Raw genomic sequence first — 461,373 nt, 5'->3', positions numbered from 1 at the left:
TGCAACCCTTTCGAGCGCATTTCGGGGAAATATTTCTTGATCAGCGTATCGACAATGCCGGAACGGGCCACCGCCGTGCTGACGATCAGTGCACTGGCGACGATGATGACAATATCGTCACTGAAACCGGAGAATGCCTTGTCGAAGGGCACGATACCCACCGCAACAGCGCCTAATAGGGCGGAGCAGGCAACCACGTCATAACGCAACTTGTCCCAGATGAAAGCTGCCATCATTGCTGCGATAACGGCGAAGGCTAAAATCTGGTCTGTTGTCATTCAGGAATGCACTTTCGGCAGGAGAGTGATTGGCCAGAACAGCCGATCAGATGCGGTATTAAACGTATGAAACCATAGCGCGTTCCGTCGTCAAAATGCAAAAGACCCGCCCTTGTCAGGCGGGTCTTTCAATATTCGATTCAGCGGTTAATGCTTGGCGGCCTGTCGTTTACGGGCACGGGCGTTACGCGCCATCATGTTGAGAAGTTCGACCAGGGCAGAGAAAGCCATAGCTGCATAGACGTAGCCCTTCGGCACATGCATGCCCATACCTTCGGCAATCAGCGTGGTGCCGATCATGAGCAGGAAGGCGAGAGCCAGCATGACGATTGTCGGGTTGCGCTCAATGAAGTTAGCCAGCGGCGTCGCGGCTACCAGCATCACAGTCACAGCAAACACAACAGCAACGATCATGATCGGCAGATGGGGCGTCATGCCAACGGCCGTGATAATGCTGTCGACCGAAAATACGAGGTCAAGCAGCAGAATCTGAATGATTGCAGATGAGAACGTGTTGGTGACCGTTCCGCCAACCATGTCTTCCTTGTGGTCGATAGGGTCAACATTGTGGTGAATTTCCTTGGTCGCCTTCCACAGCAGGAACAGACCGCCGACGATCAGGATAATGTCTTTCCAGGAGAAGGGGTGACCGAAAACATCGAAAACCGGGTTGGTAAGCTGTACGATCCAGGCGACAGTGCCAAGCAGGCCGAGGCGCATGACAAGTGCGAGGCCAATACCGATCTTGCGGGCTTTTTCACGCTGCTCCGGTGGCAGCTTGTTGGTCAGGATCGAGATGAATATCAGGTTGTCAATGCCGAGCACGACCTCCATGACGATCAGGGTAATCAATGCCACCCAGGCAGTGGGGTCGCTCAAGAGAGGGAGAATGGTCTCCATCGGGGGGTGTTGTCCTTTCAATTGTGCAGCATTGGCAAATATACGACGCAATCATGTACGTTATAAAACGCGAGAAACAAGCGCATTTATTTCAACGATATGCCTGATTATTCGCAATTTTCGCGTTTAACGCGAAATTACGCCTGCGCAGATTTTGCCTAATGCGCTCAACTGATTTTGGTTCCGTAAGCGGCCATGAATACGCGCACGGCGCTGTTGACCACCCGGTCCAGTTCCTGCTGCGGCACGTCACCATTAATTTCACCAAACAGGCGAAGTTTGAAAAACGGACCTGACGACAGTTCGATATATTGCCGGGCGGCCAGTTCGACATCGTCGACCTGCAAGTTTCCAAGCTTCACATGATGTTCGATGAAATCCTGTAGCACGCTTTTGATGTTGACCGGTGAACTGGCGAAAAAACGCTTCGCAAGACCTGGCATGCGGTCAATAACGCCAATCACAGAACGCATAGCTGGTATGACCTCAGAGCAGGTCATCTGTCGGGAAAAGGTAAAGCCGAACTTCTTGAGACCTTCTTCAACCGCTTGTTCGCCCGCCAGCACATCACGCATGGCTTCGGCAAAACGGGTACGATGCCTGTCGATCAGGGCCGCAAAAAGATCTTCCTTATTTGCGAAGTAAACATAGATCGTACCCTTGGAAACGCCTGCTTCGCGGGTAATATCGTTCATGCTGGCAGCATCAAAGCCAAGTTTGCGGAAAACAATCCAGGCGCCATCGAGGATCTGTTCGCGCTTTGCAGGATCTTCTCCCGCCGCGAAACGCCCGGTGGTGACCGGCGTTCCAGATGTCTCCATGTCTTCTTGCGTGCTCACACTCTTATCCCTGTTTGAAATTTTGATTCCCGTCAAATCGAACTGTTTGGTTCGATGCCCTCTTGATATGTGTCATGAAAAGCTTTATGTCAATCGAACCGAACGGTTCAGTTCAATAAAATTATGTCCTACATGGTGGTGAGCACATGTCTGCCCAGAACACAGGCGCGGTACGCGCGGTCAATACAAATGAGGGCGCAGATGAAACGGCGCGTAAAGATGATGCGGTAGAAACCACATCGCAGACACCTGCGCCGCCACAGGATGCGCCACAGCAGAAGAAGGCAAAGCGTCGCTCGCCTATTTTGCCTGTGTTGGCAATTGCCGTGCTGGCCGGTGCCGGCTGGTATGGTTACCAATGGTGGACCGATGGTCGTTTCCTCATCTCAACCGATGATGCCTATATCGAAGGTGACATTGCGATCATTTCGCCTAAGGTTTCCGGTTACGTGAACAAGGTCCATGTCGTCGACAATCAGGAAGTCAAGGCTGGTGATCCGCTCGTCACTCTGGATGATGGTGATTATCGAATCGCGCTTGAACAAGCCGAAGCGCAGGTTCGTACCCAGGAGCTGTCGCTGTCGCGTATCGATGCACAGCTTGCAGGTGCCAAGGCTGCTCTGCAGCAGGCCGAAGCACAGAAGGGTGCGCTTGACGCAGCCCTGCGCGGCGCGGAAATCAACCAGAAGCGCGCCAACGAGTTGCAAGCCAAGGATGTTGGTACGGTTGCCTCTGCAGATAATGCACAGGTCGCGCTTGATCAGGCTGCCGCAAATGCTGTTGCCGGTGGGGCCAGCATCGAATCCGCCAAAGCCAATATCTCTCTACTGGCAGCGCAGAGAAACGAAGCTGAAAGCACCATCCGTTCGCTGGTTCTGGCCAAGGACAAGGCTCAACGTGACCTTAGCTTTACAGTGTTGAAGGCGCCTTATGATGGTGTCATCGGCAATGTGGCTGTTCAGGTGGGCGATCTGGTGTCCAGCGGCAAGCGGCTTGCAGCGCTGGTGCCTATGAACGACCTCTACATTGATGCGAACTTCAAGGAAACGCAGATCGCCAAGGTCGAGCCGGGTTCCAAGGTGCGTATCCATGTGGATGCGCTTGGTGAGCAGGATATTATCGGCACGGTCCAGTCGATCTCGCCGGCTTCCGGCTCGGTGTTTTCCATGCTGCCACCTGAAAATGCCACAGGTAACTTCACCAAGGTTATCCAGCGCGTGCCTGTTCGTATCGCTTTCTCTGCCGAAGATCTTGCCAAGCATAATCTTCGTGCCGGTTTGAGTGTTGTCGTGGACGTGGATACACGCACTGCACCTGACAACAATGCGGTAGCGCAGAAGTAAGCGCGAAAGGCTCGCATCATGACGGAAGCGGTCATCCGAGGCGGCAATGCAGTTGCCGCGTCCGATCCCCCCATGGATAAAAAGCGGCTCATTGCCTTCTTTGCCATGGTCGTGGGCATGTTCATGTCCATTCTGGACATCCAGATTGTGTCTGCCTCTCTCGCGGAAATCCAGGCCGGCCTTGGTGCCGGCTCGGATGAAATCGCCTGGGTGCAGACGTCTTACCTGATCGCTGAAGTTATCATGATCCCGCTGTCGGGCACGCTGGCGCGTATCCTGTCAACCCGGGTGCTGTTCAGCATGTGTGCGGCAGGTTTTACCCTGTCGAGCGCGCTATGTGCCACGGCCACCAACATCGACCAGATGATCGTGTACCGCGCCATTCAGGGCTTTATCGGCGGTGGCATGATCCCTTCGGTGTTTGCGGCAGCTTTCACCATTTTTCCGCCGTCCAAGCGTAGCATCGTGTCTCCGATCATTGGTCTGGTGGCAACACTTGCGCCGACCATCGGTCCGACGGTGGGTGGTTATCTCAGCCACGCCATGTCCTGGCACTGGTTGTTCCTCGTCAACGTTGTGCCGGGTATCATCGTCACCTTGCTGACCTGGAGCCTGATCGACTTCGACAAGCCCGAAAAGTCACTTTGGAAGAAGTTTGACTGGTGGGGTCTGCTGGCTATGGGCGTGTTCCTCGGTTCGCTGGAATATGTGCTCGAGGAAGGCAACAACAAGGACTGGTTCAACGATGAACATATCGTTGTCGGTTCGATTGCCATGACCATCGGTGCGGTGGTGTTTTTCTGGAGAGCGTTCAAGGTCGAATTCCCGATCGTGGATTTGCGGGCCTTCATGGACCGAAACTTCTCGATTGGTTCACTGTTCTCATTCGTGATGGGGGTTGGCCTTTACGGTCTGACCTATCTCTACCCGCTCTATCTCGGACGTATCCGTGGTTACGACTCGCTGATGATCGGTGAGACAATGTTCGTGTCCGGTCTTGCGATGTTTTTCACAGCTCCGGCTGCCGGTATGCTGTCCAACAAGCTCGATCCGCGTGTAATGATGGGTATTGGCTTCCTCGGTTTTGCCACTGGCACCTATATGATGACTGGCATTACCTCGGACTGGGATTTCTACGAACTGCTTGTTCCGCAGATCCTGCGCGGTTGCTCGCTTATGATGTGCATGGTGCCGATCAACAACATTGCTCTCGGCACGTTGCCGCCGCAGCGTATCAAGAACGCGTCGGGCCTGTTCAACCTCACCCGTAACCTCGGTGGTGCGGTTGGTCTGGCCATAATCAACACCATGCTGACACAGCGCACGGATGAACATTATGCGCGTCTGTCGGAGCATGTGAACTTCAAAAATCCGGAAGCGTTGGATTGGTTGAGCAGTGTAGGTGCGAACTATGACAGCTACGGTCTGGATGGCGCTTCAGTCGCCTTCAAGAAGCTGGCGGGCATGGTAACGCAACAGGCATGGCTGCTGTCATTTGCCGATGTGTTCATGACCTTGACAGTGCTGTTCTGCTTCCTGGTGACGCTGACGTTGCTGATCCGCAAGCCATCTGCTGCACCGCCTGCAGGCAGCGGCCACTAACGATTTTCCCTATCCACCGCCGAGGCCGCCAGAAATGGCGGCCTTTTTCATTTTACGTTTAAAGATGATTGCTGCCGTCCGCTATTTTTTGATTTACGTACCTCAAATTTGGGAATAGAAGGGCTGTCGGAGGACGGAAATGAAGCCAACAGTTCACGACATTGCTGCGAAGGCGGGTGTGAGCCTTGCCACAGTTGACCGTGTGGTCAACCTCCGTTCCGGTGTACGGGAAGTGACCAAGGCGCGTGTGGAAGCAGCCATCGCCGAGCTGGGTTACGTGCGTGATGTCGCCGCTGCCAATCTGGCGCGCAGCCGCGTTTATCCACTGGTTTTCATTTTGCCAAACAATGACAACTCCTTCATGCAGGCATTGCGGGATGAGGTGCGTGCAGCGATTTCACGTGGCCCCTCGGAACGCGCCGAAATTACGCTGCTTGAAATTCCCCCATTTGATGCAGCCGCACTTGTTGCTGCGCTGGAAACCGCGCGGGCCGACATGCCGGCCGGCGTTGCGTTTGTTGCCGTTGAGGGTGACGCGGTGCGTCAGGCGGTTGCGGCACTGTCGGATGACGGCATAGCGACAGTGACAATCGTTTCGGACCTCTCCGGTTCAAAACGCGACCACTATGCCGGTGTCGACAATATTGCTGCCGGCAAGACGGCGGCCAGCCTGCTTGGGCGTTTTGCCAATCCGTCGGCCAACAAGATCGCTGTGCTGGCCGGTTCGCTGATGGTGCGCGATCACCGCGAGCGCGTCGACGGTTTCATGTCGGTGATGGGATCAGAGTTTCCGCAGCTGGAAATTCTGCCGGTTCTCGAAGGGCGTGATGATGTTGCGACGGTTGAAAAGCTGGTGCGCGATACACTTGCCCAACATGCAGATATTGGCGGTGTTTACAGCCTCGGTGCCGGTAACAGAGGTCTTATCAGGGCGCTGGAAAACCTGCCGCAATCGCGTGGCAGACCGGCGGTCATTGCACACGAGCTGAGCACCCACACCACTGCGGCGCTTAAGGCCGGGCTTATCGACGCCGTACTCAATCAGGATGCCGGGCATGAGGTGCGTAGCAGCATTCGTGTGCTCAAGGCCAAGGCTGACAAGGTAGGAGTGATTGCGGCACAAGAACGCATTCGCCTAGACATATTCATGCGAGATAATTTGCCGTGATTGCAAATCCGTCTCACCGTATTTTCATGGAGGAATAACATGTATCTTGGTCTCGATTTGGGGACGTCTGGCGTCAAGGCGCTGCTGATTGATGGCAACCAGCGTATTGTTGGTTCTGCCAATGGCGCACTTGAGGTGTCCCGGCCTCATTCCGGTTGGTCGGAGCAGAACCCTGCAGACTGGATCAAGGCAAGTGAAACGGCAATTGCCGGACTGAAGGCCTCCCATGCCAAGGAACTTGCTGCCGTGAAAGGCATTGGACTGTCCGGGCAAATGCATGGTGCAACCCTTGTTGATGCGGCCGGTGCGGTGCTTCGTCCCTGCATTCTATGGAATGATACGCGCTCTTATGCCGAGGCTGCCAAGTTGGATGCTGACCCAAGGTTCCGCAAGCTGACCGGCAATATCGTGTTCCCAGGCTTTACCGCGCCAAAGCTGGCATGGGTTGCCAAACATGAACCGGAGATTTTTGCCAAGGTCGCCAAGGTTTTGCTGCCGAAGGATTATCTGCGCCTCTGGCTGACCGGTGAATATATCTCCGAAATGTCGGATTCTGCCGGAACGTCCTGGCTTGATACCGGTGCCCGCAAGTGGTCGGCAGAATTGCTGGATGCAACCGGCCTTAGCGAAAGCCACATGCCTTCGCTGGTGGAAGGCACTGAGCAGGCTGGTAAACTGCGCGGCGAGCTTGCATCTGCTTGGGGCATGAGCGATGTCGTGGTTGCCGGTGGCGCCGGTGACAATGCTGCATCGGCTTGCGGCATGGGTACGGTATCGGAAGGCGCTGCTTTCGTTTCGCTTGGTACTTCAGGCGTCTTGTTTGCGGCCAACGGCAGCTATCTGCCCAAGCCGGAAAGTGCCGTACATGCGTTTTGCCACGCCTTGCCAAACACCTGGCACCAGATGGGCGTGATCCTGTCGGCAACCGATGCCCTTAACTGGTATTCCGGCATTGCAGGCAAATCTGCAGCCGAACTGACCACAGAGCTGGGCAACAGCCTTAAGGCACCAAGCGGCGTGACATTTGCCCCTTATCTGTCTGGCGAGCGCACACCACACAATGACGCGGTCATTCGTGGTGCCTTTATCGGTCTTGGTCATGAAAGTGACCGTTCGGTCTTGACGCAGGCGGTGCTTGAAGGTGTCAGCTTTGCCATCCGTGACAATCTGGAAGCGTTGAAATCGGCCGGTACAAGCATCTCTCGCGTCACGGCCATTGGCGGCGGTTCACGCTCGGAATACTGGCTGGCGTCGATTGCAACGGCCCTTGATGTGCCGGTTGATATTCCCGCCGATGGTGATTTTGGTGCTGCCTTCGGTGCCGCACGTCTTGGTCTTATTGCGGCCACGGGCGCCGACCCGGTTGCCGTGTGCACGGCGCCGCAGACTGCCAGAACCATCGAGCCTGTCTCGGCACTTAGCGGTGCCTACGATGCTGCCTATCAGCGTTACCGCGAGCTCTACCCGGCCATTCGCCAACTCGCGCACTAACATCCCGTTTTCTTCCGGCGCAAGCCGGGGGTCTACTTTCATTGACAGAGGTTAGATTTCAGGAGGAATACCCATGTCGACAGGCTTTTTCGGTGATATCACCAAAATCAAATATGAAGGACCGGACAGCACAAATCCGCTGGCGTTTCGTCATTACAATGCGGACGAGATCGTGGCTGGCAAACGCATGGAAGATCACCTGCGTTTTGCGGTGGCCTACTGGCACACATTCACATGGCCAGGTGGGGATCCGTTCGGTGGCCAGACATTTGAGCGCCCATGGTTTTCCGACACAATGGATGCGGCAAAACTGAAGGCTGATGTTGCCTTTGAGTTTTTCTCGCTGCTGGGTACACCCTATTATTGCTTCCACGATGCGGACGTTCGCCCGGAAGGCAACAGCTTTGCGGAGAACACCCGTAACCTCAACGAGATCGTTGACCACTTTGAGAAGAAGCAGGCGGAAACCGGCGTCAAGCTTTTGTGGGGTACTGCTAACCTGTTCTCGCATCGCCGTTACATGTCGGGCGCTTCGACCAATCCGGATCCGGATGTGTTTGCATTCTCGGCTGCGACGGTCAAAACCTGCCTCGATGCTACCAAGCGACTGGGCGGTGCCAACTATGTTCTGTGGGGCGGACGCGAGGGATATGAAACCCTGCTGAATACCGACCTGTCGCGCGAACTCGACCAGATGGGCCGCTTCCTCAACCTTGTCGTCGAATACAAGTACAAGATTGGCTTTGAAGGCACGATCCTGATCGAGCCGAAGCCGCAGGAGCCAACCAAACATCAGTATGATTATGATGTGGCAACGGTTTATGCCTTCCTGCAGCGTCATGGCCTGGAAAAAGAAGTCAAGGTCAACATCGAGCAGGGCCACGCCATCCTTGCGGGCCATTCCTTCGAACACGAACTGGCCATGGCAAATGCCTTCGGCATTTTCGGTTCGATCGACATGAACCGCAATGATTACCAGTCCGGTTGGGATACCGACCAGTTCCCGAACAACGTGCCGGAAATGGCGCTGGCTTATTACCATGTTCTTGCCGGTGGTGGCTTCCAGAACGGCGGCACCAACTTCGATTCCAAGCTGCGTCGCCAGTCGCTTGATCCGGCTGATCTGCTGATCGGTCATATCGGCGGCATTGATTGCTGCGCCCGTGGCCTGAAGGCTGCTGCCAAGATGATTGAAGATGGCGCGCTGTCGAAGCCGCTTACGGACCGTTATTCAAAGTGGGATTCTCCTTCGGCGCAAAAGATGCTGCGTGGCGAGTTGAAGCTGGATGAGATTGCTGCTCTGGTCGAGCGTGAAAACATCAATCCTCAACCGAAGTCGGGTCGTCAGGAATATCTCGAAAACGTCGTAAATCGTTACGTTTAAAACGGCCGAAAAGCCTTATGTAAAAAAGCTGATGAAAGGCGGGGATCAAGCCCCGCCTTTTTTGTTGCTAACTCGCTGCATTTGCACCAAATCCCTGTCGTAAAAGTTTTGTATGATTTAACTGAAACGTTGCAGTAGGCGATGATTTGCCTTTATACCTTGCAAACACCTGTCCAGGGCAGGACCAAAACCCGATACTTAACGGGCCACATTATTCAGGAGGAGACGGAATGATCGATCCCAAGGTGCTTGCAACACGCTTTCCCGGTGATTTTCTGTTTGGTGTCGCGACGGCATCCTTCCAGATTGAAGGAGCATCCAAGGCAGATGGTCGCAAACCTTCGATTTGGGATGCTTTTTGCAACATGCCGGGCCACGTTTATGGTCGCCATAATGGTGACGTTGCCTGCGATCATTACAACCGTCTGGATGCCGATCTCGATCTCATAAAAAATATGGGTGTCGAGGCATACCGTTTCTCTATTGCATGGCCACGTATCATTCCTGATGGCACCGGTCCGGTCAATGAAAGAGGGCTGGATTTTTATGACCGTCTGGTTGACGGCTGCAAGGCGAGGGGCATCAAAACCTATGCCACACTTTACCACTGGGATCTGCCGTTGACCCTGATGGGTGATGGCGGCTGGACGGCGCGTTCCACCGCCTATGCCTTCCAGCGCTACGCCCGCACGGTTATGGAACGCTTGGGCGACCGGCTGGACGCTGTTGCCACCTTTAACGAGCCATGGTGCTCGGTATGGCTTAGCCATCTCTACGGCATTCACGCGCCGGGTGAGCGCAACATGGACGCCGCACTGGCGGCGATGCATTATACCAATCTTGCCCACGGTCTTGGCGTACAGACCTGCCGGGATGTTGCGCCCAACGTGCCGGTCGGTTTGGTACTGAACGCACATTCGGTCATTGCTGCTTCCGACAGTGCGGCGGACAAGGCGGCAGCCGAGCGGGCATTCCAGTTCCATAATGGTGTGTTTTTTGGCCCGGTATTCAAGGGTGAATATCCCTCGGATTTCGTTGAGGCGCTGGGTGACCGCATGCCGGTTGTCGAAGAGGGCGATCTCACCATCATCAACCAGAAACTCGATTGGTGGGGATTGAATTATTACACACCAATGCGGGTTGCCGCTGATCCTGATCCATCAGCCGAATTCCCAGCCACAGTTGAAGCACCTTTCGTCAACGATGTGACGACCGATATCGGTTGGGAGGTCTATTCTCCGGCCCTGCATTCGTTGGTAGAGGAGCTTTATCGCCGTTATGAATTGCCCGATTGTTACATCACCGAGAACGGTGCCTGCTACAATATGGGTGTTGAAAATGGTGAGGTCGATGACCAGCCGCGCCTTGATTATTACGCTGACCACCTGTCGGTGGTTGCCGATCTGATCAAGGATGGTTATCCGATGCGCGGTTATTTTGCCTGGAGCTTGATGGACAATTTTGAATGGGCACAGGGTTATCGCATGCGCTTTGGCCTTGTGCATGTCGATTATGACACTCAGGTCCGGACCGTCAAAAAAAGCGGCAAATGGTACTCGTCGCTGGCGGCCGAATTTCCGAAGGGCAATCACAAAAAGGCAGCCTTGTAGTTTTCGGTGGTTACCTTGAGGTGCCTGCTTGCAGTTGCAGGCAGGCATCCTATGTGTAGCGGGTTTCAAAACGAAACCTGCACGCTTGCCTGATAGCAGCGTCGGTGATCCTCCCAAGGAGACTGCTTTGCTTATTGAAAAACTGAACTGGCGTTATGCCACCAAAAAGATGGACCCTTCCAAGCCGGTAACGGAAGATAAGGTTGCCCGTATTTTGGAGGCTGCCCGTCTTGCTCCGACATCAAGCGGCTTGCAGCCGTTTGAAATTATCGTCGTTACCAATCCGGAAGTGCGTGCGAAGATCCAGGAAATCGCCTGGAACCAGGCTCAGATTACCGATGGTTCGCACCTTCTCGTTTTTGCAGCGTGGGATAACTACACCGCTGAGCGCATCAACGGCATGTTCGATCTCGTCAATGAAGAGCGCGGCATCAAGAACGAAGGTTGGGAGAACTATCGCCAGATGCTCCTGAACATGTATCCTCCGCGCGATGCTCAGGTGAACTTCGAACACGCTGCACGTCAGGCCTATATCGGGTTCGGCATGGCGCTTGCTCAGGCTGCGTTTGAAGGCGTGGACTCGACACCAATGGAAGGTTTCGATCCGGACAAGCTGGATGAGATTTTGGGCCTGCGTGAGAAGGGCCTGCGCTCGGTTACCATTCTGCCACTTGGCTACCGCAAGGAAGATGGTGATTGGCTGGTGAACCTCAAAAAGGTCCGTCGCCCGAACGATCAGTTCATTTCTTCGGTAAAGTAATCACTTTACGGCCAAAACTGCGGAAAATTTTCCTGAAACTGCCTCTTAGTTGAAAAATTTTCCCTGTCAAAAGGTGTCGCATACAGGCATGTTTGGGGCACCTAAGAAAGTCGATAACGACTTTGGTGTGAAAGCAGAATAAAATGACACGGACTATGTGCTGTAACCGAATGTGCTTCGTGATTGCGTAACGACACGCACTGAATGCACGGGTGACTTATCTTGCGAGCATCGTTGGTGCTGTGAAAAAGGCAGGATAGACACCAAAAACCGCAGAATCCTTTATTTCAGCCGGAATTGATTTAAAGAGATACGCACAACAGACATTATCCGTAGAGTTATCCATGAGTTTCCAATTGACAGCGGGCGGCACCGCTCAGCAACCACCAGCACATGCTGATGCCATGGTTGTGTTTGAAAATGTCACCAAACGTTTTGGCGGCCAAAACGGCGAAGCGGCGTTTACGGCGCTCGGCGGTGTGGACCTTTCTGTTCCACGCGGCTCCATTACCGGCATCATCGGGCGCTCAGGCGCTGGTAAATCCACACTGATCCGGCTCGTGAACGGCCTGGAGACGCTGACATCCGGTCGCGTTCTGGTCGATGGCGTTGATGTTGGCAGGCTGGATGAACAGGGTCTGCGCCAATTGCGCCGCTCGATCGGCATGATCTTCCAGCATTTCAACCTGCTGGCTTCGCGCACCGCTTACGACAACGTGGCCCTGCCGCTGGAGATTGCCGGTGTCAACCGCCAGGACGTCAAAAAGAAGGTTCAGCCTCTGCTTGAACTTGTCGGACTTGGCGACAAGGCCAACCGATATCCGGCGGAACTGTCCGGCGGTCAAAAGCAGCGCGTCGGTATTGCCCGCGCTCTGGCAACCGAGCCAAAGCTTTTGCTATCAGATGAAGCGACTTCGGCGCTCGATCCTGAAACCACCCAGTCCATTCTTGAACTTCTCCAGAAGATCAATTCGGAACTGAACCTTACGGTGCTTCTCATCACCCATGAAATGGAAGTGGTGAAAACAATCGCGTCGCAGGTTGCCGTTATCGACAAGGGTCTGATTGTCGAAAGTGGTCGCACCTTTGATGTGTTCACGTCTGCCAAGCATGAAACCACCCGCAGCCTGCTGTCATCTTCGATCGGTGCCAAGCTGCCTGAATGGATCAGCGGCGTTTTGAAACCGCAACCGGACAGTGGTGACCGCGTTCTGGTGCGATTGATCTTCTTCGGTGCGACAGCCTTCCAGCCGCTGACGGCAAGACTGGTCAGCGAAATCGGTGCAGATGTGAATATTCTGGCTGGCACGATCGAGGAAATTGCAGGCGAACCATTTGGTTCGCTGGTGGTTTCCTATCCCGCAACACCTGAAACAATTTCCCGCGCTGACCGCCTTTATGCGGAAACCGGACTTGCCACGGAGGTGCTCGGCTATGTCGCCTGATATGCTCTTTATCCTTCTGTGGAAGGGACTTTTACAGACATTGCACATGGTGGCGATATCGGGCCTGGTCGGGTCGCTTGTGGGCCTGCCGATCGGCATCTTCCTGGCGACCAGCGGCAAAGGCGAGCTTTTTGAAGCGCCGATCACCAACCGTATCGTTGGTTTGATCGTCAATGCCGCCCGCTCTACGCCGTTCATCATTCTGGTGGTGGCCATCATTCCATTTACCCGCCTTGTTGCCGGTACCTCCATTGGTACTTCGGCAGCCATCGTTCCGCTCACGGTTGCGACCATTCCATTTGTTGCCCGTTTGGTGGAAGCGGCGATCCGCGAAGTCGACAAGGGTCTGGTGGAAGCGGCGCGCGCCATGGGTGCCACACCGGTGCAGATCGTTACCAAGGTTTTGCTGGCCGAAGCCAAGTCCGGCATTACGCTGGCGCTTACCCTAACCCTGGTCAGCCTGATCGGTTACTCGGCCATGGTCGGTGCTGTCGGTGGCGGTGGTCTTGGTGACCTTGGCATTCGCTATGGATATCAACGTTTTATGCCGGAAGTGATGCTTGCCGTTGTCGCAGTGCTGATCGTTCTGGTGCAGCTGGTTCAAAGTGCGGGCGACAGGCTTGCCCGCCATTTCGACAAGCGTAATCGTAAAAACTAACAAGCAATAACAATCTACCCCAAGGAGACTGACATGAAAAAACTGATTATCGCAGCTTCCCTCGCTGCCCTGTTTTCCACCGGCAGCGCGCTGGCTGAAACCATCAAGATCGGTGTAACGCCGGGCGAACATGCCAAGATCATGGAAGTGGTAAAGGAAGTGGCTGCCAAGAAGGATCTCGACCTCGAAATTCTCGAATTCTCTGATTATGTTGTTCCGAACCAGGCGCTGAACGATGGCGAACTGAACGCCAACTCCTTCCAGCACCAGCCATATCTCGACAACCAGGTTGCCGACCGCAAGTTCGACCTCGTCAGCGTTGGCACAACCATCACCACTCCAATGGGCGTTTACTCCAAGAAGGTAAAGAGCCTGGACGAACTGAAGGACGGCGCGACAATTGGCATTCCGAACGACCCGACCAATGGCGGCCGCGCTCTGCTGGTTCTGGCCTCCAAGGGCCTGATCAAGGTCAAGGAAGAAGCTGGTCTCAAAGTAACGCCTGCTGACGTTATCGAAAACCCTAAGAACCTGCAGTTTGCAGAATTGGATGCTGCCCAGTTGCCACGCGCGCTTGATGATACCGATGCTTCGGTCATCAACACCAACTACGCTTCGCAGGGTGGCCTTAATCCGAAGACCGATGCTATCGCCATTGAAAGCGAAAAGTCGCCTTACGCCAACATCATCGTTGTGCGCACTGTCGACAAGGACCAGCCATGGGTAAAAACTCTGGTTCAATCCTACCAGAGCCCGGAAGTGAAGGCTTACATCACCGAAGAATTCAAGGGCACGGTTATCCCTTCCTGGTAAGCATTTTACCGCGAAATACCCTAGAGTTTATGGGCCTTCCTCGCAAAAGCGAGGGAGGCTTTTTATTGTCCGAAAAACTCCCCTTAGCCGACTACAGTTTCATACCTGTGCTTTTTAAGGGGGTAGCCGGTCGCAGATTTAATATCTTTTGAACAATTTCCCCGGAAAGTGTTGTTTTCTCGAAGGGAATTGCATGCGGACCAAACCGCGAGACGTCGTGAATACATCGCAAAGAGAGTGGCGTCGCATCGTCACTGCTCTCCTTGCTGCTTTGGCCGTTATTGTAACAGTCGTCACGATGCTCGTTTTGTCCGCTCTGAACGACGTTGCCCAGAACACCAACAAGCTGGATGAGGAACGTTCACGCGAAACCATTACCGGTGCGTTGGAGACGTTTCAGGCGCAGTTGGGTGCAACGCTAAACGACTATGCTGCCTGGGATGATGCTGCCCAGTTTGTTTATGCTGCCAATGGCCACGACTGGGTTGTCAGCAACTACGGCGATATGACTGTCAACAGCGAGTTGTTTGATACGGCGCTGGTGATCGACGAAAATAACCGTGTTCAGATGTTTTATCAGTTCGGGCAGCCGGTTCTGCGTTCTCCGCAGGAACTGTTCCCGACCGGTCTGACAGAGCTGCTCAAGACTGTGCGGCAGATACCTTTCGGCCAGAACCCAGAGGCGACCGGCTTTGTCCAATCGGACCGCGGCATTACCGTTATCGGCGCAGCACTCATCCGCCCCAAGATGGCACTTGACGTTCCCGCTGGTGAGACACGTCGTTATCTGGTGTTCGCCCGTCATCTGGACACTGCCAAGATCAAGCGCCTGTCGAAAACCTATGTTGTCGATGGTCTGCAATTACGTAAAGCCAACTTTGACGCTCGCTATTTTGTGAACATCTTCAGCCCGCAAGGTGAGGTGCTTGGCAAATTGACCTGGCGTTCGCGAGCACCCGGTGATGTCAGCTTCCGTGAGGTGCGCCCGACTGTTCTTCTGGCTGTGGTAATTGCCGGCCTGTTTTTCCTGACGCTGTTTTTTGTCGGCTCAAAAATTATTGGCCGTATCAAGACTGATGAGGCGCAGGCCAAGGAAGAGGCGCTGCGGGATCGTCTCAGCGGCCTTTACAACCGCGCCGGACTTTTCCAGCGTCTTGAGCAGATGGTTGCCAAGGCCCGCCTGGGGTCCGATGACGTCAACCTTCTCTATCTCGATCTGGATGGTTTCAAGGAAGTCAACGATTCCTACGGACACGGAACGGGTGACCGTCTGATCAAGGGCGTTGCTGCCGGCCTGAAGATGCTGGTGCCGCAGGACGCGGTTCTTGCGCGTCTGGGCGGCGATGAATTTGCTGTTGCCATCAACGGGCCCTATTCTAAGCAGCAGTGCCTTGATCTCTGTGAGGCCTGTCTGTTGCTGTTTTCCGAACCATTCGTGATTGGTGAGCGCGTCGCAACGATCGGCTGTAGCATTGGCGTTGCGACCTCCGAGCGCGGCGAGGTTGACGGCGAGGAATTGCTGAGACGCGCCGATATGGCGATGTATGAAGCCAAAGAAAATGGCCGCGGTCGCTGGGTTTCCTATCATGAGCAGTTGGACACCGAACGTGAAGACCGCAACATGCTGGAAGCGGATTTGCGTCGTGCGATTGAAAAAGACGAATTGACGGTTGTTTTCCAGCCTGTCGTCAGTGCAAAAAGCCGCCGCATCACGGGGGTTGAGGCCCTGGTGCGCTGGAACCGTGATGGGCACGGTCCTGTGTCTCCAGAGGTGTTTATCCCGGTCGCGGAAACCAGCGGTCTTATCGACCAGTTGGGTCTAATCGTGTTGCGCAAAGCCTGCATGACCGCCCGACGCTGGCCAGAGATCAAACTGTCGGTAAATATCTCTCCGGTTCAGTTCAGAAATCCGTCCTTCTCAACATCTGTGCATGATGTGTTGCGTCAAACCCAGATGGAGCCGGAGCGGCTACGCTTGGAGATGACAGAAGGCTATTTCATCCAGCATCCTGAACGTGCCAGCTTTGTCATCGAGAAGCTGAAGGCTCTTGGTGTTCAGATTGCGCTGGATGATTTTGGCGCAGGTTTTGCCAGTGTCGGATATCTGCGCCGTTTCGGTTTTAATAGAATGAAGATTGATCGCTCTCTGGTGGCGGCTCTGGAGAATGGTGGCCGTTCGCTTGACATGCTGGAAGCGACCGTAGCGTTGGCGCGCTCGCTGGAAATTCCTGTCACGGCTGAAGGCGTGGAAAGCGTCGAGCAGGCATCCATTCTGCAATTATGCGGTTGCGACGAATTGCAGGGATATCTGTTCTCAAAGCCGGTTTCGCCGGAAGAGGTGACTTTGCTGCTGGAACGCCAGAAGGAAACCTTGCCCCGTGATGAGCAAAGGGCATTTGGCTGAACGGCTTTGCGTGTATTCAGCCTACCTGTTTCCGGGACAATCAAATTCCAAAAGATAAGGGCACACTGACGTTCAAATCAGTATGCCCGAGCATTTTGATATAGGCCGTGTTGGCTTAGATTAGATCGGCTTAACTGCCGATGTGTTTTTGACCGCGTTTCTTGGCCAACATGATCTGCTGCTGACGGTCACGAAAACGCTGACGGTCTTCTTCCGTGCGTTCCTCATAACAACCCGGGCAAGATACGCCTTCCTCGAACATAGGGGACAGGCGAACGTCTGGGGTAATTGGATTGCGGCAGGCGTGGCAAAGCTGGTGGTTGCCTTCGGCCAGTCCGTGGGTCACCGAAACGCGCTCATCGAACACGAAACATGCGCCTTCCCAGAGGCTTTCTTCCTGCGGGATTTCTTCCAGATATTTGAGAATGCCGCCCTTGAGGTGGTAAACCTCTTCAAAACCCTGCTCTTTCATGAAGGCAGTGGCCTTCTCACAGCGAATACCGCCTGTGCAATACATGGCGATTTTCGGCTTGTTGTGCAGGCCGGGATTGTTTTTCACCCAGTCTGGAAACTCGCGAAATGTCTTGGTGTTCGGATCGACAGCATCCTTGAAGATGCCGATTGCCGTTTCATAATCATTACGCGTATCGATCAGGATCGTCTCAGGATCCGAGATCAGCGCGTTCCAGTCCTTCGGGTCGACATAGGTGCCAACAATCTTCTTCGGATCGATATCCGGCACACCCATGGTGACAATTTCTTTTTTCAGCTTCACCTTCATGCGCACGAACGGCATTTTGGAAGCGCGGCTTTCCTTGTGTTCCAGCGCGGAAAATTCCGGTTGCGAGCGGATGAAAGCCAGAATTTTGGCAATTCCTTCGTCCGTCCCGGCAATCGTGCCGTTGATACCTTCATGGGCCAGCAGCAGCGTGCCCTTGATGCCATTTTCCTGGCAGGCGCGGAACAGCGTTTCGCGGAAGCTTTCAAACTGCGGAAAGCTTGCGAAATGATAAAGGGCAGCCACGAGAAATTCGCCAGTGGCTTCCGGGCGCGGAAGAATTGTTGTGTCGGTCATGGCGCTGAAATACAGCCAGACGGCACGCTACGCAATGCGGATTCTACGATTTTTACAGGGTTCAGGTGATTTTGAATTTTGTCAAATCCCTTGGCGTACAGGCATTCTCATGCAGCGCATGCCCGTTTCCAGAGTGATTTGATGGTCTTGCTTTCGGCGTCTGGGCGATCGCGGAAAACGAGCTCAGACAGCTCGAGAGATGTTTGTTCCAGCTTCTGCTGCTGGTTGATGATGGCGTCCAGCAACCGGGCCAGTGTATCGCCATTGCCGAAAATATCGGGTTCGCGATCTGCACAGGCGGCTAGCACCGAAAGGTCATTCTGGTGACCCAGCAGTTCAGCGAGAGCTGAGGCGTTCTTTTCCTTTGCCAGCATTGCTGAGGGCCAGATTTTTCGCAGCAAGGCGAGATACATGCGGTAGGTCTGGCAACATTTACGCAAGTCGTGGAAAGCTTCCGCTTTCTCTCCCTTGCGGCATTCTTGCTGCGCAAGGGCGGCCTTTTTGCCATTTGTCAGCCACGCGCTGGCAATGCCTTTGGCGACGCTACGCCTGCTATCAGGCAAGGACAGGCCCTGCACGGCGATCAGCGCTTTTTCGCACTCGGCTATGGCAGCGTTGATGACACCGGAGAGATCACCTTCTTCGCTGTAAATGCGATCACGTCTTTGCGTCAGTGCGGTGCGTGCTATATCAAGTGCTTCGGCTTCTGCGGCGGAACGAGCGTGCTGGTGAAGGTAATTGATGTTTTCGACCAGAGCGGCGGCATCGCGTGCACCGGAAAGCGAGCGGGCTACGTCACGCAAGCGGGCATTTTCGGTTTTGAAAAAACCAGGCGCCAGCGGCCTGATCAGCCGGTAGAGGCCACGCAGACGCTTGAACTTCTTGCGTGCCTCATGAATGGCTTCGTGGCGATCGCCAGTCGTATCAGACAAAATGGCAATGGCGTCTGCCAGAAGCGCATTTCCTAGTTTGCGCACCTCTTCCGCAAATGGTTTTGCAGGATCAAGACGATACGACATCCGGCAGTTCCCCGAGCAGGTTTTCCGTGGCCAGATATTGGTTTGAATACCGTTTGTCGCCGGTCACTTCACGGCCCAGCCATGTTGGCAGGTCGGGACTGTCGTCGACCGATGTCAGTTCCACTTCGGCAACGACCAGACCGCCATACACACCTTCGAAGACATCAACTTCCCAGGTGAAGTTGTTGTGCTCGACAAGGTGGCGGGTTTTCTGGATGACATTGCCAATGGCGGTGCCGATCATCTCTTGCGCATCGCCAAGCGCTATCGAATATTCATATTCGTCTCGTACAAGACTGCTGGCGCCAATCTTGATCGTCAGTGTGGCGTCTTCATCGTTGACGATGCGCACGCGGACTGAGCGGTTTTCTGTTGAAACGACATATCCTTGACGGAAGGTCATGCTGGAGGACACGTCGGTTTTCCATCCATCGCCCGAAACGAGAAATTTGCGTTCTATTTCTTTTGCCATGCAAGCCCATGTCCAATTTTGTGGCACACTATCTCATGGTTTCGTTTGGAAAAAGCAATTTGCCTGAAATATTTGCTTTAGTCTCGACAGGACAATCACGACGCGATAATTCATCACCTGTAATTCAATCGTTTCATATCTGGGAGGCACCGTAATGGCGCAGGACTCTGAAAAACTTCTTTCCATCCTGAAACTTCAGCCGGTTGTGCCTGTTCTGATTGTTGACAGCGTTGCCTCTGCCGTCCCGCTGGCCCGTGCACTGGTTGCCGGTGGTTTGAAGGCCATCGAAATCACCATGCGCACACCTGCGGCGCTTGAAGCCGTGCGCGCAGTTGCCGCAGAAGTTGAAGGCGCGCATGTCGGCGCCGGCACCATTCTCAATGCTCGGGATTTCGACGCGGCTGTTGAAGCTGGTTCGACTTTTATCGTCAGCCCAGGCGTTAACAGAAGCGTTCTGGATGCTGCCAAAAATTCCAAGGTTCCGTTGCTGCCAGGTGCTGCAACCGCCAGCGAAGTCATGGCGCTGCGCGATGAAGGTTACAAGGTCTTGAAGTTCTTCCCGGCCGAGCAGGCTGGTGGCGCACCTTACCTCAAGGCACTGTCTTCGCCGTTGGCGGGCACCTTCTTCTGCCCAACCGGCAGCATTTCGCTGAAGAACGCCAATGACTATCTGTCATTGCCAAATGTCGTCTGCGTTGGCGGTTCATGGGTTGCGCCGCGTGAGCTGGTGGCAACGGGTGACTGGGCAGGCATTACCAAGCTGGCAGCAGAAGCAGCAGCACTTTCTGCTTAAGTCAGTCTCCAACACAAAATTTCGAGAGCCAGCGTGGTCCCCGTCACGCTGGCTTTTATAATTTGTATTTGATGGTTGCCGTTCCTATCTCCTGTTTCGAGTTTGATCGATACAGGAGATTTTGATGTTCGACGCCAAGAAGCTTCTTGAACAATTCCTTGGTTCCCAGGTACCGGGACTTTCAGGGACTGTTCGGGACAGAGCAGGTCAGGCTGCCGATATCGCCAAGAACAACCCGCTGAAAACCGGCGCACTTGCCGCAGCTATTCTTGGCACAAAGACCGGCCGCAAGCTGGCGGGCAACGCGGCAACCGTGGGCGGTATCGCTGCCATTGCCGGTCTTGGTTATCTCGCATATCAGAACTACAAATCCGGGCAGGCGCCGCAGAACGCACCGCAGCCTGAGCCGACAACCGAACTTCTGCCACCACCGGCAGATTCGCCCTTCCACCCGCAGGCGGCAACACTGTCCAATGACTTTGCCTTGACGCTGGTGCAGGCGATGATTGCTGCTGCCAAGGCTGACGGTCACATTGATGCCGGTGAACGCGTGCGTATCATGGAAAAGGTACAGATTTCCGGTCTCGATACGGAAGCTGAACGCTTCATTGAAAAAGAGTTGGCTGAACCGCTCGATCTCGATGCGCTTGTGGCCGCTGCCAAGACCGAAGAGCAGAAGGTTGAGCTTTATACGGCATCCCGCCTGACGATCGATCCAGATACACGCGCAGAACGCGGTTATCTTGACCTGCTTGCTGGCCGTCTTGGTTTGCCGGATGCGTTGGTAGATCACATCGAAGCCACGGTTTCAGCCGCTAAGGCCTGATAAAGATTCCGGTGGGGTTGCGCGTTAGGTGGCAACCCCACTGCCCGATATGCTGTTGTTTTTGAGCAATGACTGGCCTACATCTTTTCTCAACAAAATGGTGAGGAAAAGAATGCGCGATCTTGCTGATTTCAAGGGATGTCCGGATCCAAAACCGGTGACGCTTAACGGGCGGTATGTCACCGCGCAGCCATTTGACCGCGCATCACATCTGCAGAAACTCTGGGATGCCCTTGGCGGTCTGGAAACCAACGCCCTTTTGAAATATTTCCCGCAGCAAGCCTTCCCAAATGCTGATGCGTTTGGTGACTGGATCGAAGGCGCGCAGCAGAAACTCGGCTGGGTCACTTTGGTATTTACCGAAAATGCCGGCGGTACCGTTGTTGGTATGGCAAGCTATATGCGGCCAGATCCTGCCAATGGCGTGATCGAGGTTGGTTCCGTGGCGCATGGTGCTGCGATGAAGCGCTCACCGCTTTCCACCGAAGTTCATTATCTGATGGCCAAACATGTGTTCGAGGATCTTGGTTATCGCCGCTACGAGTGGAAATGCCATAATGAAAACGAGCCGAGCAAGGTCACGGCGAGACGTTACGGCTTTACTTTCGAAGGTGTGTTCCGTCAGCACATGGTGTCAAAGGGTGCGAACCGCGATACCGCATGGTTTTCGATCATCGACAGCGAATGGCCTGTAATCCGTGATGCCTTTGAGGCATGGCTCGATCCTGACAATTTCGATGCTGACGGCTCACAGAAACGGAAACTGGAAGATATTCGTGCGGGGATGGCGGCATGACCAGTGCTGATCCAAAAGGGCGTTCGCCTGTTTTTGCTGCTGCCGTGATTTTTGTTGGCGTTGCCCTGCTGTTTTTTGTGATGCCAAACATCATGCTGTGGCTGGCAGATTATTCGCCGTGGCTGGCTGCGGCATTTGGCGCGGTGGCAGTGCTGTCATTCTTTCTTCTGTTCTGGCTGCGCGGGCGGTACCAGCGTCGCAAGGACCAGTCTGACACCTGACTGCGTGGCGCATCACGACTGCAGGGAAGCACCGAGCAAGGCGAGGCCCATCAACAACACAAACAGCGCACCGGCAATTTCAATGACGGTGGCGACGCGCATGGCTTTCGTGGTGCCGGAACCTGCGTAACGAACAGCCACGTCTTTGGCCATGACGGCTAGTGTGGCGAGGATGGATACGGTGATCGCCGTGCCGATCGACATTGCCAATACAGACAGGACACCGCCGAGATAGAGGCTGTTCAACAGCGAAAAGCTCATGACGATGATCGCGCCTGAACAGGGGCGCAGGCCAACGGCAATGATGGCAGACCATGCCTCATGCAGGCTGAAATCACGAGACCGCAACATGGATGGATCCGGCGCGTGGGCGTGACCGCATGTCGAGCAAACATTGCCGGCGCCACTGTGCTGATGATCAGGGAAAACCTGCTGTCCCTTAAATTTAAGGCCGGTTCCCATGCCCTTGGTTCCAAGGGCGCTTGCGCTAGCATTTTCAACCACAACAGGGGCAGCGGCCGGTTCACGCACCATAATGCTGCGCAATTTGCGCACCAGCAGCCATGCGCCAAACAGGGCGATCATCGCAAAGCTGGCAATCTCCATGGCTTGTGTGGCCTTGGTCATGGTGATCGACGTGCCGCGTAGGACCAGATAGGCCGCACCAACCAGCAGAATGGCGACGATCCCCTGGAGCACCGCCGAAATGAACGAGATGAGCACACCGCGCCGCAGCTCCGTCTCATTGGCAATCATGTAGGAGGAGATGACTGCCTTGCCGTGGCCGGGACCGGCGGCATGGAACACACCATAGGCGAAAGAAAGGCCGATCAGCGAGGTCAGGGCCCAAGGATCTTCGCGCATCGCCTTCAACGCACCGGTCAGTGCGCGATAGAAGCTTTGCTGGTGCATGTTGATCCAGGCGAAAAATGAACCGAATGGACCTGATACGGAAAAGGATGGCTCCGCAGAGCCAATGCCAAGCGGAGATTGCGCATGGGCAGCCGTTGCCAGAAAGACGCCACTGATCAAAAGAAGCGGCACCATACGGTTCAATCTGCTTGTCATGGGCAGGTTACCTCCAGCCTTGTCGAAAACAGTTTCGACATGTCTGTTCCGGTTGGGTCGTTAAAAAACGCGTCGGTCAAGGTAGACTGGTTCTGCGCTAGAACCTCATCGGCGTCCGGGCGGATGACGGCACGTTTACAGGCGTTAAAACCGTCTCCCTTGGTGGCCAGATCCGTATCATTTGCGAAATCGATCGCGGTATACATGGTCGGATCCCACACACCGAAACTCATCTTGCCTTTCATTGGCATCGGCTTGGCGGGCTTGAGTGAAAAGAACATCAGGATCTGGCCGTTGTCGTAATCGACATGGATAGCGTCCGGTTTGGCAAGGTCGGTCTTTTTCCCGTCTTCGGTCACGAAGGTATAATAGTCGAAGTCGGCAAGCGATTCATGTACCACCTTGCCCACTTCGGCCAACTCATCCTTATCGAGCTTCAGATCGCTATTCTTGTCGAAATCCAGCATCACACTGGCAGAAAACATTTCGTCAAAACGCCAGATGTTGCGCAGTTCGCTGATGTTGCCGTCTGAACCGGCAATGACCTCAAGACGTGCTTCTGCAAAGATATGCGGATGGGCAAAGGCTGGGGCAGGGGCGAGCAACAGCCCAGCCGCAATTGCAGTTCTTGTCTTTTTCATCAACCCATGTGCCCTTCGCGAATCTGTCAGCCAGTTTTAGCGGAAAATGGGACCGAATTTCGACTCAGCTCACGATCAATTTATCGGCGACCTATCCGTTCTTGCGAAACCAGTTCGACAGGAAGTCGACAAAGCTGCGCACTTTGGCGGGCAGATAACGGCGATGAGGGTAAACCGCATAGATGCCTCGGTCTCTGGCGATGTAGTCATCGAACAGGGTTACCAGTTCACCGGACTGGATATAGGGCTTGGCAATAAAGTCCGGTACCATGGCGACACCCAGTCCCGCTCGCGCCGCACGCAACGTGGCCTGTGGCGAGTTGACCTCAATCGGGCCGCTGACAGCCACCGAGGCATTGGCGCCATTTGGTTCGAAATACCGGATATTGTTGTGGAAGCGTGAGTTGGTATCGACAATGAACGGCACGCGGGACATGTCTTGCGGCTCATTCAGCGGGCCATACTGGGCGACAAAATCGGCTGTGGCGACGGCGTAGACGCGAAAATCGGAGAGCTTGCGGGCAATGAGGCCGGAATCTTCCAGCTTGGTAATGCGCACCGCAAGGTCAAAACCTTCCTCGATCAGGTCAACGAAACGGTCTTCTGCCAGGATCTCCAATTGAAGCTCCGGATTTTCCTTGGCGAAGTCGATCAGGCTCTGACCGATTTCAGCGTCGATGAAGGTGCGTGGGACCGAGATGCGCAACTTGCCTTTCAGGTCGGCATTGTTCTCGCGCACCAGGTCGGCGAGGTTGTCGATTTCTTTCAGAATATCAGAGGCGGTGCGGTAATAGGTATGGCCCGCTTCGGTCAGCGAAAACTGCCGTGTCGTCCGGTTCAGCAACAGGGCGCCGAGATCGTCTTCCAGCTCGCGTACATATTTGGACAGCAAGGCCTTGGAGCGCCCGGTTTTACGGGCTGCAGCCGAGAAACCTTCCGCTTCGACAACGTCAATAAATGCGCGGATGCGGGTGAGGGTATCCATGGCTGCTCTCTCCTGTTTGTTCCATATAATTGAACGTTCAGGCGCCGCTGTTCAATGGAAAAATACATGGTGAAAAAAACCTCAATTCGATGAAAAAATCCTCTTGATTATGACGGCGAATATTCTTATTTCCCGTTTTGCCCAAAGTCGCACGTGCCCATGGGTGTCCGCCGTCCCTCGATGTGGTGAGGAGTTCGGTAAGGTACCTGGAACTAACCCCTCCAGTCGCTATTCCGGCCAACCGGAAAATGCGAGGACATCTGAAGCAACGACGGTGCGGGCCTTTCTGGTTCTCTGCCGGCTTTCCATCAGCCGGGGTACTAAAGAGGCACACCATCATTGCCGGAAGTGCGGTTGGGTCCAATCCCTCCAATCTATGGCAGACAAAGCCGGATAATTCCCGTGGCAGGGTTTTGTCCATATTTGCGCCTTGAGCGTATGCAACTGATCTGCGCCTCCACCGGCTGATCGGTAAGCATATCTCGAGCGTTCTTTGTCCTCCGGAATTTCCGGAGCCGGATTATACAGGGATTATAACGATGACGACTGCACGCATCCTTGACTTCATCAAGACCCGCCGTCCTGAAGGCCCATGCCTCGTGGTTGACCTCGAGGTCGTGCGCGATAACTATCACGCTTTCGAGCACGCGCTGCCGAACAGCTCGATCTATTATGCCGTGAAGGCAAACCCGGCTCCTGAAATCCTGTCGCTGCTCGCCTCCCTCGGCTCGAACTTCGACTGCGCTTCGGTTGCCGAAATCCAGATGGCGCTTGACGCTGGTGCGACTGCTGACCGTATTTCTTACGGCAACACCATCAAGAAGGAGCGGGACATTTCCCGCGCTTTCGAACTGGGCGTTGGCCTGTTTGCGGTGGACAGCCATGAAGAAGTTGAAAAGATTGCCCGTGCAGCCCCTGGGTCGCGTGTGTTTTGCCGCGTCCTGACTGACGGTGAAGGCGCCGAATGGCCGCTTTCTCGCAAGTTCGGCTGCGTACCGCAGATGGCTGTTGATGTTCTGGTTTACGCACACCAGCTTGGCCTTGAATCCCACGGTGTGTCCTTCCACGTCGGTTCGCAGATGTTGAACCTTGACGCATGGGACGCTGCTCTTTCCGATGCAAAGCGGGTTTTCTCCTCGCTTGCCAAGCAGGGCATCCACCTGAAGATGGTCAACATGGGCGGTGGTTTCCCGACCAAGTATCTGCGCGACATTCCATCGGCAGAAGCTTACGGTCAGGCAATCGACGCTGCGCTTCGTACGCACTTCGGCAACCAGATCCCCCAGACGATCATCGAGCCAGGTCGTGGCATGGTCGGCAACGCCGGTGTCATCAAGGCAGAAGTCGTGCTGGTTTCGCGCAAGTCCGACAATGACAACCATCGTTGGGTGTACCTCGACATCGGCAAGTTCGGTGGTCTGGCTGAAACCATGGACGAAGCAATTCGTTACCCGATCCGCACCGAGCGTGACCAGGACGAAATGCAGCCTTGCGTTCTGGCTGGCCCAACCTGCGACAGCGCCGACGTGCTGTACGAAAAGAACATGTATCCGCTGCCCGTCTCCCTGACGATCGGCGATGAAGTTCTGATCGAAGGTACCGGTGCATACACCACCACGTATTCGGCGGTGGCGTTCAACGGTTTCGAGCCACTCAAAGCCTATGTGATCTGAGTGTTTTTTGGCCGGGCTGTCAGTGCTCCGGCCAATTAACCCGGATCTTTCCGTTCCGGCCTCGCGCCACGCTTTGCGCAACCCCTGCTTGCTGCACCTCCTCCAGTGAGGATGAGCGGACGAGGGGCCGGGACGGCTTATTCACAATATTGTTTTGGGGCCGCTTGTGCGCGGTTATGTAACGGGAGGCCGTGATGGCCGCTGTTCTCAATTCAGTCCGGGCGTTTTTCACGCCGCAGACATTCCATATCGAAGCTGAAAATCCGGGCGATGTTGTCGCGCGCGAAAACCTGCTTGACCGTGCCATGGGCCCGGGCCGTCGCCGCAAGTCTTCCGAGAAGCTGCGCAAGGGCCGCATTCCGGCCGATGGTTTGGCACTTGTTGCCCGTGACAATGATGGTCACGTCATCGGCACTGTGCGCCTGTGGAATGTTGAAGCTGGTGTTACGCCGGAAGGTCGTCCGCTACCTGCGCTTCTGCTGGGCCCGCTTGCGGTTGATTCCTTGCATGAAGGCAAGGGTATTGGCGCAGCTTTGATGCGTGCGGCGATTTCCGAAGCGGCCAACCGTGGCCATGGTGCGGTTCTGCTGGTCGGCGATGCACCCTATTACGAACGTTTCGGTTTCTTTGCAGCCAAAACACAGCATCTGGTGATGCCAGGTCCATTTGAGCGTCACCGTTTTCTGGCGCTGGAGTTGAAAGACGGTTGGCTGGATGGCGCCGCCGGCATGCTGGTGGCCAGCGGCCGCAAGCTCTCCTACTGAATTTGATTCCCTGAAATTCCGTGCGATGGCCCCGTTCGGGGCCATTGTCATATCGGGCAACTATTATTTGTGTGACATTTTTGTCGCGACCCGCTTTTCCGCGTTTCAAAACGCAGTGTTAAACCTGTGTGTTTGATCTGGCTCAAACCACCGTGGTGATTTCGGGTCTCATAGTCTCTCCCAACAACCCTGCTGACAGGAAAACCTATTCCAAAACCGCAGGCGATGTTGTCGTGCCAAACCTGCCGCTGATGGAGCAAAGCAGGTTTCGGTGCTCAATTGGTACAAGGAGAGATGAAATGAACACGAAGAACGCAATGCGGGTCATGTTGATGGCTGGCGTAGCATTGATCGGTGCAAACGCAATGGCTGCAGATCTCGCGCCACCAGCGCCTGCGCCAACCGTTGAAGAAGCCATTGAGGCCGCAAGCCCGTGGATGATCCGTGTTCGTGGCGTTGGCGTTATCACACATGACAGCGGTTCTGTTGATCAACTGCCCGGCGCTGGTCTCTCCTATTCCGATACGGTTATTCCGGAACTCGACATCAGCTATTTCTTCACCGACAATATCGCTGCAGAACTCATTCTTGGCACGACCTATGCCAAGATCGATGGCACCGGCGGTCTAGATGGCGTAGCGGTTGGTAAATCCTGGCTGCTGCCACCCACACTGACACTGCAGTACCACTTCACCAATTTCGGCAACTTCAAGCCTTACGTCGGTGCCGGTGTGAACTACTCGCTGTTCTACAACCAGTCTGAAAAGCCCGGTTTCTCCAATCTCGATGTTAAGAACGATTTTGGTTACGCGCTGCAGGTTGGCGCCGACTACATGATCAACAAAAACTGGGGTGTGAACTTCGACGTGAAGAAGATCTTCCTCGACACCAAATGGACTGCCACACATGATGTGCTTGGTCCTGTCAGCGGCAAGGCAAAGATTGATCCTTGGCTGATTGGTGCCGGTATCACTTACCGCTTCTAAGGCCCTAGCTCCCAAGCGGAGCGGTTTATTGCATAGTCATAACCGCAGCAGTTCCATTTGATGCAGCTTTTAGCGAGGCCCGTTTGACGAAGACGGGCCTTATCTCGTATAAGGGCGGCACGGGTGAGAGCACCGGCCGTCCGCAGGCATATGCCATGGTGAAGTCTCTCTTAGTCGAACCACGGTTTTCCGCATTTATGCATGCAATCCGATGGCAACGCGGACCCCTTCTGAACAGCATGCTTTTATTGGAGAACTGTCGTGGCTCATACGGCTTCACAATTACATGTGTCTCAGGCGCTGCCATCGCTTGAGAGTTTGAAAGATCAGGCAAAACGTCTTCGCGCACGGCTGCAGGCCGAGGGGCAGGAGATGTCTCATTCAAAATCACTGGAACTGATTGCCGCACAAATGGGATTTCGTGACTGGAATACCCTACATGCGCGCGTCGGCAACCGTCCGCCATTCAATCCCTATTTGTTGGGATCGCAGGTGCGTGGCTTCTATCTCGGACAGGCTTTTGAGGCCGAGGTTTTGGGCGTGCAGTCGCTTGGCGGCAGTCCGGAGCGGTACAGGTTAACGTTGCATTTTGATCAACCTGTCGATGTCGTGACGTTTGAGAGCTTCTCTGCTTTCAGGCAACGCGTGCATTGCAACGTTGACGGCACTGGCCGGACGACCGAGAAGACATCGAATGGCCGGCCGCAGGTGGAACTGGTCTGGTAGCCAGATTAAAAGCTCAGGAAACTCGGGGCAGGCGTGGTTAGTTAACCTGTAAACGCCTGCCTTAATACTTTGTTTTGTAATCTGATTCGCATTCGGGCATTTTGGTGCAATTTATTGCAAGGTCGTAGGGCTCCCCGAGCACCTGCATGCCCGCGTTTGTTAAACGGTGACGCGACAAACGCTACTCAGGTGTGAATAAAGTCCCCTTCTTGTAACCGTTTATAAACCTAAACGCGAAAGTCATCTGGGGATTTTCGAGTGTGACATATTTGTTATAGACAACCATAGGAGGAGGTTGTAGCCAGGGCCGATCATATCAAGGAATGTACTAATGTTGAAAAATCTTATCCTCGCCGCAGTTGCTGCATCTGCTTTGTCGGGCGTTGCCCATGCTGCTGACGCTGTGAACGAGGTGCCTGCCGCACCTGTCGCCGACTACGCTGCACCTGCATTTTCGTGGGCTGGTTTCTACGGCGGTGTGACCGGTGGTTACGCTTGGGACAAGGTAAAGCTGGAAGACGACACCTTTGCTGGTTCCACTACATTTAACGGCGCACGCTTCGGTGGTTTTGCTGGCTACAACGCCGAAATCGCACCTTCGATCATTCTCGGTGCTGAAGGTGAGCTCGCTTACAACTGGGCTGACAAGACATTTGGCGGCGCAAAGATCGAAGCTGGCCTGAATGGTTCTGTACGTGCACGCGTTGGTTATGCCATGGACAAGGCGCTGGTTTACGCTGCAGGTGGTTATGCTGCCACTAACGGTAAGATTTCTGTTCCTGGCTACAGCGACAGCGACACATTCCACGGCTGGACAATCGGTGCTGGTGTTGACTACGCCGTAACCGATAATATCTTTGCCCGTGCTGAATATCGTTACAATGACTTCGGCAAGAACACCTACACCGATGGTGCTGACAGCTACAGCCTCAAAGTCAGAGAACACGTCGTCAACGTCGGCGTTGGCTACAAGTTCTAAGACGCTTTAATTATCGATTTCCAAGATGCCCGGTCTCTTCGTTGAGGCCGGGCATTTTCGTTATTAGGCTTCCGGTATTCGTTAAAATTGTAAACGTTAATCTTAACTTTTTATTATAACATTAGCATATGCTTGCATAATAGGCATTCGCGGCTACCATTGGAACTGCATCAACGGTGATGCTCTTGATGGCATACCTTCATAAGAGCAACAAAATGCACCGAAAACTCAAAGGGGACCGCAAGGTCCCCTTTTTTCGTTTGGTCTTTTTATGCCGCTGACTGTCAGCCGGAAATATCGATCACACCACAGTCTCCGGCTTCCGAGGCAAAAGCCAGCAGCTTGCCGGTGCTGCTCCATGACATCGAGGTGATGGCACCTTTGCCGGGACGGCGCAGCAGTGCTTCCTTGCCGTCGGCAAGTCTGACACCCAGCACCATGCCGTCGATAAAGCCAATGGCCAGTACATCTTCCGCCGGGTGGAAGCTGACGCAGGTCGCCATGATATTGGCGCGTGTGCCCAGTTCCTGCGGGGCTTTGCCCATTGGGCCATCCTTGCCAGCAAAGGGCCAGACAATGGCAGCAGGTGCACCTGACGACGCCAGCCACTTGCCCTTGGCGGACCAGGACAGCGATTTGACCTTGGCGGGATAACCGGTCATGCGCATGTGGCGCGCTTCCATACCACCCTTTGTTGCTTCCATCTTCCAGCCATGCAGCGCATTTTCCTGCATGGTGGTGACGAGGAACTTGCCGTCCTGCGAGAAGGTGACGCCGGTATGCGCACCCTTCCACTCCAGATCGACAGGCTCGCCAGCCATGCCAACCCAATGCAGGGAAACGCCATTGTAACGGGCAACGGCAATGCGCATGCCCTTGGGCGCAAAGGCCACGCCTTCGACGGTGCGGGTTTCGGTAAATTCCTTCACGCTGCCATCACCGAGGCGCACGAAGGTGGATTTTCCAACACCGTAGGCGATGCTGTTCTGTGGACCGCCAGCGACGACTGAAATCCACTTGCGCGGCACATTGGCCAGTTCATTGAACGAGCCATCATGCAGCACGCGCAGAACCTTGCCATCTTCACCGCCGGTCAACAGTGTGGCGCTGTAAGGATCGCGAATGCAGGTCAACAGGCCCTGATGGGCTTCGGTTACTTTTTCACCGCCATCAAGCCGGTGAATTGTGCCGGCCGCTGTGGCGAAAAAAGGAATATCGCCAAGGAAATGCGTGGAAACGACATGGCCTTCCAGATCAAATGGAGCAACGGTGGGCATTGAATAACGGTCTTTCTGTGTTTGGTATTCTGGGTCCTGCAGGGACGTTTTCACGCTACCCTATCATGGTAATGGTCGGGTTTGGCCCGACCATCGACAACATTTCGAGACTGGCGCCCCAGGTCAAGCCCGAGGACGTATGGAGGTTACGCTGACGTGCCTGAAAACGGGTCTTCAAGCACATGTCATGCATCACGCCGTTGCTTCGCAGGCGTGGAAGCTCTTTTCCAGCTTTTCACGATCAAGATCGCGGCCGATGAAAACGAGGCGGGATTCACGCTTTTCACCGTCTTTCCATGGACGCTGGTGATCACCTTCGATGATCATGTGAACGCCCTGAACGACGTAACGTTCGGCATCGCCCTTGAATGCGATGATGCCCTTGAGGCGCAGGATATTCGGACCGTCCGTCTGGGTAACCTTCTGGATCCATGGGAAGAAGCGGTCGGGGTTCATTTCACCGCCGCGCAGCGAGACAGACTTTACCGTGACATCGTGAATGGCCGAGACATCGCCATGATGGTGATGGTGGTCATGACCGTGATCGTGGTGGTGATGATCGTGGCCATCATGGTCGTGATGATGATGTCCATGATCATGATGGTCATGGCCGCAATCCGGGCCGCAGACATGGTCTTCATGGCCGTGCTCAAGGAAATGCGGATCGTTTTCCAAAGCGCGCTCAAGGTTGAATGCACCCTGATCAAGAACGCGGGCAAGATCAACGCCAGAGCGGGTGGTCTTGTAAACGCGTGCGGATGGGTTGATGGCATGCACGACATCATCGATGCGGGCCAGCTCTTCCGGGCTGACGAGGTCAGTCTTGTTGATGACGACAACGTCGGCAAAGGCGATCTGGTCTTCAGCTTCGCGGCTATCTTTCAGGCGCAGAGGCAGGTGCTTGGCATCAACCAGCGCAACAACGGCGTCGAGTTCGGTCTTGGCGCGAACATCGTCATCCATGAAGAAGGTCTGGGCAACAGGAACAGGGTCTGCGAGACCTGTGGTTTCGACGATGATGCCATCAAAGCGGCCGGGACGGCGCATCAGTCCTTCGACAACGCGAATAAGGTCGCCACGAACGGTGCAGCAGACGCAGCCATTGTTCATTTCGTAGATTTCTTCATCGGACTCAACGATCAGATCGTTGTCGATGCCGATTTCACCGAACTCGTTGACGATAACTGCATATTTCTTGCCGTGGTTCTCTGAGAGAATGCGGTTGAGCAGTGTCGTTTTACCAGCACCGAGATAGCCGGTCAGAACGGTCACGGGAATTGGCTTGATTGGGGCTGTTTCGGTCATGGGAAACCTCGAATAAGAAAGAAGCGTCGGAACGCCAAATAAAATCTGCTGTTCATATAGGCTGCGTGTGCGGGCAGTTCAAAGAGAATCTGCCTTCAGTTTTTTTGATCCATGCTGTTGGCCGGTTGTTACCCGTCAGCAAGCTGCGCCATATCAAAGGAATTGATGTCTTCCAGCAATTCAACCAGTCCGGTGACGGAATGGTTTATCAGTGCCTCTCCTTTTTCAGCTGTTGCAGCACTGGCATTTCCGGCCACACCAAGCGTATTGAGATCACTCATTTTCCAGCCGAAAGCATGTGGGCCGTAGGCGCGTAAATGCTTGTAATTTATGGCGAAATCTTGCTGCTTTGAGGAGAAATTGACAGCCTTTTTCATGTCAACCAGCTCGGGATACATCGCCAGCATTACCGACGTTTCGATATCTCCACCGTGAATGTCGAGGGCCTTTTCCTCCGGCGTAATCAGACCGGTTGGCACGCCAAAGCGAGTCCAGCTTGTGGCGACGGCCAGCATGCCGAACCTTACACGAGCTTCGGTTGCGACGATGGTCATAAGCGGCGAATTGCCGCCATGCGCATTCAGCATCACGAACTTTTTGATGCCCCTAGACGCTGCTTCTTCGGCAATGCCGAGCCAGCGTTCCACGGCTTTGTCATAACGCAGGGTTCTTGTGCCCTGCACGTCGATATGTTCGATTGAATACCCGACCGGCTCTACCGGCAGAAAGCTGACGGGCAGGGATGGAGGAAGCGCCCGTTGCAAACGACTGACAATTCCAGTCGCAATCAATGTGTCCGTTTCAAACGGCAGGTGAGGGCCGTGCTGCTCATGGGCTCCCAAAGGCAGCACAATAATACGCTTCGCCGGGTTATCCCCTGATGCTGTTACATTATCTTCGTAAAAGTGCGTGTATGTGTTCGGCATCTGGCAGTGCGATCCGGCTTTCTGTATTGGATATCGTACAGCTTATATCCGATCCGCTATCCGGTAAAAGGTTCAAAGGCGATGGGCAAAAAAGACAAGAGCGAAAAGAAGGTCAAGGACGGCAAGAAAAAGGACGAGGTGCTGAACCCTGAAGTTCTGGCGCAGTCCATTGCCCAGGCCGCCCGGTCCATGCGCACAGCGCTTAGCCACAGCCTTGCAACCAGCGGCCTCTATGCTGGCCAGGACGGCGTTGTGCTGGCGCTTGCCAATGAGGGCAGCATGACCCCTGGCCAGATTGCCCAGAAGCTGGGGGTAAAGGCTCCGACCATGACCCGCACAATCGGACGTATGGAGGCGCAGGGCTTTGTCGAGCGCAGTGAAGATGACGGTGATGGCCGCATGACCCGGGTCAAGTTGACCGATGCCGGTCTGCGCAGCGTCGAGCACATCAATGCCTCGCTTTCGGTGTGCGCGGCACGCGCCATTGACGGACTTTCCAACAAGGAAGTCAAAACTGTGGTCAAGTTGTTGCGGGTGATTGATGCCAATCTGCAGAGCAATGGCAGTGCAGAATAAGCCATCCTGATTCTCTAAATTGCGGATTTCCCGGTTTATCAGATTTTCGTGATTAAACAGATTGCGAAATCTATTTAAATTCTTTAGATAATTTAAAATGGGGAATAGTGGGGCCTGATCAAGCCCGATGTGGAGGGGAGCCTTTGGCTCAAAAAATCAAACTTTCGACGATTGCGGAAAGTCTCGGCTTATCAACGGCAACCATCTCTCTGGCACTGCGCGACAGCCCGCTGGTTGCCGCCGATACGCGCGAGAAAATCAAGGAACAGGCCCGCACGCTGGGTTATATTTATAACCGCCGTGCCGCCAGTCTCAGAACCTCCAGATCCGGCATCGTCGGCGTGGTTTTCCATGATGTGATGAACCCGTTTTACGGAGAAATCCTCAAGGCCATCGAGAGTGAACTCGACCGTAGTCGCCAGACTTTCATTCTGTCGAACCACTATGATTCCGTTGAAAAACAACGCAATTTCATCGAGACGCTGCTGCAGTTGGGCAGTGATGGCATCATTATGTCGCCTGCGATTGGCACGCCGACCGAAGACCTGAAGCTGGCAGAAGAAAACGGCATGCCGGCCATTCTGGTTGCCCGCTCGATGGACGGCGTTGATATGCCGACCTATCGCGGTGACGACAGCTATGGCATCTCGCTGGCCACCAACCATCTGATCAGTCTTGGTCATCGTACCATCGCCATGGTCGGCGGTACTGACCAGACCTCGACCGGTCGTGACCGTTATCAGGGTTACGTCAATGCGCTGCGCAAGGCGAATATCGAAGTTGATCCGAACCTGCGTATTCCTGGCCCACGCTCCAAACAGGGCGGCTTTGAGGCGGCGGTTCACTTCCTGTCCCTTCCACAAAAGCCGACAGCGGCGGTGTGCTGGAACGATCTGGTCGCTATCGGTCTGATGAACGGTATTTCACGCGCCGGTTTTGTGCCGGGTGTCGATATTTCGGTGACCGGATATGACGACCTTGAGGAAGCGGCAATTGCAACGCCAGCTTTGACCACCGTGTCCAACGGTCAGGCCGAGGTTGGCCGTATGGCAGCGCGTGCGCTGCTTGACCGCCTTGAGGGCAGCCACGAACCGGATGGTATCCATCTGATCAAGCCGGAAATGCGTATTCGCCAATCAACTGGCCCTGTCCGCCCAAGACAGTAACGGATATCGGCATCGTGGCCTTTCAAAGTCATACTATTCTGTTTTAAAGTCTCGAATTGTATGGCGGCAGACAAGGGCATGTGGGGTGCTATTTATCCCGTCATGCATTGCCTGCAACAGGCGATCAAGGGCTTCAAAGCCTTCATCGCGGGGCTGTTTGACGTATGGATAGACAAGCTGAGCTTGAAATGAATTTTACATTTGCACGGCTCATTTTGCCCTTCAGACCGAAAATTTCCTCGCAGAATGGATGAATTACTGGGTCCTGACCCTATGGAGGAAGTGCATGTCTGATACCAAAGCGACCGTTCTCGTTCCTGGCAAGATCAATCCGCGTGTTACCGAACGTCTGCAGGGCAATGTTGAAATCATTACCGTTCCGGCCGGTGGCGAGCTTGTTCTGCCTGAGGGCGTAGCTGAACGCGTTCGTGGTATTGCCGTGTCCGGCGTTGTTTCTGCGGCTTGGATGAATGCCTTGCCGAAGCTTGAAATCATTGCCAATTTTGGCGTCGGTTATGATGGTGTGGATGCCAAACATGCGGCATCGCGTGGCGTTGTCGTGACCAATACACCGGATGTTCTGAACGATGAGGTGGCAGATACCACCATTGCGCTGCTGATCAATACGCTGCGCCGTCTGCCGCAGGCGGAGAACTATTTGCGTGAAGGCCGTTGGGCCAAGGAAGGCGCTTTTGGCCTTTCGCCGTTTTCGCTCAAGGGTCGTACGATCGGTATTTTGGGCCTCGGTCGTATCGGCCTGGAGATTGCCAAGCGTCTTGAACCTTTCAAGGTCAATCTTGGCTACCACACCCGCACAAAGCGGGATGACGTGGCCTACACCTATTATGGTTCTTTGAAGGAAATGGCTGAAAAGGTCGATACCTTGATCAGCATCGTGCCTGGAACGGCGGCGACCCACAAGATTATCGATACCAATATCTTCAAGGCATTGGGGCCGCAGGGCGTGTTCATCAATGTCGGCCGTGGTTCAAGCGTTGACGAGGATGCTCTGATTAAAGCGCTGCAGGATAAGGTGATCGGTGCTGCCGGACTTGATGTGTTCTACAATGAGCCGCAAGTGCCGGATGCGTTTCTGAGCCTCGATAACGTTTCGATATTGCCGCATGTCGCTTCGGCGTCCGTTCCGACGCGAAATGCGATGGCAGATCTGGTGGCCGACAATCTTCTTGGCTGGTTCAAGGACAAGACAGTACTGACGCCGGTGCCGGAAACTCCTGTCAAGGGGTGACGGGCGCAACGGCATGCTGAAATCTGATCTCTCCCTCTGCGGGCGAGATTGATGTGCTGGTATCAGGCCTTGCTGGCCTGATATTCTCTGATAGCCTTGCCGAAAGCTTCAAAAAGGGCACGAGACGGTGCATCCGTCTCAGCCCAATATTCCGGGTGCCATTGCACACCGACGGCAAATCCCTTTGCATCGATAACAGACACGGCTTCAATCGTGCCATCTTGTGCAGTCGCCTCCACCTGCAGACGCGGCGCTGTTTCGGCAATCGCCTGACGATGCAGGGAGTTGATCTGGATTTCGCCTGCGAGACCCAGATGCTGGGCAATGCAGGAACCCTCGCGGATGATCACTGGCTGGCGAATGGCATAAGCCTCGTGCCGATCAACATCAGTGGGTTTGCGATGATCCCACACGCCCGGCTGCTCCTGAATTTCACTGGCCAGCGTGCCGCCCAGTGCCACGTTCAGTTCCTGAATGCCACGGCAGATGGCAAACATAGGAATGCCGCGTTCCAGTGCACGACGGATCAATGGCAGGGTGGTCGCATCACGCGCGGGATCGAAAGGTCCGTCGCTCTCCTTGGCTTCCATACCGTAAAGTGAGGGATGCACATTGGTGGCGGAGCCGGACACCAAGAGGCCATCGACCCGGTCGAGGATTTCATCGATGTCATTACCTTCGACAAGTGCCGGGATAATGAAGGCCATGACGTCAGCGGCCTTGAGCGCTGCATTGATATATTGTGTCTGTGCCGCATGCCATGTTGTGCCGTCGAACTCCCTGATATCGGCTGGGATGGCAATGACTGGTCTTGGCATGATGTCTCCGGCTGAACTTGAAATTTTCAAGCCTTGTAAAAATGCCTGTTCGTGACGGAAGTCAAGCGTCCGCAAAACCCACGAAGTGATTGCTGAATGCAGCTCATTCTTTAGTCTAAGGCTATGTGCTGCAGGCGGATTTTCGCCCGTTTTTGCCGGTAAATGCGGCTAACAGGCCGGTTCTGGCGTGTCTGAAAATCGTGGCTGATCTTGCCAGCGCCAAAGTGCTCATGTTTACTTTCAACCAGGCGTAGCCGTGGGGAGAACGGTCAAGCTTTGTCGCGATTATCTGGGAGGATAATATGGATCGCCGCTCATTCTTGAAGAACAGTGCAGTGACAGGTGCGGGTGCAGGTGCCGCAGCTGTGTCGTTGGCCGCACCGGCAATTGCGCAGGAAAAGACCAAGATCACGTGGCGTCTGACGTCATCCTTCCCCAAATCGCTGGATACGATTTTTGGTGGGGCAGAAGACATCGCCAAACATGTTGCTGCGGCAACCGATGGCAACTTCACGATCCAGACATTTGCCGCCGGTGAAATTGTGCCCGGCCTGCAAGCTGCTGATGCTGTATCATCCGGTACTGTGGAGATGGCGCACACCTGCTCCTATTATTACGTTGGCAAGGATCCGACCTTTGCGATTGGTTCGGCCATTCCATTCGGTCTTAATGCCCGCCTGACCAATGCCTGGTTCTATGAAGGCAGTGGCAACACGCTGATGAACGAGTTTTATGCCAAGCATAAGATTTACGGCATCGTCGCCGGCAATACCGGTGCGCAGATGGGTGGCTGGTTCCGCAAGGAGATCAACACTGTTGATGACTTAAAGGGCGTCAAGATGCGTATTGCCGGTCTCGCTGGCAAGGTGGTGGAGAAACTTGGTGTCGTGCCGCAGCAGGTGGCTGGCGGCGACATCTATCCGGCGCTTGAAAAAGGCACCATCGATGCGGCGGAGTGGATCGGACCTTATGATGACCACAAGCTCGGTTTCCAGAAGGTGGCGAAATATTATTACTATCCGGCCTTCTGGGAAGGCGGACTTGCTATCCATGCCTTTGTTAATCTTGACCAGTGGAACAATTTGCCAAAGCATTACCAAGCAGCACTGCAAGACGCCTGCGCTTATGCAAATACCCACATGATGGCGAAATACGACACCAAGAACCCGACAGCCATCAAGCAGTTGGTCGCGGAGGGCGCGGTGCTGCGGCCATTCAGCCAAGAAGTGTTAGAGGCCTGCTACAAGGCGTCGATGGAAGTTTACAGCGAGATTTCCGCTACTAATGCTGACTTCAAGAAAATCTATGAAGATCAGGCGGCGTTCAAGCGGGAAGGTTATCTCTGGATGCAGCTGTCCGAATATACCTTCGATACGTTCATGATGATCCAACAACGCAGCGGCAAGCTGTAGGATCTTCGCTGACTTTACTTGAGCGCAGCCAGTTCTACGTAAAACCCCGCCAGAGCGATCTGGCGGGGTTTTTGATTGTTATTGGATCTTTGGTGGTTCGCTAAGATTTGGCATGCCGGGCAGTCCACCACCCTGGCCACCACCCGGTTGTGCCGGAGCGCCGTCCATCGGCGGCAGGCCGAAGTTCGGCATGGTGTTGCCACCCTGATTGCCGAAGGCTGGCACCTCGATCTTGATCGAATTCAGGTCGACTTCAGGTGCCTTGTCCAGCCAATAGGTCACGGATTCGGGCCAGAAGATCACGATGGCGACGAGGATCAACTGCATGCCGAGCCACGGTATCGCCCCCATGTAAATATCTGACGTCTTGACCGATCTCGGTGCGATACTGCGAAGGTAAAACAACGCAAACCCGAAGGGCGGGTGCATGAAGCTGGTCTGCATGTTGATGCAGATCAGGACGCCGAACCAGATCAGGTCGATGCCGAGCGACTGTGCAACCGGTGCCAGCATCGGGATAACGATGAAGGCGATCTCGAAGAAATCGAGGAAGAAAGCGAGGAAGAAGATGAAGATGTTGACGAAGATCAGGAAGCCGATCGGGCCGCCTGGAATGCCAGACAACAGGTGTTCGATCCACAACGAACCATCCATGCCCTGAAACACCAGGCTGAAGCAGGTCGCGCCCACCAGAATGAACACCACCATGGAGGTGATGTGCATGGTGGAGTGCATGCCCTGCTTGACGAGATCCCAGGTCAAGCGGCGATGGCCTGCAGCCAGTGCCAGTGCACCGACAACACCCAGCGCACCGGCTTCGGTCGGTGTGGCAAGGCCGAGGAACAGCGTTCCCAGAACCAGGAAGATCAGCACGATGGATGGGATCATGCCGCCGAGCACCTTGAGGACGAGGGCGCGGTTCAACTCACCACGAGCTTCCGGCGGCAGGGCAGGCACATCCTTCGGGCGAACGAGCGACAGGATGAAGATGAACAGCAGGAAGATACCGACCTGAAGGAAGGACGGTCCGATAGCACCCAGATACATGTCGCCAACCGACTTGCCTAGCTGATCAGCCAGAACGATCAGCACGAGCGAGGGCGGGATAACCTGGGTGATGGTGCCGGAGGCGGCAATAACACCCGTCGCAAGGCGTGGGCTGTAGCCGTATTTCAGCATGATCGGAAGGGAAATGACGCCCATGGTGATAACCGAGGCGGCAACCGTGCCGGTGATGGCGCCAAGAATGGCACCGACGACGATAACCGCGTAGGCGAGACCGCCGGGAACAGCGCCGAACAGTTTTCCGGTGCCTTCCAGCAAATCCTCCGCCAGACCGCATCGTTCGAGAATTGCTCCCATGAAGGTGAAGAATGGAATAGCCAGCAGTAGATCGTTCGACACGATGCCGAAGATACGCAGCGGCAGAGCCTGTAGAAACGCTGGTGAAAAATGCTCGGTGAAAATACCGATGACGCCAAACATCAGGCCGACGGTTGCGAGCGAAAAGGCCACAGGAAAACCGTACAGCATGAAAATGACCATGCTGACGAACATGAGTGGCGGCAGAATACCGTATTCGAACATGTTTTAAGTCCCCGTTCCCGACGCCGTTATTGAAGTGGTTTTTCGTATTTGGTGTCGAGTGCCACCAAACCGGCAAGAGCGCCGAAACGCTTGATCAGTTCCGACAGACCCTGAAGGAACAGCAGCGCAAAACCTGCAACGATAATGAGTTTGACCGGCCAGCGGATAAGACCACCGGCATTCGAGGACATTTCACCCTGATGGAAGGACAGGGCAAACATCGGCCAACTGAGCCACATCAGGTAGAAGCAGGCGGGAAGGAGGAAAAGTGTGATGCCGATAATATCGACCCAGATACGGGCACGCGATGAAATCGAACCATAGATGATGTCGACACGGACATGCTCGTTCATGCGTAGTGTATAGGACGCGCCGATCAACACGATGAACCCGAACATGTACCACTGGATTTCAAGCCAGCCGTTGGAGCTGTAGTTGAAGATGTAACGCACAAGGGCGTTGATGGCACTGACGAGGCAGCATATCAGAACGAGGTAACCTGAAACCTTGCCAAGAAACTCACTGATCGCATCGATCACCGTGCTCAGCTTCAATAGAGCTGTCATTATTCTCCCCCCTCTTGTCGTCTTTTCGTCCCTGATCCGACTCCAAGGCTATATTTATTGATTTTGCCACGCATCGTATCCTGCCCTTAAGCGGGCAGCGAAAAAGCCATTCAAATTTCTGTATGTGTTGTATTGTTGAAATGCAACGGTCCTGACATGCGTCAATAGTAGTGCTTTGCGCATTTATATCGATTTGATGCGGCATCACGTCCATTGCGCAGTTTAGTTGCTTTGTGTTAGGTCTCGGCGTGGAGAGAGAGCCGTAAAGGTCACGTATTCCGGCGTTTTATTGCGTATCGCGCTTCAAAAAGCGTCTGTTCCTTTACGGATTTTTGGAAGGGAAATTACCATGAGCGAACATCATACCGGACCTGTCGAAGTCGGCGCGCCGATGAACTATGCAGAGCACGAAAAAACTTACAATCTTTTTCTAAGCGCGACCAAACTGGGTACCATTGCGCTTTGCGCATTGATGATCGCCATGGCCGCAGGGTTCTTCACCACTGCCGGCTTTTTCGGTGGATTTATTGTGTTCGTCGTTCTGCTTGTAGCGGGCACAATTATCCTGCGCTGATATTTCGTCAGCAATCTGATTGGTTGAAGCCATCCTGCTGGAGATCAACGTCTCCACCGGGCTGTATTGCCGTGAAATTTAATGGATGGAACATGCCGGGCGCATCTCCGGATTTTCCAGCGATCTAAGGAGAGTCTGCGTTGAGCAGTGTGGTATTTGTGGCGAAGGAAACCTCGCCGGACGAACCGCGTGTTGCCGCTTCGGCGGAAACCGTCAAAAAGATGATCGGCCTCGGACTTGAGGTTGTTGTCGAAGCCGGGGCAGGTCTGCTGTCACGTATTCCCGATGCGGATTACGAAAAAGCGGGTGCGAAAATTGGCAAGGCAACCGACGCCAAAACCGCCGATGTCATTTTGAAAGTTCGTCGCCCGGTGGACAAGGAAATCAAGTCCATCAAGCAGGGCGCTATCGTCATTGCCATCATGGACCCCTACGGCAACGAAGAAGCGCTGGCCGCTCTGGCGAAAGCTGGCGCCACGACATTCGCCATGGAGCTGATGCCGCGCATCACCCGTGCCCAGTCGATGGACGTTCTGTCGTCGCAGGCCAACCTGGCCGGTTACCAGGCGGTTATTGATGCGGCTGGCGAATACGACCGCGCCATGCCGATGATGATGACCGCTGCCGGTACCGTGCCAGCCGCCAAGGTGTTCGTGATGGGTGCCGGTGTTGCCGGTCTACAGGCCATCGCGACGGCACGCCGTCTGGGTGCTGTGGTTTCGGCCACCGACGTCCGCCCGGCTGCCAAGGAGCAGGTTGCGTCTCTCGGTGCCAAGTTCATCGCCGTTGAAGACGACGAGTTCAAGGCCGCCGAGACCGCTGGCGGTTACGCCAAGCAGATGTCGGCTGAATATCAGGCCAAGCAGGCCGCTCTGGTTGCCGAACATATTGCCAAGCAGGATATCGTCATCACGACAGCACTTATTCCGGGCCGTCCGGCACCGAAGCTTGTTTCGCGCGCGATGCTGGCCTCCATGCGTTCCGGTTCGATTGCCGTTGATCTAGCTGTCGAGCGTGGTGGCAACGTGGAAGGTGTCGAGGCCGGAAAGGTTGCTTATGTCGAGGGCGTCAAGGTCATCGGTTATAGCAACGTCGCTGGCCGGGTAGCGGCATCTGCGTCGCTGCTTTACGCAAAGAACCTGCTTACATTCCTGGAGACGATGATCTCAAAGGAAACCAAGCAACTTGCCCTGAACACGGAAGATGAACTGGTCAAGGCAACCATGCTGACGCATGGCGGCGCCGTCGTTCACCCGAATTTCGGTGGCGTCAAGAATGAAGGAGCCGCATGATGGCGAATGAAGTTTTGAACAAGGCTCTTGATGGGCTGGATCAGGCTGTCGAAGCGGTCAAGGCTGCAGCAGCGCAAACGCCTGATGTTGTTGACGCTGTCGGTTTGGCAGCGCACGGTGTATCTGGCGGCGCAATCGATCCCTTCGTCTTCCGTCTGGCTATTTTCGTGCTGTCGATCTTCGTCGGTTATTACGTCGTGTGGTCGGTAACGCCTGCACTGCACACACCGTTGATGGCCGTTACCAACGCGATCTCTTCTGTGATCGTGGTCGGTGCATTGCTTGCCGTTGGCATTTCCACCTCCGGTCTTGCGACCGGCTTTGGTTTCGTGGCGCTGGTCCTCGTATCGGTCAACATTTTCGGTGGCTTCCTCGTCACCAGCCGCATGCTCGCCATGTACAAGAAAAAAGATAAGTGAGGGCTGCCTGAATGTCCCAAAATTTTGCCGCCTTCCTCTACCTCGTTTCCGGTGTGCTGTTCATCATGGCACTGCGCGGCCTTTCGCATCCTGCCACCAGCCGCAAGGGTAACCTGTATGGCATGGTCGGTATGGCAATCGCCATCGGCACGACGCTGCTTCTGGCAACGCCGTCCTTCGGCGGTCTGGTGCTGATCATCCTCGGTCTTGCCATTGGTGGTGGTGCCGGTGCCTATATTGCCCGCACAATCCCGATGACGTCGATGCCGCAGTTGGTTGCCGGTTTTCACTCGCTGGTTGGTCTTGCTGCTGTGCTGGTGGCAGCTGCTGCCATCTACACACCGTCATCCTTTGGCATCGGCGAGCTCGGTTCGATCCATGCGCAGGCGCTGATTGAAATGTCGCTCGGCGTGGCAATTGGTGCCATCACCTTTACTGGCTCGATCATTGCCTATCTGAAACTTGATGGTCGCATGTCGGGCAAGCCGATCATGCTGCCGATGCGCCATGTCATCAACGCATCGATCTTCGCTGCCATTGTCGTGCTGATCGGCATTCTGGTTGCTACCGAAAGCCACTTTGTCTTCTGGCTGATCGTTGCCCTGTCGCTGGTCTTCGGTGTTCTGCTGATCATCCCGATCGGTGGCGCGGACATGCCTGTGGTCGTGTCGATGCTGAACTCCTATTCGGGCTGGGCTGCCGCCGGTATCGGCTTTACGCTCGGCAATCTGGCGCTGATCATCACCGGTGCACTGGTTGGTTCTTCGGGTGCGATCCTGTCCTACATCATGTGTAAGGGTATGAACCGCTCGTTCATCTCGGTTATTCTGGGTGGCTTCGGCGGTGAAGCAGCTGCTGCCACCGCTGACGATGGCGTTCAACGCACCGTCAAGCAGGGTTCTGCCGACGATGCGGCTTACCTGATGGCCAATGCCTCCAAGGTTATCATCGTGCCGGGTTACGGCATGGCGGTTGCACAGGCACAGCATGCGCTGCGTGAAATGGCCGATACGCTGAAAAAGAACGGCGTTGAAGTGAAATACGCAATTCACCCTGTTGCCGGTCGTATGCCTGGCCACATGAACGTGCTGCTGGCCGAGGCCAATGTGCCTTACGATGAAGTGTTCGAGCTGGAAGACATCAACTCTGAATTCGCACAGGCCGACGTGGCCTATGTGATTGGCGCGAATGATGTGACCAACCCGGCTGCGCGTGACGACAAAACCTCGCCGATTTACGGCATGCCGATCCTTGATGTCGACAAGGCCAAGACCTGCCTTTTCGTGAAGCGTTCGCTTGGTTCCGGTTATGCCGGTATCGACAACACGTTATTCTACAAGGACGGCACGATGATGTTGCTTGGCGATGCCAAGAAGGTGACGGAAGAAATCGTCAAGGCCATGAACCACTAATCATCGGCTTGAGATTGTGTTGAAGGGCGCGTGCAGCAGTGCACGCTCTTTGTTTTGTCTTGCGTCGTCCAGAGTTCGTGATGGTTTGGAATACAAAAAGCCGGAAGGTTTCCCTCCCGGCGTTCGATCATGATTATGTGAGGCTCGAGCTTTATGCGCCGCCGCGAGTACGGGCAACGCCGTCAAGTGCCGGCTTGTATTTGGGATCAAGACGCGCTGCGTGCGAATAGGACTTTGCCGCCTTTGCCGTCTCATTGCGACGCTCATAGACCAAAGCCTGGTTTGCCCAGGATTCAGCAATCTTGTCGTCCAGCGCAATGGCCGTGTTGAAGTCAGCAAATGCGTTTTCATCGTCGTTGAGGGCGATGTAGGAAATACCGCGACCGTTATAGGGCTCTGGTGAGCTTGGCGACAGCGAGATGGCCTTCGAGAAATCTTCGATCGCCTGCGCATGCTGGTTGCGGAGCTGGTAGATCAGACCACGGTTATGCCAGGCGCGCCCATCCGTGGTCTCAAGCTGGATCGCCCGGCTGAAATCGTTGAAGGCCTCATTGGTGCGGCCGGTCTGGCGGTAGAGGTTACCTCTGCCAATATAGGCCACGTCATAGGATGCGTTGATCTGCAGGGCGGCGTTGTAATCGGCAAGTGCCTGCGCCTGCTGCCCCATGTTGCGGTTGACCAGCGCGCGATTGGCGTAAGCCTGGTAAAAGCGGGGGTTCAACTGGATGGCGCGGTCGAAGTCGGCCAGCGCACGGCGGAAATCACCAGCGCGGCCGTAAGCGGAGCCACGCACATTATAGCCTTCCGGATCCTGCGGGTTCGAACTGATAACCGATGACAGGGAGGCGATGTTTTCACTGGAGCCCTGAGCACGATCCAGACGAATGGCGTCAGATGGCTGAGTGGTTGTGGCGCAGCCGGAGAGGCCGGCAACTAGCAAGCAGGCCATGATCGGGAACAGTGCCGATGTCTTGTGCTTATCAACCACGTTGCGCCGCAGAGTGTTGGAACGAGCGGTTGCACAATTCATGTCGGCGATCATCTGGTGTCTTTTCCCTTAAAGGCCTGGCACTCAACTATGCTTGAGGCCGTAAACTGAAAAAGCGGCGGCGAAAATTCGCCCCCGCCCAACAAGCATTCAAAAACGTCGAAAAGACGACCGCTTAGCGAGCCGCACGGGCGCCAGCAACCAGGCCTTCGCGCTGTGCACGCTTGCGTGCGAGCTTGCGAACGCGGCTAATTGCTTCAGCCTTTTCGCGAACACGCTTCTCGGATGGCTTCTCGAAATGGTCGCGCATCTTCATTTCGCGGAAGACGCCTTCGCGCTGCAATTTCTTCTTCAGAACGCGTAGCGCCTGATCGACATTATTGTCGCGGACTAGTACCTGCACGTGTATCCCGTTCCTTTGTTTGGTTCTTAGAGCCGAAGACGAATGGCATCCTCAGGCAAACAAAATATCGTTCGTTGGCCAGACGGCCACGCGATTGGTGTGGTGCAATATCAGATGATCTGCAGAAAGTCTAGCCGTTAACCTTGACGGCGCGTCAAAAAGCCCGGCTGCGCCGACATCGGGCAAATCAACAGCGCTGCCTTAATACAACGAATATGTTGCTTCATGTCAAAACATCGTGTGTCATGCGTCGCAAAGTGGACGATACGGCATGTCGCGATTTGTCATGTGTATGGTGCGTTAAAAACTCTACCGGTCCTTCCAAGGGAGTCTGAAATCACATGCGGAAATATTCGGTTTTTGCCGTGGCCAGAGAAGCATTACGCGGTCACAAGGGCTGGGACGCCCAATGGGTGTCGCCCGAACCTCGCAGTGAATACGACGTCATTATCATCGGCGGTGGCGGGCATGGTCTTGGGGCAGCTTATTATCTGGCCAAGGAGCATGGCATCACCAATGTTGCCGTTCTGGAAAAAGGCTGGCTGGGTGGGGGTAACAGTGGACGTAACACCACCATCATCCGCTCCAACTATCTCTACGAAGAGAGCATGGACATTTTCGAGCATTCCCTGAAACTGTGGGAAGGGTTGAGCCAGGAATTGAACTACAACGTCATGTATTCGCCACGCGGCGTGATGATGTTGTCGCATAACATCCATGACATGCAGTCGTTCAAACGCCACATCAATGCGAACCGTCTTTATGGCATCGATAATGAGTGGCTGACACCGGAACAGGCCAAGGCCTATTGCCCGCCGCTCGATATCTCCGGCACAGCCCGTTATGCGATCAATGGTGCCGCCTTGCAGCGCCGTGGCGGTACGGCCCGTCATGACGCGGTCAACTGGGGTTATGCGCGTGCTGCCTCCGACCGGGGTGTCCATATCATTCAGAATTGCGAAGTAACCGCCATCCGGCGCGGGCCTGACGGCGCGGTGACCGGGGTTGAGACGAACCGTGGATTTATCGGCGCGAAAAAGATTGGCGTATCGGCGGCCGGGCATTCCTCTGTCGTCATGTCGATGGCTGATGTGCGGGTGCCGCTGGAAAGCCAGCCGCTACAGGCGCTGGTGTCCGAACCGCTCAAGCCCATCATTCCATGCGTGATCATGTCCAATACGGTGCATGCCTATATTTCCCAATCCGATAAGGGAGAGTTGGTAATCGGTGCTGGAACGGACCAGTATACATCCTATTCGCAGACCGGTGGATTGCAGATCATCACCCACACGCTGGATGCGATTTGTGAGCTTTTCCCGGTTCTGCGTCGCGTCAAGATGATGCGCCAGTGGGGTGGCATTACGGATAACACACCCGATCGTTCCGCCATCCAGAGCGTGACGCCGGTGCCAAACCTCTTTGTCAATTGCGGCTGGGGTACCGGCGGCTTTAAGGCGACGCCGGGTTCAGCGCATCTGTTTGCGCATCTGATTGCACGGGGTGAGCCGCACCGGCTGGCCGCCGGGTTGACGCTCGACCGTTTCCGCACCGGCCGACTGATCGATGAAGCTGCCGCTGCGGCTGTTGCGCACTAAGGCTTGAGGACTAAACCATGCTGATTATTCGTTGCCCTTATTGCGAAGATGACCGTTCCGAACTGGAGTTTCGCTGGGCGGGTGAGGCGCATATTGCGCGCCCTGAAAACATTGCCGAGATTTCCGATGAGGCTTTTTCGGAGTTCTTTTTCATGCGTGACAATACCAAGGGGCTGATTTTTGAGCGCTGGCGCCACATTCATGGCTGCGGGCGTTTTTTCAATGCAGCCCGGCACACGGTCAGTGACAGAATTTACCTGACTTACAAGGCAGGTGAACCGAAGCCTGATGCCGATGCCATTCTTGAAACTGCCAATGACAGAGGAGCGTCGAAATGAGCGGCGCATATCGTATTGCCGGAGTGGGGCGTCTAACGCCTGCACGCACTGCCCGATTTACCTTTGACGGGAAGATTTACACGGCGCTTGAAGGTGACACGGTGGCCGCAGCATTGCTGGCCAATGGTGTTCACCTGATTGGTCGTTCTTTCAAATATCATCGGCCACGCGGTTTTCTTTCGGCAGGTCCGGAAGAGCCCAATGCCTTGATTGATGTGTCGCGCGATGCGGGCCGTCGCCAGCCAAACGTACGTGCTACGGTGCAGGAAGTGTTCGACGGCGCCATCATCCGTTCGCAAAACCGCTTCCCAACCCTGTCTTTTGACGTTGGAGCGATCAACGATCTGTTTTCTCCGTTTTTTGCCGCCGGTTTTTATTACAAGACCTTCATGTGGCCAAAGAGCTTCTGGCACAAGATTTACGAGCCGGTCATTCGCCGGGCTGCCGGGCTTGGCGTGGTGCCGGATGAAGCGGATGCCGATCACTACGGAACCCGTTACGCGCATTGTGATGTGTTGGTGGCGGGCGGTGGCGCTGCGGGTCTGACGGCCGCACTTGCTGCTGCCCGCACCGGTGCCAATGTGATCCTTGCGGATGAGCAACCGGAGGCCGGTGGCGCCCTGCATTTCGACAAGGGTGCAATTATCGATGGCATGGAAGGATATGACTGGGCGCAGGCAACCATCGCCAAGTTGAGAGCCATGCCAAATGTGCGGATCTTGCCGCGCACCACCGTGTTTGGATATTACAATCACAACTTCCTTGGGCTTGCGGAACGGTTGAGCGACCATTTGGTGCTGCCAGAAAAGGCGCAGCCGCGTGAGCGTCTGTGGCAGGTTCGCGCCAAGCAGGTGGTTCTGGCGACAGGGTCCATCGAACGTCATATGGTGTTTGCCAATAATGACCGACCCGGCATTATGCTGGCATCGGCAGGGCGCACCTATCTCAATCATTATGGTGTGGCGGTCGGTCACAAGGTGGGCGTCTATACCGCCCATGATTCCGCCTATGAAACGGCTTTTGATCTGAAAAAGGCCGGTGTCGAGATTGCCGCTATTGTCGACTGCCGCGATAACCCGGCTGAAAGCCTGTTGGCTGAGGCACGTTCGCTCGGCATCACAGTCCTGACTGGTCATAGTGTTTTCAACACATCGGGACGTCTGCGGGTGTCGTCGATAACGGTCGGTCGCAACGGCGGTGCGTCCAAGCGCAAGATTTCGGTTGATGCTCTGCTGGTTTCGGCGGGCTGGACGCCTTCAGTACATCTGTTCTCACAATCACGCGGCAAGCTGCGGTTCGATGCGCAGAATGATCGTTTCCTGCCTGATGTCCACGTGCAGGACTGTATTTCCGTTGGCACCTGCAATGGCACGGATGATCTGGAAGCACTGATTGCCGAGGCACTTGCGGCCGGTGAAAATGCCGCAAAAGCGGCCGGTGCCGCCGAGGATGCCGATGTCTACTTCACCGGCAGCAACTCGCGCAACTGGACCGGTGGCATGATCGGGGCGGCGGAAGGTGCAGGGGAAGATAGCGGCGTCAAAGCCTTTATCGACTTCCAGCACGATGTATGCGCCAAGGATATTCGCCTTGCGGTGCGTGAAGGCATGCACTCCATCGAACATATCAAGCGCTTCACGACGAACGGCATGGCTTCTGATCAGGGCAAGCTCTCCAACATGCATGGTCTTGCCATTGCTGCGGAAGCACTGGGTCGCGACCTGCCGAAAGTGGGACTGACCACCTTCCGTGCGCCCTATACGCCGGTGACCTTCGGCACGCTGGTTAACCACTCGCGTGGCCATCTGTTTGATCCGACGCGCAAGACACCGATGCATGCGCTTGAAGAGGCTGCCGGTGCGGTGTTTGAAGATGTCGGTAACTGGAAACGTGCGTGGTTTTTCCCGCGAGCCGGTGAAAACATGCATGAAGCGGTCAACCGCGAATGCAAGACCGCCCGTGACAAGGTCGGCGTGTTTGATGCTTCAACCCTTGGCAAGATCGAGGTTGTTGGGCCGGATGCCGCAAAGTTCCTCAATCTGATGTACACCAATGCCTGGGACACGCTGAAACCGGGCAAATGCCGTTACGGCATTATGACCCGCGAAGATGGCTTTGTGTATGATGATGGTGTTGTCGGGCGCATTGCGGAAGACCGTTTCCATGTGACGACGACAACAGGTGGTGCGCCACGCGTGTTGCACCATATGGAAGATTATCTGCAAACTGAATTCCCGCATCTGAATGTCTGGCTGACATCGACCACCGAACAATGGGCGGTCATTGCAGTGCAGGGACCAAAGGCGCGGGAGGTGATCGAGCCGTTTGTTGAGGGCATTGATATTTCCAACGAAGCCTTCCCGCATATGAGTGTTGCGGAAGGCAAGTTCTGCGGTGTGCCAACCCGGTTGTTCCGTGTGTCGTTCACCGGTGAACTTGGTTTCGAAATCAACGTTCCCGCTGACTTCGGACCGGCGGTCTGGCAGGCCGTTCGTAAACGGGCAGAAGCGGTGGGTGGTTGCCTGTACGGTACGGAAACCATGCATATTCTGCGTGCCGAAAAGGGGTACATCATCGTCGGTCAGGATACTGACGGCACAGTGACACCTGACGATGCGGGTCTGTCCTGGGCGGTTTCCAAAAAGAAGACGGACTTTGTCGGTATTCGCGGGTTGAAACGACCCGATCTTTTACGGTCCGGACGCAAGCAATTGGTCGGGCTCTTGAGCAAGGAACCCACCATCGTACCGGAAGAGGGCGGTCAGATTGTTGCCGATCCCAACCAGCCCAAACCGATGACCATGCTCGGTCATGTCACCTCTGCCTACTGGTCGGAAAATCTCGGTCGTTCCATCGCGTTCGGCCTGGTGGTGGATGGCCATAAGCGGGTGGGCGAGACGCTTTATATCCCACTCGTAGACAGAACGATTGCCGTCGAAGTCACCGATATGGTGTTCTTTGACAAGGAAGGAGGCCGCATCCATGGTTGATACGATTGAAGCCACAAGAACACAGCCGAATGCCAGCTTCCGGCGTGTTCAGGGCAGTGTTTCCATCGAACAGGCGGCATTTGCATCACGCATCTCGCTGCGTGCCAAGGAAGATGCGGTTGGTCCTCTGTCCACGGCACTTGGTCTTGTACTGCCAACCAGACCCAAAACATCCAGCGTGTCTGGACTGCGTTCAGCATTGTGGCTCGGGCCGGATGAGTGGCTGGTGATCGACCAATCAGGCGGAGATCTGATGGCGGTGTGTGCCACTGTCGATGCAATACATTCGTCTGCTGATATTTCTCACCGCAACACAGCCTTTATTGTGTCAGGTGAGGATGCGGCCGATGTGCTGAATGCAGGCTGCCCGCAGGACCTGTCGCTTGCGGCCTTCCCGGTGGGTGCGGTTTCGCGCACGCTGTTTGGCAAGGCCGAAGTGGTGATCTTCCGTGTGACCGAGGATACGTTCCGGCTGGAATGCTGGCGCTCATTTGCGGAATATGTCGGCGGGTTGGTGCGTGAGGCAGCATCCGAAGTCATATTCTGAGAGTTGACGTGTAAAGCGCGACGGGCTGTTCCGGTCAAAGACCGGGCCAGCAAAACCCTTCCAAACGGCCATTCTGCCGAGGGGACATGAAAATCGGCGTGACCGATTTCATTTTTTCAATCTTCGGTCGGTCTGTCTTTGGGGTCAAACTGAACGATGGTTGTCCATCGCGCGGTCAAGGCAGGTTTCTTTTCGTTTTCGATTTCTACCGAGACATCGTAGCTGGTCATCATCATGGCCGCGCCGCGCAGGCGTGCTTCAACCAGTGTGAAATGCCCACGGATACGAGCACCGCTTTTAACCGGGCTGACAAAGCGAATATTTTCAAAGCCATAGTTGATACCCATGGTCTGTTCGCGGATCTTTGGCAGCGCGCTGTAATTGATGGCAGACAGCAGCGAAAGTGTCAGGAAACCATGGGCAATGGTGCCGCCAAACGGGCTTTCAACCTTGGCGCGTTCCGGGTCTGTGTGAATGAACTGTTCGTCCAGAGTGGCCTTGGCAAAGGCGTCAATCATCGGCTGATCGACGAGGATCCAGTCCGATACACCGATCTCATTGCCTACCAGGTCTTTTACGTCTTTTAATGAAATTTCGCGGGTCATAAGATTTTACCAGAAATGGTGAGGTGAAGCACTGCAATGCCTCAGTCTATGTTTGTTGCCTATCTCCCAATAGGGGTGTGCAATTTTGGGAGGCGTGCTGCTACATCATAAATGTTCACTTGGTGTGGCAATAACAAGATTTGTCATGGCTGATGATAGAAACCGACGCTGCGGGCAGGCACGTTAGCGCTTTCCTCCTCGGCCTCACCGCCAACAGACTTCCAACCGCTGCCGGGAAGGATAAACTTCTGAGGTTCATATCTGCGGTTGAACAGCACGGCGAGACGCGTCGATTTTCCTGTTTTCAGGTCTTTGGTTTTTAACAGCATGGAAAAGGGTGTGCCATCGGCTCTTTCCCAGTCTGCGACGCTCATAGTCACACCTTCAGGGTTCAACCATTCAACATCCTGATCGCGTCCGGTGAAAAAATCCGTCGAGGAAAAGACAGCGAAGCGTTTGCGCACAGAAGACAGGAACGCGGTGTGGGCAACCAGTTCGCTGTTCATGCCTCTCCAGTCGAGCCAGGTAAGCTCATTGTCCTGCGCATAGGCATTATTATTGCCCTGCTGCGAGCGTCCACCTTCGTCACCTGCCGTCAGCATGATTGTCCCATGAGTGACAAACAGTGTGGACAACATGGCTTTTACGTCAGCGACGCGTCTTGCAAGTATCTCCGGATCGTCGGTACTACCTTCTGCACCATTGTTCCACGAGTGGTTTTCATTATGGCCGTCACGGTTTTCTTCGCCGTTTCGCTCATTGTGCTTGCCGGCATAGGAGACGATGTCCATCAGGGTGAAACCATCATGGGCGGCGAGAAAATTGACGCTGCGGGTTTCCGTTCCGCTATGGCGTGAAAAAATGCCAGACGAGCCGGCCAGCGCATCGGCCAATGCACCGGTTGTCCACTGGTCGCCACGCCAGTAACGACGCAGATCATCTCGGGCCCGGTCATTCCATTCCAGATAGGCATCCGGGAAATTGCCGAGTTGATATCCATCCGGTCCGATGTCCCAGGGTTCGGCAATCAGGATGCGATCTTTCAGCAGAGGGTCGTTGTGAATGGCAGCCAGTGTCGGTGATTGCCGTTCAAAACCGGTTGCCGAGCGACCCAGCACCGGCGCCAGATCAAAGCGGAAACCATCTATGCCCGCATGCTGAACGAAATGGCGCAGGCTATCGACAATAAGCCGACGCACCGGCTCCCTGTCGCAGGCAACGGTGTTGCCGGTGCCGGTATCATTGACCAGCACGCCGGGATTGTCTGCTGCGTGGCGATAATAATTGAGATTGTCGAGCCCGCGCAGTGACAGCGTTGTTCCGTGACGATCACTTTCGCCGGTGTGGTTGAACACGAGATCGAGGATGACGTCGATATCCTGTGTATGGAGTGCGGCGACGGTGTCGCGCAGTTCGTTCACACCACCGGGCGCAAGCCGTGGATCGAGCGCCATGAAGGCAACGGGGTTGTAACCCCAGCCATTGGTCAGGCCGAGAGGCGGCAGATGGCGTTCATCAATCCAAGCGGTGATCGGCATCAGTTCGATGGCATCAACGCCGATATGTTTGAGGTGGGCCACCACCGACGGATGGGCGAGGGCTGCAATCGTACCCCGCTGATGTTCAGGCACGTCAGGATGCAGCATGGTGAAAGGTTTGACGGCAATTTCATAAATGAAACCGCCCTTATTGAAGAGCGGTTTGTCCAGTGTGACGGGCTTGTGCCGTGTCACAACCGATTTTGGTGTGACGAAGGCTGTTTCCAGACCAAAGGTGAACATGCTTGGATGATTGGAAAAGGGACGATCAAGCACGGTCGCGTAAGGATCGACCAGCAGTTTTGTTGGATCGAACCACAGGCCGTGATCGGGTGCATAAACACCGTGTGCCCTGTAGCCATACCGTGCGCCGGGTTTTACGCCGTCTACAAACAGGCGGTGAACATCGTCATCGCCGCGTTCCATCGCCAAGCGGGCGATTTCCTTGTTTCCGGTCTCGTCAAACAGGCACAGTTCAAGTTTGGATGCATATTGCGAGCGGACGGCGAATTCGACGCTATCCTGGAAAAGCTGAGTTCCCCCATGCAAAGCACTGCCGGTGTTGGTGAAAGCGGTGTCATCTGCCATTGGAAGATATTTCCCGAGCTTTTCCTGCATAGTTTTGACAGGAAGGTTTCGACCAGCGCGCATGACTGTGGCACCGCACATCTTACTGTGCGGTGCCTGCTGTTATCAGGTGATAACGGTTGGCTCGGAACGGCCGGTATGGGACTTGATGCCGGCAATGGTATCTGCCACGGAAATCAGGTCGGCCAGAGCTTCCTGCGTGTCAATGGCGTGACGGGCCGGATCAGCCTCGTAACGTTCTACATAAAGGCGCAGTGTTGCACCCGCTGTACCGGTGCCGGACAGGCGCAGCACGATACGCGAGCCGCCTTCAAACAGAATGCGGATACCCTGATTTTTGCTGACGGAGTGATCGATCGGATCGTGGTAGGCAAAATCATCGGCCGAGGCGACCTTGAGGTTGCCGTAGGATGTGCCCGGAAGTGTGGCCAGCTTTTCGCGCAGTGTCGTTACCAGCGTGTTGGCGGCGGTAGCATCGACCTCTTCATAGTCGTGACGCGAATAGTAGTTGCGACCATATTCGGCCCAGTGTTTCGTCACGATGTCTTTGACGCTTTCCTTGCGGACGGCAACGATGTTGAGCCAGAACAGCACGGCCCAGAGGCCGTCTTTCTCACGTACGTGGTTGGAGCCGGTTCCGAAGCTTTCCTCACCGCATACCGTCACCTTGCCAGCATCCAGCAGGTTGCCGAAGAATTTCCAGCCGGTCGGGGTTTCATACATGCCAAGACCCAGTTTTTCGGCAACACGGTCTGCTGCGGCGCTGGTTGGCATGGAGCGGGCAATACCGGAAATGCCGCCAACGTAACCGGGTGCCAGTTTGGCATTGGCGGCAATGATGGCGAGGCTGTCGGATGGTGTCACGAACATGCCCTTGCCGACCACCATATTGCGGTCGCCATCGCCGTCCGACGCAGCGCCGAAATCGGGACCTTCTGCGCTCATTACGTCGTCGTAAAGTTCCTTGGCGTGCACGAGGTTCGGGTCAGGATGGTGACCACCAAAGTCAGGCAGAGGAACAGCGTTGCGCACCGAACCCTTTGGTGCACCAAGGCGTTTTTCGAGGATTTCGACCGCATAAGGGCCGGTGACGGCGCTCATGCTGTCGATGATCACGCCGAAGCCGCCAGCAATCAATGTCTTGATCGCGTCAAAATCAAACAGGCTCTCCATCAGTTCGGCATAATCGGCAACGGGGTCAATGACCTCGACGGTCATACCGCCAGCATCGACAGAGCCGATGGCATCCAGATCTATGTCGGCAATATCGGCGATCTTGTAGCTGTCGATAACCTTGGTGCGAGCGAAGATCGCATCGGTAATTTTTTCCGGTGCAGGGCCGCCATTGTCGACATTGTACTTGATGCCGAAGTCTTCATCCGGGCCGCCGGGATTGTGGCTTGCGGACAGAACGATGCCACCGAAGGCGCCGTATTTGCGAATGATGTTAGAGGCGGCCGGCGTGGAGAGAATGCCACCCTTGCCGACCAGAACCTTGCCGAAACCGGCAGCTGCAGCCATTTTGATGGCCTTCTGGATGACTTCGCGGTTGTAATAACGGCCATCCCCGCCAATCACCAGTGTCTTGCCATTGAAGTTTTCAAGTGAGTCAAAAATGGATTGAATAAAGTTTTCTGCGTAATTTGGTTGCGCGAAGACTTTCACCTTCTTGCGCAGTCCGGACGTGCCGGGTTTCTGATCCTGAAATGGCGTCGTTGCGACGGTCTTGATCATTGTTCAATTGCCTTTCGAAGCAAGACGGGAATAAAGGTCGGCATAAAGGCCTGCACTTTTTTCCCACGATACGTCTGATTTCATGCCCTGTTTCTGGATTTGCGTCCATAGTTTCGGTTCACTGTAGAAGCGCAATGTCTTGCGCAATGCCTGGCGAAGACCGTTGGCCGACACGGGCGAGAACTGAATGCCGGTCGCTGCCTTGGCTGCAAGGGCTGCCGGGTTGGCATCGATAACCGTGTCATTCAGACCACCCGTACGGGCCACAACGGGCACGCAACCGTAACGAAGGGCATAAAGCTGGGTCAGGCCACAAGGCTCAAAACGGGAAGGGATGATAATACTGTCGCAACCTGCCTGCATGAGATGTGAAAGTGGTTCATTGTAGCCTATAGCGACGCCTAGGCGGCCATTGTGGCGGGAAGATGCCGCAAGCAGAGCACCTTCCAGAGCGATATCGCCAGCACCCAGCACCACAAGCCGTGCACCCATCTCAACGATTTCATCGGCAACTTCGGCCATCAGGTCGATGCCTTTTTGCCAGGTCAGGCGGGAAATGATGCACAATAGTGGCGTGTCGTCTTCATCGATGCGGAAGTGCGACGCGACGGCGGCTTTGTTGGCGTTGCGCGCCTTGATGTTTGCCTGGCTGAAATTGTCCGCGATCAAAGTATCGGTGGCCGGGTTCCACACCTGCGTGTCGATACCGTTGACGATACCGAACAGGGCATCGGCGCGACTGGCAATTACCCCTTCAAGGCCCATGCCAAATTCTGGTGTGAGGATTTCCTCGGCATAGGATGGGCTGACAGTGCTAAGTGCAGTCGCGGTTTGCAGACCACCTTTCAGGAAACTGACGGAACCGTAATATTCGACAGCCTCCATGAAGGCATGGGCTGGCAGACCCAACTGACTGAAAATAGTGGCGTCGAACTGGCCCTGAAAGGCGATATTATGGATGGTCAGCAGGCTTGGAATTTCCGGTGCCTCACCATATCGCATATAGACCGGTGCCATGGCACCTTGCCAATCATGGGCGTGCAGAATGTCCGGCTGCCAGCCGGGCAGTTTTCCGGTGGCGATTTGTGCCGCCGCCAGCGACAGTGCGGCGAAACGTTTCCAGTTATCCTGATAGTCCTTGCCGGTTGCATCAAGATACGGCCCGCCCGAGCGCGCAAACAGGCTGGGTGCGTCCAACACCAGTAGGTCCAAACCCTCATGCGTAACTTCGAGAATGTCGCCGGTTTCACCCAGCAGATTATCGAAGGTCGTAATCTTGCGAGCATCCTTGATCGCCGACATCACCGGCGGATAGCCCGGAATAAGGGTCTTGGTTTCCACCCCCAGCGACTTGATCGCAAGGGGCAGGGCGCCTGCAACATCCGCAAGGCCGCCGGTTTTGATGAGCGGGTAGACTTCGGATGAAACCGAAAGAACTTTCATAGGTGTTACACGTCCAGCTTGTCGATCATGGATTGGGTGATGAGGCATATGCCGTTCTCGGAACGACGGAAGCGTTTTGCATCCATTTCCGGGTCTTCGCCAACGATCAGACCCTCTGGAATGGTCACGCCATGGTCAATCACCACATTGGTCAAACGTGCATGGCGGCCAATGGTAACCTTCGGAAGAATGATCGCACCTTCAAGACGCGAGTAGGAGTTGGCGCGAACACCCGTGAACAGCAAACTGCGATAAAGCGACGAACCGGAGATGATACAATCGCCTGACACCAGCGAGGAAATGGCCGAACCACGACGACCTTCGTCGTCATGCACAAATTTGGCTGGCGGGTTAATCTCCGCATAGGTCCAGATCGGCCATGATTTGTCGTAGATATCCAGTTCCGGCAGAATATCGGTCAGGTCGATATTGGCCTGCCAGTAGGCATCGATCGTGCCAACATCGCGCCAGTAAGGAGCGCGTTCAAAATCGGAACGGACGCAGGATTGCGCAAAACGATGCGCCACGGCCTTACCGTTTTCCACGATGTAGGGAATGATATCCTTACCGAAATCGCGGCTGGAGTTGGGATCCTCGGCATCGCGACGCAGGCATTCCATCAGGAATTTCGTATGGAACACGTAAATGCCCATAGAGGCCAGCGCGAAATCCTCGTTGCCGGGAATGCCAGGCGGATCGGCCGGTTTTTCGATGAATGCGCTGATTTCGTCCTTGTCATTGACATGCATGACACCGAAGCCGGTTGCTTCCATGCGCGGCACTTCCATGCAGCCAATGGTGACATCCGCGCCTGAATCGACGTGCTGTTGCAGCATCAATTCATAATCCATCTTGTAAATGTGATCGCCAGCCAGAATGACCATGTATTCAGGTGCATAGGGCTCGATGATGTCGATGTTCTGGAAAACGGCGTCGGCGGTGCCCTCGTACCACTGCGTTTCTGACACGCGCTGGCTAGCCGGCAGAATATCAAAACTTTCGTTTCGTTCCGGACGCAGAAAGTCCCAGCCGCGTTGCAGGTGGCGAATAAGCGAATGGGCCTTGTATTGTGTGGCCACACCAATGCGACGAATACCTGAGTTCAAGGCATTGGACAGTGCAAAATCAATAATGCGGGCTTTGCCGCCAAAATAAACCGCAGGCTTGGCGCGTCGGTCGGTGAGTTCCTTCAAACGGCTTCCACGCCCACCGGCAAGCACATAGGCCATAGCATCGCGTGCCAGAGGCTGTATTCTTTTTTCGCTCATGTTCGTCCTCCCTCATGGGCCTTCATGTGTGTGCTGTCAGTTTTCTGGTTCCAGCATGATTGTGGCCAAGGGCGGCAATGTCAGCACCGCACCAATGGCCCCTCCCGCATCGACGGCTTGTACCTTGCCGCCGTTTCCTTTGCCGCTGCCGCCGTAAATCTCGGCATCGGTATTCAATATTTCGCGCCAGCGGCCAGCCGTTGGCAGCGGCACATAATAATTTTCACGGTAGACCGGGGTAAGATTGCAAATCACCGCAACCGGCTTTTCACCCGGTGCCGAACGAAGCCAGGCAAAAACAGAGTTTTCCTGATCGTCGACCACCAGCCAGTTGAAGCCTTCCGGCTCACAGTCACGGGCATGTAGTGCCGCTTTTGATCGGTAGGTCAGGTTGAGGTCGCGGACGAGGCGACGGATGCCTTCATGCATGTGATATTGCAGCAGATTCCAGTCGAGTGACTTGCTTTCACTCCACTCGCTCCACTGGGCGAATTCCTGTCCCATGAACAACAGCTTCTTGCCGGGGTAACCCCACATGAAGCCGTAATAGGCGCGCAAATTGGCAAATTTCTGCCAGTCATCTCCTGACATCTTGGCAATCAGCGACCCTTTGCCATGCACAACCTCGTCGTGAGACAGAGGAAGCACGAAGTTTTCGGTGAAAGCATAGAGAAGGCCGAAGGTCAGTTCCTGATGGTGGAATTTGCGGTGCACCGGCTCGCGTGCGAAATAGCTCAGCGTGTCGTGCATGAAACCCATGTTCCACTTGAAGCCAAAGCCGAGGCCACCTTCATGCACCGGATGCGAGACCTTGGGCCAAGAGGTGGATTCTTCGGCAATGGTCATGATGCCTGGATTGGCACCATAGGCCAGCTCGTTCATCTTTTGCAGGAAGCGTACGGAATCGAGATTTTCGCGCCCGCCATATTCATTGGGAATCCACTCGCCTTCCTTGCGGGAGTAGTCGAGGTAAAGCATTGAGGCCACGGCATCGACACGAAGGCCATCCAGATGGAACTTTTCCGCCCAGTACAGAGCGTTGTTGATTAGGTATGACATCACCTCAACGCGTCCAAAATTATAGATTGCGGTGTTCCAGTCGGGGTGCATGCCCTGACGCGGGTCGGCATGCTCGTAAAGGGCGGTGCCATCGAACTGGCGCAGGCCATGTTCGTCGGTTGGGAAGTGGGCCGGAACCCAGTCGAGGATAACGCCGAGACCAACCTTGTGGGCACCGTTTACGAAGCGGGCAAATCCTTCCGGTTCTCCAAACCGCGCCGATGGCGCAAAAAGACCGGTGGTCTGGTACCCCCAGGACGGGTCATAAGGGTGTTCGGTAATGGGCATGAACTCGATATGGGTAAAACCCATGTCGACACAGTAGGGGATGAGCTCTGCGGCCATTTCATCCCAGCTCAGCATGCCACCGTCCTTGTGCCTGCGCCACGACCCGGCATGCACCTCATAAATGCTGATTGGCTGACGGCGCTGGTCAACCTTGGCCCAGTGCTCCATATGCTCCTGATCTTCCCATTTCTGGACCAGTTCAGGTGTTGTCATAGAACCGTTTTTAGGGCGCAGTTCTGCGCGGCGGGCATAAGGGTCTGCCTTCAATGGAAGGCGGGTACCATCGGCGCCAATAATCTCGAATTTGTAAATGCAGCCGGCATAAACGTCTGGTGCAAAAATTTCCCAGATGCCGGTATCGGCGCGATTGCGCATGACATGGCGTCGGCCATCCCAATTGTTGAAATCGCCCACCACTGACACCCGCTTGGCATTTGGTGCCCAGACGGCGAAATGAAATCCTTCGACCCCTTCGAACTTGAGCGGGTGTGCACCCATCTTATCGAACAAGCGCAGATGCGATCCTTCACGGACCAGATAATCATCCATCGGACCAAGTACAGGACCGAAGCTGTAGGGGTCGGTGACTGCCCACTCCGCATCGCCACGCAGTGCACGGTATCTCAGGGCTTTCCTCGACGTCAGGCTGACCGGACCTTCGAAGAAACCGGCCGGATCGCGGCAGGTCAATTCACCCACAACGTTGCCGTCAATCGTCAGAGCCGTTACCGCTTCCGCGCCAGGAATAAAACAGCGCGCAACGAAGCCGTCCGCGACTTGATGCACGCCGAGAATTGCAAAGGGGTTGGAATGCAGACCGCCCGTTATCGCCTCGATTTCTGCTTGAGATATTTCACTCTTCTGTTTTGGATCAGGCGTATCGAGCGGTTTTTTCATCAAGCTCTCCAGATTTCTGAGGCATATTGCCGTATTGTTCTGTCGGAAGAGAACCAGCCCATACGCGCGGTATTGTAGATGGTTTTGGAGTACCAGGAAGCCGGGTCGCTCCAGATGGCGTCAACATCACGCTGGGCCTTGGCGTAAGAATCGAAATCCGCAGCAACCATGAACCAGTCATTGTTGTAAATGCCATCCATCAGACCTGCGAACCGTGAACGGTCATCCGGAGAGAACACACCGGAGGCAATTGCCGAGAGGGCTTGTGACAATTCACGCGAACTTTCAATGATGGCGCGTGGATTGTGACCATCCGCGCGGGCCTGAGCGACTTCTTCAGCTGTCTTTCCGAAGATAACAATGTTTTCGTCGCCTACATGTTCCAGCATTTCGACGTTTGCACCGTCAAGCGTGCCGATGGTGAGCGCGCCGTTGAGTGCAAACTTCATGTTGCCGGTACCGGATGCTTCCATGCCAGCGGTCGAAATCTGCTCCGACAGATCTGCGGCGGGGACCATGATTTCTGCCAGCGAAACGTTGTAATTCGGAATGAAAACAACTTTCAACAAACCGCGCACGGAAGGATCATTGTTAATGACACGAGCAATGTCGTTGGCGAGTTTGATGATCAGCTTGGCATTGTGGTAGCTCGGTGCTGCCTTGCCCGCGAAGAATTTGACGCGTGGCGCCCAATCCAACTCAGGATGGGAGCGGATCTGGTCATACAGTGCCACCGCCTCAATGAGGTTGAGAAGCTGGCGTTTGTATTCATGGATACGCTTGATCTGGATATCGAACATCGCCGAAGGGTCGACACGAATGCCCATGCGCTGCGCAACGAGATTGGCGAGACGCACCTTGTTCAGGCGCTTGACCTCTGCAAACTTGTCGCGGAATGCACTGTCCTGAGCGAACCCATCCAGTGCCTTTAGTTTCTCGGCATCATCAAGGAAGTCGTCGCCAATAGCTTCACGCACCAACCCGGTCAGGCCCGGGTTACACTGCATCAACCAGCGCCGCGGGGTAATGCCGTTGGTCTTGTTGTTGATACGATCTGGGTAGAGCCGATGCAGGTCGGCAAATACCGTTTCCTTCATCAACTCCGTGTGCAATGCCGAAACACCGTTGACAGAATGTGAGCCGATGAAGGCAAGATTGCCCATGCGCACGCGCCGTTCGCCATTCTCATCGATCAGAGAGATCGAGCGGATTTGCTGATCCTCGACCTTCTTTTCCTTGCGCGCGGTGAACAGGATCTTGGCGTTGATCGCATAAATGATCTGCATGTGGCGCGGCAGCAGACGCTCGAGCAGCGGCACAGGCCAGCTTTCCAGAGCTTCCGGCAGCAGGGTGTGGTTGGTGTATGAGAAGGTGTTGCGGGTCAGTTCCCAGGCATCATCGAAGTCCAGGCCGTGGATGTCGGTCAGCAGACGCATCATTTCGGCAATCGAAATTGCCGGGTGGGTGTCGTTGAGCTGGATGGAGACCTTGTCCGGCAGGCTGGTAAAATCCGGGTACTGCTGGAGATGGCGGCGCAGAATGTCCTGCAGGGATGCAGACGAGAAGAAAAATTCCTGCCGCAGACGCAGTTCCTGACCGGCCGGATTGGCATCTGCCGGATAGAGAACGCGTGTCAGGCTTTCAGCCTTATTGCTTTCACGAAGGGCGCCAATGTGATCGCCAGCGTTGAATGCATCGAGAAGAATAGGGTCGATCGGCTGGGCCGACCACAGGCGCAGCGTGTTGACGCGCTTGCCGCGCCAGCCAACGACCGGGGTATCGTAGGCCATGGCGATAACACGCTCGGCCGGTTTCCAGACAAAACGTTGGGCGTCATCATAACCGCCAACGGTTTCGACAGCGCCGCCGAAGCCGATTTCATAGGAACTTTCGCGCCGTTCAAACTCCCAGGGATTGCCGTGGGCGAGCCATGTTTCCGGCAGCTCGACCTGCCAGCCATCCGCCATCTGCTGGCGAAACAGGCCGTGAACGTAACGGATGCCGTAACCATAGGCCGGGATTTCAACTGTTGCCATGGATTCCATGAAGCAGGCAGCAAGGCGTCCAAGACCGCCATTGCCAAGCGCTGCGTCCGGCTCGAGCCCCGCTATGACGTCCATGTCGACACCAAGAGATGTCAGGGCATCACGAATTTCCTGCATCAGGCCAAGGTTCGAAATTGCATCGCGCATCAAGCGGCCAATCAAGAACTCAAGCGACAGGTAATAAACGCGCTTGTTGCCAGTTTTGTAAACCTTGCGGGTGGACTCCATCCACCTGTCGATTACACGGTCACGGACAACGAGAATGGTTGCGGTCAGCCAGTCATGCGGCTTGGCAACCTTGACGTCTTTGCCGATTCTGTATGTCAGGCGTTCAATGATTTCCGAAGCAAGAATTTCCGGATCGGAACTGCGCGGAGTGGGGAGAGGAAGATCGGCCGGCGAGAGGTTATTGATCATTATTTGGTCAGCACCTTGAGAGGGAGGGAGGGTCTGATTCTGTCGATCTGGCTTACACTTAGTCGAAGCAATTTATGCACCGATACGGAACCGTTGCAATAATCGTTTTAGCGAAGAATGCAGTTCGCGATGATTATTTTATTATGTCAAAAGTATAACTGCTTGTCGGCATGAGCCCGCAATTTGCGTTTTGATAAATGATCAAAACGAAAACGGCAGCGGAGATGCCGCTGCCGTAAGGTGGTCGTGCTTTTTGTTGTATCAGTTGGTCAGGCGGCTGGTCTCGTCGTTCATCTTGCGAGCGATTTCGCCGAATGCCTCAACAATTTCTTCCATGTTTTCAGGTGCGTAGTAATTTTCGGCACTCGATGCACATGTCTGCAGCAAAGATTTACCCTTGGTCGGCGCCATGAAGGCAACCGAGAATATCTTGATACCGTCGTTTTTGATCGTCTGGCACATGGTGCGCACGTTGGTGTCGATGGTTGTGCTCGACATTTCGCCGTCGGTCATAAACACAATGTAACGTTCAAACGACGTGCTGCCATTGCCCTTGTGAGCTGCTGCTTCTGTCGCAGTCGATTTTCTCAGCGCTGTATAGGCATTGTTTAGTGCGGTGTATGCGTTTGTGCCGCCTGTCGGATAGGCGGGGATGGCTTTGACGTAATCATTTGCTTTCGTCGTGCCCCAGTTCATGGCTTGCGCTGAATAGGTCGTGTCGCTGTAGCCGATGGCGCCGGTGCGAACGAGCTTCGATTCAGGCGAGCCATTCTTGACATAACTGTAGTCAGCCTTGTTGAGCGTATCGACGAGATAGCTGACGGCGGTTTTCAGCGACGCTATCTTGTTGATGTAGCAAGGGCTGGACGTTACCTTGGATTCGCTCTGTCCCCAGTTGCTTTCGGTATAGTTGGCGCAGGACGACTTTGATTTGTCGATGGTATCCGTCTTGAACGACATTGAACCCGAACGGTCGAGAACCAGATACATCGACAAAGGCGAACCCTTGTTAATGCTGCTGACTGCGGTGCTGGTAACGCCGATGGTGACGGTCTTGGATGAAATCAGTGAGATCAGCGGGTTGAGCTGCATGCCGTAGCTCATGTTTGCAGTGATCTGGAAGTTTTTGCCGGAAACACTTTCGTCCACCTTTGCGGTGACGCTGGAGCTCTTCATCAGCTCCTCTTTTTGCTTCTTTTTCTGTTCGTCAGTGGCGTCAGGTGCGAGAAGCTTTGATACTTCGTCGGTAATAAATTCCTGTGCCTTCTTGGAGGCCTGCTCTGGTGAGAGGTTTTCGTTTTCGTGCATGAAAGCGGTGGCGGCTGCGAGGGTTGCGGCGTCTACAGCGCTCTGCAAGCCCGCCTTCGTCTGCATGGCATTGGTCATTTCAAGGGCGACACCCGCGGTGGCAATCGTCACCGGAATGAGAATGGCAGTCAGGATGCCGAAGTTACCATCTTTGTTGGCAATCAGCTTATTGAGCACTGGCATTGTTTTCGAGAACACAGTCATGGTTCAGCCCCTTAATTAGTGAGGCATAAATAATTCAAGCTGTCTTCGTGAAGGCTTAAGTTGTTAGGTTAAATTTTAGCGATACTCATTTTGGTGCAAAAATAAGCTGTTATTGGCATGAAATAATGCAGGCGTGACTTGTAAAAACACACTTAAACGGCCGCGATCGGAATAACGTCAACAGCCTGTACAGTTTGTTGATTGCCGTAGCTTTTTAGAACACCAATAACTGGCGATACATCAGAGTAATCGCGTCCGTAACCAACCACGATGTGGTCATGGCCGGCATAAATATTGTTGGTAGGATCAAGTTCGATGTAGCCGGTGACCGTGCCACACCAGATCCGCACCCAGGCATGCATGGCGTCTGCGCCTTCCAGCCGCTCCTTGCCGGGGGGAGGAATGGTTCTGAGGAATCCGCTGACATATCCTGCGGGAATGCCAAGGCTGCGTAGCGCCATGATCAGCACATGCGAAAAATCCTGACACACACCACGCTTCAGCTTGAAGGCCTCGCTCGGTGTGGTGTCGACTGTCGTTGCCTTGGGGTCATAGGTAAAGTCTGTGTGGATGCGCTTGCACAGCACCTTGGCAATTTCCTGCACCGTCATGCCAGGTTTGACAGTCTCGAGCGCATAGGCATGAATGGCCTCATCCTGCGGAATGCGCGGACTGGTGCCAATCAGATGATGCGGGGATGATGCATCCAGTGACCAGTGGTTGAAAATGTCATCCGGCAGACGTGCCAGCAGCGGTGACAGATCGGCTTGCTGCGGCTGTGTTTCCACCTGCACGCGGGCCTGCATGCGAATGTCGAATTTTTCATGGGCGGCGCGCAGATAGACAGATGTTGCCGTCTGCTGGAAAAAATCCGAGAAAGACGTTCTTTCATCCGGTGTCGGGCTTACGGCCAGCGAGCCGGCGATTAGCCGCTGGCGGTTCGGTAGCGACAACGGCATGACACGAATGATGTGGCGGGCGCCGCTTGCCGGGGCGTCGTAGACATAGCCCATGTGCATGGAAAGATCATAAAGCATGACACATCAACCAAGGTAGGTTTGGGCAAGAAGATCGGACAGGCGTTCGAGGTCTTTTTCCAACTGACGGTAAAGCGCCACGTCGAGTTTCTCCGCCGTCATGACGGCAAGACCGGAATGAATGCGCATGGCTTCGCGGTAGAAGGGCGACATCTGGCTGTTGACCAGAGCGTTGGGCAACTGTTCGACTTCGGTGCGGATTTCGTTCAGTTGGAACAGGATCGAACGCGGATTGAGCGGATCAAGCGCCAGAAGGTCGGTCACCGTCAGGCCGGCGGTATTGACGTTATAACGGCGGCGGTGGGTCATGACGCTGTCGCCGATTTCCAGCAGCATGTCGAAACTACCATCCGGTGCATCCGGACCTGTCATGTGGCCCAGCAGGCGGGTCATGTGCAGACCACGTTCAAGATAACGACCGATGGTCAGGAAACGCCAGCCGGTGAAACGATACATGTTTTCATGCACCAGACCGGCAAAGCCTGCGAGTTTGCGCAGCAAAATGGTCATGGCATGGGTGGCGTCATCGCCATGGCCAATATTGTCGTGGAAGCGACGCGCTGTCTTGGCGAGATCGTTCAGCGCCAGCCAGCCATCCGGTGAAAAACGGTCACGGATGTTGCTCGCCGAATATATGGCGCTGTTGATGTTGGCAATCAGGCTGGCGGGTACCGCCTCGCTCATTTCGATATCCGTGGTGGCGAGATATTTCGTGACATGGGCCAGCAGCGGTTGGCGCGGATCGGCAGATTCTGCGTAACGCGCATTCCAGGCGCGAAGGATACGCAACGCCCCTTCAGCCCGTTCAATGTAACGACCAAGCCAGAACAAATTGTCTGCCGCACGGCTTGGCAGGCTGCCTGGCATGTTGCGGCTGAATGTTTCCTCGGCTGGCAGCAGTGTCGTGCGCTCAACCGGCTTGTCGCTAACGATCCACACGTCCGCTGCCGTGCCACCATTTTGCATGGCAATGGCTGTCACGTCAGGGCTGCTGCCGATACGGGCAAAGCCACCCGGCATGATCTGCCAGCCATTTTGTGTGCGGGCAGCAAAAACACGCAGGCTCATCGGCCGCGGTACCAGCTTGCCGTCAACAAAGGCAGGGGTGGTGGACAGCGTCACGACTTCCTGACCGACCAGCTTATTGCCATCGGTGGCAAGCCATTCGCCGATGGAATCCTTTGCCGTGTCGCGCAAGGTGGCGCCCAGCACCGACTGGCCGTTATCATCAAAGAACGGCATGCGGGAATAGGCAGGGCCGATCACCATTTTTTCGATGTTACGGGCGACGTGTTCACGCTCCTGTTTCTGGCCACACCACCATGTGGCGATGGACGGCAATAGCAAGTCTTCACCGAGCATATGGCGACTGATGGTCGGCAGGAATGATAGCAGGGCGCGTGTTTCGAGAATGCCCGAACCCAGTGCGTTGACGATGGTCACAGAGCCATCACGCAGTGCCTGCACCAGACCGGGTGTACCGATGCGCGAATTCTGGTCGAGTTCCAGCGGGTCTGAATAAGAGGCATCCAGGCGCCGCCACAACACGCCAATCGGTTTCAGGCCGGCAACTGTGCGTACCATCACACGGCCGTTGACCACCGTCAGGTCTTCACCTTCCAACAGCATGAAACCGAGGTAACGGGCGATATAGGCGTGTTCGAAATAGGTCTCGTTGGCAGGGCCGGGGGTCAAAACCGCAATTCGTTCTTCCGGGTGTTTGCGGTGTGCCTGTAGCGTGTCGCGGAAAGCACCGAAGAACGAGGCCAGCCGATGGACATGGGTTTCTGCATAGATATCGGAGAAGGCGCGGGTTGTTGCCACGCGGTTTTCCAATGCAAAACCGGCTCCTGATGGAGCCTGTGTGCGATCAGCCAGCACCCACCAGTTGCCATCGGGACCACGGCCGATTTCGAAGGAACAGAAGTGCAGATAATGGCCACCTTCCGGTTTTGTGCCGACGAGGGGGCGCAAGAATTCCGGATTGGATGCAATCAGGGCAGGTGGAATATAACCTTCCTGCACCAGACGGTTCTCTCCGTAGATGTCAGCGACGACCGCTTCCAGCAGGTTGGCGCGCTGAATGAGACCGCGTGAAACGCTTTCCCATTCCTTGCCATCGATGAGGACCGGAATATGTGAAATCGGCCAACTGCGTTCGATATTGGCGCCAGATCCGTAGTCACGGTAAAAGACGCCAGCATCGCGCAGATAACGGTCGGTTCTGGCAAAACGGTCGTGCAGTTCCCTTTCGGGCATGCGCGACAGCGCCGATACCATGTGCTGCCAGACGGGGCGAATATTGCCGTTGGTATCCAGCATTTCATCGGCAATGCCCGGCAAGGCGCTATAGGCAAACAATGAATGTTTGTCTGTTTGCTTTTTGCGCTGCGATGCCGGCGTTCTTGCCAATTCAAACTCCCAGAGGGCGACGTAAATCGAGTGTCAGTGGAAATTCCGGTGAAACCGTTTCCGGTCTCAAGGGATAATTTCCTGCGGTATGGCCCCAAGGTTCGAAACGCGCAAGTCTGCGTGCCTCCGCCTCGTTACCATTGACCGGGAACGTGTCATAGTTTCGGCCACCGGGATGGGCAACATGATAGATGCAGCCACCAATCGATCTACCTGACCATGTATCATAAATGTCAAAGGTCAATGGCGCGTTGACGGGCAATACCGGGTGAAGACCTGATGATGGCTGCCAGGCCTTGAAGCGAACACCTGCAACGGCAACACCTGATTCCTCTGTCTGCTTCAACGGCACAGCCCGACCGTTGCAGGCAACGGTGTAACGCTCCGGATTTGCTGTTTCCAGACGGACTTGCAGACGTTCAACGGAGGAATCGACATAACGCACAGTGCCGCCAATTGCCCCCTGCTCACCCATCACGTGCCAAGGTTCCAGCGCCTGACGCAGTTCCAATTTCGCACCTTCATATTCCACTTCACCGAAGAACGGGAAACGGAATTCAAGCTGTGCCTTGAACCATTCAGGCTGGATATCAAAACCGTTGGCCTTCAGATCGGCCAGCACATCCATGAAGTCTTGCCAGATGAAGTGTGGCAGCATGAAACGATCCGCCAGAGCAGTACCCCAACGGACGAACTTGCCACTTGCTGGATTTTTCCAGAAGCGGGCAATCAGTGCACGCACCAGAAGCTGTTGTGCCAGCGACATGCGGGCATTTGGCGGCATTTCAAAACCACGAAACTCGACAAGTCCCAGACGGCCGGTCGGACCATCCGGTGAAAACAGCTTATCGATGCAGATCTCGGCACGGTGCGTATTGCCGGTTACGTCGGTCAGCAGGTTGCGGAACAGCCGGTCGACAAGCCAAGGCAGGGTAGGTACGCCTTCGCCGGGGGCTGGCACCTGCGCCATAGCAATTTCCAACTCGTAAAGGCTGTCGTGCCGCGCTTCATCTATACGCGGGGCCTGACTTGTTGGGCCAATGAATAAGCCCGAAAACAGGTAGGATAACGACGGGTGGCGCTGCCAGTGGAGGATCAAACCTTTCAGCAGGTCCGGGCGGCGCAGAAACGGGCTGTCATTGGGGTTTGCACCACCAACGACGACATGGTTTCCACCTCCGGTGCCGGTGTGGCGACCGTCGATCATGAACTTGTCGGCACCGAGACGCGACTGGCGGGCGTCCTCATAAATCGACGAAGTGATGTCGACACATTCTTTCCAGCTTGATGCAGGGTGAATGTTAACCTCGATGACGCCGGGGTCCGGTGCCACGCGGATAACATTTATCCGCTCGTCATGGGGGGGCGCATATCCTTCGATATGGACGGGCAGGCCAAGCGTGCTAGCCGCACTTTCTGCCGCGGCAATCAGTTCCAGATAGTCTTCAATACGCTCGACCGGCGGCATGAATACACAAAGACGACCGTCGCGCGGCTCCACAGACATTGCGGTGCGCACTGCGCCGCCCAGTTCACCGATCGACTGTTCGATGCGGTCCTGCGATATCGTTTCATCCGCATGAAAGGATGCTTCCGGCATGACGCGGCCGGTTGGTTCCGTAACCTCCGGCAATGGCCCTCTTGGAACGGATGGGTCTGCCTCGTGAATGTAGGGGTAGGCGGCAGGGGGGACGTAAGGCAGCGTGCCAAGCGGCAGGCGATACCCGACCGGGCTGTCGCCGGGAACGAGGAAAACCCGGCCGCGCCTTGTTTTCCATTTTTCACTGATCCACCGTTGCGTCGATGCTTTGGAATTCCAAGCCTGCACCGGCAGGATGTAGCCGGTTGGCGTGGTCAATCCGCGCTCGAAAACCCGTGCAATGCGGCTTCGCTCTTCCGGGTCCTTCAGTTTTGAATTCGACGGATCGACGTTTTCGGGCAGATTGCCTTCCTTGACGATCCACTCTGCCGGATCTTCATAGGCGGGCAGAACCATGTCATTGGCAATGCCGAGATTTGTCGCAATCGTGGTTAGGAGATTTTCGGCGTCGGCCGCCGTCACGCCGGTTTCTGCGCCTTCCTGTGCCACCAGTGCCGGGTTCTGCCAAATCGGTTTTCCGTCTTTTCGCCAATAAAGCGAAAATGTCCAGCGCGGCAGGCTTTCACCGGGATACCATTTACCCTGGCCGTAATGCAGGAAACCGCCTGGGGCGAAACGTTCGCGGAGTTTGCGAATAAGGATATCAGCCTTTTCCCGTTTGGTCGGGCCAACGGCGCCGGTGTTCCATTCTTCCGCTTCAAAATCATCGATCGAAACGAAAGTCGGTTCTCCTCCCATCGTCAGGCGAACGTCCTGTTCTTGCAGAAGTCTATCGACCTCCTCGCCAACCGCATTCAGCTTGTCCCAGCTTTCGTCGGAGAAAGGCTTTGTAATGCGGGGATGTTCCGCCACACGACGTACTTGCATATCAAAGGCAAATTCGGTGTTGGCCTGTCCGTAATAACCGCCGGAAATCGGTGCGGCGTTTCGGTAATGCGGTGTGGCTGCCAGCGGAATATGGCTTTCGCCCGTCAAAAGGCCAGATGTCGGGTCCAGTCCAACCCAGCCAGCACCAGGCAGATAGACTTCTGCCCATGCGTGCAGGTCAGTGAAATCAACTTCGGTGCCGGAGGGGCCGTCGAGCGCCTTCAAATCAGGTGCCAACTGAATGAGGTAGCCAGATACGAATCGGGCAGCAAAACCCAAGTGCCGTAATATCTGCACCAGAAGCCAACTGCTGTCGCGGCATGAGCCCATTTTGGTCTGCAGAGTTTCTTCGGGCGTTTGAACGCCCGGCTCCATGCGAATGACGTAACCGGTTTCCTGCTGCAGGCGCGCATTGAGGCCGACAACCATATCCACCGTTGGCTGGCCGGGAGACTGATCGATAGTCTGCATGTAGGCGGAGAGGTAAGGGCCGGTGGGTTCCGGCTTCATGTAGATCGACAGGTCTTCGCGTAGTGTCTCGGGATAATCGAAAGGCCATTTTTGGGCCTCTTCCTCAACAAAGAAGTCGAACGGGTTATAGACGGTCATATCTGCCACCAGATCAACCTCTATTTTAAACTCCGTAACCGGTTCGGGAAACACAAAACGGGCGAGGTAGTTGCCGTAGGGGTCCTGCTGCAAATTCACGAAGTGATTTGCAGGCGTGACCTTGAGTGCATGGCTGATAACCCGGGTGCGGGAATGAACTGCCGGTTTTAACCTGATGATCTGAGGCCCGAGCCGGACCGGTTTGTCATAGATGTAATGGGTGAGATGATAAACACTTGCCTTAATAGACATATTATCCTTTTTCCGGCCAAGCCGGTTATTGCGGACTTAGCCGCCCCCTCTGTTATTATCAGGATTTTGTGCAATGCACGCAAATAAAGCAAGGCGGATTATACAGGCTTTGTCATGGTTTTTACCATGCGCGAAGAGTAAGCAGTTCCTTATCTTTTGGGCTTACGGTAAATAGGTCTGGCGGCTTGCGTTGCTGAGTCTCGATGATTTGGCCGTCTGCTGTGCCTTATTGTTTGGACGATACGCATGGAAAATACCCGCCAGGTTGATTTGAAACCTGATCCAGCAGCTCCATTGAATTTTGAACTTGGTTTTATGGACCAGTTGAGAATGATGGGTAATGCGTTCTGGATTTCGCCGGTCCGAAACAGGCTTCTCGCTCTTATCTTCGCGCTTCTGTTCATCATCTTGGTGACTGCTTACGGGCAGGTTCGATTAAATGAGTGGTATGCGCCGTTTTATAACTCGCTTGAGCGGCGAGATATGGACGGGTTCATCCACCAGTTAGAGATTTTCACCATTATAGCCGGCACTTTATTGTTGCTGAACGTGTTTCAAACCTGGCTTAATCAGATGACCGCGCTTTATATGCGCGAAGGTCTGAGCAAGGACATGGTTCACCAGTGGCTCAAGCCGGGGCGGGCTGCCAAGCTGGCTGGTTTTGGCAGTATTGCTGTTAATCCCGATCAGCGCCTGCATGAGGATTCAAGAAACCTGGCGGAAAGCAGTACGTCACTTGCCATTGGTCTGGTCAATTCCACCATATTGTTGGTTAGCTTCATCGGTGTTTTGTGGGGTCTATCAAGCGGTTTCTATCTGACCATCGGCGGATCGCAGGTGGCAATACCGGGTTACATGGTCTGGGCGGCTATGTTTTACGCCGGTTCTGCCTCGCTACTCAGCAATCTTGTCGGTCATCGTCTGGTCGGGCTGAATGCGGAACGTTACTCGAAAGAGGCGGAGCTGCGGTTTTCGCTGATGCGCGCCAATGAGAACATGACCGCAATTACACTGGCGCGGGGGGAGCGAAACGAACGGGCTAGGCTTGGTGTTGACATCAATTCCGTACTTTCCGTGATCCGTGGTCTAGCGATGGCACTAACGCATCTGACCTGGGTGTCCTCGGGGTACGGTTGGCTGGCGATTGTCGCGCCAATCTTGATTGCCGCTCCGGTGTATTTCTCCGGCAATCTGACCTTTGGCGGATTGATGATGGCGGTTGGTGCCTTCAACCAGGTCAACAATGCCCTGCGCTGGTACATCGATAATTTTGGTGCCATTGCCAGCTGGAAGGCGACACTGCTGCGTGTCTCGGCATTCCGTAATGCGCTTTTGCAAATGGACGCCGTGGAAAAGCAAGGCGCGACGATCGACTTCGAAGTCGATCCCGCCGCCAAGTCGATTATCCTGTCCAATGTGATGATTTGCGGCGAAGCCGGTGCAAAGCAGGTGGTACGTGGTTTCCGCCTGAAGGAAGAGTTTGTCGAGTTGCAAGCTGGCGAGCATTTGCTGGTCAATGGCGATCAGGGCGTGAACCGGCGTCTGTTGTTTGCTGCCATGGGCGGGCTCTGGCTGTGGGGGCAGGGACGTATTTCCGTGCCGCCGCTTGAAGACGCGCTGCTAATGCCGCAACGCGGTTACATTCCGGTCGCACCACTGCGGGAGATTCTGTCCTACCCACATTCTCCGGCAGTCTTCAACGACGAGGAGTGCTCCGAGGTCCTGACCCTCTGTGGGCTGGATGAGCTGGTGCCGCGTCTTGATGAAAATGCCCGTTGGGACAAGAAGCTCGATACGGATGCCCAGATGTGCCTGCGGGTGGCGAATGCCATTCTCTTGCAGCCGCGCTGGCTCATTCTCGATGATATTTTGGAAGGGCTGGAGCCCAATACGCAGAACCTGCTTGCCAACGCGTTGTTAATGCTGAAAGACAGTGCGGTGATCTATTTCGGGCGCTCTGAAACATTCCTCAACAAGTTCGCGCCAACGGTCGTGCATCTTGAGGCACTACCGACCAACGGAAATGGCCAATGAGGAAAGCGGATATTACAGCCGCAGCTGCCATTTGTCTGTTGTAAGAAGATAAGGATTGTCCTGTCGTGCAGGGATTGGCTCTCGCAAAAGCGCGCCAATCGTGACCGCAGTCAAAAACAAAGCAGAAATGATGCATGCTGCAAGAAACCTGTCGTCACGCTTCTGCATGACGTTATTGCCAGTCCAGTCGTACGCCATTTAGCACCTCGTATATGAGCTGATACTGGCCGATCATGGTTAATGATCCGTCTATGTCGCATTATGAAACCTATGGAAATTCACCAAATGTGTCTGACGCACCACCCGTGCATAACAGGGTTGCAGCACTGTGGGGCAGCTTGCTCTTGGCGGCCGTCCCTTGCTTTTGTTAAGCAAGGGGTGGGAGGCTCTTGAATGAAGGTATGCATAAGATGGACGGTAATCCTCCTGACACAATGGAAATGACACTGCGCACACTCGCCATGCCGGCGGATGCCAATCCGGCCGGTGATATTTTCGGTGGCTGGGTCATGTCGCAAATGGACCTTGCGGCCTTTGTTCGTGCCAATGATGTGGCAGGCGGGCGTACCGTAACAGTTGCCGTGCACGAGATTGTTTTCAAGAAGCCGGTAAAAATTGGCGATACGCTGTGTGTCTATACTGACATCGTGAAAGTTGGCCGTACATCGATCACACTCAAGATCGAGGCCTGGACACGCAGGCACTACCAGGATTCGCGTGAGAAGGTCACCGAAGCGGTTTTTGTGATGGTATCTGTCGATGACAATGGTAATCCGCGTCCGGTGCCATCGCGCCCGACTGAAGCATTAGCCTGATCGAATTGTGACAGCAAACCGAACCGGTGCCCGCTGCATTTTGTGGCGGGTGCATGGGCTTCGAAATGACGCTGTGTGGGGGGGCCGGAAAGTGGTGTCTCGACAGGTCCATCGAACCTAAAGAGCACAATGTAAAAAGGCCTCGCAGTGTTCTGCAAGGCCTTGATACTTAAGGAATTTGGATGGTGGGCGTGACAGGGATTGAACCTGTGACCCCTACGATGTCAACGTAGTGCTCTCCCGCTGAGCTACACGCCCATCCGATGTGGCGCATAGATCACAAAACCGATTGACGCGTCAACTGCTTTTTTGCGGTTTTGTGAAAGGTTTTTTGAAAGCCTTATGCCACAAGGAGTTTGTTGACTTCATCCACAAGGTCACGCAGGTGGAAAGGCTTGGAAAGCACCTTTGCATCCTTCGGAGCCTTCGAATCGGCGTTGAGAGCAACCGCTGCAAAACCGGTGATGAACATAACCTTGAGGTCTGGATCTAGCTCGGTGGCGCGGCGCGCCAGTTCGATGCCATCCATTTCAGGCATGACAATGTCGGTCAGCAGCAGAGAGAAGGGCTCTTCACGAAGCCGATCATATGCGCTTGCGCCGTTGTCAAAAGAAGATACCTGGTAACCGGCTTTCTCAAGCGCTTTTACCAGAAAGCGGCGCATATCGTTGTCGTCTTCTGCGAGAAGAATTTTCTGACTCATGTAGGTGACCGTAACTGCCTGTAAAATTGAGAATACCGTATCCCAATTGTAGCCTGCTCTGGGTAAATATCCCGTGAATGGCGTTTGAGGAATCCGGTTATGGTTGCGCCAGTATGGACTTGTGGCCATGCAACTGGCAACATATGTTTATTGGCATATTTGTGACATGGTAAATATCATCGAATGGACTGGATAACGGGTGAATATGAGCTGTTCGAAGTCCGCGAGCCGGATACGCACAGAATCCCGTTCGTCTATAATTCACCTCATAGTGGACGTTGCTACCCTGTTTCATTTCTCGAATCGTCTCGCCTTGATTCGTCAGAAATCAGGCGATCTGAAGACCATTTCGTTGATGAACTGTTTTCTGCGGCGCCTGAACTGGGTGCGCCGTTCCTGATTGCCAATTTTCCGCGCGCCTATCTGGATGTGAACCGCGAGCCATATGAACTGGATCCGCGCATGTTCGAGGGGGCGTTGCCGCCTTATGCGAATATCGGCTCCATGCGGGTCTCCGGTGGGCTGGGAACCGTGCCGCGCATCGTTGCGGAAAACATGGAGATCTATAACCACCGCATTCCCGTTGAAGACGGCTTGCAGCGGGTGGAGGGCATTTACAAGCCCTATCACACCTGCCTGCGCCGGCTGATTTCGCGCACGCATTCACAATTCGGCATGGCGGTACTGATCGATTGCCATTCGATGCCCGGTAACATCCGGGTTGCAGGGTCCAATGTCCGACCTGATGTGATTATCGGTGATCGCTATGGCACCAGCGCTTCTCCCGAAATATCACGTGCTGCACTGCATTTCCTGGAAGAACTCGGATTTGTTGCCGTATGCAACAAGCCATATGCTGGCGGTTTTATTACCGAACATTACGGGCGGCCCGTGCGTTCTCTGCATGCCTTGCAGATTGAAATAAACCGCGCGCTATACGTGGATGAAAAGACGCTTCTCAAAAGAAGTGATTTTGCAGCACTTTCTGCGGTGCTTGCAGTGTTCATGCGCCAAATGGGTGATTTCGTCACTGAGTTCTGTGGCGACTCGGCTCTGGCTGCCGAATAATTCTCTTTAATCTCTTCTGTTTGATGGCTTATTGCTCTTTTACGGGCAAAAAAAACCGCGCTCGTGGCGCGGCTGAGTCTAGGGAGGAAACACCCAAGGAGGGTATTTACAGTCAAAGACTGTATGGAAAAGATACGCCAGAATGCACAATTGTCAATCATTTTTATTTTTGCTTAATAAATGTGCCATTTGCTTAGCCGTAGGCAGAAGATGCGCTTTTACGATGTAAAATGATGCAATTTTTACCTGTGATGTGCTGGTTTTGCATTGCAGGGCTCTATTGATGGAGGGCTCGCTAAGCGCTCACCAAGATGATTTTTCCGAAAAAACTACAAAATCTGTTCCTCTTTTCCGGCAGTGCTCTTACAAGGCTGAAGCTATTGTTTTGCCAAGTGGAGATGTCATGCTGCCGGATCGGGATTTTTTCTTTTCTCTCGCGGATGCTGCCAAAGCAGAGACGTTGCCGCGCTTTCGTGCCGGCATCGATGTCACCAACAAGCAGGACGGTGGTTACGATCCGGTCACCGAGGGTGATCAGGCGGCCGAACAGGCGATCCGAGCGCTTATTGGCAAGGCCTATCCGGACCACGGTATTCTCGGCGAAGAACATGGTAGCGTCGGTCTGGACCGTGAGCATGTCTGGGTGATTGATCCGATTGACGGTACGCGCGCCTTCATTTCAGGCGTTCCGGTCTGGGGTACCTTGATTGGCCTGCAGAGCAACGGTCGCTCTGTCATGGGTGTCATGGATCAGCCTTTTACCGGCGAACGTTATTTCGCCGATGGCAAAGCCTCCTGGTACAGCGGCCCTGATGGTACCCGTCAGATCAAGACCCGTGATTGCAAAGACATTTCCGCTGCGACATTGTTCACGACATCCCCGCATATTTTCGATGCCGAGGAAGCACCACGTTACAACAGGGTGCAGGATAAGGTGCGTCTGTTCCGCTACGGCGTTGATTGTTACGCCTATGCGTTGCTGGCGGCCGGCCATATCGATCTGGTGATTGAAAGCTCGCTCAAGCCCTATGATGTCGGTGCGCTTATTCCAATCATCGAGCAGGCTGGTGGCGTGATAACGACCTGGGATGGCGGCAGGCCTGAAGCGGCGGGTCGGATCATCGCGGCAGGCAGCAAAGCTGTTCATGCGCAGGCATTGGAGATCCTGTCCGGCCTTTGAAGGGCCGATTGTGCCGATGGGTTTACTCTTCCGGTGAGAAGAATGCCTCTATGGCCGCAAGCGCCTGACTTCTGAAGATATCGCGCTCGTGCAGCAATTCGTGCCGGGCGCCGGTCACAGGGATGAGTTGCGCTGCACGGAAATTGCGTGACAGTTCTTCCTGCGCACCATAGGGCGTGATCGGGTCCAGAACCGGCGCCAGCAGCAAGGTTGGCACGTGAATATGAGTCAGGTGTTCCTGCTTTGTAACGCGACTTGCCGCTTTCATGGTCTCATAAACCCAGCGAGCGGTTGGCGAACCGATGAACAGTTCCGGCATTTTCTGCATCAGGGTCAGATTGCGTGCAAAACGCAGTTCATCTGATGTCAGCGGATTGCCAATGAAGTTGCGTTCACGCTGGTCCTTGCCAAGCCTCATCCGTCCAAGGCCGATCAGGCTCAAGGTCGCTGCGATTGTAAAAACGGCAGGGCTTGGCATGGATTGCCCGGACAGTTGAATGAACGGCGAACACAAGGCCATACGTTCGATGCGGTTCGACAGGTTGGGTGCCATGGACAGGGCAATCAGCGCACCGGTGGAATGTGCGACCATATAAAATGGCAGGCGCGTATCGGGCAGCACGATCTGTTCCATGAACAGCGAGACGTCCTGCTCATAATCCCGGAACCGATGGACGTGACCAGCGTCGGGATTTTTGATCAGTCGATCCGATCCGCCCTGACCGCGCATGTCAAACGTCGCGACCCAGAAACCCATCATCGTCAGGTTGATGATGGTCTCGTAATATTTTTCGATGCACTCGTTTCTGCCGTGCAGCAGAACGATGGTGCCCTTGGCAACCGATTGTTCGCAGCGAAAAACCGCGTAGCGCAGTTTTTTGTTACGGTGTCCGGTGAAATATCCGGCCGTGTAATTCTCGGGCAGCGGATTGCCGGGTGTGGCGTGTAAAATAACGTCGTCCATTACCTTTTCCGGCCGATTCCCTGGTGGATAATAATGGGATAGGTCGAGTGGGTTATCTCGTCAAAGAAAAAATGCCGGAACCGTCGGTTGTGCGCAGTCACGGTCCCGGCCAACAGGACTGAAGAAGAAGGGACGTTAGACTCTTCAGTCAGCGGAGTTGCCCCCGATGGCTGTTTTCTAAAGCCTGAAAGATGAACCGATTTGGAACTGGCTGTTCATTTGAAGTTCAGTTTCAAGGCGGGTTGCAGGGCATCTTCCTGGAGCGCAAAAAATCGCGACAACGTGATGTTTTCGATGCTTGCCTAATCTCTGGCAAAGGAGGATTTTGGTACCAGCCGGGAGGATCCAGATGTTGCGTGGTTCCGGGAATGCCTATGGATTTTTTGCTATCCTGCTGCATTGGTTGATCGCACTGTTGATCCTTGCATTGCTGACCCTTGGCTACATCATGACCAGGCCGGATATTGATCCGGCGTTGCAGTTTTCGCTTTTCCAGTGGCACAAATCTTTTGGCATGCTGGTGTTGGCACTTGCTCTTGTTCGGGCTGTGCAGTGGTGCATGTCGGTGAAAGTTGCGCCGGTTGCCACCCTGTCTGCCCTGGAGCGATTGCTGTCATCGATCACACATAAATTGCTTCTGGTGCTTGGCGTGCTTGTGCCGCTTGCGGGATGGGTCATTGCGTCCGTGTCGCCTCTTGGAATTCCAACATTTATGTTTGATCTCTTTGTGGTGCCGCATCTGCCGCTTGCGCAGTCGGAAGGTGCAGAAACTCTGTGGTCAGAGGTTCATGCAACGCTGGCCTACACGCTGTTGTGTCTTATCGTGCTTCATGCGCTGGCCGCACTTTATCACCACCTCTGGCGTGGTGATGATGTGTTGATGCGCATGCTGGGGCGCCGTCGTTCACCGCCTAGGGAGAAACGCTCATGAGCAGGTCTGGACTTTTATTCGCATCGGCTTTGTTGCTCGCTAGCACAATTGGTCAAGTCTGGGCGGCAAATGCCCCTGAGTTGAGCGAGGTTGCCGGCAAGTACACTGTAACTCCGTCCTCGCGTATTGCCTTTTCGGTGGCGCAGGTTGGCGGTGGCGGCATCAAGGGTGTATTTGGCAAATTCTCCGGTTCCTTCACACTTGAAGCGGGCGATCTGCAACATTCGACGGTTTCTTTCACGCTGGTGCCAGACAGTGTGGTGGCGGGAGAAAAGCGTATTGATACGTTCCTGAAATCAACGGCCGTGTTCGATGCGGCGAATTTCAATGCCATCACCTTTCGCTCCAGCGCTATCAAGCAGACGGGGCAGGACACGGCAACGGTAACCGGTCAGCTCTCGGCGAAGGGTCACCAGCGTAGCGAAAGTTTCAATGTCAAATTGACCCGCTGGAACGGCAAGTCGATTGCTTTTGATGTGAGCGGGGACGTTTTTCGGTCGCGTTATGACATGGATGTCGGGACACCGATTTATTCCAATGTCGTGCATTTCGATATGTCTGTTGAGGGGGAAAGACGATAGGTCCCCAAGCGACAATCTTCACTTTATCGTTGCCTCTTGAAGTGCGGCAAAACTGTTCCCATCTGTTTGTCACGGTCGCCAGAACGGGGCCGTGACCCGGCTTCCTCATCGCCAATACGGGATGAAAGCCTTAACCGCAAACAGTCGCTTCTCAAGGAGGACACCATGCGTCATTTGGATTTTTCGCCACTCTACCGCTCCACTGTCGGTTTTGACCGCCTCTTCAATCTGCTTGATAATGTTGGGCAGCCGGAACAGGCGCAGAGCTATCCGCCTTACAACATCGAACGCACTGGCGATAACACCTATCGTATAACGATGGCTGTTGCCGGTTTTGATGAAAACGAGCTGAGCATTGAGGCGCGTGCCCATGTCCTGACCGTCAAGGCTGAGAAGTCGGAGCAGGACAAGGCGAATGAAGGCGAATTCCTGTATCGTGGCATTGCCAAGCGCGCCTTTGAGCGTCGCTTCCAGTTGGCCGATTATGTGGAAGTGCAATCTGCTTCGTTGAAGAACGGCCTGCTTCACATCGACCTCCTTCGCAATCTTCCAGAGACAATGAAACCGCGTCGGATCGCGATCGTTTCGGATGCTGCTGAAGGTGCAAAGACCATCGAGGCGCAGATTGCGCCAACCCAGGTCAACTAAGCTTCATTATGCAGGTATAATATTCAGGACGGCCCTCAAGTGAGGGCCGTTTTTGCGTTTGCTGGCTCAGCTTGTGCAGCCTTTGCCGCTCTTGCATAACGCTGCGCAATCACTGCGCAGGCCATCAGCTGGATCTGGTGAAACAGCATGATCGGCAGAACGATGGCGCCAATGCTTTGGCCAGCAAAGATCGCGCCTGCCATCGGCACACCGCTTGCCAGGCTCTTTTTCGATCCGCAGAAAGTGATGGTGATTTCGTCCTGTTTGTTGAAGCCCAGCAGGCGGCTACCAAACATGGTGACGCACAATATGACCGCCAGCAGGACAATGTTGATGGCAACGACGACGCCGATATCGCGCAATGTGAACTGTTGCCAGATGCCTTCGATTACCGCTTCACTGAAGGCGAGATAAACCACCATCAGAATTGAGCCGCGATCAACAGGCGCAAGCAGCTTCTTGCGCGACCGGATCCAGTCGCCGATCCACGGCTGCAGTGCCTGGCCTGCTATGAAAGGCAAAAGCAGCTGAAGGAAGATTTGCCCGAATGCATCAAGCGAAAAGCCGCCACCATGACCACCGACCGTAAACAGTAGGCCAACGAGGAGTGGTGTCAGAAACATACCGAAAATGTTGGATGCTGATGCCGAACAGATTGCTGCGGGAACATTGCCGCCTGCCATGGATGTAAACGCAATGGAAGACTGCACGGTAGACGGCAGAACGCAGAGAAACAGTACGCCCATATAAAGCGGCGCCGGCAGGATGCTTTCAGGAATATAGCCAAGCGCTACGCCGATCAGTGGGAAAAGACCGAAGGTCACCAGAAGAATGGCGAGATGCAGGCGCCAATGTAAAATACCGGCAATCACCACATCGCGTGGCAATCGCGCCCCGTGCAGGAAAAACAACAGCGCAATTGCCAGCTTGGTCGCCAGGCCGAAATATTCAGCGGGCTCACCGCTGATCGGCAAAAGGCTGGCCAGAATGACGGTACAGATCAGCATCAGGGTGAAGCGGTCGGGCAGAAATCGGCTCATGGTCTTTGTCTCTTAGGGAATTTAATTTACATATTGCTTATTGTGAAGCAGGATGCAAAGACTAACAGTTATTGTGATTTGTGATAACGATGCTCAATCTTCATCATCTCTCTAGTTTTGTAACGCTGGAGCAGACCGGAAGTTTCACGCTTGCCGGCGAACAACTTGGTATCGGTCAATCAACCGTTAGTCAGCATATTCAACGGCTTGAGACCTTTCTTGGCCAACGGCTCATTGAGCGTAGTACCCATCAAGTGAGGTTAACGGCAGAAGGGGAAGCGCTGCTCGGTTATGCACGCTCCATGCTGGATATCAATGGCAAGGTGTCGTCGCTTTTTACCGCAAATCGGCTGCGGGGGCGGTTGCGACTTGGTGTTTCCGAGGATTTTGTTGCCAACCGCCTGACGGTTATTCTGGAAGACTTCATCCGACTTTACCCGCTGGTCGACCTTGAGTTGACGGTTGCCTTGAGTGGTGTGCTCTACCAGATGCAGGATAATGGTGATCTGGATGTCGTGTTGGCCAAGCGCCGGCTGGGCGATCGACTTGGACGTTTCCTCTATCGCGAACCGCTGGTGTGGCTGGCACGTGATCCGGAAATTCTCAAAGCCCATGACGGTGTTGTGCCGCTTATTGCCTTTCCGCAGCCGAGCATAACGCGCAAGGTGGCGCAGGAAGCACTGGATCGCAAAGGCATTGCCTGGCGGATTGTCTGTACCTGCGGCAGTTTGAGTGGGTTGGTCGCGGCGGCCCAGGCAGGCATGGGTGTGCTGGTGCAGCCACGCAGCATGACACCTGCGGCCTTACGTGAAATCACTCAAGGTAGTCTGCCTGCGCTGGAAGATGTGGAGTTTGTGCTGGTGCCGCGAAAGGGTGCCAACCCGGAGCTTGTCGAGGCACTGGCTGCACGTGTTGTTGCCAAGGTGGCGATTGCACCCCATACGCCCTAAGCGAATGGGGTGATGTTCATCGAGGTCTGGGATAATCAGGCGGCGCCGCAAATCGCTAGGAAGCTGTCGACATCGGTTTCGCTGGTTGCAAAGCTGGTAACGAGACGGATCAGCGTTTCATTTTCCTGTACTGGCTCGGCCATGTCATGCGGGACAGCCCAGTCATAAAAATGCGCGCCTTGTTGTTTCGCGGCAAGCGCCGTTTCCTTTTGCAGGACCACAAATAGCTCATTCGACTGTGTAGACCATGCAAGGCGGGCGCTGTTGGAGGCTTCGATGCCTGTGCGCAAGCGGTTCGCCATGGCATTGGCGTGACCGGCCAGTGCCAGCCAAAGGCCGTCCTTAAAATATGCGTCGAATTGTGCGGCGATGAAGCGAGTTTTCGAGAACAGCTGTGCCGAGCGCTTGCGCATGAACGGCAGGTCTTTTGCCATTTTCGGATCCATATAAACTATGGCTTCCGCGCACCAGCAGCCGTTTTTGGTGGCACCGAACGACAGGATGTCAACGCCGCGCTTCCAGGTCATTTCTGCCGGGTTGGTGCCGAGCGTCATCAGTGCATTGGCAAAACGTGCGCCATCCATATGCAGCGGCAGGTTATGCTGCTTGGCAATCGCCGAAATAGCATCGATTTCATCCAGCGAATAAACCGTTCCGACCTCGGTTGCTTGCGTGATGGTCACAGCCATCGGCTGGCCCTGATGGATGGAGCCGGGTGGGAAGCGGCGAATGGCGGCGCTCAGATTGTCTGGCAGCATTTTGCCAGCGGGACCGGCAACCGGCATCAGTCGCGATGCATTGGAGAAATAGACCGGCGCACCACATTCGTCTTCGATCACGTGGGCTTCGGAGTGACAGAAGGCGATGCCACCGGGGCGGGCAACGCTGGCCAGTGCCAGGGAGTTGGCGGCCGTTCCGGTGCCGACAAAAAATACGGCAACTTCCCGTTCAAATATTTCGTTGAACTTTTGCTCAATGGATTTGTCGAGCTCGCTGGTGCCGTAGGCGGCCGCAAAGCGGGTCGATTCTTTCATGAGCCGTTCGTTGATGGCGGGGTGAGCGCCAGCCCAGTTGTCGGAAGCAAAAAACATGTATCTACGCTTTCAGATGAGATGATGCGGATTGCAGCCAGAAGAAATGATCTGTGTGAATCTTTTATGGCGTTGGGGCGAGGTTGGCAAATCGGGCAATGAAAGCAACGCACAAGCGCTGTATGGCGTAACAAAATTTCTCGCTTTCGCGCGTTGTCGTAATTTCACTGCGAAACTCATGTTTATATTTTGTTAGCACGCACTTGCGAAAGGTGGGGGTTTCTGTCAAAATTACCGAGAATTGAGACAGTCTTGCTGTCCTAAATTGAATAAGCCGGTTTGTGGGGTTCCTTTAAAAGAGGGCTTCTTCAGTCCGGCTTTTACTGCCGTTTTATGCAATGTTTTGCAGGAGGGACCAAAATGACCAACAAGCCGGAAAGCGAATTTGCTGCCGCAAGCATGACGACTGACTGTCCCACCGCGGCCGGGGCCGCGTCCGTCGTCGCTCAGAAGAGCTTTGCGCGTGGTATTCCCGAGCGTCAGGGTCTGTACGATCCACGCAATGAGCATGATGCCTGCGGCGTCGGTTTCGTCGCGCATATGAAGGGCCAGAAGTCTCACCAGATCGTCAAGGATGGCCTGTTCATTCTTGAGAACCTGACCCACCGCGGTGCGGTTGGTGCAGACCCGCTGATGGGCGATGGCGCTGGCATTCTGGTGCAGATCCCGGACCGCTTTTTCCGGGAGGAAATGGCAAAGCAGGGCATTACGTTGCCCAAGGCTGGCGAATATGCGGTTGGCCATATCTTCATGCCGACCGATGCCGAGCGTATCGAACACTACAAGAAGGTCATCATCGACGTCATCGGTGAAGAGGGCCAGCAATTCCTCGGTTTCCGTGACGTGCCTGTCGACAATGCTTCGTTGTCCAAGGCCGCGGATATTGCGGCGACCGAACCGCATCACGTGCAGGTTTTTATCGGTGCAGGGCGCGACGCCGCCACCAATGCCGAGTTCGAGCGCCAGCTTTTCCTGATCCGCAAGGTTATTTCCAACCGCATCTATGATGAGCGTGGCGGCAAGGAAGCGCAGGATTTCTATCCTGTATCGCTGTCGTCCTCGACCATCGTCTACAAGGGCATGTTCCTCGCCTACCAGGTTGGTGCCTATTACAAGGATCTGTCGGATCCGCGCTTTGAATCGGCCGTGGCGCTTGTTCACCAGCGTTTCTCGACCAACACCTTCCCGTCCTGGAAGCTGGCGCACCCGTACCGCATGGTGGCGCATAACGGCGAAATCAACACGCTGCGTGGCAACGTCAACTGGATGGCTGCACGTCAGGCTTCGGTTTCATCCGAGCTGTTTGGCGAGCACATTTCCAAGCTGTGGCCGATTTCCTATGAAGGCCAGTCGGATACCGCCTGCTTCGACAACGCGCTGGAATTCCTGGTGCGCGGTGGTTATTCCATGGCGCATGCCGTGATGATGCTGATCCCGGAGGCCTGGGCTGGTAACCAGTCGATGTCACCTGAGCGTAAGGCATTTTACGAATATCACGCTGCCCTGATGGAGCCATGGGATGGCCCGGCTGCCGTTGCCTTTACAGATGGCAAGCAGATCGGTGCAACGCTTGACCGTAATGGTCTGCGTCCTGCCCGTTATCTGGTTACTGATGATGATCGTATCATCATGGCATCGGAAGCCGGGACGCTGCCGGTTCCGGAAGAGCGTATCGTCAAGAAGTGGCGTTTGCAGCCTGGCAAGATGCTGCTGATCGATATGGAGAAGGGCCGAATCATTTCCGACGAGGAAGTGAAGCACGAGCTTGCTGCAAAACATCCTTACCGCACATGGCTGGATCGCACCCAGCTGATCCTTGAAGATTTGAAGCCGGTGGAGCCACGTGCGCTGCGTCGCGACGTGTCGCTGCTCGACCGTCAGCAGGCCTTTGGTTACACCATTGAAGACACCAAGCTGTTGATGTCGCCAATGGCAACGACGGGTCAGGAAGCTGTCGGTTCGATGGGCACGGACACGCCGATTTCTGCGATGTCGGAAAAGTCCAAGCTGCTTTACACTTATTTCAAGCAGAACTTTGCGCAGGTTACCAACCCGCCGATCGACCCGATCCGCGAAGAGCTGGTGATGAGCCTTGTGTCCTTCATTGGTCCACGCCCGAACATTCTTGACCATGCCGGTGCTGCTCGTGCCAAGCGTCTGGAAGTACGCCAGCCGATCCTGACCAATGGCGATCTGGAAAAGATCCGCTCGATTGGCCACACGGAAGACCGTTTCGACACCAAGACACTCGACTTCACCTATGATGTGGAGCGCGGTGCCGAAGGCATGCCGGACATGCTTGACCGTTTGTGCGAACGTGCAGAATCTGCCGTGCGTGGCGGTTACAACATCATCGTTCTATCCGACCGTCAGCTTGGACCGGACCGTGTTGCCATTCCGGCGCTGCTTGCTACCGCTGCCGTTCACCATCACCTGATCCGCAAGGGTCTGCGCACCTCGGTCGGCCTTGTGGTTGAAACCGGTGAGCCGCGTGAAATCCACCACTTCTGCCTTCTGGCCGGTTACGGCGCGGAAGCCATAAACCCGTACCTCGCTTTCGATACGCTGCTGGACATGCACAAACACGGCGCGTTCCCGAAGGAAGTGTCTGATGATGAAGTGGTTTACCGCTACATCAAGGCTGTTGGTAAGGGCATTCTCAAGGTCATGTCCAAGATGGGCATTTCCACCTACCAGTCCTATTGCGGCGCGCAGATTTTCGATGCCATCGGCCTGTCGTCCGAGTTCATCGAGCAATATTTCTTCGGCACGGCCACGACTATCGAAGGTGTTGGCCTGACGGAAATTGCGCAGGAAACCGTTTCGCGCCACGCAGCGGCTTTTGGCAAGGACCCGATCCTTGCCAACACGCTCGATATCGGTGGCGAATATGCCTTCCGTATGCGTGGTGAAAGCCATGCCTGGAGCCCGGATGCGGTTGCGACCCTGCAGCACGCGGTTCGTGGCAACAGCCAGGATCGTTACCGCGAATTTGCCGAGATGGTAAATGACACGGCGCTGCGCATGAACACCATTCGTGGTCTGTTCAAGGTCAAGACTGCCGAGGCTCTGGGCCGCAAGCCGATCTCGGTTGACGAGGTTGAGCCTGCCGTCGAAATCGTCAAGCGTTTCTCGACGGGTGCGATGTCCTTCGGTTCGATCAGCCGTGAAGCACATACCACGCTTGCCATTGCCATGAACAAGATCGGCGGCAAGTCGAACACCGGTGAGGGTGGTGAAGAGGCGGATCGTTACACGCCGCTGCTCAACGGCCAGCCAAACCCGGAACGTTCTGCCATCAAGCAGATCGCCTCAGGTCGTTTTGGCGTGACGACGGAATATCTCGTCAATGCTGACATGCTGCAAATCAAGGTCGCACAGGGTGCAAAGCCCGGCGAAGGCGGTCAGTTGCCAGGTCACAAGGTCGACGCAACGGTCGCCAAGACCCGTCACTCCACACCGGGCGTTGGTCTGATTTCGCCGCCACCGCACCATGACATCTATTCGATCGAAGATTTGGCGCAGCTGATCTACGACCTGAAGAATGTTAATCCGGAAGCCGATGTTTCCGTCAAGTTGGTGTCTGAAGTGGGTGTTGGTACGGTTGCTGCCGGTGTCGCCAAGGCCCGTGCGGACCATATCACTGTTTCCGGCTTTGACGGTGGTACCGGTGCATCGCCGCTGACCTCGCTCAAGCACGCCGGTTCGCCATGGGAAATCGGCCTTGCCGAAACCCAGCAGACGCTGGTGCTGAACGGCCTTCGTTCGCGTATAGCCCTGCAGGTGGATGGTGGTCTGAAGACCGGCCGCGACGTCATCATCGGCGCGCTGCTGGGTGCAGACGAGTTCGGTTTTGCAACGGCGCCGCTGATTGCAGCTGGCTGCATCATGATGCGCAAGTGCCATCTCAACACCTGCCCGGTCGGCGTTGCAACGCAGGATCCTGTTCTGCGCAAGCGCTTCAAGGGTTCGCCGGAACACGTCATCAACTACTTCTTCTTCGTAGCTGAAGAGGTGCGCGAAATTCTCGCTTCGCTCGGCGTTGCCAAGCTGGATGAGATCATCGGCGCTTCCGAAATGCTCGAAAAGGATGAGATGCTGGCACACTGGAAGGCCAAGGGTCTCGATTTCAGCCGTATCTTCCATAAAGTCGATGCACCGAAAGCGGAGACATTCTGGACAGCACGCCAGCACCACCCGATTGACGACATTCTCGACCGCAAGCTGATCGAGAAGTCTGCCCCGTCGCTGGAAAACCGCGAGCCGGTTGTCTTTGAAGTGCCGATCAAGAACGTTGACCGTTCTGCCGGCGCCATGCTGTCGGGCGCGCTTGCCAAGCGTTGGGGTCACAAGGGTCTCAAGGACGATACCATCCACGTCACCCTCAAGGGGACGGCTGGCCAGTCCTTCGGTGCCTTCCTTGCACGCGGCATCACTTTTGATCTGGTGGGTGATGGTAACGACTATGTCGGCAAGGGCCTGTCGGGTGGACGCATCATCGTTCGTCCGCCGGAAAATGCCCGTATCGTTGCGGAAAACTCGATCATCGTCGGTAACACCGTTCTCTATGGTGCGATCACCGGCGAGTGTTATTTCCGCGGTGTAGCCGGTGAGCGTTTCGCTGTTCGAAACTCCGGTGCCGTTGCTGTTGTCGAGGGCGTGGGTGACCATGGCTGCGAATACATGACCGGTGGTATCGTTGTTGTGCTCGGTGAAACCGGCCGCAACTTTGCGGCGGGCATGTCGGGCGGTGTCGCTTACGTGCTGGATGAGACCGGTGACTTTGCAACCCGCTGCAACATGGCGATGGTTGAGCTGGAGCCTGTTCCGGAAGAAGACGACATGCTGGAAAAGCTGCATCACCACGGCGGCGACCTCATGCACAAGGGACGTGTGGACGTTTCCGAGGACATGACACGTCACGACGAGGAGCGTCTTTACCAGCTGATCTCGAACCACTTCCACTACACCAACTCGGCTCGTGCCAAGGACATTCTTGACCGCTGGACCGAGTTCCGTCCGAAGTTCCGCAAGGTCATGCCGGTTGAATACCGTCGTGCGCTTGAGGACATGGAACGGATGCGGCTAGGCGTGGCGGCGGAGTAATCCGCCGCGTGAAGACATTACACCGACTGGTTTCGCTAATCGTTGCAGTTGCCGCACCCGCGGCAACCTATCTTGCAAGTGGCGAAGTCAGATTTGAGTTTATCATACTGGGGGCGGTCATTGGTTTCGCTTACTGGTATTGGGGCCCGACAGGCGCCCTGCTTTGATGTGAGGATATAAAGTGGGTAAGGTTACAGGCTTTCTGGAAATCGACCGTCAGGTGGGCAAGTATCAGCCTGCGTCGGATCGTATTCGCCATTTCCGTGAATTCACCATTCCAATGTCGGATGCCGAAGTGCAGAAGCAGGCGGCACGCTGCATGGACTGTGGTATTCCCTACTGTCATGGCCCGACGGGCTGCCCAGTACACAACCAGATCCCAGACTGGAACGATCTGGTCTATAATGGCGGTTGGGAACAGGCGATCCGTAACCTGCACTCCACCAACAACTTCCCGGAATTCACCGGTCGCGTCTGTCCCGCGCCTTGTGAGGAGGCGTGCACACTGAACCTTGAAGATACACCGGTTGCGATCAAGACCGTTGAACAGGCGATTGCCGACAAGGCCTATGAGCTTGGCTTCATCGTGCCAAAGCCTGCGACCGTTCACACCGGCAAGAAAGTTGCGATTATCGGTTCCGGCCCATCCGGTCTGGCCGCTGCCCAGCAGCTCGGCCGCGCTGGCCACGAAGTTCACGTTTACGAGCGTGAATCCAAGGCTGGTGGTCTGCTGCGCTACGGTATTCCTGACTTCAAGATGGAGAAGAACTTCATCGATCGTCGCGTTGAGCAGATCAAGGGTGAGGGCGTGACCTTCCATTACGGCGTCAACATCGGTGTTGATCTGACCGTTGAAAAGCTGATCGCTGATCATGACGCGGTTCTGTATTGCGGTGGCTCCGAAACCCCACGTCCGGCCGGTATTGGTGGTACGGATTTCCATGGCGTTCATGATGCTATGCCTTATCTGGTGCAGCAGAACCGTCGTGTCGGCCGTGAAAACATCGATAGCGTTGGCTGGCCTTCCGACCCGATTCTGGCTGGCGGCAAGCATGTCGTTGTTGTTGGTGGTGGTGATACGGCGTCTGACTGCGTTGGCACTGCATTCCGTCAGGGTGCTGTGAAGGTAACGCAGCTCGACATTCGTCCGATGCCGCCTGAAAAGGAAGACAAGCTCGCTGTTTGGCCATACTGGGCAACAAAGATGCGCACATCGTCTTCGCAGGCTGAAGGTGCGGTGCGTGAGTTCCAGGTTGCGACCCTAGAATTTGTCGGTGACGAAGATGGTGTTCTGACGGGCGTGAAATGCTGCCAGGTTGATGACAAGCGCAAGCCGATTGCGGGCACCGAATTCATCATCAAGGCCGATCTGGCATTCATCGCCATCGGTTTCTCCGGTCCGTTCACCGACAGCGTTCTGAAGGAAATGGACGGCAAGCTGACGCTCAACACTGATCGCCGTGGTTCGACCAACGTTGTTGCCAATGAAACAGACTACAAGACCTCGGTCGACAAGCTGTGGGCGGCCGGTGACGTACGCCGTGGCCAGTCACTGGTTGTATGGGCGATCCGTGAGGGTCGTCAGGCAGCACATGCGATTGACGAAGCGTTGATGGGATCGACGGTTCTGCCGCGCTAAAAACATTAAAAAAAGGCGGCCATTCGGTCGCCTTTTTTTTGAGGAAATGATCCCCGTATCAACACGGGGATCATGACAAATCCAGGATCAGTGTTTGTTTTTATGATCCTGCTGACCGCCCTTCATCGACTGGTCGCGAGGGCTGTCTTTCATTCCGGTCTTGTTTTCTGTTGCTGCCCCGGATGATGCGCTGCGGGTTTTGTCGCTGCCGCCTTTTCCGGATTTCTGGCCAGCTTTGCTGTGCTGGTCATGCGTGCCACCTTGGTGGGCCATGATGTTTACTCCTCATATCCATCATCTGGGCAAAGCAATGTTGCTCTGCCCCAAGCTTAACCAAAGCGTTTCAGGAACGTTCCTGTTTTAATATTATGTGATGAACTGCAGGCCTGCTTTTTGCGGCCGGATATTATTCCGTAGTGCCGGTATCGGGCGTTGGCATACGATAATCGTCGACGCGGCCCAACGGCGCATCGGCCATTTCACCGCGCTTGATCAGCAGTTCGCGTGGTGTTTCGCGAATGGTGGCCGGTGCCGGCCTGTCTCCCAGCAATGCATTGCCACCGTCCAGTTCCGGGTCGGTCAAGCTGATCGGCTGCGTTCTAACTTGCCCGGCATCAATGCCAAGCGCAGGCAGGGACGTGAGAGCGGGCAGATTGCTTGCGTTCAAATCCTGTTCTGGGGCGGCGGTATCGACGTGGCGACGCAGGAACTTCTCGACATAGAAGGCGAGCTTGCGTTTGCCGGCCTGCGTCATGCCGATGCCGTCCGCCTCACGCAGGCGGGCCTGCTGTCCGTTGACGTCGTAACCGGTGATGATGAACTTGCCACCTTCATCGACAAACCCGTCCCAGACATCCACGAATTCGCCACCGTGTTTTTCGGTGTGGTTGCGATACAGGCGGTTGAAGCCGACAAAATCTGTGGTGAGCGATGGGGACTGGAAGGCGGGCAGGCCGACCCACAAAAGTGGTATCTTCTGCCGCGAGACAATCGTTGCCAGCGCATCGATGCGCCGCTCATACTCCTTGAACCACAGATCGGTGCCGTATTTTTCCCTGAGGTCGCCAATCATCATCAGCTGCCGGTCATTGGAACCGAGCATGATAACGACGGCGGCAGGTTTGACCTCCTGAATGAAATTCGGAAGGTTGGACAGCCAGTCATAATAGTCTGTACGGACAAGGCCGGACGAACCATTTGCTCTGACATCAACGGCAATTGCCGGTGATGAAGCAAAGGTTTTGGTAAGCTCGTCACCCATGCCGCTGGCTAGAAAATCACCGACCACCAGAACGCGGCGGGCATTTTCAAGTTTGGTAACCGGTGCGGCCGGGGCTGTGGTGCGCATCTGTGTGACGGATGGTGTCGTGCGCGGTGTCTGCGGGCGCGAAACGGAGCGTTCGCGGGGAGGGGGACGTCTTACGCGCGGTTCCTCCTCCCGCAATTGGCGGCCGTCACGCATTTCGCGCTGGCGCCCGCCAAACAGCATATCCATGAGAGTACGTGGTCGCTCACGTTCCTGTGCGAACACAGGTGAGGGAAAAAGAGGCAGGACAACAAGCACACACAGAGCACTCGCGCCTGCGCGAAGCCGGGCTGGCTTGTTGATCTTTGCCTGCTTATTCATGATGCATCCTCGTATGACATACCATATCACAGGCTTGCCTATAAGCGGAAGCCTGCTTCAGGGTTGTCAGTTCCTCAGTGCACGCAGAAGTCGCTGCGAGGGTTCGCCGTCATTGGTCATGCCCAGACGTTGCTGGATGGCGCTGATGGCTGCTTTCGAGCCGGAACCGAAGTTGCCGTCGATTTCCCCATCATAATAGCCGAGTTCCTTCATGCGGCTTTGCAGCTCGAATTTCTCACGAATGTCGAGTGTGCCATCGGGGCGTGGCCAACGCTGCTGCATGCCGCCATAACCGGCAATTTCATCTGCCAGAAGACCGACAGCAAGCGCGTAGCTGTTGGAAGCGTTGTACTTCTTGATGGTGAAGAAGTTTTTCATCATCAGAAAGCCAGGACCGGATTTTCCGCCCTGCATGACCAGTTGCGCTCTGTCAGAGCCGCGTGGAAACGCCTTGCCATTCGGTCTGGCGAAGCCAAGCTTTGCCCATTCCGCCAGAGTTTTTGTCTGGCCTTCATAGCGACCGGCACCTGAGGGGACAGCGGCTTCATAACCCCATGTTTTGCCTGGCTCCCAACCATTCTTCGCCAGAAGGTTGGCGGCGGTTGCCAGGGCATCAGGAATGGAGTGCCAGATATCGCGTTTGCCGTTTCCATCCGCATCAACCGCGTAAAGCAGGTAGCTGGTAGGAATGAACTGCGTGTGGCCCATCGCACCTGCCCAGGAACCGGTGAGGTTTTTCGCTGACACGTCGCCGTTCTGGAGAATCTGCAAGGCGGCAATCAGCTGCGTTCTGGCAAATTTTGCGCGCTTCGGATCGGCATAGGCAAGCGTTGCCAGCGTGGTTGGAATGTGATGCAGGCGTTCTGGCTTTTCCAGAACGGCACCATAATTCGATTCCATTGACCAGATGGCGAGCAGGATGTTTTTATCGACGTTGAAGTGACGCTCGATGGCATTCAGCGTCGAGGCGTGCTTGGCCTTCATTTCGCGACCAATTCGAACCGTGTACGGGTTTACGCGTGAATCCAGATAGTCCCAGATCTGCGTGCTGAATTCCGGCTGAAAGTTTGCTTTGCGCAAGGCTTCAGGGTCTGGTTCAGTAACGCCTGAAAAAGCCTTTTGATATGTCGCCTTGGTAATACCACTTTTAGCGGCAGTGGTATAAAAGTCGTTGATCCATTTTCGAAAACCAGCATCAGCGCTGGCAGACGCTGGGGTCAAAGTTATTGCTAAGCCTGCAAAAACCATGCAGCCAAATTTACGGACATCTGAAAGGATCAGCTTTTTCATCGTCAGTCTTTCGTCTCTCGAATTTCATTTCGATGGCGAGATACGCATCGGGCTTCACGATGTGATAACAAATTAATGTCAACAAATTCTTTACCATTAACCGTTCGTAGCGTCACCCTTTGCAAATCTTAAAAAGTTTTGGAATATAGCGCTGCGCGGGGAATATTATCCAATTAGTCTCTCAGGAGGGATGCGTGGTAGAAAATACGAAAATTCGGAAGGCCGTTTTTCCGGTCGCAGGTATGGGAACTCGTTTCTTGCCGGCAACGAAAGCTGTTCCGAAGGAAATGCTTACTGTTGTTGATAAGCCTGTTCTGCAGTACGTGGTCGATGAGGCCATTGAAGCAGGCATTGAACATTTTGTTTTTGTTACAGGTCGCGGCAAAGCGGTCATCGAAGACTATTTTGATATTCAATTCGAACTCGAGCAGCTGCTGCGCGAGCGCAACAAAAAGGTCGAGCTGACTTTGCTCGAAGACCTTTTGCCAAAGGCAGGTACAGCGAGCTTCACACGCCAGCAGGCACCACTTGGTCTTGGCCATGCGGTATGGTGTGCACGCGACATCGTTGGTGATGAGCCATTTGCGGTTCTGTTGCCTGACATGATCATGCATTCCGAAAAGGGCTGCCTCAAGGGCATGGTCGACGTTTACAACCAGACCGGTGGCAACGTTATTGCCGTGCAGGAATGCGACCCTGATCAGGCGCACAAGTACGGTATCGTCGGCGTTGGCGAAAAGGCTGGCGACGGCTTCAAGATCACAGAAATGGTCGAAAAGCCAGCCAAGGGCACTGCACCTTCCAATTTCTACATCAACGGCCGCTACATTCTGCAGCCGGAAGTGTTCAACATTCTGGAAACGCAGGAACGTGGCGCCGGCAATGAAATCCAGCTTACCGATGGCATGCTAACGCTTGCCAAGGACCAGGATTTCTTCGGTTACCATTTCCAGGGTCAGACCTATGACTGCGGTGCAAAGGATGGCTTCATTCTTGCCAACCTGGCATTTGCGCTGGAGCGGAGCGATATTCGCCCGTCCATCGAAGGTCCTCTGAAGGAACTGCTCGCCAAGCTGAAATAAGCGGCGGCACAGTCAGAAAAGCAGAAAATCCCGGTGAAAGCCGGGATTTTTTTATGTCTCGATTTGAAGCAACCGCTGCGGCGCGTTCAACGCTTGAAAGCGATACCTGCTCCAATCCGCCATGTGCCGGTGTCGTAGGCCGGTGTCGTCTGGTAACTGATATCGCTTGTCAGACCGAGATAACGGTTGAGGCTCCATGTCAGCCCGGCAGAGGTGAAATATTCCGTCACGTCCCGCGTATCTCCGGATGGGAAGTTGCGGCGGGTGACCTGTCCGGTGAGGCGCGCCACCAGGTTGTTGCGCAACTGATGGGTCAGGCCTGCCGTCAGGCGATGAGATATCCAGCCACCCTGTGAGCCACCAGCAAAATCTTCGATGGTTGTGCGCAGGCCAAGGCTCACGTCCGTACCGCGCTGCGGCGACCATGAGAGATCGCCATCAACGCTGAATGCATTTATGGAGCCCAATCTCTGGTCGTCGTAGCTTTTACGCAGATAACCGAGTGCCAGTTCGCCACGAAGTTTCTCACCGAGATCAAGCTCCGTTCCAAGCTTGGCACTGTAGGATTTGGAAGAGCGCTCATAACCCGTATCGTCGAATTTGTCGTCATAACGGGTCAGGCCGGATGAGACCTCGAGAAACGGAATGAGAGCAGGTGACAGTTCATAACCTGCCCGCACGCGAATATCGCCGCCGGTGCGGTCGCGGGCGCTCAGATCAATCGAGCTGCCATCGAGCGCCTTGGCGGCAGAATAGACGTTGCGTTGCAGTTCAATGGCCGCCAGTCCGCGTATACGGCCAAGATCGCGCGCCACGGCAACGCCGCCGGTAAATTCATGGACACCTGACTGAACGGATGCATTGTTCAGGGCGTTCGGGTCATCAGTATCTTCGCGGTTGAAGTTGTAGCCGCCGGTTATATTGACGGTTGTATCTTTTGCCAGATCAAGCTGCAGGTCGGCATTGATCAAGGCGCGTGGTTCCTCGCCGCTTTTATCGCTGCCGAAATTGCGCTCCCAGGCTCCGTCGCCCGTTACCGTCAAGGAGTGGCGCGACCAGTCGCTGTTCAGAGTACCGCGAATGCCTGTCGTCATGTAGTTGCGACGATCAGAACTGCCGGATGATTTCTGTTTTTCGGTGTTCAGCGTCTGGCTGATTGTCGGGCGCAACACCATCGTTCCCAACCGAATACCGGGTGTCAGGTTCGTCGCAGCCGTTGGATCAACGTCACCACCATCTATGGTCGGTTCGTAAGGATTGAGCTGCTGCTCATAGGGTGCACTTGCCTCGTCCGGCTCGTCGGTGATGGCATCGCCCGCATTGACAGGTGGGGCAATGCTTTGTGTGGTCAGCGTTGTTGGGTCGGTCGGGTTTGCCGCTGCCGGATCAACGCCGGTGGCTTCGGCCTCTACTTCCGCCTGGTTTTGTTGCAGGGCTGTGGCGACACGGCTGTCGGTCCGTCTTTTGAGGACGGGCGTGGCTTGTGTGCTTTGGGCAAAGGCGATGGCCGGCTCGTACAGACATGTGCATGCCACCAGCAATGCGGCTGCATTGCGCCACGCTTTAAGGCGTCTGGCCGCGCTGTCTGTGGGTTTCGGCATGGCTGTTCCGGCAAATTTCCAAATCTTACCCAAAGGTAAAGCCATGTGGTTAACATCTGGTTTCGCATGCCGGGATTGCGGCTATTATAATGCGGGTGCCAGGTTGGTTTTGACCGCTGGACAGTTTTTTTCGAAAGGAGTAACAGTCCGGCATGATTAAGAGATCTGTAAAACTCATCGATAATCTCGCCATCGACTCGGCCCTGCGCACGATCAATATCGAGCGGAAGGGTCTTGAGGCACTGGAACTGGCGCTGCAGAATGGTCTTGCCCAGCCGTTTAACGCGGCAATCGAGACGATTGGCTCGATCGACGGCCGTGTCATCATCACAGGTGTTGGCAAAAGCGGGCACATTGGCAGCAAGCTGGCGGCGACATTTGCATCGACCGGAACACCGGCCTTTTTCGTGCATGCCGCCGAGGCAAACCACGGCGATCTTGGTATGATTGCTGGCAATGATGTGGTGCTGGCCATCTCCAAGGGTGGTGAGAGTGCAGAGCTGCGTAGCACCATCGATTACACCCGGCGGTTTTCCATTCCGTTGATTGCACTGACCTGTTCGGAAAATTCTTCGCTCGCCAAGGCGGCCGACATCGTGCTGTTGGTGCCGAACGAGCAGGAGGCCTGCCCGCATGGTCTGGCGCCAACCACGTCGACATTGATGCAGCTCGCCTTGGGTGACGCGCTTGCCGTTGCACTGCTGGAAGCGCGCGGATTCACGGCCGGCGATTTCCGGGTGTTTCATCCAGGTGGAAAACTGGGTGCGAGCCTGGCGCAGGTCGGTGATATCATGCACACCGGTGAGCGGGTTCCGCTGGTTGCCAAGGGCACATTGATGCCCGAGGCGGTCAAGGTTCTGTCGCACAAACATTTTGGCTGTGTCGGCATTCTCGATGAGGATGGCCGACTGTGCGGTATCGTCACCGAGGGTGACCTTGCCCGTAATCTGTCTCGCGATCTCTCAGGATTGCAGGTTGACGACATCATGACCCGCACGCCGAAAGTGGTTAAGACCACCATGCTGGCAACCAGCGCACTTGCCTTCCTTGAAAAGCATCAGATTGGCGCGCTGATCGTGGTCGACGATGAGAACCGGCCGCTTGGGCTGGTGCATTTCCACGATTTCTTGCGGCTCGGCGTTGCCTAAGCCGCAAGGTTTTTTCTGACTTATTCCATGGACTCGACGGTGAGGTTGCGCCCATGTGCAGCCATGATGCGCACGCGCGTTCCGGCTGGCAGGTCCGGGCCGCTGACCGGCCAGACCGTGTCGTCCAATTTTATCCGTCCGCGACCTTCCGCAATCGGCTCCATCAGTGTTGCAGTGCGGCCAATCAGGCTTGCTTCACGCTGATTGAGAAAGGGTTCGTCCGAGGCTGCATTTGGCTTGCCGAAGTAACGGCGGCCAATCAGGGCAAAGGCGCCAGAAAGTGCTGCAAACAGCACAAATTGCACCTGCCATGACCACAATGTTGCGTCCCAGAGTAGCAGTGACAATGCACCAACAACGATAGCCGCTGCACCGATCCAGATCAGGAATACGCCTGGAGCGGCAAGTTCTGCGGCAAACAGGATGAAGCCGGCGATCCACCAGCTCCATGGACCAAGCTCTGCTATGGCCTGTTTTATCATAATTATCTATCCGACGGCGGTGCGAATGGATTGACCTGAGGTGCGGTGCGCGAAGGCGCTGCAGCGCGTGGCCGTGGTTCCGGCTGGCGTTGTGTACCGTCGCTGCCGAACACTTCTTTGGCAATTGCGCCGATACCGCCCAGTGAACCGATCAGCGCTGAGGCTTCCATCGGCATTAGCACGATCTTGGCGTTGTTGGCAGTCCCGATATCCGACAGGGCTTCGGTGTATTTTTGTGCAATGAAATAGTTGATGGCATGTACATCGCCCGCAGCAATGGCCTCCGACACCATGCGGGTTGCCTTGGCCTCCGCTTCGGCAAGGCGTTCGCGGGCTTCAGCGTCACGGAACGCTGCTTCACGTTGACCTTCCGCCTGCAGGATGGCCGACTGCTTGGAACCTTCCGCACGCAAGATCTGCGCAGCACGAGAACCTTCAGCTTCCAGAACCTGCGCACGTTTTTCGCGCTCGGCCTTCATCTGGCGGGCCATCGAATCAACGAGATCCTTCGGTGGTGCGATGTCCTTGATTTCTATGCGGGTTACCTTGATGCCCCATGGGCCAACGGCTTCATCCACGACCCGGAGTAACCGGTCATTGATGGCATCACGGTTGGACAGCAATTCATCAAGATCCATCGAGCCCATTACCGAGCGGATGTTGGTCATGGTCAGGTTCTGGATGGCGTTTTCCAGATTGGAGATCTGGTAGGCGGCCTGCGCAACATTAAGAACCTGATAGAAGGCAACGGCGTCCGCAGAGACGCTGGCGTTATCGCGGGTAATGACTTCCTGAGTCGGAATGTCGAGCACCTGCTCCATGACGTTCATACGAGCGCCGATGGACTCGATGAAGGGCGTTATGATGTTGAGGCCTGGTTCCAACGTACGTGTGTAACGACCGAAGCGCTCCACCGTATAACGGAAACCCTGTGGTACGGTTTTTATACCCGCAAACAGGACCAGAATGACCAGCGCCACCCCGACCAACACCACAATATCAAACCCTCCGAGAACCATCGGTTCCTCCATATGCATGTTAAACTTTCCGTAGAAAGTCTTATGCGCTTATACCCAGCCTTGCAATTCCCGACGCACAACTGTTTCCAGAACGCGCATGCCATCCTCGCTGTCATTGAGACATGGGATATGTGTGAAATGTTCGCCGCCATTATGCAGGAATATCTCCCCCGCTTCACCGGCAATTTCTTCCAGTGTTTCCAGACAATCGGAAACGAAGCCGGGGTTCATGACCGCGATGCGCTTGACGCCTTCCTGCGCCAGTTTTTCAACCGTTTTGTCGGTGTAAGGCTGCAACCATTCCTCCGGTCCGAAACGCGACTGGAATGTCAGAAGGAAGCGGTTTTTGTCCATGCCCAGTTTTTCACGCAGTAAACGTGCCGTTTTTGCGCAATGACAATGGTAGGGATCGCCTTTTTTGAAGTAGGACTGCGGAATGCCGTGGAACGAGGCAATTATCTTTTCTGGCTCCCAATCCAGCTTGGCAAGATGTGACTTCACCGAGTTGGCAAGCGCTTCAATGTAGGCGTCGTCATCATGATAGGGAGGAACGGTGCGAACGGCAGGCTGCCAGCGCAGTTTCATCAGATGTTCGAATGCCTTGTCGTTAACCGTTGCCGTCGTGGAAGCGGCATATTGCGGGTAAAGCGGGAAAATCAGCAGCTTTTCGCAACCCTTGGCCTTTAGCGCGTCAATGCGCTCGGCAATGGATGGCTGGCCATAACGCATGCCCCAGTCGACAACCACATTTGGCAGGTCGGTGAGGATCTTGCCAAGCAGATCAGACTGGTTGCGGGTATAGGTGCGCAGATAGCTTTCGTTTAGGTCCTTGTTCCAGATTTCTTCGTAAGCCTTGCCAACCTTCTGCGGGCGCTTGTTGAGCACGATGCCGTAGAGAATGGGGTACCAGTACAGGCGCGACCATTCGATGACGCGCTTGTCCGAAAGAAACTCTGCGAGATAACGGCGCATGGACCAGTAATCGGTTCCATCCGGAGTTCCGAGATTGACGAGAAGTACGCCGACCTTGCCGAAGGAAATAGGAGGGTGATCTGCCGGAATGACTGAAGTGCTGGCTACCATACATAAATTCCTGAACATCAATAGGTTGTGTGCAATACGTTCGTATTGCTGCAACGGTTCACTCTTCTAGCGGAAAATGGTTCACCGTGAACATCTTCCGGAATTGCTTTTCGCCTCCCATAAAAGGGCAGGTGGCGGTTATTGATATGACATATGTCAAATAATACCGGTTTTTCATATATTTATAGAGCTGTAAAAAACAAAAGCCGGCCCATGAAGGGCCGGCTGTGTCATATGCGGCAAATTGTCTTCTCTGCTTAGTTCTTGGCTGGCAGTTCCAGCTCGGCGCCAACCTCGATGTGGTTTGGACGCTTCAGCGCATTGGCTTCGGCAATCTTTGTCCACAGGGTGCCGTCACCGTATTTTTCAACGGCGATCTTCCAAAGCGAGTCGCCCTTGGTGACGACATACTTGGCAAGGTTTTCAGCGGTTGCTGCCGGTGCAGTTGCCGCTGGTGCTGCAGGGGCCGGAGCCGCAGGTGCTGTCGCAGCTGGAGCAGGGGCAGCCGGTGCGGCAGCAGTTGCAGGAGCAGCTTCCTTGGCAGGAGCAACATAGTCAGCCGGGGTTACGTCGGTGATACGGCCGTCTGTTGCAGGCTTGTACGGGTTGTTTGCCGTCAGGTAGGCTGCAACGGAATCTTCAAGGCTTGGCCCGAAGTCGTAAGGGTTGATCGCCTTGCTTGCGAATACCTTGTAGCCGTCACCGCCCGAACGCATGTAGTTGTTTGAGACGACGCCATAAACCTTGTCATTATCCAGCGGTACGAAGGCATCGCCTTCCTTGACCTCGATGGAAACCACACGGCTGCCGGGTGCCTTGGACCGGTCGAAGGAGTATTTCAGACCGGCAACCTGTGCGAAGCGGCCTGCACCTTCTTCGATCTGGCCTGCACCGTTTTCAAGTGCTTCCTTGATGTCGGAGCCCTTGAGCTGAAAGGTGGCCACCGAATTCTGGAATGGCAGAACCGTCAGCACTTCGCCCATGGTGATGGTGCCAGAGTCGATGGAGGCACGCAGACCACCGCCGTTCTGGATGGCAATCGAGATGCCCTGATCCTTCACGCGGTCGAGCAGCGCATCGGACACCAGGTTCCCCATGGTGCATTCCTTGGCGCGGCAAACTTCACGCGAGCCATCGATGCTTTCCGTGGTCGAGCCGATTTCCTTTTTCTTCAGCTCTTCAAGCGGCTGTGCCAGTTCCGAAACGCGGGTCACGTAGCCGGCATCAGGGGTAACTGATGCATCGAGCAGCTTTGGTGCGCCTTCCCACGACTTGACGACGCCGTTGTCATCGAAAGTTACCTTGAGGTCGCCAAGATACTTGGAATAGGCATAAGCCGTGACGATTGGAACTTCGACGCCCGATGGGTTCTTGACCAGTGTTGGATAAGGACCGGCGGCCTTGTCATCCGTGCTGGACAGAAGTGTGTGGCTGTGGCCGCCAACGATAACGTCGATGCCATCAACTTCCTTGGCGATTTCCTGATCCTTGACGTAACCGACATGCGACAGAAGCACGATCTTGTTGACGCCCTGATCCTGAATTTCCTTTACCGCACCCTTGAGGTAGGAAATTTCGTCGGCAAACAGAATCTTGTCGCCTGGCGAAGAGGTTTCGTCCGTGTCTGTGGCCAGAACTGAAACAACAGCAACTTTCTCGCCGCCCATTTCCTTGATGACGTAACCCTTGAACTTGTCCTTCAGGATGGAGCTGTCACCCGCCATGGTGTTGCCAGAGATGATCGGGAATTTCAGGGCGTCGATAAATTTCAGCAGTTCTTCAGGGCCATCATCGAATTCGTGATTACCGATGGCCATGGCGTCAAAACCGATGCCATTCATGAATTCGGCAACTGGGCCACTTTTATATTGTGTGTAAAACAGCGAGCCCTGGAACTGGTCACCAGCATCGAGAACGAGCGTGTTGGCGTTGCCGAGTTCGCCACGGCGAGCGTCAATGGCACTTTTTACGCGGGCAATGCCGCCAAAGCATTCATTCTTGGCTGCTTCACTTTCAGAGCAAGTCGAATCGAATTTATTGATCGCTTCGATGCGTGAATGCAGGTCATTGATATGGAGGATGTTGAGTTCGTAATCGGCAAAGGCGGCGCTTGTCGACAGCGTAACAACCGATGCGGCCAGCAAGCCGAGTTTGGTAAGTCTGTGCATTTTTCTCTCCTGTATCAATACGATATAAACGGCCACCGCATTTTGCAGAGGCCGCTAATGTCTCATGAGCTGTTCACCCGAAGCAGATGTTTCCATTTGGCCGCACGAACTGCAAGCTAAATTGTGACACAGCTTTTCCTTGCGAACACACTTCTCATGCGCGCACTCTTTAAACCGTAAATATAACAGGAATGAATCAGCCCTGACGGGACAGAGAAAACTGATTGTTGCTATCCGTGGTGCAGTTCAGCTGAGACTGAGAAACCATCGCGCAATTAACCTTCGACTGGGTGTTACGCAGCAGCGAGGTCATGTTGATTTCGATGAGGGTCGGTGAAATCATGCTGTAGTTGCCCGAGGCCAGCAGCGTATTGCTGTCGGTCGAATGGGTGGAGAATGTTCCGTTCTGGAACGTCGACACAATACCGTTGCGATCCACCCACCGGCCATCAACAGCAGGTCTCTGTGGTGCGGCCGGAGCCATCGAACGCGGGGGCGGTGCGGAAACGCACGATGCCAATGTTATGGAAACCAGGCCCAGAGCAATGCCGGTCTTGATCTTCATGCGTAAACTCCCTGCGATTCGATATTTATAGTGTGAAAACATGCCGTGAAGAATGGTGCGTTGCAAGGATGCATTGGTTTCAATCACGTCAAACAACAATAGATTTCAGATATGCGTTGCACAAAAACTCATATCTTCGCAGATACGCAGCCGGTAAATGCGCAGCGCGCGAAATCGTTGCGTCGTTTCTTGCATCCTAAATCAGCTGTGCAGGAATAAGGCCATACACCGAATTGCCGACGAAAATACGTCGTCCCTGCAGATCGTCCAGCGTGAGCGCCTGACCACGTGCCCTCCGTTCTCTTATCAAATCGGCGCGCAACACGCCGGGTAGAATGCCACTGTCCAGCGGTGGGGTCAGCAATTGGCCCTCGCTATCTTCGACAAACAGGCTGGTGGAGGAGCCTTCGCATGCCTCACCGCGTTCATTCAGCAGCAAGACCTCGTCTGCTTCAGAAATCGGGAATTCGGCGCGCGCGGTGTCATAAGGCTCACGGCGGGATGACTTGTGACGATAAAACGTGTCGCTGGAGTCCAGCCGTGCTTTGTTGGCAACTTTCAATTTCCAGACGGTACCTTCAGGCAGAACCTGCAGGTCTGAGGTGGTGATGTCCAATTGTCCCTTGTAGTTCATCACAAGGCTGACCCTGAGGGCTGCCTCTCCGGCAACGCTTTTTTCCAACGTTTTCTGGGCATCGACTGGCTGGCGGAAACCAAGCGCATCGGCTGACCGTGCCAGGCGGCGAAGATGCTGCTCCAGACGCTGAAAGCCGGTTTGTGGCTCCCATCGCAGGGTTTCCATCAAGGTCAGATCGACTGGTTTGCGTTTCATCGCTGTTTCATCCGCTTGCCAAAACGTGTTCATCCCCGCTGGCGCGGGGACGAATTTTCTTACGCATTCAGGACTATGAAGCTTGCCCGAAATTTAAGGATTTTCGTCTTTGTCGAGAACTTCCAGTTCATCGATCAATTCTTCGATCATCGACAGGCCCTTGCTCCAGAAGGATGGATCGGTCGCATCAAGACCGAAAGGCTTCAAAAGCTCTGAATGGTGTTTGGTACCGCCAGCCTTGAGCAGCGCGAAATATTTGTCCTGAAAACCCTCATCCGCATTGCGGTAGACCGCATAGAGCGAGTTCACGAGGCAATCGCCGAAGGCATAAGCGTAGACATAGAAAGGCGAATGGATGAAGTGTGGGATATAGGCCCACCAGCTTTCATAGCCTGCCGAAATGCGAATGGCCGGGCCAAGGCTTTCTGCCTGCACCGACAGCCACAATTCGCCGATCTGCTCTGAGGTCAGTTCGCCGTCTTTTCTGGCGGTGTGAACCTTACGCTCAAATTCGTAAAAGGCGATCTGGCGCACGACGGTGTTGATCATGTCTTCCACCTTACGCGCCAGCATGGCCTTGCGCTCGCGCTTGTCGGTGGTGTTTTTCAACAGGGTGCGGAAAGTCAGCATTTCGCCAAAGACGGATGCCGTTTCCGCCAGCGTCAGCGGTGTGGAGCACATCAGTGCGCCCTGTTCGCCGGCCAGTACCTGATGCACGCCGTGACCAAGCTCGTGGGCAAGGGTCATGACGTCGCGTGGTTTTCCTAGATAGTTGACCAAGACATAAGGGTGGGCAGAAGGAACTGTCGGATGGGCAAACGCACCCGGTGCCTTGCCGGGGCGGGCAGGCGCATCGATCCATTGTTCATCGAAGAAACGGGCGGCGATTGTTGCCATTTCCGGCGCAAAGTCGCCGTAAGCGGTCAAAACCGTGTCCTTTGCTTCATTCCACGAAATCAGCGTGTTGGAGGTGTCAGGCAGGGGCGCATTGCGATCCCAATATTCCATCTGTTCCATGCCAAGCCACTTGGCTTTCATGGCGTAATAACGATGGGACAGACGGGGATAAGCCTGCTGAACAGCGGCGGCCAGTGCGTCAACCACTTCGCGCTCGACGCGGTTGGCCAAGTGGCGGCTGTCGGCAATATCGTCAAACTTGCGCCAGCGGTCGGAGATGTCCTTATCCTTGGCCAGCGTATTGGTGATCAGCGTAAAGATACGGATGTTCTTGGAGAATGTGCTGCTCAGCGCCTTGGCGGCCTTGGCGCGGGTTTCTGCTTCCGGGTCCTGTAAAAGGTTGAGCGTGGCTTCCAACGGCAGTTCTGCGCCGTCAATGTCGAAGCGCAGTTCGGCCATGGTCTCGTCGAACAGGCGATTGAAGGCTGCAGCGCTGGTCATCGACTTTTCAAGAAACAGCTGCTCCAGCTTGTCATCCAGCTGGTGCGGCTTGTCCTTGCGCAGATCCACCAGCCATGGGCGGTAGTGACCGGCAACCGTGTCATTCTGCATGGCGCTTTCAAGCGTTGCGTCATCAAGCCGGTTCAGCTCCAGCGTAAAGAACAGCAAATGTGCCGAGATATCGGTGAGCTTGGATTGTGTGTCGCCATACAGCTTGCCATTGGCCGGGTTTGCCGTGTCGGCAAAATAGGTGAGACCGGCAAAAGAGCCAATCTTGCCGAGCAGATCATCCAGCGCTTCATATTCTCGCAGCGCCTGACCAATCCCTTCGTTGCCGGTCTTGGCTGCTGCCTGTGCTAGCTTGCCTTTCCATTTTTCTTCAAAGGCCTTGGCATCTGCTGCTGATTTTTCGATATCCTGCTTCAGTGCAGCAGAATCTGCCGAAGGATAAAGATCAGACAATTTCCAGACAGGAAGTTCTCCAAGGGCTGGATCGAATGCCTGCCCACCTGCAACCGAAGTCGAGAACGTGCGGTGTTTGCCTTGCATCGGAAATGTCATTTTCTGTCCTCATCAGCTGTGCATCTCACAAAAATTCGCCTCTTGTTTCTCCCGGCAATCGATAAAATGCAAGCAATTCTCAAAACTGGATGTTCAAGCCTTTTGTGCAAGTGTGACGTCAAAGGGTCTGCATGAAGTGGGTCCATAAACCGGAAACCGGGAGCCCAAGATGATCGCGCAAATTCTCGTTATCGATGACGATCCAGTTCAGCGCCGCCTGCTCAAAAACGCGGTTGAACGTTATGGCCATGCCGCCATGATCGCCGAAAACGGCAGAGCCGGTCTCGAACTGCTTAAGCAGCATAGCGGCGAAATCAGCGTTGTTGTGCTTGATCTCATGATGCCGGAAATGGACGGGCTTTCCTTCCTCAAGGCGATCAGCGAACAGGGTATCGATGTGCCAGTGGTCGTTCAGACCGGGCAGGGAGGCATTGATACCGTCGTTCAGGCCATGCGCGCAGGTGCGTTTGATTTTGTGGTGAAGCCGGTTTCACCCGAACGTATTGGCGCGGCCATTGCCAATGCCCTGAAGCTTGATCAGCGTGAAGCAAAAGCCCGAACAGGCCGTCGCAGCCGTCATCACGCGGTTGGTTTTAACGATATCGTATCGGCAAGCCCTGCCATGTTGCGGGTTGTCGAACTGGCGCAGCGCGCAGCGCAGTCCAATATTCCTGTGGTGCTGGAAGGTGAATCCGGCGTCGGCAAGGAAATGGTGGCGCGTGCCATCCAGTCGGCCGGTGATCGCGCTGGCAAACCATTCATTACCGTCAACTGCGGTGCTATTCCGCAAAATTTGGTTGAGAGCATTCTGTTCGGTCACGAAAAGGGTGCCTTTACTGGCGCGACCGAAAAACATGTCGGCAAGTTCATGGAAGCCGACGGTGGCACGCTGTTTCTCGACGAGATTGGCGACCTGCCGCTTGAAGTGCAGGTCAAGCTGCTGCGCGCCGTGCAGCAGGGAGAAATTGAGACCGTCGGTTCCGCAAAGGTACAGAAGGTCAATGTTCGCCTGATTTCGGCAACCAACAAGAACCTTATTGAAGAGGTGAAAGAAGGTCGTTTCCGCGAGGACCTCTATTACCGCCTCAATGTGTTCCCCATTACCATTCCAGCATTGCGTCGTCGCAAGGAAGATATTCCATATCTGGCGCGCGTGTTCGCAGAGCGTTTTTCGGCTGAACAGAAACTGCCACATGCCATGGGCGTTAACGCCAGTGCGCTTGCATTGCTGACGGCTTACGACTGGCCGGGTAATATTCGCCAGCTTGAAAATGCGATTTTCCGCGCTGTTGTTCTGGCGCAGGGCGATGAATTGACGGAAGACGATTTCCCGCAAATCGCACTGCAGATGCCGGAATTTGCATCATCCGATGAGTTGCATGACCTTAGCCATCGTATCAGCGACCGCATGTTGCTGAGCACGCCGGCGCCGGAACCACGCCCGATGTCGCGCACGCCTGATATCCTTTCTGTCATGGAGGCTTTTTCCGCCGAAGACAGCCAATCCTCCCCTGTTTTTTCAGGTGGCAACCTCATTTCCAGCGTTGATGACAATGGAAATGTGCGCAAATTGGCCGACATTGAGGAAGAATTGATCCGCTTTGCCTTAAGATTTTATCGTGGTCAGATGAGTCAAGTTGCCAGAAAACTGGGGATTGGACGTTCCACGCTTTATCGCAAACTGAAGGATTATGGCATCGATCCGGACGATCCACTCAACGAAGCTGCTTAAAAACCAATGACTTCTTGCGTTAACCGTCAGGCAAGGATATTCCCTTACCATCTGTAAACCTCTTATTAGCGTAATATTCACTATAAAGAGGAAGGTTGTATATGTGTGGTAAATTTGCCATCGTGTCACCGTAATTTACGTTCATCTGAGACACTATGGTGGGTTGTCTATCAGACGGGGATCGAATTGCCAGATTTGAAGCGGAATATAGCGCGCTCGGGCAAAAGCGTGTGTGACAGGCTCAAGCATGTGGGAGAGAAGCTTTCCGGGCGTGGTATCGCCCTGGTTATGGCTGCTCTGATGTCATTGCCTGCATTGTCCTTGTCTGCTGCTCCGGCGGCAGCCGAGACCCGTAGCCTCAAGCTGTATTACATCCATACGAAAGAGAAGGCGGTTATCACCTTCAAGCGTAATGGAAAGTATGATCAGAAGGGTCTTCAGGAGCTTAATCGCTTCCTCCGCGACTGGCGTCGTAACCAGCCAACCAAGATGGATCCGAGACTTTTTGACCTTGTTTGGGAAGTCTATCAGCGCAGTGGCGCGACTGAATATATCAATGTTGTGTCCGCGTTCCGCTCGCCAGAGACCAATGGCATGTTGCGGTCGCGCACCAAGGGTGTTGCAAAGAACAGCCAGCACACGCTTGGCAAGGCCATGGACTTTTATATTCCTGGCGTAAAACTTTCCCGTCTTCGTGAAGTCGCCATGCAGATGCAGATCGGCGGCGTGGGCTTCTATCCAACCTCCGGTTCTCCTTTCGTGCATCTTGATGTCGGCAGCGTTCGCGCTTGGCCACGCATGAGCCGTCAGGACCTCGTGCGCATTTTCCCGAAGGGCAATACTATTCACCTGCCTGCCGATGGTAAGCCATTGCCGGGTTATGATCAGGCATTGGCCGACTACAAGCGTCGTGTCAGCTCGTCGTCCGTTCAGGTGGCAAGCACTGCCGGTGCAGGCCCGACATCATCCTCCGGTGGCAAGAAGAGAACCCTGTTGTCTGCGCTGTTTGGCGGAGGTGGCGACGAGGATGAAGATGCAGAAAGCATTGCAGCACCAGCACCTGAAGAGCGTCCTGCTCCTGTGGTGCGGGCGCAGCAGCCTGTTGCTGTAGCAAGCGCAGAACCGCCTCCGGGCGTTAATATCGATGCTCCGCTTCCGCTTTCGCGTCCTTCGCTGAACACCCAGCAGGCCAATACCGGTCTGGCAACGGCGCTGTATTCTCCGACGCGTAATGCGGCGCAAGAAGCTTTGCAGGCCGCACTTCCAGCAACGCCAACGCCTGCGAACCCACAGTTTGCAGATCTGGGCGACTACAAAATCCCGGTTCCGACCCTGCTCGGACCGCGCGGTATGCGTGGCGATGCTGAAAATGGTGTGATGACAGCTGCTGTTGATCCGCAGGCGTCTGGCGAACCCAATATCATGGCGCCAATTCCATCTCACCGTCCTGCAAGTGTCGAATCGCTGATTGCCGTGGCTGATGCAGATACTGAAGCACAGGCAGACGAGGCCGAGCAGAAAGAAGCTGTTCTTTCGCCTATCGTAGTTGCTGCGCTTGAGCGTAGTGGTCAGAGTGCACGCGATAGCATACAGTCTGCGTCCGCACCGGTTCCGGCCACGCCTGCTGCGAAAGATAATGTTGCTGACTTGATCCACAACCAGAAGCCAGCTCAGCAAAAGCAGCAGGTTGCTTCGATTGCTCCAGCTGCTGCCGTGCAGGCGACCAAGCCAACTGCTGCGCAGTTTGGTGATGCTTTCGATGTGAAGGGCACGGCCGATAATGGTCTGCGCGCTGGATTGCCTGCCAAGGGTGGCCGTCCAAGCAAGCAGGAAGCTGCGATCTCCGAGCAGGCGATGACCGGTGGTGGTCGCTTGACCCAGGACCTGATTTCCGGCTGGGCGCTCAACAAGACCAAGGGTGAGGCTCCGCGTAACGTGAAGGCTCCACGTGTTGTCAGCAACCGTATTCTGAACAACGAGATGACAGCTTCGAACGCCTCTTCCGGTTTCAAGCAGGGTGCCGCAGCAATCGACTCCAGCCGCTTCAGCACACCAACCAGAATGCCGTAACGCATAAAGCCATTCATTAAAAAAGCCCGCTGATCGTGTCAGCGGGCTTTTTTGTTGTCTGGTTGATTGGGCTTTTTAAAACAGGCGGCATACTCGATAGATTAGGAGTATGCCGCAACTGTTGTGTTAGACGCCGCTCTGGCCGTCGGAGCCGATGTAGGCGATACGGACCATGTTGGTTGCGCCAGGCGTGCCAAGCGGTACACCTGCGGAGATGATAATACGGTCGCCCGGATTACCGAAGCCTTCCGACACAACGATCCGGCAGGCGCGGTTGACCATGTCATCCAGATTGTCTGCGTCGCCAGTGACCACGCAGTGCAGACCCCAGACAACCGACAGACGGCGCGCCGTCTGAATGACCGGAGACAGGGCGATGATCGGAACCTGTGGACGTTCACGGGCCGCACGCAAGCCGGTCGTGCCTGAGGACGTGTAGGTAACGATAGCCGACAGTTTCAGTGTTTCAGCGATCTGGCGGGCAGCAAGAGAAATTGCGTCGGCACCGGTTGCTTCCGGCTGGGCGCGCTGAGCATAGATGATACCGGAATAATGCGGGTCGAGTTCAACCGTGCTCGCAATCGATGCCATGGTAGAAACCGCTTCAACAGGATAGTCGCCAGAGGCTGATTCTGCCGAAAGCATGATGGCATCGGCGCCTTCGAACACGGCTGTTGCCACGTCGGACACTTCCGCACGAGTCGGAACCGGCGCGGTGATCATCGATTCCAGCATCTGTGTTGCCACAACAACCGGCTTGCCGGCGCGGCGACATGCGCGAATGAGCTGCTTTTGCAGGCCAGGCACAGTTTCTAGCGGCATTTCAACGCCAAGGTCACCACGGGCAACCATCAGAGCGTCAGACAGCTCGATGATTTCTTCGATTCGCTCGATAGCCTGCGGCTTTTCGATCTTCGACATCAGGCCAACGCGACCACGGGCAATCTTGCGAACTTCTGCAAGGTCTTCCGGGCGCTGCACGAAGGACAGGGCAACCCAGTCAATTTCATTGGTTGCCAGAACCGCATCAAGGTCCACACGGTCCTTGTCGGTCAACACGCCAACGCCGAGCAGTGTGTCGGGAAGGCTGATGCCCTTGCGGTCAGAAATCTTGGTGCCAGCGACAACCGTGGCAACGATGCTCTTGCCATCGCACTTTTCAGCGCGCAGGTGCAACTTGCCATCATCGATCAGCAGGCGGTCGCCTGGCTTCACGGCTTCGAGGATTTCAGGATGCGGCAGGAAAACGCGGTTCTTGTCGCCCGGCTCCTCGTTGCTATCCAGTGTAAAGGTCTGTCCCGGTACGAGATCAACCTTGGTATCGGCAAATTTGCCGACGCGCAGTTTTGGTCCCTGCAAATCTGCGAGAATGCCAATCGGGCGGCCATTACGGCTTTCGACCGAGCGAATGCGCGCCACGAGCGTACGCATGAGTTCATGGCTTGCATGGCTCATGTTAATGCGGAAGAGGTCTGCGCCAGCAAGGTGCAGCTTTTCGATCATGGCTTCTTCGCCGGAAGCCGGACCAAGTGTTGCAAGAATTTTGACTTTGCGGTTACGCCTCATCAGTGCTGACTTTCCTGTGTGCCGGGCGTATCCGAAAGCTGGACCATCCAGCTTCCTTGGCGCCCCGTATCATATTCCTTGAAACCCATGCGCTGGAAACTGCGAGCGTAGCAATCGTCGATGCCTGCAATCTTGAACTCGTTTTCAGCCACGCACATGTTGACATCGCCAGTCCAGCGACCACCGCGTGCAGCATCTTCCGCATAAAGATAATAATATCGTGATTGCAACTCGCCCTCGATCAACGTGGCGCATGTAGAGGCCGGAACCTGCCACCATCCTTCGCTGACCCAACCCGCTTCGGCGCGATATCCGATAGCCACGCCAACGAGGTTCTGTGTGCTGTTGCAAACACGGAAATCTGCTTTTGCAGGCGCTGCGAACAGGAACGGAGCGACCAGAAGGGCGCCAATGGCAGGTGTTGCGGCGCTGAGCCGGGCAGGTACTCGAAGGAGAGAGGAGATGGTTTTGCGCATGGCTTCCCTCCGGTTTCCATAGTTATTCATGATACACTTTCTTGGCGCGACGGGCGGCGAATGTCAACGCAAGTCTAATCGATTATATTCGGTGTGTGTCTGCATTCTGATGGCTGTTGAGAGCTGGCACTCCCGTTTGGCTTGCGCTGTTGGGCCAGCCATGTCATCAAACGCGCTCCCACGAATGCTTTCAAGAAATTGACGATGCAAGACTTCCCCGCATTTGAAATCCTAGATGGTGATTATGACAAAGGCATGGTTCTGATAGCGGACCATGCCATGAACACTGTTCCTCTACAGTATAATCAGCTTGGCTTACCAGAGAGTGCATTTTCACGACATATTGCTTTTGACATTGGTATTGAGGGCTTGACCCGGTCCCTGTCAAAGAAGCTGGGCGTGCCTGCGGTCATGAGCCGCTTTTCCCGCCTGCTGATTGATCCCAATCGTGGTGAGGACGATCCGACGCTGATCATGAAAATTTCCGATGGCGCGATCATTCCCGGCAACCACCCGATTTCAAATGAAGAGTGGAACCGGCGTATCGAGACCTACCACCGTCCGTACCACAATGCTGTCGACAAGGTTCTCGGTCAGGTAAAACAGGCGACTGGCAAGGCGCCGCTGGTGTTTTCGCTGCATTCCTACACGCCGTTCTGGAAACAGACGCCGCGCCCATGGCATGCTGCGGTGTTGTGGGACACGGATTATCGAGCGGTTCACCCACTTCTGGACGCGCTGCGTTTGCCCGGCGATATTCTGGTTGGCGACAACGAACCCTATGATGGTGCGCTTAAAGGCGACTGCATGTATCAGCACTGCATGAGCAAGGGTCTTGCGCATGCGCTGTTGGAGGTGCGGCAGGATCTGATCGCCGATGAGGCGGGAATTACCTCATGGTCTGACAGGCTTGCTCCTATTTTTGCCGCAATGAACAGCGATCCGGCGTTGCACGAATACCAGCTATTCCAATCCCGGACCGGACCTTATGCCTGAAAAGGGGAGTGACGTTTTGACGACACCGGACGACAGACAGCAGATTGAATTTGAAGCGGCCGCTTTCCGCAGGCTCGTTCAGCATCTGCGTGAAAGAACCGATGTGCAAAACATCGATATGATGAACCTGGCCGGGTTCTGCCGTAACTGCCTGTCAAACTGGTACCGCGATGCGGCAACAGATGCCGGTGTCGAGATCAGCAAGGACGAGGCCAGGGAAATCGTCTACGGCATGCCTTACGAGGACTGGAAAAACCAGCACCAGCATGAGGCGTCAGATGCGCAAAAATCAGCATTTGAAATAAATAAGCCAAAGGAATGAAGGTTCGCGCTGTCGAACAGGCTTGACGCGGGCGTTTCCAGTCGGCAGTTCACAGCGGGAAAAAATTGGTGCCATGTTCTGGACGTCGTTCCGTTGACATGTGCCGGATGAAACATGCCCGATCGGGCTCAAGAACAGACAAGATGAAGGAATTCACGATGGATGAGACCAGCACAACAGAAACCGTAGCCGCTGCCGAGTTGCGCCAGTTCATCGAGCGTATCGAGCGCCTTGAAGAAGAAAAAGCGGCTATCCAGGGCGACATCAAGGACGTGATGGGCGAAGCCAAGGGCCGTGGTTACGACACCAAGGCCATCCGCACCATTATCCGCCTTCGCAAGAAGGACGCCAATGAGCGTCTGGAAGAAGAATCCATTCTGCAGACCTACATGGCTGCCCTTGGCATGGAATAAGAGTCCTTCAACGGGCAATAAAAAACTGGCCGTCTCCTGCGAGACGGCCAGTTCTTCTTACACTTCAGCTTCCTGTCGCTCATTGGCGCCGCGGAAGCATATTTTTAATGACGTGTATCTTTTTTGAGTTTTTGCAATTCATCCTTCAGGCGAAGTTTGCGTCGCTTTAGTTCCGAAATCTCATGGTCATTCGATGACGGGGAAGCAAGAATACTTTCGAGCTCGTCCTCAAGAGCTCCGTGTTTCTTTTCGAGCGATGCGATATGAGCCTGTATGGTCATGCTGCACGTCCTTCCTTCTTTTGTGACCTACTTCCAGCACTCCACTGCTGGAGTTTCAGGTTTACGAAACTAATGTGACACGGATTGTTAGGATTGTCGAAGGCGAAATCAGGGCAACATCTGGGCAATTTGGTCGCAATGGATAACTTCCCGTTACCGGCATTTGGTGGTAGAGGCAGGTCAGCGAATGTCAGAACACCGGCAAAGCCGGGATCATAGAGTGGGGATGCAGAAATGCCCGATCAGTCACAGGCAGATATCAGATTGGCATTGGCGCGATTGCGGCAGGAACATGAAGATTACGACGTCGCCATCAATGCGATGATCCAGACCAATTGCGATGCCTTGCGTGTTCAGCGGATGAAGAAGAAAAAACTGGTGGTTAAGGATCAGATGAGTCAGATCGAAGACCAGATCATTCCCGACATTATTGCCTGACAGGGAGCCGGTAAGCATGACGACAGAAACGCCGCCAGTCGCAATCATTATGGGCAGCCAGTCGGATTGGGAGACCATGAAGAACGCTGCCGACACACTGGATGCCCTGGATATTGAATATGAGGCGCGAATTATCTCTGCGCATCGCACGCCTGAACGGCTGTTCAATTTTGCAACAGGCGCACGTGATGAAGGCTTCAAGATAATTATTGCAGGTGCCGGTGGTGCTGCACATTTGCCGGGCATGGCCGCTGCAATGACCTCTTTGCCGGTTTTTGGCGTTCCGGTGCAGTCCAAAACCATGTCGGGACAGGACAGCCTTTATTCGATCGTTCAGATGCCCGCTGGCATTCCTGTCGGCACACTGGCTATCGGCAAGGCCGGCGCAGTCAACGCTGCGCTGCTGGCAGCTGCGGTTCTGGCGCTGTCTGACGAAGATCTTGCAGACCGGCTGGATGCATGGCGTGCCCGCCAGACCGCCTCGGTTGCTGAGTACCCGATGGATAATCCTCAATGAATATTTTGACCATCGGCATTATTGGCGGTGGCCAGCTTGGCCGTATGCTGGCCATGGCTGCTGCCCGTTTGAACTTTAAAACCATTGTTCTTGAACCACAGGCCGATTGTCCGGCGGCGCAGGTTTGCAACCGCCAGATCGTAGCGGCGTATGATGATGCCGCAGCGCTGGCGGAACTCGCTTCGCTTTGCGATATCGTCACCTATGAATTCGAAAACGTGCCGGTCGGTGCCGCTGAAGAGCTGGCGCGGACGGTTGCGGTTTACCCGCCGCCGAAGGCACTCAGCGTTTCGCAGGATCGTCTGGTCGAAAAAACATTCATCAATGGCTGTGGAATCAGAACCGCTGATTTTCGCGCTGTTGATAGCCAGTCTGAACTGGAGAAGGCGCTTTCCGAATTTTCCGGCAAGGGCGTGTTGAAGACCCGCCGGTTTGGTTACGATGGCAAGGGACAGAAGCTGTTCCGTGGCGAAAGTGCTGACGGCGCGTTTGATGCGTTGGGTGGTGGTGCACTGATTCTCGAAAGCCTTGTGAATTTCGAGCGTGAGATTTCCGTCATTGCAGCCCGTTTCCAGGATGGTTCGGTGGTTTGTTACGACCCTGCCGAAAATGTCCATCTGAACGGCATCTTGCACACCTCGACTGTACCGGCCTCCATTTCCGAATCGACCGCCAGTCAAGCGGTTGATGCTGCGGGCAAAATTCTTGACGCTCTGGACTATGTCGGCATTATCGGCATCGAGTTCTTTGTGTTGCCCGACGGCTCGCTCGTAGCCAATGAGATTGCGCCACGTGTCCACAATACCGGCCACTGGACGGAAGCTGCCTGTGCAGTTTCGCAATTTGAGCAGCATATTCGCGCCATAAGCGCGCTGCCTGCTGCTGATTCCCGACGTCATTCCGACTGCGTTATGACCAATCTGATTGGTGATGATGTGGATTCCGTGCCGCAATGGCTCGGCAAAAGTGATTGCGTCTTGCACCTTTATGGCAAGTCGGAAGCCCGTGCAGGCCGCAAGATGGGGCATGTTACGGAACTGAAAGGTGCTGTAAAACAACGCTCCTGAACTGGAAACACGGCTTTGCGTGTTGACAGGGCGGGGGCGACAGGGTATTTGCCTGCCAACCGAAAAGAGCGCGCCTCGTTGCGCGTTTTTGATTGTTAGATACCACGCGAGACAGAATGTCTCGCAGAACTGCGGACCAGTAAAATGAAGATCAAGAATTCGCTTAAAGCGCTTAAGGCCCGTCACCGCGATAACCGCCTGGTTCGCCGCAAGGGCCGCGTATACATCATCAACAAGCAGAACCCACGCTTCAAGGCTCGTCAGGGCTGATTGCTGCGAGGTTGATCCGTCCTTGTCAAACAGGCCGGTTCACATTGTTGATACTGCATAAATTATGATTTGATATTCGGCGCGACGGGATTACCATATCCCAATGCGCCGATTTCATTTTTACAGCCTATTTGTCCTTCCTGCGGTTTTTGTAACCGCGATTGGTTCTGTTGCCTTTGCGCAGGACGTTGCTCCCGCAACTGTCGCGCCACAGCAGGACAGTGTTTCCCAGACAGTCGATTCGCTTTTTGATGGTTTGAGAAAAGAGCGTAATGCCGACAAGGGCAAAAGCATCGCTATGCAGATCGTGGGGGAGTGGGCTGATTCTGAAAGCCCAACAGTCAATCTTCTCACGCAGTGGGCCGCTGAAGCGGTCGAAGACAAGCGCAAATCTGCCGCCTATGATTTTCTCGATCAGGCCATTCTGCTTGAGCCTGAATATTTCGAGGCGATTTTTGCGCGGGCGCAGCTGCATCTGGCCGATGGTGACACCAAAAAGGCGATGGCGGATATCAACCGGGTTCTGAGTGATGAGCCACGGCATTTTCTGGCTTTGGCCAGCATGGCGGAGATTCTCGAGGCATCAGGCCGTGATGAGTTGGCGATAAAGGCGTGGGAGCGATATCTGGATATCTATCCGTCCAATCGCGAAGCGCAAAAAGAACTTCAGGACCTCTCGGAAAAATTGGCTGGCCAGCGCAGCTGAGGGCGCAGCCTCCTGCAGGCTGTTGTTAAACCGGAAGGCTATCCCAAAGAAGCTTTAAGGCGGCGCAGAGCGCCATGCCATACATCAGCGGATAAAATACCTGTGGTTTGAGGTATTTGACGACCCTTGCGCCAGCAAGCGTTGCGATCAGTGCAACAGGTAGCAGGCTGGCTGAGGCGGTGAGATTGGTGCTGTCCAGTCCGCCAAGTGCAAAATACGGGATCAGTTTGACTGCATTCATGATCGCGAAGAACCGCACACTCATGCCAGTATAGATCTTGGGGTCGAGTTTCAGGGGCAGCACATAGATCTGGAATGGCGGGCCGCCAGCATGGGCCACAAAGCTGGCATATCCCGACAGGGTTGAGAAAATGGAAGCCAGAATACGGTTTTGCGGTTTGGGTGGTGTGGTTTGTCCCGGCTTGGATTTCCAGCTGTCATAGAAATACCGCAGCACAAACAGAATGGTTATGATGGCAATCAGCAGGCGCAAGGCATCCGGCGGGATGATGGCGGCGGTTGCCCAACCAATTGCGATGCCAACCATGGCGCCCGGTAGCAGAAGAAGAAGTGTCTGGCGATCGTTGAAGTGCCGCCACGACCATAGTGCCACCATATCCATGACGATCAAAATAGGGAGAAAGACCGCTGCGGCCTGTACCGGTGGCATGACAAGTGCCATAAGCGGCACGCCCATCAAGGCCAAGGCGCCACCCAATCCACCCTTCGATAATCCAACCAAAGCGACGGCTGGAATCGCTGCGGCGAAGAAATACATATCAAGCATGATGAAAAGGGTGGGTTGATCCTGATTTCTGTCCGGTTTATCGGATTTAGGAAATAAAAACGAGTGCGGATTTTAAACGGCTGCACGTTTCCGGAATGGATGACCTTATGAGTGTACATGACGACCGCTGCCGCCTCGTTCTGATCCTGAACGACAATACTGATGCCGAAGTGCAAAAAACCGCGCTGACAGAAGCCCTGCGCGGTGGTGACGTGGCCTCGGTCATCGTGCCGCAATATGCGCAGCCTGAGGGCGCGTTTCAGAAATTTGCCGAAATATTGGTGCCGGTCATACAGGGCGCTGGTGCTGCGGCGCTGATCGCCGGTGACACCCGTATTGCTGGCCGTGCCAAGGCGGATGGTTTGCATATCAATGGGCCGGTGGCCGATGTCGCTGAAGCTGTGGAGAAATTCACGCCGAAGATGATTGTCGGCGGCGGCAACGCGGACGACCGTCACAAGGCGCTGGAAATTGGCGAGCCGGGCCCGGACTATATTTTCTTTGGCAAATTTGACGGCGATATCAAGCCGGAAGCCCATCCTAAAAATCTGGCGCTTGCAGAATGGTGGGCATCCATGATTGAAATTCCATGCATGGTCATGGGGGGCAAAGACACGGCGTCTGCGGCTGCTGTCGCAGAAACTGGCGCAGAGTTTGTGGCAATGGGCCGGGCGGTTTTTGAGCACGCCGCAGGACCTGCTCAGGCGGTTGCTGAAATCAATGCCTTGCTTGACGAAAAAGCGCCACGGTTTGAAGATTGATAGGGGCATGTATCGAAAGTTTTCATATCGGTTTCTGACCGGCATAGTTGCATCGACCCTGCTTATAGCCAGCGGTGGCGAGGCGTTTTCCCAATCCGCGCCGGATGCGGTTTCGCGTCCGCTGGAAAAGGACGCCGATGTCATCCGCAAGGGCAGGGTGGATGCGCCGGAAGGTGATGGCATCCAGCCATCGCAGGGCGTAACGCTTTTTGACCGTATGGGGGCTGATCTGCCGCCACTGCCGCCCGAGAAAGAATTCAAGGGCAAGATTGACGAAGCTTACGGCGCTTTCCAACGCGGTGAATATGTAACGGCACTGGACAAGGCGCTGACCCGCGCACAGGCCGGTGATGCCGCGGCACAAACACTGGTCGCTGAAATGATGTCACGGGGGCTTGGCATTGCCAGTGACCCGAAGACGGCAGCCTTCTGGTATGGTCAGGCGGCCAATGGTGGCGATCCTGCTGCGATGTTCCAGTATGCGCTGCTGTTGATGCAAGGCAAAAACGTTACCCGTGACAAGGCGAAAGCCGACGAGTTCATGAGAAAGGCGGCAGATGCTGGCAATGCATCGGCGCAGTTCAATTGGGCGCAGATCCTTGTTTCGGAAAACCCCGGCGCAAAAGGTTTGTCGGAGGCTTTGCCTTATTATGAAAAATCCGCTGAGCAGGGCGTTGCCGATGCGCAATATGCCGTCGCCCAGATTTACGTCTCGGTCAGCGATATAGGCCCAGAAAAGAGGGCACAGGCGCGTGACTGGATGCTGCGTGCGGCAAAGGCCGGCTTTGATACCGCACAACTTGATATGGGTGTGTGGCTGGTAAACGGCGTTGGTGGTCCGCGTGACTACAATGAGGGTTATAATTGGATGCAGCGTGCCGCCTTGAAAGGCAATGTCGCCGCCCAGAACAAGCTGTCGCACCTTTATATTCAGGCACTTGGCACACGGCCGGACCCGGTTGAAGCGGCGAAGTGGTATGTGCTGTCACGGCGTGCCGGAATGAAGGATCTGGCGCTTGAGGACTTTTATCTTGGCCTCACAGATGAGCAGCAGAAACAGGCAATTGATGCGGCAAACAAGTTCCGGCGCAGCTGAACTATTGCCCTTTCTTGCCTTTACCCTTGAATTTCCGGTCATTTTGTGGTCTTGAACCCCAAATCTTTCAATCAGCATTCATAACCGTCTGCTCCGGCCCTTGTATGTGGCTAGGTTCGGCTCGGCTTTCAGGGAAATTGTAATGGCCCGTTCTGCCCTTCTTAATGTCATGGTTCAGGCCGCTCTCAAGGCGGGTAAATCGCTATCGCGCGATTTCGGCGAAGTGCAGAACCTTCAGGTCTCTGTCAAAGGCCCAGGCGATTTCGTATCGCAGGCCGATCTCAAGGCCGAAAAAATCGTTCGTGACGAACTGTTGAAGGCACGCCCCACCTATGACTTTCTGGGTGAAGAAGGCGGCGAAGAAAAAGGTACTGATGGCGCGCACCGCTGGATCGTTGATCCCCTGGATGGCACCACCAACTTCCTGCATGGTATCCCGCAGTTTGCAGTATCGATTGCGCTGGAGCGTAATGGCGAGATTGTTGCCGGTGTGATCTTCAATCCGGCAACCGATGAGCTGTTCACCGCAGAGCGTGGCGGTGGTGCATTCCTCAATGACCGTCGTATTCGCGTTGCTGCCCGCAAGACGCTGCCGGATTGCGTCATTGCCTGCGGCGTGCCGCATCTGGGTCGTGGCAACCATGGCAAGTTCCTGGTCGAACTGCGTCACGTCATGGGTGAAGTTTCGGGTATTCGCCGTATGGGCGCTGCAGCGCTTGACCTAGCCTATGTTGCAGCCGGTCGCGTTGACGGCTTCTGGGAAGCCAACCTTTCCCCATGGGATATTGCAGCCGGTATCGTGCTGATTCGTGAAGCTGGCGGTTTTGTCAGCGACATGAAGGGCACACAGGACATGTTCACCTCGTCCACCGTTGTGGCTGGTAACGAATATATCCACAAGGCACTTGTCGAGGTCGTCAACCGTCCGGTTCCCGCGAAGTAAGCCCTTACAGGGTCTGATTATTGCAAGATGCCCGCCAATGGCCTTAGTGCTGCTGGCGGGCATTTTCGTTTGGCTGCCTTATTCCGCTCAGACGGCTTGAGCATTTGCTGCTTTCCACTTCAATTCGTCGCATTTTTCCACTAGCTTCGCCAACACTGTAGCCGAAGGGAATGGGTATTATGGCGAATACTGAAATGCTCGATATGGGGGTCGAGAGGCCGGTTAAGCACGGCCTTGAGTATCGGCTATCCAGCCCCACGCCGTTTCTTTGGACGATGTTCATTTTCCTCATCATCGTTGGTTTCCTGGCTGCCATTCTCTACCGGCAGGCACATCAGGCGTTCATGACCAATCCGGGTCTTAACGGCTTCATCCTTGGCGTGCTGCTGATCGGTATCATTCTGGTGTTTACGCAGATTTTGAGCCTGCGGCCGGAAGTCCGCTGGTTCAACGCCTTTCAGGCGACGGGCAGCGTCGATAAGGCCGGGCGCATTCCGAAGCTTTTGGCGCCTATGCATGCGCTGATCGGGCGCAGGGGCGACATCACACTGTCGCCCGTCATCCAGCGGTCCATTCTCGATTCGATTGCTACCCGTCTGGATGAAACACGTGATACATCGCGTTATCTGATCGGCCTTCTGGTGTTTCTGGGCCTGCTTGGCACATTCTGGGGTCTGATTGGCACGATTGGATCGATTAGCAACGTCATTCAGTCGCTAGACCCGAATGCCGGCGATGCCAATGACGTTCTGTCGTCGCTGAAATCAGGTTTGACAGCGCCGCTATCCGGCATGGGCACGGCGTTCTCGTCATCGCTTCTTGGTCTGTCTGGCTCGCTCATTCTCGGTTTCCTCGACCTGCAGGCCGGCAGGGCACAAAACCGCTTTTACACTGATCTTGAAAACTGGCTTTCGACCGTAACGGATACCGGTTCTGAAGCAGCGTCGTCGCCTGCTCAGATAAAGAAAGAGCTGCTGCAGATTGCGCAGTATCTTTCGAAATCATCGCAGGGCGATAATGCCTCCGGCGAACGCTCGCTGGCTGCGCTGTCCAATCTGGCGGAAGGTGTGCAGGGCCTGGTCAAGACCATGCGGAGCGAACAGCAAATGCTGCGCGACTGGATGGAAGCACAACAGGATGAGGCCAAGGCGCTGCGGCGAACGCTGGATCGGCTGACCGCACGCGTCAACGCTGATCTCAATGCCTCTGCAGCGGCTGACAGGCCTAGTGACGGCGGGAGCAAATAAACATGGCTCTTGCTCGCAACCGTCGCCGTGAGCGGGGCGTGGACTATTGGCCTGGCTTTGTGGATGCCTTGTCCACACTGCTGTTGGCCATCATGTTCCTGCTTACCGTTTTCGTGCTGGCACAATTTGTGCTGTCGCGCGAAATCACTGGCCGGGATGAAGTTCTTACTCGTCTCAACAACCAGATATCTGAGCTGACCGAACTTCTGGCCCTTGAACAGGGCAACAAGCAGGACATCGAAGACACGCTGGCCAATCTGCAGTCCACCCTTGCTGTTTCCGAGCAGGAGAGAACCCGGTTGCAGGCCTTGCTGGATGCCGGTACGGGCAGCAGTTCTGCTGCCAACTCGCGGATCGGCACGCTGACAGGTGAATTGGATGCGGAGAAGCAGGTCAGTGCGCGGGCTGCGAGCCAGATCGAACTTCTCAACCAGCAAATCGCGGCACTGAGAGCACAGATTGCTTCTGTTGAGACAGCACTTCAGGCATCCGAGGCCAAGGACGCGTCTTCGCAGGTTCGGATTGCTGATCTTGGACGTCGCCTCAATGTGGCGCTGGCGCAGCGCGTGCAGGAGCTTAACCGCTATCGCTCGGACTTTTTTGGACGCTTGCGTGAAATTCTGTCCGATCGCGAGAATATCCGCATTGTCGGCGACCGTTTTGTGTTCCAGTCGGAAGTGTTGTTTCCCTCCGGGGGCAATGATCTCAATCCGGCAGGACAGGCGGAAATGGAAAAGCTGGCCATGGCGCTGATCGATCTCGCTAAGGAAATTCCAGCCGAGATCAATTGGGTTCTGCGCGTCGATGGCCACACAGACAATGTGCCGCTGGCTGGCACTGGCCGGTTTGCAGATAACTGGGAGCTTTCCTCTGCCCGCGCGACCTCGGTGGTCAAATTCCTGATTTCAAAGGGTGTACCAGCCAACCGTCTGGTTGCGGCAGGCTTCGGTGAATATCAGCCGATTGCCGAAGGCGATACTCCGGAAGTACGTTCGCAGAACCGGCGCATCGAACTGAAACTCACAGAGAGATAAAATGAAGAGTGTGGCAGAGGATTACTCTGCCACCTCGATATGGGTCACTTCGCTGGTCTGGAATTGCAGACGCGCCAGCTTGGCATAAAGTCCGCCGTGATTGATCAGGCTCTGGTGGGTGCCCTCTTCAACCAGCTTGCCGTCCTCTAATACCAGAATACGATCTGCTTTCAGCACGGTGGAAAGTCGATGCGCGATGACGATTGTCGTGCGCTGCTGCATCAAACCGTCCAAGGCTTTCTGCACGAGTGTTTCGCTTTCCGCATCCAGCGCCGAGGTAGCCTCGTCGAGCAGCAAAATCGGGGCGTTGCGCAGGATGGCGCGGGCAATCGCAATACGCTGTCTTTGGCCGCCTGAGAGGGTAATGCCACGCTCGCCCAGCTGCGTGTCATACCCGTTTTCCAGCTTGCTGATGAAATTGTCGGCCTGTGCGGCCACGGCTGCTGCACGCACTTGTTCACGGGTTGCAGTTGGCAGACCAAAAGCAATGTTGTCGTGGATGGAGGTGGTGAAGATCGTCACGTCCTGCGGCACGATGGCAATACGGGAGCGAAGATCCTGTGGTGAGGTCGTGCGAATATCTGTCCCGTCAATCACGATGCGGCCGAATGCTGGATCGTAGAAACGCAGGAGCAGCGAGAAGATGGTGCTCTTACCGGCGCCTGACGGACCGACGATGGCAACCGTTTCACCCGGTGCAACGTGGAATGACAGGTTGCGCAGGATTTCCTTGGTGTCATATCCGAAGCTGACATTTTCAAATGCGGCTTCACCTCGGGCCGGTGTTGGCATGACGCTTGCCGTCTGTGGCGCACGCACGGCTGGCACTTCCTGCATCAGTTCGGACAGACGCTCTGCGGCACCACCGGCTTGCGACAGTTCACCCCAGACCTCGGACAATTGGCCAAGCGCACTGGCGGCAATGACAGAATAAAGCACGAATTGGCCAAGGGTACCGGCCGACATGGTGCCGTTCAGCACGCTGTGGGCGCCGTACCACAGAATGGCGACAACACTGCCGAATACCATGGCAATGGCAAAACCGGTCAGGCCCGAACGGGCGCTGATCGAGGAGCGTGCGTCACGATAGGCGCTATCGACGGCAGCGCCGTATTTTGAAGTTGCCAGCGATTCGGCATTAAAGGCCTGAATGGTCCGGGCAGCACCAATGGTTTCCGATGCAAAGGCGGATGAGGCGGCCAATGTGTCCTGCGTGGCGCGCGAGCGTTTGCGAACAGAACGACCAAAGGCAATCAGCGGGAACACGATCAGTGGTATGGCACAAAGCGCCAGACCGGACAGGCCGGGGCTGGTGTAAACCATCATTGCCACGCCACCCAAACAGAGCAGGGTGTTGCGTAGCGCCTGCGAAGCTGCAGAACCGAACGCGGATTTGATCAGCGTGGTGTCGGCAGTCAGGCGTGAGGTCAGTTCACCGGAATGGTTGATATCAAAAAACGCCGGCGAAAGTGTCGTGATATGATTGAAAACGTCCTTGCGGACATCCGCGACAACCCGCTCACCAATGGCGGAGACGTAATAATAGCGCATGGCACTGGCGACAGCGAGAACGATGGCAAGACCGAACAGCATGCCAAAATAGTTGTTGATCATGGCGCCATCGGCATTTTCGAAACCGTGGTCCATGATGCGGCGAACGGCAAGTGGCAGGGCCAGTGTGGTCAGCGCTGAAAGAACAAGCGCGAACAGGGCTGCTGCGACCATGCCGCGGTAACGCTTCATGTAGGGCAGCAGGCTGGCAAGCGGTTTCAGACCCTTGCGCCGTGCTGATTTCTGTTCCTGCGTCGCTTCCACGTAACCACTCCTGCTACCTGTTTTGCCTCACAACCGCCGTCTGTGTTTGCTTTTTGCAAACAGGTCGTTTTTTGGCACTTTCACCACTTAGCGATAGATCGCCAGGCACTTGTTATCTGGACGACCTTCATGTATAGGCACGGCATCGAATTGGGAAGCCGTGGAATAAATGTGCTGCGGTTCCATTTATTGAATTGGCTCCGTTGACGCAATTGCGGCAAATGGACCGCAGTCACACAGCAGGAAGATTGTCATGAAGGCTGAAATCCATCCCGACTATCACGTGATCAAAGTGGTCATGACTGATGGCACAGAATACGAAACACGTTCCACTTGGGGCAGCGAAGGCGCGGTCATGAACCTCGAAATCGACCCTAAGTCCCATCCGGCATGGACCGGTGGTAACCAGCAGCTCGTTGACCGTGCTGGCCGCGTGTCCAAGTTCAACAAGCGTTTTGGCGGCCTCGGTCTCTAATCCGTTTGGATTTGAATACAAAAAGCCCTCGAACATCGTTCGGGGGCTTTTTGTTTGTGCTGTAATAGGGGGAGCATGAGACGCTATGTCTCAGGTGTTGGTATTGCCTCTGATGGCAAAAACAAAAAAAGCAGGCTACGAGCCTGCTTTTTTCATGACATGTGATGTGAAGCGGATCAGTTGTTCACGAAGGCCGTACGCAGCAGGTTAAGCTGGGCTTGAACGCTGTTTTCATTGTCCGGCACCTTCGCGGCTTCTGCAGGACGATAGATTTCGCGATCGAGCAGGGCAACGCGATTCTGGAGGCGCAGGGAACGTTCGACGAGATCGCGGAATGATTCTGGCAGGTCATTCCAGCCTGGTGCGTTACGATCAACGTTGAAGCTGTCGAGGCGAACCTTGCTCTTTTCGTTCAGAACCTGGTCACGGCTCATTTCACCATTGTTGACGGCGCGTTGCAGAAGAAGCCAAGACGCCATCTGCATGAGACGGGTTGTCAGGCGCATCGATTCTGCTGCGTAGAGCACGGAGGCCATGCGCGGCAGCACCTTGGACGCTGCGCGTCCGGCGCCGTCGAGATAGGACGCTGTTTCCTCAACCAGCGTCATGCCCTCGGCATAAAGAGTCTTGAACTGGTTGGATGCTGCGGCATGCCCCGCAAAGCTGATAGTATTCAAAACCTGTTCTGACATTTCTTAATATCCCTGCTCACGCATCACTTTTGTCAGGTAATAGAATCCGTAAATCTTAATACGGTTCCCTTTTTTCTGCTTTTGAGGATGATACCAATAACTCAAATGCGCAAGTTGATTATTAAAGAAGGGTTAATACCCACAGTTTTGATGGCCAAAGCGGACCATAAAAAAAGAGCCGCAAAAGCGGCTCTCAAGGTAAAACAGGGAGAAAAATCAGACCAATTCGCCAGTTGGAGAAGCTGCCTGAAATCCAGAAGCTCTGGATAGGTATAGTTATCTCTCAAAAAGGTTTATAAAGTCTTAATGGTAAACGAATGACTGATCCAAAAATCAACGTTTACGGATTTTTCTCTATATTTATGACCGGAAGAAGTTCTCGGCGGCGAGTCGTCCTGCTGACTTTTTCTTCTTCTCTTCTTCCAGACGTTCAATCTCTTCCTGAAGTAACTTTACACGGTAGCTGAGTTCATCCACCGAGAGCAGCGTGAGGTCACAGCCGATTTCATGGGCTGCAAGCCTCTTGGGGCGATCGTCATCCGATATACTCATATTCCGGCTCCTTTATCGACGTCGTCATCGTTAGATTGGGCGGCGCGTGGGTCAAGTACGGCACTTTCCGGTGTTGCCAGCGCAGAGGTAACGGCGGGCATGGTCGAAAAGTTGTCCTTCTCCTCGGTGGTCAGCGCTGCACGTTTCTTGCTTCTGAACATCGCATAGGCGGTGATAAGAAGGTGAGAGACGGCTGTGACCAGAAACAGTTCGTAGGGTCCGACTGCGGTCATGATGGGGCCGCCAATCGTTGGTCCGATAATCGTGCCGATGCCGAAAAGCAGCAGCAGGCCGCCAGAGACTTTGACGAAATCTTCAGGCGACGCGTAATCGTTGGCGTGGGCAACGGCGATTGGGTAAAGCGCGTTTGCGGCTGCGCCATAGATGGCGATCATGCTGATCAGGACATAGACGTTGGATGGCTGGAACAGCGCCACGGCAAGGCCTGCAAAGGCCGCGAGGGCTGAAAGACCGGCCAGCACATAACGACGGTCAATTCTGTCAGAGAGGCGTCCTGCCGGAAACTGGGCAATGGCACCGGCAAAGATCGTGACGCTGACCATGACAGCGATCATGGTTGGTTCCAATCCCGCACGGGAGGCAAAGACAGCGCCCAGTGTACCGTAGGCACCATTGGCAATACCGATCATCAATATTCCAACGCATGAGACCGGTGAGTTTTTATAGAGGGCAGGCAGATCCAACCGCACAGTTTGCAACGGTTTGGGGCTTTCTGCTTTGGACAAGGTCGCGGGCAAAATGGCGATGCAGTAGACAATGCCGCAAATCATGAACAGCGAGGTGTTGCTGATGTCGCCAATTGGCACCAGCAACTGGCCACCCACTACACCCATCAAGGTGATGGCGATATACAGCGAAAAGATCGTGCCACGGCTTTCATTGGTGGCGCGTTCATTCAGCCAGCTTTCGATGATCATCGAGGTGCCAGCGGTGCAGAAACCGGTAATGGCGCGCAGAACAATCCACCAGACGTCGTCAATGATCAGGCCGGTCGTCAGAACCGTAAGGCATATCAGCGCAAGAAATGTATCAAAGGCCCGAACGTGGCCCACTCTGCGGACAATATTTGGCGCAATGAAACAGCCAATCACAAAACCTGCAGCCCAGGATGTGCCGAGAAAGCCAAGGATTTCGTTGGAATAACCTTCTTCTGCGCCGCGAAGGGGCAGGATAAGACCTTGAAGACCATTGCCTAAAAACAAAAACAGAGTGCTGGATAAAAGTGCGAATACGGGTAGAAGATTTCTGCTCATAGCAACACTCTCATTTTTTCCGCTCGTCGTTATCGCGTTTGTCTTTGATGAAGGGTAGGTGAAAGGGATACTGCACTTTCCCTGCTGCACGTCAAAGATGTCCACCCTGTGACGGGATATGGATAAAGACAAAAGGTTTATGCGATGACAAAAGCGATAGGTCTTTTTTTGCTTTTGGCAATGTTGGTGCAGATCATCAGGCCGCTTGGATATCCGGGCCTGAAAAAGCGTAGCGACTGTTGGAAGATTGCTGTCGCAGCCTTCGTTATCTGGTCAATTGTTTTGTTGATTAGGCCGTAACGGGCGCTCTCCTGCCCATTGAAGGCAGGAAAGCGAATTGCAAAATGCAATCTTCGTGATGGAAGACCAGCCATCGCGCCGGACTTTTCCGATTGTCGATTAAAGCTTACGCCCGAGGTGGTTTTCGACCTGTTTCTTTTCCCAGTCCGCATTCAGGAAGGGAATAAGTTCAAAGGTCTTGAGGGCATGGGACGCAAGCGCAATACCCCAGCCGAGAGCCGGCCAGATCACCCAGAAATATCCGGGGTTGGTAAGCAGATTGATCACGGTCAATATGCACAGAACGACGACGTATTGAATGAGGTGCAGATAGAATTTCTTGATGCGGCGAACCTTGGCAAAGGCAATCGCTTCCTCAGCCTCGGTGTGACTTGCGACATAATTCGGCATTTCGGCTTCCTTCTGATCTGTCAGTTGAGACAAATCGACTTCGAAGACTGCTGCCAGAGTATTCATGGTTTCGAGGCTGGCGGGTTGGCCGCGCTCCAACCGTTGAATGGTGCGTGTGCTCAACCCGCTTATGGTTGCCAATTGCTCCTGTGACCATCCGCGCTGAAGCCTGAGTTTCTGTATCAGCATACTGTCTCTCCAGGTTCGACGGCGGATTGATGTGCAATTTCGCGGGCCAAGACCACGTCAGACACACGACTGTCGTGTTGCTGTCGGGTGGGTGGTCGCGAGGGTACAGGACCCAGGCTATTTGATAACGCCTTTCCGTGCATATTGCCATTTCCAGCCTCAAGGGTTCTGCATGGCAACAAAAAAGCCGCCCGGAGGGCGGCTTTGATGGTTTTGGAAACATGCCTTTATCAGGCAGCCTTTTCCAGTTCCTTTTTCCAGCTGCCGGTGGCGGCAAGGCTGTTCATTTCTGCACGGTGCGTGAAAGCGCGCTGGCCAGCAGCAACGTTTTCCGACTTGCCGGCCCAGGTCTTGAGCGCGGTGTCCTGCAGGGCACGACCATAAGAGTAGGTCAGTCCCCAAGGCAGGTCGTAACCGGAGTTCATGGCCGACAGGTGCGCCGTTGCTTCTTCCGACGACTGGCCGCCGGAGAGGAAAGCAATGCCAGGCACCAGAGCCGGTACGGTTGCCTTGAGAACCTTGACGGTCTTCTCCGCAACTTCTTCAACGCCTGCCTTGCGTGCTTTCTTGCCGTCGATGACCATGTTTGGCTTGAGGATCATGCCTTCGAGATTGACGCGGGCGTCAAACAGGTCTGCAAACACGGTCTGTAGAACCCACTGGGTTACTTCAGCGCAACGATCGATGTCGTGAGTGCCAGGTTCACCGTCCATCAGCACTTCCGGCTCGACGATCGGAACGATGTCGGCCTGCTGGCAAAGAGCTGCATAACGTGCGAGCGACTGGGAGTTGGCCTTGATCGAACCCCAGCTCGGACGCGCTTCACCAATAGTGATCACGCCGCGCCACTTGGCGAAACGTGCACCAGCTTCGTGATATTTGCGCAGGCGCTCATACAGGTTGTCGAGGCCTTCGGTGATGAATTCGTGTGGGTGGTAAGCCATTGGCTTGGCGCCGATATCAACCTTGATACCTGGAATGCTGCCAGCAGCTTTGATGAGGTCTACGAAAGGCGTGCCATCGGCAGCTTTCTGGTAGAGGGTTTCTTCGTAAAGGATGACGCCGGAGATGTACTTCTTCATGGCATCATCGGAACGGAACAGCATCTCGCGGTAGTCGCGACGGCTGGTTTCCGTGGATTCCAGATTGATGGTGTCAAATCTCTTTTTGATTGTGGATGTGGATTCGTCGGCAGCCAGGATACCCTTGCCGTCGGCAACCATTTTAATTGCGATGTCTTCAAGGCGTTCGGTCATTGCTATTCTCCCAAGGCACAATGTTTTCGCGATAACAGATGTTTACGACGAGGAAAATGGCATGCTAACTCATTGAAACGATTGAAATCATTTCAATCGTTTGAAAGTTGTTGGCCCATTGTACACCCAAAAAGAAAAAGCCGGACAAAAGATTTTGTCCGGCTGCAAAAGTATCAAATGATAGGTTGATCTCAGGTCTTGCTGAGAACCGCGACGCCTGGAAGGACCTTGCCTTCCATCCATTCGAGGAACGCGCCACCGGCTGTCGACACATAGGTGAAGTCGTCTGCAGCGCCAGCGTGGTTAAGGGCAGCTACGGTGTCGCCACCGCCAGCAACTGACACCAGCTTGCCGGACTTGGTGCATTCAGCAGCATGTTTGGCGGCCGCAACAGTTGCCGTGTCGAATGGAGCGATTTCAAATGCGCCAAGCGGGCCATTCCAGACCAGTGTTTCAGCGCGGGAAATCCATGCCTTGATGCTTTCGACGGATTTCGGACCAACGTCCAGAACCATCGCGTCTTCAGGAATTGCGTTGATGTCGACAGTTTCGTTGGCAGCATTGGCCTTAAACTCGCGGGCAACTACGCCATCTTCCGGCAGAACGATTGCGCAGCCAGAGCTTGCTGCTTCAATCATGATCTGCTTGGCGGTCGCAGCCAGGTCATGTTCGCAAAGCGACTTGCCGACATTGGTGCCGCGAGCGGCAATGAAGGTGTTGGCCATGCCACCACCGATCACCAGCGCGTCTACCTTTTTGACAAGGTTCATCAGCAGGTCGATCTTGCTGGAGACCTTGGCGCCACCAACGATGGCAACAACCGGACGCGATGGCTTGCCGAGACCCTTTTCCAGTGCTTCAAGCTCGGCCTGCATGGTGCGGCCGGCATAGGATGGCAGGTGATGAGCGAGGCCTTCAGTCGAAGCGTGCGCACGGTGTGCCGCCGAAAACGCGTCGTTGACGTAGATGTCGCCGTTTTTGGCAAGCGCCTCAACAAATGCCGGCTCGTTCTTTTCTTCGCCCTTGTGGAAGCGGGTATTTTCCAGAAGCAGGATCTCGCCATTTGCCAGTTTGCCAACGGCTTCAGCTGCGGCATCGCCAATGCAATCGGCACCAAATTGAACAGGCTTGCCAAGAACGTCCTGCACGGCCGGCACGATGAGGCTCAGCGACATGTCGCCGACCGGCTCACCCTTCGGGCGACCGAAATGCGCAAGCAGAATAACTTTGGCGCCTTTGTTCGACAGCTCGAGAATGGTCGGTGCAACGCGCTCAATGCGGGTAGCATCCGTTACTTTGCCGTCGGCAACCGGTACGTTGAGATCGACGCGTACAAGAACGCGTTTTCCCGAAATGTCGTTCAGATCGTCAAGGGTCTTAAAGGCGGGCATGTGTCGGTCCTGATCTATGCGTTGTGGAAAAATATTGCCGGACCATACTATGACTGCTTTTGGACGCAAGCGGTTCAAGTGTCATTTTTGATACTGCGGCCAAACATCCTAGGAACCTTTCACCTCACGACTGGCAAAGTGGGTTTGGACGCGGTGGATGATTTCGCGAAGATTAATGAAAACCGGCAGATGCGTGGCCGGTTCTACCGGCTCAAGCGACAAACCAACACTCGATATGGCGTTGTTTTCATCGAGATTGCGAACGATCAGGACGATTGAGCCCAGACGAATACGGTCGGCATATTCCGCCTTGCCGCCAAGGCGGCTTTCAATCAGTTCGACAATGGTCATCGACTGCTCAGACGTGGCCAACAGATCCGGCCCGTAGGACGTGTCGAGGTCGCGGGCAAAGCCGTTGGGCAAGATCGAGAATGTTCCGAAAAAGTCGGCATCATCTGGAGCAACCGGAATACGGCTGGCAAACAGTCTGTCGAGCAGACGGGAGTAGCCAGGGGCAACGAACAGATAGATCTGGTCATTTTCGCGTAATCGGCCTGCATATTGGTAACGGATGGACTTGCCATCGCGAATGACCAGCGAAGGCATTGCCCAGCGTGGAATGCGCTCTCCGTGCAGCACAGGGCTTTCTTTGGTCACACGATATGAAATCAGTTCATGATTGGCTGTACCAGGCAAATCGACCTCCAGCTTATCGACCTCGCCCATGCGTGGCGGCACGATCAGTCCGAGACGCATGGCAACGGGTTTGATGGTCCAGCCCTGCAACATCAGAGACACAAGAACGATGATGAAGGCGGCATTGAAGAATATCTGGCCGTTCTCCAGCCCGCCAAGAATCGGCATGATGGCAAGCAGGATGGAAACTGCACCACGCAGGCCAACCCAGGCGATGAAGGAGGTTTCCTGCTGCGTATAATTGAACGGCATCAAGCTCAGCCACACGGCCAGCGGGCGGGCAATGAAGATCAGGAATAAGGCCAGGAGTATGGCTGGTACGATGATGGCGGGAAACTGCGATGGCGTGGCCAGAAGTCCGAGCATCAGGAACATGATGATCTGTGAAAGCCAGGTCATGCCTTCGTGGAAGCGTCGGATTGCATGTTTGGCGAAAATCTTGCGATTGCCGGCCACGATGCCGGCGACATAGACGGCAAGGAAGCCGCTGCCGCCAATCGTGCCGGTGAATGAAAACACCAGCATCGCCAGCGCCAGTACAAAGATCGGTGCCAACCCGCGATCCACTGCAAAACGATTGACGACGGCAACGATCATGTAACCGCCGGCAAGACCGACCAGCACACCGAGGCCCATTTCTTCGATGAACAGCAGGAGGATGCTACTATCGAGACCCGACATGCCGCGACCGCTGGAAATAACCTCAACCAGCATAAGCGTCAGGAAGATGGCCATGGGATCGTTTGTGCCGGATTCGACTTCCAGTGTAGAGCGGACCTGATCGCGAATATGAATGCCGCCAATGCGCAGCAGGAAAAACACCGCTGCGGCATCCGTCGAGGCGACGATGGCGCCGAGCAACAGCCCTTCAATCCATGAAAGGCCAAGCAGCAGTGAAGCCGCGCCGGCGAAAAAGATTGCCGTTAGCACCACGCCGACGGAGGCAAGGGTTATGGCGGGGGCTGCCGATAGCTTGAAGGATTGCAGGTTGGTTCCAAAACCTGAGTCGAACAGAATGATCGCAAGCGCCACAGAACCGAGCATATAGGCGAGCGGGTTGTTTTCGAAGTGAATGCCCAGCCCATCTGTTCCAGCGAGCAGGCCAATCAGCAGGAAGAGAAACAGCAAGGGCGCGCCGAAACGGAAGGCTATGAGACTGGAAAACGCAGCGACGAGAACAAGAACGGTTGCTGCCAAAAGAAGAATATAAAATGATTCCAATGCCCTAATCCTTCAGCAGTGCTGTGTCATCAGGCATGCCGTGCACGTCAGCAGTCAATGCGCCACGGGTTGGACGGCCTTCTGACAGCAGGGTTTACTGGTCAAGGCAGGGCAAGGCGGGGTGTATCGATTGATACGGGCAGGGCATGAAGCACATGATGCGCAACCAATCCCTGCCTTCTTTTTTCCGCAGCAAAGTGGACTACAGCAAGGCAGGAAGACGGAAAGTTAGTGTCCATTTCGCAAAAATTTTGCAATGCAATAAATTTATGTTTGCAGGGTTGTCGAAGCGTGAGTGTCGACGTGTTGATGTCGGAAAAAGAAAAAACCGGCAGAATTGCTTCTACCGGGTTCTCATCATCAGAGTGAAATCTGATTAGATGGTCTTTGCGAAGGCAACAGCCGTGTCGGACATACGGTTGGAGAAACCCCACTCGTTGTCATACCAGGTCAGGATGCGGACGAACTTACCTTCCAGAACCTTGGTCTGGTCGATTGCGAAGATCGAGGAGTGGCTGTCGTGGTTGAAGTCACGCGAAACCAGCGGCTCTTCGGTGTAGCCGAGGATGCCCTTCAGGGCGCCATTGGAGGCAGCCTTGATGGCTTCGTTGATTTCCGCAGCAGTCGTGTCGCGCTTGGCAACGAACTTGAAGTCGACAACCGAAACGTTTGGTGTCGGAACGCGGATCGACGTACCGTCCAGCTTGCCCTTGAGGTGAGGCAGCACGAGGCCCACGGCCTTGGCAGCACCGGTCGAGGTCGGGATCATGGACAGGGCAGCAGCGCGAGCGCGGTACAGGTCCTTGTGCATGGTGTCCAACGTTGGCTGGTCGCCTGTGTAAGAGTGGATGGTGGTCATGAAGCCATGGTCGATACCAACAGCGTCATCGAGAACCTTCACGACTGGCACGAGGCAGTTCGTGGTGCATGATGCGTTGGAAATGACCAGGTGGTCCTTGGTCAACTGGTCATGATTGACGCCGAATACGACGGTCAGGTCAGCGCCTTCAGCAGGGGCCGAAACGATAACGCGCTTTGCGCCAGCTGTCAGGTGAGCAGCAGCCTTGTCGCGTGCAACGAAAATGCCTGTGCATTCCAGAGCGATGTCGACGCCGAGTTCCTTGTGCGGCAGCTGGGCTGGGTCACGAACTGCGGTAACCTTGATTGGCTTGCCACCGGCAACGGTGATGGTGTCGCCTTCGACCTTTACCTCGGCTGGGAACTTGCCGTGGATCGAATCGTAACGCAGCAGGTGCGCGTTGGTCTCTACTGGTCCAAGGTCGTTAATTGCGACAACTTCAATGTCAGTGCGGCCGGATTCAACGATAGCGCGAAGGACATTACGGCCGATACGGCCAAAGCCGTTAATGGCTACTTTTACAGTCATTTACATACTCCCGATCAAAAAATGCTTGTAGTGGGAAATAGTGAGGGCTCGGGGCCCTCACGCTAGCTTTGCTTCGGCTGCAGCGACAACGGCTTCCACCGTGATGCCGAAATGCTTGAAGAGATCCTTGGCCGGTGCGGATGCACCGAAGGAGTTCATGCCGACAAATGCGCCATCCGAACCGATGAAGTAATCCCAGCCCTGACGGATTGCAGCTTCGACGGCAATCTTGACAGGTGCCTTGCCGATCACTGAATTGCGGTAGGTTTCTGGCTGCTCAGCGAACAACTCAAAGCAAGGAACCGAAACAACACGGGTGGAAACACCCTTCTGCTTCAATGTTTCTGCGGCCTTGAGTGCCAGTTCGACTTCAGAACCGGACGCGAAGATCGAAACCTTGGCGTCGCTTGCGGAAACCAGTTCATAGGCACCGTAAGCGCATAGGTTCTTTTCTTCATATTCCTTGCGGGCTGGCGTCAGGTTCTGACGTGTCAGCGCAAGTGCCGATGGGCGGTCTTTATGCTCCAGAGCAATCTGCCAGCATTCTGCTGTTTCGGTTTCATCCGCAGGGCGGAAAACCAGCAGGTTTGGAATGGCGCGCAGTGCTGCAACATGTTCGACCGGCTGGTGGGTTGGACCGTCTTCGCCAACACCGATGGAATCATGCGTCAGAACATGAACGACGCGGATGCCCATGAGAGCAGCAAGACGAATGGACGGACGGCAATAATCCGAGAAGATCAGGAAGCCGCCGGAGTAAGGAATGAGACCGCCGTGAAGGGCGATACCATTCATGGCAGCAGCCATACCGTGTTCGCGGATACCGTAGTGCATGTAACGGCCCGAGAAGTCCGAAGGCGTGATGGACTTCATCTGGCTGGTCTTGGTGTTGTTCGACGGCGTCAGGTCGGCAGAGCCGCCCAACGTTTCGGCCAGGATGCCGTTAATGACTTCCAGAGCGTCTTCCGAAGCCTTACGGGTCGCAACAGTTGGGTTGTTCTCGGAGACCTTCTTTTTGAAGGCGTCGATGGCGCTGTTGAAGTTGCCCGGCAGGTCGCCCGCGAAACGGCGGGTGAATTCAGCCTTCTTGGCATTTTCAGTGGCGGAAAGGCGACCTTCCCATTCCTGGCGTGCCTTGGTGGAGCGCAGGCCGGTGAGGCGCCATGCATCCAGAACATCTTCCGGCACGACAAACGCTTCAGCTTCCCAGTTGAGGTGCTTGCGGGCAGCGGCGATTTCTTCAGCTCCCAGCGGGTTGCCGTGGACCTTATGTGTGCCCTGCTTGTTCGGCGCACCAAAACCGATCACGGTCTTGCAGGCGATGAAGGTCGGACGGTCCGACTTCTGGGCAGCCTCAATGGCAGCGGCAATCGCGTCTGGATCATGACCGTCGATTTCGATGGTGTTCCAGTGAACGGACTTAAAGCGTGCGATCTGGTCTGTGGAATCGGACAGGCCAACTTCACCGTCGATGGTGATGTTGTTGTTGTCCCAGAACAGGACCAGCTTGTTCAGCTTCAGGTGGCCAGCAAGTGCGATGGCTTCGTGGCTGATGCCTTCCATAAGGCAACCATCACCGCACAGGGCATATGTGAAGTGGCTCTGCAGGTCGCTGCCGAATTCCTGCTCGAGCTTCTTTTCGGCGATTGCCATACCAACGGCGTTGGCAATGCCCTGACCGAGCGGGCCGGTGGTGGTTTCGATGCCGGTAGCATGACCATATTCCGGGTGACCGGCGGTCTTAGAGCCCAACTGGCGGAAACGCTTGATCTCATCGATCGTCATGTCTTCGTAACCCGTCAGGTACAACAGGGCGTACAGCAACATGGAACCATGACCGGCAGACAGCACGAAGCGGTCGCGATCTGGCCACAAAGGATTTTTGGGATCGAATTTCAAATAACGGCTGAACAGGACCGTTGCTACGTCTGCGGCTCCCATCGGCAGGCCGGGGTGGCCGGAATTGGCCTTTTCCACAGCATCCATGGCAAGGAAGCGGATCGCATTCGCCATCCGGTTATGTTTGTCGCGAGAGATCATGGCTTTTCCGCTTTGTTTCGGGTGAAAGGTGATAGTTTCGAGATACTATCCAGAAAGCGGCTGATCCATAGCAGGTGGTACAGCCAAGTCAATAAAAGCACGCGCGTTTGCCGTCGTCGATGCTATAAAAAAACACTGTGCTTTGGACTCGAGCGCGATTGACGATTGGCAGGGGCGCATAAATCTCCGTCCACAGGCTATATTATAGCATTATCCCACGTTTGATTGACGTGCTTGTTACTCTGGGAATATCGTATCCGGGCTGAAGAGGACGCAATCGGACGATTCGTCGCGGCTGCGTCAAACCGGATAAGAAAATGGCGGCGGACAAGACACTACAACTGGCGCTGTCGGAGCTTGGCTCCGCGATTACAGGCCTTGAAAACGCAATCGACATGCGTATCGAGCGTCAACGTGAGCAGGGCGATATCGATAGCGAAGTGCGCCGTGTCCACACGGATCGCTCCCGGCTGGCTCAGGAACTGGACCAATCCGAGTTTCGTGCCAACAGGCTTGAGGAAGTCAATCGCGAAGTATCGCGTCGATTGGTAACGGCTATGGAAACCATACGTGCGGTTCTGGATCGCTGAGGTAAAAAGGTAATCGAATGGCGCAAGTGACCGTTATGATCGATGGCAAGGCCTATCGCATGGCCTGCGAAGAAGGGCAGGAGGGTCATTTGACCGAACTCGCCTCGCGGTTCGATCAATATGTTGGCCATTTGAAGAACCAGTTTGGCGAAATTGGCGATCTTCGCCTGACCGTGATGGCGGGCATCATGGTGACGGACGAGTTGTCGGAAGTGAACCGCAAACTGGCTTCGTTGCAGGAGCAGGTCGATAACCTCAAGCAACACCGCGATGGTGCTGCGGAAAACCGCGCCCAGACCGATGCCTTGCTGGTGCAGGCCATTGGCGATCTGACGTCGCGGCTTAACGGTGTTACCGAAAAACTGTTGTCGCGGCCAAAGTCGCAGGCCCACCCGAACTGATCCGCAGACAATTTTCCCTGCCTCAATTACGTCTGCCTCTGGCAAAGCGATTTGATACACTCTATATCTGATGTGCGGTCTGCGCTTCTCGACAGGAATCACAATCCCTGGGGCCATACTCGATCCAAAGGGAGCTGTCCCTGACCAGTCCCGTGGGACTGGACACACGGCGCCCACCTACGTTTGTAGGCACCCAGGATCGTAAACCTCCATCGGTCGCCGTGGATCGCGCTTCACTCCTGTCTCAGTGATGTTTGCTACAGTCGTCGCTTGGCGGCGCAAGACCGCTTTCAGCCCCTCATCTTCGGCTCCTTCCGGGATGTCGATGCTTTAATGGCGCGAGACCTGTTCAGGCATTTGGATCAATCGCCTGTTGCGGGGTCTTTCCCGTAGGTTGCGAACGATAATTATTATCGCCAATGTAGAAATAATCATGAGTTTACGCTGATATTTTATATTGGCGGTCATTGCATTGATAATTTTATTCCTTATTATCCGACATGGCGTATCCGTTTAATCCCCTAGGGTTTCTGCTGTTTCCAGCCGTGATGCGACGTTCAACAGCCCAAAGAGCTAAACTTGTTTACTGAAATTATTATCGTGGTTCTGCTCACCGTCCTGAACGGTGTGCTTGCCATGTCAGAACTCGCCGTGGTTTCCTCCAGACCGGCGAGGCTGAAGGTGCTTGCCGCTCAGGGCAGTAAGGGAGCCGCAATCGCCATTAGTCTGTCGGAAAATCCCGGCCGATTTCTTTCCACGGTACAGATCGGTATTACCCTTGTCGGTATTCTGTCCGGCGCCTTCTCTGGTGCAACACTCGGCGCGCGCTTTACCGCTTGGTTGTTGGCACAGGGCGTTTCCGACAGGCTTGCCGATGCGCTTGGTGTTGGTACCGTCGTTGTTGCCATTACCTACCTTTCGCTGATCGTTGGTGAGTTGGTTCCCAAGCAGATCGCTTTGCGCGACCCGGAACGGGTTGCTGCACGCGTCGCTCCGGCCATGATGCTGTTGTCCAAAATCGGTGCGCCGCTGGTGTGGCTGCTGGACAAGTCCGGCAAGCTGATCCTCGGCCTGCTGGGTCACAGCGGTGATACCGGCGCATCTGTCACGGATGATGAAATCCGTACTGTTCTTGCCGAAGCCCATAGTGCCGGTGTTATCGAAACCGAAGAATCGGCGATGATATCGGGTGTTATGCGATTGGCGGACCGTAACGCCCGAGGTCTGATGACACCACGTCGCGACGTCGAGGTTATCGACATTGAAGACACCGCTGAGGAAATTCGCGAGCAGCTTCGCAGCACGCAGAGATCCCGCCTGCCGGTTCGTAACGGCTCGTCGGATGAAATCCTCGGCGTGCTGTTTGTTAAGGACGCGTTCGACGCTTTTGCATCGGGCAAAGAACTTAATGTTCGTGAAGCGATGCGTGAAGTTCCCGTCGTCTCCGACCTGACAAGTGCTGTTGATGTCATCCAGTCGCTGCGCCGTTCTACGGTGCATATGGTGCTGGTCTATGACGAATACGGCCATTTCGAAGGTATCATCAGTTCTGGTGACATTCTTGAAGCCATCACAGGTGCGTTTCAGGAAGAGGACGACGAAGAGCCTGCAATGGTTGAACGTGAAGATGGATCCTTCCTCGTTGCGGGCTGGATGCCTGCCGACGAGTTTGCCGATCTCATGGGCTTCCAGATTGATGACGATGCCGAGTTTGAGACCGTGGCCGGTCTGGTGCTGGGTGAATTCCGCCGTCTGCCGCAATTGGGTGAGCACGTCACCCGCAACGGCTGGCGCTTCGAGGTTATCGACCTTGATGGTCATCGTATCGACAAGGTGCTCGTGAGCCGGGCTGCCTGATGTCCGGCGATCCACTGGTAAAAGCAAGGCTGCGCGGCGAAAGACTTGCCGCGCGCGATGCGCTTGGAAAAGATGAGCGTGTTGAGAAAAGCCTTTTGATTGCCAGACACGGCCTGGCCGGGCTTGCCTTCAAGCCCGGTGCGATTATCTCAGGATTTTTGCCAATCCGTTCCGAGGTCGACCTTTTGCCGCTGCTGACTGTATTGGCACAAAAGGATGTTCGACTGTGTCTGCCAGTGGTTCTGGATCGCCAGACTATTGTGTTTCGTGAGTTTCATCCCGACATTCCGCTCGTTGATACCGGTTTCGGCACGCGTGGGCCGGGGGACAATGCTGCTGTGCTGGATCCGGATATTCTTCTGGTGCCGCTTGCAGTTTTTGACGGTCAGGGCAATCGTATTGGCTATGGTGCTGGCCATTATGACCGTGCCACCGATAAATTGCACAAAAAAGGCCTGAATCCCGTGCTCGTGGGCGTTGCATTTGCCTGCCAGGAAGTGCCATCAGTGCCAGCGGAGCCGCATGATGTGCGCCTTCATGCCGTTCTGACTGAAAACGGCTTCCGATATTTCGAGTAGTGGATCTTTGCATGCGGCTTTTGTTTTTGGGTGACATGGTTGGAAAAACAGGTCGGACAGCGGTTTGGGACCGACTACCGGGTTTGGTTTCTGATCTGAAACTCGATTTTGTGATCGTGAATGGTGAGAATGCGGCCGGTGGTTTCGGTATCACCGAGGATATCTACCTCGAAACGATCAATGCCGGTGCCGATGTGGTGACAACCGGAAATCACGTCTGGGACCAAAAGGAAGCCGTATCTTTCTGTGAGCGCCATGACCAGTTTCTGCGCCCGGCAAATTATCCTGATGGCACACCAGGTAAAGGTTCCGGAATTTTTTATGCTCGCAATGGCGCGCGCGTGCTGGTGGCCAATATTATGGGGCGCGTTTTCATGCACCCTGAACTGGATGACCCCTTCAAGTCAGCAGAAAACATTCTGGCTGCCTGCCCGCTGAAAGAGCAGGCGGATGCCATTATCTTCGACTTCCATGCCGAAGCGACCAGTGAAAAGCAGTGCTTCGGACATTTCGTCGATGGCCGTGCCAGCTTCGTGGTTGGAACGCATACGCATGTTCCGACAGCGGACGCGCAGATCCTCAATGGCGGAACAGCCTATATGTCGGATGCGGGCATGTGCGGCGACTACGATTCCTCGCTTGGCATGGAAAAAGAAGAGCCGATCAACCGGTTCATTTCCAAGATGCCAAAGGGTCGTTTTGAGGCTGCGAGCGGGCCTGCCACGATTTGCGGCGTTGGTGTGGAAATCTCAGACAGCACGGGTCTGGCTGAAAAGATTGCACCCCTGCGTCTTGGACCACGTTTGGCAGAAACCGTTCCGTCCTTCTGGGCCTGATCATCTAAACGTCGATATCATTTGCAATAGCGTGTTGATGACGAGATTGTGAAAGGCCGTTCTGGCTTGCCGCTGGACGGTTTGCCTGTTCTGCCGCATCTTTCTGACGGGAAACCAGTTCAGGAGAGCGGCATGATGCTGCGCGTGCTTTTAAGTGCATTCACCGGACTTCTGTCAGTGGCGGGACCCTCATTCGCCCAACAGGCAGCAAGATTACCTGTCAGCCAATGTCAGGCAATCGCACAGAACATCCCTGGCGTGACCTTCGCCAGTCTCAAACTTCCAGACGTACAGCTTGTGCAACAGTCGGCCAAAGAAGAGGTGAAAATCACCTTCATCGGCCATTCGACCTATGAAATTGAGACACCGGCCGGTGTGCGGATCGCGACCGATTATAACGGGGTCTATAGGCCGCAGCGTACGCCAACCGTTGCGACGATGAACCGTGCCCACACCACCCATTACACACTGAAACCAGACCCGGGCATTGAATATGTCCTGCATGGCTGGAGCGATAACGCGGGTGAAAAGGCAGAGCATCAGGTGATGGTGGATGACGTTTATATCAGAAACGTCACGACAGATATTCGCAGCGGTTGGGCGGACTACGAGACCTTCCAGCAGAATGGCAATTCGATCTTCATCTTTGAGGTTGCCGGCCTGTGTATTGGCCATCTTGGGCATCTGCACCATGAGCTGACCAACACACATTACGCCGAAATCGGTCGTCTCGATATTCTGATGGTGCCGGTGGACGGCGGTTTGACCATGGGCGCCGATAGTATGAGCCGGGTGGTCAAACGATTGCGTTCAGCGCTGATCCTGCCGATGCACCGCACTGGGCCACCGCTTGAACAGTTCGTCAGCATGTTCAGCGCGTCGTTTGATATTGCATATGCAAAGGATCCCGTCATTACGGTTTCCATGCGTTCGCTACCGAAAAAGCCGACCATTCTTGTGCCTCAGGGTATGTGAGGAGATATGAAAAGGCATGCAGGTCGGAACCGGCATGCCCTTGATTGATATCGCTTGTCTGCGTCTTGTCATGCAAATGCAAGATGCTGGCGAACGCCGACATCTGGCATTTTGTTATCGGTCAAATTAGCTTTGGCGATTTCCCAGCCGAATTTCAACGTGCTGTCAGTCGATGCCCAGATATCTGCGTCATCAATGTGCATGGCCAGCATGGTGAGTTCCGGATCTTCCTTGCCGTGTTCATACCAGGCCGCGACAACAGAATTCCAATATTCGTCTATCTTGCTAAGATCCTTGCGCTGTTCGAGCTTCCCTGAAAGGCAGGCGTGGTAGTCGTGGTCTTTGCCAACGAGACAAAAATGCGCTCTCGAGCCCGGTTTAAGTTGGTTGACCAAATCCGTATTGGTTTTGGTAAAAAACCAGATCGTATTTGTTTTCGGGTCGGCATGGGGTGCCATTGGCTGCATATGCGCGTGAAGACCCTCTAGACCGAGCATGCCAGCGTGAACGGAGTTGATCTCGTCCCACAGCTGTTGGGCCGGTGCCTCACGAGCTTCGCTAAGACTTACCATTCTGTTGTCCTTTCTGCCTTTTCCCAAATGGGCGTTAATGCCGCATTTTTGTGTTTCCGGTCAGAAAACGAACGAACATTGCGTTCCGTTCCAGTGCGGGATGGCATTTCAATTTGCCAACAGGCTTGAATGAAAGGCGCTTCACACTTATAAGGCCGCATTCCAAACAAATTATCGGATCAGGGGTGCCATGGCTGGCCATTCACAGTTCAAAAACATCATGCATCGCAAAGGAAAACAGGATTCGATTCGTTCGAAGATATTTTCCAAGCTCGCCCGTGAAATTACCGTCGCGGCCAAGACCGGTCTGCCAGATCCGACCATGAACGCTGCTTTGCGTCTGGCCGTTCAGAACGCCAAGGCCCAGTCGATGCCGAAAGACAACATCGACCGCGCCATCAAAAAGGCATCGGGCGCTGATGCTGAGAACTACGATTATGTTCGCTACGAAGGTTACGGCCCAGGCGGCACGGCTGTCATTGTTGAAGCTCTGACGGACAATCGTAACCGCACGGCATCGAATGTTCGTTCGATCTTCACCAAGGCTGGCGGCGCGCTCGGCGAAACCGGTTCGGTGTCCTTCTCCTTCGACCGCGTTGGCGAAATCACCTACAAGGCATCGGTTGGCGATGCTGACAAGGTGATGGAAGCTGCTATCGAAGCTGGCGCTGACGATGTTGAAACCACTGAAGATGGTCACACGATCATCTGCGGTTTCGAAGCGATGAACGAAGTTTCCAAGGCGCTGGAAGGCGTGCTCGGCGAAGCTGAAAGCGTCAAGTCAATCTGGAAGCCACAGAACACGGTTCCTGTTGACGAAGACAAGGCCGAGTCGCTGATGAAGCTTATCGGCAACCTTGAAGACGATGATGACGTTCAAAGCGTTTATTCGAACTTCGAAGTGTCAGAAGAAATTCTGGCCAAGCTTTCGGCCTGATTTTTTCGCAATCAGAATTTTTAAAAAAAGCCCCGGTTCGTCTGGGGCTTTTTTTGTTTCGTCAAGATTTTGAAAACAGGCCGTCCAGCCCGGCAAACACTTCGATCGATCGCAGTCGGGCATCCACATCGTGGATCGGGGTGGAGATAATCAATTCATCGGCAGCGGTCACCCGAAGGAATTCTTCAAGCTGACGGTGGACAGTTTGCGGCGAGCCGACCATTGCGTATTGCAATGTGTGATCGACATTGATGCGCTCCATTTCATTCCACAACTCATCCATATCGGCCACTGGCCTTGGAAAACGTTTGCGGACATTACGGCGCAGATTGATGAATTGCTGTTGCGCCGAGGTGAAGTGATATTTCGCCTCCTCATCAGTATCGGCCGCAGATGCCATGACACCCACCATGACATAGGGTTTGTCGAGTGTTGCCGATGGCTGGAAGCGTTCACGATAAATGGCGATTGCGTCCATCAACATGTCAGGCGCAAAGTGTGACGCGAAGGAATAGGGCAGGCCGAGGGCCGCCGCCAAATGGGCGCTGTAGAGGCTGGAGCCCAGAAGCCAGATCGGCACGTTGGTATCGGTGCCGGGCACGGAAAAGATCGCCTGATCCTCGCGTTCTGGTCCGAGATAGCGCTGTAATTCAATGATGTCGTGCGGGAAGGTGTCTACGCCATTGTCCATGTTGCGACGCAGGGCACGTGCGGTGCGCATGTCGGTACCCGGTGCACGGCCAAGGCCCAGATCAACGCGATCAGGATAAAGCGCTGCAAGTGTGCCGAACTGTTCTGCAATGACCAGCGGCGAGTGGTTCGGCAACATGATGCCGCCAGAGCCGATGCGGATGCGCGATGTTGCCGCGCCGACATGCGAGATAACCAGCGATGTTGCGGCACTGGCAATGCCCGGCATGCCATGGTGTTCGGCCAGCCATATCCGTTTGTAGCCGAGTTCTTCGGCCTTGATGGCCAGATGACGGGAGTTGCGCAAGGCATCGCTTGCCGTTTCTCCCTCGCCGATGGGGGAAAGATCTAGAATTGAAAATGGGATCATCGGCGGCTCCTGCATATGCGAATTGTTGTTGTGCAGGATGTAAGGTGCGTGGACACTATTGCCAGAGTGTGAAAGCGTAATTGTATGAAGGATCAAAAAAATTGGGGCTTCGATTGAAGCCCCAATCCGGTTTCTGGTCAGAGCGGTGAACCCACTTTATCCGGCGCGTCGCAAATGTTGGCTGTGGCTGCCAGCGAATGGATCGGTCGCAGGTGCCAGCACGAATTGGCTGAGCTTGCTGTCCATTTCTCCGGCCTCCGTTGCAAGATTGTGAATGGCAGCTGTGGTTTCTTCCACCATGGCGGCATTTTGCTGCGTCATGGAATCAAGACTGGAAACAGCCCGGTTGATTTCAAGCAGTGTGGTTGCCTCTTCGCGCGTGGATTCCATGATGTCGTGGATGCGGCTGTTGATGGTTTCAACATGGCTGCCGATGCCGGAAAGCGAATTGCTGGCCTGTTCCACCAGTGAAACACCGCTTGAGACTTCGTCGGTCGACTTCTTGAGGAGAGCCGTGATCTCCTTGGCTGCGGTGGCAGAGCGTTGCGCCAATTCACGCACCTCCTGGGCTACCACGGCAAAGCCTTTGCCTGCTTCGCCAGCACGGGCGGCTTCCACACCGGCATTTAGCGCAAGAAGATTGGTTTGAAAGGCAATTTCATCGATCACGCCGATGATCTGGTTGATCTGTCGTGACGAGGCTTGAATGGCTTCCATGGCCGCTATCGTCTGCCCCATGATCTTGCCGGAGGATTGCGTTTCGGCGTTGGCATCCTTGGCTATCTTGCTTGCCTGCTCGGCGCGCGCGATCTGGTGTTTGACGGCATCGGTGATGGCGTTGATGGCACTTGCCGTTTGCGTAATCGAAGCGGCCTGTCGTTCCGTGCGTTCGGCCAACTGGTCTGATCCAACGCGCATTTCTTCCGAACCACTGCGCACAGCCTGCGAATTGCCGCCGATTGAGTGCAAGGTGTCGCTGAGGGTTGCCAAGGCCTGATTGAAGTTCAGCCGCAGGCTTTCAAGCTCCTGTGGAAAGGGCTTTTCAATACGGTAGGAGAGGTCACACTTGGCAAGGCGGTCCAGCCCCTGATCAAGAGAGTGGACAACCATTTGCAATGTTGCGGCCTCAGCCTCACGTTCCGCCAGGTTCTGCCGCCGGCTTTCCTCGGCTTCGGCACGGGTGCGGGACGTGGTGTCTTCCAATTCGCGTTGCTGGATCAGCTTTTCCCGGAAACTGCCGAGCGCCTTGGCCATGGTGCCAATTTCGTCTTTTCTGTCCTGCGCGGTGATTTCGGTTTGCAGGTTACCATTGGCAACATCGCGCGTGAGGTTGGCGAGTTTCGACAGCGGTGCAAAAAGTCGTCTGGAGAATACGGCCGTGATTAGGCACATGGCGATCAGTACACATATGCCGATGACCGCCAAAGCGCTGGCAATGGAGAACGACCCAGCATCCAGTTCGCTTTGCAGGATGCTTTCAACGGCAAGATAGGTCTGGCCATTAAACTCGAACGGCCGCGCATAGGCGTTGGCCTTGGCGTTGCCGCGTTGGATTTCGGCGACCGTCATACCCTTTTCAGCCATTGCCTTGGACTGGAAGGTAAACGGTGCAGGATCGAGATTGGTCAGCTTGCTCTGATCAAGGCCGATTGCCGAGCCGTCAGCAGACAAAACGGCAGACTGTTCAGAACTTGCCGGTGCAATACCTTTTGCAAGCAACTGTACGAAAACATCGCTGTGAACACGGAAAAGGACGACACCCTTGAAGGCTTCGAACTTCATGACGGGTACGGCAAAATAAATATCGGATTGACCGGTTGCCTGTTCTACCTTCCAGCCGGAGAAGCTGGAGGCTGCGATGTCACCAACCGCTTTGCTGGCGTTTTCGGCCGCACGCGCAAAGGCGACTCCCAATCCGGTATCCTTCCAGGCCGCATCCGTGGTGTTTTCCGCGAAGGACGCGTCTTTTTTATAGGAGTAATAGACGGTGCCTGATGTGTCGGCAAAAAGGATATCGTTGAAAGGTGTGCCTTTCAGGTAGGTGGCAATGTCAGTCTGGGTTTTTTCGTGGGTGGAGTAATAAAAGCCACTCGGATTTTCAGGTTTGATCAGCTTTTCGCGCTGATCCGCAGGGTTGTGATTCTCCGAGATGAATACCCGTTTCAATTCAGCCTTGGCATCTCCGGAGTTTTTCTGGACCGTTCCCCAGCCACTACGCATAGAAACCACGGCCATCTGTAGGGCTTCGATTTTTGCGATGGAATCGGCCTGGTTTTGCAGTTGCTCCAACCGCTCTTTCAGCATGTCGCCACGGAACGTCAGCACACTTTCCATGGCGTTCTGGGCCTGCTCTTGTAGAACGCTACTGCTGCTTCGGTAAGCCAGCAGGGTCATGAGCGAGATGGAGACGAACATCAGTGCCAGAAAAATGACCAGCACTTTTGATGAGATTGAATGAAACCTGTTTAACATCAATACGAGCCTATGCCTGTCTGGAACAACCGCAGACCAACAGGCCACAGGGTTGCCAGTGCCAAGTGAAGTTTATGCTTCTTGTTTTGTTTGGAACGACAGGCGGTGCCCGGAATTCCCCTCTATTTTTGATGCGCAGCATGCGGACAGGAATTTAAGTGTTGGTAAATGCTGCAGTGCAAATTTATCAATGTTGTCGTTTTGTTCACTTCTCGCTGGCAGGTATTTGTTGCTGACGATAGAGTGAGACCATGCAACAGACGATTCGCATCATAGGAATAGACCCCGGCCTTCGCCGCACGGGGTGGGGGATTATCGAAACACTGGGCAACAGCCTGCGTTTCGTCGCCTCGGGCACAGTGACTTCTGACGGCGATATGGATCTGGCTTCGCGCCTTTGCCAGTTGCATGACGGACTTGCCGAGGTGGTGCATTCCTACACACCGGATGAGGCGGCGGTTGAACAGACCTTCGTAAACAAGGACGCTGTGGCGACGCTGAAACTGGGACAGGCGCGTGGTATTGCTATGCTCGTTCCCGCACGCGCCGGGTTGCCCGTCTCCGAATATGCGCCGAATGCCGTCAAGAAATCTGTGATCGGTGTCGGACATGGTGACAAACAGCAAATTCACATGATGCTGAAAATCCTGATGCCAAAAGCTGAGTTCAAGGGTAACGATGCGGCGGATGCCCTGGCCATTGCCATTTGCCACGCACATAATCGCGGTGGCGACCGCATGCGTCGCGCGCTGGCGGCGGGTTGATATTTTTCACTGTTTAAACGGGCGTTGTCATGATCGGTAAACTCAAGGGCACAATTGAAGAAATCGGCGACGACTACGTCCTCGTTGACGTGCATGGTGTCTGTTACGTCGCGCATTGCTCAGCGCGCACACTGTCCAGGCTTGGCTCGGTGGGTGAAGCCATTGTGCTGTTCATCGAGACTTATGTACGCGAAGACCAGTTGAAGCTGTTCGGCTTCATGTCTGCGCTGGAGCGGGAATGGTTCAACCTGCTGCAAAGCGTGCAGGGGGTAGGCTCCAAGGTGGCACTTGCTGTGTTGTCGACGCTGTCACCTTCGGAACTGGCCAATGCCATTGCGCTGCAGGATAGGACCGTGGTGTCCCGTGCACCTGGTGTTGGGCCGAAGGTCGCCATTCGCATCATGACCGAGCTTCGCAACAAGGCGCCTGCCTTTGCCGGTGAGGCATCCGGTTCGATCGGTCTGAAACAGGAACTGGGTGAGGGGGCAGCGCCTGCACCAGTTGCCGATGCCGTATCGGCTTTGACCAATCTGGGTTATTCGCGTGATCAGGCTGCCAATGCGGTGGCGGCGGCGCTCAAAAATGGCGGTGAAGACGCCGACAGCGCCAAGCTTATTCGCCTCGGGTTGAAGGAACTGTCCCGGTAAGGCAAAAGAACAACATCAAAGGCATCTGTTTTGACCCGGTGCCGTCTATTCTCTGTAATGAAGATGGAATGCGCTGAATGAGCGATGCCACAAGACTGATATCGGCGGACAAGCGTGGCGAGGATATCGACACAACCTTACGCCCGCAATCGCTCGACGAGTTTACCGGGCAGGCTGAGGCGCGCGCCAATCTGAAGATCTTTATCGAGGCTGCCAAGAACCGTGGTGAGGCTTTGGACCACGTATTGTTCGTGGGACCACCCGGCCTTGGCAAAACGACACTCGCGCAGATCATGGCCAAGGAACTGGGCGTCAATTTCCGTTCGACATCCGGTCCGGTGATTGCCAAGGCCGGTGATCTTGCCGCCTTGCTGACCAATCTGGAAGAACGCGACGTTCTGTTCATCGACGAAATCCACCGATTGAACCCGGCCGTCGAAGAAATCCTTTATCCGGCGATGGAAGATTTTCAGCTCGATCTGATTATCGGTGAAGGGCCGGCTGCGCGTTCGGTCAAGATTGACCTGTCCAAGTTTACGCTCGTTGCCGCGACCACCAGACTTGGTCTGCTGACCACGCCATTGCGTGACCGCTTTGGTATTCCGGTTCGTCTGTCCTTTTATACGGTCGAAGAGCTGGAACTGATCGTTCGTCGTGGTGCACGATTGATGGGCCTCGGCATGACCGATGAAGGTGCCCGCGAAATTGCCCGTCGTGCACGTGGTACGCCACGTATTGCCGGCCGCTTGTTGCGGCGAGTGCGTGACTTTGCAGAGGTTGCCAAGGCGGAAGCTGTTACGCGGGAAATCGCCGATCAGGCGCTGACCCGTCTTCTGGTTGACAATATGGGGCTCGACCAGCTCGACATGCGTTATCTGACAATGATTGCCGTCAACTTTGGTGGTGGCCCAGTCGGTATTGAAACAATTGCCGCCGGATTGTCAGAACCACGTGATGCCATTGAGGATATTATCGAGCCCTATATGATCCAGCAGGGGTTCATTCAGCGCACGCCACGCGGCCGCGTGTTGACGGCAACGGCATGGAAACATCTGGGGCTGCAGCCACCGAAGGATATGGAGGCGGCGCAGTTCCGCCTGACACTGGAGGATGACTGAGGCTCGTTTGAAGGAGAGACCATGAGCATTTACGATCCTGTCCGCGGCTTTCGTAAACTTGCCTTTAACAATGCGCTGGCCAATTACCGTCTACATCAGGCCTGTCGGCAGTTGCCGCCGGGAGAATTTGAGGCGCCGCGGGTTTCCTTCTTCCCGTCCATTCGGTCGACACTCAATCACATCCTCGTTGTCGACCGATTTTATATCGATGCGTTGCAGGGTGGGAGTTTGGGCCCCGCTGCATGGGCTGACCCCGAACCCTACATGAACATTGACGACTTGGCCATTGAGCAAGACGCTTTGGACAAGGTTCTCGTCACGCTTACTGATGATCTCACTGCTGAGGAGCTCTCCTCCGAGGTCCTCATTCACCGTCAGCAGCGTATTCAGCGTGAACGGTTTGACGACGTTTTGCAGCACCTCTTTCAACATCAGACACATCATCGTGGCCAGGTGCATGCAATGTTGGCTGGTACAAGTGTCAAGCCACCGCAATTGGATGAATTCATTGTTGCCGACGACGCGAAATTTCGCCAGGACGAAGTCGTAGCGTTAGGGCTGGATGAAAAACGGCTTATGCAGGCAGGATCATTTTTATGACACAAGACATGCGCATCCGCATGAAATTCAAACCAAAGCGTATTTTCCAGATGCGGATTGCCGGACTGGCTTTTCGCGATGGGCATGTGCTGGTGCACCGTGCGACGCACGAAACATTCTGGACATTTCCGGGAGGTCGAGCCGAAATGGGGGAAACCTCTGCAGAGACGCTTGCCCGCGAAATGGTGGAAGAGCTGGGTGCTGAAGTCCAGGTCGGTCGCTTGCTCTGGGCCGTTGAAAACTTCTTCCATTATGAAGAAAAACATTGGCACGAACTCGGCTTTTATTACTTAATGGAACTGCCTGAGAGCTTTCCATTCCACCCCAGTGATATCATTCATCGGGTGCAAGATGGCAAAAACGAGCTGGAATTTCGCTGGGTGCCGGCGACGCGTGACGCCTTGAAAGCACTCGATATTCCTCCCTATTTCATTGCCGACGAAATCGAAGATCTTCCAACGACGGTCAAACATCTTGTGTGGCGGGATGGCGATCTGGATGTGGCCGGTCATCTCTGAAAGTCGTGTTCACAGAGTTTTGAATGGAGTTGGCATCACGCTTTCTTTCGTTCCAGCTGTTGTGGTATCTGCCGGTTTTCATCTGAAGCAATTAGTTTCCTAATCGGGACGGACGTCACATCATGACCGACCAGCTTTTTTCACTTTCCGGTGAACTCATTGAACATGGCCACCGCTTGACGCAACGGGTCTATTACGAAGACACGGATTTCTCCGGTCTGGTCTATCATGCCAGATACCTGCATTTCCTTGAGCGCGGCCGCACCGACTATCTGCGGTGCCTGGGTTGCGAACAAAGCGCACTGCTGACGGCTGATGAAGAGGGTTTGGTTTTCGTCGTCCATCGTATGGAAATCGACTTCAAAACGCCGGCGCGAATGGATGACGTATTGACCATCATAACGCGCACCGAAAAGGCGGGCGGGGCGAAAATGGTGCTCACTCAGGAGATTTTGCGCGGCGAAACTCTGCTTGTCGCAGCCAAGGTTATTATTGCGGTGATCAACGCCAAAGGGCGGCCGAGGCGCCTGCCAGAGACCATCAGCGAGAAATTTCTCAAATAAACGTGATAAAAGCCAGCGTTCTTTTCTGATGGTAGCGAAAGTGTAACACTCTCTTAACCATAATGTAGTCTTACTTTCACGATCGCTATTTGTGCGCTGCACGCCTTCCTTTAACCAAATTTACAGGCAAGGAAGGCGCAATGGCAAATAACGGGGCTTGCGCAACGGGGTTAACGGTCAGGTGCCGTTCTTCGGCCATGAGCGCACACTTGAAACCGCCCGGTCTCGTGCCGGGCGTTTGGATTCGGGGATTGAGTATTTATGGAACAGGCAGGTTTGGCAGCAGCGACACATGACGTAAGTCTCTGGGCACTGTTCATGCAGGCGGGCTTCATCGTCAAGGTGGTCATGATTGGTCTTTTGGCTGCGTCCGTTTGGACGTGGGCAATCGTCATCGACAAATATGTGAGCTTCGGCAAGGCGAAGAAGCAGTTCGACCAGTTCGAACAGGTCTTCTGGTCCGGCCAGTCACTTGAAGAACTCTACAGAACGCTCGCAGAGCGCCAGAATGGTGGCCTTGCCGCTATTTTCGTCGCGGCGATGCGCGAATGGAAGAAATCCTTCGAACGTGGCGCGCGTTCACCCATCGGCCTTCAAATGCGTATTGACCGCGCAATGGACGTGACCATGGCCCGTGAAAGCGAACAGCTGGAATCAAAGCTCGGATCATTGGCGACCATCGGTTCTGCAGGTCCGTTCATCGGTCTGTTTGGTACGGTTGTTGGTATCATGACCTCGTTCCAGGCGATTGCCGGTTCCAAGTCCACCAACCTGGCTGTTGTTGCTCCCGGTATTGCCGAGGCGCTTTTGGCAACCGCGATCGGCCTTGTTGCCGCTATTCCTGCGGTTATCGCCTACAACAAGTTCACGGCGGATGCAGGTAAGCTTTCTGCACGTATGGAAGGTTTCGCGGACGAGTTTTCCGCCATCCTGTCCCGTCAGATTGATGAGAAACTGCAGCCCCGCCAGGCCGCACAGTAATCGCATACGGTAATTTGTGGAGTAGACGCTATGGGTATGTCAGCAGGTGGCAATAGCGCCGGTTCCGGTGGTCGGCGCGGTCGCGGCGGTCGCCGCAAGGGCGCCATCAGTGAAATCAACGTGACACCGCTGGTCGACGTCATGCTGGTGCTGCTTATCATCTTCATGGTGGCTGCACCGATGATGACGGTCGGCGTGCCAGTCGATTTGCCACAGACCTCGGCGAATGCTCTCAATTCCGAAACGCAGCCGATCACCATTTCGGTCAATGCCAATGGCCAGATCCATTTGCAGGAAACTCCGATCGAAGCTGCTGAGGTGGCCGATAAGTTGCAGGCTATTTCCACCACCGGCTACAATGAGCGCATTTTCGTGCGCGCAGATTCCGTCGCCGCATACGGTATCGTGGCAGATGTGATGGCGCGCATTCAGGCCGCCGGTTTCAAGAACATCGGTCTCGTTACGCAGCAGAAACAGGATAATTGAAGCGCGCTATGAAGGGCAGTCTGACCACATCTGCTATTCTGCATGTCACTGCTCTGGCGTTTGCGCTTGTTTCCATAGGCGCGCCGGAGCCCTTCGACGTGACTGACGTCGAAGCGTTGCCTGTTGACCTGGTACCCATTGAAGAACTGACGCAAATCCAGCAGGGTGACAAAACTGCGCCGCTTGCTGAGAAGTCGGCCCCTGTTCCGACCACGCGCCCTGATGTCGTTCCGGAAGCCCAGAATATCGGCAACAACACTGCTGACATTGAAGCGCCGCCGACCCCTTCGACAAAGCCAAGCAACAATGTCAGCGCCGCAGCACCTGCCAAGCAGGAAAAGCCGCAGCCTGTCGTTGACACCAAGGCCAATGAGGTCAAGGAAATCGTCAAGGAAGAGACATCCGCTCCGCCACCGAAGGAGATGGCTTCTCTGCCGACGCCGAAGCCCGAGGTAACGCCGCCGCCACAACAGCAGCCGCCAGCGGAAACGCAGGCGCAGGAACCGCCTCCGCAGAATCAGGAGCCGGCTGAAATTCCGGTGCCCCCAAATGTGCCGCGCCCGAATGCTCGTCCGCAGCCGCCGCAACCAAAGCCGGAGCCACCGAAACAGGCTGAAACGAAGCCTGCTGAAAGCAAGCCCGCTGAAAAACCAGCCGAGACGAAACCGGATCAGGCCAAGTCGACGGAAAAGCCTTCGGACAAAAAGCCGGGTGAGAAAAAGCAGGAAACCGCAAAAGCGACCTCCTCCAAGGAGAGCGACTTCAATGCGGATGACATTGCAGCACTCCTGAACAAGCAGGAGCCTTCCGGCGGCGGAGCAAAACGCTCCACCCAGCAGGCTTCGCTTGGTGGCAAGAAGACAACAGGCGGATCCACGCTCAGCCAGACGGAAATGGACGCGCTGCGTGGCGCGATCCAGAAGAATTGGCAAATTATTCCCGGCATGGTCGATGCGTCAGAAGTGCGGGTGCAGGTCAGCATTCGTCTTGATCGTGACGGCTCGATTATCGGCCAGCCTGAAGTTACCGCGACAGGCGGCACAGATGGTACCCGACGGGCGATGGCCGGTGGTGCATTGCGTGCCGTTAAACGTTCAGAACCATTCACCAACCTGCCTCCGGACAAATATGACGCCTGGAGTGAGGTGGTTATCAATTTCGATCCCAGTGATTTGCTGTGAATGCTGAAAGGCCTGGCAACATGAAGACATTATTTTCAACACGGCTGGTGGCTGCCCTTGTGGCTGTCATGGCCATGTTCTCCGCACCGGCTTACGCCAAGGTCGAGATCAACATCAACAAAGGTAACGTCGAGCCGCTGCCGATTGCCGTGACGGATTTCATTTCCGGCAATGAACTCGGTGCGCAAATCTCGGCTGTTGTTGCCGCTGACCTGCAAAGGTCTGGCCTTTTTGCGCCGGTCAACAGAAGCGCCTTTATTGAAAAGATCACCAACCCCGATCAGGCGCCACGTTTTGAAGACTGGAAGGTCATCAACGCACAGGCACTGGTAACCGGACGTGTGACCCGCGAAGCAGATGGTCGTCTGCGCGCCGAGTTCCGTCTGTGGGATACCTTTGCTGGCGAGCAGATGACTGGCCAGCAATTCTTCACACAGCCGGACAACTGGCGTCGTGTGGCCCATATCATTGCCGACGCGATCTATGAGCGTATTACGGGCGAAAAGGGCTATTTTGATACACGTGTGGTTTTCGTTTCCGAGAGCGGTCCTAAAACGGCACGCAAGCGTCAGCTTGCCATTATGGACCAGGACGGCTTCAACGTACGCACGCTGACCAACTCCAACGACATCGTTCTGACGCCGCGTTTTTCGCCGAACCGTCAGGAAATCACCTACATGTCGTTCGAAGGCCAGCAGCCACGCGTTTACCTGTTGCAGCTTGAAACCGGACAGCGCGAAGTCGTGGGTAACTTCCCAGGCATGACGTTCTCGCCGCGTTTCTCGCCTGATGGCCAGAAGGTTATCATGAGCTTGCAGCAGGACGGCAACTCCAACATCTATACGATGGACCTTAGGTCACGCACGACAACACGCCTGACCAACTCAGCTGCTATCGACACCGCACCGTCCTATTCTCCCGATGGCGCGCGTGTGGTGTTTGAAAGCGACCGTGGTGGCCGCCAGCAGATTTATGCCATGAATGCAGATGGTTCCGGCCAGACGCGTGTGTCCTTCGGTGACGGTTCCTACTCGACACCTGTATGGTCTCCACGAGGCGATCTGATTGCTTTCACCAAACAGTCTGGTGGCAAATTCTCGATCGGTGTGATGCGTCCGGATGGTTCTGGTGAGCGTATTCTGACCACCGGCTTCCACAATGAGGGGCCAACCTGGGCGCCGAATGGCCGCGTGCTGATGTTCTTCCGTCAGAACGCGGGTGCCGGCGGACCGCAGCTCTATTCGATCGATTTGACCGGTTATAACGAGCAGTTGGTCAAAACCCCTGCATTTGGTTCGGATCCGGCCTGGTCGCCGCTGCTGGACTAAGATCTCAAGATTTGCAGCGGCCGTGGGTACAAAAGCACCGATGGCCGCCGCATTTTCGTCACGGGCACGGAAAGACGCCTCTTTCTCGCCTCATTCTATTGTGAGGACCGGTGCTAATGTGACGATTTGTTAACCATGAATATTTGATCGTGGTTAACCGAAAACAGTTATTGTCTGGCAACGTTACTGAAATTCTAAGGAGAGACCGGCGATGAGCCGTACACACACTTCGTCGATCAGCCCAATGCAGAAACTGGCCCGTAACCCGGCCGTCATCGCTCTTACGCTTGCTCTGGCTCTTGCCGGTTGTGCGAAGGGTAACAAGAACATGCCTAACAGTGCAGGCGATCTTGGCCTTAACGGTGGTGCCGGTGGCCCTCCTGGTTCGCAGCAGGACTTCACGGTCAACGTTGGCGACCGTATCTTCTTCGACACCGACTCGACTTCGGTTCGCGCAGATGCGCAGCAGACACTCGACCGTCAGGCACAGTGGTTGCAGCGTTACCCGAACTACGCCATCACCGTTGAAGGTCACGCTGACGAGCGCGGCACACGCGAATACAACCTTGCACTGGGCGCTCGCCGCGCTGCTGCAACGCGTGATTACCTTGCTTCGCGCGGTGTTCCTGCCAACCGTATGCGCACCATTTCTTACGGCAAGGAAAAGCCGGTTGCAGTTTGCGACGACATTTCCTGCTGGTCGCAGAACCGTCGTGCGGTTACCGTTCTCGGTGGCGCAGGCATGTAATTATGCGGGCGTTCACGCGCTCGTTATCAAAAAGCAAAAGGCGGCCTCGTGCCGCCTTTTGTTTTTTTCATAGTTTGGCCGAAGTTAAGTTGCTTTTTGGCGTAAGTTGAGAACAATCCGGCTTTGCGTCACTCTGGCGCAAATCAGAACAGGCAGGACGTTGACATGAAGAAACTTGTCGTGGCGGGAATGCTGGGGCTTGCAGCTTTTACGGGCTTGAGTGGAATTGCCGTTTCGGCACCACTTTTCGGCTCAGGCTGGGGCGCTGGCGCAGTCAATTCCCAATCGGCGTCGCAGGCTCCTGTTGTGCGTGTACAGCAGGGCAGTGAAGCCGTTCGCGTACAGCAGCTTGAAGAAGAGATTCGGCAGTTGAACGGCCGTATCGAGGAAATGAGTTTCCAGCTTCTTCAAATGCAGGAGCAATTGCGCAAGGCGCAGGAAGACAACGAGTTCCGTTTCCAGGAACTTGAAAAGAGTGAGAACACAAAGGGAGGCCGTGGCGCTGCCACAGCTTCCTCTTCTTCTCCATCATTGACCGCACCATCCAACACGGATGAGGTGGCAACAATTATTGAAACGCCGTCCAACAACGGCGCTTCAACAACAACGTCGCGTGACATTGGTGCAGCGCCCGGTGAAACCACACTTGGTTCGATCCAGCTTGACAGCAGCGGTATGCCGGTCGGTGGGACGCTGAACGACAGCGCAAAAAACTCTTCCGGTGCTCTGCCAGGTGTCGAGCAGAACAACACGGCTTCGGTTGGTGGGGCGGGCAATGGAGCGCTGACCAGCGAGAACGACATTTACCAAGCGGCTTACGGTCATATCCTCTCGGGTGACTACAAGCTGGCTGAAGACGGTTTCCAGAGCTACCTCAAGGGCTATCCGAAGGGCGGAAAGGCTGCCGACGCAACTTTCTGGCTGGGCGAAGCACAATATTCGCAGGGTCGTTTCAACGATGCCGCCAAGACTTTCCTTGATGCACACAAGAACTTTGCCAAGTCGCCACGCGCACCTGAAATGCTGCTGAAGCTCGGCATGTCGCTTGCGGCACTTGATAACAAGGACACCGCCTGCGCAACGTTGCGTGAAGTGACCAAACGTTATCCTTCCGCACCGAAAGCCGTTCTGGGCAAGGTTGCGTCTGAGCAGAAGCGACTAAGCTGCTGACCGATCGGTAGTGTCCGATCCGATTATGAATTTTCCCGTGACAAGCCCTGCCGCCGCCGCGCAGACCTTTATCAGGCAATTACGCAAACCCGCCAAAATCCTCGTTATGGTTTCTGGTGGCAGCGATTCCCTCGGTCTGCTGCTGGCGCTGATAAAAGCTGCACACGCCAGCGCCAATGATGATGTCGCCCTATCTGCTGTTACCATCGATCATCAGCTGCGGCCCGAGGCTGCCGAAGAGGCCAGGCAGGTTGGCGAGATTTGCCGAAGCTTCGGTGTCAAACACGTCATTCGCCGATGGGACGAAGTTAAACCCAAATCTGGCATTTCGCAGGCGTCGCGGCTCGCCCGTTACCGATTGGTAGCAGCGGTTGCCGAAGAGCTCGGCACGACCGTCGTCGTAACCGGGCACACACTCGATGATCAGCTTGAAACCGTGTTAATGCGGGCCGCCCGCAGCACGCGCACAGAAAATACCGGGCTTTCCGGCATGGCAGAGCGCACGCTCTATGCTGGACGGCATTGGCTCGTCCGGCCATTCCTGTCTGTACGCCGCGCCGATATTCGTGAATTTCTCGGCAGAGAGCAGTTGGGCTGGGTTGATGACCCCAGCAACGAAGACCGCAAATATGAGCGGGTGCGGACACGGCAAGGTCTGGAGCACCTTTCCGAAGCATCCGTTGATCGCAATGCCGGAGAAAAGCGCAAGGCAATCTCTAATGCGGCTGCCGGTCTTTTGAAAGACCACGCGCAGGGTGAGGGCAGTGGTGTGATCTGGCTGGACAATGAGGCCTTCGATCAGAAACCGGACATGTTGCGCCACGCACTAGCAGCAGTGGCTGCGGTGATTGGTGGCCGCCAACATCTGCCGGCGGCGGACAGCATGGACCGGCTCTCCGCGTTCATTCTGCAAAATAGGCTTGGCCGGATGACAGTATCCCGCACGATGTTTGATCGTCGTCGTGATGGTTTGTACCTATACCGTGAAAACCGAAACCTGCCGTCGCTGAAAATTGTACCCGGTGAGACTGTGTTATGGGATGAGCGGTTCATGCTGCACAATCCGTCTGCAGAGCCGGTTGATGTCTCCGCAAATGGTGGAAAAAATACGGAACTGGCGTCTGTGATTTTCCCCAATGTGCCGGTTGGTGTGGCAAAACGTGCCTTCTCCTCCATGCCGGATATTTTTGACGCGGGTCGAACGGCGATTCTCACGCGTTCTGTACTTATGCCTTACGAATTGTTTTTACCGGATTTCGACCTTGAGTTGGCAGGCGAAATAGCAATTCTGCTGGATTGCGCACCTGTGTTACAGCCACCGGTTTAAATTAGAGCTGTTTTTATCGATTTAATTTTCAGACTTTTTGCTTGAAAACGCATCTGAATGCCGTGTCTGCCTTGGCAACGGCATATGTCGACCTTATGTTAGTGGCACAGATGAGCGGGCACATAAGATGTCCGTGTGAGTTCGGGGAGTTCGATGAACCCAAATTTTAGAAATTTCGCCTTGTGGGCCATTATTGCCCTCTTGCTGATCGCGTTGTTCAGCATGTTCCAGACGTCGCCCTCGCAATCGGGTTCGCGTGAGATTCCTTATTCGCAGTTTCTGCGTGATGTGGACTCCGGTCGAGTGCGTGACGTGACTGTTACGGGCAATCGAGTGCTTGGCACGTACACGGAAAGCGGCACCGCTTTCCAGACCTACTCTCCGGTTATCGATGATTCATTGATGGAGCGCCTGCAAAGCAAAAACGTAACGATCGTAGCGCGGCCGGAGAGCGATGGCTCCTCCGGTTTTTTGAGCTACCTTGGCACGCTTTTGCCGATGTTCCTCATTCTCGGCGTCTGGCTGTTTTTCATGCGGCAGATGCAGGGTGGCTCGCGCGGCGCAATGGGCTTTGGCAAATCCAAAGCGAAGTTGCTAACTGAAGCACATGGCCGTATCACGTTTGATGACGTTGCCGGTGTTGATGAGGCCAAGCAGGATCTGGAAGAAATCGTGGAATTTCTGCGTGACCCGCAGAAGTTCCAGCGCCTCGGCGGTAAAATTCCGCGTGGTGTTCTTCTCGTTGGTCCTCCTGGTACCGGTAAAACGCTTCTTGCCCGCTCTGTCGCAGGTGAAGCCAACGTTCCGTTCTTCACGATTTCCGGTTCGGACTTCGTTGAAATGTTCGTAGGTGTTGGTGCAAGCCGTGTGCGCGATATGTTCGAGCAGGCGAAGAAGAATGCGCCGTGCATTATCTTCATCGACGAAATCGACGCCGTTGGCCGCCATCGTGGCGCCGGTCTTGGCGGCGGTAACGACGAGCGTGAACAGACACTCAACCAGTTGCTGGTCGAGATGGATGGTTTCGAAGCCAATGAAGGTATTATCCTGATTGCGGCGACCAACCGTCCTGACGTTCTTGACCCGGCTCTGCTGCGTCCAGGCCGTTTCGACCGTCAGGTTGTTGTGCCGAACCCGGATATCGTTGGCCGTGAGCGCATTCTTAAGGTCCACGTTCGCAACGTTCCGCTTGCGCCAAATGTCGACCTCAAGGTTCTGGCACGTGGCACACCCGGCTTCTCCGGTGCTGACTTGATGAACCTCGTCAACGAAGCTGCCTTGATGGCCGCACGCCGTAACAAGCGTGTTGTCACGATGCAGGAATTCGAAGACGCGAAGGATAAGATCATGATGGGTGCCGAGCGCCGCTCGACCGCCATGACTGAAGCCGAAAAGAAGCTGACAGCCTACCACGAAGCTGGTCACGCCATCACCGCGCTCAATGTGCCGGTGGCCGACCCGCTGCACAAGGCAACCATCATTCCGCGTGGTCGCGCCCTTGGTATGGTCATGCAGTTGCCTGAGGGCGATCGCTACTCCATGAGCTACAAGTGGATGGTTTCTCGTCTCGTTATCATGATGGGTGGTCGCGTTGCTGAAGAGCTGACGTTCGGCAAGGAAAACATCACTTCTGGTGCGTCTTCTGATATCGAGCAGGCTACCAAGCTGGCCCGTGCGATGGTGACCCAGTGGGGCTTCTCCGATGAACTCGGTCAGGTTGCCTATGGTGAAAACCAGCAGGAAGTCTTCCTTGGTCACTCGGTTTCGCAGTCCAAGAATGTGTCCGAAGCCACAGCCCAGAAAATCGACAACGAAGTTCGTCGCCTGATTGATGAGGCTTACACCGAAGCACGCCGCATCCTGACGGAGAAGCACGACGAATTCGTGGCTCTGGCAGAAGGCTTGCTGGAATACGAAACCCTGACGGGCGAAGAAATCAAGGCGTTGATCAGGGGTGAAAAACCAGCCCGCGATCTTGGCGATGATGGTTCCTCCAACAGCCGTGGTTCCGCAGTTCCGAAGGCTGGCACCAAGAAAGACGGTCCAACCGAAGCCAAGGGCGACGGTGAAGCTGAAGGTGGCATGGAGCCACAACCACATTAAGTTGTGCCTGACAGTAAATGTCAGTGGAAAACAGACCATCCGGTTTTGCCGGATGGTCTTTTTTTACAGTAACAAGATGTAATCCGTGTTTGCGGTAATTTACGTGCTGTATTGTGCTGTTTATGGCATGAGCAGAGCATGTGCGCTGATCGCGCGACTATTTCTGGAGTTCACATGACACGCCGTTATTTCGGGACCGATGGTATCCGCGGACAATCCAACGTCTTTCCGATGACGCCTGATCTGGCAATGCGGGTTGGTATTGCGGTCGGCACAATCTTCCGCCGCGGACATCACCGCCACCGCGTGGTTATTGGCAAGGATACCCGTCTTTCGGGATACATGCTCGAAAACGCATTGGTCGCCGGTTTTACTGCAGCTGGACTGGACGTTTTCCTTCTTGGACCAATTCCGACACCTGCTGTTGCCATGCTGACGCGTTCTCTGCGCGCCGATATCGGCGTGATGATTTCCGCTTCGCATAATCCGTTTGCGGATAACGGCATCAAGCTGTTTGGCCCCGACGGTTACAAGCTGTCCGACGAGTTGGAGCTGGAAATTGAAGACCTGCTCGACAAAGATATCTATTCCCAGCTGGCAAAACCGCACGAGATTGGCCGTGCCAAGCGCGTCGATGGCGATATCTATCGCTACATCGAATTCGTGAAGCGCACCCTGCCACGCGAAGTGACGCTGGATGGTTTGCGTATCGCGATCGATTGCGCCAACGGAGCGGCCTATAAGGCTGCTCCCGCAGCACTGTGGGAACTGGGTGCTGATATCGTGACGATCGGCAATGAGCCGAATGGCACCAACATTAATTTTGAATGCGGTTCCACCCATCCGGAAGCCCTGCGCAAGAAGGTGCATGAAGTGCGTGCCGATATCGGTATTGCCCTTGATGGTGATGCTGACCGCGTGATCATTGTCGATGAGCGTGGCGAAGTGGTCGATGGCGACCAGTTGATGGCGGTCATTGCCGACAGCTGGGCCAATGACAATATTCTACGGGGCGGTGGTATCGTGGCGACTGTCATGTCCAACCTTGGCCTTGAACGTTTCCTTGGCGGTAAAGGACTGTCTCTTGCTCGTACGAAGGTGGGTGACCGTTACGTGGTTGAGCATATGCGCAACCATAACTTCAATGTTGGTGGTGAGCAGTCCGGCCACATCGTGCTGTCTGATTACGGTACGACGGGCGATGGTCTTGTCGCTGCGCTGCAGGTGCTTGCCTGTGTGAAGCGGTCCGGCAAGACGGTTAGCGAAATCTGCCGCAAGTTCGAGCCTGTACCTCAGCTGCTGAAGAATGTTCGTATTTCCGGCGGCAAGCCACTTGAAAACCCTGTGGTTATTCAGGCGATTGCCGACGCGGAGAGCGAGCTGGCTGGCAATGGCCGTCTTGTCATTCGTCCGTCCGGCACTGAGCCGCTGATCCGTGTTATGGCAGAAGGCGATGACAGCGTGAAAGTTGAGAGCATCGTAAACGGTCTGGTTGACGTTATTGCCAATGCGCGCAGTGCTGCTGCGTAAGAAAAATACTCGCTAAGTTACTGAAAAGCCGGTCTTGTACCGGCTTTTTTGTTGCCGGTTCTTTGCTGTATTAATAAATCTTGGTGAATGATCGTAGTTAATCGGCACTTAACCTTTCTCATTCATTATTCATAACGGAACAGTTTACTGGCATGCGGCCATGGGCGCAGGTGCCGCTTCTGGAGTTGATGTTATGAAAAAAAGCCTGATTGGCATTCTCGCCGCGTTGACGGCGGGATCCAGTGCATTTGCAGCCGACCTTTATCAGCCAGACCCTCCGGCCTATATTGAGGCACCAGAAATCCAGATCACCGAATCAAACGGTTGGTATCTGCGTGGTGATATCGGTTACGCCTACAACAAGTCGCGTGGCGCTGAATTTTATCAGGGTCCATTCACAGCCGGTTTGACAGATTTCCGCTCCACAAAGCTCAAGGGTGGCTTTATGGGCGGCGTTGGTGTTGGTTATCAGATCAACAACCATTTCCGTACGGATTTGACGTTTGACTACATGGCCAAGAGCAACTTCCGTGGCTCGACCTTTGGCAGCTGTGGCGTAGCTGGTAGCTGCGTATCGACAGATCTGTCTTCACTGCGCGCTTATACGCTGATGGCCAATGCCTATGTGGATCTGGCGACATTTGGCCGTTTCACACCTTACGTTGGTGCTGGTATCGGCGGTTCCTACGTGAAGTGGGCTAACCTCAGAAACACATCGTGTGAGGTAGGCGATCCTTCCACCTGCGACCCGACCTTCACCCATGGCGGCAAGGGCGGCTGGCGATTCGCCTATGCACTGATGGCCGGTGCATCGATCGACGTAACCTGCAATCTCAAGGCTGATGTCGGATATCGTTTCCGCCAGATCGGCAAGGGCGACATGTTTGGCTATGACAGCGTTGGTGGTGGCCCAGGCCGCGACAAGGGCTTCTACTCGCATGAAGTGCGCCTAGGCGGTCGTTACGTCTTCGGCGGTTGCGACACGGCACAGTACATGCCGCCAGCAGAAATCCCAATCCAGCCAGCAGTTTACAAGTAATTTCAGTTTCGAAAACAAGACCGCTCGTGCCTTTCAGGTGCGGGCGGTTTTTTGCATTTTCAGGGCACTTTCCTGATCATCGATATGGCGCAGCGGCGCCAATATTTTTTTATTCCAGCGACATATTCCGCTTGACTGCAACAAGCGACAGGCATATCCACCGGGGCAGGCCACCTTTCCCTAACGAAAGGCTTTCTATCTGGAAGGATAGCATTATGACTGCGATTGCAAAGCCGGACGTGCGTCCGAACAACACCCATTTTTCTTCTGGTCCTTGCTCTAAGCGTCCCGGTTGGTCGCTCGAAGCGCTCGCTGATGCCCCGCTCGGTCGCTCGCACCGCGCCAAGGTTGGCAAAGCCAAGCTCAAGCAGGCCATTGATCTCACCCGCGAAGTTCTCAACGTTCCTGCCGATTATCGCATCGGTATCGTTCCCGCATCTGACACTGGCGCTGTTGAAATGGCACTGTGGTCGCTGCTCGGTGAGCGCGGCGTTGATATGGTTGCATGGGAAAGCTTTGGCGCCGGTTGGGTTACCGACGTCGTCAAGCAGCTCAAGCTGAAAGACGTTCGCAAGTTCGAGGCCGACTACGGCCTGCTGCCGAACCTCAAGGAAGTCGATTTCGACCGTGACGTCGTTTTCACCTGGAACGGCACAACCTCGGGCGTTCGCGTTCCTAACGCTGATTTCATTCCGGCGGACCGCAAGGGTCTGACGATTTGTGACGCCACTTCTGCTGCATTTGCGCAGGACATGGACTTCACCAAGCTCGACGTTGTTACCTTCTCCTGGCAGAAGGTTCTGGGCGGCGAGGGCGGCCACGGCGTTATCATTCTGTCGCCACGTGCTGTTGAGCGCCTGCTGAGCTATTCGCCAGCATGGCCGCTGCCAAAGATTTTTCGCATGGTATCCGGCGGAAAGCTGATTGAAGGCATCTTCACCGGCGAAACCATCAACACACCTTCGATGCTTTGCGTAGAAGACTACATCGACGCGCTGCTGTGGGCGAAGAACCTCGGTGGCCTGAACGCGCTGATCGCGCGCGCTGATGCCAATGCCAAGGTGATCTACGATTTCGTTGCCGCCAACGACTGGATTGCAAATCTTGCCGTTGTCGATGAGACACGCTCCAACACCTCTGTCTGCCTCAAGATCGTCGACAAGGATGTTGCAGCTCTAGATGCTGACGCACAGGCTGCTTTCGCCAAGGGCGTTGTTGCACTTCTCGAAAAAGAAAATGTAGCGCTCGATATCGGCGCTTACCGCGATGCTCCGTCCGGTCTTCGGATCTGGGCTGGTGCCACGATTGAAACGGCTGACATTGAAGCTGTCATGCCATGGCTTGCCTGGGCGTTTGAAACGCAGAAGGCTGAGCTTTCCAAGGCTGCGGCCTGATTTGGATTACCGGCCCTGCAAAGTGCAGGGCCGCACATACCTCATCTTATGAATAAACCGTTTTTAGGGAGCCCAAACATGGCACCTCGCGTACTCGTATCTGACGAATTGTCGGAAACCGCTGTCCAGATCTTCCGTGATCGCGGCGTTGAAGTTGATTTCCAGCCAAAGCTTGGCAAGGACAAGGACAAGCTTGCCGAAATCATCGGCAACTACGATGGTCTGGCCATCCGTTCCGCCACCAAGGCAACCGAAAAGCTGATCGAAGCTGCAACCAACCTCAAGGTTATCGGTCGCGCCGGTATCGGTGTCGACAACGTAGATATCCCGGCTGCATCGCGTCGCGGTATCATCGTGATGAATACGCCATTTGGTAACTCCATCACCACAGCTGAACACGCCATTGCGCTGATGTTTGCTGTTGCTCGCCAGCTTCCTGCGGCTGATGCCTCCACGCAGGCCGGCAAGTGGGAAAAGTCGAAGTTCATGGGTGTTGAAATCACCGGCAAGACGCTTGGCGTTATCGGTGCCGGTAACATCGGCGGCATCGTCTGCTCGCGTGCACTCGGCCTCAAGATGAACGTTCTGGCCTATGACCCGTTCCTGTCGCCTGAGCGCGCCCAGGAAATGGGTGTTACTAAGGTTGAGCTGGACGACCTGCTTGCACAGGCTGACTTCATCACCCTGCACGTTCCAATGACTGACAAAACCCGCGGCATTCTCGGCGCTGAAAACCTTGCCAAGACCAAGCCAGGCGTTCGCATCATCAACTGCGCCCGTGGTGGTCTTGTTGACGAGAAGGCTCTCGCTGACGCCATCAAGTCCGGCCACGTTGCCGGTGCCGCCTTCGACGTGTTCGAAGTTGAGCCTGCAACGGAAAGCCCGCTGTTTGGCCTGCCAAACGTTGTCTGCACGCCGCACCTTGGCGCGTCGACAACAGAAGCACAGGAAAATGTTGCCCTGCAGGTTGCCGAGCAGATGTCGGACTACCTCGTCAAGGGTGCTGTTTCCAACGCCATCAACATGCCGTCGATCACTGCTGATGAAGCTCCACGCCTCAAGCCGTTTATTCGCCTTGCAGACGTTCTCGGCTCCTTCGTTGGTCAGGTGCAGGAAAGCGCCACCAAGGAAATCGAAATTCTTTATGATGGTGCAACCGCCAACATGAACACCAAGGCGCTGACATCAGCGCTGCTGGCCGGTCTGATCCGTCCGCAGGTTTCTGACGTGAACATGGTTTCCGCACCGATCATGATCAAGGAAAAGGGCATCATCCTTTCCGAAGTCAAGCGCGACAAGACCGGCGTTTACGACGGTTACATCAAGCTGACGGTCAAAACCGAAAATCAGGTTCGTTCCGTCGCTGGTACCGTGTTCTCGGATGGCAAGCCACGCTTCATCCAGATCAAGAACATCAACATGGACGCTGATGTCGGTTCGCACATGATCTACATCACCAACACCGACGTACCGGGCATGATCGGCTTCATGGGTACGACGCTGGGCGAAGCGGGCGTTAACATCGCCAACTTCCAGCTCGGCCGTGAAAAAGAAGCTGGCGATGCTATCGCGCTTCTCTACGTGGACGGCCCTGTTTCAGAAACCGTTCTGGACAAGCTTCGCGCCAACCCGGCCATCCGCCAGGTCAAGTCTCTGGCGTTCAACGTCGAGTAATATCGTTCCTCCCAAGGGGACAATAGAGGCCCGGTACTGGAGCAATCCAGTGCCGGGTTTTTTGTGCGTTATTGGTGGGCGCAATCAAGGGTTGTTTATCACGAAAAATTTTATAATTAGGCACTAAAAATGATCATCCAGAGTTGCTATATGGTCCGACGATAGGCCGCTCATGGGAGGGCGGCACAACAGGAGAAGACGATGTTTGCTGCCGTTCGGCGCTTTAAAGGTTTGTTTGCGGTTGCCGCTTTGGGAATTGCTGTTTCGTTCGTGGCTGTGGATATGGCTGAGGCTCGTCGCGCTGGCGGTGGTTTCGGCAGCCGTGGAACGCGTACATTCTCTGCCCCACCTGCAACCAACACTGCGCCGGGTCAGGCTGCACCGATCAATCGCAGCATGACACCGAATACGTCGCCAAGCCAGGCGGCTCCTGGTGTTGCGCAGACACGTCCGGCCAACGCACAGCAGCCACAGCAGAACCGTGGTCTTTTCGGCGGTATGGCCGGTGGCCTTATGGGCGGCCTTCTGATGGGTGGTCTGTTCGGTATGCTGATGGGCGGCGGTTTTGGCGGTATGGCCGGTTTCTTCGGCATGTTGCTGCAGGTCGCTTTGATCGGCGTGCTGGTTATGCTGGCTATGCGTTTCTTCGCGTCGCGCCGTCAGCAGCAGCCTGCTTACGCCGGCGGCCAGTCGCAGCGTAGCAACTATTCCGGTTCGTCCAACCCGCCGACGGGTCAGGGTGGCTTCAAGATCCCGCAGATGGGCTCCCTGTCCGGTGCTGCCGGTAACGCCGCGCCCGCTGCTGAAGCCGCTGTCGCGCCAAAGCCAGTTCCGCATGCCAATGCCATGTCTGAAGGCGATGAGATCGGCGTTACGGGCGAAGACCTTGGTCAGTTCGAGCAGATGCTCAAGGACGTGCAGGCTGCCTATGCTGCAGAAGACTATGCTGCACTTCGCAAGCTCACCACTCCGGAAGCCATGTCCTATCTGGCGGAAGAGTTGAGCGACAACGCGACCAGCGGCGTCAAGAACGACGTCAGCGATGTTCAGTTGCTGCAGGGCGACCTCGCCGAAGCCTGGCATGAAGAAGGACGTGATTACGCGACTGTCGCCATGCTGTACTCGCGTGTCGACGTAATGCGTGACCGTACAACGGGTAAGGTTATCGAGGGTGACGAGACCCAGGCAACCGAATCGACCGAGCTGTGGACTTTTGTGCGCCGCGAAGGATCCGCGTGGCAGGTTTCGGCTATCCAGTCGGCATCCTGATCCATAAAAGACTGATTTGAAGGTTTATGACGCCGCAGTGCACCGAGATGCACTGCGGCGTTTTGCATATTATTGCGTGCAAATAATTGACGCTTCACCGCTGTTTTACTGGTCGCTTGCAATCTGTGATCGCAGCTTTAGTTGTTTGGTTGATCACATTCACATTATTGCCCTTTTTCGTTCATCCGGCATTCAGCGGCACCTCCGTAACCATTGTGCACTTGCAAAAACGTGATCAAGCCTATGGCTACCATGATCGTTTTCTGCGGAACCGCTTGGCGAAATGTGCGTTGTCAAACCGATGCCAGAGGTTCGTAAACAAGACCGGGCGATGCGCGGTCCTTAAGAGAATGGAGAGCTATCGAGATGAAACGCTTTGACCTGATCGACGGGATGCGCGGTTATTTTCTTGTTTTCATGCTGATAAACCACCTTGTGTTCGTGGGCGGTTATTGGCTGGTTGAGGTCAACCATCGCCAGTTTGCCTTCGTGGAAGATGCACAGGGCTTTGTGTTCCTGTCCGGTCTGCTGATTGGCCTGGTCTATGCCCGCAAGATGATGAAGTACGGTTATGAGACCGGGCGTCAGGCCATCTGGAACCGTTCCATGGAGCTGTACAAATATGCCATGGGTCTGGTGATTGCCGTTCTGGCCGTCACGCTGGTTCTGCCACACGCATCGTATGTCTGGTTCAACTGGATCGGTGCGACATCGTTTGATGATCCACTGCGTCTGGCCGCCATTGCGACTTTTGTGTTCCAGCCGACTTTCATGGACATTCTTCCACAGTACATCGTTTACATGCTGTTTGCGCCTCTGCTCATCAAGCTGTGCCTTGATGGCAAATGGGCCTATGTGATGGTTGGTTCGTTGCTCGTGTGGATGGCTGGCCAGCTTGGTTTGCAGAAGGTAATCACCACGCCGCTGCATGAGCTTGTAAAAGGTCCTGACGACCAGGGCATCCGTGTCAGCTTCAACATGCTGGGCTGGCAGATCGTGTTCTTCTCGGCTCTTGTGATGGGTGCAATGACCGCCCAGAACAAGATCGAGTGGAAGAAGATTTTCTCGCCAGAAAATAGCTGGATTCCGAAGGTTGCCCTACTGGTATGCCTGTTCTTCATGCCACTGCGTATTGCAACGGCTTGGGGTTTGATGCCTGATTACGTGATTGGCAAGTTCGCAGCGATGGAAATTCGTGCAGACTTCGGCCCGGTCTATCTGATCAACTTCATCGCGGTTGGCGTTGGTCTGACATGGCTGTTGATTGCCGGTCCAAAACACCACAGCCAGATTGTGCGTCGTATTGCCAATGGCGTTATCTGGGTGCTGTCGCTGAAGTTCCTGCAGCTGCTGGGTCGTCATTCCCTGCAGGTCTATGTCTGGCACGTCGCTATCGTCTATGCCGTCTATTACATGGACGGTCGTACAGCAGAGCTGTCGCAGCTCGAAAAGACGCTGATTGCCATCGTCGGTATCGCTCTGCTTGCTTTGCCTGCGCTGTGGCGTGAACGCGACAAGTGGATTGGTGGCACCAAGGCGACCGCCTGATTTTAACGACAGAAGCAAGATATGCTTACAGGGCAGGGCGGGTTTCCCGCCCTGTACTTGTTTGCGGGCGCGATATTCTTTATATGCACCCTCAAAATTCCACGTTCCGTACCTCTTGAGCGCCATGGTGCTTTGCGGCATGTTTTGTGAAATTGAACGACAGGCGCCGGGGCCTTGACCCCCGGTATGGCTGACGATTGGACAAAAACTTGAATACACTCGACTTTGACAAGAAGCCGGAAGACACGCGCGTTGTTGTCGCCATGTCCGGCGGTGTGGATTCCTCCGTGGTGGCGGGTATCCTCAAGCGTGAGGGCTATGATGTCCTCGGTATCACCCTGCAGCTCTATGACCATGGCGCAGCCGTACACCGCGCCGGTTCCTGCTGTGCAGGTCAGGACATTGATGACGCGCGACGCGTTTGTGAAACGCTTGGCATTCCGCATTACGTGCTGGATTACGAAGCACGCTTTCGCGAAACGGTGATCAACCCGTTCGCGGAGAGTTATGCCATGGGTGAAACACCCATCCCTTGCGTTGCCTGCAACCAGACTGTCAAATTTGCAGATCTTCTGAAGACTGCGCAGGAGTTGGGTGCCGATGCGCTGGCGACTGGGCATTATATCCGCTCTCGCAACAACCCGGTTCCCGGTAATCCAAACCGACGGGCGCTTTACCGTCCGATTGACAGTGATCGTGACCAGAGCTGGTTCCTGTTTGCGACAACGCAGGAACAGATCGATTACCTACGTTTCCCGCTTGGTGGCCTTTCCAAGGCGCAGACCCGCGAACTGGCGGAAGAAATGGGCCTTGTCGTTGCCAAGAAGGCGGACAGTCAGGACATCTGTTTTGTGCCGCAGGGCAAATATACCGATGTCATCAACAAGCTGAAACCGAATGCGGCGTTGTCGGGTGACATCGTTCATCTCGACGGCCGTGTGCTTGGTCGCCACGAAGGCATCGTCAACTACACCATCGGTCAGCGTCGCGGTATTGGTGTCGCAACTGGTGAGCCACTTTACGTGGTGCATCTGGATGCGCGCGGCAAGCGAGTGATTGTTGGCCCGAAGGAAGCGCTTGAAACACACCGTGTTTATCTGCGTGACATCAACTGGCTGGGTGACAGGTCGCTGGAAGAAGATGCCGCAAATGGCTTTCGCTGTTTTGCCAAGGTCCGCTCTACGCGTCCACCAGCAGAGGCTGTTGTCCATTATGACGGCAACGGCGTTTATGTGGACCTGATGGTGGGCGAAGCTGGCGTGGCACCGGGGCAGGCTTGCGTGCTCTATTCTGCGCCAGGTGCAGATGCCCGTGTGTATGGCGGCGGTTTCATTGGCCGATCAGAGCGTTCGGCTGAAGCAGAGATGTCCTTAAAGACGCTGCTGGAAGGTTCGGTGGCCGCGTAAAATCCTGCAATATTCACTGGCTTGTCGAAAGCTATGAAAATTGCAAATCTTGCGCTTGACATAAAAGGGAGCGGCACTTTATAAGCCGCTCATCCTAAGGGAACAAAGACTTGAAACAAAGTCGCCGTTCCTTGTGGCGGGGTAGCTCAGGTGGTTAGAGCAGCGGAATCATAATCCGCGTGTCGGGGGTTCAAGTCCCTCTCCCGCTACCATCAAACCAGCCGACAAATCAGGCTGGACCAAATTCTACAAAGATTTCCTCATTTTCAAAATATAATCACCACACGATTTTCGTGGGTCTACGATCATACTTTTCATTGATTCGCGAAATGTCAGAGCTTACTCAGCCTGCATAAGAGCAGCGGCGACGGTCTCGATGTCCTCGCGTACCTTAAACTGTAGGCCATGTGCGTTCACATCTGGGGCTTTCAGATAGATTGTAGTTTTGCCACTGACTTCTGTGACGGCTGCAACTGCTTCTGGATTTATCAGTACAGGTCCGGCAGAAGCTGTCGTCTTCGTAAAGCGGATCAATTTCACCATCTTATCTCTCAAAGCTTGCTATGCCAGTAATCAAGAATGCAAGGCACAAGGCATTCGCGTTTAGTTTGAGCGAGCGCGACGATTAAAAGAACTAACCGCATCGCTGTACTCCGACGATGCTGATTGGTTCTCGTTGTTTGCCCTACGTATTGCTCTCTCTGCCTCATCGTTGTTGCATCTCATGAAATTCTCAACTTCATTTTCGAAGCTCTCGATATCACGCTTACAGCGATCAAACTCCCACTGGTCATCAAAAGCGCCATACTGCAACGCACATGATGGTGCGCTTGGTTTGCTACAGTAAGCGAACGAGTGGTCAGCAATGGATAGCGTAGCAAACACGAGTACGATGAACCACGCGAAGCTTGTTCCAGATTTCATAGATCCTCCAATCACAGAGCGATCAGGATTTGCACGGAATGGGTGCAGAGTCGAGTGGTGGCTCGCCAGTTACTCATCGACACAGAAATTTTTTATAGTGGCGCCGTTGGTGGTGGAACGAGCTACCGTCTGCGTATCACGGCCATTCTGTGGTGCGCAGCCATAACTGGCTTGCAGGTCTATCTGTTCTACCGCATCCGCGGCGATCTGGTGGATATCCACGTTGAAGGTCCAAGCGGTTTTCGTTCGTTGCTTGCCGACTGGGTGGAACTCGGTTCAGAACAGCAAAAAGGCCCCGTATGTATGTCCGGAGCCTTGGTGTCGTTTGAATTGTCCAGATGACATGGAACGCGTGATTACGCGTTTGCAAGCGCCTGTGTCAGATCGGCGATCAGATCATCTGGGTGCTCAAGGCCAACTGACAGGCGCACGTAGCCCGGGGTTACGCCGCTCGCCAGCTGGTTTTCCTCTGACAGTTGCGAGTGGGTTGTCGTTGACGGGTGGATGGCCAGTGAGCGGGCATCGCCAATATTGGCGAGGTGGTAAAAGAGTTGCAGCGAGTCGATGAAACGCCGCCCGGCGTCGCGGCCCGATTTCAGTTCGAAGCCAACAAGTGCGCCATAGCCACCATTTTTCAGATAGGTCTTGGCACGTTCGGCTGCTTTACCGGTCTGGAATTTCGGGAAGATGACGTTGGACACCTTCGGGTGTTTTTGCAGAAACTCAGCCACCTTGATAGCGTTTTCATTGTGCTGACGCAGGCGCAATGGCAGCGTCTCAAGCCCCTGAATAAGTTGGAAGACATTTTGCGGGCTGATCGCCGCACCGATGTCACGCAGCAGCACGGCGCGCGCCCGCAGGATGTAAGGAAAGAAGCCGATGGCATCGGCCTTTTCGATCCATGTCTTGCCCTGATAGCTGGGATCAGGTTCATTCAGTTGCGGGTGGCGATCCGCCAGATCCGCCCAAGGGAAATTGCCACCGTCAACGATCGCGCCGCCAATCGATGTGCCATGGCCACCAATATATTTGGTTGCTGAATAAACGACGATGGCAGCGCCGTGCTCCAACGGTTTGATAGTCAGCGGTGCAGCCGTATTGTCGATGATCACTGGAATGCCGAGCTTGCGGCCGATCGCTGCGACCTCGCCAATGGGAAACACTTCCAGCTTGGGATTGGGCAGAGATTCCGCGTAATAGGCGCGGGTGCGGTCGTCTGTTGCGCGGGCAAAGGCTTCAGGATCATTGCCATCAACAAAGCGTGTCTCAATACCGAAGTTTTTCAGTGTGGCGGCAAATAGCGCCCATGTGCCACCGTAAAGACCGGCTGCGCTGACGATGTTGTCTCCTGATCGAGCAAGGTTGAGAATGGCGAAGGCAGAGGCTGCCTGGCCGGAGGAAACTGCAAGTGCGGCCGCGCCGCCTTCCAGCTCTGCCAGACGCTGTTCAAAGGCGTCCTGCGTGGGGTTGGAGACGCGAGTGTAGAGATGTCCCGGTGCTTCCAGCGCAAACAACTTGTCGGCGCCGTCGGTGCCGGGAAGCTGGAAGGATGTGGTCTGGTAAATCGGAACCGCAACGGCTCCAGTTGTCGGGTCAAAACGGAAGCTGCCCCCGTGAATGGCCTGTGTTTCCGGATGAACGCTTTTGAAGGTTGCTGTGCCCGTCGGCTGCTGCGGGACAGATTGTAGAATTTCGTCGGTAGATTGTTGAATGGTCATCGTCTTCCTCCTTGAAACGGGTTGGGAAACAGGTCTGGTTATGGTGTGTTTGGTCGAAAGGACGCCTGGGCCAGTGCAACGAGCAGCAGGGCTGCTGATGCCCAGAGGGTTTCCGGGGCGTACCAGCGGATTTCAAAAAAATGTTCGTTGCTGCAGAGGGCCTGCGCGAGACGACAAAGATCGGTCTCAGCAGCAAGGCATGTCGCGGCCTGTGCTGTGGTGATGTAGCCGTTTTCGACGACGTTGCCGAAAACCAGCCACCACCAGCCAAGGCTGAGCAATAGCAGTGTGATGGACAAAGACAGGGTGAAGAAGACAAACCGCTTCTCAAACATCGTGGGAGACCCCCAACTGTTCCAGCAGACTGCGGCGCAAATCCACGAGGTCACCGTCATCACGTTTGCGCGGATGTGGTTTGGTAACATTGACCTCAGCTACGATGCGCGCCGGGCGATCTGAAAACACGATCACACGGTCTGCGAGAAGCAAGGCCTCCTCCACATCGTGGGTGACAAGCAGCGCCGTAAATCCCGTTTGCTTCCACAGCTGCAACAGCTCTTTCTGCATGGTCAGCCGGGTCAGGGAATCGAGCTTGCCGAAGGGCTCATCCAGCAGCAGCAATTTTGGATCATTGACGAGAGCCCGGGCAATGGCGACGCGCTGCGCCATGCCGCCTGAAAGCTGATGCGGATAGGCGTCGGCGAAGGCTTCCAGCTTCACCAGCTTCAGAAGCTCATCGACCCGGTGTTGTTGTTCTTTCAGCACGCCGCGTGCATCCAGACCTGAGGCAATGTTTTTGCGCACGGTGAGCCAGGGAAACAGGGTTGCATCCTGAAACACCAGAATACGGTCCGGGTCGGGATTGGTGATCGGCGTGCCGTCCTCGCTGAGCGATCCCTTGCTTGGTTGCTCCAGTCCAGCGGCCAGCCGCAGTAATGTCGATTTACCGCAACCGGAAGGGCCAAGCAGCGCCACGAACTCTGCAGGTTTGACGCTGATCGAAACATTGTCGAGCACGGGCAGGGTGCGGTCTCCCAAATCGTAGTGATGGGAAACGCTGTCAATCTCAAGCCGCAGGTTGCGGTTTCTGTCTTCGGTGGAAAAAAAGGCGAGGGCCATCAGAGAATTCCCTTCTGCCAATTGAGAAGCCTGTCTCGGACAACGAACAGCAACCGAACCAGGCCAGCGCAGATAAGCGCCATGATGATCAGCGCCGCGTAGACATTGGCATAGGCGGAATAGGCTGTGTTGAATTGCAGGTACCAGCCGAGGCCAAATTTTGCGCCGAGCATTTCCGCAACGACCAGAACTGCGAAGGAATAATAGAGCGCCATAAACAGCCCGACGAACACATTGGGCAATGACGCTGGCACCGCCACTTTGAAAATCAGGTAGGAGGTGGATGCACCCAGTGTTCGCGCAACATCATAATAGGCGCGGTTGACCTGTCCCACACCCGCGGCGGTGAGAATGGCGACAGGAATGCCCGATGCCAGAGCCACCAGAAAAATCGACGCTTGGAATGTGCTTGGGAAAATGAAGAAGGTGCAGGGTATCCACGCACTTGCCGGCACGGGGCCAATCAGTTTCAGCACGGGCATGCCCCAGTAAGCAAAGGATTTTGACCAACCGAGAGCGACACCGGCAACAAAGCCAACCGCAATGCCGGAGAAGAAACCGAGCGACCACAGGCGGGCGGTATATCCAACGCAGACCAGTAGACGCTCCCAGTCTGTGATGTAGACGTTGAGCAGGCCCTGTGGCGGGGAGAAAAACGGCTTTGGCAGCCAGCCCAGCTTTGCGGTCAGCAATTCCCAGACCGCAAACCAGACACCAATGGCAACCAGCCACGGGCCATAATGCTGCAATGTCTTTGTTCTTTTGTCGGAGAGCGGAACAACAAACGCCAAGGCTAGCAACAGGAGGACTATGCCAGCGACGATGGCGGCAAACAGACCGGTGGCATTCCAGTTGATGACGTCAGGTAGCAGATAAGTGACTGCCGCTGCCGTCCCCCAGCTCGCGGCAGCCAGCACGCCATTCCGCCATGGTTTCCATGGCCGAAAGGCTGCCTGTGGAACTGTGCCAAAATCGTTTCTCAACACATCGGTCATTGTTCAGCTCACGCGAAAATGTCGATGGTGATGCGATTGGCGATTTCTTCCGGATCGGTCGATGCATCGGCAACGCCCGTCAGTTTCAGATCCTCGTAACCGATACGGACTTCGTTGAGCAGTTCCTTGCCGAACCAGTGGTCATGGTAGGTGAAGGACGCAAGGACTTCCGTCAGGTCTTCCAAGGGAAGGCCGGGTTTCAAGGTGTCGAAATACCACTTGGCAACTTCATCCGGGTGCTTGACGGTATATTGATGCACTTCGAGATTGGCAGAGGCGACACGTTTGATGGCATCCTTGTTGGCCTCATAATAATCGCCGTTAACGCCTAGTACGCAGCACACGCGGTCCTGGAATGTTTCGGTCTGGGTGTCGGCAATCTTCACGAAGCCATGCTGTTTTTCATAGGAGTAAGCCCAGGGGTCCATATGCGCGACCGCATCGGCTTCTCCCTTCAACACACCTTCCGCGACCAGATCGAAGGGGAAGACCTTCCAGGTGACGTCGGTTTCCGGGTTGAGGCCAGCCTTTGCCAATGCCACCGAGAAGGCAACGCGTGACGGGGACATCACATCAAATGTGCCGATGGTCTTGCCCTTGAGGTCGAGCAGCGTCTTGATGCCGGAATCCGGCTTGACCAGAACGCGCTGGCAGCCACCATGCGAACCCGCAAACAGCTTGACGTCAAAACCCTGTTCGATGGGCTTCAGCCAATCATAGAGAAGACCGGGACCTGCTTCTGCCTTGCGGGTTGCCAGTGCCTGGATGAGGGTCTGGCCGCTAGCCCCCTGGTAGAACAGTTCCACATCCAGCCCGTGTTTGGCGTAGATGCCCTTGGAAAGGCCAAAACCAACGGGAGAGTGGCAGGCTGCCACTTCGGTCCATTCCAACTTGATGGGAATAAGGTTGCCTGCGATGGCATAGCTTGTTGTGCGACCCGCCAGCGCGCCAACTGCTGCGGTGGCTCCCACAGCTGCGGCAGATTTGAGGATCGTGCGGCGGCTGATACCGCGTTTGGCGGGTGAAGATTTGCTGGAAAGCTCTGACATGGTTTGCCCCTCATCGTTTGATAGGGAAAAACTTAGCAGCAACAATAAAATTACATAGATTTTATAGACTATTTATGAAACACAAAGCGGATAATTTTTCGAACAAAACGCGCGTCCAGATCACAGCTTGTTCAACATGCAATGGAACGACCCACTGCCTATGGAAAGGCCGGTGGGTCTGTTGTTTCGAAGAGTTAGTAGGCCGAAGCCACCTTGTTGCCGGTCAGCTGTTCCGGTGTCAGCAGATCGGCGTAGTGGGCACGCGCCACATCCGGATGCGAGCGCAGACGACTTTTCAGAACATTATTGCCAACGTCGCGGAAGATCGGGTTCAGTGGATCAACGGTGATGCCGCGTTCGCTGCGCTTCAACTCTTCCGGCAGGTCAATGACTGGAATGCTGGAATCGTAACGGGCGCCCATGAAGAAGGCGACGGAGAAACGTTCGGTGCCGGCTGGCGGTACGATAACGTCATGAACGTCGGCGCGCACAAAACCGTTGGTGGCCAGCTCCAGCAATTCGCCGGTGTTGATGATAAAGGTGCCGGGAACCGGCGGCGCATCAATCCAGACGCCATCTTCCGTCTGCACACGCAGACCCGGAACGACGTCCTGCAGCAACACGGTGACGAAACCGCCATCCTTATGGGCGCCAACGCCCTGATCGCTCTGCGCCACGTCACGGCCGGGGTAACGGATGATTTTCAGAAGTTTTGTCGGCTCTGGGTCATAGATGCTGGAGAAGACGTTTTCGTCCTGACCGAGAGCGACGGAAATGGCTTTCAGCACGTCGATGCCGATGCGTGTCACTTCTGCCTGGTAGGCGAGAAGAAGGTCTTTGAGTTCCGGCAAGGCTGAAGGCCACTGGTTGGGTCCGATCAGGCGTGCCCAAGCCGGGGTATCTGGACCAATCTCGACTGGTGTGGACTCATTGTTGATATCCACCTGTTCGCGCCAATCCTGCTGACCGCGCGTGTGTTCAAGGCCTGCACGGTTGTAACCGCGGAAATGCGGAGACTTGACCATCTCGATCTCCAGCTTGTCCTTTTCAGGCAGGGCGAAAAACCGCTTGGAGGCTGCGACTACGTCTGCAAGAAATTTTGGATCCACGCCATGGCCGGTCAGATAGAAAAAGCCATGGTCATGCAGGATTTTGCGCAGCTCATCGATGAAGCGCGCGCGCTCTTCAGGACCGGCGTTGAAACGGGAAATGTCGACAAAGGGCAGTTGGGTAGCAAGCGTATGAACGGTCATGATGTTCTCCTTTGAATTACGTTGGTGGGCCTGAGCCCTGAAATTAAAAAGGCTCCCTGCGCAGGCGCTGGCCCCGCTGTCAGGCGGAGCGGCGGCTGCGTGCTATGCGGTGATTGACGAGACGGGCGGCAAAATCACCGGTCATCTGCACGGACTGGACGATAGCGACGAGAATGACGACCACCGCGACCATGACCTCAGGCATGAACCGCTGGTAACCAAAACGGATACCAAGATCACCCAATCCACCACCACCGACAGTGCCGGCCATGGCGGAGTAACCGATCAGGCTGACCAGTGTGACGGTTTGGCCAGCGATGATGCCGGGCAGGGCTTCCGGCAACAGCACCTTGAAGATGATCTGCAGCGGTGTTGCGCCCATGCTTTCAGCCGCTTCGATCAGGCTTTGATCAACCTCGCGCATCGCGGTTTCGGCAAGCCGGGCATAAAGTGGGGTGATTGCTACCGTCAGCGGCACGATGGCCGCAAATGTACCAACCGTTGTGCCGGCCACAAGCCGCGTGAAGGGAATGATAGCGACCATCAGGATGATGAAGGGCGTCGAGCGGATGAGATTGATCAGGGTGCCAGTGACCCGGTTGAAAATTGGTCGCTCCAGAAACTGTCCGGGCGAAGTGACGACAAGCAGCACGCCGAGTGGCAGGCCGATGAGCGTCGAGAGCAGGGCAGCCACCGCCACCATGGTAACGGTCTGCTTGATTGATTCAATGAGCAGCGCGATGAGCGCCGGTGACAGCAGGTCGGACAGCATGACCGATAACCTCTCCATGAAGACCGAGTGATGACAGGTAAGACAGAATGTCGGGCAGGCGTGGTCCGGTGTTTTCCGAGACGATGGTGAGGATGCCGAGCGCTGCACCACCTATGTAATCAATGCGCCCATGCAGAATGTTGGGCCGCACTTTGAAACGCTCCACAAGGTCGGCAACAACGGCACTATGTGCCGATGAACCGGTAAAGGTGATACGAATGACCGGGTCGGTGTCGCCTGTGGCGTCCGGCACCAATCGTGCGGTCACCTCTTCCGGCAGGTCATGTGCGACGATGCTGGAGAGGAAGGAGCGCGCTGTCTTGGAACGGGGAAAGGCAAAGACATCAAATGTCGGGCCGCTTTCGATGATCCGCCCCTGTTCGAGAACGGTCACGTGATCAGCGATTTGCCGGACCACATCCATCTCATGCGTGATCAGCACGATGCTAAGCCCGATGCGGCGATTGATATCCTTGAGCAGATCGAGGATCTGTTCTGTGGTTTCCGGGTCGAGTGCCGACGTTGCCTCATCGGACAACAGCACGGCTGGTTCAAGGGCGAGTGCACGGGCAATACCGATGCGCTGTTTCTGCCCGCCGGAAAGCTCTGACGGATAGGCATCTGCTTTGCCCGAAAGGCCAACCAGTTCCAGAAGGTCGGGGACACGTTTGCGAATGGTTTCTTTGGCTATGCCGGCAATTTCCAGCGGCAGGGCAACATTGGCCGCTGCCGTGCGGGACGACAACAGGCTGAAATGCTGGAACACCATGGCAATCTGCCGACGCGCCTTGCGCAGGTCCTGTCCCTTCAGGGCGCTTATTTCCCGGCCGGACACGAATACCCGGCCAGAGGAGGGGCTGACGAGCCCGTTCAGGCAGCGCACCAATGTGCTTTTACCAGCACCGGAGCGACCAATGATGCCATGTATCGAACCTTCGCTGACATTCAAGCTGATGTCATCCAGCACCGGGCCGCTTTTGGCGTCATAGGTCTTACTCAGCGACTGGATTTCGATGATCGGCCTTGTGTTTGCCGGGCGAAGGCCAGAGCCATGCTCCTGTGAGCGTGGCTTCGTTTCGGTCGCGTCATCTGTGCGTGCCAAAAGGGTCATGTTACCAGCCCGCGATCACATTGCCTTCGAACTTCTTGTCGATGAAGGCTTTCACTTCCGGTGATTTGTAGGCTTCGATCAGGGTGTTGACCCAAGGCGCATCCTTGTTCTTTTCGGCAACAGCGATCAGGCAGAAATATTCAGAAAGTTGATCTTCAATCAGAAGGCTGTCCTTACTTGGGTTGAGACCGGCCGAAAGTGCGAAATGCGAAGTGATGACGGAGAAATCAACATCTTCAAGCGATCGCGGCAGCTGTGCCGTCTCAAGCGGTACGATTTTGATTTTCTTCGGGTTTTCGATGATGTCCAGTTCGGTGGCGTTGAAGGTGACGCCGGGTGTGAGCTTCAGGAGGCCGCCAGCTTCCAGCAGTTTCAGGGCGCGTCCGGCATTGCTCGGATCATTGGGAATGGTGACCTGCGCACCCTCTGGCAGATCGGTCACGGATTTGTATTTGTGGGAGTAGCCGGCCATCGGCAAAAGCACTGTCTTGCCACCAACCGCCACGAGGTTCAGTCCACGGTCGGCATTCTGACGATCGAGATAAGGTGTGTGCTGAAAACCGTTGGCATCGAGATCGCCGTCATTGGTCGCCGGGTCGATCAGTGCACCGTCAGAAAATTCGATGATCTGGATGTCCAGGCCCTTGGCCTTGGCAACGGGCACGATCGCTTCGGCAATCTGGGCATGCGGGCCGGCCGTGACACCAAACTTGATGGTTTCGGCAAGTGCTGTGGCATGGGTTGCCAGAAGCAATGCCAGTGCGGAAACGGTGCCGGCGACAAATGATTTATAACGCATGGAATGGTCCTTATGGGTGTTCTGATGATGTGTTTGAAAATGGACCGACGTCGGGAAGAACCTTGCCGGGATTGAAAATGCCGAGGGGATCAAGTGCGGTTTTGAGCGTCTGCATCAGCGCTATGGCTTCCGCGCCGTGTTCGCTTTGCAGGTACTGCCGTTTGCCAAGCCCGATGCCGTGTTCACCGCTGGCGGTACCGCCCGCTGCAATGGCCCGTTGCACGATGCGGGACGCGTAATTCGCCACCTCTGTTTCTTCGTGTTCGTGCAACATGAAAACGCAGTGGAAATTGCCGTCTCCCACATGGCCGACGATAAAGGCGGGTGCGGTGGAAGTGGCGACATCCTGTCTTGTTTCTAGGATTACCTCTGCCAACCGTGAGATTGGCACGCAGACATCGCTTGGCCAGGAGTGAGAGCCGGGCCGTTCAGCCTTGGCCCAGGCCAGGCAATCGCGGCGGGTTTCCCATAATAGTTTGGTGTCCTGCGCCGTGTCCGTCCATGTCAGCGGTGTGCCGCCATTGTCGGAGATGATCTGCTCAATGGTCTCCGACAATGTGTCGATTTCTGCGACCGAGCCGTGAAACTCGAAAAACAATGTCGGCAATGGCACAAGACTCAACTCTCCCCGACGATTGATCACGTCGACCAAGGGTTGATCGACCAGTTCGACACGGCCGATGGAAAGGCCAGCGCGCTTGATATCGGTGACCGCATTGACCGTACCGGCCAGCGTGGCAAAACCGGCATGGGCAGATCTCGCCTCCGGTATTGGATGCAGGCGCAACAAAACTTCGGTGACGATGCCTAGTGTGCCTTCGGAACCGACAAACAGCCGTGTCAGATCGTACCCGGAGGATGATTTGCGCGCCAGTGATCCCGTTTTGACGATATCGCCATTGGCCGTCACCACGGTCAGGCCGAGCACGTTTTCGCGCATAACACCATATCGCACGGCATTGGTGCCGCTGGCACCGGTCGATACCATGCCACCAATCGACGCATTGGCGCCGGGATCAACGGGAAAGAACAGACCGGTGTCACGCAGGGCATGGTTGAGGTCGAGCCGGCGAACGCCGGCACCCACCCGTGCAATCATGTCATCGGCGCGGATTTCAACAATCTCGTTGAGATCACTTGTATCCAGTGAAATTCCGCCGTGAACGGGAATAGCGCCACCTTCAAGCCCCGAACCGGCACCGAAAGCCGTGATCGGAATGCGATGTCTGACCGCGATCTTGACGATCTCGGCAACGTCTTGTGTGCTCTGCGGTCGCACAACAATGTCTGGGCGCTGCCGGGCATGGTGGCTTTCATCGCCAGCATGCAGGTCCAAAACAGATGCACCGGTTGATGCCGCAGCACCGAAACGGTTCTGCAACTCAGCGATCGCCGCATCGTAACTGCGATGCGTAAGATGCAGATTCATGATGCGACCTTTACCGCATGTCCCTGCCGCCACAGCGCAAGACGCTCGACTGCATTCACGAGTGTCTCTGCTTTTTTGGCAAAGCAGAACCGCACGTGGCTGCGCACATCGCGGCTGCCGTAAAAGGATGAGATCGGCACTGGTGTTACGCCAGCTTCAAGCGTCAGACGGCGGCAAAAGGCAAGGTCGTCGCCAGCCGTGTCGAGTGTGGAAATATCCGCGACGACAAAATAGGTGGCTGGAGCATCGGTGACCTCGAAACCTGCATCACGCAAGCCATCGACCAGCAAGTCCCGCCGCTCAGCCAACTGGCGACGCAGATCGAGAAAATAACTGTCGGGCAGGTTCAGTCCTGTCGCCACTGCGGTTTGCAGGGCAGGCGGGGTTGTGAAGGTGACGTATTGGTGGGCTCTGGCAATCGGCTCCAGCAGTTTGGGTGACGCTGTCACATAACCGACTTTCCAACCGGTCACGGAAAAGCTTTTGCCAGCCGAACCGATCCTGACGACACGGTCGCGAACACCGTCCACCGCAAACAGGGAATGGAAGGGGCGGCCGTCAAAAACCAGATGCTCGTAGACCTCATCGGAGACGATGGTGAGGTCATGTTTGACGGCAAGCTCACCGAGAAAACGCAGCTCGTCGGGTGAGAAAATCTTGCCTATCGGGTTCATCGGCGTGTTGACGACAATCAGTTTCGTTTTGCTGGTGATGGCTTTCTGCAGGGCGTCCTGCGGCAGATCCCAATGGGGCGGCAAAAGCCTGACAGGCAGGACAACGCCACCCGCCCGACGGATCAGTGTGGCATAGGCATCATATACGGGTTCGAAAAGAATGACCTCGTCACCGGTTTCAAGCAAAGCGAGGAATGTGTCGGCCAGCGCTTCGGTTGCACCTGAGGTGACAAGCACTTCACGTTGCCAGTCAATGTCCAGATTGAAAAACCGTTTGGCGTTGTCAGCAACCGCCTGACGCAGAACAGGCAATCCCATCATCGGCGGATATTGGTGGGGTCCGTCACGCAATGCTGAGATCGCGGCTTCCACAAGTGCTGCAGGCTCAAAACCTTCAGGAAATCCTTGGCCCAGATTGATTGCGCCTGTTTCTGTTGCCAGCCGCGACATGGATTCAAATATCGACGTGCCTGCTGCACCGAAGACCGAGTTCACCACCGAGATATTCCCCGTATTTTTGATTTATCCCGGCGAGCTTAAAATCGATAAAATAGATAAACAAAGTATTTTAAAGCGTTTGGATTAGAGTTTGGAGAAAGATTTGCTCCGGAAATCTGCCTGTCGTGAATTGATTTGCGGAGAGCGGTAAAATGGGCCGATGTGCACGGCTAAACGCCGTGTCGACGCTTTTTTGTTGAAGGCGGAAAAGACGGAAAATTCTTTCGCTTTGCAATCGATAAAAAAGATAGAATTACTATCTTTGGTTTTTCACTCTGCGATGCTTGAGGCCAATTTACCACCCGAGGCGGACACGCCTTTTACAGGCGGAGCACGAGGCCAGAATGAGCAAAACGATCCATTTCAATGCCTTCGATATGAACTGCGTCGGCCACCAGTCTCCCGGCCTTTGGGCTCACCCGAAGGATAAATCCTGGAAATACAAGGATTTGGACTATTGGCAGGATCTCGCTCGAACGCTGGAACGCGGCATTTTCGACGGCATCTTCATCGCCGATGTCATTGGTTATTACGATGTCTACAAGGGCTCGAATTTCCACGCCATTCAGCAGGCGGCGCAGATCCCCGTCAATGATCCGTTGCAGCTTGCCGCACCCATTGCACTGGCAACGGAGCATCTGGGCATTGGCATCACCGCTTCGACATCCTTCGAGCACCCTTATATTTTCGCACGTCGCCTTGCGACCGCTGACCACCACAGCAAGGGGCGCATCGGCTGGAACATCGTTACCTCCTATCTGGAAAGCGGTGCCAAAAATATCGGGCAGGCCGGGCTGCAGCGGCATGACAACCGCTATGATATCGCCAACGAATATCTGGAGGTTGTTTACAAACTTCTGGAAGGCAGCTGGGAAGAAGGCTCTGTGCGGCGTGACCGAGATGGCCGGATATTCACCGATCCGTCCAAGGTTCACGAGATTGGCCACAAGGGCAAATATTTCGATGTGCCCGGTTACGGGCTGACGGAGCCATCACCGCAGCGAACACCGGTGCTTTATCAGGCCGGTGCATCGGGTCCGGGCAAAAAGTTTGCCGCCGAACATGCCGAATGTGTGTTTGTGGCAGCGCCGACCAAATCGGTTCTCAAGGCTTATGTCTCTGAAATCCGCCAAAAGGCAGCCGCAGCGGGACGCGATCCCAAGGCGTTGCGCATCTACACGCTTTTGACCATCATCACCGATGAAACGGAAGAAAAGGCCAAGGCCAAATTCGAGGACTACCGGCAGTACGTGTCCTATGACGGTTCGCTGGTGTTCATGTCCGGTTGGAGCGGCATCGACTTTGGGCAATATGCGCCAACCGATGTTATCCAGAAGGTCGAAACCAACGCGATCCATTCTTTCGTTGAGCACATTGCTGGCGGCGACAAGTCCTGGACCATCGATGAGCTGGCGAAATTCGGTGGCATTGGCGGGCTCGGTCCGGTGTTTGTCGGTTCGCCGAGCCAGATTGCCGACATATTGCAGGAGTGGGTCGAAGACACCGATGTTGACGGTTTCAATCTTGCCTACGCCGTGACGCCTGACAGTTTCGAGGACGTGGTGCAATACATCGTTCCCGAACTGCAAAAGCGCGGCGTTTACCCCACATCCTATCGTCCCGGCACATTGCGGGAAAAGCTTTTCGGTAAGGGGCCTTACCTGCCATCCGACCATCCGGCGGAACATTACCGCGATATTGAAGCCATTAAACGCGGCCAGCAAACCCGGCTTGCGATCTAACTCCTATTATTCGAACCCGATGAGGCATGACCATGGGTACCGTTTCAGAAACCAAGATTGATTATTCCGTCCATCCGCGCGTCAATTCCAATGATCCGGTTGCCCCACGGCCAAGACCTGCGGAACCAGCGCATATTATCAAAAGCGACGTCGAGGCCATTGAGATCGCAGAACGGCTTGCTGCACATTTCAAGGTCGATGCAGCCTTGCGCGATCGTGAGGGCCTGCTGCCGATCAACGAGCTGGATGAATATTCGCAAAGTGGTCTGTGGAGCATCAATGTACCGCGCGCCTATGGTGGACCTGAGGTGTCCTATGCGACGCTTGCCAAGGTGATTTCAATCATTGCCACTGCCGATCCGGCGATTGCGCAGATTACCCAGAACCATCTGGCCATTGTGGCAACGGTTGATCTTGATGGCACAGAAGAACAGAAAGAGCTGTTCTTTGGCTGGGCCCTGCAAGGGCTTCGTTACGGTAATGCTTTTTCGGAATTGAAAAGCAAAACGGTTGCCGATTTCGAGACCAAGGTGGTGCATGACGGTGATGATGTCATCGTTCATGGCGAGAAGTTTTACGCGACCGGTGCGCTGCTGTCGCATGTTGTGCCGATTGTTGGCGTCGATGAGGAGGGGCAGGGGTTCCTGGTGTTTGCTGAGCGCGATGCGCCGGGCCTGACCGTGACCAATAACTGGTCGAGTTTTGGCCAGCGTACGACGGCGTCCGGTTCAGTCAAGATCGAGAATGTGCGGGTGCCGAAGGTGCGTGCCGTCAAGGTGACCTCTTTCGATCATCCAACGGTTGGTGGCCCGGTATCGCAGATTATTCAGGCGGCAATTGATGTGGGTATTGCGCGGGGCGCCATTGAAGACACCATCACTTTCGTCAAGAAATTCAGCCGCCCTTGGATCGACAGCGGAAAGCAGAGCGCCAGCGAAGACCTGTTCACCATCGCTGCGATTGGTGATCTGAAGATCAAGCTGCATGCAGCCGAAGCATTGCTGGAAATTGCCGGCCGCAGCATAGACGCCGGGCGCGCCAACACCACACTGGAGACGGTTTCCGAAGCGACGATCAAGACCGGGGAGGCCAAGGTTCTGACAACAGAGATTGCCATTCTCGCCACCAACAAGCTGTTCGAACTAGCCGGCACGCGCTCGACATTGGCCGAACACGGGTTGGATCGCCATTGGCGCAACGCGCGTGTTCACACGCTGCATGATCCGGTGCGCTGGAAGTTCTACCATGTCGGCAATTATTATCTGAACGGCGAACATCCGCCACGCCATGCCTGGAACTGAGGTGTCGCCGATGACCACGACAGATCGTCAGCTTCATCGCCAGGCCGCGCTGACCAAGGGGCGCCCGGCACCGCATATCCCACCTCTGCGAACCCATGCGCACATCATCCGTGATGATGCCGAGGCCATTGTCGTGGCCCGCGAACTGGCGGCGGAATTCGCGGTCGGTGCCGCTGAGCGGGATCGGGAACGGCGTTTGCCAATTGCAGAAATCGAACGGTATTCGCAGAGTGGGCTCTGGGCAATTTCGGTGCCCAAGGACTATGGTGGTGCGGGTGTTTCTGCCGTTACGCTGGCCGAGGTGACGGCTATCATTTCTGCGGCGGACTCCTCGATTGGTCAGATTCCGCAAAACCATTTCTTCATGGTTGAAGCGTTGCGATTGTCTGGCTCTGAAGAGCAAAAACGGCACTATTTTCAGCGTGTGTTGAATGGTGAGCGCTTCGGCAATGCCTTCACGGAAATCGGCACCAAAACGCCGGTTGAATACAAGACGCATTTTGCTGAGAAGAACGGCAAGCTGGTGCTGAATGGACAGAAATTCTATTCCACCGGCTCACTTTTTGCTCACATTATCGTGGCGGTCGCCAAGGGGCCGAATGGCCGCATTCATATTGTTTTCATTGACCGTGCGACGCCCGGACTTGATCTGGTGGACGACTGGACGTCTTTCGGGCAGCGCTCCACCGGCAGTGGCACTGTGACATTCGACGATGTCGAGATTACACCGTCTGAGGTCGTTGATCATGATGACCCGTTTGACCGGCCAACGGCGATGGGGCCCTTTGCGCAGATCATCCACGCCGCCGTACAGGTTGGCATTGCGCGTGGTGCGCTCGCCGAAACCATTTCCTATGTTCGGGCACATTCGCGACCGTTTTTTGAGCTGACGATAGAGCACGGTTATGAGGACCCGCATACAATCCATGCGGTGGGGGATGTCACAATCCGCGTGCATGCGGCTGACGCATTGTTGGCACGGGCGGGGCGTTTTCTCGATGTTGCCACAGCCGATCCCAATGAGCGCACGGTTGCCGAGGCGTCGATTGCCGTTGCCGAGATCAAGGCGCTGGGCACCGATGTAGCGCAGCTTGCTGCAACAAAGCTGATTGAGCTTGGTGGTGCACGCTCAACACTGGAAAGTTACGGGCTGGATCGCTTCTGGCGCAATGCCAGAACCCATTCCCTGCATGATCCGGTTCGCTGGAAGTACCACCATATCGGCAATTTTTATCTGAATGACCAGTTGCCGCCGAGACATGGGGCTCTGTGATTTCAGAGCCATTTGTTCCGCCGGGTGCAGGGTTTCTCTGCGCCCGGCTTTTGCTTGACCACAGGAAACCAAGACATGAGTTATCTGCCTGATCCCAAACGTTATGATAATGCACAGTTTCGCCGTGTCGGGCGAAGCGGCCTGAAATTGCCTGCGCTTTCCTTTGGCCTGTGGCACAATTTCGGTGACACGACGACCATTGAGACGCAACGTTCCATCCTGTTCAAGGCGTTTGATCTGGGCATTACCCATTTCGACCTCGCCAATAATTATGGTCCGCCAGCGGGAAGTGCCGAGATCAATTTCGGGCGTATTCTGAAGCAAGATTTTCGCGGTTACCGCGATGAGCTGATTATCTCGACCAAAGCTGGTTGGGATATGTGGCCGGGACCCTATGGCCGTGGTGGCGGTTCGAAAAAAGCGCTGCTGTCGAGCCTCGATCAGAGCCTTTCGCGGCTTGGCGTCGACTATGTCGATATTTTCTATTCGCACCGCTATGACGCAGATACGCCGCTGGAAGAAACCGCGGATGCGCTGGCGCAGGCCGTGCGGCAGGGCAAGGCGCTTTATGTTGGTATCTCCTCTTACTCCGGTGCCAAGACCCGTGAGATCGCCGCGCATTTGCGTGACAGGCAGGTGCCGCTGCTGATCAACCAGCCGGCCTATAACCTGTTTAACCGGTGGGTTGAAAAGGACCTGCTGAATGCGGTCGAGGATGTCGGGGCTGGTATCATTGCCTTTACGCCGCTTGCGCAGGGTTTGCTGACCAACAAATATCTGAACGGCATTCCGCAGGATGCACGCGTGAACCGGCCGGGTGGTGATTTCCTTCGGCCGGAACATCTGAAGGAAGAAAACATCATTCGTGCCCGCGCACTGAACGAGATTGCCGCACGGCGCGGCCAGTCATTGGCGCAATTGGCCATTGCCTGGGTTCTGCGTGACACGCGTGTAACCTCTGCCCTGATTGGCGCAAGTTCGGCCAGGCAGATCGAGGAGAACGTGGCAGCCTTGAATAACCTTTCTTTCACAACAGAGGAGCTGGCGGAGATTGATCGTCATGCGGTCGAAGGTGGTATCAACCTTTGGGAAAAACCATCGCATGATGAAGCCGTCTGACCGGCACATATCGTGAGGATTACAAGATTACCCGGCGTGTTATCCGCCGGGTATTCTATTGAGGGGCACAGATGCTTTCGCGATGGACATGTCGTCTGGCCGGTGCCGGAAAGCCGGGCAGAAACTTGCCGACATCCGACGTTAAATGGCAAAGAAATCTATTTCCGATCCCGAATTGATAAATATTAAATCTATAAAATAAGTGTATTTATTTGAATAATGGACGTCATCCGGGGCCGCTGAAGGCCTTTTCGTTTCAAGGGGAACTCCATGACGTCAACTCTGCGTTTTCTGGCATTTACCGCTCTGTCCTCTTTGGCTTTGGTGCATTCGGCATCTGCGGAAGGCCTTACGGGCGCACCGGCTCCCTTCGACAAAGGTGGCGTGAAACTGGCCCTGATCAGCTACATCTCAGCCGGTGATTTTTTCCAGGCCTATCAGGCTGGCGCTGAAGCGCAGGCCAAGGCGCTTGGGGTTGATCTGCGTATCTTTCCTGGCCGCCAGAATGCCGCAGAACAACGCGAACAAATTCTTCAGGCCATCAATCTCGGCGTTCAGGGTATTGTGGTTGACCATGGTCTGCCGGAATCTTTGGGGGATGTCGTACAGCAGGCACTCGATAAGGGTATCAAGGTTGTTGCCTTTGACGTGAACCTCAACAATCCGAAAATTCCGCAGGTCGAGCAGTCCGACCACAAGCTGGCAGAGTTGGCGCTGGATCAGGCCATCAAGGATAATGGCACCAGCTTTAATGCAGGTTATGCCTATGTCGCCGGTTTTGCGCCGCTTGATCGTCGCAACGAGGTTTGGGACAAGGTGAAGGCGGCAAATGCCGGTATCGTGGAAAAGGCCCGTTTTGGCAATGTCAGCGATACAACGGCGACCTCAACGGCCGATCAGGCCAAGGCGGTGTTTCAGGCCAATCCCGATATTTCAGTTGTATTCGCATCCTATGACGAATTTGCACGCGGGGTGAAACTGGCTGCGGCCGATCTTGGCATCAGCGACAAGCTCAAGATCTATTCGGCGGATATTTCCACGGCCGATATTCAGGAAATCGTTGAAGAGGGCAGTCCTTGGGTAGCGACCGCCGCCACCAATCCGGCGGTTGTGGGTGCTGTCTCCATTCGCGCGGCAGCCCTGCAGATCGCCGGGGAAGAGGTTCCGCACCAGATTATCGTCGATCCTGTTTTGGTGACCCAGCAGCAATTGCGTGAGGCAGGTGTGACGACGATTGACGATCTGGCGGCTAAAATTGCGGCATTCTCTACCAGCACGGCGGCGACCGCCTCGTGGATTCCGTCTGCCGCTTTCTGAGCAACTTAACTCCCAAGCATGCTCTGCGCAGACAATCGAACGGAAGCATCGCGGCGGGTGCTTCCGTTTTCCATTTTGGTTGCTCTTTCAAATGAGGAATGCATATATAGCACTAATTTTATAGAATATATTTGCAGGAGACTGTCCGAGACGATCGTGTTGGAGTGTCCAAAATGAAGGAGGGCAAACCCTGTTATCTGGCTTTGCTAACACGATATCTGATCGGCTGGCACGCTTTCGCCAATCGTCGGATGCGCGTATTTTTAAACCTCGATTGCATGGCGCTATGCTGCGCTCCGCATATATCTTCCATAACTGTCGGAGCTTGTGATGCCTCAAAAGTCTCTTTGTCCGGTCATTGCGATTGTGGGTGGCGGTGTTACTGGGGCTGCACTGGCAATCCATCTTGCCCGGCGTTATCCCGGTATTGGCACTGTCCGCATGGTGGTCTTTGAGCCGCGTGAAAAGCTGGGTGCGGGCCTGGCCTACAGCACACATGAACCGGCACACCGCATCAATGTACCTGCCGGCAAGATGACGCTTTACCCTGACGATCCAGAGAGTTTTCTGCGGTTTGCAACAAACAGGAACATTCTGACAGAGGATGCGGATGCGTTTGGCTCGGATGGATTACCCTATTTGCAGCGCGCGTCGTTCGGCGATTACGTGTCGTCTGAAATCCAGCCCTATCTTGATCAGGGTGTTGTCGAACATCGTCAAACGAGTGTCACCGGCGTCGGGAAATCCGGGACGAAGTGGCTGTTGAAAGCCGAAGATGGCAGCGTGCTGCTGGCTGACGCCGTTGCAATTGCGGTTAGCCATCCGGCACCGGCACTGCCAGCCGCATTGGCCGCCTTTAGGGATCATCCAAAACTGATTGCCGATGTGACGCAGCCTGATGCGCTTCAACCGATCGAGCCGGACGACCGCGTGCTTGTCATCGGCAATGGCTTGACCTCGGCCGATGTCGTCGCGACCCTGAAAGATAAAGGGCACCACGGAACGATTGTTTCAATCTCGCGGCGCGGATTGCGCTCGCGTGGCCATGCGTCAACCGCTCAAGAAGCGTTTGGCGATTTTGTCTCCAGACCCAGTGTCCGCGCGTCTGAACTGGTGCATCGGATCCGCGACACGATCAGGCAGGCGGAGAAGGCGGGATTCCGTTGGCATGCGGTCATCGATGCCATCCGCGCACAGGGGCAAAAAATCTGGCAGGCTTTGCCAACCAAGGAGAGGCGTCGCATTGTGCGGCTGGCCCGTCCATATTGGGATGTTCACCGTTTTCGCATCGCGCCGCAGGTCGAGAAAGTGCTGGACGAAGCAGTTGCTGCCGGCCAGCTGTCGATAAAAGCAGCTTCCCTTCAAGGCGTTACGTCCGAGGATTCGGGCTTCCGTGTGTCTCTGACAGAGAAGGTCACAGGCGAAGTGGCCGATTATCTTTTCGATGCGATCGCGGTGACCACCGGCCCCGCGCACGGCGAGGTCCTACATTCAATCCCATTCCTCGCCGCCCTGCAACGGGACGGTCTGATCTCATCTTGTGCCACCGGCCTTGGTATTGCCTGTGATGCGGCGTCCATCGCGATTGATGAAACGGGCAGGGCGGTGCCGGGACTGTACATTGCCGGGCCATTGGCGCGCGGTACATTTGGAGAGCTGATGGGGCTGCCGCAGGTGACGGACCATGCAATTTTTGTTGCCGGCCAGCTGTCGTCCTATCTCAATCTCGACAAACAAGAGCAGTCTTTGAGCAGCACCGGCTGACCAGGATTGACAGCCTATTGGTGGGTAATAAAGGCGGGCAGGGCCAGCTTCCTTCAGTCCGTGATTTTGAAGATGGAATTTCATCGCTTTGAACCTGCCGTGAGATAATCTTCATCAACGGTGGGTTCTTTGGAATAGTATTTCTTATAAAATCTATGGATATAATTATTGTTGAGGCGAATGAAGGGACAATATCGAAATGGACTGGAAAAGTTCAGTTCGGCCCTTCTCCGCGGAGGTGCTGACTGTCTGGCAAGCCGTGAATGATGTGTCCGATGGGGCTTTCGTGGTCCTGTCTTCAAACAGGACTTGAGCAATGGCAAAACCGCAGCAACCACTCGATTTTCTCTGGTTTATTCCATCTTCCGGTGATGGCGCCTATCTGGGGTCGGATGATTTGGCGCGGCAGTCAGATCCCGGTTACTTCCGCGAGATTGCCCGGGCTGTTGATCGTCTGGGCTATTCCGGCGTGCTTATTCCGACCGGTGTTGCCTGTGAGGAATCCTTCATTCTCGCTGCCGATCTGGCGGCGCATACGGAACAGCTAAAGTTCCTCGTTGCCATTCGTCCGGGAACGGCGTCGCCTGCCTACTACGCACGATTGGCCTCAACGCTTGACCGGGTTTCCAACGGAAGGCTGTTGTTGAACATTGTCGTCGGTGGCAGCGCGCAGGAACTGGCTGGAGACGGTATTTTTTTAGCACATGATGAGCGCTACGATCATGCCGGTGAGTTTTTTCAGGTGTTTAATGACCTGATTGAAACCGGCAAGGCGCATCTTGATGGCCGGTATATTCAGGCCCATCACGCTCAACTGGGCTTGCCACCGGTGCAGCAGCCACGTCCACCAATCTATTTTGGCGGATCCTCGGATGCTGCAATCGATTTTTCCGCCGGCATTATCGATAAGTACCTGACATGGGGTGAACCACCTCATCTGGTGGAGGAAAAAATTGCCAAGGTGCGCAAGGCTGCGGCGGCGCAAAATCGCGATGTCAGCTTTGGCATCCGACTGCACTTCATCGTGCGTGAAACCGATGAAGAGGCGTGGGAGGCTGCGGATCGTCTGATTTCGAAACTGTCCGACGACACCATTGCCGCAGCGCAGGAGGTGTTTGCCAAAAATTCCGATTCCGTCGGGCAGGCGCGCATGGTGGCACTACATAATGGTCGCCGTGACAAGCTTGAGGTGTCGCCAAATCTTTGGGCCGGTATCGGTCTTGTGCGCTCCGGTGCCGGAACAGCGCTTGTCGGTTCGCCCAAAACCATCGCTGCCCGACTTCGGGAATACCAGGATCTCGGCATCGATACTGTCATCGCCTCTGGTTACCCGCATCTTGAGGAAGCTTACCGGGTCTCTGAATTGCTGTTTCCAGAAATCGGCCTTGGCGGACCGCGCAACCAGATTCGCTCGTCGTTTGGCGAACACCGTGTTTTCGGCGGCGGTGGCCACGGCGGCAACGTGAAAATCGTCTCCGGTTCCTGAGACGAAGCACCGTTTAAAATGCCTTGCCCGGTTTCCTGTTCACATCAGGCTACCGGGCATGGGTAATTTTGATTAAATCTCTCGAATAGATTGTGCGCGCTCTGTTGCCTTAAGCGCGGTTTTTGCCCATATCTATCGCCGCGATGTGATTGTGAAAGAGCGGTTGATGCTGACGAAAAAAGGGAAATACGGCTTGAAGGCCATGGTTGATCTGGCCGGGCTTGCTGAGGGGCAGACAGCATTTGTCAATGAGATTGCCAGCCGTAACAACATACCTAAAAAATTCCTCGATACGATTCTTCTGGAACTGAGAAATGCAGGCATGCTGCGTTCAAAGAAAGGTCCAGGCGGTGGATATTCCCTGTCCAAACCAGCTTCCGAGATTTTGATTGGCCAAGTGGTGCGTACCCTTGATGGGCCGCTGGCCCCGATCCGTTGCGCAAGCAAGACGGCGTTTGAGCCATGCGAGGACTGTGAAGATCCAGAGCACTGTCAGGTGCGCCGGTCCATGGGCCGAGTGCGCGATGCTATGGCAGAAGTTCTTGATAACACGACATTGGAGCAGTTTGCTGCCGACACCGGCAAGGGTGTCGACGATGCCGCATACGCTTGAGATTTAACCTGCAAGGTTAAATCGGGACGATGTTTCCATACTGGCCATTGTGATAAACCAATGGCTCTCCTTGGCCAGTCACCAAAGCGACCACACGTCCGATAACGATAGCGTGGGTATGTCGTTCAATTACATCTTCGACGGCACAGTCGATGGAGGCAAGTGCGCCTTCCAGTACGGCCGCGCCACTTTCGAGCGTCGACCAGCTGGCGTTGCTGTATCGCTGCACGCCCTTGAGGCCGCCAACACCAGCAAAGCGGCTGGCAATATCCTGCTGCTGCGCCGAGAGAATGTTCACACAGAAATGGTTGAACCGGCTGATAACCGGCCAGATGGACGATGAGCGATTGATGCTGATTAGCATCGATGCTGGATCCATGGAAAGGGCTGTGGCCGAGGTCACGGTTGCGCCATTGCGCTGATCTCCAGATCCCGCAGTGATAACGGAAACGCCCCCGGCAAAATTGCGCATGGCAGACTTTAGCTGGTCGGGGTGGGTAAGCTGTGTTTCCAGCGGATTATGAAGATATGTCACGGTCGCAGTCATATAGGTCTCCAAGGCTGGTGAAGATGCCCTTGCAATTTTGCAAATATACCATCGCGGATCAGGACTGATGAGCGACAGAATTTCATTGTTGACCAATATTATAGAAAATATTGTCAGTCGACCCGCTTCGACGCTGTGTTGAGATTGTGGATTTCAAATTCTCGAAATGAAATTCCATGCTTTAGAACTTTTTCGGAAATCCTCATCTAGAATATGGATTTTTCCCATAACTATCGGATGTTTTTTCTCCTTCTATTTGGCATCTTGGCATGTGGTGCCTTTAGTCTACTAAATTTATGTATAATTTTGATTGCATGATTTTTCGACGAAGGAGTTCGGAAGTGGGCATTTTTCGCCGTGTTGCAAAATTGATCAGAACGCAGAACGAACTTGAGGACCGCTTGCTTTTGCATGATGCCCGTCATTGCTTCGGTGATTACGAAATCGACGACGGAACCGGTTTCGAGTTGCGCAGCAGAATGCGCGAAGTGGGCAAAGAACTGCGGCTGTTGGGCGAGCACTGAGATGAAGATCTGTTGTCACCTTGTTGATTAAGAGGACGCCATGCGCACGCTTATTCTTCCCGGACTGAATGGATCTGATGAAGGGCATTGGCAGTGGTACTGGCAGAAGGACCATTCTGACGCGAGCATCGTCGTGCAGGATGATTGGTCCAAACCCAGCCTTGATTGCTGGGTGGCGAATGTCGAAGAAGCGCTGGAGCGCGAGGGCGAGGCCTATATTGTGGCGCATAGTCTCGGGTGTCTGGTGGTTGCCAAACTGGCGGCCCGCGCCTCTGCCAATCGTGTCAAGGCGGCGCTGCTTGTTGCGCCCTGCGACCCCGAGTTGACCGATGAATTGCATCCTGGCGCGATTTCTTTTGGACGGCTGGATGACGGGCGTCTGCCGTTTCCGAACATCGTGGTTGGCAGCCTTAATGACCATTACATGCCGATAGATCGGCTGACATCGGTTGGTGAAAAATGGCAGGCCAATATTCTCAATCTGGGGATGGCCGGTCACATCAATATCGCAAGCGGATTTGGCCGGTGGTCCAGTGGTTACAGCCTGCTGGATGGCCTAGCCAGCAAGGTCAAAGCACAGAAACGCAGATATGCCGATCTGGATTTTGATGAGCCCCAGGTGCAACGCTGTTGATGCCGGTGGAACATGTATCTCTGAAAGTCGTTTAGCAACAATGAGATGGAGGATCTCAATGAGCCATGACAATTTACAGGTTATCTATGATTACCCCAGTAAAACGGTGTTGCTGCAACTGGGGCATCGCAGCCATGTCTTGAAAAACCTCTCCAGCCGGGATGCCGCAGAAAAGGCCGCCCGCGATTATGCCGGTCAGTTCTGGCCCGCAGTGCACGCGCCACAAGGCGACCAGTTTTTTACGACCCACACGGTTTCATAAAGGAGCTATCCGTCTATAGTGTTTTTGCCTGTCACCAAGATCCAAGGAAGATTGCGCATATTTTCAACCAATATGCACTCAACGGAGGAGAATGTTATGACATCCAAACTACCGGAGCTTTTTAACGGCCACGCCCCAATCGACCTGCATTATCTGTTCTGGGAAGCCGTTTTGAAATTTGAAGAGTGGGAGCCTTATGATGGCCAACCCCTCGTAGCCTTCGAAAACTCTCACATTCCGATTTCCGATGTCTTCAACGCCATGCGTACCTGCACTGATATCGTGCCGGCTGCGCTGGTTGGCTCGGTTGTCGCACGTCTGAACAAACCGTGGGTGGGTCATGGACCACTGGGTGAAATGAGCTTTTCGACAGCGGCGCGCATCATGAGCTTGCTGATCAGAAAGCGCAGATTGAACCCGGCCTTTGCGCCTGCATTTGACACCGCCTATGCCGCTGACTGGAACCGTTCGCGGCATTCCTATAACGGCAGTCTGAGATAGTTATGCCACTGTCGCAGTAAGGTCTGCGAACACCGTTCTGTACAATTGACATCGTGACTTCCTTGGATTGCCCCCGATACCAGACCGGTGTCGGGGGCAGCATTTTGAGGTGGGGTCAATAGTTTGCCAAAACGCGATGTCCAAATTTCCGATTGGAAAACTTGATTGCCGGCTCGCGTTGATTTGCCATTTGATTTCGTTTTGTCGAGTGGCTGGCACTCGGAATAATGTGATCTTCTCTGATCGAAAAAATGGCAATTACATTCCTGATGTGAGCGGAAAATAGGCATGTGGTGCCTCGAATATAAAAACTATTGAATTAGTGTATATTTCGGCATCAGTTCGTCGGGGGACACCAAGATCTGATCGCCTGATTGAAGCATCAGGAGTATTTGAACAATGAGATTTAAAGGATATCTCGGCGGCTTTCTCAAGTCGGCGATCGCCGGGACTTTGTTGACCAGTCTGGCTCTTTCAAATGTTGCACAAGCCGGCCCAACGCTGGACAAGATAACGCAACGCGGCTCCATCAAGGTTGGTGTTGGGACGACACCAGGTTTCTTTGCGCCTGACAGCAGCGGCAAATGGCAGGGGCTGTTTGCAGATTACGGCCGTGCTCTTTCTATCGCTGTTTTCGGCACACCTGATAAGGCAGAGTTCACCAACTCTTCTCCGCAGCAGCGTCTGCCAGCCCTTCAAAGCGGCGAATTCGACATTCTGTTGTCGGGGGTGACGGTTACTATCACCCGGGCGCTGAAGCTTGGTTTCCACTTTGGTCCTACGGTGTTTTATGACGGTCAGGGCATTCTGGTCCGCAAAGACCTCGGTGTGACAACAGCTGCCGAACTCGACGGCGCAACGATTGGAGCTCAGAGCGGCACGACAGGTGAGTTGAACGTTGCCGACTTCTTCCGCAAGACGGGCAAGAAGTTCACGCCAGTGACGATTGAAGATACCGGACAGTTCATCGCGGCGCTTGAATCTGGTCGCGTGGATGCAATCACCCAAGATTCGTCCGACCTTGTCGGCAAGCGTACACAGCTGAAAAAGCCGGATGATTACATCATCCTGCCAGAGCGCCTGTCCAAGGAGCCACTTGCACCTGCAGTTGCCGGCGGTGACGACCGTTGGCTGGAAATCGTTACCTGGACTGTCAATGCGACCATCCAGGCGGAAGAGTGGGGCATTACCTCGCAAAATGTCGATGAGTTCCTGAAGTCGGAAGACCCTGCCATCCAGCGTTTCCTTGGTGTTGATCCAGCCCTTGGCGAAGCGATCGGTCTTGATCCGAAGTGGGCTTACAACATCATCAAGACTGTCGGCAATTACGGTGAAATCTTCGACCGTAACCTGAAGCCGCTCGGTTGGGATCGTGGTTACAACCGTCTGTGGACGGATGGTGGTCTCCTCTATTCTCCGCCATTCCGCTAAGCAGTCGGGGCATATCAATAATGCCGGTAAATCCAGCGCCGGGCCCTCAAAGGCCCGGCATCTTTCGCAAGGCCTTGATGTGGTGGGGCACTCGTCCGCTGCTTCAGGTTTTCATCATCGGTTTTCTTGTCGTTTCGCTGTATTTTCTCGCGGTCAACGTGATCGAGAGCATGCGCCGTATTGGCGTGACGCCAGGGTTCGACTTCTTGAACCGGGCGGCCAATTTCGAGATTGGCGAAAGCTCAATCCCGTTTCAGGCCGGTGATACCTACATCCGTGCCATTATCGTCGGTTTGCTGAACACGCTGAAAGTCTCAGTGCTGGGATGTGTTCTTGCGACTGTACTTGGGGTCGCGGTCGGCGTGGCCGGGCTTTCGCGCAATCTGCTGCTGGCAACTGCGGTGCGCTGGTATGTCGAGATTATTCGCAACACGCCACTGCTTCTGCAACTGTTCTTCTGGATCTCGCTGACAAGTGCCTTTCCGGCGCCGCGACAGGCCAGCGCGTTTCTGGGGTCGATCTATTTTACCAATCGCGGTGTGTTTATCCCCGGTGGTTCGATTGACGGTTTGAGTGTCAGCGGCAGCACGGTGTTTGCCGGTGCAATCGCGACCTTCGCCGCCATCCTATTTATCCTCAAGCGTAGCAGGGCTTTAAACATTACCAGCACGGCCTTGAGCTTCACGGCTGTGGTCGTGGTTGTTGCGGCCGGACTGTCGTTCGGCGGGGCACAGCTGAATGTTGATATTCCAGAATTGACCGGGTTCAACATTCGTGGTGGCTCGAGCCTGTCTCCGGAGTTTGCGGCGTTGTTGACCGGGCTCGTCGTGAAGTTTTCCGCGGCCATTGCCGAGATTGTTCGGGCGGGCATTCAGTCCGTCAACAATGGTCAGTGGGAGGCTGCACGGTCGCTCGGGTTGCATCCGGGACAGATCATGCGGCTTGTTGTGTTACCACAAGCCTTGCGGGTGATCACGCCGCTAACGACGTCAAGTTATCTCGACTTGACCAAGGATTCGAGCCTTGCGGTGGCCATCGGTTATCCGGAGCTGGTCAGCGTCATCAACACCACGGCCAATACAACGGGCCAGTCGCTTGAAGCGCTGATGATCCTGATCGGCACCTATCTGGTCATCAACCTCTCGGTTTCGGTGTTGATGAACGAATATAACAGGCGTGTTGCCTTGCGGGGGAATGGCCGATGACGGTGAATGTTGTGCCCAGCCATCGCGGCAAATTACGCATCCTGTTGTCGGGATTGAGGGCAGGGTTGTTCGGTACGGTGACCAATAGTTTGATCACTCTGTTGACCTCAGCCGCACTCGTCTGGACCCTGCCGCCGCTTATTCGCTGGGGCATTCTCGATGCCACGTGGAGTGGCGCGTCGGCCGATTGCGCGGCGCGTGGTGGTGCCTGCTGGGCGTTTATCAGCGCCAAACTGCAATTCATTCTGTTTGCTTTTTACCCCGCTGAGTTTTTGTGGCGGCCGGCTCTGGTTGTGCTGTTACTGGTGTTGTTGCTGTTTGCAACGGCAATGCCGCGCTTCTGGAGAAAGGAAACCCTGCTCGCCTGGCCGCTGATTATTCTGGCCAGCTGGTTTCTGATGGCCGGCAGTTTTTTTGATGGGCCTGTCCCTTCCAACCAATGGGGTGGATTGCCCGTTACGCTGTTTGTCTGGGCTGGCTGTTTTGCTGCCGCGACACCGCTTGCCATTCTGTTGGCGCTGGCGCGTCGCTCCAAGCTGGGTGGCCTGCGCACATTTTCGATCCTCTATATCGAGTTGATGCGTGGCACACCGATGGTCGCCATTCTCTACGTGGCGATGCTGATCCTGCCGATGGCGTTACCCGACGGCCAGTTTTTCGACAAGATGATCAGAGCGATGATCATGGTCACGCTGTTTTGGGCAGCCTATATCGCCGAGGTCGTGCGTGCCGGACTACAGGCCATTCCCAAAGGGCAGGAGGAAGCCGCTACCGCCCTTGGTATAGGTTACTGGCGCACAATGCAGCTGATCGTGCTGCCGCAGGCATTGCGGATCGTTATTCCCGGCATGGTCAATCTGGCGATCGGTTTCCTGCTCGCCACGTCCTTGCTGGCTGTGATCGGTATCTTCGATATTCTCAACGCTGCTCGGGCATCTGCAACTGACCCCAGCTGGCTTGGGTTTTATAACGAAGCCTATATTTCCGTTGCCTTCATCTATTTCGTGATCTGCTTTGGTGCCTCACGTTACAGCCTGTGGCTGGAAGGCAGGTTGCGCGGCCATCACAATAAATAAGGTCGCATAAAAAGGTCCGCGTGCTGGTACTCGCGGACCTTTCTTTAGAACACTATGCTCTGTGCTTACAGGCTTACGGTTATGCCGCCATCAACATAGAGAATGTGGCCGTTGACGAAAGACGATGCGCCTGACGCGAGGAAGATGCAGGCGCCAACCAGTTCTTCCACCTTGCCCCAGCGACCAGCTGGCGTGCGCTTCTGCAACCATTCGGTAAAGGCCGGATCCTTGACCAATGCGTCATTGAGAGGTGTTTCGAAATAGCCGGGTGCGATGGCGTTGCATTGCAGGCCGTGTTTCGCCCAGTCGGTTGCCATTCCCTTGGTTAGATTGCCGACAGCACCCTTGGTCGCGGTGTAAGGCGCAATGCCTGGACGCGCCAATGCGGTCTGAACACTGGCGATATTGATGATCTTGCCAGCGCCACGACCAATCATGTGACGGGCAACGGCCTGGCCAACATTAAACACCGACGAGATATTGGTGCGCAGCAGACGCTCAAAGGCATCGGCAGGGAAATCTTCCAGCGGGGTGCGGTGCTGCATGCCAGCATTGTTGACGAGGATGTCGATGGCGCCCTTGTCGTTTTCATAGGCGTCGATGGCTTCGCGGGCAGCGGCATGGTCGGTCACGTCGAAGGCGAGGTAGTCGACATGACCAAGCTCTTGTGCCGCAGCTTTCAGCTTCTCGGGGTCGCGCCCATTGATGACGACGTCAGCACCGGCATCCTTCAGACCCTTTGCCAGTGCAAAGCCAATGCCCTGCGAGGAGCCGGTAACAAGGGCGCGACGGCCGGTCAGGTCAAATATCTGGATGCTCATGGTTTTCTCCCGGTCTTGAAATAAGTCGTACTTTTCGACTGTCTGTTTTCAAGCACAGGGGATGGGCAGGGACAAGTCGTGCCGCTGTTAAAAACAGCATGAAAGGTCATTTCTTCCCCCTGTAGTCCAGAGGCGAATGCGTGGCTGGGATAGACGCCAGTTTTCAGGTTATGGGGCTTCCGGTGCACGCAGTGGATATTGATGGCGTGGTGGTATCAGGTGGTGAACCACGGCGATGACCACAAGCAAGGCGCTACCAGCCAGAACGACCAGAAACAGATCCTGTCCTTCAAGGTGTGAGCCGTACGCCACAAGCGGTACGGCGCCGGCCGGTGGATGGGTAACGCGCAGCAGCAGCATTCCGGCGATAGAAAGTCCAACCGCAATTGCCGAAGCCCACCAGATGCCAGGCAGGAACTGCAAGGCAAGGCTGCCGACCAGGGCTGCCAGCAAATAACCACCGATGACATTTGCCGGTTGCGCAAGCGGGCTTTTGGGCTGGCCGAACAGCAAAACCGCTGTCGCTCCAAAAGGCGCGATCAATAATGGAATGCCTGTCTCCACCGTCAAGCCACCCACGGCCAGCATGGCGGCAATGGCACCAATCCCCGATTTAAGGTGATGATGCGCCTGTCCTTTAGGCTCATGGCGGTGGATGTAATGCCGCAAGTGGCGTCGCATGAAATTTTTCCGGCTTAAAATTATGCAATTGCCGTTTAATAAACCGAAGACTGCATGTTTTCCAAGCAAAGTCTTTATGAAACTCGTCCGTTTCTGCGAATATATTTGCGCCTGTGGCGATCGCCCTTACCCACGATAGAGGCTTGAGACAGATGCGGTCCGTCGCTGTGGCTGAAATAAAAAGACGCGGGGAGACTATGTTCTCCCCGCGCCCTGTTTTGACGTTTGATATTTTTAGTCTTCGTTGGCAGCGAGCTGCGACAGGACCTGTCCACGGCCGCGGATACGCATGATCAGCGGGATGATGAAGGCGGCTGCGGCAACAATGAACAGACCAACGGCAATCGGCGACGTGAACAGCACGACAGGATCACCCTGGCCGATGGCCAGTGCACGACGCAATTGCTGTTCGGCCAATGGCCCAAGGATCAGGCCAACGACAGCAGGTGCGATCGGATAACCGAAGATGCGCATGATGTAGCCAAGAATACCGAAGCCGAGCAGCATGCCCAGTTCGAACACCGAAGGGTTCGCACCAATTGTGCCAAGCGTCGCAAACAGCAAGATGCCAGCATAAAGCCATGGCTTTGGAATGGTCAGCAGCTTAACCCAAAGGCCAATCAGCGGCAGGTTGAGAACCAGCAACATGAAGTTGGCAATGAACAAGCTGGCAATCAGACCCCAGACAAGCTGCGGGTTGGTGGCAAACAGCAGCGGGCCGGGTTGCAGGCCGTATTGCTGGAAGCCGGCCAGCATGATGGCGGCGGTCGCCGTGGTCGGCAGGCCAAGCGTCAGCAGTGGTACCAGTGTACCGGCGGCAGATGCGTTGTTGGCAGCTTCCGGACCGGCAACGCCTTCAATCGCGCCATGGCCAAATTCTTCTGGATGTTTTGAAAGCTTCTTTTCCGTGGCGTAGGACAGGAACGTGCCGATTTCGGCACCACCGGCAGGCATGGCACCAATCGGAAAGCCAATCAACGTGCCGCGCAGCCATGCTTTCCACGAGCGAGCCCAATCCTGCGCACTCATCCAGACAGAGCCTTTCACAGCTTCGATCTTGTCCGGGCCGCTTTGTCCCTGTGCGACGATGAACAGCGTCTCGCCAATCGCGAACATGGCAACGGCGAGCGTTGTGACTTCGACACCATCGAGCAGATCTGGAACACCGAAGCTCATACGGGCCTGACCGGTCAACTGGTCGATACCGACAATGGCAAGGGCAAAGCCGATGAACAGCGAGGTAAGGCCGCGCAGTGCAGAATCACCAAAGGCGGAAGACACGGTCACAAATGCCAGAACCATCAGCGCGAAATATTCGCGTGGTCCAAACACCAGTGCCAGCTTGACGATATAGGGTGCAATGAAGGCTAGGGCGATCGTGGCAATGAGGCCAGCCACGAAGGAGCCGATGGCGGCGGTGGCAAGAGCCGGTCCACCACGCCCCGCTCGGGCCATCTTGTTGCCTTCCAGCGCCGTCACAATGGACGCACTTTCACCGGGTGTGTTGAGAAGGATGGAGGTGGTCGAACCACCATACATGCCGCCGTAGTAGATACCGGCGAACATGATCAGCGATCCGGCAGGATCAAGCTTGTAAGTGACCGGCAGCAGCAATGCGACAGTAAGCGCCGGGCCAATGCCTGGAAGAACGCCGACAGCCGTGCCAAGCGTTACGCCGATCAATGCATAAAGCAGGTTCATCGGCTGCATTGCGACCTCTAGGCCGTGAAGCAGAAATTCAAATGTATTCATGGACGAATGTCCCCCTGTCGGGTGGAGTGTTACCAACCGCTTGCACAAAAGCGATTGTCACTCCCTGTTTTTCAATCAAGAAAAGAAGGCCGGTTCCGTTTAGAAGAACAGGCGTTCCAAAGGCCCAGCTGGCAACGAAAGCTGCAGGAACTGCGCAAAAATCACCCAGACTACGAAGCTGATGGCGATGCCGACGGGAATGGAATACCAAAGCTGCCGTTTGCCGAAGGCACGGGCGGTGAAGGCAAACAGAATGCCTGTTGCGATGGAAAAACCGGCTGTTTTCAGCAGCAGCATCTGCCCGGCCAAACCAGCGATAACCCAGATGACGGCGCTTGTTTCCTGCTTGTCCCGCTTGGGAAACTCACCACGCAGAGCTTCCACGACTGTCCAGATGGCAAGGCCGACAAGACAGAATGCGATGGCGTAAGGTACGGTGGCTGGACCAACAGGCGAATAACCGGACACGCCTGCAAGGCGTGTAGAGTCCATGAAGATTACAGCAGCGATGGCAACGAGTGCAGCGGCTATAACCAGCGCCGCCCGGTCAGGGCGGCGCTTTTGAGAGTTGGATGAGTCAGAACCCATGCTCATTTTACAAGTCCGATGTCTTTGAGAATAGCCTGAGTGGATTCAACATCCTTGTCGAGCTGTGCCTTGAAAGCATCGCCAGCAAGGTATGTGTCCTGCCAGCCCTTGGTCTTCAGGGTGTCCTGCCAGCTCTTGGACTTCACCAGCTTTTCAACGTCGGCATTGATTGCTGCTTCCTGATCTGCAGACAGGCCAGGAGCCGCTGCGACCATGCGCCAGTTTTCAACCACGACATCAAGGCCGCTTTCTTTCAGGGTTGGTCCGTCAACGCCTTCGATGCGCTCTGCGCTCGACACGGCCAGAAGGCGAAGTGTGCCAGCCTTGACCTGGCTTTCAAATTCCCCGTAGCCGGAAATGCCAGCTGTCACCTGCGAACCGAGGATGGAAGCGAGTGCTTCACCGCCGCCGGAGTAGGCGATGTAGTTGATCTTGGTTGGATCAACGCCAGCAGCCTTGGCAATCAGGCCAACTGCGATGTGGTCGGTACCACCAGCTGAACCGCCACCCCAGGAAACGCTGCCTGGATCTTTCTTGAGCTGCTCGATGAGGTCACCCATGGTCTGCAGCGGAGAAGAGGCCGGAACGACAACGGCTTCATATTCGCCGGTCAGACGGGCAATCGGTGTCACGTCCTTCAATGTCACTGGCGAATTGTTGGTCAGGATGGCGCCGACCATCACGTAACCGCCAACGATCAGAGCGTTCGGGTTACCCTTCTGCTGGCTTGCAAACTGGGCAAGACCGATGGTGCCACCGGCGCCTGGTACGTTCTGTACCTGTACGCTCTTGGAGATGCCTTCATCCTGCAGCGAGGTCTGCAACGAACGCGCGGTCTGGTCCCAACCGCCGCCTGGGTTTGCTGGTGCAATGATGGTGTAATCGGCTGCTGCGGCAGGAAGAGCCAAAGCACCGGCGATAATGGAAGCAAGTACGAAATGTTTCAAAAGCGAACCCTCCTTGATAGCCCATCGGGCTTCGTTGTTTTGGCGGAAGGAGAACGCGGGCAAATGTAGACTCGCTGCCATCACAGGGCAGTTTGTTCATTCGCGATAGATATTTCCTCCCGCATCTTCGTTAAGCCGCCTCCACGGCCGAAGAGTAGAAGCAGAGCACCATAGAAAGCTGACATTTAACTGACGCAATCCCCGGCTTTGCCAATTTAACATTCATTAATTTTTGGATGACGTCCAGTTTTTAGCTGATAACCGGCTTTAGCGGGTGTTTATTGCAGGCGCAAGGCCTCGTTCCAGCGGGCAATCAGCCGATTGCGCTTTACCTGATCGAGATAAACCATCAGGCCAAGGCTGACAGGAACTGGCAAAAGCTGGGCGCCATGAATGGCCTGCATAGTGTTGGCGGTATTGTCTCCGGCGACATCCGGATTGACGGCCGGAATTTGCAATCTCGTTGACAGGATTGTCTGGCCTTCCCGTGACATGAAATATTCCAGATATTTACGGCCCAGTTCCGGGGAGTTTGCGGCCTGTGGCACAAGGCCGATGCGTGACATCACCACCGTGTAATCCTTGGGCAGGACAATGCCGACATCCGGGTGACGGGATGCCCAGTCGGCGGCGTAGGAGCCGAGAATATTGTAACCCAGCACGAATCGCCCATCGGCAATGCGCTCCAGAATGGCGGAGCTGTTGGAGTAGAGTTTTACGCCGGCTGCCCCCATGTGTTGGATGACGGACCAGATATCGGCAAATTGTTCCTGATCCCGCGACATGAACAGGAAACCGACGCCGGAACGTTCAATGTCATAGGTGGCGATGCGGCCGTGCACGTCCTTGGCATGGTGCTCAAGATAATCGACAAATTCGGCGCGGGTGGCTGGTGGTTTTTCGGTGGTGAAACTCGGCTTGTGATAGACAAAAACTGCCGGTTCAAAGGTCAGGGCATAGGCGGTATTGCGCCAGTTGGCCCAACTTGGCCATTTTGCGCTGAGTGGCAGGTCGCTGCGTTGCGCATAACCGTCATTGCTCAGTTTGACCTGCAAATCCATGGCTGAGGAAAAGGCGAAGTCGGCGGTTTTCTGTCCGGCATCGGTTTCCTTGACGATGCGGTCATAGATCTCACCGGTCAGCAAATCCTCATAGGACACCGTCACATCCGGGTTCTGTCTCTGGAATCCTTCGATCATCGGTGCAGCCAATGGCTCATCCAATGAGGAATAAACGATCAATACCGGTGCATCCGGATTGCCGGATGGTGCCGGAAACACGGTTGGTTTGGCCAGAGCAGGTGCTGCGAAAGAGAGACCCAGACAGAGACAGAGAAGAATACGCATGAAAATATCATGCCGCACCAGCTTTGCGTGCACAAGCGTCTGCCCCTGTGATTGCCGCACGACTGACGGACCGATGTCACGCGTAGACGCTCTAACTCCTTGAAACTGTGCATCATGCCCAAACGAAATTCGATTCCGATTTTCAAATCGATGCGTTAGGGTGCGCGGTGAGGGCAGGAGATTGATTTGCGTATATTGCTGGTCGAAGACAATCAGGTTCTGGCGGACGGTCTGGTCGCTTTGCTGCGCGGCAGTGGCTATGCCGTGGATTGGGTATCGGATGGTACCTCGGCCCTGGCTGCGACCGCGACGGAAAGTTTTGATCTGGTCATTCTTGATCTCAATCTGCCGGAAATGGATGGCATTTCCGTGTTGCGCTCCATGCGGGCGCGGCAGGAAAGGGCGGCGGTTCTTATTCTGACAGCGCGGGGCAGCCCGGAAGAACGCGTCAAGGGACTGGACCTCGGTGCCGATGATTACATGATCAAACCCTTTGATGTCAGCGAGCTTGAGGCAAGGGTGCGTGTTCTGCTGCGCCGTCAGGCGGGTCTGCGCTCTTCGACCGTCAGTTACGGCAAGGTATCGTTTGATCTGACCTCGCGCACCTTTAGCGCGGAGGGTGTGCCACTGGATATTCCGGCGCGTGAACTTGGCATTCTGGAACTGCTATTCATGCGCGCTGGCAAAGTGGTTGCCAAGGAGGCCATCATGCAATCACTGGCCGGATTTGATGACGAGTTGAGCGGCAATGCCATTGAGCAATATGTCAGCCGTCTGCGTAAACGCCTTGCGCCCCATGGGCTGACCGTCAAGACGGCCCGTGGCATCGGGTATTATCTGGAGCGTCTGCCGGAGATTGCCGAATGACAGGCGGAGCCTACTCGCTCCGCAAGCGCCTGTTGGGCTGGCTTCTGTTTTCGACGGCAATTATCGGCACTGTTGCCCTGACGGACACCTATTCAGAGGCGGTCAAAACAGCAAATGTGGTGTCGGATCGTGTGCTGGCGGGCTCTGCCCTAGCCATTGCCGAGCGGGTTGCCGTGTCTGAGGACGGCAAGCTTGAGGTCGATATTCCCTATGTTGCATTGGAAATGCTGACATCGGCGGCACAGGACCGGGTGTTTTACCGTGTTGACGGTTCGCACGGCGAATTCCTGACCGGTTATCAGGGGCTGCCGTCAGTTTCGCCTGAAGAGCCGAATGTGGCGATCTTCGAGGATGCGTTTTTTCGAGGTGAACCCATTCGCGTCGCTGTCATGCAGCGATCCGCGTCCACCGGCATCAATTCGGTGCCGTTTACGGTGACCGTTGCTGAAACCACCATTGCGCGCCGTCAGCTTGCACAATCCATTTTGTTTCGTTCCGCCCTGCGCCTGTTGGCGATGATTGTCGGTGCTTCGGTCATCGTGTGGGTGGCGGTGACGATTTCCTTGCGGCCGCTGTTTCGGCTGAGTGAAGCGATTGCCGAGCGCAATCCGAGCGATCTCCATCCTATTGATCAGAAGGTTCCGGTGGAGGTGCAAAACCTCGTTGATACTGTCAATTCCTTCATGGTGCGTCTGAATGCGGCGCTGGAAGCGCTTCGACATTTCACCGGCAATGCCAGTCATCAGTTGCGCACGCCGCTGGCGATCATCCGCACCCAGTTGGCGCTATCCGAGCGAGCGGAAACATTGGCGCAGGCCAAGGACGCAGCACGGAAAGGCGATGAATCCGTTGCTCATGCCGAGCATATTCTGGCGCAGCTTCTGCGCATGGCAAAAATCGATGCGGCAGGATCAGGTGAACCGCAGGCGCTGTCACGCATCGATCTGGTAGAAGTCGCCCAGACAATAACTGCAGAGTATATTCCTCAGGCGGCGGAGGCTGGCGTCGATCTGGGTTTCGAGGGTGAGGGAACCGTTGCCGTTCTAGCCGAACCGTTGTTGATCGGCGAGCTGCTGGGCAACCTCATCAGTAATGCCATTGCCTATGCCGGTGATAATGTTGAGGTGACAGTGCGCGCTTACCGTAGTGCTGCGGGGCAAGTCTTCCTTGAGGTGGAGGATAACGGGCAGGGCATTGCGCCTGAAAAACGCGACATGGTTCGCCAGCGTTTTGCCCGTGGGGATGGCAATCCAGCCCCCGGTGCCGGTCTGGGTCTGGCCATTGTCGAAGAAATTGCCCACCTGTTTGGCGGGCAATTGCTGCTGGATGCCGGTCAGAATGGCAAGGGTTTGAAGGTCACCGTGCTGCTGCCCGCGGCCGGTTGAGCTCTTATCAGCCCATGCGCTCGGATGCGTAGCTGCCGGGGCTTGGCGGGAAAACGACCGTGCGGTTGCCGTTGATAAAGGTGCGGTGATGGATATGTGCGTGGATAGCGCGTGCCAGCACCTGGCTTTCGACATCGCGGCCCAGCGACACATAGTCATCGGCGCTTTGTGCGTGTGTAATCCGGACGGTTTCCTGCTCGATGATCGGGCCTTCATCAAGGTCGGCCGTGACGTAATGGGCAGTCGCCCCAATCAGCTTCACGCCGCGCTCATAGGCCTGCTTGTAAGGATTGGCACCCTTGAAACTTGGCAGGAACGAGTGGTGAATGTTGATGATCTTGCCGGACATTTTCTGGCAGAGTTCATCGGACAGCACCTGCATGTAACGGGCAAGAACGATCAGTTCCGTACCGGTCTGTTCGACCAGATCCAACAACTGTGCTTCGGCCTTCGGTTTGTTATCCTTGGTCACCTTGATGTGGTGGAAAGGAATGTCGTGATTGACGACAACTTTCTGGTAATCGAAGTGGTTGGAGACGACACCGACGATATCGATTGGCAGCGCGCCGATCTTCCAACGGTACAGCAGGTCGTTCAGGCAATGGCCAAACCGCGACACCATCAACAGCACTTTCATGCGCTCGGCCGAGCTTTCGATCTTGGCATCCATGCCGAATTTCTCAGCGACGGGTGCAAAGCCCTCGGTGATGGCTTCGCGGCTTTCGCCCTGTTCGGAAATGAAGCTGACGCGCATGAAGAACATGCCGGTCTGAAGGTCATCGAATTGCGAGCTGTCAACGATGTTGCAACCCTTGTCTGCCAGATAACCCGATATTGCCGCCACGATGCCGCGGGTGGATTTGCAGGTTACAGTCAGAACATAAGTCGTCATCGGTCTATTCCTCTGGAAGCGCCATTTCCGGTGCTTCTGGTTTTACGTCACGCGCCACAATTCGGGCGTCCTGCATTAGCGCAGTCGCTGGCCGTGGCATAGTGGCTTTGTCGCAATTTGAATATCCGCGACCTGTGTGCGGGTGGAAGAGCGATCAAGCGCCCATAGTCATACGGCGCTTGCTGCCGTTCTGTGTTGCGCAAAACGACATTGGATAACGAGTTTCTGACGTGAGATGAAACGCCCCGCCTGATTTCACCATCAAAAGGGGCGGAAACAAATGCCGTTCAGGCCCGGCGAAGGCGCATCAGTGGGCGACCCCGACGGTCGCGTAACTCCAGCTGATTGCTGCGCGGGCTCAAATCATAGCCGCGTGCTTGCTCAAGCGCGGAAAGAAACGCTCTTTCCTGTCGCATGATTGGCGGTTCGCAGGCCATTTGCGTGGAAATGGCGCGACTGAAATCAATCTCGCGGCGGGTTAGTCTGAGTTCGGCACCAAAACCATTGCAGCCGGTGTTGCCGGATACGCGGTTATCCGGCCCAATTTGCAGGACCGGTGGTTTTCTGTCGGTAACACGCTCACCTGCAATGTCGACGACAACCCAGGAGCCGACCAGGGATGGTTCACGGTCCGGCTCCGGCCGTGGCGCCGCCTCGGCACGTTCAAGCATCAGGTCGGTGGTCTCGCGGCGATTGTTGAGGATCGGGTAGTTCTGTGTGGTGGTAAACAGCAGGCGGCGACCATCGCGGATTTCGGCGCGAAGCGCATAACGTCGGTTGGGGCGGATGTCGCGGTCATTGTAACGAATGACATAGGGAATAGGTACGTTGCGTCCCGGCAGTGGGGTGGTTTCTGCAATGATGCTGAAACTTGCGCCGGCGCGCGAGACGTCAATCAACTGAACCGTGACTGTCGCAGAAGGTGGTAACGCCATGCGCTCACGGTAGCTGACTGTGCCGCGAATGGAGGCCGGGGCTGCAAGCGATGGTGATGCAACCAGAACGGCGGACAGGCCAAGAAGGCTGGCAAAGCCGCGGCGAGAGATTGGCGTTTTGCCAATCAGTGTATTTTTGTTGGTCATTTCCAAACCCCCATGATCACGATGTGCGAATATTCGCCTTCGATAATAAGGAAGCCAGATGAATCCGGGATGAACTGCCCGGATAAGCAACGCTGCCGGGCCGTGGCTGGCAGCGTTGTTGTTGTTTAGCGTGACAGACTGTCGCGCAAAGTCTCGAACTTCGAAAGCTGGTCTGCCTTCAGTTCCTTGTTCTCGTCACGACGGACAAAAACCTTGAACATGGCCTGACCATTGGCATTCATGAACCATACGGAGCAGGAGCGACGGCCGTGGAATGCACGATCCACAAAGCTGATGGCGTGACAGTTGTCCTTCTTGATGTGGCCACCAATCGGGCTGTCGCCGTGAATGTTGAACCAGCCATGGCTTTCGGTACCTTCCGGCAGAAAACCTGGCACCTCCAGTACGATATCGGCGGTCTGCACGATCATCAGCACTTCGCCCCAGGTCATCATGTCGGACCAGATTGCGGAGAACTGTTCGGCCGGAATGGTGACTGCAGCGCCCGGCGGCAGGATTTCCAGAACTTCGGCCGGCGTGACGTCTGCCTTGCCGGCAATCGCCTCAACGATGCCGTCAGGCTTATCGTTCAAGGCAGCAAGGGCTCTCTCACGACGCTCTGGCGTGTTGTATGCAACAGCTGTCATGGGTTCCTCATGCCGCATCAAAAATGCGTTGGCCGTTCTTGTCGTCGTGAATGATCACGTCAAAACCTTCAAAATGCGGACCGGAGAGGTATTCGACCTTGCCACGGTTGTTGCCGGCATTGGCATGTGCTGCACGGAACTGCTCGGACTTTGTCCATGCGGTGAAATCTTCGCGGGTTTCCCAAACGGTATGCGAGGCATACAGCGTGTGGTCGTCAGACTTCGGGCCTTTGAGCATGTGAAACTCGACATAGCCCTTCAATTCGTTGAGTTGCGTCTTGCGCTCGCGCCAGATTGTTTCAAACGCTTCCTCAAAACCCGGTACCACGCGAAAGCGGTTCATTGCGATGAACATCCAATAACTCCCTTGACTGAAATAAGTTTCCTGTAATTGTCAGGATATAGGTGGTTCCCAAGGTTGAAAAGCCCGCATGTGCAAGAAATCCAGTGGTTTTTGACAGTTTTCATTTCTTGGTTTGTCTACTCTTGCGCGGGTTTTTAAACATGTGTACCAAACTCCACTTAAATGAACTGCCCATGGCAGCTTGCCACTTTTATCTGGATGAAAAGCTCATGATGTCTTCAAAACGTTCGCTTCGATCTCTGGCTTTCGGCGTGTTCCTGCCGGTGGCGCTGGTAACATCCACTTTTGCGCAGGCGGGCGATGGCGGTAACGTCAAGGCACAACGTATTGTGTCTGTCGGTGGCACTATTACGGAAATCCTCTATGCGCTTGGCGCGCAGGACCGCATCGTGGCGCGTGATTCCACCAGCAGCTTTCCTGTTGATGCGCTGGCCAAGCCGGATATCGGCTATATGCGTGCGCTTTCCGCTGAGGGCATTCTGTCACAGAAGCCCGATCTCATCCTGACGGAAGACGGTGCCGGCCCGGCCGATGTTCTCAATATTCTCAAGGACAGCGAAGTGCCTGTCGTTACAATCGACACTCCGCCATCGGGTGCCGCAATTGCCAAGAAGATCCAGGATGTCGGCGCAGCCGTTGGTCTTGACGACAAGGCAAAGAACCTGGCGGAAGAAGTGGACACTGGTCTGGCAGCCCTGGCCAAGGAGGTTTCGGCGGTTGGCGAGAAGAAAAAGCGTGTGCTGTTCGTGCTGTCGACCGCGGGTGGTCGCATCATGGCCGGCGGTCAGGATACAGAAGCTGCGGCCATTATCGAAATGGCCGGAGGTGTAAATGCTGCGTCGGCGATTACCGGTTACAAGCCGCTGACTGACGAGGCTGTCATAGCAGCAGCACCTGACGTGGTGTTGACCATGGCGCGTGGCAATCATCAGGCCTCTCCCGATGAAGTGTTTACGCTGCCTGCATTCCAGAGCACACCTGCCGCAGCCAACAAGGCTCTGATCAGCATGGACGGTCTTTATCTGATCGGTTTTGGTCCGCGCACACCTGCGGCGGCACATGAACTGGCCTCCAAATTGTATCCGGATGTGGTGAAGCCGTGAAATCGCTTGCCGTGACGCCCGCCACAGCTCCCGTTGAAGGCAAGAGATCGCGCGTTGGCGGCATTGCACTTGCGGTGCTTGTCGGCCTGTTGTTTCTGGCCTGTCTGGTGTCGCTGGTCAGTGGGCCAACCGGGGTAGGGCCGGCAGAAATCTGGGCCTATTTCACCGGTCATGCGGCCGATATGGAACCGCGTGACCGGATCATTCTTGAAGCCGTGCGTTTGCCGCGCACCGCGCTTGGCCTTCTCATTGGTGCTGGGCTTGGTGTGTCCGGCGCCATGATGCAGGGTCTGTTCCGCAACCCGCTGGCCGATCCGGGTATTGTCGGTGTCACCTCGGGTGCTGCCTTGTTTGCGGTTGCCGCACTGGCGCTGGGTGGTGGCATGCTTGCGCCGCTGGCGGCGTTTTTCGGTTCGCAGTTCCTGCCGGTCATGGCGTTTTTTGGTGGCCTGATCAACACCATCCTTCTGTATGTGATTGCTACGCGCAACGGTATGACGTCAACCACGACGCTGGTTCTGGCCGGTATTGCGGTTGGGGCCTTGAGTGGTGCCCTGACCGGTCTGATGATTTTTGTCGCCGATGATCGTGCGCTGCGCGACATCACCTTTTGGAGCCTCGGCTCACTGGGTGGGGCAGCGCCGGCAAAAGTTCTGGCGACACTGCCGTTTATTCTGGTGGTTCTGGTCATCATACCCTTTGTTGCCAAGGGGCTGGACGCACTCATCCTGGGTGACGCGGCTGCCTTCCACATGGGCGTGCCGGTCCAACGCTTGAAGCGTCTGGTCATTCTGGCGGTTGCTGCCGCCTGTGGTGCAGCTGTTGCGGCGGCCGGCTCGATCGGTTTTGTCGGCATTGTCGTGCCGCATCTGCTGCGTCTTGCCATTGGTCCCTCGCATCGCTTTCTGCTGCCGGCATCAGCGCTGGGTGGTGGCGCGTTGTTGTTGCTGGCCGACAGTTTTGCCCGCACGGTTGCTGCGCCTGCCGAGCTGCCGATCGGCATCGTCACGGCGCTTATTGGTGCACCGGTGTTTCTGTTCCTGCTGTTTGGCAAGGGCGGTATGGGTATGAGGAACCTGTCATGATCACGGCAAGCGGTATCAATCTAACCCGGTCGGGACGCAGGCTGCTCCACGAAGTTTCATTGAAACTCGAGCCGGGCAAGTTCAATGTGATTATAGGCCCGAACGGTGCCGGAAAGTCGACATTGATGAAAGTGCTGTCTGGAGAAACCAAGCCGGATGTCGGCACCGTTTCTTATGGTGGGGCGGACATAAACCTGTTCTCGCCTCGGCAACTGGCACGTCAACGTGCAGTGCTGCCACAAAACACCACATTGGCATTTCCGTTTACTGCGTTTGAAATTGTCCGAATGGGCGCTGTTGCCTATGGCGGCCTGGATCCTGACGCACAGGCCCAGACGGCGCTTGTCAATGTCGGTCTGCGTGGCTTTGAAAGCCGTTCTTATAATTACCTGTCTGGCGGCGAACAGCAGCGTGTGCAATTTGCCCGCGCTTTGGCGCAGGTACCGCATTCCGTTGAAGACGGTGAGGCGCGGGCACTGTTTCTCGATGAGCCAACCGCAAGCCTCGATATCGGCCATCAGATCAGCGTTCTGGAGACAGCACGTGATTTCGCTGAGAAGGGCGGTCTGGTACTGGCCATTTTGCACGACCTTAATCTTGCGGCGGAGTTCGCAGATCACCTGATCGTGATGCACGATGGCAGGATCACTGCGCAGGGCGCGTCCTTCGACACGATCAGCGATGAAACCATTGCACGGGTCTATGGCATTGGCGGTGCGGTGGGACGTCTGCCGGCGGCGCACATCCCCTATGTTTTACCGCAGTCACGCCACAGATAGCGGGTTGGAATTCACGCCTTTGGTTCCGGCCGCGTGACGATGAAGGCGGCGGAACAGAGCATGACAACGAGTACAATTACCGCCCGCAAGGCGGGTGGATCTGTGGTGAACCAGAAGATCGCGTAGCTGGCGGTCATGACGGAGACGGCGGCAATCTTGGCACGGCGGGCAATCGAGCCAGTTTCTTTCCAGTTGCGCAGAGACTTGCCAAAACGCGGGTGAGACAGCAGCCATGCTTCGAGTTTCGGGGACGAGCGGGAAAAACACCAGACGGCTAAAAGCAGGAACGGCGTGGTCGGCAGAACAGGCAGAAACGCACCAGCAACGCCGGTCGCCACCATAATCCATCCCAAACAGAGATACACGTAACGCATGTCGTTTGCTGCCTTTTGTCTTTATGAGTGCAATTCTCATGATAGGCTTGTGATGTCTAGGTTTGACCTTTGTTTTTTGAACAAATGGCGTGAGACAAATTGGCTAGGACGCCGCGTAAAAGGGTTGAAATGATCAGCCCGTTTTCGTTTCACAGGTGAGGCTAGGTACTGTCACAGCGGGTAGGATGTGTGAATTTGCGTCGCCCGAGTTGCATTCCTATATTAAGGGTTGTGATAAGGGGCTTGCTTCGCGTCTGTATATGCCTTTATCCCGGTGCGGCAATTATTTGGCTCCAAGCCGAAGTGCCAACAGAAGAAGGAAAACACCATGGCCAAAATGATCCACTCGATGGTCCGGGTGCTGGACGAAAAGCGTTCGGTTGACTTTTACTCTCTCGCATTCGGCCTGAATGTGGCGGAGCGTGTGGAGCAGGAAACTTTCACATTGGTCTATATGAGCAATGAAGAGGAGAGTTTTGAACTCGAGTTGACGATCAACCGAGGCCGTGATGTTCCCTATGCGCTTGGCGATGGTTATGGCCATCTGGCCGTTTCCGTCGATAATCTTGACGCAGAACACGCACGCCTGATCGAAGCCGGTCTGGCACCGGGCAAGATCATCGAATTTGTCCGCAAGGACGACGTGTTTGCCCGTTACTTCTTCATCTGCGACCCGGATGGTTACAAGATCGAAGTTCTCGAGCGCCGCGGTCGCTTCAAGTAAAAGGTTGGCCAGAAGGGGCAGGATATGACCGAAGAGAGTGTGAAGCTCGAAGAGAGCTGGCGGCAGAAGCTTCTTCCGGAATTTTCCAGTCCCTATATGGCCCAGCTCAAGGCTTTCCTGCTTGAACAGAAACAGGCAGGAAAGCACATCTTCCCCAAGGGGCATGAATATTTCCGTGCTCTTGACCTAACGCCGCTTGGCAAAGTCAAGGTGGTCATTCTCGGACAGGACCCATATCACGGTTACGGTCAGGCGCATGGCCTGTGCTTTTCCGTCCGCCCCGGTGTCCGCACACCACCATCACTGGTAAACATCTACAAGGAACTGCAAAGCGATCTCGGTATCCAGCCAGTTCGCCACGGCTTTCTGGAAAGCTGGGCGCAGCAGGGCGTGTTGTTGCTCAACAGCGTTTTGACTGTTGAAGAGGCACGTGCGGCTTCTCACCAGGGGCAGGGCTGGGAAAAATTCACTGACGCTGTTATCCGTGTTGTGAATGACGAATGTGAACATGTTGTCTTCATGTTGTGGGGCTCCTACGCGCAGAAAAAAGCATCCTTCGTGGACCGCGACCGCCATCTGGTCTTGAAGGCACCGCATCCCTCCCCGCTGTCGGCCCATAATGGCTTTTTCGGCAGCCGGCATTTTTCGCAGGCTAATGATTATCTCGTTTCCCATGGCCGCACGCCGGTTGAGTGGGCATTGCCGGCGGATGTGGCGGACGCTTCGTAAGTCGTATTTTCTGCAATTCCTGACTTTAAAGTTCCAGTTCGTTGGTCTATGAGATAAGTGGACTTACGGCCGAAGGATTTTTGTTGTGTCTGTGTTATTTGCGGAAACTTCTGTTGAAATTGCCAATGCGGAGTTGATTGTTGACAAGTTTCAGCAGCACTTTGCCGAGCATTTTCCTGTCATCCGTGAAGGTACTGTTCTCCATTACGAAACGGAATACGGCAAAGTCTGGATGGCTGGCGAGAAGGGCCGCTTCCAGGCTGAGGTCAATTGTTATGACGCCCATGTCCTGATGTCGATCAAGGCAATGCTTGCGGAACATCTGCTGGAGTTCTCGGGCGACAAGGATCTTCGTTTTCGTTGGCAGGGCCACGGCGCTGATCTGAACCAGCTGCCAAATCTGTTTGAAGGTCGCGTGGTCAGGGCGTTTAACGTCACACCCCGCATGCGTCGTCTGGTTATTTCGGTTGGTGAGGGCATTGAACGCCTGATGACCGGTGGTCTGCATATCCGCATTCTGATCGTGCCGCAGGGTCGCACACCGGTTTGGCCTCACCTGTCGCAAACCGGTGCTGTCGTCTGGCCGGAAGGTGATGACGAGTTGATCCGGCGCGTTTACACCATTCGTTACGGCAATGTGGAGCGTCAGGAAATCGAACTGGATTTCGTCATGCATGAGGGAGACCACATGCCTGGTGCGCATTTCGGGGCAAATGCCAAGGCCGGTGATCTGGTCGGTATTGTCGGTCCCGGTGGTGGCGTCGTCCCGGTCGAGGTGGATGCGTGCGTGTTCGCTGGCGATGAAACGGCGTTGCCGGTTATATCGCGCATGGTGGAAGAACTCCCGGCTGGAAAGAAGATTACCGTTTATGCCGAAGTGGCTGACGAAAATGAACGTCAGGACATCAAGTCAGAAGCTGATGTGAAGTGGACCTGGCTTTACCGCAAGGGCAAGGCTGCCGGCACATCCGGCCTTTTGGAACAGGCTTTGCGTCAGCACGACTGGAGCAAGGATAGCGACAGCCGCCATGTTTTCATTGCCTGTGAAAAGGGCGAGGTTCGACAGATCAAGAAATTCCTCAGCGATGAGGCAAAACTGCCGAAGAACGATTTCCGCACGGCCGGATACTGGGTGCTGGGCGAAGCCGATGATCACTGAACGTAATTGTCGGTAGCCGCCAGACCTACGATGTAATCCTCTCAGGCCGCCATAAACTGGCGGCTTATGTGTTTTGAGATCTTGTGGATTGTTGAACAGGTTTGATTTTTCGTTCTCATTTTGTGAACAATGCGTTCTGAGAGCTCGATCTATGCTTTGCGGCAGATCGGCCTAATTATAAGCCCATCAACAGCAACGATCCTTTCTCAGGGATCCGGCACAAGGGGTTTTATCATGCTGAACCAGATCAAGGGACTGCACCACGTCACGTCGATGGCAGCAAGCGCCCGCACCAATAATGCATTCTTCACCGACACGCTTGGCCTGCGCCGCGTCAAGAAGACCGTGAACTTCGATGCGCCCGACGTCTATCACCTTTATTACGGTGATGAGGTTGGTACGCCCGGCTCTGTCATGACCTACTTCCCATTCCCGCACATTGCACGCGGTCGGCCGGGGACAGGCGAGGTTGGCACGACACTGTTTTCCGTTCCGCAGGGATCGCTCGGTTACTGGCAGGACCGCCTGACCAAGGCCGGGGCAGATGGCCTGAAAACCGACGAAGCCTTTGGCAACAAGCGCCTGCATTTTGCAGGTCCTGATGGCGATGGTTTTGCGCTGGTCGAAGTGCGTGACGATAATCGTGGCCAGTGGGTTGGTAATGGTGTGACGGCGGATCATGCGATCCATGGTTTTCAGGGCGCGTCGCTGCGTCTTCGTGACGAAGGTGCAACTGGCGAACTGCTGAAATTCATGGGGTATGAGGAAGTTGACCGGCAAGACGGGGTGTTGCGCCTTGGTATTCCCGGCGGCAACGGTGCCCACTTCATAGACATCGAAACCATGCCCAATATTTCGGGTGCACGTCTTGGTGCCGGTTCCGTTCATCACATCGCCTTTGCGGTCGAAAACCGCGAAAAGCAGCTCGAGGTGCGCAAGGCATTGATGGATACCGGCTATCAGGTCACGCCCGTCATCGACCGAGACTATTTCTGGGCGATCTATTTCCGCACACCGGGTGGCGTACTGTTTGAGGTCGCCACCAATGAGCCGGGCTTTGATCGGGACGAAGACACGGCGCATCTCGGTGAAGCACTGAAACTGCCTGAACAGCATGCGCATATGCGCGGCATTCTGGAACAGCATCTGGAACCGCTTGGTGACGAAAAGGCCGCGTAACGACCTTCACTGAAACTATTGATGAAACGATGACGTCACCCTCGGGATTTGCCCGAGGGCCAGCCCATTGGCATGGATGGTCAGATCAAATCTTGCCATGACGCGAGCGAAAAAAGGAACCTTTCCATGGGGCAGGATAACTACATTCACAATGTCAGGGCCGGTGCTGCTGGTCAGCCGCTTTTTGTCGTGCTGCATGGCACAGGTGGGGATGAAAACCAGTTCTTCGACTTTGGCAGCCGGTTGTTGCCGCAGGCCACCGTCGTTTCGCCGCTTGGCGATGTTTCCGAACATGGTGCTGCGCGGTTTTTCCGTCGCAAGGCGGAAGGCGTTTATGATCTGGATGATCTTGAGCGTGCCACGAAAAATATGGCCGGCTTTGTTGAGGCGCACCGCGATCATTATCAGGCGGGAAAGGTTATCGGACTCGGTTTTTCCAATGGTGCCAATATCCTCGCCAATGTGTTGATCGAATTTCCGGACCTGTTTGATGCGGCGGTCCTGATGCATCCGCTCATCCCGTTCCAGCCGGTCGTCAAGCCATCCACCAAGACGCAACGTATCCTGATCACTGCTGGTGAACGCGATCCCATCAGCCCGGTACCGTTGACGCAGGCGCTTGCTGAGCATTTTACCGGAACTGGCGCAGATGTGTCGCTGGTCTGGCATCCGGGCGGCCATGAAATCCGCTCGGGTGAAGTTGATGCCGTGCGCGAATTCATAGCGCCTTACGCATAATTTTTAAGAGCGCTTCTGGCAGACATCACATCGCCGGAAGCGCTCCATCTTTTCTTTTCACGCAATTCCGGGATCGGAGCCGGCGCTCGTTTTCGCTGAAATTGCTTCAGTAGCCGCAGTTTCGCAGTTGTCGTGCATAGTTATCGGCAATGTTGGCGGAACGGCGTGCGGCTTCGCGGATTGCAGGTTTGCTTTTCCAGACACCCTGCGCATAACCGCCGTGGCCGGAATAATAGGCCAGATAGAGGTTATAGGTATCGCGCAAGGCGATGCCATTCCGCTTGTTGCTCTTGTTATGATACCAGCCAACGAAATGGATCGCGTCGGTGAAATCGGTGCGGCTTGCACTCCAGCGGCCGGTGTCACGCTGATATTCTTTCCATGTGCCATCCAGTGCCTGGGCATAACCATAGGCAGTGGAACGACGCTTCCACGGTATGAAACCAAACAGTTTGGTGCGTGCCGGGCGCGCATACTGACGGAAACTGGATTCTGTGTAGATCGTTGCCATGAGAACAGGTACAGGCACACCCCAAGTGCGTTCTGCCGCCTGCGCATCACGACGCCAGTTGTTAAACAGGCCATCGCGCTGTTCAAACACGGCGCATATGTTGCGCGTCTGGGTAGGGGCTGTCGCACAGCCTGCCAATAAAGCGGTCAAAAAGAGCGCGACAAATAGTTTACGCATCGCAAAACCTCACGTTTTGCTGATTACTAATTGGTAAATACTAACGTTAGGTTTTTAGATAAGGTTAACGCTGGGCCGCTTGTCCACTGCCTGTTTAACCTTATGAAAACATGTGTGAAACGGGCATGGATTCAAGCTTATTTTGCGTCCGGAAAATGCCGGATTTTGGCCATTTTTCAGCTTGGCAGCACATTCGTTTTTTATAGGGAAAACAGGCTCCCTGGATGCCGAAAGCCGACAGCAACAACAGGGTCGTTTATTAACAAAAGCGTCTCGTCGCGTGTTGCAAATGTTAATGGACAGCTGCCGAAAGAGAGAGGGGGCTGGTGCCGTCCCAGGCCGTGATTTCAAAAAATCGCGTTAGATGGCAATAAAAACAAATTCCGATAAAATTGTAGCTATCGATTTAAATGCCCCGAAAAGACTGCCCTGTAAGTTGGGTGTCACTGGAGAAGGGATCTGTTGCCCGAGGGCGGCAGATACCGAAGCAAACTCCAGAAACGTTATTCAAGACCGGCGGGCAAGCTGGCTGATACCGAAACGGGGGATGAAATGTTGAAGAAGATCATAGCTGCCGCAATTTGCGGTGTATTCGTAGCATCTGTCAGTGGCGAAGCCGATGCGGCCGGGCCTGCTGGTTTCGCACGTGGTTTTGCCTCAGCTGAAAAGGCGCAGGCAATGGCCGTTGAGGCATCAGCCAGCAAGGGTCTGCGTTTCGGCGATTGCCTGCTGGTTGCCGGTCAGTGCGCACCGCGCGCCGCGATCTCGCTGACTGAGGCCCGTCGCAAGGACCTGTTGCGCGTCAACAAGGCGGTCAATGAGCCAATGCAGGCGCTGGATGACTTTTTCGGCTCTTTCGACAGCAACAATTCGGTGCCGGCCTTTATGCAAGCCGACAATTGCGGTGACTGTGCCACCATCAAGCGCCAGGAATTGATGCATCGTGGTTGGCCATCACATGCGTTGCGTATCGGTTACGCGCTGGGTGATGATGGCTCGCTGCAAAAGGTTCTGATTGTCGAAACGGCAAAGGGCGGCGTTGTACTCGGCAACGGTTCGCGCAACGCCAGCCCAGCTGCCAGCGAAATTACGCTCTAAGCGTTCACACTATTCATGACTGACTTGGCTGCCGGCTCCCTTTCAAGGGACTGGCAGCTTTTTTCGTTCTGCCACCGCAATGCCACCCAGCGTCAAAAGCAGAGCCATGATCTGGTAGGTGTGCAATGTCTCTCCAATAATGATGACGGAGAGCAACGTGCCGAACACCGGTACGAGATTGATAAACAGTCCGGCCCGGTTTGGGCCAATGCTTTCGACGCCTCTGATGTAGAGAATCTGTGCCAGAAGCGACGCAAAAATCGCCGTATAAAGCGTGATTATCCAACCCTTCTGATCCGGCCAGACGGCTGTCTGTTGCATGACCTCCCATCCCATCAGCGGGAAAGATGAGATGAGTGCGCCAAGCGCCGGTATGGCCATCAAGGTGCGCCAGTTTACCAGTGGTTTCCAGCGCAACATGATGGTGTAGACTGCATATACCAGCACCGCCAGCAGCATGATGGCATCCCCGGCATTCAAGTCCAGCGCGAGTAACGACCATGGATCGCCATGCGAGGCCAACAGGGCAACACCGGCAATCGTCATGAAGAACCCAATGATCTGGCCACTCATCACACGTGTTCCAAACAGCGCGAAGTTTAGCGCAAAAATCACCATGGGAATACCAGCCTGAATAACGGCGGCATTGATGGCGGAGGTGTATTGCAACGCGGTGTAGAGAAAGGCGTTGAAGCTGGTGTAACCGATGACGCCCAACCCGACGAAATAGGGCAGGTTCTTTTTGACCACCGGCCAGTCACGGACCAGTTGCGGCACGGAAATGGCAAAGATGAAAGCAACCGCAAATACCCAGCGCAGATATGTCAGCACCATGGGACTGACGTGGCCAAGAGCCAGTTTTCCGGCGACAGCATTGCCGCCCCAGCACAGTGTGGCGATGATCAGGGCGAGGTAGGCTCTTGAAGGCACGGGGGATTCTTTCGGTGGTTGTATGCAGGCGCAGGGCGGGAATCGTCGGTCGTCGACAACGTTTTTGCCGCCTCGGTGCCGAGATAAAGCCGCAAAGCGTGCTTTGTCACGGATTTTGTCATGCAAAAAGCAAAAAACGCTAGCATAAACAGGGTCGCTTTCCTTAAAACAACGCAGTATACATTCGCGGGTTTGGGTTAGGGCGCAGACACGCGCCATAAGCAGGAAAGCAAGATAATGACGAATGTCGTAGTGGTCGGCTCTCAGTGGGGCGACGAAGGCAAGGGTAAGATTGTTGATTGGCTCTCCGAGCGTGCGGACGTTGTCGTTCGTTACCAGGGTGGGCATAATGCCGGTCATACACTTGTCATTGATGGCGTCAGCTACAAGCTGTCTCTTCTGCCTTCGGGTGTCGTGCGTCCTGGCAAATTGGCCGTGATCGGTAATGGCGTTGTGGTCGACCCACATGCGCTGATTGCTGAAATGGGCCGTCTCGCTGCACAGGGTGTTACGGTTACGCCGGATAATCTGCGTATCGCCGACAACGCCACACTTATCCTGTCTCTGCACCGCGAACTGGACGGCATGCGCGAAGACGCGGCCTCCAACAGCGGTACAAAAATCGGCACCACGCGTCGTGGTATCGGCCCTGCCTATGAAGACAAGGTCGGTCGTCGCGCTATCCGCGTGATGGATCTGGAAGACACCGAGGCACTGGCTGCCAAGGTTGACCGTATCCTCAACCACCATAATGCGCTGCGTCGCGGTTTTGGTGTGGCTGAAGTCAGCCATGAAACAATCATGGAAGAACTGACATCGATCGCCGACAAGATCCTGCCGTTCCGTGAAACCGTATGGCTTCTGCTCGACAAGAAGCGTCGCGCTGGCGCACGCATCCTGTTTGAAGGTGCGCAGGGTTCGCTGCTCGATATCGACCACGGCACATATCCGTTCGTGACCTCGTCCAACACGGTTGCCGGTCAGGCTGCTGCTGGTTCGGGCATGGGCCCCGGCGCGCTCGGTTACATTCTTGGTATCACCAAGGCCTACACCACCCGCGTTGGTGAAGGTCCATTCCCGACCGAGCTGAACGATGAAATCGGTCAGTTTCTGGGTGAAAAGGGACATGAGTTCGGCACCGTTACCGGACGCAAGCGCCGTTGCGGCTGGTTTGACGCTGCACTGGTTCGTCAGTCGGTGGCGACCAACGGCATTACCGGCATCGCGCTGACCAAGCTCGATGTTCTTGATGGCCTTGATGAACTGAAGATTTGCATCGGCTACAAGCTCGACGGCAAGGAGATTGATCACCTTCCGGCAAGCCAGGGAGCGCAAGCTCGCGTCGAACCAATCTACATCACGCTGGAAGGCTGGAAAGAATCGACCGTCGGTGCCCGAAAATGGGCGGATTTGCCTGCTCAGGCGATTAAATACGTTCGTCAGGTCGAAGAACTGATCGGTGCGCCAGTGGCGCTTCTTTCCACCAGCCCCGAGCGTGACGATACGATACTTGTGACTGATCCTTTTGAGGATTAATGTCACAATTAATAAACCATATCGGGCCGGTACGTCGCCGGTGACGACGAGAAAGTGCTTATGGCAGATTTTGTAGCGGTCATTCGCAAAGCCGTTGATGGCTTGGCGAACAACACTCCCGAAACCCGGGCGAAGGTTTACGAAAAAGCTCGCAGTGCCGTTGTTCGGCAACTGGAGAATATGAACCCACGTCCACCGGAAGAGTTGCTGCGACGTCAGGTCGTCAAACTTGATGCGGCGATTGCAGAGGTTGAAGGCGAATATGCCGAAGCCTTGCCGCCGCTTGAGGAAGATGATGACTATGTGCATGACGACTATGCTGCGCCGGAGGAAACAACCTCCGGACAGCAGTCCTATGTGCAAGAGCCTGCCGATGTGGTTGAAGAAGAACTTGCACCTGCGGTTGAAGAGCCGCAGGTTGAGGAGGAAGAGCCTGCTGCCTATGCAGCGGCTCCTGCCTATGAACCCGAGACCGAACAAGAGCCAGAGCCGGTTGAGCCTGTTTACGAACAGGCTTACGAGCCCGCGCCTGAAGTTACCTACTTCAAACCGCAGACTGTTGAACCTGTCTACGTCGATGAGCCTCGTTATGAGGAGCCCGTAGAAGACGAACCGGCACCAGAACAAGAAACCGCTTACCATGAGCCCGTCGTCCATGCGCAAGAGCCGCATTGGGTCGATGATGATGCTCCTGCTGCGGAAGACGAATGGCGCAAGCCTGCCGATGATGCCGTGTATGCCGATGACGTGCGTGTAGAAGCGGAAGAGCCTGTTCTGCAGGCGCCACGTTCCTATCCGGAAGTGGTCGAGCCGGTTTACGTTGCTCCCGCTGTCGAGAATGAGGCAGAGGTAGAGCCTGAGCCCGAAGTCGTTGCCGCTCCAGCCTATGGCGTGGTTGAACCGGATAACCGTCACAGTTTCGAAGACGAATCCGATCCTTTCGCCGCCCGTGCTGATTACCGTGACGACGTGTTTGCGACGCCTGCTGTCGAGCAGCCACGCAAACATTCGGCACAGGATGAGGATTTCTCCTCCTATTTTGAAGACGCGACTGTTGATCTGCCGACCGCTGGGCAGGCTTCCAGCGCTGCAGTTGCTGCGGCGGCTGGAACCGGCAAGCCGTCCTTGCAGGAAGTGCCACTGGACTTCAAGCAGGTAACTGCTGACACCACGAAGGAAGCCGCCAACAAGGAACGCACTCCTTGGGACGATCTGGAAGAACTGATCGGTTATGACGGCATTGGCACCGATGCCAAGGTTGCCGGCAAGGTCGGTTCCTACGAGGCTGGGGCCTCTGGCATTTCTGCCGATGGTGTTCCGCCTGCGTCCTACATGGTCAAGAAAAAGCCGCGCCGCAATTATGCAAGCTATGTGCTTGCTCTGCTGGGTGTTCTGCTTCTGGCCGGTGGTGGTTACGCGCTGTGGCTCAACCGCGATGCCATGAATGACATGGTCAGCGGATTGACGCAGTCTGCGCAGCCAGAAACACCCGCCACGACAGAGCAGCCAGCCCAGAACGGTGCAAGCGAAACAACGACGACCCCACCTGCAACGACGGAACAGACAACGCCTGCTACGCCGCAGACGGATGACGGTTCGGTGCAGGGTAGCAAGTTTACCCAGCGCCTCCTTCCTGACGGCACCGAGCGGGACGAAGGTCCGGCACCTGGCGCCAACGGTCAGCCGGTTACCGCCGAAGGTCAATCTGTGTACGAGCAGAATGAAGCTGCTCCTGCGCAGACACCAGATGCTGCCACTACAACACCGCCAGCCACTCAGGGCGCTGCTGCGACACCGGGCGTGGGTGCGCCACTTGCAGCCGGTGCAGAACGCATGTTCCTCTATGAAGAGGTGCTTGGCCAAACGGTTCCGACTGCAATCGAAGGCAGCGTGGCCTGGACCCTGCAGCATGAGCAGGGTGAAGACGGCAAGCAGCTTGCGACCGTTCAGGGCCAGATGAGCATTCCTGCACGCGGTTTGAGTGCACTGATTACCTTCAAGCGTAATCTGGACTCGTCGCTGCCTGCCAGCCATCTGGTGGAAATCGTCTTCTCTGTTACGCCTGGCTTTGAAGGTGGCGCGATCGACAGCGTTCAGCGTATTGCCATGAAGCAGACTGAACAGGACCGCGGTAACGCTTTGATTGCCGTTCCAGCGAAGATCACGGACGATTTCCATATGATCGCCCTGAATGACTTCCCAGATGCGATGAAGACCAATCTGGAGCTGCTTGCCACCCGTGACTGGATCGATATTCCAGTGTCCTATCGCAACGGCCGTCGTGCATTGCTAACTATGCAGAAGGGTCCTGAGGGTCGTGCTGCTTTTGATGCTGCGCTCAAGGACTGGGCATCAACCGCACCCGCCGCTGGCCAGTAAGGTTTCAACGCGCAACCATTAAAAAAGCTCCCGAACACTGTTCGGGGGCTTTTCTTTTGGCTTTTACAGCCGAGGTCGCTTGGGAGGAGCGAACTTAATCAGGCGTCCACCACTCGAAGAGCCTTGGCTGCTTCCAGAGCTTGTTTCTGCACCGCTTCCTGTACCTTTTCAAAGGCACGGACTTCGATCTGGCGTACGCGCTCGCGGCTGATATCGAACTCCTCGGAAAGTTCTTCCAAAGTGATCGGATCTTCTGCAAGGCGACGGGCTTCGAAGATACGGCGTTCACGATCGTTCAGAACGCTCATGGCACGCGCCAACATGTGGCGACGTGTTTCGAGCTCGTCCTGCTCAATCAGCACCTGTTCCTGGCTGTCGTGGTCATCGACCAGCCAATCCTGCCACTGGCCGGATTCGCCTTCCGCTGCCTTGATTGGTGCATTCAACGAAGCATCGCCATGCAGGCGACGGTTCATCGATACGACTTCCTCTTCGGAAACCTTCAGCTTTCTGGCAATTTCAGCGACGTGTTCGGGCTTCAGGTCACCATCATCGATTGCCTGAATACGGCCCTTGAGGCGGCGCAGATTGAAGAACAGGCGCTTCTGGTTGGCGGTGGTGCCCATTTTGACGAGCGACCAGGACCGCAGGATATATTCCTGGATCGAGGCCTTGATCCACCACATGGCATAAGTCGCCAGTCGGAAACCACGCTCCGGGTCAAACTTCTTGACGGCCTGCATCAGGCCGACATTACCCTCGGACACCACTTCACCGATCGGCAGGCCGTAGCCGCGATAACCCATGGCAATTTTGGCTACCAGTCGCAAATGGCTGGTGACGAGCTTATGCGCAGCATCGCGGTCTCCATGTTCGGCATAACGTTTGCCGAGCATGTACTCTTCCTGCGGCTCCAGCATAGGAAACTTACGAATTTCGTCGAGATAACGATTAAGACCGGCTTCGCCGGCGGTAATTGAAGGCAAACTATTGCGGGCCATAAAGCACCCCCTATCCTTGAACTACGGCCCCCTAATCATTGCTTTTCAGGCAGGCCGCCTCGTGCGCATACAATGTATCACGCACAATTTCCCGTTACAGATATGTAGGGGTGAACGGTGTTTCAAGAATACGGTTGCATCACGAAGCCGTTACGGTTTGCTTTTTTGATAAAAAAGGACCGGTAACGGTCCCATTCTTGAATTCACGCCTCTTTGTCGTTTCGCAGCGCTTGCACCAATTCCTCCATGTCGTCAGGCATGTCGGTTTCAAACTCCATCACCTCACCGGTGCGCGGATGTTCAAAACACAAAAGGAAAGCATGCAGGGCCTGGCGGGGAAAGCGGTTGACTACGGCTTTTGCTTCGTCATCCAGCAGGTTTGCCTTTGTGCGGAAGGCTGCACCGTATTCGGGGTCGCCAAGTAATGGATTGCCGATATGTGCCATATGTACGCGGATCTGGTGCGTACGGCCAGTTTCCAGATGGCACTCGACCATCGATGCAAGGCACGAAGCGTCCGGCTTCTCCCGGTAGCGTTCCATGACTTCGTAATGCGTAATGGCTTCGCGTGCGTCTTCCGCTTCCTCGCGCTTCACGGTGCGCTTTGTGCGGTCATTGCCCGAACGGCCGAGAGCCGCATCGATGGTGCCACGAAGCTGTTTCGGGCGGCCCCAGACGATTGCCTTGTAGGCGCGTTCCAGTGGGCCTGTGCGGCCATGGTCGGCAAACTGCGCAGCAAGATGGCGATGGGCATTGTCGTTTTTGGCAACCACCATAACGCCGCTGGTCTCTTTATCCAGGCGGTGCACGATGCCGGGGCGTTTGACGCCACCGATACCGGAAAGGCTATCACCGCAGTGATGGATCAACGCGTTGACCAGTGTGCCCGTCCAGTTGCCAGCGCCGGGATGAACGACAAGACCGGCCGGTTTGACAAGCACGATCAAATCTTCGTCTTCGTAGAGAACATCAAGCGGGATGTCCTCGCCCTGCGGTTCAGGATCTTCCGGTTCCGGCATGTTGATCTCCACCCGGTCGCCGGGGCGGATTTTCTTTTTTGGCTCAGTGATGGCGACACCATTGACGGTGACAGCTCCCTGCTCGATGAGAGATTTGAGGCGGTTGCGTGAAAAATCGCCCTCAACAGCCGTCGTCAGCCACGAATCCAGACGACCTTCGGCATCTTCTTCGGCAATCAGGACTTTTCTTGCGTCTGCGCCTTGTTTAAAGGGGTCGTTCATTCAACTTTCCGATCAAATAGTAATGACAGGACCTCAGATGACGCAGATCGAGCCAGAAGAACAGGAAGACAAGCCGCTCGACCCGGCCATGGAAAGCGTTCGTCGCAAGATGATACGCTTGCAGATCGTTTCTGGGTCCGTGATGTTCATCAGCCTTATGGCGGTGTTCGGAGCCGTTGTCTACAAGGCTATGGGGCCATCCAAGACGCAAACGCAGGCTCCGGTTGCTGCAGTGAATGGTGCAGTGCCGTCTGATGGACCTGTTTCTGCCACCGCAAGCCTGCCACAGGGCTTTGTCATTGAAAATACCTCGCTTGCTGCGGGTCAGTTGCTGTTTACCGGCAGGCTTGCCAATGGCACACGCAAGGCAATGGTGTTTGATATCGCAACGGGCCGCTTCGTGGCCGATGTGACAATCGATGCACAATGAGGCAACAACGGCCGCGACCGGCCGTGCTGTCATCGAGATAACCTCTGCCGATGATCCGCGTATAGAAGCGTTCTGCAACATCAGGGAACGCGATCTGACCGGACGGCAGGGGCGTTTTATTGCCGAGGGCACCGTGGTGTTGCGCATGCTGGCAGCCGCCCACCGCGAGGGCGGTACATTCGAGGCTGAATGCATTCTTGTGCTGAAGAACCGGCTGGAGGGTGTTGCCAGCATTCTGGAGGAGTTTCCGGTCTCTGTTCCGCTCTACACTGCCGATGCTGCGGTTCTGGATGCGATTGCCGGTTTTCACCTGCATCGCGGTATCCTGGCGCTCGGTCGACGTCTGGCAGGCGCTCAGGCTGACTGCGATGCAACAGGGCAAGGGCTGGATAGTCTGATTGCCAAGCTGCCAAAATCATCGCTGGTGGTGGTTGGCTGTGGCATTTCGAACCACGATAATATCGGTGGCATTTTCCGCAATGCAGCCGCCTTCTATGCCGATGCGGTTCTGCTGGACGAGACATGCTGCGATCCGCTGTATCGCAAGGCGCTGCGTGTCTCTGTCGGTTCTGTGCTTGCGGTGCCCTATATCCGTGAAGGCAAGGCGATGTCGCTGCTGGAAAAATTGGCGGAAGAAGGTTTTACCATCTGGGCATTGTCTCCTGCCGGCGAAACGGAAATTCGCAATATTCCTGTTTCCGAGCGTATGGCGTTGGTTATCGGAACAGAAGGCGACGGTTTGCCGCCTGAGGTGCTGTCGCGCTTTCGAACGGCGCGTATTTCGCAATCGGCGCGGTTGGACAGCCTGAATGCCGGTACGTCATCCGGTCTTGCACTTTACCAGATGGCAGCGGCACTCGGCCGCTTGTAATCGGTATCTCGATTAGTTTGGTTTCTGCGACAGAAGCTCGTTTGCGCGTTGCGCAAGACTTTGGCGGGTTGCATCCGGATTGGCGGTGTCACGCGCCAGAATTTCCGGAATTGGTGAGTTGTCGCCTTCAAGGCGGGCAGTCAGGGCAATCATCCTCGCGGCAATGAGGGCAATCTCCTGACGGATCGCTTCATCATTGTTGGTATTCTTGATGTTGATGAGACGCTCGGTGAGCGCCGTTCCCTGATTGCGGATTTCTTCGATTTCGCTGTTTAGATCAGCTTTGTCAGCTGCTGTGGCCGATGTTGCAGCGCTGCCGGCGATATCGATGATGGGCGGTTTTGCTGCCACGACAGGCACCTCTGGTAGGGTGGAAGCAGCACTTTTGTTGGCCACGGCCGGGTTGGGCAAGCGAATGACCATTTCGCCGGACTGTGGACCGGATGTTGCTAACCGCTCTTTAAGGCGTGCGATTTCCTGGTTGCGGCGCTCAATCAGATTTTCATTGTCGGCATTGCGAGCAGCTTCTTGCGCCAGCTGTTCTTCCAGACGGTGGATCTTGCGGCTGTCGCGGGTGATCTGATTTGCCATGTCGCGGCTTTTGTCGGTCGAGCTGTTCAGATCGCGGGTAATGGCATCTTTTTCCTTGCGCCAAGAATCATTGCGCTGACGCGCCTGTTCCACCTCGAGTTCACGGGCAGACAGGTTGATTTTCAACTCATCCAACTCGCTAGTGATACGGCTGGCGCGCTTCATCAGGTCAGCCAGTTCTGCGGCCTTCAGCTGATTGCTTTCTTCTGCATGACGCAAGGTGCTTTTCAGTTTTTCAGCGGCGTCTTCCTGCTTGCGCAATCTGGAGCGCAGGTCTCCGGTCTCGACAGACATTTCTTCGAGATGCTGGCGAAGCTCGCGGTTCTCGGTCAGGATTTTGCTGGCATCATCCGCCAGGCTGTTGCTGCGCACGGAAATCTGGACCGACTTGGCGCGCTCATTTTCAAGCTCCTGGCGGGTTCTCGCATTTTCGGCGGCATACAGCGCACGCGCCATGTCCTTCTGTGCACGCACTTCCTGGGGGCTGATGGGCATGGTGGCGCGCAGGCGCTTTTCGGTATAGGCGACGATCCGACGATGAATGGCGGGCGCTATGAGGGCTGCAACAAGAGCGGCACTCAAAAAACCCAATCCAAATAAAATCGCAAACTCGATCACGCCGGGATCTCCAAACTAAGACACGCTATACCGTTCTGACTTTTGTCGCCACCATCGACGCAAAAAGCTGCCGCATGTGTCACACGCGGAGCTTGCGCTGGCCGTTCCATACCTGCGTTAAGGGATGGCGAACTGACGCTGACTTTTACAGTCAGCCGATCATCAACTGCAAAAAATGTCAGAAAGGGTTCCAAGTTGGCTGCTGCGTCAGCTTGAGATAGCCGACATTGATGCCGAGACGTGCGCCGATGCCGGTGCGAATCGGTGCAATGGTTACGTCGTTGTTCTTCAAAACGGTCATGCCGACACCTGCAATAACGAATGCGGAGCCACTGACACCGCCAAAGCGGCGGTAAAGACCATCCACGGATGCAAGGTTATAAACCAGCATCATGGTGCGCGTGCCCTGGCCACCGTAATCAAGGCCGAGCGATGGGCCTTGCCAGAAAACTGGGTGCTGACCTGCGTTCTTTGTGTAGAGCTGACCTTCGCCATAGGTGAGGCCGGCAACGAATGCGCCAGAGCCTTCCTGGCCCAGAATATAACCGTTTGGCAGGCCGTAACGCTGGAATGCCTGTTCAACGACCTTTGCAAGGCCACCGGTGGTGGAGCCAAAAAAGCCGTGTCCTGCATCCACGATTTCTTGCATCGTGTATTGGTCACTGCTTTGCGCCATGGCCTGTGCCGGCAGAATCATTCCTGCAACGACCATGAAAATCCTGATCAGTCCCAGGTGCGCAAAAGTGCGAATTTGGTGGAGGCTCATCGTCATTTCCGTCCGTCTGTTTCGTTTTACTTGCCGTATCATGACATCTGACCATTTTGGAAGCATGGTCTTAATAATCGGTTTACCAAATATGGTGTCATTATGACGGCAGGTTATTCTTGAAATAACGCATGACCGAAGAGCCGACGGCGCAGGAGATATTTATGACCATTAACCCGAACCTGACACTCTCGGGAGCCGATCTTGCGGCGTTGCTTTGCAGTCGTGTATGCCACGACGTCATTTCGCCCGTGGGCGCGATTAACAACGGCCTTGAACTTCTTGATGAAGGTGGCGCGGACGAAGATGCAATGGATCTGATCCGTACATCCGCGTTGAACGCTTCTGTGCGACTGAAATTTGCCCGTCTGGCCTTTGGTGCTTCCGGTTCGGCCGGTGCGTCCATCGACACGGGTGAGGGTGAAAAAGCGGCAAAGGATTTTGCCGGCGCCGACAAGAAGGTTGAGGTTAGCTGGACCGGGCCGCGCGCTATCGTCGCCAAGAACCGGGTGAAGTTGCTTCTGAACCTTTTCCTGGTCGCTTACGGCGCTATTCCACGCGGTGGCAATCTCGACGTTGTCTTGGAAAATCCAGAAACCGATGCCCGATTTGAAATCACCGTTAAGGGCCGCATGCTGCGCGTTCCGGCGAAGTTCGCCGAACTTTGCAAAGGCGCTCTTGAAGAGGCGATCGACGCCCATTCCGTGCAGCCTTATTATACGCTGCTGTTGGCACAGGAAGCTGACATGGAACTGGATTATACGGTGCACGAAGACAAGATCGTGTTCGTGGCGACACTCAAGGCCTGATCAGGTCTCCGACTATTCTTAAACAAACGGCGTCCAGTGGGCGCCGTTTTTGTTTACGCCGCTTTATAGAGCCGCTGGTTCTTGATCATGTTCCAGTCGTCCTCAAACCTATTTCAGGTCGCCGCATTCACACAGCTGTCTCATTGGATTGACCCAGTTCAACATATGGAGACGGAAATGCGTTGTTTCTCATTGGCGATACTCGTGTTGAGTATGACAGGGCAGGTTGCCCTGGCAGACACGGGGGTAGGTTTCAAACAAATCGAGCAGGCTGAAAAAGGTAATGATCGGCCGCTGAAGATTTCATTGTGGTACCCGGCAAACGAGACGGTGACGAAAGCCGAGACCGTTGGGGAGAATCCTGTCTTTTATGGTCTTGGTGTCGAGCAGGATGTCTTGGCAGCACCGGGCAAACATCCGTTGGTTTTACTGTCGCATGGTTATGGCGGCAGCTGGCGAAACCTTAATTTGCTGGCTGGTGAGCTTGTGCAATGCGGGTACGTTGTTACGGCACCAGACCATCCTGGCACGACATTCCAGAATATGGACAACGCAGAAGCCTTGCGACTTTGGGAGCGTCCGCGCGATATCAGTCGCACGTTAACGGCTGTGCTAGAGAATACGTCGCTGGCTAGCGAGATAGATGACGGGAAAATCGCCGTCATAGGCCACTCTCTGGGTGGTTGGACGCCAATCGAACTGGCTGGCGGTCGTTATCAGGCGGATCGCGCTCTCAAGGACTGCACGGGCGATGTCATGCCTGCGCAATGCAAAGACTTGAAAACTATGGCGCGGATCGGCATTGTCGGCGGTGGCAGGGCCCGTCCAGAGCTTTCTCAGGATTTGAAAGACAAGCGCGTCGGGGCTGCTGTCTCGCTTGACCTTGGACCTGCCTCCGGCTTTGTGCCTGACAGTCTTGCAGGGATCGATATACCGGTTTTGGTCTATGCTGCGGGTCATGAGACGGCCGAGATTGCCGCGATAAAAAGCGATTCAGAGTATTTGCGGCAACATTTGCCAGCTTCTTCAACGCTTTACCGGGAAATTGGCGATGCAACACATTTCAGTTTTGTGCAGACGTGCAAACCTGGTGCGGACAAGATCATTGAAGAGGAATCGCCCGGGGAAGGTTTTGTTTGCCGTGATGGTGGCGGGCGAAACCGTGCAGATATTCACCGCGAGATCGCTGACGGTATTGTCTCATTTTTGCATGAGGCACTGAAATGACCGTACGTTTCACCGCTTGAAACAAAAAAGCCCGCCATGAAGGCGGGCTTTTGCATTGGGGAATGCGGTATCAGGCAGTTTCAAGATATTCTGTCGCGCCATCCGGCTCGCGCAGAACGTAACCACGACCCCACACCGTTTCGATGTAGTTCGCGCCGCCTGCGGCATTTGCCAACTTCTTGCGAAGTTTACAGATAAACACGTCAATGATCTTGAGTTCAGGCTCGTCCATACCGCCGTAAAGGTGGTTCAGGAACATTTCCTTGGTAAGGGTAGTGCCCTTGCGGAGCGAAAGCAGCTCCAGCATCTGATATTCCTTGCCGGTCAGGTGAACGCGCTGGCCGCCGACTTCTACAGTCTTGGCGTCGAGGTTCACGATCAGTTCGCCAGTTGCGATGATCGACTGGGCATGGCCCTTCGAACGACGCACGATAGCGTGGATACGGGCAACAAGCTCATCCTTATGGAATGGCTTAGTCATGTAGTCGTCTGCGCCGAAGCCGAGACCACGTACCTTGTCTTCAATACCGGCCATGCCGGAGAGAATAAGGATAGGTGTCTTCACCTTGGACAGGCGAAGTGTTCTCAAAACTTCATAACCGGACATGTCCGGAAGATTGAGGTCGAGAAGAATGATATCGTAGTCATACAGCTTGCCTAGATCCACGCCCTCTTCGCCGAGATCGGTCGTGTAGACATTAAAACTTTCTGACTTCAGCATTAGCTCGATGCTCTGAGCTGTCGCGCTGTCGTCTTCGATTAGTAGAACCCGCATAATTATCCCCTTTGCCGCCCGCCGGAAGGTAAGTGCCTTGCGCGATACGGATCCAGACGTTGCCTGATTTGCAGGCTGCCATCAAATGGTTAACAAATTCTAATCGCCTCTGGCAAGTGTATCGAATTTGTTAAATATAAATGGCACGCCACTGATTTTCCATATGAATCCACCATCGCCAACATTGAATCTTAACATGAGGATATCGTGCTAAGTGATTCAACCGACTCGTACATTGTCGCGTCCAATTTTTTGGACATGGCATTTACCGACCCTTAAATGATCGTCGTTATCATTAATGATGCCCGTAAACGAAAGGTTAACGCGGACGTTTTTTTATTAACGTCTTGTTATTTTTTTGAACGATTTCGGCTCACACCGGCATCAACGGGTTAAAATTGTCTTGAACCGGGGTTTCGACATCCACGGAGTATTGCGTATGAAGTCGCGTGACAGCCTAATTCGCCTGAAGGAATTTCAGGTCAACGAGAAACGCCGCCAGTTGCAGCAGTTGCAACTCATGATGGCGGAGTTCGACCGGATGGCTAAGGAACTGGTTCACCAGATCAGTCTTGAAGAATCCAAGTCGGGCATTACGGACCCAACACATTTTGCGTATCCGACCTTTGCCAAGGCGGCACGTCAACGTGCTGATAACCTTCAGGTTTCCATTCGGGAACTGAGGGCGCAGCAGGAGGCGGCCGAAGCATCGCTTGAGGAAGTCGTGGCCGATTATGAAAAGGCTGCTGCTCTCGAAAGTCGCGATGGCGCCATGCGGGCACGGGCATAAGCCACCTTTATTTGCTGGCAAAACGTTAAATCCGTTTTCTCGCAAAGGCTGTACTGATGACTATTTTCAGGCAGGCGCCTTCATCGAAGGCGCGTGCCTGAACCCATTTTGGGATTTTTTTGTCATTTTCGCGATGAAAGTGATTCGTTTGGCGCGCGCTGGTGATTTTCGTCATGCTTTAGCCGAGAATCCGACCTTGGATTTGCGTTCCGGGGCCATCTATAACGGTTAACGCGCCGCTGAAATGTTTAAGACCTGACGACCATCGACGCGAATGCTGGGTTTTGAATTCAAAAAAATAGTAATTTTTATGCACCTGAAATCCGCTTAACCGGAGATGACGTCGTTCCATTCTGGGTGACGAAGCACCTGCGCCTTGAAAAAAGGGCAAAGCGGCATGATTTTCCAGCCACCTTTTCGCGCCTCTTCGATTGCATGCGCTGCCAGTGCCTGGCCAACGCCCTTGCCGCGAAGCTCGTCGGGAACACCGGTGTGATCAAGAATGATTAACTTTTCCGATGCGCGAGAATAGGTCATCTCTCCAGTATGGCCCTCAAGCGTTGCCGTGTAGAGACCTTTTGAGCCTGTTTCACTGCTTTTGAATTCCATTATTTTCTCCCGCTTAACGTTTGTGATGGCGTAGCTATACCATGCCACATGAGCAGCAGACGGGAAAAGGTGACCGCAGTTTGTGAACAGTGATGTTACAATTTGGCATGTTCAGCTTGTGCGACGCCGCTGAATGCCGTGGGTTGGGGAGCGCGAGGCGAGCCATTTGTATGGCCGCTGAAAACAGATACGCCACGGTGCATGTTTTTAAACATGCCGTGGCGCTATCTTGTATAATGGTCTCGATGCGGCTTACGCCGCAACAGGACTTTAACTAGTGACGGTACTGCTGGATGCGCGTGGTGCGCAGACCTGCAAGGCCGTGATCGGAAATCGAAGACTGCCAGGACAGGAATTCTTCAACCGTCAGCGTATAACGCTCACAGGCTTCTTCCAGGCTCAAAAGCCCACCCCGAACCGCAGCAACTACTTCTGCCTTTCTACGGATCACCCAACGACGGGTATCAGCCGGAGGAAGGTCGGCAATTGTTAGCGGGCTGCCATCTGGGCCGATGACATATTTAACTCGTGGACGTATCATTTCGGTCATTGGACACTCTATACAAACTCAAGACCATATAGGGTCAACCTAGCGCGCTAACTTTAAAAAAGAACTAAGCTGTTCGAGAGAATTTGTTAACAATTTGAACTATTTCGGGTGTTCTGTGAGGAAAACGGTTCAAATCTGGCCGAAAGATTACGGTCGTGTCAAAAAAACGCAGTCTTTGTCGTGCCAATAAAAAGGCACATCTTCGACATAAACCCGGCCGGATATATCTGTGTCCGCTGATTTAAGTATTTCTTATTTGTTGTTTCTGGCGATTACTGTAATTGTAATATATTCGAATGTTTTAATGTTATTATTCTCATGCGTGCAGTATGGTCGGTTGCACAGCGATTCCGTGTACTCTTCCAACCGATAAGCCAATGCAAAAATCTAGCACCATTTTCAAATGTGAATTTCCAGATGCTTTTATAGAGGGGAGAAGAAACGTGTCGGGCAACGTTTCAACGACTGATGCAATTGATATGGCAGTTCAGGGTCTGTTTTCGTCGGAGTGCAGGGTGTGACCGGGGCCGTGATGACAGACAAGGGCGATAGCGAGTTTCTAAACCGTCTGGAAAGTGACCTCGCAGACTTATGCAAGCGACATGGCTTTGACCGTTATATGCTGACGGCTTTTCCACGGGCGGATAAATCCGGCTTCCGGGACAATATCGTTCACAGCAACTGGCCGACCGGGCTGGTGAATGCCTATTCGCTGAGTGATGCGTTTCGGAGCAGCAAGCTTATTGCCATGCTGAAGCGCAAGGTCGTTCCGGTGTTGCTGCCAGGTTCATGTTTCTGGCAGGACGAGAATGGTCGTGATGTGGCCGATCTTGGCAAGGAGTTTGCCCGGTTTGGTTATGCCAATGTCCTGGCCTGCTCGTTGCATGATGCACATATGAATATCTATGTGTTGGCTCTCAGCAGCGACGCTGTCGAGCCCACGCAGCCAGATATGGCGTCATTATATTTTGAAGCTGTGGAGATTCTGGACAGGGCATCTGGCGACAGTCTGTTGCAGGCTGGGCCACGGGAAAAACTGACGGCTCGTGAAATTGAGTGTTTGCGTTGGTCTGCTGCCGGTAAAAGCAGTGAAGAGATCGCCATCATTCTCTCCATTTCCAGCCATACCGTGATCAGCTACCTGAAAAGCGCGATGCGCAAGCTTGAGGCAGTCAACCGCATGCAAGCGGTGGCGCGGGCCTATCGTTATCGATTGCTGTGAATTTGGTCACGGGCAGGGCGGATGATTGGAGCAATCAACCGTCCTTACTTCTCAAAGCACTAATCAGGTGTTTTCCGCCATGGCGGGCGTGCCCCAAGCCACGAAGTTGCCGTTGGCAAGGCCTTCTTCCGTGCAGATCTTGGGCAGATAGACCAGTGGGGCACCTTCAGGTGTGACTGTGATGCCACCGGCCGCGCGCAAGATGGCGTCACCTGCCGCCGTATCCCACAACATGGTGCGGCTAAACCGTGGATAAACATCGGCCTGACCTTCGGCAATAAGGCAGAATTTCAGCGATGATCCGACCGAATTGAAATTGCGAATGCCATGCTGTGTAACGAAAGCTGTCGTTTCCGGCGTGCTGTGCGAGCGACTGATGAGCGCCATCATCGCGTCAGGACAGCTTCTTGTGTTGATCTCTTCCCGCGAGACGATGTTGAAATCCTCGTCGAGTGTGAGCTTTTCGGCAATACCTTCGTGGCCGGTCCAGAGTGTCCTGAGCAGAGGCGCCAGCACCACACCGGTTACCGGTTCACCATCGCGAATCAGCGCAATATTGACGGTGAAATCGTCGTTTCCGGCGATGAACTCCTTGGTGCCATCAAGCGGATCGACCAGAAAGAAATCGCCGCCGGATATTTCCGGCATGATGCCAGATGATACGGCCTCTTCGGCAATAACGGGAATAGTGGGAAAAGCCTGTTGCAGCGCTGCCAGAATAACGTCTTCGGCACGCTGATCCGCCTCTGTGACGGGGGAACAGTCATTCTTATAGAGCACATGTGGCCCAGCCGTGTGGATGGCCATGATTTCTCGGCCTGCTGCAAAGGCTGCGTGTGTCAGATGCTCCAGCATTTTGACGATGTGTCCTCGGGTTCCCAGCGTTGTCTCAGATATATCGCATTCATTTCAAGTATTTACGATATATAATATTGATAAATACAGCATTAAATTGTGTCGGGAAATGGTACGGGTATCATTTCGAGTTACGTTAAGTGATAACGTTGTATTACACTGCGAAATGAGTGGTTTTTGCTCAGCTTCTGCCGAATTCCTGCTCTTTGTGATCCCAAATGCGGCAGTGAATATGAAAACTCCAAATATTTGGCTGAAATTTTCCTTTTGGGCTTCACATTTCTTTCGAACGCGTTATGCATTTCATACGGATCTGTCTTACAGGATCGCGGGAACGTAATAAAAGAGATGTGCTCCTTTAGAGAGTGCATCCGGGGGAAAATATGGAGTATTTTATCCAGCAGCTCATAAACGGGCTGACTCTTGGTTCTATCTATGGCCTGATCGCAATTGGCTATACGATGGTTTACGGCATTATCGGCATGATCAACTTCGCTCATGGCGACATATTCATGCTGGGTGGCTTCGCAGCCCTTATCGTCTTCCTCATTCTCACATCGTTTTTTGCCGGTATTCCGGTGGCGCTGCTCCTTCTTCTTATGATGGTTGTTGCGATGCTGATGACCGGTTTGTGGAACTGGACGATTGAGCGTGTGGCTTACCGGCCGCTGCGTGGTTCCTTCCGCCTCGCACCGCTGATCACCGCGATCGGCATGTCGATTGTGCTGTCCAACTTCATTCAGGTTACACAGGGTCCACGCAACAAGCCGATCCCGTCGCTTGTGACAGATGTCTTCCACTTCGGCGCAATCACCATCTCGTTGAAGCAGCTTATCATTGTGGCCGTCACATCCGTGCTGTTGTTCGTGTTCTGGTATATCGTCAACAAGACACCGCTTGGCCGTGCGCAACGTGCAACCGAGCAGGACCGCAAGATGGCGGCACTTCTGGGTGTCGATGTAGACCGCACCATTTCGATCACCTTTGTTATGGGCGCTGCTCTCGCGGCCGTCGCTGGCACGCTGTACCTCATGTATTATGGTGTTGCCTCGTTCAATGACGGCTTCATTCCGGGCGTAAAGGCATTCACGGCTGCGGTCCTTGGTGGCATTGGCTCACTGCCAGGCGCTGTGCTGGGTGGTCTGCTGATTGGCCTGATCGAAAGCCTGTGGTCTGCCTATTTCTCGATTGCTTACAAGGATGTTGCAGCTTTTGCCATTCTTGCATTCGTTCTGATCTTCAAGCCTACGGGCATCCTCGGACGTCCCGAAGTCGAGAAGGTATAAAAACATGGCAAATCCTGGCTCTGAAACAAAATCCTCCAGCCCCGATCTTACGGCCGTGGCGTTGAAGGAAGGCCTCTACGCGGGCTTGATTTCCTTCGGCATGTTCCTTCTTTTCGTTGGTATCCGTACCTTTCAGGATATCAATAACGCACTGGTCTGGGAGACCCGTTGGGATCTTCTGGCGATTTTTGTCGCTATCGCTGCTGTCGGTCGTTTTCTGGTTGTTGGTTTTATCAAGCCAGCGCTTGATTCACGCAAACTGAAAAAAGCACGCACTGGCGTACTGGATATCACTGAAGAAAAAAGCGATTTCCAAAAATATTTTCTGAAGATCGCGCTTGTTGCGTTGCTTCTCTACCCACCTGTTATGGTCGCAATTAACGGCTTTCAGGGTTCACTGAAATACGTTGATAACTTCGGTATCCAGATCCTGATCTACGTCATGCTGGCATGGGGTTTGAATATCGTTGTCGGTCTGGCTGGTTTGCTCGATCTGGGATATGTGGCGTTCTACGCGGTTGGTGCCTATTCCTATGCGCTGCTGTCCAGCTACTTCGGCTTCTCGTTCTGGCTGCTCTTGCCAATGTCCGGTATTCTGGCGGCGTTTTGGGGTGTTATCCTCGGCTTCCCCGTTCTGCGCCTGCGTGGTGACTATCTTGCCATCGTGACACTTGCATTCGGTGAAATCATTCGTCTTGTTTTGATAAACTGGACAGATGTGACCAAGGGCACGTTCGGTATCTCGAGCATCGCCAAGGCATCGGTCTTCGGCATCTGGTCGTTCGATACCGGTGCGCCGAACAACTTTGCCAAGGCTTTTGGCCTGTCGATGTCGTCGGCCTATTATAAAATCTTCCTGTTCTACGTCATCCTGGCGCTTTGCCTTCTGACAGCCTACGTCACGATCCGCCTGCGTCGCATGCCGATCGGTCGTGCATGGGAAGCCCTGCGTGAAGATGAAATTGCCTGCCGCTCGCTTGGTATCGACACGGTTGCGACCAAACTCACCGCCTTTGCAACAGGCGCGATGTTTGGTGGTTTTGCCGGTTCATTCTTCGCAGCTCGTCAGGGCTTCGTATCGCCTGAATCCTTCGTGTTCCTTGAATCTGCGGTCATTCTGGCCATCGTGGTTCTGGGTGGCATGGGATCACTCACCGGCATTGCCATTGCGGCTGTGGTGATGGTGGGTGGCACGGAAGCACTGCGCGAAATGGAGTTCCTCAAGCATTTCTTCGGCAATGACTTCACGCCGGAACTCTACCGTATGCTGCTGTTCGGTCTGGCAATGATTATCGTGATGCTGTTCAAGCCACGTGGTTTTGTGGGTTCACGCGAACCAACTGCCTTCTTGAAAAAACGCAAGGCTGTCTCCGGCAGCTTTACGAAGGAAGGTCACGGCTGATGGCATCCGGAGCAAGTTCCATGAAAAAAGATACGATACTGAAGGTCGAACACCTCTCGATGAAGTTCGGCGGCTTGATGGCCATCAACGATTTTTCGTTCGAAGCCAAGCGTGGTGAAATCACCGCGTTGATCGGGCCGAACGGTGCTGGCAAAACAACCGTGTTCAACTGCATCACCGGTTTTTACAAACCGACAATGGGCATGATCACGATGAACGGGAAGGAAGGGCAGCAGCACCTTCTGGAACGTTTGCCGGATTTCGAGATCACCAAAAAAGCCAAGGTTGCGAGAACCTTCCAAAACATCCGGCTTTTCTCTGGTCTGACGGTGCTCGAAAACCTGCTGGTTGCGCAGCACAACGTGCTGATGAAGGCATCCGGTTACACCATTCTCGGTCTGCTGGGTTTCGCGGCTTACAAAAACGCTGCAGCCGATGCCATCGAGAAAGCAAAGTACTGGCTCGACAAGGCCAATCTGACGGATCGTGCTGATGATCCGGCAGGTGATCTTTCCTATGGCGCGCAGCGCCGTCTGGAAATTGCCCGTGCCATGTGCACCGGTCCTGAGCTTCTGTGCCTCGACGAGCCGGCCGCGGGTCTAAACCCGAAGGAATCTCTGGCACTGAACGCATTGCTGCGTGGCATCCGCGATGAAGGAACATCGCTTTTGCTGATCGAGCACGACATGTCGGTGGTTATGGAAATTTCCGACCATGTGGTGGTGCTTGAATACGGTCAGAAGATTTCTGACGGCACGCCGGACCATGTCAAGAATGACCCTAAGGTCATCGCCGCCTACCTCGGTGTCGAGGACGATGAAGTGGAAGAAATTATTGCTGAAGAACTTGACGGGGGAGCGGTCTGATGTCCGGTGAATCCCTTCTTAAAGTCCAGAATGTTGAAACCTATTACGGCAATATCCGTGCGCTCGCCGGTGTCGATATCGAGGTGAACAGGGGCGAGATCGTCAGCCTTATCGGCGCTAACGGCGCTGGCAAATCCACGTTGATGATGACCATTTGCGGCAGCCCGCAGGCCCGTTCCGGTTCGGTCATCTTCGATGGCGAGGACATTACCCGTGTTCCCACACACCTGATTGCGCGCAAGCGTATTGCGCAGTCTCCTGAAGGTCGTCGCATTTTTCCGCGCATGACGGTTCTGGAAAACCTTCAGATGGGCGCTGGTCTGGATAATCTGAAATACTTCAAGGAAGATGTGGAGAAGATCTTTGTGATGTTCCCGCGCCTGAAGGAACGTCAGAGCCAGCGCGGCGGTACATTGTCTGGTGGTGAGCAGCAGATGCTGTCCATCGGCCGGGCGCTGATGGCTCGTCCGAAACTGTTGTTGCTGGACGAACCTTCACTGGGTCTCGCGCCACTGATCGTTAAGGGCATTTTTGAAGCGATCAAGAAACTGAACAGGGAAGAAGGTCTGACCGTGTTTCTTGTTGAACAGAACGCTTTTGCTGCCCTCAAGCTTTCCGACCGCGCTTATGTGATGGTGAACGGCAAGGTAACCATGAGCGGTTCCGGTAAGGAACTTCTGGCCGATCCTGAAGTGCGTGCGGCCTATCTGGAAGGTGGCCGCCACTGATATCGTCACGAAAACTTTTGGCGGTTTTCAAAACGATAAAAGGTGAGGCAACGAGATTTTGAACGGCGAGATTTCTACGAATTCGCCGTTTTAAAAAGAAATTCAGGTGTCGCCAGCCATCAAAAAGAAGCTGGCACCCCTGCAATCGGAATGGTGTTTCTCTTTCTCAGAAATGTCATGCCGCAAAATACTTTCCCGTCTTTGGCCTCAAAGCTGGCAACAGATTTGAAGGGGTGGGAAATGGAATTCCCGGTCTGCAAGGACCGGTTTTAAAATAAGAATAACGGAGCGTCTGTCGTAAGGGCGACCGCGCTAAAGGGGAAAATGAAATGCAGGGACTTTTTTTCGAAACAGATACGATGCCTCGTTACATCTTGCGGGCATTGGTTCTGCTTCTGGGGTTCTGGACAGCATGGCGAACCGGCAAGTCGGTGGCCGATAGTTGGGGCGAAATGCCTCGGGTCATCGTCTATACATTACTTCTGGGCTTTGCCATGCGCTTCTTGCATCACGCGCTGTTTAACGGCCCGATACTGAATGGCTTCTACTACACAATCGATGTGGTGGTGTTGCTTGTTTTTTCCGTTGCCGGTTTCCGTACTCGCAGAACGAGCCAAATGGTCAATAACTACTATTGGCTATACGAAAAAAGTTCTGCTTTTTCCTGGAAGAAGAAAGATTGACAGGGCAGGGTCTCTGACCTCAGACTGCTCGCAAAGGTGGAACAGCTTTCCTGTTTAGTGATGATGGGGCTGGACAGGTAAACAACAATACCCATCCAAAAGGAACTGGGAGTAACATAATGAAGAAGTCTCTTCTTTCCGCAGTAGCGCTGACTGCAATGGTCGCGTTCAGCGGCTCTGCCTGGGCTGATATTCTCATCGCCGTTGGTGGCCCGCTGACTGGCCCGAACGCAGCGTTCGGTGCACAGCTCCAGAAGGGTGCCGAGCAAGCGGCAGCAGACATTAATGCTGCTGGCGGTATCAACGGCGAACAGATCAAGATCGTCCTGGGTGACGACGTGTCCGACCCCAAGCAGGGCATCTCCGTTGCCAACAAATTCGTTGCTGACGGCGTGAAGTTTGTTGTTGGTCACTTCAACTCGGGCGTTTCGATCCCGGCTTCCGAAGTGTACGCAGAAAACGGCATTCTCGAAGTGACACCCGCTGCAACCAACCCGGTTTTCACCGAACGTGGCCTGTGGAACACCTTCCGTACTTGCGGTCGTGACGACCAGCAGGGCGGCATTGCCGGCAAGTATCTTGCTGACCACTTCAAGGATGCAAAGATCGCCATCATTCACGACAAGACCCCATATGGTCAGGGCCTTGCCGACGAAACCAAAAAGGCTGCAAACGCTGCCGGTGTGACTGAAGCCATGTACGAAGGCGTTAACGTCGGCGACAAGGACTTCTCCGCACTGATCGCAAAGATGAAGGAAGCTGGCGTTTCCATCATCTATTGGGGCGGCCTGCACACAGAAGCTGGTCTGATCATCCGTCAGGCTGCTGACCAGGGTCTGAAGGCAACGCTCATTTCCGGTGACGGTATCGTGTCCAACGAACTGGCCTCGATTGCTGGTGACGCTGTTGAAGGCACGCTCAACACATTCGGTCCTGATCCAACCCTGCGTCCTGAAAACAAGGAACTGGTAGAGAAGTTCAAGGCTGCCGGCTTCAACCCTGAAGCTTACACTCTGTACTCCTACGCTGCGCTCCAGACGATTGCTGAAGCTGCCAAGGCTGCCGGTTCGACCGACGCTGAAGCTGTTGCCGAAGCAATGAAGAAGGGTACGTTCAAGACCGTTCTTGGCGATATCTCCTTCGACGAAAAGGGCGATCCAAAGCTTCCTGGTTACGTTATGTACGAGTGGAAGAAGGGTCCGGACGGCAAGTTCAGCTACTTCCAGCAGGGCAGCTAAGTTTCTGCTAATTGATCCAAGAAGCCCGGCAGAGATGCCGGGCTTTTTTTCTTTTTTGAGGGCACGGCATAGCAGCTGTTTTCTGACTTTCCCGCGCACCAGATTGTTTTTGCCACAAAGGCGACATTGTCGTTGCAATGAATGTGGAGGGTACAACTACCGGGAGAGATTCGATGGTGATGCGGCGACTTTTGACAGTCGGTTTGGTCGTGCTTGGGCTGGGAGGCGGTCTGCTTGGCCTTTACACCCTCGGCAATTCTCGCACGACACAATTATTTGGCGAGATTTTTGCCCGGGTCGAAACCAGCAAGCCCCTCGTTGCCCTGACATTTGATGATGGTCCTACCGTTCGTTTCACACAGGATGTGCTGGACATGCTGAAAGAGCATGATGCTCCGGCAACGTTTTTCCTGACTGGTAAGGAGATGCAGGAAAACCCGGCGCAGACGCGGGCGATTGTCGAGGCGGGGCATCAGGTGGGCAATCACTCCTACTCGCATGCCCGCATGTTACTGACAGGGCCTGCCACCGTTGCCGACGAAATTGAGCGGACTGATGCCGCTATCCGTGCCGCCGGCTATCAGGGCGAGATCGATTTTCGCCCACCCTATGGCAAAAAGCTGGTGACCTTGCCGTGGTATATGTCGCAGAATAATCGCAAGACAATCACCTGGGACATAGAGCCGGAAAGTTATCCTGACATTGCGGGCAATGCTGATGCTATGGCTGCGCATGTGCTTGAAAAAGCGCAGAATGGATCGATCATTTTGCTGCATGTGATGTATCGCAGCGGAGAGGCAAGCCGTGCAGCCGTACCGAAGATTGTCCAGGGTCTGAGACAGCGCGGGTTTGAATTCGTGACCGTTTCACAGCTACTCGCCAGCCGTTCTGAGGAGGCACCGTAGACTTAGGAGGGCTCAGCCGTTGTTATGGATGACCTGCGTCGCTTTCACAGCCGCTGATGCGCGGTTTTCAACGCCAAGCTTCACATAGATCTGCTCCAGATGTTTGTTCACCGTGCGTGCAGAAAGGCCGAGAATATCGCCGATGTCGCGATTGGATTTACCCTTGGCAATCCACAGTAGCACTTCGGATTCCCGCAATGTCAGGCCGAAATGTTGTCGCAGCAAGGCATCGGCCGGTTTGTCATTGGTTGCCATCAGGCGGAACAGATATTCGTCAGCCCCCATTGCTCCCAAGAAGGTAAGCTGCAGGATCGCCTGCCCATTGTTGGAAATGCTTAAGGCTGCATCCCGCATATGTTGGGCGCGATCGGGAGAGCCAAGCCAGGTGGCAATTTCGGTGGAGACAATTTCCAATCCGGCGTCACTGCCCGTCGCTGCGTTGATCAGCCGTGTCGCCTGCGGTGTTGACCAGTGGATTGCACCATTGGCCCGCACCGCCAACAGATGGCGTCCGGCGGCATCCAGTGCCACACGGGCACTTTGCGCTGAGCGGGCATTGGACAAGTGAACACGAATGCGGGCGCGCAATTCGTCGATATTGATTGGCTTGGTCAGATAGTCGACGCCGCCGGAACCCAATGCGTGCACCACATGTTCGGTCTCCGTCAGGCCGGTCATGAAGATAACCGGCACCTGTGCGACCGAGGCATTGGCCTTAAGACGACGGCAGGTCTCAAAACCGTCCATCGAGGGCATGATCGCATCCAGCAGAATGATATCTGGGGTGATGCGTTCGATAATGTTCAGGGCCGCTTGACCGGAAGTGGCAATCAGGACGGAGAAACCGGATTGCTCCAGTGCCTCTGTCAGAAAGCCCAGGGCCTCCGGGCTGTCATCCACCAGCAGCACGATATCGCGCGGGTTCATCGGCTCAGTCATCCGTGCCCGTCCTTTTGTCTTCGAATTTCTTGATAAAGGCCGCGTAACCCGTGAGGTCGAATGCGCGTACGAAGTTGCGGGCTTGTGCCGTGAACGGCAGGTTTTCCTGGCTGCGGTCAAGATCATCCAGCTTGGCTTCGATGCCGCGGATATAACCAATTTCCCCAAGGCGCAACAAATCCTGCAGATGAACGGAAGCCGGTGCCTTCAACGGGGCTGGCGGAGCTGTCGAAACGATGACCATGGAAAGGTCTTTTTCATACACCCAGTGCAGGCCCAGATGCACGGCAAGGCGGTCACAGAGCTTGCGAATGTCGACCGGTTTGGCAATGGCATCATTATGGCCATCGGTACCCGCTCCAATAATGGCCGTGTCCCCAATATTGGCTGACAACATGATGATTGGGGCGGTCTGGCCGGCATCGCGCAACTTGGCGACCAGTTGCCAGCCGTTCATACCAGGCATGGAAATGTCTATGAGGAATGCATCCGGACTTAACCCTTCGATGAGGGTCAGGCAGTCCGGACCACTCTGGGCAGTTAGCACCACAAAATCGAGCGGGGATAGGACTTCCTGCATCAGGTCACGGTGGTCCTCATTATCATCCACCACCATGATGGTGCGACGAGGCCCGGCGTAGGACACGATCTTCTTTTCAGGGGCCGGTGCCGTGCTCGGGCGGTCGATGGCCGACAACATAAGACGCACGCGGAATGTCGAACCTACATCCTTTTCGCTGGTGGCGGAAATCTCGCCGCCAAGCGTGTTGGTCAACAGCTGGGTGATGGTGAGACCGAGACCAAGACCTGGCATGGGTTTGATGTTATCCGCTTCGCCGCGTTGGAACGGTTCGTAGATGCGGGCCAAATCCTTTGGGGAAATACCGCGTCCACTGTCCGTCACGGTGAAGGTGGCGACCTGGCTGCGATAGGCGACCTCGAAGGTCACGCTGCCTGCATCGGTGAACTTTATGGCATTGGACAGAAGGTTGACGAGAATCTGGCGCAGGCGTTTTTCATCGTTTCGCACATATTGCGGCAGTGACTTTGCCCTGATGTGATGAAATGTCAGCCCCTTGGCCTGAGCCTGCGGGCGAAACATATCAACGATTTGATCCAGAAAATCCTGGATATTGATTTCGTTGGAATAGACCTGCAGTCGGCCAGCCTCAATCTTGGAAATATCCAGCAGGCCGTCAATCAGACCGGACAAGTGGTCTGCTGAACGTTTGATGACCTTGATGGCAGATTGGCGCGGCGCCGGGATGGTTTCATCCCGTTCGAGAATTTGTGCGTAACCCAGCACGGCATTGAGCGGCGTGCGCAGTTCATGACTGAGGCCAACCACATACCGACTTTTAGCGCGGTTTGCCGCCTCAGCGGTTTCCTTGGCGGTCTGCAGCGCGGCATCTGTTTTGCGGTGGGCGGCAATTTCCTTAAGCAGCAACGTGTTTTGGCGCGATGATTCTTCTTCCGCGACTACGCGGCTGTCGTGGGCAAGGACCAGAAACCAGCAGACGATGCCCGCAATGACCGCGAAAACAAAAAATACGATAAGAATGGTGCGGTTCACGACATCAGCGGTTTCCGGCGATGCTGTGGCGACCTGATGGGCGATCAACGCAAGAATGCCGCCAAGGGCTGCGATTGCCAATGCTGCTGACATGCCATAACGGCCAAGGCGTGTGGCAAGTTTGGCCACCAGTTCATTGGGCAGGAAGGACTTGGCGACCGTCGCTACCTGATAATTGAGCTTTGCCTTGGGTTTGCACATGTCATGACAACGGCTATCCAGCGAACAGCAGAGCGAACAGATAGGCGCTGCATAGGCAGGGCACCACGCCATGTCCTCCGGCTCAAATGGGTGCTCGCAGATAGAACAGGTAATGCTGCTTTCTTCATGCCATTTCTGGCGCGGCTTACGAGCGAGATAAAACTTTCCCTTTGTTCCCCACGCAATTAGCGGGGAGGCGATGAAAGCAACCACCAGCGTGATGTAGGGTGCAAGTGAAGCGGCCACCGAGCCGAACAGGCCAAAATGGGCAGCAAGTGCAATGGTTGCGGACAGCATCATGCTGCCGACACCAACCGGGTTGATGTCGTAGAGGTGGGCGCGCTTGAACTCGATACCGGGTGGGGCAAGGCCAAGTGGCTTGTTAACGAACAAGTCGGCCGAGATCGTGCATAGCCACGCCATTGCAACAATGGAAAAGATGCCGAGCGTTTCTTCCAGCAACTTGTAAATGCCGAGTTCCATCAGCAGCAGGGCGATGGCAACGTTAAACACCAGCCACACAACGCGACCGGGATGGCTGTGGGTAAGACGTGAGAAGAAATTCGACCATGCGAGCGATCCCGCATAGGCGTTCATGACATTGATCTTGAGCTGCGACACCACCACGAAAGCCACCATCAACAGCATGGCAGCATTTTCGTTCGGGATCATGTAGCCGAAGGCGGTGAGGTACATCTGCGACGGGTCTGCCGCCTTGTCGACCGGAACGCCTGACGTCAGGGTCAGAACAACAAGGAAGGAACCGGCCAGCAGTTTTGGCACCCCCACCACGACCCAGCCGGCACCTGCCAGAAAAACAGCGATGCGATGGCGCAATTTGCTTTGGCCCTCGGCGGGCAGGAAGCGCAAAAAATCGACCTGTTCGCCGATCTGGGACATCAATGCCAGAATGACGGCGGAGGCGGCACCGAATTCAACGAGATTGAACCGCGCAAACTCTCCAACTGGTGCCGGTGTGTGGTGGATGCCGGAAAAGGCCAGCCAAAGATCGAATTTGTCCCAGTCCAGAAAAGCAATGAAGATAAACGGCAATATGTTCAGGATGATCCAGAATGGCTGGGTCATGATCTGGAACTTGCTGATCAACCGCACACCGTGGGTCACGAGCGGTATGACCATGACGGCCGAAATGATATAGCCGATCCATAATGGAATGCCGAGTGCCAGTTCCAGCGCACCGGACATGATGGATGCCTCGATGGCAAACAGCATAAAGGTGAAGGCGGCATAGATCAGCGAGGTTATCGTCGAGCCGATATAGCCAAAGCTTGCACCTCGGGTCAGAAGGTCAATATCGACACCGTGGCGGATGGCATAACGGCTGATCGGCAGGCCGACGGCCAACATGGCGACAGCCGCGACTATAGTGGCAAAAAACGCATTGGTCGTGCCATAGGACAGGGTGATCGCACCGCCGATGGCTTCGAGAGCCAGGAACGAGATGGCGCCGATGGCGGTATGGGAAATTCGGTTTGATGAAAATTGCCGGGCGCTTTTTGCGGTAAAGCGCAGCGCGTAATCTTCCAGCGTCTGGTTGGCGACCCAACGGTTATATTCACGTCTGACGGGAATGATGCGTTGGCGTGCGGCCATGCCGGATTTCATAGCCTCCGAAACTGTTATCAGAGTTTGTGGTCGTTGCGTTTGTCTGCAACGCAGTCTGTCTGTGCAGACACAAAAATGGCGTCGTCCGGATCGAACGACGCCATCATTTTTATATTAGGCCGCAGCCGACTTTGCAGTCGGTACTTCTGCGATCGTCTTCAAAACGACAGACGCGATCTGGTAAGGGCAACCCTGCGAGTTCGGGCGGCGGTCTTCCAGGTAACCACGGTAACCGTTGTTGACGAAGGAGTGTGGAACGCGGATCGACGCGCCACGATCAGCAATACCGTAGGAGAACTTGTTCCATGGCGCTGTTTCGTGCTTGCCGGTCAGACGCAGGTGGTTGTCTGGGCCGTATACGTCGATATGCTCCTGCCAGTTCTTGGAGAACGCAGCCATGAGGGCTTCGAAATATTCCTTGCCGCCAACTTCGCGCATGAACTTGGTGGAGAAGTTGCAGTGCATGCCCGAACCGTTCCAGTCGGTGTCGCCGAGCGGCTTGCAATGGAATTCGACGTCGATGCCGTACTTTTCGCAAAGGCGCAGAAGCAGATAACGAGCGATCCAGATCTGGTCAGCGGCCTTCTTGGAGCCCTTGCCGAATACCTGGAATTCCCACTGACCCTTGGCCACTTCGGCGTTGATGCCTTCGTGGTTGATGCCTGCTTCGAGGCAGAGGTCGAGGTGTTCTTCAACGATTTCGCGGGCGATGGAACCAACATTCTTGTAGCCAACGCCAGTGTAGTATGGGCCCTGCGGAGCTGGGTAACCCTGCTCAGGGAAGCCGAGTGGGCGGCCGTCTTCGTAGAAGAAATATTCCTGCTCGAAGCCGAACCATGCATCTTCGTCGTCGAGGATGGTAGCGCGGCTGTTGGATGCGTGTGGCGTAACGCCATCTGGCATCATGACTTCGCACATGACGAGCGCGCCGTTGGTACGGGCTGGATCAGGATAAATGGCAACTGGCTTCAGAACGCAATCCGAGCTGTGGCCTTCGGCCTGCTGGGTGGAGGAGCCGTCAAAGCCCCAAAGCGGAAGCTGCTCGAGTGTCGGGAATTCGTCGAATTCCTTGACCTGCGTTTTGCCACGCAGGTTTGCTACCGGCTTGTAACCATCGAGCCAGATGTACTCGAGTTTAAACTTAGTCATTGCGAACCTCTCATAGGTAATAATGCGAAGCCTTGATATCCCCTGACCTGTTCAGGCCGCAGGGAAACCGCTTTCGCTTTCAAGGGCTGCCTATATACAAGCACGCGGCGTGCCAGTTTGAATTTGGATGGCGGAACGGCTGCAAAATTCTTTTGGGAGAGTGGATTCGTGTGCGGTGGAACGACTGTTTAAGCTGTTCGTTTAACCGAAGCGACAAATCGTAATTCCCTGCAAATATGAAGTTTTTATAAAGGGAAGGGCGCTATGATGACGCTTCGGACTGGAAATTTGCCGATAGAGGCGCTTTTTGCGCCAGGAATGACCGATTTTAGGTCGTTAGCTGCATAAAGACTACTCTTTCACGTCTTTGATTTTTTGAATGCCTATTTTTTAATCTTTTTGATTTTTTTTTAATCGATACGGTGAAATTTCGTTCCTGATGCGCTATATTAGGGTGAAGCAAGATGCTGAGGTGTTTTTAACGAAGAGAGAATATCATGAGAAATGAACCGCAAATGGAAAGTGCCAGAATTTATCAGTTTCCCGTTGGTGGTCGTGCAGGCTACAACCGCTTCCGCAAGGACGCGTCTGTGCACCCTGAACCTCATGCCGCTCCCCTGCCTCAGGTCGACTTCGACAGCTGGTATCACCAGGAAGCCATCCTTGAGACGTCTACAGATCCAAAACCGCAAAACTAAGTTCCACCACTAGGTTCTTTGTAAACGAATAGTGCTCCGATCTTCCGCGCCGCTTCTTGCGGCCTTCTTGATGGCTGAGTTTTCTGCCTTCCTGTTTCGCCACCCTGCATACGTCAATTGACGTATACGGTTTTGCGGATGTGCGTTTGATAGTTCCCCACGGCGGCAGTCAAAAAGGCTGCTGGTGCCTTTTAAGGCAAACCATAAGAGGGGTTCGATCAGATGACATTCAGAACAAAGGTTACAGGCGCGCTGCTGGGCGCAATCCTGTCCACCACCGCCTTCCACGGCGCGTTTGCTGCCGACGACACAATCAAGGTTGGCGTTCTTCACTCCCTTTCCGGCACTATGGCGATCTCCGAGACGACGCTGAAGGATGCCATGTTGATGCTCATTGAAGAGCAGAACAAGAAGGGTGGCGTTCTCGGCAAAAAACTCGAAGCTGTTGTTGTCGATCCGGCCTCCGACTGGCCGCTGTTTGCCGAAAAGGCACGTCAGCTGATCAGCCAGGACAAGGTTGCCGCCGTGTTCGGTTGCTGGACATCGTCTTCGCGCAAATCCGTTCTGCCGGTGTTTGAAGAGCTGAACTCCATCCTGTTCTACCCGGTCCAGTATGAGGGCGAAGAATCCTCGCGTAACATTTTCTATACCGGTGCCGCACCAAACCAGCAGGCTATTCCGGCCGTTGATTATCTCGCCAGCACCGAAGGCGTTGAGCGCTGGGTTCTGGCTGGTACTGACTATGTCTATCCGCAGACCACCAACAAGATCCTCAAGGCCTATCTTGAATCCAAGGGCGTGAAGTCTGAAGACATCATGGTCAACTACACGCCATTTGGTCACTCCGACTGGCAGACCATCGTTTCCGACATCAAGAAGTTCGGTTCGGCTGGCAAAAAGACCGCCGTTGTTTCCACCATCAATGGCGATGCCAACGTACCGTTCTACAAGGAGCTGGCAAACCAGGGCGTCAAGGCTGAAGACATCCCGGTCGTTGCCTTCTCGGTTGGTGAAGAAGAGTTGGCCGGTCTCGACACCGGACCACTGGTTGGCCACCTTGCAGCCTGGAACTACTTCCAGTCCGTCGATTCCGAAGTCAATGCAGAGTTCATCAAGACCTGGCACGCCTTTACCAAAAATGACAAGCGCGTCACCAACGACCCGATGGAAGCGGCCTATATCGGCTTCAGTGCATGGGTAAAGGCTGTTGAGGCCGCTGGCACGACCGAGACGGATGCCGTTCTCGACTCGATCATTGGTGTATCGGTTCCAAACCTCTCCGGCGGTTACTCCACCGTCATGCCGAACCACCACATTACCAAGCCGGTGCTGATTGGCGAAATCCAGGCCGATGGCCAGTTCGATATCGTTCAGCAGACCCCACAGGTGGTTGGCGACGAGTGGTCCGATTACCTGCCTGACAGCAAGGACCTGATCTCGGATTGGCGCAAGCCAATGGAGTGCGGCAACTTCAACGTGGCCTCGGGCAAGTGCGGCGGCAAAGGCAGCTGATAAACGAAAAATGCGGATGCCGATCAACGTGAAGTTGGTCGGCACCAAGCGCCTAAGCCGGGTGAGGCCCGCTGATGACGTCTAAGGGGAAAGCCCCTGAGGCATGAAGGAAAGCTCCTTCACTCCAGAATTCGTCTGCCAGTTTTCGCAACTGATGTGCAGGCTTCCAAGGGGGACTTGGGACTATGGTATTTCGTCTATTGGCCGTGATCGGCCTGCTGTTCAGTCTGGCGTCGACTTCAATGGCGCAAAGTGATCCAAAGGCGCTGTTCGATGCGCTTGGCACAGCTGACTTCAAGCAGGCAGAGGTCCTGATCGGGCAGATTGCAGCGACTGGGGATCCACGTGTCGTTCCTGCTCTCGAGGCATTTGCATCCGGCGACCTCTATGTGCGCAAAGCAGATAATCTGGTTTTCATGGCAACGGCTGCTGGCTCCAGTTTTGCGCTGATCGACCCGATGTCGGGTGAGGCGGCTGGAGAAGTGCCAAAAGCGGCCGTGACGAAGATCAAGGTCAACAACAATCTGCGCCGGGTTATCCGTTCCGCTTTGGGCGGTTTGACACTGTTGAGCCCGGAAAAATCTGTTCGCCTGTCCGCGGCAGATGCGGTGCTCAAGGCACCCAGTGCCGAAAATCTCGATTTGCTGGATGCTGCTCTTGCCAAGGAAACGGACGCAGAAGTGCGTGGCCGCATGGAAGAGGCGCGGGCTGTATCCCTTTTGTCGTCAGACCGTTCGGTGGACGAGAAAAAAGCGGCAATTGAAACCATCAGCAAGATTGGCGGGCGCGATGCGATCAGCATTCTGATGGCAGCCTCATCTTCTGTCGATACCAGCCTGAAGGCTGATATCGATAGCGCGATTTCAAACATTGAAAGCTCGCTTGCTGTCTGGGACGGCGTGCAAAATGTCTGGTACGGCCTGTCGCTTGGTTCCGTGCTGCTGCTGGCCGCCATTGGCCTTGCCATCACCTTCGGTGTGATGGGCATCATCAACATGGCGCATGGCGAAATGGTGATGATTGGTGCCTATTCCACCTTCATGGTGCAGGAGGTTATCCGCAGCAATTACCCTGGTTTGTTTGACTGGTCTCTGGCAATTGCACTGCCAGTGGCTTTTCTGGTGACTGGCTTTGTCGGACTGGTCATGGAGCGGAGTGTCATCCGCTTCCTGTATGGCCGTCCACTTGAAACCCTGCTTGCCACATGGGGCATCTCGCTTGTGCTGCAACAGGCGGTTCGGACGATTTTTGGGCCGACCAACCGTGAGGTTGGCAATCCGAGCTGGATGTCCGGTTCGTTCAGTGTCGGTTATCTGAACTTTACCTGGAATCGCGTCTGGATCGTTGCTTTTTCTCTCTCGGTTTTCTTTGCGCTGCTGCTGCTTTTGAAACGGTCATCCTTCGGCCTGCAAATGCGGGCAGTCACCCAGAACCGCCGCATGGCCTCGTCAATGGGTATCAGAACGCCCTGGGTTGATGCCTTTACCTTTGCGCTTGGCTCTGGTGTGGCCGGTCTTGCCGGCGTCGCCCTTTCACAGATCGACAACGTGTCACCCAACCTTGGCCAGAGCTACATCATCGATAGTTTCATGGTGGTGGTGTTTGGTGGTGTGGGTAACCTGTGGGGAACGCTTGTCGGGGCGCTGTCGCTTGGCGTGCTCAACAAGTTCCTGGAGCCGACGGTCGGCGCTGTTCTCGGCAAAATCCTCGTACTCGTGCTCATAATCCTGTTCATTCAGAAGCGGCCGCGTGGTCTCTTCGCACTCAAGGGAAGGGCCATCGAAGCATGATTACCGGCTTCCTTCTTCGGGCGCTTGATCGCCACATCACCATTGCTCTTGCCATTCTTCTGGCGGTTGCCCTGCTCATCCCGGCATCAAACCTTTTGCTGCCTGCCGATAACCCGCTGCATGTGCCGACCTATATCATGTCGATGCTCGGCAAATATCTGGCCTATGCCTTGCTGGCATTGGCTCTTGACCTTGTGTGGGGTTACTGCGGCATTCTTTCGCTGGGGCATGCTGCGTTCTTTGCGCTGGGTGGTTATGCCATGGGCATGTACCTGATGCGCCAGATCGGCACTCGGGGTGTCTACGGTCACCCCGTTTTGCCTGACTTCATGGTGTTCCTGAACTGGAAAGAATTGCCGTGGTTCTGGCAGGGCTTTGACATGTTCTGGTTTGCCATGCTGATGGTGCTGGTAGTGCCGGGTGTTCTGGCCTTCGTGTTCGGCTGGTTTGCCTTTCGCTCCCGCGTCAACGGCGTTTATCTATCGATCATCACCCAGGCGATGACCTACGCGCTGCTGCTGGCCTTTTTCCGCAACGACATGGGTTTTGGCGGCAATAATGGCCTGACGGATTTCAAGGATATTCTCGGTTTCTCCGTGCAGGCCGATGGCACACGTGCCGTTCTGTTTGCCATGACGGCCATCATGTTGGCGCTCAGCCTTTTGATCGCCTCGGCTATCGTCAATTCCAAATTCGGCAAGGTGCTGGTTGGGGTGCGCGATGCCGAAAGCCGCGTGCGTTTCCTCGGCTTCCGGGTCGAAAACATCAAGCTTTTCACCTTTGTTGTCTCAGCCATGATGGCAGGCATTGCCGGTGCTCTGTTCGTGCCGCAGGTCGGTATCATCAACCCCGGTGAGTTCTCGCCTGCCAACTCGATTGAAGTGGTGGTGTGGACGGCGGTCGGCGGTCGCGGCACCCTTATTGGTCCGATTATCGGTGCCGTGCTGGTCAATGGCGGTAAGAGCTATTTCACCGGTGCTTTCCCTGAATTGTGGCTGTTTGCATTGGGCGGGCTTTTTATTGCCGTCACGCTGTTTTTCCCCAAGGGCATTGTTGGCACCATCCAGCAGGTCATAGGCAACCGCCGGGACAGGCGTAATGCCTTGGCAAACACCAAAAAGGCAGCTGCGGTTGAGGTGAACACGGCAACACCTGCGCAGCAGGCGGCGGAGTGATATCCATGAATATGATTGCTGAAAACAGATCGAAAAGCTTGCTTTATCTTGATGGTGTGTCGGTGTCGTTTGACGGTTTCAAGGCGCTGAACTCCCTGTCCTTCGTCGTGGAGCCGGGGGAACTTCGTGCCATCATCGGCCCTAACGGTGCCGGTAAAACGACGATGATGGATATCATCACTGGCAAGACGCGACCTGACACCGGCAAGGTGCTGTTCGAGGATAGCGTCGACCTCACCAAAAAAGATGAAGCGGATATTGCCCAGCTTGGCATCGGTCGCAAATTCCAGAAACCGACCGTATTTGAAAGCCACACGGTGTGGGACAATCTGGAACTGGCGCTGAACCGCAAGCGCGGGGTTTTTGCCACGCTTTTTTACCGGCTGACCGAAGAAGACAAGGCCCGCATCGAGGAAATTCTTGGCACTGTGCGTCTTGGTCATCGTCGCAATGATCTGGCAGCCAACCTTTCGCACGGCCAGAAGCAGTGGCTGGAGATCGGCATGTTGCTGGCCCAGGAACCGAAACTTCTTCTGGTCGACGAACCGGTGGCTGGCATGACGGATGCCGAAACCGCCGAAACGGCTGTGCTGTTAAAGGAAATCGCCAAGACACGTTCCGTGGTGGTGGTGGAACATGACATGGGCTTTATCCGTGAACTGGGTGTGAAGGTGACCTGCCTTGCCGAAGGTTCGGTGCTGGCAGAGGGATCCATCGATTTTGTGTCGAGCGATCCGAAGGTGATCGAGAATTATCTGGGGCGATGACATGCTGAGCGTTAACAACATTAATCTTCACTACGGCGCAGCGCAGGCCTTGCGTGGCATTTCGCTGAATGCGGAGATGGGCAAGATTACCTGTGTTCTTGGACGTAATGGTGTTGGTAAAAGCTCGTTGTTGCGGGCCGTTACCGGTCAGCATCCTTTAAGTGCCGGCACCATAAGCTTTGGTGGTGAAAGCCTCAACGGCCTCGCCCCTTATCAGCGCGCCAAGCGTGGGGTTGGTTATGTGCCGCAGGGACGTGAAATCTTTCCGTTGTTGAGTGTGCAGGAAAATCTGGAAAGCGGTTATGCGCCGCTGCCACGCAAGGATCGTTTTATTCCGGATGATATTTTCAGCTTGTTTCCGGTGCTGCAATCCATGCTGTCGCGCCGTGGCGGTGATTTGTCCGGTGGGCAGCAGCAGCAGTTGGCAATTGGCCGGGCATTGGTAACGCGGCCGAAAATTCTGGTGCTGGATGAGCCGACTGAGGGCATTCAGCCATCAATCATCAAGGATATTGGGCGGGCGATCAAATATTTGCGAGATTCCACAGGAATGGCTATTCTGCTGGTGGAGCAATATCTGGATTTCTGCCGTGAGCTTGCCGACTATGTCTACATCATGGATCGCGGTGAGATCGTTCATCAAGGGGCGGCTGAAACGCTGGATAGTCAGGAGGCGCGTCGCCATTTGACAGTGTAATCAACCTGTTTTCGTTCACGGACATGTAAAGCCGCTATAATAAAGTGAAGTCCTATGCGTTGTTGCATGGCATTTATGCATTGTTTTAGCATTTCATCGAATAACGAGTTGTGGTATCTGGCGCAACATTGACGCATGCAGGACACATGAAGAGCCTTAAAGCATGCGGCTTCCGTCGATCCCTTACATTCCACGTGTCTCTGCCGTATGGTTGGGAACTTGTGCCAATAAAGGCGTGCCGATGAAACTTGATAATGCTAGCCGGATCGTCCGGTTTGTTTTGCCCCTTCGGACCATCACCGCAAGCTTTTTCGCGCTTACAGCCATGAGTGCCGCCGCATCTGCATCGATGTGCGGTCAACCTGTCGAGCCAGGCCGTCACCAGTTTTCCGTGGTGTCGGGTACTGATCAACGCTCGGCTGTTTATTTTGTTCCATCATCTTATGATGGACAGAAAAAATTGCCTGTGGTGTTTGATTTCCATGGCAGCAACAGCAATGCCATTGGCCAGATGAACCGCAGTGGTTGGGACAGGGTCGCGGAACGTGACGGCTTTATCACAGTTGCGCTGCAGGGCAGTCTGTCCGGCGAAATGACCGGAACGAATGCCTGGAATGTACCAGGTGTGACCACCCGCGAAGGCGGGTTGGATGAGGTCAGCTACATCCGCGCGGCGATCAAGACCGTTTCCGAAAAACTGTGTGTCGATGAACAGCGCATCTATGCCTCCGGTTATTCCGGTGGTGGCCGCATGCTGTCGCAATATCTGTGCAACGGTAACGAGGACTTTGCAGCAGCCGGTTTTGTCGCCTCGCTTCGTGCCGGTTATCCGGTCGAAAAAGATGGTTCATGGATGCCTGACGGTGCGACTTGCACACCAGCACGTCCTATCTCCATTATTGCCTTTGCCGGTACGAAGGATCCTGCCAACCCTTATCAAGGTGGTGGTAAAGCCTACTGGCGTTATAGCGGTGAAACCGCGCTGAAGCGTTGGGCGGAATTGGATGGGTGCAAGGGCGCCGTCAAAAGCCGTACTGCCGGTCGTGTGACATTCAATACCTATGATGTCTGCAAATCCGGTTCACGTGTCTATTCTTACGTGATTGACGGTTGGGACCATGCATGGCCGCGCAGCCCGGTAAAAGCCGAGGTTATTCAAGCCTCTGCCGACGGCAAGCGTAAAGCTGTGGCTGAGGTATCGCGACAGGTTGATGCGGCTGACACGATGTGGGATTTCTTCCAGAACACAGAAGGCCAGCTGGTGGTTGATGCTGCGGTCAAGAAAAGCGATTGCGTCTTGCAGGCAGTGCCAGCTTCGGCTTCGGCAAAAACTTCGGAGACGACGTGCATTCAGACCAGCAACTCGGGGAGCATACCCGCCATCAAAGCCGTCAGCAAAGAGCGCGTGGTAGAGGACGCCTTGTAACCAAGGCGCCGCAGGGCAAGACCCGGCTCGAAACATTGTTTCAGGAAGGCTGTGCAAAGATCCGCCTTCCTGATACGTTTTCCAATGAGATGGAAGCCATTCTCATCAATTCCTCCGGTGGGTTGACCGGTGGCGATGAACTTGAGTGGAGCGCCGTTGCAGGTGCTGGCTCCCGACTGACTGTCACCACGCAAGCCTGCGAAAAAATCTACAAAGCGTCGTTTGGTACTGCTGCCGTCACTGCAAAGGTTACGGCTGAAGCTGGTTCTGTGTTGCATTGGCTGCCACAGGAAACCATTCTTTTCGACAATGCCTCCCTCAGCCGCAGGTTGGAGGCAGATATTGATCCCTCCGCAGAATTTCTGGCCGTCGAAGCCGTTTTGCTAGGCCGCAAGGCCATGGGTGAAATGATGCGTGGCGGGCTGTTTCGTGACCGTTGGCGCATTCGCCATGGCGGCAAACTCATCCATGCCGAAGAACTGTTGCTGGATGGCGAGATCGAAGAACTGGCAGGATCGGCTTCCGTACTGAACGGGCAGGTGGCCTTTGCTACGCTGTTGTATATCGGGCCTCTGGCAGAGGCGATGTTGCCGAAGGTGCGCGAAGCGCTGGGCGATCATGGTGGTGCAAGCGAGTGGCAAGGCAAGCTTGTGGTGCGTGTGGCCGCGGAAGACGGATTTGCGTTGAGAAAAATACTGGTGCCGGTCATTTCGCACTTGCGTAATGGCGCGCCAGTGCCGAAAGTCTGGAATCTATAAGAACAAGAGTGGGACGATAATGAACCTTAGCCCGAGAGAGAAAGACAAGCTGCTTATTTCCATGGCGGCCATGGTTGCACGCCGTCGTCTGGAGCGCGGTGTGAAGCTGAACTATCCTGAAGCAATCGCGATCATCACGGATTTTGTCGTGGAAGGCGCGCGCGACGGTCGCGCTGTTGCCGAGCTCATGGAAGCTGGCGCGCATGTCATTACCCGTGCCCAGGTCATGGAAGGCATTGCCGAAATGATCCATGACGTTCAGGTGGAAGCGACCTTTCCAGATGGCACAAAGCTGGTGACGGTTCACGAACCAATCCGCTGACGCTTATCAAGGGGAACACCATGACGCTGGAACTGAGACCCAATTGTGAGTGCTGCGACAAGGACTTGCCTCCGGCAAGCCTTGAGGCTGTGATCTGCTCTTTCGAATGCACCTATTGCAGCGATTGCGCTGAAGGCACTCTTGGAGGAAAATGCCCGAATTGCGGCGGCGAACTCGTGCGCAGGCCGGTAAGACCGGCTGGAAAGCTGGTGAACAATCCGCCCTCCACGGTTCGCGTACTTAAGGCGGAAGGCTGTAGTTCTCTAACAAGTGCATAGGCCGAAAATATAAGGAGGATCAAATGATCCCAGGGGAAATTATATCAGCCGAAGGCTCCATCGAACTCAATGCGGGTCTGGAGACGATTACTCTCAAGGTTTCCAACACCGGTGATCGTCCGGTACAGGTTGGCAGCCACTATCACTTCGCAGAAACCAATGCCGGACTTGCCTTCGAGCGAGACCGCGCCTTTGGCATGCGCCTTGATATTCCGGCAGGAACGGCCGTGCGCTTTGAGCCGGGGCAGACCCGTGAAGTGACGCTGGTGCCGCTTTCCGGCAAACGTGAGGTCTATGGTTTTCGTCAGCAGGTCATGGGGAGGCTTTGATATGGCAACGCAACATTATCACGGAAGTTGCCAGTGCGGCGCAGTCAGTTTTGAGGCAGATGCCGATCTCGATCAGACGGTGGTGTGTAACTGCTCCCGCTGTAAACGGCTGGGATCGGTACTGACATTTGTGCCAAAGGATCATTTTAAACTGGTCTCGGGCGAAAAGAGCCTCAGCGAATATCTGTTCAACAAGCACAAGATCAATCACCTGTTCTGCGCAACCTGCGGCATTGAAAGCTTTGCTTATGCCGATGCACCTGATGGTACGCCGATGGTCGCCGTCAACGCCAATTGCCTCGACGGCGTGGATGCCAGGGCGCTGTCGCCCAAAGCCTATGACGGCGCGTCACGATGACAGGACGGATGATTTATAGCGGAATAGCAGCACTTATCATCAGTGCTGCTTCCGCAACAGCGGCGTTAGCGCAGAGTGAACCTGACATCGACTGTGATTCGCCGATGACGCAGGCAGAGATGAACATCTGCGCGTCGCGAGATTACGAGACAGCGGACGCGGAACTAAACACGCAATATCAGAGCGTGCGTAAGGTTCTGGCGGAGCGAGACAGTTCTGCGGGTGAAGATGGTGCAGGTGCGGTCAAGGCATTGTTGGCAGCGCAGCGAGCATGGATTGCATACCGTGATGCCAATTGCGAAGCGGTTGGCTTTCAGGCGCGCGGCGGCTCCATGGAACCGTTGCTGGTGTCGTCATGTCTTGCCGATATGAGCCGTAAGCGGACGGAAGAATTACGTTCCCTCTCGGAAGGATTTTAACCGCGATGGGGCAAAAAATCGTGGTTGTCGGCAATGGCGACATACCTGACGGTGCAAATGCACTGATTGATGTTGCGGATCTGGTGATCCGTTTCAACGATTGCCGTTCGTTCGGTCGTGGTGGCGTCAAAACTGATATCGTTGCCGTGTGTAATACCGGACGGCCGGGAAAGTCGATGAGTGAAGAGCCGCAATGGCGCTCACTACAGCCGGTCCAGGCGGCGTCAACCATCTGGTCGGTACGCGATCCCGCTAAATTTCTGGACATGCGTTCCGGTTTGAAGGTTTCCAATCCGGAGCTGGATGATTTCTGTGACGACTATAGTGATGCCTTTGCTGTGATCGCTTCAGACAACGGAAAACAGCACCAGATCATTTCGCGTGACATCCATGAGCGTGCGGACGGATTTTTGGCCGCATATTCGCCAGAACCCTATATTTGCCCGAGCAGTGGTTTGATTGCCATTTTCCAGGTGCTGGACATGGCGGCTAAAGATCAGGGCCAGGTTTTTATTACCGGCTTTGGCCATCAGGGGTGGGCAGGGCATCCGTTTCAGGCTGAAAAACAATTGGTCGATACCTTCGCAAGCGAAGGTAAACTTGTAAGAATTTCAATAGAATAGCTTTTCTCCGCTTTTCAGGGAGCATGATCTAATGGCTTATAAAATTTCCCGTGCAGCCTATGCCAGCATGTTTGGTCCAACGGTGGGCGACAAGGTGCGTCTCGCGGACACCGAACTGTTTATCGAAATCGAAAAAGACCACACCACCTATGGTGAAGAGGTCAAGTTCGGTGGCGGCAAGGTTATTCGTGACGGTATGGGGCAAAGCCAAGTGACGCGCGCCAATGGTGCGGTTGATACGGTTATCACCAATGCTGTCATCGTTGACCACTCGGGTATCGTAAAGGCTGATATCGGCCTCAAAGACGGACGTATTGTTGCCATCGGCAAAGCCGGAAACCCGGACACACAGCCGGGTGTCAACATTATCGTTGGACCGGGCACGGAAGCGATTGCTGGCGAGGGCAAGATTGTTACCGCTGGCGGTATGGACAGCCATATTCACTTCATTTGCCCGCAGCAGATCGAAGAAGCGCTAATGAGTGGCATAACCTGCATGTTGGGTGGCGGCACAGGCCCGGCCCACGGCACGCTGGCGACGACCTGCACGCCGGGGCCATGGCACATTGCCCGCATGATCGAGGCCGCAGATGCCTTCCCGATGAACCTTGCCTTTGCCGGCAAGGGTAATGCCTCGCTGCCCGGCGCACTCGAAGAAATGGTGCTTGGCGGCGCCACATCGCTCAAGCTGCACGAAGACTGGGGAACAACACCCGGCGCTATTGATTGCTGCCTGTCAGTTGCGGATGAATATGACGTTCAGGTGATGATCCATACGGATACGCTAAACGAAAGTGGCTTTGTCGAAGACACGGTCGGATCGATCAAGGGCCGCACCATCCATGCATTTCACACCGAAGGTGCCGGCGGTGGTCACGCGCCTGACATCATCAAGATTTGCGGTCAGATGAACGTTATTCCGTCGTCCACCAATCCGACGCGGCCCTATACGGTCAATACGCTGGCCGAACATCTGGATATGTTGATGGTCTGCCACCATCTGTCGCCATCCATCCCCGAGGATATTGCCTTTGCGGAAAGCCGCATTCGCAAGGAGACAATCGCTGCGGAAGACATCCTGCACGATATCGGTGCGTTTTCGATCATTTCGTCCGATAGTCAGGCGATGGGGCGCGTGGGTGAAGTGGCGATCCGAACCTGGCAGACGGCAGACAAGATGAAACGTCAGCGTGGCCGTTTGCCGGAAGAAAACGGTAATAACGACAATTTCCGTGTGCGTCGTTACGTTGCCAAATACACCATCAATCCTGCCATCGCACATGGCGTCAGCCATGAAATCGGCTCGATCGCGGTTGGCAAACGTGCGGATCTGGTGATCTGGAACCCGGCCTTCTTTGGTATCAAACCGGATATGGTTGTGATGGGCGGAATGATTGTTGCAGCGCCGATGGGGGATCCAAACGCTTCTATTCCGACACCGCAACCGGTTCACTACCGTCCGATGTTCGGGGCTTACGGCAAGGCACGTACCAATTCTTCGGTGACCTTTGTGTCGCAGGCCTCTCTCGATGCAGGGTTGGCGCAGCGTCTGGGTGTTGCAAAGAACCTTGTTGCGGTCAAAAACACCCGTGGCGGCATCTCGAAGAAATCGATGATCCTCAATGATCTGACACCGCATATCGAGGTCGACCCTGAAACATACGAAGTGCGTGCCGATGGGGAACTGTTGACCTGCGAACCGGCAACCGTTCTGCCTATGGCGCAACGTTACTTCCTGTTTTAAGAAAGCGCCTCGGAAACCGCGTAATTGTGCATGGCTGCTGTGCAGAGGGATATTTCCTGCTGCATTGAACGCCGTTTTACGCTATCTCGAAACACGAATTAAAGGCGGGCATTGTTCCCAAGCTTTGTCGCGCCATCGACAGGAGAAAATCATGCTAGGTAAAAAAGTTCCCGCAGTTACATTCCGCACGCGCATTCGCGACGAAGCTGTTGGCGGTCCAAACCCATTCCGTTGGCAGGACGTAACATCCGACGATTACTTTGCAGGCAAGAAGGTTGTTCTTTTTTCCCTGCCAGGTGCTTTCACGCCAACATGCTCGACCTACCAGCTGCCAGATTTTGAAAAGCTGACACCAGAATTCCGCGCGCTGGGCGTCGATGAAATCTATTGCCTGTCGGTCAATGACGCGTTCGTCATGAACGCGTGGGCAAAGAGCCAGAACCTCGAAAACGTCAAGGTTATCCCTGACGGTTCGGGCGAGTTCACCCGCAAGATGGGCATGCTTGTTGCCAAGGACAATCTCGGTTTCGGCATGCGTTCATGGCGTTATGCTGCCGTCGTTAATGACGGTGTTGTCGAGCAGTGGTTCGAAGAAGAAGGCTATTCCGACAATTGCGAAAGCGATCCATACGGCCTGTCTTCTCCACAGAGCATTCTTGAGCATCTGCAGGCTCGCAAGGTCGCCTGAGACCCACGTCAAATTTGGATTTGAATGCAAAGGCCCGGAAGCAATTCCGGGCCTTTTTTGCAAACGATGTATGACTTTAAAGTGTTAATGGTTATCCGTAGCAACTATCCCTATGCAGCAAGGCATTGGAACACTTTATCGTTTGCCGGACGTGGACCGTCGCAAGTCGTATTTGATTCGCCTTGTCCTTATTTTTAAGGCCGAAAAGTGTTTTCTTCTTGGTGTGTCAAGTTGTTTTTAGATTTTTGCTATGTTCTGTGTGTGTTCAGTTTTATACTTGGAAATACTAAAATTTTAGACATTGTATTAACTTCGAACAAACATCTGGGCCTTATCCGTTAGGAGGTTAAATGAGGTGCTTCGATGTTTGCTCGTCTGAAAAAACTCTTTTCAATCGATATTGATTCCGCCGAACTTGAGAATGCGAGAACTATTCCCGCATTCGCTGGTAAGACGGTTTTTCTTGCAATTATTCTTTCGATTTTCGTCAGTATTTCAGTCTTGCTGATGGCGAGTGTTTTCGATTTTTTGCCGGTGACATTCTCGCTGGCCATTGCCTATGGCATTGCCATGTCCTGGCTGGTTGGTGGTAGTGTTGCGCTGTTCATTTCCTTTTGTGCATGGCGCCTTATCCGCAAACTTTATCATTCTCGCGATGAATTCGAGCGGTTGAGCCGCACCGATGCACTTTCAGGCCTGTTGAACCGTCGGGCGTTCAACGAGGCCTTTGAGAGTGTGCAGGATAATGCCTCGCTTGCCATCTTCGATCTCGACCGCTTCAAGGCGATCAATGATTGTCACGGCCATTCCGCTGGCGACATCGTCATTCGTACCGTTGCAAACACGCTGGCTGATTCTTTCAGTTCCCTGCATCCGGTCGCACGGTTGGGCGGGGAGGAATTTTCCGTCATCATCAAGGGCGGCCAGCAGGGTGACAGGATGGCACTTGTGGAGTTGGCGCGTCGGAAAATTGAAGCGCTGACACTCAATTTTGAAACGGATGTGGTTAGCACCACGGTGTCGGTTGGCGTGGCGGAGATCGTGCCCGGTCGGCGAAAGGATGATATTTTCATTTCTGCGGACCGTGCGCTTTATCTTGCGAAGGCCAGTGGCCGCAATCGCGCCCTGCATGAGAATGAGATGCATGGTGTACAGCAGGAATATCGCAGCGGCATAACGCTGTTGAAGGGTTCTGCGGTTCGTGATGTCAAACAGGGGCAGGCAAGGGCAAGTTGAACCTTGCAATCAGGCGGGTGATCCGGCAGTTATTTCATTCGAGACTTTTTGATGGAACCGGAAAAGCCATGTTACGCGTCACTTCATACCTGCCAGTTGGCACGCCTGCCGATGAAACATCCGACTTTGTGGTGCTTGCCCATGACCAGCGCCATCTGCGCCGCAAGCTGCTTCATTTACAGAATGATGAGATGGTGATGCTGGACCTGAAGGAGCCGGTATTGTTTGCGCATGGCGATCTTCTGGTGGTGGAAAATGGCGACCTGATTGAAGTGCGTGCTGCCAATGAGAAACTGTTTGAAATCACCGGACGCGATACGCTTCATCTGATCGAACTGGCCTGGCATCTGGGCAACAGACATCTTTCGGCGCAGATCGAAGAGGGCCGCATTCTGATCCTGCGTGATCATGTCATTCGCTCGATGCTTGAAGGCCTTGGCGCAACGGTTCGCGACGTTGAAGAACCGTTCCAGCCAGCGCGGGGCGCCTATCATTCGCATGGCAGCCACTCACACGGCCACGATCACAAACATGATCACGGGCACGGTCATGACCATCATAATCACGACTGATCGATGAGCGCACAGAGCGATGTTGCCGGGCTGCTGCGGCTAATGGCGTGGATGTCTCCGGCATTTCCTGTCGGAGCATTTTCCTATTCGGCTGGCCTTGAAGGTGCGGTGCATGATGGTTTGCTCAGCAATCCGCACGAGCTTTCCGTTTGGGTGAAACTATCACTTGAACGTGGTGCGCTGTGGAACGATGCGGTGTTACTGGCGGCGGCCAGCCGTTGCCATGAAGACAGTCAGGCGCTGCATGAACTGTGTGAACTGGCCCGTGCCCTGGCCGGATCTGCGGAACGTTACCGCGAGACGGTTCAACTGGGCGACGCGTTTGTTGTCGCTGCCAAGGCCTGGCCGCAGCAGGTATTTGAGCGGCTACCAGCGCAAACCGCATATCCGGTTGCCGTTGGAGCTGTTGCGGCAGCCCATGGGGTTGAACCGGTTAGTGCAATTGCCGGCTATCTGCATGCCGGTGTCTCGCAAATGGTGTCGGCAGCGATACGCTTGGGGCTTGCGGGACAAACGGACGGTGTTGCTATTCTCGCAAGTACCGAGCCGTTTCTGACTGACGTCGTCGTCAAGGCTAAGAGCTCGACTCTGGATGATCTGGGAAGCTCGACCATTTTGGCGGATACCGCGTTCTTGCGGCATGAAATTCAGCATTCACGGCTGTTTCGGTCCTGATTATCGCGGCATTCGAACACTGACATTGGGTGCATGATCCACAGGCAAAAGTCGGGTCAATTTTTCTGACGGTGCAGCGCAGCATATTGAACCGGACGATCAAGCTCCATAAAGTGATGCGATCAGAACATATAAAGGAACAGCTGATGAAATCGGGAAATGGCCCTTTGCGGGTTGGCATTGGCGGGCCTGTGGGCTCGGGAAAAACCGCTCTGACGGAAAAGCTGTGCAAGGCGATGAGCGCGGATTACTCCGTTGCTGTTGTGACCAATGATATCTACACCAAGGAAGATGCCGAGGCGCTGGTGCGTATGCAGGCTTTGCCATCTGAGCGTATCGTCGGGGTCGAGACAGGTGGTTGCCCACATACCGCCATTCGTGAAGATGCCACCATCAATCTGCAGGCCATCGCCGGTCTCAATGAACGGTTCCCGGATCTCGATGTGGTGTTTATCGAATCGGGTGGCGACAATCTGGCTGCGACCTTTTCCCCGGATCTCGCTGACATCACCATCTATGTGATTTCTGTTTGCCAGGGTGAAGAAATCCCGCGTAAGGGCGGTCCGGGCATTACCCGCTCCGATTTGCTGGTGATCAACAAAAAAGACCTGGCGCCCTATGTCGGCGCTGATCTCGATGTGATGGACAAGGACGCAACGCGTATGCGCAAGCAGATGCCGTTCTTGTTCACCGATATGAAGCGTGGCGATGGCGTCGATGGTATCGTCAGTTTCCTGAAAATGCAGGGCGGTCTTTAAGGCTGTTGCCTTGTTTCCTGCTCCGTAACCCTTGGGTGCCATGAAACAGAAAAGACGGCACGCCCCACGAGGGCATCCCGTCTTTTCACTCCCCCGCTCCCCGCAGGAAAGGGGCAAAGCACGTTGCGGATAATGGTCATGCAACGGCTTTGGATTTGTCCTGTTGTCTTCTTTCCCAATGCCATCTCAGCGTTGGGAGATGCGGTTCTAAATCTGGCGCAGCGCGCCGATGTCATTTACCTGAACGACGCGACCACGAACCGTCACACCTGCGTCCCGCAGGGTGGAAAAAGCGCGGGACAGCGCTTCTGGCGCAAGGCCCAACTTGCCTGCCAGAAGGCTTTTCTGGAATGGCAGGCGCAGGGAATAGGATGTCGCGCCGTGCGGGCCGCTGGTAATCAGATAGTTCGCGACACGCTGTGGTGCTGTCTGCAAACGGTCATTGGCCACACAGTCCATGGCGTTAAGAAGGCTATTCGACAGGCACTGCATGACGGCCTTCGCGACACCGGGCTCTTGCTCGATCATGTTGCGGATACGCGGCAGCTCGAAACGCGCTAGCGTTGTGCTTTCGGCGGTCTGGGCGTTATAGCGGTAACGGTCGCTACCGAAAATCAGGCACTCGTTGAAAGTGTCACCCGGTCCGCAGACACGGATATCCGCTTCGCGGCCGTCCTTGTTCAGACGATAGATACGCACAAAGCCGTTCAGCACACAGTAAAGGTGCTCGGCCGGGTCATTTTCGCGAAAAAGGATGTGGCGTGGATCGAATGTTACGATGGCCGCCGCTTCCAGAAGTTTCAGCGCCGACGCATCATCCCCCGCTCCTATGAAGGGAGCGCGGACAAGGATGTTCCTGTCCTTATTGCTCAGTTTCACAGTTTTGTTCACGTTTGTCATGGCTCCCGATCAAACCCTGACCTGACAGACGATACCATGAACGCAGCAGTCCGGTTCACTGATTCCGGCCCTGCACACCATGCCACTGGTGTTCTCACTGTCTGCCAAGTCTTGCCAACATTAAACTTGCCAATTTCGGGAAGAATACCACGGCGGAAAATCCGCTATTTGATTTCGATCAACGAACTGTGAAGTTCCCTGTAAATGTTGCTTGGCATTTATGTACCCGCGCAAACAAAAACGCCGGATTATGCACCCGGCGTTTGTCGTGTCATTGAGCAAGACTTTATTCTGCTGCGAGGGGCGGTAATCTCAGAACATTGTCGTTTTTCGTATTGGCTCGCGTTGAAGCTGATCCGCTACGCTCCATGGCATCCATCCGTTTTTCAACCTCTGCCAAGGCGCGGGAGTTATCGAGCGCCATTTGCGACAGTTCTTCCTTGGAGAGAACGTCCGGGTCTTCTTCCTTCTTGCCGACAAAGCGACCGAAAATCCGTCCCAGAAGCGTGGAGAGGTCATCCATGATCAGGAAGAAGGCAGGAACAACCACCAGTGACAGGACTGTCGAGACGATGATGCCGCCGATCACCGCGATCGCCATTGGCGCGCGGAATGAACCGCCTTCACCAACGCCGAGCGCCGAAGGAAGCATGCCGGCTGACATGGCAATCGATGTCATGATGATTGGACGGGCACGTTTGCGACCAGCCTCCACCATGGCGTGAACACGCTCCATGCCGTGGCGTCGCATTTCAATGGCGAAATCAACCAGCAGGATGGCGTTTTTGGTGACGATGCCCATCAGCATCAGGATGCCGATCAGAACAGGCATGGACAGCGCATTCTGGGTGATGATCAGCGCCACCGCCACGCCACCGATTGCCAGCGGCAGAGAGAACAGGATGGTGAATGGCTGGATGACGTCCTTGAACAGCAGGATGAGGACCACCAGAACCAGCATCAGACCAAGCAACATGGCGTTGCCGAAGCTCTGCTGCATCTCGGCCTGGATTTTGGCGTCACCGCTTTCGGCCAGATGCACAGATGGTGGCAACTGGGTTTCAGAAACGATGCGCTTGAATTCAGCCGTCGACGTATCAAGTGCGGTGCCGAATGGAACGTCCGAACCAATAGCGACCACGCGGTTACGATTGTTGCGCTTGATGGAGCTTGGACCTTCCGAATAATCAATGTCGGCAACGCTGTAGAGCGGTACGGATGCACCGGCTGCCGTCTTGATCTTGATGGCACGGATTTGTGCGAGATCACGGCGAACATCGAGCGAGGCCTGAACCCGGATCGGGATCTGGCGATCATCCAACGAAATCTTGGTCAACAAGGCGTCGATATCACCGATAGTGGCAACGCGAACGGTTTGGGCGATCTGCTGGGGCGTTATGCCGAGGCGGGCAATCTCATCCTTGCGCGGACGAATTTGCAGTTCCGGACGGGGCAGGGCGCCTTCCGAGCTGACATTTGCCAGAATGGACGAGGCGCGCAGGCGAGATTCCAGGATGCCGGTTGCTTCGTTCAGATCGGCTTCATTTGACGACAGGAAGTTGAAGGTCAGTTCGCGTTCTGCGCGGTCATTCAGCTTGATGATGCGAACATCGGGAATGCTTTTTACGCGAGCGAAAATATCGCGTTCAACATCCCATTGCGGTCTGGTGCGCCCTGTCTCCTCCACCTTTGGCAAGTATTGTCCAATAAGCGGAATGGAGCCTAGACCTTTGTTGACCAGCATTTTGACAAGTGAGTGGTCGATGTTCTGCAAAATCACGCGCACGGTGGCACGGCGCAGTTCCAGATCACCCTTTGGCGAGGCACCACCGAGAACGAAAACGCTTTCCACCCCATTAATGTCGCGTAATGCGTCATAGATTTTCGTGGTGGTGGCGTCGGTTTCATCGAGAGTCGCATTTGGCGGCAGTTCGATGGACAGCACGACGCGTGAGGAATCTTCCGGAGGCATGAAGCTGCCCGGCACGCCGCTGAGAAGAAACAGCGAGCCAGCAAGAAACGCCACTGCACCGACCAGGGTCAGATAACGGGCCCACCATTTGCGTGTGGTGGCAGTGACGAGGCGGGTATATGCCTTCATCAGCTTGCCGTCATTATCGTGATGGTCATCCATGGCGTCTTCAGCACGCATCAGATAGGCGGCCATCAACGGTGTGATGAGACGCGCTACCATCAGCGAGAAGAACACCGAGAAGGCAACGGTCAAGCCGAACTGGATGAAGTACTGGCCGGGTACGCCCGGCATGAAGGACACCGGCACGAAGACCGCGATGATGGTGAAGCTGGTGGCAATCACCGCAAGACCGATTTCATCGGCAGCTTCCAGTGCTGCACGATACGGCGTTTTGCCCATCTTGATATGGCGGGCGATGTTTTCGATTTCCACGATCGCGTCATCCACCAGAATACCGGTGGCGAGCGTTAAGGCGAGGAAGCTGACGAGGTTCAGCGAAAAGCCCATGACATCCATGATCCAGAATGTCGGGATCGCAGAAAGCGGCAGCGCGACGGCGGCAATCAGTGTTGCACGCCAGTTGCGGAGGAACAGCAACACCACGATGATGGCAAGAACTGCACCTTCAATCAGCGTGTGAAGGGCAGACTCGTAGTTGCCATAAGTGAAGTAGACGGCATCATCGACCATTTCGATGGTAACGTCCTTATGTGCGGCACGCACTTCATCAAGGCTTTTAGCAACGGTTTCGGCAACGGAGACTTCACTGGCGCCTTTCGAACGGAAAACGGCAAAGGTTACAGCCGGTGTGCCATTGAACCGCGAGAAGGACTTTGGCTCCTCGTAGGTGTCGGTGATGGTGCCGAGTTCCGACAGCTTTACGAAACGGCCGCTTGGCAGGGAAATGGTGGTGTCGGCAAGCTGTGCGACATTGCGTGCATCACCCAGTGTACGAATGGTCTGCTCGTTGCCCGCGACCTGTCCACGACCGGAACCGAGGTCTATGTTGGTGCCACGAAGCTGGCTGTTTACCTCGGTTGCGGTAATACCATAGGCGTCCAGCTTGGCAGGATTGAGCGAAACACGGATTTCACGGTCTGCACCGCCATAACGGTCGATCTTGCCGATGCCGGGCTGGCCTTGCAGCGCGCGCTTGACGGTGTCATCCACAAACCATGACAGTTCTTCCAGCGTCATGTTTGGCGAAGAAACCGCAAAGGTCTGAATGGCCTGGCCTTCGACATCCACCTTCGTAACAATTGGTTCTTCAATGTCAGACGGAAGATCGCTACGGATCTTGTCGATGGCGTCCTTGGTGTCCTGAACGGCTTCTTCGGTCGGCTTTTCGATACGGAAGATAACCGTCGTCTGCGACTGGCCATCCGTTACCGTTGACTGGATTTCGTCGATACCGCTGATTGAGGCGACCGCATCTTCGATTTCCTTGGTGACCTGCATTTCCAGTTCAGATGGCGAGGAGCCACTCTGGTTGACCGTGATGGCCACCACTGGAACGTCAATGTTCGGGAAGCGGGTAATCGGCAACGTATAAAACGACTGTATGCCGACAACAAGCAGCAGCACAAAGCCGAGTATCGGAGCAATCGGATTCTTGATCGACCATGCTGAGAAGTTCATGGGATCGCTCCGTTAATTAGAGACGGCGGCAGAGGCCGCGACAGGGCTGATATGGTCACCATCACGCACAAATGCACCGGCCTTTTCGACAACCTTGTCGCCGGCGGAAAGGCCGCTCAACACTTCAACGAAACCGTTGTCCTGTATGCCGGTTTCGATCTTCACCTGCCGGACAATATTGTCCTCCACCTTGCGTGCGGTCGATCCGTCACGATTGGTGGTAACAGCGGAAAGCGGAAGCGCCAGAGCATTTTCCTGGGCAACAATGATCTCGGCGTTGGCGTACATGCCCGAGCGTGCCTGATCTGCCGGAATGGTAATATGGATAGAGCCAAGACGGGTCACCGGATCAACGGTTGGCGACACAAGCCGCACCTTGCCTTCGACACGTTTGCTGGCTCCGGCAATGGTCAAAAATGCGGACTGACCGATTTTGATTTTCTGAATGCTGGTTTCTGAGAGTTCGGCGACCAGTTCAATAGCGCCGTCCTTGATAACTGTAAAAAGCGGTGTTCCAGAACCACTGGCAATGGCACCAATCTTGGCGTTCTTTGCCGCGATGATACCGGCAACCGGAGATTTGACGCCGGTGCGGGCAAGTTTCAGATCAATGTCATCAATCTGGGTATCAACGACCTTTACATCGGCTTCGCCGACCGTGACGGCCTGTCTGGCGGCCTGCAGCCGTGCTAGCGCAACTTCGGCCTGTGCCTGGGTCTGTTCAACCTGAGAGACGGAACCTGAGCCGCTTTTGCCGAGCCTTGCGGCACGGTCGCTTTGACGGGAGGCATCGTCGGAATTGGCCTGCGCTTCGATAACCTGCGCCTTGAATTGTGCAAGGGCAGCTTCAGCCTTCGCCTTGTTGGCTTCAAGCTGGCTCTTTTGCAGGAGAAGCGCGTCGGTAGACAGCACAGCCAGAACTTCGTTGGCTTCCACTTTGTCACCGATATCGACATTCAGCTTGTCAATGGACAGACCGTCGACCAAAGGCTGCACGTAGATTTCATCAACCGGCTGAATGGTGCCCGTGGCGATAATCCGGTCCACCAAATCGCGTTTGACCGTTTCTGTCACGACGATTGAAGGCAGGTTTGCTTGTGCCTCAGCGGGAGACTGTTCCGCGGCCATTGCTGCAAAGGGCAGAAATACGCTGGAAAGAAGTGCCACAACAAATGGCTTGCCGATGGTTTTGCGCTGCATGTGTCATATCCGCGAAAGGTCGTTCACATGCTCTTATGCGTGCTCCACGTCAGAAGGCATTGACTACGACTTGTGAAACCAGAGACGAAAACTTTTGTCATTTGGCGCAGGCTATATTGTCCAGAGCATTAAGGCGAAACTGTATCCCCCGCACCAATGCCAGCCATCGAAACCGCAAACAGAAATTTTTTATCTGCAGCGCAATGTAATTAGTCAGCTGGTACAAATCAATATACGCAACAACTTTAGTTGCTATACATTTCTGAATATCTCCAGTGGTTGTAATGTTCATCGAAATCGCTGGTTTACATAAAATGAGGTGCGTAGCCAAAACCACGCACCTCATTTTCGTCAGTTAATGTGTCCCAGCACCAAAACACTTGAGAATGAGTGTTCAGGTTCTGTCGCCAGTCGAGCGGCCCGCAACTATTTCAGGGCAGCATCGGTGATTTCAGTGGTGTAGGCACCGCTTGGTTCCTTGGTAATGACCGGATCGGAGCCGCCACCAAGAAGAGTTTTGACGGTACGTTCGTAATCCGCTGCATCAAGTGCCCCGGTGGCGCCTGCCGTCAGCTTCGCCACTTCCGTCATCATGCCCTTCTGGTGTGCTTCGGTCTGTGCGCCGGAGGCGTCGTTTTCAAGAACGATATCAGCGGCTTCATCGGGATTTTCCTCGGCGTATTTCCAGCCCTTCAATGACGCACGGACGAACTTGACCATGTTGTCCTTAAACGTCGCATCCTTCAGCTTGTCTTCCAGAACGTAGAGACCGTCTTCCAGAGTTGCGACGCCTTCATCTTCATATTTGAAGGTCACGAGATCGTCGGCTTTCACGCCAGCTTCCAGAACCTGCAGATATTCATTGTAGGTCATGGTGGAAATGCAAGCGGCCTGCTTCTGCAACAGTGGATCGACGTTGAAGCCCTGCTTGAGAACCGTGACACCTTCTGCACCACCTTCGGTTGGGATCTTCAGGTGCGCCATCCAGGACAGGAACGGGTATTCGTTGCCAAAGAACCAGACGCCCAGGGTCTTGCCCTTGAAATCATCAGGTTTGGTGATGCCGGTTTCTTTCAGGCATGTCAGCATCATACCGGATTTTTTGAATGGCTGGGCAATATTGACCAGCGGCACGCCTTTTTCGCGTGTTGCGAGCGCTGACGGCATCCAGTCCACGATGACATCCGCACCGCCGCCGGCCAGAACCTGTGCGGGCGCGATGTCAGGGCCGCCCGGCTTGATGTCGACATCAAGCCCTTCAGCCTCGTAAAAACCCTTGTCCTTGGCAACGTAATATCCGGCAAACTGTGCCTGTGTGACCCATTTGAGTTGCAGTGTCACCTTTTCGGCAGCTTGAGCGCTGAACGCAGTCATCAGCGACGCGCCCGCCAGAAGAATGGATGCAAGTTTCATTTTCATTGCTGTTCCCTTTTTCTTATTTACGTTCGCCCACCACGGACGGACGGATGCCAGAAGGTGACGGCCCGCTCTACGAGCGCCACCAATCCGTAAAAGCCTGAACCCGCCAGCGCCGCGACGGCGATTTCGGCCCAGACCATATCGACATTGCTTCGCCCCATTTCGGCAGAGATGCGGAAACCCATGCCCACGATAGGTGTGCCGAAGAACTCCGCGACGATGGCGCCGATCAGTGCCAGCGTGGAGTTGATTTTCAGGGCGTTGAAGATGAACGGCCAGGCAGCAGGCAGGCGCAGCTTCAGCAGCGTCTTCCACCAGCTTGCCGCATAGGTGTGCATCAGGTCCCGCTCCATGTGGCTCGATGCTTCGAGCCCCTGCACGGTATTCACCAGCATCGGGAAGAAGGTCATGATGATCACCACCGCGACCTTGGACGGCCAATCGAAACCGAACCACATGACCATGATCGGCGCTACGCCGATGACGGGCAGGGCGGAAATGAAATTGCCGATTGGCAGCAGGCCCTTTTGCAAGAAAGGAGAGCGGTCGATCAGAATGGCGACGATGAAACCAAGACCGCAGCCTGCGATGTACCCGGTGAGAACCGATTTCAGGAATGTCTGGCGGAAGTCCGCCCAGAGAATGGGAAGTGAGCTAAAGAGCCGCGCACCAATGGCACTCGGTGCAGGCAGCAGGATCGATGGCACGGCAAAACCGCGCACCAGCCCTTCCCACAGAACCAACAAGGTGACACCGAACAGGATAGGCACGGCAAGACGGGCTGTCCGGTTCAACGCGTCAGATTGGAATTTCTGGCGGACAAGCCATTCATTCAGAGACCAAGCGGCGATCCAGAATGCGACTGCGCTGATAATCCATAAGGGTTGGGTCATGGTCTTGCTCCCATGCGTTTCAGCACACGTCGATGGGCAATACCAACAAGCGATACGAGGATGGCAGCCACGGCAGCTGCCATGAACAGGGCCGCCCAGATCTGCACGGTCTGCCCGTAGTAGGAGCCAGAAAGAAGCCGTGCACCGAGACCGGCCACAGCACCGGTTGGCAGCTCACCGACGATGGCGCCGACCAGAGAAATGGCGACCGCAATTTTCAATGAGGTGAACAGGTAGGGGATGGCTGATGGCCAGCGCAACTTCCAGAAGGTTTGCTGCGGTGTGGCGTTGTAGGTGCGCATCAGGTCAAGCTGAATGGCTTCGGGACTGCGCAGTCCCTTCACCATGCCAACAACAATCGGGAAAAAGCTGAGATAGGTGGAGATCAGTGCCTTGGGCAACAGGCCTGAGATGTTGATGGAGTTGAGCACCACGATGATCATCGGGGCGATTGCGAGGATCGGAATGGTCTGGCTTGCAATGACCCACGGCATTAGTGAGCGGTCCAGCGCGCGGTTATGCACGATGGCAATGGCCAGCACAACACCAAGCACGGTGCCGATACCAAAGCCGAGCAGCGTGGCCGACAGTGTAATGCCGGCGTGATAGACGAGGCTGCGTTTTGAGGTGATCGCCTTGTTGACGGTGGTGTCCCAAAGTTCGGCAATGATCTGATGCGGGGCGGGCAGTACCGGCCGCTCCTGCGCAAAGGTTTGCGGCAGCACGTGCCAGAAGCCGATTTCCTGACCGGCGCGTGCCGCCTGATCACGCACGAATGGCGCGTTCAGATAGACGACAAACAGGTGCCAGATGACAAGAATGGCGAGAACAACGGTAAGGACGGGCAGGATGCGATCACGGAAGAGGGTCATGACCGGCCCCCTGTTTGTGGCATCATCCCTGTCTTGATCTCTACTTCTGCCTCAGCCCTCGACGTGTTGCGAGGTGAGGATAAATGTGGGGAAGAGGGGTGTGATGAGAATTCCTTGGAGGCGGGAGGGCTGGCGAGAAACAAGGCGGAAAATAGACTACTCCTCATAGCTGTGCCCCGCTTTCAGACCTTCGCGGACCCGGTGGGCGATTTCCAGGAATTCCGGGCTCTCGCGAATATCGAGTGGCCGTTCGCGTGGAAGGGTTGATTCAATGACGTCGGTTACGCGGCCGGGGCGCGGTGACATGACAACGATCTTGGTGGAGAGGTAGACCGCTTCCGGAATGGAGTGGGTGACGAAGCAGATGGTTTTGCCTGTGCTGTCCCAAAGCTTCAAAAGCTGTTCGTTGAGGTGGTCGCGTACGATTTCATCCAACGCGCCAAATGGTTCGTCCATCAGCAGAAGGTCTGCGTCGAAGGCCAATGCGCGGGCGATCGATGCGCGTTGCTGCATGCCGCCGGAAAGCTGCCATGGATATTTTTTGCCAAAGCCATTGAGGTTGACGAGGTTCAGCGTGCGCTCAATGCGGCTCTGCTGCTCGGCCTTGGTGTAGCCCATGATTTCCAGCGGCAAGGCAATGTTTTTTTCGATGCTGCGCCAGGGGTAAAGGGCGGCGGCCTGAAATACATAGCCGTAGGAGCGATCCTTGCGGGCATTTTCCGGTGTCGTGCCATTGACGGCGATATCGCCAGAGGTGTGTTTTTCCAGATCGGCGATCACTCGCAAAAATGTCGTCTTGCCACAACCGGATGGGCCAATGAAGGAGACAAAATCTCCTTTCTTGACCTCCAGATTGACGTTGGAGAGAGCGTGCACCGGACCATCACCCGTTTCAAAGGTGAGGCCGAGGTTTTGGGCGGAAACAACGGAGTATGAAGAAGGTACTGTCATCGGCATTTCGGAAGCGGTCCCCAGCTTGTGCCATCCTTAAAACGGATCGTGTAACCCTTGGTGCTTTTGGTCAGATCGACCATTTCCTTGTCGCCCTGTTCACCCTCGCTTTCGCATTGGGTTTCAATGCGGAAACCGGACGAGGTCTTCTCGGCTGTGCCTGAAAACGCGCAATAGGCGGTCGAGGTGGTGATGCCGTCGTCATTCAGCAGGAAGAAGATATCGGCTCCGCTGGATTCCCCGGTTTTGGAATAGCGGCAGCCTTCCTTTTCGCCATAAGCGCCATCCAGGAAGGTGGCGCTCGTGGCTGTGGTGGCAGACAATAAAGACAATGCAATCAACATCAGAATTCTGGCCATGACTGATCCAACCTGTTGTGAAATTTGCGTTTTGACGTGTTTGCGGACTGTCCTGCTTATTACGGTGTGTTGCTGCCAAGCGCCTTTCTGGCGAGCGGCAACATGTGGAACTCTGTCAGTTTCGCTAGAGGCAGCGGGCTTTGCCCGTGAATGGGAAGCCAGCGGACATCTTCGATTTCTGCCTGCGGGGTGACGTCTTGGTTGAGCATGGCGACAAAGGCATGGGCAACAACGGTGGCGCCCGGTTCGTTGGCTGCCATTTCCCGGTAGACGCCCTGATAGGAGAAGGCGCTTTCGTCGAGATCGAGAGAAATCTCCTCTGACAGTTCGCGGCACAGCGCCTGACCGGGCGTTTCGCCGGCGTCGATCTTGCCGCCGGGCTGCATGAACTGGCCGGTGCCGCGTTTGCGCACCACGAGCATTTCCTGCTTTTCGTTGAGAAGAATTGCAGCGGAGATAATGATTTCGCGTGTTGTATCGTCGCTCATGTTACACTCCACTTGCCGGAATGCCTGATCGTTCCACCTTGCGTGGTGCGGTCAGTTCTTTCCATGTCGAGAGCGCCTTGCCCGTTGCTGTGAACGGATCGCGGGCGATAAATTTGCCATGTCCCTCACGGTTCTTGATGGTGTTTTCTTCAATAGAAACAACACCTCTTGTCAGGGTGAAGCGGGGCAGGCCTTTGACCTTCCGGCCCTCGAACACATTGTAGTCGATGGCGGATTGTTGTTGAGCAGCCGAGATGGTCTTTTCCCGTTTGGGGTCCCAGACAACGATATCGGCATCGGCGCCAACCAGAATAGCGCCCTTGCGCGGGTAGATGTTGAGGATCTTGGCGATATTGGTGGAGGTCACTGCCACAAATTCATTCATGGTCAGGCGTCCAGTCGTTACGCCGTGGGTCCATAAAAGTGGCATGCGGTCTTCAAGGCCGCCGGTGCCGTTTGGTATCTTGCGAAAATCACCTATGCCATTGCGTTTCTGCTCTGTCGTGAAGGCGCAGTGGTCGGTCGCAACACACGACAGTGAGCCGCTGGACAGGCCAGCCCACAGGCTATCCTGATGTTGTTTGTTTCGGAATGGTGGTGACATGACGCGACGGGCGGCATGATCCCAGTCCTTGTCGAAATATTCGCTTTCATCCAGAACCAAGTGCTGGATCAGCGGTTCACCGTAGGCACGCATCCCCTTCTGGCGCGCGCGCCGGATCGCTTCATGGCTTTGTTCACAGGAGGTGTGCACGATATAGACAGGCGAACCTGCCATGTCCGCGATGACGATGGCGCGGTTGGTGGCCTCACCTTCAACCTCGGGCGGTCGGGAATAGGCATGGGCTTCCGGTCCGGAATTGCCTTCGGCAATCAATTTTTCCTGCATCTGGGCAACGATGTCGCCGTTTTCAGCATGGACGAAGGGCAGGGCGCCCAGTTCAGCGCATCGCTGGAAGGAGGCAAACATCTCGTCATCATTGACCATCAATGCGCCTTTGTAGGCCATGAAGTGTTTGAAGCTGTTGATGCCCTTGTCCTGAACGATGGTCTTCATTTCGTTGAAGACCTGTTCGCCCCACCAGGTAATCGCCATGTGGAAGGAATAATCGCAATTGGCGCGGGTCGTCTTGTTGTCCCAGCGCTGCAAAGCATCCAACAGTGACTGGCCGGGTTCAGGCAGGCAAAAATCGACCACCATGGTGGTGCCGCCTGCCAGAGCCGCTCTTGTGCCGCTTTCAAAATCATCCGCCGAATAGGTGCCCATGAAGGGCATTTCGAGATGGACATGCGGGTCGATACCGCCCGGCATCACGTAGCAATCGGAGGCGTCCAGCACCACGTCGCCGGAGAGGTCGGTGCCGATTTCAATAATCTTGCCGTCGTCGATCTTCACATCGGACCGGTAGCTGAGATCGGCTGTGACGATGGTGCCACCCTTGATGACTGTGGTCATTCTGCAATCTCCGCTGTTTCTAACACTGCATGCAGCAGGACATCCGCACCGGCCGCAGCCCATTCTTTCGAGATGGCTTCGGCTTCATTGTGGGACAGCCCATCAACGCAGGGGCACATGATCATGGTGGTTGGCGCGACTTTGGCGGTCCAGCAGGCGTCGTGACCGGCGCCGGAAATGATATCCATGTGGCTGTAGCCGAGGTGTTCCGCCGCATTACGCACGCAGTTCACCAGAGTTGGGTCAAAGGTTACAGGGTCGAAGTGGCCAATGGCCTCGATAGAGCAACCAACGCCAAGATCGGCGGCGATTTTTGGTGCTGCGGCTTCGATATGCGCGCGCATGCTGTCAAGTTTTGCCTGATCCGGTGTGCGGATGTCGATGGTAAATACGACTTTGCCTGGCAGGACGTTACGGGAGTTCGGGGAGAAAAAGACCTGGCCAACCCCGCCGACTGCACCGGGTTGATGGTCCATTGCAACGCCCTGAACCATTTCCAGAATGCGTCCCATTGCCAGCCCGGCATTAACGCGCATATCCATCGGCGTCGAGCCGGTGTGGGCTTCTTTGCCTGTCAACGTCACTTCCAGCCACCACAGGCCCTGGCCATGGGTGACCACGCCAATCTGCCGGTTTTCGGCCTCCAGAATGGGTCCCTGTTCAATGTGGTATTCGAAATAGGCGTGCATCTTGCGTGCACCGACCTCTTCCTCGCCAAGCCAGCCGATACGTTTCAGCTCATCGCCGTAGGTTTTACCGTCCGGGTCCTTTCGACCATAGGCGTAGTCAAGCGAATGCACGCCAGCAAATACGCCTGACGCCAGCATGGCTGGGGCGAAGCGCGCGCCTTCCTCATTGGCCCAGTTGGTAACAACAACCGGATGTTTGGTTCTGATGTTCAGATCATTGAGGCTGCGCACAACCTCAAGCCCCGCCAATACGCCGAGAACACCGTCATATTTGCCACCTGTCGGCTGGGTGTCGAGGTGACTGCCGATATAGACCGGCAGGGCATCCGGATCGGAGCCGGGGCGGGTGGCAAACATGCTGCCCATCTGGTCGACGCCAACCGTCATGCCGGCAGCTTCGCACCATGATTTAAACAGGTGGCGACCTTCGCCATCTTCATCCGTCAATGTCTGGCGATTGTTGCCGCCAGCAATGCCAGGGCCGATCTTCGCCATGTCTTCCAATGCATCCCAAAGCCTGTCGGCATTGATCCGCATATTTTGTCCCGGTGCTGCCACCATTCTTATCTTTTCCTCACCTGTTTGATATTACTGACGCAAGGGGCATGCCATTCCTGATTTTTCACAATTCTTTTTCGCGGATTGCCCGTTGCCAGCGATGTTTGATAAATTGACCGCTTGGTAAACATTGTGAATTTTCGATCTGCTGATTTACCCTGCGTCGTGAATTTCAATGGTAAAATCCGCAAATAATGCCTAAACTATAGACCGTGCCAATTTTCTAGTCATTGCTGGTTGGCAATTGCATTTAAAAGAAACAGGAAGCCCATGGCCATTCCACGTGCCGCAAAAACCCAAAAACGCACCCGTATTCAGGAAGAGAAACAGGAAGCAATTCTGGAAGCGGCACTGGATGTATTTTCCGTTCATGGTTTCCGCGGCACCACAATAGACCAGATTGCCGAAGTGGCGGGAATGTTCAAACCCAATCTTCTCTATTATTTTTTCACCAAGGAAGCGATGCATCGCGGCCTGATCGAAAAGGGGCTCGACACATGGCTGGATCCGCTGCGGGCGTTTAATGCGGACGGTAATCCTGAAACGGAAATCCGGTCTTATATTCGTCGCAAGTTGGAAATGGCACGGGACTTTCCGCGCGAAAGCCGACTGTTTGCCAATGAAATCCTGCAAGGCGCACCGCATATTGAAGATGAATTGAAGGGCCCGCTGAAAGAACTGGTCGATGAAAAGGCCGAGGTCATTCGTGTGTGGATCAAGGCGGGGCTGATGACCAAGTGTGATCCTTACCACCTGATTTTCTCGATATGGTCGACAACCCAGCATTATGCCGACTTTGACGTGCAGGTGCGTGCCGTGCTCGGCAAGGAAAATGACGGGGAGGGGCGCTTTGAAGATGCGGCGCGTTATCTCGAACAGTTGTTCGTCGGCGGCCTCAACATCAAGCCATTGAGCGCGTGATACGATATATATTTACGGTTGAAAAATGCGTCAGGTGAAAAATCATGACGTAAATCATCAACTTTATACTTTACTCGAAAACTCACCTTTATTATGGTGCCGGCAACCCCGACGATTCAGGGTGTGTTAAACAACATAAAGGTGAGGCATGGCGCGGAAAGACAAGAAGAAAGCTGAACGTGGTGGCAAGTCTGCTGCAAGTCAGTCTCAATCTGTAGTTTCCGCCAATGAACAGGTCGCTGCCGGCCCGAAAAGCTTTCTTTATGTTGGCGGCCGCGACTGCCAGGTTGCACATCTTCGCCAGATTGCCAGCAACTTCGATGCTGAACTGATCCATCACGATGGCGGGTTACGTGAGGCCGTCTCGCGTATCGATACACTGCTTCCCTCTGTCGACTGCGTTTTCTGCCCCATCGACTGTATTAGTCATGATGCGTGTCTGCGGGTGAAGTCGGGCTGCAAGAAATTCGGCAAGACGTTTATTCCGCTGCGCAACGGTAGCAAATCCAGTCTGGAGCGGGCGCTGCAGACGATGAATGAGCGGAATACCAGCAATGAGCGAAGAGCACAGTGACAGTTCATTATCTTTGAACGACGACCTTGCCGATCTGCACAAGATCGCAGCCAGCAATGGCGAAGGGTTTCTACCTGATATGCATGAAATTATCGGCGAGCGTGAGAGACGCTCCCGCGCCGCACGGGAAAAGACCAACATATTGCTCTTTCCCTATTTGAGGGCACGCCATCCCGGCGGTGACATTCCGGCCGATCTCGGCGCGGATGCGGAAAATGGCGGTAATATTCTGAAGTTTCGCTGGTACAAGCGGTAGAACGTTACTCTTGCAATATCGGAGTGCTTTCCTGGCTCAGGTTCTGACCTTGAAGAAAGCACCCGCGGCGAGAACCAGCCATCCACCGATCATGCCAAGGCCCCCTGATGGCGCCGCCATCGGGAAAAGGCTGCTTCCTGAGAAGTGGCGTGATACTAGATCGCCAACGAAGATCAGCGTTCCCAGGCCCAATAAAAGGCTGGCGGGCATTGCTGTTCTGACAGTATTCCATCCGATGAACAGTGCAACGAGGACAGGCGCATGAGCAAGGCTCATCGCTGACGCATTGCCCAGCATATAGGTTTCGCCGGTATGGGTGGCCGCTGCCGCCAAGGCGACACCGGCAGCACCAAGAATACCACCGAGGAAAAGTGCCACGGGGCGCAATCGGTCATGTGCGGTCATGATGGATTTTCTTCCTGATTTTGCATATGCAGAGCGAGCTGTTCGACCGGCCGCCAGATGATGTCGCGCAATTTGGAGTTAGCGATGGTCTCTTCCATAGCAAGCCGGAAGCACAGCAGCCACTCATCCCGTTCGGCCGGACCAATCGGTGCCACGAAATGGCGACGGCGCAGCATCGGGTGGCCATATTTTTCGACATAGACCGGTGGTCCGCCAAGATAGCCGGTCAGGTAGTCGTAAAACTTGCTTTCACTTTTGGACAAATCACGTGGATGGATGGCACGGCAGCGGGCCGCTTCCGGCATGGTATCCATCAATTCGTAAAACCGTTTCGTCAGCGCGCGGACGGTCTCGTCGCCGCCAATCGCCTGATACAGCGTGATGGTTTCATCGCTCAAGACCGTCATCCCTTGTTGGTTGCCGCACTTATTGCGCTAACAAAACGCAAGCGCAACAGTGAAACAGGGGATGCGGCAATTTCGCAGGGTGACCTCAGCCGAAATTACGGATGAGGTTCAAGCCCTTTTTCAACAGCGTTTCAGCGTCCTGCTCGTTGGCGGCTTCCACGTAGCAGCGCATCTCTGGCGCGTTTCCGGATGGGCGGAAGTGAATGGTGCTTCCGTCGGTCAGGGTAACACGAAGTCCATCTATGTCACTGGTGGACTGTACCTTGCCGACTGATGCAAGAAAACCAGCCAGATTGTCCCCGGAGGCACGCAAATGCGCCATTAGGGCAGCACTTTTTTCCTGGGCAAAATTCTCCAGCCTATCGGCTGCTGCAACGGGCAGATTATATGTTTCTGCCAGTGCCGAGAGTGTTTGTTTGCGCTCAGCGGCAAGCGACAGAACGGCGAGGATCGGCAGGAAACTGTCACGGGTTGGCAGCGGTGAAAGGCTGTATCCGTTGATGGTGAAGGTCGAGGCCGTCAGCAGGCCGCCATTGGCTTCAAAGCCCATGACTGCATCCTTGCCCGCCGCTAGTGCGTCGTTCATGCCTGCAATGACGAAGGGCGAGCCCACCTTGGTGCGGACAACATCGAAGTCACCGCTCGCTTCGATACCGGAGTTGGACGTGACCGGGGTGACGACAGCTTTGGCACCGAGGAAACCAGCAGTGATGAGGCCAATCAGGTCGCCACGCAAAGGCGTGCCGTTTTCATCGGCGAGCAGAGGGCGGTCGCCATCACCGTCGGCGGAAACAATGGCATCGAGCGTTTGCTGGTAGGCCCATTTTTTCAGGAGTTTTAACGTCTCGTCAGAAACTGCTTCCGTGTCGACGGGAATGAATGTCTCAGAGCGTCCGAGAGCTACTACGTCGGCACCATAATGGCTGAGAACGTCGACAAACAAATCCCGAGCGACCGTGCTGTGCTGATAGACGCCGATCTTCAGACCTGCGAGCGCGTTTTCAGGGAGCAGAGCGATGTTGCGGTCATAGAACAGCTTTGCCGTCTTGGCCGATTGGTCTTCTGCCGTTCCGGGCGTCAGATCGCGGAGTTCCTGCTCCACCTTTTCGGCTTGCGCAGCAATAGCGGTCTCATCCTGCTTGTCGATCTCGCCATCCGGGCGATAAAATTTGATGCCGTTACGGTCAGCCGGAATATGGGAGCCTGTGATCATCAAGGCTGGCGCATCAAGCGACATGGCGTGAAGCGCCAAAGCCGGGGTCGGCACTGTGCCGCAGTCAATCGGCTTGAAACCCGCGCGCGTCAACGCGCCAATGCAGGTTTCTGCGATGGAAGGGCTGGACGCACGAAAGTCGCGCCCGATCAATATGGGTGACCCTGTTTTGGCAAGACCAGCAGCAATCAGGTGTTTTGCAAAGGCAGTTGCGTAAACGGCAGAAGCGCTGCCTTCGAGGTCGACTGAGAGGCCGCGAAGACCACTCGTTCCGAATTTCAGGCTCATAATCCCTCGTTCCACATTTGCGCTGCGACGCAGCTAAATTGAATTTTGTCCAGATTTTTAAATGAATTAAACCCGGTTAGGTTCCAGCATCCATGTTGGCGCACATTACCACATTTTCTGGCCCATCTGCTTTGCAAGAGCAACAAAATGTTTGGTCGTTGCTAAAAGCCAGCCTTTCAAGTTTTAACTAAAGTAACTCAATATTCATGATGATGACCTAGAAATGACGTGTGCGGTTTTGCGCAATTTTGCCAAATCGTTGGTGCGTAAGCTTTGCCTGTCCATTTGTGGGACGGCTGAGTGTTGATCATGGAGTGTGTTGGAAGAGCGGATGTACAAGCTTGGAAAAGCGAAAGACAAACAGGCTCACTCGCCCATGGAAGAAGCTCCGCGGCCGCAGGGATCGCTGCTTGACGCCTATCTGAATGTCGAATCCGATAAGCCGTCATATACGGAATCTGAACGGTCCGCACTAAGGCCGGAGCCGCAACAACCTTACGTTATCCGTCCGCAACAATCTGCATTTGCCGGTTATTTCCCCGGCATCAACTTCATCGATCGCATTGGTATCGGTGATATTCTGTCGTGGCTGCGGGACGGCATCATATGGATCATTCTGGCGATCATCGCTTGTGTTGGTGCAGCGCTTGCCTATTCGGCAATGACACCACAGCGTTACACCGCCTACACCGATATCATCGTTAACCCATCCAACCTCAACGTGATCAATGATGGTGTGTTTTCGGTCAGCCCGCAGCGCGATACACAAATCCTTGAAGTCGAAAGCAAGCTGCGAACCCTGACATCCCGCAACGTGCTGTCGCAGGTTGTGAGCGAACTCAAGCTGGACAAAGACCCGGAATTTATCAACCCTACCCCGATTGAACGCTTCAAAATGTTGCTGTCCCGTCCGCCGGAAGAAGGCGACAACAGCATTGGAGCATTGCGTGCATTGGGCGACCGGGTGGTCGCCGAACGCGACCCACGTTCGTTTGTCGTGACGGTGGCTGTCTGGTCAGCAAACCCCGAAAAGTCGGTGACGCTTTCCAACGCCATCATCAATGCGTTTGAGAATGAACTGTTCCAGACAACGTCTGAAGGCAGTCGTCGTGTCGCCGATGACCTGAACACCCGCCTTGAGGAATTGCGCGTCAATGTGACGGAAGCGGAAAAGAAGGTCGAGGAGTTCAAGCGGCAGAACGGCTTGCAGGTCAATAATGGTGAACTGGTCAGTAACCAGTTGTCTGGTGAACTGAATGCACAGGTACTTTCTGCGCAACAGCGGCTTATTCAGGAAGAATCGCGACTGAAGCAGATGGAGCAGGCCATTTCGCAACAGCGTGTGGCGAGTTCTGCCATTTTTGACAGCGAGACGATGAACACGATCCGCGAGCAATACAGCATCTTACAGCAGCAGATCGGCGCGATGACCATGACCTATGGCAGCCGCCATCCACGCCTTGCGACTGCGAATGCAGAAAAGGCGATGCTGGAACAGGGGTTTACGCAGGAAGCGCAGCGTATTCTCGAAACCGTCAAAACCAGCGTTGCTGAATCACGGTCTTCACTGGATGCATTGCGCCAGAAGGCTGTTGCCGAACGTGCCAATGTGTTTACCGACAATGATGCGCAGGTGAAACTGCGTGATCTTGAACGCGATGCAAGAACCGTTGCTGCAATTTATGAAACCTATCTGACGCGATCGCGCCAGATTGCCGAACAGCAGGCCATCAACTCCACCAACGTCCGGGTTATTTCCCGTGCGGTTGCGCCAAACTTCCGCAGCTGGCCTCCCGGTAAAATGACGCTGATGATCTTGGGTGGTTTTGCCGGACTGTTCCTCGGAATTGGCCTGGCATTGACGTTTGGTGCGTGGCGTTATCTGCGCGGCAGTTACGGATTTGCCCCAGCTTCTGCCACGCGCGCCTGATTATTTTCGCGAAAATCGTTCCATATTGGCGGAGATCAGGTGCTTGAGCGCCTTGAGATAGCGTTTGGAACGGCTTTTGGCGGCAATTGCCGAACTCCAGTCGACCATCGACGAATTGATGTCGAAATCTCCGCGCTGGCTTTCCGGGATATCGCCCGCTTCAATGCGTTTGATCAGTGATGGCAAGGCCGCGTAAAACTGCGGCGAGCGATAGGGTGGGTGCAGTGAGTACATACCCTGGCCGGTTCCCATATAGTCCAACCGATAGAGATCCCTGGCAATCATATTGGTGCTCAGGGCTTCTTCTGCCGGCATGGAAATCGGCTTCTGGTTAAAGGCATAGGAGCGTATGCGGCGCTTGAGGTCGGGGCGCAGCAGGTCCAGCGAGCCGATGCGGTCAGCAAACCGTTGCATGTCGATCATGAAAATGCGCGTGCTGACAGTCGGGAAACGCCAGGCGGGACTGTCCAGCTGCAGTTTTTCTGCACGAAGAATGTGCTTTACCCCGGGCATCCCAACATGCAGTGAAAGGCTCATGTCGCCACCATCTTTCGGTGGGCCGGAGAAGGGGCACACGACCAATACGTTTGGTTGTGCTTCAAGCTGGGCGATGGCTTCGCTTATCCATGTTTGGCTGGCGCCGCCAAACAGCATGTCGCTGTCCATGTGCAGCACGTAACGGGCGTTGGCGCGCATGAGCCCATAAAAATACACATAGAAAGGGCCGCCATCGAATGCCTTATCGGGATAATGCGGAGCCCTGGAAAAGAACAGTTGCCCGAGTTTTCGGTGTGCTTCTGTGCCATAGTCGACCGTGTCGATATGCAGTTTGGGATGCTTGATCCTCAGGCTTTCCAGAAATGCAAATAACCGTGCCTTGGCCGCGTCAAAGCCCTGTCCCTTGTAGCGGCCAGCATTGACCTGTCCGGTATCAACCGTCAGCAAAATGCGGTCGACCTGATTTTCCCATACCCGGATCTGATGCGGCAATGTGTGGATGACATGCTGCGCATCAAATGGATGCATATTGATTTGAAGGGCAGTTTGGACGGGCGGCAGATCAGCACTCATGGATTATGCACCGCGATTACGGAATTCGTTGATAACGGACAACATGGATTTCGGCTGGAAACTCCAGTCCAGCGGCAATGGTCGATTGACCGTGCCGTCCTTGCGCGGATAGGCCCACCGTATCCAGCTGTACTGGTCGGAAATGCCCCAGGTGGTGATGGAATCGAGAGGGCCGCCTTCCGATGCGGCCTCAAGGAAGTCCTTGACCTGTGCTGAAATAATTGCGTCGCGTTCCTCTGCCGGTTCCGGCAGTTTATGGTCCATCACATCAAGCTCAGTCACCAGAACCTTAAGGCCATGTCCGCGCATTTCGCTGACAAAGGCGGCCAGTTCCTGTTTGGCAATTGGCCAGCCGCCACGCAGATGACCCTGCAAACCGATTGCATGGATCGGTACGTCCTGATCCAGCAGTTCCAGTACGAGATCGCGGAAGGCCGCGCGCTTATTGGGTGAGTTGCGGATCGAAAATTCAATGTCGTATTCGTTGAGGACAAGTTGTGCTGTTGGGTCTGCCGCATGGGCATAACGAAACGCCTTGGCGATATGGTCGTTGCCAAGGTTCTCGAACCAGAAGCCATCACGACGGGCTTTTGGGCCATCTGCGGCGTCGGGGATTGGTTCGTTCACAACATCCCAGCTTCGTGTCACGTCCTTATAACGGGCGACAGTAGTGTTGATGTGATCTTCCATCAGCTTTTCAACGGCGGCTGCACCACTGACTGACGATATCCAGCTTGGCAGCGCTGCATACCACACCAGCGGATGTCCATGCATGGTCAGCTTGTTCTGGCGGGCGAAATCGGCAATCGCATCCACCGCGGTAAAATCATACGCGTCAGGGGAGGGACGCATGGCGTCCCACTTCATTTCATTGACGGGCGTGATGCGTGAGCAATATTGCAGGACGGCTTCGCCAACCCGTGAATCCGCCTGCATGTCCGGCAGATAGACGGCAGCCCCATAGGGGATAAGTTTACTGTCGGTCTTGGTCGATTTGGCGAAGGATGAACCAGCCGCTGTCAGTGACAGACCTGCCGCTGTTGCTGTGCGCAAAAAATCTCTTCTGCCAAACATTCTCGGCACCTGCTCCGCTTTGTCTTTTGATGGGACGGATAATAACAGACTATTGTTTACCGGAGGGTTTTCTTGTGAAATGAAGTTAACGCCCTGTTTGGCATGATATATCGGCAGTTTTTCATTTAATGCCGTAGTAACTTCCCTCTGCGCATGCTGCCGCCAGTTTTATTATTTGGCCAGAAATCACCCATGTCCGTTTCCGTCGTCATTCCTGTTCGCAATGGTGAAGCCTTTATCGGCGAAGCCATCAACAGCGTGCTGGCGCAAGGTCCGCTGGCCGGGGAAGTGATCGTAGTCGATGATGGTTCGACGGATGGAACGGCTGCAGTTGTTAAGGCAATTACAGACCCGCGCGTCACGGTGCTGACCAGACCTTCCGGGCGAAAGGGCGTGTCGGCGGTTCGCAATTTCGGTCTTTCAAAAGCCTCGGGTGAATGGACAATGTTTCTCGATGCCGATGACCGGTTGCGTGAGGGAGTTTTTGCCACCTTGCTTGCAGGTGCAGACGGCGCTGACGACGTTGCCATCTATGGCGACTATGAGCGGATAAATGAGCAGGGCGAAAAAATCGGTAGGCGCAATCTGATCCGCAAACGCAGCAAGCCTTCAGGTCACATTCTGGAAAATCTGGTTGGCGGCAATTTTATTGTCAATGGCGGCATCATGCTGGTCAAGACGGCAGTGTTTCGTGCGGTTGGCGGTTTTGACGAAACCTTGCGCTACGGCGAAGATTGGCATGGCTGGTGCCTGCTGGCGGCCAAAGGCCCGTTCCGCTATGTCGAAGGTGCGCATGTGCTCGATTACCGTGTCCACACCTCAAGCGTGATGATGTCCAAGACGCTGGAGTTTGCCGATTGTATTCCTGTCATTGACGCGATTTTTAATGACCCGTCCATTCTGGCAGGTCTGCCGTCCGAGCGGGTAAAAGCCCTGCGGCAGAAGGCGGAAGGGCATATGAATGCTTATACGATTGCCCAAGACATACGTGCGCACCGATATGGGAAAGCATTCATGGCATTAAGCGATACTTTAATTCACCGGCCAAGACAGGCCAAGCGCGCATTGCTGTTTTCGGCTGCTGCGCTCGCTGGACTGTAGGAGTTAGATTTTATGACCACTCAGGCTCCTCACGCCGTTGTCTGTATTCCAAGTTTTCGCCGGCCGGACGGTTTGAAAAAGACGCTGGCGTCGCTCGCCACACAACAGGTCGATTTTTCCTTTGCCATCGTGGTCATTGACAATGATGGCGTCGGTCAAGAGGCTCTGGCGGTCACGCAGAGCTTTCTTACTGATACAGGCATGTTGGGGCAGGCATTTGTTGAACCGCAGCAGGGCAATTGTTATGCCATCAACTCGGCCTTTGCCAAAGCGCGCAGCCTTTATCCCTCTGCATCTTACTTTTTGATGATCGATGATGACGAGATCGCATCGCCCATTTGGCTCGCCAATATGGTGCGCACGGCTGAAACGCTTGGTGTCGACATAGTCGGCGGTCCAGTCATACGCGCCTTTGACAAGCCCGCTTCCAAGGGGGTGGAGCTACATCCGCTATTTGGTTCGATCGAGGCAAAAACCGGCCCTGTCGATATGATCTACGGCTCTGGAAATTGCCTGCTGTCCAAACGGGTTTTCGAGAGACTGGAAAAGCCGCAATTTGACGTACAGTTCAACTTTCTCGGTGGCGGCGACATGGATTTCTTCACACGCAGCAAACGCTCCGGCTTGCGTTTTGGCTGGAGTGCGGAAGCCATCATCACCGAGTTCGTGCCGGTTGAGCGTATGGAACCCAAATGGATCATGACACGCTCATTGCGTACCGGCATCATCAACTATTCGATTGATCGTGCCCGCAGGCCCGGCCTGCAGGGAGCGGTGATGCTGCAGGCCAAGAATGTCATAAGCCTTGGACTGTCGCTCGTGCGTGCCGTCTCGGTGTTTGCAAAAACCGGTCAGCCGCTGGTTGCCACACACCCGGTTTTGCTTTCGGTCGGCCGTGTGCTTGCCAGCATCGGTATTACGCTGTCGCCCTATAAGGCAAAATCGCAATCATAAGCCGGTTCAGGCGCTTACCTGTGCAGGCGAGGGAGAATTGCGCAGGCTGAGCAGAGCCATCCATACGGCCAAGGCAATGCCGATTTCGACGATGAAATAGCTGCCAAGCGTTCCATAGATACCGAAGGCCCAGGTCGTCAGCGCCACAAGCAGCGAACCGATGAGGTTGCCGCTGTTCCAGATTTTTGCGCGGATATTCTGGTGTCCCGAAGCCCCCAATGCCTCGAGCGCAGTGGCTGCAACCGCCATAGGCAACACCGCCCAGCAGAGAATGCGGGTGAGGGTTGGCAGGGACACATATTCCTGGCCGAACAACAGCGGCAGCAGTGGCGCAAAAATGGTGATGACACCGGCGCTGCCGATAGCGATAACCAGTGCTGCTTTCAAAATACCCTTGGCGCGTTCAATGGTCTTGCCCATGCCCTGCATGGCAAGCGACGCGGAGCCCGGATAGATCAGGCGATTGAGCGCTTCTACAGAAAGGTAGGAGCTGTCCAGAATACGACGTGCAATCGAATAGCTGCCGAGAGTTTCTGCACTGGCCAACGCGCCGAGTATCAGGATGTCGGCATTACCGCGCACAGCCTTGAAGAAAAACTGGGTCGAGAACAGGATGCCGATACGGATTTCTTCACGCACGATCGTAAACAGCGGCGCGCCCAGCCTTTTGGTGGTCTTGAGGCAGATGACGGCTGTGATGGCGTGAGCCGCAAAGTTCCACAGTGCCCAGCCTTCCACGGTCGTGACATTGAAAACCAGACATGCGCCAACCGCAGCAATCGTCCGGGTTATCGCAAACAGCACTTCGAGCTTGTTTGCCGAGGCAAATTCCGAATGGGCAATAAAGCTTTGCGTCGATAACGACACCACCTTCAACAGAATGAGGTTGGTGAACAGGATCAATGCGGCGGTGATCAGCGTATCGACCAGCAGCGGTGACGTCGGGAAAAACACCGGTATGGTTATCATGCCAATCAGAAACAACAGGCCGCCGGATGCAGCGCTGAGAATGTAGGCATGACCGAGCATCATCGGATAGGACGAGCGATCCTGCGCCACACGGCGGATCAGTGTTTCGTTGGAACCGATGCCGCAGATTTGTACACCAAGATTGGTGACGGCGGTAATCGAGGCAAACAGCGCAAACTGTTCTACGCCGAGATGGCGGGCGAGCAGGGCGAATGTCAAAAGCTGGGCAGCGCTCGACATTAGTAGTGCGCCACCGGACGCCGAGTAAGACAGGGCCATTTGCAGCAAACGTCGGAAATTATAGTTTGACGTATTCACGTCCTGCTCCTGTTTTCCGGCTTGCGTGCCGCACATCCGGATATATGGCTTCAGTCACGCGACAACGCCCTGCCAGACCCGAATTGAGTTTTGACTTCTGACCTTAACTGCCTGACGGTAAGAGAGAGTTAAAGAGCTTCATGTTTTTATGGTTACTGGGGCTTATGTATCGTATCTCTGAGAAAATGATTCTGTATTTCAGGTCGATAGCCCAGTAGTTGGCAAGATCAGGCAAATTGAAAACGGCTTTATGAACATTAACGTCACCAAAGCAGGACCTTATGGCACGTTTAACTGACATGGATGATGTTTCTATGTCGGATGACGTCTCCGAGCGACCGAGGTGGCTTGTCGGATTTTTGTTCGTGGCCGTGTTTCTGTACTTGTGGATCTCCGTTCGACCATTTGAAAATCTTGCGACTGCTTCTGGTGGTTCCAATGCGCTGAACCAGCTTGTTGGCCTTGCTATTACCGGCGTGCTTTTGCTGTTTGCAGTGCACTACCAGCTTCTTGGCCTTTTGCTGAAACCGCGCTTGCCGATATTTCTCTTATTTGGCTGGATGTTGATTGCGTCCGTGCTGGGCAGCCAGCCCGGCACGGCCATCCAACGCCTGGTTTTTACCGGCCTGTTGTGTCTCATCACCAGCATCATTGCGGTACTTCCGTCTGATCGCCAGCAGTTTGCGCGTTTGCTGGCCATAGCGTCCAGTGTGTTGCTGCCGGTGTGTTATGCAGGTGTCATCTTTCTGCCGGCACGGTCCATTCATCAGGCCTATGACCTGTCAGAACCGGCGCTTGCCGGGGACTGGCGTGGTGTGTTCAACCACAAAAATGCCGCTGCACCAGCCATGATCATGCTGGTGTTTTTTGGGCTTTACCTGCGCGGTTCCTGGTCCAAATGGAAGGGAACGATCATCACGTTGCTGGCCTTCGTTTTTCTGATGAAGACGAATGGTAAAACAGCCGCCATGCTTTTGCCTGTTACGCTGATGTTGTCCTGGTGGCTGGAACGGCACCCGCGCCAGGTTCTCTTGGTAGTGGGTGGCCTGATCGGTCTTTTGAACCTGTTTGCGGTGGGCTCTACCTTCTCCAGTTCAATTCGCGATGTGGTTGAGAGCCTGGGTGTCGACGCGACATTCACCGGACGTACGGATATCTGGGAACTGTCATTCGTCACCTTTTTCCATTCACCGATTTTCGGGCAGGGGTTCCAGTCTTTCTGGAACACCACCGCCTTGCTCGACCAATTTGCAGTTCATGAGACATGGGCGGTTGGCGCAGCGCACGCCCATAACGGTTACATTGAAAGCCTGCTGAATGGCGGTCTGCCTGCTTTCGTTCTTACCTGCATCTGGCTGGTTATCCTGCCGGCACGCGATCTTACCAAGTCTATCCAGAACGGTGCCGCGCCGGATTTGAACCGGCTATTTGCCCGTATGTGGATCTTCGCTCTGCTCTCTGCTTGCCTTGAAAGCAATTTTTTCACTGGGACTGGTCCCATCTGGTCTTCAATGTTGATTGCAATCTATTGTATGCATCACCAGGCTCATGACCAACTCTGTGAGGCAAATGTTGCTTCGGTTTCTTCGAAACAACGTTATCCGGAAAGGCACATAACCCATGTCTAGCAAGGGAACGCTGTTTGAGAGAATTTCCAACCGTCTTGTCCGGCATATTCCGACAAAGCGCGTGGATGTGCAGACTCGTACACCAATCGTGTCCTTTACGTTTGACGATATTCCGCAGACGGCAAGCAGGGCTGGTGCGCAGATCCTGGAAGATGCCGGCGGGAAGGGTACGTTTTATATCTCGGCCAGTTTTATCGATACGGTCGACAATGGCGAGCAGATGGCAACCACTGCCGACTGCAGAGAACTTGCCGCGCGCGGGCATGAGCTTGCCTGCCACACATATTCTCACCGCAAACTGATTAGCTTTTCGAAGCAGGAGTTGGATAACGATCTGACACGCAATGGCGAAGTGCTTTCAAGCTTCGACCATCGTCAAACGCCACGCAATTTTTCAGTGCCGTTTGGAAAGGCTTATTTGCCATCGCAACCGACGCTGAAGCGACGCTTCCGTTCATCACGCGGCATTTTGCCTGGCGTCAATCGCGAGAATACCGATCTCTACCATCTGCTGGCGGTCGAACTTCGTCCTGATCCGCATTTTTTGGAAACTGCAGATTATTGGCTGAATTCGGCGATTGAAAATCCCGGCTGGCTGATTTTCTTCACGCATGACGTCTCGGACAATCCATCATTTTACGGATGCCCTAGGGAGCGTCTGCAATCGCTTGTGCAAAGGTCGGTTGCTGCTGGTTGCCGCATCCTGACTGTCGATGCGGCGCTGGAGGAGCTTGGCCTCGTAGAGGCGAAGCGGGCTGCCAAGGTATAGTTGGTTTTGGTTAGTGCCTTGCCAGCTTCATTTTGAGGCCTGAGGCGCTAATGACCACAAGCATGACGACAATCAGGGCTGGCCAGATAAAGCAGAGTGTCAGGCCCATGACGCGCATGACATCCCATCCGCGGCCCTTTTTCACACCTTCCAGATACGTCATGGTCAGCGAAATTGCGGTGCCGATCACATAAATAACAAGCGAAATGGTCGTGAGCATTGTCGTTTCCCACTGTGGACGTTAGAAAATTCATTTACCGAGTTATTGATTAAAATTATATCAATCATGGAAATGCGGCAACATTGAAGAACGCCCGGAACGCCTGCAAACCGGTCTAATTGTCACCCTTCAAATCTTAGGGTCACAGACATTTGCCAGAAACGAAAAGAGCCAGACCTTATTTGGGCTGGCTCATCTGGTAGGGTTTTGGGTTTGGCCGGGTCTTTGTTTGCGGCAGTTTTTTGGCAGCTGCTGCGCGCTTGGGAAAAAAACGGTGCTGTAGCAGGGCATAGATCGCCAGCGGATTGGTCAGTAGATAGCGTTTGCCCAAACGACGGGGTTCCTGCAGCATGCGGTGAAGCCATTCCAGCCCCATATCCTGCATCCATTGCGGCGCACGTTTGTTGCGTCCGGCAAGGAAGTCGAACAGGCCGCCACAGGTCTTGATGACGGCGACGCCTTTCAGCTTGTCGATATTGCGGCTGACAAATTGCTGCTCAAGCGGAATGCCAAAGCCGACCCACAATATGTCGGTGCCTGATTTGATGACTTCTTCAATGACGGCGTCTTCCTGATCGGCAGTAAAATAGCCATTGCGGGCACCCGCAAAGATCAGATCAGGATAAAGCTCTTTCATTTTGGCAACTGCGTCGTCATTGACCTGTGGCGTCGCACCAAGGAAATAAAACCGCGTTCCCGTCTTCTCTGCCCGTTTGGCAACGGCATGAACAAGATCCGTCGTGGCGACACGTTCCGGCAATTGCTGTTTGCAGAACCAGCGGGTGAACAGCACGAGCGACATGCCGTCAGCATGGATTTCATCGGCCTCGACAATGGTCTGCTCAAAGGCAGGATTGCCGTGACATTCGGCGATGACTTGGCCGTTTGCAGATGTGGAGTAATAGGGGCGGGCAGTGTGGTCACGTGTGGGGGTGGCACGTTCGATGAAGTCATCGGCCGATTCTTCCATGCCTGCTTTAACGACTTGCAATCTCGCGAGTGCAATCGTCGGCCAGTTTCTCCCTTGGCCTTTTGCATGCATGGTGTTCATCCCCACAAAATCATTTTGGATTTAAACGGTTATTGGCCCGTTTCGAACTATATTACTGCCTCTTTAAATACAAAACTGCAACGCGAAAGGGTTGGTCTAGTTAACTGCAAGTTACGCCAATTCGTATAATCGAGCGTTTTTACCGTTATTTAGCCAAGAAAATGCGTCGTTTCCTGTCGTTAAGTTGGTCAAATGTTCCCAAACGGGCAGGTGAAACAGCATAAGGGGATTTTGTATTCATCTTTTGCTAACCATACCGCACAAGGGCTGTGCATGAAGGCATGTAATGAGGTTAGCGGGGAGGGGCCTCACAGGAGGGGGGCTGAGGTCCGCTCTAAATGGAAACGACACGGCTACGGTAGTCGTGTCGTTTGTAATGTGACGTTAGGGCAGATGCCTTAGTCTTTTATGCGTCGTAGAAGATTGATCAGCTGATTGCGCGCCTTTTCTCCTCCAAGGCGGCTGATGAGCTTTTCCTCATTATGTTTCCAGATCTCGGAGAGATTGCTGAGCATTTCGCGGCCATCAGGTGTCATATCCAAAAAATGTACCCGGCGATCCGTGTCTGATTTTCTGCGGGCCAGCAGCCCCTTGGCTTCCAAATTGTCAATGATTGCAACGAAGTTTGCTCTTTGTATGCCGAGTGCCTCGGCAACGTCGCTTTGCTTGAGATCAGTGTTATTTGCCACGACGATAAGGACCGAGAAATCCGCGGGCCGCAGCCCGATCGATGCCAGGCTGTCATTAAAGTCCTGAACTACAGCGAGCTGTGCGCGACGCAAACGGTATAATACTGCCTCCGACAGTATGGAATAATCGACATCACTCCCCCCATAGGACGGCTTGTCGGGGGACGCTGCATACTTGCTTTTACTCTTTGAAGTTACATATGCGAGATTCCCATCCATCATCGACTCCTCTGATTCGATAGTGATATTAATTAATTACAGAATTATCTTTATTAGAACAAGTTTAATAACGAATGAAAAATAAACGATATTGCTCTATTTCTGATAGTAATGTCCTGATGATTTTGTGATTTTGGTAACGATGCGCTTCTTAGCGGTCGGCAGTTTTGTTGGCGAAGTCACGGGCTTAGCCAGTTTCATGCGACAACCTGCCCGATGACGGCCAGATACATGCTGAAGGGTGGAGTGATGCAAGTCGCTGCATTTTCCGCATTGATGCGAAGCGCAACCTAGTCTAAGAACCAACATAGTTCAGGGCGATTCAGCGCCCTTACGGATGCACCCGTAGCTCAGCTGGATAGAGTGTTGGATTCCGATTCCAAAGGTCACAGGTTCGAATCCTGTCGGGTGCGCCATAATCTTCAAAAAATAATGATTTTATGTTGTCGCGTGCCCGCGTGACGATCACTGTTGCCGGACATGTAGAATGCAGATGTCCGAGAGGGCTTCAGCCCAGCGTGCCGCTCTGTTCGCCTGTCAGATAATAATAGAAAAAGGCAGCGGCGAAAAAGGCCACAACAGCCAAAATGACGAGCAAACGTTTTTGCCACGGCGGGGTTTGCCGCGGTGGTTTTGGTTGAGGGCGACGCTCGAATTTTAAAACGTTTTCTGACATGGCATTTGCATAGAACAAATCTGTGCTGTTGCCAATCATCGCAACTGCAAACCAATGCGTGTGGGTTAATTTCCACAAACTGTGATGCGCGTGACCGTAGACACGGTTTGCGCTGCTGGGTTCTGTGATGTGCTTTTTGGAAGGCTGGGGCAGGCCGCTCTAAACTGTGCGTTACCTGTCAAAAGGCTCATCTATGGGAGCCAAATGGTGCCGGCTTTTGGGCGTCCGCCACCATTAATGCGCAGTAGTTTCAATGTGCGTATTGGCGCACACTGCCAAGGGATCAACGACCCCAAACAGCATGGCTGATCTGCTCACGACGCAGGCCGATATCGTTCAACGAACGTTCGTCCATCTGGTTCAGTTCGCGAACTGCGCGACGCTTTGCTGTGTAACTTCTTACGATTTCGCCGAATTTCATGTCCATCTCCTTTGTTTGGTATGACTAAATAATAGGACATTTCTCGCCTAAAAATAATGCATAAGTATAATTGGCAGGCATGCGTTTTTTGCATCCCATGCCGCTTTACGATGCTGGGTTGCAAGGTTGCCTGTATTTTGATCGAAATTGCCGCTGAAACTGGGTGGCCTGAAACCTGTAGGTGGCTTTGGCTTACGTCTTGAGGAATTCTAGCATGCCTTTGGCTGCCGCTTTGCCTGTCGCAAGGCATGCGGTCAGCAGATAGCCGCCTGTTGGCGCTTCCCAGTCCAGCATTTCACCAGCTGCAAAAATGCCCTGCAACGGGCGCAGCATGTAATTTTCATCCAGTTGCGACCATTCAATGCCGCCAGCGACCGATATTGCCTCGGCAATTGGTCTGGTCGTGGCTACCGGAAGTGCAAGCCCTTTGATCTTTGCTGCGACAGCGGCAGGGTCCAGCTGGCTGATCTCAGGTGTGAGTTCACGCAACAGGGCAATCTTGACGTCGCTAAGACCGGTCTTTTTGCGCAGTCTGTTGGTAAGGCTGTCTTTCGAGTTGGCTTTGGCGAGGTCGCTGGCCAGCTTTTCTTCCGTCTTGCCCGGCGCAAGATCGAGAAACAGGGTTGCCTTGCCTGTGTCCAGCAGCGCGTCACGCAACACGGCGGAGTGGGCGTAGATCAGGCTGCCTTCGACGCCATGTTTGCTGATGACAAATTCACCCTGAAAGCTGCCAGCCGCTGAACTTGTCACCACGGATTTGATTGCGGCACCGGCAAAACGGCTGCGGAAGACATCGCTCCACGGAAGATCAAAACCACAATTGGCTGGTTTGAAGTCGGCAATGCCAATGCCTTTGTCTCTCAAGGTCGGCAGCCAGGCGGCGTCGGATCCAAGCCGGGGCCAACTTGCGCCGCCAAGTGAAAGCAATGTGGCGTCTGAGCGGACGTCGATTGTTCCAGTTGGGTTCTCAAAGGTCAGCAGGTCGCCGTTAAAACCGGTCCAGCGGTGGCGGGTATGAAGTTTGACGCCCTGTTGTTCGAGGCGATGCAGCCATGCGCGCAACAGAGGCGAGGCTTTCATGACCTCGGGAAACACCCGGCCGGAGGTTCCCACAAAGGTTTGCTGGCCGAGTTCTGCCATCCAGTCACGCACATCGGATGGTCCGAAGTCATCAAGTGCCGGTTGCAGATGTTGTTTGGCTGCGCCGAAACGCTCATTGAATGCGGAATAGGACTCGGAATGGGTGATATTCAAACCGGACTTTCCGGCCATCAACAGCTTGCGTGCTACGGTGGGCATGGCTTCATAGACGCTGACATCATGACCCGCGGCAGACAAAATATCAGCGGCCATCAGGCCGGATGGTCCGCCGCCAATGATTGCCACATGCTTTTTTGCCATTCGGAATGCCATCCTGCTTTTACCAATGCTGAAGTTAGAGCGTTGTTATCGCAAGTCGGCCGGGTTTTGCACGGCCGCAGCACTTATTTTTGCAAATTGATAGCGGGGCGTCGATTCGCTGCCTGAGAGGGAACTTATGGCGGTGTAGACCGCCATAAGAGCTTTCTGGTACGTCAGGCAGGGATTTGCAGTTAAAGTTTGCCAGCCCCGGCATTCGCCCTGACATAATCAGGTACGTCTTTCGCGGGAATGGGACGCTTGCCATAGAGAGCCGGTTTCCAGCCCACATCTGGTGAAATCGGCTTTTTCGGATCAGCATTCAGTACTGTCGCAAAGTCTGCGGCCTCACCATTCACCAGCGAGCCGGAGTCAAAGAACCTTGTTCCGCCTTGAATGTTGCCCGCATTGCCAATGTTGCCGTTCCTGATCTCAAAGAAGTTGTTTTCCGAATAAATGGCAGAGCCTTTGCCGATACCAAAAGCGCTGCGGAAAATAGGGATGTCCTTTGACTGGCTGATGCCGCGTTCATGATTTTCAAGGACGCTCAAATTTGCGTCAGGCGCACCGGATGCATCGCCGGTGAAGTAGTTGTTGTAGCTATGCACCTTGCCATAGCGCACGCGCGGCATGCGCTGTCCTGCGTTTTCAAACCAGTTGCCCCTAAACGTGACGTTCAGTTTGCCCTCGTCTGAGGTCAGGCTGTCGCTACCGCCGATCAGTGATGTCTTGTCGTGATTTTGAAAGTGATTATAGCTCAGAGTTACGAGGTCGGCGCCGTTGGTAATGTCCACTTGGCCATCGTGGTGCTGCACTTTTTGCTCGACCTGATTGTGTGGGAAGGGGAATACTGGCGGGAACAGCTTGTCCGGCCGCTCACCATCGGTGAAGGTGTTGTGATCCAGCCAGACCCTTTTGCCGCCATTGATTGAGATGCTGTCATATTCGGAGTTCCAGCGGCCGCCGGGGCATTTTTGCGGGCCGGTATCAGCATCGACATAAATCTCGTCGCAACCGGGGTAATTCTTGTTCAGCGACCAGGAATCACCCGGATCCCAGGCCGGGAAATAATCGAAGGCATCTTCAAATGTGATGTTGCGGATAATGACGTTTTCGGTGCCGTTGCCGATAAACAGATTACCCTTGAGGATTTTGGCATCATTGCCAAGGCCGATGATCGTGGTGTTGGAGGTGACCTGAATAACGATGCGCTTTTTCTGATTGTCGGCAGACCGTTGCCGTGCTTCTTCCTGTGGGCCAGTCAAGTCACGTTCCGGGCGCTTTTTGTCGGTCAATCTCACGTTCCAAACTGCGGGCGCGTAAGCCTTTTTATAGGCCTCAAAGTCATAGGCGGGATCTGCGTAGTCTTTCTGGGTCAACTCGTTATTGTTATCGTCGACCGACAGATTGATAGTGCCTTCTACCTTGATGATCTTGGGCAAATTTCCGCCTGCCTGGAGTGCGTCCAGCAATTCGTTGCGGTTTGACACGGTGTAGATGTTGGACGGGTCGGCCTTCGAGCCACCATCCGTGCCTGCGGCCCAGCCATCATTCTCGCCAATTGCCTGCTGGGCAATTTCTTCGTGTGCCTGTGCGGCGAGAATTGGCACGATCATGCCGGACAGGACTGTCCCTGCCACGAGAAACGCGGCTTTGCGGAATGTGGTTGTCATCACTGTCTCCTCCTCGAAACGTAGAATCAACTCCCCCGTCAGAATGGTAGACATTATTGTGAATTTAGCACAATCAATAATTGAATATATAATTTCTGGTTGCATATAATATTGGCTGAATCTGTTTTCGAGCTTTATGCATTAAAGCGCTGCTCTCCAGAAGCCGATGCTAAATAGCGATGTAAAGGGTATTGTGTAGAGCGACTTATGCCGAAGCTGATTTACGGGCTTTTAGAATAGCAACCTGATGCAGCGTATTGCGTCTGCTCATTTCCAGATGTGTCTTGAGCGCCTGCACGATCTTATCCCTGTCCCCGGTTTTGATGGCATCAAGGATGGACTGATGTTCGGCGACCGACCGGCTGTAATCTCCCGGCAGTGAAACGAACACCGTGTGGGTTTGCGCAACAATGCGGGCATGGGTTTCCGAGATGATCGGCATCTGCGCGGCATCCACCAACAAGCTGTGAAAGGCCCGGTCGTACTGCAGGGCTTTCGACAGGTCGTCGAGGGAATGGCGGGTTGCGAAGTATTTATGCTGCGCAAGTGTTTCTGTGAGTTTCTTCTGTAAGGTCAGATCGAAACGACCTGCGTCAAATGCTGCCTCCACCGCGCCCTTTTCGATAAGGATACGCGCGGCATAAAGCGCTTCGACATCGGTTTCACCGAAACTGCGGACAACCATTCCCCGCCGGCTTGAGGTGGTGACAAGGCCGTCTCCTTCCAGACGAAGACATGCCTCCTTGATGGGGGTGGGGCTGATGCCGAGATCGACAGCAAGTTCGTTGGGCAAAAGGCGGAAACCTTCCGGCAATCGCCCCTGAATGATGCGGTTGCGCAACTCCTGATAGGCCTGTTCGGCCAGCGTGGTCTTAATCATCGTCATGGCGGTATTTTCTGTCAGATCCATCACGAGTGCAATTAAAAACAAAAAATAAAAAATTTTTTATTTTCTAACGTATGGTTCTGCGTTAGATGTTGATCAAAGAAGGAGAGGAGGCCTTCGTTCTAGCCAGATTTTTCCTGCAGCCCCAGTTTGCCTGCACCCTTGCGGCGGCAGCACAGCTGCCCCCACCCATGACATTCCAGTTCACGATCCCCCACGTTTTCCAGCGTTCACGGATCGACCAGGAGCAAAACAGATGAAAATTGCCTCAGTTCACCCCTTTATTCTCCACCTGCCACTGACGTCGGATTCCATTTCAGATTCAACGCACAACATCACCCATTGGGGTGTGGTAGGTACCAAAATCGTCACCGATGATGGTCTGGAAGGCTATGGTTTCACCGGTACGCATTCACATCTTGCATCAGACCGGTTGATCACTTCATGCATTCAAAATTGTTACGCACCGCTGCTGATCGGTGAAGATGCGTCGGATCACTCGCGCCTTTGGACGAAACTGGCGCGCAATCCAGCGCTGCAGTGGGTCGGCCGCGCCGGCATAACCCATCTGGCGCTTGCGGCTGTTGATGTCGCTCTGTGGGACTTGAAGTCCAAGAAGGCAGGCGTACCGCTGTGGAGTTATCTCGGTGGCGCCCGAACCAAAGGTGTCGAGGCTTACAACACTGATATTGGTTGGCTTTCCTTTAGCAAGGACCAATTGCTTGCCGGATCGGCAAAGGCTGTGGAAGAGGATGGCTTCACACGCATCAAGCTCAAGGTTGGGCATGATGACCCCAATGTCGATATTGAGCGCCTGACAGCAGTGCGTAAACGTCTGGGCAGTTCCATTCGCATCGCCATTGATGGCAACGGCAAATGGGATCTGCCAACCTGCCAACGGTTCTGTGCATCAGCGCAGGGGCTGGATATTTTCTGGTTTGAGGAACCACTCTGGTACGATGATGTCGGCAGCCATGCGACGCTGGCGCGCAACACCACTATTCCTGTCGCACTTGGTGAGCAGCTTTATACGGTTGATGCCTTCCGCTCCTTCATCGAGGCCGGTGCCGTTCAATATGTCCAGCCGGATGTGACGCGCCTAGGTGGCATTACCGAATATATTCAGGTGGCCGACCTTGCTCTGGCGCATCGTTTGCCGGTCGTGCCGCATGCCGGCGAAATGAGCCAAGTGCATGTGCACCTCAGCTATTGGCATCCGGCCTCGACCATTCTGGAGTATATTCCATGGATCAAGGACCATTTCGAAGAGCCGATTGCTGTCAAGGATGGTGTCTACGCGCGTCCTGAACGTCCGGGTGCCAGCACCACCATTCTGGCGGAAAGTTTTGCCCGCTATGGCAAAAGTCTGAGCTAAGACCGGCCCTCGATCTCAATTTTGATGTGCCCGATCTCAGCCGATCGGACACATCACATAAAGGTAATCAATGGAAAGTAGAATTTCATGAGTTTTTCATTCATGTAATTCTGGATCGGAGTTGTTCCGGCTGATATACGAGCTTGGAATGGTTCGGGGTCATCCGATATTGATTAGCTGTTTGGTATAAAATGGGCATTCGGGAAGACGACAAGCGTTATGCCGTTTATGTCGCGCATCGCCTTGATCTTATTAAATATGCCACACCCATTCTTGGCTCCCGAGAGGAGGCAGAGGATGTTGTGCAGGAAGCCTTTATCAAATTTGTACCGCAGCAGGCCGAAGCGCCGAGTGCCCTCAAGGCCTATCTCTTCCGTGTTGTTCGCAACCTTGCACTCGACGTCCGCAAACGTCGTTGCTACGACCTTCGGGAAAGACCGGATGACACGCCGTTCTGGGGCCTGCCGCAGGACCATGGCTCACCCGAAGACCATGCTTTGTTCTGCGATCAAGTTCGTCAGGTCAGCGAAATCCTCAACGAGATGCCAGCGGACACGCGCCTCGCGTTGGAAATGCACCGTTTTGGCGGCTATCGCATGGAGGATATTGCGGTGCATTTGGGTGTCTCGGTTGCCACCGCACACCGTCTGGTCAAGACCGGGCTTGCGGAGTTTGTCAGGAAAATGAAATGAACGTCCAAAAACATGACGTTTCCATGAAAAAAATAATGCGTTCAATCGTCTCTTTAGAAGGAGAGCATGAAACCGTTATTTTTACTCATGAGAGACCACAGGCAGCACGTCGATGAACGATCCCGCGAAAACAGACGCAGGCGAATTGGATGTTTTTGACGAAGCCGCTGACTGGTTCTTACGTCTCGAGGAAAATTCGGATGATGCAGATCTGCTGAAGGAATTCAGCAACTGGCTGGAACTGAGCCCGAACCACCGTCAGGCATGGGAAAAGACCTGTCGTGGCTGGAGTGTTTTCGGGGCGGTTGAACCGGCCATGCGCTCCCAGTGGGAGAATGCGGGTCAGGCCGCGCCAAAACGTCGTGCAATGCGGCGGTTCTTCATGCCGAGACGAACCTTTTCCCGGTTCGCGCTGGGGGGGGCAACGCTTGCGGTGCTCTGTCTTGCCGTCATGTCCATTCCGGACATGGCCGTTCGTCTGGAAGCTGATTATCGCACCAGCAATGGTGAAAGTCTCACCGTGACATTGGCGGATGGCAGTACGGCTCTGCTTGCACCCAAAAGTGCGCTTGCGGTTAATTATCATCAAGGTCAGCGTGATGTCGCCGTGCTTGCCGGTGAGGTATTCTTTGATGTGATCAAGGATGAGGCGCGACCGTTTGTGGTCGATGTACGCGATGTCAAAGTGGAGGTTCTGGGAACCGCTTTTGATGTTGGCATGTCTGACAAGGCGACCATTGTTGCCCTCGCGCGTGGCTCGGTGAAGGCCAGTCTCCGTGACGATCCATCCGCAACACAAATATTGGTGCCGGGTGAACGGGTGACTGTTGACGGTGCGACAAAACGCATGAGCAAACAGGCGGTTTCTATCGATGAGATTGGTGCTTGGCGTCGCGGCGAACTCTATGTCGTGGACGAGACAGTCGCCGAAGTCGTCGAAAAGATTGGCCGTTATCACTCCGCCTGGATCAGCGTGCCGGATAGGTCGCTAGCCAATAGCAAGGTGACCGGTTTTTACAATCTCAACGAGCCGGATCAGGCGCTTGAGGCTTTGGTCACGCCCTATGGCGGAAAAATCCGCTCGATATCGGGATCAGTCAGGATCGTGTCGCGCTTTTAAGTCTCACGTGGCGTAAAAATTTCCATTACTTTCCAGTTGGTTACAGACAAAATTCGTTTTGGTTGAAAAAAATTCCGAGAGCAATCGTCTTTTTGTTGAATGTGAAATTCAACATTTGCCACTGTAGGCAAAGAAGACGGGCAGGGTAATGAGTTCTTCCAATAAACAAAGTGCAAAGCAGTCTGGCGTGGGGCAGACGGGCAAGCGCGCACTTCTTATGGCCAGCACGGCCATGGCAATTTTTTACGGGGTATCAGCGGCGCATGCGCAGTCATCCGGTGGGGCAACACCGGCAACGAATGCAGCTCAGGCTGAACGTCGTGCTTTCAATATCCCAGCGCAATCGCTGTCGGCTGCGGTTGGCGCATTTGGTCGCCAGTCCGGCCTGCAGGTGACGCTTGCCTCTCCGGCCTCCGGAAGCGTGCGTACCAACGCGGTTACCGGCAGCCTGACCGTTCAGGAAGCTTTGACGCAACTGCTCGGTGGCACGGGTATTACATTCAGGTTTGCGGGCAATGGCCGGTCGGTGGTTATCGGTGCAGATCAGGCCGCTGCCGATGTACAGTCAGCGGATGGTTCCACAATGCTTGAAACCATTACGATCACCGGTAAATCGGGCAGAAACGCTGCATCAGGAGCCGGGTATCAGGGAACACCCGACTGGGTGTACGAAACACCGGCCAGTGTCAGTGTTGTCAGCCGCGAGGCCATTCAGTCTGACCTGGGTGCACGTGATGTGCGCGATCTCTTCGACAATGTCGCGGGGACCTACGTCAACAACTCCGTTGCCAACTCTCCAGCAGTTTCGCCCAATGTTCGCGGTGTGCAGGACATGGGTCGAGTGGTGCTTTCCGTTGATGGTGCGCGCCAGAACGCTAATCGTACGATTTCAGCAGGTGGCGACAGCTACATTGGCAGTTCTGGTAAGGGCTATGTTGAAACGTCCTTCATTCGTGTCGTTGAGGTTGAACGGTTAACGGGCGCCAAATCGGGCCTTGCAGGTTCACTGGCGGGCGCGGTGACATTCCGGACGGTTGGCGCAGACGATATCATCTCGGATGGAAAAGACTGGGGTGTCGAGATCGATACGACTGTTGGCACCAACAATCAGCATTTCAACGGTTCCATACTGGCGTCGAAGCGTATGGGAGATTCCCCATTCTCGATCACTGGCGGCTTCGCGCGCCAGAAGCTTGGCAATTACAAGATTGGCAGCCACGGGGATATTGAGTGGGATGGGGATGAAGACGGTGAAGTTACCTTCATGCAACGAGACAATATGTCGTCGCTGTTGAAACTGGAAGGTGATTTCGGAGACGTGACGACCGGCGTAGCATGGACCCATCAGAAGAAGGATTTTGCATGGTTCATGGGCGGGCTCAGCGATGAAGAGGCCACGGTTAATACTGTAACCGCCAATCTTGACTGGAACCCCATCGATAATGACCTGATCGATTTCCGTTCAACATTTTGGCTGAACGACACGATGGAAGAGACGCTTCGCCACACCCGGGGCGGTGCTGCAGGTTATCCCGACACACTGATCAGTGCTGATTTCATGAGCTTTGGTATCAATATCGACAATACCAGCCGTTTTGAAACTGCTATCGGTCCGGCAACACTGAATTATGGCGTCGAAGCCTTCCGTGATCACGGAAATTCCAGTGCTTCCAGCACATCAATTGATGTGTGGCCGGAATTGGCATCGAACTTTACATCGTTCAGTCCGGCCGGTCGTCGCGATATGGCAAGTCTCTTTGTCAACGGAGACATTGAGCCAACCGATTGGGTCAAACTATCGGCAGGCTTACGATATGACTGGTATCGGCTCAAGGGTTCGCCGAAATACTACGACTACAGAGATCGTGTAAATTACATCGCATCCGCCGTCACAACTGAGTATGATTACGTCGCGACATATGATCCGGCACGATTTGCCAGCGCTAACGCCGTTCTGAGAAATATCTGGTCGACCCGTCAGGGTGAAATCTATAACGGCCAGTTTTACAGAGCTGGCACAACCATTGCTGCCTTAAGCACGCCGGCCGGTTATCCCGAAAACACCGTGAATATCGATCGTTCCGGCGGCGCATTGTTGCCGTCCTTCACTGTCGAGTTTACGCCGGTTGAGTGGTTGCGACCATATGTTAGCTATTCGAAGAGCTCCCGGCCACCGACTGTAACGGAGGCGTTCTTTGCTGGAGACTTGCCGAAAGACGTATCTCCGCTGTCTGTTTATGCACCGAACGAAAGTCTCCGGCCTGAAACAGCAGAAACCTGGGAAATTGGTGCCAACATCAACTTTGACGGTGTCTTTACAGAGGATGACACGCTCCGTCTGAAGGTGTCCGCTTTCAATCGCAAAATCGATGATCTTATTGTGATTGGTTATTTCTATCCATATGCAGGATCTCGACAACTCCAGAGTTATGTCAATACAACTGATGCCACCCGGATGCGCGGAGTCGAGCTTGAGGGCAACTATGACACCGGTCGCTTTTGGGTCGGTGGCTCTGCGACCTGGTTGGACGCAGAATGGGCGCAAAAGGTGCCAAGCACCTGGTACGGTCAAACCGTCTCCTCAGACAATGTTCAGATGTACTCGAGCGTGGGTGTGCCGCCAAAACTCAAGGCTACTCTTGATGCCGGTGTGCGTTTCCTCGATAACAAGCTGGCAATTGGTGGTCGCGTAACCCATTCGACGCCGACATTATCGCAGGTGAAAACCTTTAATCCGGATGGCGGTTACACATCCAACAAATACACAAAACTCGATCTCTACGGTTCCTACCAGTTCAACGATCGCACCACGTTGCGACTGAGCATCGATAACGTAACCGATATCAACCACGTTCCTGCCGGAAGCCGTTACCCCTCTCCGGGGCAGACCTTCTTCGCCAGTCTGAATGTGAGATTGTGACGAATTTTTGAGCCGGTGGCAGGCTCAAATGCAAGTTCCCATGACCGGGCGGCAACCCGGCCAAGGGAGTAACCGTCCTGATTGTTGGATCAGGATAAACCTTAGCAACCAAGCAAAGGAAATCTATTATGGCTACCACTATTTCACTAACGTCTACATCTTCGGATTTCAAATCATATCTGGAGAATTGGAGCAACACGACTTACAGCTCCACTTACGGTGCGTTCTACGGTAGCGGCCCCGGCCTGCAGACAGATCCTGCAGTTATCGGTGCAAATCCTTCCTGGGATTACACGCAGTGGGGCAACGGCAACACAAGCGGCGGTAATGGTGTGCTCGTCGGTGGTGCTTTCGAGTACTCCTTCGGTAACCTGACCGGTACTGTCAGCTCGCTGGATTTCGGCACCGGCTACGGTGAATCCTCTTCTGGCATCACCCTGTCGAATGTCGCGCTCTCGCTCGATCTCGATCCGTCCTTTAACTACAACGGCACGGGCCTTGATGCATTTGACTACGCAATCTACGGCATCACCCGTGGTAACACGCTGAGCTACCTTTACTCCTACCTGGGTGCCACCGGCACGGTGATTGAAGACACCGCAAGTGACGACATTCTCGTCGGCTTCAGCGGCGCGGACACCTTTGTGTTCTCCGGCGGCAACGATGTTGTCACCAATGATGGCCCTGCTGGTACATCTGGTTACCAGGACGGCGTTGACAAGCTCGACATCTCTGCTTGGGGCGCTGTCAACTTCGGCGATCTGACGATCTTCGATGACGCTGGAGATGCTTACGTTGCCTACGGCTCCGAGTCCATCCAGCTCGTCGGCGTGAACTCCAGCGTTCTGGACGCATCTGACTTCGTCTTCGCAAGTGCAACGGCTCTGGCCGCCTAAGGGAAGACAACGCTGTGGGCTTTCAAAACCAGCAGCAAACGCCGCCGCAGTCTCTGACTGCGGCGGTCGTTTCGCCCCTCAAGCGCGCCTTCAGCGGTGTTGCGCTCGTCAGTGGCGTGGTCAACATTCTGGCTTTGACCTCACCGATCTTCATGCTTCAGGTCTATGACCGGGTGCTGGCCAGCGGTAGCGTGCCAACCCTTGTTGGGCTGGCCCTGCTTGCCGTCGGGCTTTATGCCTTCCAGTGCATGCTTGATATCATCCGGTCGCGCGTGCTGATCCGCGTCGGTGAACATTTCGACATGCAATATTCCGGTCAGGTGCACGATGCCGTGGTGCGTTTGCCGCTTGTCGCACGGACCTCTGGTGATGGTTTGCAGCCGCTACGTGATCTCGACAATGTCAGGACTTTCGTGTCCGGCACTGGACCGACGGCGTTTTTTGATCTGCCGTGGATGCCGCTTTATCTCGGCATATGTTTTCTTTTCCATTTCTGGATCGGCGTGACGGCGTTGAGCGGCGCTATCGTGCTGGTGGCATTGACCGTTCTCACCAATATCTATTCGCAAAAGCCCATTCGCGACACCATCACCGAAAACATGGCGCGTAATCGATTGCTGGAGGCTTCGCGCCGTAATGCCGAAGTTGTGCAGGTCATGGGGCTGGTCGGGCGGCTTGGCAGGCGCTGGCAGGTGTCTAACGAGGGGTATCTTGCTGCCAATCGCAAGGCTGGTGATGTCGCCGGTAGCCTTGGCAATATCGCCAAATCGCTGCGCATGGTGTTGCAGTCTGCCATTCTGGCGGTCGGTGCCTGGCTGGTGATTGAGCAGGAAGCCTCTGGTGGTATCATGATCGCCAGCTCAATCATGATGGGCCGCGCTTTGGCACCTGTTGATCTCGCCATTTCCAACTGGAAATCATTCGTGGCAGCACGGCAAAGCTGGGCGCGTCTGCACACACTTTTCACCCAGGTGCCATCGACCGACACATCAATGGCTTTGCCGCATCCGGTCAAGGATTTGCGCGTCGAGAATGTCACCATTGTACCGCCCGGCGAAAAACGACCAACGGTAGCCGGGGTTGGTTTTGCTGTCGCTGCTGGTCAGGCGCTTGGCATTATTGGACCGTCCGGTTCCGGAAAATCCACACTGTCGCGTATTCTGACCGGTGCCTGGACTCCGGCTGGCGGTAAGGTGCGGATCGATGGTGCCAGCTTTGATCAGTGGGATCGTGAGGCGCTCGGTCGTCACATCGGTTATCTGCCGCAGGGCGTTGAGCTTTTTGACGGCACGATCGCCGAAAACATCGCCCGCTTCGAGGACAATGCTGATCCGGACGCCATTATTGCGGCGGCCAAGGCCGCTGGTGCGCATGAACTGATCCTGCGGTTTGAAAAGGGTTACGACAGCAATATTGGGGAGGCCGGTTCGTCGCTGTCCGCCGGTCAGCGTCAGCGGATCGGTCTGGCACGTGCGCTTTACGGCGAGCCTTTCCTTGTCGTTCTGGATGAACCGAATGCCAATCTCGATGCCGAAGGTGAGGCTGCTGTGGTGCGTGCCATGGCGTCGGTGCGGGATCGCAAAGGCATTGTTGTTGTTATTGCTCACCGCCCCAGTGCCATCGGTATCGTCGATTTTGTGCTGATGATGGAAGATGGGCGAATGAAGGCTTTTGGACCGCGTGACGAGGTTCTGTCGAAAGTGCTGCGTACACCGTCTGCACCACAACAGCCGGCCGGTGGCTACACCGCTTCTGCCCATGCGGTAACACCACTGCGGGTGGTTGCCACTGCACAGGCCGCACGGCTTGAAAATGCAAGTGAACCGGATGACCGAAAGGAAAACCCTGATGTCAAACATTGACCAGCGCACATACGTTTCCGGTTCCATTCGCAAACATCTTGTCATGGCGCTGGTGGTCAGTGTCGCTCTGCTGGGCGGTGTCGGTGGCTGGGCAGCAACGACAAATCTGGCAGGCGCCATTGTTGCATCAGGCCATTTGGTGGTGGATTCCTATGTGAAGAAAGTCCAGCATCCAACCGGCGGTGTGGTGGGTGAAATTCTGGTCAGCGAAGGTGATGAGGTCAAGGCCGGTGATATCGTCATGCGGCTGGATGCGACCCAGACAAAGGCTAATCTTGCCATTGTGACCAAGCGGCTGGATGAGTTGACGGCGCGGTTTGTGCGGCTGGAAGCGGAGCGAGATGGTTTGCCAGAGCTGGTTTTTCCGGTTGCGCTTCAATCGCGGCAGGACGATGCCGATGTTGCTGCCGCCATGCGCAGCGAAACCAAGCTGTTTGAATTCCGCAAATCCTTCCGGGAAGGCCGAAAAGCGCAATTGGCCGAACGCATCACCCAGTTCGAACATGAAATCGAGGGGTTGAAGGCGCAGGAGATGGCCTACGAGAAGGGCCTCTCGGTTCTGGAAGCGGAAATCGTTTCGCAGACATCACTGCGTGAGCAGGGCATTGTGTCCGTTCAGCGACTGAATAGTTTGCAGACGCAGGCTGCCACATTTGGTGGCGAGCGCGGTGAAAAGATTGCCTATCAGGCACAGACTGCAGGCCGTATCACCGAAACCAAGTTACAGATTTTGCAGATCGATCAGGAACTACGCACCGAAGTTGGGCGTGAGTTGCGCGAAATTCAGGCCCAGATGGGGGAATATGTCGAACGCAAAGTTACCGCTGAAGATGAGTTGAAGCGCATCGATATCGTTGCGCCACAATCCGGTGTCGTGCACCAAATGGCGGTTCATACGGTGGGCGGTGTGGTCACGCCTGCAGATCCGATCATGCTTGTTGTGCCGGAAGGAGATGATCTTGCGCTGGAGGTGCAAATTGCGCCGAAGGACATCGATCAACTGCAGCTGGGGCAAAAAGCCGTTTTGAGGATGTCCGCCTTCAACCAGCGTGTAACACCAGAGCTTGAAGGGCATATCAGCCGTATCGCAGCTGACCTCACCACAGACCAGCGGACGGGATTTTCCTATTATGTTGCCCGTATCGCGGTATCCTCAGGGGAGCGCAGTAAACTCGAAAACGCCACCCTGGTGCCCGGCATGCCGGCGGAAGCCTTTATCAAGACCAGCGAACGCACCGCACTTTCCTATTTGATGAAACCTTTGTCCGATCAGGTAAACCGCGCATTCCGTGAGGAGTGAGACGTATTGATGATATACAGACGGCCTGCAGACCATTGCAGGTCGTTTTCTGCTTTTATGTTTTTGTTTCAAATGGTTGTCATTTTTCGACAATTTACATGAAAAACCCTCTTGTACCTCTAGTTGCTATAGGTCTTAAAAAAGGAGCGACTGGAAAATGAGGGTTCATTATGGGCACGTCGTACAACACACGTTTCAAGATTGACGGCATGGACTGCGCTTCCTGCGCATCCAAGATCGATACGGCAGTTCGCCGTATGCCGGGCGTGGAGGATGTTTCCGTTTCTGTTACCGCTGGCACGATGACGGTGATGCATGATGATGTGAGCGATCTGATTGCGATCGGAAAAAAGGTCTCAGGCCTTGGTTATCCGGCAACACGTCTAGCAGACCGTGATGTAAAGCCGGCGCCCGATCCGCATGTGCACGGTCCCTCATGCTCTCACAATCATGATCATAAGGGCCATGATCATGGCGAGCACGGTCATGGCAACCACGATCACGGGACTGATCACAAACATAACCACGAGCATGACCGTGCGGCGAGTGCAGCGGCCGATGATGGGATTGAAGGGTTGCATGGTCATGACCACGGGGTCAGTGACGGGCCATGGTGGCGCAGCCGCAAGGGCCGTTTGACGATCATGGCCGGACTGGCACTTGTGCTGGCTTACGGCATCGGCCACCTGTTCCCGGCAATCCAGCTTTACGCCTTTACGGCAGCGATGCTGGTTGGCCTGTTTCCCATTGCGCGCCGCGCCATCATGGCGGCCTTGGCGGGAACGCCATTTTCCATTGAAATGCTAATGACCATTGCCGCAGTCGGCGCGCTGATCATCAACGCTACGGAAGAGGCGGCTGCCGTTGTTTTCCTGTTTCTGGTTGGCGAACTGTTGGAAGGTGTGGCGGCTGGAAAGGCGCGTGCCAGCATCAAGTCGCTTTCTGCTTTGGTGCCCAAAACCGCCTTGTTGGAAGAAAACGGCAAAACCCGCGAAGTGCCGGCCGAAAGCCTGGCTGTAGGTTCGGTTATTCTGGTTCGTCCCGGTGACCGCATTTCGGCAGATGGCACTGTTGTTTCGGGTGAAAGCGCCATTGATGAAGCGCCAGTCACCGGTGAAAGTGTTCCCGTTCGCAAGTCTGTCGATGACGCAGTCTTTGCAGGTACGGTCAATGGTGATGCAGCTTTGCGGGTGCGTGTAACGGCGGCCGCACAGGATAATACCATTGCCCGTGTGGTCCGGCTGGTGGAAGAGGCACAGGAAAGCAGGGCGCCGACCGAACGTTTCATCGACCGTTTTTCCAAATATTACACCCCCGGTGTCGTGGTCGTTGCGGCGCTGGTTGCCGTTCTGCCGCCGCTGCTGCTCGAGGCGGACTGGAGCGAGTGGGTCTACAAGGGTCTTGCCATTCTGCTGATCGGTTGCCCCTGTGCGCTGGTTATTTCAACACCCGCCGCTATTGCCGCCTCGCTGTCGTCAGGTGCGCGACGTGGCCTGTTGTTGAAGGGTGGTGCAGTGCTTGAAGGGCTTGGCAAGCTGACGGCGGTTGCATTGGACAAGACGGGCACGCTGACCGAAGGCAAGCCGAAGGTCACCGATGTGCTGGCCTTTGAGAAAACGGCGGTCGAAACGCTGCGTCTCGCCGCTGCCCTTGAAACCGGATCAAGCCATCCGCTGGCGCTTGCCATTCTGGCCAAGGCGGAAGAAGACGGCGTTGAAATTCCGCCTGTTGACGATGCAAAGGCACTGGGTGGTAAGGGAGTTGCTGCGAGGGTTGAAGGGACCGACGTCTTCCTTGGATCGCCCAATGCTGCGGCTGAGCGTGTTGCGATCTCGCAGGAACGGCTGGATGCGATTGCCGCGCTGAACGATCAGGGCAAGACGGTGTCGCTGTTGATTGCCGATGATGTTTTGTGTGGCGCCATTGCCATGCGTGATGAACCCCGTGCCGATGCGGTCGCTGGTTTGAAGGCTTTGACGGACAGAGGCATCAAGGTTGTGATGCTGACAGGCGATAACAAACGTACTGCGACTGCCATCGGCGCGCAGCTTGGCATTGATGTGCGTGCCGAACTGTTGCCGCAGGACAAGCAGCGTATTGTCGGTGAGCTGCAGAAAGAAGGTTACATCGTTGGCAAAGTCGGTGATGGCATCAATGATGCACCGGCTCTGGCGGCTGCCAATGTCGGCATTGCCATGGGTGGCGGAACGGATGTTGCGCTGGAAACGGCCGATGCGGCAATTCTTCATAGCCGGGTTGGGGATGTTGCCCAAATGGTGTCATTGTCTCAGCGTACCATGCGCAACATCTTCCAGAATATCGCCATGTCTCTTGGTTTGAAGGCGGTGTTTCTGGTCACGACAATTGCTGGAATTACTGGCCTTTGGCCTGCAATTCTGGCTGATACGGGGGCAACGGTGCTGGTTACGCTCAATGCGCTGCGATTGCTGAAAATCCCGAAGTAATGCCCTGGCGGGTCTGACAGACTGCTTCCGGTGATCAACACATTGTGTCCGTATGTTTAACGAATGGGTAATGTGTCCATTGGAAGCTGTGATAAAAGCGGCACTCGAATACGGACTATTATTGCGGAATGTTTTTACCAGAACAAAACCACTGTCTTTCGCTTAAGCGCTCTCTGTTGCCATCTGTTTACAAGCTGGCGGCGGCTGCGCTGGTGGGTATTTCTCTGGCCAGCTGTACGTCTATGGACCTCAGCGCAACGGCCGAGGCACCAAAGCTGTCCAGTAAGGTGAAGGCCGAGATGGCCAGCAAGGGCATGAAACAGGAAAGCCCTGTTCTTGTTCGCATTTTCAAGCAGGAAAGCGAACTGGAAGTCTGGAAGGTTGATAAGTCTGGTGCCTATGCGCTGTTTAAAACCTACCCGATGTGCCGCTGGTCCGGCAAACTTGGGCCGAAGATGAAATCTGGCGACCGTCAAGCGCCTGAAGGTTTTTATCATGTCTCGGCCGGGATGCTGAACCCGAACTCGCAATATTACGTATCGTTCAACCTTGGTTATCCCAACCGTCTTGAATCTGCCCTCGGTTACACCGGAGAGGCATTGATGGTGCATGGTGCGTGCTCATCGTCGGGATGTTACGCCATGACGGACCAGCAGGTTGGTGAAATTTACGCTGTCGTTCAGAAGGCGCTGGAAAGTGGTCAGAGCCGCTTCCAGGTGCAGGCCTATCCTTTCCGGATGACGGCGAAAAATATGGCCATGCAAAAGGACGACGAGAACATGCCGTTCTGGCGCACCTTGAAGGAAGGATATGATTCCTTCGAACTGACAAAACGCCAGCCGAAGGTGTCGGTCTGCGGTCGCCGTTATGTGTTCAATACAGAATTTTCCGGTGGGGAACCTTCTGATCCCTTGGCCGTTTGTCCTCCTGCCGTAAACCAGCCGGATTCGGCACTCATGGCAAAACTGGATTTGGAAAAGCAGAAAGTGGATCTGGCCATCGCGCAGGCGACGTCGGTTCCGGTGATGGCATATTCCGACGGTGGCATGCATCCGAGCTTCCGCGCAATTCTCGAGAAGAATGGCGCGAAGAAGATGGCGGCCAGCGTATCTAAAACCAAATACCCCGTCAGCCGTCCCGAAGCGGCGCTGGCTGATCCCTTTGCGGGCATAAGAAAATAAACTGAGGACGTCGATTGAAGACCGAGATTATCACAAGACGCATGTTCCTGCTAGGAACGGCCGGAATGGCAACCACCGTATTGGCTGGCTGCACCACGACCTCCAACCAGACCGTTGCGGCACCGGTTGAACCGTCTGTGGATAATTCCATGCTGGCCAGCATGTATGGCCCGATGCCGGAGGAGCAGTTCCCGCTGCCGGCCATTCCTTATCAAAAAATTCCATCGCGTTTCCATCGCCAGATGGTTGCAAATCCTACCAGTGAACGTCCCGGCACAATCATTGTCGATACGAGCAACCACTTCCTTTATCTGACGATGGAAGGTGGTCAGGCCATGCGTTACGGCGTTGGCCTTGGTCGCGCCGGTTTTGAATGGGCGGGCAGGGGTGTTATCCAGTACAAACGCCAATGGCCACGCTGGACACCGCCGGATGAAATGGTGGCGCGCCAACCTGAGTTGCAGCCATACAGCATAGCCAATGGCGGCATGGATCCTGGTTTGAACAACCCGCTTGGTGCACGCGCGCTTTACATTTTCCAGAACAACCAGGATACGCTCTACCGTATCCACGGTTCGCCGGAATGGTGGACGATTGGCAAATCGGTATCGTCTGGCTGCGTGCGCATGCTCAATCAGGATATCATCGATCTCTATAACCGGGTACCGGGCAAGACACCGATCCTGGTTATGAACCTTTCGGCGCCGATGGTTGCCGTTGCTCCGGGTCTCCCGCAGCCGGTTTGATCGTTTTGGTCTGAATTTTCAAAAGCCCACGCTTTGGTGAAACGCGTGGGCTTTTTGTTACTCAGACATCCGGTTTGGTTGCCAGAATGGCGTAACGGTGTTGCAGGCCACGGGCAGTTGCCTTGAAAAATCCGAGGTCTTTGGCCTGCGCCTTATGGATTTTCTTAAGGTTGGCATCGACAGTAAGTGATTGGAAACCCGTGTCTTTCAACAGTGTGGCGACGGCATCTGCGCGTGCCCCATTCGAGAAATAGACGCGGGACAGGATGCTATTGTGGGTGCTGGCACTGTGGCCCGGCGCATGTGGTGTTCCGGGGTTGCTGATGCCGGCTTTTTCCAGAAGCGCGGCAAGCTTCTTGAGCAGCTTTTCACCTAGGCTGATGTTGACGAAATCCCCGTCCACGATCAGCAGTTTTCCACCGGGTTTCAGCACGCGAAACCACTCGGCAAAGCTGGCCTTCGGGTCTACCAGCGTCCACACCAGATGGCGGGTTATGATGACATCATAGGTGCCATCCGGCTCCATGGTGTTTTCCGCGTCTGCCATGCTGAAATGGATTGATCGGCCTCTGGAGATTGCCTTTGAGCGGGCCAGTGACAGCATGGTTTCGGACCAGTCTAGACCGGTGACGGCAAAACCGAGATCATCCATCAGATGGGAGATTACGCCGGTGCCGCAGGCAAGATCCAGTGCAACCCGACCGTTACCCGGGCCCAGATGCTTGAGGATCAAAGCGTGCCAGGCGGCGCGCTCCTCATCGGAGAAAATCTCATGACCCGGGGAAAGATCGAAGGTTGCAGCGCGGGATGACCAATAGGCCTTGATTTCATCACGCAGCGCGAAATTATTCCCGTGTCCGTCTATGCTCGACATCGTATCCAACCCTGGCGTTTGTCACTTTGGAAACCGTCTAAAAGATAAAACTTGACGGTATCAGTCATAAAATAATAAAGCCCCGGCAGTTTTTACCGGAGAGCAATTTCAATGCGCATTACAGGCAAATCAACTGTACTTGCAATGGGTCTTCTCGTGTCGAGCGTATGGCCGGCATTTGCAGACAAGGTCACCGTCAAGGACGTCACCGGCCGTGATGTTGAGGTGAATGTACCTGTCAAAAATGTCATTCTTGGCGAAGGCCGTCAGATCTATTTCCTTGCTGCTCTGGACAAGAACAACCCGTTTGAACACGTGGTTGGCTGGCGCGATGACCTGCCAAAGGCTGACCCTGAAACCTATGAGGCCTATCTGGCCAAATATCCTGACATCGCCAAGCTGCCGACTTTTGGTGGCATGAAGGATGGTACATTTGACATTGAGCAGGCAGTGGCGCTGAAGCCCGACGTCATCTTGATGAACATCGATGCCAAGACGGCAACGGAAGAAGCCGGTTACATCGAGAAGCTGGGCAAGGTTGGCATTCCGCTTGTATATGTCGACTTCCGTGAAAAGCCGATGGAAAACACCGAGCCAAGCATGCGCGTCATGGGCAAGCTGATGGGCAAGGAGCAACTGGCTGAAGACTTCATCAAGTTCCGCGCCGACAGCATCAAGAGTGTCACGGACGTTCTGGAAAAGAACAATCCGAAGAAGCCTGTTGTTTTCATCGAACGCGCAGGTGGTTATTCCGATGATTGCTGCATGTCTTTCGGCAACGAGAACTTCGGAAAGATGGTTGAGATTGCCGGTGGCATCAACATGGCCAAGGACATCATTCCCGGCACTTTCGGTACCGTTAATCCCGAACAGGTCATTGCTTCGAACCCTGACCAGATCATCGTGACGGGTGGTAAGTGGGACGCTTATGTTCCCGGTGGTAACTGGGTTGGTGTCGGTTATGGCGCTGATCTGAAAGAAGCCCGCCGCAAGCTGGAAAACCTGACCAAGCGTCCGGCCTTTACCGGTGTGCAGGCGGTCAAGGATGGCAATGTCCATGCCATCTGGCACCAGTTCTACAACAATCCGTACCAGTTCGTTGCCATTCAGGAAATTGCCAAGTGGCTGCACCCTGATCTGTTCAAGGACCTGGACCCTGAAGCAACCTTCAAGGAGTTGCACGCACGTTTCCTGCCGTTGGATTACAAGCCCGGCTACTTCGTGTCGCTGAAGGACTCAGAGTAAAAAAGACGACTGACGGTGCATGGGGGTGTGCCGGTTGATCGACAGGCGAGGCTGCAAAATTGCAGCCTCGCCATTTCTGATTAAAGAGAGAGGAACCACCCATGCGGTTCAAGATGTTTCGCCATGTAACGGTGCTCGCCGTTTCGCTTCTGGCAATGCCGGCATTTGCGGCTGAAATTACCGATGTCACGGGACATACGGTCGAGATCGAGTTGCCCGCCAAGCGCGTGATTGTCGGTGAAGCCCGGCAGATCCACGTTATCGCCGCGCTGAAAGGTGATCAGACATTCGACAGCATTGTCGGATGGCGCGATGACCTCATCAAAAAAGATCCTGATAGTTATACGGCCTATGTCGAAAAGTTTCCGGCATTGGCGGATTTGCCGCGTTTCGGCTACATCCCGCAAGGCGATTTCAGCCTCGAGACCGCAATTTCGCTGACACCTGACGTCATCACATTGAATCTTGAGGCCGAGAAGGGTGCCAAGGAAAGCGGCTTTGAAGAAAAGGCAGCGGCTGCCGGCATCAAGGTCATCTATCTTGATTTCCGAATTGACCCGGACAAGAACAGCGAAAAATCAATCCGTATTCTTGGCCAGCTTTTTGGTGCGGAACAGCGGGCAGAAGAATTCATTGCCTATCGCCGTGCAGAAATTGCCCGCGTCACCGACAGGCTGGCTGGCATCAAGGATTTGCAACGTCCAAATGTTTTCATCGAACGCTCGCCGGGTATTTCGGGTGAGAACACCTGCTGCCGCACATTTGGCCCCGTCAATTTCGGCGCGATGGTTGATCTGGCTGGCGGGCACAATGTAGCTGAGGGGATTATCAAGACCACCTTTGGCGATCTCAACCCGGAACAGCTTTTGGTTTCGGATCCAGCCCATGTCATCGTGACCGGTTCCAATTGGGCCGCTGAATCCGATATCAACCAGTTTGTCCCGCTCGGTCGTGGGGCCGACATGGTGGTGGCGCGCGAACGCCTTGCCAGTCTCATGACACGCACGCCATTCCCGAACCTGTCTGCCGTCAAGAACGGTCAGGTTCATGGTGTCTGGCACCAGTTTTATGGCGCGCCATATGAGTTCTTCCCAATCCAGCAATTTGCGAAGTGGTTCCACCCCGACATTTTTGCCGATCTGGACCCTGAGAAGAACTTTGAGGAATTTCACAAGAAATTCCTGCCGGTTACCTACAAACCGGGATATTTCGTCTCTCTTGAAAAAGGTTCGAACTGATGGCTTCCTTGAGTGAAACCGAGGTCAAAGTAACAGGGCGCGATCAATATCGCGCCCTTGCCGCGCGCAGGATTATCATTCTGGTGGGGTTGGTTGTTGCCCTGTGTCTCAGCCTTGCGGCAGACATGGCGCTTGGCCCGGCGCGTTATACCCTGTCGCAGGTTGTTGGTGCGATCCTTGATCCGGCTTCGGTCACTGATCAACTTCGTGTGGTTATCTGGGATATTCGTATGCCGATTGCCTTGATGGCCGTGACAGTCGGGGCATCGCTTTCGGTCGCCGGTGCGCAGATGCAGACCATTCTGTCCAACCCGCTTGCCAGCCCGTTTACACTTGGTATCTCGGCTGCGGCCAGCTTTGGCGCTGCTTTGGCACTGGTGGGGGGCGTTGCGATCTTCCCAGGTGCTGTACACTACATGGTGCCGATCAACGCGTTTCTGATGGCGATGCTGGCTGCAATGTTCATTCATTTTGCATCCACCATGCGTGGTGTCAGCGTGGAAACCATTGTTCTGCTCGGCATTGCCTTGGTGTTCACCTTCAACGCTGCGCTGTCGCTGCTCGAATATCTGGCCTCGGAGCAGGCGCTTGCCGCTGTTGTGTTCTGGACCATGGGTAGCCTGACCAAAGCAACATGGATGAAGGTTTATGTGACCGGTGGCATCATCGTGCTGACGGTGCCTTTGTTCATGAAAAACGCCTGGGCGCTGACGGCACTTCGCCTCGGTGACGACAAGGCTGCCAGCATGGGCGTCAATGTTCGTCGCCTGCGTTTGCAGACCATGCTGACCGTCAGCCTGCTGGCTGCCATTCCGGTGTCCTTTGTCGGGACAATCGGTTTTGTCGGTCTGGTTGGCCCGCACATTGCGCGTATGGTGGTGGGTGAGGACCAGCGCTTCTTCCTGCCGGGTTCGGTCATCTGCGGTGCACTGCTGTTGTCCGTGACCTCGGTTGTCAGCAAGATGCTTATTCCAGGCGCTATCCTGCCGATCGGTGTCATCACCGCGCTGGTTGGCGTTCCCTTCTTTTTCGTTCTGATCTTTTCCAACAGGAGGCGCGCATGGTAGCCCTTGCTCTCAAGGATGTCGGCGCGTCCTACGGTCGCGTTACCGTTCTTTCAAAGGTCGGCATCGATCTTCTGCAAAGCGGCAGTGTGACGGCGGTTATTGGACCAAACGCGGCTGGCAAATCGACACTGTTCAAGCGTATTGCGGGGCTCATTTCCGGCCCCGGCCTGGTGCAGCTTTCCGATACGGAACGGGGTGATCGCACCATATGTTACATGCCGCAGGATACCGGTGCGAACGCGGTTTTGACCGTGTACGAATCCATCCTGCTATCTGCCAAACAGGGTGGAGGCTGGCGTGTTCAGGACAGTGAGCTCAATGAGATCGATGCCATCTTGAAGGCATTGCGTATTGAAGATCTGGCGTTTCGTGGCCTCGGTGAACTTTCGGGTGGTCAGCGCCAGCTGGTATCGCTGGCGCAGGCGCTGGTGCGCAGGCCGGAAGTGCTGCTGATGGATGAGCCGACCTCGGCACTTGACCTGCATCGCCAGATCGAGGTGCTGGGTTTCGTGGCCGATCTGGCCAAAAAGAATGGCATGATCGTGCTGATTGCACTGCACGACCTCAACCATGCGCTTCGTTACTGCGAGAGCACTATCGTTATTGCAAAAGGTGAGATGATCGTCAGCGGCAACACATGTGATGTGATCAATGCCGATATGTTGCGCGATATCTACAAGATTGAGGCACGTATCGAAAACTGCTCGCTGGGTCGCCCGCTGGTCATCGTGGACGGCGCGCTCTGAGACTTAGAGAACGCTTCCGGCTTCCTAGTGAAGCCGGAAGCGTTGTTTTTTACAGCTTCACCCAGGCGGCATTTTTCCGCGATGAAGCAACGCAAGCCTCAATGAAGGCTACGCCATTCACACCATCATCAACGGTTGGATAAACCACCGATTTGTCGACGCTCTTGCCGTTGCGCTTTGCCTCGACGGCATGGGCCGCTTCGGTGTAGATGGTGGCAAAGGCTTCCAGATATCCCTCGGGATGGCCGCCGGGAATGCGGGTGACGCGGGCTGCTGCCGCACCTGCACCGGCACCACCACGGGTGATCAACCGCTTTTCCTGACCAAAGGGTGTGAACCACAGACGGTTGGGATCTTCCTGCGCCCATTCCAGCCCGCCCTTGGTGCCGAAAACTCGCAATTTCAGAGAGTTTTCGTTGCCGGGAGCCACCTGACTGCACCACAACATGCCTTTGGCACCGCCGGCAAAACGCAACATCACGTGGGCGTTGTCATCAACACGACGGCCTTCAACGAAGCTGTCGAGATCTGCGGCCAGACTATCCAGTGTCAGTCCGGTGACGAAGGAGGCCAGATTGAAGGCATGGGTGCCGATATCGCCCGTGGAGCCGCCAACGCCTGATTGTTTGGGGTCGGTACGCCATACCGCACCCTTGGCGCCGGTTGTTTCAAGCGCTTCGGTCAACCAATCCTGCGCATATTCGACCTGAACGACACGCAGGTCGCCAAGCTCGCCGGCCGCTATCATTTCGCGGGCTTGCCGCACCATGGGGTAGCCCGTGTAATTGTGGGTGAGGATGAACAGTGCACCGCTTTCGTCAGCTGCCTTTTTCAGTTTTTTGGCGTCAGCGAGTGAAGAGGTCAGCGGTTTGTCGCAGATGACGTGAATGCCACGTTTGAGAAATTCGCGTGCAGCCTCGTAATGCACATTGTTCGGCGTGACGATCGCGACGGCTTCAATGCCGTTTTTCAGCCGGGCTTCGCGGATCGCCATATCCTTGTAACTGGAATAAACCCGGTCGGGGCTCAGCCCCAGCTCGTGACCCGAGGCCACGGCCTTGTCAGGTGAGGAGGAGAGGGCGCCTGCCACCAGTTCAAAGCGGTTGTCCAGACGCGCTGCCATGCGGTGCACGCCGCCAATAAATGCGCCGATACCACCACCCACCATGCCCAGACGAATGCGGCTGGTGGCTGTATCGGTCGTTTTTGCTTCAATAGTCATCGTGTTCCTCTTGGAGCTTTTTTACAGGCCCAACATGCGGCGGTTTGCGGCGTCATCGGTGCCGCTGGCAGCAAAGTCGTCGAATGCCTTTTCAGTGACGCGGATGATATGGGCTTTGACGAATTCTGCGCCTTCGCGGGCACCATCTTCGGGATGTTTGAGTGCGCATTCCCACTCGACCACGGCCCAGCCATCAAAATCATTAGCAGCCATTTTGGAAAACACTGCGCCGAAGTCCACCTGTCCGTCGCCCAGCGAACGAAAACGTCCGGCACGATTTACCCAGCCCTGATAACCGCCATAAACGCCCTGTCGGCCGGTCGGGTTGAACTCCGCATCCTTGACGTGGAACATCTTGATGCGGTCTTTGTAGATATCGATGTTGTCGAGATAATCGAGGCACTGCAGCACATAGTGCGAGGGGTCGTAGAGCATGTTGGCGCGAGGGTGGTTTTTCACCCGCTCCAGGAATATTTCAAATGTTACACCGTCATGCAGGTCTTCGCCGGGGTGGATCTCATAGGCGATATCGACACCCTGTTCATCGGCGTAGTTGAGAATTGGTGTCCAGCGTTTTGCCAGCTCGTCAAAGGCGGCTTCGACCAGGCCGGCCGGTCGTTGTGGCCATGGATAGACAAAAGGCCAGGCTAGCGCCCCTGAAAATGTTGCATGGGCCTTGATACCCATATTGCGGGAGGCTTTCAGGGCCATCTTGACCTGTTCTACCGCCCATTGCTGGCGCGCCTTTGGATTGCCGCGCACTTCCGGCACTGCAAAACCGTCAAACGCTTCATCATAGGCCGGGTGAACGGCGACCAACTGTCCCTGCAAGTGGGTGGAAAGCTCCGTTACTTCGATGCCATTCTGGCGGGCGACACCGGCAAATTCATCGCAATAGTCTTTCGATTCTGAGGCTTTTTTCAGATCGATCAGCTGGCTTGCCCATGTCGGCACCTGCACGCCGATGTACCCTTTTTCGGCTGCCCATTTTGTAATGCCGTCCCAGGTGTTGAACGGGGCGGTATCGCCCGCGAACTGGCCCAGAAACAAGGCAGGTCCTTTGATCGTCTTCATAAATACCCTCCATTATCGAACATACAAAAACATAGGAATGGGGTGAATGCGCCCGCAGGCGGGCGCATTGCAGGTGGCGATATCAGAACGGGGAATCCGGGAAGTAGAACTGCTCGGCATTGTCCTTGGTGATCAGGGTTGCGTCGAGAATGTATTCGCCGCTAACCGGAACCTGATCGTAGAAATGCGCGGCGGTCAGCTGCATGGCTGTTGCGACCATTGCAGGTGGGTAAAGCACGTCAACCGGTACGAGCTTGTCGCCATCCATGACGCGCTTGATCATGTCCTTCGAGCCGGCACCTGCGACCACGTATTGAATGTCGGTGCGTTTTGCCTGCTGGATGGCTTCGAGCACACCAACCGCCATGTCGTCATCCTGACACCAGACCACGTCGATCTTCTTGTACTTGGTCAGGTAGTCCTGCATGACGCGGAAGGCATCGTCGCGGTTCCAGTTGCCGTACTGACGGTCGAGAACCTTGACGTTGGAACCGGCAATACCCTTGTCAAAGCCATCCTGACGCTGCTGGTCAATAGGGATTGGCATGCCTCTGATAACCACAACTTCGGCGTCAGGGGTTGTTGCCTTGATGTATTCACCGGCCACCTGGCCAAGTGCAGGGTTGTTACCGGCCACGTAGAGATCGCGGATGGTGTTGTCGTTGACACTTGGTGCGCGGTCAACCAAGGCAACAAAGGTTTTCTTGTCCTTGATTTCCTTGATGGCGTTTGTCAGCGGATCCGGGTCGGTTGGCAGAACAACCAGCGCGTCCAGTCCCTGTACGGAAAGGTCTTGCAGGGCGTTGGCCTGGCTGGCTGGGTCAGCGGAGGTCTTTACGATGACGTTGAGACCAGGGTGTTCCTGCATCAGCAGCTTGGCGACACGTTCTGCATGATACACCACACCGGCTGTCCAGCCGTGGTCGGCTGCCGGAATGGAAACGCCGATGGTGACTTTTTTGTCCTGAGCATGCACGGATCCAGCAAATGATGCCGCCAGTGCTGCAAACGCGATGCCTAATATTTTTGTTCGCATGATCTTTCTCCCAAAAGATTGCGGGGCACGTCTCCTCCTCAACCAGGCTCGCCCCAACGGCCCGGCCAATCCTGTCTACTTGCGGGTCAAGGATCGCTGGACCAGCATGGCAATAATAATGATGGCCCCCTGAATGGCCCCAATCAGATATTCGCTGACGAAGTTGGACAGCAGCATGATGTTGCCGACGATTTCGAGGATGAAAGCGCCACAAACTGTGCCCCATATGCGACCGACACCGCCACGTAGCGCCGTGCCACCCACGACCACGGCAGTAATGGCCTGCAATTCCCACAACATGCCCGTTGTTGCAGAGGTCGAGCCAAGACGTGGCACGTAAAGAAGTACCGCAACTGCGACGCACAGACCCTGCACGACATAAGCAATGGTGCGAACCCGGTTGACGGAAATACCGGAGTAACGGGCGACGTCTTCACTGGAGCCAACAGCAATGACATGGCGGCCATAACGGGTGCGGTAGAGCACGAATGCGGCGATCGCAGCGGTGATGAAAATGACCAGAACGGGAACCGGAACGCCAAACACCGTGCCGAAATAGACCGGGCGGTACATGGCCTGAATTTCCGAGTTGCGCAGGGTGATTGCGCCACCTTGCGACAGCCATGTCGTCAAACCGCGATAGATGCCCATCGTACCAAGTGTTGCGATGAACGGCTCAATGCGCCCGATCGTTGTGATGAGACCATTGGCAAGGCCACACATCGCGCCAATGACCAGCGCCAGCAACATGGCTGTCAGCAACATCCATGTCGGATCGACTATTGTGCCGCTATTGATGAACAGGATCATCAGGCTGGCGACAAAGGCCACCATGGATCCGACGGAAAGATCAAGCCCACCAGCCGAAATCACATAGGTTGCGCCAAGTGCTATAATCGCGATGAAGGCGCTGCGGGTGATGACGTTGAGCAGGTTGTCGATGCCGATGAAGTTGGGGTTGGCAATGGTGCCGAGCACCAGCAAAAGCGCCAGCGCGACAAAGGGCGCGACAGCGCGTAAATCCCAGTCTTTCGAGGTTTTGGGTGCCTTGGTTTTTTCGGCAGCGGCGTCTGTCATTCAATCCCCCTTAAGCAACTTTTTCAGAGCTGACGCCTGTTGCCAGCACAACGATTTCATGTTCCGTCATTGCATCGCCTGTCACTTCACCTGCGATGTGGCCGGAGCGCATGACAACGATGCGGTCGCAGATGCCGATCAGCTCCGGCATTTCCGATGAAACGACGATCACCGATTTTCCCTGTTCGGCCAGCCCGACGATGAAGCGGTAGATCTGTTCCTTTGTGCCGATGTCGATGCCGCGTGTCGGCTCATCGATGATGACGATGGATGGATTGAGCATCATCATTTTTGCCAGCAACAGTTTTTGCTGGTTGCCGCCGGAAAGCTGACCTGCCAGTAAATCCTTGCGGCCCGTCCGGATATCGAAGTCACGGATAGCGTCGTCCAATGCTTGCCGTTCCTTGCGGGCATCAATCTGCAGGCCGCTGACGAAATGTCTGAGTGAGGCGAGGGTAAGGTTGATGCGCAGGTCCTTACCGAGCAGCAAGCCTTTGCCCTTGCGATCTTCACTTAGGTAAACAATGCCTGCTTTCAGGCTTTCCTTTGCGTCACGAAAGCGTGCCGGGTTGCCATTATGCCGGATAGTGCCGCTTGCAAGTCGCAGACCAACAACACCCTCCATCAGTTCTGTACGGCCCGCGCCTACCAGCCCGGCAAAGCCGAGAATTTCACCCTTTTGCAGTTTGAAACTGGCGTCGGTGACGTAGCCCGGTACGGTAAAGTTATCGACTTCCAGCACTGGTTCCCGTGCGGCCGCTGTTTTGCGATCCGGATAGAGCTTGGAAACATCGCGCCCCACCATCAGTCGAGCCATATCTGCCGGGTTGAGTGACGCGGCGTCATGGGTGCCGATCAGGCGACCGTCACGCAGGACGGTGACGCGATCCGCAATCTCCTTCACCTCCGGCAAGCGGTGCGAAATATAGAGAACGGCGACACCCTTGGCCTTGATGTCACGGATGACAGCCAGCAGTGCATCGGTTTCGACAGGGGAGAGCGATGCGGTTGGCTCATCGAAAATAACCATACGGTGCGGCACCAGAAGAACCCGGGCGATCTGCACCAACTGCCTTTGGGCAATCGACAGACGACCGACGATGGCATCTGGATCGATAACTGCGCCAAGATCACGGATCGCCTTGGCAGCACCTTCGCGCATGGCGGTATCATCAACGATCGGGCCACGGGTCAACTCGCGGCCAAGGTAGATATTCTGTGCAACGGTCAAATCCGGTGCCAGCAGGATTTCCTGATGGACCAGCACGATGCCGTGGTTTTCAGCATCCACAGGGCCGGCGAATGTAACCGGTTTCTTGTCAATGCGCAGTTCGCCGTTTGTAGGGCGTTCATTTCCGGCGAACAACTTCATCAATGTCGATTTGCCAGCGCCATTCTCGCCAATGATGGCGTGAACCTCCCCAGCATAAACCTGAAGATTGATGTCGTGCAGAACCTGTACGGGGCCGAAAGACTTGTTGAGTGAGGCGGCTTCGAGAATCAAAGACGCGGGATCTCTGCCCTGCGCCGTCATAGGGTGCTTACCGCGGGCTGCATGTCTGATAAGGCCGCCAGCAACAAGCTGTGCGTCCACCGGTTTTCTGGCTGCACGTGAACTCCTCCCAAAGCTCCGGCTCGGTGGCATTTTTCATGCTCACCATGACCTTATGTAAGGCTAGCCTTCATTGTGAGGTACGTAAAGCAAATTCGTTCGAATAACGCTTTTCGTGAACATCAAAAGAGCGAAGTCCTGTCAAACTTCGCTCTTTGAGTGTTTTAGTAATCTGCGCCGGAGGCCGCAGCTCTGGCGCTGCGGGCGTTGGCAAGACCCAATACGGCATCGCGGTTGCCGGTTGCAGCGACGCTTTCGAATATCTGGATCGCGTCGGCGTAACGTTTCATGTTGAGGTAGGAATACCCCCTGATGACCATAAGGTCGGTACGTTCCGTGGCAAAACGCGACCGTTGATCCAGCATGATTAGCGCTTCAGGGTAACGGCCGTTGCGATAGGCCGCCAGCGCGCGATCAGTCAGGATTGCGACTTGCAATTCCGTCGCCTTGCCCTTGTCCATGCCGCCCTTGGCAGCCGAGACAGCGGCATTGTCGGTTAGGCCCATGCGCAGGTAAGCAAGGCTTTGGCCGTAAGCGGCGTCACTGCGAATATTGGACTGGTCGCTGCGCAGGGCAGATTCAAAGGCTTTAAGTGCCTCAGCGGGTCGGTTGGCTTCCATCAGGCACCAACCCTGTTGCAAGGCAGTTTGCGATGACAGATTTTGCGGACGGCTGGTGAGGTTGCAGCCACGCTGTTGCGGGGATCCACCTCGATCGGCGGCAACGGCGCGGGGTTGTCTAGGGACAATTGCCGCGGCTGGTCGCGTGTCAACAGGCGCCTGCGCGGCAGGTGCCGTGGAATATGCTTGGGTATAGACCGTCCGCGGCGCGGTATTGACCGCCTGAACCTGACCAAGCTGGGCAATGCGCTCTGAGCGACCTGCCCATTCCTGTTGAATGCGACGGGTTTCTGGCAGATTGGCAAGTTCGTAGTTGGTCAATGCCAGACCATAGGCAGATGGTTCGTCATCAGCCTTCCAACCGAGGGCTGTTGTAAACCACTGAATGGCGAGTTGTGGTTGCTGGAAAGCGCGGGCATACCAACCAAATTCCTGGGCGGTTGCCGGGTCTTTCGCCTTGACGGTTTCCTCGCCAATGCGTTTCAGAACCTCGGCATCCAAGGGAACAGGCGGTTCAAGCGCCAGCAGGTTGGCGGTTGCTGCCAGATAGGTCTTGTGAGCATCGTCAGATGCATCACGCCACTCATACATGATCTCCTCGGCTTCCTGCGGTTTGTCACGTGCAAGAAGAGCAAGTGCCAGACCCTGAGAGGCTGATGCCGAATTTTCCTTGTCGTGTGCTTTGCGGAACCATTTTTCTGCGTCGGTGACGTTTTCCCGCATAATGTAGTACCAGCCAAGCAACAGATCGTCGCTGGCCAGCCCATCGGTTTCCGCAAGACGTTCCAAGCGACTTACATAGGTCGGAGCGACGGTGAGTTTTACGTCCGTGCCGCCATTGGCGACAAACTGGCGGGCAAGGTCATTCTTGACCGGTTCGAATTCGAGTGTTCCGTCTGCCTTGGTTTTTTCCTGCGCCAGCAACTCCTCGGTCATGGCGGGCGGCAGCAAAGCGGCGGCCTTCTGCACCGTTGCCAGTCGTTCATTTTCCTGCGTGCAATTGGTCAACACATACATGTAGGCATCGCGGGCGCGATTATCGCGATTGGTTTGAGCGAAGGCTTCGGCAACGCGCCACAACGTATCGACCTCGCTGCATGTCAAAAGGCCGGAGTTGGCAGCCGCCACCTCAATTACTGTCGCATATTGTTTGAGGTTGGATGCATTGACGAGTTTGATGCGGGCCTCTGCCATGTCGAGCATTTCGAGCAGGTTGGCCGGAGGCTGCCAACCGGCCTCAGCCTGCTGACGGTCGACAATTGCCTTGCGAACTTCCGCGTAACGCGACTCGGAATACAGCTTCCACATGTTTTCAAGTTGTGCATCGCCGACCGGCGGTACAGCAAGCGGATTTTCCGGTGGAACCCAGTTGGGATAAAGCGACTTCAGTCGGGCAATTTCGGCGCTCAGGCGGGCCGTGTCCCCCTGCGTTGCAAAATAACGCAATGCGCTTTCGTCCACCTGCGGCACAGTAGTGGCTGCTGGCTGTTCGGCGGTGTTGGTCTGCGGGGTACGCACTTGTGCGGTTTGCTGCGCTGGCAGATCATTTGACAGCTGTGCCACTTCAATGGGTCTCTGGCTGTTGTCAGGCACGCTGTAGGGCGCAGGTGCTGCAGACGGTGTTGGCTGCAACGCCAGCAGCCCGCTTTGCGCGGGCTTGCCATGTACGCCTGTCACTTGGCCCATGATTTCGCTTCGCCATTCGACGGCGACAAAACCGACTGCGGCCAGAAGAGCGGTGGATACGAGAAGCGGTGTGGTTTTCATAGGCACTCCCGATGTGTCTGCGTCGCTGCGGACAGGGCCAGCAGGTGCAGGGTCGAGGGGTAATAGAGGGTTGGACTGAAGCTGCGCAGATCTTCGGGGATCTTGGTGCCATTGGCTGCACAGGCAGCAATGGCCGCAACCATACGGTAACCGGGGTCGGACAACGTGTCCTTCACCGCATTCTGCCTGAGATCAATCGTTGCAATATTGCCATTGTCTGCACTCATGCCGGTCAGCAGCCGGTTATAAAGGGCGGCAGTACCTGCCTTTGCCTGCGCGAGATAAAGCGGAATACGAACGGCATTGTAACCGAACTCAGGGGCAAAACCTTCGGCCGGTTGTGGCCTACGCTTCATGGACACCCAGTCGGCAGGCAATTTGCGATCACCGAAAGAGAAGCTGTCGAGCAGCGCAACGCCATCATTTGTCAATGCCTGCCACACTGGCGAGGGCGAGAGGGCATCAAACACCGGAAAAGCTTCGAAAATCAGATAGGACGGATTGATAACCGGTCCATCAGCGCGCTCGCTGGATGAGAACCCCTCGACGGCCGGCAGAAGCAATGTGCGCCCCGCGTTTTGGATCACAGCCTTTTGTGCGATCGTATCGATGATGGTGCGTGCGGTCTGCTGGTAGTCCGAGCGGTTCCACTGTTGTGCCGCCAGAGCCAGCGCGTAGGCAATCAGGATATCGCCGTCAGTCGCATTGTTTATGTCGGTAATATGCGGGTTTGCCTGAGGGTCCCATTTCCAGGCGGCCAAACCATCATTGCGTACCAGCAGCTCGGTTTTGGTGAAGGACCAGATCAGTTCAAAATCCGCTGGGTTATCAGCCAATACAGACAACCACATGCCATAACCCTGGCCCTCACTGTGACTGATGTTGCCATTGCCGGTATCAATGATCCGACCGCTGTTGTCCAGAAACGCAGTCTTGTAGGCGCTCCATGCCGGTGCATCGATTGTTGCGGCAAAGGATTTGGCGGGAAGGGCGGCCATCAGGGCAAATCCGGCGATACGTAATGCGCGCAAGATAGAGGGCGTCATTTGCGTCTCCCCATCATGCGCAGCATGGCCGTGGTGATCACACCCAAAAGGCAGAGAAAACCAACAAAGGCCAGCGAATAGGAAAGGACATTGGTGGAAAGCCAGTTGGCAGCAATCAAACGCCAGTTTGATAACGAGAATTCGCGTGTCACATAAAAACGTGGCTGCTGCACCGGAATGCTCTGCACCGTGTCGGTTGCGGCATCATAGGTGGTGACGCGGCCTGCTACCTTGCGCCAGCGGGTTTCCTCGGAAATGGCGGCCATGCCGGTGCGCAAATCACTGGAGTTTGGTGCTGTCGCCATGGTCCACACACCGCCACCGGACGGGCTCAAGCCTTGAGCCAGCATGAATGAGACATTGGCTGGCGGAGAATAGGATTCTTCCGCAGACGGTAGGAAGCGTAGCGTATCCGGACTGATGTCAAAGTTGCGCTTCATCCATTCCTCGAAGGAGGAGATCTGACCTTGCCATTTGCCGTTGTTAACCTTGCGACGCCAGTCATCAAACATCACTTCGGTATTGTCGCCATTCTGGTTGGCGCCTTGGCCTCCTAGCCAGGAAACCTGGCTTGACGGTGTGATGTTGAATTGTGCAAGCAATGCCTGCTGCATTTGGGAGACGGTGCCAACGAAAATTGCATCTCGGTCGCCAACTGCCGAGGCCGAGGCCACAGTTTCAACGGGAATAGGGTGCCCGGCGGACATGGCGAGGCGGCTGACCAGCGTTGCTGCGGTCGACAGACTTTCGCTATCGGCGCGGTCCAGAGAAATTGCTACCGGGCTATTGTCTGCGCGGTAAGGCTGGCCGACGCCACTGGTAGCAGCGAGATCAGGTTTTTTGCCAAGAAGGGCGAAGTTCGGCATGTAAAATTCGGACGTGTCGAACAACGCAAATCTCGGCGTTTCGCTGGCCGTAGCACCGGGCAGGCAGGCCTTGTCCGCCTCGGTCAACAACACTGCTTCCATAGAAATGGCGTTGGCGCCGGGGACAAAATGACGTAGCGTCAGATTGATAGGTAAATGACGGAATATACCGCCGCCATTGTTTGAGATCGGTACCGTGGACGCAATATTGCCGTTGACGTAGATGTTGATCTGGCTGCCCGGCAGTACTTCATCCGAATAGGCGGCGTCGAGCAGCAAGGTTGCTTCGCCATACGCATCTGCAAAGAAGTCTGAGGGAACGCCGATCATGAAGTCGGTCTGGAAACGTCGTCCGGAAAACTCGCTGCTTTGAATGCCAAGTTCTGAAAAGGCAATGCGCCGATCACTCATTACCAATGGCGTATCGGGCCCGTGCCATGCCTTGGTGTAAAGCGTGCTTCTGACCGATCCGGCAGGGCGTTCCATGGCCGTGAACAGCGTGTCGATTGCCGATTGGACTGCCTGTGGTGTCGGCCCGGTGACAAGCAGAGGCGCATAGGCGCGGTTGGCATCCATTTCGAAACCGGAATACGCCGCAGCCAGGGCTTCTGGCGGCAGTTCGCCAGCCAATGGTGCAATTTCGCGTGTGGTGCCCACAACAACGGTCAAGGCGCCGGGAGGCTGTGTCGCGGGCATTTCTGTTGTCACAACCACATTCTGGTTCGGCATTTGGGTGCGCAATGCAAGAGCCTGTGACAGGCGCAGCAACTGGTCGGAAAATGCCGGGTTGGACAGTGTCGGCGCCACGATGATGATCGTGGTTACGCCGGAAGCATCGAGGCCCGTTGCGCTGATGTCATCGATACTTTGTATGCGATTGGCGACATCGGCTCCGAAGTTGATGTGGGTCTCAGCGGGGTTGATGTCTGTCCACAGATCATAGGTCGATTGTGCGGTGCAGTCAGTGCGGTGCCGCTGCTGTGCCGCGAAGGCGATGACATTGGCTCCCGCCTGCAAGGTGCCGGGAGGAATTGGCATCGAGGCGCTGCCTTCCCCATCCGGCGAAGAAATTGGGCTGGGTGGCAGCATGGTGTTGTTGATGCGGACGCTCAGGTTAGAGCTTTCAGGCGCCACCACGATCGAGTTCTGGTAACCGATCCGCAGGGATGTCGCCGTCTGTGCCTGTTCCGGCGTCAGATAGATTGTCCATTGCTTGCGTTCGGTCTCGCCGGAAAGGCTAAGACTTTTAAACGGCAACAGAAAACGTTTGCGGTCATCAACAGCTGCTGCAGTTGAAGGTCTCGCCGGTGCCTGCGGCGTTGCCTGATTGCTGGCCGGTTGTTGTACCGGAGTTGGCGCGGCGGGTGCGGGCTGCTGATATGTGGGCTGCGGTGCAACCGGTGGCCGGACAGGCGGTGTTGATACCTGTGGTGTTGCAGGTGGAGCGACAGGTGGCACAGCCGGAGTAGGAGCGCGTGGCGGAGTAACCGCTGGTGGTGCGGCAGCTGGCGGGTTGGTTGGACGCTCGCCGGTCATGTCAAACGGGTTTGACTGCGCATAGGCAAATGTCGAAACGGATGCCAGCAGAAGTGCGGAAACAAGACGTTGTTTCATTGTTTGCCACCCTTCGCACCGGCTGCCGGTGCTTGTGGTTCACCCCGCATGCCGCGGAACAGGTAATAGAGCCCGCGGTTGGTCTGATAGAGAGCAATGGTCATGAACGACAAGGTGCCGCGGATCAGGCCTGGATTGGACCGCCTTGCACGCTGGAAAGCCGTCCACTGTTCGGAGTTGGCGAAAATCAGATCAGCGATCAGGCGGTGGTCCTGTGCCTGCTGAGGCGCAAAGGTGGCACCGATCGATGTGTAACCGTCGTTTTTGGTGGTGCGCACAACATTGATGGTCATGGTCGTTGGCACGCCATCGGCATAGGGCTTGATACGGATGATAGCCGTTGAGTTCTTTTCGACCGTTGGCGGGTTGCGATCAAAGATGTTGATCAGCAGACCATGAACCGAAACGTTGTCGATGATAGCCGGGTGCCATACATCGCTGTCGCCAATTTGCAGGTCACACCGACGTTTGACTGTGATGCGACGCGAAGCCGAACGTTCACCGCGCTCGGAGACAACGCCAAGTGCGCAGCCGGCAAAAATGAGGTTGAGCAGGTTCCAGCCACCCACCACCAGCGTGACGTCGGCCTTGTAGGGCTCGGCATAGATACGATAGATCGCAAAGGCCATGGCCACCAGCAGTACGCCAAAGATGACGAAGAACGGTCGACTGATTTCCGACAGGCGGCTTTGTTTGATGGACTCGTCCTTGGCCGTCACCTTGAAGGTAGGTTTGCTCGGATTGAAGATCACCGAAACCACGGCTGGCAGCAGATGGACGGTCTGCACATATTCATAGAGTTCGGAAATCCACGGCCATCTGAAATTGCCGTAGAGATAGTTCTGCATCATCAGGTTCACCAGCATGTAGGCTGCGGTGTAGGCGAGGAACTCGCCACCCGATGCGACAAAGATCTGCAGGTCGAAAAACAGGTAGAACAGCGGCGCGAACAGGAAGATCGTGCGCGGGAATGGGAACAGCCAGAACAGCGTTGACGACATATAGCACAGGCGCTGGGTGAGGCTGAGGCCGCGGCGGAACAGTGGTTGACGGAAGATCAGGATCTGCATCATGCCCTGTGCCCAGCGGCTGCGCTGGCCAATGAAGCTGGCAAAGGTAGCTGGCTGCAAGCCGGCAATCAGCGGCTTGTCGACATAGATACTGTTCCAGCCGCGCGAATGCAGGGCAAGAGCGGTTTCGCAGTCTTCGGTAATGCTGACACCGCTGAAGCCATCGGTATCGGCAAGGGCGGTGCGGCGAAGGACAGCTGCCGATCCACAGAAGAATGCGCCGTTCCATTTATCCAGACCACGCTGGATAATGCCGTAAAACATCTCGTTTTCACTTGGCATTGTCTCGAACGTATTGAGGTTACGTTCAATCGGGTCCGGATTGATGAAGAAGTGTGGTGTCTGCACCAGAAACAGCTTCGGGTCACTTTCGAAATAACCAACGGTTTCGCGCAGGAAGTCACGGGCAGGCGCGTGGTCGGCGTCGAACACCGTCACCAGTTCGCCGGTCGAATGAGCAAGGCCGTTGTTGAGGTTACCTGCCTTGGCGTGTTCGTTGCGGGCACGGGTCAGGTAACGCACATCGAGATCGGCGCATAATTTCTGCAATTCCTCGTGACGGCGCAAGGCTGCCTGTGCATCTGGAATGTTGTTGGAGTTACGCTTCTGTTCGGTACCGCCGTCATCCAGCAGCCAGACGGTAAACTTGTCGGCCGGGTAGTCCATGTTGCGGGCTGCGGCCAGCGTATTGGCCAGCAACTCGGAATCCTCATTGTAGGTTGGAACGAACACATCTACCGTTGGGAGATAGTCTTCCGAACCGGGTCTCGATGTGCGCGACGGCAATGGCATCGAAACGATGACAAGGCTGAGGCCGAGCATCAGCACGCTGTACATTTCTGCGAGATAAAGCAGGAAGCCTGGAATGAAGTTTTCAAGTTGATTGACCGGAGGCAATGTGCTGGTGGTGCGCCAGTAGACATAACGCAGCACGATGGCCGTGCCGAAGGCAAGACCAATCAGCCGCCAACGGCCGGTCCCATCGAGCGTCTTGATCGTGCCAAGCAGTACGATGGAGATTGCCGTGGCAATAAGATGCGTTTGAAGGCTCACCGGCAAGGTAATGATGGTCAGTACGCAGACCGATGTCAGCAACCAGACTAGGATGGCAATGGCCTTACTCATCGGCGACCTTCTGTTTCGCATGCTCTTTTGAGCTTTTGTAATTATCGCCCACGCGGGCATTTCTTTACAAAACCTAAACGAAAAAGGTTAACGACATCCTTGCGTGCTGCCATTTGCTGACAGGCATCCTGGAGAAGGAATGACGACCGATTTCTCAGGCTTTACAGCCGTTTCCTGCGTTGTCGCCTGTGGCGATTGAGGCAGCGGTGACGGTATGGCGACATTTACTTTTGGCTGCGTTGCGACGGCCTGAGGTGCGGTAGTTACCACTGTCTGAGGCTGGTATGATATGTTGGCGGGTGCGGACACGCGACGAGGCGTTGGCGGCGGCAATGGCGCTTGCGAGCCCGGCTGCATCGGGAAGGATGTTCCAACGACAGGATAAATCGGGTTGCTGGAACGACCAATGCCGGCATCAGGTGCCTGCGGCGTGCCGTATGGGTTCCATGTCGGATTGGTGTAGTTGCCAGTGATCGTGAAATTATACATCAGTGACAGCAGTTCCTGCACGGTTGCCGATGGCTGGCAAAGGCGTGCACGAACGTTGATTTTGCCAAGGTTACGCAATCCCTGGCGCATGTCCTGCTTGGAGCGAATTTCCTGCCAACCATAAAGACATAGATCGCTGCCCTGTCCGTTGCCCACGGCATAGGAAAATGCGCCGTAGCTGTTTTGCAGATATTCTTGCGACATCGAAATGCGCTTGCCGGGAAACTCGCGACGGATTTCACGTGCAATCTGGCTAGCCCGTGTCCCTTCAAAGCCAAGACCGTCTGTTACGGTGGTGCCCTGCCTTTGCGGTCCGAACAGCTCGATCTTCAGATAATTCTGGCCCGGTGTGGTGCCTTCGGAGCGCAGCAGGACACCCTGCTTCATGGCATTGGAATAATTGTAGTTAATCACGGCCATGATTTCAGGTCCGCCAGGCGGAGGGAAAATCATTGCCTGTTCGGCTGCCACCATTTGCGGTGCGCCAGATGTCTGGATGCCGCCCTTATCCGTGCAGCCTGAGAGGATGCCAAGAAATAGCGGAATCGACCCGAAAACAAGGGTTTTCGAGAGAGTAACTGTCGCCGAATCTTGCGTTCTGGAGAGGCCGCGAGGGACCCGAATCAGTTGTGACCAGACCATGCCTATGGAATAGGGGAGGAGCCTGATTTAGCAATCTGAAAATTAACCCGTGAGCGATGTTTTTCATCTTTTGTTCATACATTTTTTAAGATCTGGCGAATTTTGTTAAGCGATTGTTAACCCTTCCCATTTTCAGCCATGTGAACAACCCCCGAAATTAAGAAGTCTGAAACAATTGGATGTGAATTTCCTCACATCCGCAGCAGGTTTGGCTTGGTCGTTCATTAAGAGCAATCAGCTGAGTGGCATGATGCCGAACTGCTGTGCTCCGGTAGGATATTATCAGTCCGGTATGTCCCCATAACCAGTATTTCGTAAAAACAGGGACAAAAAAATTATGGCTAGCATTCTGACCAACGTTTCCGCGATGTCCGCTTTGCAGACGCTGCGCTCGATCAACAGCAACCTCGAGAAGACCCAGAACAACATTTCTACGGGTCAGCGCGTTTCACAAGCGTCCGACAACGCCGCTTACTGGTCAATCGCAACTACCATGCGTTCTGACAACGGTGCGCTTTCGGCTGTTCAGGACGCTATCGGTCTTGGCGCCGCCAAGGTTGATACCGCCTACTCCGGTATGGAATCCGCAATTGAAGTTGTGAAAGAAATCAAGAAGAAGCTCGTTACGGCCCAGGAAGGTTCCGTAGACAGCAAGAAGGTTCAGGAAGAAATCACGCAGCTGCAGGAACAGCTGAAGTCGATTGCTGAATCTGCTTCCTTCTCTGGCGAAAACATGATCGCTGGTTCGGGCACGCAGTCTGTTATCTCGGGTTTTGTTCGTGACAGCAGCGGCGGCGTTTCCGTGAAGAAGACCGACTATGTCATGAAGTCCACCGGCACCGATGCCAACGTTCTGTTCGGCACCAACACTGCCGGCGCTCTTGTCACGACAGCTGGTATTCTCGGTGCAACCAGCGGTGCGCTCGGGATTTCGGTCAATAACCTCGACGTTACAAACACTTCGACAGGTTATCTCGATCAGGCGTTGACAGCTATCGAAAGCGCGCTGACCAAGATGACAAGTGCTGGCGCTGAGCTCGGTTCCGTTTCTACCCGTATCGACATGCAGGAAGACTTCATCGCCAAGCTGAACGCTTCGCTTGAGCGTGGTATCGGCCGTCTGGTTGACGCGGACATGAACGAAGAGTCCACTCGTCTGAAGGCTCTGCAGACGCAGCAGCAGCTGGCCATCCAGTCGCTGTCGATTGCAAACTCGGACTCGCAGAACATCCTGTCGCTGTTCCGTTAATCGGACCACTCACTCTCTTATATATAAAGAGAAAAGCCGCGCTCTTCGGAGCGCGGCTTTTTCTTGTGTTGGTGTTCATGCAACCGATAAGGTACTTCAGTTTTTCATGGCGCCCGGGCCTGGCGTTGCACCCGCAGGTACTTTGCCCATGATGATCATGCCAAGCACCTCATCCTTGGTGACGTCCTGTGTGCGGGCATGGCCAACCACCTTGCCGTTCTTCATCACGAATACCCTGTCTGCCAGATCAAACACGTCATGAATGTCGTGGCTGATGAGGAAGATGCCGATACCCTGTTTTTTCAGTTCCTTGATGAGGTCGCCGACCTGAGCGGTTTCCTGAGGCCCAAGGGCTGCAGTTGGCTCATCCATAATGAGGATGCGTGCATCGAACAGAATGGCGCGGGCAATGGCGACAGACTGGCGCTGACCGCCCGAAAGCGCTTTCACAGGTTCCTTGAAACGGCGGAAGTTAGGGTTGAGGCGTCCCATGACTTCACGGGCAGATGCTTCCATCGCCACATCGTCCAGCGTGCCCCATTTGGTCTTCAACTCGCGGCCAAGATAAAGATTGGCGGCCGCATCGACGTTATCGGCGACAGCAAGTGTCTGGTAGATGGTTTCAATGCCGTATTTCTTGGCATCACGCGGATTGCGGATGTCTGCCGCTTCACCGTTGATGAGAATATCGCCCTGGTCGCGGCGGTAGGCGCCGGATAATATCTTGATAAGTGTCGATTTGCCCGCACCGTTGTGCCCAAGCAGGGCCACGACTTCACCGGGAAAAAGATCGACCGAGGCGTTTTCGACTGCGTGAATGCCGCCGAAGGATATGGAGATGTTTTTCATTTCCACGAGGGGAGAGGTTTGTTCCGTCATGTCGGAAGCTCCTAAATCTCTTACTTGGCGCGGGCGCGGTAAATGGTGTCGAGCCAGACGGCCACCACCAGAACGAAACCGACGACGATACGCTGGAACGGGGTGTCGATGCCGACCAGAACCATGCCGGATTGCAGCGACTGCATGACGAGCGCGCCGAGCATGGCTCCTGCGATCGTGCCCACACCACCAGCCAGCGAGGTCCCCCCGATAACGGCTGCTGCGATGGTGTAAAGCTCATCCAGCTCACCCTGGGCATTGGTGGCTGCATTGAGGCGTGCCGTGGAAATGGCGGCAGCAATGGCGCAAAGTGCTCCCATCAGCGCAAAAATCTTTACGGTGACCCAGCGCGTCTTGATGCCGGCGAGTTCAGCGGCTTCCGGGTTGCCACCGATGGCAAACACGTAACGGCCAAAACGAAGGCGCGTGGCGATGAAGGTCATGACTGCGCCCACGCACAGAGCCATCAGCACCGGAATGGCAATGCCATGGGCGATGAACAGCCCGCCGTCTGGCCACGCAATGCCATTGGCATCGGCATAGTTACGGGCAATGGCAACCGGCCATGGGTAGCTGTTGGCAACGGCAACCGCACCAATCACGATGGCGCAACCGAGTGCACCGAGGAAATATTCCGCCCAGACCGGGCGCAAGGGGAAACCGAAACGGCGTCGCTGGTGGCGTGAGTTGAGAATGGCGACAATGATTGCCACGCAGGCAAATGCCGCGACGATCCAGCTCCATGTCGCGCCGATCGACCCGTTTGTGCCGCCGCCCATCAGGCGGAATGTGCTGTCCATAGGAGCGACAGTGCGACCGCTGGTGATGAACCATGTGCCGCCGCGCCAGACCAGCAGGCCGCCAAGTGTGACGATGAAGGACGGTACATTCATGAAGGCGATGATGAGGCCATGCAGTGCGCCGATCGCAGCGCCGACAAGCAGGCCAATGCCGAGTGTGATGATCCAGGTCGCCGGATGTTCAAAGCCGAGAACCTTTGGCAGCAGTTCAGCCTGCATTACACCCATGATCATACCGGAGAAGCCGAGAATGGAGCCGACAGACAGGTCGATGTTGCGGGTAACGATAACGAGCACCATGCCCGTCGCCATCACGGCAACCGATGCCGTCTGAACCGAGAGGTTCCACAGGTTGCGCGGCGTCAGAAATAATCCGCCGGACAGGAAATGAAACCCGAGCCATATAAGAAGAAGAGCACCCACCATGCCGAGAAGACGGGTGTCGAGTTCCGTTGCCGCGATAAAGCGCGAAATTGAACTGCGACCTGCATCATTGGCGGGATGGGACGATTTTGATTGCGTGATGTCGGCCATTGGCTGCCGTTCCTCCTCACATCATGCTGATGTCTAAGCATTACCGGCTGAAACCGCTGCTCACTACGACCTGATAAAGGTCATTTCACTCCGAAGGCGCCGCGGAGCACATTGCTTCGCGGCGCTTTGGAAAGGATGGTGCCTATGCGATTATTCGCAGGCCTTGACCGAACCGGCCTTTACGCCCTGGCAAGCGGTTTCCTTCGGAATCCAGCCTGCTTCGATAACCACATTCAGATTGTCCTTGGTGATGGCAATCGGCTTGAGGAACACGGACTGCATGGCAACTTTCTTAGGTCCGCCTTCAAAGCTTGTTACGCCCTTGATTTCGGACATCTTCTTGCCACCGGCCAGTTCCAGCGCGATGTTGGCTGCTTCCTTGCCCAGTTCGCGGCTGTCCTTCCAGACAGACACGGTCTGTGTACCAAGAGCCACGCGGTTCAGGGCTGCAAAGTCGGCGTCCTGACCGGAGACCGGAACAGAACCTGCCATGCCCTGCGCTGCGAGCGCGGCAATCGCGCCACCAGCCGTACCGTCGTTGGATGCAACCACGGCGTCGACCTTGTTGTTGTTGGCGGTCAGGAACTGCTCCATGTTCTTCTGGGCATTTTCCGGCTTCCAGCCATCTGTATAGGCTTCACCGACATTCTTGATCTTGCCGCCGTCAATCGCTGCCTTCAGCACTTCCTGCTGGCCGGCAAACAGGAAGTCTGCGTTCGGGTCAGAAGACGAGCCCTTGATGAACACGTAATTGCCTTCCGGCTTGACCTTGAACACTTCCTGCGCCTGGAGACGACCAACTTCCTTGTTGTCGAAGGTGATGTAGAAGGCGTCCTTGTTTTCGATCAGACGGTCGTAACCAACAACCGGAATACCTTCAGCGACCGCTTTTTCAACGGCTGGGCCAATGGCATCGCTGTCCTGCGCCAGAACGATCAGGGCGTTGGCGCCTTGCGAGATCAGGGCTTCAACGTCGGTCAACTGCTTGGCAGCGGAAGACTGGGCGTCAGCGGAAATGTACTTGGCACCAGCGGCTTCAAGGGCTTTCTTGATGGCGGCTTCGTCAGTCTTCCAACGTTCTTCCTGGAAGTTGGACCAAGACACGCCAACAACGAGGTCCGCTGCCATGGCAGCGCCGTGCAGTGAAACGAGTAAAGCCGTTCCGGCCAATAACTTGGCAAATGATTTCATGATGTCCTCCCGGATGTGACAGGTAGCGTCCGCACCTCCATGCGTTTTCTACTGTCTGAAATTGCTGTCCGAGTATGCCCTATGCATTTTTTCTCGACAGTCGAGAAATTAAATGGCAGAGATTCCGAAAGCTGTCAACCAGACGTAGTGCTTCGCAATCTCGTCGGATCAGCCAAGGTTTCGGGAGGAGCCGGATAACACTTGTACTGTGAGGGCGCCGGGCTTATCTGGCGCTGGCGGCAGCGCTGTGTTGTTCGTTATGAGGGACGTATTTTGCCGCTTTCGGCCATATCCAGCACTGAACTGGTTCGTCAGAAGAACAGTCTTCTGGTGATGTCGGCGCTGCGCCATCACGGCAATCTTTCGCATACCGAGATTTCATCCTTTACCGGCCTTGCCTCGGGCACCGTGTCGGCGATTACGGCCGAGTTGGAGAAAAGCAGGTTGATCCTGCGCACCGAGCAGCAGTCGGCGCAGGGGCGGGGACGTCCTCGTGTTCTGTTCACACCCAATGCCGCCTGCGCCTATCTGGCGGTGGTCATCATATCATCAGACGCCATCCAGTATTCACTCGCCGACTACAACGGTAAACTGATCGACCGCTTTTCCGAACGACGGCAGGAAACGCAGCGCGGCGATTTCGTGGCGGCAATCAACACGGGGCTTGCACGCCTTGCCAGCCGTTCGCGGATTACCCATGAGGCGATCCGCCATTTGTCGATCAGCAGCAAGGGTCTGGTGGATCCGGCCGGTGGGCGGCTTGTCTGGTCGCCGGTGCTCGGGGACGAACAGGTCGATTTTCATGACGATCTCGCCGAGGTCTGGCAAAATCGCGTTGCGGTCAACAATGAGACGCTTCTGGTGGCCGAAGCCTTGTGGATGCGTCAGCAAACCAAACCGGATAGTTTGTTGACCGGGGGCAAGGGCATGCTTGCGGCACTGTCGCTTGGTCACAGTATCGGGCTTGGTATCGCTCGTTCAACGGCAAGCGGTTTTGAAGTGGTTGCACCGAATTTCGGGCACATGTTGCACATGCCGGGCGCTGCGCTTTGTCGATGTGGTTCGCGTGGCTGTATCGAAGCCTATTGCGGATTCTACGCCATCTTGCGAACGGCCTTTGAAGTGCCGCCGGACACGATACCAGCGAAATTCGTGCCGTTGGCTGAACTGGACAAGATTGCCAGCAATGCCCGCCATGGTAACCGCATGGCCGCCTTCGCATTCCGGCAGGCCGGACTTGCGCTCGGCAATGGCCTTGCGCGCCTGTTCAGTCTTCATGATCATATGCCGGTCTTCGTCACCGGGCCGGGCACACGGTATTATGATCTGCTGCAGGGCGGCATTCTGGAAGGGCTTTTACAGTCACAAGCCGTGCGTTTTGGCGGTTTACCTGCCATTCACGTTGAACTTAATGAACCAGAACTGGTTTTTGAGGGGCATATGGGGCTTGCATTGTCGCGCATGGATGAAGATATGGTCTCGGCGGGAATGACAACACCCCCCAGCGCACAGGCGGGGTGATCCAAACGGGAGAGATTTATGCAGCTCATTGATACCAATCATCCGATTTACCGTCCACTCTGGGTGCGGCTTTTGATTGTTATCTCCTGTACTGTGTGGTCTCTCATTGAGTTCTTTATCACCCAGGAAGCATTCTGGGGCACGATTGTCGGCGGCGTTGCTGCCTATTCCGCCTATATGCTGTTGTTTACATTCAAGCCTGCACCGCCAGTCGCACAAAAGCCTGATGTGGCAAAAGACGACGAGGCTAACGACTGATCAGCTTGATGGCCTGATCGATCAACAGGTTGGCCGCTGTCATGCGGGCATGGGCGTTGGCACGAAATTCGGGTGACAGACGGTCGGGGTGATTGAGCTTGGCAAAGGCGCGACGTTTTTCCGACAAGCTTTCAACCGTGTCTTTGTCATCGATTGCCAGTTCATCGGAAACGTCAGCCAGTGACGTCCGTTCCAGATAGGCGGGCATTGGCTCCGGTTCGGGCTCCGGCTCAGGCTCTGGTGGATCCGGCAGAAAGTCGAGATAGGCATCGAAGGCTGCGCCAAACCGTTCAGGATCGGGTCGTTCTGTCTCCAGAACGAAACTTGTGGTGAAACTGGCAGCCGTCGTCTTGTGCGGTGTAACTGCGTCTTCCTGTGCCTGTTCTTCCGCTTCCTGGTTCAGCCGTTCAACAACGGACTGAAAGACGGATTGTCCAAAAAGCATGTCTTCCTCCCCTCGTTGATGTGAGCGTTGCCGTTTCAGACCTTATGCATTGGAAAGATGGCGCAGGGCTTGCAGCGGTGAATAGGTGGTGGACGCGACGTTGCGGCTTTCTTCGAGAACAAGGTCGTAGAGCAGCTGTGCGCTGGGCGGCAGGGCCCGGTCCTTTGCGGTGATCAGGCTGTAGGGTTTCAGGTTGAGCTCAAAGTCGGTTGGCAGGATGCGAATTTCCCCGACCTGCGAACTTTGCCCGGCCACAAACTCTGCCATGTCATAGGCGAGCGGTGCAATGGCGTTGGTTTTGCAGACGATCGCCAGCGTCAGCACCACGGATGGTGTGTTGATGATGTTGCGGGGCATCGGTGCGCCATTCGCCACAAAAATCTCTTCCATGGTGCGGCGAAGCAGGGCACCCGGTGGCTGGAAAACCCAGTCAAAGTTTGACAGGTCCTGCAGGCGGGCAGGGCCATTGTCGAGTAGCGGATGGCCCTTTCGCACCAGAAGACAGGCGCGCTCGACGCCAATTTCATGGGCGTTGAACGGAGCCGGGTTCAGATCTTCGGGTATACGACCGATGATAAAATCCTGACGAGCGGCCAAGAGATCGCGTGCCAGTACGTTACTGGTCTCTACCTGTACGTTGATTTCGATGCCCGGATAAGTCTCTACGGCGCGGCTGATGGCGGGTACCACCATGCTGATGGCGGGTGCGGTGACTGAGCCGATAAACACCGAGCCGCCGCTGCCGGATTTCATCTGGGCGAGTTCGCGCCCGGCCTCGCGCAGTTCCAAAAGTATCTTGCGGGCACGAAGGGCAAGAGCCTCACCGAACTGTGTCAAGACGACGCCACGGGAGGCGCGCTGACAGAGTGGACTTTTGACGATTGATTCCATTTCGGACAACATGCGTGATGCGGCCGGCTGCGTCATGTTGAGGGCTGCCGCCGCAGCGCTGACTTGTCCATGGTCTTTTATCATGACCAGCATACGAAGATGGGCCATCTTCAAGCCTGCACGCAAAAGTGGATTATCCTCGACTGCTGAGAAAAAATCATCCCTATCAAGTGCGTTTTGCTCTCTGGAGTTGCTCATAATGTCACATCTCGCCAATTTCGGGTGTTATATCGATTTAATATATCAGAATTGATATGACAAACGCCAGATATTCTATTTGACAGTTATATGGATTCAGAACAGTTTGCACCTGTGCCGTGGAGGAGCGGCGGGCAGGCGTACTGATAAGTAAAAAACCGTCCTGTCCAAATCTGCCTCCTTACAATTCTGGCATGGATTTGAAGGCGGCGCCTGGGGCGCGCCTGACAAGGGTTCAAAGGGAGAGATTTATGAAATCCATCGTCTCGTTAATGGCAGCCTGTGCCATCGGCGTTGCAAGCTTTGCTGCGCCTGTATTCGCTCAGGATAAGGGCACCGTCGGCATCGCAATGCCAACGAAGTCCTCTGCACGCTGGATCGACGACGGCAACAACATCGTCAAGCAGCTTCAGGACGCTGGCTACGCCACAGACCTGCAGTATGCTGACGACGACATTCCGAACCAGCTTTCGCAGATTGAAAACATGGTAACGAAGGGCGTCAAGGTTCTGGTTATCGCTTCGATCGACGGCACGACTCTGTCTGACGTTCTGCAGCAGGCTGCTGACAAGGGCGTTAAGGTCATCGCTTACGACCGCCTGATCCGTAACAGCGGCAACGTTGACTACTACGCAACCTTCGACAACTTCCAGGTTGGCGTTCTGCAGGCAACTTCGATCACGGACAAGCTCGGCCTCAAGGATGGCAAGGGCCCGTTCAACATCGAACTGTTCGGTGGTTCTCCAGACGATAACAACGCATTCTTCTTCTACGATGGTGCAATGTCTGTTCTTCAGCCTTACATCGACAGCGGCAAGCTTGTTGTAAAGTCTGGCCAGACCGGCATGGACAAGGTTGGTACACTGCGTTGGGACCCAGCAACGGCCCAGGCCCGTATGGATAACCTGCTCTCCGCATTCTACACAGATGCAAAGGTTGATGCAGTTCTGTCGCCTTATGATGGTCTGTCCATCGGTATCTTGTCTTCGCTAAAGGGCGTTGGCTACGGTTCTGGCGATCTGCCGCTGCCTGTTGTTTCCGGTCAGGACGCTGAAGTTCCGTCCGTCAAGTCGATCATCGCTGGCGAACAGTACTCCACGATCTTCAAGGACACACGCGAGCTGGCCAAGGTTACCGTTGGCATGGTCAATGCCGTTATGCAGGGCAAAGAACCTGAAGTTAACGACACCAAGACCTACGAAAACGGCGTGAAGGTTGTTCCTTCCTACCTGTTGAAGCCAGTTGCTGTAACCAAGGACAACTACAAGGAAGTTCTGGTTGACGGCGGTTACTACACAGAAGACCAGCTGAAGTAATCTGTTTCTGAATGCCGGGGGTGGAGCATCGTCTTTTCCCCCGGATTTTGTTTGAAAAAATCGCCGGATTAAACCGGCGCTGGATTTTGATATGGACGATACCATTCTCGAAATGCGGAATATCACTAAGACGTTCCCCGGCGTTAAAGCGCTGGAGAATGTGAACCTCAAGGTTCGCAAGGGTGAAATTCACGCACTCGTCGGTGAGAACGGCGCAGGAAAATCGACCTTGATGAAGGTTCTTTCCGGTGTATATCCCGCGGGCTCATACGACGGCGAAATTCATTACGAAGGTCAGGTGCGTAATTTCCGCGCCATCAATGACAGTGAAGATATTGGCATCATTATCATTCACCAGGAGCTGGCGCTCGTGCCGCTGCTGTCGATTGCCGAGAACATTTTTCTGGGCAATGAAATCGCCACCAATGGCGTGATCAGCTGGCAGCAGACGTTCAATCGCACGCGTGAGCTTCTGAAGAAGGTCGGGCTGAAAGAATCGCCTGAAACTCTGGTTACCGATATTGGCGTGGGCAAGCAGCAGCTTGTTGAAATCGCCAAGGCGCTGTCCAAGAGCGTGAAGCTGCTCATTCTCGATGAGCCGACAGCTTCGCTCAACGAAAGCGATTCCGATGCACTTCTCAACCTGCTGATTGAATTCCGCAATCAGGGTCTGACCTCGATCATCATCACGCACAAGCTAAACGAAGTGCGCAAGGTGGCCGACCAGATCACGGTTCTGCGCGACGGCATGACCGTCAAGACGCTGGACTGTCACAAGGAAGAGATCAGCGAAGACGTCATCATCCGCAACATGGTGGGCCGCGATCTCGAAGATCGTTATCCGCCACGCAACGTGCCGATTGGCGAGACCATTCTTGAGGTCAAGAACTGGAACGCCTTCCACCAGCAGCACCGTGACCGTCAGGTCTTGCATGATATCAACGTTACCGTCCGTAAGGGCGAGGTGGTCGGTATCGCAGGCTTGATGGGCGCAGGACGTACCGAATTCGCCATGAGCGTGTTCGGCAAGTCCTATGGCCACAAGATCAGCGGAGACGTGCTGATCGATGGCAAGCCAGTGGATGTCAGCACGGTTCGCAAGGCGATTGATGCCGGGCTTGCCTATGTGACGGAAGACCGCAAACATCTTGGTCTGGTGTTGAATGACAACATTCTGCACAATACCACGCTTGCCAATCTTGCCGGTGTTTCCAAGGCATCCGTCATCGACGATATCAAGGAAATGAAGGTCGCAACGGATTTCCGTTCGCGCCTGCGCATCCGTTCACACGGCATTTTCCAGGAAACGGTCAATCTCTCCGGTGGCAACCAGCAAAAGGTTGTGCTGTCCAAGTGGCTGTTCTCCAACCCCGAGGTTCTTATCCTCGACGAACCGACGCGCGGTATCGACGTCGGTGCGAAATACGAAATCTACACCATCATCAACCAGCTTGCCGCCGATGGAAAAGGCGTTCTGATGATCTCATCAGAAATGCCTGAACTGCTCGGTAACTGCGACCGCATCTACGTCATGAACGAAGGACGCATCGTCGCTGAACTGCCGAAGGGAGAGGCGAGCCAGGAAAGCATCATGCGCGCTATCATGCGCTCAGGGGAGAAGAACTCATGAGTTCGGCCAATACCAATACCGAAGAAAGCAACGTCGTTTCCATCTCGTCCTATCTACGGAGTAATATCCGGGAATACGGGATGCTGCTTGCGCTCGTCGCGATCATGCTGTTCTTCCAGGTTTATACCGGTGGCATTCTGTTTGCTCCGACCAACCTAACCAACCTCGTGCTGCAGAACTCGTTCATCGTCATAATGGCGCTGGGCATGTTGCTGGTCATCGTGGCAGGGCATATCGACCTTTCCGTCGGTTCAATCGTTGCTTTTGTCGGGGCGATTGCGGCTATCTTGACCGTTCAATGGGGCTGGCACCCGCTCTTGGCAGCTATTGTCTGTCTGGCTGTCGGTGGCGTTATCGGTGCGGCACAGGGTTACTGGATTGCCTATCACCGCATTCCATCGTTCATTGTGACGCTGGCGGGCATGTTGGTGTTCCGTGGTCTGACGCTGTTCGTGCTGGGTGGCAAGAACATCGGTCCGTTCCCACGTGACTTCCAGATCATCAGCACCGGCTTCCTGCCGGATATCGGTGGCATCGAAGGTCTCAACACCACATCGATGATCATAACCATCCTGATCCCTCTGGTTATGTTCTTCCTCAGCTGGCGTCGCCGTGTGGTCAACCAGAGCCACGGTATCGATGTTGAACCGCTCAGCTTCTTTGTCATCCAGAACGTGCTGGTTACGGCTGCGATCCTGTTCCTTGGTTATAAGCTGTCGGCCAACCGTGGTCTGCCGAACGTTCTGATCGTCATGCTGGTGCTGATTGCTTTCTACAGCTTCATTACCCGTCGCACGACCATTGGCCGCCGTATCTACGCGCTGGGTGGCAACGAAAAGGCAACCAAGCTTTCCGGTATCAACACCGAGCGCTTGAGCTTTCTGACCTTCGTCAACATGGGTGTTCTGGCCGGCCTCGCTGGCATGATCATCGCAACCCGCCTCAACTCGGCAACGCCGAAGGCCGGCGTGGGCTTCGAGCTTGACGTGATCGCGGCCTGCTTCATCGGTGGTGCCTCGGCATCCGGCGGCGTGGGCAAGATCACCGGTGCGGTAATCGGCGCTTTCATCATGGGTGTGATGAACAACGGCATGTCGATTGTCGGTCTGGGCATCGACTTCCAGCAGATGGTCAAGGGCCTCGTGCTGCTGGCTGCCGTGTTCTTCGACGTCTACAACAAGAACAAGGGCTGATCTTCGGATCAGCCTTCCATCTTCACTACAGAGGTTTTTCACGGCCGTTCAGCGGCCGTGTTCATGTCTAAAGCTTTTAATGCCGGGAAAGGAAATACCGTGCTGATTTCACAGGTCAAGGATGCCAGTGGCAAGCTGGTCGTCGCTGTTCGCGAAGACGCTGGCGAGGCGCGTGCCGTAAACAATGCTGATTCGGTTTATGCATTGGCAATCGAAGCCGCAAACAGCGGCAAGAGCCTTGCTGATGTTGTTAAGGCCCATGGTCTTGGCGATGTTGTCGATCTCGAGAAGGCCTATGCTGAAGGTCGTTTCCTGCCGCCGATCACCCATCCGGATCCTGCACACCTGCACCTGACCGGCACCGGCCTGACCCACCTCGGTTCCGCTGCAACGCGTGACAGCATGCACAAGAAGGCCAACGATACGGCCGAAGAAACGCTGACCGACTCCATGAAGATGTTCAAGATGGGTCTTGAGAACGGCAAGCCGAAGGCTGGCGAAAAGGGCGTTCAGCCGGAGTGGTTCTACAAGGGTAACGGTTACGTTGCCACCGCACCGGGTGCTGCACTGTTGTCGCCGTCATTTGCCTTGGACGGTGGTGAAGAGCCTGAAATGGCTGGCATCTACGTTATCTCGGACAAGGGCGAGCCCTTCCGTATCGGCTTTGCCGTTTCCAACGAGTTTTCCGACCACGTGACAGAGCGGGTCAACTACCTCTATCTGGCACACTCCAAGCTGCGTCCTGCAAGCTTTGGCCCGGAAATCCGCGTTGGTGCGCCACCTGCCGACATTCGCGGTACATCGCGCATTCTTCGAAACGGCAAGGCGATCTTCGAAAAGCCGTTCCTGTCGGGTGAGGACAACATGTCCCATACGTTCGAGAACCTTGAATACCACCATTTCAAATACGGCCTGTTCCGCGCACCTGGCGATGTGCATGTCCACATGTTCGGTACGGCAACCCTGTCCTTCGCGGATGGCGTAAAGCCCGAGGCTGGCGACGTGTTCGAGATTGAAGCTGCCGGTTTCGGTCTGCCGCTCAAGAACCCGCTGAAGGTTGAAGCTGAAGAAATCATTGCGGTAAAGCAGCTCTGATTCCCGAGCGGCATGCCGCTCTCTTTGACTACGATCAAAAGCCCTGAACCTGACGGTTCGGGGCTTTTCCTTTTGGAGGCGTTATTGCGGGTTCCAGAGCCCGGCTTCACCAACCTCCACAGAGTTGCCTGATGGGTCTCTGATGTAGACGGAATAAGAACCGTTGTTCCAGCGTTGATAGTGCTCTACCTCAATGGCCAGTGACAGAAAATGGTCTCTCCATCTGTCGACCTCGGTCTTATTGTCGACGCGGAAGCAAAAGTGGCCGTTGCCAGTGGTGCCGTGACGCGGGATGGGATTGGAGGGATCGGCCATGCGAGATTTCTCCGGGTCGAAGATCAGCAGCATCTGTTGGCCGCAGCGGAAAAATACAAATTGCCCGGCCAGTTTTCGCACAATCTCAAGCCCGAATACGTCGTGATAGAAGCGCTCTGCTGCATCGAGATCATCGGCGTAAATCACCGTTTCGAGAATGGCTTTTGGTGGTTGCATGGTCTCCTCCGTTGTCCAAGTAACGTATCAAGCATGTCTCTGTGTTCGCTCTCTTCAAATTAGCGCTTGAATCTCTAGTCGCTGTAGCTTGTAGGCTTTCACCATGAAAGTTGAAGGATGGCGTCATGATGGAAGACGAAGCAAGGAAATATCTCGCAGAAACCGCTCTGCTGAATTTCGGATCGGGTAGTATTCAAGCGTTGGTGAAAGCGCGAGGCTGGAATGAGCTGTCTGCTTATGCCCGCATTGGCGCGGTCTATGACTATGTCAGAAACGAAATCAGGTTTGGCTACAACAGTGCCGACGATATTCCGGCCAGTGATGTGTTGGCTGATGGTTACGGCCAATGCAACACCAAGGCGACGCTGCTGATGGCATTGCTACGCGCAGTCAAAATCCCGTGCCGCCTGCATGGTTTTACAATCCATAAGGGTTTGCAGCGTGGCATCGTACCGGAACTGGTCTATGGACTTGCGCCTGACAATATACTGCATAGCTGGGTGGAGGTGTATCATGAGGGCACTTGGGTGGAACTTGAGGGTTTCATTCTGGACGCGGCATTTCTGAAAATTTTGCAGGGTCGGTTTGCGGGGCAGGGTACATCACTGTGTGGTTACGGTGCAGGCACCGATTGTCTTGAGGCGCCGGCCGTCGAATGGAATGGTCGCGGCACCTACATTCAGAAAACCGGCATCAATGCCGATCTTGGCCTGTTTGACAGTCCGGATGTCTTTTATCGCCAGCATAGACAGGCGATCAACGGGTTGAAGGGGCTGTTATATCGCAGCGTCATCCGGCATTGGATGAATGCTCGCGTTGCCAAAATTCGTGGTGGACAGATACCAATTATTCCGGAAGGGCCAGCAGCACATGCGCATCAACCGGGTGGCGTTCTTGCGAAACGGAACGGTTAGGGTTTAACCGCAGTGACTTGAAGCCATTTTGTGGGTTGCCTGTCATACCCACTGCCGTTTGCTGTTACCACTGACAGGCTGGTCCAGGGATATTGGTCATAGACCTCGCGTAACCAGGCTTCCGAGGGGTAGTTGAAATAGCGATCAAACTGATCGCGCCCCTCTTTTTCTCCTGCCTTGAAACTGGCGTAGAAAATGCCGCCGTCCTTCAAGGCAGCGTGAACGCGATGGATGATGCCACCAAGTGCGGCACGGGGTACGTGCAGCAGGCAGGCATTGGCCCATATGCCATGATAGGTCTGCTTGGCATCGATATTGTCAAACAGCAGAGTTTTGACGGGAATGCCAAGCCTCAGCGCTGCGGCTTGTGCAATTTCCGCCGTGCCGTCAGTGGGATGCACGTCAAACCCTTGGGCAATCATCACTTCGCTGTCTTGTCCGGCCCCGCACCCTAATTCAAGAATGCTGGCGCCCGGCTGAAGCAGAGACAGGAACTGTGTCAACTGTACATGCAATGGTTTTTCGCCGCGCGAGGTATAGGCATCTGCCTCCCGGGTGTAAAAGTCCAGCGTGGTAATGTCGTGTTTGCCGTCTGCCATTCCGGCGTCCGCCTTAGCTCTGTGACTGGCTTTGGGCCTGCTCCACAGTCACCGAGACGTTCAGATCCTCCGCCGAGTTCCCAATCCGCATGCCGGAAACAGGCGCACAATCACGGTAACATAGGCCGGATGCGATTGTGACGTAATGGTCGTTCGGGCAGAGGTTGTTGGCGGCATCAAAACCAACCCAGCCAAGCCCGGTAATATGGGCTTGCGCCCATGCGTGGGTTGCGGCTTGTTCTTTCACGCCATCCATCAGCAGATAACCGGATACGTAACGCGCTGGAATGTTGAGCATTCGAGCAGCGGAAATGAAAATGTGAGTGTGATCCTGACAGACGCCTTTTTGCGCCTCCAGCGCCTGTTCGGCAGTTGTTTCACTGTCGGTTGAACCAGGCAAATATTCAACAGTCTGGTGAATGGTCTCCATCAGGCCATGCAGTTTCGCAAGTTCGTTTTCACCGCTCGCATTGCGGGCCAATTCTCGGATCAGTTTGCCAGGTTTTGTCAGTAGCGTTTCGCGCATGAACAACCAGAGCGGCGCATAGGTGTTGTGCGGACCGTAGACACCGGCGCGGTCTTCCGTCTCGATCTCGCCCGATGCCGTCACGGTCACGGTCTGACCTTGTCCTTCAAGTTCGACAAGTTCCACACGGTTGCCGAAATGGTCGTCGTAGTTGGCTTCAACTGTTGCCCCCTCAACGGTGACCGCCCAATGTCTTACTGTCTGGCCCGGTCCCGTTGTCGGGGTCAGGCGCACACGCTGCAAGGCGTAGGGGACAGGGGCATCATAGGTGTAGCGGGTAACGTGGTTTATCTTCAGACGCATTGTTCCATCCGTTTCCCGCTCATTGATAGAAGCGGTACCCTTCCGTTATTTCCTGGCCGAGCTGGCTGTTCCGGTTAACAAACTCCTCAAGGAATTCGTGCAGGCCGCCATCCATGATGCGGGTTACCGTCGTGCTTTTAAGACTTGCTCGAATAGCATCGGCGGTTTCATGTGCCTTGTGCTTTTCATCATAGTCCGAAGCAAGATATCCCAGATTGCTGACGATCTTTTCGTAGCAATAGGCGAGCGAGCGCGGCATGCGACCGTTGAGAATCAGGAAGTCGGCAATGTTTGCGGGTTTGTATTCAGCGTCATAAACCCAGCCATAGGACCGATGCGCCGAAACGGAGCGCAGAATGGATTCCCACTGAGCATTGTCCAGCGAAGAACCGACATGGCTGGCCGCCGGCAACAGCACATAATATTTGACATCCAGAATTCGGGCGGTGTTGTCAGCACGTTCAATGAAGGTGCCGATGCGCGAGAAATTGTAGAGATCGTTGCGCAACATGGAGCCATGGAATGCACCACGCACCAGTCCGGCGCGTTGCTTGATGGCGTCGATGCATTGTGGAAGTTCGGCTGCCTTGACCTTTCGGGAAAGCATGGCTTTCACCTCAATCCAGAATTCGTTGGTTGCTTCCCATGTTTCCCGTGTTAGTGCGGTGCGCACCATGCGGGCATTGTTACGACCCGCTTCAATGCACGACATCACGCTGGAGGGGTTGCTGCTGTCTCGTAACAGATAATCGATGGCGTCACTTGAGGTGACGCGCTCGTGTATCTCGGCAAAACTTTCGCGCACACCAGCGCTTTGCAACACGCCGTCCCAGTCTTCATCACCGGTGCCACTGCGTGTCAGAGAAACGCGCAATCCCGCATCGATGAGGCGTGCGATGTTTTCGGCACGCTCGATATACCGGAACATCCAATAAAGTCCGTTTGCAGTCCGTCCCAGCATGCTTCAGTCCTCCAGTACCCATGTATCCTTGGTGCCGCCGCCCTGACTGGAATTTACAACCAGCGAGCCGGCCTTCAGCGCAACGCGCGTCAAGCCACCGGGGATAATGCGGACCTTGTCGGAAACCAGAACATAGGGGCGCAGATCGACATGGCGCGGGGCAATGCCGTTCTTGACCATGATGGGAACTGTTGAAAGCGAAAGTGTTGGCTGGGCAATGTAGTTTGCGGGTCGAGCACGCAGCTTTTCAGCAAACAGAGTGCGTTCTTTCTTGCTGGCTGTCGGACCAACAAGCATGCCGTAACCACCGGAACCATGGACTTCCTTGACCACTAGTTCGGCAAGGTTATCCAGCACATATCTCAGACTGTCCGGTTCAGAACAGCGCCAGGTTGGCACGTTTTCAAGAAGTGGTTTGCGGCCGGTGTAGAACTCGACGATTTCAGGCATGTAGGAATAGATCGCCTTGTCGTCGGAAATGCCGGTGCCGGGCGCGTTTGCAATGGTGATGTTGCCTGCGCGGTAGACATCCATGATGCCGGGAATGCCCAGTGCCGAATCCGGACGGAAGGTCAGCGGGTCAAGGAAGTCGTCGTCAACACGACGGTAGAGCACATCGATGGCCTCGTACCCACGTGTGGTCCGCATCTTGACCTTACCATCCATCACCCGAAGGTCAGAGCCTTCCACCAATTCCACGCCCATCATGTCCGCTAGGAAGGAATGTTCATAATAGGCGGAGTTGTAGATACCGGGTGTCAGCACTGCGACGCGCGGTTTGCCGGTGCAACCGGGTGGTGCCAGAGACGAAAGAGACTGGCGCAGCAGATAAGGATAGTCCTCAACCCGCTGTACCTTGTTCTCGTGGAAAAGTTCCGGAAACATCTGCATCATGGTTTCGCGGTTTTCCAGCATGTAGCTGACACCTGAAGGTGTACGCGCATTGTCTTCCAGCACGTAAAACTGGTCTTCGCCAGTGCGGACAATGTCCGTGCCGACAATGTGGGTGTAAACGCCGCCCGGTGGCGTGAAGCCGATCATTTCCGGAAGAAAGGCTTCGTTTTTCTCGATCAATTCCCGCGGAATACGTCCGGCGCGAATGATTTCTTGCTTGTGATAGATATCATCAAGGAAAGAGTTAAGCGCGAGAACGCGCTGCTCGATACCCTGTGCCAGCTTTCTCCACTCACGGCCTGAAATTATGCGGGGAATAATGTCGAAGGGGATAAGCTTTTCGGCGCTGTCGGCATGTCCGTAGACCGCGAAGGTAATGCCGGTTTTTCGGAAGATCTTTTCTGCGTCTTCTGACTTGCGGATCAGGTGCGCCCTGTCCTGGCGGTCGTACCACTCGTTATAGTTTTGATATGGGCTTCGCGGAGCGTTGTCCGCACTTATCATTTCGTCAAATGCCAACGGTATGTTCCCCATTTTTTACTATTTGAATACAACGACAGAAGCAATGCAAGAACCATGCGCAGTTCAGCAAAAAGATTTTTTATTCGTTGGTTCAAGAAAAAGCCCACGCAAATCAGGAATTTGCATTGCCCGATCTGTGTAAAAATTCGGCATTTGCGCAAAGGTTCCGTTGCGGCAAATATTATCTTTGCGAACTGTCTGCGTGATAAAAATGCGATTGCTTATTTTTTACTCTGAATTGCATTTTTTGAGTTTTGGCGACGAAGAAACACCAGTCAAAGCGCACAAAATCGAGGCGTGGGCGCGTGGCGTCAAAAATACGGAACAGGGGAAATGCATCAAAGGGGAAAAGATTAACCTTTCGCGTAACGGTTTAGTACATTGTTAACCATAAAATTATACCTCTTGTTCATATTCGATTGGATGACGGGGGTTATATGTCCATCTCACGCCGTGCGGTACTGTTCGGATTGCCGCTTTTCGTTGCTGGTTGCGCGAGCACCGGTGTTCCAATGACGCAGAAGTATGCCGCGAAGCCTGCTGAAAAGTTCCCGCTTCCAGCCATGCCGCTTGACAAGATCAAGCCGGAATTGCGCCGCCAGGAAGTGGCATATGAAACAGCACATCCGGCTGGTACCGTTGTCGTCGATACGCCGGCCCGCCGCCTCTATTACGTGATGGGCGAAGGTCGTGCGATGCGTTACGGCGTTGGCGTTGGTCGTCAGGGGCTGGCGTTGAAGGGTGATGCCTATATTGGCCGGAAGTCGGAATGGCCAAGCTGGACACCCACTGCGAACATGATGCGCCGTGACCCCAAGAACCTGAAATATGCTGGCGGCATGCCGGGTGGTCCGAACAACCCGCTCGGCGCACGTGCGCTTTATCTCTACCGCGGTGGCAACGACACGATGTTCCGTCTGCATGGCACCAACCAGCCGCAGTCGATCGGCCACGCCATGTCGAGCGGCTGTATCCGCATGTTGAACCACGATGTGATTGATCTTTTCGAGCGCGTGCCGGTTGGCGCACGCGTGGTGGTTCTTCAGGCCTGATCAAGGTCGAGATCGCTGACAACACGACCATATCACAACAGCCCGGAGCTTCAGTGTTCCGGGCTGTTGTGCCTATCGCAGGGCTTCAATCGGTGAGGCGTCGCTGCGCAGGGCAAGTTCTGCCAATATTAGCGAGATAATACCGGCGACAAAAAACCCAGCAGCCAGATTGGTTGCTGTTCCATTGTAAAAACTGCCCATCACTACTGCAAAAACCGTGGCAACAAGGCTGGATCCGGAAGCGATGAGGGATGCGCCGAGGCCAGCAACCTGTCCAAGCGATCGCATAGCCATGGCATTGAGATTGCCAAACAGGATGCCGATTGCGAAGAATGCCGCAAAACCGAATGCCATCAAGGCGGTGAGCGGCAGATGACCCGTCCACAAGAGGGTGGTGAGCAGCATCAGGAAGCCGGTGATTGCCAAAGCCACGAAAGCGGCGCGAGCCATCACCTCCATGCCAAGACGCTGGACGAGTTTTGCGTTGAGGAATGACGCCAGCCCGATGCCGGTCGCCAATGCGGCAAAATAAAACGGAAAGGTTTCCTTGATGCCGTAAGCATCAAAGAACAGATCTGCCGCAGTGCTGAGGTAGAGAAGCTGCGCGCCAAATACGACGCCCGTGGTGATGATCAGCAGCAACACTCGGCGGTTGGCGAGGATGCGCGCGGCATTGCTGAAAAGCAGTTTTGGCCGGAAGGGGATACGTTTTTCAACGGGCAAAGTTTCCGGTTGTCGGATCAGCATCCACAGGCCCAGTACCATTGCCATGACAAGATAAATGGCAAAAACCGTGCGCCATCCCGACAGGGTAATGATGCCCTGCGCCAGCGCAGGGGCCAGCATCGGCACCAGGATAAACAGGGTGAACATGAAAGACATGACGCGTGCCATGTCATTGCCCTCAAACTGGTCACGGATCATGGCGCGGGTTGCGATCTTCGGCCCGGATACGCCAACACCTTGAAGAAATCGGCCGAGAATGACCATCTCGAGTGATCCGGCCAGCATGGCTACGACCGTTCCCGCTGCGTAGACGCAAAGGCCAAGAACCAGCGCTTTCTTGCGTCCCAATGCATCCGATATTGGTCCCAGAAACAATTCGCCAAAGGCCATGCCAAAAATGAACAGCGAGATGATGTGCTGGGTCGATAGCGGCGGTGCAGTACCGACCTCATCGGCGATCTGGCGCAGGCCCGGCAACAGCGCGTCGATGCTGAGCGAGGTCAACGAGGTCAGCAGGGCATAGAGGGCGATACGCTCACGAAAACTAATCGAAGATGGGGCTGCGGTCATTGAAATTCTGCGCTGATAAAGAAGATGGTTCGGCTCTATCAGCTTTCAGAAGAAATGCAGAGGTGCGTGGCGTTTTTTACAGCGGGAAATCACTGGTTGTATCGCGCAAGGTGTCTTCGCAGTGATCGCGCTTTGTTTCAAAAATTGTCTGTGTTTGAGTTGCGCAGTCGCTTTTTCTAATCATTAATCAATTCGCGCCATATTTTTCTATAATGTGGCTGCTTGTTAGCAAAAACACGAGAAACCAAAGTTATGTGCCGTTTTCTTGCATATTCAGGTTCACCCGTCTGGCTCGACACGTTGTTGATCGAGCCTGAGAGCTCACTCATCAGCCAGTCAATGGCGGCGCGCGAGGCCAAAACCGTTGTTAACGGCGATGGGTGCGGCATTGGCTGGTACGGGGACCGCAAGGAACCTGGCATGTATAAGGGCATTCTGCCCGCTTGGTCTGACCGCAACTTGACCTCGCTCTGTCACCAAATCCAGGCACAGATGTTTCTGGCACATGTGCGTTCGGCCACCACCGGAGGCGTGTCGATGGCGAATTGCCATCCCTTCGGGCTTGATCGGCACCTCTTCATGCATAATGGCCAGATTGGTGGCTACGAACATGTCAAACGCAAGGTCGAGGCGCTCATTCCTGATGATGTCTATGCTGCACGCAGCGGCAGCAGCGATAGTGAGGCAATGTTCCTGATCGCTGCGGGATTTGGTCTGGCGGCTGATCCGATCTCGGCGTTCTCACGCACCTTGCTGACCTGCCTCGATATCCTGCACTCTTCCAATGTTGACCAACCCATCCGTTTTAGTGCGGTTCTGGCCAATGGCGATACGATGCATGCGTTTCGCTGGTCGAGCGATGAACGGCCGCCGTCGCTCTATTGGCGGCGCATGCCGGATGGTGTGGCGGTTGCATCGGAGCCCTTCGGCGATCGGGACGAGACGTGGGAACTGATTCCGGCCGATACGGTTGCCACGGTGAAGGGCGCAAAGATTTCCTTTGCACCGTTCGATCCATGCCTGGCGGATGCCAACGAAGAGCTTCTCTGCAAATCCGCGTGATACTGGTCAGCGCAACAGTTTGAGAGCGCCGGTCAGCGACTTCACCAGTTTGGTTGGTCCGGCCAGTCCGAGTCCGTCTATCGTTTCCTGCGACAGGTCACGGTCGGGGAACGTTTGTTGATAATCTTGATAATTGTGCAGGGCCCTGGCGAATGCCGGGAACGGCACTGTCACGATTTCCTCCGTACCTGAAGCAATGATCTTCAGCATGATGTTACGGATGGTTTCTGCATCTGCCTGCAAAATAGGGACAGGCTTGTTGGAGCTTATGTCGATTGTCCGCTGGTGCCTATCTGTCAGTCGGTCGCCCCCCAATTGCGGGCGTTTGGCGCCAATGCCGATGCCGATGGCGCCGACGGTATTGGCAATCAGGCCAGCGGGCAGGGCAGGGTTGACGATGATGGCGGTGTGAAGCTCGGTTGTCATGGTTTTCCTCATTGTGCTGCGAGGAAATTAGGCGGTTTTATCAGGTGGATCATACCTTTTATTGCCAAGGCAAAGCTTAATTTGGTAGGATTTACCTAATGGACGGATTTGTAAGGTGATTTATGTCAATTAGGCGACTTGAGGCGGAGGATGTGCACATCCTCAATCATTTGCAGCAGGATGGTCGCATGACCAATCAGGCGCTGTCGGACGCGGTGGGACTGTCGACCTCTCCCTGTTGGAGGCGGGTTCGTAATCTCGAGGAAACCGGCGTTATCCAGGGGTATGGCGCAAGACTGGACCGCAAGCAGGTCGGGCTCGGTGTTCTGGCGTTCATTCGTGTGAAGATCGACAGTCACAGTGAAGCAGAGGCGGAGGATTTTTCGCAACAAGTGTCTGCCCTGAAGGAAGTGGTTGCCTGCTACAGTATCGCGGGTGACGCGGATTTCCTGTTGCAGGTTGTAGCGCCCGATCTGGATAGCTATGCAGATTTTGCCATGTCTGTTGTTCGCCGCCTTCCGCGAATCAAGGAAATGCAGACGACATTTGTGCTGAAAGAGATAAAGGCATTTAATGGTTTTCCACTGGATTGCGTATAAAACAATCAAAAATGCGTTGGTAAACAATCCGGCTTTGCTAATATTGCTTCACGTGTCGAGGTTGTAATTTCGCGATTCGGCCACCAAACACGGCTCGCTTTCAACTACTTGTGGAATAAGGGCTTTTTGGCCCTTGGACTGACTTTGGAAATGCCGAAAATGTGAATTCCGGTGTTCGAGATGTGTCTTCGCGACGGGTTTACGAAGAGCTATCGAGCGGAAATAAATCCAACAGGGGCATCCTTCATGGCAATCTTCGACAATCTCTCCAAATACCGGCCTTATGGCCTTGCTGCTCTTCGCATTATCGTTGCGCTGCTGTTCATTCAGCATGGTACACAGAAACTATTCGGCTTTCCCGCCTCCCAGATGGAAGGTTCGCTACCTCCGCTTTTGATGGTTGCAGCACTTCTTGAACTGGTTGGCGGTATTCTGATTTTGGTCGGGCTTTTCACACGTCCCGTTGCTTTCATTCTGTCCGGTCAGATGGCTGTCGCCTACTTCATGGCCCATGCCCCATCGAGCTTTTTCCCGGCGTTGAATGGTGGCGATGCGGCAATCCTTTTCTGCTTTGTGTTTCTTTACATGGCCCTGTCGGGTCCCGGTGCCTTCTCCCTGGATGAACGGCGCGGCTGACCTGCCTTAAACGGCATCGCTTGCAGCGGTTTGACAACAGGCCCGCATGGTTTTCCATGCGGGTTTTTCGTATCTGGATTTTTTTCGAAACTTCGGTGAGCGCCGAAACATCACGTCTGCGCCTGGCCCTAGAAGGATGGCATTCATTCAGACAGGGAATCGGTTGTGATCAATAAAAACAGTCTTCTTCGAGAGCTCGCACTTCTGGCCTTGTTGTCCACACTCTGGGGCGCCTCCTATACGTTCATCAAGATCGGGGTGGAGACAATACCGCCGGTTACTCTGATCGCCGCCAGAACTTTGATTGCCGGTATGGTTCTTCTTGCTGTCCTTTATCTGCGTGGTGTGCGTCTACCAAAGGACAGGGCCGTTTGGCGAAGGTTCATTATTCAGGCCTGCCTTAACAGCGCCATTCCCTTTACGCTGATTGCCTGGGCTGAACAGACCATTGATGCGGGCCTCGCCGTTATCCTCAATTCGACAACGCCAATCTTCACGCTGCTGTTGACGGCTTTCGTCACGCGACACGAAATCGTCACCGGACGCAAACTGTTCGGTATCATTGTCGGTATGACGGGAACCTGCCTGATCATCGGCGTGCAGGCGCTTTCCGGGCTGGGGGACGCGTTGTGGGCGCAGCTGGCGGTGATGGTTGCGACCATGTGTTACGGCGCTGCAGCCATTTTCGGCAAGGGGTTCAAAGGTTTTGATCCGATGATACCAGCCGCAGGTTCTCTTATCTGTGGTGCGGTGATGCTAGTGCCGCTCAGTATTGCCGTTGATCACCCATGGACCTTGCATCCCTCATTGCATTCCATTCTGGCATTGCTGGGGCTTTCGGTGTTTTCCACGGCTCTCGCCTTTATCATCTATTTCCGGCTGATGCAGACGCTTGGCTCCGTTGGTGCAACGTCACAGGCCTATTTGCGTGTGCCAGTTGGTGTTGTGGTTGGCATGATCTTTCTGGGAGAAATGCCAACGGCGGAGGCATGGATTGGTATGGTGTGCGTACTAGTCGGGGTGATTGCGATGACATTGCCCAAACGCCAGCCTCGTCCCGCTCAAGAGGCTTGAACACAAGAAAAGCCCGGCAGGTGAGGCACCTGCCGGGCTTTTAAACTACTGAAATTCAATTGCAGGGCCTGTCACGAAAGACGCCCCACGACGAAATTAATTAGCGAGTGCGACCGCGGTTGCCACCATTGCCGGAGGCGCGCTTTTCACCAGCGTTGCCGCCGGCTGGAGAATGACGATTTGCGCCTGGCTTGCGGGCCGGACGGTTTACGCGCTTCTTGGAAGGACCACCGGGTCTGCCGGTTTCACCTTCTACCTGCTTTACGCGCTTGAAATCGGACGTGACTTCCAGATCGTTGTCGCGCTCTGCAGGAGTGAATTCTCCAGCGCGCTGTCCGCGGAAATCGCCGTTACGACGTCCGCCGTTGCGCTGAGCACCGCCTTCGCGATGACCACGATCATTACGCTCGCCATGGCCGCGTTCTGCGCCACCCTGACGGCGCGGACCGCCATTATTGCGGTTGCGATTGTCGCCACGAGTGGGGCTCGCAAGAACCTGAGGCCGTTCGCCAGATGCAACAGTGATATCAATGTTCATCAGGCGTTCGATGTCCCGCAGCAAACGGGTTTCGTCCGGTGCGCAGAAGGCGATTGCAATACCATCACGACCAGCACGAGCGGTACGGCCAATACGGTGAACGTATGCATCCGGTACTTCAGGCAGGTCGTAGTTGAAGACGTGGGTAACGGCTGGAATGTCGATGCCGCGAGCGGCAACGTCGGTTGCGACGAGAACCTTGACTTCGCCGTCCTTGAAGCCCTTCAACGCACGTTCACGCTGGCCTTGGCTCTTGTTGCCGTGAATGGAGGCAACCTTGAAGCCAATATGCTCCAGATGCTTGGACAGCTTTTCAGCGCCATGCTTGGTGCGAAGGAACACGATAGCGCGGCCATCGGGGTTTTCGTTGAGCGACTTCTTGAGAAGTTCGGTCTTGTCGTTCTTGCCGGCAACGAAGTGAACATACTGTTCCACCTTGTCGGCAGCCTTGCCGGGAGGTGTGACTTCAACGGTGACCGGGTTGGTCAGATAGGCGCCAGCCAGATCGGCAATTGCCTTTGGCATGGTTGCCGAAAACAGCAGTGTGTGACGCTTCGACGGAACCATACGCGAAATCTTGCGCAGGTCGTGAATGAAGCCAAGGTCCAGCATCTGGTCAGCTTCATCGAGAACGAGGTGTGTTACCTTGGAAAGGCTGATTGCGTTGCGTGCAATGAGATCGAGCAGACGGCCCGGTGTTGCCACCAGAATGTCAGTGCCCTTTTCAAGCTGCAGCTGCTGCTTGTTGATCGATGCACCACCAACAACCTGGTTGATGCGCAGTGGGGTCTTACGCACGAAGGAGCGCAGGCTTTCACCGATCTGGTTTACCAGTTCGCGGGTTGGCGCGAGGATGAGGGTGCGGGTTGTGCGATTTGCCGGACGATCCGCATGCTTCTGCAGCATTTCGATAATTGGCAGACCAAAAGCTGCCGTTTTTCCGGTGCCGGTCTGTGCAAGACCGATCATGTCGCGACCTTCCAGCAGCAGCGGTATTGCTTTTGCCTGAATTGGGGTCGGAGTGGTGTAGCCGAGCTGGGTAACAGCAGCCACGAGCTTTTCGGATAGGCCGAGTTCGTTAAAACTGGTCAATAAAATAACCTTTCGGGGCGCCAAAACGCTGTCGCCGGAACAGCCCATGCTGTCCGGTTGTCTTGGCGTCAAGAACCCCGCGTGAATTGGGAACTTGTGGGTTGGAATGACTTTCTGCGCGTTAAGTGCGGTCACGAAGACCATCTGCTTGCTATCTGCGCTTTTCCTTCCTGCGCTTAAATCGTATGCGTCATGCAGCTCACGCGGCTGCCGGAAGGTGAAAGCAGTGTGCATTTGGGCTCTTCAAGACCAAAAGTCAAGCAATTGTTTCTGGATACGCTATCCGAGACCTATTCTCAGGGACTACTTTACCCTTTGAACATATTTTCAGTTATATACATTTTTATTAAATTTAATCTGTTTATCCAGCTGCTGGTTCTGGCCATCCTGCATATCAATCCATAGATTCAATGGAATTGCGCAATCCGTGTGGGATTGATTCGATGGAATAAGGCTGGTTGTGATTGTAGTGACCGAACGAGGGCCTATTGGTGAGCACTAACGGCGAATTGCTGGCGATGGCGTGTGAAGGGATCCGCGACCTGGATCTTCCTGCGTGCATCAAAGACAGCGAATTGCGCTACGTTGCCGTCAATGAGTCTTACGCCCGTTTTATCGGCAGACCCCCTCAGGACTTTCCCGGAAAGGGAACATACGAACTGTCGGGTAATCCAAGCGATATCGATCGCGAGGATAAGGAACGTCGTTCTCTGGTTTTCGCGACAGAAGAAATAGCGGCCTGCCAAGGTGCAGTTTCGCTCGGCCGTCACGCCATTCGTTGTGAACGTTTCATCGCCGATGACGGTGCCATGTTCCTCTACGAAGTGTTTGAGAACATGCCTGCTTTCGAGTTGGAAACGCTTGGGCGGCATGAGGCTGAAATTCTGGTCGGCAGCGGTGTTCTTGACCTGATCGATGTCGGCATTTGCATTTACAGCCGAGAAAACCGTCTGCTGTATCACAATGCTCGGCTGTCTGATTTCTATCGGATGATCGATCTGGAATTGAAGCCAGGCATGCGCCTCTCGGAAGTGCAGGGCGCTATCTATGACCATGCCGCCAATAACGGTGAAGAGGGTGTCAGCCGAGATCCGGCTGCCCGGCGTGCCTGGCTGAACGATCGTCTCGAAAAATACAATCTGCCCTATTTCGAATCCACTGAGCAGTTGTGTGATGGCAGTTGGTTGCGTCAGGTCAACAAACGGCTCGAAAGCGGTTTGCTGGTGTGTCTGCGCGTCGATGTGACTGAGTTCAAGGCGCATGAGGTTTTGCTCAGCCGCCACATCCGCGAAACATGGCTCTATCGCGAAGCTCTGGAAGAATTGCCGGTTCCGGTATTCCTTCGCGACAGTGACCGTCGCTTGACCTTCATCAATGCTGCCTATGAGCGTCTGCTGGGCGGTGACCGCCGCAGGTTCATCGGTCAGACTGCGGAAGACATGTTCCCGGAAATGCGTGAGGCATTTCGCAAGGAGGATGAAGAGGTTCTGTTAAGCGGAACCGCCTTGCAGAAGGAAGAAAGTATTTCCTTCCATAGCGAAGGTCATGCCGTACCGGTCATCACCCGTCTTGGCCGGATTGTGACGCCCGATGACGAACGTTATCTGGTTGGCTCCATCACTGATGTTTCTGTGCTGAAAGACCGCGAAACGCGGGTCGTGCAGGCGCAAAAAGAGACCGAAGCCCTGCATGCAGAACTGGAAGGCATTCTTGCCTCTCTGCCTGTTGGTGTTCTGTTGCTTGGCCCGGAACTGGTCATTGAATACGCCAACAAGTCCTTTTACCAGACACTGGATACCCGTGCCACAGTCGATCTGGTTGGTATGAGCTACCGTGATTTTCTGGAGATGACCTTCAGGGAAGAGATTTACGATTACGGTAGCAAGTCCTTTGATGAGGTCTACTCCAACCGTATCGCACGTTTGCAAGTACCGGATCAGTTTGAGCCGCTGGAAATGCGCAGCGTGTCTGGCAAGGTCACGGTTATCTCGGCTGCCCGTATTGCCGGCGGTAAGGTTTTGATCACCTATACCGACGTGACGAGCGTGCGTGAGCGCGACAATGAAATCAGCCTGGCAAGGGCCGAGCTGGCACGTGTCGGTGAATATATGCAGGAAGCCACCCGCGCCATGGCGCAGGGTCTTTTGCTGATCGAGAATGGCGTTATCATAACCTCCAATGATGCGTTGCCTCGCATGCTCGATGTACCGACCAGCTATTTCGAGCCGGGTCAGGACTGGGCGGACATGTTTGCCTTCTGTGCGCAACGGGGCGATTTCGGCGGTCCGGAGGAGGCGTCCGCAACGCTTGCCACCTGGCGGGGCAATGTTACCAATGCAAATCCGTTTACATGGCTGTTCCAACGTGCCAACAACAGTTGGTTTAATCTCGAAGCGACGATCAGTTCCACCGGTTACTGGGTCATCACCGTAACCGATGTGACGGAGATGAAGCGCCGTGAGGCCGAGCTAGAGCGGTTGGTGCAGAGAGCGGAAGCCGCTGACCGCGCCAAGTCAGAGTTCCTGGCCAATATGAGCCATGAGATCCGAACGCCGATGAACGGTGTGCTTGGCATGGCGGAGTTGCTTGCCAAATCCGATCTCGATTCCCGCCAGAAAACCTTTACCGATGTCATCGTCAAATCCGGCAATGCGCTGCTGACAATCATCAACGACATCCTCGATTTCTCCAAGATCGATGCCGGTCAGATGAAGTTACGCAAGGTGCTTTTCGATCCAGTTGAAGCGGTTGAGGATGTTGCCTCGCTGTTGTCATCCACGGCGTCGGAAAAAAACATCGAGCTTGCCATCCGCATTGATCCTTCCGTGCAGCATATGGTGGTGAGTGATGCCGGCCGTTTTCGGCAGATCATTACCAATCTGGTTGGTAATGCCGTCAAATTCACCGAAACTGGTTACGTGTTGATCGAGCTTGCCGAACAGACGCTGGAGGCGGGTGAGGTTCTGCTGACCATTAAGGTTCAGGACACCGGCATCGGTATTCCCGCCGACAAGCTGGCGTCGATTTTCGACAAGTTCAGCCAGGTGGATTCTTCGTCCACCAGAAGACACGAAGGCACCGGACTTGGTCTTGCCATTACCGTTGGTCTGGTCGGTATTTTCGCAGGATCGATCAACGTCGAAAGTGCTGTCGGGCAGGGGACGCTGTTCACCATCAAGTTGCCGCTTGAGGCGGCAGCACTGCGCGGCAACAAAACCATAACGCTTCCGGCCGGTGATCTTGGCGGTGCACGCGTGTTGGTGATCGACGACAATGAAATCAACCGCCAGATCCTCAGCGAACAGTTGTCGCAATGGGGGTACGACAGCTATGCCGCTGAAAGTGGTGCAGCTGGTCTGGCAATCATTCAGCAGGCCGCCGAACTTGGCTTCGTGATCGATACCGTCATTCTTGACTATCATATGCCCGTTATGAACGGCATCGATGTTGCTCGGCAAATCCGTTCGGACGACCGTTTGCAGGATATGGGCATCGTTTTCCTGACCTCTATGGATATGGTGGTGGGTGATGACAGTCTGCTGAACGATATGAATGTTCAGGCACATCTGATGAAGCCGGCCCGCGCCAAGCTGCTGCGCTCTACCCTTGGCGAAATCGTGCGTGCATCGCGCCTGCAACGGCGTGAACGCATGCTGACGAGACGCCAGCAGGCAGTTACAGAAGCACCTGCTGCTCCTGCCTTGTCGAAGCCGGAGACACGTAAGCCGGTGACGAAGGTTGTTCGGCCGGTCGTTGCCTCCACTCTCGATGTGCTTGTGGCTGAAGACAATGATGTCAACCAGATTGTGTTTTCACAAATCCTGCAGGGGACCGGTTTGCGGTTCCAGATTGTCAATAATGGCAAAAAGGCCGTGGCGGCGTGGGAGGAGCATAATCCGGCAGTGATCCTGATGGACGTCTCCATGCCCGTTATGAACGGCCATCAGGCCACGCAGCTTATTCGTGAGCGCGAAGAAGAGGCTGGTGATGGGCGGCATGTGCCGATTGTTGGGGTGACTGCGCATGCACAGGAAAGCGATCGAGAACGCTGCCTTGAGGTTGGCATGGATGATTATGTTTCCAAACCAATCAGTCCTGAGTTGCTAGAAGCCAAACTAAAGCAGTGGCTGGGTGAAAATGCTATCCCGCGGGCTGGAGCGATTTAAAACCTCAGCCACGGTGTCTACTTTGGGTACCTAAACCAAGTGCGTCTTCAGCCTCGGTGATAGCGTCATCGTTGGAACCCATTGTGGTCGCGATAGACGAGTACGCGGCATTGTCTTGAACTGGTTTGAAACGACGACCGCTTGAGATCTGTGCTTGCGTATTCTGCATTTGGGAATTGATGGTCCAAGGTTGGAAAATCCGACCGCGCCGCGATATCGATCAATATCGACGTTAATAGCTCATTCTAAGAGTAAAAAACTTAAGCCGGTTGTGGACCGGCATAAGTTTCTGAGTGATTATCTGAACAGCTGCGTGACACTGTCCGGCTGGGTATTGGCAATCGATAGAGCCTGAATACCGAGCTGCTGCTGGGTTTGCAGCGCCTTGAGACGCGTGGACTGTTCATTCATGTCTGCGTCCACCAGACGGCCAATGCCGCTGTCGATGGCGTTCGACAATTTAGAGGCAAAATCCATTTGCAATTCTATGCGTTTTGATAATGAGCCCAGAGATGAAGCGGCATCGGTCATTTTCGCAAGTTGTTTATCGGTATGGGAAATGAAGACATCGATCACCATGTCTTCATCACCGTCTGGCCCAAATATCTGGTCTCTGTAGGTGCCCAGTTGGGTAATATCCATTGTGGTGATACTGGCATTGGAGTGCATGATAACGTTTGTCGTGCTGCTTTTATCGAAGCCACCGCTGGCATCGAGGGCTTTAACGAACAGGCCGTCACGTCGGGTGTAGTAGTTGGTTCCGTCGCTGTAGACGCCGTTTTCATTGACGGTCCAGCTTGAATCGTACTGAAATGTTTTAATAAACCAGCCGCCATTTCCCTCTTCATACGGAATACCGTCATAGATCAGGCCGATGTCGAGTATCCCGTGCGCCATGCCTTCGGTATGGTTGCCGAACAAGACCGTGTCAGATGTCTGAACAGCTTCGGTTGTTTTGACAGATACGTTGTTATTCGAATCCCGGACAAAACTTGTGACGATCGTTTTGACGTCTTTCACCGCGAAAGAAAGCATAGAGCCGTTTGTAGCGCCAAGTGATCCCACAAAGGTGGCTTTCAGAAGGTTCTCACCGGAGAAGGAGGCTGAATCAGCTATGGATTTTAACTGATCCTGTAACTGGGAAATCTCTTCCTGAATCTTGCTGCGGTCGACGGAATTTTCCGTTGCCGTAACCAGCTTTTTCTTCATTTCCTTGACGACATCAATCGCAGCTTCCATGCCGGAATAGGCCGTGTCGATTTTTGCGGCACCCAGGCCGAGGGCATCTTCAACTGCGCTAATGGCGCCATTGTCTGAGCGCATGGTTGTGGCGATTGACCAATAGGCGGCATTGTCTTTCGCTTCACCGACCCGAAGGCCGCTCGAAACCGCTTCTTGCGTATTCTGCATTTGCGAATTGATCGTGCGTAATGTCGCAAGGGCTGATTGTGCAGCGATGTTGGTCAATATCGACGTCATAACAATTTCCGAGAGAAATAGCGGAAGAAATTATGCATAAAATTATGCGGATATTATAAACAATACGTTAACCAGCGGCTTTGTTCTTGACGTTTTGAAATTCGAGATACTATAAATGAGATTTTATTAAGTCATTGAAATAAAATAAATTTATATGTTTCTTATATAGAAAGTTCTACCGTATAGCCGTTAACGCCTGTATTTATTTGTCATGGCTGGCGGCTTGAACAACAGAGATCAAATGCAATCAGGCGGCGATCAGCACCATTATACAGATCGCGACCGATATCAGCTCAAAAGTAAACCTGGACGTGTTGTGGTTATGGCTTGGTTCCGCACAGCATTTCACGTTTTCCAGCAAAACCTTTACGCCGTTCCAGATTGAAACCGGCGGCAATGAGATTGCGGCGTACGAAACCGGCTGCGGCGTAGGTGGCGAAACTGCCGCCTTCCGCCGTTTTGTCGAATAATGCGGTCATGATTTCAATCGACCACATGTCCGGATTGCGGGCGGGTGCAAAACCATCCAGATACCAGGCGTCGAATGTGTGGGGGCTGGCCTGAATGCCGTCAAAAGCCACACCACAGACCACGGTCAGGCGAGTTTGTTCATCCAGTTGCAGATCGACATGACCTTGCGGTTCCTCCGGCCACAACTTGACCAGAGCGTTCCGTTCTTCATCGACTTCCGGCCAACGGGAAAGGGCGCGGTTAATTTCCTCTGCCTTCATTGGATAAAGCTCGAAGGACACGAAATGTAGTTGGCCGCCAGCCGAACGCGTCTGTTTCCACTGTCGCCAGGTCTCGCAAAGATTAAGGGCCGTGCCGAAACCAAGCTCGCCGATGCGGAAGGTATCGGTTGCTGTTTGCCAGCGCTCTGGTAGTCCGTTACCAGACAGAAACACATGTCCACATTCCAGTCGGCCATCGGTCTGGCAATAAAAGTGGTCGCCAAAGGCAAGCGAATAGGGCATATCGCCCTCGCGCCAATCGAGCGTGGTTGCTGTGTTATCCTGCGGTTGGCCCTGGTTGGCCGGTGTGCTTTCGTCTGGATGTGTCATGAATAAAGCCGATAATCTGGCCAGTGCTGCGGGTCAATCTCATTCCGCTCCTTCTTCCATCGACCTTTTGATCGTCGGTGGCGGCGTTATGGGGCTGTGGGCTGCGGTAAAAGCAGAGCGACTTGGTCTCAAGACATTACTGGTTGAGCAGAATCTTTTGGGGCAGGGCGCCAGCGGTGGCCTTATTGGCGCTCTCATGGCTCATATGCCGGACAGATGGTCAGAGAAAAAGCAATTCCAGTTTGATGCGCTGGTAGCGTTGGAAGCCGAGATCGCCGAGCTGGAGGCTGCGACCGGGTTTTCGGCCGGGTATCGCCGTTGCGGACGCATCATTCCTCTGCCCAAACCGCATTTGCGTGACATCGCGCTGCGTCATGAGCAGGATGCCAAAACGAATTGGGCGCAGGATGGGCGTCAGTTCCACTGGAATGTTCTCGATGCGCCACCGGTTGCGGGTTATCTGGCAGATGCGTCAATGGCGGGTGGATTTGTTCATGACACGCTTGCTGCACGCATGTCGCCGCGGTCCATGGGACGGGCGCTCTCTGCATTTCTCAAAACCGCACAAAACGTGACTGTGGTTGAAGGGCTTGGCGTCAGTTCTCTCGATCCCGATCGGGCACAAGCCACATTATCAACTGGTGAAACCGTATCATTCGGCCATGTCATCGTTTCTGCCGGTTATCAATCATTCCCGCTGCTTCAGCAAAGCCTGAATTTGGTGGGTGCAGCGCCACTTGGTCAGCCGGTCAAAGGGCAATCTGCACTGATGAAGGCCGATATTGACCCCGCAATGCCGGTGCTGTTTCTTGGGGGCCTTTATGTCGTGCCGCATGATGATGGCATGGTAGCGGTTGGCAGCACCAGCGAGGAGAGTTTTTCAGAACCATTCACAACCGATGCCCAACTCGACGTGTTCATAGAGAAAGCCCGGAACCTTGTTCCTGCTTTGGAGAATGCTGAGGTGGTGGAGCGGTGGGCCGGGCTGCGGCCCAAGGCGATTGACCGTGATCCAATGGTCGGTAGCCTGCCAGAGCACCCGCGTCTTGTCGCCTTGACCGGCGGCTTCAAAGTCAGTTTTGGGCTGGCACACCGTTTGGCAGACGCTGCTCTTTCGGTCGTGCAAGGCATTGAGCCAAAGCTACCGCAAAGCTTCTTGCTTGAAAGTCACATTGCCGTGGCCACAAAGTCTTCATGATTTTCAGGCGTTTCGCGTCGTTAATCTGTCATGCAAATCACCTATCGCTAAATCATCGGCCTGAAAGTCGAGCCACGATTTTCAGAGAGTACGATGCTTCGGTTCAATGCATGTAGCGGCATTTGGCATTCAATGGATATTGAATGCGGCGGCGTGTTGAAGCGAGGTCTGAGCAAATCGCCAGTGGAGCGAGGTGACGACGCATGCGATACGCCATTCATTTCACTCCGACCCCCAACGATCCGTTGACGGCGGTTGCTGCGGCCTGGCTTGGCCGTGATGTCTATTCCGGTGAGAGTGTCGATCCGCCGCCTGCGACCGGTCTTGGTATGCAGGAAATTTCTTATCACACGGCTTTGCCGCGACGTTATGGTTTTCATGGTCTGGTCAAGGCGCCGTTCCGGCTAAACGATGATGTTACTGAAGCTATGTTGCTGCGCGAGTTGATGTGCTTTGCCGGTTTGCAGCAGCCATTCGAACTGCCACCGCTTGAAATTGCCCGCATCGGTTCGGTGTTCAGCCTTATTCCATCATGGCCATGCGACAAGCTGGGTTTCCTGGCAGCAAGTGTCGTGCAGGCATTTGACCGTTACCGCGCCCCGCTGAGCGATGCGGAAATTGATCGTGCCGACCCTGACCAGTTGTCGGCAGCGCAGCTGACCAATCTGCATCGCTGGGGTCATCCCTATGTGATGGAGGATTTCCGCTTTCAGATGCCGTTGACCGGAAGTGTGTCGCAATCTGATTTCGTGCGGGTTGAACATGCCGTACGCGTGGTGTTTGAGCCGCATTTGTCACGCAAGCTGAGCTTCAACAATCTTGCGCTGTTTGTGGAGGATGAACCGGGTGCGCCGTTCCGCGTGCATTCACTTCATCCCATGGGCCGGGTTTCTGCCAGGCGTGTGGCACGCAAAGAACCTGCTTCTGACGTGATGCAGCCTGCCTGATGAGCCCCGCCGTTTTCATTGATCCCCACGCGTCCTGATCTCATGCAAAAAGAGATCGGGATGAGGACATTATTCATCTCGACTTTCCCAATGTGAATGTTACCGTTCTGCGAGATTTGCGGAAGGTGAGTGAATGATATCCGATAATTACCCGCGTGATTTGATTGGTTACGGTCGTAACGGTTTCGATCCGAAATGGCCCGGTGGGGCCAAAATAGCAGTTCAGTTCGTCATCAATTACGAAGAAGGCGGGGAAAGCTGCATTCTCGATAATGACAAGGCATCTGAGTCGCTGCTGTCGGAAATCGTTGGTGCGCAGCCATGGGCTGGTCAGCGCAATCTGAATATGGAATCGATCTATGAATACGGCTCGCGTGCCGGCTTCTGGCGCCTGTGGCGCATGTTTACCAGTCTTGGAGTAACGACCACAGTGTATGGCGTAACCTCTGCCATGGCCCGCAATCCCGACGCTGTTGCCGCGATGAAAGAGGCCGGTTGGGAGATTGCCAGTCATGGCTACCGCTGGCTTGAGTACAAGGATTTTTCAGAAGAAGAAGAGCGCCAGCACATTGTCGAGGCGGTGCGTCTTCACACTGAACTGACCGGTGAGCGTCCCTATGGCATGTACCAGGGCAAACCGTCCGACAACACCTTGAAGCTGGTGATGGAAGAGGGCGGTTTCCTTTATTCCTCGGACTCTTACGCCGATGATCTGCCCTATTGGGTGAGGGGCGCGAAGGACGATCCGTTCCTGATCATTCCCTACACACTTGAAACCAATGACATGCGCTTTGCTACGCCCCAGGGTTTCAACTCGGGCGACCAGTTCTTCACCTATCTGAAAGACGCATTCGACGTGCTTTATCAGGAAGGGCAGGAAGGTGCGCCGAAGATGCTGAGCGTTGGCCTGCATTGTCGCCTTGTCGGTCGTCCGGGCCGTGCGGCTGCGTTGCGCCGTTTCATCGAATATGTGCTCGGACACGAAAAGGTATGGATACCGCAGCGTATCGACATTGCCCGTCACTGGCATGAACACCATAAGCCCGGGGCGGTTTGAGATGGTATCACGTGAGGATTTCGTCAGCCGCTTTGGCGGTGTATTTGAGCATTCCCCTTTCATTGCCGAACGGGCCTATGATGCCGGATCTATTGTCGAGCCGTTGACTGCGCCGGGTGTGCACGGCGCGCTCGTCGCCATGTTCCGAACTGCTTCACAGGAAGAGTGGCTTGGAGTTCTGCGCGCCCATCCCGATCTTGCTGGCAAGCTGGCCATCGCGGGCAAGCTGACGGATGACAGCCGTAATGAGCAGGCCGGTGCCGGGCTCGACCGTCTGACGCCGGAGGAGCATGCCCGTTTTACCGAGTTGAATGCGGCCTATGTGAGCGAACATGGTTTTCCCTTCATTATCGCGGTGAAGGGTCTGAACCGACACGACATTCTCGCGGCATTCGAGAAGCGCATCAGCAATGATCATGACACGGAGTTTGCGACTGCAACTGCACAGGTTGAGAAAATTGCGCTGCTTCGTTTGACATCCATGCTGCCGGAGGCCTGAATGACCACGCAGATCAAAGGTGAACGTCTCGACATCGAGCCGTTGAGCAGCGCGGCATTTTCGCCGTTCGGTGAGGTGATCGAGGCCACACCATCATCTGTCAGGATGATCAATGGTGGCACCACAGAACGCCACCATGCTCTGTTCGTGCCAGAGGCAGTCGGTGAGGGCGCACGGGTTGTCATCAACATGTTTCGCGGCCAACCGCGCACCTTTCCCTATTCAGTTGATATGATGGAACGGCACCCGCTTGGCAGCCAGAGTTTCTCGCCCCTTTCCGGGCGTCCCTTTCTGGTCGTGGTCTCGGAAGATGAGGACGGCAAGCCGGGCAGGCCCAGGGTTTTTCTCGCCCGGGCTGATCAGGGCGTGAATTATCGACGCAATGTCTGGCATCATCCGTTAATGGCACTGAATGTCGTCAGTGATTTTCTGGTTGCCGACCGGGAAGGCCCGGGCAACAATCTGGAAGAGTATTTTTTCGAGTCGCCCTATATCATTGCGGAGCCAACGTTATGACCGGTCTTACGACCCATGTTCTTGATGCTGCCCATGGCACTCCGGCAGAAGGTTTGAAAATCGACCTCTACCGGCTGGACGGGGAAGGCCGAACCAAGCTTAAAAGCGTGCTCACCAATAATGACGGCCGCGTCGATGGCGGACCTTTGCTGATTGGCGACAGTTTTCAGGCCGGACAATATGAACTGGTGTTTCACGCCGGGGATTATCTACGCGGCAAGGGCGTTGCATTGCCGGAACCCGCTTTTCTCGACATTATTCCGATCCGTTTTGGCATTGCTGATACAGAGGGACATTATCATGTCCCTCTGTTGCTCTCACCCTTCAGCTATTCGACCTACCGGGGAAGTTGACCAATCATGATCTTCGCTGCAATCGCCGATATTCATGGAAACTGCGCGGCGCTGGAAGCGGTGCTGGCGGATATAGAAAAGCTCGGCATTGAGGATGTCGTTAATCTCGGGGATTGTTTCAGCGGGCCGCTGGAGGCTGGCTGGACAGCCGATCTCCTGCTCAAGAACTGGGTGCCGACCGTGCGCGGCAATCACGACCGCGCATTGATTGACCGTGCCTATGAAGACATGGGCGACTGGGAAAGACCGGCATATCAGCAACTATCACCAGAACATTTCGACTGGTTGCAGACGCTACAATTCAGCATGGTCTACAAGGACGAGGTGTTCTGCTGCCACGGCTCGCCGAAAGACGATAATCAGTACTGGCTGGAAACGGTCAGTGCAGAGGGTATCATGCATCTGCGCCCGCTTGCTGAGATCGAGGCTCTGGCAGAAGGGATCGAGCAACCTTTGATCCTGTGTGGCCACACTCATATTCCACGCTCTGTGCAGCTTTCCGACGGGCGTTTGATCGTTAACCCTGGCAGTGTTGGTTGCCCCGGTTACACGGACGACAAACCAGTTTTTCACACGGTGGAAACGGCGACACCGTTTGCAAGCTACGCGGTTCTCGAAAAGACCTCACGCGGCTGGCTGCCCACCTTCCGTCAGGTGCGCTATGACAACCTTGCCATGGCGGAACTGGCCCGCAACAAGGGAATGGACGGCTTTGCCAATGCCCTGACCGGCGGTTGGGTGAAGTAATTTATCCTTTCAGACCCGCATTAAATACTGCCAGTTGCGCCGCAAAGGCGCGCTGGTAGGCGGGGCGTTTTTCTCCCCGCTCGACATAGGCCAGAAGATTGGGAAATTCGGCCAATATGCCTGACGAGCGAGTTCTCAGCAGCACCGATATCATCAGAAGGTCACCGGCCGTAAATGTGTCTTCAAGCCATTCCGATTGGCCGAATTTGACGGAAAGCTCGCCCAGTCGTTTGCGGATCCGTTTGTCGATCAGCGGCAGCCGTGCATCGTGCCAGCTTTCATCGCCCTCAAGGAAGCGGGCAACCTCCCGTTCCAGCATCGGCGGTTCCATGGTGCTGACTGCCGTAAACATCCAGGTAATGGCACGGGCCCTAGCATTGTCATCTTTCGGTAGCAGGCCCGCATGGTGGTCGGCGATATGAAAAACGATTGCGCCTGAATCAAACAGGGCAAGCTCATCTTCCTGATAGGTCGGGATTTGCCCGAAGGGCTGCAGCTCAAGATGCGCCGGCTCTTTCAGGGCCTTGAATGACAAAAGCCGAACGTCATAGGGTTGCTCAACCTCCTCAAGGGCCCAGCGCACCCGCATGTCTCGCGCCATGCCCTTGCCGCCATCGGGAGAGTTTTCAAAAGCCGTAATGGTGATAGTCATGGCGGTCCTCCATCAGCTGCCTCTAAGGCTGGATGATCAGCTAAACGAGTTTTGGTGCCAATTGGTTCGAGCCTGTTTTGTGAGGTCGACTGCGTTTATGCCCTGATGGTGTGCCAAACACGGGCTGCAGGTTGTTGCAGCCGTATTGGTTATTCTGCGCTCAAGCCAGGATATCGGGGCCGACGTCGACAATGCGGCGTTTGCCACACAAAGCCATGGTGATATCCATTTCCTTGGCAATGATGTCGAGTGCGGTGGTAACGCCCTTTTTGCCACCAGCGCCGAGGCCGTAAAGGAATGGGCGGCCGATATAGGTACCCTTTGCACCGAGCGCCAGAGCTTTCAGCACATCCTGTGCGGAGCGAATGCCACCATCCATATGCACTTCGACTTTGTCACCGACAGCTTCGACGATTTTGGGCAGCATGGCGATGGATGAATGTGCACCATCGAGTTGGCGACCGCCATGGTTGGACACGATGATCGCATCTGCGCCGGAACCAGCCGCAGCGCGTGCATCTTCCTCATCCAGAATGCCCTTGAGAATGAGCTTACCACCCCAACGTTCCTTGATCCATTCGACGTCCTTCCAGGACAGGCGCGGGTCGAACTGTTCCGTGGTCCAGGCTGAAAGGGACTTCAGATCGGTCACGCTTTTGGCATGGCCAACAATATTGCCGAAGGTACGGCGCTGGGTGCCAAGCATGCCAAGGCACCATGCCGGACGCGTGGCCATCTGCCAGATATGTTTGGGCGTGAATTTTGGAGGGGCAGACAGACCGTTGCGAATATCCTTGTGACGCTGGCCGAGGATTTGCAGGTCAAGCGTCAGCACCAGAGCCGAGCACTTGGCGGCCTTGGCCCGGTCGATCAGATTATAAACGAAGTCACGATCATTCATCACATAGAGCTGAAACCAGAAAGGTTTTTTGGTGACGGATGCGACATCCTCGATCGAGCAGATGCTCATGGTGGACAAAGTGAATGGAACGCCGAATTCTTCAGCCGCCTGTGCTGCCAGCATTTCACCATCGGCGTGCTGCATGCCGGTGAGGCCGGTGGGGGATAGTGCAACGGGCATGGCCACTTTCTGACCAATCATTTCACTTTCCAGCGAACGGTCGCTCATGTCCACCAGCACACGCTGACGCAGCTTGATCTTGGCAAAGTCATCTTCGTTGGCGCGGTAGGTGCTTTCCGTCCATGCGCCGCTATCGGCATAGTCGAAAAACATTTTTGGCACGCGCTTTTTCGCCAGCTTTTTCAGGTCCGCGATTTCGAGAGGTTTGCTCATGGATGACGCCTTCACAGTTCAAATTCAGCGTCCATGACTAGCATGCTTTGTCAAAACTGCCACGGTAAAGCAGAGTCGATTCAACGGATTGTGCGGTACTTTAACAGTGCTACTCGATGGGGCCTGTTCAACCCATTAATGGCCGCAGGGCAAGCTGCAAGCCAAGCAGCAGCAAGCAGATCAGGAACCATCGCTTGAAGGTGGCGGGGCTGACTGCGCGACGCACGATCTGGCCTGCCCACATGCCAAGAAGAGCAGGGGCAACCGCCAGTGTGGAGGTTGCCAGCTCCTGCAGCTGGAATGCGCTGTGGGAGCCAAGACCGATGGCCAGCGCAATGGTGGAGACGGTGAAAGAGAGGCCAAGGGCCTGAACCAGATTTTCCCGGTCAAAACCGAGTGCCTGAATATAGGGAACGGCCGGAATAACAAAAACGCCGGTTGCACCTGTCATCAGACCGGTCAACAGACCGATGATCGGTGACAACCAGGGCTCGATTTTTTCAGGCACGGAAAATGGTGGGGCCAACAGTGTGTAGGCCGCATAAGAAGCGAGCGCAACGCCGAGAGCCGCCGTTGCCCAGACGCCTGAATTGCCGGCCATGAAAGAAGCGCCCAGCAATGTGCCAATGATGATGGCCAGCATCATGGTCCACAGCCGTTTCAGCAAAGCGATGAAGGATGGCCCGGCCAGCAGCTGCCAGATGTTGGTGACGAGGGAAGGCAGGATGAGCAGGCTTGCCGCCGCAACCGGTGGCATGAACAGCCCAAGCACACCCATGGCAACAGTTGGCAGACCCATGCCGGTTATGCCCTTGATGATGCCGGCCAGAAAGAAGGTAAGCGTGATGAGGGCGATTGCGGCGAAAGATAAGTCAGCTGTCATTTCAGGCATGAGCATCCGGTGCGGTGAGTGGCGGGTATGGCTTTTTTTAACCGGATATCCCACCTGATGTTACGGTGACGGCCGATGTATCCTCTTCCACATTAACGTCATGTGTCTGGTCTAAAGCCCGGCAACGATGCGCTGGATATAGGGCTCCTTGCCCCGCAGATATTCTGCGATCCCTTTGGTGTTTTCCTGTTCAAGCTGCAGTTTCAGGCGACCATAGGCATCACGCGCCTCGCTGTCTTGCCGCAAATGATCGCGGAATTTGAGCATCTCAATAGCCTTTTCGTGTCCAGCAAGGCAGAGATGCAGCTTATGAGTTCTGACACCATCCACATCCCGCTTGAAAAAGCTGTGACCAGCGGACAGATCTCCGCCACGCCGGTAACCGAGATCAACGAGTGCTGGTGTCATGTTCTCAGCCACATCGCTGTCCTTGACGAGAATGAGGATGTCGATTTCCGGTTTTGCGGCAAGGCCAGTAACGGCGGTGCTGCCGATGTGGTGAATTTCTAGAAGGGCGGGACCAAATGCCTGTCGCAGGCGTATTGCCTCTGATTGGTAGAGGCTCGGCCAATTCGCGTCATAGGCGGTGATTTTGCTGGTCAGTGCCATGACGGCCATTCCTCATGCACGCTGTGTCGCATGCATGAGGTTACAGCGTGATGGTCTTCAGGCCAATGTCGATTTCATCGCCTTGCCAGCCACATAGGTTTCGCTGACGGTGCGGTCATCGCCCATGGTCAACATCAGGAACAATTCTTCGGTCAGGCTGTTGACCACTTCCATTTTCAACGCCATGGCGGGCGTTGACGATGCATTGAGCACGGTGATGTCGGCATCGGTGCCAACATCCAGTGTACCGATGCGATCTGCCATCGACAGTGCCTGCGCATTGCCTAGCGTCATCAGGAACCAGCTTTCCAGCGGGTTTAGACGTTCACCCAGCAATTGCTGGATTTTATAGGCCTCATCCATGGTGCGCAGCATGGAATAGCTGGAGCCGCCGCCGATATCGGTGGCAACGGCAATACGAACCGGCTTTTCGCGGCGCTGCAGTTTTTTCATCGGGAACAGGCCGGAACCGATAAACAGGTTTGAGGTCGGGCAATGAACGGCAACTGCGCCGGTTTCCGACAATACATCCGCTTCCCGTTCCGACAGGTGGATGGCGTGACCCAAAAGGGTGGTATCGCGCATCAGGCCATAGCGCACGTAGATGTCGGTATAGTCGGTCGCCTCTGGATAAAGTTCGCAGGTGTATTTGATCTCTTCCAGGTTTTCCGACAGGTGGGTCTGGATGAACAGATCAGGAAATTCCTGCGCCAGCGCCTGTGCCGCCTGCATTTGCTGGGGGGTGGAGGTGATGGCGAAACGTGGGGTGATGGCGACGTGGTTGCGGCCCTTGCCGTGCCAGTCTGCGATAACCGCTCTGGTTTCATCGTAGGACACTTCAGGTGTGTCGAGCAGACCCTGCGGTGCGTTGCGGTCCATCATCACCTTGCCGCCAACCATCAGCATGTTGCGCTTCATGGCTTCTGCGAAATAGGCGTCAGCTGAGGTCTTGTGTACCGAGCAATAGGCAGCAGCCGTGGTGGTGCCGTGGCGCAGCAACTCATCGTAGAAATGCGTGGCAATTCGCTGCGCATGCGCACTTTCCACGAAGCGGCATTCCTCCGGGAAGGTGTAGCTATTCAGCCATTCCAGCAGATTGGCGGCGTAGGAGCCGATGACCTGCATTTGCGGGAAATGCAGGTGCAGGTCGATAAGGCCTGGCACGATGAGGTGCGGACGATGGTCTTTTTCTGCCACATCTTCGGGTGCTGACTTCTTGATGTCGCTATAGTCGCCAATCGCGACAATCTTGCCATCATCAATCAGCAGGCCGCCATCTTCGAGGTAAAGATAACTTGCCGTGTCATCGATGGAGTGTGGTGCGCGGCGAAAACTCAAAAGACGACCGCGCAGCAGAAGCATGCTCATTCTGTTTTTCCTTGTGACAAGGCGCTTTCATACCAGGCGGTCAGCACCTTGCGTTCTTCGGGCGTTATATCCGTGATGTTGCCGGGCGGCATAGCATGGCTGCGGCCTGCCTGAATATAGATCTCTCGGGCATGGGCGGCGATATCCGCATCCGATTCCAGCTTGACGTTCTTTGGTGTGAAACTGATGCCTTCCCAAACCGGCTCGGCGGCATGGCACATGGAACAGCGTCCCTGCACGATATCGCGCGCCGACGCAAAATGGACGTCACTTGCAAACATCTGTTGCACTGGTGTCAGCGAGGATGTGGTTTCTTCCTCGCCGGTCAGAACCTTCGGCACTGTTGAAAGCCACATGATGATGATGAAGATCACCGCTGTTGCCAGCCATGTCCATGTCGGTTTGCCTTTGCGAGCATGGGTGGTGTTGAACCAGTGGCGAATGGTGACGCCCATTAGGAACACCAGCGCCGCGATGATCCAGTTATAGGTCGTGGCAAAGGCTAGCGGATAGTGGTTGGACAACATGAAGAAGATGACGGGCAGGGTCAGGTAGTTGTTGTGCAAAGACCGCTGCTTGGCAATGCGCCCGTATTTCGGGTCTGGCGTGCGTCCGGCAATCAGGTCCGCAACCACGATCTTCTGGTTGGGAATGATGATCATGAACACGTTGGCCGACATGATGGTGGCGGTAAATGCACCCAGATGCAGAAAGGCGGCACGACCTGTAAAGACCTGCGTGTAACCCCAGGCCATGGCGACCAGTGCAATGTAAAGCACAATCATCAGACCCCAGGTGTTGTTTCCAATCGGGGATTTGCACAGAAGATCATAAAACACCCAGCCAATGGCCAGAGAGGCGATGGAAAGACAGATGGCCTGAACTGGCGAAAGGTCCATGACCGTGCGGTCAATCAGGAACAGGTCTGCGCCACCATAATAAACCACGCACAGCATGGCAAAACCGGTGACCCAGGTGGCGTAGCTTTCCCACTTGAACCAGGTCAGGTGCTCGGGCATCTGGGCCGGTGCGACCAGATATTTCTGGATGTGGTAGAAACCGCCGCCATGCACCTGCCATTCCTCGCCATAGGCACCCGGTGGCAGATGGGCGCGTTGTACCAGGCCCAGATCCAGCGCGATGAAATAAAATGATGAGCCGATCCAGGCAATGGCGGTGATGACGTGCACCCAACGGACGGCGAAGGCCATCCATTCCCAGGCAATGGCGTATTCGTACATGCAGTTCCCCTTATGCTTATTGCATTGCACATTGCGAAAAAAAACAGTCTCTGAAAAGAGAAAAGCCGGTGCGAACGACGGATTGTTCTCATTCTCCACGCAAGCTTTATCTGCTCTTGCAAATTTGCATGGCGGCGGATTTTGTTTTGCGCAAATGCCGTTAGCCGACTACCCACGACTCAGCTAAAATCTGTTGCACGCAACAGGCCGCGCGGCGCCGATTTCCGTGAGAGCATGATGCGTTGTGCAGAAAGTCAGAGTGTCTTGTGCGATCCAAAGGACGCACGACGCTCTCACGGTTCGCGTGGCGGTTTTCCGAAATCGCAATGCTGCATATCCTTGGGTCGGGGGTGGTTCAAGGGGAGGGATTTGCAGACATGCCAATGAATGCATTGCGTCCCCTTGTTGATTTTTAAATCTGGTCTAAAGTCGTAATTTTTGTGAGGACGCAATGCGTTTCGGGTGACTGCCGTTATCTTCAACGGAGACAATGCCCATGCGCCATACTGTGACTGTGATTGAGCGTTTGCATGCGAAGTTGAATCAGGCAAATGCGTTAGCTTCTTGTTTTTACAAATTTTCCGGATTCAGGCCGGTTTGGTTCTACGCCGTCTTTACCCTTGTTTTTGCTCTCGTGCCGAGTGTGTCTGCCCATGAATCCCACAAGGGATTCAAATATGAGAGCTATTGCTGCAATGGCAATTCCGAGACCGGTGATTGCCAGATGATCCCGACAAAAAGCGTGCGGGTCGTGCAGGGTGGGTATGAGGTGTCACTGGCGCCCGGTGATCATCGGCTGGTCACGAGACGACATGTGTTTAACTGGACGCAACGGGAAACCCGCCGTTCCGATGATGGTGAATATCACCTGTGCCTTTATCCGGATGAAAATACGCCGCGCTGTTTTTACGCGCCGGATATGGGTTTTTGACCCTGTTGATCAACTGATGGCATCAGCTTGAAAATCCACTCGCGAAAGGCTTTGATCTTTGGCGCGTTCTTGCGGTTTTCGGGATAGACCAGCCAATAATGCGCGCCGTCGTGGCTGGTGATGTCGAAGGGTTGCATGAGGCGCCCAAGCGCCACCTCATCGGTATAAAACTCGGGTGTGAGAATGGCAACGCCCTGACCGGCGATGGCGGCAGCAGCCTCGAATGTTTGCGCGCCAAGACGACTGCCTGTGCGGTTTTGCAAGGGCGGGTCGCTTACTCCGGCCTGATGAAACCATTGTTGCCACCATGGATCCCCTGCATCGATAAGGCGCAGCTTCAAAAGGTCGGCCGGTGTCTTCACGCCGCCAATGGTCTCGGCCAGTGCCGGGCTTAACATCGGTGAAAACCCACCGCGCATCAGAAGATGCGAGTCCAAGCCCGGCCAGACACCCACGCCAGCGCGGATTGCCAGATCCACATCCGTCTGGCTGAAATTGACAAATTCCTGCGATGTTTCCAGCCGAACTGCAATGCCGGGATTTTCAAGCTGGAAGGCGCCGATGTGGCGTGACAGCCAACGGGCTGCGAAGGTTGGGGTGGTGTGGATAAAGAGCGTGTCGCTTTTGATCTGCTTCGCATCGGCCACCGCATTGCGCAACGCGCCAAAAGCCTCGGCCACTCTTGGCGCCAGCTTCTGCCCGCTTTCCGTCAAGCTAACCTGTCGAGGTTTGCGCACAAATAGCGCCATGCCAATGAAGTCTTCGAGCAGTTTTATCTGATAGCTGACAGCGGTCTGCGTCATGCCAAGCTCGTCACCCGCCTTGGTGAAACTCATATGGCGGGCGGTGGCCTCAAAAACCCGCAAGGCATTCAACGGCAACTGGCGTGACAGTTTCATGGATAAGTTCTCTTTATTTACTACCTGCGATATTTCATTGGTTTTTGAAAGAAAACAACGGCATTTTCATCTCATACAACAATTCAGTTTATGAGGAAAAGACGATGCGTGGAGCAACCTTGCGCGTGCGAAGCCCTATGCTTGCGGTTTCGCGGCTGTTGGACCTTGTCAGGTCCATGCGGATTAAAAGCGCGACAACACGACCCCAGAACCTTGTCGATGACAGCCTAAGTGACGACATCAAACGTGATCTCGGTCTTATGGATGGAAGGCGAGGGCTTGGCTCTCCACGGGAGCGGCAGAGCGATGAAATGCGTGAAGCACTTCTGCGGCAACCAAGGCCGCTATGATCGCCGGGCGTTTGTCTTTGACGGTTGATCCGCCGATTGGCAGGGTCAGCCTTTCAAGATTGACGGACGCCTCGGCGTCGCTTTCCCGCTCGATCCAGTGGGCGAAGGTGGCGCGTTTGGTCTTTGAGCCAATCATGCCGACATAGGCGAGGTCTGCGCGTGCCAAGGCCTGTTTCGCAATCAGGAAATCCAGTGCGTGGTCATGAGTGACGATGATAACAGCGCTGCCAGCAGGAATGGAGGGAATTTTCGCCTCTGGCATGGCACTCAGATGTGTTGCCACGCCAGTTGGCAGATCGTGTAACTCGTCTTGCCGCGTCTCGATGATGCTGATCGATACCGGCAAAAGCGAAAATGTCTGTGCAAGTGCCTTTCCGACATGACCGGCCCCGAAGATGAACACCGATGGCTGCGCGCGGTTTTCCTGCTCCAACCTTTCCTTTAATTCTGCCGCCACCGTGTCATTGACCTCGGTGAAACGCAAAAGTGTGCGCCCACCACAGCACTGGCCAATTTCCGGCCCAAGCGGAATGTCCATGCTGTCGGCCACCGTCTTGCCGCTTAACATCGCACGGGCGTGGTCAATGGCCATATATTCGAACTGGCCACCACCAATGGTTTGCCAGATGCCGTCCTTCGATACCAGCATGAAGGTACCCGCCTCACGTGGCGACGAGCCTTTCACGGATTCGATTTCGATCAGGATGACTGGTTCTGCGCCATCCAAAAAGGCTGCGAGGGAAGTGTCGCGCATCAAGGCCGCCCTTTACACCTTCTTCAAGCGTTCGACGGCCATCAACACCCGTTCCGGTGTGGCCGGTGCATCAAGTCGTGGGCAGACCTTGTAATCAGCCACGCTGGCAACTGCCATGGACAATGCTTCCAGCACGGAAATGGCCAGCATGAAGGGGGGCTCGCCAACGGCCTTGGAACGACCAATGGTCGGTTCGGCATTTTCGGCCCATTCTGCCAGCTTGACGTTGAAGGTTTTGGGACGGTCAGAGGCCAGCGGTATCTTGTAGGTGGACGGTGCATGGGTGCGCAGACGCCCCTTGTTGTCCCACCACAGTTCTTCCGTGGTCAGCCAGCCCATGCCCTGTACGAAGGCACCTTCAATCTGGCCAATGTCGATGGCAGGGTTGAGGGATTTGCCGACGTCATGGAGCACATCAGCCCGCTCGACCATATATTCGCCGGTCAGCGTGTCGATGGAAACTTCCGAGACTGCCGCACCATAGGCGAAATAATAAAACGGTTTGCCTCGACCGGCGGCACGGTCCCAGTGGATTTTCGGGGTCTTGTAGAAGCCGGCGGCAGAGAGCTGCACGCGACCGAAATAAGCCTGTTTTATGAAGTCGTTAAAGGCAACTTCTTCCAAACCGATTCTAATGCGGTTTGGCAGGAAGGTTACCTCTTCCGGTCCGACATTCCACTTTTCGCAGGCGAACTGGACAAGGCGTTCCTTGATCTGGCGGGCAGCATCATAGGCGGCCATGCCGTTGAGATCGGTGCCGGATGAAGCGGCGGTGGCCGAGGTGTTGGGCACTTTTCCTGTCGTTGTCGCGGTAATCTTCACCCGACTGATATCGACCTGGAATGCATCGGCAATGACCTGGGCAACCTTGGTGTAAAGGCCCTGGCCCATTTCCGTGCCGCCATGGTTCAGGTGAATGGAGCCATCATTGTAGATGTGCACCAATGCCCCGGCCTGATTGAAGGCTGTCAGCGTAAAGGAAATGCCGAATTTGACCGGTGTCAGCGCAATGCCCTTGCGAATGATCGGGCTGGTCTTGTTGAACTCGATGATCGCCTGTCGCCGTGCCTGATAGTCACTGGACTGTTCAAGCTCTTCAACGATGCGGGCGATAATGTTGTCCTCGACCTCCTGATGATAGGGGGTGAGTGTGCGCCCCGATTCCGGCTGGCCGTAAAAGTTCAGCTTGCGGATTTCGAGCGGGTCCTTGCCGACCGCATAGGCGATTTCTTCAATAAAACGTTCCGCACCCAGCATGCCCTGCGGGCCACCGAACCCACGAAAGGCGGTGTTGGAAACGGTGTGGGTTTTCAACGGTTTCGAGGTCAGTCTTACATGCGGATAGAAATAGCTGGAATCAGCATGAAACAGGGCACGGTCGGTGACCGGGCCTGAAAGATCCGAGGAGAAACCGCAGCGTGCCGCATAGGTGGCATCGACAGCATGGATGCGGCCTTCATCATCAAAGCCCAGTTCGTAATCGACCCGGAAATCATGACGTTTGCCTGTGGTGCTCATGTCTTCGTCGCGATCAGGGCGGATCTTGATGGCGCGGTTGAGCTTCTTGGCGGCAATGGCACACAGGGCGGCAAACTGGTTGCCCTGCGTTTCCTTGCCACCAAAACCGCCGCCCATGCGGCGTACCTGCACGGTGACGGCATTGGACGGCACCTGCATGATGTGGCTGACGATATGCTGGATTTCGCTGGGGTGCTGGGTCGAGCTCCACACCGTGACTTCGTCATCTTCGCCCGGAATGGCCATGGCGATATGGCTTTCGAGGTAAAAATGCTCCTGTCCGCCAATCCGCATCGTGCCGGTCAGGCGACGCGGCGCAACATCCATCTCGAGTGCGGCCTCGCCACGCTTCAGCGTCATGGGGTCAACAACCAGCGGGGCATTGTTTTCCAGCGCGCTGTCGATATCGCTCCAGTGCGGCAGGTCTTCATAGGTGATCTTGGCTTTGCGGGCGGCACGGCGTGCCTGATCCCGGGTCTCGGCAAAGACCGCAAAAATCAACTGTCCATGAAACTCGACCTTGGTTTCTGCCAGCAGGGGTTCATCGTGACGGCCACCGGAGGACACATCGTTTTCACCGGGAATATCCTTTGCCGTCATGACCCAGACCACACCTGGCGCGCTTTCCACCTCGGAAAGATCGATGGATGTGATGGTGGCATGGGCGCGATCGGACATGCCCAACCCGCCGTGCAACAAGCCTGCGGGTTCGGGAATATCATCGATATATTCGGCACTTCCCGTCACATGCTTATGTGCTGAATCATGTCGCAGCGAGCCGTGCATCTGGCCCTCGACCGTGGTTTTTGCGGTGTCGAATGTTGTGGTGTCCATGGGGTCAGGCCTCCTGCAATTCGAAACGCTTGATCTCCTGCGGGGTGCCGGAGGTTTCCAGGAAGAAGCGGGTCAGCAGGTTCTTGGCAGTCAATTGGCGATAGGCGGCCGTGGCGCGCCAGTCGGTCAGCGGGGTGAAATCTTCGTCCAGCGTGTCACGGACCTCGTCGATGGTGGCTTGTGTCCATGGTTTGCCGGAAAGTGCAGCTTCCAGATTGGCCGCCCGTTTAGGGGTGCCGGCCATGCCACCAAAAGCAAGGCGGAGATCGCTGACGGTATTGTCCTCGCCAAGCGTCAGATGGAATGCGGCACAAAGTGCGGAGATGTCTTCATCACGCCGTTTGGAGATTTTATAGACCGCATAGTGACTGCTCTGTTTGGGCAGAGGAATGGTCACCTTCTCCACGAATTCACCGGGCAGGCGATCCTGCTTGCCGTAGTCGATGAAATATTTTTCGAGCGACAGGGTGCGCGGACCATTGGCTGCACGCAGTGTCAGTGTCGCGCCAAGTGCAATCAGGGCCGGCGGTGTGTCGCCGATTGGCGAACCATTGGCGATGTTGCCACCGATCGTGCCCATGTTGCGGACCTGCTGCCCACCAATACGGTCGATCAAACGGGCGAAGGCCGGAATACGGGCCGCGATGGTTTCAAATGCCTGACTGTAGGTTACGCCGGCACCAATGGTGATGGTATTTTCATCCGCTGCGATGGTTTGCAGTTCCGCGAGATTGTTGATGAAGACGACAGGGTTGAGGGCACGCATCTGTTTGGTGACCCACAGGCCCACATCCGTGCTGCCAGCAACGATGGTGGCTTTCGGTTCCTGCTTCAGGATTTCGGCAAGTTCGGTGACCGAGCCGGGAATGATGCTGCGCTCATTTCCCTTGGCCACGGTGATCGTGCCGTTCTGCGCAATGGCCCAAAGGCGGCTGACAATCTCCGAGCGGTCACGCTGCAGCGGATCGAACAGGGCGCTTGGACGGGCAGAGGAGACGTGCTCAGCGGCGCGCACGATTGGCTCATAGCCGGTGCATCGACAGAGATTGCCTTGCAGTGCTTTTTCAATCGTTGCGCGCGAAGGCTTTTCATCGGAAAGCCACAGGCCGTAAAGCGACATGATGAAACCGGGCGTGCAGAAACCGCACTGCGAACCGTGATAATCCACCATCGCCTGCTGTACCGGATGAAGAGTGCCGTCCTTTGATGCCAGATGTTCCACTGTCACGACATGGGTGCCGTGCAGCGAGCCTATAAAGCGGATGCACGCATTGACGCTCTCATAGCGCAGCGATCCGTCGATCAGTCGGCCTACCAACACCGTACAGGCGCCGCAATCGCCCTCTGCACAGCCTTCCTTGGTGCCGGTCAGTTTGCGGTTCAGCCGTAGATAGTCAAGGAGAGTGTCCGTTGGCCCGAAGTCATCAAGGGAAACGGTCTGACTATTAAGAATGAAGCTTATCGCGTCGTTCATGCATTGCCTTCTTTATCAGGTTTATTGGGCGGTCCAGCCGCCATCCACCGAGATATGTGTTCCGGTGATCTGTGATGCTGCGTCGCTGGCAAGAAATATTGCCGTTGCTGCGATGTCTTCAATGCTGACAAATTCTTTGGTGGCCTGCAGCCGTAACAGCACCTCATTTTTAACTGCTTCCTCGCTGATGCCGCTGGTCTTTGCCATGTCCGGTATCTGCTGTTCTACCAAAGGCGTCAGCACGTAACCGGGGCAAATGGCATTAACGGTGATGCCGGTTTCCGCCAGCTCCAATGCTGCGGATTTGGTCAAGCCCATGATACCGTGTTTTGCCGCCACATAGGCTGACTTGTACGGTGAGGCAACCAGACCGTGGGCCGACGAAATGTTGATGATGCGGCCTTTCCCGGCCTTCTTCATCACCGGAATAGTGCGGTGCATGGTATGGAAAGAACTCGTCAGATTGATGGCGATGATCTGGTCCCATTTTTCCGGCGGAAATTCGTCGACCGGGGCCACATGCTGCACACCGGCATTGTTGACCAGTACGTCGATGCGTCCGAACTTTTGTTCGGCTTGCGCCACCATGTCGGCAATCTCTTCCGGCTTGGTCATATCGGCGGCGTGGTGGATGACATGCACCCCATTTTCCGCCTCCATCATCAGGCGGGTGTTTTCAATTTCACCAGGATCGCCAAGTCCGTTCATGACAATGTTTGCACCGTCCCTTGCAAAAGCTTGCGCGATTCCAAGGCCGATACCACTCGTTGAGCCGGTTACGATGACTGTTCTCGTCATATATGTTCCCCTGCGTACTTGATGACGCATTGCGAGCATCGAAGGTATGCTCAAACAGGGGCGGCTGGCAATCGGGTTTTCACAGCTTCCTAATATGGCTGCGGGTTGACAATGACGGCGAGGCGCATTTCCCTGCGACGGGACATGTGAGGAGCAAAATTATGGGTGAATACATTCTTGCAATCGACCAGGGCACGACGTCGAGCCGCGCCATTGTGTTCGATGCAAAGATGCAGGTTGCCGGGGTCGGGCAGAAGGAATTTCTCCAGATATTTCCAAAGTCTGGTTGGGTAGAGCATGATCCCGAAGAAATATGGGGAAGCGTGCTGTGGTCGATCAGGGAGGCGATCAAAAAGGCCGGTATCAAGGCGGGCGACATTGCTGCCATCGGCATCACCAACCAGCGCGAAACAACCGTGGTGTGGGAGCGGGAAAGTGGCAAGCCCATACACAATGCCATCGTCTGGCAGGACCGCCGCACCGCAAAGGATTGTGAAAAGCTCAAACGAGCCGGGCATGAAAAGACCTTTACAGCCAAGACCGGCCTGCTACTCGATCCTTATTTTTCCGGCACCAAATTGTCCTGGCTGTTGTCCAACATCAAGGGCGCACGCAAACGCGCACAAAAGGGCGAACTGTGCTTTGGCACCATTGATACGTTTCTGATCTGGCGTCTGACGGGCGGCAAATCCTTCGTGACAGATGCCACAAATGCCTCGCGCACCCTGATGTTCAACATCGAAAAAAATCGTTGGGACGAAAAGCTGCTCGGCATTCTGGATGTACCGCAGGCCATGCTGCCCGAGGTGAAGGATTGTGCGGCCGATTTCGGAACAACGGAAAAAGATCTGTTCGGTGCTGAAATACCCATTTTGGGGGTTGCGGGAGACCAGCATGCGGCCACCATTGGGCAGGCGTGTTTTGCGCCGGGCATGTTGAAGTCAACTTACGGCACCGGATGTTTTGCGTTGCTGAATACCGGCGCGGACATTGTGCGGTCCAAGAACCGCCTGTTGACGACGATTGCCTACCGGCTGGACGGCAAGACGACCTATGCACTGGAGGGGTCGATTTTTGTGGCTGGTGCGGCCGTGCAATGGCTGCGCGATGGCCTGAAGATTATAGAGAAAGCGTCGCAGACCGGCGAGTTGGCTGACAAGGCTGATCCTTCGCAGGAGGTTTATCTGGTGCCGGCGTTTGTCGGGCTCGGTGCACCCTGGTGGGATGCGGAAGCTCGCGGGGCGATCTTTGGCCTGACGCGTGGCACTGGCCCCGCGGAGTTTGCGCGCGCCGCACTGGAAGCCGTTTGTTTCCAGACGGGTGACCTGCTGGATGCTATGCACAAGGACTGGAAAAATAACGGTGACGGTGAGACTGTATTGCGGGTGGATGGCGGCATGGTCGCCAGTGACTGGACGATGCAGCGACTGTCAGACATTATCGATGCGCCGGTGGATCGTCCCGTTATTCTGGAAACGACCGCACTTGGTGCTGCATGGCTTGCGGGCAGCCGGGCTGGTGTGTGGCCAGACATGGAGGCATTTGCAAAGGCGTGGTCGCGAGATAAGCGGTTTGAACCCAAAATGGAAACCAGTATCCGTAAAACAAAAGTGAAGGGGTGGAGGAACGCCGTTCGCAGGACGCTCGTTAAGGTCTGACGGCGCTTGTATCGGTTGGCCGACATCACACAGAGGAGGAAACAGCATGCCAAGACTGGGAGAACATGAACTGTCCTTAACCCGTATATTTGATGCGCCACCTAATAAGGTTTATCGGGCGTGGACCGATCCTGATCTTTTGAAAGAATGGTTCACACCGCGACCCTATACCGTTTCCGACGTGGAAATGGATTTGCGGTCCGGTGGCGTTTTTAACGTAACCATGCGCGGTCCGGATGGTGAGGTTTATCCCAATAACGGCATTTTTCTTGAGGTTGTCCCCAACCGGCTTCTCGTGTTTACCGATGCCTATCAGGATGGATGGGTGCCCAGCGAAAAGCCATTCATGACCGGTTATGTGAGTTTTGAGGAGGTTGGAAACGGCCAGACACGCTACACCGCCAAGGCGCTGCACTGGACGGCTGAGGACAAGAAGACTCATGAAGAAATGGGTTTCGACGAAGGCTGGGGCAAAGCCGCCGACCAACTGGAGGCTCTGTTGGAGCAAATCTGAAGAGACTTCAAATTCTGATTCAACTGCTTGGCAGAGTGATTCAAGTTACGCTGCCAAGTGTTTGAAAATAGAATCGCATCTCTGATCTTACGGCCCGCTTCGGGGCAAAGTTTTCCTATCCATTTCATCGAACGGATCGTTCCATATTTTGAAATTGCCATAGTCTTTTGCGATGCCTATCTCTGCGTGAAGAAACAGGAGCATCGATCATGGAACTCGGTCTTTACACATTTGCGGATGTCGATCCGAACGCACGGGATGGCAAGGGACCGGAAGGTGCACGACGTCTTAAAAATCTTATCGAGGAAATCGAGCTAGCCGATCAGGTCGGGCTGGATGTGTTCGGTCTTGGCGAACACCACCGCCCGGACTATGCGGTGTCGTCGCCATCCACCGTGCTGGCCGCTGCCGCCGTTAAGACAAACAGTATCCGACTGTCGAGCGCAGTTTCGGTTTTGAGCTCCGATGATCCGATCCGCGTCTTCCAGCAGTTCGCAACAGTTGACCTGCTGTCGAATGGCCGCGCAGAGATCATGGCCGGTCGCGGCTCCTTCATCGAATCCTATCCGCTGTTCGGCTATAATCTGGAAGACTATGACGAGTTGTTTGCTGAAAAACTCGACCTGCTACTGACCCTGCGTGAAAACGAGATTGTCACATGGTCTGGCAACAAACACACGCCGATCAATGGCCGTGGTGTTTATCCGCGCCCCTTGCAGGAAAGGTTGCCGGTGTGGATTGCTGTTGGTGGCACTCCGCAATCCGTGGCAAGAGCAGGAGCAATGGGCCTGCCGGTGGCGCTTGCGATTATCGGCGGCGAATACCGTCGGTTTGCACCGCTGTTTGATCTCTACCGCGAGGCGGCCCGTCGCGCCGGCCAGCCGGAGACCAAACAGAAAACCAGCATTAACGTGCATGGCTTCATTGCCGACACCACTGATCTTGCCGCTGACCAGTTCTATGGTCCGCAGGCAGAGGTTATGAACCGGCTGGGTCGTGAACGCGGATGGGGGCCAACCAGCCGTGCCCATTTCGACATGGCGCGTGGGCCGGAAGGCAATCTCTTCTTAGGTGAGCCAGAACTGGTTGCGGAAAAAATCATCAAAGCACATGACGTGTTCAAGAATGATCGTTTCCTGCTGCAGATGGCCATCGGCCTGATGCCGCACGATCAGATCATGCGCGGTATCGAGTTGTACGGTACGAAAGTCGCGCCGATTGTCAGAAAAGAATTGACTGGCAGCGCTGATAGGGTGAAAGCCACCGCATGATGTAAGTATAGGGTTGCGGCGCCAAACTACCGCAATCCGCATGTCCGGGTAGTTTTATGATCGTCTCGTCCGAAGAAGAATTGGTGAAGCTGAAGGAAATCGGCCGCCTGTGTGCCGTTGCCCTGAATACCATGGCTGATGCGCTGGAGCCGGGTATCACCACGGCCGAGTTGGACGATATCGGTCGTAAAATACTGGAAGACAATGGTGCGCAATCGGCACCGGAGTTCTGTTATCAGTTTCCCGGCGCGACATGTATCAGCGTCAATGAAGAAGTGGCGCATGGTATTCCCGGCGTGCGCATCATCAAGCCAGGTGACCTCGTCAATATCGACGTCTCCGCGGTAAAGGATGGCTTCTTTGGTGACACTGGCGCGTCCTTCGCCGTGCCGCCCGTGAAAAAGGAAATCGAGCGTCTGTGCCGGGATGGTAAACGCGCCATGTGGACCGGTCTGCAGCAGGTAAAGACCGGCAAGCCGATGGCTGATATCGGAAATGCCATTGGCGCCTTTGCCCGCAAGAACCGCTACACCCTCATCACCAACCTTGCCAGCCACGGCATTGGCCGCTCATTGCATGAAGAGCCGCGCGAACTTGCGACATGGCCGGACAAGGATGAAACCCGGATCATGGAAGAGGGGATGGTGTTTACCGTAGAGCCCTTCCTGTCTACCGGTGCCTATTGGGCGGAAGATGGCGACAATGATCCCTGGACGCTTTACAGCGATCCCAGTGCTCCGACCGTCCAGTTCGAGCACACGATTGTGGTGACCAAAAATGGTCCGCTCGTTTTGACGCTTGCTGACTGATTTTGCAGTGATTGCATTTGAGATCGAGACGGTGCTGAACGCACCGACTCACGTCTCGACTTGTGCTTTACTGTATCGATTTTTGGCCGGTCTATACGCGCCATCTTCCGTTACGTGATATCAGGATGTTCAGTCGTCGGCGTAATAAATTCTATTTTACGCGCTGGATAACCACATCCAGAAGGCGAATATTTTCATTTGCTAACTTTCAACCGCTCTCAAAATATGCAAGCCTTAACGCAATCAGTGGTTGGGTCAGGTTAAATCAATTTAAACCTGATGGAGGACGGCCACTAAGCGTTGTGTATCGTCTATTCCGGGGGGAGCATGAGGTTCTACCGAAGCAGGTTGCTGGGATCAGCAGCTATTTTTGTCGTCGCTGTTAGCAGCGGTTTTCCAGCTTATGCCATTGATTGGACTGGCGGCACGTCAAGCGATTGGCACAATCCTGCAAACTGGATTGGGGGTGTCATCCCGGTAGCGGGAAGCACTGTGAACATCAAGGTTCCCGGCGTCGACGGGCGAACGAGCATCACCGATGCCGCGAGCTATAACAATCTTTACGTTGGTTCGGTGAGCGAAATTTACTTAGATATTTCGGGTAACGGCAGTCTGACGGGCACCAGTCTGAATGTAGGCGAAGCCGTCGGTGAAATCGGCACTCTGACGATCTCGGGCGCAGATGCATCCTTGGCCACTGGATGGCTTACAGCAGGATTTTACGGCGATGGTACGATCCTTATTGAAGATGGCGGATCTGCAAGTACCGTCAATGCACTGCATCTCGGCCAATTTGCCGGCTCGTCGGGTACGTTTACCGTTGATGGTGAGGGTAGTTCCTGGACTGCCAGCGGTGGAGCCACAATTATCGGCCATACAGGTGAGGGCAAGTTTACGGTCAGCGGTGGCGCGACAGCGACAGATTACGCTGTAACGATTGGTTATGGTGATGGGGGCGTTGGAGCCGCACTGATCGACGGCGACGATTCCACATGGTCTATCACAGGCGGCGCATTGGTTGTTGGTTACGAGGGCGAGGGTGGCCTGACTGGGAGTGGCGGCGCTACGACCAATACTTTCAAGCGAGTAATCGTCGGTGACAAATCGACTGCTGAGGGGACAATCACAGTCACCGGAGCCGACAGCAGCTTTACAATAAACGGTACGACCTCCGACATTTATCTTGCCGTCGGTAGTTCTGGTGTTGGCACGGTCAAACTGGCTGATGGAGCATCGTTCAATAGCAATACGGCTGTTTTGGGCTTCTTGGCATCCGGTAACGGCACTCTCGATTTGACTGGAGCCGATACCAGATTTGTAAACACCAATTACATAGCTGTTGGTTATTATGGCATCGGTGAGGCAACTGTGCGGGATGGGGCCACCATTGCGGTAACCGGTGCTGCTGGTGTTCGAATTGGATATTTGGCAGGCTCAACAGGTACGCTGAATATCGGCGCTGCAGCAGGCGATGCGGCTGGTGTTGCTGGACATATCGAGTCTCCGAAGGTTGTATTCGGTCCCGGTTCAGGCACACTCGTTTTCAATCACACAAATACCGGTTATGATTTTTCATCCAACATCTCTGGAACTGGAACCATCAATCATCTCTCTGGCGTGACGACGTTTTCCGGCACCAGCTCCACGCTTGGTGGTATCACCAGCATCTCTGGTGGAACCGCGCTGGTTACCGGTTCGCTCGGCGGTATGATAGACGTTTTGAGCAACGGCACACTGGGCGGCACGGGCACTGTTGGCAAGTCAGGGTCCACGCTTTCGATCGGCAATGGTGGCACACTATCGCCCGGTCTTGTGGGTTCCAGAGGGACATTGTCGGTTGTGGGGGATCTCGCCTTTTCGACCGGCTCAACTTATGTCGTGCAGGTGTCAGGTCTGAGCAGCGATGCGGTGGTGTTGACTGGCGGGGCGGTGACCATCAATCCCGGCACGTCGCTGCAAATTTCGCTTTCCGGGGCCGCAAATGCCAGCCGATACACCATCCTGAAGGCAACGAGTGTGACCGGCACATTTTCCACGATTGATTGGGGTGGCTTGTCCAATTACGAGATCTCCTATGACAATGGGGTTGTTTCGCTTCTCTCAACGGTCAGTGTTGGCAATGGCGGGTCTGATCTGACGCCAAACCAGTCTTCGGTGCTGTCTGTTCTGCAATCCGGTAGCGCGCCTGGTGGTCTCTGGTCTTCGCTCGGTTCCGTGCCTGACAGTGAGCAGGAAGAGGCGCTGCGGCAATTGTCGGGCGAAACTCATACCGCACCGCGTGCCGCCTTTTTTCAGACCGCCCAATCCGTCAACAACACGGTGAATGGCCGTATCCGTTCCATGACCGATGGGGTTGCTGCACCCTCGGTTCCAGCCCTTGGTTATGCTGAGGAAACAAAACCGGCCAAAAGTGGCCAGTTTGCATCCTTCGAGAAGAGAACGGATGTTTTCGATCAGGATCGGTTCTCCGTCTGGACAAACGGTTTTGGTTCCTGGGGCAAGGTTGATGGTCTGACTGGCAGTCCCGATACCGATATATCAAATGCGGGTGTGTTGATCGGTGGTGACGCTAGCATCTCCGACAATTGGCGGGTCGGTGTGTTTGGTGGCTACAGCCGGTCATCATTTGACACGTCAGACAGTGACGGCGACAGCAACAACTATCATCTCGGTGTCTATGCCGGTAGCCGTTGGGATGCCATCTCGTTTCGTACTGGCATCAACTACACTTGGCACAGGGTCGACACGGTGCGCGAGGTTGATTTTCTCGGTGAGACGCTGAGAGCTGACTATGATGCCAGCACCCTCAACATGTTTGGCGAGATGAGCTACCGTATCGATTTCGCACCTGCATCATTCGAACCCTTCGTTAGCCTGAGCCATATACGGGTAAAGACCGATGGCTTTACCGAAACCGGTGGCCTTTCCGCCCTGACCATGGGTGAGACCGATTTGAACACCACCTACACGACACTTGGGTTCCGCGCGTCGACCGATCTTGATGTCGGGTCTGTTCCGGCCACATTGCGTGGCTCCCTAGGCTGGATCTACGCCTTTGGTGACGTGGAGCCGGAAACCACGGCCCGGTTCGCCTCCGGTGACAGCTTCAGAGTGGTTGGCACGCCACTGGACAGAAATACGGCGATTGTGCAAACGGGAATGGATTTTGCTCTTTCGTCGGCCTCGACCTTAAGCATATCCTATACCGGGCAGTTCAGTGCCAAAGCCTATGACCATGGCGTCAACGCCAAGTTACAGGTTCGTTTTTGATTTCAATGCAATTCTGAACGGCCAGTCGCTTGTAGATGGCGCTGGACGTTCAGAATAATGACAGGTGTCTGCATGTTCGGAAAAAACATAAAGGCGGCTGCCGCAGTCGCTCTGGTGTCGTTCGTGACACAGCCATCCATCGTGGCAGCGCAAACAGAGGCACCAGCGGCGGCAGGTAACAATGTCTTCTCCGTCAACGAAACCCATGGCGACTGGATCGTGCTGTGTTCACAGGCTGAGGCAAAACAAATTTGTTTGATGACGCAACAACAACGCAAGAACGATACCAAGCAGCTGGTCATTGCAGCCGAAATCAGCACTGACCAGAATGACCAAATACGTGGAACGATTATTCTGCCATTCGGACTGCAACTGGCGGCGGGTGTGACGGTTCAGGTCGATGATGGCGTGGTGTCGAACCCGTCACCTTTTGCAACCTGCTTGCCAACGGGCTGTATCGTGCAAGTGCTTCTTGATGCGCCCACTCTGCAAACCTTGCGGGGCGGCAGTAATGTCAAGCTGGTCGCCAAAGCCCATGACAGCGGGCAGAATGTGCTGTTGGGCCTGTCATTGAAGGGATTTCCCACCGCGCTTGACCGGTTGGTGGCACTTTCGAAATAGGCTGGCTGCTTATCGGCGCCAACTTATGGGGTTCAATAGCATTGGCAGGTGCCATCAAAATAAATGGTTTGCCTGACCCATGTTGCACTGCCATAGACGCGACATGACTGACGCTGCTGCACAATCCCATTCGCGTGTCCTGCTGATCGGCTTTGCCGGGGCGTTGGCCATGGCCTGTTCGCAAGGTTTCGGGCGTTTTTTGTATACGCCAGTGCTGCCCGGCATGATCAGCGACCTGTCGCTCAAGGCTTCTGATGCAGGGTTGATTGCCGCAGGTAACTTTGCCGGTTATCTGCTGGGCGCCATTCTCGCCGCTTACGGTTGGGCGAACGGACGTGAGAAACTGGTGGCGCTTGGCGGAATGCTGGCTACCGGTCTGCTGCTGTTGGCCATGGCCATGACGCGTGCAGTCGAAGTCTTTATTCTCATTCGTTTTCTGGCCGGTATGGCCAGCGCTCTGGCAATGATCTTCACGTCGCAGATCGTTATCGGCCACGCCACTGCCGCCGGGCGGGAAGATGTGCAGTCTTTGCATTTTGCTGGCGTTGGCGTCGGCATTGCCGTTTCGTCGCTTCTCGTTTTTGTTATCGGTTCGCTGCTGCATGGGGAGGGCGCGTCCTGGCAAGCGGAATGGATTGTCGGGGCGGTGTTCGTTTTTATTGCATTCGTCTTCGTGGCGCGTGTTTTACCCTCTGGTCCGCCTCGCACCGCAGTGGCAACTGTTGAGCCGCCAATACGCTGGCGTATGCCGCTGGTTTTGCTGACCATTGCCTATGGTCTGTTCGGTTTTGGTTATGTGATTACCGCCACCTTTCTGATCACCATTGTGCGAATGGCCGATGCGGGCGCACTGGTGGAATGTCTGGCATGGTTCATCACAGGTAGCGCCAGTGCAATTTCTCTTTACATCTGGCGACCGGTTGCAAAACTCACCGGGCATCGCTGGACCTTCGTCATGGCCCTGGCAATTGAAGTTGTCGGTGTTCTTGCATCCGTACTGCTGCCACCTGTGGTGGGTGCGCTTTTCGGTGGGTTACTGTTTGGCCTGACGTTCATGGTCGTGACAGCATATGGTCTGCAATTGGGGCGGCAGTTTTCGCCGCACAGCCCGAGGCGCGTTTTTTCATTCATGACGGCGGCATTCGGAATTGGCCAGATTACCGGGCCTTTGGTTGGCGGATGGGTGGCGCAGTTCACCGGTAATTTCACGCTGCCAACCATACTGGCTGCCGCTGCACTTGGTGTTGCCATGCTGTTGATGGTGCCGGTTGCCCGTATGCGGGATTGATGCGGTAAGTGTCAAACAGCAGGTTTTGGTGGTTTTTCAGTTACAAGTTGGTAAGGATGCGGATGGTTGATTGCTGTACGCTGATTTCTGCCGTATTTTCCATACCTTGACTGCTTCGCCAATTCCGGCCGCTCCCTAACGTCCGCGTGAGTTCCAAACGTGTTCCATTCATTTTTCCCAAATCCGAAACTCTTCTTCACGTCTGCCGTTGTATGGGCTGCCATATGTATAGCCGTGTGGTATCTGGTCGGCCCGCAAATGGGTGCGGCACTTGGCATGCCGCCGCTGGCGCCAGGTGAAACAGCACCGATCGGTCTGGCCTATTTCATCTCGCCAGACAATTTGTGGTTCTACATGTACTTCACCATTTTCGTTCTGATCTTTGGAACGGCGTGGAAGACAATTGCCAAAGATCATCCATGGACCAACTGGTCTATCTGGGGGTCGGCGTTTATTATTTTTATTGCTTATTTCAGCGTACAGGTTTCCGTCGCGCTGAATAACTGGCGCGGTCCGTTTTTCGATCTCTTACAAAATGCCTTGTCCAAGCAGCCGGGAATAACAACCGGGCAGTTCTACGATCTGCAATTGCGCTTCGTGGAAATCGGTATGGTGAACGTGGCGCTCAACGTTATCACAGCGTTCTTCACCAACCACTATGTCTTTCGTTGGCGCACGGCGATGAATAATTTCTATTTGTCCAAGTGGGACCGGTTGCGTCACATCGAAGGTGCGTCCCAGCGTGTGCAAGAAGACACGATGCGGTTTGCCAATATCATCGAAGGACTTGGCGTCGCGCTGATTAATTCGATCATGACGCTGGTGGTGTTCCTGCCACTTCTGTTCGCCATGTCACAACATGTCGGTGATCTGCCGCTGTTTGGTGCAATTCCACATTCTTTGTTCTGGCTGGCGATTATTTGGTCTGTATTCGGCACGGTTTTGCTGGCGGCAGTCGGCATCAAGCTTCCAGGTCTGCAATTCCGTAATCAGCGCGTGGAAGCGGCGTTCCGCAAGGAACTGGTCTATGGCGAAGACCATGAGGATCGTGCGGATCCTGTCACGATGACGCAATTGTTCGGTAACGTGCGTAAAAACTATTTCCGCATGTACTGGCATTATCTCTACTTTAACGTTGCCCGTTACACGTATGGTCAGCTGGACGCTATTTTCTTGAACTTCATGCTTATTCCAACCTTTGTTGCAGGCCGTATCACCATGGGCATCTGGCAGCAGATTGCGACGGCCTTCGGTCAGGTCAGCGACAGCTTCCAGTATCTGGTCAGTTCATGGTCGACGATCATCGAACTCATGTCGATCCGCAAACGTCTGGTGGCGTTTGAAGCTGCAATCGAAGGTGATGCTCTGCCTGAGATCGACCAGCGCTATCTGGAGCGTGAAGCTGCAGACGGTGAAATGGCTGCCAACCGCCCATAAGCCTCTCCATCAAACAAAAACCCGCCTTTGAGGCGGGTTTTTTATTGCCTTGTATCAAGGCATTAATTCTGAGAATCCCTAATGGATGATCGCGGGGATGCGGTTTTAGAAAGACGAACCTGCCAAAGGTTTTTGTTCCGCCTTCTCAGCCTTCAAGGTTTCCATGTAGCTGGCGTAATTAACGCAGGACACATCCTGCATTTTGCAGACTTCCCGCAATACACGCTCATAGGCATTCCAATAGGCGCCACCATTCATTTTCACGAAGTGGAAGCCCATTTGCAGGGGAATGCGCTCGCCATTGTATTGTTTATCGAAAGCGGCGCGAAACGCCTTGTAGGCGCGCTCCTCGAATTCCGCAGCCTTGGAGGGTGTTTCTACGCCGACGGAATGGCGCACAAACAGATTATAATCCATGGCAATGATCGGGCGGCTGTTCGGTCCTTCGGGGATCAGTGGCAGACCAAAGCGGGTAATGCCATCCTTGGCCGTAACAGGATATTGCGGGCCTTTGGTCACAAGGCTCGCATCATAAATGAAACCGTGTTTCTTTTCGGCTGCAGTCAGGCCATCGCTTTGCGAGAGGTAAGGGGCACGGAAACCCTTGATGTCGGTTTTGGCAAATTCCCGCCAACCTTGCGGCTCGGCATCTTTTTTGCCAATCATCTCCCACGCGTTTTCAAGCGTTTTGCTGAACGTCTCGAATTCAGCTTCCCAGTCGGCTGCCGTCCAGTCCTTGCCATCAAAGTGGCCGCAGGCGTGGCTGGCTATTTCATGGCCTTCCTGATGGGCCTGCCAGATGTTGTTGAGGCGGGTTTCCACCTCCTGAACAGTCTGGCCGAAACCGACATTCGAGCGGCCGAGTTTTTTGCCCGGTCCCTTGTAGGTCGCCTTGCCGGTTTTGTAGTCCATGATGAGGGTACATGACAGGAAGTAGGTAAATTTTGCACCAGTCTCGGCTGATGTCGCGCGGCTGCGGTCCCACAGCGAGTTATCGCCTGCGCCATCGAACGACACGATGACAAATTGCTTGCGCGGCTGTTCCTCAGCGAGTGCCGCAGATGAGAAAACCGAACAGAGAAGCGAAGCAGCAAGGATTTTACGCAACATTTCAGGACCAATCGACATGCATGTTCTAAAGGCGCGGGCCAAGTCGCCCATGTTTTGAAGCAGGAGAAAAACTGCCGTGATATGGCCTTGTGCCGCCGGAATAAGGCGAACCTTTGAATTGTCTGGCATTTTTGTGATTTTCTTATAGCAAGGTCGTGCTAACGATCTCAATTATCCGGCTGAAACGCCGCTTGTTTTCGAGGATTTTCCCATGCTGCTGCTCGTACTCTGTCTTTGCTTGTTCTTCGCCACCCACCTGGTGCGCATCGTTGCACCGGGCTTTCGGGATGCCGCAATTGCCAGATTGGGCGCTGGTGCATGGAAGGGACTTTATTCCGTTGCCAGCGTCATAACGCTTGTGCTGGTGATCTATGCTTTCGGTCAGGCCCGGCAGGTCACGGGTATGCTGTATTATCCACCGGTCTGGATGAGCCACATTGCGCTGACGCTGATGTTGATCGCGATGATCTGTCTTGTGGCAAGCCTTCTTCCGCCGGGGCACATTGCAACCAAGACCAAACACCCACTGGTTCTTTCGGTTAAAATCTGGGCGCTGTCGCACCTGCTTGCCAATGGCGAAACATCGTCGGTCATTCTGTTTGCAGCGTTTCTGGCCTGGGGTGTGGTGATGCGTATTGCGCTGAAACGGCGGGAGCGGGCAGGTCTGCTGGTGCGCCCGGGCTTCGTTTCTGCTCGCTATGACCTGATTGCCGTGGTCGGAGGGGTTGCACTTTGGGCGGCGTTTATATTCAAGTTGCACGAATGGCTGATTGGCGTTCAGCCGCTTGCGCTTTAAAATCTATGTACTGATGGGGCGTCACTGACAGGAAAGTGACGCTTTCCCCCTTACATAAAAGGCAAAATGCGCTAGAAGGCCGAACAAATGCCTGCGGTTCAGTGCCCGACAGGCAAGTTTCAGCGTGAAGTCATAACCGTTCATCCTTCTCGATGGATATCGATGCGGATATGCGGCTACGGAGAATTCGATGGCAAATGAAAATGACACCTTCATCCGCGAAGTGAACGAGCAGCTTCGTTCGGAGAAGATGACGAATTTCTGGAGCAGATACGGCATCGTTGTTATCGGCGGCGCGGTATTGATTGTGCTGGGAACTGCGGGCGCTGGTATTTACGAATACTGGAACAGCAACCGTGCCTCCAACTCCGGTGACCAATTTATCGCTGCTATGAAGCTGGCTTCTGAAAACAAGCCTGATGATGCACTGGCAGCACTGGCTGCACTTGAGACGGCTGGCCACGGATCCTACCCGGTTCTGGCCAAGTTCCGCTCGGCAACACTACAGGCCCAGAAGGGTGACGCAACGGCTGCTACCGAAGCGTTCACCGCTATCGGCAATGACACATCTGCTCCGCAAGTGTTCCGTGACGCTGCCAAGATCCGCGCGGCATGGCTGCTGGTCGACAATGGCAGCTATGATCAGGTGTCTGCCCAGGTTGAGGTTCTCTCTGGCGAAAGCCAGGCGTTCCGCAGCTCGGCACGCGAGGCTCTTGGTCTTGCCGCCTATAAGGCGGGTGATTTCGTGAAGGCCAGAGACTGGTTCCAGCAGATCACCACCGACGCACAGGCACCGCGGAATGTTGCCAACCGCGCCCAGATCATGCTCGACAACATTGCTGCTTCCGGCAAGGCGCCGTAAGAAACATATACCCCAAGGAAGAACGCACCATGAGCTTCACCGTCGCCATCGTAGGGCGCCCCAATGTCGGAAAGTCGACGCTTTTCAACCGTCTGGTTGGCAAGAAGCTGGCGCTTGTGGACGACACGCCCGGCGTGACCCGCGACCGCAGGCCGGGTGCAGCACGGCTTGATGATCTGCGCTTCACGATCATTGATACCGCAGGTCTTGAACAGTCCGGCCCCGAGACACTGCAGGGTCGCATGTGGGCACAAACCGAGGCTGCGATCGAAGAGGCGGACCTGACGCTGTTCGTGGTCGATGCCAAGTATGGTTTGACACCGGCAGATGAAACGCTGGCAACCATGCTGCGTCGTCGTGGTAAACCAGTTGTGCTGGTGGCCAACAAGTCTGAAGCGCGCGGTTCTGATGGTGGCTACTATGATGCCTTCACTCTGGGCCTTGGCGAACCGACCCCTATTTCCGCTGAGCACGGCCAAGGCATGCATGATTTGCGCGACGCGATCATCGAAGCCATTGGCGAAGACATGGCCTTTCCGTCTGAAGACGATGAGGCGGAAACCGACGTTGTCATTCCGCGCGCCGAACGCGGCGAAGACGAGGACGAAGACGAAGAAGAGCCGGTTTACGATGAAACCAAGCCGCTTCGCGTTGCTATCATCGGCCGCCCAAATGCCGGTAAATCGACACTTATCAACCGCTTCCTCGGTGAAGACCGCCTGTTGACTGGTCCGGAAGCAGGCATTACCCGCGACAGTATCTCTGTTGAATGGGACTGGCGCGGACGCAGCATCAAGATGTTTGATACGGCTGGCATGCGCCGCAAGGCCAAGGTTACGGAAAAGCTGGAAAAGCTCTCGGTTGCCGATTCCCTGCGTTCCATCCGTTTTGCCGAAACTGTGGTGATCGTATTCGATTCCACCATCCCGTTTGAAAAGCAGGATCTGCAGCTTGTCGACCTCGTTATTCGCGAGGGTCGTGCAGCGGTGCTGGCGTTCAACAAGTGGGATCTGGTTGAAGACCCCCAGGCCTATCTTGCCGACTTGCGTGAAAAGACCGAACGGTTGCTGCCACAGGCACGCGGTATTCGCGCTGTTCCAATGTCGGGCCAGACTGGCTACGGACTTGATCGGTTGATGCAGAATATTGTCGATACGGATAAGGTGTGGAATCGCCGTATCTCGACAGCAAAGCTGAACCGTTGGCTGGAATCGCAGACCACGCATCACCCACCGCCAGCCGTTTCCGGCCGCCGTCTGAAGCTGAAATACATGACGCAGGTAAAGGCTCGTCCACCTGCATTCATGATTTCCTGCACACGACCAGAGTCGATCCCGGAATCCTACACGCGTTATCTGGTCAACAACCTGCGCAATGACTTCGACATGCCGGGCGTGCCGATCCGTGTGCATTACCGTGGTTCGGACAACCCGTTCGAGAACAAGGCCAAAAAGAAGCGGTAATCTGCCGCTTCATTTAAGCTTCAGGCATGCCAGACACTTAGTGCCATCTGCGGGTTCGACCCGCAGATCAGTGGTGGTTTGATTCATGGCAATGACGAAACCCCGGCAAAGGGCCGGGGATGATGGTGGTTCAGGCTGACCATCCCATTCTAACGGAAGACAAGACAATGCTGATCAAGCAGAGCGACTATCACCGGATTTACCGTGTCATCAACAGCCTGCTGATCAACGAAAATGCCAATCCGGCATCCGCATCGATGTATTTCAGCACCTTTGGTGCGTTCATTCTCGAACAGCAATTCAAGATCAAGGCCAAACCCAAGGGCGGCCTTGCAGCCTTTAATCTTGGTGGGACGATGCTGTTGTTTGCCGACCATCGTGAAGATGGTTACGTGACTGGCGCTGGCGAAACCTTTCACTGCTGGGTTGAGGCCGATGGCTGGGCGATCGACTTCATGGCTCCGGCATTTAGCCAGGCTGCGCCAGAATTGTCTTTGCCTTCCAAGATGTTTCAGCGGCCGCTGTCCGCGATGGCGCAGTCGATCAACGATCTTGGCCAATCCGGTGACTTCTTCTTTCAGTCGGAACCAGATGCAACGGCCAAGCGCTTCGCCGACTGGCATAAACATGCGATGATCGGTGATCTCGCCAGCATCGCCGCGACATGGTTCAGAAAATCGCCCAAGCAGATGCAGACGTCAATTTCCACCAAAAATCATAATGGTGAAACAAACACCATTCCGCTGTCTGGGAATGCGCTGACCGGGGCCTGGTGATGTCTGCAAGTGGAGCGCCGTGGATTTGTTCACACGGCGCGCGATCGTCTCGATCTCTGGCTTATGCGGGAAACAGGCCGCCATCATCCGTATCAATGGTGATGTTCAGCGTCACATGGCGCGGTCTGGTCACGGCAAAGAGCACTGCTTCCACCACATCACGGCTGGTTCCGCGCTCGCCCTTTTGGCGCTCTGCCGCTTGCTGCCAATCGTCCTGATCAGGGCGGGCATCATCGAGGTACGGCGGGTGAACGGCGATCGAGCGAATTTTCGTGCCTGCAAAACTCTGCCGGAAACCGTCGGCCAGCGCTGTCTGTCCGCGCTTGGCTGCATAAAACGGTACCGAAACACTCTGCAGTGCGGCATTAGGCAGGCCGCTAATTGACCCGATCGTGACGACATCTGGTCTGTCTGAGCTTTGCAGTCGCGGTAGCAAGCCTTGAGTGAATAGAAATGTGCCTGATATTGCCGCGTTGATCGTGGTCAGCACAGCATCTGCGGCGTAAGGTGTATCGCTGCTTTCGAGCCACATGGCACCGTTGTTGATCAGAATATCGACCTTGTATGTGCGTTCACTGATCTCGGTGGCCGCGCGGTTGACGCTGTCAGAATTGGCAAGATCAAGCACGACCTGTAGAGGCCGGGTGCCGCCACGCTTTGTGATGATGTCGGCCATGTCTTCAAGGTCGGTAAGACGCCGGCCACATAGCACCAGATCACATCCGGCATCAGCAAACGCAATTGCAAAGGCCGCCCCCAATCCTCGTGCTGCGCCGGTGACAACAACGGTTTTCCCTTGAAGGTCTTTCATATGCATGGCCCTGTTTTTATTACGTAATCAGCTACGGTTCTCTATATAGGGCCGAGCACATGAATTGCTACATGCTGCACACATAACAAGGGGATTTAGAAGACGGAGCTTTCAGGGAAAGGGGAGTTAAGTTGGACGGCCATCGTGATCTCGTGGCAGCCGCCTGACGTCAATCAGCAGCCCGACCCCGTTCTCAATAACGGCAGTCGCGTCCAGCCCGTCTTGTGACAGCCCGCAAGCGTTTCGTCCAGCACTTCATTTCGCAATCTGCTGACAGGTGATCCTAGATCGCCGGCGTTGCTCGAAAAGAATCCGGAAGGCAATTGTTGGCGGCAGCCGTGACGTTGTCCAGAAACTGCTTGGATGCCTTTTCCCAGGAATAGGTTCTGGCAAGAGCTATGGCGTCCTTTGACGAGCATTCCAGCGCATCCAAGCAGGCTTGCCGCAGATCGCGGTTCAGGGCACCAGCCTTGGAATTGGGCCCGATAATATCGATTGGGCCGGTGACAGGATAGGCGGCAACCGGCACGCCGCTGGCCAGTGCTTCCAGAATAGTATTGCCAAAGGTATCTGTTCTGGATGGGAACACGAACACATCAGCCTGCGCATAGGCGTCGGCCAGGTCTTCACCCGTCTTGGTGCCGGTGAAGTGAACGTTGGGGAATTGTGCCTGAAGATCAGCGCGGGCAGGGCCATCACCTACCACCACCTTGGAGCCGGGCAGGTCGAGCTTCAAAAAGTCAGGCAGGTTTTTTTCAACGGCGACGCGACCAACGGTCATGAAGATCGGGCGCGGCAGATCAAACGGCGCTTCGCGTCGCTGGCGTGGGTGAAATTGCGCCAGATCGATGCCGCGGCTCCAGCGCTTGAGATTGCGAACACCGCGATCTTCCAATTCGTTTTCAAGGCTTTGTGTGGCCACCATGCAGGCATTGCCTCCATTGTGGAACCAGCGCACGAAGGCATAAAGCCAGCTTTCCGGCACGGGGAAACGGGCAGCCACATATTCCGGAAAACGGGTGTGGTAGCTGGTGGAGAAGCGCATATGGTTCTTGATGCACCAGCGGCGTGCCAGAAAACCAAGCGGGCCTTCTGTTGCGATATGCACGTAGGATGGCTGGCTTTTTTCAATTTCCTGCGCAACGTGGCGGTAGCTTGTGACCGAGAGGCGAATTTCCGGATAGGTCGGGCAGGGCACGTTGTGAAAGCTCTGCGGTGTGACCATGCACACCTCAACACCCATGCGCTGTAGTTCCGCATTGGTGTTTTCAATCGAGCGGACCACGCCGTTGACCTGCGGGTGCCAGGCATCCGTGACAATGGTAATTCTCGTCATTGCTGCGCCGATCCTGTTTTTACCCGCGCTTGCGAATCCGCCTGCGGGATTTAATCCCTCTATGGCGTGCGCGTGTTACAGGATCATGTCAGGGCAACGGTAGGCTTGTTAGCCCATGAGAGGCAGCAGGTCAGGGCTTATGAGGGCGCCGTGATGGCCGATAACGGTTGCTGCGGCCTTGGCGGCAAATGCCGCTGCATCCTGGGGTGTCGCGCCGGACAGGAGACGTGCCAGGAAGGCGCCGTTGAAGCTGTCGCCAGCGCTGGTCGTGTCAACGACATCGCTGACCTCATGGGCGGGCGCGAAGCTTCGAACGCCCTCGAAGTCCAGCGTTGCACCTGCTGCACCATCCTTGACCACGATGTTTGCAACGCCGAGGCTGCGGTAGCGCTCAATCGTTGCTTCAACCGATGCATCACCAAAATTGGTAGCTTCGTCGTCAAAGCTTGGCATGACCATGGAGGCGGCGCGTGCGCCATCGGTGATTGTCTGCAACATCACATCCTTGTTGGCCCAAAGGCGCTGACGGATGTTGGGATCGAAGGCGACGATCTTGCCGGCCGCACGGGCGCGGCGCAGTTCGGACAGGAATGTTTCGACATGAGCAGGGGTTGCCAGAACTGCCAGCGTAATGCCTGAGAAATATATGAGGTCGGCGGTGTCCATCGTGCGGCGCAGATGGTCTGCATCCGCGGCAAGTTGCCGGGCTGCGGACATGCCGCGCCAGTAACTGAAGGTGCGCTCGCCATTCTTGAGGTTGATCAGGTAAAGGCCGGGTGTGCCGCCGGGAATGCGGGTTACCGCGTCAGTGCCGATATCGGCCTGCTTGATGAAGGTCAGCATCTCTTCGGAGAGCGGGTCGTCACCCAGTGCTGTGAAATAATCGACCGACCAATCACGGGACAGACAGGCGCGGGCATACCATGCGGTGTTGAACGTATCTCCGGCAAAACCTTTGCGCAGCAGATTGTCGCCAGCTTGCGAGAGTTCCACCATGCATTCGCCTATTGAAACAAAACGTCCGCCCAAAACCATGTCCTCCCGCATATGTTGAACGTGTGGCCATTACGATGCCTTGGCCCAACTGACAAGGGCAAAGGCATTTTCTTGCGGCCTCTGCGTTGTTCAATCTTAAGTGTGGTTTACGGATGGGAGGCGCGCCTATATCTTTACCCTCACTATTTCAGGGAGCCTTTTCATGACGCAACCGAATACCTCCGCTATCAAGCCCGTTATCAATGCAGACTGGTGGAGGGGAGCGGTTATCTACCAGGTCTATCCACGGTCTTTTCAGGACACGACCGGCGACGGTTACGGTGATCTTCCCGGCGTGACGAAGCGGTTGCCCTATATTGCATCTCTTGGTGTCGACGGTATCTGGCTATCGCCATTCTTTACCTCGCCCATGGCGGACATGGGATATGACGTTTCCGATTACCGCAACGTCGACAAGCTTTTCGGCACGCTGGATGACTTTGATATTTTGGTGGCCGAGGCACACCGTCTTGGACTGAAAGTGATCATCGATCAGGTGATATCCCACACGTCCGACCAGCATCCGTGGTTTGTGGACAGCAGAGCCAGCCGGACGAACTCCAAGGCGGACTGGTACGTATGGGCCAATCCAAAGCCGGATGGCACGGCACCCAACAACTGGCTGTCAGTGTTTGGCGGACCAGCATGGGAGTGGGACGGCGTTCGCAAGCAATATTACATGCACAACTTCCTCACCTCGCAACCTGACCTGAATTTCCATAACACGGAAGTGCAGGATGCCTTGCTGGACACCGTCCGGTTTTGGCTGGATCGCGGCGTTGATGGCTTCCGTCTGGACACGGTGAATTATTATTTTCACGACAAGGCGCTGCGCAACAACCCGCCGCTGGATGAAGAAGGCGCTTTTGGTCTGGATGCGCCTGATGTCAATCCATACGGCATGCAGAACCATCTCTACGACAAGACTCAGAGCGAGAATATCGAGTTTCTCAAGCGGTTCCGCACGCTGCTGGACTGCTATGACGGCCGCATGACGGTGGGTGAAGTTGGCGACGGTGCGCGCTCACTCAAAACTGTGGCGGCCTATACATCCGGCAATGACAAGCTGAACATGTGTTACACCTTCGACCTTCTAGGCCCGGATTTTACCGCTGAGCACATTCGCAACTCGGTCGATGGTTTCCACAAGGCTGTAACGGATGGTTGGGTGTGCTGGGCCTTTTCCAATCATGATGTCGTCAGGCATGTCAGCCGTTTCACCGAAAGCGGTGCGGAGCGCGAGCATATTGCCAAACTGGCATTTTCGGTGCTGGCCAGCCTTCGCGGTTCTATCTGCCTTTATCAGGGCGAGGAACTCGGTTTGACGGAAGCCGAACTTGCCTTTGAGGATTTGCGTGACCCCTATGGCATTCGCTTCTGGCCGGCATTTAAGGGCCGGGATGGATGCCGCACACCAATGGTCTGGGAAACAGGCAGCCCCAATGCCGGGTTCTCCACGGCGGAAAAGCCGTGGTTGCCGGTGCCCTATGATCATGGTCTGCTGGCGGTGGACGGGCAGGAGCGCAAGCCGGACACGGTGCTGCATCATTACCGGGAAACGCTGGCGTTCCGCAAAAGCCATGGTCCGCTGATTGATGGTGACATGACATTCCTTGATAGCAATCAGGATGTTCTGGCATTCACCCGCAGCAAGGCGGGCGAAAGCCTGCTTTTCGTGTTCAACCTGACGAGGGAGCCAGTGGATTTCCTGCTGCCGAAAGGCGTCGTGGTGAAAGATATCCTGCCAATGCCCGGTTTCTCCGCAACGATGAACCAGCAGGTGGTAAAGCTGGATGGGCTGGACGGTTTTTCTGCGCTGATCGCTTGACGATGAGCGAAGGCAACTTCGCTCACCCCCATTTAAGCAGCTCCGTTTAGATGAGGGCGAATTTATCCACGTCGACCATGCCCTTGTCTGAAATCTTCAGGTGAGGGATGACCGGCAGAGGTAGGAATGCCACCTGCAAGAACGGCTCTTCGAGCGTGGTGCCAAGTGCGTAAGCCGCCTGGCGCAATGTGTGCAACGTGTCGCGCACGCTTTCATACGGTTCGAGACTCATCAGACCAGCGATAGGCAAGGCAATTTCGCCGGTGACCTTGCCGTCCGCGACCACAACAAAACCGCCCTTGATTTCACCCAGTCGGTTGGCGGCAAGCGCCATGTCGTCTTCATTGACGCCAACCACGCAGATATTGTGGCTGTCATGACCGACCGTAGAAGCGATCGCACCCTTTTTCAGGCCAAATCCCTGCACGAAACCATTGGCATGGTTACCGTTCTTGCCGTGGCGCTCGATAACAGCGACCTTGATAATATCCCGGTCAAGATCAACGGCCGTCTGATTGCCGCTGGTGGGCAGGCGGAAACGGCGATGTTCGGTGATGATCTTGCCCGGCATAACCCCGATGACGGGTGTTTCACCTTCGCTGACCGGCACGCCAAAATGTGAAGCCAGAACATGCCTTGCCTTCACGCTATCCAGACCGACGGGTTCGATTGGTTTACGGGCATCAAACAACGCGTCGGATACCCGCCTGCCGGCAGCAAAGACCATTTCCGCCTTGCAGTTTTCAAGGCTGTCCAGCACCACCAGATCGGCGCGCCACCCGGGTGCGACGAGGCCGCGGTCACGTAAGCCGAAAGCACGGGCGGCGGAAATCGAGGCGGCGCGATAGATGGCCAGAGGTTCAACGCCATGGGCAATTGCCGTGCGGATCATATAGTCCAGATGGCCCTGCTCGGCGATGTCTAGCGGATTTCGGTCGTCGGTGCAGAGCGCCAGATAGGGCGACAGGCGTTCGGTGATGATGGGCATCAGCGCGTGCAGATCCTTGGAGACAGACCCTTCGCGTACCAGAATATGCATGCCTTTGCGGATCTTTTCCAAAGCCTCAGGTGCATTGGTGCATTCATGTTCTGTGCGAATGCCAGCCGACAGGTAACCATTGAGCGCGGTGCCAGACAGAAGCGGGGCATGGCCATCAATGTGCTGGCCTTGAAAGGCTTCGAGCTTTGCCATGCAAACCGGGTCTTTGTGGATGACGCCGGGGAAATTCATGAATTCGGCAAGGCCGATGACCTTGGGATGGCTGCGGAACGGCAAAAGCCGTTCGATCGGCAAGTCCGCACCTGCGGTTTCCAAATGGGTTGCCGGCACGCAGGATGACAACTGCACGCGGATATCCATGACTGTCTGCAGCGCTGAATCCAGAAAGAACTGAATGCCTTCCGTGCCCAGCACATTGGCGATTTCATGCGGATCACAGATCGCTGTTGTCACGCCATAGGGCAGCACACAGCGGTCAAATTCATGCGGTGTGACCAGTGAGGATTCGATATGCAGATGTGTATCGATGAAGCCTGGGGCGACAATCTTGCCGGTGATGTCGATTTCCTGTTTTCCGACATAGTTTTCGCAGGTGCCGACGATGGTATCGCCACAGATCGCGATGTCGGAGGCGACGAGTTCACCGGTGACCAGATCGAAAAAACGACCGCCTTTCAGAACGATATCTGCCGGTTGGCGGCCTGTGCCCTGATCGATCCTGTTTTCAAGAGTAGCGGTCACGGCAGCCTCATCTGTTCAAAAAATATGGATTCTCAACCTAGAACAATTCCGGAAAAAACAAAACCGGGCGCTTTGCAACGCCCGGCTTTTCTGTGTCGTAAGTGACGAAAGTTGCAGCTTATTCGGCTGGAACGATCTTGCCGCCTTCCCACTTGTAGAGCGAGAATGCCTGCGAGGTCAGGTCACCAGCTTCACCGTAGGTCACGGCGCCGATAGCTGTTGCAACAGGCTCACCGGACTTCAGGGCTGTGGTAACTGCTTCCGAATCTTCCGCGCTGCCAGCCTTTTCAATGCCAGCTTTCAGAACTTCAACTGCAGCATACGCATTCAGGGTGAATGCTTCTGCAGGAATGTTTGCAGCAGCAAGCGCATCAGCAGCGGTCTTGGAGTCTGCATTTTTCAGGGCGTCAGCAGCGTTGGTGAAAACAGTGCCGGCCGCTGCTTCAGAACCGATGTTCCAGAACTCGGAGTTGGAGAGGCCGTCACCACCAATTACGGTGATCTTGGCGCCAGCGTCGTTGATCTGACGAACCAGCAGGCCAGCTTCAGGGTGATAACCACCGAAGTAAACCACATCAACCTTTTCAGACTTCAGACGGGAAACGAGCGCGCTCAAATCCTTTTCGCCTGGTGTCAGGGCGTCATCGAACACTTCCGTTACGCCACCGGCGTTCAGGGTCTTCTTGAAGGAGTCTGCCAGGCCCTTGCCGTAAGCGCCCTTGTCGTTCAGCACGGCAACGCGCTTGTCCTTGAGGTTCTTGATGACATAAGCAGCTGCAACTTCAGCCTGCTGATCGTCGCGACCGCAGGTGCGCAAAATGTTGGTGAGACCACGATTGGTCAGGTCTGGAGCCGTTGCAGTCGGCGTCACCATCAGGATGCCGTTTTCAGCAAAGACGTCAGATGCTGGAATGGCAACGCCCGACGTTACAGGACCAACGACAAAACGAATGCCTTCAGCAACCAGCTGGTTGGCGGCAGAAACGCCCTGCTTTGGTTCGCCAGCATCGTCCGCCAGCTTGAGCACGACTTGCTCACCGAGAATGCCGCCCTTCTTGTTGATCTCGTTCACGGCAACCTGTGCGCCGTTCTTGACCTGCTCGCCATAAGCGGCAACCGGGCCGGTCAATGGGGCGATAAGGCCGATCACGATTTCTGCGTGCGCCAGAGGCGCGAAGGCGAACGAGGCGGCGAAAGCGACGCTTGCCAGTAGCTTAGTTTTCATGTGCTGTCTCCTTGGGGTGGGCTTTTCGCCCGTTTGTGGTCTGGACGGTTTTCACACCACCAGACGTTGGTCGCTCCGTTCATTTTTGCGTTCGGCAGCATCCTGTTCGCAGTCTAGGAAATTAGACCACGATTCCACAAGGTGTTTCGTGCCGATTATTGTTTTGTTTGTGGTATCTTGGACAGCTTCTTTCGTCGGCTAGACACGATAAATATTCCCATGCAGCCTCTGGTGTTTGAACTGAAATGGACCGATATTTCAGTGATGAGCCAAACCACAGACGATTTCCTTGAAAAGCTGCCTGTTATTCTCGATTTTGAGGATGTGGCAGACGCGTCCCTCTACTTGCCATTGCCAGATGGCTGGGCGCTTGCGGTTGCTGATATTATCGACTCTACCGGGGCAATTGAAAGCGGGCGCTACAAGGCCGTCAACATGGCGGGTGCAGGCGTCATCTCGGCCATCGCCAACGTGCTTGGCAAGGCCGACCTTCCATTCGTGTTTGGTGGCGATGGCGCCGTGGTTGCAATCCCGCCCGACGGTCTTGATCAAGCGCGAGACGCGCTATCTCGTGCCCAAAGCTGGGTGCGTGACGATATGGATCTGGTATTACGTGCAGCACTGGTGCCGGTGTCAGAAATCAGGGCGAATGGTCTGGACGTACGGGTCGCCCGTTACCGTGCCAGCGAACATGCGACCTATGCTATGTTTTCGGGCGGCGGTAATAGCTGGGCAGAAGCCCGCATGAAGGAAGGGCTTTATACGATTGAAGCTGCCGCCTCTGGTTCGCGGCCGGATTTGACCGGGCTTTCCTGTCGCTGGAACCCGATCAAATCCAACCACGGTCAGATTGTTTCCATCATTGCCATTCCACACCCCAAAGCTGACCCAACCGCCTTTCGCAAGCTGGTGGCGCGGGTGGTGATGCTTGCCAATGAAGATGGCCGGGGAGGGCATCCTGTGCCCGTGGATGGGCCGGAGCTCGGTTTTGTGCGCGAGGGGCTCGGCATGGAGGCGCGGGCGCAATCCGCTCAAGGCGATCTGACCGCGCGGCTGCGGCACTCCCTGTCTATTCTGGGCCAAGTTTTTCTGGTGCGTGTGCTTTATGCCTTCGGGGCATCGCTGGGACGCTTTAATGCGGCAAACTATAAGCAAGAAGTGGCCAGCAATACCGATTTCCGTAAGTTCGATGACGGGTTGAAAATGACTGTGGATGTCTCGGTATCCAGTCTCGCTCGTATAAAGGATACGCTAAAGCAGGCGGCGGACGACGGCGTTTGTTATTATGGCATGCACGAACAGGACGCAGCGTTGATGACTTGTATCGTGCCAACTGCGCTTAGTCACGATCACATGCATTTTGTCGATGGTGCTTCAGGCGGTTACGCCACGGCGGCAAGCCGCCTCAAGGCGCAAATGGCGTAAATCCACTGGCGTTGAGGCAAAGTAGCCGTCAACCGTGACTATGACCTCACGTAACGTGAAGTAGAAAATGTGATTTATATCGATTGAAATGAATATTTATTCTGCGTTAGGCCATAAATGACAAAAGCGGCCATTAAAAATGACCGCTTTCATCGAAATACACTTATTTGGCGCAATTATTTTGCAGACTTCTTTCACAAGAAAGCTGCAATGTTCGCGCTATCATTCAGGCGGCAGACTTGCTGCTCTGCGGCTGACAATAAATCTCTTCAAGCGAAGCCAGGATTTTCTTCACAGCTTCAGATGAGCTGGAATAGTAGATCGTCTGTGCGTCGCGACGGGTTTTAACCAGCCTCTGTGCACGCAGCTTGGAAAGGTGCTGGGACAGAGCGGACTGGCTGAGGCCAACCTGTGTTGCCAAAACACCAACGGGGACTTCACCTTCTACAAGGCTGCAAAGGATCATCAGCCGCTTTGGGTTTGCCATTGCCGACAAAAGCCCCGCAGCCGCGTTGGATTGCTCTGAAAGAGATTGGGTATTCATATGCGAGGCTCTCCTGCGAACGCGTCACGTTGGCTTATTAAATTTGATGTGCCCAATTTAGCAAGATGGACACAATGTTGTATATACCTAAATCTAAGGTATAGGACCACTTTATTAGTTTCGTTTTATATTATCATGTAAAAATAGTTTATCAGCAAATTTTGTTACGAAAACGTACTCTATTTGCCGGTTTCGGGCTTGAAAATGCCATTTTTTGCTGGGTTTGCCGGTTTCATCCGCTGCGGTGTACAAATTGTGTGATTTTTTCGAGTTAGGTCATTTCATCTACTGAAACGTTACAACTGCTAATTTTTGCGTATATTCTTTTTATTGATGATAAAAAAGACATGTCACATGTTCCAGAGAGCGTCGCGTCCTGATGTGGAATCACCTGCGAATCAGTGTTACGCCGTTAGCGATTACGGTGCCGTGTCAGTCCGCTCACCACATCATCTGCTGATATCGTGCCAATGATGGCGCCGTTTTCAACCACGCCAATCATGCCCGGATGTTTGCTCAAAGCGTCGAGAATGTCGATGAGCGGAACGGAGGCGCGCGCCGTGCCGGAAATCGAACGTTTGCCTGTCTGCTCCGATATGCCCGGCTTCATGATGTCACCTGCGGTGAGCATCGAGATCGGGTTCATGTTCTGCACGAAGTCGGCGACATAGGAGGTAGCCGGATTTTTGACGATTTCCTGCGGTGTGCCGCACTGGATGATGTGGCCACCTTCCATCATGGCAATACGGTTGCCGATACGAAATGCTTCGTCGAGATCGTGACTGACAAACAGGATGGTCTTTTTCAAGCGGCTCTGAAATTCGAGCAGTTCATCTTGCAGGCGGCTGCGGATCAGTGGATCGAGAGCGGAAAACGGTTCGTCCATCAACAGAATTGGTGCGCCTGTTGCAAAGGCGCGGGCAAGGCCAACACGCTGCTGCATTCCACCGGAAAGCTCGCCAACCTTGCGGTTTGCCCATTGTTCAAGCTTGACCAACTCAAGTTGCTCGGCGACGCGCTGTTTGCGTTCTGCTTCCGGCACATTGGCCAGTTCCAGACCAAAGCCGATATTATCTGCAACATTGCGCCAGGGCAGCAGGCTGAACTGCTGGAACACCATCGACACCGTGTGCGTGCGTAACGCGCGCAGTACGCGAGGCGATGCCTTGTAAGGATCGACATAACCATCGTCGGTGCGAACGCTGACATTGCCGCGCACGACCGGTGCCAGACCGTTTACGGCGCGCACCAAGGTGGATTTCCCCGAACCAGACAAACCCATCAGGACGAGAATTTCACCTTCCTTGACGCTCAGCGAGGCATTGGCGACGCCCAGCACAAGACCTGTTTCGCGGTTGATCTGGTCACGACTTTTGCCGCGGTCGATCAGGGGAAGGGCTTTTTCTGGTTTGTCACCAAATATGATATCGACATTGCCGAAGATGATTGCGTCACTCATGCCTCGTCCTCCGAGCCTGGAAGGCGAAACAGACGGTCGAGAATGATCGCAAGGATCACGATACAGAGACCGGCCTCAAAGCCCATGGCAATATTAACGGTGTTCAATGCGCGGACGACGGGAACGCCAAGGCCGTTGGCGCCCACCAGTGCTGATATGACCACCATGGACAATGACAGCATGATGGTTTGCGTCAGGCCGGCCATGATCTGCGGCATGGCAAAAGGCAGTTCGACCTTGCGCAGCACCTGCGCCGGTGTCGCGCCGAAGGCGACGGCCGCTTCAACCAGGGCAGGCGGCGTGGAGATAATGCCGAGCCGGGTCAGACGAATGGGGGCCGGAATGGCAAAAATGACCGTAGCGATCAAGCCGGGCACCATGCCAAGCCCGAACAGGATCAGCGCCGGAATAAGATAGACGAAGGTCGGGATGGTCTGCATGAGGTCCAATGCCGGACGCAGAATGACGTAGAACCATTTGCGACGGGCGGCGAGAATACCGAGCGGCACACCGATGCTCATGCAGACAACGCTTGCGGCCAGAACCAGTGCAAGCGTCTCTGTGGTGGCTTTCCAGTAGCCGAGATTGACGATTAGCAGCAGTCCGAGCGCCGTAAACAGCGGTACGCCAATCGAACGGCGCACCCAACAGGACAGCGCGGTGATGATGGCAATGATCAGCAACGGATGCGGCGCCTGTAAAACAAACAGCAACGCATCAACGACGCTCTTCAGGATGAAGGACAGCCAGTCAAAAAAGAAAGCCAGATTTGTCGTCAGCCAGTCGATCGCGTCTTTTGCATAACGTCCGACAGGAAGACGGTTTTCAGATGCGCTGATCCATTCCACAGAAAGACAGCCTTTCGTGATAAAATATCTTATAAAAACCCGGCCATACCGCGATGGCCGGTTATAGTTTCAACAGGATTTCCATCCAGCGTTTTTTAGAGGCCGAGAGCAGTTTTTACAGCAGGCAGGCCTTCTTCACCCTTGAAGGTGGTGACGCCGGCAAGCCATGGTTCGATTGCTGTCGGATTGGCTTTCATCCATGCTGTTGCGGCAGCTTCCGGGTCCTGTCCGTCGTTCAGGATCTTGCCCATGATCTCGTTTTCCATCGGCAAAGAGAACTGCAGGTTCTTCAGGAACGTGCCGACATTGGCGCATTCTTGCGTGTAACCGGCGCGAACATTGGTGTGCACCGTAGCGCCACCGAAGTTCGGGCCAAATACATCATCGCCGCCCGAGAGATAGGTCAGCTTGAAGTTGGCATTCATGGGGTGCGGTTCCCAGCCGAGGAAGACGATGGGCTGGCCGGATTTGTCGGCGCGTGCCACCTGGGACAGCATGCCCTGCTCGGAAGATTCCACCACTTCGAAGCTTTTCAGGCCGAATGTGTCCTTCTCGACCATGCCGAGGATCAGGCGGTTGCCGTCATTGCCTGGCTCGATGCCGTAAATCTTGCCTTCAAGCGCGTCCTTGTGGGTGACGATGTCTTTGAAGTCCTTGATGCCGAGTTCGGCGCCCTTGGCATTGGTGGCGAGCGTGTATTTCGCGCCTGCCAGGTTTTCGCGCACTGTTTCCACGGACTTGTCGTCACGGAAAGGCGCTATATCGGCTTCCATTGTCGGCATCCAGTTGCCGAGGAAAACGTCGATATCCTTGTTTTTCAATGAGGTATAGGTGACTGGAACAGAGAGGATCTTCACGTCGGTCTGGTAGCCAAGGCCTTTCAGAAGAACGGAAGCTGTTGCGGTTGTTGCGGTGATGTCAGTCCAGCCGACATCGGAGAAGCGAACTGTTGCACAGCTTTCAGGCTCTGCCGCCTGGGCTCCTGCACCGCCAAAAGCCAAGATTGAAACTGCCGCGGCGAGGGCAAGACAGCGCCTTTTGTTGACAAGCATTGTGTACTCCCTGTTTTTTGTTCCCGTGCCATTATCAATATATGCCCGACACAATCAACTCATGCGCATTTGCGTGCGGGCTCACTTTATTTGCGACATGATTTGCCGTGCATAACATTTTGCTGGCAAAACTGGCCTATAAATCCTGTGGTTTTTGATGCTTTGCGCTTCCCATTCCGGTTGTGGGACGCCAAAAGCCTTACGCAGACGAATATCTGGCGTGTTGGCGCCTTGTTACATTTCAGCCGGAGACGACATGGCCAAGCTTTATTTCAATTATGCCGCGATGAATGCCGGCAAATCGACCATGCTGCTACAGGCCTCATACAATTATCATGAGCGCGGCATGCGCACATTGATTTTTACCGCCTCTTTCGATGACCGCGCAGGCGTCGGCCGGGTCGCATCGCGAATCGGACTTTGCTCTGATGCGCTGCTGTTTTATCCTGAAACCAACATTTTCGAAGAAGTGAAGACACTCCATGCTGAAGAGGCTGTGGCATGTGTCTTTGTCGATGAAGCCAACTTTCTGTCCGAACATCACGTCTGGCAGTTGGCCGATATTGCCGACAAGCTGAATATCCCTGTGATGGCCTACGGCCTGCGCACCGATTTTCAGGGCAAGCTCTTTCCATCTTCGAAGGAATTGCTGGCCATTGCCGATGAGTTGCGTGAAATCCGCACCATCTGCCACTGCGGCCGCAAGGCGACAATGGTTGCCCGTTATGATGCATCCGGCCAGGTCATCAAGGAAGGTGCGCAGATCGATGTCGGTGGCAATGAGAAATATGTTTCCTTCTGCCGTCGCCACTGGGTGGAAGCTGTCAAGGAAAGCTGAGCGCCGCATATAGTTTTCTGTGTTTGATTTTGGTCAAAGAGTGCACAGCATCTTCGCGGTATCACGCACTCAACGCCGCAGGGTGCGGCTTCGCTCAGGAGTGCAAAAGATGCAAAATAAATTCCTTCGTCTTGTCAGCGCCGTTGCCGTTGCCGGCTTGTTCGCCTTTCCGGCTCTCGCCGCCGAAATTGAAGTCAAGATGCTGAACAAGGGCGCTAATGGCGACGCCATGGTGTTCGAGCCGCAGGCCGTTAAGGCCAATGTCGGCGACGTCATCGTGTTCGTGCCGGTCGACAAAGGACATGACGCAGCAGCCGTTAAAGGTATGATCCCTGAAGGTGTAACCGAGTTCAAAGGCAAGATGAACGAAACGCTGAAAGTGACCATCGACAAGGAAGGCGCTTTCGTCGTGAAATGCACCCCGCACCTTGGCATGGGCATGGTTGCACTCATCGTTGCCGGTGATGCGCCGTCAAACCTCGACGCCATCAAGACTGGCAAACTGCCAAAGAAGGCACGGGAACGTCTTGATGCAGAGATTGCCAATCTCGGCCTCTAAGTTTGTGATTTAACTGCAATCTCTTGAATTTGCAGTTTCCAAAGCTGATATTTTCTATAAGGTCGCCTTCAATCTGAAAGGCGGCCTTTTTGCTGTTCATCGTTTGGGGAGAGAAACTCATATGGCTACGTTGCAATCCTTCGATACCGAAATCGAAAAGACCAAAGTTGCGGTCAACGACATGCGTGCGAAACTTGAGCAGTCGGGCGTGGTGCTCGATCAGTTCTCCAAGGCAGACACCAAGCTTGGCGATGTGAATTTCGATATTGAAAATGCGCGTATTCAGGACGTTCTGACCCAGCAGAAGGTGATGGAAGCAAACATTGCCGACCTCATCATCGGGCTTGAGGATGCGACCAACGTGTTTGGCAGCGAATTCGAAAGCATGAAGAACTACACCGGTTATGAAAAATTTATCGGCGTTTTCTCAAAGCAGAAGGCCCAGCGCATGCGCACCGAGCGTGTTCGCAACATGTCGCTGGCCGGTAATCTTCAGGAACTCTTGTCCAAGTCCGACAGCATTGTCGGCATTTTGAAAGAGCAAAAGAGCGTTCTCGACCAGCGTTATTCTTCGTCTGAGGCAAGCCTTGTGCAGGTGATCGAGCGTCGCAAGGGCACGATCGCATTGCTGGAAGCGACCCAGAAGCAAATTGAACAGTTGAATCCGGCGCTGCTTGATATTGAAAACAAGATTGCAGCCTCCACCGAGCAGTCGCAGCGCACAGAACTTGAGGGTCAGCGCTCCAAGCTTGCCACGGAATATAATCTTGCGCAGGCAAAAGAGCAGGAACTTCTGGCCGAAAGCCAGACGCTGGAGCGTTACACCTCGATGTTCCAGACCTTCGTGGATTCGCTCAACAACCAGATTGCCGCGCAGAATACGCTGATCAACAAGCTGACCATCGATACCGAGCAGCGTATCGTTCTCTACAAGGCGCTTGAGGACAGCTTGAAGACCGCCGCCCAGCAGGACGTTGCGCACAAGATCAACACACTCGGGACGCAGGTGGATGCCGCCGCTGCGGAAACAATGGCGGGTATCGGCTCTGCCGCGCAGCGTCATATTGGCGATCTCTTGGAAATGCATGAGAAGAACATGCTTTCGACCCAGGATATCCAGCGCCGCAAGAAGCTGGCAGACGAGGCGTTCTCGCGCCGTTTCCAGGCGGTACTCGACAAGCACAATTCGGCTAACTACGTGAAGCAGTAAGATAAACTGGGGTTTTCCGTTGCTACCTTCCGCCAACAATGCCGCAGTGACGCAGTATTTCAATACCATGGCCGCGGCGCTGAACGGCATGGATGTTTATTTTTCGCAACCCAACCTGATGCTTCCGGGCAGCGGGTTGGCGGGGCGTTTGTTGCTGCCTTACATCGAACGGCTGCGAAACTCCTTCACCTGCTGGCAGAACCGGGTCGGGTTCATGGAGCAGTTTCGTATTTCGCGAGCTGAAAGCGGCTTCCCGGTTTTCCAAAGCGTTCTGGAACTGGAAAACGATCGCAATGGTGCCGAAAAGCGGCTGGCTTCCATTCCGGAACCCGACGTTCTGCGCAGCGAAATGGCCGATTTCATTTTGCGCCACAGGGAATTCCCGGCAACGCTGCAAACGCAGATGGCTGAACGGCTTTACCTGCAGCAAATCCGTAAAGGTGAGATCTTCTCACCCTTCGTGTTGCCCGAAACCATTCACGTGTCAGTCAATCCTCAAAATTCTCGTCCGGTTTATGTGGTGACGTGGGGCGTGTTCGACGGACCGCAGACACTGCCGATGATCTATATCGCCACCATTGAGGATTCGTCTGAAAATGTTGACCGGTTGCTGGTGGGACCGGATGGCAAGTTGCGAAATGATGTCGATATTCCTTTGCCAATCGGTGGTTTGCTGAACCCGGAACTGGCGACGCGGTTTGATGATTTTATTGTCCGCAACGGAGCCTATGGCTTAACGCCCGCAACCATTGCGTCCAATCTCGACAAGGATTTCGAGACGCTGCATCCCAAGCTGTTGCGCCGTATCGTGCTTGGCCCGTTCTACTCGTCCGGCATTACCGAAAATAATGCCAAGATCAACGACATTCTCTCCAAGGTTCGCAGGGATGAAAATGCTTGGCTGATGAGCTGGACGATGCAGGAGATATTCTCGAAAAACGAACGTCCGGCATCGCGTGGCTTTTTCTCTTCCACGCCGGCCGTTCAGGAATTCCATATCGAAACAAATGATCTGGAAGCGGCGCGCATGGGTGTGAGCGCTTACGAAAAACACGCGCTGGTGCCGCATGAAGCCTATCAGGCGCTTTATGCCGCAGGTGAGGCAACCGCAATCTTCGGCAATTACAAGGTTCACGTAATTTCCGGTCGTCAGGTGGTAAGCGAGGTTTGATCCGATGAACAGTTTGAATGCCGGACTGACGACTATCCATGAAAATGAGATTGCCAGCCATCTGACCCTTGCACAAAGTCTGGTGACAAAATTCATCGTGCTGGACAGTGGCAACGGACAGGGCAGTGGTACTGCTTTGGCCGGTACCGGCAGGCGGTTTGTTTCAACCGTGTCGACTACTTCGGTGCGCAGTACCCGTGAAGTGGAACTGGCGCGGACAATTCAGGCGGTAAAGTCATCTGACCCGATGCTTTCTCCGCTGCAGCACACGGTGCTTTACCGTGCGCGGCGCGGTGTGCAGATTGCCTTGGCCGTGGCGGATATATTTGCGCGACAGACGGCGCTGGAACAGTTGCAGGCCCGCAATCGTGCTGCTCCATTGTCCGGTGCCGATGCCGAGCAGTTCAAGGCGCTGCTTTCCGCTTCGTCCTACGTTGCGGCGTTTACGCTGGGAGCTTATCTGCTTTCGACCTTACCGGGTGACGGTGAGCCGGTCGATGATACGAGAGAACCGGACTTCCTGTTCGATACACCGCAGGATGCGATGAAGAGCATGCTGGCCGGGCTGGATGCAGGTTTGTCAGGGGTCGCAGACGAGGCCGCGCTTGTGGCGCGCAGCCGGGCCTTTGCCCGGGACGCCATTCAAGGGCTTTTGACACGTAAGGCACGTTTTGCGGCGCTTTCGGTGTTTGAAAACAACCATATCCGTGTGGATCAGGATGATTTCACACTGGATGGTTTTGATGTGACGCCAGGTCAAAAGCGCAAGCCGCTTTCGATGAGCTTCAAAAAGCCGGAAGAAATCATTGGCAACCACATTGCCAAATATCAGGCGCTGAAACTGGCCAAGATGATGATGGCCTATGATTTCGACCGGCAGATGAACCCGTTTGTCGAGTTGGGTGGTTTTCTGTTCACTTTCATCGGTGACGGCATGCCGGGTACGGGCAAGACCATTCTGATCCAGATGCTGGCCGGCATGCTGAACGATTATTGTGAAGTTGCCGGTTACGCCTTTCATTACGAAAACTTCGGCGTGGACCAGATTTCGTCCTATCAGGGCAAGTCGGGGCAGAACGCCAAAGCGTTTATCAACAATGTGATGAACCCACGTGCGATCGGTTTCGGTACCATTGATGATGTCGATCAGGTTGCAGCAAAACGTTCTGATGACCGCGCCTCTGCCGGTCAGCATGAAGTGACAGCAGTACTGATGGAGAGTTTTGCCGGTGCCTCGACTGTCGTTCGCGGCAATTGCTCTTTCGGCATGTTCTCCAACTATCCGGAAAATGTGGATGACGCGCTGCGCCAGCGGGCAGGGGCGCGCTGGTTGGTGGATGGCCCACAGACCGAGCACGATTACATTGATATCTTCTCTCTGTTGGTTGGTAAGAACCACTCCATTCCGCTGGGCGAGCACGCGCTGTTTGCCGATCAGGAAATCAAGAAGGCTGTGTCCGGCTCTTATGAAAAACACAGCCAGCCGCAGGAAGACGGTCTGGTTGCCGTCTGGGAACGTTATGAGCGCGCACACGGCCGCATTCAGACGCTGGCCGATATCGGTGCTTATCTGCATATGATCAAGCTGGCCGAGCCGCGCTTTACCGGTCGTGCCATCAAGAACATTACCGACGCCATCAAGATGCGTGCGATGGACGTGGAACTGCCGGATGCCTGGTTTGAAACGCCTGATGCTTTCATGCACAAGTCCTATGATGCCAAGAAGGCGATGATTGCCGAACTGCGTGGCCCGGTGACGATGGATATGATCCTTCAGGAGATCAATCGTTACGCTGACAGCGAATTCCGCTACACCGATAAGTCCGACGATGCGGCGGTGACGGATATCATCCGCCGTGAACGTCAGCGTGAGAAGGCGATTGCTGAAATCGAGGCGATGAAACGTGACGGACGGTGGTCGCAATGAACCGTCTGCTGGAAACAGAACTGATTTACGGGCGGTTGCTGGAAATTGCCGAGCCACATCTGGTCGAGCGCTACAACAAGGCGCTGGAAGGGTTTGGTCTGCGTAAAACCACACTCGACGCCTTTGAAATCGACATGACCGGCTTTTCACCGCAAATTGCCGATGAGCTTGGTGACAAGGACTATCTGGACCCCAACCGGGTCAATCGCCGTTTCATCATCATGACGCCGGAGCAGGAAAACCTGCCGGTTGTACATACCAGCTTTTCCAATACCGCCGGTTTGATGCATGAGTTTTTTGCGGCAAACACCCGCTCAATCAATGCCATAACCATCAAGGATGCATTGTTTGGCGAGATTGAAGACAGCGTCTCTATTGTTGAAAGCCTTGAGGATCTGCTGTCGATAAACGAAGTCAGTTTCCGCATGTTTTCGACTGAAAACGTGCTGGCCAAGGCGGCTGAACTTCGGCAACTGGTGGACCGGCTGCAAAGCGACGAAAATGCCTGGCGTGATGACGACATGCTCAACCGCATGGTGGAACTCGCCAAGTTGACCGGCGATATCCGCCAGAACCGGCTGGTGCCGGACCAGCTGGTTTTCCGCCACGATGCGTTCTGGGCCAATCATTTTGGCGGCGTGTTCATCTTCCTGGACGGTCGCAACACCACGGTCATTTGTGACGCAAAGGCGCCGGGTTTCCGTCGTTCGCGCCCGTGGCAGGTTAGTTATATTGCCATTGATGACCACCAACGAGTTTATGACTTCCTGGCAAAAACCGGGCGAATAGAACTGCCGCGGGCCAGCTGGGTTGAAACCTCTGGACTGCTCAGGCACCGCTCGGACATGATCCTGAAGCAGCTTGTCAATGATGCAGCACCTGATGCTGGCACGCTGATGGCGGACCCGATCTGGATGCAGACCTGGTTGCACATGAATGGTGCGACCGTGACCCGTAACGGCGCCTATCCGTTTTTGCAGGATGCGATGCGAAAGATTTCCAGCACCGGCAGCATCCGCATGGAGGATGTGAAACCGGAATGGCGGTTCATGCTGGTGCGCGCTCGCGTCGAGCATGCCGACCAATGGCTGGTCAACCGGTTGATCGCCCAGATGGTGCCGGCCGACTTTGTTTCGCGGTTTATCTTCGACAAGCAGGGTTTTTATGCTTCTTATGAGCGATATTCTGAAAAGTTTCGTGAGTATGTTGTATCGACACTGACCGGAACATATTTGAAAGACAAAAGAGAGTTTCGCCAGCGACTTTATGGCATAGGAGAAGATGACCATGCTTGACCCGATCATCACATTCTTCCAACGGCTTTTCAGTGCCATAGGTCGAGGGGTCGGCATCGCAGTTGCCTGGGTCCTGTGGCCTTTCATGGCCGCGCATGGCTGGTATAATCAACGCACATGGACAGTGAAGGGCATCGTCCTTGCGGGTCTGGCTGTGCTGGTCGTGTCCTACGGCTATTTCATCATTCAGACGCAGCGCTGGACCAATTTTGATCCGGATTACATTGCGGCCTATAAGTTCGCTGAAAGAACTGTTCCTGCAGGGCAGGAGTTGCCAGCCACTGATGGTGCGGCCCGCACGTGCCAGCGTTCGGCAATCGTCGATGTTGCTGCTGATCTGACAGACTTTAACGTCAATCAGAATGCATGGATTTCTTCCATGCTGCTGTACCGTTTTGGCCTGTTCGGCATGGATTGGGATAATACGCCATTTCTCGACAATAAGGCATCCTTCCAGCGTGGTGTGAACCAGGCCGTTCGCCGTACGTCGGTTGAGCTCGTTGATACGCTGGGCCGCGTTCGCGGCACTTCGGGCATCAATGCCAATCTTCAGGAAGCGCGTGGCAACATGCAGTTCAGTGAATATTCTTGGTATTTCGGTCTTGATCCATTCGGTCCCAAAACGCCAACACCAAGCTATTACCGTTCTGCTATCCGCAGCTTCCAGGCATTCAACACCGAACTGGTGGCGTGCAATGCCGTATTTGATGGACGTGCCGACAACCTGATTCAGTTCATCGATCGTATCGCCGGTGACATTGGCTCGACTTCTGCCATTTTGCGTGAAAGATCGGAAAACTATAATGGCGGCTGGTTTGACACTCGTGCGGATGACCGCTTCTGGTTCGCTTATGGCCAGCTTTACGGTTATTACGGCGTTCTGTCTGCTGCTGGTGCCGATTTCTCGCAGGTTATCCGTGAACGCAACCTGACAACCCTGTGGAATGACACGCTGGTGCAGACCCGTGCGGCACTGCGCATTCAGCCGGCGATCATTTCCAACGGCGAGGAAAGCGGCTGGCTCATGCCATCACACCTGGCGACAATGGGCTTTTACGTGTTGCGTGTTCGCTCCAACCTTGTCGAACTGCGCTCCGTTTTGGATCGTTAAAAACCATAATCCTGCCATGGGGAAGCCCGTGGCAGGATCAATATTTCCGATGGATTTTTTTGATTGTCGACTTAGCTGATCAGCTTGGAACGGATGGCCTTTGCCACCAATTGCGTACGATTGACGCAGTCCAGCTTCTTGATCGCATTATTCATATAGGCATTGACGGTATGGTCTGACAGCGAGAGGATCTGGCCGATCTCGGCTGATGTTTTTCCCTGCGCTGTCCAGCGGATCACCTCAAGCTCCCGCTTGGTCAGGGTGCGGACCGGTGCCATTTCATTGCGCTTCATGCTGTCATAGACATCATAAGCGTGTAGCCCAATCATGCCCAGCGCATTCATCACGCTTTGGCAGGGCTGCGTCGTATCACCATCGAACCGTATGATGTAGCGCTCGCCGGATGGGGCGTTTATCGGGATCATCACACCGCAGGCAATGCCGTAGTCTGTCATGATGCGCCGCATCTCGTCCGGAAATGGTGGAACGGAGTCATGAACCGACCAGAATTGCGGCAGCAGGGAACGGTTGAGACGCGGAATAACCGGGCAAAGCGGCAAAAAATGATGGGCGTCGATCTCGCGGACGAACCGCGCCGAAATTGTGCTTTCGACAACCAGCGGCGCCAAAAGCAGATCATTGACGGTCGGCGATATGATCAGCGAGACGTGGGCAAACCCGAATTGTTTGGCAACCTTATGAACGGCAAGCAGCCAAGCCGGACGACTGTCGGCCGCTGATATCTCTTCGCTCAATTGCGATTGCCGTTCGATAACTGCCATTAAAAGGGTTTCTTTGGTGGGCCAATTTGCCTGTATGTTAACGGTAACAAATATATGAAATACGCTGAAACGCTACTGATAAATTGGTAGTTTGAAACGCTGATTTAAACGGGATTTATTTATTGTGGTATATCAGAGCGTTATCAGACGTCAATTGGTCTGACAGATTTTCCACTGCTGGCGGTCAAATGTGACCCAACCGAAAATGTCCCTGCCGGTGCCAAAAAATGAAGAATCATTTCCGGGAAACCAGTTTTAAAGAAATCAAACTCCATTATGGTTTTGGAGTTTGATCCTTTGGTTTTGCCATCAGCTTCTCGAGGAAGCCGAGCATGACGGCCGAGACCACAAAAGCCAGATGAATGATGGTGAACCACATCAGCTTGTTGTCGGTGTACTGGTTGGCATTCAGGAAGATTTGCAGCAGGTGAATGGACGAGATTGCCACAATGGAGGAGGCGACCTTGATCTTCAGGCTGCCGGAATCCAGCTTGCCAAGGAAGGACACTTCCGCATCTGCCTCATCAAAACGGCTGACGAAGTTTTCGTAACCGGAAATCATCACCATGACGATCAGACTTGCAACAAGCGCTGCGTCAATCAAACCCAACATGGCAAGGATCATATCGGCTTCATCATAGGTGAAGACGTTCTTGGCGACCTTCAGGAATTTCAGCACGAAAGAAAACGCGTAAACACCCAAAGCTGCGACCAGCCCCAGATAAAAGACGACCAGAATCCAACGGCTCGAGAGGATTATGCGTTCTACGAGGAGTTCCAGCGATTTCATTGATGGGTTTCCGATAATGGCTTGGTGATCAAGTATAGGGGTTTTCAATATTAGCGGGCATTTTGGGGGCCACCCGGCAAATCCGCAAGTATGAGCGGATAAAAATATGAGAACGGCAAGAGTATCTAAGGGGTTATATTTTTGATTGTTTTAATATTCTAACTATCGTTTCGGTTGTTTTTTGCCTTGCCGCTTGCAGCTTCTACGTAATTCTACCTGTAATTGACGATTGCTTTTCCGTTATTTTGCGTTCCGGTGCACCGTCATTGTTGTGTTTTGGCAACATTTCATTCCAGATTTAATCATGAAGCTTTCAATCATGTTTTCTATATTGACTATAATAGTCATGTTTTTTAATCGTCCGTAACAGCGGTTTCACCGCCAATTTTTGCATATTCCGACAGGGGTGGGAGAGCGTTGCGCCATCGTCGCCGCGACTGTTTCCGTGCGCCTGCATAAAGGGGGACGTAAATGATAATTGGGCATTCCAGATCAGCACTACTTGTCTGCACAGCAATGGTTCTGCTCTCCGCCTCCGGTGCATCCTACGCGCAGGACGCTGCTCAGGCACAATCCGCCGATAGCACTCTTCTCAACAGGATCGTGGTCAAGGGCAAGCGCACAACTGCGGCCAATGCTGCATCCGACACGCCACTTGCCAGCCAGACAACGGCTGATCAGATCCGCAAGAAGGAAATCAGCAACGTCCGCGATCTCGGTAATACGACGGAACCAGGTGTTGATTTCGTGGAGTCGAAGCCTGGTAAAACAGGTGGCCTGTTTATTCGCGGTCTCGGCGGCGCACGCGTTACAACATTGATCGATGGCATCCCAGTTCCATTCTTTGAGAACTATGCACGCAGCACCGTTGCGACGACTGGCATGAGTGACACCAATAACAGTTATGACTTCTCGTCGCTGTCCCGCGTCGATGTTTTGCGTGGTTCGGATTCCAGTCGCATTGGCCCTGGTGCTCTTGGTGGTGCTTTGGTGTTGCGGACGCTTGAGCCTGAAGACCTGATTGAAGAGGGTCGCGATTGGGGCGGCGTTGCCAAGCTTACCTATGACAGCGAAGACAGAAGCTTCGGTGGTAATGTCGCGGTCGCCAAAAAAGTACAGAATACGTCTGTTCTTTTCCAAGGTGGCTACAAGAAGGGCCATGAGCGCAAAAATCAGGGCACGGCCGACATTATCGGCGTGAACCGAACCGAGGCAAATCCTGCCGACTACGATCAGTACAACTTGCTTTTCAAGGTTCGTCAGGACTTGGAAGGTGGCCATCGCATAGGTCTGACGGCGGAACGGTTCAATCTCGACACAAAAACCGATCTTAAAACCTTGCAGACCTCTACGTTTACCGCTGGTACTGCCGGGTCAACAAACAGAGTTGGCGACTATTGGGGCTATGACGATACACGTCGTGATCGCGTCTCGCTGGATTATGAGTATGAAGCACCATCCGCCGATGCGCTCATCGACAGTGCAAATCTGACGCTCTATTGGCAGCAGCTTGCCAAAGACGCTGGCTCCTATGGCCGCCGTAACAACGGCACGGATTATGGTCGTTACAACCAGATGGAAGAAAGCTCCATCGGTTTGACCGGTGGCGCATTGTCCGAATTCAGCACCGGTAATCTGAACCACGAAGTTCGGTTTGGTGGAAACCTCCAGTTCTTCCAAACGGAACAGTTTATTCGTGTTGTGCCGGTAACGACAGTTGTCTCGCAGTCCGACATCCCAGACGTCGATGGTCGTCGTCTCGGTCTGTATCTTGATGACCGTATCTCCTTCGGAGATTCAGGTTTTGCGCTGACACCCGGTGCTCGCCTGGATTGGTATGACTACGATCCAAAAGCATCCGCAGGCTTTAGCAACAATACTGGCTTCCCTGTCTTCGGTTTGCCGGATGGACAGGATGGCATTCGTATCTCGCCTAAGCTGCTCGCTACGTATCAGCTGACGCCTGAAGTCGAACTGTTTGGCCAGTGGTCTATGGCGTTCCGTCCTCCGACGGTCAATGAACTGTACATTGATTTCCGGAATGGAACCTTCTACGCGAACGTTGGCAATCCGGACCTCAAGCCTGAAACCTCTCAAGGTTTTGAAATGGGTGCGAGCTATCAGAGTGATGATCTGACGGGTAAGCTTACCCTGTATCACAACATCTATTCAAATTTCATCGATGTGTTTGGGACGCCAGGTGGCGTTGGGCAGCCAACGACACTCTATACGTGGCGCAACCGAAACAAAGTTGAGATTTCAGGTGTTGAAGTCAGTGCTCGCAAAGACTTCGCAAACGGCATCTTCCTGCATGGTTCGCTTGCCTATTCTTACGGCAAGGACAAGGATACAGGCGAATTCATCCGCACTGTTGCACCGGTCAAATCGGTTCTCGGTATCGGTTATGAACAGGAAACTTGGGGCGCGGATCTCTCGACCATCTTGTCAGGTGGCATGAGAGAAGATGGACGGGTGATCCCGATTACTGGTCCAGCATTTGCGTATGACACGTTCGATGCTCCCGGATATGGCATCGTTAATCTGACGGGTTGGTGGGAACCCGAGCAGACCAAGGGCCTGCGCATTCAGGCTGGCGTCTACAACATCTTTGATAAGACCTACTACAATGCTGTGGGTGTCCGTGATGTCAGCACTAGCGGAGCTGCGTCAACGTCCAATCAGCCTGTTGCGTTCTATTCAGAACCAGGTCGTTCATTCAAAATTTCTCTCACCCAGAAATTCTGATCGCAAAAACTGGCGGGGGCCGGGGAAAGAAAGGGCTGTGCGAAAGCGCCGCCCTTTTGTTTGATTGGTTGTGGCAATCCCTTGCCCTATCGGCAGTAGAGATAATCGCCTTTGCGCTCCAGTACATCGAGATGGAGGTGATCCTGATGGGTCGCGTCGCTGCCGGGCGATAGCACGGTCTTGAAAAACAGGCAGGCGGCCGTGGTGATGGTGCGCTGAAATGCACCTTCAACGGTGCCGTCTTCACCGCGTGGTTTCATAATCAGCGGCTCACCCTTATCAAAAGCAATTGATGAGACATCGACGGCGTTGCCTTTGGCATGTTCGGATATCTTGCCATTTTCAGCGCTGTTGCGGTTTCTGCACACATAGGTGGATGCATTCGCGATTGCGGTGATCTTGCGCTCCGGCATCGACAGTTTTGCGGCGGGCACCAGCATATCCTTTGCCCAGCGGCTGAGAGCAAGCGCGGTTTCGCAGCGCATGGGTCCTGGCGGATCAAGCTTGATGCCCTGTCCTATGGAGGACAACTCAATAGGAGATGCTATGCCACAGCCATTTTCTTCACCCTTGATGGCATCTAGCGTCTTGAACTCGGCACCCAGCGTTTTGAGTTCCGCAAGACAAGCCTGCAATTCCTCAGGGTTTTCCTGCTCTACCGGAATAACGGCTTCCGGTTTTTCCTCAGGTTCAGTCTTTTTGTCTTCAGCTTTGCTTTCGGGTTCGGTGGCAGGTGACGGCGCTTCCTTGTCCTCTGGCTTAGGTTGGGGCTTTGGCGTTTCTGCCTCAGCTGGGGTTTCCACGGGTTTGGTGCCTTCGCTCTGTTCCTGTGCAGGTTTCTGTTGTGGAACGGGAACGGTTTCAGGTGGCTTAGAGGCTGAGATCAGCAGCAGGCTCGCTGCCAGAATAACAAAACGATGAGGCATTTTGCCGGGCACTCCTTCGTATCGGTGAAGGGTCAACGCCTTTGCCGGCATTCCGGTTCACTGCATGCTTGGAAAGCACTTGCCATATGATTTTCTGCACGCTAACAATTGCCGCCATGAACACAACGTCTAAGAACATCGGTAACTGGTGGTGGGGCAGCTAACGCGGCCTTGACCAGTCATGTCTTCAGACGACGACCAAGCCGCCCGAATTCTCAGGCGGCTTTTTTGTTATCTTGCCGCCTGCCATCGGGTCTGAACAAACGGGGAGTAAGAAATGGTAACGATCATTCAGGATGATGGCAGTGAAATCTACGAGACGAAAGGCGGCGTGAAAGTGACACGCCAGCGTCGTGCCACTGATTATGCTGGTGCAATCGACTCCTATATTGAACGGCTGGACGAACGTCGCGGCGCGGTATTTTCCTCCAACTATGAATATCCCGGTCGTTACACCCGTTGGGACACTGCAATCATCGATCCGCCACTTGGTATTTCCTGCCTCGGTCGCACAATGTGGATCGAAGCCTATAACGGGCGCGGTGAAGTTCTGCTTTCCTTTATTCGTGAAAAACTGGCGGGGACACCGGATCTGACACTCGGTGCATCGTCGGAACGTCGTCTCGATCTGGTGGTCAATGAACCAGACCGTGTCTTCACCGAAGAAGAGCGCTCAAAAATCCCGACGGTATTTACGGCTCTGCGGGCGGTCGTTGACCTGTTCTATTCCAGTGCCGATTCAGCCATCGGTCTGTTTGGCGCCTTCGGTTACGACCTCGCATTCCAGTTTGATGCCATCAAATTGTCGCTGCAGCGCCCTGAGGACCAGCGCGACATGGTCTTGTTCCTGCCGGATGAAATTCTGGTCGTTGACCACTATTCCGCCAAGGCATGGATTGACCGGTATGACTTTGAAAAAGCTGGCGTCACAACCGCTGGCAAGGCTGAAGACATCGCCCCTGAGCCTTTCAAGCCAACCGACGTTATTCCGCCAAAGGGCGATCATCGCCCGGGTGAATATTCCGAACTGGTGGTCAAGGCCAAGGAAAGCTTCCGTCGTGGTGACCTATTTGAAGTGGTGCCGGGCCAGAAGTTCATGGAACGTTGCGACAGCAAGCCGTCCGACCTGTCGCGTCGTCTGAAAGCCATCAACCCGTCGCCGTATTCCTTCTTCATCAATCTCGGCCATCAGGAATATCTGATCGGCGCGTCGCCGGAAATGTTCGTTCGCGTATCCGGCCGTCGCATTGAAACCTGCCCGATTTCCGGAACTATCAAGCGTGGTGATGACCCGATTGCTGACTCGGAGCAGATCCTCAAACTGCTCAACTCCAAGAAAGACGAGTCCGAGTTGACCATGTGCTCGGACGTTGACCGCAATGACAAGAGCCGCGTCTGCGAACCCGGCTCGGTCAAGGTTATCGGTCGCCGTCAGATTGAGATGTATTCGCGGCTTATTCACACCGTGGACCATATCGAAGGACGCCTTCGTGACGGGATGGATGCGTTTGACGGCTTCCTCAGCCACGCATGGGCTGTCACGGTTACCGGAGCGCCGAAGCTGTGGGCCATGCGCTTTATCGAAAGCCATGAAAAGAGCCCGCGCGCCTGGTACGGCGGTGCCATCGGCATGGTTGGTTTTAATGGCGACATGAATACCGGTCTGACCCTGCGCACAATTCGTGTGAAGGATGGCATTGCTGAGGTACGGGCAGGGGCAACACTGCTCAATGATTCCAACCCGCAGGAAGAAGAAGCTGAAACCGAACTGAAGGCGTCGGCAATGATCGCGGCGATCCGTGATGCCAAGGCTGCCAATTCTTCCGCTTCCAAGCGCGATGCTGCCAAGGTCGGCGCCGGTGTCAAAATCTTGCTGGTCGACCACGAAGACAGCTTCGTGCATACGCTGGCCAACTATTTCCGCCAGACAGGAGCCACGGTGTCCACCGTGCGTACGCCAGTGCCGGCAGAGGTTTTTGATCGCTTCGATCCTGATCTGGTTGTGCTGTCGCCCGGCCCGGGCAATCCGACCGACTTCGATTGCAAGGCAACCATCAAGGCGGCGCGAGCCCGCGACCTGCCAATCTTCGGTGTGTGCCTGGGCTTGCAGGCATTGGCGGAAGCCTATGGCGGCGAGTTGCGGCAACTGGCTGTACCGATGCACGGCAAACCGTCGCGTATTCGTGTGCTGGAGCCTGGTCTGGTGTTCTCAGGTCTTGCTAAGGAAGTCACCGTTGGCCGCTACCATTCGATCTTTGCCGACCCCGCGACGCTGCACCGTGATTTCATCATCACCGCGGAAAGCGAAGATGGCACGATCATGGGCATCGAACATGCCAAGGAGCCGGTTGCTGCCGTACAGTTCCACCCGGAATCAATCATGACGCTGGGGCAGGATGCCGGCATGCGGATGATCGAGAACGTGGTTGCGCATCTGGCGCGCCGGTCGAAAACCAAGGCTGCTTAAGCCACTTACAGACGGCGGCGTTGACAAAACGCCGCCGTTTTCATTTGCAAACCAGCCGGGTGATGCACAGCCGTGAAATTTCTCAGATATCTCTGTATCGGTCTGGTTTTGATTGCTTTCGCGGTTGCGGCCGGAACAGTGCTGCCGCGAGGTCACGCTGAAGATATCGCGGCAAATTCACGCCCCATTCTGGTGCTGAAAAATCCCATCCACACGGATATCGCGCTTCCCGTAGATGCTGAGTTGCTGGCGCGTTTTGGTTTCCTGCGCGAGGGTGGTCTCGATATCGATCATCCCGGCCTTCGTTATCTGATTATCGGTTGGGGCGGGCGGTCGTTTTACACGGAAACGCCAGCCTGGGCGGATTTGAAGCCGATGCCGGTGTTGAAAAGTTTCACACTCGATCAGTCGGTCATGCATGTCGCGCTTGCCGGCGAAATTCCTCTTACGGACGAGAGTGTTACGGCGCTCAACATTTCCGATAACGGATATCGATCGCTGCTGGGCTTTATCGAGGCCAGTTTTGCCAGGCCACAAGGTAATCCCGTTCCACTCTTGGGAAAATCCTACGGCTCCGACGATGCGTTTTTCGAAGCCAATGGTTATTTCAACGCCTTGCTGGGCTGTAACACCTGGACGGCAGCTGCCTTGCGTGCTGCGGGTATCAAAACCGGATGGTGGACGCCATTGCCGCCCTTGCTGATAACATCATTGCATTTGCATAATGATGTCGCAGCCGTGCCGGCACCGTGATTGGAAAGAGGAAGACCGATGAGTGACAGTCGTGATGCCAACCAGCCTTTCATCTCCTTTCAGCGCACTTGCCCGATCATCCGTATTTTCGATGAAGACAAGGCACGAGAATTCTACGTGGACTTCCTTGGTTTTCAGCTTGATTGGGAACACCGCTTTGGCGACAATTTCCCGCTCTACATGCAGGTATCCCGTGCAGGCCTCGTCCTGCACTTGAGTGGCCATCATGGTGATGCCTCACCCGGCTCCAATACTTTGGTGGTGATGAAAGGTGTTCAGGCCTACCAGAAAGAGCTGATCGCGAAAGATTACACCTATATGAAACCGGGCGTTGAGACCTTGCCTTGGGGATTGCAGATGGAGGTCACTGATCCTTTCAGCAACCGAATACGGTTCTGTGAGCAGGATGATGGTGGCGAGGCGTCTGTCTAGCGAGACTTGACGTTTTCAGACGATTGAACGATAGAACATGAAAATCAGACCGCGTGCACGCTACCCCGTGCGCGCGGTTTGGCGTTTCAGGGGCGAATTTTCTGCAATTCGCTCGCATCTGCACGAGGTTATGATCATGAGTGACGGCAAGGGGCTGGTTCGAACATTGGCGTTTTGGGGCATTCCGCTTTCAATCGGGGTGCTTGGGCTAAAGCTTCTTGCATGGTGGGTAACCGGCTCGGTTGCGCTGTTGTCTGACGGTCTGGAATCGACCGTCAATGTGGTCGCGGCCTTCATTGCCTATTTCGTCATTCGTTATGCGCAAAAGCCGGCCGATGAAGACCACCAATTCGGCCATCACAAGGCGGAGTATCTTTCCGCGGTGGTGGAGGGCGTGCTGATCGTTCTGGCCGCGCTGCTGATCGTGAAGGAAGCCTGGGCCGGGCTGTTTGAACCACGCCTTCCGGAAGCGCCGGTGCTTGGTCTTGCTATCAACGCTGCTGCCGGTGTCATCAATGCCGTCTGGGCAACCATCCTTATGCGTGTCGGCAAACAGTATCGGTCACCGGCACTGGAAGCAGACGCTCATCACATCATGTCGGATGTGGTGACATCGATCGGCGTTCTCATTGGTCTGGTGCTGGCTATCCTCACCGGTTACGCGATCCTCGATCCTATCCTCGCTATCGTGGTGGCCATCAACATCCTGTTTCAGGGCTGGAAGGTCATTTCAAATTCCATTGGTGGTTTGATGGACCGCGCTGTGACACCGGAAGAGGAAGAGCAGATCAAGGAGGCGATTAGTGCCAATGCCAACGGGTCGGTTGGCGTACATGATTTGCGGACTCGCCGGGCAGGCGCTGCCGCTTTCATCGATTTCCATCTGGTGGTGCCTACCGAGATGAGCGTGGGAAAAGCACATGAAATTTGCGACCGCCTTGAAGATGCCATACGCGCGGTGATACCGGGTGCCAGCCTCGCCATCCACGTAGAACCGGAAGGTGAGAAGGCGCATGGCGTCATGGTAAAAGTTCGCAAAGGAGAAAAAATATGACCGATGTTTCAGGTCTGTCTCAGCTCGGCACCAAGGTCGACACTCCGGAAAGCCCAGAAAAGGCCGTGCTGGAAAAGGTGCCAAACGGCAATGCCGGAACCGATTATGTGGTGCGCTTTACGGCGCCTGAGTTCACATCGCTGTGCCCGATGACTGGCCAGCCGGATTTTGCGCATATCGTTATTGATTACATTCCCGGCGATTTTCTGGTGGAATCGAAATCACTGAAGCTGTTTCTGCATTCCTTCCGCAATCATGGTGCATTCCATGAGGATTGCTCGGTCTATATTGCCAAGCGACTTGTCGATCTGCTGCAACCAAAATGGCTGCGCATCGGCGCATACTGGTATCCGCGTGGCGGTATTCCGATCGATGTGTTCTGGCAGACGGGTGCTGTACCGGAAGGTGTCTGGCTTCCGGATCAGGGCGTGCCGACCTACCGTGGTCGTGGCTGACAATCGAGCAAAATGGGTTCAGGCGAATGAACCGTCGTCGCCTGAATCAAAATCCATGTCTGCACTGTCGTCATCATTGTCGCTGTCGTCATCGGCTTGCTGGATTTCATTGCCGTTGTTGTCAGACCCTGCGGTCTGATCTGGCGTGTCATTGCCAAAGTAGTTGTTGACGACGGTTTCCTCGACCGGTGCGTTGCCGGAGACGGGCGATCCTAAGCCCAGAGACGACATGTGATTGCCGAAAATTCCACTCAATGAATTGGCGAGCAACATGCCGCCCGCCACACCTGCTGCCGTGCCCAACGCACCCTGCAGGAAACTGCCGCCCGCAGAACGTGCTGCGGGTTGCGGGCTCCATGGGCCAGTTGGTTGTTGTGCTTGTGGTTGCTGGCTTTGCGCGCGACCCCACGGACCGGCAGTTGGGTCGGCTGTGTCATTGCGATAGTTTGTCGTCGGTGGTGCGGCGGCTGGGGCAGGGGCTGTTGCCTGTGGTTGACTGGAACCGAATATTGAACTCAGGAAGCCACCTTGCTGGGTGTGGTGCGGATCAGCGTTGCCGGATTCCAGTTGATGAATAAGCTCTTCAAGCCGAGCAATATGAGCAGCGGCGGCTTCAAGCCCCTTTTCCTGCACGATGACCGCTTGCGCCAGATAATAGGGAGCGGTTGGCTGATCGCGCACGGCGCGTTCAATCAAGATCTCCGCATCGCTGTCTCGCGGTGTGGATGATGCGGTTCTGACCCTGTCGAACAGGGCGGTCAGCAGTTTGGTTTCTTCCGGCGACATGTATGCCTCCTTACCGAACAAAGAAACGTATCGATAAGGAGGTAGGCGCTAAATCCGACTTTTCAAAGCTGCCAGAGGTTTAAATTTTTGTAATGCTTCAGCCGCCGAAGGCCAGTGTCAAGCCAGCAAGTGCCGTGAGCGCGCCGATGATACGGCTGGCGACTGTGCCAAGGCGGCTGACACCGAGACCGGCAGCAATACCGGCCACATGCAGCAGCGCTGTGGCGATAACAAAGCCGACGCCGAATTGAAGTGCGCCGGCACTGCCCAGTTCGCCGCCATGGGCGTGGCCATGGAACAGCGCAAAAATGCCAACCACGGCGGCTGCGGCCGAGACGGGGAAGCGGGCTGCCATGGCAACCAGAAGGCCAAGTGCAATCACGGAGGCGAGAATGGCCGGCTCCACAAATGGCAGATCAATGCCACCAAGTGCCATCATGAAGCCGATCGCCATGGTGCCAACGAAGGCGGATGGAACGACCCAAAGCGCGCGTCCACCAATCTGTGCGGCCCAGATTCCGACGGCAACCATCGCAAGAATGTGGTCGGCACCAAAAAGCGGATGGGAAAAACCGGCCATGAACGAGCCGTGTTCTTCGGGGTTCAGGTGGGCGAAGGCTGGCAGAGTGGTTGCGGCGAGTGCTGCGGCGGCAATTGAAATACGTTTGAACATTGTTCCCTCTCAGTATTTTATGGCATCAAGCCGCTGCGGACGCTCCTCCCAAATCGGCGCAGCGGTATGATTTTAACGATATCGTAAGCGTGAACTTGCTGTCCATGCGCCATTTGCCGGTGTGCTGTTTATTATACAGTTCTGCGCCTTGTCTTTTTCGCTCATTGTTTTACGACACAAATCACACTATGTCCGAAGGGCAGACGAATTACGTTGGAGATCCGTGTATGAACGAAGAAGACGACGACAAGAGCAAGGAACTGCCGATCGGTAAGGAAACGGAAGCGAATCTTTTCAAGTCGCGTTCTATCTTCATTTATGGCGGCATTACCCAGGAATTGGCGCAGAAGGTCTGCACGCAGCTTGTGGCACTTGCCGCAGCCAGCGACGAAGACATTCGCGTTTACGTCAATTCTCCTGGCGGTCACGTGGAGTCTGGCGACAGCATCCACGACATGATCAAGTTCATCAAGCCGAAGGTCTGGATCATCGGTACCGGCTGGGTTGCATCTGCTGGCGCACTGATCTATGTTTCTGTGCCGAAAGAACGCCGCCTTTGCCTGCCAAACACCCGTTTCCTGCTTCACCAACCATCTGGTGGCACACGCGGCATGGCATCGGACATCGAAATCCAGGCACGCGAAATCATCAAGATGAACCAGCGCCTGATCAAGATCTTCTCCAAGGCCACCGGCCAGACGGAAGAAAAGATCGCCAAGGACATCGACCGCGATTACTGGCTGTCGGCTGAAGAAGCCAAGGACTACGGTCTGACAAGCCGCATCGTGGAAAACCAGTCCGAACTGTAATCTGTTGGACTGTTGACGTTTTAAAAGCCCGTACTGGTGAAAACCTGTGCGGGCTTTTGTTTTTCTGCGACCCGTAGCTTAGCTTATGTTTCCGTTTCAGCTGTCGGGCAGGGCTCCCTTGCGTCTCATGCGTTTTTTTGATCTGTGATAGGTACAATCACACGCTGTCCCGAGTCCCTGCCATGTTGAAAGATTTTTCCGTTCAAAGCCTGTTCATGGGCTGCCTTACGGCATTTGTTGGCTTTGCCAGTTCCTTTGCCGTTGTGTTGCAGGGGCTAAAAGGCGTTGGAGCCACGGATTTCGAGGCAGCCTCCGGATTGATGGCGCTTTCCGTGTCGATGGGGTTTTGCGCGATTGCCTTGTCGGTCGCCACCCGATTGCCGGTCAGTATTGCATGGTCGACGCCCGGTGCCGCACTGCTGGCGACGACAGGCGTGGTTGAGGGCGGTTTTTCTGCTGCTGTTGGTGCCTTCATCATCTGTGCCGTGCTGATCATCATTGCGGGTCTTTTCAAGCCGCTCGGCCGCGCTGTGGCATGCATTCCAGCGCCTTTGGCCAATGCCATGTTATCCGGCGTCATCATCGGCCTGTGTTTTGCACCGATCAAGGCCATCGGCTTTAATCCGGCGCTTGGTCTGCCGATCATATTGGCATGGATCGTGGTTGGTGCGTTCAAGCGCCTGTTTGCCGTGCCTGCTGCCCTTCTGGCCTTTGTGCTGGTGATGGTTTTTGGTGTCGATATTCCCGCAGGCGCACTGGACAGCATTTCACAGTCACTGAAACCGCCAATGGAATTTGTAACGCCATCGTTTAATCTGCAGGCCCTGATCTCGATTGCATTGCCGTTGTTCATCGTGACCATGGCATCGCAGAACATTCCGGGGATCGCGGTATTGAAGGTCAATCATTATGACCCGCAGCCCGGCCCGTTGTTTGCCACGACTGGCTTCTTCTCGCTGCTGTCCGCACCATTTGGCGGCCACGCCGTTAATCTTGCGGCGATTACTGCTGCGATGTGTGCGGGTGAAGATGCCCATGCCGATCCGAAGCGCCGTTACTGGGCGGCGATCATTGGCGGGGTTGGTTATATCATTCTCGGTCTGCTGGCCGGTGTGGTAACGGCCTTTGTGGCGCTCGCTCCACCGATTCTCATTCAGGCGGTGGCTGGCCTGGCGCTGGTCGGTGCATTCTCCGGTTCTGCCGTTGCGGCCTTTAAGGAACCTGACACGCGGGAAGCGGCAGCGATCACCTTCCTGATCACGGCCTCAGGCCTGTCGTTCGGCGGCATTTCCGGTGCTTTCTGGGGGCTGATGGCTGGTGGCCTGATGATGGTTTTGACGCGTTTCGTGAAACGAATGAAAAATTAAAGATGCGCTTGCATCAGAATCTTTCGGCAATTATAAGCGAACGCATGATTACTTGCTCCGCGACCTTTTCCGGCATGAATGCGCAGATTTCTGCGAATGCTTGCCCATGCGGTGCACTCTCGCTTCGTAGCCTCGACCTTACACGCGGTTGCCGGGTCCAGTGAGGAGCGCCCGGCGGCCGAAAGCCCGCTGGCGCAAACGCTCCTCATACGAAATTTCTGTACATACTGGATTTTTTGCCCGCTTGAGGGCGCGCATCTAACGTTGGTTCCCAAGCCACGGATGCGCAAGGAGGAAGTAACATGGACTCGAAGATCATCACCAGCGCAAATGGCATGTCTGACGCAGCTGCGAAGTATCGTCCCTATCCAACCATCAATATTCCTGACCGCACGTGGCCATCCAAGACCATTACCAAGGCACCGATCTGGTGTTCGGTTGACCTGCGCGATGGCAATCAGTCGCTGATCAACCCGATGGGACATGATCGCAAGGCGCGCATGTTCAAGCTGTTGCTGGAAATGGGTTTCAAGGAAATCGAAATCGGTTTTCCCTCGGCGTCTCAGACCGACTTCGATTTTGCACGCTGGTGCGTGGAAGAGGCCGGTGTGCCTGACGACGTATCCTTGCAGGTCTTGGTGCAGTGCCGCCCTGAACTGATCACCCGCACGTTTGAATCTCTGGTTGGTGCCAAAAAACCGATCATCCATTTCTACAACTCGACATCGGAATTGCAGCGCCGCGTGGTGTTCGGCAAGGATGTGCATGGCATCAAGCAGATTGCGGTTGATGCCGCCAAGATGATTACTGACATGGCCGAGAAGGCCGGTGGCGGTTACCGTTTTGAATATTCTCCGGAAAGCTTTACCGGCACCGAACTGGAAGTGGCGCTGGAAATCTGCAACGCGGTGATCGAGGTGGTGAAACCCACCGCTGACAACAAGCTGATTCTGAACCTGCCTTCGACGGTCGAAATGGCAACGCCAAATATTTATGCCGACCAGATCGAATGGATGTGCCGCAACATTGATAACCGCGAAAACGTCATCATTTCCCTGCACCCGCACAATGACCGTGGCACGGGCATCGCGGCAACTGAACTGGGCCTGATGGCTGGCGCTGACCGCGTGGAAGGCACGTTGTTCGGCAATGGCGAGCGCACCGGCAATGTCGACGTGGTGACGCTGGCATTGAACATGTACACCCAGGGCATTGACCCTGAACTGGATTGCCGCGACATCGAACGCATCAAGTCGGTCTATGAGTATTCCAACGAAATGGCGATCCCTGAGCGTCACCCCTATGTTGGTGAACTGGTCTATACTGCGTTCTCCGGCTCGCACCAGGATGCGATCAACAAGGGCATGAAGGCAATCAAGCAGTCCAATACCGGCGTTTGGGAAGTACCTTACCTGCCAATCGATCCGAAGGACGTTGGCCGTTCCTACGAGGCGATCATTCGCATCAACTCACAGTCGGGCAAGGGTGGTATCGCCTACATTCTGCAGCAGGATTACGGCATCAACCTGCCGCGCAATCTGCAGGTGGAGTTCCGCGAGGATATTCAGCGCATTACCGATGAAGAAGGTGTGGAGCTGCCAGCCAAGCGGATCTATGAGCGTTTCATCGAGCGTTACGTGACCCAGCCTGACGCACGTTTGAAATTCGTTGATCATCACACCTATCCTGCCGGCGATTTCAAAGGCGTGCGTGTGGTCGCTGCCGAAATCATGGACCGCGGTGAGGTCAAGCGGATTGAAGGCAAGGGTACCGGTCCGATCGATGGCTTCATCAACGCTTTGTCTGTCTATCTGGGCGTTGACCTGTCGGTAAACGACTATTCCGAACACTCGCTGCAGCATGGTTCCAATGCATCGGCCATCGCCTATGTCGAAGCTGAGTATGATGGCGGCAAGCTCTACGGTGCTGGCGTCAACACCAACATCGTGGCGGCCTCGCTCGAAGCAATTGTTTCGGCTGCCAACCGCGTTCTGCAAGAGCGCGCCAAAAACGCATAAGGCTTTTACACCTCACATTGCCATGCCCGGTCTTGTCCCGGGTATGGCAAACCTGACTTTGATTTAAGGTGTTGAATCGGCAGCTTAAAGTCAGACGTAAAGTTACAGCGCCACGGTCGCTGATCTAAAAATAAACGTTTTGCTGTTTGGAGCTTAAGCTTCCGGCGGCGGGAAACCTATCACCCGGCCATTTTCATAGAATACCCTGACATCCTCAAATTCGATGGCCGTTGCTGCCTCGTTGAGCGAATGGCGTTCGCAGGTTACGTTCCATGCGCCCTGTTCGCCTGATATGTTGAACAAGTTATAACTGGCACGCGGTTTTTTTCCGCCGGGACCTTGGGAAGCCGAGGCGATGCCAACCACCGGAATATGGTCCTGCCCATGGTGGGTATTGAGCCAATAGACCGTGTTCAGATGTGTGTGGCCATGCAGCACCAACTCTGCGCCACCCGTTGAAACGGCGCCGGCGAAACGGCGAATGCCGATCATGCGCTTGTGGGTGGCAGCTGCGCCACGGATTGGCGGATGATGGATCATCAACACACGAAACAGGCCCATCTCGCCCGCCTTTTTCAGCAGTTCCGCTGTCGCACGCGCTTGCCTGCGGCCGAAATAACCGGTCGCTGAAAAGGGCGGGGTGGCAATGGATGTCGAGCAGCCAATCAGGGCGACCGGGCCGCGAACGCGCATATAGGGGAAAATCTTGCGATCTTCATCCCAGTCTTCGGGGTCGCCATCCCCGCGCACATAGGGGTACCATGCGTTCATGGCCTTGTCGTGCGCACCGGGGACATAGGCATCATGGTTGCCCGGAACCACGGAGACAGACGATGGTTCGCCCACTTCTTCCAGCCAATCGGCGGCAGCACGAATTTCAATGCCGGTCGCAAGATTGACGAGGTCACCGGTTATCGCCAGATGGTCGGGCTGCTTCGCCTCCAGATCATCCAGCAGTTTTTCCAGCGTATCTGTGAAAAGGTGCTTGCGACGGTTGCGATGCCAGTTCACAAATCCTGTAATGCGTTTAGACGCCAGTTCACGGAATGTAAGCTTGGGCAGGGGTCCAAGATGGACATCTGAGATATGCGCGAGTTTGAACATGGTGGCAGACATAACGCATAAGATCATGAAACGGAATTGTTTTTGGCCATGATCGGAAAGGCAGAATGAGCGAAAAAGGTTCCTCCGAAAAACAGAGTTTGTTGACGTGGATTGTGACACGCATCCTGCATGCGGTGTTCCTGGTAACGCGTGGCATGACAATGGGGGTGCGGGCGGCCTGTTTTGACGCACAAGGTCGGGTGTTTCTTGTGCGCCATTCCTATTTGCCGGGCTGGTATCTGCCCGGTGGCGGCGTTGAGCGCGGCGAAACAGTGATCGAAGCGCTGCACAAGGAAATTCGCGAGGAGGGCAATCTGACGGCGACCAGCACGCCGGAGATTTTCCATGTCTATTTCAACAACAAGGCCAGCAGGCGCGACCATGTTGTGCTCTACCGGTTGAATGTCGAGCAGACGGCACCACGGCTGGCGGATTGGGAAATCAAGGAAAGCGGTTTTTTTGATCCGGACAATTTGCCCGAGGATGCAACGGCGGCAACGCGCCGCCGTCTGCAGGAATTGAAGGGTGAGATCACTGTCTCGGATTACTGGTAGGCGCGGGGATTAAACCAATGCCTGCCGGTTATGTGCCATTTCAAGATTGATGGCTGGACCTACCGGAACAATGCCAGTTGGGTTGATCATCGTGTGGCTACGATAATAATGCTCCTTGATATGGCGCATATCGACCGTCTCGGCGACACCCGGTGTCTGATAGAGATCGCGCAGATAACCGCTCACATTGGGGTAGTCGGCAATGCGGCGAATGTTGCACTTGAAGTGCCCGACATACACCGCATCAAACCGCACCAGTGTGGTAAACAGCCGCCAGTCAGCCTCGGTCTGGTTTGCGCCAAACAGGAAGCGTTGCTGTTTCAACCGTGCTTCCAGAATATCAAGCGTTTCAAACACCTTGATGGCGTTTTCCTGATAGGCTTCCTGTGTCGTTGCAAAACCGGCCTTGTAAACACCGTTGTTCACGGTGTCGTAGATGAGGGTATTGAGCTCGTCGATCTGCTGCTGCAAGGCCTGGGGATAGAAGTCTTCTTTCGAACCTGTCAGGCCGTTGAAGGCGCTGTTGAACATGCGGATGATTTCCGCCGATTCATTCGAAACGATGGTGTTGTTCTTTTTATCCCAGAGGACTGGCACAGTGACCCGACCGGAATAGTTGGGATCCGCTTTGACATAGACCTGCCAGAGCGTGGACGAGCCGAACAGATGGTCCTGTGTGGCGCCCGGTGTGCGGTCAGCCTCAGGTTTGAACTCCCAACCGTTTTCCAGCATCAGCGGATCGACGACTGAAACGGAAATCAGATCTTCCAGCTTTTTGAGCTTGCGGAAGATCAGTGTGCGATGTGCCCAGGGACAGGCCAGCGATACGTAGAGATGATAGCGGTCTTTTTCCGCCTTGAAGGCACCCTTACCAGATGGGCCGGGCTCGCCGTCTGCGGTAATCCAGTTACGAAACTGCGATGCGCTGCGCTTGAAATGGCCACGGGTTTCCTTTGTGTCATACCAAACGTCTTTCCAGACACCTTCCACCAGCATACCCATGGTGCAACCTCCTGTTTCAATTTTTCTCTGGTCACAAGATAGGCTATTTCATCATGTAATCGATACCCTAATCGTGAACACTGCGTTCTGTGCCGTTCACAATTATGATGGAAGCACGTGTTCAATTAAGGCTGGACGCTCCCCATGAATCCTGATATCAGGCAAAACCAACTTTTAAGGATTGATCGATTTCAATGACTGAACCACGGATGCTCCGACGACGCTGACGCTCTTAAACGCCTCTTGAGGCGTAGCTGTCGCTATTGTCATGTCCGCTTTTTGGTTCGGGTCTTTTAATGTCCAAGCACGATCTGGTCTACCTTACCGAGCACGCATCTCACGATGCTGCCATCGAAATCATCAACGAAGAAGCATTTGGTCCGGGCCGTCACACCCGTGCAGCAGCGCGCATTCGCGAGCAGGGGCCTCATGACCGGACCTTGTCATTCATTTGTGCTGACGACGGTGAAACCATTGCCTCCGTGCGGATGACGCCGGTGCTGGCCGGTGGTGTCAAAGGACATATGTTGGGACCACTTGCCGTGCGGCCATCCCACAAGAGCATGGGCATTGGCCGGGAACTGGTGCGGATTGCTATCGAGGCGGCAAAACGCAAGGGTTCGGAAGCTGTTATCCTGATTGGTGACCCGCCTTATTACATGCCGCTCGGCTTTGAGAAGGTCAGCTATAAGGCGCTGGATTTTCCGGGGCCTGTTGATCCGAACCGGGTGCTGGTTGTGCCCCTTGGCCAAGATGTTCATGCGCGGCTGAAGGGCGTGATTGGCTGGCGGCAATGTGAAGCCGTGATGGCAATGCCGGACGCCGAAGAGGATACCTATGAGGAACCTCAAAGGGCTTTTGCCTGAGTTTACGTTCTTAACTTGAAGGATCCAACAAAAGGACCTGGCAGAGCAATCTGTCAGGTCTTTTTCTTTGATCGATATTTACTGAAACAGATATCAGCGACCTTCACGCCACCACACGGCGGCAAAGGCAAACAGCAGCACGCCCAATCCCGCAAAACCGGCAAACAGCGGCAGGGTATTCACGCCGGTCAGCACCGTTTCATTGGTCATGCTGATCAGCATGCGGTTGTTGTCGGGGACACGCACTTCACCGCGCACAGGCAAAATGTCCGGCAGGGTGAGACGGCCGTCATTGTCGGCAACGCGGTGCACGCTGCCTTTTGTTTCCCCAGCCAGCGGCGCGAGTGTTTCGGTTGTTGAAATCATCGCCTTGAATTCCGGCGCATCAACGGCACCGACATGCACCAGTGTTGTGAATTCGCCATTGGTGATTTCAAACAGGCCGGTTTCGTCCATGCGTTGTTCCAGCTTGTAAAGGCCGGGACCAGCTTCGGTAAACGCCATGGTTTCTGTTTTGCCGGATGGAAACTTCACCGTTGCTTGACCGGGATCATCGCCAATCGTCTGGCGGGTGACCTCAAGTGTGCGGCCATTGGCCCGGCCGGTGAGAGCCTCTTCTTCCAGTTCCGGCTCTTTCATCAGCCAGTGGGCAATGCGCCGGTAAAGCGACACGTGCGGGCCGCCACCTTCAAAACCACGCGCCCACAGCCAGCCCTGATCGGACAACAGCATAGCCACACGGCCTTCGCCCTGGCGGTTCAGCACAAGCAGCGGGTCTTGTCCATCGCCCAGCATCACTGTCTGACCGGCCGGAGGATCAACACTGACGGTGCGGAACCAGCGACCCCAGGCCGGCGGTTCATCACCAGAGCCTTCAAGGCCGCGCGTGACCGGATGTTTTTTACCCGCTTCAGAAAGGCGAGGGTAGAAGGCGGAATTGTGCATCTGGCCGGTCGGATTGGCTGGCAGAACGCTGGCAAGCGGCGTCAGGGCAATGGAATCCTGTCCGGCATGTTCTGGTCCCGCCGCGATCAGAAGGGCGCCGCCCTTTTCGACATATTGGGCAATGTAATCATAATACAGGATCGGCAGCACGCCGCGATGCTGGTAACGGTCGAAAATGATCAAGTCGAAATCCTCGATCTTTTCAACAAAAAGCTCACGGGTCGGGAAGGCAATCAGGGACAACTCGTTGATCGGTGTCCCATCCTGCTTTTCCGGGGGGCGCAGAATGGTAAAATGAACGAGGTCAACCGAAGCGTCGGATTTCAGCAGGTTGCGCCATGCACGTTCCCCGGCATGGGGCTCACCCGACACCAGGAGTACACGCAGGTTTTGGCGAATGCCCTCAATCAGATGCACAGCGCGGTTGTTGGCTGTGGTGACTTCTCCCGGCAGTTCGGCGACCGAGAATTCCATGACGTTGTTGCCACCACGTGGCACTTTGAAATCGAACGGTGTCGGTTGTCCGGGTGTTGCCTGTACCTTTGCCAGTTCTTCGCCATTCATGCGGATGGTAACTTCTGCCGGGCCGCCTTGGCTGCGACCATCATCAAACACCCGGAAGGTCAGTTGCTGGTTTTCGTTGACAATGCCGAAGCGCGGTGCACGAACCACTTCGATACGCCGGTCGAACTCGTCCGCCTTGCCGGTGATCAACCCATGGATCGGTGCCTTGAAACCAAGGTCCTGACCGGGGTTTGGAATGTCATGGATCTGGCCGTCGCTGAGGAAAATGGCACCGCCAACCCGAGATGGTGATACATCTGATATTGCGGAATTGAGCGAGGAAAACAGGCGTGTCGATGGCGTATCGCTGGTGCCATCATCCTGCACCTCGACAATGCGCGGCTCGATGCGCGGGAACCGCGACAGACGATCCTGCAACTGCGCCAGTGCATCATCTGTCATCTTTGTACGCTCCGCCGTATCCTGGCTTTGCGAACGGTCAACGATGACAGGCACAATGGTGGAAAGCTGCTCACGCTCCTCCTGTGTCAGAAGCGGGTTGAGAATGGCAAGCAGCAGGGCGGCAAGCGCAATACCGCGCAGCCATGCGCCGCGCACACCACGCCACAGTCCCAGGACGAACAGCAACAGGGCTGCAACGGCGAGTATGATAATGGCAAACGACGGGAGGAAGGGAGCAAAAGTCAGTGTCATATCATTGCCCCAGTCTTTCCAGCAGGGCAGGCACATGCACCTGATCTGCCTTGTAGTTGCCGGTCAACATATACATCATGATATTCACGCCAGAGCGGAACGCATGTTCACGCTGCACTTCATCCGGAGGCACGGTTGGCAGCGAAGGCGCACCATTGTCGTCAATCGCCCATGCGCCCGCAAAATCATTGCCGGTGATCAGAATAGGTGTCACGCCATCGCCTGACGAAGACAGGCCGGACGTGGTCTTTCCAGAATCCTGGCGGGATTCGACCCAAAGCGGGCTGCCGTTGTAACGGCCGGGAAAGTTGGTCAGCAGATAGAATGAACGGGTCAGTACGTGATCTTCCGGTGTTGGTTCCAGCGGTGGGATGTCGATATTGGCGAGAATGGCCTGAAGGCGTTCGCCATTGGCGCTGGTACCACCACCGTTGCCCAGCGAGGTGAATTGGTCGCGTGTGTCAAACAACACAGTGCCGCCGGCGCGCATATAGGCATCGATGCGGGAGATCGCGGCACTGGATGGCATCGGTGCGGTGGCAGAAATCGGCCAATAGATGATCGGATAGAAGGACAATTCATCCTTTGAAATATCAAGACCAACCGGTGCGCCGGGTTCCAGCGTCGTGCGCCAGGTCAGGAACTCGCTCAGGCCCTGCAGACCACGCTTCGAGATGTCATCGACATCACTTTCACCCGTGATGACGTAAGCGAGGTGCGTGGTGTCAAGCCGTTCAAAAATCGCTTCATCGCCGGGTTTCGGATCATCAGCACGGGCCGTGTCCGGTGCCAGTATTGACAGTGCTGCCATGAAGGCAAGCATCACGGCAGCAGCCGAGCCTCTGGCACGGGGAAGACGGGCAAAGGCACCATTTATGAATAGCATGATCAGGCTGTCGGCGATCAGCAGCAGGAATGCCGCAATGAACAGAGCGGGGCGCAGGGAGTGGGCTGTTTCACCGATCAACCCTTCGCGCAGCACAGGCAGATTGGCAAGCGAGGCATCCAGCGGCGCAAGTTTTGCACCTGCTGGTAAAAGGTTGAGGGCCACGAAGCCATCCTCTGTGCCGTACAGGCCGGGTGGGGTTTCGAAATTTGCGATCGGCGTTTGACCGGGACGGTTTTCCAGCGGACGTGCCGTACCGGTTTCAGTGGTCAGTGTGCCATCTGCCATCAGCAGGCGATAAGGGGCAAGGCTGCCAACGGCGCTGCCTTCTGCTGTTGCTCCCGCGGCTTTTGACAATTGTACGAGACGGCGTAGCATTTCCACGAAATGTCCAGAAATCGGCAGGTCCGACCATGTGGCTTCCGCGCTGATGTGGAACAACACGATGCGGCCGGCGCCGTTTTCACGCATGGTTACCAATGGCGTTCCATCGGCAAGGCTTGCCCATGTCCGTTCTGCGAGATCAGGTGTTGGCTCTGCCAGCACCTGGCGTTTGACCAACACACCGTCGGCTTTTGGCATGCCCGCGAACGCACCAAAGTTAGGGAAATCGGCAAGCGGCTGTGGTTCTGCCCATGACAGGGCGCCACCCAGGGTGCGCTCACCCTGACGAAGGGTTACCGGTACCAGCGGGTCATCGGCGGGGGCTGCGGCAAGGCGTGGACCAGCAAAACGGATCAATGTGCCACCACGCTGCAACCAGCGTTGTAGCGGCTCATAGGTTTCGGCTGGCAGGCGACCAATGTCGGCCATGACGATGACGGAGGGGTTAGCCTGCAAGATTTCAGGAATGGCAACCGAAAGGTCAGGCTGTCTCTGCTCGATCAGGTCGGCATAGGGCTGCAGGGCGCGGCTGATGTAAAACAATGGCAGCAGCAGCGGCTGGAAGTCGCTGCCGGTATCGCCGGCAAGCAGTGCGACACGGCGACGGCGAAAACCATCATCCAGCAAATGCACGGAACCTGCTGTTGACAGACCTTCGATCGAAAGACGGGCGAAATCGTTACGCAGTTCGAAAGGCGCTTCGATGGTGCCGGTTGCCTCATCAGCGCCAGCGGCAAAAGCTGCCGTTCCGGCGCCAAGCGTGCGGCCTTGGCTGTCCTGCGCATTCACCGTCAGATTTTCTGCATCCGTTGTGTTCAGGCGGGCAATGGAAAGCGACATGGAATCGGCGCCATTGGTGGCAGTCGTAATGGCGGAAATCTGTTTGCCGTCACCTTCGATCAACCGTAGCTCCGAAGGTGAGAGGCTGGCAAGATCAGCCAGTGCGTCCTGATCCGTTGGCGTTGCAATGCCATCTGCGACAAAAACCAATGTACCGGGCGAGGTGCCGTTCAATGCCTCGGTCACGGATTCTGCGGTCTTGAACCGGTCTGGAACCAGGGGCCGCGGTTTTGCAGCGGCCAGTTTTTCGCGCGCCACAGCCGCGGTTGTCGGCACGGCGTCATTGCTGGTTTCGGCGGTAAAGCTGATCGACACCGGCACATCGGCCCGCTCGGCATCGTCTATGATCGCCGATACGGTCTGCACGCGACGTTCCCAGTCAATGGAGGTCGCCCAGCCATTATCGACCACCAACACCAGCGGACCACCACTGGCCACGGACGTGTTGCGCGGGTTAAGGACGGGATCGGCCAGTGCCAGAATGACCAAGGCCGCCAGAACCATGCGCAGCAAGGTTAGCCACCAAGGACTTTGCGACGGCGTTTCCTCACGTTTCAATACCGTGGCAAGGATTTTGAGTGGTGGAAAGACCTCCGCCTTGGGGCGTGGAGGCGTCAGCCGCAACAGCCACCAGATGGCGGGCAGGGCAGCGAGACCAATGAGAATATAGGGATTGGTGAAGAGGAAAGGCAGGGCGCTCATGTGCGACCTCCACCTACAGCACCGGCCGGAGAACCGGACAGATACATGTGCATCGTCACCAGCGCTTCGGATGCCAGATGGTCGGTGCGGTGAAACACGAAATTCCAGCCCATGCGACGCAGTGCTGAACCAAGCGCATCACGGCGGGCGAAATAGGCGCGGGTATAATCCTGCTTGATGGTTTCGGCGCGGCCTGACACCAGCTTCTCACCGGTTTCGGGATCGGAAAATTCGGTTCTGCCGCTGTAGGGGAAAGTCTCTTCTGCGGGGTCGGCAATTTCCACCACATGTCCGCGTAAACCACGGCGTGCTAAGGGCGAAATACGCTCCATGACACTTGCCGCATCATCCAGGAAGTCGCCGATCAGCACGATATCGCTTGCGCCCTTGATCATGTTGGTTTCCGGCAAGCCGCCAGTCATTGGTGCATGCATGAGGGCAGCGGCCAGTCGTTCGGCGGCGTTGCGTGCCGAGACCGGTTCCATGATGCCGGGACAACCGATCCTTTCACCGGAGCGGGCCAGAATTTCCGCCAATGCCAGCATCAGCACCAATGCCCGGCTTTCTTTCGATACCGGTGACAGTGTCGACTTGAACATCATCGATGGCGACAGGTCGGCCCACAACCAGATTGTATGGGCTGCTTCCCATTCCCGGTCACGCACATAGGTATGATCATCGCGGGCGGAGCGGCGCCAGTCGATGCGAGACAGGCTTTCACCCTCGGCATAGGGGCGGAATTGCCAGAAGTTCTCACCGATGCCACGTTTGCGGCGGCCGTGCCAGCCGGCAATCACAGTGTTGGCGATGCGTTTGGCTTCCACCATACAATCCGGCACCAGACTTGCGCGCTGGCGCGCGCGCGCCAGAACCTCGGGGCCTGGGGTCTTCTCGACGATCTGACCAATGGATGCCACTTGCGCTCCTTTTCTGCCCCTGAGGGTCAGCCTTTGGCTTGCGCCACAAGTCCTGCAATTACATCACGAACCGACATGCCCTCGGCTCTGGCAGCGAAGGTCAATGCCATGCGGTGTTCCAGTACAGGTTCCGCAAGGGCATAAACATCGTCCAGCGACGGCGCGAGACGGCCTTCGTAAAGCGCACGCGCACGCGCCGTCAGCATCAGCGACTGGCCGGCACGTGGGCCTGGACCCCAGGCGACATTCTTGTCGGTCAGTGCATTGCCGTGACCGGGACGTGCCGAACGCACCAGTGACAGGATGCCATCAACAACCTTGTCGCTGACAGGCATCTGGCGAATGAGGGTCTGGATTTCTATCAGGCGTTCCGCGTCAATCACGCGGCGTGCTTCACCTGATGTGGTGCCGGTGGTGTCGAGCAGGATCTGGCGCTCGGCGGCAAGGTCCGGATAATCAACGTCGACTTGCAGAAGGAAGCGGTCAAGCTGGGCTTCTGGAAGTGGGTAGGTGCCTTCCTGCTCCAGTGGGTTCTGGGTGGCCAGAACGTGGAATGGTTTGGGCAAATCATAACGTTGGCCCGCGACGGTAATGTGGTATTCCTGCATGGATTGCAGCAAAGCGGACTGGGTGCGCGGGCTGGCGCGGTTGATTTCGTCGGCCATCAACAGCTGGGCAAAGACCGGTCCCTTGATGAAACGGAAAGAGCGGCGCCCGCTCTCATCTTGGTCCATCACTTCCGAACCGACAATATCTGACGGCATGAGGTCGGGTGTAAATTGGATACGATTGGCATCAAGGCCAAGTGTCGTGCCAAGCGTCGTCACCAGCTTTGTCTTGGCAAGGCCGGGAACACCGACCAGCAGCGCGTGGCCACCAGACAAAATGGCGAGCAAGGTATTCTGGACGACTTTTTCCTGACCGAAAATGACCTTGGAAACATCAGCCCGGATGGCTGCAATATCTGCCAGCGCCTTTTCGGCTGCCGCGATAATCGCCTTTTCATCGAGGGCTTCGCTGGTGTTCATCATGCCCATGTCGCTCTCCTCAACATTTTCATCGAACCGTTCGGCTCATCCTGCGGTTCCGGCGAATCGTGGCTTTAAATCACGTTTCGGTTCATCATATCCAAGTAACGTGCTGTAAGTCATTGTTTTATCGTATACCATGGCCGTATAACCGCTGCACGCTGTTACGCGGCATAGTTTAAGTCGTTTTCTGCACTGCATATAGCTTATTGCCATCCTGACGGCTGACAAGCATGTTTCAAATGACTATCTCGTTACTCATGTTCCATTACGTGTAAAGCGGGACTCGAATATGGCAAGCGAAACGATAAATTCGGCGAAAGATGCGGCAGGTCTTGCTGCCCTGATTTCTCGCGCAGCGGAGCAAACGGGTGATAAACCGCGTGGGCCGGCCCCAGTCGAGCGCTGGAATCCACCATTTTGTGGTGATCTCGATATGGAAATCAGGGCGGATGGCACCTGGTTTTATATGGGCACGCCCATTGGCCGGGCGCCGCTGGTACGGCTGTTTTCCACTGTTTTGCGAAAAGACGAAGATGGTAAAACATATCTTGTGACGCCTGTGGAAAAAGTGGGGATCAAGGTGGTGGATGCACCGTTTCTTGCCGTCGAGATGATGGTGACGAAAGAGGGTGTTAAACAACAACTGACATTCCGGACCAATGTGGGGGATGTGGTGGCTGTTGGAAAAGATAATCCGCTCCGTTTTGAAATCCACGGTGAAAATCACGAATTGAAACCCTATCTGCTGGTACGAGGTCGGCTTGAAGCCCTGGTTTCAAGAGCGGTTATGTATGATCTGGCAGCACTAGGAGAGGCGATGGACATCGACGGTACCGAGATGTTCTGCGTTCGATCAAGTGACGATGTTTTTCCAGTCATGCCGATGAATGAACTGGATATGTTGTCGAAATGAGTGATGTGATGCAGTTTTCCGCGGGCGAATTTCGCCGTCGCGTGCTCTCAATGAATGAAGACTCTTTCGAGACGGCGGGCGTGAATGGCGACCACCGTTTGAACCCTGCCGTGCGCTTTTCCATTGATGGCGTCAAACTGAAGGATGCGGCAGTGCTGGTGCCTGTCGTCGATGATGGCAATGAGGCGCGGGTGATTTTTACACAGCGCACGTCAACGCTGCGCAAACATTCCGGGCAGATAGCCTTTCCCGGTGGCGGTATCGATGAAGAAGATGAAAATGCCGAAATTGCTGCGCTGCGGGAGGCTGAAGAAGAAATAGGGCTGCCACGTTCATTTGTCGAGCCGTTGGCCGTTTTACCGGATTACGTGTCCGGCACCGGTTTCCGCATCAAGCCTGTTCTGTCTGTTGTAAAACCCGGTTTTGATCTGATCCTCAACCCGGCAGAGGTTGATGAGGTATTTGAAGTACCGCTGTCTTTTCTGATGAATCCCGACAATCACGTGCTTGCCAGCCGGATGTTTCAGGGCCATGAGAGGCACTTCTACGAGATGCCTTACGGCGAACGTTACATATGGGGCATTACGGCGGGTATCGTCCGCATGATTTATGAAAGGCTATACGCATGAACAGCATTGCCGGGCAGGACTGGTTTTCCAAACCGGCCCTTCAGCGCATTCTTGGTCTGCTGAACGCTGATGGCGGCGAGGCAAGGATTGTGGGGGGCGCAATCCGCAATGCTCTTATGGATATGCCGGTTGGCGATATCGATATTGCCACGACATTGCTGCCGCAGGATGTGGTGGAACGGGCGAAAGATGCGGGAATCAAATCCGTCCCGACAGGCATTGAGCATGGCACCGTCACGTTGGTTCTGGAGGGGGAAGGTTACGAGGTAACCACCCTGCGCCGCGACGTGGCGACTGACGGCCGACGTGCTGACGTTGCGTTCGGAACCGACTGGCAGGTTGATGCCGAGCGCCGAGACCTGACAATCAACGGCCTGTATGCCGATGTCGAAGGCAACATTATCGACCTGATCAATGGTCTGCCAGACATTGAAACCCGAACCGTGCGCTTTATTGGCGACGCGGCAACCCGGGTGGCAGAAGACTATCTGCGTGTACTGCGCTTCTTCCGGTTTTTTGCCTGGTACGGGTCCGGTCGTCCGGACGCGGACGGGCTCCGGGCAAGCGCACGTGCCAAAGACAAGCTGTCGACCCTGTCGGCCGAGCGTGTTTGGAGCGAGTTGAAGAAACTGTTGTCAGCACCGGATCCGTCGCGTTCGCTTTTGTGGATGCGGCAGTCTGGCGTCCTGGCGCAGGTGCTGCCGGAGACGGAAAAGTGGGGCATCGATTCTATCCATGGCCTCGTTGCTGCCGAGCAGTCTTTGAATTGGTCGGTCGACCCGTTGATACGCCTTGCGGCGATTATCCCGCCTGACGTGGCAAGAGTTGAAGCCATGGCCAGCAGGCTGCGGATGTCGAAAAACGAAACCAACCGGCTGTTGTTGTGGGCGGGTGCCCAGACACCCGACGCTACCATGGCAGAAACGGCACTTGATCGTCTACTTTATCGGCAGGGTAAGGATGGGGTAGTGATGCGGCTGAAACTTGCGCTGGCTGCGGCCCGTGCTGATGTGTCGGCGGGTGAAGAGGCGATGCGCAAAGTCGCCCGACTATTGACGCTCAACAATCGAGCAAACGCGTTTGTCAAGCCGGCCTTTCCGTTGACCGGTGCCGATGTGCTGGCAGAAGGCGTTGCTGCAGGACCGCGTGTGGGCGAGGTGCTTTCTGCGCTGGAAGACAAGTGGGTTGAGGTCAACTTCTCACTTGACCGGGCGGCATTGACCGCCCGATTGAAAACCATGCTGCAGGATTAACAAGTCAGGCCGCATTCGCTTCGCTGCGAATACGCGCCTTGATGTTCTCAACCATGTTTTCACGAATAATCGTTTCACCATGAGCGGTGCGCATGTGCTCAACTGTACGGCGCACCACTTCGGCGTCGTCGTCGGCACGTGTGTGCCATGCGCAACCGGGCACCAGTGTGCCACATTCAAATAGTCGCATTTTGAAACTCCCTGTTCAAAAGGCAGGGAAGAAAGCCAGATTTTTAGCCCTGCCTGTTATGTAACGAGCTGTTACCGGTTATGTTCCGGCTTACTCAGGCATCGCCCAGCATTGGAAAACCGATGGGCTGCACATGGATGATACGCGAGTAAGTCCCTCGTCATCATTTGCCGCCACCAGTGCTTCCGGATTGATGTCGCCGGAAAGGGTGCGTTTAACCTGCTCCACATAGAACGCATGTGGCAGATCACGATCACCGCTTGCGCGGAGTTCCGTCGCAAGACGATCAATCAATTCAGGTGTTTCGATTGAATGTGGTTGGGCTTTGGGGGACGCGGACAACTGCATGCTGTTTGAAGTAATCATGACGATAGCTCCTCCAGTACGTCTGGCTGGAGACTAACACCACTCATGCATTTCATTAACCCCTAATTATAGGGGTTTCGGTGAAATATTCGTGAAGATTAATATTATGACTGCCACCAAACCAGCGTGCGCCATTTTGGTGCTCCATACAGCTCTGGAGCACTCATAAAGGGTCGATTGACGAGCCTGTTTTTGCTACCCGTTTCAGGTCATTGTTATCGTGGTTTTTTCGCCGACACGCCGGTCGTTTCAGCGAAGATTTTATGGCCAGCGGACGACCGGTGGCAGGGACGACAGGATGGATTCCACATTGCCACCGGTTTTTAGTCCAAAAAGTGTGCCGCGGTCGTAGAGCAGATTGAACTCCACATAACGGCCACGCTGGATCAGCTGCTCGTCACGATCATTTTCCGTCCATGGCGTATTGAAATTGCTGCGTACAATCTTCGGGTAAACCAGATTGAAGGCGCGACCGACATCCTGAACGAAGGCAAAATTAGCATTCCAGTCGCCCTTTTCTTCATCGGGGTGCAGCCAGTCGAAAAAAATGCCGCCGATACCGCGCGCTTCATTGCGATGTTTGACGAAGAAATAGTCTTCGCACCACTTCTTATAATGTGGGTAATCTGCAACCGGATGGCGGCGACAGGTGATTTCCATGGCTTTGTGGAAAAGCTGGCTATCGCCATCTTCCTGCGTGCGGCGGCGTGCCAGCATAGGCGTCAAGTCTGCACCACCACCGAACCAATGACTGGATGTGACCACCATGCGTGTGTTCATATGGACAGTCGGTACGTTGGGATTGACCGGGTGGGCGATTAGCGAGATGCCGGAGGCCCAGAAAGTTGGATCTTCCTCGGCGCCTGGGATCTGCGAGCGGAAATCTGGCGAAAATTCGCCGTGCACTGTTGAGGTGTGGACGCCGACCTTTTCAAACACGCGGCCTTCCATCATCGACATGCGGCCACCGCCGCCAGCCCCGCCTTCGCGTTGCCAGTCCTTGGCGACGAAGTAACCCGGTTCCTGGTCAGAAAGCGGTCCCTGAAGTTCGCGTTCCAGGTTTTCAAAGGATGCGCAGATGGTGTCGCGCAGGCTTTCAAACCAGGCGCGTGCCGCTTCCTTCTTGTCCTCAATGTCTTCTGGCAAGCCCTTGGGCATTTGCGGCCGGTCCATGTCCGCTCTCCTGCATGTTTTGCGCGCGAACGCCTGACGTTGATTCGCCTATATTGTCGCCGCTTTATCAGGCGCGAGGCTTGCGCACAATTTCGACTCGCCAATCGCCCTTCGCCAGAATATCCTATTGGCAGAGGTGAATGTCATGACGAAATTTACCGGACCGCCACCGCTGGACGGCCTAAAACGGCGTATTAACGCCCATCGCAGGGAACAAGCCCTTGTCGGGGAGGGCGCAAAAAAACACGGCATGTTCGTGCGCCAGACATTTTGTCTCACCCGCGAGGATGCTCGCGCCAAGGCGCGTGAATGGTTCGACGCCTTTCCCAAGGCCGCCTACTGGACAGAGGTGGAAAGCTGGCGTCAGCTGGAAGGGGATCGCATCGAATTTACCATGCGTCGCCTGCCGTCTGCCGACTGACCGTCAAAATCAGACTTAAAACCCAACCTGACGCAACACTTCGCCAGTTATCATGGCGGCCGACATGGCAACGTTGATGGAACGTTGACCTTCGATCATTGGAATGATGATGCGTTCATCGGCCTTGTCATGCACATGATCAGGCACCCCGGCACTTTCGCGGCCAAACAACAGAATATCGTCTGGCTTGTATTGGATGTCTGTATAGGGAAGGGCAGCCTTGGTGGAGGCGAGAACCAGACGGCGTCCAGTGGTTGCCCGCCACTCTTCAAAATGTGTCCAGCTGATATGGCGCGTCAAAGCAGCAACGGCCAGATAGTCCATGCCGGCACGTTTGAGGTTGCGGTCGGAAATATCAAAACCGGCTGGTTCAATGATGTCGACGGCAATGCCAAGACAGGCGGAAAGTCTCAGGATCGTTCCTGTGTTGCCGGGAATATCGGGTTGATAAAGGGCGATCCTGATGTCGGGCATGTGTTTTCCAATTGCAAGAATTGCGAGGCGGTTACCACGACAGATTGTGCCTGAAAAGCCACAACCATTCAGTGGGGCAGTGTCATATTGACGGAGCGTGTCTCGTGGCCCCTAGGCAGACAACGTTTTTTGATTTAAAAGGTGGCATCTTCAACGCCAAAAAGGGAGGTTCACCATGAATATATCTGTTCGCCGTCACCTTCCGTTTCCCGTGGGCTTTCTTCGAGCCTAGGCGTTAACGCGGAACTTACGCGGTTTCTCACTCTTTTCAGTATCGTCATGTGGCTGTCGTGGCCGCATTCCATGATTTTCCCGTTCGCGGTCCCGGTTTTCTCCGTGAGTTCGCATTTCGGGTGCATTTTCTTCGGAGCTTGGCCATGTTCGGCTGGTTTGAAAAACGTCTTGATCCATTTCCCTCTTCGACGCCGGTGGCTCCGGCTCCGAAGTTGCTACCCTTTCTGTGGCATTATACAAAACCGGCTGCACCCTGGCTGCTGTTGCTTGGCTTGATGTCGATGGGCATCGCTATTGCCGAGGTCATGCTCTACCAGTTTTTGGGTAACATTGTTGACTGGCTAGCAACGGCGAACCGCGAAACATTCCTGCAGGATGAAGGCTGGCATCTGATCGGTATGGCCGCACTTGTGTTGATTGCCCTGCCGCTTATGGGTGCCTTGCACACCATGACCATGCACCAGACCTTGGCTGGTAACTTTGGAATGATCGCCCGCTGGCAGATGCATCGGTTTCTGCTGCGCCACTCCATGACCTTCTTTGCAAACGAGTTTGCGGGTCGCGTGTCGACCAAAGTCATGCAGACGGCCCTTGCGATCCGTGAAGTGGCACTCAAGGTTATCGATGTGTTCGTGTACGCGATCAGCTTCGTTGTTTCGATGCTGTTTCTTGTTGCAGCCGCAGACATTCGTCTGGTGCTGCCGCTACTTGCATGGCTTTGTTTCTACATTCTTATTCTGGTGTATTTCGTTCCAAAACTGGGGCGTTTGGCCAAGGAGCAGGCTGATGCGCGTTCGTTGATGACCGGGCGTATCGTCGACAGCTACACCAATATTTCGACGATCAAGCTGTTTTCACATGCTGGGCGTGAAGAGGTTTATGCACGTGATGGCATGAACATGTTTCTGGAAACCGTGCATCGCCAGATGCGCAAGATTTCCGGCTTCAACATTCTCATCGATCTCAACAATGCCTTTGTGTTGTTTTCGACCGCCAGCCTCGGCCTTTATTTCTGGCTGAACGGTTCGGTGACGACAGGTGCTGTTGCCGTGGCGATCGGTCTTTCCATGCGCGTTAATGGCATGTCGCAATGGATCATGTGGGAAGTGACATCGCTGTTTGAAAACATCGGTACTGTCTATGACGGCATGGGCATGATGACCAAAGCGCATGATATCGTCGACAAGGCAGATGCGCCTGCATTGGCAGCACCAAGAGGTGCCATCAGCTATGAGCATGTGCAGTTCCATTACGGAAAGGCACGGGCTGAAGGGACAAAGGGCGTTATCGACAATCTGACCCTGGAGATTCGTGCCGGTGAAAAGGTTGGTCTTGTCGGTCGTTCCGGCGCCGGTAAAACCACGCTGATGAACCTGCTTCTGCGCTTCTATGATCTTGAAGACGGACGTATAACCATTGACGGACAGGATATCTCGACCGTTTCGCAGGACAGTCTGCGTTCGTTAATCGGTGTGGTGACGCAGGATACCTCGCTTCTTCACCGTTCGATCCGTGACAACATTGCTTACGGTCATCCGGGGGCAACGGATTTGCAGATCATCGAGGCTGCAAAACGCGCCAATGCGTGGGACTTCATCGAAACGCTGGAGGACATGCATGGTCGCACCGGTCTCGATGCGCAGGTGGGTGAACGTGGTGTCAAGCTTTCGGGTGGTCAGCGTCAGCGTATCGCTATTGCCCGTGTGTTCCTGAAGGATGCTCCGATCCTCATTCTGGACGAGGCGACATCGGCACTCGATTCCGAGGTGGAAGCTGCCATTCAGGAAAACCTGTTTGCCTTGATGCAGGGCAAGACGGTTATTGCGATTGCTCACCGGCTTTCGACACTGACAGAAATGGACCGGCTGATCATTCTGGATCGTGGCCATATCGTTGAGGCTGGATCGCATGGCGAATTGGTTGAAAAAGGCGGCATTTATGCCGATCTTTGGCACCGGCAGTCCGGCGGCTTCATCCAGGACAATGATGACGACGTTGCTGCGGAATAACAAACAAAAGGGCGGGGCATTCCCCGCCCTTTTGTATTTGATCATTACCAAAATATAAGGTGGCAGGCTGCTTTGCGTCTTCGTGGAAAAGGCCTATATCCGTGACATGGTGATTTCGAAGCTTTTCAACTTTTTCGAGAACTGGATCCAGCCTTTCGCCCGAAAGGATGATCTGAGGCCACCTGAAACCACATCTGGTTTTATCTGGTTTTATATTTCGCAGGCCAAGGCACCCTTTATTGCCATGCTGATTCTCGGCGGAATGACCGCGGCCATTGAGGCTGCGTTGTTCTGGTTCGTCGGGCGGCTGGTGGATGTGCTTGCCAGTGTCAACCCCGGCGACGGCTGGGCGGGATTATTAAGCCAGCATGGCCCCGAACTTGTCGGCATGCTGGTGTTGATCGCCGTGGTGCGGTTTGTTGTTGCTTTGCTGACTGCGCTGACCGACCAGCAGATTATCACGCCAGGTTTCTACAATCTGGTGCGTTGGCAATCCTACATGCATGTCGCACGGCAATCGCTGAGCTTTTTCCAGAATGACTTTTCCGGACGAATCGTCACCAAGGTCTGGTCGGGCGGGCAGGCGACGGGTGACCTAGTAACGTCGCTGATGGAAAGCGTGTGGTTCGTTGGCATTTATTCCGTTTCGACCCTCGTCCTTATTGGTGGGCTGGACTGGCGTCTGGCGGCGGTAATCTTTGTCTGGGTTGGTGTGTTTTCGCTACTGGCGCGTTATTTCGTGCCGCGCATCCGCTACCATTCCAAGGAAACGGCCGAAGCGGCCTCGATGCTGAGTGGCCGCATGGTTGACGCCTACAGCAACATCCAGACGCTGCGCCTGTTTGGCCGCGACGATGCCAATGATCGTTACATGCGGCAGGGTTTTGATATTTTTCAGCAGACAACGCTGATGTTCACACGCTTCATCACCGGTGTCAGAGCGTCGATGGCTTTGCTTTCCGGTGTGATGATCACCTCCATGGCGGCTCTGTGTATCGATCTGTGGCTGGATGGACGGATCAGCTCTGGTGCGGTTGCGTTCACGCTGGCGCTGGTGCTGCGCCTTAACTTCCTGCTTGGTCGTTTGATGACGCAGTTTAACGGCATCATGCGCAACTTCGGCACCGTGCAGAATGCTGCGGAACTTATTTCCAAACCGATCGATCTCGTCGATGCGCCAAATGCGACCGAGCTTGTGGTGCGTCGTCCTGAAATCCGCTTTGACAATGTCTCCTTCCATTATGGAAACGGAAAGTCAGTGATCGACAAGCTCAACCTTTCGGTTGCAGCGGGTGAGAAGGTTGGCATTGTTGGTCGCTCTGGTGCCGGTAAATCGACACTCGTCAATCTTCTATTACGTTTCTACGACATCGAAAGTGGCCGCATCCTTATTGATGGGCAGGACATTTCAGAGGTGACGCAGGAAAGCCTGCGTGCCCATATCGGCATGGTGACGCAGGACACGTCACTGCTGCACCGTTCGATCAGGGAAAACATCATGTTTGGCCGCACCGACGCGACCGAGGCGCAATTGGTGGAGGCTGTACGGCGCGCAAAATCTGATGATTTTGTTGCACGTTTGGAAGATCAGCGTGGACGGCGCGGGTTTGATGCGCATGTCGGTGAACGTGGCGTGAAATTGTCGGGTGGCCAGCGTCAGCGTATCGCCATTGCGCGGGTAATGCTGAAGGATGCACCGATCCTCGTGCTGGATGAAGCAACCTCTGCCCTGGATTCCGAGGTGGAAGCGGCAATCCAGAGCAATCTCGATGATCTGATGCAGGGCAAGACCGTTCTTGCGATTGCCCATCGTCTCTCGACAATCGCGGCGCTCGACCGGCTGATTGTCATGGACAATGGCCGCATCGTGGAGCAGGGCACACATAATCAGCTGATCGGGCAGGGCGGGCTTTACGCGACACTCTGGCAGCGCCAGTCAGGTGGCTTCCTTGCCGCCGATGTCGGTTGACGACACCTAGCGCTGATTATTGTTTTTGAATGATGAATTCTGCCTCGAGGCCAAAATGGTTGGATCCCATGGCATCTGGCAGGCGCTTCAGATTGGTCATTGTTGCTGGAGCGCGGGCATAAATATGGTCGATCGGAATGCCGAATTTACCGGCCTCGATCGGCCATGTTGCCGGTTCGAAGTTGGAGATGCGCAGATTGTTGGCTTGCTGGAAACGACGCATATCTGGCGCGATGCTGGATGAGTTGAAGTCTCCTCCAACAATCAAAGGACCTTTTAAAGCCCTTATGATTCTTGAGGCGGCAAACAGTTCTTCCTCGTGATAATCGTCATAATATGGCTTCGTGACGTGCAAGGCGACCAGATTGATGGTTGTGTCTTGGACCGTAACCCTTGCGACCGCCATGCGATCGCGGCGCAGATCGCTCAAGGTAATGAATTTTGCGCCTTCCAGCGGATATTTTGAAAACACCAGAAGATCGCATGTTTCCGTGTCGACCCTGCACCCCATTCGATAGGGATAAGTTTTCGCAATGCGAGACAGATAAGGTGCAAGCGGTCTGCCTTCCATGACGTATATGACGTCGGCGCCGGAATTGGAGAGAAATTCCGCGATGCTTTTGCCATTGCGGTAATTTTCGCCCAAGACATTGAAAGAAATCAGCTTGAAGGGTTGGCCAGCAACGGTTTCGCCGGCTGGCGCAACGAATTCATACCGTAGAACCGCGGCATGCGCGGTGATTGCGATGGCCCAGACAAAAAGCAACAACAGGTAACGGCTTCTCAAAACGACAAATAGCACAATGGCTGCGAGTGCGCCGACGATGCCGATGT

The 461,373-nt window shown here is 54.9% G+C and carries 421 protein-coding genes, 3 tRNA genes, 1 other RNA gene and 3 pseudogenes (2 of these 428 cut by a window edge); 240 read left to right on the top strand and 188 right to left on the bottom strand.

Features of this window, described 5'->3' with window-relative positions; genetic code table 11:
• The 3 genes from HGO37_RS04440 to HGO37_RS04430 form a co-directional block, all read right to left on the bottom strand.
• Positions 1 to 278: the start of an SLC13 family permease gene (locus tag HGO37_RS04440; RefSeq protein WP_250982276.1), read on the bottom strand. The gene continues 1,495 nt to the left of window position 1, outside the view; the window shows 278 of its 1,773 coding nt (coding positions 1-278); it begins with the start codon at positions 276 to 278; its stop codon lies off the left edge, out of view.
• 147 nt (positions 279 to 425) lie between these two features.
• Positions 426 to 1,178 (bottom strand): TerC family protein, encoded by a 753-nt coding sequence (locus tag HGO37_RS04435; RefSeq protein WP_250982275.1) that lies wholly within the window; start codon positions 1,176 to 1,178, stop codon positions 426 to 428.
• Between the two features lie 167 nt (positions 1,179 to 1,345).
• Positions 1,346 to 1,999 (bottom strand): TetR/AcrR family transcriptional regulator, encoded by a 654-nt coding sequence (locus HGO37_RS04430; protein ID WP_250982415.1) that lies wholly within the window; start codon positions 1,997 to 1,999, stop codon positions 1,346 to 1,348.
• Between the two features lie 164 nt (positions 2,000 to 2,163).
• Between HGO37_RS04430 and HGO37_RS04425 the strand changes: the two genes are divergently transcribed.
• The 11 genes from HGO37_RS04425 to HGO37_RS04375 all read left to right on the top strand — a co-directional run bounded on the left by HGO37_RS04425 (position 2,164) and on the right by HGO37_RS04375 (position 16,695).
• On the top strand, positions 2,164 to 3,360 hold the full coding sequence (locus HGO37_RS04425; RefSeq protein WP_250982274.1) for an HlyD family secretion protein: 1,197 nt from the start codon (positions 2,164 to 2,166) through the stop codon (positions 3,358 to 3,360).
• An 18-nt stretch (positions 3,361 to 3,378) separates the two neighbouring features.
• Positions 3,379 to 4,962, top strand: a complete 1,584-nt coding sequence (locus HGO37_RS04420; protein ID WP_250982273.1) for a DHA2 family efflux MFS transporter permease subunit — start codon at positions 3,379 to 3,381, stop codon at positions 4,960 to 4,962.
• A gap of 139 nt (positions 4,963 to 5,101) precedes the next feature.
• Positions 5,102 to 6,130 (top strand): LacI family DNA-binding transcriptional regulator, encoded by a 1,029-nt coding sequence (locus tag HGO37_RS04415; protein WP_250982272.1) that lies wholly within the window; start codon positions 5,102 to 5,104, stop codon positions 6,128 to 6,130.
• A 39-nt stretch (positions 6,131 to 6,169) separates the two neighbouring features.
• Positions 6,170 to 7,621 carry a xylulokinase gene (gene xylB / locus HGO37_RS04410; RefSeq protein WP_250982271.1) on the top strand — a complete coding sequence of 484 codons (1,452 nt, stop codon included), beginning with the start codon at positions 6,170 to 6,172 and terminating at the stop codon, positions 7,619 to 7,621.
• A 73-nt stretch (positions 7,622 to 7,694) separates the two neighbouring features.
• Positions 7,695 to 9,005 (top strand): xylose isomerase, encoded by a 1,311-nt coding sequence (gene xylA / locus HGO37_RS04405; RefSeq protein ID WP_250982270.1) that lies wholly within the window; start codon positions 7,695 to 7,697, stop codon positions 9,003 to 9,005.
• Positions 9,006 to 9,235: 230 nt separating this feature from the next.
• Positions 9,236 to 10,615: a GH1 family beta-glucosidase gene (locus tag HGO37_RS04400; RefSeq protein ID WP_250982269.1), complete on the top strand. Its 1,380-nt coding sequence runs from the start codon at positions 9,236 to 9,238 to the stop codon at positions 10,613 to 10,615.
• Between the two features lie 127 nt (positions 10,616 to 10,742).
• Positions 10,743 to 11,375, top strand: coding sequence for an NAD(P)H-dependent oxidoreductase (locus HGO37_RS04395; protein ID WP_250982268.1), 633 nt, complete (start codon positions 10,743 to 10,745; stop codon positions 11,373 to 11,375).
• A 344-nt stretch (positions 11,376 to 11,719) separates the two neighbouring features.
• Positions 11,720 to 12,820 carry a methionine ABC transporter ATP-binding protein gene (locus tag HGO37_RS04390; RefSeq protein WP_502941372.1) on the top strand — a complete coding sequence of 367 codons (1,101 nt, stop codon included), beginning with the start codon at positions 11,720 to 11,722 and terminating at the stop codon, positions 12,818 to 12,820.
• Positions 12,810 to 13,478 (top strand): methionine ABC transporter permease, encoded by a 669-nt coding sequence (locus HGO37_RS04385; RefSeq protein ID WP_250982267.1) that lies wholly within the window; start codon positions 12,810 to 12,812, stop codon positions 13,476 to 13,478. Before HGO37_RS04390 ends, HGO37_RS04385 begins: the two co-directional genes overlap by 11 nt.
• Positions 13,479 to 13,511: 33 nt before the next feature.
• Positions 13,512 to 14,291, top strand: a complete 780-nt coding sequence (locus tag HGO37_RS04380) for a MetQ/NlpA family ABC transporter substrate-binding protein (protein ID WP_250982266.1) — start codon at positions 13,512 to 13,514, stop codon at positions 14,289 to 14,291.
• Positions 14,292 to 14,484: 193 nt separating this feature from the next.
• On the top strand, positions 14,485 to 16,695 hold the full coding sequence (locus HGO37_RS04375) for a bifunctional diguanylate cyclase/phosphodiesterase (protein ID WP_250982265.1): 2,211 nt from the start codon (positions 14,485 to 14,487) through the stop codon (positions 16,693 to 16,695).
• A 130-nt stretch (positions 16,696 to 16,825) separates the two neighbouring features.
• On the opposite strand, the gene trhO is transcribed toward HGO37_RS04375, so the two are convergent.
• The 3 genes from trhO to HGO37_RS04360 all read right to left on the bottom strand — a co-directional run bounded on the left by trhO (position 16,826) and on the right by HGO37_RS04360 (position 19,261).
• Positions 16,826 to 17,770, bottom strand: a complete 945-nt coding sequence (gene trhO / locus HGO37_RS04370; RefSeq protein ID WP_250982264.1) for an oxygen-dependent tRNA uridine(34) hydroxylase TrhO — start codon at positions 17,768 to 17,770, stop codon at positions 16,826 to 16,828.
• 107 nt (positions 17,771 to 17,877) lie between these two features.
• Positions 17,878 to 18,789, bottom strand: a complete 912-nt coding sequence (locus HGO37_RS04365) for a CHAD domain-containing protein (RefSeq protein WP_250982263.1) — start codon at positions 18,787 to 18,789, stop codon at positions 17,878 to 17,880.
• A complete protein-coding gene (locus HGO37_RS04360; protein WP_250982262.1) occupies positions 18,773 to 19,261 on the bottom strand; it encodes a CYTH domain-containing protein in 489 nt (162 codons plus the stop codon). Before HGO37_RS04360 ends, HGO37_RS04365 begins: the two co-directional genes overlap by 17 nt.
• A gap of 154 nt (positions 19,262 to 19,415) precedes the next feature.
• Here HGO37_RS04360 and HGO37_RS04355 point away from each other — a divergent pair, with 154 nt between their 5' ends.
• The 4 genes from HGO37_RS04355 (at position 19,416) to HGO37_RS04340 (ending at position 21,897) form a co-directional block, all read left to right on the top strand.
• Complete coding sequence (locus HGO37_RS04355; protein ID WP_250982261.1) at positions 19,416 to 20,054, top strand: 2-dehydro-3-deoxy-phosphogluconate aldolase; 639 nt, start codon at positions 19,416 to 19,418, stop codon at positions 20,052 to 20,054.
• Between the two features lie 124 nt (positions 20,055 to 20,178).
• A complete protein-coding gene (locus tag HGO37_RS04350) occupies positions 20,179 to 20,880 on the top strand; it encodes a tellurite resistance TerB family protein (protein ID WP_192488039.1) in 702 nt (233 codons plus the stop codon).
• Between the two features lie 112 nt (positions 20,881 to 20,992).
• Positions 20,993 to 21,676, top strand: coding sequence for a GNAT family N-acetyltransferase (locus HGO37_RS04345; RefSeq protein ID WP_250982260.1), 684 nt, complete (start codon positions 20,993 to 20,995; stop codon positions 21,674 to 21,676).
• Positions 21,673 to 21,897 carry an Asp23/Gls24 family envelope stress response protein gene (locus HGO37_RS04340; protein WP_250982259.1) on the top strand — a complete coding sequence of 75 codons (225 nt, stop codon included), beginning with the start codon at positions 21,673 to 21,675 and terminating at the stop codon, positions 21,895 to 21,897. The genes HGO37_RS04345 and HGO37_RS04340 overlap by 4 nt, the downstream gene beginning before the upstream one ends.
• 12 nt (positions 21,898 to 21,909) lie before the next feature.
• Here the strand turns inward: HGO37_RS04340 and HGO37_RS04335 are convergent, their stop codons facing one another.
• The 3 genes from HGO37_RS04335 to HGO37_RS04325 all read right to left on the bottom strand — a co-directional run bounded on the left by HGO37_RS04335 (position 21,910) and on the right by HGO37_RS04325 (position 24,591).
• Positions 21,910 to 22,965 (bottom strand): nickel/cobalt transporter, encoded by a 1,056-nt coding sequence (locus tag HGO37_RS04335; protein WP_250982258.1) that lies wholly within the window; start codon positions 22,963 to 22,965, stop codon positions 21,910 to 21,912.
• Positions 22,962 to 23,606: a DUF1007 family protein gene (locus tag HGO37_RS04330; RefSeq protein ID WP_250982257.1), complete on the bottom strand. Its 645-nt coding sequence runs from the start codon at positions 23,604 to 23,606 to the stop codon at positions 22,962 to 22,964. Before HGO37_RS04330 ends, HGO37_RS04335 begins: the two co-directional genes overlap by 4 nt.
• 91 nt (positions 23,607 to 23,697) lie before the next feature.
• Positions 23,698 to 24,591, bottom strand: coding sequence for a LysR family transcriptional regulator (locus HGO37_RS04325; protein ID WP_192488044.1), 894 nt, complete (start codon positions 24,589 to 24,591; stop codon positions 23,698 to 23,700).
• A 539-nt stretch (positions 24,592 to 25,130) separates the two neighbouring features.
• Here HGO37_RS04325 and odc2 point away from each other — a divergent pair.
• The 5 genes from odc2 to HGO37_RS04300 all read left to right on the top strand — a co-directional run bounded on the left by odc2 (position 25,131) and on the right by HGO37_RS04300 (position 29,719).
• The gene (gene odc2, locus HGO37_RS04320; protein WP_192488045.1) at positions 25,131 to 26,264 is read left to right on the top strand and encodes an ornithine/lysine decarboxylase; all 1,134 of its coding nucleotides are present in this window, start codon (positions 25,131 to 25,133) and stop codon (positions 26,262 to 26,264) included.
• 194 nt (positions 26,265 to 26,458) lie between these two features.
• Positions 26,459 to 27,028, top strand: coding sequence for a GNAT family N-acetyltransferase (locus HGO37_RS04315; RefSeq protein WP_192488046.1), 570 nt, complete (start codon positions 26,459 to 26,461; stop codon positions 27,026 to 27,028).
• A 299-nt stretch (positions 27,029 to 27,327) separates the two neighbouring features.
• Positions 27,328 to 28,014, top strand: a complete 687-nt coding sequence (locus HGO37_RS04310; RefSeq protein WP_250982256.1) for an OmpW/AlkL family protein — start codon at positions 27,328 to 27,330, stop codon at positions 28,012 to 28,014.
• A gap of 261 nt (positions 28,015 to 28,275) precedes the next feature.
• The gene (locus HGO37_RS04305) at positions 28,276 to 28,740 is read left to right on the top strand and encodes a glyoxalase superfamily protein (protein ID WP_250982255.1); all 465 of its coding nucleotides are present in this window, start codon (positions 28,276 to 28,278) and stop codon (positions 28,738 to 28,740) included.
• 331 nt (positions 28,741 to 29,071) lie between these two features.
• Complete coding sequence (locus HGO37_RS04300; RefSeq protein ID WP_250982254.1) at positions 29,072 to 29,719, top strand: outer membrane protein; 648 nt, start codon at positions 29,072 to 29,074, stop codon at positions 29,717 to 29,719.
• 284 nt (positions 29,720 to 30,003) lie between these two features.
• Here HGO37_RS04300 and HGO37_RS04295 read toward each other — a convergent pair whose 3' ends face one another.
• The 3 genes from HGO37_RS04295 to HGO37_RS04285 all read right to left on the bottom strand — a co-directional run bounded on the left by HGO37_RS04295 (position 30,004) and on the right by HGO37_RS04285 (position 33,227).
• Entirely contained in the window at positions 30,004 to 30,996 is a 993-nt protein-coding gene (locus tag HGO37_RS04295; protein ID WP_250982253.1) for a WD40 repeat domain-containing protein, read from the bottom strand.
• 192 nt (positions 30,997 to 31,188) lie between these two features.
• Complete coding sequence (locus HGO37_RS04290; RefSeq protein WP_250982252.1) at positions 31,189 to 32,301, bottom strand: CobW family GTP-binding protein; 1,113 nt, start codon at positions 32,299 to 32,301, stop codon at positions 31,189 to 31,191.
• A 128-nt stretch (positions 32,302 to 32,429) separates the two neighbouring features.
• Complete coding sequence (locus tag HGO37_RS04285) at positions 32,430 to 33,227, bottom strand: creatininase family protein (protein ID WP_250982251.1); 798 nt, start codon at positions 33,225 to 33,227, stop codon at positions 32,430 to 32,432.
• Positions 33,228 to 33,308: 81 nt separating this feature from the next.
• Between HGO37_RS04285 and HGO37_RS04280 the strand changes: the two genes are divergently transcribed.
• The 4 genes from HGO37_RS04280 (at position 33,309) to HGO37_RS04270 (ending at position 36,218) form a co-directional block, all read left to right on the top strand.
• Positions 33,309 to 33,803, top strand: coding sequence for a MarR family winged helix-turn-helix transcriptional regulator (locus tag HGO37_RS04280; RefSeq protein WP_250982250.1), 495 nt, complete (start codon positions 33,309 to 33,311; stop codon positions 33,801 to 33,803).
• A gap of 143 nt (positions 33,804 to 33,946) precedes the next feature.
• Positions 33,947 to 34,969, top strand: a complete 1,023-nt coding sequence (locus HGO37_RS04275; RefSeq protein WP_192488054.1) for a LacI family DNA-binding transcriptional regulator — start codon at positions 33,947 to 33,949, stop codon at positions 34,967 to 34,969.
• A 60-nt stretch (positions 34,970 to 35,029) separates the two neighbouring features.
• Positions 35,030 to 35,161 carry a hypothetical protein gene (locus HGO37_RS26335; RefSeq protein WP_285200444.1) on the top strand — a complete coding sequence of 44 codons (132 nt, stop codon included), beginning with the start codon at positions 35,030 to 35,032 and terminating at the stop codon, positions 35,159 to 35,161.
• Between the two features lie 94 nt (positions 35,162 to 35,255).
• Positions 35,256 to 36,218, top strand: coding sequence for a 2-hydroxyacid dehydrogenase (locus tag HGO37_RS04270; RefSeq protein WP_192488055.1), 963 nt, complete (start codon positions 35,256 to 35,258; stop codon positions 36,216 to 36,218).
• 62 nt (positions 36,219 to 36,280) lie between these two features.
• Here HGO37_RS04270 and HGO37_RS04265 read toward each other — a convergent pair whose 3' ends face one another.
• The gene (locus tag HGO37_RS04265) at positions 36,281 to 37,036 is read right to left on the bottom strand and encodes a gamma-glutamyl-gamma-aminobutyrate hydrolase family protein (protein ID WP_250982249.1); all 756 of its coding nucleotides are present in this window, start codon (positions 37,034 to 37,036) and stop codon (positions 36,281 to 36,283) included.
• Positions 37,037 to 37,338: 302 nt separating this feature from the next.
• Between HGO37_RS04265 and HGO37_RS04260 the strand changes: the two genes are divergently transcribed.
• Complete coding sequence (locus tag HGO37_RS04260) at positions 37,339 to 38,448, top strand: TRAP transporter substrate-binding protein (protein WP_250982248.1); 1,110 nt, start codon at positions 37,339 to 37,341, stop codon at positions 38,446 to 38,448.
• A 78-nt stretch (positions 38,449 to 38,526) separates the two neighbouring features.
• On the opposite strand, the gene HGO37_RS04255 is transcribed toward HGO37_RS04260, so the two are convergent.
• Together HGO37_RS04255 and HGO37_RS04250 are read right to left on the bottom strand one after the other, a co-directional pair.
• Positions 38,527 to 40,035: a TRAP transporter large permease gene (locus HGO37_RS04255; protein WP_192488058.1), complete on the bottom strand. Its 1,509-nt coding sequence runs from the start codon at positions 40,033 to 40,035 to the stop codon at positions 38,527 to 38,529.
• Positions 40,036 to 40,061: 26 nt separating this feature from the next.
• Positions 40,062 to 40,601 (bottom strand): TRAP transporter small permease subunit, encoded by a 540-nt coding sequence (locus HGO37_RS04250; protein WP_192488059.1) that lies wholly within the window; start codon positions 40,599 to 40,601, stop codon positions 40,062 to 40,064.
• 349 nt (positions 40,602 to 40,950) lie between these two features.
• On the opposite strand from HGO37_RS04250, the gene HGO37_RS04245 reads away from it, so the two are divergent.
• From HGO37_RS04245 to HGO37_RS04230, 4 genes are all read left to right on the top strand, one after another.
• Positions 40,951 to 41,175, top strand: coding sequence for an aa3-type cytochrome c oxidase subunit IV (locus HGO37_RS04245; protein WP_192488060.1), 225 nt, complete (start codon positions 40,951 to 40,953; stop codon positions 41,173 to 41,175).
• A gap of 140 nt (positions 41,176 to 41,315) precedes the next feature.
• Positions 41,316 to 42,467 carry a Re/Si-specific NAD(P)(+) transhydrogenase subunit alpha gene (locus HGO37_RS04240; RefSeq protein WP_250982247.1) on the top strand — a complete coding sequence of 384 codons (1,152 nt, stop codon included), beginning with the start codon at positions 41,316 to 41,318 and terminating at the stop codon, positions 42,465 to 42,467.
• A complete protein-coding gene (locus HGO37_RS04235) occupies positions 42,467 to 42,886 on the top strand; it encodes a proton-translocating transhydrogenase family protein (protein WP_192488062.1) in 420 nt (139 codons plus the stop codon). Before HGO37_RS04240 ends, HGO37_RS04235 begins: the two co-directional genes overlap by 1 nt.
• A gap of 11 nt (positions 42,887 to 42,897) precedes the next feature.
• On the top strand, positions 42,898 to 44,298 hold the full coding sequence (locus HGO37_RS04230) for an NAD(P)(+) transhydrogenase (Re/Si-specific) subunit beta (protein ID WP_192488063.1): 1,401 nt from the start codon (positions 42,898 to 42,900) through the stop codon (positions 44,296 to 44,298).
• Between the two features lie 151 nt (positions 44,299 to 44,449).
• On the opposite strand, the gene HGO37_RS04225 is transcribed toward HGO37_RS04230, so the two are convergent.
• On the bottom strand, positions 44,450 to 45,328 hold the full coding sequence (locus tag HGO37_RS04225) for a tetratricopeptide repeat protein (protein ID WP_371815298.1): 879 nt from the start codon (positions 45,326 to 45,328) through the stop codon (positions 44,450 to 44,452).
• 133 nt (positions 45,329 to 45,461) lie between these two features.
• Entirely contained in the window at positions 45,462 to 45,689 is a 228-nt protein-coding gene (rpsU, locus tag HGO37_RS04220) for a 30S ribosomal protein S21 (protein ID WP_192488065.1), read from the bottom strand.
• A gap of 341 nt (positions 45,690 to 46,030) precedes the next feature.
• Here rpsU and HGO37_RS04215 point away from each other — a divergent pair, with 341 nt between their 5' ends.
• Genes HGO37_RS04215 through HGO37_RS04200 form a run of 4 tightly spaced genes read left to right on the top strand, consistent with a single transcriptional unit; the run spans position 46,031 to position 51,159 of the window.
• Positions 46,031 to 47,284, top strand: coding sequence for a sarcosine oxidase subunit beta family protein (locus tag HGO37_RS04215; protein ID WP_250982246.1), 1,254 nt, complete (start codon positions 46,031 to 46,033; stop codon positions 47,282 to 47,284).
• Positions 47,285 to 47,301: 17 nt separating this feature from the next.
• Positions 47,302 to 47,622 (top strand): sarcosine oxidase subunit delta, encoded by a 321-nt coding sequence (locus HGO37_RS04210; RefSeq protein ID WP_250982245.1) that lies wholly within the window; start codon positions 47,302 to 47,304, stop codon positions 47,620 to 47,622.
• Positions 47,619 to 50,612, top strand: coding sequence for a sarcosine oxidase subunit alpha (locus HGO37_RS04205; protein ID WP_250982244.1), 2,994 nt, complete (start codon positions 47,619 to 47,621; stop codon positions 50,610 to 50,612). Before HGO37_RS04210 ends, HGO37_RS04205 begins: the two co-directional genes overlap by 4 nt.
• The gene (locus HGO37_RS04200) at positions 50,605 to 51,159 is read left to right on the top strand and encodes a sarcosine oxidase subunit gamma (protein WP_250982243.1); all 555 of its coding nucleotides are present in this window, start codon (positions 50,605 to 50,607) and stop codon (positions 51,157 to 51,159) included. Before HGO37_RS04205 ends, HGO37_RS04200 begins: the two co-directional genes overlap by 8 nt.
• Positions 51,160 to 51,275: 116 nt before the next feature.
• On the opposite strand, the gene HGO37_RS04195 is transcribed toward HGO37_RS04200, so the two are convergent.
• The 11 genes from HGO37_RS04195 to HGO37_RS04145 form a co-directional block, all read right to left on the bottom strand.
• A complete protein-coding gene (locus tag HGO37_RS04195) occupies positions 51,276 to 51,764 on the bottom strand; it encodes a MaoC family dehydratase (protein WP_250982242.1) in 489 nt (162 codons plus the stop codon).
• Positions 51,765 to 51,907: 143 nt separating this feature from the next.
• On the bottom strand, positions 51,908 to 53,890 hold the full coding sequence (glgX, locus tag HGO37_RS04190; RefSeq protein WP_250982241.1) for a glycogen debranching protein GlgX: 1,983 nt from the start codon (positions 53,888 to 53,890) through the stop codon (positions 51,908 to 51,910).
• A 105-nt stretch (positions 53,891 to 53,995) separates the two neighbouring features.
• On the bottom strand, positions 53,996 to 55,624 hold the full coding sequence (locus HGO37_RS04185) for an alpha-D-glucose phosphate-specific phosphoglucomutase (protein WP_250982240.1): 1,629 nt from the start codon (positions 55,622 to 55,624) through the stop codon (positions 53,996 to 53,998).
• A gap of 3 nt (positions 55,625 to 55,627) precedes the next feature.
• Positions 55,628 to 57,067, bottom strand: a complete 1,440-nt coding sequence (gene glgA / locus HGO37_RS04180) for a glycogen synthase GlgA (RefSeq protein WP_250982239.1) — start codon at positions 57,065 to 57,067, stop codon at positions 55,628 to 55,630.
• Between the two features lie 5 nt (positions 57,068 to 57,072).
• The gene (gene glgC, locus HGO37_RS04175) at positions 57,073 to 58,335 is read right to left on the bottom strand and encodes a glucose-1-phosphate adenylyltransferase (protein ID WP_250982238.1); all 1,263 of its coding nucleotides are present in this window, start codon (positions 58,333 to 58,335) and stop codon (positions 57,073 to 57,075) included.
• Between the two features lie 36 nt (positions 58,336 to 58,371).
• The gene (gene glgB, locus HGO37_RS04170) at positions 58,372 to 60,579 is read right to left on the bottom strand and encodes a 1,4-alpha-glucan branching protein GlgB (protein WP_192488075.1); all 2,208 of its coding nucleotides are present in this window, start codon (positions 60,577 to 60,579) and stop codon (positions 58,372 to 58,374) included.
• Entirely contained in the window at positions 60,579 to 63,041 is a 2,463-nt protein-coding gene (locus tag HGO37_RS04165; RefSeq protein ID WP_250982237.1) for a glycogen/starch/alpha-glucan phosphorylase, read from the bottom strand. Before HGO37_RS04165 ends, glgB begins: the two co-directional genes overlap by 1 nt.
• Positions 63,042 to 63,302: 261 nt before the next feature.
• On the bottom strand, positions 63,303 to 64,553 hold the full coding sequence (locus HGO37_RS04160; RefSeq protein ID WP_250982236.1) for a TadE/TadG family type IV pilus assembly protein: 1,251 nt from the start codon (positions 64,551 to 64,553) through the stop codon (positions 63,303 to 63,305).
• Between the two features lie 152 nt (positions 64,554 to 64,705).
• Complete coding sequence (locus HGO37_RS04155) at positions 64,706 to 65,590, bottom strand: transglutaminase family protein (protein ID WP_250982235.1); 885 nt, start codon at positions 65,588 to 65,590, stop codon at positions 64,706 to 64,708.
• Between the two features lie 6 nt (positions 65,591 to 65,596).
• On the bottom strand, positions 65,597 to 68,002 hold the full coding sequence (locus HGO37_RS04150) for a circularly permuted type 2 ATP-grasp protein (RefSeq protein WP_192488078.1): 2,406 nt from the start codon (positions 68,000 to 68,002) through the stop codon (positions 65,597 to 65,599).
• 1 nt (position 68,003) lies between these two features.
• Positions 68,004 to 71,330, bottom strand: coding sequence for a transglutaminase family protein (locus HGO37_RS04145; RefSeq protein ID WP_250982234.1), 3,327 nt, complete (start codon positions 71,328 to 71,330; stop codon positions 68,004 to 68,006).
• 246 nt (positions 71,331 to 71,576) lie between these two features.
• On the opposite strand from HGO37_RS04145, the gene HGO37_RS04140 reads away from it, so the two are divergent.
• Complete coding sequence (locus HGO37_RS04140) at positions 71,577 to 73,364, top strand: ABC transporter ATP-binding protein/permease (RefSeq protein WP_250982233.1); 1,788 nt, start codon at positions 71,577 to 71,579, stop codon at positions 73,362 to 73,364.
• Positions 73,365 to 73,376: 12 nt separating this feature from the next.
• Here HGO37_RS04140 and HGO37_RS04135 read toward each other — a convergent pair whose 3' ends face one another.
• Entirely contained in the window at positions 73,377 to 73,562 is a 186-nt protein-coding gene (locus HGO37_RS04135; RefSeq protein WP_192488081.1) for a hypothetical protein, read from the bottom strand.
• 212 nt (positions 73,563 to 73,774) lie between these two features.
• Between HGO37_RS04135 and HGO37_RS04130 the strand changes: the two genes are divergently transcribed.
• Positions 73,775 to 74,179: an acyl-CoA thioesterase gene (locus tag HGO37_RS04130; protein WP_250982232.1), complete on the top strand. Its 405-nt coding sequence runs from the start codon at positions 73,775 to 73,777 to the stop codon at positions 74,177 to 74,179.
• A gap of 183 nt (positions 74,180 to 74,362) precedes the next feature.
• On the opposite strand, the gene HGO37_RS04125 is transcribed toward HGO37_RS04130, so the two are convergent.
• Both HGO37_RS04125 and cpdR read right to left on the bottom strand, forming a co-directional pair.
• A tRNA-Val gene (locus HGO37_RS04125) sits at positions 74,363 to 74,437 on the bottom strand.
• An 82-nt stretch (positions 74,438 to 74,519) separates the two neighbouring features.
• Positions 74,520 to 74,882: a cell cycle two-component system response regulator CpdR gene (gene cpdR / locus HGO37_RS04120; protein WP_192488083.1), complete on the bottom strand. Its 363-nt coding sequence runs from the start codon at positions 74,880 to 74,882 to the stop codon at positions 74,520 to 74,522.
• Between the two features lie 183 nt (positions 74,883 to 75,065).
• On the opposite strand from cpdR, the gene HGO37_RS04115 reads away from it, so the two are divergent.
• Positions 75,066 to 75,950 (top strand): N-formylglutamate amidohydrolase, encoded by an 885-nt coding sequence (locus tag HGO37_RS04115; protein ID WP_250982231.1) that lies wholly within the window; start codon positions 75,066 to 75,068, stop codon positions 75,948 to 75,950.
• A 403-nt stretch (positions 75,951 to 76,353) separates the two neighbouring features.
• Entirely contained in the window at positions 76,354 to 77,130 is a 777-nt protein-coding gene (gene hisN / locus HGO37_RS04110) for a histidinol-phosphatase (RefSeq protein WP_250982230.1), read from the top strand.
• 22 nt (positions 77,131 to 77,152) lie between these two features.
• On the opposite strand, the gene HGO37_RS04105 is transcribed toward hisN, so the two are convergent.
• Entirely contained in the window at positions 77,153 to 78,094 is a 942-nt protein-coding gene (locus HGO37_RS04105) for an alpha/beta fold hydrolase (protein WP_250982229.1), read from the bottom strand.
• 349 nt (positions 78,095 to 78,443) lie between these two features.
• On the opposite strand from HGO37_RS04105, the gene HGO37_RS04100 reads away from it, so the two are divergent.
• The 3 genes from HGO37_RS04100 (at position 78,444) to HGO37_RS04090 (ending at position 80,254) form a co-directional block, all read left to right on the top strand.
• Complete coding sequence (locus HGO37_RS04100) at positions 78,444 to 79,025, top strand: cytochrome b (protein WP_250982228.1); 582 nt, start codon at positions 78,444 to 78,446, stop codon at positions 79,023 to 79,025.
• A complete protein-coding gene (locus HGO37_RS04095; RefSeq protein WP_250982227.1) occupies positions 79,022 to 79,606 on the top strand; it encodes a YceI family protein in 585 nt (194 codons plus the stop codon). The genes HGO37_RS04100 and HGO37_RS04095 overlap by 4 nt, the downstream gene beginning before the upstream one ends.
• 165 nt (positions 79,607 to 79,771) lie before the next feature.
• Positions 79,772 to 80,254 carry an Hsp20 family protein gene (locus tag HGO37_RS04090; protein WP_250982226.1) on the top strand — a complete coding sequence of 161 codons (483 nt, stop codon included), beginning with the start codon at positions 79,772 to 79,774 and terminating at the stop codon, positions 80,252 to 80,254.
• Positions 80,255 to 80,289: 35 nt separating this feature from the next.
• Here HGO37_RS04090 and HGO37_RS04085 read toward each other — a convergent pair whose 3' ends face one another.
• Entirely contained in the window at positions 80,290 to 81,294 is a 1,005-nt protein-coding gene (locus tag HGO37_RS04085; RefSeq protein ID WP_250982225.1) for a bile acid:sodium symporter family protein, read from the bottom strand.
• Positions 81,295 to 81,383: 89 nt separating this feature from the next.
• Between HGO37_RS04085 and HGO37_RS04080 the strand changes: the two genes are divergently transcribed.
• Positions 81,384 to 82,244 carry a LysR family transcriptional regulator gene (locus tag HGO37_RS04080; protein WP_250982224.1) on the top strand — a complete coding sequence of 287 codons (861 nt, stop codon included), beginning with the start codon at positions 81,384 to 81,386 and terminating at the stop codon, positions 82,242 to 82,244.
• Positions 82,245 to 82,279: 35 nt separating this feature from the next.
• Here the strand turns inward: HGO37_RS04080 and HGO37_RS04075 are convergent, their stop codons facing one another.
• Positions 82,280 to 83,335, bottom strand: a complete 1,056-nt coding sequence (locus HGO37_RS04075; RefSeq protein ID WP_250982223.1) for a threonine aldolase family protein — start codon at positions 83,333 to 83,335, stop codon at positions 82,280 to 82,282.
• Positions 83,336 to 83,695: 360 nt separating this feature from the next.
• Here HGO37_RS04075 and gltB point away from each other — a divergent pair, with 360 nt between their 5' ends.
• Genes gltB through HGO37_RS04060 form a run of 3 tightly spaced genes read left to right on the top strand, consistent with a single transcriptional unit; the run spans position 83,696 to position 90,080 of the window.
• Complete coding sequence (gene gltB, locus HGO37_RS04070; protein ID WP_250982222.1) at positions 83,696 to 88,441, top strand: glutamate synthase large subunit; 4,746 nt, start codon at positions 83,696 to 83,698, stop codon at positions 88,439 to 88,441.
• A gap of 8 nt (positions 88,442 to 88,449) precedes the next feature.
• Positions 88,450 to 88,608 carry a hypothetical protein gene (locus tag HGO37_RS04065; RefSeq protein ID WP_250982221.1) on the top strand — a complete coding sequence of 53 codons (159 nt, stop codon included), beginning with the start codon at positions 88,450 to 88,452 and terminating at the stop codon, positions 88,606 to 88,608.
• Between the two features lie 14 nt (positions 88,609 to 88,622).
• The gene (locus HGO37_RS04060; RefSeq protein ID WP_192488092.1) at positions 88,623 to 90,080 is read left to right on the top strand and encodes a glutamate synthase subunit beta; all 1,458 of its coding nucleotides are present in this window, start codon (positions 88,623 to 88,625) and stop codon (positions 90,078 to 90,080) included.
• Positions 90,081 to 90,167: 87 nt separating this feature from the next.
• On the opposite strand, the gene HGO37_RS04055 is transcribed toward HGO37_RS04060, so the two are convergent.
• The 3 genes from HGO37_RS04055 to HGO37_RS04045 form a co-directional block, all read right to left on the bottom strand.
• Positions 90,168 to 90,353, bottom strand: a complete 186-nt coding sequence (locus HGO37_RS04055) for a hypothetical protein (RefSeq protein WP_250982220.1) — start codon at positions 90,351 to 90,353, stop codon at positions 90,168 to 90,170.
• A gap of 133 nt (positions 90,354 to 90,486) precedes the next feature.
• Complete coding sequence (locus tag HGO37_RS04050) at positions 90,487 to 91,707, bottom strand: SGNH/GDSL hydrolase family protein (protein WP_250982219.1); 1,221 nt, start codon at positions 91,705 to 91,707, stop codon at positions 90,487 to 90,489.
• Positions 91,708 to 91,773: 66 nt separating this feature from the next.
• Entirely contained in the window at positions 91,774 to 92,997 is a 1,224-nt protein-coding gene (locus HGO37_RS04045) for a lytic murein transglycosylase (protein ID WP_250982218.1), read from the bottom strand.
• A 194-nt stretch (positions 92,998 to 93,191) separates the two neighbouring features.
• Between HGO37_RS04045 and galU the strand changes: the two genes are divergently transcribed.
• A complete protein-coding gene (galU, locus tag HGO37_RS04040; RefSeq protein ID WP_250982217.1) occupies positions 93,192 to 94,079 on the top strand; it encodes a UTP--glucose-1-phosphate uridylyltransferase GalU in 888 nt (295 codons plus the stop codon).
• An 86-nt stretch (positions 94,080 to 94,165) separates the two neighbouring features.
• Here the strand turns inward: galU and HGO37_RS04035 are convergent, their stop codons facing one another.
• Entirely contained in the window at positions 94,166 to 95,680 is a 1,515-nt protein-coding gene (locus HGO37_RS04035; RefSeq protein ID WP_250982216.1) for an outer membrane beta-barrel protein, read from the bottom strand.
• A 152-nt stretch (positions 95,681 to 95,832) separates the two neighbouring features.
• Here HGO37_RS04035 and HGO37_RS04030 point away from each other — a divergent pair, with 152 nt between their 5' ends.
• Entirely contained in the window at positions 95,833 to 96,828 is a 996-nt protein-coding gene (locus HGO37_RS04030; RefSeq protein ID WP_250982215.1) for a KpsF/GutQ family sugar-phosphate isomerase, read from the top strand.
• A gap of 20 nt (positions 96,829 to 96,848) precedes the next feature.
• On the opposite strand, the gene HGO37_RS04025 is transcribed toward HGO37_RS04030, so the two are convergent.
• The 7 genes from HGO37_RS04025 to HGO37_RS03995 form a co-directional block, all read right to left on the bottom strand.
• Entirely contained in the window at positions 96,849 to 97,310 is a 462-nt protein-coding gene (locus tag HGO37_RS04025; protein WP_250982214.1) for an NfeD family protein, read from the bottom strand.
• Positions 97,311 to 97,312: 2 nt separating this feature from the next.
• Complete coding sequence (locus tag HGO37_RS04020) at positions 97,313 to 98,329, bottom strand: SPFH domain-containing protein (RefSeq protein WP_250982412.1); 1,017 nt, start codon at positions 98,327 to 98,329, stop codon at positions 97,313 to 97,315.
• 48 nt (positions 98,330 to 98,377) lie between these two features.
• Complete coding sequence (hemH, locus tag HGO37_RS04015; protein WP_250982213.1) at positions 98,378 to 99,412, bottom strand: ferrochelatase; 1,035 nt, start codon at positions 99,410 to 99,412, stop codon at positions 98,378 to 98,380.
• Between the two features lie 257 nt (positions 99,413 to 99,669).
• Positions 99,670 to 101,580 (bottom strand): 5'-nucleotidase C-terminal domain-containing protein, encoded by a 1,911-nt coding sequence (locus tag HGO37_RS04010; RefSeq protein WP_250982212.1) that lies wholly within the window; start codon positions 101,578 to 101,580, stop codon positions 99,670 to 99,672.
• Positions 101,581 to 101,776: 196 nt separating this feature from the next.
• Positions 101,777 to 102,145, bottom strand: coding sequence for an outer membrane lipoprotein Omp10 (gene omp10 / locus HGO37_RS04005; protein ID WP_250982211.1), 369 nt, complete (start codon positions 102,143 to 102,145; stop codon positions 101,777 to 101,779).
• 196 nt (positions 102,146 to 102,341) lie between these two features.
• The gene (locus HGO37_RS04000) at positions 102,342 to 102,977 is read right to left on the bottom strand and encodes an aminotransferase class IV family protein (RefSeq protein WP_250982210.1); all 636 of its coding nucleotides are present in this window, start codon (positions 102,975 to 102,977) and stop codon (positions 102,342 to 102,344) included.
• Positions 102,978 to 103,070: 93 nt separating this feature from the next.
• Positions 103,071 to 104,924, bottom strand: a complete 1,854-nt coding sequence (locus HGO37_RS03995; protein WP_250982411.1) for a M3 family oligoendopeptidase — start codon at positions 104,922 to 104,924, stop codon at positions 103,071 to 103,073.
• A gap of 181 nt (positions 104,925 to 105,105) precedes the next feature.
• Between HGO37_RS03995 and HGO37_RS03990 the strand changes: the two are divergent.
• The 3 genes and pseudogenes from HGO37_RS03990 to HGO37_RS03985 all read left to right on the top strand — a co-directional run.
• A pseudogene (locus HGO37_RS03990) lies at positions 105,106 to 106,294 on the top strand (sigma-54-dependent transcriptional regulator); the annotation flags it as partial.
• A gap of 170 nt (positions 106,295 to 106,464) precedes the next feature.
• Positions 106,465 to 106,668 (top strand): annotated as a pseudogene (locus tag HGO37_RS26615) (helix-turn-helix domain-containing protein); the annotation flags it as partial.
• Between the two features lie 288 nt (positions 106,669 to 106,956).
• A complete protein-coding gene (locus HGO37_RS03985; RefSeq protein ID WP_250982410.1) occupies positions 106,957 to 108,738 on the top strand; it encodes a peptidoglycan L,D-endopeptidase MepK in 1,782 nt (593 codons plus the stop codon).
• A 126-nt stretch (positions 108,739 to 108,864) separates the two neighbouring features.
• Here the strand turns inward: HGO37_RS03985 and pyk are convergent, their stop codons facing one another.
• Together pyk and HGO37_RS03975 are read right to left on the bottom strand one after the other, a co-directional pair.
• Entirely contained in the window at positions 108,865 to 110,304 is a 1,440-nt protein-coding gene (gene pyk, locus HGO37_RS03980) for a pyruvate kinase (protein WP_192488106.1), read from the bottom strand.
• On the bottom strand, positions 110,304 to 110,780 hold the full coding sequence (locus HGO37_RS03975) for a DUF1036 domain-containing protein (RefSeq protein ID WP_246787748.1): 477 nt from the start codon (positions 110,778 to 110,780) through the stop codon (positions 110,304 to 110,306). Before HGO37_RS03975 ends, pyk begins: the two co-directional genes overlap by 1 nt.
• 204 nt (positions 110,781 to 110,984) lie before the next feature.
• Between HGO37_RS03975 and HGO37_RS03970 the strand changes: the two genes are divergently transcribed.
• The 3 genes from HGO37_RS03970 to HGO37_RS03960 all read left to right on the top strand — a co-directional run bounded on the left by HGO37_RS03970 (position 110,985) and on the right by HGO37_RS03960 (position 112,511).
• The gene (locus HGO37_RS03970) at positions 110,985 to 111,776 is read left to right on the top strand and encodes an N-formylglutamate amidohydrolase (protein ID WP_250982208.1); all 792 of its coding nucleotides are present in this window, start codon (positions 110,985 to 110,987) and stop codon (positions 111,774 to 111,776) included.
• Positions 111,777 to 111,792: 16 nt separating this feature from the next.
• Positions 111,793 to 112,098: a DUF1244 domain-containing protein gene (locus HGO37_RS03965; protein WP_192488108.1), complete on the top strand. Its 306-nt coding sequence runs from the start codon at positions 111,793 to 111,795 to the stop codon at positions 112,096 to 112,098.
• Positions 112,099 to 112,256: 158 nt separating this feature from the next.
• Entirely contained in the window at positions 112,257 to 112,511 is a 255-nt protein-coding gene (locus HGO37_RS03960) for a DUF2312 domain-containing protein (RefSeq protein WP_192488109.1), read from the top strand.
• Positions 112,512 to 112,615: 104 nt separating this feature from the next.
• Here the strand turns inward: HGO37_RS03960 and HGO37_RS03955 are convergent, their stop codons facing one another.
• A complete protein-coding gene (locus tag HGO37_RS03955; RefSeq protein WP_192488110.1) occupies positions 112,616 to 112,792 on the bottom strand; it encodes a YdcH family protein in 177 nt (58 codons plus the stop codon).
• Between the two features lie 234 nt (positions 112,793 to 113,026).
• Here HGO37_RS03955 and HGO37_RS03950 point away from each other — a divergent pair, with 234 nt between their 5' ends.
• The 5 genes from HGO37_RS03950 to HGO37_RS03930 all read left to right on the top strand — a co-directional run bounded on the left by HGO37_RS03950 (position 113,027) and on the right by HGO37_RS03930 (position 115,790).
• Positions 113,027 to 113,230 carry a YdcH family protein gene (locus tag HGO37_RS03950; RefSeq protein ID WP_192488111.1) on the top strand — a complete coding sequence of 68 codons (204 nt, stop codon included), beginning with the start codon at positions 113,027 to 113,029 and terminating at the stop codon, positions 113,228 to 113,230.
• A gap of 16 nt (positions 113,231 to 113,246) precedes the next feature.
• A complete protein-coding gene (purE, locus tag HGO37_RS03945) occupies positions 113,247 to 113,747 on the top strand; it encodes a 5-(carboxyamino)imidazole ribonucleotide mutase (protein ID WP_250982207.1) in 501 nt (166 codons plus the stop codon).
• Complete coding sequence (locus HGO37_RS03940; RefSeq protein WP_250982206.1) at positions 113,744 to 114,814, top strand: 5-(carboxyamino)imidazole ribonucleotide synthase; 1,071 nt, start codon at positions 113,744 to 113,746, stop codon at positions 114,812 to 114,814. Before purE ends, HGO37_RS03940 begins: the two co-directional genes overlap by 4 nt.
• 144 nt (positions 114,815 to 114,958) lie before the next feature.
• The gene (gene ykgO, locus HGO37_RS03935) at positions 114,959 to 115,084 is read left to right on the top strand and encodes a type B 50S ribosomal protein L36 (RefSeq protein WP_003497670.1); all 126 of its coding nucleotides are present in this window, start codon (positions 114,959 to 114,961) and stop codon (positions 115,082 to 115,084) included.
• A 103-nt stretch (positions 115,085 to 115,187) separates the two neighbouring features.
• Positions 115,188 to 115,790 (top strand): tetratricopeptide repeat protein, encoded by a 603-nt coding sequence (locus HGO37_RS03930; protein ID WP_250982205.1) that lies wholly within the window; start codon positions 115,188 to 115,190, stop codon positions 115,788 to 115,790.
• A gap of 25 nt (positions 115,791 to 115,815) precedes the next feature.
• On the opposite strand, the gene HGO37_RS03925 is transcribed toward HGO37_RS03930, so the two are convergent.
• The gene (locus HGO37_RS03925; protein WP_285200443.1) at positions 115,816 to 116,577 is read right to left on the bottom strand and encodes a sulfite exporter TauE/SafE family protein; all 762 of its coding nucleotides are present in this window, start codon (positions 116,575 to 116,577) and stop codon (positions 115,816 to 115,818) included.
• 107 nt (positions 116,578 to 116,684) lie between these two features.
• Between HGO37_RS03925 and HGO37_RS03920 the strand changes: the two genes are divergently transcribed.
• The 5 genes from HGO37_RS03920 to HGO37_RS03900 all read left to right on the top strand — a co-directional run bounded on the left by HGO37_RS03920 (position 116,685) and on the right by HGO37_RS03900 (position 121,658).
• A complete protein-coding gene (locus HGO37_RS03920; RefSeq protein WP_250982204.1) occupies positions 116,685 to 117,338 on the top strand; it encodes a thiamine phosphate synthase in 654 nt (217 codons plus the stop codon).
• A gap of 7 nt (positions 117,339 to 117,345) precedes the next feature.
• Positions 117,346 to 118,434, top strand: coding sequence for a tetratricopeptide repeat protein (locus HGO37_RS03915; RefSeq protein ID WP_250982203.1), 1,089 nt, complete (start codon positions 117,346 to 117,348; stop codon positions 118,432 to 118,434).
• A 142-nt stretch (positions 118,435 to 118,576) separates the two neighbouring features.
• Entirely contained in the window at positions 118,577 to 119,377 is an 801-nt protein-coding gene (locus HGO37_RS03910; protein ID WP_192488117.1) for an inositol monophosphatase family protein, read from the top strand.
• A 179-nt stretch (positions 119,378 to 119,556) separates the two neighbouring features.
• A complete protein-coding gene (locus HGO37_RS03905; RefSeq protein WP_192488118.1) occupies positions 119,557 to 120,624 on the top strand; it encodes a flagellar motor protein MotA in 1,068 nt (355 codons plus the stop codon).
• A gap of 2 nt (positions 120,625 to 120,626) precedes the next feature.
• Positions 120,627 to 121,658 (top strand): peptidoglycan -binding protein, encoded by a 1,032-nt coding sequence (locus HGO37_RS03900; RefSeq protein ID WP_250982202.1) that lies wholly within the window; start codon positions 120,627 to 120,629, stop codon positions 121,656 to 121,658.
• Between the two features lie 21 nt (positions 121,659 to 121,679).
• Here HGO37_RS03900 and HGO37_RS03895 read toward each other — a convergent pair whose 3' ends face one another.
• Positions 121,680 to 123,473 (bottom strand): ABC transporter transmembrane domain-containing protein, encoded by a 1,794-nt coding sequence (locus tag HGO37_RS03895; protein WP_250982201.1) that lies wholly within the window; start codon positions 123,471 to 123,473, stop codon positions 121,680 to 121,682.
• Between the two features lie 253 nt (positions 123,474 to 123,726).
• Here HGO37_RS03895 and rpmE point away from each other — a divergent pair, with 253 nt between their 5' ends.
• Entirely contained in the window at positions 123,727 to 123,948 is a 222-nt protein-coding gene (rpmE, locus tag HGO37_RS03890) for a 50S ribosomal protein L31 (protein ID WP_192488120.1), read from the top strand.
• A gap of 176 nt (positions 123,949 to 124,124) precedes the next feature.
• Here rpmE and rcdA read toward each other — a convergent pair whose 3' ends face one another.
• The 9 genes from rcdA to tkt form a co-directional block, all read right to left on the bottom strand.
• Complete coding sequence (rcdA, locus tag HGO37_RS03885) at positions 124,125 to 124,640, bottom strand: protease adaptor protein RcdA (protein ID WP_250982200.1); 516 nt, start codon at positions 124,638 to 124,640, stop codon at positions 124,125 to 124,127.
• 360 nt (positions 124,641 to 125,000) lie between these two features.
• Positions 125,001 to 125,192, bottom strand: a complete 192-nt coding sequence (locus HGO37_RS03880; protein ID WP_250982199.1) for a DUF1192 domain-containing protein — start codon at positions 125,190 to 125,192, stop codon at positions 125,001 to 125,003.
• Complete coding sequence (locus tag HGO37_RS03875) at positions 125,189 to 126,466, bottom strand: MFS transporter (RefSeq protein WP_250982198.1); 1,278 nt, start codon at positions 126,464 to 126,466, stop codon at positions 125,189 to 125,191. Before HGO37_RS03875 ends, HGO37_RS03880 begins: the two co-directional genes overlap by 4 nt.
• Positions 126,467 to 126,865: 399 nt before the next feature.
• Positions 126,866 to 127,345 (bottom strand): 2TM domain-containing protein, encoded by a 480-nt coding sequence (locus HGO37_RS03870; protein ID WP_250982197.1) that lies wholly within the window; start codon positions 127,343 to 127,345, stop codon positions 126,866 to 126,868.
• A gap of 230 nt (positions 127,346 to 127,575) precedes the next feature.
• Complete coding sequence (locus tag HGO37_RS03865) at positions 127,576 to 128,601, bottom strand: class I fructose-bisphosphate aldolase (RefSeq protein ID WP_192488125.1); 1,026 nt, start codon at positions 128,599 to 128,601, stop codon at positions 127,576 to 127,578.
• Positions 128,602 to 128,792: 191 nt separating this feature from the next.
• Positions 128,793 to 129,992, bottom strand: a complete 1,200-nt coding sequence (locus HGO37_RS03860) for a phosphoglycerate kinase (protein ID WP_250982196.1) — start codon at positions 129,990 to 129,992, stop codon at positions 128,793 to 128,795.
• A gap of 108 nt (positions 129,993 to 130,100) precedes the next feature.
• Positions 130,101 to 131,909 (bottom strand): potassium/proton antiporter, encoded by a 1,809-nt coding sequence (locus tag HGO37_RS03855; RefSeq protein ID WP_250982195.1) that lies wholly within the window; start codon positions 131,907 to 131,909, stop codon positions 130,101 to 130,103.
• A 376-nt stretch (positions 131,910 to 132,285) separates the two neighbouring features.
• A complete protein-coding gene (gene gap / locus HGO37_RS03850) occupies positions 132,286 to 133,296 on the bottom strand; it encodes a type I glyceraldehyde-3-phosphate dehydrogenase (protein ID WP_250982194.1) in 1,011 nt (336 codons plus the stop codon).
• Positions 133,297 to 133,353: 57 nt separating this feature from the next.
• Positions 133,354 to 135,336, bottom strand: coding sequence for a transketolase (gene tkt / locus HGO37_RS03845; RefSeq protein WP_250982193.1), 1,983 nt, complete (start codon positions 135,334 to 135,336; stop codon positions 133,354 to 133,356).
• Positions 135,337 to 135,653: 317 nt separating this feature from the next.
• Between tkt and HGO37_RS03840 the strand changes: the two genes are divergently transcribed.
• The 7 genes from HGO37_RS03840 to HGO37_RS03810 all read left to right on the top strand — a co-directional run bounded on the left by HGO37_RS03840 (position 135,654) and on the right by HGO37_RS03810 (position 140,573).
• A complete protein-coding gene (locus tag HGO37_RS03840; RefSeq protein ID WP_192488130.1) occupies positions 135,654 to 135,926 on the top strand; it encodes a DUF4164 domain-containing protein in 273 nt (90 codons plus the stop codon).
• A 17-nt stretch (positions 135,927 to 135,943) separates the two neighbouring features.
• Positions 135,944 to 136,327, top strand: a complete 384-nt coding sequence (locus HGO37_RS03835; protein WP_250982192.1) for a cell division protein ZapA — start codon at positions 135,944 to 135,946, stop codon at positions 136,325 to 136,327.
• Between the two features lie 73 nt (positions 136,328 to 136,400).
• Positions 136,401 to 136,559, top strand: a non-coding RNA gene (gene ssrS, locus HGO37_RS03830) — 6S RNA.
• Between the two features lie 362 nt (positions 136,560 to 136,921).
• A complete protein-coding gene (locus HGO37_RS03825; protein WP_192488835.1) occupies positions 136,922 to 138,184 on the top strand; it encodes a hemolysin family protein in 1,263 nt (420 codons plus the stop codon).
• Positions 138,184 to 138,762, top strand: a complete 579-nt coding sequence (locus tag HGO37_RS03820; RefSeq protein ID WP_250982191.1) for a 5-formyltetrahydrofolate cyclo-ligase — start codon at positions 138,184 to 138,186, stop codon at positions 138,760 to 138,762. Before HGO37_RS03825 ends, HGO37_RS03820 begins: the two co-directional genes overlap by 1 nt.
• 11 nt (positions 138,763 to 138,773) lie before the next feature.
• Positions 138,774 to 139,598, top strand: a complete 825-nt coding sequence (locus tag HGO37_RS03815) for a TIGR00282 family metallophosphoesterase (protein ID WP_250982190.1) — start codon at positions 138,774 to 138,776, stop codon at positions 139,596 to 139,598.
• A 132-nt stretch (positions 139,599 to 139,730) separates the two neighbouring features.
• Positions 139,731 to 140,573: an MBL fold metallo-hydrolase gene (locus HGO37_RS03810; protein ID WP_250982408.1), complete on the top strand. Its 843-nt coding sequence runs from the start codon at positions 139,731 to 139,733 to the stop codon at positions 140,571 to 140,573.
• Positions 140,574 to 140,641: 68 nt separating this feature from the next.
• Here the strand turns inward: HGO37_RS03810 and HGO37_RS03805 are convergent, their stop codons facing one another.
• Entirely contained in the window at positions 140,642 to 141,145 is a 504-nt protein-coding gene (locus HGO37_RS03805; protein ID WP_250982189.1) for a pyridoxamine 5'-phosphate oxidase family protein, read from the bottom strand.
• 190 nt (positions 141,146 to 141,335) lie between these two features.
• Here HGO37_RS03805 and HGO37_RS03800 point away from each other — a divergent pair, with 190 nt between their 5' ends.
• Complete coding sequence (locus HGO37_RS03800) at positions 141,336 to 142,082, top strand: YebC/PmpR family DNA-binding transcriptional regulator (protein ID WP_250982188.1); 747 nt, start codon at positions 141,336 to 141,338, stop codon at positions 142,080 to 142,082.
• Between the two features lie 61 nt (positions 142,083 to 142,143).
• Here the strand turns inward: HGO37_RS03800 and HGO37_RS03795 are convergent, their stop codons facing one another.
• Positions 142,144 to 143,142 (bottom strand): LLM class flavin-dependent oxidoreductase, encoded by a 999-nt coding sequence (locus HGO37_RS03795; RefSeq protein WP_250982187.1) that lies wholly within the window; start codon positions 143,140 to 143,142, stop codon positions 142,144 to 142,146.
• Between the two features lie 156 nt (positions 143,143 to 143,298).
• Complete coding sequence (locus HGO37_RS03790; RefSeq protein WP_250982186.1) at positions 143,299 to 145,614, bottom strand: methyl-accepting chemotaxis protein; 2,316 nt, start codon at positions 145,612 to 145,614, stop codon at positions 143,299 to 143,301.
• A gap of 251 nt (positions 145,615 to 145,865) precedes the next feature.
• On the opposite strand from HGO37_RS03790, the gene ruvC reads away from it, so the two are divergent.
• The 22 genes from ruvC (at position 145,866) to HGO37_RS03680 (ending at position 169,220) form a co-directional block, all read left to right on the top strand.
• Positions 145,866 to 146,378 carry a crossover junction endodeoxyribonuclease RuvC gene (gene ruvC / locus HGO37_RS03785; RefSeq protein WP_192488139.1) on the top strand — a complete coding sequence of 171 codons (513 nt, stop codon included), beginning with the start codon at positions 145,866 to 145,868 and terminating at the stop codon, positions 146,376 to 146,378.
• A 29-nt stretch (positions 146,379 to 146,407) separates the two neighbouring features.
• Positions 146,408 to 147,025 (top strand): Holliday junction branch migration protein RuvA, encoded by a 618-nt coding sequence (gene ruvA, locus HGO37_RS03780; protein WP_250982185.1) that lies wholly within the window; start codon positions 146,408 to 146,410, stop codon positions 147,023 to 147,025.
• Between the two features lie 77 nt (positions 147,026 to 147,102).
• Positions 147,103 to 148,143 carry a Holliday junction branch migration DNA helicase RuvB gene (gene ruvB, locus HGO37_RS03775; RefSeq protein WP_192488141.1) on the top strand — a complete coding sequence of 347 codons (1,041 nt, stop codon included), beginning with the start codon at positions 147,103 to 147,105 and terminating at the stop codon, positions 148,141 to 148,143.
• A 21-nt stretch (positions 148,144 to 148,164) separates the two neighbouring features.
• Positions 148,165 to 148,743, top strand: a complete 579-nt coding sequence (locus HGO37_RS03770; protein WP_250982184.1) for a DinB family protein — start codon at positions 148,165 to 148,167, stop codon at positions 148,741 to 148,743.
• Positions 148,740 to 149,261 (top strand): NUDIX hydrolase, encoded by a 522-nt coding sequence (locus tag HGO37_RS03765; protein ID WP_250982183.1) that lies wholly within the window; start codon positions 148,740 to 148,742, stop codon positions 149,259 to 149,261. The genes HGO37_RS03770 and HGO37_RS03765 overlap by 4 nt, the downstream gene beginning before the upstream one ends.
• 122 nt (positions 149,262 to 149,383) lie before the next feature.
• Positions 149,384 to 149,824 carry a tol-pal system-associated acyl-CoA thioesterase gene (ybgC, locus tag HGO37_RS03760; protein WP_250982182.1) on the top strand — a complete coding sequence of 147 codons (441 nt, stop codon included), beginning with the start codon at positions 149,384 to 149,386 and terminating at the stop codon, positions 149,822 to 149,824.
• A 261-nt stretch (positions 149,825 to 150,085) separates the two neighbouring features.
• Positions 150,086 to 150,805, top strand: coding sequence for a protein TolQ (gene tolQ / locus HGO37_RS03755; protein ID WP_192488145.1), 720 nt, complete (start codon positions 150,086 to 150,088; stop codon positions 150,803 to 150,805).
• A 30-nt stretch (positions 150,806 to 150,835) separates the two neighbouring features.
• Entirely contained in the window at positions 150,836 to 151,291 is a 456-nt protein-coding gene (gene tolR / locus HGO37_RS03750) for a protein TolR (RefSeq protein WP_192488146.1), read from the top strand.
• Positions 151,292 to 151,299: 8 nt separating this feature from the next.
• A complete protein-coding gene (gene tolA / locus HGO37_RS03745) occupies positions 151,300 to 152,472 on the top strand; it encodes a cell envelope integrity protein TolA (protein WP_250982181.1) in 1,173 nt (390 codons plus the stop codon).
• Positions 152,473 to 152,540: 68 nt separating this feature from the next.
• Positions 152,541 to 153,800, top strand: coding sequence for a Tol-Pal system beta propeller repeat protein TolB (tolB, locus tag HGO37_RS03740; protein ID WP_502941382.1), 1,260 nt, complete (start codon positions 152,541 to 152,543; stop codon positions 153,798 to 153,800).
• A gap of 211 nt (positions 153,801 to 154,011) precedes the next feature.
• Complete coding sequence (gene pal, locus HGO37_RS03735; RefSeq protein ID WP_192488149.1) at positions 154,012 to 154,548, top strand: peptidoglycan-associated lipoprotein Pal; 537 nt, start codon at positions 154,012 to 154,014, stop codon at positions 154,546 to 154,548.
• Between the two features lie 165 nt (positions 154,549 to 154,713).
• Positions 154,714 to 155,718: a tol-pal system protein YbgF gene (ybgF, locus tag HGO37_RS03730; RefSeq protein ID WP_250982180.1), complete on the top strand. Its 1,005-nt coding sequence runs from the start codon at positions 154,714 to 154,716 to the stop codon at positions 155,716 to 155,718.
• A gap of 37 nt (positions 155,719 to 155,755) precedes the next feature.
• Positions 155,756 to 157,045 (top strand): tRNA lysidine(34) synthetase TilS, encoded by a 1,290-nt coding sequence (tilS, locus tag HGO37_RS03725; RefSeq protein WP_250982179.1) that lies wholly within the window; start codon positions 155,756 to 155,758, stop codon positions 157,043 to 157,045.
• A 153-nt stretch (positions 157,046 to 157,198) separates the two neighbouring features.
• Positions 157,199 to 159,148: an ATP-dependent zinc metalloprotease FtsH gene (ftsH, locus tag HGO37_RS03720; RefSeq protein WP_250982178.1), complete on the top strand. Its 1,950-nt coding sequence runs from the start codon at positions 157,199 to 157,201 to the stop codon at positions 159,146 to 159,148.
• A 174-nt stretch (positions 159,149 to 159,322) separates the two neighbouring features.
• Entirely contained in the window at positions 159,323 to 160,678 is a 1,356-nt protein-coding gene (gene glmM / locus HGO37_RS03715) for a phosphoglucosamine mutase (protein ID WP_250982177.1), read from the top strand.
• Positions 160,679 to 160,871: 193 nt separating this feature from the next.
• Entirely contained in the window at positions 160,872 to 161,717 is an 846-nt protein-coding gene (locus HGO37_RS03710; RefSeq protein ID WP_250982176.1) for an outer membrane protein, read from the top strand.
• 215 nt (positions 161,718 to 161,932) lie between these two features.
• Entirely contained in the window at positions 161,933 to 163,111 is a 1,179-nt protein-coding gene (locus HGO37_RS03705) for a phosphoserine transaminase (protein ID WP_250982175.1), read from the top strand.
• Between the two features lie 78 nt (positions 163,112 to 163,189).
• The gene (gene serA, locus HGO37_RS03700; RefSeq protein ID WP_250982174.1) at positions 163,190 to 164,785 is read left to right on the top strand and encodes a phosphoglycerate dehydrogenase; all 1,596 of its coding nucleotides are present in this window, start codon (positions 163,190 to 163,192) and stop codon (positions 164,783 to 164,785) included.
• 201 nt (positions 164,786 to 164,986) lie between these two features.
• The gene (locus HGO37_RS03695; protein ID WP_250982173.1) at positions 164,987 to 166,054 is read left to right on the top strand and encodes a Tim44 domain-containing protein; all 1,068 of its coding nucleotides are present in this window, start codon (positions 164,987 to 164,989) and stop codon (positions 166,052 to 166,054) included.
• Between the two features lie 366 nt (positions 166,055 to 166,420).
• A complete protein-coding gene (locus HGO37_RS03690; RefSeq protein ID WP_250982172.1) occupies positions 166,421 to 167,602 on the top strand; it encodes an OpgC family protein in 1,182 nt (393 codons plus the stop codon).
• 209 nt (positions 167,603 to 167,811) lie between these two features.
• Positions 167,812 to 169,008, top strand: coding sequence for a tRNA 2-thiouridine(34) synthase MnmA (mnmA, locus tag HGO37_RS03685; protein WP_250982171.1), 1,197 nt, complete (start codon positions 167,812 to 167,814; stop codon positions 169,006 to 169,008).
• 135 nt (positions 169,009 to 169,143) lie between these two features.
• Positions 169,144 to 169,220: transfer RNA gene (locus HGO37_RS03680), tRNA-Met, on the top strand.
• 127 nt (positions 169,221 to 169,347) lie between these two features.
• Here the strand turns inward: HGO37_RS03680 and HGO37_RS03675 are convergent.
• A complete protein-coding gene (locus HGO37_RS03675) occupies positions 169,348 to 169,551 on the bottom strand; it encodes a hypothetical protein (RefSeq protein WP_250982170.1) in 204 nt (67 codons plus the stop codon).
• Positions 169,552 to 169,986: 435 nt separating this feature from the next.
• Between HGO37_RS03675 and HGO37_RS03670 the strand changes: the two genes are divergently transcribed.
• Positions 169,987 to 170,274, top strand: coding sequence for a hypothetical protein (locus HGO37_RS03670; protein ID WP_250982169.1), 288 nt, complete (start codon positions 169,987 to 169,989; stop codon positions 170,272 to 170,274).
• A 14-nt stretch (positions 170,275 to 170,288) separates the two neighbouring features.
• On the opposite strand, the gene HGO37_RS03665 is transcribed toward HGO37_RS03670, so the two are convergent.
• The 11 genes from HGO37_RS03665 to HGO37_RS03615 all read right to left on the bottom strand — a co-directional run bounded on the left by HGO37_RS03665 (position 170,289) and on the right by HGO37_RS03615 (position 181,349).
• Positions 170,289 to 171,650, bottom strand: a complete 1,362-nt coding sequence (locus HGO37_RS03665; protein ID WP_250982168.1) for an O-acetylhomoserine aminocarboxypropyltransferase/cysteine synthase family protein — start codon at positions 171,648 to 171,650, stop codon at positions 170,289 to 170,291.
• Between the two features lie 38 nt (positions 171,651 to 171,688).
• Positions 171,689 to 171,985, bottom strand: a complete 297-nt coding sequence (locus tag HGO37_RS03660) for a hypothetical protein (protein ID WP_250982167.1) — start codon at positions 171,983 to 171,985, stop codon at positions 171,689 to 171,691.
• Positions 171,978 to 172,769: an ABC transporter ATP-binding protein gene (locus HGO37_RS03655; RefSeq protein ID WP_250982166.1), complete on the bottom strand. Its 792-nt coding sequence runs from the start codon at positions 172,767 to 172,769 to the stop codon at positions 171,978 to 171,980. The genes HGO37_RS03660 and HGO37_RS03655 overlap by 8 nt, the downstream gene beginning before the upstream one ends.
• Complete coding sequence (locus HGO37_RS03650; protein ID WP_250982165.1) at positions 172,769 to 173,764, bottom strand: ABC transporter permease; 996 nt, start codon at positions 173,762 to 173,764, stop codon at positions 172,769 to 172,771. Before HGO37_RS03650 ends, HGO37_RS03655 begins: the two co-directional genes overlap by 1 nt.
• 8 nt (positions 173,765 to 173,772) lie before the next feature.
• A complete protein-coding gene (locus HGO37_RS03645; protein ID WP_250982164.1) occupies positions 173,773 to 174,813 on the bottom strand; it encodes an ABC transporter substrate-binding protein in 1,041 nt (346 codons plus the stop codon).
• A gap of 194 nt (positions 174,814 to 175,007) precedes the next feature.
• The gene (locus tag HGO37_RS03640; protein ID WP_250982163.1) at positions 175,008 to 176,066 is read right to left on the bottom strand and encodes an isopenicillin N synthase family dioxygenase; all 1,059 of its coding nucleotides are present in this window, start codon (positions 176,064 to 176,066) and stop codon (positions 175,008 to 175,010) included.
• A gap of 79 nt (positions 176,067 to 176,145) precedes the next feature.
• Complete coding sequence (locus HGO37_RS03635; protein WP_192488166.1) at positions 176,146 to 176,838, bottom strand: methionine ABC transporter permease; 693 nt, start codon at positions 176,836 to 176,838, stop codon at positions 176,146 to 176,148.
• Complete coding sequence (locus HGO37_RS03630) at positions 176,792 to 177,949, bottom strand: methionine ABC transporter ATP-binding protein (protein WP_250982162.1); 1,158 nt, start codon at positions 177,947 to 177,949, stop codon at positions 176,792 to 176,794. The genes HGO37_RS03635 and HGO37_RS03630 overlap by 47 nt, the downstream gene beginning before the upstream one ends.
• Before the next feature lies 1 nt (position 177,950).
• Positions 177,951 to 178,748 (bottom strand): MetQ/NlpA family ABC transporter substrate-binding protein, encoded by a 798-nt coding sequence (locus tag HGO37_RS03625; protein WP_250982161.1) that lies wholly within the window; start codon positions 178,746 to 178,748, stop codon positions 177,951 to 177,953.
• 10 nt (positions 178,749 to 178,758) lie between these two features.
• Complete coding sequence (locus HGO37_RS03620) at positions 178,759 to 180,177, bottom strand: FAD-binding oxidoreductase (RefSeq protein ID WP_250982160.1); 1,419 nt, start codon at positions 180,175 to 180,177, stop codon at positions 178,759 to 178,761.
• Positions 180,174 to 181,349 carry an aminotransferase gene (locus HGO37_RS03615; protein WP_250982159.1) on the bottom strand — a complete coding sequence of 392 codons (1,176 nt, stop codon included), beginning with the start codon at positions 181,347 to 181,349 and terminating at the stop codon, positions 180,174 to 180,176. Before HGO37_RS03615 ends, HGO37_RS03620 begins: the two co-directional genes overlap by 4 nt.
• A 344-nt stretch (positions 181,350 to 181,693) precedes the next feature.
• Here HGO37_RS03615 and HGO37_RS03610 point away from each other — a divergent pair, with 344 nt between their 5' ends.
• The 8 genes from HGO37_RS03610 (at position 181,694) to HGO37_RS03575 (ending at position 191,964) form a co-directional block, all read left to right on the top strand.
• Positions 181,694 to 183,091, top strand: coding sequence for an LLM class flavin-dependent oxidoreductase (locus tag HGO37_RS03610; protein WP_250982158.1), 1,398 nt, complete (start codon positions 181,694 to 181,696; stop codon positions 183,089 to 183,091).
• 32 nt (positions 183,092 to 183,123) lie between these two features.
• Complete coding sequence (locus HGO37_RS03605) at positions 183,124 to 184,392, top strand: SfnB family sulfur acquisition oxidoreductase (RefSeq protein WP_250982157.1); 1,269 nt, start codon at positions 183,124 to 183,126, stop codon at positions 184,390 to 184,392.
• 10 nt (positions 184,393 to 184,402) lie between these two features.
• Complete coding sequence (locus HGO37_RS03600) at positions 184,403 to 185,665, top strand: SfnB family sulfur acquisition oxidoreductase (RefSeq protein WP_250982156.1); 1,263 nt, start codon at positions 184,403 to 184,405, stop codon at positions 185,663 to 185,665.
• 75 nt (positions 185,666 to 185,740) lie between these two features.
• Positions 185,741 to 186,784 (top strand): L-glyceraldehyde 3-phosphate reductase, encoded by a 1,044-nt coding sequence (mgrA, locus tag HGO37_RS03595; protein WP_250982155.1) that lies wholly within the window; start codon positions 185,741 to 185,743, stop codon positions 186,782 to 186,784.
• A gap of 270 nt (positions 186,785 to 187,054) precedes the next feature.
• Complete coding sequence (locus HGO37_RS03590; protein ID WP_250982154.1) at positions 187,055 to 188,101, top strand: substrate-binding domain-containing protein; 1,047 nt, start codon at positions 187,055 to 187,057, stop codon at positions 188,099 to 188,101.
• Between the two features lie 330 nt (positions 188,102 to 188,431).
• The gene (locus tag HGO37_RS03585) at positions 188,432 to 189,865 is read left to right on the top strand and encodes an FAD/NAD(P)-binding protein (protein ID WP_250982153.1); all 1,434 of its coding nucleotides are present in this window, start codon (positions 188,432 to 188,434) and stop codon (positions 189,863 to 189,865) included.
• Positions 189,866 to 190,181: 316 nt separating this feature from the next.
• Entirely contained in the window at positions 190,182 to 191,351 is a 1,170-nt protein-coding gene (gene ssuD / locus HGO37_RS03580) for an FMNH2-dependent alkanesulfonate monooxygenase (RefSeq protein WP_250982152.1), read from the top strand.
• 166 nt (positions 191,352 to 191,517) lie between these two features.
• On the top strand, positions 191,518 to 191,964 hold the full coding sequence (locus HGO37_RS03575) for an RrF2 family transcriptional regulator (RefSeq protein ID WP_192488178.1): 447 nt from the start codon (positions 191,518 to 191,520) through the stop codon (positions 191,962 to 191,964).
• A gap of 16 nt (positions 191,965 to 191,980) precedes the next feature.
• On the opposite strand, the gene HGO37_RS03570 is transcribed toward HGO37_RS03575, so the two are convergent.
• On the bottom strand, positions 191,981 to 192,511 hold the full coding sequence (locus tag HGO37_RS03570; protein WP_250982151.1) for a flavin reductase family protein: 531 nt from the start codon (positions 192,509 to 192,511) through the stop codon (positions 191,981 to 191,983).
• 341 nt (positions 192,512 to 192,852) lie between these two features.
• Here HGO37_RS03570 and HGO37_RS03565 point away from each other — a divergent pair, with 341 nt between their 5' ends.
• The 7 genes from HGO37_RS03565 to HGO37_RS03535 all read left to right on the top strand — a co-directional run bounded on the left by HGO37_RS03565 (position 192,853) and on the right by HGO37_RS03535 (position 198,144).
• Positions 192,853 to 193,035 (top strand): hypothetical protein, encoded by a 183-nt coding sequence (locus tag HGO37_RS03565; protein WP_250982424.1) that lies wholly within the window; start codon positions 192,853 to 192,855, stop codon positions 193,033 to 193,035.
• Positions 193,036 to 193,075: 40 nt separating this feature from the next.
• Positions 193,076 to 193,669, top strand: a complete 594-nt coding sequence (locus HGO37_RS03560) for an RBBP9/YdeN family alpha/beta hydrolase (protein WP_250982150.1) — start codon at positions 193,076 to 193,078, stop codon at positions 193,667 to 193,669.
• 58 nt (positions 193,670 to 193,727) lie between these two features.
• Positions 193,728 to 193,931, top strand: coding sequence for a hypothetical protein (locus tag HGO37_RS03555; protein ID WP_250982149.1), 204 nt, complete (start codon positions 193,728 to 193,730; stop codon positions 193,929 to 193,931).
• Positions 193,932 to 194,027: 96 nt separating this feature from the next.
• On the top strand, positions 194,028 to 194,432 hold the full coding sequence (locus HGO37_RS03550; protein ID WP_250982148.1) for a BRA0787 family protein: 405 nt from the start codon (positions 194,028 to 194,030) through the stop codon (positions 194,430 to 194,432).
• 399 nt (positions 194,433 to 194,831) lie between these two features.
• Positions 194,832 to 195,863, top strand: coding sequence for an amino acid ABC transporter substrate-binding protein (locus tag HGO37_RS03545; RefSeq protein ID WP_250982147.1), 1,032 nt, complete (start codon positions 194,832 to 194,834; stop codon positions 195,861 to 195,863).
• 20 nt (positions 195,864 to 195,883) lie between these two features.
• Complete coding sequence (locus HGO37_RS03540; RefSeq protein ID WP_250982146.1) at positions 195,884 to 197,068, top strand: amino acid ABC transporter permease; 1,185 nt, start codon at positions 195,884 to 195,886, stop codon at positions 197,066 to 197,068.
• On the top strand, positions 197,065 to 198,144 hold the full coding sequence (locus HGO37_RS03535) for an amino acid ABC transporter permease (protein ID WP_250982145.1): 1,080 nt from the start codon (positions 197,065 to 197,067) through the stop codon (positions 198,142 to 198,144). Before HGO37_RS03540 ends, HGO37_RS03535 begins: the two co-directional genes overlap by 4 nt.
• Positions 198,145 to 198,209: 65 nt before the next feature.
• Here HGO37_RS03535 and HGO37_RS03530 read toward each other — a convergent pair whose 3' ends face one another.
• The 6 genes from HGO37_RS03530 to HGO37_RS03505 form a co-directional block, all read right to left on the bottom strand.
• Complete coding sequence (locus HGO37_RS03530) at positions 198,210 to 198,965, bottom strand: SDR family oxidoreductase (protein ID WP_250982144.1); 756 nt, start codon at positions 198,963 to 198,965, stop codon at positions 198,210 to 198,212.
• Positions 198,966 to 199,133: 168 nt separating this feature from the next.
• A complete protein-coding gene (locus HGO37_RS03525; protein WP_250982143.1) occupies positions 199,134 to 199,646 on the bottom strand; it encodes an HPP family protein in 513 nt (170 codons plus the stop codon).
• Between the two features lie 234 nt (positions 199,647 to 199,880).
• A complete protein-coding gene (locus HGO37_RS03520; protein ID WP_192488189.1) occupies positions 199,881 to 201,398 on the bottom strand; it encodes a tripartite tricarboxylate transporter permease in 1,518 nt (505 codons plus the stop codon).
• Between the two features lie 99 nt (positions 201,399 to 201,497).
• On the bottom strand, positions 201,498 to 201,992 hold the full coding sequence (locus HGO37_RS03515) for a tripartite tricarboxylate transporter TctB family protein (RefSeq protein ID WP_250982142.1): 495 nt from the start codon (positions 201,990 to 201,992) through the stop codon (positions 201,498 to 201,500).
• Positions 201,989 to 202,933 (bottom strand): Bug family tripartite tricarboxylate transporter substrate binding protein, encoded by a 945-nt coding sequence (locus tag HGO37_RS03510; protein ID WP_250982141.1) that lies wholly within the window; start codon positions 202,931 to 202,933, stop codon positions 201,989 to 201,991. Before HGO37_RS03510 ends, HGO37_RS03515 begins: the two co-directional genes overlap by 4 nt.
• Before the next feature lie 278 nt (positions 202,934 to 203,211).
• Positions 203,212 to 204,279 (bottom strand): ABC transporter substrate-binding protein, encoded by a 1,068-nt coding sequence (locus tag HGO37_RS03505; protein WP_250982140.1) that lies wholly within the window; start codon positions 204,277 to 204,279, stop codon positions 203,212 to 203,214.
• 186 nt (positions 204,280 to 204,465) lie between these two features.
• Here HGO37_RS03505 and HGO37_RS03500 point away from each other — a divergent pair, with 186 nt between their 5' ends.
• Both HGO37_RS03500 and HGO37_RS03495 read left to right on the top strand, forming a co-directional pair.
• The gene (locus tag HGO37_RS03500) at positions 204,466 to 205,146 is read left to right on the top strand and encodes a response regulator transcription factor (protein ID WP_250982139.1); all 681 of its coding nucleotides are present in this window, start codon (positions 204,466 to 204,468) and stop codon (positions 205,144 to 205,146) included.
• A complete protein-coding gene (locus tag HGO37_RS03495) occupies positions 205,143 to 206,531 on the top strand; it encodes a sensor histidine kinase (protein WP_250982138.1) in 1,389 nt (462 codons plus the stop codon). Before HGO37_RS03500 ends, HGO37_RS03495 begins: the two co-directional genes overlap by 4 nt.
• A gap of 7 nt (positions 206,532 to 206,538) precedes the next feature.
• Here the strand turns inward: HGO37_RS03495 and purU are convergent, their stop codons facing one another.
• From purU to hmuQ, 4 genes are all read right to left on the bottom strand, one after another.
• On the bottom strand, positions 206,539 to 207,423 hold the full coding sequence (purU, locus tag HGO37_RS03490; RefSeq protein WP_192488195.1) for a formyltetrahydrofolate deformylase: 885 nt from the start codon (positions 207,421 to 207,423) through the stop codon (positions 206,539 to 206,541).
• A gap of 287 nt (positions 207,424 to 207,710) precedes the next feature.
• Positions 207,711 to 208,505: a YbaY family lipoprotein gene (locus HGO37_RS03485; RefSeq protein WP_250982137.1), complete on the bottom strand. Its 795-nt coding sequence runs from the start codon at positions 208,503 to 208,505 to the stop codon at positions 207,711 to 207,713.
• A 125-nt stretch (positions 208,506 to 208,630) separates the two neighbouring features.
• Entirely contained in the window at positions 208,631 to 209,152 is a 522-nt protein-coding gene (hutX, locus tag HGO37_RS03480; protein WP_250982136.1) for a heme utilization cystosolic carrier protein HutX, read from the bottom strand.
• Between the two features lie 7 nt (positions 209,153 to 209,159).
• Complete coding sequence (hmuQ, locus tag HGO37_RS03475; protein WP_192488197.1) at positions 209,160 to 209,507, bottom strand: heme-degrading protein HmuQ; 348 nt, start codon at positions 209,505 to 209,507, stop codon at positions 209,160 to 209,162.
• 218 nt (positions 209,508 to 209,725) lie between these two features.
• On the opposite strand from hmuQ, the gene HGO37_RS03470 reads away from it, so the two are divergent.
• The 3 genes from HGO37_RS03470 to HGO37_RS03460 are packed head-to-tail and all read left to right on the top strand — an operon-like array spanning position 209,726 to position 212,483.
• A complete protein-coding gene (locus HGO37_RS03470) occupies positions 209,726 to 210,619 on the top strand; it encodes a heme/hemin ABC transporter substrate-binding protein (protein WP_250982135.1) in 894 nt (297 codons plus the stop codon).
• Positions 210,616 to 211,704 carry a FecCD family ABC transporter permease gene (locus HGO37_RS03465; protein WP_250982134.1) on the top strand — a complete coding sequence of 363 codons (1,089 nt, stop codon included), beginning with the start codon at positions 210,616 to 210,618 and terminating at the stop codon, positions 211,702 to 211,704. Before HGO37_RS03470 ends, HGO37_RS03465 begins: the two co-directional genes overlap by 4 nt.
• On the top strand, positions 211,701 to 212,483 hold the full coding sequence (locus HGO37_RS03460) for a heme ABC transporter ATP-binding protein (RefSeq protein ID WP_250982133.1): 783 nt from the start codon (positions 211,701 to 211,703) through the stop codon (positions 212,481 to 212,483). Before HGO37_RS03465 ends, HGO37_RS03460 begins: the two co-directional genes overlap by 4 nt.
• An 11-nt stretch (positions 212,484 to 212,494) precedes the next feature.
• Here HGO37_RS03460 and HGO37_RS03455 read toward each other — a convergent pair whose 3' ends face one another.
• Complete coding sequence (locus tag HGO37_RS03455; protein ID WP_250982132.1) at positions 212,495 to 212,857, bottom strand: YbaN family protein; 363 nt, start codon at positions 212,855 to 212,857, stop codon at positions 212,495 to 212,497.
• A gap of 328 nt (positions 212,858 to 213,185) precedes the next feature.
• On the opposite strand from HGO37_RS03455, the gene HGO37_RS03450 reads away from it, so the two are divergent.
• The 5 genes from HGO37_RS03450 to HGO37_RS03430 all read left to right on the top strand — a co-directional run bounded on the left by HGO37_RS03450 (position 213,186) and on the right by HGO37_RS03430 (position 217,386).
• A complete protein-coding gene (locus HGO37_RS03450) occupies positions 213,186 to 213,581 on the top strand; it encodes a VOC family protein (RefSeq protein ID WP_250982131.1) in 396 nt (131 codons plus the stop codon).
• 24 nt (positions 213,582 to 213,605) lie between these two features.
• The gene (gene ung, locus HGO37_RS03445; protein ID WP_250982130.1) at positions 213,606 to 214,310 is read left to right on the top strand and encodes a uracil-DNA glycosylase; all 705 of its coding nucleotides are present in this window, start codon (positions 213,606 to 213,608) and stop codon (positions 214,308 to 214,310) included.
• A gap of 85 nt (positions 214,311 to 214,395) precedes the next feature.
• Positions 214,396 to 215,469: a DUF2218 domain-containing protein gene (locus HGO37_RS03440; RefSeq protein WP_250982129.1), complete on the top strand. Its 1,074-nt coding sequence runs from the start codon at positions 214,396 to 214,398 to the stop codon at positions 215,467 to 215,469.
• 234 nt (positions 215,470 to 215,703) lie between these two features.
• A complete protein-coding gene (locus HGO37_RS03435; protein WP_250982128.1) occupies positions 215,704 to 216,648 on the top strand; it encodes a VOC family protein in 945 nt (314 codons plus the stop codon).
• Positions 216,649 to 216,774: 126 nt separating this feature from the next.
• The gene (locus HGO37_RS03430) at positions 216,775 to 217,386 is read left to right on the top strand and encodes an alpha/beta hydrolase (protein ID WP_250982127.1); all 612 of its coding nucleotides are present in this window, start codon (positions 216,775 to 216,777) and stop codon (positions 217,384 to 217,386) included.
• Positions 217,387 to 217,492: 106 nt separating this feature from the next.
• Here HGO37_RS03430 and HGO37_RS03425 read toward each other — a convergent pair whose 3' ends face one another.
• Entirely contained in the window at positions 217,493 to 218,074 is a 582-nt protein-coding gene (locus tag HGO37_RS03425) for a transglycosylase SLT domain-containing protein (protein WP_192488207.1), read from the bottom strand.
• 552 nt (positions 218,075 to 218,626) lie between these two features.
• Between HGO37_RS03425 and HGO37_RS03420 the strand changes: the two genes are divergently transcribed.
• Positions 218,627 to 219,172, top strand: a complete 546-nt coding sequence (locus HGO37_RS03420; RefSeq protein ID WP_250982126.1) for a transglutaminase-like cysteine peptidase — start codon at positions 218,627 to 218,629, stop codon at positions 219,170 to 219,172.
• 42 nt (positions 219,173 to 219,214) lie between these two features.
• Here HGO37_RS03420 and HGO37_RS03415 read toward each other — a convergent pair whose 3' ends face one another.
• Positions 219,215 to 220,102 (bottom strand): DMT family transporter, encoded by an 888-nt coding sequence (locus HGO37_RS03415; protein ID WP_250982125.1) that lies wholly within the window; start codon positions 220,100 to 220,102, stop codon positions 219,215 to 219,217.
• A gap of 237 nt (positions 220,103 to 220,339) precedes the next feature.
• On the opposite strand from HGO37_RS03415, the gene HGO37_RS03410 reads away from it, so the two are divergent.
• Both HGO37_RS03410 and HGO37_RS03405 read left to right on the top strand, forming a co-directional pair.
• Positions 220,340 to 221,638 carry an adenylosuccinate synthase gene (locus tag HGO37_RS03410; protein ID WP_192488210.1) on the top strand — a complete coding sequence of 433 codons (1,299 nt, stop codon included), beginning with the start codon at positions 220,340 to 220,342 and terminating at the stop codon, positions 221,636 to 221,638.
• 60 nt (positions 221,639 to 221,698) lie between these two features.
• Positions 221,699 to 224,017, top strand: coding sequence for a hypothetical protein (locus HGO37_RS03405; RefSeq protein WP_250982124.1), 2,319 nt, complete (start codon positions 221,699 to 221,701; stop codon positions 224,015 to 224,017).
• A 98-nt stretch (positions 224,018 to 224,115) separates the two neighbouring features.
• Here the strand turns inward: HGO37_RS03405 and rpoH are convergent, their stop codons facing one another.
• Positions 224,116 to 225,018 (bottom strand): RNA polymerase sigma factor RpoH, encoded by a 903-nt coding sequence (gene rpoH, locus HGO37_RS03400; RefSeq protein ID WP_192488212.1) that lies wholly within the window; start codon positions 225,016 to 225,018, stop codon positions 224,116 to 224,118.
• A gap of 203 nt (positions 225,019 to 225,221) precedes the next feature.
• Positions 225,222 to 226,259 (bottom strand): RluA family pseudouridine synthase, encoded by a 1,038-nt coding sequence (locus tag HGO37_RS03395; RefSeq protein WP_250982123.1) that lies wholly within the window; start codon positions 226,257 to 226,259, stop codon positions 225,222 to 225,224.
• Between the two features lie 37 nt (positions 226,260 to 226,296).
• On the opposite strand from HGO37_RS03395, the gene HGO37_RS03390 reads away from it, so the two are divergent.
• Together HGO37_RS03390 and HGO37_RS03385 are read left to right on the top strand one after the other, a co-directional pair.
• A complete protein-coding gene (locus HGO37_RS03390; protein WP_192488214.1) occupies positions 226,297 to 226,689 on the top strand; it encodes a hypothetical protein in 393 nt (130 codons plus the stop codon).
• Positions 226,679 to 227,560, top strand: a complete 882-nt coding sequence (locus HGO37_RS03385) for a TrmH family RNA methyltransferase (RefSeq protein ID WP_250982122.1) — start codon at positions 226,679 to 226,681, stop codon at positions 227,558 to 227,560. Before HGO37_RS03390 ends, HGO37_RS03385 begins: the two co-directional genes overlap by 11 nt.
• 12 nt (positions 227,561 to 227,572) lie before the next feature.
• Here the strand turns inward: HGO37_RS03385 and HGO37_RS03380 are convergent, their stop codons facing one another.
• Complete coding sequence (locus HGO37_RS03380) at positions 227,573 to 228,733, bottom strand: hypothetical protein (protein WP_250982121.1); 1,161 nt, start codon at positions 228,731 to 228,733, stop codon at positions 227,573 to 227,575.
• Between the two features lie 214 nt (positions 228,734 to 228,947).
• Positions 228,948 to 229,541 carry a DUF1134 domain-containing protein gene (locus HGO37_RS03375; RefSeq protein WP_192488217.1) on the bottom strand — a complete coding sequence of 198 codons (594 nt, stop codon included), beginning with the start codon at positions 229,539 to 229,541 and terminating at the stop codon, positions 228,948 to 228,950.
• A 158-nt stretch (positions 229,542 to 229,699) separates the two neighbouring features.
• Between HGO37_RS03375 and chpT the strand changes: the two genes are divergently transcribed.
• On the top strand, positions 229,700 to 230,344 hold the full coding sequence (gene chpT / locus HGO37_RS03370) for a histidine phosphotransferase ChpT (protein ID WP_250982120.1): 645 nt from the start codon (positions 229,700 to 229,702) through the stop codon (positions 230,342 to 230,344).
• 177 nt (positions 230,345 to 230,521) lie between these two features.
• Positions 230,522 to 231,571, top strand: coding sequence for an alpha/beta hydrolase family protein (locus HGO37_RS03365; protein WP_250982119.1), 1,050 nt, complete (start codon positions 230,522 to 230,524; stop codon positions 231,569 to 231,571).
• A 70-nt stretch (positions 231,572 to 231,641) separates the two neighbouring features.
• On the opposite strand, the gene ctrA is transcribed toward HGO37_RS03365, so the two are convergent.
• Positions 231,642 to 232,346 carry a response regulator transcription factor CtrA gene (gene ctrA / locus HGO37_RS03360; RefSeq protein WP_192488220.1) on the bottom strand — a complete coding sequence of 235 codons (705 nt, stop codon included), beginning with the start codon at positions 232,344 to 232,346 and terminating at the stop codon, positions 231,642 to 231,644.
• Between the two features lie 439 nt (positions 232,347 to 232,785).
• Here ctrA and HGO37_RS03355 point away from each other — a divergent pair, with 439 nt between their 5' ends.
• Positions 232,786 to 233,136 carry a flagellar export protein FliJ gene (locus HGO37_RS03355; protein ID WP_250982118.1) on the top strand — a complete coding sequence of 117 codons (351 nt, stop codon included), beginning with the start codon at positions 232,786 to 232,788 and terminating at the stop codon, positions 233,134 to 233,136.
• Positions 233,081 to 233,368, top strand: coding sequence for a hypothetical protein (locus HGO37_RS03350; protein WP_250982117.1), 288 nt, complete (start codon positions 233,081 to 233,083; stop codon positions 233,366 to 233,368). The genes HGO37_RS03355 and HGO37_RS03350 overlap by 56 nt, the downstream gene beginning before the upstream one ends.
• Positions 233,369 to 233,463: 95 nt before the next feature.
• Here HGO37_RS03350 and HGO37_RS03345 read toward each other — a convergent pair whose 3' ends face one another.
• Both HGO37_RS03345 and sciP read right to left on the bottom strand, forming a co-directional pair.
• Complete coding sequence (locus tag HGO37_RS03345; RefSeq protein WP_192488222.1) at positions 233,464 to 233,745, bottom strand: GNAT family N-acetyltransferase; 282 nt, start codon at positions 233,743 to 233,745, stop codon at positions 233,464 to 233,466.
• Positions 233,746 to 234,019: 274 nt separating this feature from the next.
• Complete coding sequence (gene sciP, locus HGO37_RS03340) at positions 234,020 to 234,295, bottom strand: CtrA inhibitor SciP (RefSeq protein WP_027675777.1); 276 nt, start codon at positions 234,293 to 234,295, stop codon at positions 234,020 to 234,022.
• Between the two features lie 532 nt (positions 234,296 to 234,827).
• Here sciP and HGO37_RS03335 point away from each other — a divergent pair.
• Positions 234,828 to 235,517, top strand: a complete 690-nt coding sequence (locus HGO37_RS03335) for a LuxR C-terminal-related transcriptional regulator (RefSeq protein ID WP_250982116.1) — start codon at positions 234,828 to 234,830, stop codon at positions 235,515 to 235,517.
• A gap of 63 nt (positions 235,518 to 235,580) precedes the next feature.
• Here the strand turns inward: HGO37_RS03335 and cysQ are convergent, their stop codons facing one another.
• Positions 235,581 to 236,372 carry a 3'(2'),5'-bisphosphate nucleotidase CysQ gene (gene cysQ, locus HGO37_RS03330; protein WP_250982115.1) on the bottom strand — a complete coding sequence of 264 codons (792 nt, stop codon included), beginning with the start codon at positions 236,370 to 236,372 and terminating at the stop codon, positions 235,581 to 235,583.
• Between the two features lie 383 nt (positions 236,373 to 236,755).
• On the opposite strand from cysQ, the gene HGO37_RS03325 reads away from it, so the two are divergent.
• The 8 genes from HGO37_RS03325 (at position 236,756) to HGO37_RS03290 (ending at position 243,480) form a co-directional block, all read left to right on the top strand.
• Positions 236,756 to 237,658 carry a branched-chain amino acid ABC transporter permease gene (locus tag HGO37_RS03325; RefSeq protein ID WP_192488225.1) on the top strand — a complete coding sequence of 301 codons (903 nt, stop codon included), beginning with the start codon at positions 236,756 to 236,758 and terminating at the stop codon, positions 237,656 to 237,658.
• Positions 237,659 to 237,662: 4 nt separating this feature from the next.
• Positions 237,663 to 239,060: a high-affinity branched-chain amino acid ABC transporter permease LivM gene (gene livM, locus HGO37_RS03320; RefSeq protein ID WP_250982114.1), complete on the top strand. Its 1,398-nt coding sequence runs from the start codon at positions 237,663 to 237,665 to the stop codon at positions 239,058 to 239,060.
• 20 nt (positions 239,061 to 239,080) lie between these two features.
• Positions 239,081 to 239,926, top strand: a complete 846-nt coding sequence (locus HGO37_RS03315; RefSeq protein ID WP_371815269.1) for an ABC transporter ATP-binding protein — start codon at positions 239,081 to 239,083, stop codon at positions 239,924 to 239,926.
• Complete coding sequence (locus HGO37_RS03310; RefSeq protein WP_250982113.1) at positions 239,926 to 240,654, top strand: ABC transporter ATP-binding protein; 729 nt, start codon at positions 239,926 to 239,928, stop codon at positions 240,652 to 240,654. The genes HGO37_RS03315 and HGO37_RS03310 overlap by 1 nt, the downstream gene beginning before the upstream one ends.
• A gap of 42 nt (positions 240,655 to 240,696) precedes the next feature.
• Positions 240,697 to 240,927 (top strand): hypothetical protein, encoded by a 231-nt coding sequence (locus tag HGO37_RS03305; protein WP_250982112.1) that lies wholly within the window; start codon positions 240,697 to 240,699, stop codon positions 240,925 to 240,927.
• Positions 240,928 to 240,983: 56 nt separating this feature from the next.
• Positions 240,984 to 241,337, top strand: coding sequence for a DUF6867 family protein (locus HGO37_RS03300; protein WP_250982111.1), 354 nt, complete (start codon positions 240,984 to 240,986; stop codon positions 241,335 to 241,337).
• A 119-nt stretch (positions 241,338 to 241,456) separates the two neighbouring features.
• Positions 241,457 to 242,575 (top strand): branched-chain amino acid ABC transporter substrate-binding protein, encoded by a 1,119-nt coding sequence (locus HGO37_RS03295; RefSeq protein ID WP_250982110.1) that lies wholly within the window; start codon positions 241,457 to 241,459, stop codon positions 242,573 to 242,575.
• 173 nt (positions 242,576 to 242,748) lie between these two features.
• Positions 242,749 to 243,480 (top strand): polysaccharide deacetylase family protein, encoded by a 732-nt coding sequence (locus HGO37_RS03290; RefSeq protein WP_250982109.1) that lies wholly within the window; start codon positions 242,749 to 242,751, stop codon positions 243,478 to 243,480.
• A gap of 12 nt (positions 243,481 to 243,492) precedes the next feature.
• Here HGO37_RS03290 and HGO37_RS03285 read toward each other — a convergent pair whose 3' ends face one another.
• The 3 genes from HGO37_RS03285 to HGO37_RS03275 form a co-directional block, all read right to left on the bottom strand.
• Positions 243,493 to 244,419, bottom strand: coding sequence for a response regulator transcription factor (locus HGO37_RS03285; RefSeq protein WP_250982108.1), 927 nt, complete (start codon positions 244,417 to 244,419; stop codon positions 243,493 to 243,495).
• Positions 244,412 to 247,807 carry a hybrid sensor histidine kinase/response regulator gene (locus HGO37_RS03280; protein WP_250982107.1) on the bottom strand — a complete coding sequence of 1,132 codons (3,396 nt, stop codon included), beginning with the start codon at positions 247,805 to 247,807 and terminating at the stop codon, positions 244,412 to 244,414. The genes HGO37_RS03285 and HGO37_RS03280 overlap by 8 nt, the downstream gene beginning before the upstream one ends.
• A gap of 126 nt (positions 247,808 to 247,933) precedes the next feature.
• Positions 247,934 to 248,968, bottom strand: a complete 1,035-nt coding sequence (locus HGO37_RS03275) for a glutamine synthetase beta-grasp domain-containing protein (protein WP_192488234.1) — start codon at positions 248,966 to 248,968, stop codon at positions 247,934 to 247,936.
• A 497-nt stretch (positions 248,969 to 249,465) separates the two neighbouring features.
• On the opposite strand from HGO37_RS03275, the gene HGO37_RS03270 reads away from it, so the two are divergent.
• The 20 genes from HGO37_RS03270 to ureG all read left to right on the top strand — a co-directional run bounded on the left by HGO37_RS03270 (position 249,466) and on the right by ureG (position 265,793).
• Positions 249,466 to 249,666 carry a DUF2735 domain-containing protein gene (locus tag HGO37_RS03270; protein ID WP_250982106.1) on the top strand — a complete coding sequence of 67 codons (201 nt, stop codon included), beginning with the start codon at positions 249,466 to 249,468 and terminating at the stop codon, positions 249,664 to 249,666.
• Positions 249,667 to 249,888: 222 nt separating this feature from the next.
• On the top strand, positions 249,889 to 251,178 hold the full coding sequence (gene urtA / locus HGO37_RS03265) for an urea ABC transporter substrate-binding protein (protein WP_250982105.1): 1,290 nt from the start codon (positions 249,889 to 249,891) through the stop codon (positions 251,176 to 251,178).
• Positions 251,179 to 251,363: 185 nt separating this feature from the next.
• Positions 251,364 to 252,968, top strand: a complete 1,605-nt coding sequence (gene urtB, locus HGO37_RS03260) for an urea ABC transporter permease subunit UrtB (RefSeq protein ID WP_250982104.1) — start codon at positions 251,364 to 251,366, stop codon at positions 252,966 to 252,968.
• A complete protein-coding gene (gene urtC / locus HGO37_RS03255; protein WP_250982103.1) occupies positions 252,965 to 254,143 on the top strand; it encodes an urea ABC transporter permease subunit UrtC in 1,179 nt (392 codons plus the stop codon). Before urtB ends, urtC begins: the two co-directional genes overlap by 4 nt.
• A 5-nt stretch (positions 254,144 to 254,148) precedes the next feature.
• Complete coding sequence (urtD, locus tag HGO37_RS03250; RefSeq protein WP_409515546.1) at positions 254,149 to 254,910, top strand: urea ABC transporter ATP-binding protein UrtD; 762 nt, start codon at positions 254,149 to 254,151, stop codon at positions 254,908 to 254,910.
• A gap of 1 nt (position 254,911) precedes the next feature.
• A complete protein-coding gene (gene urtE, locus HGO37_RS03245; RefSeq protein WP_192488239.1) occupies positions 254,912 to 255,607 on the top strand; it encodes an urea ABC transporter ATP-binding subunit UrtE in 696 nt (231 codons plus the stop codon).
• A 241-nt stretch (positions 255,608 to 255,848) separates the two neighbouring features.
• Positions 255,849 to 257,033, top strand: a complete 1,185-nt coding sequence (locus HGO37_RS03240; protein ID WP_502941370.1) for a CE1 family esterase — start codon at positions 255,849 to 255,851, stop codon at positions 257,031 to 257,033.
• Positions 256,952 to 257,791, top strand: coding sequence for an urease accessory protein UreD (locus HGO37_RS03235; protein ID WP_352230539.1), 840 nt, complete (start codon positions 256,952 to 256,954; stop codon positions 257,789 to 257,791). Before HGO37_RS03240 ends, HGO37_RS03235 begins: the two co-directional genes overlap by 82 nt.
• 19 nt (positions 257,792 to 257,810) lie before the next feature.
• Entirely contained in the window at positions 257,811 to 258,113 is a 303-nt protein-coding gene (locus HGO37_RS03230; RefSeq protein WP_250982102.1) for an urease subunit gamma, read from the top strand.
• Between the two features lie 20 nt (positions 258,114 to 258,133).
• Positions 258,134 to 258,391: a DUF1272 domain-containing protein gene (locus HGO37_RS03225; RefSeq protein ID WP_250982101.1), complete on the top strand. Its 258-nt coding sequence runs from the start codon at positions 258,134 to 258,136 to the stop codon at positions 258,389 to 258,391.
• 23 nt (positions 258,392 to 258,414) lie between these two features.
• Positions 258,415 to 258,720: an urease subunit beta gene (locus HGO37_RS03220; protein ID WP_192488243.1), complete on the top strand. Its 306-nt coding sequence runs from the start codon at positions 258,415 to 258,417 to the stop codon at positions 258,718 to 258,720.
• A 1-nt stretch (position 258,721) separates the two neighbouring features.
• Positions 258,722 to 259,078 carry a GFA family protein gene (locus HGO37_RS03215; protein WP_250982100.1) on the top strand — a complete coding sequence of 119 codons (357 nt, stop codon included), beginning with the start codon at positions 258,722 to 258,724 and terminating at the stop codon, positions 259,076 to 259,078.
• Positions 259,079 to 259,086: 8 nt separating this feature from the next.
• A complete protein-coding gene (locus HGO37_RS03210; RefSeq protein WP_250982099.1) occupies positions 259,087 to 259,497 on the top strand; it encodes a lysozyme inhibitor LprI family protein in 411 nt (136 codons plus the stop codon).
• 5 nt (positions 259,498 to 259,502) lie between these two features.
• Positions 259,503 to 260,120, top strand: a complete 618-nt coding sequence (locus tag HGO37_RS03205; RefSeq protein ID WP_250982098.1) for a Urease operon accessory protein — start codon at positions 259,503 to 259,505, stop codon at positions 260,118 to 260,120.
• A gap of 31 nt (positions 260,121 to 260,151) precedes the next feature.
• Positions 260,152 to 261,864, top strand: coding sequence for an urease subunit alpha (gene ureC / locus HGO37_RS03200; RefSeq protein WP_250982097.1), 1,713 nt, complete (start codon positions 260,152 to 260,154; stop codon positions 261,862 to 261,864).
• 151 nt (positions 261,865 to 262,015) lie between these two features.
• A complete protein-coding gene (locus tag HGO37_RS03195) occupies positions 262,016 to 262,552 on the top strand; it encodes a peroxiredoxin (protein WP_192488248.1) in 537 nt (178 codons plus the stop codon).
• 363 nt (positions 262,553 to 262,915) lie between these two features.
• Positions 262,916 to 263,788 carry a GGDEF domain-containing protein gene (locus tag HGO37_RS03190; RefSeq protein WP_250982096.1) on the top strand — a complete coding sequence of 291 codons (873 nt, stop codon included), beginning with the start codon at positions 262,916 to 262,918 and terminating at the stop codon, positions 263,786 to 263,788.
• A gap of 68 nt (positions 263,789 to 263,856) precedes the next feature.
• Positions 263,857 to 264,360 (top strand): urease accessory protein UreE, encoded by a 504-nt coding sequence (ureE, locus tag HGO37_RS03185; protein WP_250982095.1) that lies wholly within the window; start codon positions 263,857 to 263,859, stop codon positions 264,358 to 264,360.
• A gap of 3 nt (positions 264,361 to 264,363) precedes the next feature.
• Complete coding sequence (locus HGO37_RS03180; protein ID WP_250982094.1) at positions 264,364 to 265,035, top strand: urease accessory protein UreF; 672 nt, start codon at positions 264,364 to 264,366, stop codon at positions 265,033 to 265,035.
• Positions 265,036 to 265,181: 146 nt separating this feature from the next.
• Positions 265,182 to 265,793: an urease accessory protein UreG gene (ureG, locus tag HGO37_RS03175; protein WP_250982093.1), complete on the top strand. Its 612-nt coding sequence runs from the start codon at positions 265,182 to 265,184 to the stop codon at positions 265,791 to 265,793.
• A gap of 207 nt (positions 265,794 to 266,000) precedes the next feature.
• Here ureG and HGO37_RS03170 read toward each other — a convergent pair whose 3' ends face one another.
• From HGO37_RS03170 to HGO37_RS03120, 11 genes are all read right to left on the bottom strand, one after another.
• Positions 266,001 to 266,693, bottom strand: a complete 693-nt coding sequence (locus HGO37_RS03170; protein ID WP_250982092.1) for a Crp/Fnr family transcriptional regulator — start codon at positions 266,691 to 266,693, stop codon at positions 266,001 to 266,003.
• Between the two features lie 286 nt (positions 266,694 to 266,979).
• The gene (locus tag HGO37_RS03165) at positions 266,980 to 270,306 is read right to left on the bottom strand and encodes an efflux RND transporter permease subunit (RefSeq protein WP_250982091.1); all 3,327 of its coding nucleotides are present in this window, start codon (positions 270,304 to 270,306) and stop codon (positions 266,980 to 266,982) included.
• A gap of 12 nt (positions 270,307 to 270,318) precedes the next feature.
• The gene (locus HGO37_RS03160) at positions 270,319 to 271,506 is read right to left on the bottom strand and encodes an efflux RND transporter periplasmic adaptor subunit (protein ID WP_250982090.1); all 1,188 of its coding nucleotides are present in this window, start codon (positions 271,504 to 271,506) and stop codon (positions 270,319 to 270,321) included.
• A 426-nt stretch (positions 271,507 to 271,932) separates the two neighbouring features.
• On the bottom strand, positions 271,933 to 272,925 hold the full coding sequence (locus tag HGO37_RS03155) for an ABC transporter substrate-binding protein (protein WP_192488256.1): 993 nt from the start codon (positions 272,923 to 272,925) through the stop codon (positions 271,933 to 271,935).
• Between the two features lie 20 nt (positions 272,926 to 272,945).
• Positions 272,946 to 273,818 (bottom strand): ABC transporter permease, encoded by an 873-nt coding sequence (locus tag HGO37_RS03150; protein WP_250982089.1) that lies wholly within the window; start codon positions 273,816 to 273,818, stop codon positions 272,946 to 272,948.
• Positions 273,815 to 274,690 carry an ABC transporter permease gene (locus HGO37_RS03145; RefSeq protein ID WP_250982088.1) on the bottom strand — a complete coding sequence of 292 codons (876 nt, stop codon included), beginning with the start codon at positions 274,688 to 274,690 and terminating at the stop codon, positions 273,815 to 273,817. The genes HGO37_RS03150 and HGO37_RS03145 overlap by 4 nt, the downstream gene beginning before the upstream one ends.
• 156 nt (positions 274,691 to 274,846) lie before the next feature.
• On the bottom strand, positions 274,847 to 275,641 hold the full coding sequence (locus HGO37_RS03140; protein ID WP_250982087.1) for an ABC transporter ATP-binding protein: 795 nt from the start codon (positions 275,639 to 275,641) through the stop codon (positions 274,847 to 274,849).
• The gene (locus HGO37_RS03135) at positions 275,638 to 276,000 is read right to left on the bottom strand and encodes a hypothetical protein (protein ID WP_250982086.1); all 363 of its coding nucleotides are present in this window, start codon (positions 275,998 to 276,000) and stop codon (positions 275,638 to 275,640) included. Before HGO37_RS03135 ends, HGO37_RS03140 begins: the two co-directional genes overlap by 4 nt.
• A 59-nt stretch (positions 276,001 to 276,059) precedes the next feature.
• Positions 276,060 to 276,488 carry an NUDIX hydrolase gene (locus HGO37_RS03130; protein ID WP_250982085.1) on the bottom strand — a complete coding sequence of 143 codons (429 nt, stop codon included), beginning with the start codon at positions 276,486 to 276,488 and terminating at the stop codon, positions 276,060 to 276,062.
• 1 nt (position 276,489) lies between these two features.
• Positions 276,490 to 277,944, bottom strand: a complete 1,455-nt coding sequence (gene hydA / locus HGO37_RS03125) for a dihydropyrimidinase (protein WP_250982084.1) — start codon at positions 277,942 to 277,944, stop codon at positions 276,490 to 276,492.
• Positions 277,941 to 279,194, bottom strand: a complete 1,254-nt coding sequence (locus HGO37_RS03120; protein ID WP_250982083.1) for a Zn-dependent hydrolase — start codon at positions 279,192 to 279,194, stop codon at positions 277,941 to 277,943. The genes hydA and HGO37_RS03120 overlap by 4 nt, the downstream gene beginning before the upstream one ends.
• Positions 279,195 to 279,461: 267 nt before the next feature.
• On the opposite strand from HGO37_RS03120, the gene HGO37_RS03115 reads away from it, so the two are divergent.
• The 3 genes and pseudogenes from HGO37_RS03115 (at position 279,462) to HGO37_RS03105 (ending at position 280,942) form a co-directional block, all read left to right on the top strand.
• Complete coding sequence (locus HGO37_RS03115) at positions 279,462 to 280,112, top strand: TetR family transcriptional regulator C-terminal domain-containing protein (protein ID WP_250982082.1); 651 nt, start codon at positions 279,462 to 279,464, stop codon at positions 280,110 to 280,112.
• A gap of 250 nt (positions 280,113 to 280,362) precedes the next feature.
• Positions 280,363 to 280,686: pseudogene (locus tag HGO37_RS03110) on the top strand (DUF2325 domain-containing protein); the annotation flags it as partial.
• On the top strand, positions 280,667 to 280,942 hold the full coding sequence (locus tag HGO37_RS03105; protein ID WP_250982080.1) for a hypothetical protein: 276 nt from the start codon (positions 280,667 to 280,669) through the stop codon (positions 280,940 to 280,942). The pseudogene HGO37_RS03110 and the gene HGO37_RS03105, both read left to right, overlap by 20 nt.
• Before the next feature lie 36 nt (positions 280,943 to 280,978).
• Here HGO37_RS03105 and HGO37_RS03100 read toward each other — a convergent pair whose 3' ends face one another.
• The 3 genes from HGO37_RS03100 to HGO37_RS03090 all read right to left on the bottom strand — a co-directional run bounded on the left by HGO37_RS03100 (position 280,979) and on the right by HGO37_RS03090 (position 283,255).
• A complete protein-coding gene (locus HGO37_RS03100; RefSeq protein ID WP_250982079.1) occupies positions 280,979 to 281,347 on the bottom strand; it encodes a DUF423 domain-containing protein in 369 nt (122 codons plus the stop codon).
• Positions 281,344 to 281,745, bottom strand: coding sequence for a group II truncated hemoglobin (locus tag HGO37_RS03095; protein WP_250982078.1), 402 nt, complete (start codon positions 281,743 to 281,745; stop codon positions 281,344 to 281,346). The genes HGO37_RS03100 and HGO37_RS03095 overlap by 4 nt, the downstream gene beginning before the upstream one ends.
• A 94-nt stretch (positions 281,746 to 281,839) precedes the next feature.
• On the bottom strand, positions 281,840 to 283,255 hold the full coding sequence (locus HGO37_RS03090; RefSeq protein ID WP_250982077.1) for a phosphomannomutase: 1,416 nt from the start codon (positions 283,253 to 283,255) through the stop codon (positions 281,840 to 281,842).
• A gap of 331 nt (positions 283,256 to 283,586) precedes the next feature.
• Between HGO37_RS03090 and HGO37_RS03085 the strand changes: the two genes are divergently transcribed.
• Complete coding sequence (locus HGO37_RS03085) at positions 283,587 to 285,185, top strand: GumC family protein (protein ID WP_250982076.1); 1,599 nt, start codon at positions 283,587 to 283,589, stop codon at positions 285,183 to 285,185.
• Here the strand turns inward: HGO37_RS03085 and HGO37_RS03080 are convergent, their stop codons facing one another.
• On the bottom strand, positions 285,186 to 286,256 hold the full coding sequence (locus HGO37_RS03080) for a glycosyltransferase family 2 protein (RefSeq protein WP_250982075.1): 1,071 nt from the start codon (positions 286,254 to 286,256) through the stop codon (positions 285,186 to 285,188).
• A gap of 3 nt (positions 286,257 to 286,259) precedes the next feature.
• A complete protein-coding gene (locus tag HGO37_RS03075; RefSeq protein ID WP_250982074.1) occupies positions 286,260 to 287,330 on the bottom strand; it encodes an endo-1,4-beta-xylanase in 1,071 nt (356 codons plus the stop codon).
• A gap of 192 nt (positions 287,331 to 287,522) precedes the next feature.
• Between HGO37_RS03075 and HGO37_RS03070 the strand changes: the two genes are divergently transcribed.
• The gene (locus HGO37_RS03070; protein ID WP_250982073.1) at positions 287,523 to 288,431 is read left to right on the top strand and encodes a glycosyltransferase family 2 protein; all 909 of its coding nucleotides are present in this window, start codon (positions 287,523 to 287,525) and stop codon (positions 288,429 to 288,431) included.
• A 12-nt stretch (positions 288,432 to 288,443) separates the two neighbouring features.
• Positions 288,444 to 289,385, top strand: coding sequence for a glycosyltransferase family 2 protein (locus HGO37_RS03065; protein ID WP_250982072.1), 942 nt, complete (start codon positions 288,444 to 288,446; stop codon positions 289,383 to 289,385).
• 6 nt (positions 289,386 to 289,391) lie between these two features.
• Here the strand turns inward: HGO37_RS03065 and HGO37_RS03060 are convergent, their stop codons facing one another.
• Entirely contained in the window at positions 289,392 to 290,633 is a 1,242-nt protein-coding gene (locus HGO37_RS03060) for a lipopolysaccharide biosynthesis protein (RefSeq protein ID WP_502941381.1), read from the bottom strand.
• Between the two features lie 353 nt (positions 290,634 to 290,986).
• Between HGO37_RS03060 and HGO37_RS03055 the strand changes: the two genes are divergently transcribed.
• Both HGO37_RS03055 and HGO37_RS03050 read left to right on the top strand, forming a co-directional pair.
• Positions 290,987 to 292,300 carry an O-antigen ligase family protein gene (locus HGO37_RS03055; RefSeq protein WP_352230546.1) on the top strand — a complete coding sequence of 438 codons (1,314 nt, stop codon included), beginning with the start codon at positions 290,987 to 290,989 and terminating at the stop codon, positions 292,298 to 292,300.
• Positions 292,293 to 293,069 carry a polysaccharide deacetylase family protein gene (locus tag HGO37_RS03050; protein WP_250982070.1) on the top strand — a complete coding sequence of 259 codons (777 nt, stop codon included), beginning with the start codon at positions 292,293 to 292,295 and terminating at the stop codon, positions 293,067 to 293,069. Before HGO37_RS03055 ends, HGO37_RS03050 begins: the two co-directional genes overlap by 8 nt.
• Before the next feature lie 10 nt (positions 293,070 to 293,079).
• Here the strand turns inward: HGO37_RS03050 and HGO37_RS03045 are convergent, their stop codons facing one another.
• The 3 genes from HGO37_RS03045 to HGO37_RS03035 form a co-directional block, all read right to left on the bottom strand.
• Complete coding sequence (locus HGO37_RS03045; protein WP_250982069.1) at positions 293,080 to 293,289, bottom strand: hypothetical protein; 210 nt, start codon at positions 293,287 to 293,289, stop codon at positions 293,080 to 293,082.
• 178 nt (positions 293,290 to 293,467) lie between these two features.
• The gene (locus HGO37_RS03040) at positions 293,468 to 294,331 is read right to left on the bottom strand and encodes a WecB/TagA/CpsF family glycosyltransferase (RefSeq protein ID WP_250982068.1); all 864 of its coding nucleotides are present in this window, start codon (positions 294,329 to 294,331) and stop codon (positions 293,468 to 293,470) included.
• 407 nt (positions 294,332 to 294,738) lie between these two features.
• Positions 294,739 to 295,248, bottom strand: coding sequence for a MarR family winged helix-turn-helix transcriptional regulator (locus tag HGO37_RS03035; protein WP_250982067.1), 510 nt, complete (start codon positions 295,246 to 295,248; stop codon positions 294,739 to 294,741).
• 339 nt (positions 295,249 to 295,587) lie between these two features.
• Here HGO37_RS03035 and HGO37_RS03030 point away from each other — a divergent pair.
• Positions 295,588 to 295,664 (top strand) — tRNA-Arg (locus tag HGO37_RS03030).
• A gap of 92 nt (positions 295,665 to 295,756) precedes the next feature.
• Here HGO37_RS03030 and HGO37_RS03025 read toward each other — a convergent pair.
• The 5 genes from HGO37_RS03025 to HGO37_RS03005 form a co-directional block, all read right to left on the bottom strand.
• Positions 295,757 to 295,963 (bottom strand): hypothetical protein, encoded by a 207-nt coding sequence (locus HGO37_RS03025; RefSeq protein WP_250982066.1) that lies wholly within the window; start codon positions 295,961 to 295,963, stop codon positions 295,757 to 295,759.
• 244 nt (positions 295,964 to 296,207) lie between these two features.
• Positions 296,208 to 296,345: a DUF1127 domain-containing protein gene (locus HGO37_RS03020; RefSeq protein WP_192488279.1), complete on the bottom strand. Its 138-nt coding sequence runs from the start codon at positions 296,343 to 296,345 to the stop codon at positions 296,208 to 296,210.
• A 192-nt stretch (positions 296,346 to 296,537) separates the two neighbouring features.
• A complete protein-coding gene (locus tag HGO37_RS03015) occupies positions 296,538 to 297,746 on the bottom strand; it encodes a TIGR03862 family flavoprotein (RefSeq protein ID WP_250982065.1) in 1,209 nt (402 codons plus the stop codon).
• Positions 297,747 to 297,937: 191 nt separating this feature from the next.
• The gene (locus HGO37_RS03010) at positions 297,938 to 299,416 is read right to left on the bottom strand and encodes a pectate lyase family protein (protein WP_250982064.1); all 1,479 of its coding nucleotides are present in this window, start codon (positions 299,414 to 299,416) and stop codon (positions 297,938 to 297,940) included.
• A 205-nt stretch (positions 299,417 to 299,621) separates the two neighbouring features.
• Positions 299,622 to 300,302 carry a GntR family transcriptional regulator gene (locus HGO37_RS03005; RefSeq protein WP_250982063.1) on the bottom strand — a complete coding sequence of 227 codons (681 nt, stop codon included), beginning with the start codon at positions 300,300 to 300,302 and terminating at the stop codon, positions 299,622 to 299,624.
• 256 nt (positions 300,303 to 300,558) lie between these two features.
• On the opposite strand from HGO37_RS03005, the gene HGO37_RS03000 reads away from it, so the two are divergent.
• The 10 genes from HGO37_RS03000 (at position 300,559) to HGO37_RS02955 (ending at position 314,859) form a co-directional block, all read left to right on the top strand.
• Positions 300,559 to 301,677 (top strand): mandelate racemase/muconate lactonizing enzyme family protein, encoded by a 1,119-nt coding sequence (locus tag HGO37_RS03000; RefSeq protein WP_250982062.1) that lies wholly within the window; start codon positions 300,559 to 300,561, stop codon positions 301,675 to 301,677.
• Positions 301,678 to 301,868: 191 nt separating this feature from the next.
• Positions 301,869 to 302,369: an RNA polymerase sigma factor gene (locus HGO37_RS02995; protein ID WP_250982061.1), complete on the top strand. Its 501-nt coding sequence runs from the start codon at positions 301,869 to 301,871 to the stop codon at positions 302,367 to 302,369.
• A 112-nt stretch (positions 302,370 to 302,481) separates the two neighbouring features.
• Positions 302,482 to 303,489: a FecR family protein gene (locus HGO37_RS02990; protein WP_250982060.1), complete on the top strand. Its 1,008-nt coding sequence runs from the start codon at positions 302,482 to 302,484 to the stop codon at positions 303,487 to 303,489.
• A 148-nt stretch (positions 303,490 to 303,637) separates the two neighbouring features.
• On the top strand, positions 303,638 to 306,409 hold the full coding sequence (locus HGO37_RS02985; protein WP_250982059.1) for a TonB-dependent receptor: 2,772 nt from the start codon (positions 303,638 to 303,640) through the stop codon (positions 306,407 to 306,409).
• A gap of 128 nt (positions 306,410 to 306,537) precedes the next feature.
• Entirely contained in the window at positions 306,538 to 307,305 is a 768-nt protein-coding gene (locus HGO37_RS02980; RefSeq protein WP_250982058.1) for a hypothetical protein, read from the top strand.
• 14 nt (positions 307,306 to 307,319) lie between these two features.
• On the top strand, positions 307,320 to 309,167 hold the full coding sequence (locus tag HGO37_RS02975; protein ID WP_250982057.1) for a type I secretion system permease/ATPase: 1,848 nt from the start codon (positions 307,320 to 307,322) through the stop codon (positions 309,165 to 309,167).
• Complete coding sequence (locus HGO37_RS02970) at positions 309,154 to 310,467, top strand: HlyD family type I secretion periplasmic adaptor subunit (RefSeq protein ID WP_250982056.1); 1,314 nt, start codon at positions 309,154 to 309,156, stop codon at positions 310,465 to 310,467. The genes HGO37_RS02975 and HGO37_RS02970 overlap by 14 nt, the downstream gene beginning before the upstream one ends.
• Positions 310,468 to 310,637: 170 nt before the next feature.
• Positions 310,638 to 312,932: a heavy metal translocating P-type ATPase gene (locus HGO37_RS02965; RefSeq protein ID WP_250982055.1), complete on the top strand. Its 2,295-nt coding sequence runs from the start codon at positions 310,638 to 310,640 to the stop codon at positions 312,930 to 312,932.
• Between the two features lie 176 nt (positions 312,933 to 313,108).
• Positions 313,109 to 314,113, top strand: coding sequence for a L,D-transpeptidase family protein (locus HGO37_RS02960; RefSeq protein WP_502941369.1), 1,005 nt, complete (start codon positions 313,109 to 313,111; stop codon positions 314,111 to 314,113).
• A 14-nt stretch (positions 314,114 to 314,127) separates the two neighbouring features.
• On the top strand, positions 314,128 to 314,859 hold the full coding sequence (locus HGO37_RS02955) for a L,D-transpeptidase (RefSeq protein ID WP_371815274.1): 732 nt from the start codon (positions 314,128 to 314,130) through the stop codon (positions 314,857 to 314,859).
• 61 nt (positions 314,860 to 314,920) lie between these two features.
• Here the strand turns inward: HGO37_RS02955 and HGO37_RS02950 are convergent, their stop codons facing one another.
• The gene (locus HGO37_RS02950) at positions 314,921 to 315,733 is read right to left on the bottom strand and encodes a class I SAM-dependent methyltransferase (protein WP_250982053.1); all 813 of its coding nucleotides are present in this window, start codon (positions 315,731 to 315,733) and stop codon (positions 314,921 to 314,923) included.
• A 111-nt stretch (positions 315,734 to 315,844) separates the two neighbouring features.
• On the opposite strand from HGO37_RS02950, the gene HGO37_RS02945 reads away from it, so the two are divergent.
• The 4 genes from HGO37_RS02945 (at position 315,845) to HGO37_RS02930 (ending at position 320,029) form a co-directional block, all read left to right on the top strand.
• Positions 315,845 to 316,978, top strand: a complete 1,134-nt coding sequence (locus tag HGO37_RS02945) for an ABC transporter substrate-binding protein (RefSeq protein WP_250982052.1) — start codon at positions 315,845 to 315,847, stop codon at positions 316,976 to 316,978.
• Between the two features lie 101 nt (positions 316,979 to 317,079).
• Entirely contained in the window at positions 317,080 to 318,216 is a 1,137-nt protein-coding gene (locus HGO37_RS02940) for an ABC transporter substrate-binding protein (RefSeq protein ID WP_250982051.1), read from the top strand.
• Positions 318,216 to 319,283, top strand: coding sequence for a FecCD family ABC transporter permease (locus tag HGO37_RS02935; protein WP_250982050.1), 1,068 nt, complete (start codon positions 318,216 to 318,218; stop codon positions 319,281 to 319,283). The genes HGO37_RS02940 and HGO37_RS02935 overlap by 1 nt, the downstream gene beginning before the upstream one ends.
• Positions 319,277 to 320,029: an ABC transporter ATP-binding protein gene (locus HGO37_RS02930; protein ID WP_250982049.1), complete on the top strand. Its 753-nt coding sequence runs from the start codon at positions 319,277 to 319,279 to the stop codon at positions 320,027 to 320,029. The genes HGO37_RS02935 and HGO37_RS02930 overlap by 7 nt, the downstream gene beginning before the upstream one ends.
• Positions 320,030 to 320,078: 49 nt before the next feature.
• On the opposite strand, the gene HGO37_RS02925 is transcribed toward HGO37_RS02930, so the two are convergent.
• The 10 genes from HGO37_RS02925 to bcsN all read right to left on the bottom strand — a co-directional run bounded on the left by HGO37_RS02925 (position 320,079) and on the right by bcsN (position 335,100).
• A complete protein-coding gene (locus HGO37_RS02925) occupies positions 320,079 to 321,251 on the bottom strand; it encodes a Gfo/Idh/MocA family protein (RefSeq protein WP_250982048.1) in 1,173 nt (390 codons plus the stop codon).
• A 21-nt stretch (positions 321,252 to 321,272) separates the two neighbouring features.
• Positions 321,273 to 322,325 carry a sugar phosphate isomerase/epimerase family protein gene (locus tag HGO37_RS02920; protein WP_250982047.1) on the bottom strand — a complete coding sequence of 351 codons (1,053 nt, stop codon included), beginning with the start codon at positions 322,323 to 322,325 and terminating at the stop codon, positions 321,273 to 321,275.
• 82 nt (positions 322,326 to 322,407) lie between these two features.
• Positions 322,408 to 323,361 (bottom strand): substrate-binding domain-containing protein, encoded by a 954-nt coding sequence (locus tag HGO37_RS02915; RefSeq protein WP_250982046.1) that lies wholly within the window; start codon positions 323,359 to 323,361, stop codon positions 322,408 to 322,410.
• Between the two features lie 75 nt (positions 323,362 to 323,436).
• A complete protein-coding gene (locus tag HGO37_RS02910) occupies positions 323,437 to 324,438 on the bottom strand; it encodes an ABC transporter permease (RefSeq protein WP_250982045.1) in 1,002 nt (333 codons plus the stop codon).
• A gap of 10 nt (positions 324,439 to 324,448) precedes the next feature.
• Positions 324,449 to 325,972: a sugar ABC transporter ATP-binding protein gene (locus tag HGO37_RS02905; RefSeq protein ID WP_250982403.1), complete on the bottom strand. Its 1,524-nt coding sequence runs from the start codon at positions 325,970 to 325,972 to the stop codon at positions 324,449 to 324,451.
• A gap of 242 nt (positions 325,973 to 326,214) precedes the next feature.
• Positions 326,215 to 328,437: a tetratricopeptide repeat protein gene (locus HGO37_RS02900; protein WP_250982044.1), complete on the bottom strand. Its 2,223-nt coding sequence runs from the start codon at positions 328,435 to 328,437 to the stop codon at positions 326,215 to 326,217.
• Entirely contained in the window at positions 328,434 to 329,483 is a 1,050-nt protein-coding gene (locus HGO37_RS02895) for a family 8 glycosyl hydrolase (RefSeq protein WP_502941368.1), read from the bottom strand. Before HGO37_RS02895 ends, HGO37_RS02900 begins: the two co-directional genes overlap by 4 nt.
• Positions 329,480 to 331,963, bottom strand: coding sequence for a cellulose biosynthesis cyclic di-GMP-binding regulatory protein BcsB (locus tag HGO37_RS02890; protein ID WP_250982043.1), 2,484 nt, complete (start codon positions 331,961 to 331,963; stop codon positions 329,480 to 329,482). Before HGO37_RS02890 ends, HGO37_RS02895 begins: the two co-directional genes overlap by 4 nt.
• Positions 331,960 to 334,158 (bottom strand): UDP-forming cellulose synthase catalytic subunit, encoded by a 2,199-nt coding sequence (bcsA, locus tag HGO37_RS02885; protein WP_250982042.1) that lies wholly within the window; start codon positions 334,156 to 334,158, stop codon positions 331,960 to 331,962. The genes HGO37_RS02890 and bcsA overlap by 4 nt, the downstream gene beginning before the upstream one ends.
• A gap of 87 nt (positions 334,159 to 334,245) precedes the next feature.
• Positions 334,246 to 335,100 carry a cellulose biosynthesis protein BcsN gene (gene bcsN / locus HGO37_RS02880; RefSeq protein ID WP_352230545.1) on the bottom strand — a complete coding sequence of 285 codons (855 nt, stop codon included), beginning with the start codon at positions 335,098 to 335,100 and terminating at the stop codon, positions 334,246 to 334,248.
• 526 nt (positions 335,101 to 335,626) lie between these two features.
• Between bcsN and HGO37_RS02875 the strand changes: the two genes are divergently transcribed.
• On the top strand, positions 335,627 to 336,538 hold the full coding sequence (locus HGO37_RS02875; RefSeq protein WP_192488304.1) for a flagellin N-terminal helical domain-containing protein: 912 nt from the start codon (positions 335,627 to 335,629) through the stop codon (positions 336,536 to 336,538).
• Positions 336,539 to 336,634: 96 nt separating this feature from the next.
• Here the strand turns inward: HGO37_RS02875 and HGO37_RS02870 are convergent, their stop codons facing one another.
• The 3 genes from HGO37_RS02870 to xylF form a co-directional block, all read right to left on the bottom strand.
• Positions 336,635 to 337,417, bottom strand: coding sequence for an ATP-binding cassette domain-containing protein (locus HGO37_RS02870; protein WP_250982040.1), 783 nt, complete (start codon positions 337,415 to 337,417; stop codon positions 336,635 to 336,637).
• A gap of 20 nt (positions 337,418 to 337,437) precedes the next feature.
• Complete coding sequence (locus tag HGO37_RS02865; protein ID WP_250982039.1) at positions 337,438 to 338,751, bottom strand: sugar ABC transporter permease; 1,314 nt, start codon at positions 338,749 to 338,751, stop codon at positions 337,438 to 337,440.
• Positions 338,752 to 338,901: 150 nt separating this feature from the next.
• The gene (gene xylF / locus HGO37_RS02860) at positions 338,902 to 339,942 is read right to left on the bottom strand and encodes a D-xylose ABC transporter substrate-binding protein (protein WP_250982038.1); all 1,041 of its coding nucleotides are present in this window, start codon (positions 339,940 to 339,942) and stop codon (positions 338,902 to 338,904) included.
• 333 nt (positions 339,943 to 340,275) lie between these two features.
• Here xylF and HGO37_RS02855 point away from each other — a divergent pair, with 333 nt between their 5' ends.
• Together HGO37_RS02855 and HGO37_RS02850 are read left to right on the top strand one after the other, a co-directional pair.
• Positions 340,276 to 341,463 carry an ROK family transcriptional regulator gene (locus tag HGO37_RS02855; protein ID WP_192488845.1) on the top strand — a complete coding sequence of 396 codons (1,188 nt, stop codon included), beginning with the start codon at positions 340,276 to 340,278 and terminating at the stop codon, positions 341,461 to 341,463.
• An 18-nt stretch (positions 341,464 to 341,481) separates the two neighbouring features.
• A complete protein-coding gene (locus HGO37_RS02850) occupies positions 341,482 to 341,721 on the top strand; it encodes a hypothetical protein (protein WP_250982037.1) in 240 nt (79 codons plus the stop codon).
• On the opposite strand, the gene HGO37_RS02845 is transcribed toward HGO37_RS02850, so the two are convergent.
• Positions 341,711 to 342,166, bottom strand: a complete 456-nt coding sequence (locus HGO37_RS02845) for a hypothetical protein (protein WP_250982036.1) — start codon at positions 342,164 to 342,166, stop codon at positions 341,711 to 341,713. The genes HGO37_RS02850 and HGO37_RS02845 overlap by 11 nt on opposite strands.
• Before the next feature lie 42 nt (positions 342,167 to 342,208).
• Positions 342,209 to 343,255 carry a LysR family transcriptional regulator gene (locus HGO37_RS02840; protein ID WP_192488310.1) on the bottom strand — a complete coding sequence of 349 codons (1,047 nt, stop codon included), beginning with the start codon at positions 343,253 to 343,255 and terminating at the stop codon, positions 342,209 to 342,211.
• A gap of 251 nt (positions 343,256 to 343,506) precedes the next feature.
• Here HGO37_RS02840 and chvE point away from each other — a divergent pair, with 251 nt between their 5' ends.
• From chvE to araD1, 4 genes are all read left to right on the top strand, one after another.
• Positions 343,507 to 344,571: a multiple monosaccharide ABC transporter substrate-binding protein gene (gene chvE, locus HGO37_RS02835; RefSeq protein WP_192488311.1), complete on the top strand. Its 1,065-nt coding sequence runs from the start codon at positions 343,507 to 343,509 to the stop codon at positions 344,569 to 344,571.
• A gap of 91 nt (positions 344,572 to 344,662) precedes the next feature.
• Positions 344,663 to 346,201, top strand: coding sequence for a sugar ABC transporter ATP-binding protein GguA (gene gguA / locus HGO37_RS02830; protein WP_192488312.1), 1,539 nt, complete (start codon positions 344,663 to 344,665; stop codon positions 346,199 to 346,201).
• On the top strand, positions 346,198 to 347,394 hold the full coding sequence (gene mmsB, locus HGO37_RS02825; RefSeq protein ID WP_192488313.1) for a multiple monosaccharide ABC transporter permease: 1,197 nt from the start codon (positions 346,198 to 346,200) through the stop codon (positions 347,392 to 347,394). Before gguA ends, mmsB begins: the two co-directional genes overlap by 4 nt.
• A gap of 99 nt (positions 347,395 to 347,493) precedes the next feature.
• Entirely contained in the window at positions 347,494 to 348,489 is a 996-nt protein-coding gene (gene araD1, locus HGO37_RS02820; protein ID WP_250982035.1) for an AraD1 family protein, read from the top strand.
• An 81-nt stretch (positions 348,490 to 348,570) separates the two neighbouring features.
• On the opposite strand, the gene HGO37_RS02815 is transcribed toward araD1, so the two are convergent.
• Positions 348,571 to 348,981 (bottom strand): VOC family protein, encoded by a 411-nt coding sequence (locus HGO37_RS02815; protein ID WP_250982034.1) that lies wholly within the window; start codon positions 348,979 to 348,981, stop codon positions 348,571 to 348,573.
• A gap of 125 nt (positions 348,982 to 349,106) precedes the next feature.
• Between HGO37_RS02815 and HGO37_RS02810 the strand changes: the two genes are divergently transcribed.
• Positions 349,107 to 349,895, top strand: a complete 789-nt coding sequence (locus HGO37_RS02810; protein WP_250982033.1) for a transglutaminase-like domain-containing protein — start codon at positions 349,107 to 349,109, stop codon at positions 349,893 to 349,895.
• On the opposite strand, the gene HGO37_RS02805 is transcribed toward HGO37_RS02810, so the two are convergent.
• The 4 genes from HGO37_RS02805 to HGO37_RS02790 are packed head-to-tail and all read right to left on the bottom strand — an operon-like array spanning position 349,892 to position 353,697.
• On the bottom strand, positions 349,892 to 350,494 hold the full coding sequence (locus HGO37_RS02805) for a class I SAM-dependent methyltransferase (protein ID WP_250982032.1): 603 nt from the start codon (positions 350,492 to 350,494) through the stop codon (positions 349,892 to 349,894). The genes HGO37_RS02810 and HGO37_RS02805 overlap by 4 nt on opposite strands.
• Before the next feature lie 13 nt (positions 350,495 to 350,507).
• The gene (locus HGO37_RS02800) at positions 350,508 to 351,323 is read right to left on the bottom strand and encodes a transglutaminase family protein (protein WP_250982031.1); all 816 of its coding nucleotides are present in this window, start codon (positions 351,321 to 351,323) and stop codon (positions 350,508 to 350,510) included.
• Positions 351,324 to 351,342: 19 nt separating this feature from the next.
• Entirely contained in the window at positions 351,343 to 352,284 is a 942-nt protein-coding gene (locus tag HGO37_RS02795; protein ID WP_192488318.1) for an alpha-E domain-containing protein, read from the bottom strand.
• Positions 352,285 to 352,287: 3 nt separating this feature from the next.
• Positions 352,288 to 353,697, bottom strand: coding sequence for a circularly permuted type 2 ATP-grasp protein (locus HGO37_RS02790; RefSeq protein ID WP_250982030.1), 1,410 nt, complete (start codon positions 353,695 to 353,697; stop codon positions 352,288 to 352,290).
• A 440-nt stretch (positions 353,698 to 354,137) separates the two neighbouring features.
• Here HGO37_RS02790 and HGO37_RS02785 point away from each other — a divergent pair, with 440 nt between their 5' ends.
• On the top strand, positions 354,138 to 354,752 hold the full coding sequence (locus HGO37_RS02785; protein ID WP_192488320.1) for a L,D-transpeptidase: 615 nt from the start codon (positions 354,138 to 354,140) through the stop codon (positions 354,750 to 354,752).
• A gap of 72 nt (positions 354,753 to 354,824) precedes the next feature.
• Here the strand turns inward: HGO37_RS02785 and HGO37_RS02780 are convergent, their stop codons facing one another.
• A complete protein-coding gene (locus HGO37_RS02780; protein WP_250982029.1) occupies positions 354,825 to 356,048 on the bottom strand; it encodes a multidrug effflux MFS transporter in 1,224 nt (407 codons plus the stop codon).
• A gap of 252 nt (positions 356,049 to 356,300) precedes the next feature.
• Between HGO37_RS02780 and HGO37_RS02775 the strand changes: the two genes are divergently transcribed.
• Positions 356,301 to 357,110: a class II glutamine amidotransferase gene (locus HGO37_RS02775; RefSeq protein ID WP_250982028.1), complete on the top strand. Its 810-nt coding sequence runs from the start codon at positions 356,301 to 356,303 to the stop codon at positions 357,108 to 357,110.
• Between the two features lie 6 nt (positions 357,111 to 357,116).
• On the opposite strand, the gene HGO37_RS02770 is transcribed toward HGO37_RS02775, so the two are convergent.
• Positions 357,117 to 357,536, bottom strand: a complete 420-nt coding sequence (locus tag HGO37_RS02770; protein ID WP_250982027.1) for a DUF2000 domain-containing protein — start codon at positions 357,534 to 357,536, stop codon at positions 357,117 to 357,119.
• A gap of 122 nt (positions 357,537 to 357,658) precedes the next feature.
• On the opposite strand from HGO37_RS02770, the gene HGO37_RS02765 reads away from it, so the two are divergent.
• The 3 genes from HGO37_RS02765 to HGO37_RS02755 all read left to right on the top strand — a co-directional run bounded on the left by HGO37_RS02765 (position 357,659) and on the right by HGO37_RS02755 (position 359,845).
• The gene (locus HGO37_RS02765) at positions 357,659 to 358,135 is read left to right on the top strand and encodes an Lrp/AsnC family transcriptional regulator (protein WP_250982026.1); all 477 of its coding nucleotides are present in this window, start codon (positions 357,659 to 357,661) and stop codon (positions 358,133 to 358,135) included.
• 246 nt (positions 358,136 to 358,381) lie between these two features.
• Positions 358,382 to 358,771, top strand: coding sequence for a DoxX family protein (locus HGO37_RS02760; protein WP_192488325.1), 390 nt, complete (start codon positions 358,382 to 358,384; stop codon positions 358,769 to 358,771).
• Between the two features lie 165 nt (positions 358,772 to 358,936).
• The gene (locus HGO37_RS02755) at positions 358,937 to 359,845 is read left to right on the top strand and encodes a DMT family transporter (protein WP_250982025.1); all 909 of its coding nucleotides are present in this window, start codon (positions 358,937 to 358,939) and stop codon (positions 359,843 to 359,845) included.
• A 100-nt stretch (positions 359,846 to 359,945) separates the two neighbouring features.
• Here the strand turns inward: HGO37_RS02755 and HGO37_RS02750 are convergent, their stop codons facing one another.
• Positions 359,946 to 361,523: a DEAD/DEAH box helicase gene (locus HGO37_RS02750; RefSeq protein ID WP_405049372.1), complete on the bottom strand. Its 1,578-nt coding sequence runs from the start codon at positions 361,521 to 361,523 to the stop codon at positions 359,946 to 359,948.
• 470 nt (positions 361,524 to 361,993) lie between these two features.
• Between HGO37_RS02750 and HGO37_RS02745 the strand changes: the two genes are divergently transcribed.
• Entirely contained in the window at positions 361,994 to 365,641 is a 3,648-nt protein-coding gene (locus tag HGO37_RS02745) for a response regulator (protein ID WP_250982401.1), read from the top strand.
• A gap of 4 nt (positions 365,642 to 365,645) precedes the next feature.
• Here the strand turns inward: HGO37_RS02745 and HGO37_RS26455 are convergent, their stop codons facing one another.
• The 3 genes from HGO37_RS26455 to mnmC2 form a co-directional block, all read right to left on the bottom strand.
• On the bottom strand, positions 365,646 to 365,810 hold the full coding sequence (locus HGO37_RS26455) for a flagellin N-terminal helical domain-containing protein (protein WP_352230535.1): 165 nt from the start codon (positions 365,808 to 365,810) through the stop codon (positions 365,646 to 365,648).
• 128 nt (positions 365,811 to 365,938) lie between these two features.
• Positions 365,939 to 367,120, bottom strand: a complete 1,182-nt coding sequence (locus tag HGO37_RS02740) for a flagellin N-terminal helical domain-containing protein (RefSeq protein ID WP_250982024.1) — start codon at positions 367,118 to 367,120, stop codon at positions 365,939 to 365,941.
• 320 nt (positions 367,121 to 367,440) lie between these two features.
• A complete protein-coding gene (gene mnmC2, locus HGO37_RS02735; RefSeq protein ID WP_250982023.1) occupies positions 367,441 to 368,181 on the bottom strand; it encodes a tRNA (5-methylaminomethyl-2-thiouridine)(34)-methyltransferase MnmC2 in 741 nt (246 codons plus the stop codon).
• Between mnmC2 and HGO37_RS02730 the strand changes: the two genes are divergently transcribed.
• From HGO37_RS02730 to HGO37_RS02700, 7 genes are all read left to right on the top strand, one after another.
• Positions 368,180 to 369,379, top strand: coding sequence for an NAD(P)/FAD-dependent oxidoreductase (locus HGO37_RS02730; protein WP_250982022.1), 1,200 nt, complete (start codon positions 368,180 to 368,182; stop codon positions 369,377 to 369,379). The genes mnmC2 and HGO37_RS02730 overlap by 2 nt on opposite strands.
• A 203-nt stretch (positions 369,380 to 369,582) precedes the next feature.
• Complete coding sequence (locus tag HGO37_RS02725) at positions 369,583 to 370,326, top strand: DUF1045 domain-containing protein (protein ID WP_250982021.1); 744 nt, start codon at positions 369,583 to 369,585, stop codon at positions 370,324 to 370,326.
• Between the two features lie 133 nt (positions 370,327 to 370,459).
• Positions 370,460 to 371,383 carry an allantoinase PuuE gene (puuE, locus tag HGO37_RS02720; protein WP_250982020.1) on the top strand — a complete coding sequence of 308 codons (924 nt, stop codon included), beginning with the start codon at positions 370,460 to 370,462 and terminating at the stop codon, positions 371,381 to 371,383.
• A gap of 1 nt (position 371,384) precedes the next feature.
• On the top strand, positions 371,385 to 371,882 hold the full coding sequence (gene uraD / locus HGO37_RS02715) for a 2-oxo-4-hydroxy-4-carboxy-5-ureidoimidazoline decarboxylase (RefSeq protein ID WP_250982019.1): 498 nt from the start codon (positions 371,385 to 371,387) through the stop codon (positions 371,880 to 371,882).
• The gene (locus HGO37_RS02710; protein ID WP_250982018.1) at positions 371,883 to 372,398 is read left to right on the top strand and encodes an ureidoglycolate lyase; all 516 of its coding nucleotides are present in this window, start codon (positions 371,883 to 371,885) and stop codon (positions 372,396 to 372,398) included.
• Entirely contained in the window at positions 372,395 to 372,751 is a 357-nt protein-coding gene (uraH, locus tag HGO37_RS02705; protein WP_250982017.1) for a hydroxyisourate hydrolase, read from the top strand. Before HGO37_RS02710 ends, uraH begins: the two co-directional genes overlap by 4 nt.
• 6 nt (positions 372,752 to 372,757) lie before the next feature.
• Entirely contained in the window at positions 372,758 to 373,498 is a 741-nt protein-coding gene (locus tag HGO37_RS02700) for a metallophosphoesterase family protein (protein ID WP_250982016.1), read from the top strand.
• 1 nt (position 373,499) lies between these two features.
• Here HGO37_RS02700 and HGO37_RS02695 read toward each other — a convergent pair whose 3' ends face one another.
• From HGO37_RS02695 to puuD, 6 genes are all read right to left on the bottom strand, one after another.
• The gene (locus HGO37_RS02695; RefSeq protein ID WP_250982015.1) at positions 373,500 to 374,150 is read right to left on the bottom strand and encodes a glutathione S-transferase family protein; all 651 of its coding nucleotides are present in this window, start codon (positions 374,148 to 374,150) and stop codon (positions 373,500 to 373,502) included.
• Between the two features lie 160 nt (positions 374,151 to 374,310).
• A complete protein-coding gene (locus HGO37_RS02690; RefSeq protein WP_250982014.1) occupies positions 374,311 to 375,444 on the bottom strand; it encodes an alpha-hydroxy acid oxidase in 1,134 nt (377 codons plus the stop codon).
• 127 nt (positions 375,445 to 375,571) lie between these two features.
• Complete coding sequence (locus HGO37_RS02685; RefSeq protein ID WP_250982013.1) at positions 375,572 to 376,327, bottom strand: sulfite exporter TauE/SafE family protein; 756 nt, start codon at positions 376,325 to 376,327, stop codon at positions 375,572 to 375,574.
• Positions 376,328 to 376,447: 120 nt separating this feature from the next.
• Positions 376,448 to 376,945, bottom strand: coding sequence for a GrpB family protein (locus tag HGO37_RS02680; RefSeq protein WP_250982012.1), 498 nt, complete (start codon positions 376,943 to 376,945; stop codon positions 376,448 to 376,450).
• A 57-nt stretch (positions 376,946 to 377,002) separates the two neighbouring features.
• A complete protein-coding gene (gene guaD, locus HGO37_RS02675; protein WP_250982011.1) occupies positions 377,003 to 378,313 on the bottom strand; it encodes a guanine deaminase in 1,311 nt (436 codons plus the stop codon).
• Positions 378,310 to 379,554 (bottom strand): urate hydroxylase PuuD, encoded by a 1,245-nt coding sequence (puuD, locus tag HGO37_RS02670; RefSeq protein ID WP_250982010.1) that lies wholly within the window; start codon positions 379,552 to 379,554, stop codon positions 378,310 to 378,312. Before puuD ends, guaD begins: the two co-directional genes overlap by 4 nt.
• 634 nt (positions 379,555 to 380,188) lie before the next feature.
• Between puuD and HGO37_RS02665 the strand changes: the two genes are divergently transcribed.
• Complete coding sequence (locus tag HGO37_RS02665; protein ID WP_250982400.1) at positions 380,189 to 380,485, top strand: hypothetical protein; 297 nt, start codon at positions 380,189 to 380,191, stop codon at positions 380,483 to 380,485.
• Here HGO37_RS02665 and HGO37_RS02660 read toward each other — a convergent pair.
• From HGO37_RS02660 to HGO37_RS02640, 5 genes are all read right to left on the bottom strand, one after another.
• On the bottom strand, positions 380,461 to 381,384 hold the full coding sequence (locus HGO37_RS02660; RefSeq protein WP_250982009.1) for a LysR substrate-binding domain-containing protein: 924 nt from the start codon (positions 381,382 to 381,384) through the stop codon (positions 380,461 to 380,463). The genes HGO37_RS02665 and HGO37_RS02660 overlap by 25 nt on opposite strands.
• 258 nt (positions 381,385 to 381,642) lie before the next feature.
• Positions 381,643 to 382,488 carry a xanthine dehydrogenase accessory protein XdhC gene (xdhC, locus tag HGO37_RS02655; protein WP_250982008.1) on the bottom strand — a complete coding sequence of 282 codons (846 nt, stop codon included), beginning with the start codon at positions 382,486 to 382,488 and terminating at the stop codon, positions 381,643 to 381,645.
• Between the two features lie 12 nt (positions 382,489 to 382,500).
• Complete coding sequence (gene xdhB / locus HGO37_RS02650) at positions 382,501 to 384,840, bottom strand: xanthine dehydrogenase molybdopterin binding subunit (RefSeq protein ID WP_250982007.1); 2,340 nt, start codon at positions 384,838 to 384,840, stop codon at positions 382,501 to 382,503.
• 4 nt (positions 384,841 to 384,844) lie between these two features.
• Positions 384,845 to 386,314 carry a xanthine dehydrogenase small subunit gene (gene xdhA / locus HGO37_RS02645; RefSeq protein WP_250982006.1) on the bottom strand — a complete coding sequence of 490 codons (1,470 nt, stop codon included), beginning with the start codon at positions 386,312 to 386,314 and terminating at the stop codon, positions 384,845 to 384,847.
• A 21-nt stretch (positions 386,315 to 386,335) separates the two neighbouring features.
• Positions 386,336 to 387,112: a 3-hydroxybutyrate dehydrogenase gene (locus tag HGO37_RS02640; RefSeq protein ID WP_250982005.1), complete on the bottom strand. Its 777-nt coding sequence runs from the start codon at positions 387,110 to 387,112 to the stop codon at positions 386,336 to 386,338.
• Positions 387,113 to 387,273: 161 nt separating this feature from the next.
• Between HGO37_RS02640 and glpK the strand changes: the two genes are divergently transcribed.
• The 8 genes from glpK to sbmA all read left to right on the top strand — a co-directional run bounded on the left by glpK (position 387,274) and on the right by sbmA (position 397,980).
• Positions 387,274 to 388,770 carry a glycerol kinase GlpK gene (gene glpK / locus HGO37_RS02635; RefSeq protein ID WP_250982004.1) on the top strand — a complete coding sequence of 499 codons (1,497 nt, stop codon included), beginning with the start codon at positions 387,274 to 387,276 and terminating at the stop codon, positions 388,768 to 388,770.
• Positions 388,771 to 388,816: 46 nt separating this feature from the next.
• Positions 388,817 to 389,284, top strand: a complete 468-nt coding sequence (locus HGO37_RS02630) for an SRPBCC family protein (RefSeq protein ID WP_250982003.1) — start codon at positions 388,817 to 388,819, stop codon at positions 389,282 to 389,284.
• 209 nt (positions 389,285 to 389,493) lie between these two features.
• Positions 389,494 to 390,555, top strand: a complete 1,062-nt coding sequence (locus HGO37_RS02625) for an LLM class flavin-dependent oxidoreductase (protein ID WP_250982002.1) — start codon at positions 389,494 to 389,496, stop codon at positions 390,553 to 390,555.
• A gap of 56 nt (positions 390,556 to 390,611) precedes the next feature.
• Positions 390,612 to 391,364, top strand: coding sequence for a type I methionyl aminopeptidase (gene map / locus HGO37_RS02620; RefSeq protein ID WP_250982001.1), 753 nt, complete (start codon positions 390,612 to 390,614; stop codon positions 391,362 to 391,364).
• A 327-nt stretch (positions 391,365 to 391,691) separates the two neighbouring features.
• Positions 391,692 to 394,634, top strand: a complete 2,943-nt coding sequence (locus HGO37_RS02615) for an autotransporter outer membrane beta-barrel domain-containing protein (protein ID WP_250982000.1) — start codon at positions 391,692 to 391,694, stop codon at positions 394,632 to 394,634.
• Positions 394,635 to 394,706: 72 nt separating this feature from the next.
• Positions 394,707 to 395,255: an invasion associated locus B family protein gene (locus tag HGO37_RS02610; RefSeq protein WP_250981999.1), complete on the top strand. Its 549-nt coding sequence runs from the start codon at positions 394,707 to 394,709 to the stop codon at positions 395,253 to 395,255.
• Positions 395,256 to 395,358: 103 nt separating this feature from the next.
• Positions 395,359 to 396,543 carry an MFS transporter gene (locus tag HGO37_RS02605; RefSeq protein WP_250981998.1) on the top strand — a complete coding sequence of 395 codons (1,185 nt, stop codon included), beginning with the start codon at positions 395,359 to 395,361 and terminating at the stop codon, positions 396,541 to 396,543.
• A 159-nt stretch (positions 396,544 to 396,702) separates the two neighbouring features.
• Positions 396,703 to 397,980 (top strand): peptide antibiotic transporter SbmA, encoded by a 1,278-nt coding sequence (sbmA, locus tag HGO37_RS02600; RefSeq protein ID WP_250981997.1) that lies wholly within the window; start codon positions 396,703 to 396,705, stop codon positions 397,978 to 397,980.
• 105 nt (positions 397,981 to 398,085) lie between these two features.
• Here sbmA and HGO37_RS02595 read toward each other — a convergent pair whose 3' ends face one another.
• Complete coding sequence (locus tag HGO37_RS02595) at positions 398,086 to 399,090, bottom strand: polysaccharide deacetylase family protein (RefSeq protein ID WP_250982399.1); 1,005 nt, start codon at positions 399,088 to 399,090, stop codon at positions 398,086 to 398,088.
• Between the two features lie 211 nt (positions 399,091 to 399,301).
• On the opposite strand from HGO37_RS02595, the gene HGO37_RS02590 reads away from it, so the two are divergent.
• The 4 genes from HGO37_RS02590 to HGO37_RS02575 all read left to right on the top strand — a co-directional run bounded on the left by HGO37_RS02590 (position 399,302) and on the right by HGO37_RS02575 (position 402,987).
• Positions 399,302 to 399,886 (top strand): NnrU family protein, encoded by a 585-nt coding sequence (locus HGO37_RS02590; protein ID WP_250981996.1) that lies wholly within the window; start codon positions 399,302 to 399,304, stop codon positions 399,884 to 399,886.
• Positions 399,887 to 400,076: 190 nt separating this feature from the next.
• Positions 400,077 to 400,748: a tetratricopeptide repeat protein gene (locus HGO37_RS02585; protein WP_192488360.1), complete on the top strand. Its 672-nt coding sequence runs from the start codon at positions 400,077 to 400,079 to the stop codon at positions 400,746 to 400,748.
• A gap of 29 nt (positions 400,749 to 400,777) precedes the next feature.
• Positions 400,778 to 402,211 (top strand): ribosome biogenesis GTPase Der, encoded by a 1,434-nt coding sequence (gene der, locus HGO37_RS02580; RefSeq protein WP_250981995.1) that lies wholly within the window; start codon positions 400,778 to 400,780, stop codon positions 402,209 to 402,211.
• Between the two features lie 167 nt (positions 402,212 to 402,378).
• Positions 402,379 to 402,987 carry a DUF2026 family protein gene (locus HGO37_RS02575; RefSeq protein ID WP_250982398.1) on the top strand — a complete coding sequence of 203 codons (609 nt, stop codon included), beginning with the start codon at positions 402,379 to 402,381 and terminating at the stop codon, positions 402,985 to 402,987.
• 61 nt (positions 402,988 to 403,048) lie between these two features.
• Here the strand turns inward: HGO37_RS02575 and HGO37_RS02570 are convergent, their stop codons facing one another.
• The 3 genes from HGO37_RS02570 to HGO37_RS02560 form a co-directional block, all read right to left on the bottom strand.
• Entirely contained in the window at positions 403,049 to 403,798 is a 750-nt protein-coding gene (locus tag HGO37_RS02570; RefSeq protein ID WP_250981994.1) for an SDR family oxidoreductase, read from the bottom strand.
• Positions 403,799 to 404,081: 283 nt separating this feature from the next.
• Positions 404,082 to 405,134, bottom strand: coding sequence for a bifunctional monoglucosyl/glucuronosyl diacylglycerol synthase (locus HGO37_RS02565; protein ID WP_250981993.1), 1,053 nt, complete (start codon positions 405,132 to 405,134; stop codon positions 404,082 to 404,084).
• A 108-nt stretch (positions 405,135 to 405,242) separates the two neighbouring features.
• Entirely contained in the window at positions 405,243 to 406,163 is a 921-nt protein-coding gene (locus tag HGO37_RS02560; protein WP_250981992.1) for a sugar kinase, read from the bottom strand.
• Positions 406,164 to 406,332: 169 nt separating this feature from the next.
• On the opposite strand from HGO37_RS02560, the gene bglA reads away from it, so the two are divergent.
• Entirely contained in the window at positions 406,333 to 407,997 is a 1,665-nt protein-coding gene (bglA, locus tag HGO37_RS02555) for a beta-galactosidase BglA (protein ID WP_250981991.1), read from the top strand.
• A gap of 46 nt (positions 407,998 to 408,043) precedes the next feature.
• On the opposite strand, the gene ade is transcribed toward bglA, so the two are convergent.
• Together ade and HGO37_RS02545 are read right to left on the bottom strand one after the other, a co-directional pair.
• Positions 408,044 to 409,738 carry an adenine deaminase gene (ade, locus tag HGO37_RS02550; RefSeq protein ID WP_250981990.1) on the bottom strand — a complete coding sequence of 565 codons (1,695 nt, stop codon included), beginning with the start codon at positions 409,736 to 409,738 and terminating at the stop codon, positions 408,044 to 408,046.
• Positions 409,739 to 409,856: 118 nt separating this feature from the next.
• The gene (locus tag HGO37_RS02545) at positions 409,857 to 410,963 is read right to left on the bottom strand and encodes a branched-chain amino acid ABC transporter substrate-binding protein (RefSeq protein WP_192488368.1); all 1,107 of its coding nucleotides are present in this window, start codon (positions 410,961 to 410,963) and stop codon (positions 409,857 to 409,859) included.
• A gap of 264 nt (positions 410,964 to 411,227) precedes the next feature.
• Here HGO37_RS02545 and HGO37_RS02540 point away from each other — a divergent pair, with 264 nt between their 5' ends.
• The gene (locus tag HGO37_RS02540) at positions 411,228 to 412,388 is read left to right on the top strand and encodes a DUF3095 domain-containing protein (protein ID WP_502941380.1); all 1,161 of its coding nucleotides are present in this window, start codon (positions 411,228 to 411,230) and stop codon (positions 412,386 to 412,388) included.
• A 226-nt stretch (positions 412,389 to 412,614) separates the two neighbouring features.
• Here the strand turns inward: HGO37_RS02540 and HGO37_RS02535 are convergent, their stop codons facing one another.
• The 4 genes from HGO37_RS02535 to HGO37_RS02520 all read right to left on the bottom strand — a co-directional run bounded on the left by HGO37_RS02535 (position 412,615) and on the right by HGO37_RS02520 (position 416,291).
• A complete protein-coding gene (locus tag HGO37_RS02535) occupies positions 412,615 to 412,932 on the bottom strand; it encodes an ArsR/SmtB family transcription factor (protein WP_192488369.1) in 318 nt (105 codons plus the stop codon).
• Between the two features lie 412 nt (positions 412,933 to 413,344).
• The gene (gene choV / locus HGO37_RS02530) at positions 413,345 to 414,391 is read right to left on the bottom strand and encodes a choline ABC transporter ATP-binding protein (RefSeq protein WP_192488370.1); all 1,047 of its coding nucleotides are present in this window, start codon (positions 414,389 to 414,391) and stop codon (positions 413,345 to 413,347) included.
• Positions 414,388 to 415,272 (bottom strand): choline ABC transporter permease subunit, encoded by an 885-nt coding sequence (choW, locus tag HGO37_RS02525; RefSeq protein ID WP_250982397.1) that lies wholly within the window; start codon positions 415,270 to 415,272, stop codon positions 414,388 to 414,390. The genes choV and choW overlap by 4 nt, the downstream gene beginning before the upstream one ends.
• Before the next feature lie 62 nt (positions 415,273 to 415,334).
• The gene (locus HGO37_RS02520) at positions 415,335 to 416,291 is read right to left on the bottom strand and encodes a choline ABC transporter substrate-binding protein (RefSeq protein ID WP_250981988.1); all 957 of its coding nucleotides are present in this window, start codon (positions 416,289 to 416,291) and stop codon (positions 415,335 to 415,337) included.
• A gap of 256 nt (positions 416,292 to 416,547) precedes the next feature.
• Here HGO37_RS02520 and HGO37_RS02515 point away from each other — a divergent pair, with 256 nt between their 5' ends.
• From HGO37_RS02515 to HGO37_RS02485, 7 genes are all read left to right on the top strand, one after another.
• The gene (locus tag HGO37_RS02515; protein WP_250981987.1) at positions 416,548 to 417,129 is read left to right on the top strand and encodes a thymidine kinase; all 582 of its coding nucleotides are present in this window, start codon (positions 416,548 to 416,550) and stop codon (positions 417,127 to 417,129) included.
• 109 nt (positions 417,130 to 417,238) lie between these two features.
• A complete protein-coding gene (locus HGO37_RS02510; RefSeq protein ID WP_250981986.1) occupies positions 417,239 to 417,688 on the top strand; it encodes a pseudoazurin in 450 nt (149 codons plus the stop codon).
• A gap of 121 nt (positions 417,689 to 417,809) precedes the next feature.
• Positions 417,810 to 418,898 (top strand): coiled-coil domain-containing protein, encoded by a 1,089-nt coding sequence (locus HGO37_RS02505; RefSeq protein ID WP_250981985.1) that lies wholly within the window; start codon positions 417,810 to 417,812, stop codon positions 418,896 to 418,898.
• Between the two features lie 67 nt (positions 418,899 to 418,965).
• Positions 418,966 to 420,069 carry a hypothetical protein gene (locus HGO37_RS02500; RefSeq protein WP_250982396.1) on the top strand — a complete coding sequence of 368 codons (1,104 nt, stop codon included), beginning with the start codon at positions 418,966 to 418,968 and terminating at the stop codon, positions 420,067 to 420,069.
• Between the two features lie 4 nt (positions 420,070 to 420,073).
• On the top strand, positions 420,074 to 421,996 hold the full coding sequence (locus HGO37_RS02495; protein WP_250981984.1) for an AAA family ATPase: 1,923 nt from the start codon (positions 420,074 to 420,076) through the stop codon (positions 421,994 to 421,996).
• Positions 421,993 to 423,291 (top strand): DUF6638 family protein, encoded by a 1,299-nt coding sequence (locus HGO37_RS02490; protein WP_250981983.1) that lies wholly within the window; start codon positions 421,993 to 421,995, stop codon positions 423,289 to 423,291. Before HGO37_RS02495 ends, HGO37_RS02490 begins: the two co-directional genes overlap by 4 nt.
• Positions 423,284 to 424,402 carry a DUF2333 family protein gene (locus tag HGO37_RS02485; protein WP_250981982.1) on the top strand — a complete coding sequence of 373 codons (1,119 nt, stop codon included), beginning with the start codon at positions 423,284 to 423,286 and terminating at the stop codon, positions 424,400 to 424,402. Before HGO37_RS02490 ends, HGO37_RS02485 begins: the two co-directional genes overlap by 8 nt.
• A 71-nt stretch (positions 424,403 to 424,473) precedes the next feature.
• Here the strand turns inward: HGO37_RS02485 and HGO37_RS02480 are convergent, their stop codons facing one another.
• Entirely contained in the window at positions 424,474 to 425,184 is a 711-nt protein-coding gene (locus tag HGO37_RS02480) for a helix-turn-helix transcriptional regulator (protein WP_250981981.1), read from the bottom strand.
• A gap of 274 nt (positions 425,185 to 425,458) precedes the next feature.
• Complete coding sequence (locus HGO37_RS02475) at positions 425,459 to 425,974, bottom strand: TIGR00645 family protein (protein ID WP_192488379.1); 516 nt, start codon at positions 425,972 to 425,974, stop codon at positions 425,459 to 425,461.
• A 471-nt stretch (positions 425,975 to 426,445) separates the two neighbouring features.
• Here HGO37_RS02475 and HGO37_RS02470 point away from each other — a divergent pair, with 471 nt between their 5' ends.
• Entirely contained in the window at positions 426,446 to 428,719 is a 2,274-nt protein-coding gene (locus HGO37_RS02470) for a TonB-dependent hemoglobin/transferrin/lactoferrin family receptor (protein WP_250981980.1), read from the top strand.
• Between the two features lie 86 nt (positions 428,720 to 428,805).
• Here the strand turns inward: HGO37_RS02470 and HGO37_RS02465 are convergent, their stop codons facing one another.
• The gene (locus HGO37_RS02465; protein WP_250981979.1) at positions 428,806 to 429,645 is read right to left on the bottom strand and encodes an extensin family protein; all 840 of its coding nucleotides are present in this window, start codon (positions 429,643 to 429,645) and stop codon (positions 428,806 to 428,808) included.
• 277 nt (positions 429,646 to 429,922) lie between these two features.
• On the opposite strand from HGO37_RS02465, the gene HGO37_RS02460 reads away from it, so the two are divergent.
• From HGO37_RS02460 to queF, 5 genes are all read left to right on the top strand, one after another.
• A complete protein-coding gene (locus HGO37_RS02460; RefSeq protein WP_250981978.1) occupies positions 429,923 to 432,112 on the top strand; it encodes an anthranilate synthase in 2,190 nt (729 codons plus the stop codon).
• A 72-nt stretch (positions 432,113 to 432,184) separates the two neighbouring features.
• Positions 432,185 to 432,865 carry a TIGR02117 family protein gene (locus tag HGO37_RS02455; protein ID WP_250981977.1) on the top strand — a complete coding sequence of 227 codons (681 nt, stop codon included), beginning with the start codon at positions 432,185 to 432,187 and terminating at the stop codon, positions 432,863 to 432,865.
• Between the two features lie 18 nt (positions 432,866 to 432,883).
• A complete protein-coding gene (locus HGO37_RS02450; RefSeq protein WP_250981976.1) occupies positions 432,884 to 433,297 on the top strand; it encodes a glyoxalase superfamily protein in 414 nt (137 codons plus the stop codon).
• Between the two features lie 136 nt (positions 433,298 to 433,433).
• Entirely contained in the window at positions 433,434 to 434,351 is a 918-nt protein-coding gene (locus HGO37_RS02445) for a cation diffusion facilitator family transporter (RefSeq protein ID WP_250981975.1), read from the top strand.
• Positions 434,348 to 434,806: a preQ(1) synthase gene (gene queF, locus HGO37_RS02440; protein WP_192488385.1), complete on the top strand. Its 459-nt coding sequence runs from the start codon at positions 434,348 to 434,350 to the stop codon at positions 434,804 to 434,806. Before HGO37_RS02445 ends, queF begins: the two co-directional genes overlap by 4 nt.
• Positions 434,807 to 434,824: 18 nt before the next feature.
• On the opposite strand, the gene HGO37_RS02435 is transcribed toward queF, so the two are convergent.
• Together HGO37_RS02435 and HGO37_RS02430 are read right to left on the bottom strand one after the other, a co-directional pair.
• Complete coding sequence (locus tag HGO37_RS02435; protein ID WP_250981974.1) at positions 434,825 to 435,592, bottom strand: DUF2076 domain-containing protein; 768 nt, start codon at positions 435,590 to 435,592, stop codon at positions 434,825 to 434,827.
• 97 nt (positions 435,593 to 435,689) lie between these two features.
• Entirely contained in the window at positions 435,690 to 436,265 is a 576-nt protein-coding gene (locus tag HGO37_RS02430; RefSeq protein ID WP_250981973.1) for a HupE/UreJ family protein, read from the bottom strand.
• A 227-nt stretch (positions 436,266 to 436,492) separates the two neighbouring features.
• Between HGO37_RS02430 and HGO37_RS02425 the strand changes: the two genes are divergently transcribed.
• The 3 genes from HGO37_RS02425 (at position 436,493) to leuA (ending at position 440,459) form a co-directional block, all read left to right on the top strand.
• Positions 436,493 to 437,074 carry an ATP-dependent Clp protease proteolytic subunit gene (locus HGO37_RS02425; protein ID WP_192488388.1) on the top strand — a complete coding sequence of 194 codons (582 nt, stop codon included), beginning with the start codon at positions 436,493 to 436,495 and terminating at the stop codon, positions 437,072 to 437,074.
• A 182-nt stretch (positions 437,075 to 437,256) separates the two neighbouring features.
• Positions 437,257 to 438,441, top strand: a complete 1,185-nt coding sequence (locus HGO37_RS02420; protein ID WP_250981972.1) for a benzoate/H(+) symporter BenE family transporter — start codon at positions 437,257 to 437,259, stop codon at positions 438,439 to 438,441.
• Positions 438,442 to 438,743: 302 nt separating this feature from the next.
• Positions 438,744 to 440,459, top strand: a complete 1,716-nt coding sequence (leuA, locus tag HGO37_RS02415; RefSeq protein WP_250981971.1) for a 2-isopropylmalate synthase — start codon at positions 438,744 to 438,746, stop codon at positions 440,457 to 440,459.
• 153 nt (positions 440,460 to 440,612) lie between these two features.
• Here the strand turns inward: leuA and HGO37_RS02410 are convergent, their stop codons facing one another.
• Positions 440,613 to 441,563, bottom strand: a complete 951-nt coding sequence (locus HGO37_RS02410; RefSeq protein WP_192488854.1) for a metallophosphoesterase family protein — start codon at positions 441,561 to 441,563, stop codon at positions 440,613 to 440,615.
• A 65-nt stretch (positions 441,564 to 441,628) separates the two neighbouring features.
• Between HGO37_RS02410 and HGO37_RS02405 the strand changes: the two genes are divergently transcribed.
• Positions 441,629 to 442,117, top strand: a complete 489-nt coding sequence (locus HGO37_RS02405; RefSeq protein ID WP_192488391.1) for an NUDIX domain-containing protein — start codon at positions 441,629 to 441,631, stop codon at positions 442,115 to 442,117.
• 9 nt (positions 442,118 to 442,126) lie between these two features.
• On the opposite strand, the gene HGO37_RS02400 is transcribed toward HGO37_RS02405, so the two are convergent.
• On the bottom strand, positions 442,127 to 443,119 hold the full coding sequence (locus tag HGO37_RS02400; protein ID WP_250981970.1) for a glutathione S-transferase family protein: 993 nt from the start codon (positions 443,117 to 443,119) through the stop codon (positions 442,127 to 442,129).
• Between the two features lie 296 nt (positions 443,120 to 443,415).
• Between HGO37_RS02400 and HGO37_RS02395 the strand changes: the two genes are divergently transcribed.
• Positions 443,416 to 443,985, top strand: coding sequence for a GNAT family N-acetyltransferase (locus HGO37_RS02395; RefSeq protein ID WP_250981969.1), 570 nt, complete (start codon positions 443,416 to 443,418; stop codon positions 443,983 to 443,985).
• 93 nt (positions 443,986 to 444,078) lie between these two features.
• On the opposite strand, the gene HGO37_RS02390 is transcribed toward HGO37_RS02395, so the two are convergent.
• The 4 genes from HGO37_RS02390 to HGO37_RS02375 are packed head-to-tail and all read right to left on the bottom strand — an operon-like array spanning position 444,079 to position 450,914.
• The gene (locus HGO37_RS02390; RefSeq protein ID WP_250981968.1) at positions 444,079 to 446,148 is read right to left on the bottom strand and encodes a hypothetical protein; all 2,070 of its coding nucleotides are present in this window, start codon (positions 446,146 to 446,148) and stop codon (positions 444,079 to 444,081) included.
• 1 nt (position 446,149) lies between these two features.
• Positions 446,150 to 448,960: a DUF4159 domain-containing protein gene (locus HGO37_RS02385; protein ID WP_250981967.1), complete on the bottom strand. Its 2,811-nt coding sequence runs from the start codon at positions 448,958 to 448,960 to the stop codon at positions 446,150 to 446,152.
• A complete protein-coding gene (locus tag HGO37_RS02380) occupies positions 448,957 to 449,877 on the bottom strand; it encodes a DUF58 domain-containing protein (RefSeq protein ID WP_250981966.1) in 921 nt (306 codons plus the stop codon). The genes HGO37_RS02385 and HGO37_RS02380 overlap by 4 nt, the downstream gene beginning before the upstream one ends.
• A 26-nt stretch (positions 449,878 to 449,903) precedes the next feature.
• Positions 449,904 to 450,914 carry an AAA family ATPase gene (locus HGO37_RS02375; protein ID WP_192488397.1) on the bottom strand — a complete coding sequence of 337 codons (1,011 nt, stop codon included), beginning with the start codon at positions 450,912 to 450,914 and terminating at the stop codon, positions 449,904 to 449,906.
• Positions 450,915 to 451,197: 283 nt separating this feature from the next.
• On the opposite strand from HGO37_RS02375, the gene HGO37_RS02370 reads away from it, so the two are divergent.
• The 3 genes from HGO37_RS02370 to HGO37_RS02360 are packed head-to-tail and all read left to right on the top strand — an operon-like array spanning position 451,198 to position 453,703.
• Positions 451,198 to 451,821, top strand: a complete 624-nt coding sequence (locus HGO37_RS02370) for a DUF1285 domain-containing protein (protein ID WP_250981965.1) — start codon at positions 451,198 to 451,200, stop codon at positions 451,819 to 451,821.
• Positions 451,818 to 452,450 (top strand): CoA pyrophosphatase, encoded by a 633-nt coding sequence (locus HGO37_RS02365; RefSeq protein ID WP_250981964.1) that lies wholly within the window; start codon positions 451,818 to 451,820, stop codon positions 452,448 to 452,450. Before HGO37_RS02370 ends, HGO37_RS02365 begins: the two co-directional genes overlap by 4 nt.
• The gene (locus HGO37_RS02360) at positions 452,447 to 453,703 is read left to right on the top strand and encodes a CCA tRNA nucleotidyltransferase (RefSeq protein ID WP_250981963.1); all 1,257 of its coding nucleotides are present in this window, start codon (positions 452,447 to 452,449) and stop codon (positions 453,701 to 453,703) included. Before HGO37_RS02365 ends, HGO37_RS02360 begins: the two co-directional genes overlap by 4 nt.
• Positions 453,704 to 453,707: 4 nt before the next feature.
• Here HGO37_RS02360 and HGO37_RS02355 read toward each other — a convergent pair whose 3' ends face one another.
• From HGO37_RS02355 to hemF, 3 genes are all read right to left on the bottom strand, one after another.
• Entirely contained in the window at positions 453,708 to 453,893 is a 186-nt protein-coding gene (locus HGO37_RS02355; protein WP_192488401.1) for a DUF1059 domain-containing protein, read from the bottom strand.
• 90 nt (positions 453,894 to 453,983) lie between these two features.
• Positions 453,984 to 454,259, bottom strand: coding sequence for a hypothetical protein (locus HGO37_RS02350; RefSeq protein WP_192488402.1), 276 nt, complete (start codon positions 454,257 to 454,259; stop codon positions 453,984 to 453,986).
• 261 nt (positions 454,260 to 454,520) lie between these two features.
• Entirely contained in the window at positions 454,521 to 455,432 is a 912-nt protein-coding gene (gene hemF / locus HGO37_RS02345) for an oxygen-dependent coproporphyrinogen oxidase (RefSeq protein WP_250981962.1), read from the bottom strand.
• A gap of 145 nt (positions 455,433 to 455,577) precedes the next feature.
• Here hemF and HGO37_RS02340 point away from each other — a divergent pair, with 145 nt between their 5' ends.
• Complete coding sequence (locus HGO37_RS02340; RefSeq protein ID WP_192488404.1) at positions 455,578 to 455,853, top strand: hypothetical protein; 276 nt, start codon at positions 455,578 to 455,580, stop codon at positions 455,851 to 455,853.
• A 15-nt stretch (positions 455,854 to 455,868) separates the two neighbouring features.
• Here HGO37_RS02340 and HGO37_RS02335 read toward each other — a convergent pair whose 3' ends face one another.
• Entirely contained in the window at positions 455,869 to 456,327 is a 459-nt protein-coding gene (locus HGO37_RS02335; RefSeq protein WP_250981961.1) for a tRNA (cytidine(34)-2'-O)-methyltransferase, read from the bottom strand.
• Between the two features lie 377 nt (positions 456,328 to 456,704).
• Between HGO37_RS02335 and HGO37_RS02330 the strand changes: the two genes are divergently transcribed.
• Positions 456,705 to 458,570 carry an ABC transporter ATP-binding protein gene (locus HGO37_RS02330; RefSeq protein WP_250981960.1) on the top strand — a complete coding sequence of 622 codons (1,866 nt, stop codon included), beginning with the start codon at positions 456,705 to 456,707 and terminating at the stop codon, positions 458,568 to 458,570.
• A 106-nt stretch (positions 458,571 to 458,676) separates the two neighbouring features.
• Positions 458,677 to 460,539, top strand: a complete 1,863-nt coding sequence (locus HGO37_RS02325; RefSeq protein WP_250982395.1) for an ABC transporter ATP-binding protein — start codon at positions 458,677 to 458,679, stop codon at positions 460,537 to 460,539.
• Positions 460,540 to 460,555: 16 nt separating this feature from the next.
• Here HGO37_RS02325 and HGO37_RS02320 read toward each other — a convergent pair whose 3' ends face one another.
• Positions 460,556 to 461,373 carry the 3' portion of an endonuclease/exonuclease/phosphatase family protein gene (locus HGO37_RS02320; RefSeq protein ID WP_250981959.1) on the bottom strand. The gene runs 118 nt beyond the window's last position, so 818 of the gene's 936 nt are visible here — the last part of the coding sequence; its start codon lies beyond the right edge, outside the window — the gene reads right to left on this strand; it ends in the stop codon at positions 460,556 to 460,558.

The sequence above is a fragment of the Rhizobium sp. CG4 genome (assembly GCF_023701965.1).
In the GTDB taxonomy this organism is placed as follows: domain Bacteria; phylum Pseudomonadota; class Alphaproteobacteria; order Rhizobiales; family Rhizobiaceae; genus Agrobacterium.
Note: the sequence above shows the minus strand (reverse complement) of the source record. Positions and strands in the feature narration are given on the sequence as shown.

Bases quoted from the DNA above. Each gene is read 5' to 3' on its own strand.
- HGO37_RS04435 (WP_250982275.1), bottom strand. From the start codon at position 1,178: ATGGAGACCATTCTCCCTCTCTTGAGCGACCCCACTGCCTGGGTGGCA.
- HGO37_RS04430 (WP_250982415.1), bottom strand. From the start codon at position 1,999: ATGGAGACATCTGGAACGCCGGTCACCACCGGGCGTTTCGCGGCGGGA.
- HGO37_RS04425 (WP_250982274.1), top strand. From the start codon at position 2,164: ATGTCTGCCCAGAACACAGGCGCGGTACGCGCGGTCAATACAAATGAG.
- HGO37_RS04420 (WP_250982273.1), top strand. From the start codon at position 3,379: ATGACGGAAGCGGTCATCCGAGGCGGCAATGCAGTTGCCGCGTCCGAT.
- HGO37_RS04415 (WP_250982272.1), top strand. From the start codon at position 5,102: ATGAAGCCAACAGTTCACGACATTGCTGCGAAGGCGGGTGTGAGCCTT.
- xylB (WP_250982271.1), top strand. From the start codon at position 6,170: ATGTATCTTGGTCTCGATTTGGGGACGTCTGGCGTCAAGGCGCTGCTG.
- xylA (WP_250982270.1), top strand. From the start codon at position 7,695: ATGTCGACAGGCTTTTTCGGTGATATCACCAAAATCAAATATGAAGGA.
- HGO37_RS04400 (WP_250982269.1), top strand. From the start codon at position 9,236: ATGATCGATCCCAAGGTGCTTGCAACACGCTTTCCCGGTGATTTTCTG.
- HGO37_RS04390 (WP_502941372.1), top strand. From the start codon at position 11,720: ATGAGTTTCCAATTGACAGCGGGCGGCACCGCTCAGCAACCACCAGCA.
- HGO37_RS04385 (WP_250982267.1), top strand. From the start codon at position 12,810: ATGTCGCCTGATATGCTCTTTATCCTTCTGTGGAAGGGACTTTTACAG.
- HGO37_RS04380 (WP_250982266.1), top strand. From the start codon at position 13,512: ATGAAAAAACTGATTATCGCAGCTTCCCTCGCTGCCCTGTTTTCCACC.
- HGO37_RS04375 (WP_250982265.1), top strand. From the start codon at position 14,485: ATGCGGACCAAACCGCGAGACGTCGTGAATACATCGCAAAGAGAGTGG.
- trhO (WP_250982264.1), bottom strand. From the start codon at position 17,770: ATGACCGACACAACAATTCTTCCGCGCCCGGAAGCCACTGGCGAATTT.
- HGO37_RS04365 (WP_250982263.1), bottom strand. From the start codon at position 18,789: ATGTCGTATCGTCTTGATCCTGCAAAACCATTTGCGGAAGAGGTGCGC.
- HGO37_RS04360 (WP_250982262.1), bottom strand. From the start codon at position 19,261: ATGGCAAAAGAAATAGAACGCAAATTTCTCGTTTCGGGCGATGGATGG.
- HGO37_RS04355 (WP_250982261.1), top strand. From the start codon at position 19,416: ATGGCGCAGGACTCTGAAAAACTTCTTTCCATCCTGAAACTTCAGCCG.
- HGO37_RS04350 (WP_192488039.1), top strand. From the start codon at position 20,179: ATGTTCGACGCCAAGAAGCTTCTTGAACAATTCCTTGGTTCCCAGGTA.
- HGO37_RS04345 (WP_250982260.1), top strand. From the start codon at position 20,993: ATGCGCGATCTTGCTGATTTCAAGGGATGTCCGGATCCAAAACCGGTG.
- HGO37_RS04340 (WP_250982259.1), top strand. From the start codon at position 21,673: ATGACCAGTGCTGATCCAAAAGGGCGTTCGCCTGTTTTTGCTGCTGCC.
- HGO37_RS04335 (WP_250982258.1), bottom strand. From the start codon at position 22,965: ATGACAAGCAGATTGAACCGTATGGTGCCGCTTCTTTTGATCAGTGGC.
- HGO37_RS04330 (WP_250982257.1), bottom strand. From the start codon at position 23,606: ATGAAAAAGACAAGAACTGCAATTGCGGCTGGGCTGTTGCTCGCCCCT.
- HGO37_RS04325 (WP_192488044.1), bottom strand. From the start codon at position 24,591: ATGGATACCCTCACCCGCATCCGCGCATTTATTGACGTTGTCGAAGCG.
- odc2 (WP_192488045.1), top strand. From the start codon at position 25,131: ATGACGACTGCACGCATCCTTGACTTCATCAAGACCCGCCGTCCTGAA.
- HGO37_RS04315 (WP_192488046.1), top strand. From the start codon at position 26,459: ATGGCCGCTGTTCTCAATTCAGTCCGGGCGTTTTTCACGCCGCAGACA.
- HGO37_RS04310 (WP_250982256.1), top strand. From the start codon at position 27,328: ATGAACACGAAGAACGCAATGCGGGTCATGTTGATGGCTGGCGTAGCA.
- HGO37_RS04300 (WP_250982254.1), top strand. From the start codon at position 29,072: ATGTTGAAAAATCTTATCCTCGCCGCAGTTGCTGCATCTGCTTTGTCG.
- HGO37_RS04295 (WP_250982253.1), bottom strand. From the start codon at position 30,996: ATGCCCACCGTTGCTCCATTTGATCTGGAAGGCCATGTCGTTTCCACG.
- HGO37_RS04290 (WP_250982252.1), bottom strand. From the start codon at position 32,301: ATGACCGAAACAGCCCCAATCAAGCCAATTCCCGTGACCGTTCTGACC.
- HGO37_RS04285 (WP_250982251.1), bottom strand. From the start codon at position 33,227: ATGCCGAACACATACACGCACTTTTACGAAGATAATGTAACAGCATCA.
- HGO37_RS04280 (WP_250982250.1), top strand. From the start codon at position 33,309: ATGGGCAAAAAAGACAAGAGCGAAAAGAAGGTCAAGGACGGCAAGAAA.
- HGO37_RS26335 (WP_285200444.1), top strand. From the start codon at position 35,030: ATGGCGGCAGACAAGGGCATGTGGGGTGCTATTTATCCCGTCATGCAT.
- HGO37_RS04270 (WP_192488055.1), top strand. From the start codon at position 35,256: ATGTCTGATACCAAAGCGACCGTTCTCGTTCCTGGCAAGATCAATCCG.
- HGO37_RS04265 (WP_250982249.1), bottom strand. From the start codon at position 37,036: ATGCCAAGACCAGTCATTGCCATCCCAGCCGATATCAGGGAGTTCGAC.
- HGO37_RS04260 (WP_250982248.1), top strand. From the start codon at position 37,339: ATGGATCGCCGCTCATTCTTGAAGAACAGTGCAGTGACAGGTGCGGGT.
- HGO37_RS04255 (WP_192488058.1), bottom strand. From the start codon at position 40,035: ATGTTCGAATACGGTATTCTGCCGCCACTCATGTTCGTCAGCATGGTC.
- HGO37_RS04250 (WP_192488059.1), bottom strand. From the start codon at position 40,601: ATGACAGCTCTATTGAAGCTGAGCACGGTGATCGATGCGATCAGTGAG.
- HGO37_RS04245 (WP_192488060.1), top strand. From the start codon at position 40,951: ATGAGCGAACATCATACCGGACCTGTCGAAGTCGGCGCGCCGATGAAC.
- HGO37_RS04235 (WP_192488062.1), top strand. From the start codon at position 42,467: ATGGCGAATGAAGTTTTGAACAAGGCTCTTGATGGGCTGGATCAGGCT.
- HGO37_RS04230 (WP_192488063.1), top strand. From the start codon at position 42,898: ATGTCCCAAAATTTTGCCGCCTTCCTCTACCTCGTTTCCGGTGTGCTG.
- HGO37_RS04225 (WP_371815298.1), bottom strand. From the start codon at position 45,328: ATGAATTGTGCAACCGCTCGTTCCAACACTCTGCGGCGCAACGTGGTT.
- HGO37_RS04215 (WP_250982246.1), top strand. From the start codon at position 46,031: ATGCGGAAATATTCGGTTTTTGCCGTGGCCAGAGAAGCATTACGCGGT.
- HGO37_RS04210 (WP_250982245.1), top strand. From the start codon at position 47,302: ATGCTGATTATTCGTTGCCCTTATTGCGAAGATGACCGTTCCGAACTG.
- HGO37_RS04205 (WP_250982244.1), top strand. From the start codon at position 47,619: ATGAGCGGCGCATATCGTATTGCCGGAGTGGGGCGTCTAACGCCTGCA.
- HGO37_RS04200 (WP_250982243.1), top strand. From the start codon at position 50,605: ATGGTTGATACGATTGAAGCCACAAGAACACAGCCGAATGCCAGCTTC.
- HGO37_RS04195 (WP_250982242.1), bottom strand. From the start codon at position 51,764: ATGACCCGCGAAATTTCATTAAAAGACGTAAAAGACCTGGTAGGCAAT.
- glgX (WP_250982241.1), bottom strand. From the start codon at position 53,890: ATGGCAGATGACACCGCTTTCACCAACACCGGCAGTGCTTTGCATGGG.
- HGO37_RS04185 (WP_250982240.1), bottom strand. From the start codon at position 55,624: ATGATCAAGACCGTCGCAACGACGCCATTTCAGGATCAGAAACCCGGC.
- glgA (WP_250982239.1), bottom strand. From the start codon at position 57,067: ATGAAAGTTCTTTCGGTTTCATCCGAAGTCTACCCGCTCATCAAAACC.
- glgC (WP_250982238.1), bottom strand. From the start codon at position 58,335: ATGAGCGAAAAAAGAATACAGCCTCTGGCACGCGATGCTATGGCCTAT.
- glgB (WP_192488075.1), bottom strand. From the start codon at position 60,579: ATGAAAAAACCGCTCGATACGCCTGATCCAAAACAGAAGAGTGAAATA.
- HGO37_RS04165 (WP_250982237.1), bottom strand. From the start codon at position 63,041: ATGATCAATAACCTCTCGCCGGCCGATCTTCCTCTCCCCACTCCGCGC.
- HGO37_RS04160 (WP_250982236.1), bottom strand. From the start codon at position 64,553: ATGACTGTGTTCTCGAAAACAATGCCAGTGCTCAATAAGCTGATTGCC.
- HGO37_RS04155 (WP_250982235.1), bottom strand. From the start codon at position 65,590: ATGCTTTATGATCTTTCCATGCACATGGGCTATGTCTACGACGCCCCG.
- HGO37_RS04145 (WP_250982234.1), bottom strand. From the start codon at position 71,330: ATGTCTATTAAGGCAAGTGTTTATCATCTCACCCATTACATCTATGAC.
- HGO37_RS04140 (WP_250982233.1), top strand. From the start codon at position 71,577: ATGGAAAATACCCGCCAGGTTGATTTGAAACCTGATCCAGCAGCTCCA.
- HGO37_RS04135 (WP_192488081.1), bottom strand. From the start codon at position 73,562: ATGGCGTACGACTGGACTGGCAATAACGTCATGCAGAAGCGTGACGAC.
- HGO37_RS04130 (WP_250982232.1), top strand. From the start codon at position 73,775: ATGGACGGTAATCCTCCTGACACAATGGAAATGACACTGCGCACACTC.
- cpdR (WP_192488083.1), bottom strand. From the start codon at position 74,882: ATGAGTCAGAAAATTCTTCTCGCAGAAGACGACAACGATATGCGCCGC.
- HGO37_RS04115 (WP_250982231.1), top strand. From the start codon at position 75,066: ATGGACTGGATAACGGGTGAATATGAGCTGTTCGAAGTCCGCGAGCCG.
- hisN (WP_250982230.1), top strand. From the start codon at position 76,354: ATGCTGCCGGATCGGGATTTTTTCTTTTCTCTCGCGGATGCTGCCAAA.
- HGO37_RS04105 (WP_250982229.1), bottom strand. From the start codon at position 78,094: ATGGACGACGTTATTTTACACGCCACACCCGGCAATCCGCTGCCCGAG.
- HGO37_RS04100 (WP_250982228.1), top strand. From the start codon at position 78,444: ATGTTGCGTGGTTCCGGGAATGCCTATGGATTTTTTGCTATCCTGCTG.
- HGO37_RS04095 (WP_250982227.1), top strand. From the start codon at position 79,022: ATGAGCAGGTCTGGACTTTTATTCGCATCGGCTTTGTTGCTCGCTAGC.
- HGO37_RS04090 (WP_250982226.1), top strand. From the start codon at position 79,772: ATGCGTCATTTGGATTTTTCGCCACTCTACCGCTCCACTGTCGGTTTT.
- HGO37_RS04085 (WP_250982225.1), bottom strand. From the start codon at position 81,294: ATGAGCCGATTTCTGCCCGACCGCTTCACCCTGATGCTGATCTGTACC.
- HGO37_RS04080 (WP_250982224.1), top strand. From the start codon at position 81,384: ATGCTCAATCTTCATCATCTCTCTAGTTTTGTAACGCTGGAGCAGACC.
- HGO37_RS04075 (WP_250982223.1), bottom strand. From the start codon at position 83,335: ATGTTTTTTGCTTCCGACAACTGGGCTGGCGCTCACCCCGCCATCAAC.
- gltB (WP_250982222.1), top strand. From the start codon at position 83,696: ATGACCAACAAGCCGGAAAGCGAATTTGCTGCCGCAAGCATGACGACT.
- HGO37_RS04055 (WP_250982220.1), bottom strand. From the start codon at position 90,353: ATGGCCCACCAAGGTGGCACGCATGACCAGCACAGCAAAGCTGGCCAG.
- HGO37_RS04050 (WP_250982219.1), bottom strand. From the start codon at position 91,707: ATGAATAAGCAGGCAAAGATCAACAAGCCAGCCCGGCTTCGCGCAGGC.
- HGO37_RS04045 (WP_250982218.1), bottom strand. From the start codon at position 92,997: ATGAAAAAGCTGATCCTTTCAGATGTCCGTAAATTTGGCTGCATGGTT.
- HGO37_RS04035 (WP_250982216.1), bottom strand. From the start codon at position 95,680: ATGCCGAAACCCACAGACAGCGCGGCCAGACGCCTTAAAGCGTGGCGC.
- HGO37_RS04030 (WP_250982215.1), top strand. From the start codon at position 95,833: ATGATTAAGAGATCTGTAAAACTCATCGATAATCTCGCCATCGACTCG.
- HGO37_RS04025 (WP_250982214.1), bottom strand. From the start codon at position 97,310: ATGATAAAACAGGCCATAGCAGAGCTTGGTCCATGGAGCTGGTGGATC.
- HGO37_RS04020 (WP_250982412.1), bottom strand. From the start codon at position 98,329: ATGGTTCTCGGAGGGTTTGATATTGTGGTGTTGGTCGGGGTGGCGCTG.
- hemH (WP_250982213.1), bottom strand. From the start codon at position 99,412: ATGGTAGCCAGCACTTCAGTCATTCCGGCAGATCACCCTCCTATTTCC.
- HGO37_RS04010 (WP_250982212.1), bottom strand. From the start codon at position 101,580: ATGCACAGACTTACCAAACTCGGCTTGCTGGCCGCATCGGTTGTTACG.
- omp10 (WP_250982211.1), bottom strand. From the start codon at position 102,145: ATGAAGATCAAGACCGGCATTGCTCTGGGCCTGGTTTCCATAACATTG.
- HGO37_RS04000 (WP_250982210.1), bottom strand. From the start codon at position 102,977: ATGAAACGCAAACCAGTCGATCTGACCTTGATGGAAACCCTGCGATGG.
- HGO37_RS03995 (WP_250982411.1), bottom strand. From the start codon at position 104,924: ATGCAAGGCAAACACCGCACGTTCTCGACTTCGGTTGCAGGTGGGCAG.
- HGO37_RS03985 (WP_250982410.1), top strand. From the start codon at position 106,957: ATGGCTGCTCTGATGTCATTGCCTGCATTGTCCTTGTCTGCTGCTCCG.
- pyk (WP_192488106.1), bottom strand. From the start codon at position 110,304: ATGAGGCGTAACCGCAAAGTCAAAATTCTTGCAACACTTGGTCCGGCT.
- HGO37_RS03975 (WP_246787748.1), bottom strand. From the start codon at position 110,780: ATGCGCAAAACCATCTCCTCTCTCCTTCGAGTACCTGCCCGGCTCAGC.
- HGO37_RS03970 (WP_250982208.1), top strand. From the start codon at position 110,985: ATGCAAGACTTCCCCGCATTTGAAATCCTAGATGGTGATTATGACAAA.
- HGO37_RS03960 (WP_192488109.1), top strand. From the start codon at position 112,257: ATGGATGAGACCAGCACAACAGAAACCGTAGCCGCTGCCGAGTTGCGC.
- HGO37_RS03955 (WP_192488110.1), bottom strand. From the start codon at position 112,792: ATGACCATACAGGCTCATATCGCATCGCTCGAAAAGAAACACGGAGCT.
- HGO37_RS03950 (WP_192488111.1), top strand. From the start codon at position 113,027: ATGCCCGATCAGTCACAGGCAGATATCAGATTGGCATTGGCGCGATTG.
- purE (WP_250982207.1), top strand. From the start codon at position 113,247: ATGACGACAGAAACGCCGCCAGTCGCAATCATTATGGGCAGCCAGTCG.
- HGO37_RS03940 (WP_250982206.1), top strand. From the start codon at position 113,744: ATGAATATTTTGACCATCGGCATTATTGGCGGTGGCCAGCTTGGCCGT.
- ykgO (WP_003497670.1), top strand. From the start codon at position 114,959: ATGAAGATCAAGAATTCGCTTAAAGCGCTTAAGGCCCGTCACCGCGAT.
- HGO37_RS03930 (WP_250982205.1), top strand. From the start codon at position 115,188: ATGCGCCGATTTCATTTTTACAGCCTATTTGTCCTTCCTGCGGTTTTT.
- HGO37_RS03925 (WP_285200443.1), bottom strand. From the start codon at position 116,577: ATGCTTGATATGTATTTCTTCGCCGCAGCGATTCCAGCCGTCGCTTTG.
- HGO37_RS03920 (WP_250982204.1), top strand. From the start codon at position 116,685: ATGAGTGTACATGACGACCGCTGCCGCCTCGTTCTGATCCTGAACGAC.
- HGO37_RS03915 (WP_250982203.1), top strand. From the start codon at position 117,346: ATGTATCGAAAGTTTTCATATCGGTTTCTGACCGGCATAGTTGCATCG.
- HGO37_RS03910 (WP_192488117.1), top strand. From the start codon at position 118,577: ATGGCCCGTTCTGCCCTTCTTAATGTCATGGTTCAGGCCGCTCTCAAG.
- HGO37_RS03905 (WP_192488118.1), top strand. From the start codon at position 119,557: ATGGCGAATACTGAAATGCTCGATATGGGGGTCGAGAGGCCGGTTAAG.
- HGO37_RS03900 (WP_250982202.1), top strand. From the start codon at position 120,627: ATGGCTCTTGCTCGCAACCGTCGCCGTGAGCGGGGCGTGGACTATTGG.
- rpmE (WP_192488120.1), top strand. From the start codon at position 123,727: ATGAAGGCTGAAATCCATCCCGACTATCACGTGATCAAAGTGGTCATG.
- rcdA (WP_250982200.1), bottom strand. From the start codon at position 124,640: ATGTCAGAACAGGTTTTGAATACTATCAGCTTTGCGGGGCATGCCGCA.
- HGO37_RS03880 (WP_250982199.1), bottom strand. From the start codon at position 125,192: ATGAGTATATCGGATGACGATCGCCCCAAGAGGCTTGCAGCCCATGAA.
- HGO37_RS03875 (WP_250982198.1), bottom strand. From the start codon at position 126,466: ATGAGCAGAAATCTTCTACCCGTATTCGCACTTTTATCCAGCACTCTG.
- HGO37_RS03870 (WP_250982197.1), bottom strand. From the start codon at position 127,345: ATGCTGATACAGAAACTCAGGCTTCAGCGCGGATGGTCACAGGAGCAA.
- HGO37_RS03865 (WP_192488125.1), bottom strand. From the start codon at position 128,601: ATGACCGAACGCCTTGAAGACATCGCAATTAAAATGGTTGCCGACGGC.
- HGO37_RS03860 (WP_250982196.1), bottom strand. From the start codon at position 129,992: ATGCCCGCCTTTAAGACCCTTGACGATCTGAACGACATTTCGGGAAAA.
- gap (WP_250982194.1), bottom strand. From the start codon at position 133,296: ATGACTGTAAAAGTAGCCATTAACGGCTTTGGCCGTATCGGCCGTAAT.
- tkt (WP_250982193.1), bottom strand. From the start codon at position 135,336: ATGATCTCTCGCGACAAACATAACCGGATGGCGAATGCGATCCGCTTC.
- HGO37_RS03840 (WP_192488130.1), top strand. From the start codon at position 135,654: ATGGCGGCGGACAAGACACTACAACTGGCGCTGTCGGAGCTTGGCTCC.
- HGO37_RS03835 (WP_250982192.1), top strand. From the start codon at position 135,944: ATGGCGCAAGTGACCGTTATGATCGATGGCAAGGCCTATCGCATGGCC.
- HGO37_RS03820 (WP_250982191.1), top strand. From the start codon at position 138,184: ATGTCCGGCGATCCACTGGTAAAAGCAAGGCTGCGCGGCGAAAGACTT.
- HGO37_RS03815 (WP_250982190.1), top strand. From the start codon at position 138,774: ATGCGGCTTTTGTTTTTGGGTGACATGGTTGGAAAAACAGGTCGGACA.
- HGO37_RS03810 (WP_250982408.1), top strand. From the start codon at position 139,731: ATGATGCTGCGCGTGCTTTTAAGTGCATTCACCGGACTTCTGTCAGTG.
- HGO37_RS03805 (WP_250982189.1), bottom strand. From the start codon at position 141,145: ATGGTAAGTCTTAGCGAAGCTCGTGAGGCACCGGCCCAACAGCTGTGG.
- HGO37_RS03800 (WP_250982188.1), top strand. From the start codon at position 141,336: ATGGCTGGCCATTCACAGTTCAAAAACATCATGCATCGCAAAGGAAAA.
- HGO37_RS03795 (WP_250982187.1), bottom strand. From the start codon at position 143,142: ATGATCCCATTTTCAATTCTAGATCTTTCCCCCATCGGCGAGGGAGAA.
- HGO37_RS03790 (WP_250982186.1), bottom strand. From the start codon at position 145,614: ATGTTAAACAGGTTTCATTCAATCTCATCAAAAGTGCTGGTCATTTTT.
- ruvC (WP_192488139.1), top strand. From the start codon at position 145,866: ATGCAACAGACGATTCGCATCATAGGAATAGACCCCGGCCTTCGCCGC.
- ruvA (WP_250982185.1), top strand. From the start codon at position 146,408: ATGATCGGTAAACTCAAGGGCACAATTGAAGAAATCGGCGACGACTAC.
- ruvB (WP_192488141.1), top strand. From the start codon at position 147,103: ATGAGCGATGCCACAAGACTGATATCGGCGGACAAGCGTGGCGAGGAT.
- HGO37_RS03770 (WP_250982184.1), top strand. From the start codon at position 148,165: ATGAGCATTTACGATCCTGTCCGCGGCTTTCGTAAACTTGCCTTTAAC.
- HGO37_RS03765 (WP_250982183.1), top strand. From the start codon at position 148,740: ATGACACAAGACATGCGCATCCGCATGAAATTCAAACCAAAGCGTATT.
- ybgC (WP_250982182.1), top strand. From the start codon at position 149,384: ATGACCGACCAGCTTTTTTCACTTTCCGGTGAACTCATTGAACATGGC.
- tolQ (WP_192488145.1), top strand. From the start codon at position 150,086: ATGGAACAGGCAGGTTTGGCAGCAGCGACACATGACGTAAGTCTCTGG.
- tolR (WP_192488146.1), top strand. From the start codon at position 150,836: ATGGGTATGTCAGCAGGTGGCAATAGCGCCGGTTCCGGTGGTCGGCGC.
- tolA (WP_250982181.1), top strand. From the start codon at position 151,300: ATGAAGGGCAGTCTGACCACATCTGCTATTCTGCATGTCACTGCTCTG.
- tolB (WP_502941382.1), top strand. From the start codon at position 152,541: ATGGCCATGTTCTCCGCACCGGCTTACGCCAAGGTCGAGATCAACATC.
- pal (WP_192488149.1), top strand. From the start codon at position 154,012: ATGAGCCGTACACACACTTCGTCGATCAGCCCAATGCAGAAACTGGCC.
- ybgF (WP_250982180.1), top strand. From the start codon at position 154,714: ATGAAGAAACTTGTCGTGGCGGGAATGCTGGGGCTTGCAGCTTTTACG.
- ftsH (WP_250982178.1), top strand. From the start codon at position 157,199: ATGAACCCAAATTTTAGAAATTTCGCCTTGTGGGCCATTATTGCCCTC.
- glmM (WP_250982177.1), top strand. From the start codon at position 159,323: ATGACACGCCGTTATTTCGGGACCGATGGTATCCGCGGACAATCCAAC.
- HGO37_RS03710 (WP_250982176.1), top strand. From the start codon at position 160,872: ATGAAAAAAAGCCTGATTGGCATTCTCGCCGCGTTGACGGCGGGATCC.
- HGO37_RS03705 (WP_250982175.1), top strand. From the start codon at position 161,933: ATGACTGCGATTGCAAAGCCGGACGTGCGTCCGAACAACACCCATTTT.
- serA (WP_250982174.1), top strand. From the start codon at position 163,190: ATGGCACCTCGCGTACTCGTATCTGACGAATTGTCGGAAACCGCTGTC.
- HGO37_RS03695 (WP_250982173.1), top strand. From the start codon at position 164,987: ATGTTTGCTGCCGTTCGGCGCTTTAAAGGTTTGTTTGCGGTTGCCGCT.
- HGO37_RS03690 (WP_250982172.1), top strand. From the start codon at position 166,421: ATGAAACGCTTTGACCTGATCGACGGGATGCGCGGTTATTTTCTTGTT.
- HGO37_RS03675 (WP_250982170.1), bottom strand. From the start codon at position 169,551: ATGGTGAAATTGATCCGCTTTACGAAGACGACAGCTTCTGCCGGACCT.
- HGO37_RS03665 (WP_250982168.1), bottom strand. From the start codon at position 171,650: ATGACCATTCAACAATCTACCGACGAAATTCTACAATCTGTCCCGCAG.
- HGO37_RS03660 (WP_250982167.1), bottom strand. From the start codon at position 171,985: ATGTTTGAGAAGCGGTTTGTCTTCTTCACCCTGTCTTTGTCCATCACA.
- HGO37_RS03655 (WP_250982166.1), bottom strand. From the start codon at position 172,769: ATGGCCCTCGCCTTTTTTTCCACCGAAGACAGAAACCGCAACCTGCGG.
- HGO37_RS03650 (WP_250982165.1), bottom strand. From the start codon at position 173,764: ATGACCGATGTGTTGAGAAACGATTTTGGCACAGTTCCACAGGCAGCC.
- HGO37_RS03645 (WP_250982164.1), bottom strand. From the start codon at position 174,813: ATGTCAGAGCTTTCCAGCAAATCTTCACCCGCCAAACGCGGTATCAGC.
- HGO37_RS03640 (WP_250982163.1), bottom strand. From the start codon at position 176,066: ATGACCGTTCATACGCTTGCTACCCAACTGCCCTTTGTCGACATTTCC.
- HGO37_RS03635 (WP_192488166.1), bottom strand. From the start codon at position 176,838: ATGCTGTCCGACCTGCTGTCACCGGCGCTCATCGCGCTGCTCATTGAA.
- HGO37_RS03630 (WP_250982162.1), bottom strand. From the start codon at position 177,949: ATGACCCTTTTGGCACGCACAGATGACGCGACCGAAACGAAGCCACGC.
- HGO37_RS03625 (WP_250982161.1), bottom strand. From the start codon at position 178,748: ATGCGTTATAAATCATTTGTCGCCGGCACCGTTTCCGCACTGGCATTG.
- HGO37_RS03620 (WP_250982160.1), bottom strand. From the start codon at position 180,177: ATGAATCTGCATCTTACGCATCGCAGTTACGATGCGGCGATCGCTGAG.
- HGO37_RS03610 (WP_250982158.1), top strand. From the start codon at position 181,694: ATGAGCAAAACGATCCATTTCAATGCCTTCGATATGAACTGCGTCGGC.
- HGO37_RS03605 (WP_250982157.1), top strand. From the start codon at position 183,124: ATGGGTACCGTTTCAGAAACCAAGATTGATTATTCCGTCCATCCGCGC.
- HGO37_RS03600 (WP_250982156.1), top strand. From the start codon at position 184,403: ATGACCACGACAGATCGTCAGCTTCATCGCCAGGCCGCGCTGACCAAG.
- mgrA (WP_250982155.1), top strand. From the start codon at position 185,741: ATGAGTTATCTGCCTGATCCCAAACGTTATGATAATGCACAGTTTCGC.
- HGO37_RS03590 (WP_250982154.1), top strand. From the start codon at position 187,055: ATGACGTCAACTCTGCGTTTTCTGGCATTTACCGCTCTGTCCTCTTTG.
- HGO37_RS03585 (WP_250982153.1), top strand. From the start codon at position 188,432: ATGCCTCAAAAGTCTCTTTGTCCGGTCATTGCGATTGTGGGTGGCGGT.
- ssuD (WP_250982152.1), top strand. From the start codon at position 190,182: ATGGCAAAACCGCAGCAACCACTCGATTTTCTCTGGTTTATTCCATCT.
- HGO37_RS03575 (WP_192488178.1), top strand. From the start codon at position 191,518: ATGCTGACGAAAAAAGGGAAATACGGCTTGAAGGCCATGGTTGATCTG.
- HGO37_RS03570 (WP_250982151.1), bottom strand. From the start codon at position 192,511: ATGACTGCGACCGTGACATATCTTCATAATCCGCTGGAAACACAGCTT.
- HGO37_RS03560 (WP_250982150.1), top strand. From the start codon at position 193,076: ATGCGCACGCTTATTCTTCCCGGACTGAATGGATCTGATGAAGGGCAT.
- HGO37_RS03555 (WP_250982149.1), top strand. From the start codon at position 193,728: ATGAGCCATGACAATTTACAGGTTATCTATGATTACCCCAGTAAAACG.
- HGO37_RS03550 (WP_250982148.1), top strand. From the start codon at position 194,028: ATGACATCCAAACTACCGGAGCTTTTTAACGGCCACGCCCCAATCGAC.
- HGO37_RS03545 (WP_250982147.1), top strand. From the start codon at position 194,832: ATGAGATTTAAAGGATATCTCGGCGGCTTTCTCAAGTCGGCGATCGCC.
- HGO37_RS03540 (WP_250982146.1), top strand. From the start codon at position 195,884: ATGCCGGTAAATCCAGCGCCGGGCCCTCAAAGGCCCGGCATCTTTCGC.
- HGO37_RS03535 (WP_250982145.1), top strand. From the start codon at position 197,065: ATGACGGTGAATGTTGTGCCCAGCCATCGCGGCAAATTACGCATCCTG.
- HGO37_RS03530 (WP_250982144.1), bottom strand. From the start codon at position 198,965: ATGAGCATCCAGATATTTGACCTGACCGGCCGTCGCGCCCTTGTTACC.
- HGO37_RS03525 (WP_250982143.1), bottom strand. From the start codon at position 199,646: ATGCGACGCCACTTGCGGCATTACATCCACCGCCATGAGCCTAAAGGA.
- HGO37_RS03520 (WP_192488189.1), bottom strand. From the start codon at position 201,398: ATGAATACATTTGAATTTCTGCTTCACGGCCTAGAGGTCGCAATGCAG.
- HGO37_RS03515 (WP_250982142.1), bottom strand. From the start codon at position 201,992: ATGAGCATGGGTTCTGACTCATCCAACTCTCAAAAGCGCCGCCCTGAC.
- HGO37_RS03505 (WP_250982140.1), bottom strand. From the start codon at position 204,279: ATGCGTATTCTTCTCTGTCTCTGTCTGGGTCTCTCTTTCGCAGCACCT.
- HGO37_RS03495 (WP_250982138.1), top strand. From the start codon at position 205,143: ATGACAGGCGGAGCCTACTCGCTCCGCAAGCGCCTGTTGGGCTGGCTT.
- purU (WP_192488195.1), bottom strand. From the start codon at position 207,423: ATGACGACTTATGTTCTGACTGTAACCTGCAAATCCACCCGCGGCATC.
- HGO37_RS03485 (WP_250982137.1), bottom strand. From the start codon at position 208,505: ATGACCAACAAAAATACACTGATTGGCAAAACGCCAATCTCTCGCCGC.
- hutX (WP_250982136.1), bottom strand. From the start codon at position 209,152: ATGACAGCTGTTGCATACAACACGCCAGAGCGTCGTGAGAGAGCCCTT.
- hmuQ (WP_192488197.1), bottom strand. From the start codon at position 209,507: ATGTTCATCGCAATGAACCGCTTTCGCGTGGTACCGGGTTTTGAGGAA.
- HGO37_RS03470 (WP_250982135.1), top strand. From the start codon at position 209,726: ATGATGTCTTCAAAACGTTCGCTTCGATCTCTGGCTTTCGGCGTGTTC.
- HGO37_RS03460 (WP_250982133.1), top strand. From the start codon at position 211,701: ATGATCACGGCAAGCGGTATCAATCTAACCCGGTCGGGACGCAGGCTG.
- HGO37_RS03455 (WP_250982132.1), bottom strand. From the start codon at position 212,857: ATGCGTTACGTGTATCTCTGTTTGGGATGGATTATGGTGGCGACCGGC.
- HGO37_RS03450 (WP_250982131.1), top strand. From the start codon at position 213,186: ATGGCCAAAATGATCCACTCGATGGTCCGGGTGCTGGACGAAAAGCGT.
- ung (WP_250982130.1), top strand. From the start codon at position 213,606: ATGACCGAAGAGAGTGTGAAGCTCGAAGAGAGCTGGCGGCAGAAGCTT.
- HGO37_RS03435 (WP_250982128.1), top strand. From the start codon at position 215,704: ATGCTGAACCAGATCAAGGGACTGCACCACGTCACGTCGATGGCAGCA.
- HGO37_RS03430 (WP_250982127.1), top strand. From the start codon at position 216,775: ATGGGGCAGGATAACTACATTCACAATGTCAGGGCCGGTGCTGCTGGT.
- HGO37_RS03425 (WP_192488207.1), bottom strand. From the start codon at position 218,074: ATGCGTAAACTATTTGTCGCGCTCTTTTTGACCGCTTTATTGGCAGGC.
- HGO37_RS03420 (WP_250982126.1), top strand. From the start codon at position 218,627: ATGTTGAAGAAGATCATAGCTGCCGCAATTTGCGGTGTATTCGTAGCA.
- HGO37_RS03410 (WP_192488210.1), top strand. From the start codon at position 220,340: ATGACGAATGTCGTAGTGGTCGGCTCTCAGTGGGGCGACGAAGGCAAG.
- HGO37_RS03405 (WP_250982124.1), top strand. From the start codon at position 221,699: ATGGCAGATTTTGTAGCGGTCATTCGCAAAGCCGTTGATGGCTTGGCG.
- rpoH (WP_192488212.1), bottom strand. From the start codon at position 225,018: ATGGCCCGCAATAGTTTGCCTTCAATTACCGCCGGCGAAGCCGGTCTT.
- HGO37_RS03395 (WP_250982123.1), bottom strand. From the start codon at position 226,259: ATGAACGACCCCTTTAAACAAGGCGCAGACGCAAGAAAAGTCCTGATT.
- HGO37_RS03390 (WP_192488214.1), top strand. From the start codon at position 226,297: ATGACGCAGATCGAGCCAGAAGAACAGGAAGACAAGCCGCTCGACCCG.
- HGO37_RS03385 (WP_250982122.1), top strand. From the start codon at position 226,679: ATGCACAATGAGGCAACAACGGCCGCGACCGGCCGTGCTGTCATCGAG.
- HGO37_RS03375 (WP_192488217.1), bottom strand. From the start codon at position 229,541: ATGACGATGAGCCTCCACCAAATTCGCACTTTTGCGCACCTGGGACTG.
- chpT (WP_250982120.1), top strand. From the start codon at position 229,700: ATGACCATTAACCCGAACCTGACACTCTCGGGAGCCGATCTTGCGGCG.
- HGO37_RS03365 (WP_250982119.1), top strand. From the start codon at position 230,522: ATGCGTTGTTTCTCATTGGCGATACTCGTGTTGAGTATGACAGGGCAG.
- ctrA (WP_192488220.1), bottom strand. From the start codon at position 232,346: ATGCGGGTTCTACTAATCGAAGACGACAGCGCGACAGCTCAGAGCATC.
- HGO37_RS03355 (WP_250982118.1), top strand. From the start codon at position 232,786: ATGAAGTCGCGTGACAGCCTAATTCGCCTGAAGGAATTTCAGGTCAAC.
- HGO37_RS03350 (WP_250982117.1), top strand. From the start codon at position 233,081: ATGAAAAGGCTGCTGCTCTCGAAAGTCGCGATGGCGCCATGCGGGCAC.
- HGO37_RS03345 (WP_192488222.1), bottom strand. From the start codon at position 233,745: ATGGAATTCAAAAGCAGTGAAACAGGCTCAAAAGGTCTCTACACGGCA.
- sciP (WP_027675777.1), bottom strand. From the start codon at position 234,295: ATGACCGAAATGATACGTCCACGAGTTAAATATGTCATCGGCCCAGAT.
- HGO37_RS03335 (WP_250982116.1), top strand. From the start codon at position 234,828: ATGACAGACAAGGGCGATAGCGAGTTTCTAAACCGTCTGGAAAGTGAC.
- cysQ (WP_250982115.1), bottom strand. From the start codon at position 236,372: ATGCTGGAGCATCTGACACACGCAGCCTTTGCAGCAGGCCGAGAAATC.
- HGO37_RS03325 (WP_192488225.1), top strand. From the start codon at position 236,756: ATGGAGTATTTTATCCAGCAGCTCATAAACGGGCTGACTCTTGGTTCT.
- livM (WP_250982114.1), top strand. From the start codon at position 237,663: ATGGCAAATCCTGGCTCTGAAACAAAATCCTCCAGCCCCGATCTTACG.
- HGO37_RS03315 (WP_371815269.1), top strand. From the start codon at position 239,081: ATGAAAAAAGATACGATACTGAAGGTCGAACACCTCTCGATGAAGTTC.
- HGO37_RS03310 (WP_250982113.1), top strand. From the start codon at position 239,926: ATGTCCGGTGAATCCCTTCTTAAAGTCCAGAATGTTGAAACCTATTAC.
- HGO37_RS03300 (WP_250982111.1), top strand. From the start codon at position 240,984: ATGCAGGGACTTTTTTTCGAAACAGATACGATGCCTCGTTACATCTTG.
- HGO37_RS03295 (WP_250982110.1), top strand. From the start codon at position 241,457: ATGAAGAAGTCTCTTCTTTCCGCAGTAGCGCTGACTGCAATGGTCGCG.
- HGO37_RS03290 (WP_250982109.1), top strand. From the start codon at position 242,749: ATGGTGATGCGGCGACTTTTGACAGTCGGTTTGGTCGTGCTTGGGCTG.
- HGO37_RS03285 (WP_250982108.1), bottom strand. From the start codon at position 244,419: ATGACTGAGCCGATGAACCCGCGCGATATCGTGCTGCTGGTGGATGAC.
- HGO37_RS03280 (WP_250982107.1), bottom strand. From the start codon at position 247,807: ATGGCCGCACGCCAACGCATCATTCCCGTCAGACGTGAATATAACCGT.
- HGO37_RS03275 (WP_192488234.1), bottom strand. From the start codon at position 248,968: ATGACTAAGTTTAAACTCGAGTACATCTGGCTCGATGGTTACAAGCCG.
- HGO37_RS03270 (WP_250982106.1), top strand. From the start codon at position 249,466: ATGAGAAATGAACCGCAAATGGAAAGTGCCAGAATTTATCAGTTTCCC.
- urtA (WP_250982105.1), top strand. From the start codon at position 249,889: ATGACATTCAGAACAAAGGTTACAGGCGCGCTGCTGGGCGCAATCCTG.
- urtB (WP_250982104.1), top strand. From the start codon at position 251,364: ATGGTATTTCGTCTATTGGCCGTGATCGGCCTGCTGTTCAGTCTGGCG.
- urtC (WP_250982103.1), top strand. From the start codon at position 252,965: ATGATTACCGGCTTCCTTCTTCGGGCGCTTGATCGCCACATCACCATT.
- urtD (WP_409515546.1), top strand. From the start codon at position 254,149: ATGAATATGATTGCTGAAAACAGATCGAAAAGCTTGCTTTATCTTGAT.
- urtE (WP_192488239.1), top strand. From the start codon at position 254,912: ATGCTGAGCGTTAACAACATTAATCTTCACTACGGCGCAGCGCAGGCC.
- HGO37_RS03240 (WP_502941370.1), top strand. From the start codon at position 255,849: ATGAAACTTGATAATGCTAGCCGGATCGTCCGGTTTGTTTTGCCCCTT.
- HGO37_RS03230 (WP_250982102.1), top strand. From the start codon at position 257,811: ATGAACCTTAGCCCGAGAGAGAAAGACAAGCTGCTTATTTCCATGGCG.
- HGO37_RS03225 (WP_250982101.1), top strand. From the start codon at position 258,134: ATGACGCTGGAACTGAGACCCAATTGTGAGTGCTGCGACAAGGACTTG.
- HGO37_RS03220 (WP_192488243.1), top strand. From the start codon at position 258,415: ATGATCCCAGGGGAAATTATATCAGCCGAAGGCTCCATCGAACTCAAT.
- HGO37_RS03215 (WP_250982100.1), top strand. From the start codon at position 258,722: ATGGCAACGCAACATTATCACGGAAGTTGCCAGTGCGGCGCAGTCAGT.
- HGO37_RS03210 (WP_250982099.1), top strand. From the start codon at position 259,087: ATGATTTATAGCGGAATAGCAGCACTTATCATCAGTGCTGCTTCCGCA.
- HGO37_RS03205 (WP_250982098.1), top strand. From the start codon at position 259,503: ATGGGGCAAAAAATCGTGGTTGTCGGCAATGGCGACATACCTGACGGT.
- ureC (WP_250982097.1), top strand. From the start codon at position 260,152: ATGGCTTATAAAATTTCCCGTGCAGCCTATGCCAGCATGTTTGGTCCA.
- HGO37_RS03195 (WP_192488248.1), top strand. From the start codon at position 262,016: ATGCTAGGTAAAAAAGTTCCCGCAGTTACATTCCGCACGCGCATTCGC.
- HGO37_RS03190 (WP_250982096.1), top strand. From the start codon at position 262,916: ATGTTTGCTCGTCTGAAAAAACTCTTTTCAATCGATATTGATTCCGCC.
- ureE (WP_250982095.1), top strand. From the start codon at position 263,857: ATGTTACGCGTCACTTCATACCTGCCAGTTGGCACGCCTGCCGATGAA.
- HGO37_RS03180 (WP_250982094.1), top strand. From the start codon at position 264,364: ATGAGCGCACAGAGCGATGTTGCCGGGCTGCTGCGGCTAATGGCGTGG.
- ureG (WP_250982093.1), top strand. From the start codon at position 265,182: ATGAAATCGGGAAATGGCCCTTTGCGGGTTGGCATTGGCGGGCCTGTG.
- HGO37_RS03170 (WP_250982092.1), bottom strand. From the start codon at position 266,693: ATGACAAACGTGAACAAAACTGTGAAACTGAGCAATAAGGACAGGAAC.
- HGO37_RS03165 (WP_250982091.1), bottom strand. From the start codon at position 270,306: ATGAACTTCTCAGCATGGTCGATCAAGAATCCGATTGCTCCGATACTC.
- HGO37_RS03160 (WP_250982090.1), bottom strand. From the start codon at position 271,506: ATGCAGCGCAAAACCATCGGCAAGCCATTTGTTGTGGCACTTCTTTCC.
- HGO37_RS03155 (WP_192488256.1), bottom strand. From the start codon at position 272,925: ATGAAAATGAAACTTGCATCCATTCTTCTGGCGGGCGCGTCGCTGATG.
- HGO37_RS03150 (WP_250982089.1), bottom strand. From the start codon at position 273,818: ATGACCCAACCCTTATGGATTATCAGCGCAGTCGCATTCTGGATCGCC.
- HGO37_RS03145 (WP_250982088.1), bottom strand. From the start codon at position 274,690: ATGACCCTCTTCCGTGATCGCATCCTGCCCGTCCTTACCGTTGTTCTC.
- HGO37_RS03140 (WP_250982087.1), bottom strand. From the start codon at position 275,641: ATGACAGTACCTTCTTCATACTCCGTTGTTTCCGCCCAAAACCTCGGC.
- HGO37_RS03135 (WP_250982086.1), bottom strand. From the start codon at position 276,000: ATGGCCAGAATTCTGATGTTGATTGCATTGTCTTTATTGTCTGCCACC.
- HGO37_RS03130 (WP_250982085.1), bottom strand. From the start codon at position 276,488: ATGAGCGACGATACAACACGCGAAATCATTATCTCCGCTGCAATTCTT.
- hydA (WP_250982084.1), bottom strand. From the start codon at position 277,944: ATGACCACAGTCATCAAGGGTGGCACCATCGTCACAGCCGATCTCAGC.
- HGO37_RS03120 (WP_250982083.1), bottom strand. From the start codon at position 279,194: ATGGTGGCAGCACCGGGACAAAATATGCGGATCAATGCCGACAGGCTT.
- HGO37_RS03115 (WP_250982082.1), top strand. From the start codon at position 279,462: ATGGCCATTCCACGTGCCGCAAAAACCCAAAAACGCACCCGTATTCAG.
- HGO37_RS03105 (WP_250982080.1), top strand. From the start codon at position 280,667: ATGAGCGAAGAGCACAGTGACAGTTCATTATCTTTGAACGACGACCTT.
- HGO37_RS03100 (WP_250982079.1), bottom strand. From the start codon at position 281,347: ATGACCGCACATGACCGATTGCGCCCCGTGGCACTTTTCCTCGGTGGT.
- HGO37_RS03090 (WP_250982077.1), bottom strand. From the start codon at position 283,255: ATGAGCCTGAAATTCGGAACGAGTGGTCTTCGCGGCCTCTCAGTCGAC.
- HGO37_RS03085 (WP_250982076.1), top strand. From the start codon at position 283,587: ATGTACAAGCTTGGAAAAGCGAAAGACAAACAGGCTCACTCGCCCATG.
- HGO37_RS03080 (WP_250982075.1), bottom strand. From the start codon at position 286,256: ATGAGTGCTGATCTGCCGCCCGTCCAAACTGCCCTTCAAATCAATATG.
- HGO37_RS03075 (WP_250982074.1), bottom strand. From the start codon at position 287,330: ATGTTTGGCAGAAGAGATTTTTTGCGCACAGCAACAGCGGCAGGTCTG.
- HGO37_RS03070 (WP_250982073.1), top strand. From the start codon at position 287,523: ATGTCCGTTTCCGTCGTCATTCCTGTTCGCAATGGTGAAGCCTTTATC.
- HGO37_RS03065 (WP_250982072.1), top strand. From the start codon at position 288,444: ATGACCACTCAGGCTCCTCACGCCGTTGTCTGTATTCCAAGTTTTCGC.
- HGO37_RS03060 (WP_502941381.1), bottom strand. From the start codon at position 290,633: ATGGCCCTGTCTTACTCGGCGTCCGGTGGCGCACTACTAATGTCGAGC.
- HGO37_RS03055 (WP_352230546.1), top strand. From the start codon at position 290,987: ATGTCGGATGACGTCTCCGAGCGACCGAGGTGGCTTGTCGGATTTTTG.
- HGO37_RS03050 (WP_250982070.1), top strand. From the start codon at position 292,293: ATGTCTAGCAAGGGAACGCTGTTTGAGAGAATTTCCAACCGTCTTGTC.
- HGO37_RS03045 (WP_250982069.1), bottom strand. From the start codon at position 293,289: ATGCTCACGACCATTTCGCTTGTTATTTATGTGATCGGCACCGCAATT.
- HGO37_RS03040 (WP_250982068.1), bottom strand. From the start codon at position 294,331: ATGCATGCAAAAGGCCAAGGGAGAAACTGGCCGACGATTGCACTCGCG.
- HGO37_RS03035 (WP_250982067.1), bottom strand. From the start codon at position 295,248: ATGGATGGGAATCTCGCATATGTAACTTCAAAGAGTAAAAGCAAGTAT.
- HGO37_RS03025 (WP_250982066.1), bottom strand. From the start codon at position 295,963: ATGATTGGCAACAGCACAGATTTGTTCTATGCAAATGCCATGTCAGAA.
- HGO37_RS03020 (WP_192488279.1), bottom strand. From the start codon at position 296,345: ATGAAATTCGGCGAAATCGTAAGAAGTTACACAGCAAAGCGTCGCGCA.
- HGO37_RS03015 (WP_250982065.1), bottom strand. From the start codon at position 297,746: ATGGCAAAAAAGCATGTGGCAATCATTGGCGGCGGACCATCCGGCCTG.
- HGO37_RS03010 (WP_250982064.1), bottom strand. From the start codon at position 299,416: ATGACAACCACATTCCGCAAAGCCGCGTTTCTCGTGGCAGGGACAGTC.
- HGO37_RS03005 (WP_250982063.1), bottom strand. From the start codon at position 300,302: ATGACGATGATTAAGACCACGCTGGCCGAACAGGCCTATCAGGAGTTG.
- HGO37_RS03000 (WP_250982062.1), top strand. From the start codon at position 300,559: ATGAAAATTGCCTCAGTTCACCCCTTTATTCTCCACCTGCCACTGACG.
- HGO37_RS02995 (WP_250982061.1), top strand. From the start codon at position 301,869: ATGGGCATTCGGGAAGACGACAAGCGTTATGCCGTTTATGTCGCGCAT.
- HGO37_RS02990 (WP_250982060.1), top strand. From the start codon at position 302,482: ATGAACGATCCCGCGAAAACAGACGCAGGCGAATTGGATGTTTTTGAC.
- HGO37_RS02985 (WP_250982059.1), top strand. From the start codon at position 303,638: ATGAGTTCTTCCAATAAACAAAGTGCAAAGCAGTCTGGCGTGGGGCAG.
- HGO37_RS02980 (WP_250982058.1), top strand. From the start codon at position 306,538: ATGGCTACCACTATTTCACTAACGTCTACATCTTCGGATTTCAAATCA.
- HGO37_RS02970 (WP_250982056.1), top strand. From the start codon at position 309,154: ATGTCAAACATTGACCAGCGCACATACGTTTCCGGTTCCATTCGCAAA.
- HGO37_RS02965 (WP_250982055.1), top strand. From the start codon at position 310,638: ATGGGCACGTCGTACAACACACGTTTCAAGATTGACGGCATGGACTGC.
- HGO37_RS02950 (WP_250982053.1), bottom strand. From the start codon at position 315,733: ATGTCGAGCATAGACGGACACGGGAATAATTTCGCGCTGCGTGATGAA.
- HGO37_RS02945 (WP_250982052.1), top strand. From the start codon at position 315,845: ATGCGCATTACAGGCAAATCAACTGTACTTGCAATGGGTCTTCTCGTG.
- HGO37_RS02940 (WP_250982051.1), top strand. From the start codon at position 317,080: ATGCGGTTCAAGATGTTTCGCCATGTAACGGTGCTCGCCGTTTCGCTT.
- HGO37_RS02935 (WP_250982050.1), top strand. From the start codon at position 318,216: ATGGCTTCCTTGAGTGAAACCGAGGTCAAAGTAACAGGGCGCGATCAA.
- HGO37_RS02930 (WP_250982049.1), top strand. From the start codon at position 319,277: ATGGTAGCCCTTGCTCTCAAGGATGTCGGCGCGTCCTACGGTCGCGTT.
- HGO37_RS02925 (WP_250982048.1), bottom strand. From the start codon at position 321,251: ATGACTATTGAAGCAAAAACGACCGATACAGCCACCAGCCGCATTCGT.
- HGO37_RS02920 (WP_250982047.1), bottom strand. From the start codon at position 322,325: ATGAAGACGATCAAAGGACCTGCCTTGTTTCTGGGCCAGTTCGCGGGC.
- HGO37_RS02915 (WP_250982046.1), bottom strand. From the start codon at position 323,361: ATGCGAACAAAAATATTAGGCATCGCGTTTGCAGCACTGGCGGCATCA.
- HGO37_RS02910 (WP_250982045.1), bottom strand. From the start codon at position 324,438: ATGACAGACGCCGCTGCCGAAAAAACCAAGGCACCCAAAACCTCGAAA.
- HGO37_RS02905 (WP_250982403.1), bottom strand. From the start codon at position 325,972: ATGACGGCGCAGGGCAGAGATCCCGCGTCTTTGATTCTCGAAGCCGCC.
- HGO37_RS02900 (WP_250982044.1), bottom strand. From the start codon at position 328,437: ATGAAAACCACACCGCTTCTCGTATCCACCGCTCTTCTGGCCGCAGTC.
- HGO37_RS02895 (WP_502941368.1), bottom strand. From the start codon at position 329,483: ATGACGCCCTCTATCTTGCGCGCATTACGTATCGCCGGATTTGCCCTG.
- HGO37_RS02890 (WP_250982043.1), bottom strand. From the start codon at position 331,963: ATGAAACAACGTCTTGTTTCCGCACTTCTGCTGGCATCCGTTTCGACA.
- bcsA (WP_250982042.1), bottom strand. From the start codon at position 334,158: ATGAGTAAGGCCATTGCCATCCTAGTCTGGTTGCTGACATCGGTCTGC.
- bcsN (WP_352230545.1), bottom strand. From the start codon at position 335,100: ATGATTTTCCCTCCGCCTGGCGGACCTGAAATCATGGCCGTGATTAAC.
- HGO37_RS02875 (WP_192488304.1), top strand. From the start codon at position 335,627: ATGGCTAGCATTCTGACCAACGTTTCCGCGATGTCCGCTTTGCAGACG.
- HGO37_RS02870 (WP_250982040.1), bottom strand. From the start codon at position 337,417: ATGACGGAACAAACCTCTCCCCTCGTGGAAATGAAAAACATCTCCATA.
- HGO37_RS02865 (WP_250982039.1), bottom strand. From the start codon at position 338,751: ATGGCCGACATCACGCAATCAAAATCGTCCCATCCCGCCAATGATGCA.
- xylF (WP_250982038.1), bottom strand. From the start codon at position 339,942: ATGAAATCATTTGCCAAGTTATTGGCCGGAACGGCTTTACTCGTTTCA.
- HGO37_RS02855 (WP_192488845.1), top strand. From the start codon at position 340,276: ATGTCGGCGCTGCGCCATCACGGCAATCTTTCGCATACCGAGATTTCA.
- HGO37_RS02850 (WP_250982037.1), top strand. From the start codon at position 341,482: ATGCAGCTCATTGATACCAATCATCCGATTTACCGTCCACTCTGGGTG.
- HGO37_RS02845 (WP_250982036.1), bottom strand. From the start codon at position 342,166: ATGCTTTTTGGACAATCCGTCTTTCAGTCCGTTGTTGAACGGCTGAAC.
- HGO37_RS02840 (WP_192488310.1), bottom strand. From the start codon at position 343,255: ATGAGCAACTCCAGAGAGCAAAACGCACTTGATAGGGATGATTTTTTC.
- chvE (WP_192488311.1), top strand. From the start codon at position 343,507: ATGAAATCCATCGTCTCGTTAATGGCAGCCTGTGCCATCGGCGTTGCA.
- gguA (WP_192488312.1), top strand. From the start codon at position 344,663: ATGGACGATACCATTCTCGAAATGCGGAATATCACTAAGACGTTCCCC.
- mmsB (WP_192488313.1), top strand. From the start codon at position 346,198: ATGAGTTCGGCCAATACCAATACCGAAGAAAGCAACGTCGTTTCCATC.
- HGO37_RS02815 (WP_250982034.1), bottom strand. From the start codon at position 348,981: ATGCAACCACCAAAAGCCATTCTCGAAACGGTGATTTACGCCGATGAT.
- HGO37_RS02810 (WP_250982033.1), top strand. From the start codon at position 349,107: ATGATGGAAGACGAAGCAAGGAAATATCTCGCAGAAACCGCTCTGCTG.
- HGO37_RS02805 (WP_250982032.1), bottom strand. From the start codon at position 350,494: ATGGCAGACGGCAAACACGACATTACCACGCTGGACTTTTACACCCGG.
- HGO37_RS02800 (WP_250982031.1), bottom strand. From the start codon at position 351,323: ATGCGTCTGAAGATAAACCACGTTACCCGCTACACCTATGATGCCCCT.
- HGO37_RS02795 (WP_192488318.1), bottom strand. From the start codon at position 352,284: ATGCTGGGACGGACTGCAAACGGACTTTATTGGATGTTCCGGTATATC.
- HGO37_RS02785 (WP_192488320.1), top strand. From the start codon at position 354,138: ATGTCCATCTCACGCCGTGCGGTACTGTTCGGATTGCCGCTTTTCGTT.
- HGO37_RS02780 (WP_250982029.1), bottom strand. From the start codon at position 356,048: ATGACCGCAGCCCCATCTTCGATTAGTTTTCGTGAGCGTATCGCCCTC.
- HGO37_RS02775 (WP_250982028.1), top strand. From the start codon at position 356,301: ATGTGCCGTTTTCTTGCATATTCAGGTTCACCCGTCTGGCTCGACACG.
- HGO37_RS02770 (WP_250982027.1), bottom strand. From the start codon at position 357,536: ATGACAACCGAGCTTCACACCGCCATCATCGTCAACCCTGCCCTGCCC.
- HGO37_RS02765 (WP_250982026.1), top strand. From the start codon at position 357,659: ATGTCAATTAGGCGACTTGAGGCGGAGGATGTGCACATCCTCAATCAT.
- HGO37_RS02760 (WP_192488325.1), top strand. From the start codon at position 358,382: ATGGCAATCTTCGACAATCTCTCCAAATACCGGCCTTATGGCCTTGCT.
- HGO37_RS02750 (WP_405049372.1), bottom strand. From the start codon at position 361,523: ATGGGCTGTTCCGGCGACAGCGTTTTGGCGCCCCGAAAGGTTATTTTA.
- HGO37_RS02745 (WP_250982401.1), top strand. From the start codon at position 361,994: ATGGCGTGTGAAGGGATCCGCGACCTGGATCTTCCTGCGTGCATCAAA.
- HGO37_RS26455 (WP_352230535.1), bottom strand. From the start codon at position 365,810: ATGCAGAATACGCAAGCACAGATCTCAAGCGGTCGTCGTTTCAAACCA.
- HGO37_RS02740 (WP_250982024.1), bottom strand. From the start codon at position 367,120: ATGACGTCGATATTGACCAACATCGCTGCACAATCAGCCCTTGCGACA.
- HGO37_RS02730 (WP_250982022.1), top strand. From the start codon at position 368,180: ATGAATAAAGCCGATAATCTGGCCAGTGCTGCGGGTCAATCTCATTCC.
- mnmC2 (WP_250982023.1), bottom strand. From the start codon at position 368,181: ATGACACATCCAGACGAAAGCACACCGGCCAACCAGGGCCAACCGCAG.
- HGO37_RS02725 (WP_250982021.1), top strand. From the start codon at position 369,583: ATGCGATACGCCATTCATTTCACTCCGACCCCCAACGATCCGTTGACG.
- puuE (WP_250982020.1), top strand. From the start codon at position 370,460: ATGATATCCGATAATTACCCGCGTGATTTGATTGGTTACGGTCGTAAC.
- uraD (WP_250982019.1), top strand. From the start codon at position 371,385: ATGGTATCACGTGAGGATTTCGTCAGCCGCTTTGGCGGTGTATTTGAG.
- HGO37_RS02710 (WP_250982018.1), top strand. From the start codon at position 371,883: ATGACCACGCAGATCAAAGGTGAACGTCTCGACATCGAGCCGTTGAGC.
- uraH (WP_250982017.1), top strand. From the start codon at position 372,395: ATGACCGGTCTTACGACCCATGTTCTTGATGCTGCCCATGGCACTCCG.
- HGO37_RS02700 (WP_250982016.1), top strand. From the start codon at position 372,758: ATGATCTTCGCTGCAATCGCCGATATTCATGGAAACTGCGCGGCGCTG.
- HGO37_RS02695 (WP_250982015.1), bottom strand. From the start codon at position 374,150: ATGACTATCACCATTACGGCTTTTGAAAACTCTCCCGATGGCGGCAAG.
- HGO37_RS02690 (WP_250982014.1), bottom strand. From the start codon at position 375,444: ATGAGCAAACCTCTCGAAATCGCGGACCTGAAAAAGCTGGCGAAAAAG.
- HGO37_RS02685 (WP_250982013.1), bottom strand. From the start codon at position 376,327: ATGACAGCTGACTTATCTTTCGCCGCAATCGCCCTCATCACGCTTACC.
- HGO37_RS02680 (WP_250982012.1), bottom strand. From the start codon at position 376,945: ATGGCACTGACCAGCAAAATCACCGCCTATGACGCGAATTGGCCGAGC.
- guaD (WP_250982011.1), bottom strand. From the start codon at position 378,313: ATGAGCATGCTTCTGCTGCGCGGTCGTCTTTTGAGTTTTCGCCGCGCA.
- puuD (WP_250982010.1), bottom strand. From the start codon at position 379,554: ATGTACGAATACGCCATTGCCTGGGAATGGATGGCCTTCGCCGTCCGT.
- HGO37_RS02660 (WP_250982009.1), bottom strand. From the start codon at position 381,384: ATGAAACTGTCACGCCAGTTGCCGTTGAATGCCTTGCGGGTTTTTGAG.
- xdhC (WP_250982008.1), bottom strand. From the start codon at position 382,488: ATGCGCGACACTTCCCTCGCAGCCTTTTTGGATGGCGCAGAACCAGTC.
- xdhB (WP_250982007.1), bottom strand. From the start codon at position 384,840: ATGGACACCACAACATTCGACACCGCAAAAACCACGGTCGAGGGCCAG.
- xdhA (WP_250982006.1), bottom strand. From the start codon at position 386,314: ATGAACGACGCGATAAGCTTCATTCTTAATAGTCAGACCGTTTCCCTT.
- HGO37_RS02640 (WP_250982005.1), bottom strand. From the start codon at position 387,112: ATGACGAGAACAGTCATCGTAACCGGCTCAACGAGTGGTATCGGCCTT.
- glpK (WP_250982004.1), top strand. From the start codon at position 387,274: ATGGGTGAATACATTCTTGCAATCGACCAGGGCACGACGTCGAGCCGC.
- HGO37_RS02630 (WP_250982003.1), top strand. From the start codon at position 388,817: ATGCCAAGACTGGGAGAACATGAACTGTCCTTAACCCGTATATTTGAT.
- HGO37_RS02625 (WP_250982002.1), top strand. From the start codon at position 389,494: ATGGAACTCGGTCTTTACACATTTGCGGATGTCGATCCGAACGCACGG.
- map (WP_250982001.1), top strand. From the start codon at position 390,612: ATGATCGTCTCGTCCGAAGAAGAATTGGTGAAGCTGAAGGAAATCGGC.
- HGO37_RS02615 (WP_250982000.1), top strand. From the start codon at position 391,692: ATGAGGTTCTACCGAAGCAGGTTGCTGGGATCAGCAGCTATTTTTGTC.
- HGO37_RS02610 (WP_250981999.1), top strand. From the start codon at position 394,707: ATGTTCGGAAAAAACATAAAGGCGGCTGCCGCAGTCGCTCTGGTGTCG.
- HGO37_RS02605 (WP_250981998.1), top strand. From the start codon at position 395,359: ATGACTGACGCTGCTGCACAATCCCATTCGCGTGTCCTGCTGATCGGC.
- HGO37_RS02595 (WP_250982399.1), bottom strand. From the start codon at position 399,090: ATGTTGCGTAAAATCCTTGCTGCTTCGCTTCTCTGTTCGGTTTTCTCA.
- HGO37_RS02590 (WP_250981996.1), top strand. From the start codon at position 399,302: ATGCTGCTGCTCGTACTCTGTCTTTGCTTGTTCTTCGCCACCCACCTG.
- HGO37_RS02585 (WP_192488360.1), top strand. From the start codon at position 400,077: ATGGCAAATGAAAATGACACCTTCATCCGCGAAGTGAACGAGCAGCTT.
- der (WP_250981995.1), top strand. From the start codon at position 400,778: ATGAGCTTCACCGTCGCCATCGTAGGGCGCCCCAATGTCGGAAAGTCG.
- HGO37_RS02575 (WP_250982398.1), top strand. From the start codon at position 402,379: ATGCTGATCAAGCAGAGCGACTATCACCGGATTTACCGTGTCATCAAC.
- HGO37_RS02570 (WP_250981994.1), bottom strand. From the start codon at position 403,798: ATGAAAGACCTTCAAGGGAAAACCGTTGTTGTCACCGGCGCAGCACGA.
- HGO37_RS02565 (WP_250981993.1), bottom strand. From the start codon at position 405,134: ATGACGAGAATTACCATTGTCACGGATGCCTGGCACCCGCAGGTCAAC.
- bglA (WP_250981991.1), top strand. From the start codon at position 406,333: ATGACGCAACCGAATACCTCCGCTATCAAGCCCGTTATCAATGCAGAC.
- HGO37_RS02545 (WP_192488368.1), bottom strand. From the start codon at position 410,963: ATGAAAACTAAGCTACTGGCAAGCGTCGCTTTCGCCGCCTCGTTCGCC.
- HGO37_RS02540 (WP_502941380.1), top strand. From the start codon at position 411,228: ATGAGCCAAACCACAGACGATTTCCTTGAAAAGCTGCCTGTTATTCTC.
- HGO37_RS02535 (WP_192488369.1), bottom strand. From the start codon at position 412,932: ATGAATACCCAATCTCTTTCAGAGCAATCCAACGCGGCTGCGGGGCTT.
- choV (WP_192488370.1), bottom strand. From the start codon at position 414,391: ATGAGTGACGCAATCATCTTCGGCAATGTCGATATCATATTTGGTGAC.
- HGO37_RS02520 (WP_250981988.1), bottom strand. From the start codon at position 416,291: ATGCTTGTCAACAAAAGGCGCTGTCTTGCCCTCGCCGCGGCAGTTTCA.
- HGO37_RS02515 (WP_250981987.1), top strand. From the start codon at position 416,548: ATGGCCAAGCTTTATTTCAATTATGCCGCGATGAATGCCGGCAAATCG.
- HGO37_RS02510 (WP_250981986.1), top strand. From the start codon at position 417,239: ATGCAAAATAAATTCCTTCGTCTTGTCAGCGCCGTTGCCGTTGCCGGC.
- HGO37_RS02505 (WP_250981985.1), top strand. From the start codon at position 417,810: ATGGCTACGTTGCAATCCTTCGATACCGAAATCGAAAAGACCAAAGTT.
- HGO37_RS02500 (WP_250982396.1), top strand. From the start codon at position 418,966: ATGGCCGCGGCGCTGAACGGCATGGATGTTTATTTTTCGCAACCCAAC.
- HGO37_RS02495 (WP_250981984.1), top strand. From the start codon at position 420,074: ATGAACAGTTTGAATGCCGGACTGACGACTATCCATGAAAATGAGATT.
- HGO37_RS02490 (WP_250981983.1), top strand. From the start codon at position 421,993: ATGAACCGTCTGCTGGAAACAGAACTGATTTACGGGCGGTTGCTGGAA.
- HGO37_RS02485 (WP_250981982.1), top strand. From the start codon at position 423,284: ATGCTTGACCCGATCATCACATTCTTCCAACGGCTTTTCAGTGCCATA.
- HGO37_RS02480 (WP_250981981.1), bottom strand. From the start codon at position 425,184: ATGGCAGTTATCGAACGGCAATCGCAATTGAGCGAAGAGATATCAGCG.
- HGO37_RS02475 (WP_192488379.1), bottom strand. From the start codon at position 425,974: ATGAAATCGCTGGAACTCCTCGTAGAACGCATAATCCTCTCGAGCCGT.
- HGO37_RS02470 (WP_250981980.1), top strand. From the start codon at position 426,446: ATGATAATTGGGCATTCCAGATCAGCACTACTTGTCTGCACAGCAATG.
- HGO37_RS02465 (WP_250981979.1), bottom strand. From the start codon at position 429,645: ATGCCTCATCGTTTTGTTATTCTGGCAGCGAGCCTGCTGCTGATCTCA.
- HGO37_RS02460 (WP_250981978.1), top strand. From the start codon at position 429,923: ATGGTAACGATCATTCAGGATGATGGCAGTGAAATCTACGAGACGAAA.
- HGO37_RS02450 (WP_250981976.1), top strand. From the start codon at position 432,884: ATGAGTGACAGTCGTGATGCCAACCAGCCTTTCATCTCCTTTCAGCGC.
- HGO37_RS02445 (WP_250981975.1), top strand. From the start codon at position 433,434: ATGAGTGACGGCAAGGGGCTGGTTCGAACATTGGCGTTTTGGGGCATT.
- queF (WP_192488385.1), top strand. From the start codon at position 434,348: ATGACCGATGTTTCAGGTCTGTCTCAGCTCGGCACCAAGGTCGACACT.
- HGO37_RS02435 (WP_250981974.1), bottom strand. From the start codon at position 435,592: ATGTCGCCGGAAGAAACCAAACTGCTGACCGCCCTGTTCGACAGGGTC.
- HGO37_RS02430 (WP_250981973.1), bottom strand. From the start codon at position 436,265: ATGTTCAAACGTATTTCAATTGCCGCCGCAGCACTCGCCGCAACCACT.
- HGO37_RS02425 (WP_192488388.1), top strand. From the start codon at position 436,493: ATGAACGAAGAAGACGACGACAAGAGCAAGGAACTGCCGATCGGTAAG.
- HGO37_RS02420 (WP_250981972.1), top strand. From the start codon at position 437,257: ATGTTGAAAGATTTTTCCGTTCAAAGCCTGTTCATGGGCTGCCTTACG.
- leuA (WP_250981971.1), top strand. From the start codon at position 438,744: ATGGACTCGAAGATCATCACCAGCGCAAATGGCATGTCTGACGCAGCT.
- HGO37_RS02410 (WP_192488854.1), bottom strand. From the start codon at position 441,563: ATGTTCAAACTCGCGCATATCTCAGATGTCCATCTTGGACCCCTGCCC.
- HGO37_RS02405 (WP_192488391.1), top strand. From the start codon at position 441,629: ATGAGCGAAAAAGGTTCCTCCGAAAAACAGAGTTTGTTGACGTGGATT.
- HGO37_RS02400 (WP_250981970.1), bottom strand. From the start codon at position 443,119: ATGGGTATGCTGGTGGAAGGTGTCTGGAAAGACGTTTGGTATGACACA.
- HGO37_RS02395 (WP_250981969.1), top strand. From the start codon at position 443,416: ATGTCCAAGCACGATCTGGTCTACCTTACCGAGCACGCATCTCACGAT.
- HGO37_RS02390 (WP_250981968.1), bottom strand. From the start codon at position 446,148: ATGACACTGACTTTTGCTCCCTTCCTCCCGTCGTTTGCCATTATCATA.
- HGO37_RS02385 (WP_250981967.1), bottom strand. From the start codon at position 448,960: ATGAGCGCCCTGCCTTTCCTCTTCACCAATCCCTATATTCTCATTGGT.
- HGO37_RS02375 (WP_192488397.1), bottom strand. From the start codon at position 450,914: ATGGGCATGATGAACACCAGCGAAGCCCTCGATGAAAAGGCGATTATC.
- HGO37_RS02370 (WP_250981965.1), top strand. From the start codon at position 451,198: ATGGCAAGCGAAACGATAAATTCGGCGAAAGATGCGGCAGGTCTTGCT.
- HGO37_RS02365 (WP_250981964.1), top strand. From the start codon at position 451,818: ATGAGTGATGTGATGCAGTTTTCCGCGGGCGAATTTCGCCGTCGCGTG.
- HGO37_RS02360 (WP_250981963.1), top strand. From the start codon at position 452,447: ATGAACAGCATTGCCGGGCAGGACTGGTTTTCCAAACCGGCCCTTCAG.
- HGO37_RS02355 (WP_192488401.1), bottom strand. From the start codon at position 453,893: ATGCGACTATTTGAATGTGGCACACTGGTGCCCGGTTGCGCATGGCAC.
- HGO37_RS02350 (WP_192488402.1), bottom strand. From the start codon at position 454,259: ATGATTACTTCAAACAGCATGCAGTTGTCCGCGTCCCCCAAAGCCCAA.
- hemF (WP_250981962.1), bottom strand. From the start codon at position 455,432: ATGGACCGGCCGCAAATGCCCAAGGGCTTGCCAGAAGACATTGAGGAC.
- HGO37_RS02340 (WP_192488404.1), top strand. From the start codon at position 455,578: ATGACGAAATTTACCGGACCGCCACCGCTGGACGGCCTAAAACGGCGT.
- HGO37_RS02335 (WP_250981961.1), bottom strand. From the start codon at position 456,327: ATGCCCGACATCAGGATCGCCCTTTATCAACCCGATATTCCCGGCAAC.
- HGO37_RS02330 (WP_250981960.1), top strand. From the start codon at position 456,705: ATGTTCGGCTGGTTTGAAAAACGTCTTGATCCATTTCCCTCTTCGACG.
- HGO37_RS02325 (WP_250982395.1), top strand. From the start codon at position 458,677: ATGGTGATTTCGAAGCTTTTCAACTTTTTCGAGAACTGGATCCAGCCT.